General features: G+C 61.5%; 403 protein-coding genes, 11 tRNA genes, 3 rRNA genes, 4 pseudogenes and 1 riboswitch (2 of these 422 running past the window's edge). Of the genes and pseudogenes, 251 read left to right on the plus strand and 170 right to left on the minus strand.

All coding sequences use genetic code 11. The features are described from left to right. Positions 1–565, minus strand: the 5' portion of a protein-coding gene (locus tag J4E63_RS15135; RefSeq protein WP_122569256.1) for a ribonucleoside-diphosphate reductase subunit alpha. Its footprint begins 2327 nt before the window's first position; the window shows 565 of its 2892 coding nt (coding positions 1–565); its start codon is at positions 563–565; its stop codon lies off the left edge, out of view. A gap of 855 nt (positions 566–1420) precedes the next feature. Between J4E63_RS15135 and J4E63_RS15140 the strand changes: the two genes are divergently transcribed. Both J4E63_RS15140 and J4E63_RS15145 read left to right on the plus strand, forming a co-directional pair. Next, on the plus strand, positions 1421–2143 hold the full coding sequence (locus J4E63_RS15140; protein ID WP_060741042.1) for a response regulator transcription factor: 723 nt from the start codon (positions 1421–1423) through the stop codon (positions 2141–2143). Further along, complete coding sequence (locus J4E63_RS15145; RefSeq protein ID WP_103310336.1) at positions 2140–3750, plus strand: ATP-binding protein; 1611 nt, start codon at positions 2140–2142, stop codon at positions 3748–3750. Before J4E63_RS15140 ends, J4E63_RS15145 begins: the two co-directional genes overlap by 4 nt. Positions 3751–3862: 112 nt before the next feature. Here J4E63_RS15145 and J4E63_RS15150 read toward each other — a convergent pair whose 3' ends face one another. Beyond that, positions 3863–4588, minus strand: a complete 726-nt coding sequence (locus J4E63_RS15150; RefSeq protein ID WP_207282566.1) for a 4'-phosphopantetheinyl transferase — start codon at positions 4586–4588, stop codon at positions 3863–3865. Between the two features lie 178 nt (positions 4589–4766). After that, positions 4767–5558: a dienelactone hydrolase family protein gene (locus J4E63_RS15155; RefSeq protein WP_192261228.1), complete on the minus strand. Its 792-nt coding sequence runs from the start codon at positions 5556–5558 to the stop codon at positions 4767–4769. Between the two features lie 144 nt (positions 5559–5702). On the opposite strand from J4E63_RS15155, the gene J4E63_RS15160 reads away from it, so the two are divergent. The 3 genes from J4E63_RS15160 to J4E63_RS15170 all read left to right on the plus strand — a co-directional run bounded on the left by J4E63_RS15160 (position 5703) and on the right by J4E63_RS15170 (position 8428). Continuing rightward, a complete protein-coding gene (locus tag J4E63_RS15160) occupies positions 5703–6302 on the plus strand; it encodes a hypothetical protein (RefSeq protein WP_092330496.1) in 600 nt (199 codons plus the stop codon). Positions 6303–6407: 105 nt separating this feature from the next. Beyond that, a complete protein-coding gene (locus J4E63_RS15165; protein ID WP_207282567.1) occupies positions 6408–7085 on the plus strand; it encodes a response regulator in 678 nt (225 codons plus the stop codon). Next, positions 7082–8428: an ATP-binding protein gene (locus tag J4E63_RS15170; RefSeq protein WP_060741047.1), complete on the plus strand. Its 1347-nt coding sequence runs from the start codon at positions 7082–7084 to the stop codon at positions 8426–8428. The genes J4E63_RS15165 and J4E63_RS15170 overlap by 4 nt, the downstream gene beginning before the upstream one ends. A gap of 144 nt (positions 8429–8572) precedes the next feature. Here J4E63_RS15170 and J4E63_RS15175 read toward each other — a convergent pair whose 3' ends face one another. Continuing rightward, the gene (locus tag J4E63_RS15175; RefSeq protein WP_207282568.1) at positions 8573–9571 is read right to left on the minus strand and encodes an AraC family transcriptional regulator; all 999 of its coding nucleotides are present in this window, start codon (positions 9569–9571) and stop codon (positions 8573–8575) included. A 332-nt stretch (positions 9572–9903) separates the two neighbouring features. On the opposite strand from J4E63_RS15175, the gene J4E63_RS15180 reads away from it, so the two are divergent. Together J4E63_RS15180 and J4E63_RS15185 are read left to right on the plus strand one after the other, a co-directional pair. Then, on the plus strand, positions 9904–11256 hold the full coding sequence (locus J4E63_RS15180; RefSeq protein ID WP_060741049.1) for a dicarboxylate/amino acid:cation symporter: 1353 nt from the start codon (positions 9904–9906) through the stop codon (positions 11254–11256). Between the two features lie 304 nt (positions 11257–11560). Continuing rightward, positions 11561–12742 carry a CaiB/BaiF CoA-transferase family protein gene (locus J4E63_RS15185; protein WP_207282569.1) on the plus strand — a complete coding sequence of 394 codons (1182 nt, stop codon included), beginning with the start codon at positions 11561–11563 and terminating at the stop codon, positions 12740–12742. A 115-nt stretch (positions 12743–12857) separates the two neighbouring features. On the opposite strand, the gene J4E63_RS15190 is transcribed toward J4E63_RS15185, so the two are convergent. After that, positions 12858–13352 (minus strand): SprT family zinc-dependent metalloprotease, encoded by a 495-nt coding sequence (locus J4E63_RS15190; RefSeq protein ID WP_003204703.1) that lies wholly within the window; start codon positions 13350–13352, stop codon positions 12858–12860. Positions 13353–13500: 148 nt separating this feature from the next. Then, on the minus strand, positions 13501–14103 hold the full coding sequence (locus tag J4E63_RS15195) for a Yip1 family protein (RefSeq protein ID WP_039591896.1): 603 nt from the start codon (positions 14101–14103) through the stop codon (positions 13501–13503). 378 nt (positions 14104–14481) lie between these two features. Between J4E63_RS15195 and ttcA the strand changes: the two genes are divergently transcribed. Both ttcA and J4E63_RS15205 read left to right on the plus strand, forming a co-directional pair. After that, positions 14482–15306 (plus strand): tRNA 2-thiocytidine(32) synthetase TtcA, encoded by an 825-nt coding sequence (gene ttcA, locus J4E63_RS15200; protein ID WP_003204698.1) that lies wholly within the window; start codon positions 14482–14484, stop codon positions 15304–15306. An 81-nt stretch (positions 15307–15387) separates the two neighbouring features. After that, a complete protein-coding gene (locus J4E63_RS15205; protein WP_207282570.1) occupies positions 15388–16062 on the plus strand; it encodes a DNA-3-methyladenine glycosylase I in 675 nt (224 codons plus the stop codon). Positions 16063–16151: 89 nt separating this feature from the next. Here the strand turns inward: J4E63_RS15205 and J4E63_RS15210 are convergent, their stop codons facing one another. Genes J4E63_RS15210 through arsC form a run of 3 tightly spaced genes read right to left on the minus strand, consistent with a single transcriptional unit; the run spans position 16152 to position 17525 of the window. Next, positions 16152–16577 (minus strand): DUF2069 domain-containing protein, encoded by a 426-nt coding sequence (locus J4E63_RS15210; protein ID WP_092169969.1) that lies wholly within the window; start codon positions 16575–16577, stop codon positions 16152–16154. Then, positions 16570–17175, minus strand: a complete 606-nt coding sequence (gene wrbA / locus J4E63_RS15215) for an NAD(P)H:quinone oxidoreductase (RefSeq protein WP_207282571.1) — start codon at positions 17173–17175, stop codon at positions 16570–16572. The genes J4E63_RS15210 and wrbA overlap by 8 nt, the downstream gene beginning before the upstream one ends. After that, a complete protein-coding gene (gene arsC / locus J4E63_RS15220) occupies positions 17172–17525 on the minus strand; it encodes an arsenate reductase (glutaredoxin) (RefSeq protein ID WP_207282572.1) in 354 nt (117 codons plus the stop codon). The genes wrbA and arsC overlap by 4 nt, the downstream gene beginning before the upstream one ends. A gap of 114 nt (positions 17526–17639) precedes the next feature. Here arsC and J4E63_RS15225 point away from each other — a divergent pair, with 114 nt between their 5' ends. After that, positions 17640–18107, plus strand: coding sequence for a TlpA disulfide reductase family protein (locus J4E63_RS15225; RefSeq protein WP_060741056.1), 468 nt, complete (start codon positions 17640–17642; stop codon positions 18105–18107). A gap of 201 nt (positions 18108–18308) precedes the next feature. On the opposite strand, the gene J4E63_RS15230 is transcribed toward J4E63_RS15225, so the two are convergent. From J4E63_RS15230 to J4E63_RS15245, 4 genes are all read right to left on the minus strand, one after another. Next, positions 18309–18713, minus strand: a complete 405-nt coding sequence (locus J4E63_RS15230; RefSeq protein WP_060741057.1) for an META domain-containing protein — start codon at positions 18711–18713, stop codon at positions 18309–18311. Continuing rightward, a complete protein-coding gene (locus J4E63_RS15235) occupies positions 18713–19147 on the minus strand; it encodes a hypothetical protein (RefSeq protein ID WP_103310753.1) in 435 nt (144 codons plus the stop codon). Before J4E63_RS15235 ends, J4E63_RS15230 begins: the two co-directional genes overlap by 1 nt. Before the next feature lie 196 nt (positions 19148–19343). Further along, positions 19344–20333, minus strand: coding sequence for a 2-hydroxyacid dehydrogenase (locus tag J4E63_RS15240; RefSeq protein WP_207282573.1), 990 nt, complete (start codon positions 20331–20333; stop codon positions 19344–19346). Between the two features lie 77 nt (positions 20334–20410). After that, positions 20411–23161: a response regulator gene (locus J4E63_RS15245; RefSeq protein ID WP_192261235.1), complete on the minus strand. Its 2751-nt coding sequence runs from the start codon at positions 23159–23161 to the stop codon at positions 20411–20413. Between the two features lie 290 nt (positions 23162–23451). On the opposite strand from J4E63_RS15245, the gene cysM reads away from it, so the two are divergent. From cysM to J4E63_RS15270, 5 genes are all read left to right on the plus strand, one after another. After that, a complete protein-coding gene (cysM, locus tag J4E63_RS15250; protein WP_060741061.1) occupies positions 23452–24354 on the plus strand; it encodes a cysteine synthase CysM in 903 nt (300 codons plus the stop codon). Continuing rightward, complete coding sequence (rlmD, locus tag J4E63_RS15255; protein WP_207282574.1) at positions 24354–25724, plus strand: 23S rRNA (uracil(1939)-C(5))-methyltransferase RlmD; 1371 nt, start codon at positions 24354–24356, stop codon at positions 25722–25724. Before cysM ends, rlmD begins: the two co-directional genes overlap by 1 nt. A gap of 101 nt (positions 25725–25825) precedes the next feature. Next, the gene (gene relA, locus J4E63_RS15260; RefSeq protein WP_014339754.1) at positions 25826–28072 is read left to right on the plus strand and encodes a GTP diphosphokinase; all 2247 of its coding nucleotides are present in this window, start codon (positions 25826–25828) and stop codon (positions 28070–28072) included. 129 nt (positions 28073–28201) lie between these two features. Beyond that, positions 28202–29035: a nucleoside triphosphate pyrophosphohydrolase gene (gene mazG, locus J4E63_RS15265; protein WP_092257730.1), complete on the plus strand. Its 834-nt coding sequence runs from the start codon at positions 28202–28204 to the stop codon at positions 29033–29035. Positions 29036–29061: 26 nt separating this feature from the next. Further along, entirely contained in the window at positions 29062–29601 is a 540-nt protein-coding gene (locus tag J4E63_RS15270) for a DUF2058 domain-containing protein (RefSeq protein WP_053124301.1), read from the plus strand. Between the two features lie 138 nt (positions 29602–29739). On the opposite strand, the gene J4E63_RS15275 is transcribed toward J4E63_RS15270, so the two are convergent. The 4 genes from J4E63_RS15275 to purM all read right to left on the minus strand — a co-directional run bounded on the left by J4E63_RS15275 (position 29740) and on the right by purM (position 32745). After that, the gene (locus J4E63_RS15275) at positions 29740–29934 is read right to left on the minus strand and encodes a hypothetical protein (RefSeq protein WP_025215049.1); all 195 of its coding nucleotides are present in this window, start codon (positions 29932–29934) and stop codon (positions 29740–29742) included. Positions 29935–30314: 380 nt separating this feature from the next. Then, on the minus strand, positions 30315–31028 hold the full coding sequence (locus tag J4E63_RS15280; protein ID WP_060741064.1) for a DUF3108 domain-containing protein: 714 nt from the start codon (positions 31026–31028) through the stop codon (positions 30315–30317). A gap of 8 nt (positions 31029–31036) precedes the next feature. After that, the gene (purN, locus tag J4E63_RS15285) at positions 31037–31687 is read right to left on the minus strand and encodes a phosphoribosylglycinamide formyltransferase (protein WP_207282575.1); all 651 of its coding nucleotides are present in this window, start codon (positions 31685–31687) and stop codon (positions 31037–31039) included. Next, entirely contained in the window at positions 31687–32745 is a 1059-nt protein-coding gene (gene purM, locus J4E63_RS15290) for a phosphoribosylformylglycinamidine cyclo-ligase (RefSeq protein WP_092170007.1), read from the minus strand. The genes purN and purM overlap by 1 nt, the downstream gene beginning before the upstream one ends. 364 nt (positions 32746–33109) lie before the next feature. On the opposite strand from purM, the gene J4E63_RS15295 reads away from it, so the two are divergent. The 5 genes from J4E63_RS15295 (at position 33110) to J4E63_RS15315 (ending at position 37689) form a co-directional block, all read left to right on the plus strand. After that, positions 33110–34168 carry a DUF2066 domain-containing protein gene (locus J4E63_RS15295; RefSeq protein WP_207282576.1) on the plus strand — a complete coding sequence of 353 codons (1059 nt, stop codon included), beginning with the start codon at positions 33110–33112 and terminating at the stop codon, positions 34166–34168. A 32-nt stretch (positions 34169–34200) separates the two neighbouring features. Then, positions 34201–35274 carry an AI-2E family transporter gene (locus J4E63_RS15300; protein ID WP_092170019.1) on the plus strand — a complete coding sequence of 358 codons (1074 nt, stop codon included), beginning with the start codon at positions 34201–34203 and terminating at the stop codon, positions 35272–35274. Positions 35275–35443: 169 nt separating this feature from the next. Further along, entirely contained in the window at positions 35444–36148 is a 705-nt protein-coding gene (hda, locus tag J4E63_RS15305; RefSeq protein ID WP_003178999.1) for a DnaA regulatory inactivator Hda, read from the plus strand. A gap of 212 nt (positions 36149–36360) precedes the next feature. Further along, the gene (locus J4E63_RS15310; RefSeq protein ID WP_072411813.1) at positions 36361–36987 is read left to right on the plus strand and encodes a C40 family peptidase; all 627 of its coding nucleotides are present in this window, start codon (positions 36361–36363) and stop codon (positions 36985–36987) included. Positions 36988–37152: 165 nt separating this feature from the next. Continuing rightward, complete coding sequence (locus J4E63_RS15315) at positions 37153–37689, plus strand: C40 family peptidase (RefSeq protein ID WP_060741070.1); 537 nt, start codon at positions 37153–37155, stop codon at positions 37687–37689. Between the two features lie 131 nt (positions 37690–37820). On the opposite strand, the gene J4E63_RS15320 is transcribed toward J4E63_RS15315, so the two are convergent. Both J4E63_RS15320 and J4E63_RS15325 read right to left on the minus strand, forming a co-directional pair. Further along, on the minus strand, positions 37821–39131 hold the full coding sequence (locus J4E63_RS15320) for a sorbosone dehydrogenase family protein (protein ID WP_207282577.1): 1311 nt from the start codon (positions 39129–39131) through the stop codon (positions 37821–37823). A gap of 177 nt (positions 39132–39308) precedes the next feature. Beyond that, entirely contained in the window at positions 39309–39893 is a 585-nt protein-coding gene (locus J4E63_RS15325; protein ID WP_092204047.1) for a hypothetical protein, read from the minus strand. A 153-nt stretch (positions 39894–40046) separates the two neighbouring features. Beyond that, positions 40047–40257: riboswitch (cobalamin riboswitch) on the plus strand. An 80-nt stretch (positions 40258–40337) separates the two neighbouring features. Between J4E63_RS15325 and cobO the strand changes: the two genes are divergently transcribed. The 13 genes from cobO (at position 40338) to J4E63_RS15390 (ending at position 51828) form a co-directional block, all read left to right on the plus strand. After that, positions 40338–40949 carry a cob(I)yrinic acid a,c-diamide adenosyltransferase gene (gene cobO, locus J4E63_RS15330; RefSeq protein ID WP_060741073.1) on the plus strand — a complete coding sequence of 204 codons (612 nt, stop codon included), beginning with the start codon at positions 40338–40340 and terminating at the stop codon, positions 40947–40949. Next, the gene (locus J4E63_RS15335) at positions 40946–42340 is read left to right on the plus strand and encodes a cobyrinate a,c-diamide synthase (protein WP_207282578.1); all 1395 of its coding nucleotides are present in this window, start codon (positions 40946–40948) and stop codon (positions 42338–42340) included. Before cobO ends, J4E63_RS15335 begins: the two co-directional genes overlap by 4 nt. Continuing rightward, the gene (gene bluB / locus J4E63_RS15340) at positions 42337–42987 is read left to right on the plus strand and encodes a 5,6-dimethylbenzimidazole synthase (RefSeq protein WP_207282579.1); all 651 of its coding nucleotides are present in this window, start codon (positions 42337–42339) and stop codon (positions 42985–42987) included. Before J4E63_RS15335 ends, bluB begins: the two co-directional genes overlap by 4 nt. Further along, complete coding sequence (cbiB, locus tag J4E63_RS15345) at positions 42984–43892, plus strand: adenosylcobinamide-phosphate synthase CbiB (protein WP_207282580.1); 909 nt, start codon at positions 42984–42986, stop codon at positions 43890–43892. Before bluB ends, cbiB begins: the two co-directional genes overlap by 4 nt. Further along, a complete protein-coding gene (cobD, locus tag J4E63_RS15350) occupies positions 43885–44877 on the plus strand; it encodes a threonine-phosphate decarboxylase CobD (RefSeq protein WP_207282581.1) in 993 nt (330 codons plus the stop codon). The genes cbiB and cobD overlap by 8 nt, the downstream gene beginning before the upstream one ends. After that, positions 44874–46325 carry a cobyric acid synthase gene (locus J4E63_RS15355; RefSeq protein ID WP_207282582.1) on the plus strand — a complete coding sequence of 484 codons (1452 nt, stop codon included), beginning with the start codon at positions 44874–44876 and terminating at the stop codon, positions 46323–46325. The genes cobD and J4E63_RS15355 overlap by 4 nt, the downstream gene beginning before the upstream one ends. A 151-nt stretch (positions 46326–46476) precedes the next feature. Continuing rightward, positions 46477–46998 (plus strand): bifunctional adenosylcobinamide kinase/adenosylcobinamide-phosphate guanylyltransferase, encoded by a 522-nt coding sequence (cobU, locus tag J4E63_RS15360; protein ID WP_207282583.1) that lies wholly within the window; start codon positions 46477–46479, stop codon positions 46996–46998. After that, the gene (gene cobT, locus J4E63_RS15365) at positions 46995–48050 is read left to right on the plus strand and encodes a nicotinate-nucleotide--dimethylbenzimidazole phosphoribosyltransferase (protein WP_207282584.1); all 1056 of its coding nucleotides are present in this window, start codon (positions 46995–46997) and stop codon (positions 48048–48050) included. Before cobU ends, cobT begins: the two co-directional genes overlap by 4 nt. After that, complete coding sequence (gene cobC / locus J4E63_RS15370; protein ID WP_207282585.1) at positions 48047–48622, plus strand: alpha-ribazole phosphatase family protein; 576 nt, start codon at positions 48047–48049, stop codon at positions 48620–48622. Before cobT ends, cobC begins: the two co-directional genes overlap by 4 nt. A 2-nt stretch (positions 48623–48624) precedes the next feature. Continuing rightward, a complete protein-coding gene (locus J4E63_RS15375) occupies positions 48625–49356 on the plus strand; it encodes an adenosylcobinamide-GDP ribazoletransferase (RefSeq protein ID WP_207282586.1) in 732 nt (243 codons plus the stop codon). A 72-nt stretch (positions 49357–49428) separates the two neighbouring features. Beyond that, complete coding sequence (locus tag J4E63_RS15380) at positions 49429–49833, plus strand: MarR family winged helix-turn-helix transcriptional regulator (RefSeq protein ID WP_092257776.1); 405 nt, start codon at positions 49429–49431, stop codon at positions 49831–49833. A 52-nt stretch (positions 49834–49885) separates the two neighbouring features. Continuing rightward, positions 49886–51094 carry an MFS transporter gene (locus tag J4E63_RS15385; RefSeq protein ID WP_207282587.1) on the plus strand — a complete coding sequence of 403 codons (1209 nt, stop codon included), beginning with the start codon at positions 49886–49888 and terminating at the stop codon, positions 51092–51094. A gap of 182 nt (positions 51095–51276) precedes the next feature. Beyond that, on the plus strand, positions 51277–51828 hold the full coding sequence (locus J4E63_RS15390; RefSeq protein WP_014339719.1) for a glutathione peroxidase: 552 nt from the start codon (positions 51277–51279) through the stop codon (positions 51826–51828). Between the two features lie 89 nt (positions 51829–51917). On the opposite strand, the gene J4E63_RS15395 is transcribed toward J4E63_RS15390, so the two are convergent. The 3 genes from J4E63_RS15395 to J4E63_RS15405 form a co-directional block, all read right to left on the minus strand. Beyond that, entirely contained in the window at positions 51918–53192 is a 1275-nt protein-coding gene (locus J4E63_RS15395) for an OmpP1/FadL family transporter (RefSeq protein WP_207282588.1), read from the minus strand. Between the two features lie 145 nt (positions 53193–53337). Then, positions 53338–53820, minus strand: a complete 483-nt coding sequence (locus J4E63_RS15400; protein WP_060741086.1) for a hypothetical protein — start codon at positions 53818–53820, stop codon at positions 53338–53340. 276 nt (positions 53821–54096) lie between these two features. Continuing rightward, positions 54097–54321 (minus strand): hypothetical protein, encoded by a 225-nt coding sequence (locus J4E63_RS15405; protein WP_003204606.1) that lies wholly within the window; start codon positions 54319–54321, stop codon positions 54097–54099. 951 nt (positions 54322–55272) lie between these two features. Between J4E63_RS15405 and J4E63_RS15410 the strand changes: the two genes are divergently transcribed. Further along, positions 55273–55596, plus strand: coding sequence for a sel1 repeat family protein (locus tag J4E63_RS15410; protein ID WP_072406575.1), 324 nt, complete (start codon positions 55273–55275; stop codon positions 55594–55596). Between the two features lie 188 nt (positions 55597–55784). After that, the gene (gene rmuC, locus J4E63_RS15415) at positions 55785–57170 is read left to right on the plus strand and encodes a DNA recombination protein RmuC (RefSeq protein WP_207283218.1); all 1386 of its coding nucleotides are present in this window, start codon (positions 55785–55787) and stop codon (positions 57168–57170) included. Between the two features lie 146 nt (positions 57171–57316). Here rmuC and J4E63_RS15420 read toward each other — a convergent pair whose 3' ends face one another. Both J4E63_RS15420 and J4E63_RS15425 read right to left on the minus strand, forming a co-directional pair. Beyond that, complete coding sequence (locus J4E63_RS15420; protein WP_207282589.1) at positions 57317–60787, minus strand: PAS domain-containing hybrid sensor histidine kinase/response regulator; 3471 nt, start codon at positions 60785–60787, stop codon at positions 57317–57319. Between the two features lie 237 nt (positions 60788–61024). Beyond that, entirely contained in the window at positions 61025–61564 is a 540-nt protein-coding gene (locus J4E63_RS15425) for a TetR/AcrR family transcriptional regulator (protein ID WP_207282590.1), read from the minus strand. Positions 61565–61667: 103 nt separating this feature from the next. Between J4E63_RS15425 and J4E63_RS15430 the strand changes: the two genes are divergently transcribed. The 4 genes from J4E63_RS15430 to J4E63_RS15445 all read left to right on the plus strand — a co-directional run bounded on the left by J4E63_RS15430 (position 61668) and on the right by J4E63_RS15445 (position 66447). Beyond that, a complete protein-coding gene (locus J4E63_RS15430) occupies positions 61668–62858 on the plus strand; it encodes an MFS transporter (protein ID WP_207282591.1) in 1191 nt (396 codons plus the stop codon). 69 nt (positions 62859–62927) lie between these two features. Then, on the plus strand, positions 62928–63239 hold the full coding sequence (locus J4E63_RS15435; RefSeq protein ID WP_207282592.1) for a cupin: 312 nt from the start codon (positions 62928–62930) through the stop codon (positions 63237–63239). A gap of 103 nt (positions 63240–63342) precedes the next feature. Next, positions 63343–64491, plus strand: a complete 1149-nt coding sequence (locus J4E63_RS15440; RefSeq protein ID WP_207282593.1) for a TDT family transporter — start codon at positions 63343–63345, stop codon at positions 64489–64491. An 81-nt stretch (positions 64492–64572) separates the two neighbouring features. Continuing rightward, positions 64573–66447 (plus strand): MFS transporter, encoded by a 1875-nt coding sequence (locus tag J4E63_RS15445; protein ID WP_207282594.1) that lies wholly within the window; start codon positions 64573–64575, stop codon positions 66445–66447. Positions 66448–66552: 105 nt separating this feature from the next. Here J4E63_RS15445 and sugE read toward each other — a convergent pair whose 3' ends face one another. From sugE to rdgC, 3 genes are all read right to left on the minus strand, one after another. Beyond that, entirely contained in the window at positions 66553–66867 is a 315-nt protein-coding gene (gene sugE, locus J4E63_RS15450; protein WP_025215015.1) for a quaternary ammonium compound efflux SMR transporter SugE, read from the minus strand. Positions 66868–66984: 117 nt separating this feature from the next. Beyond that, positions 66985–67953: a bile acid:sodium symporter family protein gene (locus J4E63_RS15455; RefSeq protein WP_106270333.1), complete on the minus strand. Its 969-nt coding sequence runs from the start codon at positions 67951–67953 to the stop codon at positions 66985–66987. A gap of 143 nt (positions 67954–68096) precedes the next feature. After that, positions 68097–69017, minus strand: coding sequence for a recombination-associated protein RdgC (gene rdgC / locus J4E63_RS15460; RefSeq protein ID WP_014339706.1), 921 nt, complete (start codon positions 69015–69017; stop codon positions 68097–68099). Between the two features lie 160 nt (positions 69018–69177). Between rdgC and J4E63_RS15465 the strand changes: the two genes are divergently transcribed. The 4 genes from J4E63_RS15465 (at position 69178) to J4E63_RS15480 (ending at position 69694) form a co-directional block, all read left to right on the plus strand. Then, positions 69178–69253 (plus strand) — tRNA-Val (locus J4E63_RS15465). Between the two features lie 19 nt (positions 69254–69272). Next, positions 69273–69349: transfer RNA gene (locus J4E63_RS15470), tRNA-Asp, on the plus strand. Positions 69350–69524: 175 nt separating this feature from the next. Beyond that, positions 69525–69600: transfer RNA gene (locus J4E63_RS15475), tRNA-Val, on the plus strand. Positions 69601–69617: 17 nt separating this feature from the next. Beyond that, positions 69618–69694 (plus strand) — tRNA-Asp (locus tag J4E63_RS15480). Positions 69695–69783: 89 nt separating this feature from the next. Here the strand turns inward: J4E63_RS15480 and J4E63_RS15485 are convergent. Continuing rightward, a complete protein-coding gene (locus J4E63_RS15485; protein ID WP_207282595.1) occupies positions 69784–70920 on the minus strand; it encodes a catalase family protein in 1137 nt (378 codons plus the stop codon). Between the two features lie 31 nt (positions 70921–70951). Next, entirely contained in the window at positions 70952–72757 is a 1806-nt protein-coding gene (locus J4E63_RS15490) for a di-heme-cytochrome C peroxidase (RefSeq protein WP_207282596.1), read from the minus strand. 269 nt (positions 72758–73026) lie between these two features. Between J4E63_RS15490 and J4E63_RS15495 the strand changes: the two genes are divergently transcribed. The 7 genes and pseudogenes from J4E63_RS15495 (at position 73027) to J4E63_RS15525 (ending at position 81101) form a co-directional block, all read left to right on the plus strand. Then, positions 73027–73740: an FKBP-type peptidyl-prolyl cis-trans isomerase gene (locus J4E63_RS15495; RefSeq protein WP_003204577.1), complete on the plus strand. Its 714-nt coding sequence runs from the start codon at positions 73027–73029 to the stop codon at positions 73738–73740. Positions 73741–74033: 293 nt separating this feature from the next. Further along, a complete protein-coding gene (locus J4E63_RS15500) occupies positions 74034–74489 on the plus strand; it encodes a YkvA family protein (protein WP_072406553.1) in 456 nt (151 codons plus the stop codon). Positions 74490–74591: 102 nt separating this feature from the next. Next, on the plus strand, positions 74592–74933 hold the full coding sequence (locus J4E63_RS15505; protein WP_053124879.1) for a helix-turn-helix domain-containing protein: 342 nt from the start codon (positions 74592–74594) through the stop codon (positions 74931–74933). After that, a complete protein-coding gene (locus tag J4E63_RS15510) occupies positions 74930–75301 on the plus strand; it encodes a hypothetical protein (RefSeq protein WP_003179080.1) in 372 nt (123 codons plus the stop codon). Before J4E63_RS15505 ends, J4E63_RS15510 begins: the two co-directional genes overlap by 4 nt. Then, positions 75302–75703 carry an SEL1-like repeat protein gene (locus J4E63_RS15515; RefSeq protein ID WP_092330380.1) on the plus strand — a complete coding sequence of 134 codons (402 nt, stop codon included), beginning with the start codon at positions 75302–75304 and terminating at the stop codon, positions 75701–75703. A gap of 186 nt (positions 75704–75889) precedes the next feature. Beyond that, positions 75890–80685 (plus strand): annotated as a pseudogene (locus J4E63_RS15520) (RHS repeat-associated core domain-containing protein). After that, positions 80682–81101 carry a hypothetical protein gene (locus J4E63_RS15525; protein ID WP_207282597.1) on the plus strand — a complete coding sequence of 140 codons (420 nt, stop codon included), beginning with the start codon at positions 80682–80684 and terminating at the stop codon, positions 81099–81101. The pseudogene J4E63_RS15520 and the gene J4E63_RS15525 overlap by 4 nt, the downstream one beginning before the upstream one ends. Before the next feature lie 202 nt (positions 81102–81303). Here J4E63_RS15525 and J4E63_RS15530 read toward each other — a convergent pair whose 3' ends face one another. Together J4E63_RS15530 and J4E63_RS15535 are read right to left on the minus strand one after the other, a co-directional pair. Further along, positions 81304–83091, minus strand: a complete 1788-nt coding sequence (locus tag J4E63_RS15530) for a bifunctional diguanylate cyclase/phosphodiesterase (protein WP_207282598.1) — start codon at positions 83089–83091, stop codon at positions 81304–81306. Between the two features lie 118 nt (positions 83092–83209). Next, positions 83210–85288: a carboxy terminal-processing peptidase gene (locus J4E63_RS15535; RefSeq protein WP_177431744.1), complete on the minus strand. Its 2079-nt coding sequence runs from the start codon at positions 85286–85288 to the stop codon at positions 83210–83212. Positions 85289–85427: 139 nt separating this feature from the next. On the opposite strand from J4E63_RS15535, the gene J4E63_RS15540 reads away from it, so the two are divergent. From J4E63_RS15540 to J4E63_RS15550, 3 genes are all read left to right on the plus strand, one after another. After that, positions 85428–86390 (plus strand): zinc-binding dehydrogenase, encoded by a 963-nt coding sequence (locus J4E63_RS15540; RefSeq protein ID WP_207282599.1) that lies wholly within the window; start codon positions 85428–85430, stop codon positions 86388–86390. A gap of 319 nt (positions 86391–86709) precedes the next feature. Next, a complete protein-coding gene (locus J4E63_RS15545) occupies positions 86710–87345 on the plus strand; it encodes a DUF1326 domain-containing protein (protein ID WP_207282600.1) in 636 nt (211 codons plus the stop codon). Continuing rightward, the gene (locus J4E63_RS15550; protein WP_207282601.1) at positions 87345–88133 is read left to right on the plus strand and encodes a DUF2182 domain-containing protein; all 789 of its coding nucleotides are present in this window, start codon (positions 87345–87347) and stop codon (positions 88131–88133) included. Before J4E63_RS15545 ends, J4E63_RS15550 begins: the two co-directional genes overlap by 1 nt. 124 nt (positions 88134–88257) lie before the next feature. Here the strand turns inward: J4E63_RS15550 and J4E63_RS15555 are convergent, their stop codons facing one another. The 6 genes from J4E63_RS15555 to J4E63_RS15580 all read right to left on the minus strand — a co-directional run bounded on the left by J4E63_RS15555 (position 88258) and on the right by J4E63_RS15580 (position 93651). Further along, positions 88258–88911, minus strand: coding sequence for an HAD family phosphatase (locus J4E63_RS15555; protein WP_207282602.1), 654 nt, complete (start codon positions 88909–88911; stop codon positions 88258–88260). Between the two features lie 34 nt (positions 88912–88945). Continuing rightward, positions 88946–89935, minus strand: a complete 990-nt coding sequence (locus J4E63_RS15560; protein ID WP_060741107.1) for an ABC transporter ATP-binding protein — start codon at positions 89933–89935, stop codon at positions 88946–88948. Then, positions 89932–90732, minus strand: coding sequence for an ABC transporter permease (locus J4E63_RS15565; RefSeq protein ID WP_060741108.1), 801 nt, complete (start codon positions 90730–90732; stop codon positions 89932–89934). Before J4E63_RS15565 ends, J4E63_RS15560 begins: the two co-directional genes overlap by 4 nt. Next, positions 90719–91564, minus strand: coding sequence for an ABC transporter permease subunit (locus J4E63_RS15570; protein ID WP_060741109.1), 846 nt, complete (start codon positions 91562–91564; stop codon positions 90719–90721). The genes J4E63_RS15565 and J4E63_RS15570 overlap by 14 nt, the downstream gene beginning before the upstream one ends. Then, a complete protein-coding gene (locus J4E63_RS15575; protein WP_207282603.1) occupies positions 91561–92367 on the minus strand; it encodes an alkaline phosphatase family protein in 807 nt (268 codons plus the stop codon). The genes J4E63_RS15570 and J4E63_RS15575 overlap by 4 nt, the downstream gene beginning before the upstream one ends. A gap of 216 nt (positions 92368–92583) precedes the next feature. Further along, on the minus strand, positions 92584–93651 hold the full coding sequence (locus J4E63_RS15580; RefSeq protein ID WP_207282604.1) for an ABC transporter substrate-binding protein: 1068 nt from the start codon (positions 93649–93651) through the stop codon (positions 92584–92586). Positions 93652–94000: 349 nt separating this feature from the next. Between J4E63_RS15580 and J4E63_RS15585 the strand changes: the two genes are divergently transcribed. Next, on the plus strand, positions 94001–94729 hold the full coding sequence (locus tag J4E63_RS15585) for a UTRA domain-containing protein (RefSeq protein ID WP_207282605.1): 729 nt from the start codon (positions 94001–94003) through the stop codon (positions 94727–94729). Positions 94730–94736: 7 nt separating this feature from the next. Here the strand turns inward: J4E63_RS15585 and J4E63_RS15590 are convergent, their stop codons facing one another. From J4E63_RS15590 to minC, 7 genes are all read right to left on the minus strand, one after another. Next, complete coding sequence (locus tag J4E63_RS15590; RefSeq protein WP_060741113.1) at positions 94737–94919, minus strand: hypothetical protein; 183 nt, start codon at positions 94917–94919, stop codon at positions 94737–94739. A 239-nt stretch (positions 94920–95158) separates the two neighbouring features. Further along, on the minus strand, positions 95159–96448 hold the full coding sequence (locus tag J4E63_RS15595) for a M18 family aminopeptidase (RefSeq protein ID WP_014339686.1): 1290 nt from the start codon (positions 96446–96448) through the stop codon (positions 95159–95161). Positions 96449–96548: 100 nt separating this feature from the next. Beyond that, a complete protein-coding gene (locus J4E63_RS15600) occupies positions 96549–97652 on the minus strand; it encodes a hypothetical protein (RefSeq protein WP_207282606.1) in 1104 nt (367 codons plus the stop codon). 37 nt (positions 97653–97689) lie between these two features. Then, complete coding sequence (locus J4E63_RS15605) at positions 97690–98325, minus strand: RluA family pseudouridine synthase (protein WP_018612476.1); 636 nt, start codon at positions 98323–98325, stop codon at positions 97690–97692. A 182-nt stretch (positions 98326–98507) separates the two neighbouring features. Beyond that, a complete protein-coding gene (gene minE / locus J4E63_RS15610) occupies positions 98508–98762 on the minus strand; it encodes a cell division topological specificity factor MinE (protein WP_003179111.1) in 255 nt (84 codons plus the stop codon). After that, complete coding sequence (gene minD / locus J4E63_RS15615; RefSeq protein ID WP_003179114.1) at positions 98762–99574, minus strand: septum site-determining protein MinD; 813 nt, start codon at positions 99572–99574, stop codon at positions 98762–98764. Before minD ends, minE begins: the two co-directional genes overlap by 1 nt. 201 nt (positions 99575–99775) lie before the next feature. Beyond that, positions 99776–100513, minus strand: a complete 738-nt coding sequence (gene minC / locus J4E63_RS15620; protein ID WP_092328440.1) for a septum site-determining protein MinC — start codon at positions 100511–100513, stop codon at positions 99776–99778. A 118-nt stretch (positions 100514–100631) separates the two neighbouring features. On the opposite strand from minC, the gene J4E63_RS15625 reads away from it, so the two are divergent. Both J4E63_RS15625 and J4E63_RS15630 read left to right on the plus strand, forming a co-directional pair. After that, positions 100632–101564, plus strand: a complete 933-nt coding sequence (locus tag J4E63_RS15625) for a lipid A biosynthesis lauroyl acyltransferase (RefSeq protein WP_060741116.1) — start codon at positions 100632–100634, stop codon at positions 101562–101564. A gap of 36 nt (positions 101565–101600) precedes the next feature. Further along, positions 101601–102755, plus strand: coding sequence for a patatin-like phospholipase family protein (locus tag J4E63_RS15630; protein ID WP_192261591.1), 1155 nt, complete (start codon positions 101601–101603; stop codon positions 102753–102755). 193 nt (positions 102756–102948) lie between these two features. On the opposite strand, the gene J4E63_RS15635 is transcribed toward J4E63_RS15630, so the two are convergent. From J4E63_RS15635 to puuE, 6 genes are all read right to left on the minus strand, one after another. Continuing rightward, positions 102949–103734: an outer membrane protein OmpK gene (locus J4E63_RS15635; protein ID WP_192261592.1), complete on the minus strand. Its 786-nt coding sequence runs from the start codon at positions 103732–103734 to the stop codon at positions 102949–102951. 501 nt (positions 103735–104235) lie between these two features. Next, complete coding sequence (locus tag J4E63_RS15640) at positions 104236–105537, minus strand: urate hydroxylase PuuD (protein ID WP_060741119.1); 1302 nt, start codon at positions 105535–105537, stop codon at positions 104236–104238. Between the two features lie 51 nt (positions 105538–105588). Continuing rightward, entirely contained in the window at positions 105589–106092 is a 504-nt protein-coding gene (locus J4E63_RS15645) for an ureidoglycolate lyase (RefSeq protein WP_123415858.1), read from the minus strand. 120 nt (positions 106093–106212) lie between these two features. Next, positions 106213–107208, minus strand: coding sequence for an allantoicase (alc, locus tag J4E63_RS15650; protein ID WP_003204527.1), 996 nt, complete (start codon positions 107206–107208; stop codon positions 106213–106215). 55 nt (positions 107209–107263) lie between these two features. After that, positions 107264–107779, minus strand: a complete 516-nt coding sequence (uraD, locus tag J4E63_RS15655) for a 2-oxo-4-hydroxy-4-carboxy-5-ureidoimidazoline decarboxylase (RefSeq protein WP_207282607.1) — start codon at positions 107777–107779, stop codon at positions 107264–107266. Then, a complete protein-coding gene (gene puuE / locus J4E63_RS15660; RefSeq protein WP_060741122.1) occupies positions 107776–108717 on the minus strand; it encodes an allantoinase PuuE in 942 nt (313 codons plus the stop codon). The genes uraD and puuE overlap by 4 nt, the downstream gene beginning before the upstream one ends. Positions 108718–109130: 413 nt before the next feature. Between puuE and uraH the strand changes: the two genes are divergently transcribed. Continuing rightward, positions 109131–109484, plus strand: coding sequence for a hydroxyisourate hydrolase (gene uraH, locus J4E63_RS15665; protein ID WP_060741123.1), 354 nt, complete (start codon positions 109131–109133; stop codon positions 109482–109484). Between the two features lie 93 nt (positions 109485–109577). Here uraH and J4E63_RS15670 read toward each other — a convergent pair whose 3' ends face one another. The 5 genes from J4E63_RS15670 to J4E63_RS15690 form a co-directional block, all read right to left on the minus strand. Continuing rightward, on the minus strand, positions 109578–111152 hold the full coding sequence (locus J4E63_RS15670; RefSeq protein ID WP_207282608.1) for a hypothetical protein: 1575 nt from the start codon (positions 111150–111152) through the stop codon (positions 109578–109580). 165 nt (positions 111153–111317) lie between these two features. Then, a complete protein-coding gene (locus J4E63_RS15675) occupies positions 111318–115043 on the minus strand; it encodes a calcium-binding protein (RefSeq protein WP_207282609.1) in 3726 nt (1241 codons plus the stop codon). A gap of 131 nt (positions 115044–115174) precedes the next feature. Continuing rightward, positions 115175–115804, minus strand: a complete 630-nt coding sequence (locus tag J4E63_RS15680; protein ID WP_060741126.1) for a LysE family translocator — start codon at positions 115802–115804, stop codon at positions 115175–115177. A gap of 63 nt (positions 115805–115867) precedes the next feature. After that, positions 115868–117217, minus strand: coding sequence for an NCS2 family permease (locus tag J4E63_RS15685; protein WP_092171002.1), 1350 nt, complete (start codon positions 117215–117217; stop codon positions 115868–115870). Between the two features lie 332 nt (positions 117218–117549). Further along, the gene (locus J4E63_RS15690; RefSeq protein WP_060741128.1) at positions 117550–117987 is read right to left on the minus strand and encodes a MarR family winged helix-turn-helix transcriptional regulator; all 438 of its coding nucleotides are present in this window, start codon (positions 117985–117987) and stop codon (positions 117550–117552) included. Between the two features lie 82 nt (positions 117988–118069). On the opposite strand from J4E63_RS15690, the gene J4E63_RS15695 reads away from it, so the two are divergent. After that, positions 118070–119236, plus strand: coding sequence for a PLP-dependent aminotransferase family protein (locus J4E63_RS15695; protein WP_207282610.1), 1167 nt, complete (start codon positions 118070–118072; stop codon positions 119234–119236). 155 nt (positions 119237–119391) lie between these two features. On the opposite strand, the gene J4E63_RS15700 is transcribed toward J4E63_RS15695, so the two are convergent. The 5 genes from J4E63_RS15700 to J4E63_RS15720 all read right to left on the minus strand — a co-directional run bounded on the left by J4E63_RS15700 (position 119392) and on the right by J4E63_RS15720 (position 122163). Next, positions 119392–119763 (minus strand): glutathione S-transferase N-terminal domain-containing protein, encoded by a 372-nt coding sequence (locus tag J4E63_RS15700; protein ID WP_207283219.1) that lies wholly within the window; start codon positions 119761–119763, stop codon positions 119392–119394. A gap of 104 nt (positions 119764–119867) precedes the next feature. After that, positions 119868–120413 carry a GTP cyclohydrolase I FolE gene (gene folE, locus J4E63_RS15705; RefSeq protein ID WP_003204506.1) on the minus strand — a complete coding sequence of 182 codons (546 nt, stop codon included), beginning with the start codon at positions 120411–120413 and terminating at the stop codon, positions 119868–119870. A gap of 77 nt (positions 120414–120490) precedes the next feature. After that, entirely contained in the window at positions 120491–121048 is a 558-nt protein-coding gene (locus tag J4E63_RS15710) for a Smr/MutS family protein (protein WP_053146321.1), read from the minus strand. 73 nt (positions 121049–121121) lie between these two features. After that, positions 121122–121442 carry a hypothetical protein gene (locus tag J4E63_RS15715; protein WP_060741130.1) on the minus strand — a complete coding sequence of 107 codons (321 nt, stop codon included), beginning with the start codon at positions 121440–121442 and terminating at the stop codon, positions 121122–121124. A gap of 130 nt (positions 121443–121572) precedes the next feature. Beyond that, a complete protein-coding gene (locus J4E63_RS15720; protein ID WP_060741131.1) occupies positions 121573–122163 on the minus strand; it encodes a cysteine hydrolase family protein in 591 nt (196 codons plus the stop codon). A gap of 254 nt (positions 122164–122417) precedes the next feature. Here J4E63_RS15720 and prmB point away from each other — a divergent pair, with 254 nt between their 5' ends. Continuing rightward, entirely contained in the window at positions 122418–123326 is a 909-nt protein-coding gene (gene prmB / locus J4E63_RS15725) for a 50S ribosomal protein L3 N(5)-glutamine methyltransferase (protein ID WP_060741132.1), read from the plus strand. A 140-nt stretch (positions 123327–123466) separates the two neighbouring features. On the opposite strand, the gene J4E63_RS15730 is transcribed toward prmB, so the two are convergent. Both J4E63_RS15730 and J4E63_RS15735 read right to left on the minus strand, forming a co-directional pair. Continuing rightward, positions 123467–124255 (minus strand): hypothetical protein, encoded by a 789-nt coding sequence (locus tag J4E63_RS15730; protein ID WP_060741133.1) that lies wholly within the window; start codon positions 124253–124255, stop codon positions 123467–123469. Positions 124256–124361: 106 nt separating this feature from the next. After that, a complete protein-coding gene (locus tag J4E63_RS15735; RefSeq protein WP_207282611.1) occupies positions 124362–125327 on the minus strand; it encodes an alpha/beta hydrolase in 966 nt (321 codons plus the stop codon). A 143-nt stretch (positions 125328–125470) separates the two neighbouring features. Here J4E63_RS15735 and aroC point away from each other — a divergent pair, with 143 nt between their 5' ends. Genes aroC through J4E63_RS15750 form a run of 3 tightly spaced genes read left to right on the plus strand, consistent with a single transcriptional unit; the run spans position 125471 to position 128322 of the window. Beyond that, positions 125471–126562 carry a chorismate synthase gene (gene aroC, locus J4E63_RS15740; RefSeq protein WP_060741135.1) on the plus strand — a complete coding sequence of 364 codons (1092 nt, stop codon included), beginning with the start codon at positions 125471–125473 and terminating at the stop codon, positions 126560–126562. Positions 126563–126596: 34 nt separating this feature from the next. Then, positions 126597–127742 carry an MFS transporter gene (locus J4E63_RS15745; protein WP_207282612.1) on the plus strand — a complete coding sequence of 382 codons (1146 nt, stop codon included), beginning with the start codon at positions 126597–126599 and terminating at the stop codon, positions 127740–127742. 34 nt (positions 127743–127776) lie between these two features. Further along, the gene (locus J4E63_RS15750; protein WP_207282613.1) at positions 127777–128322 is read left to right on the plus strand and encodes an acireductone dioxygenase; all 546 of its coding nucleotides are present in this window, start codon (positions 127777–127779) and stop codon (positions 128320–128322) included. 158 nt (positions 128323–128480) lie between these two features. Here the strand turns inward: J4E63_RS15750 and J4E63_RS15755 are convergent, their stop codons facing one another. Next, entirely contained in the window at positions 128481–128759 is a 279-nt protein-coding gene (locus J4E63_RS15755; protein ID WP_003204481.1) for a DUF3509 domain-containing protein, read from the minus strand. 356 nt (positions 128760–129115) lie between these two features. On the opposite strand from J4E63_RS15755, the gene J4E63_RS15760 reads away from it, so the two are divergent. The 4 genes from J4E63_RS15760 to J4E63_RS15775 all read left to right on the plus strand — a co-directional run bounded on the left by J4E63_RS15760 (position 129116) and on the right by J4E63_RS15775 (position 132580). Further along, entirely contained in the window at positions 129116–130942 is a 1827-nt protein-coding gene (locus J4E63_RS15760; RefSeq protein WP_207282614.1) for a long-chain-acyl-CoA synthetase, read from the plus strand. A 94-nt stretch (positions 130943–131036) separates the two neighbouring features. After that, positions 131037–131555 (plus strand): ankyrin repeat domain-containing protein, encoded by a 519-nt coding sequence (locus J4E63_RS15765; protein WP_207282615.1) that lies wholly within the window; start codon positions 131037–131039, stop codon positions 131553–131555. A gap of 231 nt (positions 131556–131786) precedes the next feature. After that, positions 131787–132317, plus strand: coding sequence for a hypothetical protein (locus J4E63_RS15770; protein WP_106274154.1), 531 nt, complete (start codon positions 131787–131789; stop codon positions 132315–132317). A gap of 71 nt (positions 132318–132388) precedes the next feature. Beyond that, positions 132389–132580: a PLDc N-terminal domain-containing protein gene (locus J4E63_RS15775; RefSeq protein WP_003204476.1), complete on the plus strand. Its 192-nt coding sequence runs from the start codon at positions 132389–132391 to the stop codon at positions 132578–132580. 58 nt (positions 132581–132638) lie between these two features. Here the strand turns inward: J4E63_RS15775 and J4E63_RS15780 are convergent, their stop codons facing one another. From J4E63_RS15780 to gcl, 9 genes are all read right to left on the minus strand, one after another. Then, on the minus strand, positions 132639–133841 hold the full coding sequence (locus tag J4E63_RS15780; RefSeq protein ID WP_207282616.1) for an MFS transporter: 1203 nt from the start codon (positions 133839–133841) through the stop codon (positions 132639–132641). A gap of 249 nt (positions 133842–134090) precedes the next feature. Next, complete coding sequence (locus J4E63_RS15785) at positions 134091–135089, minus strand: sulfate ABC transporter substrate-binding protein (RefSeq protein ID WP_192261607.1); 999 nt, start codon at positions 135087–135089, stop codon at positions 134091–134093. A gap of 96 nt (positions 135090–135185) precedes the next feature. Continuing rightward, positions 135186–136010 carry an ion transporter gene (locus J4E63_RS15790; RefSeq protein WP_207282617.1) on the minus strand — a complete coding sequence of 275 codons (825 nt, stop codon included), beginning with the start codon at positions 136008–136010 and terminating at the stop codon, positions 135186–135188. 20 nt (positions 136011–136030) lie between these two features. Further along, positions 136031–136930, minus strand: coding sequence for an urea transporter (locus J4E63_RS15795; RefSeq protein WP_207282618.1), 900 nt, complete (start codon positions 136928–136930; stop codon positions 136031–136033). A 115-nt stretch (positions 136931–137045) separates the two neighbouring features. After that, positions 137046–138461: a pyruvate kinase gene (gene pyk, locus J4E63_RS15800; protein WP_207282619.1), complete on the minus strand. Its 1416-nt coding sequence runs from the start codon at positions 138459–138461 to the stop codon at positions 137046–137048. After that, a complete protein-coding gene (locus tag J4E63_RS15805; RefSeq protein ID WP_207282620.1) occupies positions 138451–139731 on the minus strand; it encodes a glycerate kinase in 1281 nt (426 codons plus the stop codon). Before J4E63_RS15805 ends, pyk begins: the two co-directional genes overlap by 11 nt. Before the next feature lie 143 nt (positions 139732–139874). Next, entirely contained in the window at positions 139875–140765 is an 891-nt protein-coding gene (locus tag J4E63_RS15810; protein ID WP_207282621.1) for a 2-hydroxy-3-oxopropionate reductase, read from the minus strand. Between the two features lie 166 nt (positions 140766–140931). Then, positions 140932–141714: a hydroxypyruvate isomerase gene (gene hyi, locus J4E63_RS15815; RefSeq protein WP_063324834.1), complete on the minus strand. Its 783-nt coding sequence runs from the start codon at positions 141712–141714 to the stop codon at positions 140932–140934. 136 nt (positions 141715–141850) lie between these two features. Beyond that, positions 141851–143626 (minus strand): glyoxylate carboligase, encoded by a 1776-nt coding sequence (gene gcl, locus J4E63_RS15820; RefSeq protein WP_207282622.1) that lies wholly within the window; start codon positions 143624–143626, stop codon positions 141851–141853. A 267-nt stretch (positions 143627–143893) separates the two neighbouring features. Between gcl and J4E63_RS15825 the strand changes: the two genes are divergently transcribed. Beyond that, the gene (locus J4E63_RS15825; RefSeq protein WP_207282623.1) at positions 143894–144334 is read left to right on the plus strand and encodes a heme-binding protein; all 441 of its coding nucleotides are present in this window, start codon (positions 143894–143896) and stop codon (positions 144332–144334) included. A gap of 208 nt (positions 144335–144542) precedes the next feature. Then, the gene (locus tag J4E63_RS15830; protein WP_207282624.1) at positions 144543–145001 is read left to right on the plus strand and encodes an REP-associated tyrosine transposase; all 459 of its coding nucleotides are present in this window, start codon (positions 144543–144545) and stop codon (positions 144999–145001) included. Between the two features lie 99 nt (positions 145002–145100). Here the strand turns inward: J4E63_RS15830 and J4E63_RS15835 are convergent, their stop codons facing one another. Next, positions 145101–145706 carry a TetR/AcrR family transcriptional regulator gene (locus tag J4E63_RS15835; protein WP_014339596.1) on the minus strand — a complete coding sequence of 202 codons (606 nt, stop codon included), beginning with the start codon at positions 145704–145706 and terminating at the stop codon, positions 145101–145103. 132 nt (positions 145707–145838) lie between these two features. Here J4E63_RS15835 and J4E63_RS15840 point away from each other — a divergent pair, with 132 nt between their 5' ends. Continuing rightward, the gene (locus J4E63_RS15840; protein WP_207282625.1) at positions 145839–146753 is read left to right on the plus strand and encodes a DUF808 domain-containing protein; all 915 of its coding nucleotides are present in this window, start codon (positions 145839–145841) and stop codon (positions 146751–146753) included. A 133-nt stretch (positions 146754–146886) separates the two neighbouring features. Here J4E63_RS15840 and J4E63_RS15845 read toward each other — a convergent pair whose 3' ends face one another. Beyond that, positions 146887–147675 (minus strand): VacJ family lipoprotein, encoded by a 789-nt coding sequence (locus tag J4E63_RS15845; RefSeq protein WP_092170930.1) that lies wholly within the window; start codon positions 147673–147675, stop codon positions 146887–146889. Continuing rightward, a complete protein-coding gene (locus J4E63_RS15850; protein WP_060741153.1) occupies positions 147668–148966 on the minus strand; it encodes a serine/threonine protein kinase in 1299 nt (432 codons plus the stop codon). The genes J4E63_RS15845 and J4E63_RS15850 overlap by 8 nt, the downstream gene beginning before the upstream one ends. A gap of 424 nt (positions 148967–149390) precedes the next feature. Between J4E63_RS15850 and J4E63_RS15855 the strand changes: the two genes are divergently transcribed. The 3 genes from J4E63_RS15855 (at position 149391) to J4E63_RS15865 (ending at position 152528) form a co-directional block, all read left to right on the plus strand. Then, positions 149391–150245, plus strand: coding sequence for a glycine betaine ABC transporter substrate-binding protein (locus J4E63_RS15855; RefSeq protein WP_207282626.1), 855 nt, complete (start codon positions 149391–149393; stop codon positions 150243–150245). A 316-nt stretch (positions 150246–150561) separates the two neighbouring features. Beyond that, positions 150562–150873, plus strand: a complete 312-nt coding sequence (locus tag J4E63_RS15860; protein ID WP_072406462.1) for a DUF485 domain-containing protein — start codon at positions 150562–150564, stop codon at positions 150871–150873. Beyond that, positions 150870–152528, plus strand: a complete 1659-nt coding sequence (locus J4E63_RS15865) for a cation acetate symporter (RefSeq protein WP_060741156.1) — start codon at positions 150870–150872, stop codon at positions 152526–152528. The genes J4E63_RS15860 and J4E63_RS15865 overlap by 4 nt, the downstream gene beginning before the upstream one ends. A 265-nt stretch (positions 152529–152793) precedes the next feature. On the opposite strand, the gene gltA is transcribed toward J4E63_RS15865, so the two are convergent. After that, positions 152794–154083, minus strand: coding sequence for a citrate synthase (gene gltA / locus J4E63_RS15870; protein WP_207282627.1), 1290 nt, complete (start codon positions 154081–154083; stop codon positions 152794–152796). Between the two features lie 365 nt (positions 154084–154448). Here gltA and sdhC point away from each other — a divergent pair, with 365 nt between their 5' ends. The 11 genes from sdhC (at position 154449) to J4E63_RS15925 (ending at position 168549) form a co-directional block, all read left to right on the plus strand. After that, positions 154449–154823 carry a succinate dehydrogenase, cytochrome b556 subunit gene (gene sdhC, locus J4E63_RS15875; protein WP_003179220.1) on the plus strand — a complete coding sequence of 125 codons (375 nt, stop codon included), beginning with the start codon at positions 154449–154451 and terminating at the stop codon, positions 154821–154823. Beyond that, positions 154817–155185 carry a succinate dehydrogenase, hydrophobic membrane anchor protein gene (gene sdhD, locus J4E63_RS15880; protein ID WP_003204438.1) on the plus strand — a complete coding sequence of 123 codons (369 nt, stop codon included), beginning with the start codon at positions 154817–154819 and terminating at the stop codon, positions 155183–155185. Before sdhC ends, sdhD begins: the two co-directional genes overlap by 7 nt. A gap of 3 nt (positions 155186–155188) precedes the next feature. Then, positions 155189–156961 carry a succinate dehydrogenase flavoprotein subunit gene (gene sdhA, locus J4E63_RS15885; protein WP_053123969.1) on the plus strand — a complete coding sequence of 591 codons (1773 nt, stop codon included), beginning with the start codon at positions 155189–155191 and terminating at the stop codon, positions 156959–156961. 11 nt (positions 156962–156972) lie between these two features. Continuing rightward, the gene (locus tag J4E63_RS15890) at positions 156973–157677 is read left to right on the plus strand and encodes a succinate dehydrogenase iron-sulfur subunit (protein WP_053123967.1); all 705 of its coding nucleotides are present in this window, start codon (positions 156973–156975) and stop codon (positions 157675–157677) included. Positions 157678–157939: 262 nt separating this feature from the next. Further along, on the plus strand, positions 157940–160771 hold the full coding sequence (locus J4E63_RS15895) for a 2-oxoglutarate dehydrogenase E1 component (RefSeq protein WP_192261618.1): 2832 nt from the start codon (positions 157940–157942) through the stop codon (positions 160769–160771). 43 nt (positions 160772–160814) lie between these two features. Further along, positions 160815–162035: a 2-oxoglutarate dehydrogenase complex dihydrolipoyllysine-residue succinyltransferase gene (gene odhB, locus J4E63_RS15900; RefSeq protein ID WP_060741159.1), complete on the plus strand. Its 1221-nt coding sequence runs from the start codon at positions 160815–160817 to the stop codon at positions 162033–162035. 111 nt (positions 162036–162146) lie between these two features. Continuing rightward, positions 162147–163583, plus strand: coding sequence for a dihydrolipoyl dehydrogenase (gene lpdA, locus J4E63_RS15905; RefSeq protein WP_060741160.1), 1437 nt, complete (start codon positions 162147–162149; stop codon positions 163581–163583). Positions 163584–163779: 196 nt separating this feature from the next. Further along, on the plus strand, positions 163780–164946 hold the full coding sequence (sucC, locus tag J4E63_RS15910; RefSeq protein WP_003179235.1) for an ADP-forming succinate--CoA ligase subunit beta: 1167 nt from the start codon (positions 163780–163782) through the stop codon (positions 164944–164946). Beyond that, the gene (gene sucD / locus J4E63_RS15915) at positions 164946–165830 is read left to right on the plus strand and encodes a succinate--CoA ligase subunit alpha (protein WP_014339581.1); all 885 of its coding nucleotides are present in this window, start codon (positions 164946–164948) and stop codon (positions 165828–165830) included. Before sucC ends, sucD begins: the two co-directional genes overlap by 1 nt. Before the next feature lie 392 nt (positions 165831–166222). Next, positions 166223–167536 (plus strand): branched-chain amino acid transport system II carrier protein, encoded by a 1314-nt coding sequence (gene brnQ / locus J4E63_RS15920; protein ID WP_092201802.1) that lies wholly within the window; start codon positions 166223–166225, stop codon positions 167534–167536. A gap of 275 nt (positions 167537–167811) precedes the next feature. Continuing rightward, positions 167812–168549 carry a DUF599 domain-containing protein gene (locus J4E63_RS15925; RefSeq protein WP_207282628.1) on the plus strand — a complete coding sequence of 246 codons (738 nt, stop codon included), beginning with the start codon at positions 167812–167814 and terminating at the stop codon, positions 168547–168549. 70 nt (positions 168550–168619) lie between these two features. Here the strand turns inward: J4E63_RS15925 and J4E63_RS15930 are convergent, their stop codons facing one another. Further along, positions 168620–168871, minus strand: coding sequence for a hypothetical protein (locus tag J4E63_RS15930; RefSeq protein WP_060741163.1), 252 nt, complete (start codon positions 168869–168871; stop codon positions 168620–168622). 158 nt (positions 168872–169029) lie between these two features. On the opposite strand from J4E63_RS15930, the gene J4E63_RS15935 reads away from it, so the two are divergent. From J4E63_RS15935 to J4E63_RS15950, 4 genes are all read left to right on the plus strand, one after another. After that, the gene (locus tag J4E63_RS15935) at positions 169030–169506 is read left to right on the plus strand and encodes a PaaI family thioesterase (protein ID WP_060741164.1); all 477 of its coding nucleotides are present in this window, start codon (positions 169030–169032) and stop codon (positions 169504–169506) included. Next, complete coding sequence (locus J4E63_RS15940; RefSeq protein WP_207282629.1) at positions 169503–169964, plus strand: PaaI family thioesterase; 462 nt, start codon at positions 169503–169505, stop codon at positions 169962–169964. The genes J4E63_RS15935 and J4E63_RS15940 overlap by 4 nt, the downstream gene beginning before the upstream one ends. A gap of 87 nt (positions 169965–170051) precedes the next feature. Beyond that, positions 170052–171956: a molecular chaperone HtpG gene (gene htpG / locus J4E63_RS15945; protein WP_060743152.1), complete on the plus strand. Its 1905-nt coding sequence runs from the start codon at positions 170052–170054 to the stop codon at positions 171954–171956. 146 nt (positions 171957–172102) lie between these two features. After that, the gene (locus tag J4E63_RS15950; RefSeq protein ID WP_060741166.1) at positions 172103–172831 is read left to right on the plus strand and encodes a dienelactone hydrolase family protein; all 729 of its coding nucleotides are present in this window, start codon (positions 172103–172105) and stop codon (positions 172829–172831) included. Positions 172832–172991: 160 nt separating this feature from the next. Here the strand turns inward: J4E63_RS15950 and J4E63_RS15955 are convergent, their stop codons facing one another. Next, positions 172992–173852, minus strand: a complete 861-nt coding sequence (locus tag J4E63_RS15955; RefSeq protein WP_207282630.1) for a pirin family protein — start codon at positions 173850–173852, stop codon at positions 172992–172994. A 126-nt stretch (positions 173853–173978) separates the two neighbouring features. Between J4E63_RS15955 and J4E63_RS15960 the strand changes: the two genes are divergently transcribed. Then, a complete protein-coding gene (locus J4E63_RS15960) occupies positions 173979–174989 on the plus strand; it encodes an amidohydrolase family protein (protein ID WP_404943335.1) in 1011 nt (336 codons plus the stop codon). Positions 174990–175172: 183 nt separating this feature from the next. Continuing rightward, a complete protein-coding gene (locus tag J4E63_RS15965; RefSeq protein WP_018610122.1) occupies positions 175173–175637 on the plus strand; it encodes a DUF3859 domain-containing protein in 465 nt (154 codons plus the stop codon). A gap of 139 nt (positions 175638–175776) precedes the next feature. Here the strand turns inward: J4E63_RS15965 and J4E63_RS15970 are convergent, their stop codons facing one another. From J4E63_RS15970 to J4E63_RS15995, 7 genes are all read right to left on the minus strand, one after another. Further along, positions 175777–176613, minus strand: a complete 837-nt coding sequence (locus J4E63_RS15970) for an IS3 family transposase (RefSeq protein WP_259333607.1) — start codon at positions 176611–176613, stop codon at positions 175777–175779. Continuing rightward, on the minus strand, positions 176610–176867 hold the full coding sequence (locus J4E63_RS30905) for a transposase (protein WP_237140769.1): 258 nt from the start codon (positions 176865–176867) through the stop codon (positions 176610–176612). Before J4E63_RS30905 ends, J4E63_RS15970 begins: the two co-directional genes overlap by 4 nt. A 200-nt stretch (positions 176868–177067) precedes the next feature. Next, positions 177068–178288 carry a beta-ketoacyl-ACP synthase I gene (fabB, locus tag J4E63_RS15975; RefSeq protein WP_207282631.1) on the minus strand — a complete coding sequence of 407 codons (1221 nt, stop codon included), beginning with the start codon at positions 178286–178288 and terminating at the stop codon, positions 177068–177070. An 11-nt stretch (positions 178289–178299) separates the two neighbouring features. Further along, complete coding sequence (fabA, locus tag J4E63_RS15980; RefSeq protein ID WP_003204400.1) at positions 178300–178815, minus strand: 3-hydroxyacyl-[acyl-carrier-protein] dehydratase FabA; 516 nt, start codon at positions 178813–178815, stop codon at positions 178300–178302. Between the two features lie 248 nt (positions 178816–179063). Next, positions 179064–180965, minus strand: coding sequence for an ATP-binding protein (locus J4E63_RS15985; RefSeq protein ID WP_207282632.1), 1902 nt, complete (start codon positions 180963–180965; stop codon positions 179064–179066). Then, positions 180962–181894: an ABC transporter substrate-binding protein gene (locus J4E63_RS15990; RefSeq protein ID WP_207282633.1), complete on the minus strand. Its 933-nt coding sequence runs from the start codon at positions 181892–181894 to the stop codon at positions 180962–180964. The genes J4E63_RS15985 and J4E63_RS15990 overlap by 4 nt, the downstream gene beginning before the upstream one ends. After that, entirely contained in the window at positions 181895–184018 is a 2124-nt protein-coding gene (locus tag J4E63_RS15995) for a TonB-dependent siderophore receptor (RefSeq protein WP_207282634.1), read from the minus strand. A gap of 199 nt (positions 184019–184217) precedes the next feature. On the opposite strand from J4E63_RS15995, the gene J4E63_RS16000 reads away from it, so the two are divergent. The 8 genes and pseudogenes from J4E63_RS16000 (at position 184218) to J4E63_RS16035 (ending at position 190565) form a co-directional block, all read left to right on the plus strand. Further along, a complete protein-coding gene (locus J4E63_RS16000) occupies positions 184218–185243 on the plus strand; it encodes an NAD(P)H-dependent glycerol-3-phosphate dehydrogenase (protein ID WP_092201822.1) in 1026 nt (341 codons plus the stop codon). A gap of 30 nt (positions 185244–185273) precedes the next feature. Continuing rightward, the gene (locus tag J4E63_RS16005; protein WP_053123936.1) at positions 185274–185621 is read left to right on the plus strand and encodes a DUF4389 domain-containing protein; all 348 of its coding nucleotides are present in this window, start codon (positions 185274–185276) and stop codon (positions 185619–185621) included. Further along, positions 185618–186070 (plus strand): phosphohistidine phosphatase SixA, encoded by a 453-nt coding sequence (gene sixA / locus J4E63_RS16010; RefSeq protein WP_207282635.1) that lies wholly within the window; start codon positions 185618–185620, stop codon positions 186068–186070. Before J4E63_RS16005 ends, sixA begins: the two co-directional genes overlap by 4 nt. Positions 186071–186122: 52 nt before the next feature. Next, positions 186123–186566 (plus strand): hotdog fold thioesterase, encoded by a 444-nt coding sequence (locus tag J4E63_RS16015; RefSeq protein WP_060741177.1) that lies wholly within the window; start codon positions 186123–186125, stop codon positions 186564–186566. 284 nt (positions 186567–186850) lie between these two features. Then, positions 186851–187668 (plus strand): annotated as a pseudogene (locus J4E63_RS16020) (alpha/beta fold hydrolase). Continuing rightward, complete coding sequence (locus J4E63_RS16025; protein ID WP_207282636.1) at positions 187665–188516, plus strand: alpha/beta hydrolase; 852 nt, start codon at positions 187665–187667, stop codon at positions 188514–188516. Before J4E63_RS16020 ends, J4E63_RS16025 begins: the two are co-directional and overlap by 4 nt. Positions 188517–188645: 129 nt before the next feature. Continuing rightward, positions 188646–189464 carry a DUF4892 domain-containing protein gene (locus J4E63_RS16030; RefSeq protein ID WP_207282637.1) on the plus strand — a complete coding sequence of 273 codons (819 nt, stop codon included), beginning with the start codon at positions 188646–188648 and terminating at the stop codon, positions 189462–189464. Between the two features lie 63 nt (positions 189465–189527). Next, positions 189528–190565, plus strand: a complete 1038-nt coding sequence (locus J4E63_RS16035) for an AI-2E family transporter (protein WP_060741180.1) — start codon at positions 189528–189530, stop codon at positions 190563–190565. A 95-nt stretch (positions 190566–190660) separates the two neighbouring features. On the opposite strand, the gene xopAW is transcribed toward J4E63_RS16035, so the two are convergent. The 3 genes from xopAW to J4E63_RS16050 all read right to left on the minus strand — a co-directional run bounded on the left by xopAW (position 190661) and on the right by J4E63_RS16050 (position 193537). Then, positions 190661–191503: a XopAW family type III secretion system calcium-binding effector gene (xopAW, locus tag J4E63_RS16040; protein WP_192261630.1), complete on the minus strand. Its 843-nt coding sequence runs from the start codon at positions 191501–191503 to the stop codon at positions 190661–190663. Positions 191504–191738: 235 nt separating this feature from the next. After that, positions 191739–192782 carry a cell wall metabolism sensor histidine kinase WalK gene (locus J4E63_RS16045; RefSeq protein WP_060741182.1) on the minus strand — a complete coding sequence of 348 codons (1044 nt, stop codon included), beginning with the start codon at positions 192780–192782 and terminating at the stop codon, positions 191739–191741. Beyond that, on the minus strand, positions 192782–193537 hold the full coding sequence (locus J4E63_RS16050; protein ID WP_207282638.1) for a response regulator: 756 nt from the start codon (positions 193535–193537) through the stop codon (positions 192782–192784). Before J4E63_RS16050 ends, J4E63_RS16045 begins: the two co-directional genes overlap by 1 nt. Before the next feature lie 290 nt (positions 193538–193827). On the opposite strand from J4E63_RS16050, the gene pyrF reads away from it, so the two are divergent. Beyond that, the gene (pyrF, locus tag J4E63_RS16055) at positions 193828–194526 is read left to right on the plus strand and encodes an orotidine-5'-phosphate decarboxylase (RefSeq protein ID WP_060741184.1); all 699 of its coding nucleotides are present in this window, start codon (positions 193828–193830) and stop codon (positions 194524–194526) included. Positions 194527–194646: 120 nt separating this feature from the next. On the opposite strand, the gene J4E63_RS16060 is transcribed toward pyrF, so the two are convergent. After that, the gene (locus J4E63_RS16060; RefSeq protein WP_207282639.1) at positions 194647–195651 is read right to left on the minus strand and encodes an NADP-dependent oxidoreductase; all 1005 of its coding nucleotides are present in this window, start codon (positions 195649–195651) and stop codon (positions 194647–194649) included. 224 nt (positions 195652–195875) lie between these two features. On the opposite strand from J4E63_RS16060, the gene J4E63_RS16065 reads away from it, so the two are divergent. From J4E63_RS16065 to J4E63_RS31295, 4 genes and pseudogenes are all read left to right on the plus strand, one after another. Continuing rightward, complete coding sequence (locus J4E63_RS16065; RefSeq protein ID WP_207282640.1) at positions 195876–196637, plus strand: SDR family oxidoreductase; 762 nt, start codon at positions 195876–195878, stop codon at positions 196635–196637. A 206-nt stretch (positions 196638–196843) separates the two neighbouring features. Next, positions 196844–198232 (plus strand): PLP-dependent aminotransferase family protein, encoded by a 1389-nt coding sequence (locus tag J4E63_RS16070; protein WP_207282641.1) that lies wholly within the window; start codon positions 196844–196846, stop codon positions 198230–198232. A gap of 992 nt (positions 198233–199224) precedes the next feature. Then, positions 199225–199401: pseudogene (locus J4E63_RS31290) on the plus strand (HAMP domain-containing protein); the annotation flags it as partial. Between the two features lie 204 nt (positions 199402–199605). Then, positions 199606–200310 carry a methyl-accepting chemotaxis protein gene (locus J4E63_RS31295; RefSeq protein WP_371914243.1) on the plus strand — a complete coding sequence of 235 codons (705 nt, stop codon included), beginning with the start codon at positions 199606–199608 and terminating at the stop codon, positions 200308–200310. Between the two features lie 196 nt (positions 200311–200506). Here the strand turns inward: J4E63_RS31295 and J4E63_RS16080 are convergent, their stop codons facing one another. After that, the gene (locus tag J4E63_RS16080) at positions 200507–201265 is read right to left on the minus strand and encodes a hypothetical protein (RefSeq protein ID WP_192261637.1); all 759 of its coding nucleotides are present in this window, start codon (positions 201263–201265) and stop codon (positions 200507–200509) included. A gap of 372 nt (positions 201266–201637) precedes the next feature. Here J4E63_RS16080 and J4E63_RS16085 point away from each other — a divergent pair. From J4E63_RS16085 to J4E63_RS16105, 5 genes are all read left to right on the plus strand, one after another. Further along, positions 201638–201713: transfer RNA gene (locus tag J4E63_RS16085), tRNA-Glu, on the plus strand. 2 nt (positions 201714–201715) lie between these two features. After that, positions 201716–201791 (plus strand) — tRNA-Gly (locus J4E63_RS16090). Positions 201792–201896: 105 nt separating this feature from the next. Continuing rightward, positions 201897–201972, plus strand: a tRNA-Glu gene (locus J4E63_RS16095). Between the two features lie 3 nt (positions 201973–201975). After that, positions 201976–202051 (plus strand) — tRNA-Gly (locus J4E63_RS16100). A gap of 250 nt (positions 202052–202301) precedes the next feature. After that, positions 202302–202934 (plus strand): LysE family translocator, encoded by a 633-nt coding sequence (locus tag J4E63_RS16105; RefSeq protein ID WP_192261638.1) that lies wholly within the window; start codon positions 202302–202304, stop codon positions 202932–202934. An 11-nt stretch (positions 202935–202945) separates the two neighbouring features. Here J4E63_RS16105 and J4E63_RS16110 read toward each other — a convergent pair whose 3' ends face one another. From J4E63_RS16110 to J4E63_RS16125, 4 genes are all read right to left on the minus strand, one after another. Beyond that, complete coding sequence (locus tag J4E63_RS16110; RefSeq protein WP_207282643.1) at positions 202946–204202, minus strand: PLP-dependent aminotransferase family protein; 1257 nt, start codon at positions 204200–204202, stop codon at positions 202946–202948. A gap of 60 nt (positions 204203–204262) precedes the next feature. After that, the gene (locus J4E63_RS16115) at positions 204263–205408 is read right to left on the minus strand and encodes a PLP-dependent aspartate aminotransferase family protein (protein WP_207282644.1); all 1146 of its coding nucleotides are present in this window, start codon (positions 205406–205408) and stop codon (positions 204263–204265) included. After that, a complete protein-coding gene (amrS, locus tag J4E63_RS16120; protein WP_092168422.1) occupies positions 205405–206889 on the minus strand; it encodes an AmmeMemoRadiSam system radical SAM enzyme in 1485 nt (494 codons plus the stop codon). The genes J4E63_RS16115 and amrS overlap by 4 nt, the downstream gene beginning before the upstream one ends. A 102-nt stretch (positions 206890–206991) precedes the next feature. Further along, the gene (locus tag J4E63_RS16125) at positions 206992–207705 is read right to left on the minus strand and encodes a YitT family protein (protein ID WP_207282645.1); all 714 of its coding nucleotides are present in this window, start codon (positions 207703–207705) and stop codon (positions 206992–206994) included. Between the two features lie 198 nt (positions 207706–207903). Between J4E63_RS16125 and J4E63_RS16130 the strand changes: the two genes are divergently transcribed. After that, entirely contained in the window at positions 207904–208335 is a 432-nt protein-coding gene (locus J4E63_RS16130; RefSeq protein WP_060741195.1) for an Lrp/AsnC family transcriptional regulator, read from the plus strand. 70 nt (positions 208336–208405) lie between these two features. Here J4E63_RS16130 and J4E63_RS16135 read toward each other — a convergent pair whose 3' ends face one another. The 6 genes from J4E63_RS16135 to J4E63_RS16160 all read right to left on the minus strand — a co-directional run bounded on the left by J4E63_RS16135 (position 208406) and on the right by J4E63_RS16160 (position 213801). After that, on the minus strand, positions 208406–209656 hold the full coding sequence (locus tag J4E63_RS16135) for a sugar MFS transporter (protein WP_259333903.1): 1251 nt from the start codon (positions 209654–209656) through the stop codon (positions 208406–208408). Next, on the minus strand, positions 209620–210222 hold the full coding sequence (locus J4E63_RS16140; protein WP_207282646.1) for a DUF1349 domain-containing protein: 603 nt from the start codon (positions 210220–210222) through the stop codon (positions 209620–209622). Before J4E63_RS16140 ends, J4E63_RS16135 begins: the two co-directional genes overlap by 37 nt. 7 nt (positions 210223–210229) lie before the next feature. Further along, on the minus strand, positions 210230–210880 hold the full coding sequence (locus tag J4E63_RS16145) for an HAD family phosphatase (RefSeq protein WP_207282647.1): 651 nt from the start codon (positions 210878–210880) through the stop codon (positions 210230–210232). Further along, positions 210880–211554, minus strand: a complete 675-nt coding sequence (locus tag J4E63_RS16150) for a dihydrofolate reductase family protein (RefSeq protein WP_207282648.1) — start codon at positions 211552–211554, stop codon at positions 210880–210882. The genes J4E63_RS16145 and J4E63_RS16150 overlap by 1 nt, the downstream gene beginning before the upstream one ends. Beyond that, the gene (locus J4E63_RS16155; protein WP_207282649.1) at positions 211551–212612 is read right to left on the minus strand and encodes an alcohol dehydrogenase catalytic domain-containing protein; all 1062 of its coding nucleotides are present in this window, start codon (positions 212610–212612) and stop codon (positions 211551–211553) included. Before J4E63_RS16155 ends, J4E63_RS16150 begins: the two co-directional genes overlap by 4 nt. Positions 212613–212931: 319 nt before the next feature. Further along, positions 212932–213801 (minus strand): DNA-binding response regulator, encoded by an 870-nt coding sequence (locus J4E63_RS16160; RefSeq protein WP_207282650.1) that lies wholly within the window; start codon positions 213799–213801, stop codon positions 212932–212934. A 300-nt stretch (positions 213802–214101) separates the two neighbouring features. On the opposite strand from J4E63_RS16160, the gene J4E63_RS16165 reads away from it, so the two are divergent. The 12 genes from J4E63_RS16165 to J4E63_RS16220 all read left to right on the plus strand — a co-directional run bounded on the left by J4E63_RS16165 (position 214102) and on the right by J4E63_RS16220 (position 224373). Then, positions 214102–214296: a Flp family type IVb pilin gene (locus J4E63_RS16165; RefSeq protein ID WP_008070254.1), complete on the plus strand. Its 195-nt coding sequence runs from the start codon at positions 214102–214104 to the stop codon at positions 214294–214296. Between the two features lie 157 nt (positions 214297–214453). Further along, positions 214454–214648: a Flp family type IVb pilin gene (locus J4E63_RS16170; RefSeq protein WP_109754421.1), complete on the plus strand. Its 195-nt coding sequence runs from the start codon at positions 214454–214456 to the stop codon at positions 214646–214648. A gap of 26 nt (positions 214649–214674) precedes the next feature. Then, positions 214675–215205: a prepilin peptidase gene (locus J4E63_RS16175; protein WP_158457440.1), complete on the plus strand. Its 531-nt coding sequence runs from the start codon at positions 214675–214677 to the stop codon at positions 215203–215205. Positions 215206–215207: 2 nt separating this feature from the next. Beyond that, entirely contained in the window at positions 215208–216536 is a 1329-nt protein-coding gene (locus J4E63_RS16180; protein ID WP_060741199.1) for a hypothetical protein, read from the plus strand. A 15-nt stretch (positions 216537–216551) separates the two neighbouring features. Continuing rightward, positions 216552–217367 (plus strand): Flp pilus assembly protein CpaB, encoded by an 816-nt coding sequence (gene cpaB / locus J4E63_RS16185; protein ID WP_207282651.1) that lies wholly within the window; start codon positions 216552–216554, stop codon positions 217365–217367. Between the two features lie 71 nt (positions 217368–217438). Then, positions 217439–218755, plus strand: a complete 1317-nt coding sequence (locus J4E63_RS16190; protein WP_207282652.1) for a TadE/TadG family type IV pilus assembly protein — start codon at positions 217439–217441, stop codon at positions 218753–218755. 8 nt (positions 218756–218763) lie between these two features. Further along, positions 218764–219243, plus strand: coding sequence for a TadE/TadG family type IV pilus assembly protein (locus J4E63_RS16195; protein WP_060741202.1), 480 nt, complete (start codon positions 218764–218766; stop codon positions 219241–219243). Further along, positions 219243–219737, plus strand: a complete 495-nt coding sequence (locus tag J4E63_RS16200) for a TadE family protein (RefSeq protein ID WP_060741203.1) — start codon at positions 219243–219245, stop codon at positions 219735–219737. The genes J4E63_RS16195 and J4E63_RS16200 overlap by 1 nt, the downstream gene beginning before the upstream one ends. Continuing rightward, complete coding sequence (locus J4E63_RS16205) at positions 219731–220951, plus strand: AAA family ATPase (RefSeq protein WP_103310916.1); 1221 nt, start codon at positions 219731–219733, stop codon at positions 220949–220951. The genes J4E63_RS16200 and J4E63_RS16205 overlap by 7 nt, the downstream gene beginning before the upstream one ends. Before the next feature lie 3 nt (positions 220952–220954). Continuing rightward, positions 220955–222397 (plus strand): CpaF family protein, encoded by a 1443-nt coding sequence (locus J4E63_RS16210; protein WP_207282653.1) that lies wholly within the window; start codon positions 220955–220957, stop codon positions 222395–222397. Further along, positions 222394–223380, plus strand: coding sequence for a type II secretion system F family protein (locus J4E63_RS16215; RefSeq protein ID WP_060741206.1), 987 nt, complete (start codon positions 222394–222396; stop codon positions 223378–223380). Before J4E63_RS16210 ends, J4E63_RS16215 begins: the two co-directional genes overlap by 4 nt. A gap of 27 nt (positions 223381–223407) precedes the next feature. After that, positions 223408–224373, plus strand: a complete 966-nt coding sequence (locus J4E63_RS16220; protein ID WP_207282654.1) for a type II secretion system F family protein — start codon at positions 223408–223410, stop codon at positions 224371–224373. Between the two features lie 806 nt (positions 224374–225179). Here J4E63_RS16220 and J4E63_RS16225 read toward each other — a convergent pair. From J4E63_RS16225 to J4E63_RS16245, 5 genes are all read right to left on the minus strand, one after another. Continuing rightward, entirely contained in the window at positions 225180–225449 is a 270-nt protein-coding gene (locus tag J4E63_RS16225; RefSeq protein WP_207282655.1) for a DUF3613 domain-containing protein, read from the minus strand. Between the two features lie 22 nt (positions 225450–225471). Beyond that, on the minus strand, positions 225472–226185 hold the full coding sequence (locus J4E63_RS16230) for a hypothetical protein (RefSeq protein ID WP_207282656.1): 714 nt from the start codon (positions 226183–226185) through the stop codon (positions 225472–225474). 56 nt (positions 226186–226241) lie between these two features. After that, a complete protein-coding gene (locus J4E63_RS16235; protein ID WP_207282657.1) occupies positions 226242–227465 on the minus strand; it encodes a type II and III secretion system protein family protein in 1224 nt (407 codons plus the stop codon). Positions 227466–227947: 482 nt separating this feature from the next. Then, entirely contained in the window at positions 227948–228277 is a 330-nt protein-coding gene (locus tag J4E63_RS16240) for a hypothetical protein (protein ID WP_207282658.1), read from the minus strand. A 205-nt stretch (positions 228278–228482) separates the two neighbouring features. Next, positions 228483–229109 carry an alanyl-tRNA editing protein gene (locus tag J4E63_RS16245; RefSeq protein ID WP_207282659.1) on the minus strand — a complete coding sequence of 209 codons (627 nt, stop codon included), beginning with the start codon at positions 229107–229109 and terminating at the stop codon, positions 228483–228485. Positions 229110–229199: 90 nt separating this feature from the next. Between J4E63_RS16245 and J4E63_RS16250 the strand changes: the two genes are divergently transcribed. Next, positions 229200–230198: a LysR family transcriptional regulator gene (locus tag J4E63_RS16250; protein ID WP_207282660.1), complete on the plus strand. Its 999-nt coding sequence runs from the start codon at positions 229200–229202 to the stop codon at positions 230196–230198. A 169-nt stretch (positions 230199–230367) separates the two neighbouring features. Here J4E63_RS16250 and J4E63_RS16255 read toward each other — a convergent pair whose 3' ends face one another. Together J4E63_RS16255 and J4E63_RS16260 are read right to left on the minus strand one after the other, a co-directional pair. Continuing rightward, positions 230368–230775 carry a PA2817 family protein gene (locus J4E63_RS16255; RefSeq protein ID WP_003204309.1) on the minus strand — a complete coding sequence of 136 codons (408 nt, stop codon included), beginning with the start codon at positions 230773–230775 and terminating at the stop codon, positions 230368–230370. A gap of 116 nt (positions 230776–230891) precedes the next feature. Beyond that, on the minus strand, positions 230892–233339 hold the full coding sequence (locus J4E63_RS16260; protein ID WP_207282661.1) for an acyl-CoA dehydrogenase: 2448 nt from the start codon (positions 233337–233339) through the stop codon (positions 230892–230894). A gap of 303 nt (positions 233340–233642) precedes the next feature. Here J4E63_RS16260 and J4E63_RS16265 point away from each other — a divergent pair, with 303 nt between their 5' ends. From J4E63_RS16265 to J4E63_RS16280, 4 genes are all read left to right on the plus strand, one after another. Continuing rightward, on the plus strand, positions 233643–234302 hold the full coding sequence (locus tag J4E63_RS16265; protein WP_192261652.1) for a transglutaminase family protein: 660 nt from the start codon (positions 233643–233645) through the stop codon (positions 234300–234302). A gap of 44 nt (positions 234303–234346) precedes the next feature. Next, on the plus strand, positions 234347–234970 hold the full coding sequence (locus tag J4E63_RS16270; protein WP_207282662.1) for a glutathione S-transferase family protein: 624 nt from the start codon (positions 234347–234349) through the stop codon (positions 234968–234970). Positions 234971–235105: 135 nt separating this feature from the next. Next, the gene (locus J4E63_RS16275) at positions 235106–236038 is read left to right on the plus strand and encodes an ABC transporter ATP-binding protein (RefSeq protein ID WP_207282663.1); all 933 of its coding nucleotides are present in this window, start codon (positions 235106–235108) and stop codon (positions 236036–236038) included. Between the two features lie 2 nt (positions 236039–236040). Continuing rightward, a complete protein-coding gene (locus J4E63_RS16280) occupies positions 236041–236820 on the plus strand; it encodes an ABC transporter permease (RefSeq protein ID WP_053124195.1) in 780 nt (259 codons plus the stop codon). 194 nt (positions 236821–237014) lie between these two features. Here the strand turns inward: J4E63_RS16280 and J4E63_RS16285 are convergent, their stop codons facing one another. Further along, positions 237015–237530, minus strand: a complete 516-nt coding sequence (locus J4E63_RS16285; RefSeq protein WP_046063671.1) for a DUF2062 domain-containing protein — start codon at positions 237528–237530, stop codon at positions 237015–237017. Positions 237531–237675: 145 nt separating this feature from the next. On the opposite strand from J4E63_RS16285, the gene J4E63_RS16290 reads away from it, so the two are divergent. The 12 genes from J4E63_RS16290 (at position 237676) to J4E63_RS16345 (ending at position 249180) form a co-directional block, all read left to right on the plus strand. Further along, complete coding sequence (locus J4E63_RS16290) at positions 237676–239922, plus strand: DNA internalization-related competence protein ComEC/Rec2 (RefSeq protein ID WP_207282664.1); 2247 nt, start codon at positions 237676–237678, stop codon at positions 239920–239922. Positions 239923–240017: 95 nt separating this feature from the next. Further along, entirely contained in the window at positions 240018–240653 is a 636-nt protein-coding gene (locus tag J4E63_RS16295) for a MotA/TolQ/ExbB proton channel family protein (RefSeq protein WP_162491247.1), read from the plus strand. Further along, positions 240650–241078, plus strand: a complete 429-nt coding sequence (locus tag J4E63_RS16300; protein ID WP_053123850.1) for a biopolymer transporter ExbD — start codon at positions 240650–240652, stop codon at positions 241076–241078. The genes J4E63_RS16295 and J4E63_RS16300 overlap by 4 nt, the downstream gene beginning before the upstream one ends. Further along, positions 241078–242088, plus strand: a complete 1011-nt coding sequence (lpxK, locus tag J4E63_RS16305; RefSeq protein ID WP_207282665.1) for a tetraacyldisaccharide 4'-kinase — start codon at positions 241078–241080, stop codon at positions 242086–242088. Before J4E63_RS16300 ends, lpxK begins: the two co-directional genes overlap by 1 nt. Before the next feature lie 23 nt (positions 242089–242111). Beyond that, a complete protein-coding gene (locus tag J4E63_RS16310; RefSeq protein ID WP_003179363.1) occupies positions 242112–242297 on the plus strand; it encodes a Trm112 family protein in 186 nt (61 codons plus the stop codon). Beyond that, the gene (gene kdsB, locus J4E63_RS16315; protein ID WP_103307996.1) at positions 242294–243058 is read left to right on the plus strand and encodes a 3-deoxy-manno-octulosonate cytidylyltransferase; all 765 of its coding nucleotides are present in this window, start codon (positions 242294–242296) and stop codon (positions 243056–243058) included. Before J4E63_RS16310 ends, kdsB begins: the two co-directional genes overlap by 4 nt. Next, on the plus strand, positions 243058–243522 hold the full coding sequence (locus tag J4E63_RS16320) for a low molecular weight protein-tyrosine-phosphatase (protein WP_060741219.1): 465 nt from the start codon (positions 243058–243060) through the stop codon (positions 243520–243522). The genes kdsB and J4E63_RS16320 overlap by 1 nt, the downstream gene beginning before the upstream one ends. Further along, positions 243519–244538 (plus strand): UDP-N-acetylmuramate dehydrogenase, encoded by a 1020-nt coding sequence (gene murB, locus J4E63_RS16325; protein ID WP_207282666.1) that lies wholly within the window; start codon positions 243519–243521, stop codon positions 244536–244538. The genes J4E63_RS16320 and murB overlap by 4 nt, the downstream gene beginning before the upstream one ends. Before the next feature lie 277 nt (positions 244539–244815). After that, entirely contained in the window at positions 244816–245286 is a 471-nt protein-coding gene (locus J4E63_RS16330; protein ID WP_207282667.1) for a (2Fe-2S)-binding protein, read from the plus strand. Beyond that, the gene (locus J4E63_RS16335; protein ID WP_207282668.1) at positions 245283–247598 is read left to right on the plus strand and encodes a xanthine dehydrogenase family protein molybdopterin-binding subunit; all 2316 of its coding nucleotides are present in this window, start codon (positions 245283–245285) and stop codon (positions 247596–247598) included. The genes J4E63_RS16330 and J4E63_RS16335 overlap by 4 nt, the downstream gene beginning before the upstream one ends. Then, on the plus strand, positions 247598–248569 hold the full coding sequence (locus J4E63_RS16340) for an XdhC family protein (protein WP_207282669.1): 972 nt from the start codon (positions 247598–247600) through the stop codon (positions 248567–248569). The genes J4E63_RS16335 and J4E63_RS16340 overlap by 1 nt, the downstream gene beginning before the upstream one ends. A 20-nt stretch (positions 248570–248589) precedes the next feature. Next, positions 248590–249180 carry an NTP transferase domain-containing protein gene (locus tag J4E63_RS16345; RefSeq protein ID WP_207282670.1) on the plus strand — a complete coding sequence of 197 codons (591 nt, stop codon included), beginning with the start codon at positions 248590–248592 and terminating at the stop codon, positions 249178–249180. A 224-nt stretch (positions 249181–249404) separates the two neighbouring features. On the opposite strand, the gene rne is transcribed toward J4E63_RS16345, so the two are convergent. Then, a complete protein-coding gene (rne, locus tag J4E63_RS16350; RefSeq protein ID WP_404943336.1) occupies positions 249405–252596 on the minus strand; it encodes a ribonuclease E in 3192 nt (1063 codons plus the stop codon). Between the two features lie 699 nt (positions 252597–253295). On the opposite strand from rne, the gene rluC reads away from it, so the two are divergent. Genes rluC through J4E63_RS16365 form a run of 3 tightly spaced genes read left to right on the plus strand, consistent with a single transcriptional unit; the run spans position 253296 to position 255914 of the window. Further along, positions 253296–254252, plus strand: a complete 957-nt coding sequence (gene rluC / locus J4E63_RS16355) for a 23S rRNA pseudouridine(955/2504/2580) synthase RluC (RefSeq protein ID WP_060743156.1) — start codon at positions 253296–253298, stop codon at positions 254250–254252. Then, positions 254242–254904, plus strand: a complete 663-nt coding sequence (locus J4E63_RS16360) for an HAD-IA family hydrolase (RefSeq protein WP_192261662.1) — start codon at positions 254242–254244, stop codon at positions 254902–254904. The genes rluC and J4E63_RS16360 overlap by 11 nt, the downstream gene beginning before the upstream one ends. Positions 254905–254924: 20 nt before the next feature. Further along, positions 254925–255914 (plus strand): S49 family peptidase, encoded by a 990-nt coding sequence (locus tag J4E63_RS16365; protein ID WP_207282672.1) that lies wholly within the window; start codon positions 254925–254927, stop codon positions 255912–255914. Positions 255915–256062: 148 nt separating this feature from the next. Here J4E63_RS16365 and J4E63_RS16370 read toward each other — a convergent pair whose 3' ends face one another. Then, a complete protein-coding gene (locus J4E63_RS16370; protein ID WP_207282673.1) occupies positions 256063–256641 on the minus strand; it encodes a nucleoside triphosphate pyrophosphatase in 579 nt (192 codons plus the stop codon). Positions 256642–256746: 105 nt separating this feature from the next. Between J4E63_RS16370 and J4E63_RS16375 the strand changes: the two genes are divergently transcribed. From J4E63_RS16375 to araH, 24 genes are all read left to right on the plus strand, one after another. After that, the gene (locus J4E63_RS16375; protein WP_003204262.1) at positions 256747–257274 is read left to right on the plus strand and encodes a YceD family protein; all 528 of its coding nucleotides are present in this window, start codon (positions 256747–256749) and stop codon (positions 257272–257274) included. Positions 257275–257287: 13 nt separating this feature from the next. After that, complete coding sequence (rpmF, locus tag J4E63_RS16380) at positions 257288–257470, plus strand: 50S ribosomal protein L32 (protein WP_003179396.1); 183 nt, start codon at positions 257288–257290, stop codon at positions 257468–257470. A 4-nt stretch (positions 257471–257474) separates the two neighbouring features. Further along, positions 257475–258485, plus strand: coding sequence for a phosphate acyltransferase PlsX (gene plsX, locus J4E63_RS16385; RefSeq protein ID WP_072406324.1), 1011 nt, complete (start codon positions 257475–257477; stop codon positions 258483–258485). 123 nt (positions 258486–258608) lie between these two features. Continuing rightward, positions 258609–259547: an ACP S-malonyltransferase gene (gene fabD, locus J4E63_RS16390; RefSeq protein ID WP_060741230.1), complete on the plus strand. Its 939-nt coding sequence runs from the start codon at positions 258609–258611 to the stop codon at positions 259545–259547. Between the two features lie 15 nt (positions 259548–259562). Continuing rightward, positions 259563–260306 (plus strand): 3-oxoacyl-ACP reductase FabG, encoded by a 744-nt coding sequence (gene fabG / locus J4E63_RS16395; RefSeq protein WP_092255814.1) that lies wholly within the window; start codon positions 259563–259565, stop codon positions 260304–260306. A gap of 191 nt (positions 260307–260497) precedes the next feature. Continuing rightward, the gene (gene acpP, locus J4E63_RS16400; RefSeq protein WP_003175607.1) at positions 260498–260734 is read left to right on the plus strand and encodes an acyl carrier protein; all 237 of its coding nucleotides are present in this window, start codon (positions 260498–260500) and stop codon (positions 260732–260734) included. A gap of 108 nt (positions 260735–260842) precedes the next feature. Next, complete coding sequence (gene fabF / locus J4E63_RS16405; protein ID WP_060741232.1) at positions 260843–262087, plus strand: beta-ketoacyl-ACP synthase II; 1245 nt, start codon at positions 260843–260845, stop codon at positions 262085–262087. After that, on the plus strand, positions 262087–262902 hold the full coding sequence (gene pabC / locus J4E63_RS16410; protein ID WP_207282674.1) for an aminodeoxychorismate lyase: 816 nt from the start codon (positions 262087–262089) through the stop codon (positions 262900–262902). Before fabF ends, pabC begins: the two co-directional genes overlap by 1 nt. 3 nt (positions 262903–262905) lie before the next feature. Then, the gene (gene mltG / locus J4E63_RS16415; protein WP_207282675.1) at positions 262906–264054 is read left to right on the plus strand and encodes an endolytic transglycosylase MltG; all 1149 of its coding nucleotides are present in this window, start codon (positions 262906–262908) and stop codon (positions 264052–264054) included. A 20-nt stretch (positions 264055–264074) separates the two neighbouring features. Then, positions 264075–264707 (plus strand): dTMP kinase, encoded by a 633-nt coding sequence (gene tmk / locus J4E63_RS16420; RefSeq protein WP_207282676.1) that lies wholly within the window; start codon positions 264075–264077, stop codon positions 264705–264707. Beyond that, complete coding sequence (locus J4E63_RS16425) at positions 264700–265686, plus strand: DNA polymerase III subunit delta' (protein WP_092168519.1); 987 nt, start codon at positions 264700–264702, stop codon at positions 265684–265686. The genes tmk and J4E63_RS16425 overlap by 8 nt, the downstream gene beginning before the upstream one ends. A gap of 49 nt (positions 265687–265735) precedes the next feature. Then, positions 265736–266092 (plus strand): PilZ domain-containing protein, encoded by a 357-nt coding sequence (locus tag J4E63_RS16430; RefSeq protein WP_092201924.1) that lies wholly within the window; start codon positions 265736–265738, stop codon positions 266090–266092. A gap of 11 nt (positions 266093–266103) precedes the next feature. Further along, entirely contained in the window at positions 266104–266898 is a 795-nt protein-coding gene (locus J4E63_RS16435; RefSeq protein ID WP_207282677.1) for a TatD family hydrolase, read from the plus strand. A 384-nt stretch (positions 266899–267282) separates the two neighbouring features. Beyond that, the gene (locus J4E63_RS16440) at positions 267283–267921 is read left to right on the plus strand and encodes a TetR/AcrR family transcriptional regulator (protein ID WP_060741238.1); all 639 of its coding nucleotides are present in this window, start codon (positions 267283–267285) and stop codon (positions 267919–267921) included. A gap of 156 nt (positions 267922–268077) precedes the next feature. Next, positions 268078–269046: a GTP 3',8-cyclase MoaA gene (locus J4E63_RS16445; protein ID WP_060741239.1), complete on the plus strand. Its 969-nt coding sequence runs from the start codon at positions 268078–268080 to the stop codon at positions 269044–269046. 70 nt (positions 269047–269116) lie between these two features. Then, positions 269117–269722 (plus strand): DUF4823 domain-containing protein, encoded by a 606-nt coding sequence (locus J4E63_RS16450; protein WP_060741240.1) that lies wholly within the window; start codon positions 269117–269119, stop codon positions 269720–269722. Between the two features lie 15 nt (positions 269723–269737). Next, positions 269738–270298, plus strand: a complete 561-nt coding sequence (locus J4E63_RS16455; RefSeq protein WP_060741241.1) for a DUF1285 domain-containing protein — start codon at positions 269738–269740, stop codon at positions 270296–270298. Positions 270299–270590: 292 nt separating this feature from the next. Next, positions 270591–271337 carry a FadR/GntR family transcriptional regulator gene (locus tag J4E63_RS16460; RefSeq protein ID WP_060741242.1) on the plus strand — a complete coding sequence of 249 codons (747 nt, stop codon included), beginning with the start codon at positions 270591–270593 and terminating at the stop codon, positions 271335–271337. Next, entirely contained in the window at positions 271334–272209 is an 876-nt protein-coding gene (locus J4E63_RS16465) for an SMP-30/gluconolactonase/LRE family protein (protein ID WP_207282678.1), read from the plus strand. The genes J4E63_RS16460 and J4E63_RS16465 overlap by 4 nt, the downstream gene beginning before the upstream one ends. Positions 272210–272321: 112 nt before the next feature. Beyond that, entirely contained in the window at positions 272322–272453 is a 132-nt protein-coding gene (locus J4E63_RS30910) for a hypothetical protein (RefSeq protein WP_259333908.1), read from the plus strand. Next, entirely contained in the window at positions 272446–273264 is an 819-nt protein-coding gene (locus J4E63_RS16470; protein ID WP_060741244.1) for an SDR family oxidoreductase, read from the plus strand. The genes J4E63_RS30910 and J4E63_RS16470 overlap by 8 nt, the downstream gene beginning before the upstream one ends. Before the next feature lie 174 nt (positions 273265–273438). Next, positions 273439–274443: a substrate-binding domain-containing protein gene (locus J4E63_RS16475; protein ID WP_060741245.1), complete on the plus strand. Its 1005-nt coding sequence runs from the start codon at positions 273439–273441 to the stop codon at positions 274441–274443. Positions 274444–274518: 75 nt separating this feature from the next. After that, entirely contained in the window at positions 274519–276063 is a 1545-nt protein-coding gene (araG, locus tag J4E63_RS16480) for an L-arabinose ABC transporter ATP-binding protein AraG (RefSeq protein ID WP_072406301.1), read from the plus strand. A gap of 10 nt (positions 276064–276073) precedes the next feature. Then, complete coding sequence (araH, locus tag J4E63_RS16485; protein WP_060741247.1) at positions 276074–277042, plus strand: L-arabinose ABC transporter permease AraH; 969 nt, start codon at positions 276074–276076, stop codon at positions 277040–277042. Positions 277043–277688: 646 nt separating this feature from the next. On the opposite strand, the gene J4E63_RS16490 is transcribed toward araH, so the two are convergent. Together J4E63_RS16490 and J4E63_RS16495 are read right to left on the minus strand one after the other, a co-directional pair. After that, complete coding sequence (locus J4E63_RS16490) at positions 277689–278069, minus strand: Rho termination factor N-terminal domain-containing protein (protein ID WP_207282679.1); 381 nt, start codon at positions 278067–278069, stop codon at positions 277689–277691. A 66-nt stretch (positions 278070–278135) separates the two neighbouring features. Then, positions 278136–278450, minus strand: coding sequence for a hypothetical protein (locus J4E63_RS16495; RefSeq protein ID WP_207282680.1), 315 nt, complete (start codon positions 278448–278450; stop codon positions 278136–278138). A gap of 189 nt (positions 278451–278639) precedes the next feature. Between J4E63_RS16495 and J4E63_RS16500 the strand changes: the two genes are divergently transcribed. Next, positions 278640–279122 (plus strand): GNAT family N-acetyltransferase, encoded by a 483-nt coding sequence (locus J4E63_RS16500; RefSeq protein ID WP_060741250.1) that lies wholly within the window; start codon positions 278640–278642, stop codon positions 279120–279122. Between the two features lie 5 nt (positions 279123–279127). Here J4E63_RS16500 and J4E63_RS16505 read toward each other — a convergent pair whose 3' ends face one another. Then, the gene (locus tag J4E63_RS16505) at positions 279128–279760 is read right to left on the minus strand and encodes a glutathione S-transferase family protein (protein ID WP_207282681.1); all 633 of its coding nucleotides are present in this window, start codon (positions 279758–279760) and stop codon (positions 279128–279130) included. 189 nt (positions 279761–279949) lie between these two features. Here J4E63_RS16505 and J4E63_RS16510 point away from each other — a divergent pair, with 189 nt between their 5' ends. From J4E63_RS16510 to J4E63_RS16530, 5 genes are all read left to right on the plus strand, one after another. Beyond that, positions 279950–280930: a 2-dehydro-3-deoxygalactonokinase gene (locus J4E63_RS16510; RefSeq protein ID WP_207282682.1), complete on the plus strand. Its 981-nt coding sequence runs from the start codon at positions 279950–279952 to the stop codon at positions 280928–280930. 19 nt (positions 280931–280949) lie between these two features. After that, positions 280950–281570, plus strand: coding sequence for a 2-dehydro-3-deoxy-6-phosphogalactonate aldolase (locus J4E63_RS16515; protein ID WP_003204208.1), 621 nt, complete (start codon positions 280950–280952; stop codon positions 281568–281570). A gap of 49 nt (positions 281571–281619) precedes the next feature. Continuing rightward, a complete protein-coding gene (dgoD, locus tag J4E63_RS16520) occupies positions 281620–282768 on the plus strand; it encodes a galactonate dehydratase (RefSeq protein ID WP_003179439.1) in 1149 nt (382 codons plus the stop codon). Positions 282769–282946: 178 nt separating this feature from the next. Next, positions 282947–284257: an MFS transporter gene (locus tag J4E63_RS16525; RefSeq protein ID WP_063324934.1), complete on the plus strand. Its 1311-nt coding sequence runs from the start codon at positions 282947–282949 to the stop codon at positions 284255–284257. A gap of 59 nt (positions 284258–284316) precedes the next feature. Continuing rightward, the gene (locus tag J4E63_RS16530; protein ID WP_060741254.1) at positions 284317–285120 is read left to right on the plus strand and encodes an IclR family transcriptional regulator; all 804 of its coding nucleotides are present in this window, start codon (positions 284317–284319) and stop codon (positions 285118–285120) included. A 6-nt stretch (positions 285121–285126) separates the two neighbouring features. Here the strand turns inward: J4E63_RS16530 and J4E63_RS16535 are convergent, their stop codons facing one another. Beyond that, positions 285127–286179, minus strand: a complete 1053-nt coding sequence (locus tag J4E63_RS16535) for an NAD(P)-dependent alcohol dehydrogenase (RefSeq protein ID WP_207282683.1) — start codon at positions 286177–286179, stop codon at positions 285127–285129. Positions 286180–286356: 177 nt separating this feature from the next. Between J4E63_RS16535 and J4E63_RS16540 the strand changes: the two genes are divergently transcribed. After that, positions 286357–287247, plus strand: coding sequence for an AraC family transcriptional regulator (locus tag J4E63_RS16540; RefSeq protein WP_103307981.1), 891 nt, complete (start codon positions 286357–286359; stop codon positions 287245–287247). Positions 287248–287431: 184 nt separating this feature from the next. Here the strand turns inward: J4E63_RS16540 and J4E63_RS16545 are convergent, their stop codons facing one another. Then, positions 287432–289096 carry an electron transfer flavoprotein-ubiquinone oxidoreductase gene (locus J4E63_RS16545; protein WP_207282684.1) on the minus strand — a complete coding sequence of 555 codons (1665 nt, stop codon included), beginning with the start codon at positions 289094–289096 and terminating at the stop codon, positions 287432–287434. 544 nt (positions 289097–289640) lie between these two features. On the opposite strand from J4E63_RS16545, the gene J4E63_RS16550 reads away from it, so the two are divergent. The 14 genes from J4E63_RS16550 (at position 289641) to J4E63_RS16615 (ending at position 301166) form a co-directional block, all read left to right on the plus strand. After that, positions 289641–290390, plus strand: coding sequence for an electron transfer flavoprotein subunit beta/FixA family protein (locus tag J4E63_RS16550; protein WP_014339477.1), 750 nt, complete (start codon positions 289641–289643; stop codon positions 290388–290390). 2 nt (positions 290391–290392) lie between these two features. After that, positions 290393–291322 (plus strand): electron transfer flavoprotein subunit alpha/FixB family protein, encoded by a 930-nt coding sequence (locus tag J4E63_RS16555; RefSeq protein ID WP_207282685.1) that lies wholly within the window; start codon positions 290393–290395, stop codon positions 291320–291322. Positions 291323–291414: 92 nt separating this feature from the next. Next, positions 291415–292239, plus strand: coding sequence for an ABC transporter substrate-binding protein (locus J4E63_RS16560; RefSeq protein ID WP_207282686.1), 825 nt, complete (start codon positions 291415–291417; stop codon positions 292237–292239). A 9-nt stretch (positions 292240–292248) separates the two neighbouring features. Then, positions 292249–292608: a DUF4398 domain-containing protein gene (locus J4E63_RS16565; protein WP_003204190.1), complete on the plus strand. Its 360-nt coding sequence runs from the start codon at positions 292249–292251 to the stop codon at positions 292606–292608. Then, the gene (locus J4E63_RS16570; protein WP_207282687.1) at positions 292605–293411 is read left to right on the plus strand and encodes an OmpA family protein; all 807 of its coding nucleotides are present in this window, start codon (positions 292605–292607) and stop codon (positions 293409–293411) included. Before J4E63_RS16565 ends, J4E63_RS16570 begins: the two co-directional genes overlap by 4 nt. Positions 293412–293611: 200 nt before the next feature. Next, complete coding sequence (locus tag J4E63_RS16575; protein WP_192261680.1) at positions 293612–295054, plus strand: PLP-dependent aminotransferase family protein; 1443 nt, start codon at positions 293612–293614, stop codon at positions 295052–295054. Between the two features lie 85 nt (positions 295055–295139). Continuing rightward, entirely contained in the window at positions 295140–295619 is a 480-nt protein-coding gene (locus J4E63_RS16580; protein ID WP_207282688.1) for a translation initiation factor 2, read from the plus strand. 149 nt (positions 295620–295768) lie between these two features. Beyond that, positions 295769–296023 (plus strand): YkgJ family cysteine cluster protein, encoded by a 255-nt coding sequence (locus J4E63_RS16585; RefSeq protein ID WP_060741261.1) that lies wholly within the window; start codon positions 295769–295771, stop codon positions 296021–296023. Positions 296024–296076: 53 nt separating this feature from the next. Beyond that, positions 296077–296685 (plus strand): START domain-containing protein, encoded by a 609-nt coding sequence (locus J4E63_RS16590; protein ID WP_060741262.1) that lies wholly within the window; start codon positions 296077–296079, stop codon positions 296683–296685. A gap of 140 nt (positions 296686–296825) precedes the next feature. Beyond that, on the plus strand, positions 296826–297062 hold the full coding sequence (locus J4E63_RS16595) for a hypothetical protein (protein ID WP_072406264.1): 237 nt from the start codon (positions 296826–296828) through the stop codon (positions 297060–297062). 201 nt (positions 297063–297263) lie between these two features. Next, entirely contained in the window at positions 297264–297605 is a 342-nt protein-coding gene (locus tag J4E63_RS16600; RefSeq protein WP_003179463.1) for a ribonuclease E inhibitor RraB, read from the plus strand. A 388-nt stretch (positions 297606–297993) separates the two neighbouring features. After that, positions 297994–299403: a circularly permuted type 2 ATP-grasp protein gene (locus J4E63_RS16605; protein WP_207282689.1), complete on the plus strand. Its 1410-nt coding sequence runs from the start codon at positions 297994–297996 to the stop codon at positions 299401–299403. A 9-nt stretch (positions 299404–299412) separates the two neighbouring features. After that, positions 299413–300363 (plus strand): alpha-E domain-containing protein, encoded by a 951-nt coding sequence (locus J4E63_RS16610; RefSeq protein WP_060741265.1) that lies wholly within the window; start codon positions 299413–299415, stop codon positions 300361–300363. After that, positions 300360–301166, plus strand: coding sequence for a transglutaminase family protein (locus J4E63_RS16615; RefSeq protein ID WP_207282690.1), 807 nt, complete (start codon positions 300360–300362; stop codon positions 301164–301166). The genes J4E63_RS16610 and J4E63_RS16615 overlap by 4 nt, the downstream gene beginning before the upstream one ends. A gap of 126 nt (positions 301167–301292) precedes the next feature. Here J4E63_RS16615 and J4E63_RS16620 read toward each other — a convergent pair whose 3' ends face one another. Continuing rightward, a complete protein-coding gene (locus J4E63_RS16620; protein WP_103307976.1) occupies positions 301293–302105 on the minus strand; it encodes a cytochrome c in 813 nt (270 codons plus the stop codon). 611 nt (positions 302106–302716) lie between these two features. Between J4E63_RS16620 and J4E63_RS16625 the strand changes: the two genes are divergently transcribed. The 3 genes from J4E63_RS16625 (at position 302717) to J4E63_RS16635 (ending at position 306915) form a co-directional block, all read left to right on the plus strand. Continuing rightward, complete coding sequence (locus J4E63_RS16625) at positions 302717–303922, plus strand: acetyl-CoA C-acetyltransferase (RefSeq protein ID WP_060741268.1); 1206 nt, start codon at positions 302717–302719, stop codon at positions 303920–303922. Between the two features lie 24 nt (positions 303923–303946). Continuing rightward, entirely contained in the window at positions 303947–306091 is a 2145-nt protein-coding gene (locus J4E63_RS16630) for a 3-hydroxyacyl-CoA dehydrogenase NAD-binding domain-containing protein (RefSeq protein ID WP_207282691.1), read from the plus strand. 89 nt (positions 306092–306180) lie between these two features. After that, a complete protein-coding gene (locus J4E63_RS16635) occupies positions 306181–306915 on the plus strand; it encodes an amidotransferase (RefSeq protein WP_207282692.1) in 735 nt (244 codons plus the stop codon). 195 nt (positions 306916–307110) lie between these two features. On the opposite strand, the gene J4E63_RS16640 is transcribed toward J4E63_RS16635, so the two are convergent. The 3 genes from J4E63_RS16640 to J4E63_RS16650 form a co-directional block, all read right to left on the minus strand. Then, positions 307111–308082: a magnesium and cobalt transport protein CorA gene (locus J4E63_RS16640; protein WP_092204682.1), complete on the minus strand. Its 972-nt coding sequence runs from the start codon at positions 308080–308082 to the stop codon at positions 307111–307113. A 134-nt stretch (positions 308083–308216) separates the two neighbouring features. After that, positions 308217–308939 carry a 1-acylglycerol-3-phosphate O-acyltransferase gene (locus J4E63_RS16645; protein ID WP_207282693.1) on the minus strand — a complete coding sequence of 241 codons (723 nt, stop codon included), beginning with the start codon at positions 308937–308939 and terminating at the stop codon, positions 308217–308219. A 273-nt stretch (positions 308940–309212) separates the two neighbouring features. Beyond that, positions 309213–309902, minus strand: a complete 690-nt coding sequence (locus J4E63_RS16650; protein ID WP_060741273.1) for a crotonase/enoyl-CoA hydratase family protein — start codon at positions 309900–309902, stop codon at positions 309213–309215. A gap of 308 nt (positions 309903–310210) precedes the next feature. Between J4E63_RS16650 and J4E63_RS16655 the strand changes: the two genes are divergently transcribed. From J4E63_RS16655 to J4E63_RS16670, 4 genes are all read left to right on the plus strand, one after another. Further along, a tRNA-Ser gene (locus J4E63_RS16655) sits at positions 310211–310300 on the plus strand. A 119-nt stretch (positions 310301–310419) separates the two neighbouring features. Further along, entirely contained in the window at positions 310420–310653 is a 234-nt protein-coding gene (locus J4E63_RS16660) for a hypothetical protein (protein ID WP_259333911.1), read from the plus strand. Positions 310654–310910: 257 nt separating this feature from the next. Next, positions 310911–311393 (plus strand): nuclear transport factor 2 family protein, encoded by a 483-nt coding sequence (locus J4E63_RS16665; protein WP_060741312.1) that lies wholly within the window; start codon positions 310911–310913, stop codon positions 311391–311393. 141 nt (positions 311394–311534) lie between these two features. After that, complete coding sequence (locus J4E63_RS16670; protein ID WP_060741313.1) at positions 311535–311762, plus strand: hypothetical protein; 228 nt, start codon at positions 311535–311537, stop codon at positions 311760–311762. Positions 311763–311783: 21 nt separating this feature from the next. On the opposite strand, the gene J4E63_RS16675 is transcribed toward J4E63_RS16670, so the two are convergent. Beyond that, positions 311784–312716, minus strand: a complete 933-nt coding sequence (locus tag J4E63_RS16675; RefSeq protein ID WP_060741314.1) for an AraC family transcriptional regulator — start codon at positions 312714–312716, stop codon at positions 311784–311786. Positions 312717–313279: 563 nt separating this feature from the next. Here J4E63_RS16675 and J4E63_RS16680 point away from each other — a divergent pair. The 8 genes from J4E63_RS16680 (at position 313280) to J4E63_RS16715 (ending at position 319916) form a co-directional block, all read left to right on the plus strand. Continuing rightward, positions 313280–314611, plus strand: coding sequence for an MFS transporter (locus tag J4E63_RS16680; RefSeq protein ID WP_207282694.1), 1332 nt, complete (start codon positions 313280–313282; stop codon positions 314609–314611). Positions 314612–314713: 102 nt separating this feature from the next. Continuing rightward, positions 314714–315412 carry a fumarylacetoacetate hydrolase family protein gene (locus J4E63_RS16685; protein WP_207282695.1) on the plus strand — a complete coding sequence of 233 codons (699 nt, stop codon included), beginning with the start codon at positions 314714–314716 and terminating at the stop codon, positions 315410–315412. A gap of 21 nt (positions 315413–315433) precedes the next feature. Next, on the plus strand, positions 315434–316192 hold the full coding sequence (locus tag J4E63_RS16690; protein WP_103310963.1) for an SDR family oxidoreductase: 759 nt from the start codon (positions 315434–315436) through the stop codon (positions 316190–316192). 95 nt (positions 316193–316287) lie between these two features. Then, on the plus strand, positions 316288–317244 hold the full coding sequence (locus tag J4E63_RS16695; RefSeq protein ID WP_207282696.1) for a 2-hydroxyacid dehydrogenase: 957 nt from the start codon (positions 316288–316290) through the stop codon (positions 317242–317244). A gap of 261 nt (positions 317245–317505) precedes the next feature. Further along, on the plus strand, positions 317506–317838 hold the full coding sequence (locus J4E63_RS16700) for a type II toxin-antitoxin system HigB family toxin (RefSeq protein WP_207282697.1): 333 nt from the start codon (positions 317506–317508) through the stop codon (positions 317836–317838). Continuing rightward, a complete protein-coding gene (locus tag J4E63_RS16705) occupies positions 317835–318473 on the plus strand; it encodes a type II toxin-antitoxin system HigA family antitoxin (RefSeq protein WP_207282698.1) in 639 nt (212 codons plus the stop codon). Before J4E63_RS16700 ends, J4E63_RS16705 begins: the two co-directional genes overlap by 4 nt. Positions 318474–318542: 69 nt before the next feature. Next, positions 318543–319313, plus strand: coding sequence for a class I SAM-dependent methyltransferase (locus J4E63_RS16710; protein WP_207282699.1), 771 nt, complete (start codon positions 318543–318545; stop codon positions 319311–319313). A gap of 39 nt (positions 319314–319352) precedes the next feature. After that, the gene (locus J4E63_RS16715; protein WP_207282700.1) at positions 319353–319916 is read left to right on the plus strand and encodes a GNAT family N-acetyltransferase; all 564 of its coding nucleotides are present in this window, start codon (positions 319353–319355) and stop codon (positions 319914–319916) included. Between the two features lie 3 nt (positions 319917–319919). On the opposite strand, the gene J4E63_RS16720 is transcribed toward J4E63_RS16715, so the two are convergent. Continuing rightward, the gene (locus tag J4E63_RS16720; RefSeq protein WP_207282701.1) at positions 319920–320975 is read right to left on the minus strand and encodes a S1C family serine protease; all 1056 of its coding nucleotides are present in this window, start codon (positions 320973–320975) and stop codon (positions 319920–319922) included. A 269-nt stretch (positions 320976–321244) separates the two neighbouring features. On the opposite strand from J4E63_RS16720, the gene J4E63_RS16725 reads away from it, so the two are divergent. Continuing rightward, on the plus strand, positions 321245–322405 hold the full coding sequence (locus tag J4E63_RS16725; RefSeq protein WP_060741324.1) for a PDZ domain-containing protein: 1161 nt from the start codon (positions 321245–321247) through the stop codon (positions 322403–322405). A gap of 81 nt (positions 322406–322486) precedes the next feature. On the opposite strand, the gene J4E63_RS16730 is transcribed toward J4E63_RS16725, so the two are convergent. After that, positions 322487–322828 carry a DUF2834 domain-containing protein gene (locus tag J4E63_RS16730; protein WP_207282702.1) on the minus strand — a complete coding sequence of 114 codons (342 nt, stop codon included), beginning with the start codon at positions 322826–322828 and terminating at the stop codon, positions 322487–322489. A gap of 117 nt (positions 322829–322945) precedes the next feature. Here J4E63_RS16730 and J4E63_RS16735 point away from each other — a divergent pair, with 117 nt between their 5' ends. From J4E63_RS16735 to dapF, 3 genes are read left to right on the plus strand one after another with little or no spacing between them, the layout of a single operon-like run. Next, positions 322946–323758, plus strand: a complete 813-nt coding sequence (locus J4E63_RS16735; RefSeq protein ID WP_259333912.1) for a helix-turn-helix domain-containing protein — start codon at positions 322946–322948, stop codon at positions 323756–323758. 14 nt (positions 323759–323772) lie between these two features. Beyond that, positions 323773–324138 (plus strand): VOC family protein, encoded by a 366-nt coding sequence (locus J4E63_RS16740; RefSeq protein WP_060741326.1) that lies wholly within the window; start codon positions 323773–323775, stop codon positions 324136–324138. Then, positions 324129–324932, plus strand: coding sequence for a diaminopimelate epimerase (gene dapF / locus J4E63_RS16745; RefSeq protein WP_207282703.1), 804 nt, complete (start codon positions 324129–324131; stop codon positions 324930–324932). The genes J4E63_RS16740 and dapF overlap by 10 nt, the downstream gene beginning before the upstream one ends. Before the next feature lie 251 nt (positions 324933–325183). On the opposite strand, the gene J4E63_RS16750 is transcribed toward dapF, so the two are convergent. Continuing rightward, positions 325184–325744, minus strand: a complete 561-nt coding sequence (locus tag J4E63_RS16750) for a nucleotidyltransferase family protein (RefSeq protein ID WP_192261696.1) — start codon at positions 325742–325744, stop codon at positions 325184–325186. Positions 325745–325818: 74 nt separating this feature from the next. On the opposite strand from J4E63_RS16750, the gene J4E63_RS16755 reads away from it, so the two are divergent. Together J4E63_RS16755 and J4E63_RS16760 are read left to right on the plus strand one after the other, a co-directional pair. Beyond that, positions 325819–326634: a suppressor of fused domain protein gene (locus J4E63_RS16755; RefSeq protein ID WP_207282704.1), complete on the plus strand. Its 816-nt coding sequence runs from the start codon at positions 325819–325821 to the stop codon at positions 326632–326634. Between the two features lie 99 nt (positions 326635–326733). After that, entirely contained in the window at positions 326734–327357 is a 624-nt protein-coding gene (locus tag J4E63_RS16760) for an SMI1/KNR4 family protein (protein WP_207282705.1), read from the plus strand. Between the two features lie 47 nt (positions 327358–327404). Here the strand turns inward: J4E63_RS16760 and J4E63_RS16765 are convergent, their stop codons facing one another. From J4E63_RS16765 to J4E63_RS16775, 3 genes are read right to left on the minus strand one after another with little or no spacing between them, the layout of a single operon-like run. Then, positions 327405–328079 (minus strand): hypothetical protein, encoded by a 675-nt coding sequence (locus tag J4E63_RS16765; protein WP_207282706.1) that lies wholly within the window; start codon positions 328077–328079, stop codon positions 327405–327407. 47 nt (positions 328080–328126) lie between these two features. After that, positions 328127–328516 (minus strand): hypothetical protein, encoded by a 390-nt coding sequence (locus J4E63_RS16770; protein WP_207282707.1) that lies wholly within the window; start codon positions 328514–328516, stop codon positions 328127–328129. A gap of 37 nt (positions 328517–328553) precedes the next feature. Continuing rightward, entirely contained in the window at positions 328554–331028 is a 2475-nt protein-coding gene (locus J4E63_RS16775) for a toll/interleukin-1 receptor domain-containing protein (protein ID WP_207282708.1), read from the minus strand. A gap of 425 nt (positions 331029–331453) precedes the next feature. Between J4E63_RS16775 and J4E63_RS16780 the strand changes: the two are divergent. Further along, positions 331454–331716 (plus strand): annotated as a pseudogene (locus tag J4E63_RS16780) (transposase); the annotation flags it as partial. Positions 331717–331765: 49 nt separating this feature from the next. Here the strand turns inward: J4E63_RS16780 and J4E63_RS16785 are convergent. Both J4E63_RS16785 and J4E63_RS16790 read right to left on the minus strand, forming a co-directional pair. Continuing rightward, entirely contained in the window at positions 331766–332821 is a 1056-nt protein-coding gene (locus J4E63_RS16785) for an alpha/beta fold hydrolase (RefSeq protein ID WP_207283223.1), read from the minus strand. 100 nt (positions 332822–332921) lie between these two features. After that, the gene (locus J4E63_RS16790; protein ID WP_207282709.1) at positions 332922–333599 is read right to left on the minus strand and encodes a phytanoyl-CoA dioxygenase family protein; all 678 of its coding nucleotides are present in this window, start codon (positions 333597–333599) and stop codon (positions 332922–332924) included. 137 nt (positions 333600–333736) lie between these two features. Here J4E63_RS16790 and J4E63_RS16795 point away from each other — a divergent pair, with 137 nt between their 5' ends. Further along, positions 333737–334360 (plus strand): hypothetical protein, encoded by a 624-nt coding sequence (locus tag J4E63_RS16795; protein WP_207282710.1) that lies wholly within the window; start codon positions 333737–333739, stop codon positions 334358–334360. Between the two features lie 1023 nt (positions 334361–335383). Here J4E63_RS16795 and J4E63_RS16800 read toward each other — a convergent pair. After that, on the minus strand, positions 335384–335662 hold the full coding sequence (locus J4E63_RS16800) for a hypothetical protein (RefSeq protein WP_058544244.1): 279 nt from the start codon (positions 335660–335662) through the stop codon (positions 335384–335386). A 399-nt stretch (positions 335663–336061) separates the two neighbouring features. On the opposite strand from J4E63_RS16800, the gene J4E63_RS16805 reads away from it, so the two are divergent. The 7 genes from J4E63_RS16805 (at position 336062) to J4E63_RS16835 (ending at position 341305) form a co-directional block, all read left to right on the plus strand. Continuing rightward, positions 336062–338251 carry a response regulator gene (locus J4E63_RS16805; protein WP_207282711.1) on the plus strand — a complete coding sequence of 730 codons (2190 nt, stop codon included), beginning with the start codon at positions 336062–336064 and terminating at the stop codon, positions 338249–338251. A 129-nt stretch (positions 338252–338380) separates the two neighbouring features. Continuing rightward, positions 338381–338593 carry a hypothetical protein gene (locus tag J4E63_RS16810; protein WP_237140767.1) on the plus strand — a complete coding sequence of 71 codons (213 nt, stop codon included), beginning with the start codon at positions 338381–338383 and terminating at the stop codon, positions 338591–338593. Between the two features lie 352 nt (positions 338594–338945). Then, on the plus strand, positions 338946–339362 hold the full coding sequence (locus J4E63_RS16815; RefSeq protein ID WP_060741339.1) for a glycine zipper domain-containing protein: 417 nt from the start codon (positions 338946–338948) through the stop codon (positions 339360–339362). Between the two features lie 150 nt (positions 339363–339512). Continuing rightward, positions 339513–339686 carry a hypothetical protein gene (locus tag J4E63_RS16820; RefSeq protein ID WP_170842313.1) on the plus strand — a complete coding sequence of 58 codons (174 nt, stop codon included), beginning with the start codon at positions 339513–339515 and terminating at the stop codon, positions 339684–339686. Between the two features lie 69 nt (positions 339687–339755). Next, complete coding sequence (locus tag J4E63_RS16825; protein ID WP_207282712.1) at positions 339756–339959, plus strand: hypothetical protein; 204 nt, start codon at positions 339756–339758, stop codon at positions 339957–339959. 88 nt (positions 339960–340047) lie between these two features. Then, positions 340048–340422: a hypothetical protein gene (locus tag J4E63_RS16830; protein WP_060741341.1), complete on the plus strand. Its 375-nt coding sequence runs from the start codon at positions 340048–340050 to the stop codon at positions 340420–340422. A gap of 187 nt (positions 340423–340609) precedes the next feature. Continuing rightward, a complete protein-coding gene (locus tag J4E63_RS16835) occupies positions 340610–341305 on the plus strand; it encodes an HAD-IA family hydrolase (RefSeq protein ID WP_207282713.1) in 696 nt (231 codons plus the stop codon). A 63-nt stretch (positions 341306–341368) separates the two neighbouring features. Here the strand turns inward: J4E63_RS16835 and J4E63_RS16840 are convergent, their stop codons facing one another. Then, positions 341369–342115, minus strand: a complete 747-nt coding sequence (locus J4E63_RS16840; protein ID WP_060741343.1) for a 3-oxoacyl-ACP reductase family protein — start codon at positions 342113–342115, stop codon at positions 341369–341371. Between the two features lie 125 nt (positions 342116–342240). Between J4E63_RS16840 and J4E63_RS16845 the strand changes: the two genes are divergently transcribed. Then, positions 342241–343164, plus strand: coding sequence for a LysR family transcriptional regulator (locus J4E63_RS16845; protein ID WP_192261709.1), 924 nt, complete (start codon positions 342241–342243; stop codon positions 343162–343164). 146 nt (positions 343165–343310) lie between these two features. On the opposite strand, the gene J4E63_RS16850 is transcribed toward J4E63_RS16845, so the two are convergent. The 3 genes from J4E63_RS16850 to J4E63_RS16860 form a co-directional block, all read right to left on the minus strand. Further along, on the minus strand, positions 343311–344039 hold the full coding sequence (locus J4E63_RS16850; protein ID WP_060741345.1) for an aspartate/glutamate racemase family protein: 729 nt from the start codon (positions 344037–344039) through the stop codon (positions 343311–343313). 60 nt (positions 344040–344099) lie between these two features. Continuing rightward, positions 344100–345629: an NCS1 family nucleobase:cation symporter-1 gene (locus J4E63_RS16855; protein WP_207282714.1), complete on the minus strand. Its 1530-nt coding sequence runs from the start codon at positions 345627–345629 to the stop codon at positions 344100–344102. 452 nt (positions 345630–346081) lie between these two features. Then, on the minus strand, positions 346082–346825 hold the full coding sequence (locus tag J4E63_RS16860; protein ID WP_013693959.1) for a phosphoadenylyl-sulfate reductase: 744 nt from the start codon (positions 346823–346825) through the stop codon (positions 346082–346084). 174 nt (positions 346826–346999) lie between these two features. Here J4E63_RS16860 and thrH point away from each other — a divergent pair, with 174 nt between their 5' ends. Further along, entirely contained in the window at positions 347000–347617 is a 618-nt protein-coding gene (gene thrH / locus J4E63_RS16865; RefSeq protein ID WP_207282715.1) for a bifunctional phosphoserine phosphatase/homoserine phosphotransferase ThrH, read from the plus strand. Positions 347618–347762: 145 nt separating this feature from the next. On the opposite strand, the gene pabB is transcribed toward thrH, so the two are convergent. The 4 genes from pabB to J4E63_RS16885 all read right to left on the minus strand — a co-directional run bounded on the left by pabB (position 347763) and on the right by J4E63_RS16885 (position 352477). After that, the gene (pabB, locus tag J4E63_RS16870) at positions 347763–349106 is read right to left on the minus strand and encodes an aminodeoxychorismate synthase component I (RefSeq protein WP_103310890.1); all 1344 of its coding nucleotides are present in this window, start codon (positions 349104–349106) and stop codon (positions 347763–347765) included. Positions 349107–349416: 310 nt separating this feature from the next. Continuing rightward, positions 349417–350403, minus strand: coding sequence for an alpha-L-glutamate ligase-like protein (locus J4E63_RS16875; protein ID WP_060741349.1), 987 nt, complete (start codon positions 350401–350403; stop codon positions 349417–349419). Then, positions 350403–351935, minus strand: coding sequence for an inactive transglutaminase family protein (locus J4E63_RS16880; protein WP_060741350.1), 1533 nt, complete (start codon positions 351933–351935; stop codon positions 350403–350405). Before J4E63_RS16880 ends, J4E63_RS16875 begins: the two co-directional genes overlap by 1 nt. Before the next feature lie 5 nt (positions 351936–351940). Further along, entirely contained in the window at positions 351941–352477 is a 537-nt protein-coding gene (locus tag J4E63_RS16885; protein ID WP_053186065.1) for an ATP-dependent zinc protease, read from the minus strand. Positions 352478–352760: 283 nt separating this feature from the next. On the opposite strand from J4E63_RS16885, the gene J4E63_RS16890 reads away from it, so the two are divergent. The 5 genes from J4E63_RS16890 (at position 352761) to prpF (ending at position 359560) form a co-directional block, all read left to right on the plus strand. Continuing rightward, complete coding sequence (locus tag J4E63_RS16890) at positions 352761–353474, plus strand: GntR family transcriptional regulator (protein ID WP_103311020.1); 714 nt, start codon at positions 352761–352763, stop codon at positions 353472–353474. After that, positions 353471–354355: a methylisocitrate lyase gene (prpB, locus tag J4E63_RS16895; RefSeq protein ID WP_030137801.1), complete on the plus strand. Its 885-nt coding sequence runs from the start codon at positions 353471–353473 to the stop codon at positions 354353–354355. The genes J4E63_RS16890 and prpB overlap by 4 nt, the downstream gene beginning before the upstream one ends. A gap of 41 nt (positions 354356–354396) precedes the next feature. Then, on the plus strand, positions 354397–355524 hold the full coding sequence (prpC, locus tag J4E63_RS16900) for a 2-methylcitrate synthase (RefSeq protein WP_063325004.1): 1128 nt from the start codon (positions 354397–354399) through the stop codon (positions 355522–355524). Between the two features lie 197 nt (positions 355525–355721). Further along, a complete protein-coding gene (gene acnD / locus J4E63_RS16905) occupies positions 355722–358313 on the plus strand; it encodes a Fe/S-dependent 2-methylisocitrate dehydratase AcnD (RefSeq protein WP_207282716.1) in 2592 nt (863 codons plus the stop codon). Between the two features lie 53 nt (positions 358314–358366). After that, complete coding sequence (gene prpF / locus J4E63_RS16910) at positions 358367–359560, plus strand: 2-methylaconitate cis-trans isomerase PrpF (protein ID WP_207282717.1); 1194 nt, start codon at positions 358367–358369, stop codon at positions 359558–359560. A gap of 383 nt (positions 359561–359943) precedes the next feature. Here the strand turns inward: prpF and J4E63_RS16915 are convergent, their stop codons facing one another. The 10 genes from J4E63_RS16915 to soxR all read right to left on the minus strand — a co-directional run bounded on the left by J4E63_RS16915 (position 359944) and on the right by soxR (position 367330). After that, entirely contained in the window at positions 359944–360837 is an 894-nt protein-coding gene (locus J4E63_RS16915; protein ID WP_207282718.1) for a metal ABC transporter solute-binding protein, Zn/Mn family, read from the minus strand. Then, positions 360838–361737: a metal ABC transporter permease gene (locus J4E63_RS16920; protein WP_014339414.1), complete on the minus strand. Its 900-nt coding sequence runs from the start codon at positions 361735–361737 to the stop codon at positions 360838–360840. After that, a complete protein-coding gene (locus J4E63_RS16925) occupies positions 361737–362489 on the minus strand; it encodes a metal ABC transporter ATP-binding protein (RefSeq protein ID WP_207282719.1) in 753 nt (250 codons plus the stop codon). Before J4E63_RS16925 ends, J4E63_RS16920 begins: the two co-directional genes overlap by 1 nt. Continuing rightward, entirely contained in the window at positions 362486–363415 is a 930-nt protein-coding gene (locus tag J4E63_RS16930; RefSeq protein WP_060741357.1) for a metal ABC transporter solute-binding protein, Zn/Mn family, read from the minus strand. The genes J4E63_RS16925 and J4E63_RS16930 overlap by 4 nt, the downstream gene beginning before the upstream one ends. A 35-nt stretch (positions 363416–363450) precedes the next feature. After that, positions 363451–364026, minus strand: coding sequence for a DUF6162 family protein (locus tag J4E63_RS16935; RefSeq protein WP_207282720.1), 576 nt, complete (start codon positions 364024–364026; stop codon positions 363451–363453). Further along, positions 364023–364349 carry a hypothetical protein gene (locus J4E63_RS16940; RefSeq protein WP_207282721.1) on the minus strand — a complete coding sequence of 109 codons (327 nt, stop codon included), beginning with the start codon at positions 364347–364349 and terminating at the stop codon, positions 364023–364025. The genes J4E63_RS16935 and J4E63_RS16940 overlap by 4 nt, the downstream gene beginning before the upstream one ends. Next, positions 364346–364891: a thiamine pyrophosphate-binding protein gene (locus J4E63_RS16945; protein WP_207282722.1), complete on the minus strand. Its 546-nt coding sequence runs from the start codon at positions 364889–364891 to the stop codon at positions 364346–364348. The genes J4E63_RS16940 and J4E63_RS16945 overlap by 4 nt, the downstream gene beginning before the upstream one ends. Continuing rightward, complete coding sequence (locus J4E63_RS16950; protein WP_207282723.1) at positions 364888–366102, minus strand: PepSY domain-containing protein; 1215 nt, start codon at positions 366100–366102, stop codon at positions 364888–364890. Before J4E63_RS16950 ends, J4E63_RS16945 begins: the two co-directional genes overlap by 4 nt. 214 nt (positions 366103–366316) lie before the next feature. After that, positions 366317–366775 carry a VOC family protein gene (locus J4E63_RS16955; protein ID WP_207282724.1) on the minus strand — a complete coding sequence of 153 codons (459 nt, stop codon included), beginning with the start codon at positions 366773–366775 and terminating at the stop codon, positions 366317–366319. Positions 366776–366877: 102 nt separating this feature from the next. Beyond that, the gene (gene soxR / locus J4E63_RS16960) at positions 366878–367330 is read right to left on the minus strand and encodes a redox-sensitive transcriptional activator SoxR (RefSeq protein ID WP_207282725.1); all 453 of its coding nucleotides are present in this window, start codon (positions 367328–367330) and stop codon (positions 366878–366880) included. 96 nt (positions 367331–367426) lie between these two features. Between soxR and J4E63_RS16965 the strand changes: the two genes are divergently transcribed. The 5 genes from J4E63_RS16965 (at position 367427) to J4E63_RS16985 (ending at position 372073) form a co-directional block, all read left to right on the plus strand. Further along, complete coding sequence (locus J4E63_RS16965) at positions 367427–367792, plus strand: antibiotic biosynthesis monooxygenase (protein ID WP_207282726.1); 366 nt, start codon at positions 367427–367429, stop codon at positions 367790–367792. A gap of 116 nt (positions 367793–367908) precedes the next feature. Then, entirely contained in the window at positions 367909–368175 is a 267-nt protein-coding gene (locus tag J4E63_RS16970; protein ID WP_207282727.1) for a hypothetical protein, read from the plus strand. Between the two features lie 103 nt (positions 368176–368278). Continuing rightward, complete coding sequence (locus J4E63_RS16975; protein WP_103310697.1) at positions 368279–368893, plus strand: LysE family translocator; 615 nt, start codon at positions 368279–368281, stop codon at positions 368891–368893. 159 nt (positions 368894–369052) lie between these two features. Then, positions 369053–370219, plus strand: a complete 1167-nt coding sequence (locus J4E63_RS16980; RefSeq protein ID WP_207282728.1) for a cysteine desulfurase family protein — start codon at positions 369053–369055, stop codon at positions 370217–370219. A gap of 45 nt (positions 370220–370264) precedes the next feature. Further along, on the plus strand, positions 370265–372073 hold the full coding sequence (locus J4E63_RS16985; protein ID WP_207282729.1) for an aminopeptidase P family protein: 1809 nt from the start codon (positions 370265–370267) through the stop codon (positions 372071–372073). Positions 372074–372082: 9 nt separating this feature from the next. Here J4E63_RS16985 and J4E63_RS16990 read toward each other — a convergent pair whose 3' ends face one another. Next, complete coding sequence (locus tag J4E63_RS16990) at positions 372083–372673, minus strand: 2-hydroxychromene-2-carboxylate isomerase (protein WP_207282730.1); 591 nt, start codon at positions 372671–372673, stop codon at positions 372083–372085. A gap of 34 nt (positions 372674–372707) precedes the next feature. Continuing rightward, entirely contained in the window at positions 372708–373436 is a 729-nt protein-coding gene (locus J4E63_RS16995; protein ID WP_060741370.1) for an SDR family oxidoreductase, read from the minus strand. Positions 373437–373525: 89 nt separating this feature from the next. Here J4E63_RS16995 and J4E63_RS17000 point away from each other — a divergent pair, with 89 nt between their 5' ends. Continuing rightward, entirely contained in the window at positions 373526–374095 is a 570-nt protein-coding gene (locus J4E63_RS17000) for a TetR/AcrR family transcriptional regulator (protein WP_207282731.1), read from the plus strand. A 6-nt stretch (positions 374096–374101) separates the two neighbouring features. On the opposite strand, the gene J4E63_RS17005 is transcribed toward J4E63_RS17000, so the two are convergent. Continuing rightward, on the minus strand, positions 374102–374383 hold the full coding sequence (locus tag J4E63_RS17005; RefSeq protein ID WP_060741372.1) for a hypothetical protein: 282 nt from the start codon (positions 374381–374383) through the stop codon (positions 374102–374104). Between the two features lie 168 nt (positions 374384–374551). Next, on the minus strand, positions 374552–375442 hold the full coding sequence (rhtA, locus tag J4E63_RS17010) for a threonine/homoserine exporter RhtA (RefSeq protein WP_207282732.1): 891 nt from the start codon (positions 375440–375442) through the stop codon (positions 374552–374554). 681 nt (positions 375443–376123) lie between these two features. Between rhtA and J4E63_RS17015 the strand changes: the two genes are divergently transcribed. From J4E63_RS17015 to rrf, 5 genes are all read left to right on the plus strand, one after another. Beyond that, a 16S ribosomal RNA gene (locus tag J4E63_RS17015) occupies positions 376124–377660 on the plus strand. Positions 377661–377741: 81 nt separating this feature from the next. Continuing rightward, positions 377742–377818 (plus strand) — tRNA-Ile (locus J4E63_RS17020). A gap of 30 nt (positions 377819–377848) precedes the next feature. Then, positions 377849–377924 (plus strand) — tRNA-Ala (locus J4E63_RS17025). A 245-nt stretch (positions 377925–378169) separates the two neighbouring features. Next, positions 378170–381061: ribosomal RNA gene (locus tag J4E63_RS17030) — 23S ribosomal RNA — on the plus strand. A gap of 170 nt (positions 381062–381231) precedes the next feature. Next, positions 381232–381347, plus strand: a 5S ribosomal RNA gene (gene rrf / locus J4E63_RS17035). The 16S, 23S and 5S rRNA genes sit together here with 2 tRNA genes alongside, the layout of an rRNA operon. 120 nt (positions 381348–381467) lie before the next feature. Here the strand turns inward: rrf and J4E63_RS17040 are convergent. Then, positions 381468–381869 (minus strand): lysozyme inhibitor LprI family protein, encoded by a 402-nt coding sequence (locus tag J4E63_RS17040; RefSeq protein WP_060741374.1) that lies wholly within the window; start codon positions 381867–381869, stop codon positions 381468–381470. Positions 381870–382023: 154 nt separating this feature from the next. Here J4E63_RS17040 and J4E63_RS17045 point away from each other — a divergent pair, with 154 nt between their 5' ends. Then, a complete protein-coding gene (locus tag J4E63_RS17045) occupies positions 382024–382482 on the plus strand; it encodes an SRPBCC family protein (RefSeq protein ID WP_060741375.1) in 459 nt (152 codons plus the stop codon). A gap of 464 nt (positions 382483–382946) precedes the next feature. Here the strand turns inward: J4E63_RS17045 and J4E63_RS17050 are convergent, their stop codons facing one another. Together J4E63_RS17050 and J4E63_RS17055 are read right to left on the minus strand one after the other, a co-directional pair. Next, positions 382947–383315: a hypothetical protein gene (locus tag J4E63_RS17050; RefSeq protein ID WP_207282733.1), complete on the minus strand. Its 369-nt coding sequence runs from the start codon at positions 383313–383315 to the stop codon at positions 382947–382949. A 176-nt stretch (positions 383316–383491) separates the two neighbouring features. Beyond that, on the minus strand, positions 383492–384439 hold the full coding sequence (locus tag J4E63_RS17055) for an AraC family transcriptional regulator (protein ID WP_207282734.1): 948 nt from the start codon (positions 384437–384439) through the stop codon (positions 383492–383494). 203 nt (positions 384440–384642) lie between these two features. Here J4E63_RS17055 and J4E63_RS17060 point away from each other — a divergent pair, with 203 nt between their 5' ends. Further along, positions 384643–385380, plus strand: a complete 738-nt coding sequence (locus tag J4E63_RS17060; RefSeq protein WP_060741378.1) for an SDR family oxidoreductase — start codon at positions 384643–384645, stop codon at positions 385378–385380. Positions 385381–385406: 26 nt separating this feature from the next. Continuing rightward, positions 385407–385664 carry an Atu4866 domain-containing protein gene (locus tag J4E63_RS17065; RefSeq protein WP_207282735.1) on the plus strand — a complete coding sequence of 86 codons (258 nt, stop codon included), beginning with the start codon at positions 385407–385409 and terminating at the stop codon, positions 385662–385664. 72 nt (positions 385665–385736) lie between these two features. Here J4E63_RS17065 and inhA read toward each other — a convergent pair whose 3' ends face one another. After that, positions 385737–386423 carry an isonitrile hydratase gene (gene inhA / locus J4E63_RS17070; RefSeq protein ID WP_060741380.1) on the minus strand — a complete coding sequence of 229 codons (687 nt, stop codon included), beginning with the start codon at positions 386421–386423 and terminating at the stop codon, positions 385737–385739. A 99-nt stretch (positions 386424–386522) separates the two neighbouring features. On the opposite strand from inhA, the gene J4E63_RS17075 reads away from it, so the two are divergent. Then, positions 386523–387515 carry a GlxA family transcriptional regulator gene (locus tag J4E63_RS17075; RefSeq protein WP_207282736.1) on the plus strand — a complete coding sequence of 331 codons (993 nt, stop codon included), beginning with the start codon at positions 386523–386525 and terminating at the stop codon, positions 387513–387515. Here J4E63_RS17075 and J4E63_RS17080 read toward each other — a convergent pair. Continuing rightward, on the minus strand, positions 387484–388386 hold the full coding sequence (locus J4E63_RS17080; RefSeq protein ID WP_207282737.1) for an alpha/beta fold hydrolase: 903 nt from the start codon (positions 388384–388386) through the stop codon (positions 387484–387486). The two genes, J4E63_RS17075 and J4E63_RS17080, sit on opposite strands and share 32 nt — an antisense overlap. A 28-nt stretch (positions 388387–388414) precedes the next feature. Next, on the minus strand, positions 388415–388792 hold the full coding sequence (locus J4E63_RS17085) for a hypothetical protein (RefSeq protein WP_060741383.1): 378 nt from the start codon (positions 388790–388792) through the stop codon (positions 388415–388417). 594 nt (positions 388793–389386) lie between these two features. Between J4E63_RS17085 and J4E63_RS17090 the strand changes: the two genes are divergently transcribed. After that, a complete protein-coding gene (locus J4E63_RS17090; RefSeq protein WP_207282738.1) occupies positions 389387–389743 on the plus strand; it encodes a DUF6124 family protein in 357 nt (118 codons plus the stop codon). A gap of 121 nt (positions 389744–389864) precedes the next feature. Here the strand turns inward: J4E63_RS17090 and J4E63_RS17095 are convergent, their stop codons facing one another. The 4 genes from J4E63_RS17095 to tam form a co-directional block, all read right to left on the minus strand. After that, positions 389865–391688 carry a glycoside hydrolase family 15 protein gene (locus J4E63_RS17095; protein WP_207282739.1) on the minus strand — a complete coding sequence of 608 codons (1824 nt, stop codon included), beginning with the start codon at positions 391686–391688 and terminating at the stop codon, positions 389865–389867. After that, the gene (locus tag J4E63_RS17100; protein WP_207282740.1) at positions 391681–392481 is read right to left on the minus strand and encodes an SDR family oxidoreductase; all 801 of its coding nucleotides are present in this window, start codon (positions 392479–392481) and stop codon (positions 391681–391683) included. Before J4E63_RS17100 ends, J4E63_RS17095 begins: the two co-directional genes overlap by 8 nt. Positions 392482–392753: 272 nt before the next feature. Further along, entirely contained in the window at positions 392754–393887 is a 1134-nt protein-coding gene (locus J4E63_RS17105; protein WP_207282741.1) for a cupin-like domain-containing protein, read from the minus strand. Positions 393888–393979: 92 nt separating this feature from the next. Continuing rightward, positions 393980–394750, minus strand: coding sequence for a trans-aconitate 2-methyltransferase (tam, locus tag J4E63_RS17110; protein WP_207282742.1), 771 nt, complete (start codon positions 394748–394750; stop codon positions 393980–393982). A gap of 143 nt (positions 394751–394893) precedes the next feature. Between tam and J4E63_RS17115 the strand changes: the two genes are divergently transcribed. The 5 genes from J4E63_RS17115 to J4E63_RS17135 all read left to right on the plus strand — a co-directional run bounded on the left by J4E63_RS17115 (position 394894) and on the right by J4E63_RS17135 (position 433095). Further along, positions 394894–395628, plus strand: a complete 735-nt coding sequence (locus J4E63_RS17115) for a thioesterase II family protein (RefSeq protein WP_207282743.1) — start codon at positions 394894–394896, stop codon at positions 395626–395628. A 291-nt stretch (positions 395629–395919) separates the two neighbouring features. After that, positions 395920–408471, plus strand: a complete 12552-nt coding sequence (locus tag J4E63_RS17120; RefSeq protein WP_207282744.1) for a non-ribosomal peptide synthase/polyketide synthase — start codon at positions 395920–395922, stop codon at positions 408469–408471. After that, complete coding sequence (locus tag J4E63_RS17125; RefSeq protein ID WP_207282745.1) at positions 408472–419550, plus strand: non-ribosomal peptide synthetase; 11079 nt, start codon at positions 408472–408474, stop codon at positions 419548–419550. After that, the gene (locus tag J4E63_RS17130) at positions 419550–432029 is read left to right on the plus strand and encodes a non-ribosomal peptide synthase/polyketide synthase (RefSeq protein WP_259333921.1); all 12480 of its coding nucleotides are present in this window, start codon (positions 419550–419552) and stop codon (positions 432027–432029) included. Before J4E63_RS17125 ends, J4E63_RS17130 begins: the two co-directional genes overlap by 1 nt. Before the next feature lie 103 nt (positions 432030–432132). Beyond that, the gene (locus J4E63_RS17135; RefSeq protein ID WP_207282746.1) at positions 432133–433095 is read left to right on the plus strand and encodes an alpha/beta hydrolase; all 963 of its coding nucleotides are present in this window, start codon (positions 432133–432135) and stop codon (positions 433093–433095) included. 221 nt (positions 433096–433316) lie between these two features. Here the strand turns inward: J4E63_RS17135 and J4E63_RS17140 are convergent, their stop codons facing one another. The 5 genes from J4E63_RS17140 to pvdM form a co-directional block, all read right to left on the minus strand. Beyond that, the gene (locus J4E63_RS17140; protein ID WP_207282747.1) at positions 433317–435767 is read right to left on the minus strand and encodes a TonB-dependent siderophore receptor; all 2451 of its coding nucleotides are present in this window, start codon (positions 435765–435767) and stop codon (positions 433317–433319) included. 104 nt (positions 435768–435871) lie between these two features. Further along, positions 435872–437521, minus strand: coding sequence for a cyclic peptide export ABC transporter (locus J4E63_RS17145; RefSeq protein ID WP_207282748.1), 1650 nt, complete (start codon positions 437519–437521; stop codon positions 435872–435874). Between the two features lie 277 nt (positions 437522–437798). Further along, on the minus strand, positions 437799–438674 hold the full coding sequence (locus J4E63_RS17150) for a formylglycine-generating enzyme family protein (RefSeq protein ID WP_207282749.1): 876 nt from the start codon (positions 438672–438674) through the stop codon (positions 437799–437801). Between the two features lie 33 nt (positions 438675–438707). Continuing rightward, entirely contained in the window at positions 438708–439988 is a 1281-nt protein-coding gene (locus J4E63_RS17155) for an aminotransferase class V-fold PLP-dependent enzyme (protein WP_207282750.1), read from the minus strand. Beyond that, a complete protein-coding gene (pvdM, locus tag J4E63_RS17160) occupies positions 439985–441355 on the minus strand; it encodes a dipeptidase (protein WP_207282751.1) in 1371 nt (456 codons plus the stop codon). The genes J4E63_RS17155 and pvdM overlap by 4 nt, the downstream gene beginning before the upstream one ends. 403 nt (positions 441356–441758) lie before the next feature. On the opposite strand from pvdM, the gene J4E63_RS17165 reads away from it, so the two are divergent. Then, positions 441759–443375, plus strand: a complete 1617-nt coding sequence (locus tag J4E63_RS17165; RefSeq protein ID WP_207282752.1) for a PvdJ/PvdD/PvdP-like protein — start codon at positions 441759–441761, stop codon at positions 443373–443375. 192 nt (positions 443376–443567) lie between these two features. Here J4E63_RS17165 and J4E63_RS17170 read toward each other — a convergent pair whose 3' ends face one another. The 4 genes from J4E63_RS17170 to J4E63_RS17185 form a co-directional block, all read right to left on the minus strand. Next, the gene (locus J4E63_RS17170; RefSeq protein ID WP_207282753.1) at positions 443568–443894 is read right to left on the minus strand and encodes a DUF6124 family protein; all 327 of its coding nucleotides are present in this window, start codon (positions 443892–443894) and stop codon (positions 443568–443570) included. Positions 443895–444520: 626 nt separating this feature from the next. Beyond that, the gene (locus tag J4E63_RS17175) at positions 444521–445915 is read right to left on the minus strand and encodes an efflux transporter outer membrane subunit (RefSeq protein ID WP_207282754.1); all 1395 of its coding nucleotides are present in this window, start codon (positions 445913–445915) and stop codon (positions 444521–444523) included. A gap of 10 nt (positions 445916–445925) precedes the next feature. Further along, positions 445926–447896, minus strand: coding sequence for a MacB family efflux pump subunit (locus tag J4E63_RS17180; RefSeq protein WP_207282755.1), 1971 nt, complete (start codon positions 447894–447896; stop codon positions 445926–445928). Beyond that, the gene (locus tag J4E63_RS17185) at positions 447897–449045 is read right to left on the minus strand and encodes an efflux RND transporter periplasmic adaptor subunit (RefSeq protein WP_207282756.1); all 1149 of its coding nucleotides are present in this window, start codon (positions 449043–449045) and stop codon (positions 447897–447899) included. Between the two features lie 486 nt (positions 449046–449531). Between J4E63_RS17185 and J4E63_RS17190 the strand changes: the two genes are divergently transcribed. The 7 genes from J4E63_RS17190 to J4E63_RS17220 all read left to right on the plus strand — a co-directional run. After that, the gene (locus tag J4E63_RS17190) at positions 449532–450014 is read left to right on the plus strand and encodes a sigma-70 family RNA polymerase sigma factor (RefSeq protein WP_060741407.1); all 483 of its coding nucleotides are present in this window, start codon (positions 449532–449534) and stop codon (positions 450012–450014) included. A gap of 146 nt (positions 450015–450160) precedes the next feature. Beyond that, positions 450161–451495, plus strand: coding sequence for a lysine N(6)-hydroxylase/L-ornithine N(5)-oxygenase family protein (locus tag J4E63_RS17195; RefSeq protein ID WP_060741408.1), 1335 nt, complete (start codon positions 450161–450163; stop codon positions 451493–451495). Positions 451496–451803: 308 nt separating this feature from the next. Next, a complete protein-coding gene (locus J4E63_RS17200; RefSeq protein WP_207283225.1) occupies positions 451804–455010 on the plus strand; it encodes an ATP-binding protein in 3207 nt (1068 codons plus the stop codon). 277 nt (positions 455011–455287) lie between these two features. After that, on the plus strand, positions 455288–455722 hold the full coding sequence (locus J4E63_RS17205; RefSeq protein ID WP_060741409.1) for a hypothetical protein: 435 nt from the start codon (positions 455288–455290) through the stop codon (positions 455720–455722). 114 nt (positions 455723–455836) lie between these two features. Continuing rightward, a complete protein-coding gene (locus J4E63_RS17210; RefSeq protein ID WP_060743165.1) occupies positions 455837–456451 on the plus strand; it encodes a response regulator transcription factor in 615 nt (204 codons plus the stop codon). Positions 456452–456676: 225 nt separating this feature from the next. Beyond that, a complete protein-coding gene (locus J4E63_RS17215; RefSeq protein WP_207282757.1) occupies positions 456677–457543 on the plus strand; it encodes a pirin family protein in 867 nt (288 codons plus the stop codon). Between the two features lie 202 nt (positions 457544–457745). Next, positions 457746–458526 carry the 5' portion of a mechanosensitive ion channel family protein gene (locus J4E63_RS17220; RefSeq protein ID WP_207282758.1) on the plus strand. 662 nt of this gene lie beyond the right edge of the window, so the window shows 781 of its 1443 coding nt (coding positions 1–781); its start codon is at positions 457746–457748; its stop codon lies off the right edge, out of view.

The raw sequence follows: 458526 nt of genomic DNA on the forward strand, positions 1-458526 counted from the left end.
GGGTTTCGCGCTGGATCAGGTCGCCATCGACTTCTTCCAGGCCTTCGCAGGCCTCGGTGACGATGGTGTTCAGGCGGCCCATGTCCAGCGGCGCCAGGCTGCCGTCGGCGCGTGCGATGCGGATCGACGGGTGGGCCTGGACCGGAGCGTCGGCCGGGGAGCGGGTGGCACGTTCCTTGGCGCGGGAGTCACGGTAGATCACGTAGTCGCGGGCCACTTTCTGCTCGCCGGCACGCATCAGGGCCAGTTCGACCTGGTCCTGGATTTCTTCGATGTGGATGGTGCCGCCCGAAGGCATGCGACGCTTGAAGGTCGCGGTGACCTGTTCGGTCAGGCGGGCCACGGTGTCGTGGATTCGCGACGAAGCGGCAGCGGTGCCGCCTTCAACTGCGAGAAACGCTTTGGTGATGGCGACGGTGATCTTGTCATCGGTGTAAGGAACGACAGTGCCGTTACGCTTGATCACACGCAGTTGGCCCGGCGCGGTGGCGGACAGATCCGGGCTCGAATCGGCGGCCAGCGGCGCGGTGCCCTGCGGGTTCTCGCGAGTTGTGTCGGTGTGCATGGGTGTCTCCACGTTCTCTATGTTTGTTTGGGCACCATCACGGTGCCCACCGTTCCGTCCTGAAGCACTACAACCGACTGGCGTCGGGCATAACAACTTCGGGACAGTAGGAAGCAGGCGTTTAATGCCGCTTCCATCCGAAGTTCTCAGGTTGCGAGCGAGGCTCGAAACCGGGTTGTCGGGGTGGCAGCAATTGACTGCAACACCCGTACCGTTTCGGTCGTTTTCGACCTGGAAACAGCTGCCATCCGCAGGGGCGGTCTGGGCTTGGGGAAATGCGATGTTTCAGTTGGACAGAAGCAAGAAAAGCGCTTGAATTCTCTGCCCGACTTGTGTTTGGTTTTTGGCCTGAAACCCTACATGTAGGGTTTTTTACGCGGCGGGCTACAAGATAATGCGTTTTTGGGGGGTATGCAACGTACTACCTGTGGATAAGCCTGTGCGTAATTTGTGTGCGAAACGTGGAACTGCTCTGTAGGCCGCGACCTAGCTGGAGTGGACCTTTTTTCACCGGTTTCGACGATCCGAAAACAGCCTGAAGATTTTTGCGGGCGCGGACGTTACCACATAAAACCCACCCGACCGAAACGCATTTGTTCGCTTGTTTTCTAGGGGGGCGACGTTTATACAATCGGCCGGTGTGCTGGCATGTTTATCCTCCTTTGATATGACAAAAAGAGGGGGCTGTATTCGAATCTCTGGAGCGAGCACTGTTGTGGCGAGGGAGCTTGCTCCCGCTCGATTGCGCAGCAATCGCAAAAAGCGGGGCCGCTTCGCAGCCCAGCGGGAGCAAGCTCCCTCGCCACAGGTGAGTGCTGATCCTTCCTTTTATGTTCACAGCAAGACGAGGCCCCAGTGGAACAAGAAGCCTGGCAGGTATTGATCGTCGAGGATGACCAGCGTCTGGCCGAGCTGACCCGGGAATACCTCGAAAGCAACGGGTTGCGTGTCGCCATCGAAGGCGATGGTGCGGTGGCGGCGGCGCGGATTATTGCCGAGCAGCCGGACCTGGTGGTCCTCGACCTGATGCTGCCCGGCGAAGACGGCCTGAGCATCTGCCGCAAGGTGCGCGAGCACTATGACGGGCCGATCCTGATGCTCACCGCCCGCACCGACGACACCGATCAGATCCAGGGCCTGGACCTGGGCGCCGATGATTACGTCTGCAAGCCGGTTCGCCCGCGTCTGCTATTGGCGCGGATCCAGGCCCTGCTGCGACGCAGCGAGCCGGAGCCGAGCGTGGCGCAGAAGCAGCGGCGCCTGCAATTCGGCCCGCTGGTGGTCGACGACGCCCTGCGCGAAGCCTGGTTGCAGGGCAACGGTATCGAGCTGACCAGCGCCGAATTCGACCTGCTGTGGCTGCTGGTGTCCAATGCCGGGCGCATCCTGTCCCGGGAAGAAATCTTCACCGCCCTGCGCGGCATCGGCTATGACGGCCAGGACCGCTCCATCGACGTGCGTATTTCGCGCATCCGGCCCAAGATCGGCGACGACCCGGACCATCCACGGCTGATCAAGACCATCCGCAGCAAAGGCTACCTGTTCGTTCCCGAAGCTTGCGCAGACTTGGCGCCGTGAATTCGATCTTCCTGCGTATTTATGGCGGCATGTGCGCGGCGCTGGTGCTGGTGGCGGTCCTCGGCGTGCTGGCCCTGCACCTGCTCAACCAGACCCGCAGCGAGCAATACCGCGAACGCCTGGCCCACGGCACGTTCTCGTTGATGGCCGACAACCTGCGGCCGATGGACGACACCGAGCGCCGGCGGGCATTGGCCGTGTGGGAGCGCCTGCTGGGCATTCCCCTGGCCTTGCAGACGTTCTCCCAGACCGACCTGGACCTCGGCCAGCGCACTCGCGTGTTGCGCGGCCAGGCGTTGGTGGAGCAGACCGGGCCCCATGCGGCAAAAGTCTATCGGCTGGTCAATGACACCGAGCAATTGATGTTGGTCGGGGAAGTCCAGCAGATCAGCGAGCAACTGGCCCGCGCGACCATTTACCTGTTGGCCGATGAGTTGGTGCGTTACCCCGTGGCCGAGCAACCCAAGCGGCTGGCGCAACTGGAGCAGGAAAAAGGGTTTGGTTTCGACCTGCGACTCATGACTGCCGAGCAGGCCGACATGGACGAAGACCAGCGCCGTCGCGTGTCCGAGGGCGATACGGTGATGGCGCTGGGCAAGGGCGGCGATTCGATCCGGGTCTTCGCCGGCATGGTCGGCACACCGTGGGTCCTGGAGATCGGCCCGCTGTACCAGATGAACCCTTATCCGCCGCAATGGCTGGTGCTGATCGCGGCGCTGGGGTTGAGCCTGATCGGGTTGATCGTCTACCTGTTGGTGCGTCAGCTGGAGCGGCGCTTGCGGGGTCTGGAGTCGGCCGCCACCCAGATCGCCCAGGGCAGCCTGGAAACCCGGGTGCCGGCCCGAGGCGCCGACTCGGTCGGGCGATTGGCGGCGGCGTTCAATGGCATGGCCGAGCACTTGCAGCAACTGTTGGCGATCCAGCGCGAGCTGGTGCGGGCGGTGTCCCACGAATTGCGCACCCCGGTGGCGCGCCTGCGGTTTGGCCTGGAAATGCTCGGCAGCGCCACCACACCCCAGGCCCGGGATAAATACCTGGCGGGTATGGACCACGACATCGAAGACCTGGATCGGCTGGTGGACGAAATGCTCACCTACGCGCGGCTGGAACAGGGTTCGCCGGCCTTGAATTTTCAGCGGGTGGATCTGGATGCGCTGGTTAATCAGGTGATCGATGAGCTGGGGCCGTTGCGGGCCGGGATCACGGTCGAGCGCGGTCTATGCTTGTCGGCCGCCGATTGCGACGGCGCCTGGGTCGAGGCCGAGCCACGCTTTCTGCATCGGGCCTTGCAGAATCTGGTGGGCAATGCCATGCGCCACGCCCATTCCAAGGTCACGGTCAGCTACCAGGTGGGCCAGTTGCGCTGTCGGGTGGACGTGGAAGATGACGGGCCCGGCGTGCCGGAAGCGGCGTGGGAGCGGATTTTCAAACCCTTCCTGCGCCTGGACGACAGCCGTGCCCGCGCTTCGGGCGGTCATGGGCTGGGGCTGTCGATCGTGCGGCGGATCATCCATTGGCATGACGGTCGGGCGTTGATCGGCAAGAGCAAGAGCCTGGGTGGGGCGTGCTTCAGCTTGAGTTGGCCGAGGCATCAGGACAGGTCTTGAGAGATGGTGCTTGTGCCGATCTCATCGCGAGCAAGCTCGCTCCCACAGGGCATGCGTCCAACCTGTGGGAGCGAGCTTGCTCGCGATGAGGCCCTCCCAGACACCAAAAACCTCAGGCCCTGACCCCCACCAGGCTCAACAACTGCCCATCCCTCACCCCAAACTGCGCCTGCAGCTCACTGCCATGGCGCCATTCGGTCGACAGGTCCGTCAGCAAGCGCAGCCGCACCTGTCCGTCGTGTGTCCAGTCCAGCACCTCGGCATGCTCGAAATAAAAACGCTGCCTGACGATGGGATACAGCGCCTTGAACAAGCTTTCCTTCACGGAAAAGGTCAGGGTCACCAGCAAGGCCTGGTCATCTCGCCCAAGCGTGGCCATGCGCTGCAATTCGGGCGGCGTGAGGATCTCACCGGCCAGGCGCTCGGCGCGCTCGGGGTCGAGCAGGTTTTCCACGTCCATGCCCAAGCCTTGCCAGTGGTCTTTTTTCGCGACGATGGCCGCTGCCCGGCCCGTGCTGTGGGTGATCGAGCCGCTGATATGAGCCGGCCACACCGGGGCGCGGTCTTCGCCGATGGCCGGCACGCAGGCCAGGCCGTCGAGCCGCTGCAACGCCGCCCGGGCGCAGATCCGCCCGGCCAGGAATTCTGCCTGGCGCTTGGCCACCGAGCGCTGGATGCTCGCCGGTGGTTCGATGGCGCTGTCGGGAAAGTCGGTGCCAGCCAGCAGCAACGGGTCGAAGCAGGTGCTCAGCAGCACCGTACCGGGCAGGGCGTCGGGCAATAGCCAGTGCTCATCCAGGGGCGAGCAACAGGCGGGCAGGGTGGGGAGTGTCTTCATGCCCGGCATTTTGCCGGGTTGGCGGGAGGCTGGGTAGTGGGGGGCGCTTCATGGATAGACGGGAGAGGGCTTTGGTGGCGAGGGAGCTTGCTCCCGCTCGATTGCGCAGCAATCGCAAAAAAGCCGGGGCCGCTGCGCAGCCCAGCGGGAGCAAGCTCCCTCGCCACAGGGTTATGCGTCAGCCAAAGATTTTCTTGAAGAACTTCTGCATGTCCGCCCACGACTTCTCGTCGGCTTCCTTGTTGTAGCCAATGTCCGGCCCGCCATGTTCGCCGTGGCTCAAACGGTCGGCGTCAGGGTTGCTGAAGCCGTGCTTGGCGCCTTCGAGGCTGACGAATTTATAGTCGGCGCCGGCCTTGTCCATCTCGCTCTTGAACGCGGTGACGTTGTCCTGGGTGACCATGCTGTCCAAGGCGCCATGCTCGACCAGCACCTTGGCCTTGACGCTGCCTGGCGTGGCCGGGGTGTTGGTCACCAGTGCGCCGTGGAAGCTCACCACGCCGGCCAGCGGTACACCCTGGCGCGCCGCATCGAGCACCACCTTGCCGCCGAAGCAGTAGCCGATGGCGGCCAGTTTGTCCGGATCGGTCTGGGGCTGCTTCTTCAGCAGGTCGAGACCGGCCTGGAAGCGGGCGCTGGCGGCTTTGCCGTCCTTGAGTGCCGCCTGCATGAAGGCCAGGGCGTCCTTGGGATGCTCGGTGTTCTTGCCGTCGCCGTACATGTCGATGGCCAGGGCGCTGTAGCCCAGGCCCGCGAGGTCACGGGCGCGGCGCTTGGCGTAATCGTTCAGCCCCCACCATTCGTGCACCACCACCACACCCGGGCGCGGGCCTTTGACGGCGTCGTCATAAGCGTAGTAACCGATCAGCTTGGTGCCATCGGCACTGGTGTAGGGAATCTCCTGGGTCTGGATGGCGGCGTGGCTCACGCCGCTCATGGCCAGAAGTACAACAGCAAGCAGCCTGCGCATGACGGATCTCCTTATGAAAGTGGTCCGCACAGATTAGCCGATTCATTCAGCGCAGGTTCAGAGAACGTTCAAGGGGTGTTCAGGGAGCGCTGGTTAACGTGACAGCGACTTCACACACCACCCATGCTTCAAAGGAGCTCGACCATGACTCAGATGAAAAAACTGTTGCTGGCTTTCACCGTGCTGGGCGCCAGCGCCTTGGCCCACGCCGATGACAACTTCGCCAGCCTGACCCTCGGCCAGACCAGCGACAAGGTCAAGAAATCCGACGCCCTGGATGCCAACCTGAACCATCCGAACGCCGACGGCATCATCGGCAAGGACACCACGTATGGCCTGCGCCTGGGCAAGCAGAACGACCAGGGCCGCTACTACGCCACCTACGACAACGTCTCGGGCACCCACAACGGCATCAAGCTGCGCCAGGAAAACCTGCTGGGCAGCTACGATGTGTTCCTTCCGGTCACCAGCAGCACCAAACTGTTCGGTGGCGGCACGGCGGGCCTGACCAAGCTGACCCAGGACTCTCCCGGTTTCAGCCGCGACAGCGACATCGGCTACGCGGTAGGCCTGCAGGGCGGCGTGCTGCAACAAATTTCGCAAAACACCTCGGTTGAACTGGGTTACCGTTACCTGCGCAGCAACGCCAGCACCGAGATGAGCCCGCACGGTGGTGACAAGGTCGGTTCGCTGGACCTGACCAGCAGCGCCCAGACCTACCTGTCCGCCAACTACACGTTCTAAGCGGGCCAGGGTGAGTGCATCCAGCCGGATCGGTCGAAGACGATCCGGCGCCTTTCGTTGAGGTGCGCCGCGCGCGATTGTTTGATTTGCCTGGGGAGAGGCTCCATGAAATTACTGGTCGTCGAAGACGAAGCGCTGTTGCGTCATCACCTGCAAACCCGTCTCACTGACAGCGGCCATGTGGTGCAGGCCGTGGCCAATGCCGAAGAGGCCTTGTACCAGGTCCGGGAATTCAACCACGACCTGGCGGTGATCGACCTCGGCCTGCCGGGTATCAGCGGGCTGGAGCTGATTCGCCGGCTGCGCTCACAGGACAAGACGTTTCCGATCCTGATCCTGACCGCCCGCGGCAACTGGCAGGACAAGGTCGAAGGCCTGGCCGCCGGCGCCGACGACTACGTGGTCAAGCCGTTTCAGTTCGAAGAACTGGAGGCCCGGTTGAACGCCTTGTTGCGTCGCTCCAGCGGTTTCACCCAATCGACCATCGTCGCCGGGCCGTTGATGCTGGACCTCAACCGCAAGCAGGCGTCCCTCGACGAGGAGCCGCTGGCGTTGACGGCCTACGAATACCGCATCCTCGAATACCTGATGCGCCATCACCAGCAAGTGGTGGCCAAGGACCGCTTGATGGAGCAGCTCTACCCCGATGACGACGAGCGCGATCCCAATGTCATCGAAGTGCTGGTAGGGCGCCTGCGCCGCAAACTGGAGGCCCCGGCCGGCTTCAAGCCCATCGACACCGTGCGCGGCCTGGGTTACCTGTTCAACGAGCGCTGCCAGTGATTCGTTCGCTTCGGCTGCGGCTGATGCTGGCCGCGATGACCCTGGCGGTGCTGTTCATGCTGGCCTTGTTGCCGGCCATGCAAGGCGCGTTCAGCCTGGCGTTGCAGGAATCCATCGAGCAACGCCTGGCCTCGGACGTGACCACGCTGATTTCCGCCGCACGGGTGGAAAACAACCGCTTGAAGATGCCGACGCAGTTGCCCGATGAGCGCTTCAACCTCGCCGATGCCCGCCTGCTGGGCTACATCTACGATCGTGAGGGGCGGTTGGTCTGGCGGTCGAAGGCCACCCAGGAAGAAAACATCAATTACACGCCGCGCTATGACGGCCAGGGCAACCAGTTCGCCCGCATTCGCGAGAACGACGGCCAGGAGTTTTTTGTCTATGACGTCGAGATCAAGTTGCTCGGCGGCCAGAACGCGGCGTTCAGCATCGTTACCTTGCAACCGGTGCGCGACTACGAAGTGACCTTGCAGGGGCTGCGGGACAATCTCTACCTGGGTTTTGGCGCGGCCCTGGCGGTGTTGCTGGCGCTGTTGTGGATCGGCCTGACCTGGGGCCTGCGGGCGTTGCGGCGCCTGAGCCAGGAGTTGGACGAAATCGAAAGCGGAGCGCGGGAAAGCCTCAGTACCGAGCATCCCCGGGAACTGTTGCGCCTGACCGGTTCCCTCAATCGCTTGCTCTACAGTGAACGGGAGCAGCGCAGCCGTTACCGTGATTCCCTCGATGACCTGGCCCACAGCCTGAAGACCCCGCTGGCGGTGTTGCAGGGCGTCAGCGAAGACATGGCCCGGCGCCCCGAGGACCGTGGCCAGGCCTGGGTGCTGCAAACCCAGATCGAGCGTATGAGCCAGCAGATCGGCTACCAGTTGCAGCGCGCCAGCCTGCGCAAAAGCGGGTTGGTGCGCCATCAGGTGCGCTTGCGCCCGGTGCTGCAAAGCCTGTGCGACACCTTGGACAAGGTCTATCGCGACAAGCGGGTCAATGTGAGTTTCGATCTGCCGGAGCACTGCCAGGTGCCGATCGAACAGGGTGCCTTGCTGGAGATGCTCGGCAACCTGCTGGAGAACGCCTATCGACTGTGCCTGGGCGAGGTGCGTGTCAGCGTGCACCAGACCCTCGGCGGCACGGAGTTGAGCGTCGAGGACGATGGGCCGGGCGTGCCGCCGGATCAGCGTGCGCGGATCCTCCAACGGGGCGAACGGCTGGACCGTCAGCATCCGGGGCAGGGCATTGGCCTGGCGGTGGTCAAGGACATCATCGAAAGCTACGGCGCCCGGTTGAACCTGGGGGATTCGGAGCTGGGCGGGGCGGCGTTCCGGATTCATTTTCCGGTGGTTTGACTGGAATGTTTTCGGTGTGTTTGCGGGCCTCATCGCGAGCAAGCTCGCTCCCACATTGGATTTCCGGCGCTCACAAATCCCCTGTGGGAGCGAGCTTGCTCGCGATGAGGCCCGTCAGCACACCACAAAAAACCAATCAGGAAATCAGTTCTCCAACTCCCTGTAGGCCCCCGGCGTCAGCCCCGTCCACTTCTTGAACGCCCGATGAAACGCCGACGGTTCGGAGAAACCCAACTGCTCGGCAATCTGCTGCAACGACAAATCCGCACGCCCCAAGTGGTAGATGGCGATATCCCGCCGCAACTGATCCTTGAGCTCCTGGAAGCTGGTGCCTTCCTCCCGCAGATGCCGGCGCAAGGTCTGCGGGCTGATGTGCAAGTGGGCGGCGACGGTGTCCAGGTCGGGCCAGCGTGCCGTGTCGCGGCTGAGCAGGCGGCGCAGTTGGCTGCTCAGGCTATGGCCATCGTCCGGGCGTGACAGCAGGTCGGCGGGGGAGTGTTCGAGGAAATGCTTGAGGGTGCGTTCGTCCTGCAACAGCGGCATGTCCAGATAGCGGCTGTGGAACAGCAGGCTGCTGTCGGGCGCGTCGAACACCAGCGGGTAGGGGAACAATAAGTCGTATTCGGCCCCGTGGGCGGGCCTGGCATAGCCGAAAGTCACCTGCTCCAGGCCTATCCGCTGGCCGATCAGCCAACTGGCGAGGCGATGCCAGACCACCAGCAGGCTTTCAGTCAGGAAGTGATCGGGGTCCCACAACGTCGAGTCGTCCAGCACCAGCCGCACCCGTTCGCCTTCGGTTTCCAGCGTCAGGCGCGGGGCGTCGGGGAACAGACTGTAGAACAGCAAGCCGCGCTGAAGGGCCTTGCCCAGGGTCCGACAGTGGATCAACGCATGACACATCATGGCAAACGTCCCGGGTTTACTCGGCGCCCGGCCGAATCCCAGGTATTCGTCCTCCATTGCCAGCCACAACGCTTGCAACAGGCGGGCGAACTGCTCCGGCGCGATGCGCGCGCGCGGTTCATCCAGCAGTTCAGGGCTGATGCTCAATTGTTGCAGCAAGGGAAAATAGTCGAAACCTTGCCGACGTGCGCCGCCCAGGGCTGCGCGGGCGAAGTGGCTGGCGATCGTGCGTTGGCGCATGGCAGAAATCCGTTCGTTAAGCGGGCGAATGGTAGCAGGGGCTTGAGGCTGGACAAGGCGGATATCCGCCAAATCCCGGAGCGCGGGATGGTCTGTAGGCGGAAATCCGCCACTTACACACTGCGTTTAGTCGCGTGTGGAAACCGCAAGCCCGTCTGCTATACCGGGTGTAGGGCATTTCGCAAAAATGGCACGCGCTTTGCGATGCGTTGGATAGGTCTGCCGCGTGCAGCCGAAAAAAACAAATCCCTCCAGTGCAGGAGGGTTCGCAATTGAGGTGCCGTGGACGACAGGTGGAAGTCGTCATGCGGGACTCTTGAGGAAGGTTTGCCATGACGACTCGTCAGCCACTGTACAAATCCCTGTATTTCCAGGTGATCGTAGCCATTGCCATCGGTATTTTGCTCGGCCACTTCTACCCGCAGACCGGTGTTGCCCTCAAGCCATTCGGCGACGGGTTCATCAAACTGATCAAAATGGTCATCGCCCCCATCATCTTCTGTACCGTCGTCAGTGGTATCGGCGGCATGCAGAACATGAAATCGGTGGGCAAGACCGGCGGCTACGCGCTGCTGTACTTCGAAATCGTTTCCACCATTGCCCTGTTGATCGGTCTGGTCGTGGTCAACGTCGTGCAACCGGGCGCCGGCATGCACATTGACGTATCGACCCTGGACACCAGCAAGATCGCCGGTTTCATCTCGGCCGGTAAAGACCAGAGCATCATTGCCTTCATCCTCAACGTGATCCCCAACACCATCGTCGGCGCGTTCGCCAACGGCGACATCCTGCAAGTGCTGATGTTCTCGGTGCTCTTCGGCTTCGCCCTGCATCGCCTGGGTGCCTACGGCAAGCCGGTGCTGGACTTCATCGATCGCTTCGCCCACGTGATGTTCATCATCATCAACATGATCATGAAGCTGGCTCCACTGGGTGCGTTCGGTGCCATGGCCTTCACCATCGGTGCCTACGGTGTCGGTTCGCTGGTGCAACTGGGCCAGTTGATGATCTGCTTCTACATCACTTGCGTGGTGTTCGTGCTGGTGGTGCTGGGCGCCATCTGCCGCGCCCACGGCTTCAGCGTCATCAAGCTGATCCGCTACATCCGTGAAGAACTGCTGATCGTGCTGGGTACTTCCTCCTCGGAATCGGCCCTGCCACGCATGCTGATCAAGATGGAGCGCCTGGGTGCCAAGAAATCTGTCGTAGGCCTGGTGATCCCGACTGGCTACTCGTTCAACCTCGACGGTACTTCGATCTACCTGACCATGGCGGCGGTGTTCATCGCCCAGGCCACCGATACCCCGATGGACCTGACTCACCAGATCACCCTGCTGCTGGTGCTGCTGCTGTCGTCCAAAGGTGCGGCTGGCGTGACCGGTAGCGGCTTCATCGTACTGGCGGCCACCCTGTCGGCCGTAGGTCACCTGCCGGTGGCCGGCCTGGCGCTGATCCTGGGTATCGACCGCTTCATGTCCGAAGCCCGCGCCCTGACCAACCTGGTGGGCAACGCTGTCGCCACCATCGTGGTTGCCAAGTGGGTCAAGGAGCTGGACGAAGACCAGCTGCAGACCGAGCTGGCTTCCGGTGGTCGCGGTATCTCCGACGTTCGTGAAGATGACGAGCAGATCGCGGCGGCGCAGATTGCAGCGGCTGAGACCTCTGCTCCAGGCACTGTGAAGTAATCTTCAGGCTGCAATGAAAAACCCGCTTCGGCGGGTTTTTTATTGGAAGAGCTCTCCAGTCGAGGAGGCTTCTGTGGCGAGGGAGCTTGCTCCCGCTGGGTTGCGAAGCGACCCTAAGATGTGTCTGTCACCACGGTTCCTCAGGCAAATGGCGGGGGCTGCTGCGCAGCCCAGCGGGAGCAAGCTCCCTCGCCACAATAGCTCTCACGCTGAGCGCAATGGTCATCCAGACTGGCACCTGCGGTAATTGCCCCACCGCCAGTCCCTGCCTAGTCTCTAACCATCCCCCCTTCGGAGATCACTCATGCAAGGCCCACTGGCATCGCTCAAGGTTCTGGATTTCTCGACCCTGTTGCCTGGCCCGTTCGCCTCGCTGTTGCTGGCGGACATGGGGGCCGAGGTGTTGCGCATCGAGTCGCCGACCCGTCAGGACTTGTTGCGGGTACTGCCGCCCCATGACCAGGGCGTATCGGCCAGCCACGCCTACCTCAACCGCAACAAGCGCAGCCTGGCCCTGGACCTCAAGCAGCCGGAAGCGTTGGAGGTGGTCACGCAGTTGCTGGGGGACTACGACATCCTGCTGGAACAGTTCCGCCCCGGCGTGATGGAGCGGCTGGGCCTGGGATACGAAGCCTTGAAAGCCATCAATCCGCGGCTGATCTACGTGTCGATTACCGGCTACGGCCAGACCGGCCCTTATAAGGACCGCGCCGGCCACGACATCAATTACCTGGCCCTGGCGGGGCTGGCCAGCCACACCGGCCGTGCCGACAGCGGGCCGTTGCCGCTGGGCATTCAGGCGGCGGATATCGCCGGTGGTTCATTGCACGGGGTGATCGGACTGTTGGCGGCGGTTATCGCCCGTCAGCAGACCGGTCAGGGCCAGCACCTGGACGTGAGCATGACTGACTGCGTGTTCAGCCTCAACGCCATGGCCGGCGCCGGTTACCTGGCCTGCGGTGTGGAACCGGGTTGGGAGAGCCAGATGCTCAACGGCGGCAGCTTCTACGACTATTACCGCACCCGTGACGGTCGCTGGATGTCGGTGGGTAGCCTGGAACCGGCCTTCATGCAGGCGCTGTGCGAGGCTTTAGGGCGGCCGGAACTGGCGGCCCAGGGGCTGTCGCCCAAGCCTGAGCAGCAACAGGCCTTGAAGCAGGCACTGCAAACCGAGTTCGAGAAGCATGATTTTGCCGAGCTGTGCGGTTTGTTTGCCGGGATCGATGCCTGCGTCGAGCCGGTGCTGAGCCTGGAGGAGGCTGTCCGGCATCCGCAGTTACAGGCTCGGGAGCTGGTGAAACAGGTGCCCCGAGGGGATGGTTCGAGCCAGGCGCAGATGGCCTGTCCGTTGCGGTTTTCAGACGGTCTGCCCGAGCCTCGCCATATTGGCGTGGAGCTGGGAGCGCATACGGATCAGGTGCTGGGGGCGTTGGGGTTCAGTGCTGGGCGGATTGCCGAATTGCGCAGGGGCGGGGTGGTTTTGTAGGGCGGCAAGGCCGCCATCGCGAGCAAGCTCGCTCCCACACTGGATCCTTGGTGTTCACGGATCCTGTGGGAGCGAGCTTGCTCGCGATGAGGTCAGCCCAGACACCACAAGAGCATTATTCCACCCGCGTTTCCCCACTGAACACCAAGGTATTGCGACAGCTGCGGCACAAATACCGCCGCCCCTGGCGCACCAGGCTGTGGCGCTGGGCCGAGAACGGGAAGTCGCTGCCATCGCAAGGGCACTTGTAGATGTAGCGGGTCACACTGCGGCGTTTGATTTCGTAGGTGTGGCAACGGTTGGGCGGCAGTTCGTACACGCCGCGCATGATCAGTTGCCATTCTTCGCCATGGGGCTGGATGCGTTCGCCAAACAGTTGGTGGGCGATCAGGTGCGCGACTTCGTGGGCGACGGTCTGCTTGAGGAAGTCTTCGGCGTTTTCCCGGTACAACTGTGGATTGAAGCGCAGCAGGTTTTCATGCAGGTGCGCGACACCGGCCTTCTGGCCACGCAATTTGAAGCTGACCACCGGGCGTTTGAAAGGACGTTTGAAAAAGGATTCGGCTTGTTGGTAACACTCTTCGACGCGGGTATTGAGTTGCTCGAGCATGCTTTACGGGTCTCCAGAAGCCCGAGTATGCCGCAAGCGTCGGCCGTTGCGAATCGCCCAGGCGCCCAGTGGTCGTTTCAAACACAGGAAGGCCGCCTTGCGGCGGCCTGTGTCGGCAGATCCTGCTTTTTTATTGGAGGGCACTACGTCAATTGGTATAGACCGGGCCGACGCCCAGCCCCCAGACGATCACCGTGAACGCCATGATGGCCACCAGCACCACCAGGCCGACCGCGAGCACCGAACTGGAAAACAGAAAACCTTCGTCCTGGGGAATGTTCATGAACGTCGGCAGGCCGACGTACAGCAGGTAGACGGTGTAGCAGATTGCCGCCGTGCCGACGATCATCCCCAGCCACATGTGCGGGTAGAGCGCCGCCAGGCCGCCGATGAACAAAGGTGTCGCGGTGTAGGTGGCAAACGCGACGCAACGGGCCAGGCTCGGATTGGCGTCGTAGGTGCGGGCCATCCAGTGGATGAAGGCACCCATTACCGCCACGCCGCCCAACATGGCCAGGTACGACATGATGGTCATCCACAGCGCGCTTTCCTGCGTGAGCATGACCGGTGGACGATTGCCGATGACCCATCCCACCTGCGTGGTGCCGATAAATGCCGAAACTGCGGGAATGGCCGCCAGGATCAGCGTGTGGGTGAGGTACATGTGGCTGATGCTTTCCTCCTGATCGCCACGGATTTCTTTCCATTCTTGATCAGGGTGGGTAAAGAGCCCCACGACATGATGGATCATAGTCAGTCACTCCTTTGTTATTGCCATCGCCCCCCAACGGAGCGCCTACGGGCCAAACGGCCAAGTAAGTAAAGGTCTGGATATGTGTGCGACCTTATGTCGCAGTATAGAAAGGAGTTACCCCGAGGGGGATGGGGGGCTTAGAGCAAATCGCGCTGTAACGGAACGGGTTAATCGCGGCTTGATCTGTGGGCACAACCCTGTTGGCGAACAAATTCCCTGTGGCGAGGGAGCTTGCTCCCGCTCGGCTGCGAAGCAGACGCCGACAGAACGACCCCAGAGGGTCGCTTCGCAACCCAGCGGGAGCAAGTGCGGTGCCACAGCCAGGTTTTTTGCGTAAAATGCCGGCCTTTCGTCACACCTCACGGATTTCGCGTCATGGGCACTCTTACGGTCAACCAGAACAAACTGCAAAAGCGCCTGCGCCGCCAGGCCGGTGAGGCGGTCGCCGATTTCAACATGATCGAGGACGGCGACAAGGTCATGGTCTGCCTGTCCGGCGGCAAGGACAGCTACACCTTGCTCGATGTGCTGATGCATTTGCAGAAGGTTGCGCCGATCAAGTTCGACATTGTCGCGGTGAACATGGACCAGAAGCAGCCCGGGTTCCCCGAGCATGTGCTGCCGGCCTATCTCGAGTCGCTGGGCGTGGAATATCACATCGTCGAGAAAGACACCTATTCGGTGGTCAAGGAACTGATTCCCGAAGGCAAGACCACCTGTTCGCTGTGCTCGCGCCTGCGGCGCGGAACGCTCTACACCTTTGCCGACGAGATCGGTGCGACCAAGATGGCCCTGGGTCACCATCGCGACGACATCGTCGAGACCTTCTTCCTGAACATGTTCTACAACGGTTCGCTCAAGGCCATGCCGCCCAAGCTGCGGGCCGATGACGGGCGCAACGTGGTGATCCGCCCGCTGGCCTATTGCAGCGAGAAAGACATCCAGGCCTATTCGGATTTCAAGCAGTTCCCGATCATCCCCTGCAACCTGTGCGGCTCCCAGGAAAACCTGCAACGCCAGGTGGTCAAGGAGATGCTCCAGGAGTGGGAACGCAAGACCCCGGGCCGTACCGAGAGCATTTTCCGTGGCCTGCAGAACGTCATTCCGTCGCAACTGGCGGACCGCAACCTGTTCGACTTCACCAACCTGCGCATCGATGAAAACGCCACGCCGCGGTTCGTCAACGTGGTGAACCTCTGACGGTGCCAACCGCTCTATTCACGGCGCCAGTGGCTATAAGGGCCACTGGCGCCGTTTTCATTTCCGACCCCAGGAGAGGGCATGCGCGATTACAAGTGGCTGCACGAGTATTGTCTGAACCGCTTCGGTTCGGCGGCTGAACTGGAAGCCCACCTGCCGGTTCCCAAGACCCCGGCGCAACTGCGCAAGATCGGCGACGACCGCTACCTCTCGACCATGGCGCTGCGGGTGTTCCGCGCCGGGCTCAAGCACAGCCTGGTGGATGCCAAGTGGCCGGCGTTCGAAGAGGTGTTCTTCAAGTTCGATCCGGAGAAAGTCGTGCTGATGAGCGCCGAGCACCTGGAGCGTTTGATGCAGGACGCGCGGATCATCCGCCACCTGGGCAAGCTCAAGAGTGTGCCGCGCAACGCGCAACTGATATTGGACGTGGCCCATGAAAAGGGCAGCTTCGCCGCGCTGGTCGCCGACTGGCCAGTGACTGACATCGTCGGCCTGTGGACCTACCTGAAAAAGCACGGCCATCAACTGGGCGGCCTGTCGGCTCCGCGCTTCTTGCGGATGATGGGCAAGGACACCTTCGTGCCCAGTTATGACGTGGTGGCCGCGCTCAATGCCCAGGACATCATCGACAAAGTCCCCACCAGCCAGCGGGACCTGGCGACGGTGCAGAATGCCTTCAACCAGTGGCATGAAGAGAGCGGGGGAAGGCCCATGAGCCAGATATCGATGATGCTGGCGTATACCGTTAATCATTGAGACCGCGTTGGGGCCATCGCGAGCAAGCTCGCTCCCACAGGGTGCCATCGAGCCCTTGTGGGAGCGAGCTTGCTCGCGATAACGGTGTATCAGGCGACGGAAATCTCGCCTTCCCCCGCCAACCGCCGGTTCAACTGGAACCGCCAGCGCACATACAGCAGGGCCGAGCAGAACACCGCCACGCTTGCCGCCATTTCCAGCACGCCGAACCATTGCCGGTTCGGGTCATAGGCCGCCAGTGCGCCTTTGATGAAATACAGGTTCACCACGAAGCACATCCATGAGTGTCCACGGGCGCTGCCGCTGAGCATGCCGGGCGCGAGTATCAGCAGCGGCACCAGTTCGATCAGCAGAATCACCCAGGGCCGCGCGCCGTGCAGGTCGGCGATCAGCAGGTAATAGGCGCTGAGCAACCCCACCAGGCCGAAAAAGCACAGCAGGCTGAGGACGCGAGCCAGGCGTACGCGCGGTTCCAGCCATTGGATCGAAGGCAGGATCTTCGGCTTCTTAGCCACGGCCGTTCTCCAGCAGCAGGGCGGTTTTCGCCAGGCGCAAACCCAAGGCGCGGCACAGGGCGACTTCATGTTCGTTCAAGCCGCTTTTACCGTCGGCCCCGGCATGATGGCTCGGACCGTAGGGCGTGCCGCCGCCCTGGGTGTCGATCAGGGCCGATTCGCTGTAGGGCAGGCCGGTGATCAGCATGCCGTGGTGCAGCAGCGGCAGCATCATCGACAGCAGGGTGGTTTCCTGGCCGCCGTGCAGGCTCGCGGTGGAGGTGAACACCCCGGCCGGTTTGCCCACCAGCGCGCCGGTCAGCCACAGGTTGCTGGTGCCGTCGAGAAAGTACTTGAGTGGTGCAGCCATGTTGCCGAACCGCGTCGGGCTGCCCAGGGCCAGGCCGGCGCAATGTTTCAGGTCATCGAGGCTGGCGTAGAGCGGGCCTTGCTCGGGGATGTCCGGGGAAACCGCTTCGCACTCGGTGGAAATCGCCGGCACCGTACGCAGCCTGGCTTCCAGCCCGGCCTGTTCGACCCCCCGGGCGATTTGCCGAGCCATTTCGTTGGTGGAGCCGCTGCGGCTGTAATACAGCACCAGGATGTACGGCGTGGTCACGGCAGGATCTCCAGAATCTTCTCCGGCGGCCGGCCGATCGCGGCCTTTTCACCGGCTTCCAGAATCGGCCGTTCCATGAGTTTCGGGTGGGCGGCGATGGCCGCGATCAACTGGGCCTGGCTCAGGCTTTCGTCGGCCAGGTTCAGCTCTTTGTATTCATCCTCGCCGGTGCGCAGCAATTGCCGGGCGGTGATGCCGAGCTTGCCCAGCAGGCGTTCCAGTTGCGCGGCGTCGAGCGGGGTTTCCAGGTAACGGACCACGGTGGGCGTCAGGCCGCGGGCCTCCAACAGTTCCAGCGCACCGCGGGATTTCGAGCAGCGCGGGTTGTGATAAAGCGTCAGATCGGTCATGAGCGGGTCGCATCTTGCGTAAGGTGGCGGCTATTCTACTGTGCCGCGAAGTCCCTAGCACCTTAGAGAGGCGACGGGTCGTTGCAGCGTTCACATTCAGACAAGGATTGGTACATGACAAGGCGATTGATGGCGGCACTGACATTCATGGGCATCCTGTTGCTCGCCGGTTGCGGAAACGACTACGGAGTGGACCAGAACGGCCAGGCCATCGACTCGCAGCGGCTGGACAAACAATGGCTGGTGCTCAACTACTGGGCGGAATGGTGTGCGCCGTGCCGCACCGAAATCCCGGAATTCAATGCCTTGGCCGAACAGCTCAAGGGGCGCAACGTCGGTGTGTTCGGGGTCAACTTCGACCAGGTGCAGGGCGAAGAGCTCAAGAGTGCCAGCGACAAGATGGGGATTCGCTTCACGGTGCTGGCCCGGGATCCGGCCGAGATCTTCGACCTGCCTCGCAGTGAAGGCTTGCCGGTGACTTACATCATCGATAACCGGGGCAAGGTGCGCGAGCAGTTGCTGGGAGAGCAGACGGCGGCGGGGGTAATGGCCAAGCTTGAGGCGTTGCAGGCGTTCAAATAACCCGTTTTTGGTTGAGGGCTTCGTGTGTGGCGAGGGAGCTTGCTCCCGCTGGACTGCGCAGCAGGCCCCTGCATTCTGCCTGAAACATCAAAGTGACAGGTGCATCCGGGGGCCGCTTCGCAGCCCAGCGGGAGCAAGCTCCCTCGCCACAGGGTTAACCATGTCCCTGGTCCAACCAGGTGTGTCTGGAGGGCTCAGGCCTCAGCCTTCTTCCAGCCACCACCGCAGCGGCTTGCCCTGGGCCGGCCAGAAGCGCATCTGCTCGATGGGCGAGATGTCCCAGCGTTCGACCTTTTCCAGGGCCTGCAAGAAGCGCGTCTCCTGCTCCATCAGCGCCGGGGCGCAGAGCTTGCGGGTGCTGCCGATCTTGCCGAAGCTCAAACGATGGCCTTCCAGGGTGTAGGGCGCGAACCAGTGGTTGCAACCGCCGTTGCCGTAGGCTCGGCCATCATCCCCAAGGGTGATGGTCAGGTGGCTGTAGTCCATCAATGGCCGTTCGCCGATCCATTCCAGGATATAGCTGCGGTTGTGTTGCAACTGCACAGGTTCAGCGGCACACCCCATCAGGCTCATGCCGATCGACGCGGACAGGGCCAAACGTTTCATCAGGCGGCTTCCTGGCATGTCGGGCACAGGTGTTTTTCACCCACGGTGGTCCAGCCCAGTTCGGCGATCCGTGCGGTGGCGGCCGGTTTCTCGGCCTTGACGCCGAGTTTGGCATCGACGGCGAATTCGAAGCTCAGTGCCTTGGCGCAAGCGTCACAGTTGACCTGCCAGGTATGGATCGCCAGTTCGCCGAACACCGGGCCGGTGGTCATGGCGGTCCATTGGCCCATGGGTTTGAGCAGGTGCCGCACGGTGTCCACGGTCAGGCGCATGGACAAATCCTTGCTGCCCTTGAGCGTGACGAGCAACACATCGTTGGCCTGGATCGAGCCGCCATTGCCGGTGACCTGGTAGCGGCCCGGCGCCAGGGCGCGGACTTCGGTCAAGGTGTGCTGCGGGTTCATCAGGGTGTAGCGGAAGTCGTGTTCGGCCATGGGTCCTCCAAATAGGCGCGACATGCTAGCACGGGGCATGGCTTGGGATGGTCAACCACGAATCTTGCCGACGAAACTCCACCCCTTGTGGGAGCGAGCTTGCTCGCGATGGCGGCAAATCAGTCAGTATTGATGTTGATTAACAGACCGCTATCGCGAGCAAGCTCGCTCCCACGGGGGGAATGTAGGTTCAGGTTTAGCGCTCCACCAGGTTCTGCGGTGTGCCGGCCGCCCAGGCTGCGATGTTATCCAGGGTGGTCATGGCAATCGCCGCCAAGGCTTCATGGGTGAGGAAGGCCTGGTGGGCGGTGATCACCACGTTGGGGAAGGTCAGCAGGCGTGCCAGCACATCGTCTTGCAAGGGCTGGTCGGAGCGGTCCTTGAAGAACAGTTCGGCCTCTTCTTCATAGACATCCAATCCCAAATAGCCCAGTTGACCGCTCTTCAGCGCCTCGATCAGGGCTGGTGTATCCACCAGGCCACCGCGTCCGGTGTTGATCAACATGACGCCGCGTTGCATCGACGCCAGGGATTGGGCGTTGATCAGGTGGCGGCTCTGTTCGTTCAGCGGGCAGTGCAGGCTGATGATCTGCGCTTGTGCCAGCAGTTCATCCAGAGGCAGGTAGCGGGCACCGAGGGCTTCGATCTGCGGGTTGGGGTACGGGTCGTAAGCCAGTAGCTGACAGCCGAAACCGGCCATGATCCGCGCGAACGTCGCGCCGATCTGTCCGGTGCCGATCACCCCGACGGTCTTGCCCAGCAGGTCGAACCCGGTCAACCCATGGAGGCTGAAATTGCCGTCCCGGGTGCGGTTGTAGGCGCGGTGCAGGCAACGATTAAGAGCCATGATCAACGCCACGGCATGTTCGGCCACGGCGTGGGGCGAGTAGGCCGGTACCCGGACGATGCTCAAGCCCAGGCGCTTGGCGGCGGGCAGGTCGACGTGGTTGTAGCCGGCCGAGCGCAGGGCGATCAGCCGCGTGCCGCCCGCGGCCAACCGTTCCAGAACCGGGGCGCTCAGGTCATCGTTGATGAACGCGCAGACCACTTCATGCCGTTCGGCCAGGGCCACGGTGTCCAGGTTCAGGCGGGCGGGCTGGAACTGCAACTCGAGGCCGGCGGGCGCCGGGGCTTTGATGAAACTGTCACGGTCGTAGGTCTGGCTGCTGAAAAGAATCGCGCGCATGGGGCCTCCTGGCAAAAAAATAAACCTGTAGGAGCGTGGATTTTCAGCGATTCCGATTTCCAGGGTATTGCCCTGGATCAGGCGCTGATACGCGCCTCGCTGGCGAGGCGGTTGATCGCACGCTCCAATTCTTCCAGGGCGACGGCAGCCTTGGGGTCCTGTTGCTTGAGCAGGGTTTCGCTGCGCTGGCAGGCCGCCCGCAATTGCGGTACGCCGCAGTAGCGGGTGGCGCCGTGCAGGCGGTGGACCCGTTCGATCAGGGCATTGTGATCGTTGGCCTCGCTGGCCTGGCGGATCGCTTCGCGGTCGGCTTCCAGGGATGCGAGCAGCATCGCCAGCATGTCCGCTGCCAGATCGGCCTTGCCGGCGGCCAGGCGCAAGCCTTCTTCATGATCGAGCACCAGCAGTTCGCTACCACCCTGGGCATCGCTGTTGCGCTCCGGCGACTGGTTGCGCAGGGCCAGGCCGGTCCATTTGAGCACCACCTGGGCCAGTTGCCGTTCGCTGATGGGCTTGGTCAGGTAGTCGTCCATGCCGCTTTGCAGCAGCGCGCGTTTTTCGTTGGCCATGGCGTGGGCGGTGAGGGCGACGATGGGCAGCGGGGTGCAGTGCCGCTCGCTTTCCCACTGGCGGATCGCCTCGGTGCTCTGGCGACCGTCCATGCCGGGCATCTGCACGTCCATCAACACCAGGTCGAAGGTTTCCTTCTGCACGGCCTTGACCGCCGCGTAGCCGCTTTCCACCGCCAGCACCTTGGCGCCCATGTCTTCGAGCAGGGTTTGCACCAGCAGCAGGTTGGCCGGGTTGTCGTCCACGCACAGCACTTTCGGGGCACGGCTGGAAACCGGCTCACTGGGTTCGCTGCGGGGCGGGCGCGGGTTGACCAGGTCGGACAGCGCGCGGCGCAACTTGCGGGTGCAGGCCGGCTTGGCCTGCAACTGACTGTGGGGGTTGGGCACCGAGAGGTGGTACAGGGTCTGTTCGGTGGTGGGGCACAGCACGAGCACTTTGCAGCCCAAGTGCTCAAGGTCCCAGATGTGCTGGTTGAGGCGCTCCGGCGGCATGTCGTTGCTGGTGATGCCCAGCACGGCCAGATCGATCGCCTGGTCGGTCTGGTGGGCGACGGTGATGCCGTTGGTCAAGCTCTCCAGGGTGTTGAATGGCGTCACTTGCAGGCCGCAGTCTTCGAGCTGGTGCTGCAAGGCCTGGCGGGCCAGTTCATGGTTCTCCAGCACCGCTACGCGCCGGCCCAGCAACGGCGGGCCTGGCAGGTCTTCGGCATCGTCACGGGTCTTGGGCAGGCGCAGGCTGATCCAGAACTCCGAGCCTTCGCCCGGTGTGCTGTCGACGCCGATCTCGCCGCCCATCTGCTCCACCAGGCGCTTGGAGATCACCAGGCCCAAGCCGGTGCCACCCGGTTGTCGGGACAGCGAGTTGTCGGCCTGGCTGAACGCCTGGAACAGCGCCCGAACGTCCTGGTTGGACAGGCCGATACCGGTGTCCTGGATGCTGATGCGCAACTGCACGCTGTCTTCGTGCTCGTCTTCGAGCATGGCCCGGGCGACGATGGTGCCCTCGCGGGTGAACTTGATCGCGTTGCTCACCAGGTTGGTGAGGATCTGCTTGAGGCGCAGCGGATCGCCCACCAGCGACAGCGGTGTGTCCCGGTAGACCAGGCTCACCAGTTCCAACTGCTTGGCGTGGGCGGCCGGGGCGAGAATGGTCAGGGTGTCTTGCAGCAGGTCCCGCAGGTTGAACGGAATGCTGTCGAGCACCAGCTTGCCGGCCTCGATCTTCGAAAAGTCGAGGATCTCGTTGATGATCCCCAGCAGGCTGTCGGCGGATTTCTCGATGGTGCCCAGGTAATCGAGCTGGCGTGGGGTCAGTTCGCTTTTTTGCAACAGGTGGGTAAAACCGAGAATGCCGTTGAGCGGTGTGCGGATTTCATGGCTCATGTTCGCCAGGAACTCGGACTTGATCCGGCTCGCTTCCAGGGCTTCCTTGCGGGCCAGGTCCAGCTCGATGTTCTGGATCTCGATGGTTTCCAGGTTCTGGCGCACGTCTTCGGTGGCCTGGTCGATGCTGTGCTGCAATTCTTCCTGGGCGTTCTGCAAGGTACTGGCCATGCGATTGATGCCCGAGGCCAGTTCATCCAGCTCCTGGCTGCCCAGCGGTGGCAGGCGGGTTTCCAGGTGACCGTCCTTGAGTTGCGCCACCGCTTGTTTGATCTGGCTCAGTGGGCGGTTGATCGTGCGGCCCATGCGCAGGGCCAGCAGCGCGGTCAGGCACAGGCCGGCGGCGATCAGCAGCAGGCTGGCGAACAGGCTGCGATAGCCGCGCAGTAACATGCCGCTGTGGGACAACTCCAGCTCGACCCAGCCCAGCAGGCGGTCGGCTTCCTCGGGAATCAGTTCGCCCGCGAGGTTGCGGTGCTTGCCGAATACCGGCAGCAAGTAGCGCGTGGCGTCGTTGCCGGTGCGTTGCAGCAGCTGTGCACTGTTGCCCTCCGGTGCCCGGTTGAGCATGGTCGGGCCGGCGTGGGCCAACGGCGCGCGGTCGGGGGCGAGGAAAGTCACGGCGCGTACGTCCGCTTGCTCGAGGGACTGGGTGGCGATGCGCTCCAGCAGATCGGTGTCCTGGCGGCTCATGGCCGGGGCGACCAGCGGGGCCAGCTGCTCGGCGATCATCTCGCCACGTTGCAGCAACTGGGCGTGCAGGTCCGATTGCTGCATCCAGGTGAAATAGCCGCCCAGGACCAGCGCCATCAGGCTGGTCGGCAACAGGGTCAGCAACAGCACGCGGCCTTTGATTCCCAGTTTCTTGAGCACACTTGTCTCCTGCATCCAGCGGTCTGATTGAGCTGTGCGCGCATCCGGCACGCACCACCTGGGCAGTGTAGCGATTTGCGGGCGGGCGATCTTCGTAAAAATCATGTCGCTGTTCTGATATTTTCGCCCGCTCAAGCTTTGGAGCCGCTGTGCAGCCCAGCGAGAGCTAGCTCCCTCGCCACGGGCCGTGCTTATTCCCATAAGCCATAACCACCACACTTTGCGTGATATGGCCGCGCCGGGTTTGCCGGTATGATAGGCGCCCCCGCAGTCCGGATTGCGAATACGCCATGACTTTGCAGTACCCCACCATCGCCGATTGCGTCGGCAACACCCCGCTGGTCCGCTTGCAGCGCTTGCCCGGCGAGACCACTAATACGCTTTTGCTCAAGCTCGAAGGGAATAACCCAGCGGGTTCGGTCAAGGACCGGCCGGCGCTGTCGATGATCACCCGTGGCGAATTGCGCGGGCAAATCCAGCCCGGTGACACGCTGATCGAGGCGACCTCCGGCAACACTGGCATCGCCCTGGCCATGGCGGCGGCGATCAAGGGCTACAAGATGATCCTGATCATGCCCGACAACTCCAGTGCCGAGCGCAAGGCGGCGATGACGGCCTATGGCGCAGAGTTGATCCTGGTGACCCAGGAGCAGGGCATGGAAGGTGCCCGGGACCTGGCCGAGCGTATGCAGGCCGAGGGGCGTGGCAAGGTGTTGGATCAGTTCGCCAACGGCGACAATCCCGAGGCCCACTACACCACCACCGGCCCCGAGATTTGGCGCCAGACCGACGGCACCATCACCCATTTCGTCAGCTCGATGGGCACCACCGGTACCATCATGGGCACCTCGCGCTATCTGAAAGAACAGAACCCGAACGTGCAGATCATCGGCCTGCAACCGATGGAAGGCTCGGCCATTCCCGGCATCCGCCGCTGGCCCGAAGAGTATTTGCCGAAGATTTACCAGGCCGACCGCGTGGACCGCATCATCGACATGGCCCAGAGCGAAGCCGAGGACGTGACCCGTCGCCTGGCGCGTGAGGAGGGCATCTTCTGCGGCGTGTCTTCGGGCGGTGCCGTGGCGGGGATGCTGCGCCTGTCCAAGGAAGTGGAAAATGCGGTGATCGTGGCGATCATCTGTGACCGTGGCGACCGTTACCTGTCGACCGGCATTTTCGACGCGCCCAACTGATGGCCAAGCAAGAAAGAGGCTTGCGCTTCCAGCCCAGCGGCGGAAGCCGGGCCCCGCAAGTGCCCACCGGTAAGAAGCAGCGCCTGACCATCGAGCGCCTGGCCAACGATGGCCGGGGCATTGCCTTTGTCGACGGGCGGACCTGGTTCGTCATCGGCGCCCTGGCCGGCGAAGAGGTCGAGGCGCGGGTGCTCGGTGCCCACGGCAAAGTAGTCGAGGCGCGTACCGAGCGGGTGTTCCTGTCCAGTGACCTGCGTCGCGCAGCGCCGTGTATCCATTCCGGTCGTTGCGGCGGTTGCAGCGTCCAACATTTGCCCCATGACGAACAACTCGCCCTGAAACAGCGCATGCTCGCCGAGCAGCTGTCGCGGGTGGCCGGGGTCGAGCCGGAGGAATGGGCCGCGCCATTGAGCGGGCCGGAGTTCGGTTATCGACGTCGCGCCCGGGTGGCGGTGCGCTGGGATCAGAAGGCGAAAAAACTCGAAGTGGGTTTTCGCGCCGTCGGCAGCCAGGACATCGTCGCCATTGGTGATTGCCCGGTGCTGGTACAGCCCTTGCAGCCGATCATGAGTCGCCTGCCGGAGATGCTTCGACGCCTGGGCAAACCCCAGGCGCTGGGCCATGTGGAGTTGTTCGCCGGTTCGTCCCTTGCGGTATTGCTGCGCCACATGGCGCCGCTGTCGGAGGCCGACCTGACCATCCTCAAGGATTTCTGCGCGTTTCATGCAGCCCAGTTGTGGTTGCACGGTGAAGGTGAGCCGCAACCGGTCGAGCCCGGACAGGCCCTGGGCTTTCGCCTGGATGCCTGGGACCTTGAGCTGGCGTACCGGCCCGGGGATTTCATCCAGGTGAACGCCGGGGTCAACGAGGCGATGATCGCCCAGGCCCTGCAATGGCTGGCGCCGCGTTCCGAGGAGCGGGTGCTGGACCTGTTCTGTGGCCTGGGCAATTTTGCCTTGCCGCTGGCCAAAAGCGTGCGCCAGGTGGTGGCCGTCGAAGGCGTGCAAACCATGGTGGACCGTGCGGCGGCCAATGCTGTCAGCAACAATTTGAATAACACTGCCTTTTTTCAGGCCGATTTATCCCAGCCTCTGGCGGGTGCCGAATGGATCGGCGAAGGCTTTTCTGCGGTACTCTTGGACCCACCCCGTGACGGTGCTTTCGAGGTGGTGCGCAAGCTGTCGTCCCTGGGGGCCAAACGGTTGGTTTATGTTTCGTGCAACCCGGCAACTTTGGCCCGGGATACGGTCGAACTGATCAAGCAGGGCTACCGGTTAAAACGTGCCGGGATTCTCGATATGTTTCCTCAAACGGCGCATGTCGAGGCCATGGCGTTATTTGAAGCGAGCCAGGATGGCTTGTCCGACTGACCCGTTCGTGCCAACCCGCCACAGCCCTGGGCGGAAACACGGGCAGCGAAGGTCAGCGAAGTTGACGCATTGAATCTGCGTCGTAGGGAAGGTAAGTAAAGATGGTACAGGTGAGAGCACACCAGCCGATCAACACCGACGGCAGTATCAATCTCGAGGCTTGGCTCGATCATGCGGTCAGCGTCGACATGGCACTGGATCGCGAAGCCTTGAAGGCCGCCTGCGAGTTCGCTCGCGAGGCGGAGCAGCAACACAACGCGGCGAAGAACCTGTGGTCCGAAGGTACCTCGAGTTTCCAGACGGGCCTGGAGATCGCTGAAATTCTCGCTGACCTCAAGCTTGACCAGGACTCCCTGGTGGCGGCGGTGCTGTACCGCGGCGTGCGCGAAGGGCAGATCCAGCTACCGGTGGTCAGCCAGCGCTTCGGCACCGTGGTGGCCAAGCTGATCGACGGCGTGCTGCGCATGGCTGCTATCAGCGCCAGCCTCAGCCCGCGCCAATCCATGGTGCTGGGTACCCAGGGCCAGGTGGAAAACCTGCGCAAGATGCTGGTGGCGATGGTCGACGACGTGCGCGTCGCGCTGATCAAGCTGGCCGAGCGCACCTGCGCGATCCGTGCCGTGAAGTCCGCCGATGACGAAAAGCGCAATCGCGTCGCCCGGGAGGTGTTCGACATTTATGCACCCCTGGCCCACCGTCTCGGCATCGGTCACATCAAGTGGGAGCTGGAGGACCTGTCCTTCCGCTACCTGGAGCCCGACCAATACAAGCAGATCGCCAAGCTGTTGCATGAGCGGCGCCTGGATCGCGAGCGCTTCATCACCGATGTGATGACCCAGTTGCGCGAAGAGTTGCAGGCCACCGGCGTGGAAGCCGACATCAGTGGCCGGGCCAAGCACATCTACTCGATCTGGCGAAAAATGCAGCGCAAGGGCCTGGAATTCAGCCAGATCTACGACGTTCGTGCCGTGCGTGTACTGGTCCCGGAAATGCGCGATTGCTACACCGCGCTGGGAATCGTCCACACCTTGTGGCGGCACATTCCGAAGGAGTTCGACGACTACATCGCCAACCCCAAGGAAAACGGCTATCGCTCGTTGCACACGGCGGTGATCGGCCCCGAGGGCAAGGTGCTGGAAGTGCAGATCCGCACCCATGCCATGCACGAGGAGGCCGAGCTGGGGGTCTGTGCCCACTGGAAATACAAGGGCACCGACGTCAAGTCCGGGTCCAACCACTACGAAGAGAAAATCTCCTGGCTGCGCCAGGTGCTCGAGTGGCATGAGGAGCTGGGTGACATCGGCGGCCTGGCCGAACAGCTGCGCGTCGACATCGAACCGGACCGGGTCTATATCTTCACCCCCGACGGCCACGCGATCGACCTGCCCAAGGGCGCGACACCGCTGGACTTCGCCTACCGGGTCCACACCGAGATCGGCCACAACTGCCGTGGCGCCAAGATCAACGGGCGGATCGTGCCGCTCAACTACAGTCTGCAGACCGGTGAGCAGGTCGAAATCATCACCAGCAAGCACGGTACGCCGAGCCGCGACTGGCTGAACCCGAACCTGGGCTACATCACCACATCCCGGGCGCGGGCGAAAATCGTCCACTGGTTCAAGCTGCAGGCCCGCGACCAGAACGTCGCCGCCGGCAAGACCCTGCTCGAGCGTGAACTCGGGCGCCTGGGGCTGCCGCAGGTGGACTTCGACAAACTGGCCGAAAAAGCCAACATGAAAACCGCCGAGGACATGTTCGCCGCCCTCGGTGCCGGCGATCTGCGCCTGGCGCAGTTGGTCAACCTGGCCCAGCAACTGGTGGAGCCGGAGCGTGGCAACGAGCAACTGGAGCTGATCCCGCGCAAGGCCACCGGCTACAAACCGGGCAAGCGCGGCGATATCCAGATCCAGGGCGTGGGCAACCTGATGACCCAGATGGCCGGCTGCTGCCAGCCATTGCCGGGGGATGCGATCGTCGGCTACATCACCCAGGGCCGCGGCGTGAGCATTCACCGCCAGGACTGTGCCTCGGTGCTGCAACTGGCCGGTCGCGAGCCGGAGCGGATCATCCAGGTCAGTTGGGGCCCGGTGCCGGTGCTCACCTACCCGGTGGACATCGTCATCCGCGCCTACGACCGATCCGGTCTGCTGCGTGACGTGTCTCAAGTGTTGCTGAACGAGCGGATCAACGTGCTGGCGGTCAACACCCGTTCCAACAAGGAAGACAACACCGCGCTGATGTCCCTGACCATCGAGATTCCGGGGCTGGATGCACTGGGGCGGTTGCTGGGGCGGATCTCCCAGTTGCCAAACATCATCGAGACCCGGCGTAACCGGACGCCAGGTTAAGCGCAGTCCAAAAATGTGGGAGCGAGCTTGCTCGCGATAGCGGTCTATCAGTGACAGAGATGTTGACTGGTGTTTCGCCATCGCGAGCAAGCTCGCTCCCACAGGGCTTTTTTGTGATGGGATGGATTGATGTACAGCCTCGAAGACCTGCTCCACCTGATGAACCGCCTGCGGGACCCGCAGTACGGCTGCCCGTGGGACATCAAGCAAACCTACGCCACCATCGTTCCTCATACGCTTGAAGAAGCCTACGAGGTGGCCGATGCGATCGAGCGCGGCGATTTCGATCACCTGCAGGGCGAGTTGGGCGACCTGTTGTTCCAGGTGGTGTACTACAGCCAGTTGGCCCGGGAAGAAAACCGCTTCGAATTCGCCGGCGTGGTCGACAGCATCACCCGCAAGCTGATCCGCCGCCATCCCCATGTGTTTCCTACCGGTGACCTGTATGCGCCCGTGGATATCCCGCGCTTGAGCGAAGAGCAGGTCAAGCGGCGCTGGGAAGAAATCAAGGCTGAGGAACGGGCCGAGAAAGCCTCGGCGCCCGAGCAGTTGTCGCTGCTCGACGATGTACCGGGGGCGCTGCCGGCATTGTCCCGCTCGGCGAAGCTGCAAAAGCGTGCCGGCCAGGTCGGTTTCGACTGGCCAGGTCCTTTGCCGGTGCTCGACAAAGTCCGCGAGGAACTGGACGAAGTGCTCGAAGCCATGGCCGACAACGATCCGGTGGCCATCAGCGACGAGATCGGCGATCTGTTGTTCAGCGTGGTGAACCTGGCTCGCCACCTCAAGGTCGACCCGGAAACCGCGCTGCGCGATGCCAACGGGAAGTTCGAGCGGCGGTTCCGATTTATCGAACAGGCATTGCGCGACACCCACCGTCCCATGGAAGATTGCACCCTCGAAGAGTTGGACGCCTTGTGGGGCGAAGCCAAACGTCAGGAAAAGAATTTGCCCAGCTGTGGCTGAGGCCGTTGCCTAAGTGAGTAAGCACCATGAGCCTTTCCCTTCGCGACCAGTTGCTCAAAGCAGGGCTGGTCAACCAAAAGCAGGCCAAGCAGGTCGGCAAAGAGAAACAGAAGCAACAGCGCCTGGCCCACAAAGGCCAGATCGAACTGGATGATTCCCAGCAGCGCGCCGCCCAGGAAGCCATGGCCGAAAAGGTCAAGCGCGACCAGGAACTCAACCGGCAGCAGCAGGAAAAGGTCGAGCAAAAGGCCCGGGCCGCGCAGATCAAGCAATTGATCGAAGTCTCGCGCCTGCCGAAGCTGACCACTGAGGATTATTACAACTTCGTCGACGACAAGAAGGTCAAGCGCATCTCGGTCAATACGCTGATGCGCAACAAGTTGAGCAGTGGCTCCCTGGCGATCGTCCACCATGCCGGCGGCTACGAAGTGATCCCGCGCGAGGCCGCCCTGAAGATCCAGGAACGCGACCCCAAGCGCATCGTCCAGCTCAACACCCAGACCGAAGAAGTGGATGCCGATGATCCGTACGCGGCGTATCAGATTCCTGATGATTTGATGTGGTAAGCCGGACGCAATGTCATTGAGTTGAAGTACAGGAACTGTGGGAGCGAGCTTGCTCGCGATGGCGTCATATCAGTCAATGTCTCTGTCACTGGTATGCCGCTATCGCGAGCAAGCTCGCTCCCACAGGTTTTTTATCGTTCAGGATTCTGCCATTTCACGCGAGCGCAGTCGTTCCTCACGCTCCAGCTCAGCCTTGTAGCTATGGGCGTCCGTTTCGGAGTGGAACATGCCCACCAGCAGATCCTGTTGGTGCACATCCCAGATCCGGATACCGGCGGCAATGCCTTCGTGGGACATATGGGCGTCGTCGCGTTCAGTTACTTTCACAGTCATCTTGCAAGCTCCAATCTCTGTTATCTGCAGCAAGGCGTGTGCAGGACTTTGTTATAGATTTGGATAGCGTGCTAAGTAAATGCCCCGGTTCGTTAAGAAGTTTTCATGGAAATCGCAACAATCCTGCAGGCCAGGCGGTGCGCGGCATTCGGTCGCAGGTGTTGTTCATGAAGAAGTTTTCATGTTGCAGTGGTAATCCTCCATGAGCACAAACCCTGTGGGAGCGAGCTTGCTCGCGATGGCGGTTTATCCGCGATAAAAATGCTGACTGACACACCGCTATCGCGAGCAAGCTCGCTCCCACAGAGGGTATGTGGTGGGCTTGAAATCCGGGCATTAAAAAGCCCCGCATTTGCGGGGCTTCTCGGTGTTCACTTCGATCAGCTGCCTTTCACAGCCTTGCCGTTGACCGTGCCGTCCTGGAGCATGATGTTGTACTCCTTGCCGTCGGTCTCGACCTGTTGCAGGCGCACCAGCAGGTAATCCCAGTCCTTGGCGAACCAGAGCACGGTGATGCGCTTGCTTTGTGTCGGGTCGCGCACGCGCTCGACCTTGATCGCATCGATCTGTCCGGCCTTGGTGTCGACTTTCTCCGAGCCCAGCACACGGAAGTCATAGGTATCGACTTCGCCATCATCCACGACCTGATAGCTCATGCTTTTCTTGCCAGCCGCCACGTCATGCTGCAGGGCCAACTGGTAAGTGGATTTATCGACCATGCCACGGTTGAGCGGCAGCTTGACCGCGTCACCGCGATCGGTGCCGGTGACCATCTTGGTGTTCCAGTCGAAGTCCAGGTCGGCCTTCTTGGCCTTGCCCAGGCCACCACGTTCGAAATGGTAGGACTGTGGCAGCAGGGTGTCCTTGTCCAGGGTCAGGGTGCTTTCTTCGGTCAGGCTGGCGATCATCATCGAAGCCTTGAAGCTCAGCTTCCAGGTGCCGTTGGCCTCCTTGGTCAGGTTGCGCTCGGCGGTGCCGCTCATGGGCAACTGTTTCCAGTCGGCGGTGTAGCTGGCGGAGAACGGTTGAAGTTCTGCGGCCTGTGCCAGGGGCAAGGCAAGCAGAGCGCAAGCGAAGAGCAGGGCGCGACGCATAAAATCTCCTAGTATCGAATCAAATGGCCGCTGGCGGCGAGCAACTGGCCGTCCAGTGAGGCACCGCGATCGTCGAGGGTCAGCCTTCCTTCGGCAAACCAACGTACGGCCATCGGGTAGATCTGGTGCTCGCGGGTGTGAACCCGCTGCGCCAGACTTTGCGGCGTGTCGTGCAACTCTACCGGTATTACTGCCTGTACGACCAGTGGTCCGCCATCGAGTTCCTCGGTGACAAAGTGCACGGAGCAGCCGTGCTCCGTGTCTCCGGCCTCCAGCGCGCGCTGGTGAGTGTGTAACCCTTTGTATTTGGGCAGCAGCGAGGGATGGATATTGAACAGGCGGCCCTGGTAGTGACGCACGAAGCCAGCGCTGAGGATGCGCATGAAGCCAGCGAGCACGACCAGTTGCGGATTGAAGGTGTCGATCTGTTCGATCAGCGCGGCGTCGAAGGCTTCGCGGCCCTCGAACGCCTTGTGATCCAGGACCCGGGTGTCGATGCCCGCGTCCCTGGCGCGTTGCAGGCCGTAGGCATCGGCGCGGTTGGAAATCACCGCACGGATACGGACCGGGCTGTCGCCGGTCCGTGTGCTGTCGATCAAGGCCTGCAAGTTACTGCCGGTGCCGGACAGCAGCACCACCACGTCACAGGTTGCGGACATCAGTGTGCCTTAAGGTTTTTCAGCTCGACCTGTGCGGCGCCTTCGGCCGCGGTGGCGATCTGGCCGATGACCCAAGGCTGTTCGCCGGCTTCACGCAGGACGTTCAGGGCGGTCTCGACGTGCTCCTGGGCCACGCAGATGACCATGCCCACGCCGCAGTTCAGCACGCGGTGCATTTCGGTTTCATCGACATTGCCTTTTTCTTGCAGCCAGTCGAACACCGCCGGGCGGGTCCAGCTCGCCACGTCGACCACGGCCTGGGCGCCTTTTGGCAGCACACGCGGGATGTTGTCCAGCAGGCCACCACCGGTGATGTGGGCCATGGCCTTGACGGCACCGGTGTCCTTGATCAGCTTGAGCAGCGGCTTGACGTAGATGCGGGTAGGGGCCATCAGCAGGTCGGCCAGTGGCTTGCCGTCGAGCTGGGTGTTTTCAATGTCGGCGCCCGAGACTTCGATGATCTTGCGGATCAGCGAGTAGCCGTTGGAGTGCGGGCCGGAGGATGGCAGGGCGAGCAGGGCATCGCCAGCGGCGACTTTCGAACCGTCGATGATCTCGGCTTTCTCCACGACGCCGACGCAGAAGCCGGCCAGATCGTAGTCTTCGCCTTCGTACATGCCGGGCATTTCAGCGGTTTCGCCGCCGACCAGGGAGCAGCCGGCCAATTCACAGCCGGCGCCGATGCCGGTCACGACCTGGGCGGCGGTGTCGACGTTCAGTTTGCCGGTGGCGTAGTAGTCGAGGAAGAACAGCGGCTCGGCACCGCAGACCACCAGGTCGTTCACGCACATGGCCACCAGGTCGATGCCGATGCTGTCGTGCTTGTTCAGGTTCAGGGCCAGGCGCAGCTTGGTGCCGACGCCGTCGGTGCCCGAGACCAGGACCGGTTGCTTGTAGCCGGCCGGGATCTCGCAGAGGGCGCCGAAACCGCCCAGGCCGCCCATGACTTCCGGGCGCGCAGTGCGCTTGGCGACGCTCTTGATGCGTTCGACCAATGCTTCACCGGCGTCGATGTCTACACCGGCGTCCTTGTAGCTCAGGGAGGGTTGCTTGCTCATGATCCAGGCCTTTAGGGGGGATTTCTGGGTAACGACCGACCGCCAGGGCCATTGAATAACCGTTGTACGAATTATTCCGGGGGCCCGGCCGTTGCCGGTCTGCGAAGGCGCGCGATTTTATCAGGCTTGAGGGGCAGCGGCCATCCTCGCGCCGACGGGCAGGGACATATCCGCGGAAAAAAACCGATATTTCTTATATTGGTACTGCGCAACGCCTCTGTATAAGGTGTAGCGGTAACCGGTTATGGTGATGACCGTGCGAAACTTCCACCGGCGTGTGAATGTTTTGCCGGGTGCTGTGGTCTCAGCCATGCTCAATCTTCTTCACACGGCCTGTTCCAGCCGTTATGTCCGGGAATCTTCCATGCGTTTGTTCAAATTCTTGTCCGTGGGCTGCTTGTCGCTGATCAGCCTGGCGAGCCATGCCGAAACCGTCAATGGCCTCTATCAAGTGCTCGAACCGGTCACCAACCAGACGCCGGAGGAGCGCAACCAGGCGACGTTGCGCGCCCTGGATACGCTGGTGCTGCGCCTGACCGGCGATGCCAAGGCGGCCCAGAATCCCGGGTTGGCCGCCATCCGCCAGGACCCGCAACAGATCATTCTTCAATATGGCTACGACGCCGGCCCGCCGGAAAGCCTCAAGGTGGATTTCGACCCGGCGAGTACCGACCGGGCATTGCGCTCGGCAGGCTTGTCGCTCTGGAGCGCGAACCGGCCATCGATCCTGGGCTGGTGGCTGAACGATTCGGCCGAGGGTTCCAGCCTGGTGGGCGATGGCCAAGCCAGCGCCACACCGTTGCGGCGTGCCGCGCAGCATCGGGGCCTGGCTTTGCACCTGCCGCTGGCGGATCTGAGCGAGCAGATCGTTGCCACCGCGCCGAACCTGGAAGGCAGCGACCCGGCGCCTCTGCGCGATGCGTCGGAGCGCTACGCGGCGGACGCCTTGCTGGCGGTCCATGCGAAGGAAGAAGGCGGCCAGTGGCACGGTACCTGGCGTCTGTGGCTGGGGGACCAGCGTGAGCAGGGTACTGCCCAGGGCGCCGATCCTGCGGCCTTGGCCGATGCGGTCATGCTCGCGGTGAGCCAGCGCCTGGCGCCGCGCTTCGTCGCCAAGCCGGGGGTGGCCACGGAACAACTGCTGGAAGTGCAGGGCATGAACCTGGAGCGCTACGCGGCCCTGGGGCGTTTGCTCGAACCGTTCGCTGGGCAGTTGCAGCGGGTCGAAGGGGATCGGATCGTCTATCGGGTCAACGGCAGTGCCGAACAATTGAAGGCGCAGTTGGCCCTGGCAAGACTGCAGGAGGTTCCAGCCGGTGAGGCCGTCGCGCCGGTGCCGGTCGCGCCACCCGCCGCCGATGGCTCGGCCCCGGTTGCAGCACCTGCGCCAGCACCGGCCGCCAATTTGCGGTTCCGCTGGTAGGTTGTCTTTCTTTATATAGCTAGGAGTGGTTCATGGGCGATACGCGGCGTTGGTTCTGGTTGGGTGGGGTTGCCCTGCTGTTCGCGCTTATCTATTTGCTGCATCCGATCCTCACGCCGTTCCTGGTTGCGCTGCTGTTGGCCTATCTGTTCGATCCGGTGGTGGATCGCCTGGAAAAACTCGGCCTGTCGCGGACCTGGGGCGTGGTGGCGGTGTTTGCGCTGTTCACACTGATCGTGAGCGCCCTGTTACTGGTGCTGATACCGATGCTCGCCAAGCAACTGGTGCGCCTGTACGAATTGGCGCCGCAGATGCTCGATTGGTTGCAGCACAGCGCGATGCCGTGGGTGCAGTCGAAATTGGGCTTGGCCGACGGTTTCTGGAAGTTCGACAAGGTCAAGGCCGCCATCAGCGAGCACATGGGCCAGACGACCGACATCGTTGGCGTGGTGTTGAGCCAGGCGACGGCCTCGGGCCTGGCGTTGATTGGCTGGCTGGCGAACCTGGTGCTGATTCCGGTGGTGGCTTTCTATCTGCTGCGGGACTGGGACCTGATGATGGCCAAGATCCGCAGCCTGCTGCCGCGTCATCGCGAAGAACGCATCATGACCCTGACCGGCGAATGCCATGAGGTCTTGGGGGCGTTCGTGCGCGGGCAGTTGCTGGTAATGGTGGCCCTGGGTTTCATCTACGCGGCCGGCTTGATGCTGGTGGGGCTGGAGTTGGGGCTGTTGATCGGCTTGATCGCCGGGCTGGCGGCCATCGTGCCGTACATGGGCTTTGTGATTGGTATCGGTGCGGCGTTGATCGCCGGGTTGTTCCAGTTCGGCGGCGACTTGTACCCGATGGTCGGCATCGTGGCGGTGTTCATGGTCGGGCAGGCCCTGGAGGGCATGGTGCTGACGCCGCTGTTGGTGGGCGACCGCATTGGCCTGCATCCCGTGGCAGTGATCTTTGCGATCCTGGCCGGTGGCGAGTTGTTCGGTTTCACCGGGATCCTGCTGGCGCTGCCGGTGGCGGCGGTGATCATGGTGCTGGTGCGGCATATGCACGATCTGTACAAGGATTCGGACATTTATAGCGGCGCTGAAGACCCTGATCTGTAGGGCAAATCCGCGACGGAGCGTCAGGGAAACCGACGTTCCGTTCTCTTGCTGCTGCAAACCTTTGATTTTGCTCGTGGTCCGGCGCATTGTGCGGTCCGCGCCACGGGTATAAACTTTGCGCACTTTACACAGAGGCCACTAACGGTTCCTTGGGAACTGTTCAGTCAGCATGAAACCGATTCAGCTGCCCCTAGGTGTGCGTCTGCGTGATGACGCTACCTTTATCAACTACTACCCAGGCGCCAATGCCGCTGCACTCGGCTATGTCGAGCGGCTCTGCGAAGCCGACGCCGGCTGGACCGAAAGCCTGATCTATCTGTGGGGCAAGGACGGGGTAGGGCGCACGCACCTGTTGCAGGCGGCTTGCCTGCGGTTCGAGCAGTTGGGCGAGCCGGCCGTGTATCTGCCGCTGGCTGAATTGCTGGATCGCGGCGTTGAAATCCTCGACAACCTTGAACAGTACGAACTGGTCTGCCTGGACGATCTCCAGGCCGTGGCCGGCAAGGCTGACTGGGAAGAAGCGCTGTTTCACCTGTTCAATCGGTTGCGCGACAGCGGTCGGCGCTTGTTGATCGCCGCCTCGACGTCGCCTCGGGAGTTGCCGGTGAAACTGGCGGATCTCAAATCCCGTCTCACCCTGGCGCTGATTTTCCAGATGCGCCCGTTGTCCGACGAAGACAAGCTCCGTGCCTTGCAGCTACGCGCTTCCCGACGTGGCCTGCACCTGACCGACGAAGTCGGGCATTTCATCCTCACCCGTGGTACCCGCAGCATGAGCGCATTGTTCGAGCTGCTCGAGCGCCTCGACCAAGCCTCGCTCCAGGCCCAGCGCAAGCTGACTATTCCTTTTTTGAAAGAAACTTTGGGCTGGTAGAACCATTGTAAGTAGTGGCTCATGGCCTGTTCTGGGCGCGGCGAAACCCGCGGTCCTGCTGGGTTGCAGGCTGCGTGACGTTCAAAATGGGCTTAAGCGCTTAGATGTAAACGTAAAACCGAGAAGTCACATTTGCATCGATTGAATTTGCAAATGAGGTTGATAGAAGGCATAGTCTCGCCATCTTTACTACTTCAGCCACGGTCGTGCCCATGCTAAATCGCTTCGCACCCCTCGTGCCTCTCGCACTCGTTACCCTGTTGTTCGGTTGCGCTGCCCACTCTCCAGTGTCCCAGCAAGCGCCACAACCACAGGTCCAGAATTCCGTTACCGCCCAGTCTTCCTCCGTTGCGTTCCAGGAAGAAATGGCCTCCGACAAAGAGCTCGCAGCCTTCGCCGGCAGCAAGCCTTACCAGCTTCCAGTACTGGCTGACAGCATCCTGGAACGTGGCATGTCGTTGATCGGTACCCGCTACCGTTTTGGCGGTACTTCTGAAGCGGGCTTCGATTGCAGCGGTTTCATCGGTTATCTGTTCCGCGAAGAGGCTGGCATGAACCTGCCTCGCTCCACTCGCGAAATGATCAACGTGAACGCCCCACTGGTAGCGCGCAATCAGCTGGAGCCCGGTGACCTGCTGTTCTTCAGCACCAACGGTCGTCGCGGTCGCGTCAGCCATGCCGGTATCTACTTGGGCGACAACCAGTTCATCCATTCCAGCAGCCGCCGTAGCGGTGGCGTGCGGATCGACAGCCTGGGCGACAGCTACTGGAGCAAGACCTTCATCGAAGCCAAGCGCGCCCTCGCCATGGCACCGACTGTGGTCACTGCTCGCAAGTAAGCACACAGTTTGTAAGGCAAACTTAAAGTCTTACTTGAAGTTTGCCACATAGTCGCTAGAATCCTTGATCATTGATTGATGGCAATCCGCCTGCGTACTACGCAGGCGGATTTGTTTTCATGCCCACGGCAGAAAAGCCGCATCCAGATCAGGATTGTTCTGCATATGTCGACGTCGGCCCGCCTAGCGCTCATCTTCCTCGCCGCACTGCTCAGTGCGTGTGCCAGCCGTACCCCGCCGCCAGCACCTGTTGTGCGGGCCCCGGTGGTCTTTGCCCCCTCGCAATCCTTTTCCCCGGCCGCCGAAGACGTCCTGTTCCGGGCGCTGGGCCTAGTGGGGACGCCGTACCGCTGGGGCGGCAACACGCCGGATTCGGGCTTCGATTGCAGTGGCTTGATCGGTTATGTGTACCGCGACGCCGCGGGTATCTCCCTGCCGCGCTCCACGCGCGAGATGATCGGCATGCGCGCCCCGGATGTCGGCAAGAACGCCTTGCAGACCGGCGATTTGATTTTCTTCGCCACCAACGGCGGCTCTCAGGTCAGCCATGCCGGGATCTATGTCGGCGAGGGGCGCTTCGTCCACGCGCCGGCCACAGGTGGCACGGTCAAGCTCGACAGCCTGTCCAAGGCCTATTGGCAAAAGGCTTACCTGGGCGCCAAGCGTGTGTTGCAGCCGGAGCACCTGGCGCGTAATCCCTGAGGACGCTCTTGTGGCGAGGGAGCTTGCTCCCGCTCGGTTGCGCAGCAACCGTCAGAGCCCAAGGGCTGCTTCGCAGCCCAGCGGGAGCAAGCTCCCTCGCCACAGGGGGCCTTCACAAGTCTTGAGTGGTGTTACTGACCCGAGACCCGCCAGATCTTGTTCCCCACATCATCAGCCACCAACAAACCACCCTGCTTGTCGATTACCACGCCCACCGGCCGGCCTTGGGCTTTTTCGTCGGCGTTCAGGAAGCCGGTCAGCACATCCACCGGTTGCCCCACGGGTTTGCCGCCGTTGAACGGTACGAAAATCACTTTATAGCCACTGTGGGGCTTACGGTTCCAGGAACCGTGCTGACCGACGAAAGCCCCTTCGGTAAACGGTGCAGGCAGGGTGCTGCCTTCAGCGAAGGTCAGGCCCAGTGAGGCGGTGTGGGGGCCGACAGCGTAGTCCGGGGCGATGGCCTTGGCCACCAGGGCCGGGTTCTGTGGGTCGACCCGGACATCGACGTGTTGCCCGTAGTAGCTGTAGGGCCAGCCATAGAACGCGCCGTCCTTGACCGAGGTGATGTAGTCCGGCACCAGGTCGCTACCGATCTCATCCCGTTCGTTCACGGCCGTCCACAGGGCTCCGCTGCGGGGTTCCCAAGCCAGGCCGTTGGGGTTGCGCAGGCCTGAGGCGAAGATCCGGTGATTGCCGCTGGCCCGGTCCACTTCCCAGATGGCGGCGCGACCTTCTTCGGCCTCCATGCCATTTTCCGCGACGTTGCTGTTCGAACCGGTGGTGACGTACAGCTTGCTGCCGTCGCGGCTGGCGATCACGTTCTTGGTCCAGTGATGGTTGAGGGTGCCGCCCGGCAGGTCGACGACCTTGGTCGGCTGCGCCTTGATCTGTGTGTCACCGTCCTTGTATGGGAAACGGATCAGTCGGTCGGTGTCGGCCACGTACAGGTCATTGCCCACCAGGGTCATGCCGAACGGTGAATTGAGGTTTTCCAGGAATACCGTACGGGTTTCGGCGATGCCATCGTGATTGGCGTCGCGTAATAGCGTGATGCGGTTGGGGCTGGGCACCCCGGCGCCAGCACGGCCCATGACCTTTTTCATCACCCAGCCACGGATGCCCTTGCTGTCGTCTGGCTTGGGCGGGGCATTGGTTTCGGCCACCAGCACATCGCCATTGGGCAGCACGTAAAGCCAGCGCGGATGGTCCAGTCCTTCGGCGAACGCACCCACTTGCAGGCCCTGGGCCGGGGTTGGCTTGGCGCCTTGCGGCCAGCCGATAGCTTCGGCGATGTTGACGGTGGGGACCAGGGTCTTGTTCGGTTCCGGCAGTTTCGGTGCCGGGCCGGTGCCGTCGGATACTTGCAGGGTGGAGGACTCGCCACAAGCGACAAGCCCGGCGGCAAGGGCGACGATCAAAAGATGGGGTGGCTTGAGCATGCTGGCTTCCCTATGAATGCATGTGGTTATTCATAGAGAAGCGTAGACGCACGGATGGTTCAAACTGCGCGCAAAACCTTGTGGGAGCGAGCTTGCTCGCGATGGCGGCATGACAGTCAAGATTGATGTTGCCAGGTGCGTCGCTATCGCGAGCAAGCTCGCTCCCACAGTAATGAGTCAGCCATGGGCCTGTTTGAACAGCACGGCAATGCCTGGATGGTATTGGCCGGCCTCGTTGCGCAACTTGCGATAGGCATAGGGGAAGTACCAGGCCACGGCGCAGGTGTTTTCCTTTTGCAGGTCGTCGATCATGTCCTGCAGTTCTTCGGGCGTGGCGCTTTGCTGGGCTTTTTGCGGCGAGACGAACAGGCAGCCCAGCTTCAGGTCGCTGGCGTAGCTGATGCGCTTGGCATCGCTGGTGGCTTCCAACAGCGGTTGGGTCAGGTTCAGGTTGTTGACCTTGGGCCAGCGTTGGGTGGCCTGGATGAAGGCCCGCTCATCGGTGCTGGCGATGAACAGGTCGGCGCTGACGTTGCGTTCGCCTTCTTCATTCTGCTTGCGGGTCGGCGCGTTCTGCAGCGTGACCATCTCGGCCATCCAGGCGGCGGCCGACAGCAAGCTGAGATTGGCTCGTTCATCGAACCAGTAGGGGGTGTCGTTATCGCCGCGCACCGCGTTGTAGCGGTCGATACAATCAAACCAACGTTCCAGCACCGGGCGCAGGAATTCCAGTTTTGGATTGCTGATGAGCATGCCTTGCATGTTTTGCCCTCTTGTTCTTGTGATATCGGGTCGTAATGTCGCTTTGATATCACTTGCCGCAGCATCACACAAGATTGGCGTCATTTTATTGATCGGCGCCAATGAGTGCCCCGACAGGCGGCTTTAATTGACGCTCCACCCCCAACCCTCTAACCTTCGCCGCTTGTTTCAGGTGCTCTGTGACTGTGTTCGACAGAGTGAAACAGGGAAGCCGGTGAGTGCATACGAACCCGGCGCTGCCCCCGCAACGGTAAATGAGTCAACGCTGTGCCTAAGCCACTGTGTCGCATGACATGGGAAGGCGCGCAGCCCGGCGCCACGCCGCTCATGAGCCCGGAGACCGGCCTGATTCATCCAACGGCATCACGGTGGGCGATGCCAGGCTTGCTGCCGTCTTTTTTTGTGCCCCGCCCGCCGTTATCCAATCCCAACGGAGAGCTCCCCATGACCGACACCCCTGATCGCGACGAACGCCACCTGGCGCGCATGCAGCGCAAGAAAGCCGTGATCGACGAGCGCATCGCCAACTCGCCGAACGAATGCGGCTTGCTGCTGGTGCTGACCGGCAACGGCAAGGGCAAGAGCAGCTCGGCGTTCGGCATGCTGGCACGGTCCATGGGCCATGGCATGCAATGCGGTGTGGTGCAGTTCATCAAGGGACGCAACAGCACCGGTGAAGAGCTGTTTTTTCGCCGCTTCCCGGAGCAGGTGCGTTTTCATGTCATGGGTGAAGGCTTCACCTGGGAAACCCAGGACCGCCAGCGCGACATCGCCGCCGCCGAAGCCGCCTGGGCCGTATCCCGTCAGTTGCTCAGCGATCCGTCCATCGGCCTGGTGGTGCTCGACGAATTGAATATCGCCCTCAAGCACGGCTACCTCGACCTCGATCAGGTGCTCAGCGATCTGCAGGCGCGTCCGCCGATGCAGCATGTGGTGGTGACCGGTCGCGGCGCCAAGCCGGAGATGATCGAGCTGGCCGACACCGTGACTGAAATGGGCATGATCAAGCACGCGTTCCAGGCGGGTATCAAGGCGCAGAAAGGCGTCGAACTGTGAGTGACCCTTGCCTGACAAGCCGCCACTGTCCGGCGGTGCTGATCGCCGCCCCGGCCTCGGGACAAGGCAAGACCACTGTCACTGCGGCGCTGGCCCGGTTGCATCGCAACCAGGGACGCAAGGTGCGCGTCTTCAAGTGCGGCCCGGACTTCCTCGATCCGATGATCCTGGAGCGGGCCAGCGGCGCGCCGGTCTATCAATTGGACATGTGGATGGTCGGCGAGCAGGAAAGTCGCCGGCTGTTGTGGGAAGCCGCCGCCGAAGCGGACCTGATCCTGATCGAAGGGGTGATGGGACTGTTCGACGGCACCCCTTCCAGCGCCGATCTGGCGCGGCATTTTGGCGTACCGGTGCTGGCGGTGATCGACGGCACGGCCATGGCCCAGACCTTCGGTGCCTTGGCCCTGGGCCTGGCCCGTTATCAACCGGACCTGCCATTCGCCGGGGTCTTGGCCAACCGGGTCGGCACCTTGCGTCACGCGCAATTGCTCGAAGGCAGCCTGACCGAAGGCCTGCGTTGGTACGGCGCGCTGTCCCGGGAAACCGGCATCGAATTGCCCAGCCGTCATCTCGGGTTGGTCCAGGCCAGTGAATTGAACGATCTCGACCTGCGCCTCGACGCGGCGGCCGATGCCTTGGCCGGTAGTTGCGAAGTGGCGCTGCCGCCGGCGGTGGAGTTCGCCGCGCCGCAGGTGATTGCCGTTGAGCCGTGGCTCGCCGGGGTGCGCATCGCCGTGGCCCGTGACGAAGCGTTCGCCTTCACCTATGGCGCAAGCCTTGATCTGCTGCGGGCCATGGGTGCGCAGTTGAGCTTTTTTTCACCGATCCATGACACCGAACTGCCTGAGGCGGACAGTCTTTATCTGCCTGGCGGTTATCCGGAGCTGCACCACCTTGCGCTGGCCCGGAATACGTCGATGCTGGCCGCGATTCGTGCCCACCACGCCGCCGATAAACCGTTACTCGCCGAATGCGGCGGCATGTTGTATCTGCTCGATTCATTGACCGATGTCGACGGCGTGCGCGCCGAACTGCTGGGTTTGCTGGCCGGCGATGCGCAGATGCAGAAGCGCCTGGCGGCCTTGGCATTGCAGTCGGTGGATTTGCCGGAAGGCAACCTGCGTGGGCACACCTATCATCATTCCCTGACCAGTACCGAGGTTGAACCGATTGCCCGTGGCCATAGCCCCAATGGCGGACGCGGTGCGGAGGCGGTTTTCCGGCAAGGGCGGATGACGGCTTCCTATGTGCACTTTTATTTTCCGTCCAATCCCAGGGCGATTGCCGGGCTGTTTGCGCCTGACCTTGAGGCCGCCTTCGCGAGCAAGCTCGCTCCCACATTTGATCACCTGAACCCTGTGGGAGCGAGCTTGCTCGCGAAAAGGCCATGACCGACAACGCTTTCTCCCAGACCGAACGCGACGCCATCTACCGCGCCATCGCCGAACGCCGCGACATGCGCCACTTCAGCGGCGGCACGGTAGAGCCGGCCCTGCTGCGCCGTCTGCTGGAAGCCGCGCACCAGGCCCCGAGCGTCGGCCTGATGCAACCGTGGCGATTCATCCGCATCAGCGACCGCGCCTTGCGTGGGCAGATCCGCCAACTGGTGGAGCAAGAACGCATTCGCACCGCCGAGGCCCTGGGCGAGCGCAGCGATGAATTCATGAAGCTCAAGGTCGAAGGCATCGATGATTGCGCCGAAGTGCTGGTGGCGGCGTTGATGGAGGATCGCGAGCGGCACATCTTCGGTCGTCGGACCTTGCCGGAAATGGACCTGGCCTCGCTGTCCTGCGCCATCCAGAACCTGTGGCTGGCCTCCCGCGCCGAAGGGCTGGGGATGGGCTGGGTGTCATTGTTCGAACCTCAGGCCCTGGCCGACCTGCTGGGCCTGCCCGCCGGGGCCAAGCCGCTGGCGATCCTTTGCCTGGGCCCGGTCGAAGGGTTTTACCCAGCGCCGATGCTCGCCCTGGAAGGTTGGGCGCAACCGCGTCCGCTCAATGAACTGCTGTATGAAAACCGTTGGGGAGTGAGCCCATGAGCGTGGCGTTGCTCAGTGCCGCTGCGGTGGCGCTGGATGCGCTGTTGGGCGAGCCCCGGCGCTGGCATCCGTTGGTGGCGTTCGGCGGCTTTGCCGATCGCATCGAACAACGTTTCAACTCAGGCGGACGTGGCTGGCGCAGCCACGGGGTGACGGCTTGGGTGATCGCCGTGGTGCCGTTGACCTTGCTCGCCACGGCCCTGTCCTGGGCGCCGATGGTGGGCTGGTTGGTGGATATCCTCGCGTTGTACTGTGCCCTCGGCCTGCGCAGCCTCGGCGAGCATGTCGAGCCGGTGGCGCGGGCACTGCGCAGCGGTGATCTGGAGCAGGCGCGCCAGCGCGTCGGCTACCTGGTCAGTCGCGAGACGGCTGAACTGGATGAAACCGCCGTGGCCCGCGCCGCCACCGAGTCGGTGCTGGAAAACGGCAGCGACGCGGTGTTCGCCGCGTTGTTCTGGTTCGCCGTGGCCGGCGCGCCCGGGGTGGTGCTGTACCGCCTGAGCAATACCCTCGACGCCATGTGGGGCTATCGCAACGAACGCTTCGAGCGCTTCGGCTGGGCAGCGGCCAAGATCGACGATGTGCTCAACTACATTCCGGCGCGCCTGGTGGCGTTGACCTACGCGTTGCTCGGCCAGACCCGCCTGGCGTTCAAGTGCTGGCGCAGCCAGGGCCCGACCTGGGACAGCCCCAACGCCGGGCCGGTGATGGCCGCCGGGGCCGGAGCGCTCGGTGTCGAGTTGGGCGGGGCGGCGGTTTACCACGGCGAACTGCACCAACGTCCGCCCTTGGGCCAAGGCGTACCGGCGAGTGCCGATTCCATTGATAGCGGCTGGCAATTGGTCCAGCGCGGGGTATGGTTGTGGTTGCTGATTCTCTGCCTGGGAGCTGAGTTCTATGCTTGAGCACGGCGGACGCTTGCGCAACGCGGCCCGGCAATACGGCATTGCCGAGGCCGATTGGCTCGACTTGTCCAGCGGCCTCGCGCCTTGGCCGTTCGACGTCCCGGCGATTCCCCCGCGGGCTTGGGCGCGCCTGCCGGAAACCGATGACGGTTTGGAGCAGGCCGCCTGCGATTACTACGGTGCGTTGGATGTGCTGCCGGTGGCCGGTTCGCAGATGGCCATCCAGCTGTTGCCGCGCCTGCGTCGCAGCGGCAAGGTCGGCGTCTTGTCGCCGTGTTACGCCGAGCACGCCGAAGCCTGGCGCCGCAGCGGCTATATCGTGCGCGAAGTGCTGGAAGCGGAAGTGGACTTCTTCCTCGACAGCCTCGACGTGCTGGTGGTGGTCAATCCGAACAACCCCACGGGCCTGAGCCTGGCGCCCGAGCGTTTGCTGGATTGGCATGCCCGTCTGGCCCAGCGCGGTGGCTGGTTGGTGGTGGATGAAGCGTTCATGGACGTCACACCGGCGCTGAGCCTGGCGGCGTACACCCATCTGGTCGGGCTGATCGTCCTGCGTTCGTTCGGCAAGTTCTTTGGCCTGGCCGGGGTTCGCCTGGGCTTTGTATTGGCCGAACGCCGCTTGCTCAAGTTGCTCGCCGAACAGGTCGGGCCGTGGGCCGTCAGCGGGCCGACCCGAGTGCTGGGCCAGGCGTGCCTGCTGGACAGCGCTGCCCACGCAGCCCAGCGCCAACGCTGCGAAGCCACCAGCCAACGCCTGGCGCTGTTGCTCGAACGCCACGGTTTCAAGCCGCAGGGCGGCTGCGGATTGTTCCAATGGCTGGTCACCGAACACGCCCAGGGGCTTCACGATTTCATGGCTCATCGCGGTATTCTCCTGCGCCTGTTCGTGAACACCAGCAGCCTGCGTTTCGGGCTGCCGGCCGACGACAGCGAGTTCCTGCGCCTCGAACAAGCCTTCGAGGCCTACGCCAAGGACACCCCATGACCACAGTGATGGTACAGGGCACCACCTCCGATGCCGGCAAAAGTACCCTGGTCACGGCCTTGTGCCGCTGGGTCAGGCGCCAGGGTGTGGGCGTGGTGCCGTTCAAGCCGCAGAACATGGCCCTCAACAGTGCCGTGACGGCTGACGGCGGCGAAATCGGTCGGGCCCAGGCGGTGCAAGCCCAGGCGGCGGGGCTCGAACCGCACACCGATATGAACCCGGTGCTGCTCAAGCCCAACAGCGACACCGGCGCCCAGGTGATCATCCATGGTCGTGCCGTCACCACCATGAACGCCGTGGCTTATCACGATTACAAAGCCATTGCGATGCAAGCGGTGCTGGCCTCCCACGCGCGCTTGAGCGCGGCCTATGCGGTGGTGATGGTAGAAGGCGCCGGCTCGCCGGCGGAGATCAACCTGCGCGCCGGTGACATCGCCAACATGGGCTTTGCCGAGGCGGTGGACTGCCCGGTGCTGCTGATCGCCGATATCAATCGCGGCGGGGTGTTCGCCCATCTGGTCGGCACGCTGGAGTTGCTTTCCCCCAGCGAGCAGGCGCGGGTAAAGGGCTTCATCATCAACCGTTTTCGTGGCGACATCGCCTTGCTGCAACCGGGCCTGGACTGGCTGGAGGCGCGCACCGGCAAACCGGTGATCGGCGTGTTGCCGTACGTCATGGATCTGCACCTGGAAGCCGAGGATGGCCTCGATCAGCGCCAGATCGACAAGGCCGAACACGTGCTGAAAGTGGTGGTGCCGGTCTTGCCGCGCATCAGCAACCACACCGATTTCGATCCGTTGCGCCTGCACCCACAGGTCGACCTGCAATTCGTCGGCCCCGGCCAGCCCATCCCGCCGGCCGACCTGATCATCCTGCCCGGCTCGAAAAGCGTGCGCAGCGACCTGGCCTACCTGCGAGCCAACGGTTGGGAGACGGCGATCCATCGTCACCTGCGCTACGGCGGCAAATTGCTGGGCATCTGCGGCGGTTTGCAGATGCTTGGCCAGCAGGTTCACGACCCCTTGGGGCTGGAAGGCGCGGCGGGCTCCAGTGCCGGTCTGGGCCTGCTGGATTTCGAAACGACCCTGGAACATGAGAAGCAACTGCGCAATGTGCGTGGGCGACTGGCTTTGGAAGCGGCCGAGGTCAGCGGCTATGAGATCCACGCGGGCGTGACCACCGGCCCGGCCTTGGAAAATGCTGCGGTGCACCTGGAAGACGGCCGTTGCGACGGCGCCCAGAGCCTCGACGGACAGGTGTTCGGCACCTACCTGCACGGGCTGTTCGAGTCGCCCCAGGCCAGCAGCGCGTTGTTGCGTTGGGCGGGGTTGGCGGATGTGCAAACGGTGGATTACCACGGCTTGCGCGAGCGGGACATCGAGCGGTTGGCGGATCTGGTGGAGCGGCATCTGGATACTGGATTGTTGCGTGAGCTTTGTGGGATTTAGGGTGGCTGGGCTGGCCTCATCGCGAGCAAGCCCGCTCCCACATTGGATCGCTGATGAGCACAGAATTTATGTACACCCCAGATCAACTGTGGGAGCGAGCTTGCTCGCGATGGCGCCAGTCGCCACACCGCCAAATAAAGGTTAATGACCCATGCTGCAACTGATCCTCGGCGGCGCCCGCTCCGGCAAGAGTCGCCTGGCTGAAAAACTCGCGGCGGACACCCGCTTGCCAGTGACCTACATCGCCACCAGCCAACCCCTGGACGGTGAGATGAACGATCGTGTCGCCCAGCACCGCGCCCGGCGACCAGCCGAATGGGCGCTGGTGGAGGAGCCCCTGGCCCTGGCCCGGGTGCTGCGGGAGAACGCCGCCCCCGGGCAATGCCTGCTGGTGGATTGCCTGACCCTGTGGCTGACCAACCTGTTGATGCTCGACGCTCCCGAGCAACTGAACGCCGAGCGCGAAGCACTGTTGGACAGCCTGGCCGCGCTGCCCGGGGAGATCATTTTTGTCAGCAACGAGACCGGCATGGGCGTCGTGCCGCTGGGCGAGCTGACCCGCCGTTACGTCGATGAAGCCGGTTGGCTGCATCAAGCCTTGGCCGAACGTTGTCAGCGCGTCGTGCTGACCGTCGCTGGCCTGCCCCTGACTCTCAAAGGTACTGCGTTATGAATCATCGCTGGTGGCTGGAACCGTGCAAGCCCGTCGATACCCAAGCGCTGGAACTGGCCGCGGCCCGTCAGCAACAACTGACCAAGCCGGCCGGTTCCCTGGGGCGGCTGGAATCGGTGGCGGTGCAACTGGCGGGTCTGCAAGGGCAGCTCAAACCGAGCCTGGAGCGGTTGTGGATTGCGATTTTCGCCGGCGACCATGGCGTGGTCGCAGAAGGCGTATCGGCCTATCCCCAAGAGGTCACCGGGCAAATGCTGCTCAACTTCGTCAGCGGCGGCGCGGCCATCAGCGTCCTGGCGCGGCAACTGGGCGCGTCCCTGGAAGTGGTCGACCTGGGCACCGTCACGCCTGCGCTGGACCTGCCCGGTGTGCGGCACCTGAACCTCGGGCCGGGCACGGCGAATTTCGCCCAGGGCCCGGCAATGACCGTGAAACAGGGCGAGCAAGCCTTGCACGCCGGGCGCGACAGTGTGCTGCGTGCCGTCGCGGCCGGGACGCAATTGTTCATCGGCGGCGAGATGGGCATCGGCAACACCACCGCCGCCAGCGCCCTGGCCTGCGCCTTGCTCGACTGCCCGGTGGCGCATCTGGTCGGGCCGGGCACGGGGTTGGACGCCGCGGGTGTCAGCCGCAAGGCCCAGGTGATCGAACGGGCCCTGGCGTTGCACGTTGCCCAGGGTAACGACCCGTTGCAGACCCTGTTCAACCTCGGCGGTTTTGAAATCGCCGCGTTGGTCGGCGCATACCTGGCCTGTGCCCAACAGGGCGTCGCCGTGCTGGTGGATGGCTTCATCTGCAGCGTCGCGGCCCTGGTGGCGGTGCGCCTCAATCCGGCGTGCCGGCCGTGGTTGCTGTTTGCCCATCGCGGCGCCGAACCGGGCCATCTCCACGTGCTGGAAACCCTCGGTGCCGAACCGTTGCTGGATCTCGGCCTGCGCCTGGGCGAGGGCAGTGGCGCGGCGTTGGCGGTGCCGCTGTTGCGCCTGGCGTGTGACCTTCACGGGCAGATGGCGACGTTTGCCGAAGCGGCCGTGGCGGACCGCCCGGCATGACCTTGCGCCTGGACCTGCTGCGTCACGGCGAAACCGAATTGGGCGGCGGCTTGCGCGGCAGCCTCGACGATGCCTTGACGACCAGGGGCTGGGAGCAGATGCACACAGCCGTCGCTCAAGGCGGGCCCTGGGATCGCCTGGTCAGCTCACCCTTGCAGCGCTGCGCCCGTTTCGCCGAGCAACTCGGCGCCCGGCTCAACGTGCCGGTGCACTTGGACAAAGACCTGCAAGAGCTGCATTTTGGCGCCTGGGAAGGTCGCAGCGCCGCGGCGTTGATGGACACTGACGCCGAGGCACTGGGCCAGTTCTGGGCCGATCCCTATGCCTTCACGCCCCCCGAAGGCGAGCCGGTGCAGGCGTTTGCCAGCCGCGTCCTGGCGGCGGTCGAGCGTCTGCACGCGGCCTATGCCGGTCAGCGGGTCTTGCTGGTCAGCCATGGCGGCGTCATGCGCCTGCTGCTGGCCCAGGCCCGCGGCCTGCCTCGCGAGCAACTGCTCAATGTCGAAGTCGGTCATGGCGCGCTGTTTTCCCTGACAGTGTCGGCAGGTTCAGTGCTCGAAGAGGCGAATTGACGATGTTGCCCTTCTGGATCGCCCTGCAATTTCTCAGCAGCCTGCCGGTTCGCCTGCCCGGCATGCCCGAACCCGCACAGTTGGGTCGTTCGCTGCTGTTCTATCCGCTGGTGGGGCTGGTGTTCGGCGGACTGTTATGGACGTTGGATGGGTTATTGCTCGGCACGCCGCTGCTGCTGCATGCCGCGCTGGTGCTGATGGCGTGGGTGCTGCTCAGTGGCGGGTTGCACCTGGATGGCCTGGCCGACAGCGCCGATGCGTGGCTTGGCGGTTTCGGCGATCGCGAACGGACGTTGCTGATCATGAAGGATCCGCGCAGCGGGCCGATTGCCGTCGTGACGTTGGTGGTGGTGTTGCTGCTCAAATGGACAGCGCTGGTGGCGTTGATCGAACAGGAGCAGGACTTGGCGTTGCTCATCGTGCCGATGTTTGGGCGTGGCGCATTGCTGGGGTTGTTCCTGACGACGCCGTATGTGCGTGCCGGTGGATTGGGTCAGGCGCTCGCCGATCACCTGCCGCGCCGCTCGGGCTGGCAGGTGTTGTCGGCCTGTGCGCTGGGTTGCCTGCTGCTGTTGGGCTGGGCCGGGCTGTGGACGTTGGTGGTGGCGGCACTGGTCTTCATCGGATTGCGACGGATGATGCTGCGCAGGCTGCAAGGCTGCACCGGGGATACGGCGGGCGCCTTGCTGGAACTGCTGGAAACCGCCGTTCTGGTCGCGCTGGCGTTGCGTTGAAGCCGGATCTTGTCGACGGCGCAGTGTTCATTTAAATTTGCATTCACTTAGTCGCGGGTATATACACGCATCATGCTTCCTTCCCAATGTCTGTGCATCAACCTGCGTCGTGCCGCACGTGGCGTCAGCAGGTATTACGACGGCGCCCTCGACGGCTTCGGGATCAACGTTGCCCAGTATTCTTTGCTGAGCAACCTGGCGCGTCTGGACCAACCGAGTATTTCCTCCCTGGCCGAGGCCATGGGCCTGGACCGCAGCACCTTGGGGCGAAACCTGCGGGTGCTGGAAGGCGAGGGGCTGGTGGCGCTGGCCGAGGGCGAAGACCTGCGTAACCGCATCGTCGAGCTGACCGAAACCGGGCACGCCCGGTTGGCAGCGGCATTGCCGGCTTGGGAAGCGGCGCAACAACGATTGATCGATAAGCTGGGCGCCGAGAAGCGCACGGCATTGCTGGCCTTGCTGGACGAATTGGCGTAGTGCCGGTTCGTTCGAATACAAGCGGGTATATACCCGCGAGCGGAGAACAAAAATGACATCGATGTGGCGTACCTGTGGTTGGGTCCTGGTGGGCAGCGCGCTGATCCTGGCGTTGTCCCTGGGCGTGCGGCATGGCTTCGGCCTGTTCCTCGCGCCCATGAGTGCCGAGTTCGGCTGGGGCCGTGAGGTATTCGCCTTCGCCATTGCCTTGCAGAACCTGATCTGGGGCCTGGCGCAGCCTTTCACCGGCGCGCTGGCCGACCGCTTCGGTGCGGCGAAAGTGGTGCTGATCGGTGGCGTGCTCTACGCACTCGGCCTGGTGTTCATGGGCATGGCCGACTCGCCATGGTCCTTGTCGTTGAGCGCGGGTCTTTTGATTGGTATCGGTCTGTCGGGCACGTCGTTCTCGGTGATTCTGGGTGTGGTCGGGCGGGCCGTGCCACCGGAAAAACGCAGCATGGGCATGGGCATCGCCAGTGCCGCCGGTTCCTTCGGCCAGTTCGCCATGCTGCCCGGTACGCTGGGGCTGATCGGCTGGCTCGGTTGGTCGGCGGCGTTGTTGGCGCTGGGGCTGCTGGTGGCGCTGATCGTGCCTCTGGTGGGCATGCTCAAGGACGCACCGTTGCCGGTGGCCGGCCACGAACAAACCCTGGCCGAAGCCTTGCGCGAGGCGTGCAGCCATTCCGGGTTCTGGCTGCTGGCGGTCGGCTTTTTTGTCTGCGGTTTCCAGGTGGTGTTCATTGGCGTGCATTTGCCGGCGTACCTGGTGGACCAACACCTGCCTGCCAGCGTCGGCACCACCGTGCTGGCCCTGGTCGGGTTGTTCAATATCTTCGGCACCTACACCGCTGGCTGGCTGGGCGGACGCATGTCCAAGCCACGCCTGTTGACCGGGTTGTACCTGTTGCGGGCGGTGGTGATTGGCCTGTTCCTGTGGGTGCCGGTGACGACCACCACGGCGTACCTGTTTGGCATGGCAATGGGCTTGCTGTGGTTGTCGACCGTACCGTTGACCAACGGCACGGTAGCGACCCTGTTTGGTGTACGAAATCTTTCGATGTTGGGTGGGATCGTGTTCCTGTTCCACCAGTTGGGCTCGTTCCTCGGTGGTTGGTTGGGCGGGGTGGTGTATGACCGCACCGGCAGCTACGACTTGATCTGGCAGGTATCGATCCTGCTCAGCCTGCTGGCGGCGGCGTTGAACTGGCCGGTGCGTGAACGGCCGGTGGCGCGCCTGCAAGTCCAGGTCGGTGCGGCATGAGTCGCATCGGCCCGTGGTTGATCGCTGCCGGCGCCGGCCTGTTGCTGGCGCTCGCCTGGTGGGGCTGGCACCAGGGCGGGTTGGCCTTGATGCAACTGGGCATGGGGACGTGTTGAACAATGGACGGCAGCGGGCATGGCAGAGTAACGTCGTGGTCTGACATGCTTTAAGGAAATACCGACATGTTGATGCGCTGGTTTGCTGTTCCCGCCCTGTTGCTGGCTGTGACCGGGCAAGTCTGGGCCGCCGGTTGCCCGCCGTTGCTGGAGGGTTCGTTGCCCAAGCTGCGGGCCAAGGAAACCATTGATTTGTGCCAGCGCTTTGCTGGCAAGCCTCTGGTGGTGGTGAACACCGCCAGCTTCTGTGGGTTCGCCCCGCAATTCAAGGGCCTCGAGGCGCTCAACCAGCGCTACAAGGACCAGGGGTTGCAAGTGTTGGGCGTACCGTCCAATGACTTCAAGCAGGAGTCCAAGGACGGGGCCGAAACCGCCAAGGTCTGCTACGTCAATTACGGTGTGACCTTCACCATGACCGAACCGCAGCCAGTGCGTGGTGCGGATGCGATACCGCTGTTCAAGCACTTGGCCGAACAGTCCGGTGCGCCGAAATGGAATTTCTACAAGTACGTGGTGGACCGCCAGGGCAAGGTCGTTGGCAGTTTTTCCAGCCGGATCAAGCCTGACGATCCCGATTTCATCAAGGCTGTAGAGGCTGCCATCGCCTCCAAACCCTGACGCCTGCCACGAAAAAGCCCCGCCTCTTTGCAGAGTGCGGGGCTTTTTTTCGCTTCAACTGGCGAGGGGTTCAGGTTCGCCGTGAAACATCAGAAGCGGTAGGTTGCACCGACACCGAAACCGTTGGCGCTGTTTTCGTATTTGGCGTTGTAGGACTGGCCGAGGGCATTGCTGCCGCTGACGTTGACTTTTTCTTCCTTGAGGTAGGAATAAGCCACGTCGATGGTCAGGTCGTCGGTCGGACTCCAGCCGGCACCCAGGCTGAAGATGGTCCGGTCGCCTGTAGGAATACGCGGCGAGCGGTCAGCGTTGTTGGTCGGTGCCTGGTCGAAGGTCAGGCCGGTACGCAGTACCCACTGCTTGTTCAACTGGTAGGAGGTACCGATGGCGTAGGCCCAGGTGTCGTGCCAGTTTTGTTCTTCGGTGATGGTGCCGAGAGCAGGGTTCAATAAACCGCCGCCACTGCTGGTGCCTTCGTTTTGCACAGTGATTTCTTTCAGGCGGCTCCAACGAGTCCAAGTGCTGCCGGCGTAGACGGTCCAGGCATCATTGAGCTGCTGGGTGACCGAAAAGTCCACCGACTCAGGCGTGGTGATGTCCAGCGAAGCGTCGTAGCGACCGTCGGTAAGCAGGAAGGCAGGCATCCCGGCGCCCGGGTTCACTTCAGTGTGGCCTTCAAGCTTGTACTTGACCTTGGAATGGTAGGTCAAGCCGACACGAGTGGTGTCGGTTGCCTGGACCAGCACGCCGACATTATAGCCGTAGCCAATGTCGTCCCCCTTGATCTCTACGCCGGCCTCGGGCAGACCCGGTACGCCCAACTGCGACTCAAGGGAGCCGGAAATACGGTTGATGGTCGGGCCGAAACCGATCGATACCTTGTCGTTGAAGGCATAGCTGACGGTTGGCTGGAAGGTGACGATCTTCACTTCGCTCTTGCTGCCGAAACTTCGGCCCTGGAAGCCATTTTCGTAATCGGTGATCAAGCCAAACGGCGCGTAGACACCCAGGCCGAAAGCCCACTGGTCATCGATAGGCTTGACGTAGTAGCCCATCGGAACGCCGGTGAGCGGAACCATGTCGCCCTTGTTGGTGCCGGACTGGGTACCGCTGGCATCGTCGATATCGGTGGAGGCATCGATGGCGGCGAAGCCACCGGTGACTTGCTGACGCTTGAGGCGCGACATGCCGGCAGGGTTGCCAAACACGGTGCTGGCGTCATCGGCAGAGGAAGAACGACCTGCGAAACCAGTGCCCATGCCACTGATGCTTTGTTCGTTCAAGGCAAAGCCACTGGCGAAAAGTTGCGTGGATGCCAAGGTAACGGCAAGGCCAAGGGTGGTTTTGAGCATCATTTTTTTCATTGTTAGAACTCCTGGTGATCACCGGGGCGAAAATTACCAACATTTTCCCTCAAGCGCTATAGCCTGTATGGCTTGATTTAGAGCGGTTTTGTAGGACAATCCGACCAGATTCGCGACCGTTGTAGGAAGTTTCCAAATTTCCCATTCAGCAAGCGACCCGACTCAGCGGCGAAACACAGCGTTGCCAGGCGCAGGTGAAATCTCGCAGGCGCCCTTGGGGATGAAAGGTCTGGCGCCAGATGCGGGCCATGCCCAGCAGGTCGTCGGCGTCGGGAAGCGGGGTATTCTGTTCCTCCACCAGCAGCCAGGCGATGGCGGTGGCGTAGCGCAAATTGACGGTCAATTCCAGGTGCGGGCCGCTGAGAAAGGCATGCTGGCTGGCCAGGCCGCGCACCAGGCTGGCCCGTTCCGGATCTCGTGCCAGGTAATGGTCCCAGAGTGCCTGGTGTCGGGGCTCGGTAATGCGATACAGGCCATGCCCCCGTCGATCATGCAGGGCTGAACCCAGGGCGGACTGGCTGGCGGCAATGCCCAGCAACAAGGATTCCGCGGTTGCGCTGTGACGCTCAAGGTAGAGGAGCGTCGGGCGGATCACATATCGACACAGTTCGCTGGCAGCGATACCCATAAAACCCTCGAAGTGTGAAAGGGGCGGAGCCTGAAGAGTGTGGGCTTGGCAGCGGTGGATCGGTCCAGGCCCCGCCGGAAGCGGATCATGCCGCTTGACTTGAAGTGTAGTGTCATATTCCCGCTGTAAAGGACTGTTTTTAAAACATCTTCAGCGAACGGTTATAACTGTTATATCCCTTGGTGCTTACGCCGTTTCGCTTAATCGAGAAAATTCGGGCAATAAAAAGCCCCGCTTTCTGGGCGGGGCCTTTGGGGTTTCAGCCTTTCTGGCGTCTCAGGCAACCAGTGCCTGGCGAGTACGCTCGATCACGGCCTGCAGCGGTTCGGCGCTGGAGTACTGGTCGGGGTACAGGCGTTCGCTGTGACGGGCGATGCCGTGTTCGTTGACCAGCGTGAAGCTGAAGCAGCCTTTGCGAGCGGCCATGATCAGGCAATTCATCGGTGCAAAAGCGTTGGTGAGGGTGCGGATAGCATCCTGTGCGTGGATTTGGGTAGACATGTTATGGGTGTTCCTGCAAATGACACGGTTAAGAACCGTGCAACGTTAAAACGTTCCAGTAACGTCGACCACCATTGGTCGAACGAAGAACCCGACTGGAACAAAGCAGCCAGTTTGAGCGCTATATAAGTGCGCGCTTGGGCTGGCAGGTAGGTACTTAGGAGGGCAGGCAACACATCGAGGGCAAAGGTTCTGGGCCCAGGGTGAAGATCCTGATCAATTTTGCAGGTTGGTTCGGTCAGAGTAATGAGCCTGGCAACACCCTTTGCATTCGATCAAAGGCTGTGTTGGCGCAAGATTTACCTGGAAACCATCGAGGGGGCCGGTCTCCTTTTTTCGGTGAGGCGTCCTTGGGAGGATGGCTGACCGTGGAGATGTGTTCGACCCGGAATTGACTTTCAGCTTGGTACTAACGCTGCGGATACTAACGGATCGAACCCGTGAAGGGAAGGGTGTTGGTTAAAAAATATTCAAGTGGGCACTCAATCGCTGTGGAGGGCATGCCGTAGCACAGGAACCGACGCTTGCAAGTGCACCCACGCCACCGTTGCTGCAATGCACGGCCAGAGGTTATCCCCAGCTTTTACCGCCCGTTGTGCCAAAAAATCGCAGCGTTATAACCCGTTCAGCTGTTACTTGTGCACACTCGCGGCAGCACTTGTCACCGAACTGTCATGTCGGAACAATCCGGGGTAGGTGCCTGTATCCAAAATTTAAGTCAATGAAAAACATCGCTTTTTTTTACTGGTGAAAAAATCGTCAGTTTGAGCGCAGGCCCCGTTCCACAGGGCTTTGCGCGAGTTCAGGGGGGGTTGTCCACTGAGTTATCCACAGCTTCTGTGGATTGTCCCAAGCGCTTGCTCTAGCACGGGCGTGCCGGTTTTTTTCGGCTTTACCCGTACGAAAAAAGGAGTAGAGTGGCGCGCCTTCCGATCTGTCCCACAGTGTTTTATGAAGTTTCGCTCAGTATCAAATCCTGTTACCTCCACACCCTCTGGTGTTACCCCACCCAAACGTATGTCGATGCGGGTGGCTGAGTGGCTGCTCGACAGCCCGCGGCTGGGGGACAGCCCCAGCGTCAAGCACCTGGCTGGTCGTTTGCTCAAGCAACCGGCCCGTGAAGGCGTGGTGGCCGCGCAAAGTCGTCTCGGGCAGTTGATGTGCCGAGAATGCGGCAACGCCCGGGATCGACGCATCGGCCACGACCTGCTGCGCCAGGCCGCCCGGGCCGGCGATGATCGTGCCCGCCGGGCCCTTGGTGAAATCGAAGATTGAAAACGAAGACTGCGCTGGGCAACCCCCAGCCGCTTGGTTAACCTTCGGGCTTTATTTGATCGGCAGGAATTGTCATGGCTATGGATTTGACCAGCCTGTTGTTTGGCCTGGCAGGCGCTGCGGTGCCGTTGCTGGCACTGGCCTGGCACCTGCAACGCCAAGCCGCCGCCGCGCAGACCGAACTGGCCCTGCTGGAGGAGCGCCTGGCCACGGCCCACATGGCCCACGATGGCCTCAACGCCCAGCTCGATGCCTGCCGCGACGAAATCAGCGATCTGAGCCAGGCCAACGCCGCCAAGCAGGCCGAGCTTGCCGCTGCCTGCCGTGAGGTCGAATTGCTGCAGATCGAGCGCGACAATGCCCGGGATGCGGCCCACGCCTGGAACCTCGAACGTGCCAACAAGGAAGCCGAGCTGCGCCGGCTCGATGCCCAGGCGGCGTCGTTGCAGGCCGAACTGCGCGAGCAGCAGGAAAGCCATCAGCAACGCCTGGATGACCTGCAAGGCTCGCGAGACGAACTGCGGGCGCAGTTCGCCGAGCTTGCCGGGAAGATCTTCGACGAACGTGAACAGCGTTTCGCCGAAACCAGCCAGCAACGCCTGGGCCAGTTGCTCGATCCGCTGAAGGAACGCATCCAGTCCTTCGAAAAACGCGTTGAAGAAAGTTATCAGGCCGAGGCCCGGGAACGTTTCTCCCTGGGCAAGGAACTGGAGCGCTTGCAACAACTGAACCTGCGCCTGAGCGACGAAGCCACCAACCTCACCCGGGCGCTCAAGGGCCAGAAGACCCAGGGTAACTGGGGCGAACTGATCCTGGAGCGGGTGCTTGAACATGCCGGCCTGGAGAAGGGCCGCGAGTATCAGACCCAGGTCAGCCTCAAGGGCCCGGACGGCGAGCGTTTCCAGCCGGACGTGTTGATTTATCTGCCGGGCGACAAGCAAGTGGTGGTCGATTCCAAGGTCAGCCTCACGGCCTATCAGCAGTACGTGGCCGCTGAAGATGACGCCATCGGCCAACTCGCCCTCAAGCAACATGTGGTGTCGTTGCGTGCCCACGTCAAAGGCTTGGCCGGCAAGGACTACAAGCGCCTGGACGGTTTGCACAGCCTGGATTTCGTGTTGCTGTTCGTGCCAATCGAAGCGGCGTTTTCCGCAGCCCTGCAAGCCGAGCCGGACCTGTTCCAGGAAGCCTTCGACCGCAACATCGTGATCGTCAGCCCGACCACGCTGCTGGCGACGCTACGGGTGATCGACAGCTTGTGGAAGCAGGAACGCCAGAGCCAGAACGCCCGGGAAATCGCCGAGCGGGCCGGGTGGCTATATGACAAGTTCGTCCTGTTCATCCAGGACCTGGACGAGATCGGCAGTCGCTTGCAGCAGTTGGACAAAGCCTACAGTGCCGCGCGCAACAAACTGACAGAAGGGCGCGGCAACCTGATCAGCCGCAGCGAACAGCTCAAGCTGCTCGGTGCCCGGGCGAGCAAGAGTTTGCCTGCCGATTTGCTCGAGCGGGCGATGACGGATGCGGATGGGCTGCCTGAGTTGCCCGAAGAAACCGCAAAAACCCAGGATTGATGAAACCCTTGGGCTTGATGCAAAACCCTGTGGCGAGGGAGCTTGCTCCCGCTGGGCTGCGCAGCAGCCCCTTTTTGTGAGTGCTGCGCACTCAAGCGGGAGCAAGCTCCCTCGCCACAGAGGCTACCTTACATCCCCCGAGTTCCCTACAACGGCAAATGCCGACTCAACAATGCCCGCAACGCCGCCGGCTTCACCGGCTTGGCCAGGTAATCCAGGCCCGCCGCATGCACCAGGGCCACCGTCTCGGGGCGGCCATCGGCGCTGATCACCACCCCTGGCACCGGTTCCCCCATGCGCGTGCGCAACCAGGCCATCAGTTCGGTGCCGGTCTCGCCGTCGTCCAGATGAAAATCCACCAGCGCCAGTTGCGGTCGACCGCCCTGGGCCAGCCAACGCTCGCATTCCTCGCGGTTGCGCGCGGTCCAGACCTGGCAACCCCAGCGCGTCAGCAGGCTGTTCATGCCGATCAGGATGCTGTCTTCGTTATCGACGCACAGCACCTGCGCGCCGCTTGGCAGATGACCGTTGGGTTCGGCCACGGGCCCCGGCATGACGGCCTGTGTCGGGGCCACGGGCACGCTGACGCTGAACACGCTGCCGCGCCCCGGCCAGGAGCGTACGCGCAAGGTATGGCCCAGCACGCGGCATAGGCCGTCGGCGATGGCCAGCCCCAGGCCCAGGCCTTTTTCGGCGCGGGTCTGGTGGCTGTCCAGGCGCTTGAACTCTTCGAAAATGACTTGCAGCTTGTCCTCGGCGATGCCCGGCCCGCGGTCCCAGACTTCCAGACACAACTCGCCGTTGCGCCGACGTACGCCCAGCAGCACCGGGCCCTTGGCGTAGCGGAAAGCGTTGGTCAGGAAGTTCTGCAAAATGCGCCGCAGCAGCTTGATGTCGCTGTCCACTCGCAACTTCGAGCCGCGAACCCGGAACTTCAAGCCTTGTTCCTGGGCCAGCGCCGTGAACTCTGCGCCGAGGGTATCGAGCAGGTCGTTGAGGGCGAAGGGCTTGCGGTCAGGGTTGATCTTGCCGTTCTCCAGGCGGGAGATATCCAGCAAGTCGGTGATCAGGTCTTCAGCCGAGCGCAGCGAACTGTCCAAGTGTTGCACCAGTTGCCGGGCCTCGCTCGGCAGACCGTCGTGCTGGTGGGACAGTGCGGCGGAGAACAGGCGCGCGGCATTGAGCGGTTGCATCAGGTCGTGGCTGACCGCCGCCAGGAACCGGGTCTTGGATTGATAGGCCGCTTCGGCGGTGCTCTTGGCTTCGGTCAGGGCCAGGTTCAACTGCGACAGTTCCCGGGTGCGGTCGGCTACCCGTTGCTCCAGTCCTTCGTTGGCTTCGGTCAACGCCTGTGCGGCCTCACGGAAGGCGGTGATGTCGGTGAAGCTCATGACGAAGCCGCCACCGGGCATCGGGTTGCCGATCAGCTCGATGACCCGGCCGTTGGGGAACAGCCGTTCAGAGGTATGGGCTCGGCCCTGGCGCATCCAGTGCAGGCGCCTGGCGACATGGACTTCCGCCTCGCCCGGCCCGCAGAGGCCGCGTTCGGCGTTGTAGCGGATGATATCGGCAATGGGCCGGCCGACACTGATCAAGCCGTCCGGGTACTTGAACAGCTCCAGGTAGCGGCGGTTCCACGCCACCAGCCTGAGGGACTGGTCGACCACGCTGATGCCCTGGCTGATGTTCTCGATGGCGCCTTGCAACAGGGCGCGGTTGAATTGCAGCACTTCCGACGCTTCGTCCGCGATCCGGACCACGTCTTCGAGCTGCATCTCCCGACCTTCTATGGCGGCTTTCACGACCGCGCGTGTCGAAGAGGCGCCGAGTACACCGGCCAGCAGGCGTTCGGTGTGGGCGATCCATTCGCCGTCGGCGTTCTGGTTCGGGTTGAAGCCTTTGCCCTGGCGGTAGGCGAAGCGAATGAAGCTTTGCCGCGCCCGCTCTTCGCCGACGAAACGTGCGGCCAGTTGCAAGAGGTCGTCGATGTGCACCGCCAGCATCGAGCGGGGGTTGGGGCGGGCACTGATTTCCTGGCCGATGAAGCGCCCGGCCTGCCAGTGTTCCGAGACGCGTGTACGCGACAGCACCGACACCCAGGCGAACAACGTGAAGTTGCCGGCCAGGGACAGGACCACCCCTTGGGTCAGCGGCGTAATCGGCAGGTTCAAGGGATTGCCGTGCAACCAGGCCAGCCCCGGAAAACTGCTGAGCGACCAGCCTAGGCTGTGGGCGGCAATCGGCAACACCAGGGTGTAGAACCACAGGAAGATCCCCGTGGCGAGGCCGGCGAACACACCGCGGCGGTTGGCCTGTTTCCAGTACAGCGCGCCGAGCATGGCCGGGGCCAGTTGGGTCACGGCGGCGAAGGCGATCTGGCCGATGGTCGCGAGGCTCGCCGTCGAGCCCAACAACCGATAGCTGACATAGGCCAGCAACAGGATGACCACGATACTGACTCGGCGCACCGACAGCATCCACTGACGGAACACCTCGAAGGGGCGTTCGGCGTTGTTGCGGCGCAGCAGCCAGGGCAACAACATGTCGTTGGAGACCATGGTCGACAGCGCCACGCTGGCCACGATCACCATGCCCGTGGCCGCCGAGGCGCCGCCGATGAACGCCAGTACCGCCAGGGCCGGATGGGCCTGGGCCAGCGGCAGGCTGATGACGAACGAGTCCGGCAGCACGGAACTGGGCAGCATCATTTGCCCGGCAAGGGCGATGGGCACCACGAACAGCGCGGCCAGGGCCAGGTAGGCAGGGAATACCCATTTGGCCAGGCGCAGGTCTTGAGGCTCGATGTTTTCCACCACGGTCACGTGGAACTGCCGCGGCAAACAGATGATCGCCATCATCGCCACCCCGGTCTGCACCACCATGGACGGCCAATTGATGGTTTCTTTCCAGTATTGCTCCAGCCGTGGGGCGAGCATCGCCTGGTTGAACAGGTCGTCGAAACCGTCGTACAGGCCGTACGTCACGAACGCTCCGACCGCCAGGAACGCGAACAGCTTGACCAGGGATTCGAAGGCAATCGCTAGCACCATGCCACGGTGGTGTTCGGTGGCGTCCAGGTTGCGGGTACCGAACACGATAGTGAACAGCGCCAGGATCAGCGAGACGATCAGCGCGGTGTCCTGGGCGCGGGTGCCCATGGCGTCGGCGCCGGCACCGATCAACAGGTTCACCCCGAGCACGATGCCCTTGAGCTGCAAGGCAATGTACGGCAACACGCCCACCAGGCAGATCAGTGCGACCACCACTGCCAGAGATTGGGACTTGCCGTAGCGGGCGGCGATGAAGTCGGCGATGGAGGTGATGTTCTCCTGTTTACTGATCATCACCATTTTCTGCAGGACCCACGGCGCCAGCACCAGCAGCAGGATCGGCCCGAGGTAGATCGGCAGGAATGACCAGAGCTGTTCGGCGGCCTGGCCCACGGCGCCGAAGAACGTCCAGCTGGTGCAATACACCGCCAGCGACAGGCTGTAGACCCAGGCCCGCACCCGTGGTGGCAGCGGCGTGCTGCGCCGGTCGCCGTAGAAGGCGATGGCGAACATGATGGCCATATAGGCCAGGGCGACAACGGCGATCAGCCCGCTGGACAACGACATGGAAACTCCCGGACAAAGACACCGGGACTTGAGCCCGGCAGGACAGTCTCGCATGCCCGCTCGGGTTCGTCAGTGTCGACCAAGGTCGAGGCGTGGTGGGGTGTCGCAGGTGGGTAATGAGGTGTCTGGGCGGGCCTCATCGCGAGCAAGCTCGCTCCCACAGGGATTTGTGGTGAACACGCGTTCTATGAGCGTTCTGGACGCCATGTGGGAGCGAGCTTGCTCGCGATGACGGTGTTACTGACCCAACGCAATATCCACCAACCGATACAACTCCTCAGCCTCCAACGGCGCAGTGGCAAAGAGAATGCGAAACACCGTCGGCGCCACCACCACATTGATCAGCCGCTCGACGCCCGGATTGGGGTCATCGGGATAGCGGTCCAGGATGATCTGCAACTGACGGCTGATGATCCCTACGCAATACCCTGGGGTGGCGCAGGCCTGGATGTCGCGCATCATGTTACGACCGGGCTCGGAACTCATTTCGTCCAGGTACTGCTCGGCCCAGGCGCGCAGGTCGCCGCGCAAGCTGCCGGTGTCGGCCGGTTCGCCGTCGGGGCGCATGCGGGCGATGGCGACGTCGGCCAGCAGCGCCGGCAGATCGCCCCAGCGCCGGTAGATAGTGGACGGCGTGACCCCAGCGCGCGCAGCGATTTGCGGCACGGTCAGTGTGGCGCGGTCCTGCTCTTGCAGCAGGGCGCGGACCGCCGAATGAATCGATTCCTGGACCCGGGCGCTTCGGCCGCCGGGGCGTAAACCTTCTTTAATAGCCATGCGTCAGACCTTAACACAAAGAATTTGCTTTAAGCGCACACCGGTAGCACACTCCGCAAAAGCAAAAAATTAGCTTTTGCGAATGTTCCTGTGGAGCGTGCCCATGTCCCGTCCAGCTTCGACCCGCGCCAGCCTGATCTTCCTGGCGCTTACCTTGCTCGGTTTTCTCGCCGCGTCCAGCGCGCCGACGCCGTTGTATCACCTCTATCAGGAACAATTACAGTTTTCCCCGGCCGTTCTGACGCTGATTTTCGGCGTGTACGCCTTCAGTCTGCTGGCAGCCTTGCTGACCGTGGGGTCGCTGTCGGATTACCTGGGCCGCAAGCCGGTGATTTTTGTGGCGCTGTTGCTCAACATACTGGCGATGCTGCTGTTTATCAGTGCCGACAGCGTCGCCTGGTTGATCGGTGCCCGGTTGATCCAGGGGTTCGCCACCGGCATGGCCACCAGTGTATTGGGTGCTGCTTTGCTGGACTTCGACCGTCGCCAAGGTCCGTTGATCACTAGCGTTGCGCCGCTGTTGGGCATGGCATGCGGGGCGTTGGGCTGTGGCCTGCTGGCCGAGTTCGCACCGTTGCCGTTGCAACTGACCTACTGGCTGCTGCTGGGGTTGTTCCTGGCCCAGGCCGTTTACCTCTGGCGCCTGAAAGAAAGCGTCAGCCCGCAAGCGGGTGCCTGGCAGTCCTTGCGTCCGACCTTGCACGTGCCACTCCAGGCACGGCGAGCCCTATGGCGGGTCCTGCCACTGGATCTGGCGGCCTGGGCCGTGGGCGGTTTCTACCTGTCACTGGCACCGTCGCTGGTGCGGGCGGCCACCGGATCGACCTCCAATCTGATCGGTGGCGCGCTGGTGGCGGTGTTGACCCTCAGCGGCGCATCAGCCATCTACCTGTTGCGCAACCAGGAGGCCGACACAATGTTGCGCCGGTCCGCGAGCCTGTTGGTGATCGGCCTGGCATTGGTGCTGGTGGCGGTGCATGGCGCCAGCTTGCCGTTGTTCTTCGTCGGCACGCTGGTCACCGGGGGCGGTTTCGGCGCCGGGTTCCTGGGGGCGCTGCGCAGCATCATGCCGCTGGCTTTGCCCCACGAACGGGCCGGCTTGATGTCGGCGTTCTATGTCCTCAGTTACCTGGCCTTCAGCCTGCCGTCGCTGCTGGCGGGGAACCTGACGCGGGTGTTCGGCTTGATCCCGACGACCGATGGGTATGGCGCCGTGTTGATTGTGTTGTGTGTCGCCGCGCTGTTGGGGTTACGGCAGTCGATAAAACCGCTCAGCGATGGCGTTCGGCCTTGAAACCAGGCATGCAGGTGCCGTGGGCAGTGGGTTAGTCTTGGCACTCAGTCTTCATTCCGGACGGATCTCTTGAAAATCATCCGCAGCAAATCCTTCACCGGTGACCGTGCTTGGGCGGCGCTGGATATCGCCAACATGAACGGCATCACCACGCGCCTGCACTGGACCGATCAGCCATACAAATGGCACATCAACGACGGCCAGGAAGTCTTCGTGGTGCTCGATGGGCAAGTGCAGATGTGCTATCGGGAAGACGGTGTCGAAAAAGAGGCTTTGCTGGACGCCGGAGACATTTTCTACGCCTCGGTGGGCACCGAGCATGTGGCCAAGCCCTTGGGCGAAGCGAGAATTCTGGTGATCGAGACTGAGGGCAGTGTCTGACATTTATTTATAAAGTAGATAACAGATAGAGAAATTAACCGTTATATAGATAATTGATCCGGCTCTAGCATGGCTCCACCTCAACCGAGGACAGGAGTTCGTCATGACATGCCGTGCTGCAAAAAACCGCTTGCGCCCCTTGAGCCATTTGCCCAGGCCGCTGGAGGCCATTCGTCAATTCACGCCTAACTGGTTTGCCGTGGTCATGGGCACCGGTGTGCTGGCCCTGGCCTTGGCGCAATGGCCGACGACGATGCCAGGCCTGCACGCCTTGGGCGAAGGTTTGTGGTTGTTCAACACGCTGTTGTTCGTGGTGTTCGCCTTGATGTACACCGCCCGCTGGGTTCTGTTCTTCCACGAAGCCCGACGGATTTTCGGCCATTCCACCGTCTCGATGTTTTTCGGCACCATTCCCATGGGGCTGGCGACCCTCATCAACGGCCTTTTGCTGTTTGGGCTGCCGCGCTGGGGCGAGGGCGTGGTGGCGGTGGCCGAGGTGCTTTGGTGGATTGACGTAGCGATGTCCTTGGCTTGCGGCGTGTTGATTCCCTTCCTGATGTTCACCCGCCAGGAGCACCGGATCGACCAGATGACCGCCGTGTGGCTGTTGCCGGTAGTGGCCGCCGAAGTCGCGGCGGCCAGCGGTGGGCTGTTGGCACCGCACCTGGCGGACGTTCATTCGCAACTGATCGTGCTGGTCACCAGCTACGTGCTCTGGGCCTTTTCCCTACCGCTGGCGTTCAGCATTCTGACGATCCTGGTGCTGCGCATGGCCTTGCACAAATTGCCCCACGAGAACATGGCCGCTTCTAGCTGGTTGGCCCTCGGTCCCATCGGCACCGGTGCCTTCGGCATGTTGTTACTGGGGGGCGATGCCCCGATGATCTTTGTCGCCAATGGCTTGCCGGGCGTCGGCGATATTGCCGCCGGGCTGGGGCTGGTGGCGGGCATTACGCTATGGGGCTTCGGGCTCTGGTGGATGGTGATGGCGCTGTTGATCACCGCACGCTACTTGCGCACCGGCATCCCCTTCAACCTTGGTTGGTGGGGCTTTACCTTCCCGTTGGGCGTGTTTGCGCTGACCACGCTGAAGCTGGCGGACCTGCTCCACCTCGAGTTTTTCAGTGGGTTCGGCAGTGTCCTGGTGGCGATGCTGGTGGTGATGTGGCTGATCGTGGCGCGGCGAACGCTGGCAGGGGCCTGGCACGGTGAGTTGTTTGTGTCGCCGTGCATTGCGGGGCTGGCGAAATAATCGTTAAAGACAGGTAATGTGTGGCCTGGATCGAAAAACGTTCATTCCAATAAGCGTCCACGCCACTCAGGAACATGGAAGATGAGTCACCCTTCGCAGTTCACCTTGCTTCGCACGCGGCGTTTCCTGCCGTTCTTCATCACGCAGTCCCTTGGCGCGTTCAACGACAACATTTTCAAGCAGTCGCTGATTCTCGCCATTCTCTACAAACTGACCATCGAGGGGGACCGCTCGATCTGGGTCAACCTCTGCGCGCTGCTGTTTATCCTGCCGTTCTTTCTGTTCTCGGCGCTGGCGGGGCAGTTTGGGGAAAAATTCGCCAAGGACGCGCTGATTCGTCTGATCAAGCTCGGCGAAATCGTCATCATGGCGGTGGGCGCGGTGGGTTTTGTGTTCGATCACTTGTCGCTGATGCTGGTGGCGCTGTTCGCCATGGGCACGCATTCGGCGCTGTTCGGTCCGGTGAAGTATTCGATCCTGCCCCAGGCCTTGCATGAGGAAGAGTTGGTCGGTGGCAACGGCCTGGTGGAGATGGGGACTTTCCTGGCGATCCTGGCCGGCACCATTGGCGCCGGGATCATGATGTCCTCGGCGCATTACGCCCCCGTCGTCTCGACCGCGATCATCGGCGTGGCCGTGCTCGGTTACCTCGCCAGCCGCAGCATCCCGCGAGCCGCGGCGGCCTCGCCACACATGCGCCTGAACTGGAACATCTTCAGCCAATCCTGGGCCACCCTGAAGCTGGGCCTGGGGCAAACCCCGGCGGTGTCCCGTTCGATTGTCGGCAACTCCTGGTTCTGGTTCGTCGGGGCGATCTACCTGACGCAGATCCCGGCCTACGCCAAGGAGTGGATGCACGGCGACGAAACCGTGGTGACCTTGATCCTGACGGTGTTCTCGGTGGGGATCGCGTTGGGTTCGATGCTCTGCGAAAAACTGTCCGGGCGTAAAGTCGAGATCGGCCTGGTCCCGTTCGGCTCGTTCGGGCTCACTGTGTTCGGTCTGTTGCTGTGGTGGCATTCCGGTGGAATTCCCGACAGCGTCGAGGGGCACGGTTGGCTTGAAGTGCTTGGTTTCGGTCACGCCTGGCTGGTGTTGATCGACATCCTTGGCCTGGGGGTGTTCGGTGGCTTCTACATCGTGCCGCTGTACGCGCTGATCCAGTCCCGCACGGTGGAGAACGAACGGGCACGGGTGATCGCCGCCAACAACATTCTCAACGCGTTGTTCATGGTGGTCTCGGCCATTGTCTCCATCGTCTTGCTGAGTCTGGCCAAGCTGTCGATCCCGCAGTTGTTCCTGGTGGTGTCGCTGCTCAACATCGGCGTCAACGCCTACATCTTCAAGATCGTCCCCGAGTTCAGCATGCGTTTCATGATCTGGCTGCTGAGCCATTCCATGTACCGCGTGGAGCATCGCAACCTGGAGGCGATACCGGATGAAGGGGCTGCGCTGTTGGTCTGCAACCACGTGTCTTTCGTCGATGCCTTGCTGATCGGTGGTGCGGTGCGTCGGCCGATTCGCTTCGTGATGTACTACAAGATCTACAACCTGCCAGTGCTGAATTTCATCTTCCGCACCGCTGGGACCATCCCGATTGCCGGGCGCCAGGAAGACATTCAGATCTACGAAAAAGCCTTCAAGCGAATTGCCCAATACCTGAAGGACGGCGAGCTGGTGTGCATTTTTCCTGAAGGAAAATTGACCGCTGACGGTGAGATCAATGAGTTCAAGAGCGGATTGACGCGCATCCTCCAGGAAACCCCGGTGCCGGTGATTCCCCTGGCGCTGCAGGGTTTGTGGGGCAGTTTCTTCAGCCGCGACCCGGCCAAGGGGCTGTTTCGTCGGTTCTGGTCACGGGTGACACTGGTGGCGGGTTCGGCGGTTGCGGTAGAGGCGGCAACGCCTTCGAGCTTGCAGGCGTTGGTGGGGGAGTTGCGCGGCACTGTCCGTTAGGACGAAAAACTGTGGGAGCGAGCTTGCTCGCGATTGCAATCTGTCTGCTGGCATTGAGGTCTCAGGCAGACCGCTATCGCGAGCAAGCTCGCTCCCACAGGTCAATCAGGCGCTGACCTTGAGCCCTACCAACCCGACGATGATCAACGCCACGCTGGCCAGGCGAACCAGCGCCATCGACTCACCAAACAAAATGATCCCGGCGATCACCGTGCCCACGGCACCGACCCCGGTCCAGATCGCATAGGCGGTACCCAGCGGCAGTTCTTTCATGGCAAGGCCGAGCAGGCCGAGGCTGATCGCCATGGCGGCGATGGTCAGAGCAGTGGGGAGAGGGCGGCTGAAGCCGTCGGTGTACTTCAGGCCGACAGCCCAGCCAACTTCGAACAGGCCGGCAAAAAACAGAATGATCCAGGACATCAAACACCTCATCGATGGATGGGGTCGTCCCCGGATTCAAGACTCAATCGAGCGGCGGGGTCGTCCCCGCCCTGGATGGATAGAGTGCCAATTATTGACCACTCGATCAAGTCTGCCTTAGTCAGCGGTTTGCCGGGCGGCTAGAGTTTCACGGTCCTGTTTTTCGCTCATGCGCCGGAAGTACGTCGAGAGCAAAGCCCCGGAAATGTTGTGCCAGACACTGAACAGCGCACTGGGTACTGCCGCCAGCGGCGAAAAGTGCGCGCTCGCCAACGCCGCGCCGAGGCCGGAGTTCTGCATGCCCACTTCCAGCGCCAGGGATTTGCGCTGGGCCAGCGGCAACTTGAACAGGTGCCCGGTGAAGTAGCCCAGTAAGAAGCCGAAGCTGTTGTGCAGCATCACCACGGCCATGATCAACAGGCCCGATTCGGCAATTTTTGCCTGGCTGGCGGCAACGACGGCGGTGACGATGATGACGATGCTCACCACCGACACCAACGGCAACACCTCCACCGCATGGCGCACCTTGTCCCCCAGCAACCGTTGCGCCACCACGCCCAGTACAATCGGCAGCAGCACCACTTGCAGGATCGACCAGAACAGTTCCATGAATGACACCGGCAGCCAGGCCGAGGCCAGCAGCCAGATCAGCGCCGGGGTCAGCAGCGGTGCGAGCAGGGTCGTGACGGCGGCGATGGCCACCGACAGTGCCAGGTCGCCACGGGCCAGCCAGGTCATGACATTCGACGAGGTGCCGCTCGGGCAGCAGCCCACCAGAATCACGCCGACGGCGATTTCCGGCGGCAGATGGAAAACTTGGCAGAGCAGCCACGCCACACCGGGCATGATCACGAAATGGGCGACCACGCCCAGGGCCACGCGCCAGGGATGGCGTGCGACTTCGGCGAAGTCTTCGAGCTTGAGGGTCAGGCCCATGCCGAACATCACCAGGCCCAGCAGCGGCACGATGGCGCTTTTCAGACCGATGAACCAAGCGGGCTGCAAAAATGCCACCACCGCGAAAATCAGTACCCAGTAAGCGAAGGTATTGCCGACAAAGCGGCTCAATGCAGCCAGTGCGCGCATGACCTGATCCTTATTATTAAGAACATCCAATACTCATGTGGGAGCGAGCTTGCTCGCGATAGCGGAGTATCAGTCAACATCTCGGTGGCTGTCATGCCGCTATCGCGAGCAAGCTCGCTCCCACAAGGGTAAGCCGTTGCTTTTTAGATCCCCTGCGGAATCTCTTCCCCACCCAACGCTTCAACCAACGCCGGCAGGAACTCGCCGAACGTCAACATCATCAGCGTGAAGCTGGCGTCCAGCTGGCCGAGGGCTTCGTCGCCACCGTCCTGTTCCGCCTGGTCTTGCAACAGGTCTTCGAACTTCAGGCGTTTGACCACCATCTTGTCGTCGAGCACGAAGGACAGTTTGTCCTGCCAGGCCAGCGACAATTGTGTCACCACCTTGCCGGTGTTCAGGTGCAGCTGGATTTCGTCGCTGGTCAGGTCCTGGCGCTTGCAGCGCACGATGCCGCCGTCTTCGTGGGTGTCGCGCAGTTCGCATTCATCCAGCACGAAGAAATCGTCCGCGGCTTTCTGGGTCTTGACCCAGTCGGTCATGGTGGCGGTCGGGGCCATCTTGACCGTCAGCGGGCGTACCGGCAGTGAGCCGATGACTTCGCGCAGGGTGGACAGCAGGTCTTCGGCGCGTTTCGGGCTGGCCGAGTTCACCAGGATCAGGCCCTGTTTCGGCGCGATGGCGGCGAAGGTGGACGAGCGACGGATGAAGGCGCGGGGCAGGAACGCCTGGATGATTTCATCCTTGAGCTGGTCCCGTTCCTTCTTATAGACCTTGCGCATTTGCTCGGCTTCGATCTCTTCGACCTTTTCCTTCAGGGCATCACGCACGACGCTACCCGGCAGGATGCGTTCTTCCTTGCGCGCGGCGATCAGCAGGAAGTCCTGGCTGACATGCACCAATGGCGCGTCTTCGCCTTTGCCAAACGGCGCGACGAAACCGTAAGTGGTCAACTCCTGGCTTGCACATGGACGCGCCAGTTTGCTGGCCAGTGCAGTTTCCAACGCCTCGGCATCAAAAGGCAGATCTTGGGTCAGGCGATAGATAAGCAGGTTTTTGAACCACATGGGGTGAGTCTCTCCTTTATACAAAGGGGGGCATTATTCTCTTCGCGGCGCCATAGGCCAACCCTTCGCTAAGCCTTTGGAAGGCCTGAAAAAATTAATTTAAAAAGTGCTTGCCAGCTTAAAGAGTGCTCCGTAGAATGCGCGCCACACCGAAAGCGAAGGGTGATTAGCTCAGCTGGGAGAGCGTCTGCCTTACAAGCAGAATGTCGGCGGTTCGATCCCGTCATCACCCACCATTCGTTCGAAGTGTTACGCGCAGCGGTAGTTCAGTCGGTTAGAATACCGGCCTGTCACGCCGGGGGTCGCGGGTTCGAGTCCCGTCCGCTGCGCCATATTCGGTTACCTGGAACACTGAACGCCAGGTCACCACGAAAAGCCCGCTAACGCGGGCTTTTTGCTGTTTGCAGTTCCTGCGGTGTGTGTCGCTCATGTTTTTTGCTGAATTTACCAATTAAATCAGCGCGTTACGAAAAACTGTGAGAGAATGCGCCCCGCATCGAAAGTGAAGGGTGATTAGCTCAGCTGGGAGAGCGTCTGCCTTACAAGCAGAATGTCGGCGGTTCGATCCCGTCATCACCCACCAAGCTTTCAATGTTACGCGCAGCGGTAGTTCAGTCGGTTAGAATACCGGCCTGTCACGCCGGGGGTCGCGGGTTCGAGTCCCGTCCGCTGCGCCATCTTCGGTTTCCTGGCCCTCTGAACGCCAGGTCACCACAAAAAGCCCGCTCAATGAGCGGGCTTTTTGTTGCCTGTCATTTGGCCGTTGCTACTGCTCGGCATTGCGGCTGTGGCGGTAGTCGCTGACCGCCTCGTACACCGCTTTACGCAAACGGTTGATGCCGCCGATAGGGCGATGGGCCTCGATGCCGAACCACGGGTTGAACGACTGGTTGTCGCAAGCCAGGTTCAGCTTGGGCGTGTCGAAATCCTGGGCCGGCACCTTGATGTGCGCCACGGTCTCGAACGGTGCATCACTTTCCTGCCATTCAATACTGGTGTCTTCGATCGGCATGTACTTGCTCGGGTCCTGACGCTGGATCTGCAAGACAAAACACGCCGGCACCCGGTCTGTGGATAACTGTTGGTTCAGGGCGCTGCGCAAGAAGTTCGGCAGGTCCTGGTTCTGCGGCGGCAAGTTGTAGCTTGGGCAGCTGTCCGGGTCCGGCGCGACGCGAAACTTGGCATTGGCTTCGCCGAATTTGTAAGGCGATACCGAGAAATAAGTGGTCTGGGTCGGACTGGCCGGAGCCGGCGAGAGTGTCGCCAGGGCGATGAACAGATGACGGATCTGCCAGGTGCGTGGGTCCAGGCTCGGAAAGAACGCCATCGCCTTCTTCCCGTCAGCCTGGGCGGCCACATTCTGACGGTACTCGGCCACATCACTGACAAAGAAGTTCGGATGATTGAACATCACGAAATCCTGCTCGCCCTGTGATTGCCGATCAGCAAGCAGTTGCTTGCCCGGTACGTTCAGCAGCTTGATCGCCATCCCCCGTGCATCGCGCAGGCTGTCGAATTGCGGATAAGCATTGCCGTTGGACAGGCGGATCGTTGCCTGCCAAGTCTTGCCCGGTTCGGCAAACACGCCTTGGCGCAACGGCGCCGGCAGGTCGCTCGGCACCTGGACTTCGGCCATGACGCAACCGTGGGCCTTGGCATGGGCGTCGCGCAGGTAACGCGTGCCTTCGCGGTGCTGATCGACGATGCGGATCGCGGTCTGGATGATGTCCTGGGTCATGGCGGCTTCGCCGGGTGCAATCTGTTCCTTGTCCGGGACCGGTCCCTTGTGCTGCCAGGCAAACCAGGCCGTGGACAGGGCCCAGCCGAGCAACCCGATACCCAGCAGCCACAGGAGCGTCTTGCCCAAAAAGGCGCCGAGGCGCAGCCAGAGGGTGATCAACATGCCAACATCCTTTTACCGGTGAGGTTCATCATTACAGTTGCGACTCCAGTGGCCCGCCCAGCACTTTCAAATACTCCAGCAAGGCCCAGCGCTCCTGCGGTTGCAGCAAGCGGCCAATGACGCCGTTACCGCGCTCGCCCGCGCGGAACTCATGGCCGCTGTTGTGATTGCCGGTAATCCGGGTGTCGAAGATAAAGCCGTTGGTGAACGCTTCGGTGCGATAGCCCAGGTGGCGTGGGTCGTATTCGAAGTTGCCCTTATAGAACGTGGTCACCCGCTCGTCCTGGGGCGACAGCAACTGATAAATCGTCGGCACCGAACCGTTGTGCAGGAACGGTGGCGTGGCCCAGACACCCGCCAGTGGCCGGGCCTTGTAGGCGCGCAGTTCACGCACGCCAATGGGCAGGCCGAAACCGTCCAGGGCCGGGCGTTCGACGGGGGTGACGCCGGCGTCGCGGTAGGCGCGGTTTTCGACGAAGGCGGTGACGTAGGCCAGGCCTTTGGCGACCGAAAGCTGGCTCAGGTCCAGCGGCTCCGTCGGGGTCGGGTGCAGTTGCACGTCCAGCTTCGCCAGTTCGGCTGGGTCCCATTGCAGGCTGGTCAGGTCGAAGCGGTGGTCGGCGATGTTATTGGCGGTACCCGGGTCGGTGCCGATCACCTGCACAGGCAGCATGTGCAATTGTTGCACCGGCCTGTCAGGCCCCTGGACCACTTTGGGCACATGGCAGCCGGCGCAGTTTTCGGTGAACAAGGCCCGGCCCTTGGCGGCCAAGGGTTTATCGATCGCGCCCAGCAACGCTTCCGGCCACACGGGCGGCTTGAGCAGTTGCAGGGTTTCTTCGATCTTGTTCAAGTCGCGCACGCGCACACTGGAAGGGTATCGCGCGTCGCCCTGCAGCGGTTTGCCCTGGGCGTCGAAGAAATTCAGCGTGGCACCGACCCCCAGCGCTTCACCGACGTTGCGGGCCATCGGTTGCTGGGCCGATCCGTTCCATTGAACCCAGTCGAAGGTCCATATTTCCCACAACTGCGGGTAATCCACTGGCGCGTTGGCGACCCGGTAGTTTTCCGCCGAAATGGCGTCGCCGAAGCTGGCATTGGCGATGCGACCGAAGGCGTCGGTACGCCCGGGGCCTTCTTCGGTGGGGTAGAGGCCGCGATGGGTATCGTTCCAGGCCACTCGCAGGAACGTGTCCAGGGAACCCTTGAACGCCTTGCGCAGCTCTTCGTGGCGGGCGTCGTAGTCCTTGCCCAGTACCTGGCGGGCGAAGCGTTCGAATTTCCAAGGGTTGTAGTAGGTAGACGCCAGACTGGCGACCAATGCCTGTCCGAAACTGCCACCACGTAGCGTAGGAACACTAGAAGGCAGCACGTGCTGGGCCGAGCCACCATCGATCCGTATCGCCTGGCCCTTGAAGCGTAATTCGCCGGTATGACACGCCGCGCAGGTGATATCCAGGAACTGCTCGGTGCTGCCCGGGTTCTGGTGCCGGGCGAACCCTACCGGCAAGTTGCCGGGGTTGTCAGGCGAGGCTTTCTGCGCCGGATCGATCAGGAAGCCGAAGCGCGCCAGGTACTCCGGCGAAGCGAAGCGTTGTTGCGAAAAAGGCAATTCGAGGGCGGTGAACCAGTCGTAGCGCAGGCCTTTGACCTGGGTGCCCTGGGGGGTGAAGTAATACGTCTGGCGCTCGGCGGCACTCCATTGATCCAGGTAGTGCACCTGTTCGACGGGGGTATAGAACGGCAAGCGAGGATTGGCGATGTAATAAAGCACCACGGCCACGACGACGATCATCAGCGCGAGGAGGAGCAAGAGAATGCGAGAGAGAAGGCGCACGGTAACGTCCTTGTTTTTTTGATAAACCCTTATGCCTCAGTGCTGCGCGGCGGGCAAGTGGCCATTACCCTTGGCCTGTGGGGGAGCGGCAATGTGTCCCTGTACGTAACGGATGACAGATGCTTCATTTGCCCAAGATTAAAAAGCGTTTGCGGGCCTGAACTTATCATCACTTTGCGGCTCACATGCCGGTAGCCATTGGTCGTGGCCGCCTGATAAGCTCGCGGCTTTATTCGATTGCCCTTTAGGCGCATGAACAAGGAAATAGCATGAAACAGCATCGGTTGGCGGCGGCGGTGGCCCTGGTTGGCCTGGTACTCGCGGGTTGCGACTCGCAGACCAGCGTAGAGCTGAAAACCCCGGCGCAGAAAGCTTCCTACGGTATTGGCCTGAACATGGGCAAGAGCCTGGCTCAGGAAGGCATGGATGACCTGGACTCCAAAGCGGTCGCCCAGGGCATTGAAGATGCCGTCGGCAAGAAAGAACAGAAGCTGAAAGACGAAGAACTGGTCGAAGCCTTTGCCGCGCTGCAAAAGCGTGCCGAAGAGCGCATGGCCAAGATGAGTGAAGAGTCGGCAGCCGCTGGCAAGAAATTCCTCGAGGAAAACGGCAAGAAAGCCGGTGTTACCACCACCGCTTCCGGCCTGCAGTACGAAGTGGTCAAGAAAGCCGATGGCCCACAGCCTAAGCCGACCGACGTAGTGACCGTTCACTACACCGGCAAGCTGACCAACGGCACCGTGTTCGACAGCTCCGTCGAGCGTGGCAGCCCGATTGACCTGCCGGTCAGCGGCGTGATCCCGGGTTGGGTCGAAGGCCTGCAACTGATGCACGTCGGCGAGAAGTACAAGCTGTATATCCCGAGCGACCTGGCCTACGGCGCCCAGAGCCCGAGCCCGGCCATCCCGGCCAACTCGGTCCTGGTGTTCGACCTGGAACTGCTGGCGATCAAGGATCCGGCAAAAGAAGACGCAGCCAAGTAATCGCGTCTGCTATAACGACAACGCCTCGCTCATGCGGGGCGTTGTCGCATCTGGGCTACGGCAAATGGTAAAAAAACCGAACGCACGTGGCAGGCTACAGTCATAGGCAATACAGGCGCTGTGCTAGACGCAGTCAGCCGGTCAAGTCAATGAAATATTGGGTTTTTTTATGTGAGTAAAAAACGCCCGATCTAAGCCGGGCCCTTATGAAACGGGGGCTTCAGCGGTGAAATGCAGCTCTGTTCACAAGGTTATCCACAATTTGTGTGGATAACATTTCAGTGGGAGAAAAAATGAAGGCCCCGTGGAATTTTGCGCGATTTCTGCCCTTGGCAGGCCGCCTGCTGGCCCGCGGTCGATTACCGACGTTGCTCTTTGCCGTCGCCAGCAAAGGTGCCCGGGAGGGCGGGCGGCTGGGCAAGCTCAAGGAGGACCTGCGCCTGTTGCAGGCCTTGTGCCTGGCTTACTGGCGGGGCGAATACCGCGCGGTCAGCGCCAAGTCGATGCTGTCGGTGGTGGCCGGGCTCATGTATTTCCTCAGTCCCCTGGACGCGATTCCGGATATCTTGCCGATGTTTGGCATGTTCGACGATATCGCAGTGTTGGCATGGGTCATGAAAACCCTCGACGTCGAACTCGAGGCATTCCGCGCCTGGCGTTATCGGCAGTCTCCCGAGAAACTGGCCCAAGTCGAAAGGCTTCCCGATACCCCGGAACAACTCCAGCTCCAAGGGCAGAAAAAGCCCTGATCCCCAGAGAATTCATCACCCCGCGACCTTAGCCAGCATTTAGGATTACACTTCCAAGGAAAAAGGCTGACTCGCTAAGTGTTGTTGTCCTACGGGGTAGACATGGATATTCAAATAATCACACGTGATGGAGAGCCCGAGTACGCGGTTTTGCCGTGGGATCAGTACCAAGCGTTGTTGAAGGCAGCAGGCATCGATCAAGCTCCGCCGCGCGAAGCGACAGTCCGTCACGCGGCGGCACCCGGCCAGGTTCTCCCTGGCCTGGATCAGTTACGCAGTTTGCGCGAAGGGAAGGGCATCGCCATCGAGGCGCTGGCCCGCACGGTAGGTATCAGCCCGTCTTATCTGGCCTTGATCGAGAGCGGCGAGCGACAGCCCGATGCCGCGATTCGGCGCAGTCTGGCCTGGGAGTTGACGGTGCCGGGTTGGAGGGAAGAATCGTGAGCGTACGCATCAGTCGGCAGCATTGGGATGGGTTGTTGGGTGAATTGGACCAGGCGCGTCGCCAACGCCATTTATTGACTTACCGCGCCTTGCTGGAGCGCTTGCAGCTCCCCAGCCCGGCCATGCAGACCTTGACTGCGGCCCTTGAACACCTGGCGGCGCTGGACGCTCGGGCAGAACAGCCGCTGCGCAGTTCCCTGGTGATCAGCCAAGGCGCGAGCCGGTTGCCGCGCACGGGCTTCTTCGAATGCGTTGAGCGCCTGGGGCGTTTTTCCGGGCCTTCCGATGGGGTGGCCGCCGCCTCCTGGCACGCTTCGGAAGTGGTCCGGGTGTTTGAATACGAATACCCCGAGTCGGCGGAGGCCTGAGTGCTCTGGCGACTCAAGGCGCGGGTCGGTTATTGGCTGGCGCGCCGGTTGTTTCACTGGTCTTGGTTCGTCCGCCAGGCGCGTGGTTGGGCCTGGCTCGAGGGCCAATTCTCACGCATGGCGAACCTGGGCGACGTCGGTGCGCAAAGTTTCTATGGGCACATCCTCACGTTTCGCGGCCAAGGGCTGGGCGCCCGTGAAGAAGGGGTTCGCCTGCTGCGGCTGGCGGCACTGGCCGGTGATGGCAAGGCGGCCTACCAGGTTGGCGTGATCAGCCTGGCCGGTACAACCAGCAAGGCGCCGGACCCGGTCGAAGCGGCACGTTGGTGGACCCTGGCGGCAAAAGCCGGGCATCCGTTGGCCGAGATCAAGCTCAAGGCACTCGAAGCTCGCGACCGCTAGCGTTATCCACAGGCTATTCGTGACGCAATCGGGCGGATTTAGCGAATCGCCCTACATCCTTTGTCCAGTTCCCCCGACTTAATTCCCCCGTCATCCCCGGCACAGTCTCGCGCTCCCTGAGTGCTGCGAGACGCTGCCCATGTTCGACCGTTTTTTCCTGCCGGCCCTTGAGCGAGCCCTGTCCTGATGGAGCAGGTGAACCGTATCGAGCAGGAACTCGACAGTTTCAAGGACACCCTGGCGGTCTACCGCGAGCAGCTTGAGCGCTGGTACAGCCGGGCGGCGGACCGCGCCAGCCACGCGGCCGACTTGCCCTCGCTGATGGGCATGGAACGGCTGATCCGTTTCGGCGACAGCACCACCGCCGTCAGCAGTGGTGACGATGATTTCCTCTCCACGGTCGTCCAGTGCCCCCTGGGTGGGGTGATGACGATCGAGAGCAAGTTCGAGTCGGTGTACGACATCCCGCTGGGCGACATCGTGGTGGATGTGGTGGAGGTGAACAGCGGCAAGGTCACGCCGGTGACCCTGGACGCCCAGGGGCTCGGGACTTTCGAGGGGGAGGCGGGCAAGTCCTATCGGGTCCATGTCCAGGGCGAGGTGTCTCCCGGGCAGATCGAGAAGCTGTTTTCTTCCTACGATGGCTTGACTCGGGATCTGACGGACTGGCTACGGGGTGAGTGGCAAGGCTTCAAGCCGCGATGGGCCCGGCAGTCCTTGGCGACATCGGCGGCTGCGATGGGGAACGGGTTGCTCGCCGGCAGTTGGGCGGCGATCGAGGGGGTGTGGGACAGCATCGGTCTGCTGTCGGACATCCTCAAGGATCCTGGCCAGTTTGTTCAGCGATTGGGTGGCAGCGCTGATCAGTTGAAGAAACTGGCACGAGACACGCCGCTGCTGATGGCGAAGCTGCAACTGCTGGCCAGCGACGAAGCGGCGCTGTGCCTGTTGGTGCGCACCGCCAGCCTCTGGCTGGAGATGCTGCCGCCCAGCGAAGTCGCCGGCGAAACGGCCGAAGCACTCTCGACCGTGGTGGTGCAGTGCGTGATCGACTTGCTGATCGGCGTGGTCTTGACCTTTGCCGGGGCGGGGGCCGGGATCGCCTACCTGTCGATGCGGTTGGCCAGGCACGGCGCAACCCTGCTGAACGCCATGCAGCGTTTCGTCAAGGCGATCTTCGCGGTGGTCAACGGCTTCATGGCCTACGTGGCCCGCTACAAAACCGTGGCGGCGCGCGGCATCGCGGCGGGAATAAAAAAAGGCCGTATGCAACTGCGCTGGGATGCGCAGCGCAACACCACGCTGAAAAAACACGAACCCCACGACGACGCCCCCGCCCAATCGAAAAACCCCAACGGCGACAGCGCCGACACCGCGGCCCAGACCCAGACCAGTGGCTGCCCGGTGTCGATGGTCACCGGCGAAGAACTGCTGACCCTGGACGACGGCACCCTCGACGGGCGCTTGCCGTTCGTCTTCACCCGGCTGTACCGCACCAGCGCCGTCGCCCTGGACGTCGGCCTCGGACGCGGCTGGAGCCATGCCCTGGCCCATCGCCTGGAGCTCAAGGGCGAGCAGATCACCTGGGTCGACCAGGAAAACCGCCGCACCAGCTTTCCACTGCCCACCGCTCAGCGTCCGGCGATCCACAACAGCCTGGCCCGGGCGGCGATCTACCTGGGGGCCGAGCCGGACGAACTGATCATCGCCCAGCCCGGGGAAACGCTCCGTTCCTGCACTTTCGCGACGGCCACCTGTTCGCCCTCAGTGACCGCTACGACAACCGCCTGAGCGTCCAGCGCAACATCCACGGCGACATCAGCCGCCTGGACAACGGCGCCGGGCGCTCCCTGCGCCTGCGTTACGAACAGCGCCACCTGGTCGCCGTCGACTACCAGAGCTTCCACCCGGCCCTCACCCTCGACGAAGCCTGGCGGACCGAGCAGACGCTGGTGTCCTACCGCTACGACGGACGTTTCCGACTGATCGAAGCGACCAATGCCGCCGGTGAAAGCGAACGCTACGACTACGACGACCAGCACGTCATCCTCCAGCGGCAACTGGCCGGCGGGGCGAGTTTCTACTGGGAATGGCAAGGCGCCGGGCCGGCGTCCCGCTGCGTACGGCATTGGGCCTCCTTCGCGCAGATGGACAGCCGCTACACCTGGGGCGAGGACGGCCGTGTCACGGTCCGGCACCTGGATGGCAGCCAGGAAGTGTATGTCCACGACGACCGGGCGCGGTTGGTGCGCAAGGTCGAGCCCGACGGCGGCGAGCACCTCAAGGCCTACGACGAACAGGGCCGCTTGATCGCCGAACAGGACCCGCTGGGGGCGGTCAGCGAATACCGCTACGACGACGTCGGACGGCTGGTGGCGCTGATTCCGCCGGACGAAGCGCCGACTTCCTACGAGTACCGCAACGGCTTTCTGCACGCCCGTTCCCGTGGCAAGGCCGTGTGGACCTACCGCCGCAATGCCCGGGGCGATGTGATCGCGAGCATCGATCCCGACGGCCAGCGCACGGAATATGCCTACGACGCCCATGGGCAACTGCTGGCCAGGTATGACCCGGACGGTGGTGAGCATCGTTTCACCTGGAGTCGCCTGGGCCAACTGACCGAAGAGCTCCTGCCCGACGGCGGTCGGCGGTGTTTTGCCTACGACGCCCTGGGGCGTTTGCTCAGTCGCCGGGACGAACACGGCGCCCTGACGCACTACCAATGGGACGCCGTCGGCCGCCTGCTGCAAGTCACCCTGCCCACCGGCGCCACCCGGGCCTGGAGCTACAACGCCTACGGCAAGGTCATCGCCGAGCGCGACGAGCAGGGCCGAACCACCCGCTACGAATACGCCGACGACCTGCACCTGGTCAGCCGCCGCCTGAACCCTGACGGCAGCGAGCTGAAGTACCGCTACGACTCGGCGCGGCTGTTGCTGACCGAGATCGAAAACGAATCCGGCGAACGATATCAGCTGGACTACACGCCCAACGGCTTGATCCGACAGCAAATCGGCTTCGACGGCCAACGCACCGCCTACGCCTACGACCTCAACGGCCACTTGCTGGAGAAAACCGAGCACGGCGAGGACGGTTCGCAACGGGTCACCCGGTACCAGCGTGACGCGGCCGGGCGGCTGCGGATCAAGACCTTGCCCGACGGCCAGGCCATCGAATATCGCTACGACGAACTGGGCCGGCTGGTCCACGTCGACGACGGCAGCGATCATCCGCTGGCCTTCGAATACGACGCCCAGGATCGGCTGGTCACGGAACACCAGGGCTGGGGCACCCTGCGTTATCGCTACGATGCCGGCGGGCGCCTCAACCACCTGCGCCTGCCGGACGACAGCCAACTCGACTACCACCACGCCCCCGGTGGCGCGCTGACCGCCATCGACCTCAACGGCGCGCGCCTGACCGAACACCGCGTTGACGGCGGCCGCGAACGGCAACGCCGGCAGGGCCAGCTGCTCAGTGATTACACGTACGACGAACAGGGCCGCCTCAAGGCCCAGACCGTGTGGCAGAACCCCCAGCAGCAACTGTTCTGGCGCGACTATGCCTACAGCCCCCGGGGCAACCTCCAGAGCCTTTCCGACCAGCGAAACCGCCGCCGCTACCAGTACGACCCGCTGGATCGCCTGACCCGCATCGACTTTTCCCACAGCGAACCGCCGGAACACTTCAGCCACGACCCGGCCGGCAACCTGCTGATGCAGGACCGCCCCGGGCCGACCACCCTCAAGGGCAACCGCCTGCTGAGGGAGGGCGACCGCCACTACGACTACGACGCCTTCGGCAACCTGATCCGCGAACGCCGCGGCCAGGCCCTGGTCAGCGCCTACCGCTACGACAGCCAACACCGCCTGATCGGCGTCACCACGGTCGACGGCCGCGAAACGTCCTACCGCTACGACGCCTTCGGCCGACGCATCAGCAAGACCGTGGACGGTCTGACCACGGAGTTTTTCTGGCAGGGCGACCAGGTCGTCGCCGAAAACAGCCCGCACCACCACCGCAGCTACGTCTACGAACCGGGCACCTTCCGCCCACTAGCCCTGCTCGACGGCGAAGGCCCCGACGCCCGCCCGTTCTACTACCACCTCGACCACCTGGGCACCCCCCAGGAACTGACCAATCCCACCGGCCAGATCGTCTGGTCGGCGCGCTACAACGGCTACGGCAAACTCACCGAACTCACCCACGGCGGCGGTGAACAGCTGGAACAACCGCTGCGCTTCCAGGGCCAATACTTCGACCCGGAAAGCGGCCTGCACTACAACCGGCACCGCTACTACAATCCCGAGACCGGCCGTTATTTGACGCCTGATCCGAGCAAGTTGGCGGGTGGGCTCAATGGGTATCGGTACACGGTGAACCCGACGGGGTGGGTGGATCCGTTGGGGTTGGTGGATTGTCCGGGGAAGGGTGGGTGTCGGCCGGCGGTTGGGGGGCAGGATCCGGCGGGTAAGGTCCAGGTAGATGAGGGTGAGCCGCGGTTGCCGATGACGGCGGAGCAGCGGCGGGCGCGGATTGATGAGTTGGGGGAGGCGAATGCTAAGAGACGGGTTGTTACTATGGAAGAAAAATACCATATGCACACTGTTGAAAAACACAGTCCGGAAATATCAGATGTAGCGCTCAAACAGCGTGCCATTAACGGTGCGAATCCGCACACGGGTGAAATTCCCAAGGGAGCTAATGGAAGTCTAAGCTCCCAATTTAGCAACTGGCGGATTCATTTGAATGCGCTAAATAAAGCTATGACAAGAGAAAAGCTTGGACTGGATCCGTTTACTGGTGTAGATCACAAAAAAGATAGAGGTGTCAGGCAGGAGTTACCGGGAGCAGGGCGTGGCTACAAACCAAATAAAAAGGATAAACAAAATCCTAAGTTGAACGAAGATTTAAATTGGTTTGAAGTGAAGTTTGGTAAGGGTGGAGTACCTTACACCGGATTTCCTATGGAGAAAAAATGATGCTGATGCACCCTTTTCTAAATGAGGAGTTTGTACCTGACTTGATGTGGTTTGTGGGTCAGTTTGATGTGTATGATCGTGAAGAAACACTCGGGGCAATACTAGAGGTCTACGATCCTGAGAATAAGCGTGACAGATCAGAGTTGATTGTTAAATATGGTTTGGATTTAGATTGCCTATCCTATAGACATAGATATGTATTGGTTGAGTTTTTGGGTGACAAGCTTAATGATCCGAACTTTGACTTTAAAAGTTTGTTTGAGATAGACGAAGATTGTGCGGGTAGCTGGCCTCGTGGGGAATGGTATAACTTAAAAAATCCTAAAGAGTTTCTTCAGGATGTTTATGTCTTGGCAAAAGAAACTTGGAAGGAAGATCTCAGAAAAGCAGCCCTTGAAGATCAATCTACTTGGTAGGCCATTTACCACCAAACCGCTTTTGTGGCGAGGGAGCTTGCTCCCGCTGGGCTGCGAAGCGGCCCCAAAGCAGTCTGCTCGATCAACCAGACACACCGCGGCGTTGTTCAGAAGGGGGCTGCTACGCAGCCCAGCGGGAGCAAGCTCCCTCGCCACAGGGGTTGCGCCAGGGCGTTCGGGCCGCGGTGAATGGAGAATCCGCTTACACCGACAACCCCAACTCCACCACAGCCTCCCGCTCAGCCAAACCATCTACTAAATACACACTCCCCCCCAAAATCTCCTTGGCATGGTGCTTGGCCTGGGAAGCCAGTTCCGCCAGTTGGCTGGCATCCAGTTTCTCGCAGGCCTCGGCGCGCAGATGCACCACCCCAATCGACAGCGACAACAGCGCAAAATCCTGGCGAACCCCCTGTCGATTCAACGCAGTAAAGCACCCCGCCTCCAGATGTTCAGGCCGGTAGAAGCGCCGGCAATGGGTCTGGAAGTCGCTCAGCAATTGGTCCAGGCGTTTGCGCCAGTCTTCCGGGCCGAGGACCAGCAGGAAGTCGTCGCCGCCGATGTGGCCGACGAAGTCGCGGCTGGGGTCGATGCGTTCGTTCAGGCATTGGGCCAGGCACAGCAGGACTTCGTCGCCGCGGCCGTAGCCGTAGATGTCGTTGAAGGGTTTGAAACTGTCGATGTCCACGTAACAGATCACCGATTCCTGCCGCTGTTGCAGCAGGCGCGTGAGGCATTGCTGGATCGGGACGTTGCCCGGCAGCAGGGTCAGTGGGTTGGCGTAGCGGGCCTGTTGGATTTTCAGCTCGGTGATGAGCTTGAGCACGTCGATCACCCGGCCCAGGCCCAGGTAGCTGCCGTTGAGGGTGATGATGAAGTCTTCTTCGATGCGTTGTCGGGCGCGGCTGGTGATCAGGCGGCTGACTTGTTGCAGCGATTGGTTCAACTCCACTGCGAGAAAGTCATCGCTCATCAGCCGGCTGATGGGCTTGCGGGCGAACAGGTCGGTGGCGAAGGGTTTGAGCAAGGCGTCGGAGAGTGAATGGCGATGGACGATACCGCAGGGCTGGTTCTGATTGTCCAGCACGGCCAGGGAGTTGAGGTTGGCCTGGCGCCGAAACGCTTCCAGCACGGTGGCGGTCGGTGTGTTGTGAGCCATCGCCGGTTGTTCGTTGAGCAGCGCACTGAGGTCGTTGATCTCATCGCTCAGCGCCGCCACGCCACTGTCCTGCCTGGGCATCAGCGCCCTGGCATCGCGTGACGGTTGTTCCTGGGGGCGGGCCAGCAGATAACCCTGGACCAGGTCGACACCCATTTCGATCAGCACCGCCAGTTCTTCCGGCAGTTCGATTCCCTCGGCAATCACCTGGGCGCGGGAAGCCCGGGCGATTTTCAGGATCGAGCCCACGAACTCGCGCTTGAGGGCGTCCTGATGGATGCCGTCGATGAAATGCCGGTCGATCTTCACATAGTCGGGTCGCAATTCGGACCACAGCCGCAGGCTCGAATAACCGGCGCCGAGGTCGTCCAGGGCAATCGAGAAACCCATGGCCCGGTAGTGATGCAGGGCGGTTTGCAGGAGCTGGAAGTCATCGATAGGGGTCTGTTCGGTCAGTTCGATCACCACCTGGCTGGGTGCGATGCCGAAGTCTTGTAGCAATTGCAGGGTGCGCCCCGTCTGGTGCGCGGATTCCAGCAGGGACTCGGGCGAGACGTTGAGAAATAGCTTGCCCGGCAGTTTTTGCTCGTTGAAGCGTTGGCAGGCGCTGCGGCGGCAGGCCAGCTCCAGCTCGCTGAGGCGTCCGGCCTGGCGCGCCACGGAGAGCAGCGCGATGGGCGAGTGCAGCGGGCTGTTGGAAGGGCCGCGGGTCAACGCTTCATAGCCCACGATGCGCCGTTCGGAAAGGCAGATGATCGGTTGGAACAGACTGTGCAAACCGCTTTGAGCCAGGATCGAACTCAAGGCACTCAGCTGTTCTGTCGTGGTCATGGCAATCTCTGGCGATAAAAAAAGGACCGGGTGCGGGGCACCCAGTCCTGTATTTCACGACAGACTGATGTCAGTTTGATGACACTCCGACGAGCATCACCATTAAATGGCCATCATCTTAGTGCTTGGCGATCGCCGTATTGAGTTTCAGGTAATCCAGCAGGATCCGCCCGGTCTCGCTCAGGTAGGCATCGTCTTCCGGCTTGGTTTTCTCCGGCTCGGTGATCAGGTCTTCGTCTTCTTTCTTCAGCTCTTTGAGGGGTTCTTCGCCCTTGGCCTTGCGACGCAGGTTTTCCATGGCCAGTTGCTTGGCCTCGATGTCGGCATGCTGCGCACGACGGTCGGTTTCGTTGAGGGTGACGGTTTTCTCCATCATCAACTTCTGCGCCAGGGCCAGTTTGTCGCGGATGAACACGAACTCCGCATCCTGGGCCGAGCGCGCGTCGTGGTCGGACTTGAGTTGGGCCAGGAACGGCTTGAACGGGTCCACGGCCGGTTTGATCGCCGGCCGGATGGTGTCCCACGGCATGGCTTCGGGCAGGGCGCTTTCACCGATTTCCTTGGTGTCGATGATCGACGGGTAATCGATGTCAGGCAGTACGCCCTGGTGCTGGGTGCTCTGGCCGGACACCCGGTAGAACTTCGCCAGGGTCAGCTTCAGCTCGCCGTGGTTGAGCGGCTGGATGGTCTGCACGGTGCCTTTGCCGAAGGTCTGGCCGCCGATGATCAGTGCCCGGTGATAGTCCTGCATGGCGCCGGCGAAAATTTCCGAGGCCGATGCCGACAAGCGGTTGACCAGCAAGGCCATCGGCCCCTTGTAGAACGCGCCCGGGTTTTCGTCTTCCAGCACATCCACTCGGCCATCGGCGTTACGCACGAGCACGGTCGGGCCCTTGTCGATGAACAGGCTGGTCAGCTCGGTGGCTTCCTGCAGGGAGCCGCCGCCGTTGTTGCGCAAGTCGATGACCACGCCGTCGACCTTTTCCTTCTGCAGTTCGGTCAGCAGCTTCTTGACGTCACGAGTGGTGCTCTTGTAATCCGGATCCCCAGCGCGGAAGGCCTTGAAGTCCAGGTAGAAAGCCGGGATCTCAATGATGCCGAGCTTGTAGTCCTTGCCGTCCTGCTTGAGGTTGAGGACCGATTTCTTCGCCGCCTGTTCTTCCAGTTTCACCGCTTCACGGGTGATGGCCACGATTTTGCTGGTCTGGTCGTTCGGCGCGTTGCTGGCCGGGATGACTTCCAGGCGCACCACCGAGCCTTTCGGGCCGCGGATCAGCTTGACCACTTCGTCGAGGCGCCAGCCGACCACGTCGACCATTTCCTTGTTGCCTTGGGCGACACCGATGATTTTGTCCGCCGGGCTGACCTGTTTGGTTTTGTCTGCGGGGCCCGCCGGGACCAGGCGCACGATCTTCACCTGGTCGTTGTCGCTTTGCAGCACGGCACCGATGCCTTCCAGGGACAGGCTCATGTTGATGTCGAAGTTTTCCGCGTTATCCGGCGACAGATAGTTGGTGTGCGGGTCGTAGGACATGGCAAAGGTGTTGATGTACGCCTGGAAAATGTCCTCGGCGCGGGTCTGGTCCAGGCGTGCCAATTGGTTCTTGTAGCGCTTGGTCAGGGTTTCCTGGATCTGCTTGGGATCCTTGCCGGCGATCTTCATGCGCAGCACTTCGTCCTTGACGCGCTTGCGCCACAGGTCATCGAGTTCGGCTGTGCTTTTGAGCCAAGGGGCGTCCTTGCGGTCGACTTGCAAGGTTTCCTTGGTATTGAAGTCGATTTTGTCGACGCCCTTGTTCAGCTCGGCAAGGGCGTAGTCCAGACGCGCCTTCACGCGGTCCAGGTAGCGCTTGTAGATGGTGAACCCGGCGTTCAGGTCGCCGCTCTTGAGGAAATCGTCGAACTGGGTTTTCCACTTGTCGAATTCGGCGATGTCGCTGGCCAGGAAATAACTGCGCGATGGATCGAGCAGCTTCAAATAGCTGTCATAGATGATGACCGAGCGCGCGTCATCGAGCGGCGGCTTGCTGTAGTGATGGCGCTTGAGCAATTCGACGACATTAAGGCTGGCAATCACTTCGTCGCGATCGGGCTGAAGCTTGTCCCAGCTGTTGGCCGCGAACGTATCGTTCGACAACGGTAACAGGCCGAGGCCAATGACGAGCGCGAGGGCGGTGCTGGGGAACAGGTGCTTCATGCTGATTCGACGCGGGGACAATTGATAACGCATATTAGGCCGTCTTTGAAGTCGCCGGTTCCATGTGGCCCGGGCGCATAATGCAAGAAAGCCCGGCGTTGAAGCAGCGGGCCCAGTCGAGACTCACTATGGAGGCACCGTGAAAGCATTGCAAGGCGTTGAAGGCCAAGTGGTATGGGCAGATGAGCCGAGCCCGACGTGTGATGTGGGGCAAGTTCGCATCCGTGTGGCGGCCGCCGGCCTGAATCGGGCCGATTTGTTGCAAAAAGCCGGGCTTTACCCGCCGCCACCCGGTGCCAGCCAGGTATTGGGGCTGGAGTGTTCCGGGGTGATCAGCGAGGTCGGGCCGGGCTCGTCTTGGCAGGTGGGCGACCGCGTTTGCGCGTTGCTGGCCGGCGGTGGAATGGCCGAGGAGGTGGTGGTCGATGGCCGCCATGTGCTGCCGGTGCCCGAAGGCTTGTCCTTGGCTGAAGCGGCCGCGCTGCCTGAGGTCTACAGCACCGCGTGGCTGAATCTGTTCCAGCTGGCGGCGCTCAAGCCGGGCGAGAAAGTGCTGCTGCACGCCGGGGCAAGCGGCGTCGGTTCAGCCGCGATCCAGCTGTGCAAGGCGTTCGGCAACCCGTGCTGGGTCAGTGTCGGTTCGACCGAACGGCTGTCTTATTGCGAGGCCTTGGGCGCCCAGGGCGGCGTGGTACGCACCGATGGCCTGGAGGGTTTGAACGACCTCGGTCCCTTCGACGTCATCCTCGATCCGGTGGGTGGCAGCTACGCCAAGCTCAACGTGAAACTTTTGTCAGTTGACGGCCGTTGGGTGTTGATCGGCCTGATGGGCGGGCGCTCGACCGAGCTCGATCTGGCCCAGGTGCTGGGCAAGCGTATCCAACTGTTGGGCTCGACCCTGCGCAGCCGTGACGATCAGTTCAAGGCTGACTTGATCAGTGAGCTGGGGCAACAGGTGTGGCCGCTGTTTGCCGACAAGCGCCTGAGCCCGCAGTTGGCCCGGACCTTCGCGATCAAGGACGCCGAAGCGGCGTTCGCGGAGCTGGCGACCAACCAGGTATCGGGCAAGTTGGTGTTGCTGATCGACGAGAGCCTGAGCTGACTTTGCGCAGACTTGTGGGAGCGAGCTTGCTCGCGATAGCGGTGTGACAGTCAACAAAGTTGTTGAGTGTGCGACCGTCATCGCGAGCAAGCTCGCTCCCACAGGTGTCTTTATTTACAGGAGCATTTGCATGCTCGCACCGACATGACGGGCACCTTCATCCCAATTGACAGTGGCTTTCACCTTTGTCCGGCGACCACGGGCAAGCGGACCTTTGGTCGGCAGCCCGTACCCGATGCGCGCCCCCTGCTAGCGTTAATTAAGGAGGGATGGGGGTAACCGCAGCTTTCATTTCACCCGCCAGGTGAAGAGGTTGATCATGGCCATCGCCGAATGGCGCATGCAGGGCGTCGAATTCGTTGCCTGCAACTGTAATTGGGGCTGTCCTTGTCAATTCGATGCGCCACCGACCCGGGGCCACTGCCAGGCGGTGGCGTCGATGCGAGTGGAGCACGGGTATTTCAATCAGGTGGCGCTGGGAGGTTTGTGCTGGGCTGCCACCTTCGCTTGGCCGGGCGCCATTCATGAGGGCAACGGCAGTTGTCAGGTGTTCATCGATGAACGCGCCGACGAGGCGCAACGCCAGGCCCTGCTGACCATCCTCTCTGGCCTGGAGAGCGACCCCGGGGCCAACGTGTTCCAGGTGTTCAGCAGCACCATGAGTGAAGCGTTCGAACCGCTGTTCGTGCCCATCACCTTAACCATCGATGTCGATCAGCGCTTGGCGCACCTGGACATTCCAGGCGTGCTGCAGGCCAGCGGCGAGCCGATCCGTAGCCCGATCGACGGTTCACCTCATCGAGTCCGCCTGTCCCTGCCCAACGGCTTCGAGTTCCTTGAGGCCGAAGTCGCCAGCGGCAGCTACCAGACGCATTCAGCCCTCAAGCTACAGTCCCAGGGCAGTCATAGCCATCTCGCCCACGTACACTTCACCGGCCATGGCATAGAGCCGTAATGGCAGGGCCTCGGGCGGCGACGCCGAGCAAGCGACTGACAGGCGAGCAGTTGCTGTTCCTGCTCTGCCTGCTCGCGCTGACCGTCCTGGCCTGGCTGATGCTGCTGCGCATGGCCCGCGACATGAGTGCCCCGGGTGGCATGGCCGATGCGGCAATGGCCGGTATGGTCATGCCCTGGAGCCTGAGCGATGCGCTGCTGATGTTCGTCATGTGGGTGGTGATGATGATCGGCATGATGCTGCCCAGTGCCGTGCCCATGCTGCTGATCTACCAGCAGATGCTGCGCAAGCGCATGCCGGCACCGCAGCGACACCTGGCCCTGCTGCTGTTTTGCAGCGCCTATGGCCTGGTCTGGGCCGGCTTCGCCCTGGGCGCCACGGCGCTGCAATGGGCGCTCGAGCGACTTGCCCTGCTCAGTCCGGGGATGCGCAGCAGCAGTACCGCCCTGGGCGCTGGCCTGCTGCTGGTCGCAGGCGTCTATCAGTGGCTGCCGAGCAAGGCGGTCTGCCTTGAGCATTGTCGCGGGCCGCTGCATTTTCTTCTCGGCTACTGGCGCCCCGACGTGCTCGGCGGCTGGCGCATGGGCCTGGCCCATGGCGCTTACTGCCTGGGCTGCTGCTGGGCCCTGATGGGCCTGCTGTTCGTGGTCGGCGTGATGAATCTGCTCTGGGTGGCAGTGATCGGTGCCTTCATCCTGCTGGAGAAAAACCTGCCGCAGGGACTCTGGCTCAGTCGTCTCTGCGGATTGTTGTTGCTCGGCTGGAGCCTGTGGCTGCTGCTGGGCTAGGGGCTGAAGCTGTAGGAGCTGAGCCTGTGGGAGCTGAGCTTGCTCGCGATTGCGGTGTATCAGCTAAATCAATGTCTGCTGATCCACCGCTATCGCGAGCAAGCTCGCTCCCACACCGGGTTGCTCACTTCCAGCTATGGATTGGCCACCCGGCCGCTTCGGCATGGGCCTTCAACACCGGATCCGGGTTCACCACATGGGGGTAGTCTACCCGTTGCAACAACGGCAGGTCATTGCGGGAATCGGAGTAAAAGCTCGCCCCCTCCAGGTTTTCTTCCTCGGCATCCAGCCAATCCAGCAACCGCGCGATCTTGCCTTCGCGGTAGGTCAGGGTGCCCTCGGTCTTGCCGCTGTACACGCCATGGGTCACTTCGAGATTGATCGCCAGGATCTCATCGATGCCCAGGCGTTCGGCAATCGGCTTGACCAGATGCGTGCCCGAGGCCGAGATCACCAGGATCCGGTCGCCGGCCTTGCGGTGTTCGGCGATGGTCTTGGTGGCGTCGCTGAAGATGATCGGTTCGATGAAGTCTTCCACCCACGGCGCCACCAGGTGCTCGATTTCTTCCGGTGTGCGGCCGATCATCGGTTCCAGGCTGAAGTCCATGTACTCTTCCATGCTCAGCTTGCCGTGGCTGTAGGCGTCCATCAGCTCGTGGTTGCGCCGCATGAATGACTCGGGATCGACCCAGCCCAGGCGACCCATCTGTTCGCTCCAGAGGGTGGCGCAGTCGCCGTGGATCAGGGTTTCGTCCAGATCAAAAATTGCCAGGGCCATCAGCGTGTTTCCCTTTTCAAAATCAACAAAGCCATCAGGCTACCTCACACAGCGCCGATGGATCGATGGAAAGTGCCAACCGTGCGCCATCGGGGTGCAGGTCGGCGGCCGAGCGGTTGAGCACATCCACCACCAATTCCACGCCACGGGCTTCGACCCGGTAGCGGATGACGTTGCCCAGCAGGCTGTGGCTGCGGATCAGCGCATCGGCCTGGCCGCTGCGGCTCAGCTCGATGGCCTCGGGGCGGATGGCGATGCGACCGTTCACCGGCCGCTGCAGCAGTTTGCTCGCGCTGTCGGCGTCCAGCAGGTTGTAGTTGCCGATGAAGCCGGCGGCAAAGACATCGACTGGCGCAGTGTAAAGGGTTTCGGCATCGCCGCTTTGTACGATCTTTCCCTGGTTCATCAGGAAAATCCGGTCAGACATGGTCAGGGCTTCTTCCTGGTCATGTGTGACGAAAATCGTGGTCAGGCCCAATTCACGCTGGATCTGTCGGATCTGTTCACGCAAGTGCTTGCGAATCCGCGCATCCAGGGCTGACAGCGGCTCGTCCAGCAACAACAGGCGCGGCCGCGTGACCAGGGAGCGGGCGAGGGCGACACGCTGGCATTGGCCGCCGGAGAGTTGATGGGGATAGCGGGCGGCAAAATCGTGCAGCTCCACCAGGCGCAGGATCTCCAGCACGCGCTGGCGACTGTCCGAGGCGTCGACCTTTTGCATGCGCAGGCCGAAGGCGACGTTTTGCTCCACGGTCATGTTCGGGAACAAGGCGTAGCTCTGGAAGACCATGCCGATGCCGCGTTTCTGAGGGCTCAGCGGGACGATGTCCTGTCCGTCGAGGATGATCTGGCCGGCATCCACTGCGGTCAGGCCGGCAATGCAGCGCAACAGCGTGGACTTGCCACAACCGGAAGGGCCGAGCAGGGTGACGAATTCGCCCTTGGCGATCTCGCAGTTGATGTCGCTGAACACCGGGGTGCCGGCATAGCTTTTTTGCAGGTGTTGGACGCTGACGTAGCTCATTGGCTTTTGTCCTTGTTCAAGATATTGGCCGCCCAGGTCAGGACCAGTACGAAGAAGAAATAGGAGATCACCAGCGCACTGGTGAAGTGGCCGCTGCTGTTGCGCATGTTGTTCAGGTAGACCTGCAGGGTTTCATAGCGGGTGCCGACGAGGATGTTGGCAAACACGAATTCGCCGAACAGGAACGAGAAGGACAGCAGCAGCGCCACCATCAGGCCCTTGCGCAGGTTCGGCAGCACCACCAGGAACGCGGCCTGGAAGGTGCTGGCGCCAAGCAGTTGGGCGGCGTCCATCAGGTCGCGCAGGTTGATGGCTTGCAGGTTGTTGGTGATCGCCCGGTACATGAACGGCAGGGCGACGGTGAAGTAGCAACCGATCAGGATCCACGGCGTACCGACCATCGCCAGCGGTCCGGAGCCATAGAGTTGCAACAGCCCCACCGACGACACCACGGGCGGCACCGCGAACGGCAGCAGGATGAGGATGTTCATCAGTGCGTCGAGTTTGGGGAAGTGGTAGTGCACCACGAACAGCAACGGCAGGATCAACACCACCGAGAGCACCAGCGCACCGACACAGACCAGCAACGATTGACCGAAGGCGTGGAGAAAGCGCGGATCGCTCCACAACTGCACATACCATTTGAAGGTGAAGCCGCTGGGTAGCACGGTGGCCGACCAACTGCTGGCGATGGAGTAGACCAGCGTGCCGGCCAGGGGCAGCAGCAGGATGGCGAACAGCAGGTACACCACCGCCCGATGATAGAGCCCGACGGAGCCCGGTTCAGCGCGAGACATGGTAGCTCCTCTTGAGCAGCAACTGATGGACGATGGTCACGATGGTCATCAACGCCACCAGCACCACGGCCAGGGCACTGGCCAGGTTCGGGTCGAGGGAAATGTCGCCGGAGACCATGGCGGCGATTCGGATCGGCAGCACGTTGAAGTTACCGGTGGTCAACGCGTAGACCGTGGCGTAGGCGCCGAGGGCGTTGGCCAGCAGGATCACGAAGGTGCCCAGCAGCGCCGGGGTCAGCACCGGCAAGCCGATGTGCCGCCAGAACTGCCAGCCGCTGGCGCCGAGCAACTCGGCGGATTCGCGCCAGTCTTCGCGCAGGGCGTCGAAGGCCGGGTAGAGCAGCAGCACGCCGAGGGGAATCTGGAAGTAGGTGTAGAGAATGATCAGCCCGGTTTTCGAATACAGGTTGAAATCCTCGATGATCCCCGCCTGCTTGAGCATGATCGTGATGCTGCCGTTGAACCCCAGCAAGATGATGAAGGCGAAGGCCAGGGGCACGCCGGCGAAGTTGCTGGTCATGTTGGCGAAGGCATTGACGAAGTTGCGCAGCCGCGAATCCACACGGCGCAATGAGTAGCTGCCGAGCACGGCGATGACGATGCCGAACACACTGGACCAGAAGCTGATCTCCAGGCTGTGCTGGATGGCTTGCAGGTAGAACTTGGAACTGAAGATCTTGCTGAAGTTGGCCAGGCCCCAGCCGAACTCTTCCGATTCCAGGCTGTTGACCAGCACCCAGAGCAGCGGGGCGATCTGGAACACGATGAAGAAAATCGCGAAGGGCACCAGGCACAACGCTGCCAGCCATTTGCCGCGCGTCATGGCGTTCATTTGAGTAACTCCTGGCAATAGGGTTTGTCGTGGTCGACGCCGAGCAATTGGCAAATCGTGCCGCACAGCTCGGTCTGCCTCGGCGTGGCCGCGGGATCGAAGCTGAAGCTGTCACCCAGGACGAACAGCGGCACTTCCCGTTCTTCGGCCAGCAGGCCGTTGTGGGAGCGGTCGTTGTTCATGCCGTGGTCGGAGGTCACCAGTACCTGGTAACCGGCGTCGAGCCAGGCTTGCAGGTAGACCGCCAGGTTGATGTCGGCCGAGCGGGCACTGTTGCGGTATTGCGGGGTATCGAGGCCGTGCTTGTGGCCGGCGTCGTCGATATTCATCGGGTGCACCAGCAGGAAGTTCGGCAAGTAGCGCTGGCGCAGGTGTTCGGCGTCGGCGAACAGGTGGGAATCGGGGTAGTGGTCGTTCCAGTAGAAATGCCCGTATTGAATCGGCAGGTCGGGGTTGTCGGTGTGACGGTCGCGACCGGCCACGAAGGGCGAAGCGTTGTAGAGCTCGCTGACCCAGTGGTACGCCGCAGCCGCTGTGCTCAGGCCGGCCTGGGTGGCGTAGTGGAAAATGCTGCGCTGGTTCGACAGGCGCGTGACGTTGTTGTGCACGATCCCGCTGTCGATGGGCACGACGCCGGTGAGGATGCATTCGTAGAGTGGGCGGGACAGGGCGGGCAACTCACATTCCAGTTTGTAGAGGGCCGCGCGTCCTGCGCCGACGTAAGCCTGCAAATGCCCCATGGCATGCCGGGCGACCTCATGGTTGAGACCGTCGAGCACCACCAGGATGACGTTGTGCTTCATGGATACCAGGACTCCGGATGGACACCAGAAAACTCGGACTCACCGCAGGTCCAATGTGGGAGCGAGCTTCTGTGGGAGCGAGCTTGCTCGCGATGAAGGCGACACGGTTCAACAGCAATACCGTGTCATCGTTGATCGCGAGCAAGCTCGCTCCCACAGGGCCTGCTCCCACAATATGGATCTTCGTTGGATATCCGAGCGGGTCTGACTACCGCCTCACTTCATCTCGACGATGACTTGTTCATTCCACATCTGCGGCAGTGCCTTGGAAGTCTTCTCCCACGCATCCGCATCCTTGATCGGGGTCACGCCTTTGTATTGCTCGTTCGGCAGCAGCTTGGCCTGGACCTCTGCCGGCAGTTTCAGATGCTCGGCGCGGATCGGACGGGCGTTGCCCTTGGCCAGGTTGATCTGGCCGGCGTCGCTGAAGATGTACTCGCGGGCCAGCTTGGCGGCGTTCGGGTGCTTGGCGTATTTGTTGATGATGGTGGTGTAGCCGGAGATGACCGAGCCGTCGGACGGAATCAGCACGACGTAGTCATCCGGGTTGGCCATCTTGGCCTTGTAGCTCAGGCCGTTGAAGTCCCAGACCACACCGACTTCGACTTCACCTTTTTCCATCGTGGCGATGGTCGGGTTGGCCATGGACAGGCGCCCTTGCTTGGCGATCTCGGCAAACATCAACAGGGCCGGCTGAACGTTCTTCTCGTCGCCGCCGTTGGCCAGGGCCGCCGCCAGCACGCCGTTGGCGGCCTGGGCCGCGGTGCTCACGTCACCGATGGAGACTTTGTACTTGCCGGTCTTCAGGTCAGCCCATTTGGTCGGCACTTCGGAACCGTGCAGCAGCTTCTTGTTGACGATGAAGGCGATGGTGCCGGTGTAGGCCAATGCCCAGTTGCCGTCTTTGTCCTTGGCCCAGGCGGGCACTTGTTCCCAGGTGCTTGGCTTGTAGGGCTGGACCACGCCCTGCTTGACCGCGATCGGGCCGAACGCCGCCCCGACGTCGCCGATGTCGGCACTGGCGTTGTCTTTTTCGGCGGCGAACTTGGCGATTTCCTGGGCCGAGCTCATGTCGGTGTCGATATGTTTCAAGCCGTAGACCTTGGCCAGGTCGTCCCAGGTGCCTTTCCAGTTTGCCCAGTCATCGGGCATGCCGACACTGTTGACGGCGCCTTCCGCTTTCGCAGCGGCTTCCAACGTTTTCAGATCGGTGTCAGCGGCCATGGCGGCGGTGCACATGGCAATGGTCGAGCCTAACAGTGATGCCAGGAAAAGCTGTTTCATCCGAAGCTCCTATGGGCGTTTTCAACGCTGCGATTGCGGTTGTGTTGGTCTAGGTCAGCAATACCTGAGCCAATGTAGGCGAGCCCTGTGACATTTTGATGTCGGTGTTGGAGGCTCCAGGAAATACCCGGCTCGTGGAGGTTGGCTGCGAATTAAGCGTAGACCATGGTTAAACAGCTGATATGAAAGGACTTGGCCGTTAATTTGCACGCTGGCACAACGACCGTTCGGCGGCTCTGTCATCTGCCAGTCATGTGCAGTGCCTAGGCTTGCTGGACCCAGAAGTGGATCGATGAACCGTCGATCCTGCCCCGAAACAGTGCTGGCCTAGTCCAGATAGGTAACGTTGATGCGCATCGATGCAACCAAAGCGGTGACAGCCATCGGACAGGTCCTGCAAGAGCAACTCGACCACGGGTTGCTGGCGCCGGGCAGCAAGTTGCCGGCCGAGCGCAAGCTCAGTGAATTGTTCGGAACTACGCGGATTACCGTGCGCGAGGCGTTGTTGCAGCTCGAAGCCCAGGGGCAGATCTATCGGGAGGAGCGCCGGGGCTGGTTCGTCTCGCCGCCGCGCCTGGCCTACAACCTGATGCAGCGTAGCCATTTCCACGCCATGGTTGCGGCCCAGGGGCGTGTGCCTTCTACCCAAGTGATCTCGGCGCGCCTGCAACCGGCTTCGGCGGCCGTGTGTGCTTGGTTGCAACTGCCGGCGCTGTCCAGCGTGATCCAGATCTGCCGCGTGCGCCGTATCGACGAGCGCCTGGTGCTGTACGTCGAACACTACCTGAACCCGCAGTATTTTCCGGACATCCTCGAGTTCGATCTCAACCAGTCCATCACCGAGTTGTACGCCCGCCATTACGACCTGCACTACGGCCGGGTGAAGTTCGAAATCGTGCCCACCTCTCTACAGCCGGAAGCGGCAGCGGCGTTGAGGGTTTCGGTGGGCAGCCCCGGGCTTCGCATCGCACGGGTCAACTATGACCAGCACCAGCGGCTGATCGACTGCGACCTGGAGTTCTGGCGACACGACGCGATTCATGTCGGGGTGGATGTGCCCGAGCAATCGCCCGCTTGAGGTGAACTCAGGCTGACTCGTTGAGTTTGGCCAGGATCCTGAATAACACCGTGGCGAGGATCAGCAACATGCCGATCCACATGGCGAAGACCCCGACGTTCTTGTCACGGAAGTTGAAGCCGATGGCCAGCAGGATCATGCCGGCGATGATGGGGACCAGCATGCTGTTGAACGAAGACATGGAAACCATGGAGACGGCCTTGTCAGGGGGGATAAGGCCAGTCTAGTCGGGGTTTTGCCGGGTTGTGATGATGTGTGTCACATCACCCGCGATCCTGAGGCGAACACGGTTGTGGCGAGGGAGCTTGCTCCCGCTCCAGTGCGCAGCACTGGCAAATCTGCATTCAACCGCAGTTTTGGGGCTGCTGCGCAGCCCAGCGGGAGCAAGCTCCCTCGCCACATGGGGCCATCCAAACAGGGGAGTAGCGGTTATGGCAACTCGCGAGAGGCGTAGAACGCGCTCAGCACCTTCACCAGATGCGCCAGGTCATGGCTGCCGCACAGTTCGCGGATCGAATGCATGGCGAAGGTCGGCAGGCCGATGTCCACGGTGCGCACGCCCAGCTGGCTGGCGGTGATCGGGCCGATGGTCGAGCCGCAGCCCATGTCGCTGCGTACCACGAAGCTCTGCACCGGCACTTCTTCGGCCATGCACAGGTGACGGAAGAACCCGGCGGTTTCGCTGTTGGTGGCGTAGCGCTGGTTACTGTTGACCTTGATCACCGGACCGGCGTTGAGCTTGGGGCCGTGGTTGGCGTCGTGCTTGTCGGCATAGTTGGGGTGCACGCCGTGGGCGTTGTCCGCTGACACCAGCAGGGATTTCTGAATGGTGCGAACGAACTCTTCACCTTCAGGCAGCAGGCGACGCAGGGTTTGTTCCAGCATCGGGCCGTCGGCACCACAGGCCGAGCACGAGCCAACTTCCTCGTGATCGTTGCACACCAGTACGCACGTTTCTTCGGTGTCGGCGTTCAGCAAGGCTTGCAGGCCGGCGTAGCACGACAGCAGGTTGTCCAGGCGCGCGCCGGCAATGAAGTCGCCGTGCAGACCAATGACCGCGGCGCTTTGGGTGTCGTAGAAACTCAACTCGTAATCGAGCACCACGTCGGCATTCAGGCCGTGTTCGCGGGCCAGTTGATCGGTGAGCACGGCACGGAAGTCGACGCGCTCGTCACCGGCGAACTGGGCGAGGATCGGCGGCAGTTCGTTCTGCGGGTTGATGGCCCAGCCCTGGTTGGCTTCGCGATTGAGGTGGATGGCCAGGTTCGGAATCGTGGCGATTGGTGCCTTGAAATCGATCAACTGGCTTTCGACCTTGCCATCGCGGCGGAAGGTCACGCGCCCGGCCAGGGACAGGTCGCGGTCGAACCACGGCGCCAGCAGCGCGCCGCCGTAGACTTCCACGCCCAGCTGCCAGAACCCGTGGCGTTGCAGCTCCGGCTGTGGCTTGACCCGCAGGCAAGGGCTGTCGGTGTGGGCGCCGACCAGGCGAATGCCGTCGTGCAGCGGTGAGTTGCGGCCGAGCTTGAAGGCGATGATCGAGGAGTCGTTGCGCGTGACGTAGTAGCGACCGTTGGCCTCGGTGGCCCAGGTCTCGCGTTCGTCAAGACGCTGATAGCCGGCCGCCTCCAGGCGCTTGGCCAGGCTGGCGGTGGCATGGAACGGGGTAGGGGAGGCCTTGAGGAAGTCGATCAGGCCTTGGTTCAACTCTGCGCGCATAAGTCACTCCAGACAGCGATGGGCGGGAGTTTACCCCATCGACAGCCTGCGTTGCAGGCCCAATCCCCCGTCGCGGATTGTTCCACGGCCCCACCATCGATCAGCCCGAGGCCGTGATCCGCTCGCGCAAGTGCGCCATGATCAGGGACTTGTCTTGTGCCTTGGACGGTTCTGGCAGGTGCCGCGGCCAGTGCTCCAGTTGGCCGAACCACTGTTGCTGGCGTTTCGGGTCCAGGCGAAGGATCTCCCGCGATGCCGAATCCCACCAATGGTGCCGGCAGAGGTTGTAGTAAGGGTGCTCCGGTGCCGCGCTGCCATACAGCAGGTCGCGACCGATCCTGTGCAAGGGGCCGCTGTGATTGCGCAACTGCCATTTGATCTTCAGCCGCCGCCAGGCCGACGGGAAAGGCCGGGTGCGCGGAACGTCATGGCAACGCTCCACCAACTGCGTGTTGAACGCCTCGCCGTGCAGGGCAAAGAAGTGCGCTTGCATGGTGTGGAAGAAGCGTTTCTCGGCGAAGTAGTGATAGACGTGCTTGTTGGTTTCGTTAATGGTCTGGTTGCGCAAGGCGAATGAAATCGCGATCTGTTCGATGGTGTGGATGTCGAAGCCACCTTCGGTCCATTCATCGATCAGCCCGACGGCCTGGGCCAGCAGCGCCCCGTCTTTGTCCGTCACACCGCATAACCCGCTGTTGTAAAGCTTGAAACTGTTGTCCGGGGTGATGCCGTGGGCGCGCAGGCGCGTGCCCAGCTTGAGGTAATCCACGCGCTTGCAGACGTAGCTCCAGTGGTATTCGAAGCTGTCCATCAGGTACTGCCCTGGCTGGATTTGCTTGAACAGCAGGTCGGGATCGGACAGGAACAGCGTGTCGGTGTCGACGAACAGGGTCTTTTCCGCCAGCGTCAGGCCGGCCGCGATGGCACAGGCCTTGCGCCGGTGAATGTAACCGTTGTTGCCTTGCCACTCGGCCAGCAACTGCGGGCTCAGCGCAAGGGTTTCGACCGGCCAGCCGCGATAATCCTCAGGCCGGTCGGTCAGGATCCTGATGCTGGGCAGGGTCGCCGGATTGCCGTGGGCCAGGGCGGTGAGGATGCTGAACTTGGCTTCGTGGCGATAAGCGTCCTTGTCGCCGTAGATCAGGTAGAGCAATTGGTGGCGGACTTTTTTGACGGGTGTTTCCTGAAAATCAATAACCTGCATGCCAAGCCTTTATCGGATGAAGCCATTTTTAACGGATCTAGAACGGTGCCGGGCACTCGAAGCGCAAGCGCTCGCCGCTTTGCGGATGGGTGAAGCTCAGCATGCTGGCGTGCAGGCACAGGCGTGGCCAGGCGGCGAGGGCCTGCGGATGGGCGTAGAGCCCGTCGCCCAGCAGCGGGTGACCGATGGAGAGCATGTGTACGCGCAATTGGTGCGAGCGCCCGGTGATCGGCGTCAGCTCGACCCGGCACCAGTCGCCACAACGTTCCAGCACGCGCCAGAAGGTCAGGGCGTGTTTGCCCTGTTCATGGTCCACCACATGCCGAGGTTTGGTCGGCGGGTCGTAGCGCAAGGGCAGGTCGATGCTGCCACTGTCCAACTCCGGTTGGCCCCAGCACAACGCCGTGTAGGCTTTTTCGGTTTCGCGATCATGAAATTGCCGGGACAGTTCGCGATGGGTGTCCGGGTCACGGGCCAAGAGGATGATGCCGGAGGTTTCCCAGTCCAGTCGGTGCACGATTCGCGCTTCCGGATAGCCGTTTTCCTGCAGGCGGGTGATCAGGCAATCTTTGTTGTCGTCGGCCCGGCCGGGCACGGAAAGCAACAGGGTCGGCTTGTCGACCACCAGGACAGCGGCGTCCTGATGAATGATGCGGATGTTGGACAGGGGCATTGAAAACAGTCTCGTTACAAACGCCAACGGCGGCTGGGCCCCGACCCTTGTTGGAGCGGGCTTGCTCGCGAAAGCGGTGTTTCAGGCACATTGATACTGAATGTGCCACCGTCTTCGCGAGCAAGCCCGCTCCCACAAAAGGGCTGTGGGGACCCGAGCCGCCGTGGCTCCCGCCGGGGCGATCAGCGATCCGGCAGGGTGATATTGAGTTCCAGGATCGAGCAGCTGCCCTGGCTTTCCAGCGCCACATGCACGTCATCGCTACCGATGTTGACGTATTTGCGGATCACTTCCACCAGTTCCTTCTGCAAGGCTGGCAGGTAGTCAGGGGTGCTGCGTTGGCCGCGTTCGTGCGCCACGATGATCTGTAGACGCTCTTTCGCGACCGAGGCGGTACTGGGCTTTTTGTTGGCACGAAAGAAGTCAAAAAGGTTCATTACCTACCTCCAAACAGGCGCTCGAAGAAACCTTTCTTCGTTACATCGAGGAAACGATGCTCCACGGTCTTGCCCAACAGGCGATCGACGGCATCGCTGTATGCCTGGCCGGCATCGCTCTGGTCGTCGAGAATCACCGGCACGCCGGAGTTGGAAGCCTTGAGTACCGCTTGGGATTCCGGAATGACCCCCAGCAGGGTGACCGCGAGGATTTCCTTGACGTCTTCGACGCCGAGCATTTCGCCGTCGCTGACCCGTTGTGGGTTGTAGCGAGTCAGCAGCAGGTGTTCCTTGATCGGCTCTTCGCCCTTCTCGGCGCGGCGGGATTTGCTCGCCAGCAGGCCCAGCATGCGGTCGGAGTCACGGACCGACGACACTTCCGGGTTGGTCACGACAATCGCTTCGTCGGCGAAGTACATGGCCAGGTGGGCACCTTTCTCGATACCGGCCGGGGAGTCGCAGACCACGAACTCGAAGTCTTCCTTGAGTTGCATCAGGACCTTTTCCACGCCTTCCTGGGTCAGCGCGTCTTTGTCGCGGGTCTGGCTGGCGGCCAGCACGTAGAGGTTTTCAAGGCGCTTGTCCTTGATCAGGGCCTGTTGCAGGTTCGCTTCGCCGTTGACGACGTTGACGAAGTCGTAGACCACGCGGCGCTCGCAACCCATGATCAGGTCCAGGTTGCGCAAGCCGACGTCGAAGTCGACGATGACTGTCTTGTGGCCGCGCAGAGCGAGGCCGGTACCGATAGCGGCGCTGGTGGTGGTCTTACCCACACCACCCTTGCCGGATGTAACCACGAGAATCTTGGCCAAGGTGTTTCACCCCTAAGGAAAAAGGGACTTTGTCAGCCCCTGAAAAACATCTCTGGAAAACCGTTGCAATTGGACAGGCTTGGCTGGAATTGGCTGTCGGGCGGGGTCTACCTCCGGTAAACACTGCCAGATCCTTTTTCCTACGTCGTTTAAGCCGTTTTCGCTCGTTTTAGAGATGCTTGGAAAATGCGGCAGTATCCGTTAAAGCCGAATGATGTTCAACACGTCGCCCGACAGGCTGATCTGAACGCCGGCGCCCCACAACGGGTCGCGACGCAAATCCTCGGAGACCTTGTACTGCCCGGCGATGGAAACCAGCTCAGCGCTCAATTGCTGACAGAAGATCCTGGCTTTGGTATCACCCTTGACGCCGGCCAGTGCTCGACCGCGCATCGGGCCGTATACATGGATGTTGCCATCGGCCAGAAGTTCCGCCCCCGGGCTGACCGACGACACGATGACCAGATCGCCACCCTGGGCATAAATCTGCTGCCCGCCGCGCACTGGCGAGGTGATGACCCGCGTTGGCTTGATGGTGGGCTCCGGTGGTTTTTCCGGGGCTTTCTTCGCTTCGGCCGGGCTCAGTTCCAGCACGCGTTCCCGGGCGCCGGACGGCGGCAGCACGGGAATGTCCACGGCGATGGCGGCGGCGATGTCTTCGATGCGGCTGGCGCGGATCGCCAGGGTGCGCAGACCGTGCTGGCGGCAAATGCGCATCAGGCCTGGCAGATCCACTGAGCCTTCGCCAGCCGGCAGCTTGTCCAGGGCCAGCACCAGGGGGGCATTGCTGAAGAAATTCGGGGCCTGGGCGACTTTCGCCGCCAGTTGCCGGTCAAGGCTCTCCAGGTCGTTGCGGGCCAGTTCCAGCACCGTAATGGCGAGCATGCTGCCCTTCAGCTGGAACACGGGATCTTGGTCTAGCGGTTCGGTTTGGCTCATGGTCGGCGTACAACGGCTTGTCACTAAAAGTGCCGAGACTTATAACGAGATCGTCCGCCAGCCGCAACCCGGGTCGAACAATGTAGAATGCGCGGCCCATGTCCTAATGGAAGTTGTAATGGATCGCCCGCGTTTTCGAGCTGCATTTTTTCATCCGCGTTTCTGGCTGCTGTGGTGCGGCCTGGGGCTGTTGTGGCTGATCGTGCAATTGCCTTATCCGTTATTGCTGCGGGTCGGTCGTGCATTGGGGGCGCTGATGTACCGGGTGGCCGGCGACCGACGGCGCATCGCTCGTCGCAACCTGGAACTGTGTTTCCCGCAAAAGTCCGCTGCCGAACGCAAGCGTCTGCTCAAGGAAAACTTTGCCTCCACCGGCATCGCCTTTTTCGAAATGGCCATGAGTTGGTGGTGGTCGCGTTCGCGTTTGGCGAAACTGGCCCATGTCGAAGGGTTGGAGCATCTCAAGCAGGCTCAGCGCGAGGGCAAGGGCGTGATCCTGATGGCGCTGCATTTCACCACGCTGGAAATCGGCGCTGCCTTGCTCGGCCAGCAGCACACCATCGATGGCATGTACCGCGAGCACAAGAACCCGTTGTTCGACTACATCCAGCGCCGGGGCCGCGAGCGGCACAACCTCGATTCCCTGGCGGTGGAGCGTGACGACGTGCGGGGCATGCTCAAGCTGCTGCGGGCCGGCCGGGCGATCTGGTATGCGCCGGACCAGGACTACGGCGCCAAGCAAAGCGTGTTCGTGCCGCTGTTCGGCATCCAGGCCGCGACGGTCACCGCCACCACCAAGTTCGCCCGCCTGGGCAAGGCGCTGGTGGTGCCTTTCACCCAGGAACGCCTGGCCGATGGCAGCGGTTATCGCCTGGTGATCCAGGCTCCGTTGACGGATTTCCCGGGGGAGACCGAGGAAGCCGATTGCATCCGCATCAATCAATGGGTCGAGCAATCGGTGCGCGATTGTCCCGAACAGTACCTCTGGGCCCACCGGCGCTTCAAGAGCCGTCCGCCGGGCGAGCCCAAGCTGTACGACAAACGCGGCTGAGTTTTTTTGATATCACCTTGAGCACGGAGCATTGCGATGACCCCAGCTGAACCGGTTACAGGTTTGATTCTTTCCGGCGGCGGGGCTCGGGCGGCGTATCAAGTGGGGGTATTGGCGGCGATTGCCGAATTGTTACCCGATGGGGCGGATAACCCGTTTCCGGTGATCGTCGGCACCTCGGCCGGGGCGATCAACGCGGTCAGCCTGGCGAGCGGGGCGATGGACTTCAAGAGTGCCATCGAGCGGCTGACGGCGTTCTGGCAAGCGGTACGCAGCCACCAGGTCATGCGCAGCGACTGGCGGGGCGTGCTGGCCCAGGCGACGCGTTTCATCACCCACAGCCTGCTGGGCCTGGGGACCAAGTTGCCGGTGGCGTTGATCGACAGTTCGCCATTGCGCGAACTGCTCCAGGCCCAGTTCCACGCCTCGGGCATCGAGCAGTCCATCGCCGAACAGCAACTGCGGGCGGTGGCGGTGACGGCATTCGGTTATGAATCCGGCCAGGCCGTCACTTTCTACCAGGGACGCGGGACCATCGATGCCTGGCTGCGCCACCGGCGCATCGGTGTGCCGACGCAGTTGTCGGTGGAGCACCTGCTGGCCAGCTCGGCGATTCCGCTGTTGTTCGCGCCGGTCAAGATCGGCCCGCAATACTTTGGCGACGGCGCGGTGCGGCAATCGGCGCCCATCAGCCCGGCCTTGCACCTGGGGGCCAATCGCGTGCTGGTGATCGGTGTCAGCGGCAACCCCCGTGGCGCCGGTGGCCAGGATCCTTCCGAGCGCAGCTACACCGGCCTGCAACCGACCCTGGCGCAGATCGGCGGTCATATGCTCAACAGCACCTTCATTGACAGCCTGGAAAGCGACATCGAATTGCTTCAGCGCCTGAACGGTTTCAGCCACCTGCTGCCCGATGATGTGCCGGCCCATGCCCTGGGCGCGGCACCGGTGGAGGTATTGGTGATTTCGCCGAGCCAGCCGATCGATGAAATCGCCGCTCGCCATCGTCAGGAACTGCCCCGTGCGTTGCGGGTTTTCCTGCGGGGGCCGGGTGCGACCAAGACCAGTGGCGCGGGGGTGCTGAGCTACCTGTTGTTCGAGGCGGGGTATTGCCGCGAGCTGATCGAGTTGGGACGCCAGGATGCGTTGGCGCAGCGCGAGGCGTTGAGTCGGTTTTTGGGGTTGTCCTGACTGATGCAAGCAGGTCCACCGCTATCGCGAGCAAGCTCGCTCCCACAAGGGATTTGCGGTGGGCGCTGAATCCTGGCTTTCACGAAACCAATGTGGGAGCGAGCTTGCTCGCGATGACGGCGGCACATCCAACACCTGTTCTGCCTGACCCACCGCCATCGCGAGCAAGCTCGCTCCCACAAGGGTGACGCGATTAGAAGTGATACTTGAGCAAAAAGCTGGTGTTGCTCTGGTTGGTCTTGAACCCTTCGCTGTCTTCGATCCCGTATTTGTTCTTCCAGTAGTCATACTCCACGCCCACATACAGCTGCTTGGCGCCAAGCTTCAAGGCCTTGCCCAGGTCATATTTGATCTGCGGGTTGATGTGCAGGTTGGCGTGGTAGGTGCCCTTCGAGTTGCTGTCGTTGTCCACCACCCAGTCGATGAAACCGTCGATCAGGATGTCGGAAGAACCCACCGGTACGGTGTAGGCCCAGGCCGGGGTGATCTGCCAGACGTTGTCGCCGGCGCGCGGGCCTTCGGTCTGGCGGTTGTAGAAGTTCAGCTGGAAGTAGTCGAAGCCGGGAATCGCCAGGTCGAAGCCCGGGCCGATCAGGTAGGACTCGTTGTCGCCTTCACCGAATTCATAGGTCATGGCCAGCAGCACATCCTTGATCGGCCCCAGTTCCAGCTTCTGGTCGAAGATCTTGCCGAACGACAGGCGCGGGCTGAACTCGCCGTAGTAGGTGTTCGGGCCGGACTGGCTGTCGTCCTGGCCGTTGTAGAAGATCCGGTCGAGGAAGAAGAAGTTGTCCCCGTACTTCCAGGCATCGGCGTGTTCGAAGGTCACGGTCTGCTGGATACGCGGGTTGACCTGGAAATCCTTGCCATACAGGTAGGTCAGGCTGTTGTTCTGCCATTGCAACAGGTCGTCGGCCATCGCTTGGCCTGCGACCAGCAAGGATCCTGCGAGTATCAGGCTGGTGCACGTACGTTTCATTCGGTTTGCTCCCAAAGGTTAGTGGTACCGCAATTTTTTAAGGTCAGCGCTCTGGTGTGGCGCCTTTTTCCATGGATTAAAAAACATCCGTTCGGTCAGCTTTTTGAGCGTGGCGAATGCTGATAGCAAGCGCTGAGCCAAGTCCGGAAAAAACCGGAAATGGCGTGGCCTGCGGTTTTTTGATCAGTCGGAAAAGCTGTTTTCAGGGGCGCGTCATGTCCGCCAACGCCGCAACAAGTTGGCGGTCCGGTCAGGATCGGAAGGGATTTTGTTGTAGGCCTGCTTCAAACGGCCGCGCAGGATACGGGCTTGCCTTGAAGGGCTCAAGTGCCCTGCAACAGCGCATGGGCGGCGAATTTGGGGCGTGATGGCGGGGTTTGGTCATCGGGTGCTTTCCTCTTGTTTTTATTGTTGAGGCGCAGGCAGTCGCTGACGGGGGACCGGTGGTGTGCCGGTCGACCTGTCAGCGGTATGACGATTAACGGTGTTGGAGCGCGTGGCTCAGTTGGTGCGCGCGCCCTGGTTGATCCACGCGCCGATCAGGTCGCGTTCCTGCTGGGTCATCTGCGTGATGTTGCCCAATGGCATGATCTGGCTGGTCACGGCTTGGGCCTGGATGCGCGCGGCCTGTTGCTGGATCTGCTGCGGCGTGTCGAACATCACCCCGCCCGGCGCGGCGCTGAACAACGGGCTGGTGGGCTTGGCCGAGTGGCAGACCGAGCAGCGTTCCTGGATCACGCTGTGGACCTTCTCGAACGAGGGGCCCTGGGCGTTGGCGGCCTGGGTGGGTGCCGAGGCCGGTGCGGCGGGGGCGGTCGCCGGTTTCGCGCCGCCGCCCACTGCCGTTTCCGGCAACGGTTGGTACTCGATCACGCCAGGTGCCTTGGCCACGTCCGGTGCGCTGGGCATGGGTTTGGGACCGGTGACATAAGCCAGGCAGATCATCGCCAGGGCGCCGACCGGCAGCGTCCAGGCAAACCGGTTGCTGTCATGGCGCGTGTTGAAGTAATGCCGCACCAACACCGCCGCCACGGCGATACCGGCCAGGATCAACCAGTTGTACTGGCTGCCGTAGGTGCTCGGGAAATGGTTGCTGATCATGATGAACAGCACCGGCAGGGTGAAGTAGTTGTTGTGGCGCGAACGCAACAAACCCTTGGCCGGCAATGCCGGGTCGGGGGTGCGGTTCTCGGCGATGGCCGCGACCAGGGCACGTTGTGCCGGCATGATGATGCGGAACACGTTGCCCACCATGATCGTGCCGATGACCGCCCCGACATGCAGGTAGGCACCGCGACCGCTGAACACCTTGCTGAACCCGTAGGCCGCGGCGATCAACAGCACGAACAGGATCAGGCCGAGCAAGGCAGGGCGCTTGCCCAGCGCCGAGTCGCAGAGAAAGGAATAGACGAACCAGCCGACGAACAACGAGCCGATGCCCAAGGCGACGCCTTCGGGGCCGCTCAGGCCGCTGCCGGGGGCCAGCAGGTAGACGGTCGGGTTCCAATAGAACACCACGCACAGCAGGGCGATACCCGACATCCAGGTGAAGTAGGCTTCCCATTTGAACCAGTGCAGGTTGTCCGGCATGGACGGTGGCGCGAGTTTGTATTTTTCCAGGTGGTAGATGCCGCCACCGTGGATGGCCCACAGGTCACCGGCCAGGCCGCTCCTGGGGTTGACGCGGTTGAGGTTGTTTTCCAGCCAGACGAAGTAGAACGACGCGCCGATCCAGGCCACGCCAGTGATCATGTGAACCCAGCGTACGCTCAGGTTCAGCCATTCCAGCATATGTGCTTCCACAGTCTTTACCTCTCGCCCGTCACGCTTGTCTGCGCGTGATCGGACCTTCTCTTATTGGTGGGGGGCGAGGATTAGAAATTCATCCTCTTGGAAAAAATGCTCATCGCAGTTGTTGCCTGTGCCACTGCGATCAACCACCAGGAAGTCATCCCGCTTTTCGATCGTCAGCACCGGGTGGTGCCAGACGCCGCGATGGTAATTAATGCCCTGCCTGCCGTTGGTGACGAAGGCGCGGACCAAGCCTGATACAGGTGCATCGCCAAGTGGCGCGACCACGATCAGAAAGGGGTTGCCGAGCAGCGGAATGAAGGCCTGGCTGCCCAGCGGATGGCGCTCCAGCATGCGTACGGTCAGCGGCATGTCCAGCGCGTCGGCGCGGAAGATGCTGATGATCGCCTGATCGTCCGGCGTAGCGGTTTGCACCGTCGCCAGGCGATGGAAGCGCATGGTCGAACCGTTGTTGATCATGAAGTGATCGCTGCCGTCGGTTTCGATCACGTCACCGAACGGGGCGAAGGCTTCTTTGGTCAACGGTTCGATCTTGAGTGTGCGCATGCTGGTCTTTTACCTTGAATTCTGTGTTGTTTGTCGTGCCGCCATCGCGAGCAAGCTCGCTCCCACAGGGGAATGCATTTCAAATGTGGGAGCGAGCTTGCTCGCGATTTGGGTTCACCCTTATTTCGATACCTTGCCCAGCACCCGCAGGCGACTCACGCCACCATCCGGGAACACATTGAGGCGGATGTGGGTGATCGGCCCCAGGGCCTTGATCTGCTCGGCGAAGGTGTGCTCGGCGTGCATCTCCAGCTTCTGGCTCGGCAGCAGTTCGCGCCAGAACAGCGACTGGGTTTCGATCTGGCTGTCGGTGCCGCCCTTGACGAACGCGCCCTGGATCGAGCAGCTGTCGGGGTAGTTGCCCTTGAAGTGCAGGGTGTCGACGATGACTTTCTCGACCTCGCCGGCATGGCCCAGGGCGACGATCACCCAGTCATTGCCCGGGGTGCGACGACGGGCGGTTTCCCAGCCATCGCCCATGTTCACGCCACGACCCGGGTTGAGGATATTGCTCATGCGACCGAAGTGCTCGTCGGAGCAGGCCAGGGCGCGGCCACCATTGAGGGCGGCGGCCAGGTCGATCTGTTCGTTGTCGCCCACGGCCGACCAGTCGCGGTACGGAATGCCGTAGACCCGCAAGCGGGCCACGCCGCCATCAGGGTAGATGTTGAAACGCAGGTGGCTGAAGGCCTGGTCGTTGCTGATTTCGTGGTAGTGGTGGCTGTTGCCTTGCAGCTCCACGGCCGACAGCACTTCAGTCCACTGGGTGTTTTCGTCCGGCTCGCCTTCGGTCAGGAAGCAGGCTTCGAGAGAGGCTGATGGTGGGTAGTTGCCGGTGAAGAATGAGGTGTCGATGTCCACGCCCTTGATCGACCCCGCCACACCCAGGCGGATCACCGCACTGTCGTAACCTTCGAAGCGCTTGCGCCGCGATTCCCAGCCATCCATCCACTTGCCGTTATCATCGAACACGCCCTCCTTCCACACGGCCGGGGTCGGCTGGAACAGGCGGTTGGCGTCGGCGAACCAGTCGTCGGTGACCGAGATGATCTTGGTGCCCAGGCGGGCGTCGGCCAGGTTGACGAACTTCTCGAAAGGTACGGCGTAAGCTTTCATTCTTCTTGTCTGCCTTTAAATAAGTTGGCTGGGGATGCTTGCAGGAGGCTGCTCGCTAAAGGGTCAGTAATCGGAACAACGCGATCTTGTTGATCTCTGCCAGCGCGCATTTGAATTCGGCGTCTGCCGAATGATGGATGCGCGTTTCGAACGCCGCGAGGATCTGGTGCCGGTTGCTGCCTTTTACCGCCATGATGAAGGGAAACTTGAACTTGGCCTTGTAGGCGTCGTTCAGCTCGGTGAAGCGTTGAAACTCTTCTGCCGTGCATTGGTGAATACCGGCGCCGGCCTGTTCGTTCGTGCTGGCTTCGGTCAGTTGGCCCTGGACGGCGGCTTTGCCGGCCAGGTCCGGGTGGGCGTTGATCAGCGCCAGTTGGCTGGCGTGATCGGCGCTCAACAGGATGTCGCTCATGCGCTGGTGCAGGGTCTCGATCTCGTCGATCGAGGGATCCTGGCCCAGGTCAAACGCCTTTTCGGCGACCCATGGCGAATGTTCGTAGATATCGGCGAAAGCCCGGACGAAGGTGTCACGGCTCAAGTTGGAAGGCTTGAGGGTCTGGAAGGCGGTCATTTCGAGGCTCCTGGATTCGAAGCCCCTTGGTACGGGTGGGCCTGCTGCCAGTGGCGGGCGATGTCGACACGACGGCTGAACCAGACGTGTTCATGGCCTTTGACGTATTCGAGGAAGCGCTTGAGGGATGCCAGGCGCGCAGGGCGTCCGATCAGCCGGCAATGCAGCCCGATGGAGAGCATCTTCGGCGCCTCGGCACCTTCGGCATACAGCACGTCGAAAGCGTCCTTCAGGTATTGGAAGAAATCGTCACCCTTGTTGAAACCCTGCACCTGGGTGAAACGCATGTCGTTGGTGTCGAGGGTGTAGGGGATCACCAGGTGCGGCTTGCCGTTCGGGGTATTGGGTTCCCAGTAGGGCAGGTCGTCGTCGTAGGTGTCGCTGTCATAGAGGAAACCGCCTTCCTCCATCACCAGCCGGCGGGTGTTCGGGCCGGTGCGGCCGGTGTACCAGCCTAGCGGGCGCTCGCCAGTGATTTCGGTGAGGATGCGGATCGCTTCGAGCATGTGCTCGCGCTCCTGGGCCTCATCCATGTATTGGTAGTCGATCCAGCGATAGCCGTGGCTGCAGATTTCGTGACCGGCGGCGACCATGGCGCGAATCACGTCCGGATGGCGCTGGGCGGCCATGGCCACGGCGAAGATGGTCAGCGGGATGTCGAATGCCTTGAACAGCTTGAGGACCCGCCAGACACCGGCACGGCTGCCATACTCGTACAGCGATTCCATGCTCATGTTGCGCTCGCCCTGCAGCGGTTGCGCGGCGACCATCTCCGAAAGGAACGCTTCGGATTCCTTGTCGCCATGCAGGACGTTACGCTCGCCACCTTCTTCGTAGTTGAGCACGAAGGACAAAGCGATGCGGGCGTTGCCCGGCCACTGGGGATGGGGAGGGTTATTGCCGTAACCGATCAGGTCGCGTGGGTAGTCAGCGCTCACTGCAGTTTTCCTTCTTGTTCGAACCATGTGGGTGGCGCCCTGATGATGAAATATAGGCTGGCGTCACGACGATGGAGTGATTGTATACAACTTTATGCGCGATTTGTAAGCCTGATTTTCTGCATTTTTCACCGCTGCCCCTGGCGTGTCTACACTGCAAGAAACCTGCCCACTTGGTCAATGAATCGTCAGGAGGATCTTGTATTCATTTGGTTTGCTTGAGGCCGGGGCCGGCGTGCCGTTGCGCAGTCCATGGGCTGAATGTTTGTTTTTTATTGTGTACAATTTTCTTTTAAAGTGTCTTAATTCGTTCATCGCCGTAGCGTTTCGTGCTCCGAAACGGTGCGGCCTGTCTTTCAACTGATTCAGGAGGCGTCGTGCCGGGCTGCCCCGCAGCGAGGCGCGCAGAAGCAATGGGACGTTTGACTACTCACGTTTTGGATGCTGCACATGGCTGCCCGGGCAGCGCGATCAAGGTCGAGTTGTATCGGGTGGAGGGCTCGCAATTGCAGCTGGTCGCCAGCGCGCAGACCAACAGCGATGGTCGCTGCGATGCACCATTGCTGCAAGGGGAGGACTACCGCTCGGGCGTCTATCAATTGCAATTTCACGCTGGCGATTACTACCGCGCCCGTGGCGTGCAACTGCCCGAGCCGGCGTTCCTGGATGTGGTGGTGCTGCGCTTCGGTATTTCGGCCGAGCAGGAGCATTATCACGTGCCCCTGCTGATTTCGCCCTACGCCTATTCCACCTATCGAGGCAGCTGATCCCCCAAGCAGCTGCCTCTCCTGGAAGCGACTGCGCATGGCGCTTCTTTGGTTTTCGCCCGCTCACACTGCGGGCTTTTTTTTGCCGCCGGCCTACAGCCTGGCGTTGTCATCCCGAATGATAAAGACAGTGTCCGCGTAGCCAGGCCGGATCTGTGAACCGCCCTTTAGCCAGATGATTTTGCCGGCCTGATGGGCGTCCTTGACCGCTTGTGCGGCAGCGTCGCCGACCTGGGTCTCCAGGTTGATGCCGGTGGTGTTGGGATTCATGTGGGTGGGCAGGGAGAGTTTCGGCATGCGAGTGCGATGCAGGCTCATGAAAAATACATAGTCATGCCCGGTGCGCCGAAACACCAGTGCCGGAAAGCTGTTGAAACTGTTGGGCTCCATGACCGTGTAGCCATTGCGCGTCAGGATGCCGGCCATGAAGCGCTTGAGGTCCATCGGTGAGTAGGTCGACATGAAGAAATTCCACTCTCGCGGGAACCGTAGGGGGTCGAAATCCAGCCGATCCAGTCTCCCCGTCGAGGTGGAAATGGGCAGGTCTATCGAACGCGAAGCGCTCGTGATCCCTGAAGAGGTCGGGAGCACGGGCAGCATCAGCAAGGGGTCGGTCCATTGCGGATGGGGCGAGGGAACGGCGTTTTTCCAGCTATGGAAAATCTGCCTCAGTGCGGTCAGGCCCGCAGCATCGGCGATCGAGGAGCTGTTGGCGAGTTCGAACTGCCTTCTGGCGATATTTTCCAGGGTGACTGTAGTGACCTCGGGAAACACTTCCCTGACATAGGCCGTCAGCGGTTTCTCGAAGGGAAGCCTGGCATCGATCTTCCAATGGTTGTCCGGCGGCACGCGGATTACGCTTCGGGGCTGCTCGTCCGGGGTATGCCTGAGGATGGCTTCCAGCAGGTCAAAATCATAGGCGGGATGGCCAGGTTGCTGGATGTAGGCAATGGGGTAGTCCCGTGCGTCGACACGTGTCACCCGCTTATAGTGAACGTCGCCGATGGTGATGAAGGCCGGCAGGGTGAGCTTTGGCTCGACCCCCCATTCCTTGCGAAAAACCGGGGTGGTTTCCACTGCGACTTCGCTGGAGGGTGGCGCCGTGCGCTGGCGCTTGGGCGCGGGCCCTTCCAGAGGATCATCGTCCGGCACGTTGTAGCGGGTAATGGTGAGCGTGGAGTCGCTGCCGTGGGAAACCTGCCGCCACAGCAGGCTGCCTTCGACTTGTTCCAGGCGGGGGCCGGACGCAACGAGCTCAGCGCTTGAGCGCGCCCGGTAGTTTTGGTCGGCATCGCGCCCCAATAGCACCGTCCCACCTTCGGCAAGTTTGACGTAAGTCCGGGTCCTGAATGTCTGGATCCCGGAGGTCGGGTCCGGGTCCGACAGCATGGGGATCAGCTCGGGGGAAAGGTAATAATTGTCCAGCGATAGCGAGGCGGGTACATGGGAGATGGCGGCCTGGGAGGTGAGTTCCGCTACCTGGACCACCGTGGGCTGGGCGTCAGCGGCTTCGGTTTGTCGCCCAGGCGACGAGCCGGGCGACGAATCGCTGCCATCGACCCTGATAGGGCTCCTGGGCAGGCTTTCGGGTGTGGTATCGCGATTGCCGTGGGGCGTATCGGGAGGTGAAGTTGGAACGTTGGGGCGGGTGTTTTTTCTGGGGCTCATTGACGTTTGCGCTCTTGAATTTGAAAAGTATGAACAATGAATACGTCGCCGCCCGTCGTGTGGATTGACGGGCAACGCGCTGGAAGATGTTCTTGGAAAATCAACGGGCGGGTGCAGTACATATGTATTGCATCGGCAAAAGACGTTCGCAGTCACTCCTCAGGACTAGGTCTGTCTGGAGACGATCTCGCCTGGGGAGAGCAGCCAATGCCAATGAGGAAGTTCCAGGCCAAAAGTCGGGCTCAGCGCGATGGCCTGCGCAAGCATCAGTGACTTGTTCAACGTCGTGCCTTCGGCCCATTTCACGCATTGTTCGCGCAACAAGCGCAGCGCCTCGTCGTCCAGGGGTGGGTTCTGGCTGAGCCCTTCGCGAGCCAGGTCCTGATAAAGGCTGAGATGGTGATCGCACAAATTGGTTTTTCTTAGGCTCGTTGCGACGATGACCCGGGATTCATCGGTATCGAGGGTCCACCGGCGCGCCTTGAGGTGATAACTCAGTGAGCCGGGCGAGCCATCTTTGAGCGCCATGTTGGACACCCTCAGTTGTGCCGATGCTAACCGTGACAATTCGGGGGGCAGGGCGGCTTCGGGATCGACCGGGGGCGAAAAATACCGGCCGTCCAGTGCCGTTACATAGACGCGCTCGAACAGGCTGTCGACTGCATGGACGACACCCTGGGCCGTGATGACGCGTATCTGGTCGACGAGGTCGTCCTCTGCGTAGGCGGGTAGATGAAGGATCGTCGTGCCTACCTGCAGCAGGTTATTGGCCAGTTTGATCTCGACCTCTCCGAGGCGGGTGGCGTCGAGTTCCCAAGTGGATGCCTGGGGCAGTCGGGGATTGGCGCCGGCCAGTGCGCCTGGCGTGGTCAGCCGTAGTGTCATGCCCGGGCTCAGGTGGACAAGGTACGTGGAGCCTTGGCCTGTCAGCACTTCGAGACCGGTCTGCTCAACGGCTGGCGTAAGCATCGCGCAGGTGGCCTGGTTGCCCATGGGATGGGGCTTCTTATCCAGGGGCTGGAGAAACGCGTAGTGCTTTCTGGTCGGCGTGAGTGAAAGGGGGGCTTGTGTCTTCCATTGCACCGGATCCTTGTCGATGAATCCCTTATCCAGCAACCGCGCGGGGTCGGGGGTGGGGATGGCCAGGCGGTAGGAGGCGCCGTCGCGCATGATCAGGATAAACGTGTGCTGCGAATCCAATGCGGAAAACGCACGTCGCCCGCTGGTCTTTGTCCGCGCGCTGTAGCGCTCATCGGAACGGGCCAGGTTGTTCAGGACGACACGGCGACTGCCAAAATCCAGGGTGAGACCGCACTCACCATATTTCACCGTGTCCCCTCCGTCTTCCTGGATGACATAGGCGTTGTAGTGAGCTTCGACCCGGGTCAGTTCGCTATGGGCATAGTCCAGGTGAAGCGTGGTGCAATACTCACTTTTCTGTCTCACCTTGAGCGTGGTGAATTCAATCAACCGGGAAACGTAGTAGCTCGTGTCCTTATCGTGGGCCACCCAGCGCTCGCTTCGGTCATTGAGGATGGCCGGGTTCCGGGGGATGCCGTGTTGCACCATGACCGCTTCAATGACGAGGGGGCTGTCGTGCTCCAGCGTCTCCGGCAGGTCTGGCACCCAGTGGAAGCCGTCCTTTGTCGTGAAGGTCAGGCGGTTGTTCTGCAATGCTCTTGGATAGTCCGTATCGGCATAGACATTGTTGAGGGTGACTTTGCGTGACTCCCAGTCATTGCCATCGAAGCACGACGTGATCACCAGGTTGCCCTGCTCGATCACCCAGCTTTCAATCAGGTCGGCGCGCCAGTCCAGGGAAATGACGCTGCTGCCCATGCCGTCCTCGGTGATCGATACGTGGCCGGGTTTGTGGGCGATGACGTAGGCATCGTCCCCAGGCCCGCCGTCGGCGTTGCGGTTGTTGCCGCCGAGAATGAAGATCCGGTCGTCTCCCGCGCCGGCCTCGATGAGATCGTTGCCCCGGGACTTGATGATGTTCGCGCCGGCGCTGCCCTTGATGACATGGGTGCCGCCCTCAAGGATTTCCACATGTTCGATGCCTTCAAGAAGCGCGTGGCGATACTGTCCGCTTTCGCTCTTGGGACCTTCCTGAGTGATGATGGACGCCTGCCCCGCCTCCAGGTCGATGTGATAACCCAGTCGCGGCACCTGGCCATGGCCGGGATTGCCGGCCAGTATCAACGTGTCGTTACCCGAGCCACCTACCAGTCGGTTCGGCGCAGGTACTTCGTCTCCTGGGGCAATGGATGTCGAGCCTTCGAAAACGAATACATCGTCTTTCGCGCCGCCCCTCAGCCGCTTGACGCCTGACCCGTAGTGGAAAACGTTCGGCTTGTTTTCTACCCCGAAAACCGTGTCATTGCCGCCGCCGATATACCAACGGATGCCTTTGTGCTCCGCCGCCGCTTCGATGACTGCGCCAGGCGTTTCGAGCGTGACGCCTTGGCGGGCATCAATCCAGTCATCGCTGTCCTTGATTTTCGGGCGCGTGTTCGTTGCCTGATACTTTTCGCCGGTCCACCAGTTCCAGGTGTTGTAGGTCACTTGCTCGAGTTCCACGGTGAATCGACCGTTCACGATCGCCTCGGTGCTGTCTTTCAACGGGCCCTTGAGCAAGTTCAAGGCGTTGGCCCGCAGTTGCCTGGTGTGTTCGGCGGTCGCCTTGGCGAGGGTGTAGCGCTCCTGGATATCGTCGTCAGGGCTGATTGTCCAGAAGGCGAACCAACCCGTTCGCAGGCGCTCGTGGGCACTGAGGGTTATGTAGTCGTCGATCTCATCGACCTGGCGAATCGCCCCCCAGACCTGTGACCCGACCACCAGGATAAGCCCGGCGGCAAGGCCCACCGGACCGGCTGAACTGAAGCCCGCCAGCGCGGCTAAGCCGATGGTCAGGGTCATGGCGGCGCTGGTGACACTCAAGGCGGCGCTGACGTAATGATCGGTGGCCGCTTTGCCACTCGCGTTGGCGGCGGCCTTGAAAGCGTCAACTGCAGAGACGATATCGAAAGGCAGGGTCAACACGCTGGCAATCAGCCCGCTTCCCCGGGCCAGTCGAGTCGCGAAGGTGGTTTTCGCGAAATCCCCCAGGGAGCGCTGACCGGCCTGGATCATTTGCGTGGCTTGTCGGGTCACCAGCGCTTCGACGCCCAAGGAAGCCACTTCGGCGGCCACACTGGCGCCGTTGAACAGGGTCTGGTAATCGTCCTTGTTGCGGATGGCGTCTTGCAGGCCGCGCAGGCCGCTGTAGATTCCGAAGGCCTGGAGCCCCAGGCCGGTGGGGATGAGGATCTGGCTCTTGGTCTTGTTTACCCAGTTCAGTGAAGTCTGGGCAAACTGATGAGGGTCGAGGCCCTGTGCAGACTTCAGGAGTTTTTCCAGGATATTGTGATAACTGCCCGCTTCAGTCTGTACTGCAAGGTGTGCTCTTAATAATGGGCGCGCAGAGCGTGAGCGTTGGCTGGCTATTTCAAAAAGCAATGTCGGCAGGCGGTAGTCGTTTGCATCGGCGGTCAGTTTTATATGAGTTTCGACATCCGCTGCATTGAACTGCAGTGAGTCCAGGAAAAAACGACTGGCGATGCGAAAGAAACTGTTTTCACCGTTCAATACCTGACCGTCAGTGGTTGCACCCAGTGCATTCAGGGCGGAGCGGGTCACGGCTACGGAGCCGATCTGGAGCGGGCCGTAAAGTTTGTCGACGACTTCGAGTTGGGCTTGCCGGTGCTTGTGTTCCGGATTGAGTCGCGCTTGATCGGCGACTTTGAAGTCGAGCGTCTCGATCGTATGCTCATTGGCCTGAAAGACAATATCGCTAATGACGACACCCCGGTCGTCAGCAGCGCAAGAGGGCGTTATAAGTTGGGCCATTGTGAACTTCCTTGTTCAACGATGTTTGAATTGGCCCTCTATGTAAGGTGTTTTCCCGAGTGCTGTATATCGATGGGTTGTTGCGATGTTTTGCGAATGCCGCACACAAAGGCATTCGCAACGCCGAGGGCTCAGTGGGTGGACATTAAGGAGGCTGCACCCGCGCCGCCAAACAGGCCCGCGCTGATCCGGTTGAACCAGCTCTGGCCCTTGCCGGTGCGCAGATAGCGCGCTGCGCCGTGGGCGCCGAGGCCGTAGGCCAGCTTGCAGAGCAGGTCGAGTACGGTCCAGGTGGCGATCATGATCAGCAGTTGCGGCAGGAAGGGTTGTTCGGCGCTCAGGAACTGCGGCAGGAACGCGGCAAAGAACAGAATGTCTTTCGGATTGCTGGCACCCAGCACGAACGCCCGGCCGAACAACGCGCGGAAACGTGGCACCGCGGCGGCCTGGGGCACTTCGGCGCCTTGGGCAGGTTGCCGCGATTGCTGCCAGCTCTGCCAGGCCAGGTAGAACAGGTACAGGGCACCGACGATCTTCAGGGCACTGAACAATTGCTCCGACGCCAGCAACAACGCACCGAGCCCCAGTGCCGAGGCACTCAGCAGGCAGATCGACGCGATCACCCCACCGAGGAATGCCGGGTACGAGCGACGCAGGCCGTAGTTCAGGCTGTTGCCGATCATCAACAACGACAACGGGCCGGGGATGAGGATCACCACCAAGGCGGCGCCACTGAACAACAGCCAGGTTTCCAGATTCATTGCTTTGCTCCTGATGGACAAAAGCCTCACCCAAGGGGTGAGGCGGGGTGGATACGGTATCGCTTACAAGAAGATGAACTTGGCGATGAAGATCGCGCAGAGCACCCACAGGCTGACGGAAATTTCCTTGTGTTTACCGGTGCCGGCCTTGAGCACCACATAGGTGATGAACCCCAGGGCGATACCGTCGGCGACCGAGAACGTCAGGGGCATCATGATGGCCGTGACGATGGCCGGAATGCTGTCGGTCGGTTCGTCCCATTCGATATGGGCCATGCCGCCCATCATCAGCATGGCCACATAGATCAACGCGCCGGCGGTGGCATAGGCCGGGATCATCCCGGCCAGCGGTGCGAAGAACATGGCGGCAATAAATAGCACACCGACGGTCACGGCGGTAAGCCCCGTGCGGCCACCGGCGGCCACACCGGCGGCACTTTCCACGTAGCTGGTCACCGGCGGCACACCGACCATGGCGCCGAATACGCTGGAGGCGCTGTCGGCTTTCAAGGCGCGGGACAGGTTCTCGATCTTGCCATCGGCTTTCACCAGCCCGGCGCGCTGGGCAACGCCCATCAAGGTGCCAGCGGTGTCGAACATGTGCACGAACAGGAAGGCCAGCACCACGCTGATCATGCTGACGTTGAACACCCCGGCCACGTCCATCGCCATCCAGGTCGGAGCCAGGCTGGGTGGGGTCGACATGACGCCGTTGTACTGCACCAACCCCAGGCCCCAACCGGCCAGGGTCACGGCGATGATGCTGATCAGGATCGCCCCGAACACGCGGTGATAACTGAGCACGGCAATCATCAGGAAGCACACGGCAGCCAACAGCGGACCGGGCTCACGCAACGAACCGAGCTTGATCAGGGTCGCGGGGCTGTCGACGATGATCCCGGCGGTTTTCAGGCCGATCAGCCCGAGGAACAACCCGACCCCCGCGCCCATGGCGAACCGCAGGCTCACTGGAATGCTGTTGAGCAGCCACTCGCGCACCCGTGACAGGGTCAGGATCATGAACAGCACACCGGAAATGAACACTGCGCCCAACGCGGTTTCCCAGTTGTAGCCCATGGTCCCGACCACGGTGTAGGTGAAGAAGGCGTTCAGGCCCATGCCCGGTGCCAGGCCCACCGGCCAGTTGGCGTACAGGCCCATCAACAGGCAGCCCAGGGCGGCGGCGATGCAGGTGGCGACGAACGCGGCACCGTGATCGATGCCGGCGTCGGCCATGATGTTGGGGTTGACGAAGATGATGTAGGCCATGGTGATGAAGGTCGTCAGGCCGGCAATCAGCTCGGTCTTCACCGTGGTGCCATGCAAGCTGAGTTTGAAGATGCGTTCCAGCCAGCCACTGCGTAGTGGCGGCGAGAGGTCCAACGTCCGGGCTTCGGGTTTGCGGCTTTCCACAGCGAGTACTCCTCAAGAGTCTTATTGTTATTTCCAGCACCGCAAACGCCCTGGGGTGGTTGCGATGCGCTGAGGCAGGTAAGGCTGGCGAAGTATGTTGACCTGTTGGTCAGGAACTCGCACGAAGCGAATTATGCTTTTGTATACAAATAATGCAAATAATGTTTTCTGTGTTGTCGACGAAATGTCTGGCGATAGGGATATATCGCCCTTGCGGGCGCTATCGCGAGCGAGCTCGCTCCCACAATGGGCTGTGGTGAATGCAAGATTTGTGTCTGGCGACGCCCACTGTGGGAGCGAGCTTGCTCGCGATAGCGTCGGATCAGACGCCTTCAGTCGCCAGACTTGCCCAGTGCCAGGTTCACCGCCAACCATCCATTCACCGCCGCCTCCCCAGCCTCGGCAAACACCCGCTCCAGCAATTTCACCTGCTCACGCCGCAACGCCTGTTCGAACCGCTCGCCCTCGGCCGTCAGCTCCAACAGCCGCTTACGCTTGTCAGTCTCGGACGCGACGCTGTTCACCAGGTGCATTTCCATCAACTGCCGCAACGGCATGTTCAGCGCCTGCTTGCTCACCCCGAGCAGGGCCAGCAATTCCTTCACGCTCAAGGACGGGTAGCGGGCGATGAAAAAAACGATGCGCTGGTGGACCCGACTCAACCCGCGACGCTCGAGCATTTCATCGGCCTTGGCAGTGAACGCCTGGTAACCGAAGAAAAACGCTTCCATGGCCATTTGTTGGGAAGTCGGGTTTTTAAGGTCAATCATATTGACGTATCCAGAGAGGTCGGAGTAATTTCAGTCAACCAGTTTGACTCATTTTTCCAGCGACCCGCTACAGGTGACCCCCATGGCTTTTTCCGAACGTGTCTCGCGCCTCAAAAGTTCTCTGATTCGAGAAATCCTCGCGGCGGCGCAGCGCCCTGAAGTGATGTCGTTCGCTGGCGGCCTACCGGCCGAAGCCATGCTGCCGAAGGTGGAATGGACGGCCATGCCGTTGTCCATGGGCCAGTACGGCATGAGCGAAGGCGAACCGGCCCTGCGCGAAGCCCTGGCGGCCCAGGCGCGGGGGCTGGGTTTGGCCTGTGAGGCGAGTCAGGTGTTGGTGGTCAGCGGCTCCCAGCAAACCCTGGACCTGGCGGCCAAGCTGCACATCGACGTGGGCACTGAAGTGATGCTCGAAGCGCCGACCTACCTGGCGGCGTTGCAGATCTTCCAACTGTTCGGCGCCGAGTGCATCACCGTGCCCCTGGAGGCCGACGGCCCAGACCTGCACCAGTTGCGGGCCCGCCTGGAGCAGCATCGGCCAGCGTTCATCTACCTGATCCCGACGTTCCAGAACCCCTCGGCGGTGCGCTACAGCGAAGCCAAGCGCGATGCCGTGGCGGCGCTGCTGGATGAGTTTGGCGTCACCCTGATCGAGGACGAACCCTACCGCGAGCTGACGTTCGATGGCGGCAGTGCCACGCCAATCGTCAGTCGCTTGAAGAAGGCTAGCTGGATCTATACCGGTACCGTGTCGAAAACCCTGTTGCCGGGGCTACGGGTGGGCTACCTGATCGCCAGTCCGGATTTGTTCCCGCACCTGCTGCGGCTCAAGCAGTCGGCGGACCTGCACACCAACCGCATCGGTCAGTGGCAGGCGCTGCAATGGATCGGTACCGAACAGTACCGCAGCCATTTGAGTGAGCTGAGGGATTTCTACCGGGACCGTCGCGATCGGTTCCAGGTGGCGTTGCAAAAGCATTTCTCTGATATCGCGGACTGGAACGTGCCCCAGGGCGGGTTGTTTTTCTGGCTGACCCTCAGACAACCGCTGGACACCCGCACCTTGCTCGCCGCCGCGCTGGCGGTCGACGTTGCGTTCATGCCGGGGGAGCCGTTTTTCCCGGAGCCGGACCAGCATCCGGGGCACTTGCGCTTGAACTTCAGCCACATCGACCCGGCGCGGCTGGATGAAGGGCTCAAGCGGTTGGCGGGGGTGGTGCGGGAGGCGTTGGCTGCAAAAGCGGCTTGATATCAGGGGGCTTTGTGGTGGCTGTCCGGGCCTCATAGCGAGCAAGCTCCGCTCCCACAGGGGGCCGGTGTTGATTGAAAATCTGCAATCATCCACAAATCCCCTGTGGGAGCGAGCTTGCTCGCGATGGGGCCAGTAGTCACAGTAGAAAATGCTCAGGCTGCAGAGAACCGCTTATCCAGATACTCAATGATCACCTTGGAGTCATACATCCAGGTGCTCTCACCATTTTCTTCAATACGCAGGCACGGCACTTTGATCTTGCCGCCTTGTTCCAGCAGCGCCTGGCGATCCTGCGCGTTGTTTTTCGCATCGCGCAGGGCCACCGGCACATTGAGGCGGCGCAAGGTGCGGCGGGTCTTCACGCAGAACGGGCAGGCGTGGAATTGATACAACGTCAGGCTGCGGGCGGCCTGGTCGACCTGCGCCTGGGCTTCGGCCGGGCGTTGTTTCTTGCTTGGGCGAGTGATGAAGTCGATGAAGATGATGAGCTGGCCCAGGCCAACTCGAAGCGCTTTGACGATCACGGTATTCAGCCTCGCGGCGGGGAAGAAGAGGGCGCGCAGCTTACCTGATTTTTCACCGGCGAAAAAAAACCGGCGATCAATGCCGGTTTTCTTCTTGCGACGGGTTACTTGATGAGGCTGAGGAATTCGCTGCGAGTGGCGGCGTTTTCCCGGAACTCGCCGAGCATCACCGAAGTGATCATCGAAGAATTCTGCTTTTCCACACCGCGCATCATCATGCACATGTGCTTGGCCTCGATCACCACCGCCACACCCAGGGCGCCGGTCACTTGCTGGACCGCGTCGGCGATCTGGCGGCTGAGGTTTTCCTGGATCTGCAGGCGCCGCGCATACATGTCGACGATGCGCGCGACTTTCGACAACCCCAGCACCTTGCCGCTCGGGATGTAGGCCACGTGGGCCTTGCCGATGAAAGGCAGCAGGTGGTGTTCGCACAACGAGTACAACTCGATGTCCTTGACCAGCACCATCTCGCTGTTATCGGAGCTGAACAAGGCACCGTTGGTGACTTCTTCCAGCGTTTGTTCATAACCGCGGCAGAGGTACTGCATGGCCTTGGCAGCGCGCTTGGGCGTGTCGAGCAGGCCCTCGCGGGAAACGTCCTCGCCCAGTTGGCCGAGAATCGCGGTGTAATTCTGTTCCAGAGACATGAAGCTACCTGTGGGATTTTTCGCAAAGGGCAAGGGTACGGTGGCGGACACGGCGCTGCAAGCTCGGCAAGCGAAGGCTATTCGTCGCGACCTTCCATCATGGTGCGCTTGAGCATCACGTAGACCGCCCCGGCGCCACCGTGTTTCGCCTGGCAGGAGGTGAAGCCCAGCACTTGCGGGTGCTGGCGCAGCCAGGTGTTGACGTGGCTCTTGATCATCGGTCGCTTGCCGTCCAGGCGTACGGCTTTGCCATGGGTGACGCGCACGCAGCGGATTTCGAATCGGGTGGCTTCGGCCAGGAACGCCCAAAGGGTTTCCCGGGCTTTTTCGACGCTCATGCCGTGCAGGTCGAGGCTGCCTTCGAAGGGGATCTGGCCGACCTTCAGCTTGCGCATCTGGCTTTCCTGGACACCGTCGCGCGCCCACATCAACTCGTCTTCCGGCCCGACGTCGATCACGAACTGATCGGACAGTCCGTCCACGGTCGTGGCGTCGGTGCGCACGGTGGCGGCCTGGCGCAGCTTGGCGATTTGCGCGCGATCGGCCTTGGGCTTGCCGGTCTCGGCACGGTCGTGCTTGATCGGTTTTACGCCCTGGATCGCACTTTTGAACAGGGAAAAGTCGTCGTCTTGCATGTCAGCCTCCGCGAAGCCGACCAGTTTACCCAACTCTGGCGGGATCAGGCGCGACAAAACGTCGGGTGGCGGATCAGTCGTGCTTTTTCATCAGGTGTGGAGCCATGGCCAGCTCCAGGGATTGGCGGGCGCGACGGCGGCAGCGGCGCCAGAGCCAGACGCCCAACAGCAATACGACAAGACCGGCTGCCAGGATGATCGCCGAACCCAGCGGGGTGGCATTCAACTCGCCCAGTGCGGGTGGACGGCCCAGCAGGCTGGCCGCACCGGCCATGGCCAGCAGGACACCGAGTGTTGCCAGGAGCGCAGCGATCGCCGCGCCAAAACGAAAACGCCAGTTGCTCGGGCCCTTGGGCCGCAAGCGACGTGCGTCAAAACCATCGGATAACTTCATTCCGACCTTCCTCAATGGGTATCGGCCCTTCGACCGGAAGATATTCGGGTTGTTCCTGAAGGTAGGGCAATTGCGGCAAATGAGAGGCTTTTGCGGATGAGCGGCAGGACGGGCCGCTCATCGAGGCGCATCAGGTGAAGTCGCGGGTCAAGGCCAGGGTGGCGAAGTTGTCGGCCATGATCGCCATTTCGGTCTGCTGCACGTGTTCGGCGCTGAGGACGCCGCCCTTGTAAGGCAGGTCGCGGGTGGCGCAGGCGTCTTCCACCAGGGTGCAGCGAAAGCCCAGGTTCTTGGCAGCGCGCACGGTGGTGCTGACACTGGAGTGGCTCATGAACCCACACACGATCAGGTCCAGGGGGCCGAAATCTTCCAGGCGCTTTTTCAGTTCGGTGCCGTGGAAGGCGCTGGGTAGCAACTTTTCGACCACGGTTTCGTCGCCCTGGGGTTCGAGGCCGGAAATGAACTCCCCGCGTTCGCCTTGTGGATCGAACAGCCCGCCATGGGTGCCCAGGTGGCGCACATGCACGATCGGGCGACCGGCTGCACGGGCCGCGCCGAGCAGTTGCTTGATGTTCGCGACGGCTGCATCCATGCCGCTCAGGGCCAGGGGCCCTGCGAGGTATTCCTTCTGGGCATCGATGATGATCAAGGTCGCTTGACTCAGATTGGCCGCTGCATAACCACGGCCGCTGAGTTGAAACATCGTTTTTGGAACGGACATTCTGGGGCTCCTTCGAGTGGGGCTTTTGCGACATTCTCCTCTGGCTGAGCGGTTCTGTGAATCGCTTCCATCGCAAGGGCCGCCGTTGCTGGCCTACAGCCTTGTCAAGATGCTCGTCCTGTTCAATAGATGGTGCAAAAAACGGATAAATCCTACGATTGGTCCGGCGCTTTTCGTTCGTCAACAAGGCGCGTTTGGGTGGGGCCGCGTTTGGCTGGTAGACTCGCCCGTCGATTTTTCTGGAGTTTGCCGCCGTGATCACTTCCCGTCTCCGTACCCTGCGCGACCATATCCGTTGGGCCGTCAGCCGTTTCCATGGGGAGGATCTGTTTTTCGGCCATGGCACCGACAATGCGTGGGACGAAGCCCGGCAACTGGTGTTGGGCGCGTTGCACCTGCCGTGGGAAATTGCCGATAGCTACCTGGACTGCCGTCTTGAAGACGAAGAGTTGGTCCATGTGCAACGTCTGCTGCGTCGGCGTATTGCCGAGCGCATCCCGGCGGCTTACCTGTTGGGTGAGGCCTGGTTCTGCGGAATGTCGTTCATCGTCGATGAACGTGTGCTCATTCCACGCTCGCCCATCGGTGAGCTGATCGAAAAGCGTTTCGAGCCTTGGCTGGGCCAGGCGCCGGCACGGATTCTCGACCTGTGCACCGGTTCCGGCTGTATCGGCATTGCCTGCGCCTATGAATTCCCGGAGGCCGAGGTGGTGCTGGCCGACCTGTCGTTCGAAGCACTGGAAGTGGCCAACCAGAACATCGAGCGCCATGGCGTCGATGAGCGCGTGTTCACCGTCCAGGGCGATGGTTTCGACGGTTTGCCGGGGCAGCGTTTCGACCTGATCGTGTCGAACCCGCCCTACGTCGATGCAGAAGACTTCGCTGACATGCCGCAGGAATACCAGCACGAACCGGAGCTGGGCCTGGCCTGTGGCGATGATGGCTTGAACCTGGTTCGCCGGATGCTGGCCGAGGCGGCCGATCATCTGACCGAGAAGGGATTGTTGATTGTCGAGGTCGGCAACAGCCAGGTGCACGTCGAGGCGCTGTACCCGGAAGTCGATTTCGCCTGGCTCGACTTCGAGCGCGGCGGCCATGGCGTGTTCATGCTCAGCGCCGAGCAGTGCCGCCAGCACCAGGGGTTGTTCGCTTCGCGGGTTTGATTCCTCTTATCCATCCGGATACACCCACTGTGGGAGCGAGCTTGCTCGCGATAGCGATGGATCAGTCAACTGCAATGTGGCTGATCCGACACCATCGCGAGTAAGCTCGCTCCCACAGGGTTACTCACGCGCTGTTGAGTTCAATGGCGCGTCGCAATCCAGATCAGCAACCCCGCCTGGAACATGGCAAAGGCCACCAGGCAAGTGATGGTGAAGCGCAGGCCGGCGTCTTCGCGCTTGAACTTGGTGACCTTTTCTTCCTGCTGCTTGAGTTTGACTTCCTGTTCCGCCAGGTTCTGCTCGGCTTGTTGCAGCATCTGCGCGGCTTCGAGGATGGTCACGAACTGCAGCTTCTCGGTGTTCCAGTCCCCGACCAAATCGCCAACCTGGGCCGGCTTGATGCTGCCCTTGAGGTGCTGGGCGTCGGCGTAGGCCACCTCGAAACCCTGGGCCTTGAGAAAGCGGTCGCGGCGCAGGCGAGTGTCTTCGTTCAGGGCGTCCTTGTTATCCAGGTCGGAGCCCTCGACCCGGTAGGCCGACCAGCGTTTCTTGGCCCAGGTAATCCCTTGGGCCGCGAGGAAACGGCCGATGCCACGATTCAACGGCTCGATCTGCAGGTTTTCCGGCGAAAAGAACAGGCGTTTTTCGACGTGGTCGGCCCAGACATCCAAGTGATTCTGTTCCTTGCGCACCCGCTGGTTCGGCAGCTGGATGCTCATGCGCAGCAGGCTGCGTTCCTTGCTGTGGCGCTCGACATAGCTGAACTCGACAAACCGCAGCGGCCGCACACCGGTGGCGCGGTCGGTCTTGAGCGGCGCCAGGCGGAGCATTTTGTGATGCTCGGTATGCACGTCGGCCCACGGCAGCTCCACCGCAGACGAGGCGGGGGCTTCGGCAGCGGTGTCGGGGGAAGCTTGAGTTTCAGTCATAACGGCAAAATCCTGTCCAGGCCGGCGGGTCGGTAGCCATTGCGCTATCCGACACCGGGTTATCGGCTGTTTTTGCCAGTACTGAAGCTAAATCGACTAAAACCGCCTAACGCGCGGCTAACGAGTCAATAAAACGCAAAATCCGCGTACCCAGTTCGGCCGCCAAGGGCAGGTTGGGGTCCTTGTAGGAGGCCAGTTGCCGTTTCACGTCGTTGGGCACGATGCGCATCACGTGGTTCATGCCCTCGATCAGCGCCAGTTCAGCGTCGGGCTTGGCGGCTTTCAACTGCCGGGCATCATCGGCGCCGACCTGGATATCGTTGCTGCCCTGAATGATCAAGGCTGGCATCTGCAACGCGGCAAAGGCCCGGGCCGGGTCCTGGCGGAACAGCGAGATCAGGTAGGGTTGTACGCTGGGGCGGAAAATGACCTGCAGTTGCGCCGGCACGTTGCTGTCGAGCCGACCGGCCTTGAGGCTGTCGAGCAGCTCATTGCTGCGCAGCATCAACGGCGGTGGCAGGCGGTTGCTCAGTTGTTGGCGCAATACCTGGTCGATCGGCCGGGCACTGCCGGACAGCGAAATCACCGCTGCCGTGTTGGCCTGGGGCGCGGCGAGGCTGGCGATCAACGCGCCTTCACTGTGGCCCAGCAGGATCAACGGGCCCAGGCGTGGATCGGCGGCGAGCTTGTGGCTCCAGGCCACGGCATCGGCCACATAGGCCTCGACGCTCAGGTTGCGCTCGTCCGGTGTCGCCGCGAGGCTGGCGGCCACACCACGTTTGTCATAGCGCACGCTGGCAATGTTGTGCCTGGCCAGCACCCAGGCCAGGCGCTTGAGGCTGTCGTTGCGCCCGCCCTCGGGGTTGTTGCCGTCGCGATCCGTAGGACCGGACCCGGAAATGATCAGGACAACCGGCACCGGCGTGTCGGACTTGGGCAGCAGCAACGAGCCGAAAAGCTCACCGCTGCCGGTGTCGAGGCTGATGGGGCGTTGCAGCACCGTGGCCTGGGCCAGGCAGGAAAACAGGCCGGTAAACAAGGTAAGGCTTAGGGCAAGCAGCTTTAACATCATCACGCCATTAGTTGCGAAGGTGCCGGTTGGACTGGTGGCCGCCGATAAGGTTCGAGGATGAACTACGCGGGGAGCCTGCGTATACTGGCGCCCACTACGAATCCAAGGTTGAGTCTCTCAGCGTTTTTCACGGAGCACCCTGCATGTCCGGCAATACCTACGGCAAGCTGTTCACTGTCACCACCGCGGGCGAAAGCCATGGCCCGGCGTTGGTCGCCATTGTCGACGGCTGCCCGCCGGGGCTGGAGATTTCCCTGGACGACCTGCAGCGTGACCTGGACCGCCGCAAGCCCGGTACCAGCCGCCACACCACCCAGCGCCAGGAAGCCGATGAAGTCGAAATCCTGTCCGGGGTGTTCGAAGGGCGCACCACCGGCTGCGCCATTGGCTTGCTGATCCGCAACACCGACCAGAAGTCCAAGGACTACTCGGCCATCAAGGACCTGTTCCGCCCGGCCCACGCCGACTACACCTACCACCACAAATACGGCGAGCGCGACTACCGCGGCGGCGGCCGCAGCTCGGCCCGGGAAACCGCCATGCGCGTGGCGGCCGGTGCGATCGCCAAGAAATACCTGGCCAGCCAGGGCATCGTCATCCGTGGCTACATGAGCCAGTTGGGGCCCATCGAAATCCCGTTCAAGACCTGGGATTCGGTAGAGCAGAACGCTTTCTTCTGCCCCGACCCGGACAAGGTGCCGGAGCTCGAGGCCTACATGGACCAACTGCGCCGGGATCAGGATTCGGTCGGCGCGAAGATCACCGTGGTTGCCGAAGGGGTGATGCCGGGCCTGGGCGAGCCGATCTTCGACCGCCTCGACGCCGAGCTGGCCCACGCGCTGATGAGTATCAATGCGGTGAAAGGCGTGGAGATCGGCGCCGGTTTCGCCTGTGTCGCCCAGCGTGGCACCGAGCACCGTGACGAACTGACTCCGGACGGTTTCCTCAGCAACAATGCCGGCGGTATTCTCGGCGGCATTTCCTCGGGCCAGCCGATCGTGGCACACCTGGCCTTGAAACCGACGTCCAGCATCACCACGCCGGGGCGCTCCATCGACATCCATGGCAACCCTGTCGATGTGATTACCAAGGGCCGTCATGACCCGTGCGTCGGCATCCGGGCCACGCCCATCGCTGAAGCCATGATGGCCATCGTGCTGATGGATCACCTGCTGCGTCATCGCGGCCAGAACGCCGACGTCCGCGTCAGCACGCCGGTGCTGGGGCAACTTTGATGGCCGGCCTGCCAGCCGCCGTGGCCTGACGACCATGGCGGCACTGCCGTACTGGCGGCTCTCCAGCTTCTATCTGTTCTATTTCGCCCTGCTCGGTTCGACGGCGCCGTTCCTGGCACTGTATTTCGATCACTTGGGCTTCAACGCGGCGCGCATCGGTGAGCTGGTGGCGATCCCGATGTTGATGCGCTGCGTGGCGCCGAACATCTGGGGCTGGCTGGGGGATTACACCGGCCGACGCCTGGCGATCGTGCGGTTCGGCGCGATCTGCACGCTGCTGACCTTCTCGCTGATCTTCATCGATAAAAGCTATGCCTGGCTGGCGATGGTCATGGCGCTGCATGCGTTCTTCTGGCATGCGGTGTTGCCGCAGTTCGAAGTCATCACCCTGGCCCATTTGAGCGGGCAGGCCTCGCGCTACAGTCAGGTCCGCCTATGGGGCTCCATCGGTTTCATCATCACTGTGGTCGTGCTCGGTCGCTTGTTCGAATGGCTCAGCCTGGACATCTACCCGGTGGCGCTGGTGTTGATCATGGCCGGCATCGTCCTTGCCAGCTTCTGGGTGCCCAACGCCCAGCCATTGCAGGGGGCGCGAGTCGCGGGGGAGGGCTTCCTGCGGCAACTGCGCAACCCTGGCGTGCTGGCGTTCTACACCTGCGTGGGCCTGATGCAGGTGAGCCACGGGCCGTATTACACCTTCCTGACGTTGCACCTCGAACGCCTGGGCTACAGTCGTGGCTTGATCGGGCTGCTCTGGGCGGTCGGTGTGGTGGCGGAAGTTTTGATCTTCCTGCTGATGAGCCGGATCCTGGCGCGGTTTTCCGTGCGCCGGGTACTGCTGGCGAGTTTCCTGTTGGCGGCGTTGCGCTGGCTGTTGCTGGGCTCGCAGGCCGAGTTCCTCTGGGTGTTGTTGTTCGCCCAGGTGCTGCATGCGGCGACCTTCGGCAGCTTTCACGCCGCGGCCATCCATTTCGTGCAACGCAGCTTCGGTCCTCGCCAGCAAGGCCAGGGGCAGGCGCTGTATGCCGCGCTGGCCGGTACGGGCGGGGCCTTGGGCGCGTTGTACTCCGGCTACAGCTGGAACGCCCTGGGCGCCAGTTGGACGTTCAGCCTCGCCAGCCTCGCCGCCTTCGCGGCAGCCGTTATCATCGCGACACGCATGCAAGAGGACCGGCCATGAGCCTTCGAACCATTAATTTGCTGGAGCCATTGTCATGAGCAGCCTGTCCGTTTATCACGTCTCGAGCCCTGACATTCCGAACAAGGTGTTGACCCATTTCGAGGACATTGCCGCAACCCTGGCGGAACAAGGTGTTCGCTTCGATCGCTGGGAAGCGGCGGCGAAAATTCAGCCGGGGGCCAGTGAGGAGGACATCATCGCGGCTTACCAGGCTCAGATCGATGCGTTGATGACTGAGCGCGGTTACGTTGCGGTCGATGTGGTCAGTGTTAGCAGCGATCACACCGAACAGGTCGAGCCGCAGGCTGAGTGGCTTGATGAATATCGCCATGGCCAGGACGAGGTACGGTTTTTCGTCAGTGGTCGAGGGTTGTTTAACCTGCACATTGGCGATTACGTCTATGCGGTGCTGTGTGAAAGGAACGATTTGATAACGGTGCCTGCCGGTACGCCGCATTGGTTTGACAAGGGGGAACGGCCGCATTTTGTTTCGATCCGTTTGTCTGGTGATTCCCAGGGGGTGGCTGCTGAGTTCACCGGCGATGATATCGCTCGCCGGTTTCCTCGCCTGGAAGACTGACCTGCGTTCAAAAGTGAGCGGCCGTTACCGTCGAACGGATATGCCCACCCATCGCCCGGAACACGGCGGGCTTTTTCAAGACGCAAAAAAACGGCGCTTCCCATTTCTGAAAGAAGCGCCGTTTTCCAAGTGAACAGCAACGCGAGTGTCCGGCAGACTCAAGCGCTATGGTAAGTCGGCAGCGCAAACCGATGCTGGCTCTGCAACAGCGTGATCTGTGGCAACTCGCTGGCCTGTTCGGCCAAGTCGCGACGAATCGCGCTGATCGCCCAGGACAACTGATCCCCCGCGTGCAATTGAGCATAGGAAATCGTGCGTTTGAACAGCTTGCCGTCGCTATTACGCAAGGTCAGCAGAATGCCGCCATCCGGGCGGGGCTGAGTGGTCACTTCGTAGTTGGAAAACAGGGATGCAAACTTTTCTTGAATCATGTTCATAGTTGACTGCTCCATGGTGTGGCAAACCGTGGAGGGGTGGTTGCACTGTCTGTGCCAGCATTTGGCATTTTAAAAAATACTTTAAAAACAACACGTTAAGTTTTGTCTTTATTTTCGCTTTCGTGCATCTTGCATGAACGGCCATCGTGCATCCTGCATTTTGCGTGGTCGGGCAACGATATTTGGAACCAAATCGTTTTGCGGCGCTCACGCTTCGCCTGCCTCGGGCAGCAGATACAAAACATTGCAAAAACCGCATGTACAGCGCCGCGACCGCCAGCGTACTTTCGAGCCAAAATCACCGCCAGCCCGATAACAAGAACTGAGACCCACGAGGTCGAACGGGGAAGATCACCATGAGTCGTACACCCAGCGACGCCATTACCTGGGGCATGATGCTGCGCAAGCTGCCAGCCATCGCCAGAGCCGTTCCCCGGATCGTCAAAGGCAGGAAGCTGGCCAATGTCCTGGATCCGACCCAACCTTGTGGCCTGGGCTGGTGTTTCGAACAGGCCACCCGACGCAATCCCCAGGGCCCGGCGCTGCTGTATGGCGATACGGTGTTGAGTTATGCACAGGTCAACGAGCAGGCCAATCGCATCGCCCATTACCTGTTGGCCCAAGGCATCGGCAAGGGTGACTGTGTGGCGATATTCGTCGAGAACCGGCCGCAGTTGTTGATCAGCGTGCTGGCGATGGCCAAGGTTGGCGCGGTCAGTGCCATGCTCAACACCTCGCAAACCGGCGATGCGCTGGTGCACAGCCTGGCCCTGGTCAACCCGATCGCGGTGCTGGTCGGGGACGAGCGGGTCGCGGCGTTCAACGATGTGCGAGCGCGCACCGCATTGTCGAGCGACAGGACCTGGTGGCTGGCGGATCAGGATGGCGTCGATGTACCGTCTGGTTTCGTCGACCTGATGGCCGGTTGCGAGGCTTACCCGGACGATAACCCGGCGTGCAGCCGGGAGGTTTTCTGCAACGATCCGTGTTTTTACCTCTACACCTCGGGCACCACCGGACTGCCCAAGGCCGGGGTGTTTCGCCATGGTCGCTGGATGCGCACCTCCACCAGCTTCGGCCTGATCGCCCTGGACATGCAGCCCGACGATGTCGTCTATTGCACCTTGCCGCTGTACCACGCCACCGGCCTGTGCGTGTGTTGGGGCGCGACGATCTGTGGCGCATCGGGGTTTGCGATTCGACGCAAGTTCAGCGCCAGCCAGTTCTGGAGCGACGTACGCCGTTACCGGGCGACCACACTGGGGTATGTCGGTGAGTTGTGCCGCTACCTGGTCGACCAACCCGTCGTTGCCGATGACCGCCACCACGGTGCGAAGAAAATGATCGGCAACGGCCTGCGGCCCGGGGCCTGGTCGGCCTTCAAGACGCGTTTCGGTATCGATCACATCTGCGAGCTGTATGCGGCCAGCGACGGCAATATCGGCTTCACCAACATCCTGAATTTCGACAACACCGTCGGGTTCTCCCTGATGGGCTGGGAATTGGTGCAGTACGACCATGCCAGTGGCCTGCCGTTGCGCAACCTGCAAGGTCGCATGCAAAAAGTGCCCAAGGGCCAACCGGGCCTGCTGCTGGCGCGGATCGACGAGAAGGCGCCATTGGACGGCTACACCGAGCAAGCCTTGACCGAAAAAACCATCTGCCGGGATGTCTTCGTGCCCGGCGACCGCTATTTCAACACCGGAGACCTGCTGCGCAACATTGGCTTCGGGCATGGGCAGTTCGTCGATCGCCTTGGCGACACCTATCGCTGGAAAGGCGAAAACGTCTCCACCACGGAAGTCGAAAACGTCTTGCTGCAACACCCGCAGGTGGCCGAGGCGGTGGCTTATGGTGTGGAGATCAATGGCACCAATGGCCGTGCCGGGATGGCGGCGATCACCCCGTCCGAATCCCTGGCGACCCTGGACTTCAGCGAGCTGCTGCAATTCTTGCAATGCAAGTTGCCCGCCTATGCCGTGCCGCTGTTCCTGCGCATCAAGGTGAAGATGGACACTACCGGCACCTTCAAGTACCGGAAGACGCGCCTCAAGGCTGAAGGGTTCGACCCGTGCGTCGCTGGGGATGAGCCGGTCTATGCCTGGTTGCCGGGTACCGATACGTACGTGCGGGTGGACCGGCAACTCGCGGTGCGGATCCAGGACGGACAATTGCGTTATTGATTCTGGCTATGGCGGGCACAGTGAAAAAAGGGATGACAGCGCCCGGGTCCCTCGGGAAACTAGCCGCTTTGCGAAGACCCGAGTGGAGTTTCCCATGTCCGATACAAGCCGCCAGATGACCCCGGAAGAGGCTGCCGAGTTTGCCGAGCAGGTGTTCAACGTCGCACGCCAGGGCGACGCGGCCATGATGGCCGCGCTCCTGAGCAAGGGCCTGCCGCCCAACCTGCGTAATCACAAGGGCGACACCCTGTTGATGCTGGCCGCTTACCACGGGCATGTGGAAACGGTGAAAGTGTTGCTGGAGCACAAGGCTGATCCGGAAGTCCGCAACGACAACGGCCAGAGCCCGATTGCCGGCGCGGCGTTCAAGGGCGACCTGGCAGTGGTCTCGGCGTTGGTGGACGGCGGCGCGCAAGTGGAAGGCGCGTCCTTCGATGGCCGTACCGCCTTGATGATGGCGGCGATGTTCAACCGGGTGGAAATCGTCGACTACCTGATCGGCAAAGGCGCCGACCCGAAAGCCAAGGATGCCAACGGTGTCTCGGCCCTCGATGCCGCCAGGACCATGGGGGCGGTGGACACCACGGCGCAGTTGGAAAAGATGTTGAGCTGAAAGGTCCGAGCAGATCCCGACGGCTTTTGTGGCGAGGGAGCTTGCTCCCGCTGGGCTGCGCAGCAGCCCAAAATCCAGCCACCGCAACCTGTCAGGTTTACCGCTGTTTAGCGGGTTTACGACTGCTTCGCAGCCGAGCGGGAGCAAGCTCCCTCGCCATGCCTGACTCGACCGATGTGATGCGCTATCCTGCCCGCCCTCAAGACACCCTTCGCCACAGGATTCACCCCCATGAAAGCCGCCCTCATCGAACTCATCGGTAAAATCAGCTCCGGCTGCCTCGGCGAGGCGGACATCGTGAAAATTGCTGACGAAGCGGCCCAGGCCTACGCCGATCCGACGGCTTTCCTGGCCGCCAACCCCGATATCAACTACGACGACACATTCCCGATCCCGTTGGGTGAGTGGGTGGTGGTGGGCAGCCTGCCGGACACCGTGCTGTTCCAGGCCGACACCTACGTGGACCTGTTCGAACAGATCGTCGCTTCGTTCGGCCCTGGCGTAGCGTTCAATCTCAAGCCCAAGCAGCTGGCGAAAACCGAAGCCCTGACCGCGCTCAACCGCATCCAGATCCAGATGAGCAGCCTGAACAAGGAAAACGGCGGCTACGTGCTGATGAACTTCAGCCAGTTGCTCGACGATGAATTGCAAATGGTGCTGGTGTACGGCAACGACGTGCCGCGGGTGCTGGAACTGTGTGCCGAAGTCGGCATCGCCGCCGCGCCGGCCTTGGAAGCTCTCAAGGTCGCGGTCCACGTCTGAAGCAATAAAACGGAACCCTTGCCTGGGGCCCGCTATCCTAAGGGTGCCTATCACCATTTGGGAGCGACACCATGGGTTCCACCTTCAACGGCCTGGTCGGCCTGATTATCCTGGCGCTCGATATCTGGGCGATCATCAATGTACTCAAGAGTGGCGCGGAAACCGGGATGAAAATTCTCTGGGTGCTGCTGATCCTGCTGCTGCCGGTCCTGGGCCTGATCATCTGGGCGATTGCCGGGCCGCGTGGCAACGTGCGGATTTGACCGCTCCATGAAAATGCCCGGTCGCCTCGAGCGACCGGGCATTTTTATGGGTGGGGTTTCAGGCCGTGGCCAGGGACGGCTTGCGCGAGGCACTCAAGAAGCGCAGCAAGGCCAACAGCGGGAAGGCGCTGCCGACGATCACCACCCACAACCAGCCGCCGTGCTCGTACACCGCACTGGCAATCGATGAGCCGAAGGCGCCGCCAACGAAGATGCTGGTCATATACAGCGCATTCAGCCGGCTGCGACTCTTGGCGTCGAGGGCGTAGATGGTGCGCTGGCCCAGAACCATGTTCATCTGCACGCAGAAGTCCAGGACCACGCCGGTCACCGCCAGGCCGATCACGCTGTAGAGCGGATGGATGAACGCCGGCAGGAAACTCAGGCTGGCGAACAGCATCGCCAGCAGCGAGGCGTTGCGGGTATGGCCGGCATCCGCCAGGCGACCGGCGATGGGCGCGGCGATGGCACCGATGGCGCCGACCAGGGCGAACAGGGCTATTTCAGTCTGGGACAGGTCATGGTTGCGTGACAGTTCCAGCGGCACGGCAGTCCAGAACAGGCTGAACGTGGCGAACATGCAGGCTTGGTAGAACGCCCGTTGGCGCAACAGCGGTTGTTGGCGCAGCAGGGTGCCGAGCGAACCCAGCAGTTGGCCATAAGAGGCGCTATGGTCGGGCTGGCGCTTGGGCACGGTCAGCGCCAGGACGATGCTGATCGCGGCCATCAACGCGGCGGCGATGATGAACATGGCCCGCCAGCCAAAGTGATCGGCCACGAGGCTGGAGACCGGTCGCGCCAGCAGGATCCCGAGCAGCAGGCCGCCCATGATCCCACCGACGACCCGCCCCCGGGATTCCTCCGGCGCCAGGTGCGCGGCCAGCGGAATCAGGACTTGCACCGACACCGAACTGAATCCCACCAGCAGCGAGACCAGCAGGAACACATTCGGCTGGTCAGTGAACGCCGCCCCCAACAGGCTGGCAATCGCCACCAGCGTGGTGAGAATCATCAGCCGACGGTTTTCCAGCAAGTCACCCAACGGCACCAGGAAAAACAGGCCCAGGGCATAACCGATCTGGGTCAGCGAGACGATCAGGCTGGCCATGGTGCTGCTCAGGCCGACATCGGGTGCGATCAGTTCGATGATGGGTTGGGCGTAGTAGATGTTGGCGACAATGGCGCCGCAGCAGAAGGCGAAGAGCAGGACCATGCCGCGGGTCAGGGAGCTTCCGGGCGAGGTGGGTGAATGAGCACTCATGGCAATCTCATCGATCAATTGAAAGGATGGCGTGAGGCTAAAGACTTGCAGGGCTCAGGAACAGGCTTTGCGGCTGATATCAGACATGCCGGGGATTAATGGTAACGATCAGATCCTGTGGGAGCGAGCTTGCTCGCGATAGCGGCTTCATTCCAACATCATTGATGCAGAACAGACCGTTATCGCGAGCAAGCTCGCTCCCACAGGTTTGGACTTGGCTGACAGCCTGGCTTTGAGGCGAGTCGAGCCTTACTGGCCGCTATAGATCTGGTCGAAAATTCCACCGTCATTGAAGTGAGTCTTCTGCACCGTGCGCCAGTCGCCGAAGGTTTTTTCCACGGACAGGAAGTCCACTTTCGGGAAGCGGTCGGTGTATTTGGCCAGTACTGCCGGGTCCCGTGGGCGCAGGTAGTTGGCGGCGGCGATTTCCTGGCCTTCGGGCGACCACAGGTACTTGAGGTAGGCCTCTGCCGCTTCGCGGGAGCCTTTCTTCTCGACGACTTTGTCGACCACGCTGACCGGTGGCTCGGCTTCGGCGGAAACGCTTGGGTAGATCACTTCGAACTGGTCGCGGCCGAACTCGCGGGCGATCATTTCCGCCTCGTTTTCAAAGGTCACCAGCACGTCGCCGATCTGGTTGGTCATGAAGGTGGTCGTCGCGGCGCGACCGCCAGTGTCCAGGACCGGCGCCTGCTTGAACAATTTGCCGACGAAGGCCTTGGCCTTGTTCTCGTCACCGCCATTTTTCAGCACGTAACCCCAGGCCGACAGGTAGGTGTAGCGACCGTTGCCGGAGGTTTTCGGGTTGGGCACGATCACCTGCACGCCATCCTTGAGCAGGTCGGGCCAGTCTTTCAGTGCTTTGGGGTTGCCTTTGCGCACGATGAACACCGTGGCCGAGGTGAACGGCGCGCTGTTGTTCGGCAGGCGGGTGACCCAGTTCTCGGGCACCAGTTTGCCATTGTCCGCCAGGGCGTTGATGTCGGTGGCCATGTTCATGGTGATGACATCCGCTGGCAGCCCGTCGATCACCGAGCGCGCCTGCTTGCTGGAGCCGCCGAATGACATTTGCACGGTGATGTTTTCGTTGTGCTCGGCCTGCCAGTGCTTCTGGAAGGCTGTGTTGTAGTCCTTGTAGAAATCGCGCATGACGTCGTAGGAAACGTTAAGCAGGGTCGGGGCGGCGTGGGCCAGACTGCCGAAGGTCAGGCCGGCGGCGAGAAGGGAGGCGCCAAAGAAGTTCTTCACTTACGAATTCCTTTTTATTTGAACGGGGGTTCCGGGCAATTAGCCAGCACACTATCTGCAAGCCTATAGACCTTCAAGCATCAAAAAGTGCTTTGCTTATTCCAACTTCTTAAACAGTGCATTGCCACAACGGGAGCAGAAAGCGGCGCCGTGTTCGTGGTTGTTTTTGCTGCACACCGGGCAATCGTGCTTGAGCTGGTCACCGCGCATGGCCGTGGCCAGTTCAGCCGTGAAAATACCCGTTGGCACGGCGATGATCGAGTAACCGGTGATCATCACCAGGGACGACACCACTTGGCCCAGGGGCGTCTTGGGCACGATGTCGCCGAAGCCTACGGTGGTCAGTGTCACGATAGCCCAATAGATGCCCTTGGGGATGCTGGTGAAACCGTGCTCGGGGCCTTCGATGACGTACATCAGCGTGCCGAAGACGGTCACCAGGGTCGAGACGCTGACCAGGAACACGATGATTTTCTGCTTGCTCCCGCGCAGCGCAGCCATCAGGTAGTTGGCTTGCTTGAGGTAAGGGCTGAGCTTGAGCACGCGGAAAATCCGCAGCATGCGGATGATCCGAATGATCAGCAGGTATTGGGCATCGCTGTAGTACAGCGCCAGGATCCCCGGCACGATCGCCAGCAGATCCACCAGGCCGTAGAAACTGAAGGCATAGCGCAGCGGCTTGGGCGAGCAGTACAGGCGCAGGCCGTACTCGACGATGAAGATGAACGTGAAGCCCCACTCGATAGCCGCCAGCAGGGCCGCATAGTTCTTGTGCACGCTGTCGATGCTGTCGAGCATCACGATCACCAGGCTGGCGAGGATGATCAACAGCAGGGTGCTGTCGAAGCGCCGGCCGGCCACGGTGTCGGTCTGGAAAATGATCACGTAGAGGCGTTCACGCCAGTTGTCGCTGCTTTGCATAATCTTCGCCTGAACCGGAATCAGCGAAGCCTAGGGTGATTGTCCCGTACAGCGCAAGGCGCGATGTCGAGGCTGGCCTGACGCCACGCCCGGCCGGTGGCCTGGATCAGCCAGCAGGCGAGGATGAACGGCGCTGTCAGGGGAGGCAGGCCGAGGGCGGTAAAGCCTGGCGTGAGCATGACCGCCAGGACGATGCCCATCAGCGGTAGCCATGGGCGGCGCTGTTGGCTGAGGGCCAGCGCCACCAACACCGGGTTGTAGCCGCCCAGCCCGGACAGGGCGGATGTGTTTTCATGCTGCGACAGGGTGAATGCCAGGCCGACGGCAGAAGCGAACAATGCCCAAGCGCCGGCGCGCCGGTTGGCCAGCAGCAGACCGGCGGCGATCAGCGCGCCGGCCGCTGGATGGCCGAGAAACATGACCTGGCCCAGTCCGCTCAAATGAGCGGCCAGCAGGTTGGGCAGGGTCATTTCAATCGAGGTGGCGGCGGGCTGCGGCAGGGTGAAACCCATCGGCAGCCAAGCCAACCCGACAAAGGGCGCGGTGTAGGCGGGCAGGCAACGAGGGCTTCGGGTGTGCTTGAGCCATTGCTGGGTCAGCATCGCGCTGAGGCCACCCGCGGCGATGATCAACGGTGGCAACAGGACGGACCAGGGCAACGCCAGGCTCAGCAGCAAGCCCAGCAGGATGCCGTTGTAGCTGAACAGCCCGGCTTGCCGGTCGGCCTTGGGGTAACCGCGTCGCTGGGCCGTCAACAACCCGGCCACACCGCCGAGCAACGCGCCGCCGAACAGGGCGGGCGCCGTGAGCAGAATCGCCAACAGGCACAGCAGGCCGCACAGCGGATGGCGCTGGAGAAAGACTTGGCTGAAGCCGTTGAGCAGGGCGGTGGCCCAGTCGGGGCAGTGGGTGTTGGGCATGGTAGGTGTGTGTCAGAGGGACCGAGTCGACTTCATCGCGAGCAAGCTCGCTCTCACAAGGGCACCGCAGCCCCCTGTGGGAGCGAGCTTGCTCGCGATGAGGCCAGTACAGACGCTAGATCAACGTCTCGATGCGCAGCGAATTGGTCGACCCCGGCTGCCCGAACGGTACGCCCGCGGTGATCAGCAAGGTATCGCCACGCTGGGCCATGCCTTGGGCCTGGGCGATTTCCAGGGCGGTGGAACAGACTTCGTCCACCTGCTTCAACCGATCATTGACCACCGAGTGCACCCCCCAGGCCACCGTCAGGCGGCGGGCGGCCTGCAGGTTCGGCGTGAGGTTGAGGATCGGCACCGTCGGCCGTTCCCGCGCCGCGCGCAGGCTGGAGCTGCCTGATTCGCTGTAGTTCACCAGCACCGCCACCGGCAGGATGCTGCTGATGCGCCGGATCGCGCAGCTGATGGCATCCGACACCGTGGCCTCGGCTTTCGGTCGGCTGACGTCCAGCTGTGCCTGGTAGTCGGGACCGTTTTCCACTTGGCGGATGATCTTGCTCATCATCTGCACGGCTTCAAGGGGGTAATCCCCTGAAGCGGTTTCCGCCGACAGCATCACCGCATCAGCCCCCTCGGCCACGGCGTTGGCAACGTCAGTGACTTCGGCGCGGGTGGGCGCCGGGGAAAAACGCATCGACTCGAGCATCTGGGTGGCCACCACCACCGGTTTGCCCAGGGCGCGGCAGGTGCCAATGATGTTTTTCTGAAGCTGCGGCACGCTTTCGGCCGGGACTTCGACCCCCAGGTCGCCGCGGGCGACCATGATCGCGTCGCTCAATTCGGCGATTTCCCGCAGTCGGGTCACCGCCGACGGTTTCTCGATCTTCGCCATCAGGAACGCCTTGTTGCCGATCAGCGCGCGAGCCTCGCGAATGTCCTCGGGCCGCTGCACGAACGACAACGCTACCCAGTCCACGCCCAGCTCCAGGCCGAAACTCAAGTCGCGCCGGTCCTTGGCGGTCAACGGGCTCAGGTCGAGCACGGCCTGGGGCACGTTCACGCCTTTGCGGTCCGACAGCTCGCCGCCGTTGAGCACTTCGGTGTCGATGGCGTCGCGGTGCCTGGCGGTCACGCGCAGGCGCAACTTGCCGTCGTCCAGCAGCAGGTCCATGCCGGGCTCCAGGGCCGCGATGATTTCCGGGTGAGGCAGGTTGACCCGGCGTTGATCTCCCGGCGTCGGGTCCAGGTCCAGGCGCAGGGCCTGGCCCCGTTGCAGCAGGACCTTGCCGTCGGCGAATTGGCCAACCCGCAGCTTCGGGCCTTGCAGGTCCATCAGGATGCCCAGGGGGTAATTGAGCTGCTGTTCGACGTCACGAATCCACTGGTAGCGCTGGGCGTGGTCGGCATGGTCGCCGTGGCTGAAGTTCAGGCGGAAGATGTTCACGCCGGCCTGTACCAGCTCGCGGATGTCATCGATGCCACGGGTGGCGGGGCCGAGGGTCGCGAGGATCTTGACCTTTTTATCAGGCGTCATGTTGGGGGTTCTCGAGGATCAGGATGGCGCGAAAGTCGTTGACGTTGGTGCGGGTCGGTTCGGTGACGATCAGCGCATCCAGGGCGGCGAAGTAGCCGTAGCCATTGTTGTTATCCAACTCGTCGCTGGCGCACAGGCCCAGTTCGGCAGCGCGGCGATAGCTGTCCGGGGTCATGAGGGCGCCGGCGTTGTCTTCGGAACCGTCGATGCCGTCGGTGTCGCCAGCCAGTGCATAAATGCCGGGATGGCCCTTGAGGCTGTCGGTGAGGCTCAGCAGGAATTCGGCATTGCGCCCGCCACGGCCATCGCCGCGCACGGTGACGGTGGTTTCGCCGCCGGAGAGAATCACGCACGGTGCCGCCAGCGGCTGGCCGTGCAGGGCGATTTGCCGGGCAATGCCGGCGTGGACTTTCGCCACCTCCCGGGATTCGCCTTCCAGATCGCCGAGGATCAACGGGCTGAAACCGGCTTGGCGAGCCTTCACCGCTGCGGCTTCCAGGGATTGCTGGGGACGGGCGATCAATTGGAAGTGGCTGCGGGCCAGGCTCGGGTCGCCGGGCTTGACGGTTTCCGACGCTGGGCTGTGCAGCCAGTCGCGCACCGATGCCGGCACATCGATGTGGTAGCGCTGGAGAATCGCCAGGGCTTCGGCCGATGTACTGGGGTCGGCCACCGTGGGGCCGGATGCGATGACCGTGGCCAGGTCGCCCGGCACATCGGAAATCGCGTAGGTGTACACCGTCGCCGGCCAGCAGGCCTTGCCCAGGCGCCCGCCCTTGATCGCCGAGAGGTGCTTGCGCACGCAATTCATCTCGCCGATGGTCGCACCGGACCTGAGCAAGGCTTTGTTGATCGATTGCTTGTCGGCCAGGGTGATGCCTTCGGCTGGCAAGGCGAGCAGGGCGGAGCCGCCGCCGGACAACAGAAAGATCACCCGGTCGTCTTCGCTGAGATTGCTCACCAGCTCCAGTACTCGCTGGGCCACGGCCAGGCCCGCGGCGTCAGGCACCGGATGGGCGGCTTCCACCACTTCGATTTTCTGGCAGGGCGCGCCATGGCCGTAGCGGGTTACCACCAGGCCGGACACTTCACCCTGCCAGCAGCGCTCGACCACTTGCGCCATGGCCGCCGCGGCCTTGCCGGCGCCAATGACGATCACTCGGCCGCTGCGGTCGCTGGGCAGGTAGTGCTCAAGGACGTGGTGCGGATGGGCCGCATCGATGGCTGTGGCAAACAGCTCGCGCAGCAGTTGTTGCGGATCGACCGACATGGCGGGCTCCCGGTTTTTATTATTAGTGTGATGCGAACCCTGTGGGAGCGAGCTTGCTCGCGATAGCGGTTTTACATTCAGCAACGATGTTGGCTGGGCTACCGTTATCGCGAGCAAGCTCGCTCCCACAGGGGGGGCAGGGTCTATTTGTCGCGAATCGAGAAATTGGCCATATGCTCCAACCCCTTGATCAGCGCCGAGTGATCCCAGTTGCTGCCGCCAATGGCCGCGCAGGTGCTGAACACTTGTTGGGCGTTGGCGGTGTTGGGCAGGTTGATGTTCAGTTCCTTGGCGCCTTGCAGGGCCAGGTTCAGGTCCTTCTGGTGCAGGCTGATGCGGAAGCCCGGGTCGAAGGTTCCCTTGATCATGCGTTCACCGTGCACTTCGAGGATCTTCGACGACGCGAAACCGCCCATCAGTGCTTCACGGACCTTGGCCGGGTCGGCACCGTTTTTCGCGGCGAACAACAACGCTTCGGCCACCGCCTGGATGTTCAGGGCGACGATGATCTGGTTCGCCACTTTGGCGGTCTGGCCATCGCCATTGCCGCCCACCAGGGTGATGTTCTTGCCCATGGCCTGGAACAGCGGCAGGGCCCGCTCGAAGGCGGCGTTGTCGCCACCGACCATGATGCTCAGGGTCGCAGCCTTGGCACCGACTTCACCACCGGAGACCGGGGCATCGAGGTACTGCGCGCCTTTTTCATTGATCTTCACCGCGAACGCCTTGGTGGCGGTGGGGGAGATCGAACTCATGTCGATCACCACCTTGCCCGCGCCCACGCCCGCCGCCACGCCGTCGGCGCGGAACAGCACGTCGTCGACCTGCGGCGTGTCCGGGACCATGACGATGATGAACTCGGCTTCCTGGGCCACTTCCTTCGGGTTGGCCAACGCCACCGCGCCACCGGCCAGCAGGTCGGCCGGAGCCGCGTCGTGGTGCTGGGACAGAAACAGGCTGTGGCCGGCCTTTTGCAGGTTCAGTGCCATGGGGTGGCCCATGATGCCGGTGCCAATGAATCCGATTTTAGCCATGGGAAAATCCTCTTGTTGTTTAGGTGTCCCGGTGCCGTATCTGTGGCGAGGGAGCTTGCTCCCGCTGGGTCGCGAAGCGGCCCCAGAAATCGTGCCGGGTGAAACCATGCGTCTGCTTCGCAGCCGAGCGGGAGCAAGCTCCCTCGCCACAAAAGCTCGCGCGGGATCAGATCGCGTTATGGGTTTTCAGCCAGCCCAGGCCTGCTTCGGTGGTGGTCAGCGGCTTGTATTCACAGCCGACCCAACCCTGGTAGCCGATGCGGTCCAGGTGTTCGAACAGGAAGCGGTAGTTGATTTCCCCCGTGCCCGGCTCGTTGCGGCCCGGGTTGTCCGCCAGTTGCACATGGTTGATCTCGCCCAGGTGCGCCGACAGGGTCCGGGCCAGGTCACCTTCCATGATCTGCATGTGGTAGATGTCGTATTGCAGGAACAGGTTGGCGCTGCCCACCTGCTCCCGGATCGACAAGGCCTGGGCGGTGTTGTTCAGGTAGAAGCCAGGAATGTCGCGGGTATTGATGGCTTCCATCACCAGCTTGATGCCTTTGGCCTGCAACTTCTCGGCGGCGTATTTCAGGTTGGCGACGAAGGTTTTCTCCACCAGGGTTTCACTGCAGTTCTGCGGACGAATCCCCGACAGGCAGTTGACCTGCGTGTTGCCCAGCACCTGGGCATAGGCGATGGCCAGGTCGACACCGGCGCGGAACTCCTCGACCCGGTCCGGCAGGCAGGCAATGCCGCGCTCGCCCTTGGCCCAGTCGCCGGCCGGCAGGTTGAACAGCACTTGGGTCAGGCCGTGGGCGTCGAGCAAGGCCTTGAGTTCGGCGGAGCTGTAGTCATAGGGGAACAGGTATTCGACACCACTGAAGCCGGCCTTGGCGGCGGCTTCGAAACGGGCGAGGAAATCCTGCTCGGTGAACAGCATGGACAGGTTGGCGGCGAAACGCGGCATGGTGGTCTCCTGTGAGTATTTATCAGGCCCCCTGTGGGAGCGAGCTTGCTCGCGATAGCGGTGTGTCTGCTTGCATCCAGGTTGAATGTAGCGCCGTCATCGCGAGCAAGCTCGCTCCCACAGGGACGCCGGTCGGTCAGTCGAGCAACGAAATGGCGGTCGGTGCATCGTTGCCCACAAGCGCCAAGTCTTCAAACTCATTGACGGCATTGATCTCGGTGCCCATGGAAATGTTGGTCACCCGCTCCAGGATGATCTCGACGATCACCGGCACCTTGAACTCCTCGATCATCGCTTGGGCCTGGCGCAGCGCCGGTTGGATACCAGCCGGTTCGAACACCCGCAGCGCCTTGCACCCCAGTCCCTCGGCCACGGCAACGTGGTCCACGCCATAGCCGTTGAGTTCCGGGGCGTTGAGGTTGTCGAAGGACAGTTGCACGCAATAGTCCATGTCGAACCCGCGCTGGGCCTGGCGAATCAGGCCCAGGTAGGAATTGTTCACCACCACATGGATGTAGGGCAGCTTGAACTGCGCCCCCACCGCCAGCTCTTCGATCATGAACTGGAAATCATAGTCGCCCGACAGCGCCACGACCTTGCGGCTCGGATCGGCCTTGACCACCCCCAGCGCCGCCGGAATGGTCCAGCCCAAGGGGCCGGCCTGGCCGCAGTTGATCCAGTGGCGTGGCTTGTAGACGTGGAGGAACTGCGCCCCGGCGATCTGCGACAGGCCGATGGTGCTGACGTAGCAGGTGTCCTTGCCGAACACCTGGTTCATTTCTTCGTACACCCGCTGTGGCTTGACCGGCACGTTGTCGAAGTGAGTCTTGCGCTGCAGGCTGGCCTTGCGTTGCTGGCAGTCCTGCAGCCAGGCGCTACGGTTTTTCAGCTTGCCGGCGGCTTGCCATTCGCGGGCCACTTCGATGAACACCGTCAAGGCCGAGGCGGCGTCGGAAACGATGCCCAGGTCAGGGGTGAAGACGCGGCCGATCTGGGTCGGCTCGATGTCCACATGAATAAACGTGCGGCCTTCGGTGTAGACGTCCACCGAACCGGTGTGACGGTTGGCCCAGCGGTTACCGACGCCCAGCACCACGTCCGACTTGAGCAAGGTCGCATTGCCGTAGCGGTGAGACGTTTGCAGACCGACCATGCCGACCATCTGCGGATGATCGTCGGGAATGGTGCCCCAGCCCATCAAGGTGGGGATGACCGGGATACCGGTCAGTTCGGCGAACTCCACCAGCAGGTCGCTGGCATCGGCGTTGATGATGCCGCCGCCGGCCACCAGCAATGGACGCTCAGCCTGATTGAGCATCGCCAGGGCTTTCTCGATCTGCACGCGGTTGGCCGCGGGTTTGGCCAGCGGCAGCGGTTGATAGGCCTCGATGTCGAACTCGATCTCGGCCATCTGTACGTCGAACGGCAGGTCGATCAGCACCGGGCCCGGGCGGCCGGAGCGCATTTCGAAGAACGCCTTCTGGAAGGCATACGGCACCTGGCCCGGCTCCAGCACGGTGGTTGCCCACTTGGTCACGGGTTTGACGATGCTGGTGATATCCACAGCCTGAAAGTCTTCCTTGTGCATACGGGCGCGGGGGGCTTGCCCGGTGATGCACAGAATCGGGATCGAATCGGCCGAAGCGCTGTAGAGCCCGGTCACCATATCGGTGCCGGCCGGGCCCGAAGTGCCGATGCATACACCGATATTGCCGGCCTTGGTCCGGGTGTAACCCTCGGCCATGTGCGAGGCGCCTTCAACGTGGCGAGCGAGGACATGATCGATGCCACCCACCTTCTGCAGGGCGGAGTACAGCGGGTTGATCGCGGCACCCGGGATGCCGAAGGCCGTGTCCACGCCTTCACGGCGCATCACCAGAACGGCGGCTTCGATTGCTCTCATTTTGCTCATGGTTTTGTGCCTCTTACGTTTTGTAATTGTATACAAGTGGCTTTGTGCAGAGTGTATTCATGGCGCACGACGCAGGTCAATCCATTTCCTCAAGCGCCTGTTTCATTCGTCGGAAGGCCAGGTTTTGCTGCTGTTCTTCATCGATTCAGGCGATTTGTGAAAATTATTGTATACAAAAATATATGGTGTTGTGTTCTATTTGTGAGGTTCGGTTTTTCTGAAAGTGAAGCCGCAAGGCTTTTCCATAACAAAAGAAGGACAGCACCTATGAGCGTTCTAACCTTGAAAATCGCCGTCAACCTGGCCGGGCAAGCCCTTGCCGCCGGTCGTGAAATCAGCGCTGCGCCCTTGACCGTCGCGGTCCTGGACAGTGGCGGACACCTGATTGCCTTGCAGCGCGAAGACGGCGCCAGCCTGCTTCGCCCGCAGATCGCCATCGGCAAGGCCTGGGGCGCCATCGCCCTGGGCAAGGGCTCGCGTCTGCTCGCCCAGGACGCCCAACAACGCCCGGCGTTCTTTGCCGCCTTGAATGGGTTAGGGCAGGGCAACGTCGTACCGGCCCCAGGTGGGGTATTGATCAGGGATCAGGACGGCAGGGTGCTGGGGGCGATGGGTGTCAGTGGTGATGTTTCGGATGTGGATGAGCAGGTGGCGGTCAGGGCGGTGGAGGCGTTGCAGTTGAGGGCGGATGTGGGGGTGGTTTCTTGATTTTGTGGTGAATGGACTGGCGCCATCGCGAGCAAGCTCGCTCCGAGGGGGGATGAAGGACACAAAATGTTCGAACACTGCAAAGCCCTGTGGGAGCGGGCTTGCTCGCGAAAGCAATCGTCCAGACACATCAAGCTAAAAGTCTGACCCTGATTTTTGCATCCCGCCGCTAGCCTTTCAGGACTTCACTAAGAAAGGAGGCTATGGAATGCCAGCATACTCAGCTTCGCACCGTCTGCGTATCGGTCGCTATGCGGAGCAAAACCGCATCTACCTACTGACAGCCAACACGCTGAAGCGCGAGCCTGTCTTCAAAGACTATGGCTTGGGTAGGATAGTTATCCGTCAGTTCAGGCAGATACAAGAGCAAGGCTTTGCAGACTCCCTGGCCTTTGTCGTCATGCCTGATCATTTTCATTGGTTGATTCAACTGCATCAGGGGTCTTTGGGGCAGTTGATGTGTCAGATGAAATCTGTAAGTGCCCAGGCAGTCAATGAGGCGGACAACAGGGTTGGTAGCCTATGGCAGCAGGGCTACCATGACCGCGCTTTGCGCAGGGAAGACAATTTGATCAAGCTCGCTCGCTATGTTGTCGCCAACCCGCTGCGGGCACGTTTAGTGAAACGACTTGGCGATTATCCACTGTGGGATGCTATCTGGGTTTGACTTGACATCGAGTTGCCCCCTTCGCGAGCAAGCCCGCTCCCACAGGGGATTTGCGGTGTTCACACAGTTTGTGCTCGTCATCGAACCAGTGTCGGGCTATCAGTCTGGCTCACACCCCTTCAACACCAACCGAATGATCGTCTGCGCCGCCGCTTCGTAATCCGCTTCATCCAGCTTCGCCTTGCCGGTCACGGCGCTGATCTGCCAGTCGAAATCGGCATAGGTCTGGGTGGCGGCCCAGATGCTGAACATCAGGTGGTTGGGGTCGATGGGGGCGATCTGGCCGCGATCGATCCAGGTCTGGATGCAGTCGATGTTGTGCCGGGCCTGGGCGTTGAGTTGTTCCACCAGATCGGGGCTCAGGTGGGGGGCGCCGTGCATGATTTCGCTGGCGAAGACTTTCGAGGCGAAGGGCAGGTCGCGGGAGATGCGGATCTTGGAGCGGATGTAATGGCTCAGCACCTCGCCGGGCACGCCGTCGGCATTGAACGGTGTCGAGGCCTGGAGAATCGGCTCGATGATGCTTTCCAGCACCTCGCGGTAGAGGTTTTCCTTGGATTTGAAGTAGTAGTAGACGTTGGGTTTGGGCAGGCCGGCCTTGGCCGCGATGTCGCTGGTCTTGGTCGCGGCGAAGCCCTTGTCGGCAAATTCTTCGCTGGCGGCACGCAGGATCAATTCTTTGTTGCGCTCGCGGATTGTGCTCATAAACCCAGGGGTTCCTTGCCTGTTCTGGCGGTGGCGCATGGTAGCACCGGCTTCGCGCGGCGCTCAAGAATGCCCCAAGGCGCCGCGGCTCGCGGTATGCTGCGCGGCATTATTATTCAAGGAGCCCCCTCCATGGCTGGAAGCAGTTTGCTGGTACTGATCGACGACATCGCCACCGTGCTCGACGATGTCGCACTGATGACCAAGATGGCCGCCAAGAAAACCGCCGGCGTGCTCGGCGATGACCTGGCGCTCAATGCCCAGCAAGTGTCGGGTGTGCGTGCCGAGCGGGAACTGCCAGTGGTGTGGGCGGTGGCCAAGGGGTCGTTCATCAATAAATTGATCCTGGTGCCGTCGGCGCTGGCGATCAGCGCCTTCGTTCCTTGGTTGGTGACGCCCTTGTTGATGGTGGGCGGCGCCTATTTGTGTTTCGAAGGGTTCGAAAAACTCGCCCACAAGTTCCTTCACAGCAAGGCCGAGGACCAGGCCGAACATGCGCAACTGGTCGAGGCGGTGGCGGATCCGGCGGTCGATCTGGTGGCCTTTGAAAAGGACAAGATCAAGGGCGCGGTACGCACCGACTTCATTCTCTCGGCCGAAATCATCGCCATCACCCTCGGCACCGTCGCTGATGCACCGCTGACCCAGCAGGTGATCGTCCTGTCGGGCATCGCCATCGTCATGACCGTTGGCGTCTATGGTCTGGTGGCCGGGATCGTCAAGCTCGATGACCTGGGACTCTGGTTGACGCAGAAGCCGGGCCAGGCCGCCAAAAGCATCGGCGGTGCGATCCTGAGGGCGGCACCCTACATGATGAAAAGCCTGTCGGTGATCGGCACTGCGGCCATGTTCCTGGTGGGCGGTGGCATCCTGACCCATGGTGTGCCAGTGGTGCATCACTGGATCGAAGGCGTGGCAGCCAGTGCCGGTGGTGCCGGGTTTATCGTGCCGACGTTGCTCAATGCCGTGGCCGGGATCGTTGCTGGGGCGGCGGTGTTGGCGGGGGTGATGGTGGTCGGCAAGGTCTGGAAAACGCTGAAAGGCTAAGACCTGGCAACCCATAACAACTGTGGGAGCGAGCTTGCTCGCGATAGCGGTCTGTCAGACAACATCAAGGTTGAATGTCAGGCCCTCATCGCGAGCAAGCTCGCTCCCACAGTGGGTTTGGGGTGGTCGAAAGTTACTCGGCGATCTGCAACTTGCGCGACTCGGTGTACACGTACCGCACCTTTTCATACTCGAACGGCGTGTTCAGTTGGCCATAGCGGAAGCTGGTCTGGTAGCGCCTGTCCACGCCGCGCAGGAGTAGTAACTCCGGGTGGTTGGAGCTGACTTCGGCGACGTTGAGGAAGTTGATCGCCGATTCGGCCGTGTAGTCCACCAGCAGGCCCGAGGTGTCGCGCAGGTTCGACGGGCCGAAGATCGGCAGTACGAAATACGCGCCGCCTGGCACGCCATAGAAGCCGAGGGTCTGGCCGAAGTCTTCGCTCTGGCGCGGCAGGCCCATGGCGGTGGCCGGGTCCCACAGGCCGGCGATGCCCACGGTGGTGTTGAGCAGCAGCCGCGCCGTGGTTTCCATCGAACGCTTGCCCTTGAACTGCAGCAGGCTGTTCATCAGGTTCGGCACGTCCCCCAGGTTGTTGAAGAAATTGCTGACCCCGGTGCGCACGAAGCCAGGGGTAATGTAGCGATAGCCATCGACGACGGGCAGGAAGACCCATTGGTCGAAGCGGTAGTTGAAGTGATAGACCCGGCGGTTCCAGGATTCCAGCGGGTCATAGACGTTCAACGCGTTGAGGGTCGAGCGCTCGAACTCGCGCTGGTCCAGCCCCGGGTTGAACTTGAGTTTGGTCAGCGGCTCCTTGAAACCGTCCGAATCCACCACCACAGGCGCATTGGCTTTGCTGTTGTCGGCGTGGACCATGCCCGCACTCATTAACGCAGCGATAAGCAGCAGATATTTAGCCACGGAAAAACTCCAGCATGGCGTCGCTGTTGACGCGGTAGTTAAGGTTGCCGCAGTGGCCGCCCAGCGGATAAACCGTCAGGCGATCGCCAAAGGTCTTGCGCAGGAAGCCCAGGTCGCCCGGGCCGAGAATGACGTCGTCGGCATTGTGCATGACGGCAATCTTCGGGCTGTCGTGCAGGTAATCCTTCAGCGCGTACAGGCTGACCTGGTCGACCAGTTGCAGCAGGCTGCCGCCGTCGGTGCGCGCGCGCCACATCGGGATCACCTGCTCGGTGAGGTAACAATCGAAATCGCATTGCAGCGCACGCTTGAGGAACGGCGTCAGGCTGGTGCTTTCGGTGATCGGGAACTTGGGTGGGATGATCAGGCCGCGACGGTTGATCAGGTCCGAGGTGAACGCGATGTCGGCTGCCGAGAAACGGAACGAGGTGCCGATCAACATCGCCATCTGTTCATTGCTCAAGTGCTGCTTGGACTGTTGGAAGTCGTAGAGCAGGGCGTCGTTGAGGTCGATGTAGCCTTTTTGCTGGAAGTAACGGGTCAGCTTGTTCAGTACCAGTTCATAGAAGGTCGTGGTGCTGTTGATGCCCTTGACCTCGGTCTGGACCAGTTTGTCCAGGTTGGTGATCGAGGTATAGAGGTTCACCGGCGGGTTCAGCAGCAGCACTTTCTTGAAATTGAAGCTGCGTCGGGTTTCGTCCAGGTGGGCGACAAAGGCCGCATCCAGGGCGCCGAGGCTGTAGCCGGTCAGGTAGTACTCGGTCACCGGCAGCTTGGGGTTCTGCGCGCGCACGGCCTGCATCACCCGGTACATGTCCTCGGCGTCTTCCTTGGAAATTCCCGGCGTGGCAAAGCGCGAAGCGGCACTCATGAAGTCGAAGCTGGTGGGCGAAGACAACTGCACCACGTGGTAGCCGGCCTTGTAGTAGAGGCGCTTGAGGTATTCGTTGAGGGTGCTGTCGTAGCGCGCACCGGTGCCGGCGATCAGGAAGATCAGCGGCGCGGGCTTGTCCTGGGTGGCCATGCGGTAGGTGAGGCTTTTTACCGGCCAGAAGTTGTCCGGCAGGATGAACTCGCGTTCCGGGCGCAGGGTCAGGCTGTGGTCCGCCTGATTGATGTCTTCGATCAGCGGCAGCTCCGGACGCAGGTCCGGCGGCGTGGTGGCGATGGTCGCCTCGAACGGGTTGGTCAAGGGGTAGCCATAGCTGGCGGCGTCAATATCTGCCGCCAGCGCGGACGCACTCAGGATAAGGCCGCCGAGGAGGGCAGCGAAGCGCAAGGAACGGAGCATGACTGGATCCCTTAGAGGAAGGTGCCGAATGAAGTTCGCAGCCTATGACCACCGAAGCGGAGCCAAGTGCCATGATGGGCACAAAACAGGCACGGACGGGGCGCGATAGTAGCGGGACGATACACGGTCATACGCAGTGGCGGCTAGTTATCTGGCATTTACCGGATTTGACCTGCAAATCTCACGTGTGAGGAGGCGCCAATTGCCTGGAAACAGTAGCTGGCGTTCTGATGTCGTTTCTCGTTGCTTCGACGTCGCAGACAGAGCAGGTTCCGCAGCGTCACAGGTTGATGATCGATCCTGTCAGTACTCCACTGGCGTTCAGACCGGTTTGAGGGCGAGCGTGATGGGGGCGCTGAGCATCATAACTATACGTTGACGCCGCCCGGCATCCGTCGGGCGCAGCACTTTCGGGGAAGTAACGATGAAGATGCGACGACTCTTGGGCGCAGGTGCCGCACTGGTACTGGCCATCAGTTCCACCTTGGCCAACGCCGAAACCAAAACCCTGAGCATCGGTTACGTTGACGGCTGGTCCGACAGCGTCGCGACCACCCACGTGGCCGCCGAAGTGATCAAGCAAAAACTCGGTTATGACGTGAAGCTGCAAGCGGTCGCGACCGGGATCATGTGGCAAGGCGTGGCCACCGGCAAACTCGACGCGATGCTCTCGGCCTGGCTGCCGGTGACTCACGGCGACTATTGGACCAAGAACAAGGACTTGGTGGTCGATTACGGCCCCAACTTCAAGGACGCAAAAATCGGCCTGATCGTGCCGGAGTACGTCAAGGCCAAGTCGCTCGAGGATCTCAAGACCGACGACTCCTTCAAGAAGCGCATCGTCGGCATCGACGCCGGTTCAGGCGTGATGCTCAAGACCGAACAGGCAATCAAGGATTACGACCTGACCGGTTATCAACTCAAGGCCAGTTCCGGCGCCGGCATGATCGCCGAGCTGACCCGTGCCGAGAAGAAAAACGAATCCATCGCGGTCACCGGTTGGGTACCGCACTGGATGTTCGCCAAGTGGAAACTGCGCTTCCTGGAAGACCCGAAAGGCGTCTACGGCGCGGCTGAGACTGTAAACAGCATCGGCAGCAAGGAACTGGGCACCAAGGCCCCGGAAGTGGCCGAGTTCCTGAAGAAATTCCAGTGGGCGTCGAAAGACGAGATCGGCGAAGTCATGCTGGCGATCCAGGAAGGCGCCAAGCCGGACGCCGCTGCCAAGGACTGGGTCGCCAAGCACCCGGACCGCGTGAAGGAGTGGACCGGCAAGTAATCAACCTGATTTAGCTGGTTCGCGAAGCCGCATGACGTTGTGTCATGCGGTTTTTTTGTGCCTGCAATTTTTCGATTGGCTCCGGTCTCCTGTGGGAGCGAGCTTGCTCGCGATAGCGATGTGTCTGCTTGCATCCATGTTGAATGTGGCGCCGTCATCGCGAGCAAGCTCGCTCCCACAGGGGGGATTACGAATAATGTGCGGAAAACTGGCAAAACCGTCATGTCGTTCTAATACTAAGGTCGTCTGGAACCTGGCCTTGAGCCGCATAGAGTAGGGTTGTTCCAATTAAATCTGTGCTGCGAGGATAAAAACAATGAACGACAGCATTTACCTCTCGATTCAAAACAGCCCGCGCTTCAAGGAGCTGGTGAGAAAAAGGGAAAAGTTCGCCTGGATTCTCTCGGCGATCATGCTTGGGCTGTATTCCGGCTTCATTCTTCTGATCGCCTACGGGCCGCACATTCTCGGGGCCAAGATCACGCCTGAGTCCACCATCACCTGGGGTATTCCTATCGGTGTCGGCCTGATTCTCTCGGCCTTCGTCCTGACCGGTATCTACGTGCGACGTGCCAACGGCGAGTTCGACGACCTGAACAATGCGATTCTCAAGGAGGCTCAGCAATGATCCGGCGTCTACTGGCTCTATTGAGCATCGCAGCGTTCGCACCAGGCGCCTGGGCGGCTGACGCCCTGACCGGTGCCGTGCAGAAACAACCCCTCAACGTCGCGGCTATCCTGATGTTCGTGGCCTTCGTCGGCGCGACTTTGTATATCACCTACTGGGCGTCCAAGAAAAACAACTCGGCGGCCGACTACTATGCGGCCGGCGGCAAGATCACCGGCTTCCAGAACGGCCTGGCAATCGCGGGCGACTACATGTCGGCGGCGTCCTTCCTGGGCATTTCCGCGCTGGTGTTCACGTCCGGGTATGACGGCCTGATCTACTCCATCGGCTTCCTGGTGGGCTGGCCGATCATCCTGTTCCTGATCGCCGAGCGCCTGCGTAACCTGGGTAAATACACGTTTGCCGATGTGGCGTCCTATCGCCTGGGCCAAACCCAGATCCGTACCTTGTCTGCCAGCGGTTCGTTGGTGGTGGTGGCGTTCTACCTGATCGCGCAAATGGTCGGTGCCGGCAAGCTGATCCAACTGCTGTTCGGCCTGGACTACCACGTTGCGGTGATCCTGGTGGGTATCCTGATGTGCCTCTATGTGCTGTTCGGCGGCATGCTGGCCACCACATGGGTGCAGATCATCAAGGCGGTCTTGCTGCTGTCGGGTGCTTCGTTCATGGCGTTGATGGTCATGAAGCACGTCAACTTCGACTTCAACATGCTGTTTGCCGAAGCGGTGAAGGTTCACCCTAAAGGCGAGGCGATCATGAGCCCCGGCGGCCTGGTGAAGGATCCGATCTCGGCCTTCTCCCTGGGTCTGGCGCTGATGTTCGGTACCGCTGGCCTGCCGCACATCCTGATGCGCTTCTTCACCGTGAGCGACGCCAAGGAAGCGCGCAAGAGCGTACTGTATGCCACCGGCTTCATCGGTTACTTCTACATCCTGACCTTCATCATCGGCTTCGGCGCGATCCTGCTGGTCAGCACCAACCCGGCCTTCAAGGACGCGGCAGGTGCCTTGCTGGGCGGTAACAACATGGCGGCGGTGCACCTGGCCAACGCCGTGGGCGGCAGCATCTTCCTGGGCTTCATCTCGGCGGTAGCCTTTGCCACCATCCTGGCGGTAGTGGCGGGCCTGACCCTGGCCGGTGCCTCGGCGGTGTCCCATGACCTGTATGCCAGCGTGATCAAGAAAGGCAAGGCCAACGAGAAGGACGAGATTCGCGTCTCGAAAATCACCACCATCGCCCTGGCGGTGCTGGCGATCGGCCTGGGTATCCTGTTCGAGAAGCAGAACATCGCGTTCATGGTGGGCCTGGCGTTCTCCATCGCGGCGAGCTGCAACTTCCCGGTACTGCTGCTTTCGATGTACTGGAAGAAGCTGACCACTCGTGGCGCCATGATTGGCGGCTGGCTGGGCCTGGTCAGTGCCGTGGGCCTGATGATCCTCGGCCCGACCATCTGGGTACAGATCATGGGTCACGAGAAGGCGATCTTCCCGTATGAATACCCGGCGCTGTTCTCGATGGCCATTGCCTTCGTCGGCATCTGGTTCTTCTCCATCACCGACAAGTCGGCTGAAGGCGCAAACGAACGGGCGCTGTTCTTCCCGCAGTTCGTGCGTTCGCAGACTGGCCTGGGGGCGAGTGGGGCGGTTAACCATTGATGTAGCGATAAGAGCTTGAAGAAATACCCCGGTCGAGAGGCCGGGGTATTTTTTTGTGCCGGGTTTAAGGGGGGCAGGGCTGCCGTCATCGCGAGCAAGCTCGCTCCCACAGGGGATTGGGTTCCAGTGTGGGAGCGAGCTTGCTCGCGATGGCGCCAGTCCGGCCGCCACTGCATAAAAAGAGGCACAAACAAAACAGCCCCCGCTCTTATATAAGAAGCGGGGGCTGTTTCAATGCAGCTTGGGACCTATTGCAAGGCAGGTCTTACTTGCGGTCTTCCAGCTGGGTGATGTCACGCGACTCGTAGCCGGTGTACAGCTGGCGCGGACGGCCGATCTTGTACGGGCTGGAGAGCATTTCCTTCCAGTGGGAGATCCAGCCGACGGTCCGCGCCAGGGCGAAGATCACGGTGAACATGCTGGTTGGAATGCCGATCGCCTTGAGGATGATCCCCGAGTAGAAGTCGACGTTCGGGTACAGCGAGCGCTCGATGAAGTACGGGTCGGTCAGGGCGATCTCTTCCAGGCGCATGGCCAGTTTGAGTTGCGGATCGTTCTTGATCCCCAGTTCCTTGAGCACTTCGTCGCAGGTCTGCTTCATCACGGTGGCGCGCGGGTCGCGGTTCTTGTAGACCCGGTGACCGAAGCCCATCAGCTTGAACGGATCGTTCTTGTCCTTGGCCTTGGCGATGAACTTGTCGATGTTCGAGACATCGCCGATTTCATCGAGCATGGTCAGCACCGCTTCGTTCGCACCGCCGTGGGCAGGGCCCCAGAGTGCGGCGATACCGGCGGCGATACAGGCGAACGGGTTGGCGCCCGAAGAGCCGGCCAGGCGTACGGTGGATGTGGAGGCGTTCTGCTCGTGGTCGGCATGGAGGATGAAGATCCGGTCCATGGCCTTGGCGAGCACCGGGCTGATCGGTTTGATCTCGCACGGGGTGTTGAACATCATATGCAGGAAGTTCTCTGCATAGGTCAGGTCGTTGCGCGGGTACATCATGGGCTGGCCCATGGAGTACTTGTAGACCATGGCTGCCAGGGTCGGCATCTTCGCCACCAGGCGGATCGCGGAAATTTCGCGATGCTGAGGGTTATTGATGTCCAGGGAGTCGTGGTAGAAGGCCGAGAGAGCGCCGACAACGCCGCACATGACGGCCATCGGGTGGGCATCGCGACGGAAGCCGTTGAAGAAGGTCTTCAACTGCTCGTGAACCATGGTGTGGTTCTTCACGGTGCTGACGAACTGGGCCTTTTGCTCTGCGGTCGGCAGCTCGCCGTTGAGCAGCAGGTAGCAGGTTTCCAGGTAGTCCGATTTTTCAGCCAGTTGCTCGATCGGGTAGCCGCGGTGCAGCAGGATGCCGTTGTCGCCGTCGATGTAGGTGATTTTCGACTCGCACGAGGCGGTCGACATGAAACCTGGGTCAAAGGTGAAACGGCCCGTGGCCGTCAGGCCCCGTACGTCGATTACATCGGGACCAACGGTGCCGGTTAAAATGGGCAGCTCGACGGGGGCTGCGCCCTCGATGATCAACTGCGCTTTTTTGTCAGCCATGTGGCCTCCTATTAATGCTTGAAATCATCAGACAGACCCCCCACGCAGGGCCCGCACCACTATAGTGAGATAAATCCGAAAGTCAATTTGCCTAAAGTCTTGCTCCAGAAGGCTTTAACCGCACTTTTTCCGCGAAATTACCTGCCGTTTACGCCTTTTGCGCCATATGTGCAATGCGCTATTAGGGGAAGGTGAACGCGTTGTCATTAGTAGCCTAACTGTCTATACTCGGCCACCGACCGCCAGGGGCTTTTGGGCCTGCTTTCTTGGGGGTCGTCACTCCCTGGGTGGTGAGTACCTGACCAGTGCGCGCCCCAACAACTTTGCCCTGATTGTTAGGGGCTCTTCAGTGTGAAAAAAAAGCCGTGAAAAGCCAACGACCTGTAAACCTAGACCTAAGGACCATCAAACTCCCAGTCACTGCTTACACGTCCATTCTTCACCGTATTTCCGGTGTCATCCTCTTCGTCAGCCTGGCCATCATGCTTTATGCATTGGACAAGTCGCTCGATTCGGAAGAAGGCTTCGGTCAGGTGAAAGCGTGTCTGACCAGTCCGCTAGCCAAGCTAGTGATTTGGGGCATCCTGTCCGCCTTGCTGTATCACTTGGTCGCCGGTGTGCGCCACTTGATCATGGACATGGGCATCGGTGAGACGCTGGAAGGCGGCAAGCTGGGCTCGAAAATCATTATCGCCGTGTCTGCGGTGCTGATCGTTCTGGCAGGAGTCTGGATATGGTAACCAACGTCACGAACCTTTCGCGTTCGGGCCTCTACGACTGGATGGCCCAGCGTGTGTCTGCGGTCGTTCTCGCGGCTTACTTCATTTTCCTGATCGGATATGTCGTGGCAAACCCAGGCCTGGGCTATGCCCAATGGCATGAACTGTTCGCAAACAACTGGATGCGTATCTTCAGTCTGCTGGCACTTGTCGCACTGGGCGCTCACGCCTGGGTCGGCATGTGGACCATCGCGACCGACTACCTGACGCCCATGGCGTTCGGCAAGTCGGCGACTGCCGTACGTTTCCTTTTCCAGGCAGTATGCGGCGTTGCGATGTTCGCTTACTTCGTCTGGGGTGTGCAGATTCTCTGGGGTATCTGATCCATGGCTAACATTCCAACGATTTCTTTCGACGCCATCATCATTGGTGGTGGCGGTGCCGGCATGCGCGCAGCGCTGCAACTGGCACAGGGCGGTCACAAGACTGCCGTGATCACCAAGGTTTTCCCGACCCGTTCGCACACCGTTTCCGCCCAGGGTGGCATCACCTGCGCCATCGCTTCGGCCGACCCGAACGATGACTGGCGCTGGCACATGTACGATACCGTCAAGGGTTCCGACTACATCGGTGACCAGGACGCTATCGAATACATGTGTCAGGAAGGCCCGGCCGCGGTGTTCGAGTTGGACCACATGGGCATGCCCTTCTCGCGTACCGAGCAAGGCCGTATCTATCAGCGTCCGTTCGGTGGCCAGTCCAAGGACTACGGCAAGGGCGGCCAGGCTGCGCGTACTTGCGCGGCGTCCGACCGTACCGGTCACGCACTGCTGCACACCCTGTACCAGGGCAACCTGAAAGCCGGTACCACGTTCCTGAACGAGTACTACGCCGTCGACCTGGTGAAGAACCAGGACGGCGCCTTCGTCGGTGTGATCGCGATCTGCATCGAAACCGGCGAAACCACCTACATCCGCGCCAAGGCCACCGTACTGGCGACCGGCGGTGCAGGCCGTATCTACGCATCCACCACCAATGCCCTGATCAACACCGGTGACGGCGTCGGCATGGCCCTGCGTGCTGGCGTGCCGGTACAAGACATCGAAATGTGGCAGTTCCACCCGACCGGCATCGCCGGCGCCGGCGTACTGGTGACCGAAGGTTGCCGTGGTGAAGGTGGTTACCTGATCAACAAGCACGGCGAGCGTTTCATGGAACGTTATGCGCCGAACGCCAAGGACCTTGCCGGTCGTGACGTTGTGGCTCGTTCGATGGTTAAAGAGATCATCGCCGGCAACGGCTGTGGCCCGAATGGCGACCACGTGATGCTCAAGCTCGATCACCTGGGCGAGGAAGTGCTGCACAGCCGCCTGCCAGGCATCTGCGAGCTGTCCAAGACCTTCGCCCACGTCGACCCGGTCGTCGCGCCGGTTCCAGTGGTTCCAACCTGCCACTATATGATGGGCGGCGTTGCCACCAACATTCACGGCCAGGCGATCACCCAGAACGGCGAAGGCGTGGACGAAATCATCCCTGGCCTGTTCGCAGTGGGTGAAGTGGCGTGCGTATCGGTCCACGGTGCCAACCGCCTGGGCGGCAACTCGCTGCTCGACCTGGTGGTCTTCGGTCGCGCTGCCGGCCTGCACCTGGAGAAAGCGCTGTCCGACGGTATCGAATATGACGATGCCACCGACGCCAACATCGAAGCTGCCCTGGCGCGTCTGTCCGCTCTGAACGAGCGTACCGAAGGCGAAGACGTGGCAACCCTGCGTCGCGAGCTGCAGAACTGCATGCAGAACTACTTCGGTGTGTTCCGTACCGGCGAATACATGCAGAAGGGTATCGCCCAGCTGGCGCAATTGCGTGAACGAATCGCCAACGTGAAGATCAACGATAAGTCGCAGGCGTTCAACACTGCCCGTATCGAAGCGCTGGAATTGCAGAACCTGCTGGAAGTGGCCGAAGCCACCGCCATCGCCGCAGAAGTGCGTAAAGAGTCCCGTGGTGCCCACGCCCGCGAAGACTTCGAAGACCGTGACGACGAAAACTGGCTGTGCCACACCTTGTACTTCCCGGGTGAAAAACGCGTCGCCAAGCGTGCCGTGAACTTCTCGCCGAAGACTGTTCCGACTTTCGAACCAAAAGTCCGGACTTATTAAGGGTGACCGCTATGTTGCAAGTCAGTGTTTATCGCTACAACCCTGATCAGGACGCTGCGCCGTTCATGCAGGACTTCCAGGTCGATACCGGTGGTAAAGACCTGATGGTGCTGGACGTGCTGGCCCTGATCAAAGAGCAGGACGAGGGTTTTTCCTATCGTCGCTCTTGCCGCGAGGGCGTTTGCGGCTCCGACGGCATGAACATCAATGGCAAGAACGGCCTGGCCTGCATCACGCCGCTGTCGGCCGTGGTCAAGGGCAACAAGCTGGTGGTTCGTCCATTGCCAGGTTTGCCGGTTATCCGTGACCTGGTCGTCGATATGAGCATCTTCTACAAGCAATACGAGAAGGTGAAGCCATTCCTGCAGAACGACACGCCGGCTCCGGCCATCGAGCGTCTGCAGTCTCCGGAAGAGCGTGAAAAGCTCGACGGTCTGTACGAGTGCATCCTGTGCGCTTGCTGCTCGACCTCGTGCCCATCCTTCTGGTGGAACCCGGACAAGTTCCTGGGCCCGGCCGCCCTGCTGCAAGCGTACCGCTTCCTGGCAGACAGCCGTGACACCAAGACGTCCGAGCGTCTGGCTTCGCTGGATGACCCGTTCAGCGTATTCCGCTGCCGCGGGATCATGAACTGCGTCAACGTCTGCCCGAAAGGCCTGAACCCGACTAAGGCCATCGGTCACATTCGTAACATGCTGCTGCAAAGCGGCGTGTGATTCAGCTGCTGTACCCGTAGGACCGTTGTACCCGTAAAGGCCAGGGCGCGGGCTTCAACCCGCGTCTTGGCTATAACCAGAACAGCCGCTCACAAAGCGGTGGTTCTTATTTTGAAGAAATGAGACAAGCAGGGGCATCCGGGCTGGTACCCGGACTATCAGCGTGATCCTAAGTGGCTTGTTTTAGTCGCTGCACTCGGACTTCTGCAAGTTTGCTCGGTGTTTTCGCCGGTGGTGTTCCCCTAATCGAGGGTGACCAAGCATGCAAGAAAGCGTGATGCAGCGCATGTGGAACAGTGCCCACCTCTCCGGTGGTAACGCTGCCTATGTGGAAGAGCTCTACGAGCTCTACCTGCACGACCCTAACGCTGTGCCAGAAGAATGGCGCACCTACTTTCAGAAGCTACCGGCCGACGGTAATTCTGCCACTGATGTTTCGCACTCGACGATTCGCGATCATTTCGTGTTGCTGGCAAAGAACCAGCGCCGCGCCCAACCGGTGTCTGCCGGCAGCGTGAGCTCCGAGCACGAGAAGAAGCAAGTTGAAGTATTGCGACTGATCCAGGCCTACCGGATGCGTGGCCACCAGGCAGCCCAGCTTGACCCGCTGGGGCTGTGGCAGCGTCCTGCACCTGCAGACCTGTCGATCACTCACTACGGCTTGACCAATGCCGACCTTGATACGACCTTCCGTGCCGGCGACCTGTTCATCGGCAAAGAGGAAGCGAGCCTACGCGAAATTCACGAAGCGTTGCAGCAGACATATTGCCGCACCATCGGCGCTGAATTTACGCACATCACCGATTCCGAGCAGCGCCAGTGGTTCCAGCAGCGTCTGGAAAGCGTTCGTGGCCGTCCGACGTACTCCGCCGACATCAAGAGCCACTTGCTCGAGCGCGTCACCGCCGGTGAAGGCCTGGAGAAATACCTGGGCACCAAGTACCCGGGTACCAAGCGTTTCGGCCTGGAAGGCGGCGAAAGCCTGATTCCGATGCTCGATGAGCTGATCCAGCGTTCCGGTTCCTATGGCACCAAGGAAGTCGTCATCGGCATGGCCCACCGTGGCCGCCTGAACGTACTGGTCAACACCTTCGGCAAGAACCCGCGCGAGCTGTTCGACGAGTTCGAAGGCAAGAAGAAGGTCGAGCTGGGTTCCGGTGACGTGAAATACCACCAGGGCTTCTCGTCCAACGTGATGACCTCCGGCGGCGAAGTCCACCTGGCCATGGCGTTCAACCCGTCTCACCTGGAAATCGTTTCCCCGGTGGTCGAGGGTTCGGTCCGCGCCCGCCAGGATCGTCGCAACGATCCGACCGGCGAGAAGGTGCTGCCGATTTCCATCCACGGTGACGCGGCATTCGCCGGTCAGGGCGTGGTCATGGAAACCTTCCAGATGTCGCAGACCCGCGGTTTCAAGACCGGCGGCACCGTGCACATCGTGATCAACAACCAGGTTGGCTTCACCATCAGCAACCCGGAAGACTCGCGTTCCACCGAGTACGCGACCGACGTCGCGAAAATGATCCAGGCGCCGATCCTCCATGTGAATGGCGATGATCCGGAAGCCGTGCTGTTCGTGACCCAGTTGGCCATCGACTACCGCATGCAGTACAAGCGCGACGTGGTGATCGACCTGGTCTGCTACCGTCGTCGCGGCCACAACGAGGCCGACGAGCCAAGCGGCACCCAGCCCCTGATGTACCAGCAGATCGCCAAGCAGCGCACCACCCGTGAGCTGTATGCCGAGCGCCTGACCCTGGGCGGTGTTCTGGATGCCGCCCGCGTCCAGGAAAAAGTCGATGAATATCGCAATGCCCTGGACAACGGCCTGCACGTGGTAAAAAGCCTGGTCAAGGAACCGAACAAAGAGCTGTTCGTGGACTGGCGTCCGTATCTGGGCCATGCCTGGACCGCGCGTCACGACACGCGTTTCGACCTCAAGACCTTGCAGGAACTGTCCGCCAAGCTGCTGGAAATCCCGGAAGGCTTCGTGGTCCAGCGCCAGGTCGCGAAGATCTACGAAGACCGGCAGAAGATGCAAGCCGGCGGCCTGCCGATCAACTGGGGTTACGCCGAAACCATGGCGTACGCGACCCTGGCGTTCGAAGGCCACCCGATTCGCATCACCGGCCAGGACGTAGGCCGCGGCACTTTCTCGCACCGCCACGCGGCGCTGCACAACCAGAAAGACGCCAGCACCTACATCCCGCTGCAACACCTGTACAAGGGCCAGCCACGTTTCGACCTGTACGATTCGCTGCTGTCCGAAGAAGCCGTCCTGGCGTTCGAATATGGCTACTCCACCACCGAGCCCAACGCGCTGGTGATCTGGGAAGCCCAGTTCGGCGACTTCGCCAACGGTGCCCAGGTGGTTGTCGACCAGTTCATCACCAGCGGCGAGCACAAGTGGGGCCGTCTCTGCGGTCTGACCATGCTGTTGCCACACGGTTATGAAGGGCAGGGGCCGGAGCACTCCTCGGCACGTCTGGAGCGTTACCTGCAACTGTGTGCCGAGCACAACGTCCAGGTTTGCGTACCGACGACACCGGCACAGATCTACCACCTGCTGCGTCGTCAGGTCATCCGTCCGCTGCGCAAGCCGCTGATCGTGCTGACACCGAAGTCGCTGCTGCGTCACAAACTGGCGATCTCCACGCTCGAAGACCTGGCCGAAGGCTCGTTCCAGACCGTTATTTCGGAAATCGACACGCTGGACGCGGCGAAGGTGACTCGCCTGGTCCTGTGCAGCGGCAAGGTCTACTACGACCTGCTGGAAAAACGTCGTGCCGAAGGCCGCGAAGACATCGCCATCGTGCGTATCGAGCAGCTCTACCCGTTCCCGGAAGAAGACCTGATGGAGGCCATCGCGCCTTACACCAACCTCACCCACGTGGTGTGGTGTCAGGAAGAACCGATGAACCAGGGCGCCTGGTACAGCAGCCAGCATCACCTGCGTCGCAGCATCGGCAACCATAACAAGGCCCTGGGCCTGGAATACGCCGGCCGTGATGCTTCCGCTGCACCTGCGTGTGGTTATGCGTCGATGCACGCCGAGCAGCAGGAAAAACTGCTGCAAGATGCTTTCACTGTTTAAGCCTTCGTGCTGACTGAAACCGAATTTTAAGGACCCACAGATAATGGCTATCGAAATCAAAGCCCCGTCATTCCCGGAATCGGTTGCCGATGGCACCGTTGCCACCTGGCACAAGAAACCGGGCGAAGCAGTCAAGCGTGACGACCTGATCGTCGACATCGAGACCGACAAAGTCGTTCTGGAAGTGTTGGCCGAAGCTGACGGCGTGCTCGGCGCAATCGTTGCCGAAGAGGGCGCTACCGTCCTGTCCAACCAGGTACTGGGCTCGATCGAAGAGGGCGGCGCCGCTGCCGCCGCTCCGGCCGCTGCTGCTCCTGCCGCAGCCCAGGCCGCAGCGCCTGCTGCCGATGGCGAAGACGATCCAGTCGCCGCGCCTGCCGCGCGCAAGATCGCCGAAGAGAACGGCATCAACATCGCCTCCGTTGCCGGCACCGGCAAGGGTGGTCGTGTGACCAAGGAAGACGTGGTGGCAGCCGTTGCCGCCAAGAAAGCCGCGCCAGCCGCCGCACCGGCCAAGCCAGCCGCACCTGCCGCCGCCGCTCCGGTGTTCGCTGCCGGTGATCGCGTTGAAAAACGCGTTCCGATGACCCGCCTGCGTGCCAAGGTTGCCGAGCGTCTGGTCGAAGCACAGTCGAACATGGCGATGCTGACCACCTTCAACGAAGTCGACATGACCGAAGTCATGGCCCTGCGTTCGAAGTACAAGGATCTGTTCGAGAAGTCCCACAATGGCGTACGCCTGGGCTTCATGTCGTTCTTCGTCAAGGCTGCCACCGAAGCGCTGAAACGCTTCCCGGCGGTCAACGCGTCGATCGACGGTTCCGACATCGTCTACCACGGTTATGCCGACATCGGCGTCGCGGTTTCCAGCGACCGTGGCTTGGTGGTTCCGGTCCTGCGCAACGCCGAACTGATGAGCCTGGCCGAAATCGAAGGCGGCATCGCCACCTTCGGCAAGAAGGCCCGTGACGGCAAGCTGTCCATCGAAGAGATGACCGGCGGTACGTTCACCATCACCAACGGTGGTACATTCGGTTCGATGATGTCGACCCCGATCGTCAACCCGCCACAGGCGGCTATCCTGGGCATGCACAACATCCTGCAGCGTCCGATGGCGATCAACGGTCAAGTCGTGATTCGTCCGATGATGTACCTGGCACTGTCCTACGATCACCGCCTGATCGACGGCAAAGAAGCCGTGACGTTCCTGGTCACCATCAAGAACCTGCTTGAAGATCCGGCTCGTCTGCTGCTGGATATCTGATTTTCGCCGCGAGGGCCGGTCTGTCGACCGGCCTCTTGCTGAAACAACCGGTTTCGTCCCTCGACGGTCATCACAAGTGATCGTCCGGTTTGATTCGAAAAGGAATGACTCATGACTCAGAAATTCGACGTGGTAGTGATTGGTGCGGGCCCTGGTGGCTACGTAGCGGCCATCAAGGCTGCGCAACTGGGCCTTACCACTGCCTGCATCGAGAAATACACCGATGGCGAGGGCAAGCAGGCCCTCGGCGGTACTTGCCTGAACGTCGGTTGCATTCCTTCCAAGGCGCTGCTGGACAGCTCCTGGAAATACAAGGAAGCGAAAGAAAGCTTCAACGTTCACGGTATCTCTACCGGTGAAGTGAAAATGGACGTCGCCGCGATGGTTGGCCGCAAGGCTGGCATCGTCAAGAACCTGACCAGCGGTGTTGCCACCCTGTTCAAGGCCAACGGCGTGACCTCGATCCAGGGCCACGGCAAGCTGCTGCTGGGCAAGAAAGTCGAAGTGACCAAGCCCGATGGCTCGGTTGAAGTGATCGAAGCCGAAAACGTCATCCTGGCGCCAGGCTCGCGTCCGATCGACATTCCGCCGGCTCCGGTCGACCAGAACGTGATCGTCGATTCCACCGGTGCCCTGGAATTCCAGTCCGTGCCTAAGCGCCTGGGCGTGATCGGCGCCGGCGTGATCGGTCTCGAGCTGGGTTCGGTCTGGTCGCGCCTGGGCGCGCAAGTGACCGTGCTCGAAGCCCTCGACACCTTCCTGATGGCCGCTGACGCTGCGGTTTCCAAGGAAGCGCTGAAAACCCTGACCAAACAGGGCCTGGACATCAAGCTGGGCGCTCGCGTGACCGGTTCGAAGGTCAACGGCGAAGAAGTCGTGGTCAACTACACCGACGCCAATGGCGAACAGACCATCACTTTCGACAAGCTGATCGTTGCGGTCGGCCGTCGTCCGGTGACCACCGATCTGCTGGCTGCCGATAGCGGCGTGGACCTCGACGAACGCGGTTTCATCAAAGTTGATGATTTCTGCGCCACCACCGTACCGGGCGTCTTCGCCATCGGTGACGTGGTCCGCGGCATGATGCTGGCGCACAAGGCGTCCGAGGAAGGCATCATGGTTGTCGAGCGCATCAAGGGCCACAAAGCCCAGATGAACTATGACCTGATCCCATCGGTTATCTACACCCACCCGGAAATCGCATGGGTTGGCAAGACCGAGCAGGCCTTGAAAGCCGAGGGCGTTGAAGTTAACGTCGGCACCTTCCCGTTCGCCGCCAGTGGCCGTGCCATGGCAGCCAACGATACCGGTGGTTTCGTGAAAGTCATCGCCGATGCCAAGACGGATCGCGTATTGGGCGTTCACGTGATTGGCCCAAGCGCTGCCGAGCTGGTACAGCAAGGCGCGATCGGTATGGAATTCGGCACCAGCGCTGAAGACCTGGGCATGATGGTCTTCTCCCATCCGACCCTGTCCGAAGCCTTGCACGAAGCGGCCCTGGCCGTAAATGGCGGCGCCATCCACGTGGCCAACCGCAAGAAGCGTTAATAGACAATAAGAAACCACGGCGGTATGGCCCGTCGTGAGCCTTGCGAGCAAGACTCACCGCGGAATATCCGCTGGACGCAGCCTTGCGTAGCGGCACCGGTTCACCGGAACGCTATGCAAGCAGCAGTCACAGGTGGTGCGGCACCAGAACGGTGCAGCACCGAATGCGCAGTACCTAACGAAGACGGTAATAAGCATGAATCTTCACGAGTATCAGGGTAAGCAGCTGTTCGCTGAGTACGGCCTGCCAGTATCCACCGGCTACGCGGTAGACACCCCGGAAGCGGCAGCAGAAGCTTGCGACAAAATCGGCGGCAGCGAATGGGTTGTCAAAGCCCAGGTTCACGCCGGTGGTCGCGGTAAAGCGGGCGGCGTCAAGCTGGTTCGCAGCAAAGAAGACGCCAAAGCCTTCGCACAGCAGTGGCTGGGCAAGCGTCTGGTGACTTACCAGACTGACGCCAACGGTCAGCCAGTCACCAAGATCCTGGTTGAATCGTGCACTGATATCGCTAAAGAGCTGTACCTGGGCGCGGTCGTTGACCGTTCGAGCCGCCGTATCGTGTTCATGGCTTCCACCGAAGGTGGCGTGGACATCGAGAAAATCGCTCACGATACCCCTGAGAAAATCCTCAAGGCCACCATCGATCCACTGGTTGGCGCTCAGCCATTCCAGGGTCGCGAGCTGGCATTCCAGCTGGGTCTGGAAGGCAAGCAGGTCACTCAATTCGCCAAGATCTTCGTAGGTCTGGCCAAGCTGTTCCAGGACCACGACCTGGCACTGCTGGAAGTGAACCCGCTGGTGATCAAGGCCGACGGCGACCTGCACTGCCTCGATGCCAAGATCAACATCGACGCCAACGCCATGTACCGTCAGCCTAAGCTGAAGACTTTCCACGATCCGTCGCAAGACGATCCGCGCGAAGCGCACGCTGCCAAGTTCGAACTGAACTACGTAGCCCTGGAAGGCAACATCGGCTGCATGGTCAACGGTGCCGGCCTGGCCATGGGTACCATGGACATCGTCAACCTGCATGGCGGCAAGCCAGCCAACTTCCTCGACGTGGGCGGCGGTGCTACCAAGGAACGCGTTACCGAAGCGTTCAAGATCATCCTGTCCGACACCAACGTCGCCGCAGTACTGGTCAACATCTTCGGCGGCATCGTTCGCTGCGACATGATTGCCGAAGGCATCATCGGCGCCGTGAAAGAAGTCGGCGTGAAAATCCCGGTTGTTGTTCGCCTCGAAGGCAACAACGCTGAGCTGGGCGCTAAAGTACTGGCAGAAAGCGGTTTGAACATCATCGCTGCTACCAGCCTGACCGACGCTGCTCAACAAGTCGTTAAAGCTGCGGAGGGCAAATAATGAGCGTCCTGATCAATAAAGACACCAAGGTTATCTGCCAGGGTATTACCGGTTCGCAAGGTAGTTTCCACACCCAGCAAGCCCTGGAATACGGCACCAAGATGGTTGGCGGCGTAACACCAGGCAAAGGCGGCACCGAGCACCTGGGCCTGCCCGTGTTCAACACCGTGAAAGACGCTGTAGCTGCCACTGGCGCCACCGCCAGCGTGATCTACGTTCCGGCTCCTTTCTGCAAGGACTCCATCCTTGAAGCAGCGTTCGGCGGCATCAAGCTGATCGTCTGCATCACCGAAGGCATCCCGACCATCGACATGCTGGAAGCCAAGGTCAAGTGCGACGAGCTGGGTATCACCCTGATCGGCCCTAACTGCCCAGGCGTGATCACCCCAGGCGAATGCAAGATCGGCATCATGCCAGGTCACATTCACTTGCCAGGCAAGGTCGGTATCGTTTCCCGTTCCGGCACCCTGACCTACGAAGCTGTGAAGCAGACCACTGACGCCGGTTTCGGTCAGTCGACTTGCGTCGGCATCGGCGGTGACCCGATCCCGGGCTCGAACTTCATCGACATCCTGAAGCTGTTCCAGGAAGACCCGAAGACCGAAGCGATCGTCATGATCGGCGAGATCGGCGGTTCGGCTGAAGAAGAAGCCGCTGCCTACATCAAGGCCAACGTGACCAAGCCGGTTGTGTCCTACATCGCGGGTGTGACTGCTCCTCCGGGCAAGCGCATGGGCCATGCTGGCGCAATCATCTCTGGCGGCAAAGGCACTGCAGACGAGAAATTCGCTGCACTGCAAGACGCAGGCGTGAAAACCGTGCGTTCGCTGGCAGACATCGGCAAGGCCCTGGCCGAGCTGACTGGCTGGGAAATGAAGAAGTAAGCTTCGGCTGACCTTTTCGTTCCAGCAACAAAGGCCACCTTCGGGTGGCCTTTGTCGTTTCTGGGTCTATGGGGAGGGCCTTATCGCGAGCAAGCTCGCTCCCACAGTCGAGCGCATTTCATTGTGGGAGCGAGCTTGCTCGCGATGACGGAATGACAATCGCCAACCATTTACATGCAAAAACGCGACACGGGGACGTCGTGCATCGGATAGTTTGCCCCTTTACAGTGCGTTTTATCGCCAAATTCGTTAGGCTAGCAGCCATTTTTGCGGCCGCTGCCCACAAGGAAGCACCGCGCTAAACGGGTCGGTCCCATACGGATCGGCAGCATTTCCCTCACCCATAAGGGAAATCCCTCTCTAAATTCCGATTCAGTAGTGTGGTTTCCTTAATGAAAGTGTTGAAAGGCCAGGACATCCTGGCGCTTGGTTTCATGACATTTGCCCTGTTCGTCGGGGCCGGCAACATCATCTTTCCGCCTATCGTCGGTTTGCAGTCCGGGCCTCATGTCTGGATGGCGGCGCTGGGCTTTTTGATCACGGCGGTCGGGCTGCCGGTCATCACGGTCGTGGCACTGGCCAAGGTGGGCGGGGCGATGGACGCCTTGAGCAGCCCCATCGGCAAGGTCGCCGGTGGGTTGCTGGCGGCGGTGTGCTACCTGGCCGTTGGCCCGTTGTTCGCCACGCCGCGTACCGCTACCGTTTCGTTCGAAGTCGGCCTGGCGCCATTGACGGGCGAAAGCCCGCTGGCACTGTTCCTGTATAGCGCCGCGTATTTCCTGCTGGTGTTCTTCATCTCGCTCTACCCGGGCCGCCTGCTGGACACCGTCGGACGTTTCCTCGCTCCCCTGAAAATCATCGCCCTGGCCGTGCTCGGCATCGCCGCGTTTGCCTTGCCGGCCGGCGATATCGGCGTGGCGACCCCCGAATATGTGGCGGCGCCGTTTTCCCAGGGCTTCATCAATGGCTACCTGACCATGGATACCCTGGGCGCATTGGTGTTCGGGATCGTCATCGTCAACGCAATCCGTTCCCGAGGCGTCGAGTCGCCGGCCTTGATCACCCGCTACGCGATCATCGCCGGGCTGATTGCCGGGGTGGGTCTGGCGCTGGTCTACGTCAGCCTGTTCCGTCTCGGTTCGGGCAGTCATGAAGTGGCCATGGGGGCGACCAACGGCGCGGCGGTGCTGCATGCCTATGTGCAACACACATTCGGCAGCCTGGGCAGCGGTTTCCTGGCGGTGCTGATCTCTCTGGCGTGCCTGGTGACCGCGGTCGGCCTGACCTGCGCCTGTGCCGAGTACTTCAGCCGCGTTTTGCCGCTGTCCTACAAGACCCTGGTGGTGATCCTGGCGGCCTTTTCGCTGCTGGTGTCCAACCTGGGCCTGACCAAGCTGATCGCATTCTCTATTCCGGTCCTCACCGCGATCTACCCGCCGTGCATCGCCCTGGTGGCCTTGAGCTTCTGCAAGGACTTCTGGCACGAGCAGGGGCGCATCGTTGGCCCGGTGATGCTGGTGTCGTTCCTGTTTGGCCTGATCGATGCACTCAAGGGCGCCGGGCTGGCGGACTGGATGCCGACGCAACTGGCCCACTTGCCGCTGAGCGAACAAGGCCTGGCCTGGCTGGTGCCTTCGGTGATGACCCTGGCGGTCGCGGTGGTGTGTGATCGCCTGCTGGGCAAGCGCAGCGAAGCCTTGGCTTAAACAGCTTCAGGCAGATTCATCGGCCACAACCGAAATGCCCCGTATCAATCGATACGGGGCATTTTTTTGAGTGCCGTGTCTTTTTTCGTGGGCTAACGTCGAAGCAGTGTCTTGAAAGGCTTGCAAACAACCTTGTGGGAGCGAGCTTGCTCGCGATAGCGCCGGATCAGCCAGCATCGATGTGTCTGATGGACCGCAATCGCGAGCAAGCTCGCTCCCACAGGGTTAACCGCGACTATTGCTCCAGCTTTTGTTTCAGTCACACAGGAAATCGAATGTCATTCATCCAAGCCAACCTGATCCATCTGCTTGCCGCCGCCTGGTTCATCATCTGCTGGGCGGGCTACACCCGTTACGCGACTTGGAAGGCCCGCGATACGGCCTGCCTGGCCAGTGTCATGCACCTGTACCGCGAAGACTGGATGCGCCGCATGCTGCTGCGCGAGAACCGCATCGCCGATGCCAGCGTGATCGGCAACCTGGAGCGCAACGCCTCATTCTTCGCCTCCAGTACGCTGATCATCCTGGCTGGCATCCTGACGGTGCTCGGGGCGTCGGATCGGGCGGTCTCGTTGCTGGCGGACATCCCCATGGTGCAACAGGCTTCCCAGGGCATGGCGGAGGTCAAGTTGCTGTGCCTGGCACTGGTGTTCGTGTATGCGTTCTTCACCTTCAGTTGGTGCATGCGCCAGTACAACTTCGCGGCGGTACTGATTGGCTCGGCGCCGATGATCGGTGAGCGGCATGTGTCGGAGCAGGAGCGCAAGGCCTTTGCCCTAAGGGCGGCGCGAGTCATTTCCATGGCAGCCAACCAATTCAACTTCGGCCTGCGTTCCTATTATTTCGGCATGACCATGTTGGCGTGGTTCGTCAGCCCCTGGTTATTCATGTTGATGAGTGCCGGCGTGGTGTTCGTGTTGTATCAGCGCGAGTTTCACTCCGATGTGCTGGACGTGATGGTCTATACCCCCACGGAAGCACCACTGCCCGAGGTTGGCAAGGAAGCGGCCTGACAGACGCCTCCAAATCACAGGCAAAAGAAAACCCGCACCAGGCGGGTTTTCTTTTACAGCTAAAACCGTATCAGTTGGTTTTAGGCGCGGTGGCAGGGGCTTGTTCCTGCTGAGCAGCGCTGTTCGATTCAGACTGAGCTTTGGCGGCTTCGGCGTTTTCTTTAGCCGCGTCGTTCACTTTATCCTGTGCTTTGTTCATGTCTTGCTGAGCTTGCTCAGCGTGTTGTGCGGCATCTTGAGCTTTGTCCTCGGATTTTTTATCGCAGGCAGCGAGACCGAGGGAGGCGGCCAACATCAAGGCAATAGCAAAAGTCTTACGCATGGGGTGTTTCTCCTTATGGAAATAACTACTGGCCTTTTGAGCGACCCCCCTCGGGTTAAGTTCCTCTTTTGCTACAGATATATAACTTTGCACGGTCGCGGAACTTTAGCGAACTCGCCTGTTGCCAGGCCTCTAAATAAACAAGGGCATTGATGGACATGGCTGAAGACCCCATTTTTGAGCGTGCCACCCGCTTTTTATCCGCCCTGCGGCATTGCCAGGTGTTGGGCTTGAAGTTGCACAGCGCCAGTCGTGATGGGCTGACGCTCATCCTGCCGTTCAGCCCGAAAATCGTCGGCAACCCCCTGACGGGCATCATCCATGGTGGCGCGTTGACCTCATTGATGGACAGTGCGTGCGGCATGTCGACCTTGTGTGTGCTGCCGCAATTCGAAGTCTGTCCCACCCTCGACCTGCGCATCGACTACATGCACGCCGCCGAGCCCCACAAGGACGTCTACGGCTTCGCTCAATGCTATCGGGTGACCCCGGACGTGATCTTCACCCGGGGTTTCGCCTATCAGGACGACCCCGAGCAACCCATCGCCCATGTGGTGGGCACGTTCATGCGCCTGGGCCAGCATGCCAGGGGCATGGGGAAGGCCAGTCCGTTGACTGCCGTGGGCCAGCCATGACCGAGACCACCCAGGAACAACTGCGCCATGCCTGTGAGCAGGGCGACTACGCGCTGCTGCTCGCCTCGATCCCCTATGCCCAACTCATCGGCGTCGAATGCACGCGCCAGGGCGACGACTGGGTGTTTCGCCTGCCGGCCAACAAGGACAACATTGGTAACCCTTTATTGCCGGCCATCCACGGCGGGGTCATCGCCGGTTTCATGGAGTTGTCGGCCGCCGTTCATCTGTTGATCGCCACCGGCACGCCGGGGGTACCAAAGATCATCGACTTTTCCCTGGATTACCTGCGCACCGGGCAGTTTCGCGACACCTATGCCAAATGCCAGGTCTGGCGCCAGGGCCGGCGGGTCGCCAATGTCGCGATCACCGCCTGGCAAGATGTCGAGGCCGAGCCCATCGCCACCGCCCGGGCGCATTTCAAGATCCAGGAGCCTTCAAAACCGGAACGCCCTTGAAATCATCAGCGTTGCCCCCACCTTGAGGACATCCCGCCGCCAATCTCAGCGAGGCGGACACCACCATCCACTTGGAGTTTGATGACCATGAGCGTGGAAACTCAAAAGGAAACCCTGGGCTTCCAGACCGAGGTGAAGCAACTGCTGCACCTGATGATTCACTCGCTGTATTCGAATAAGGAAATTTTCCTTCGCGAGCTGATTTCGAATGCCTCTGACGCTGTCGACAAATTACGTTTCGAAGCCCTTTCCAAGCCTGAACTGCTGGAAGGCGGCGCTGAGCTGAAAATCCGTGTGAGCTTCGACAAGGACGCGAAAACCGTCACCCTCGAAGACAACGGCATCGGCATGAGCCGCGAAGAGGTGATCACGCACCTGGGCACCATCGCCAAGTCTGGCACTGCCGACTTCATGAAGAACCTGTCCGGCGACCAGAAGAAAGATTCCCACCTGATCGGTCAGTTCGGCGTCGGTTTCTATTCCGCGTTCATCGTGGCCGACCAGGTCGAAGTGTTCAGCCGTCGTGCCGGCCTCGCTGCGAGCGAAGGCGTGCACTGGTCGTCCAAAGGCGAGGGCGAATTCGAGGTCGCCACCGTCGACAAGGCAGATCGCGGCACCCGCATCGTGCTGCACCTCAAGTCCGGCGAAGACGAATTCGCCGATGGCTGGCGCCTGCGCAACATCATCAAGAAGTACTCCGACCATATCGCGCTGCCCATCGAGCTGCCGAAGGAAGTCACCGCTGCCGAAGGCGAAGAAAAGCCTGAAGTGGAATGGGAAACCGTCAACCGCGCCAGTGCCCTGTGGACCCGTCCGCGCACCGAAGTGAAAGACGAGGAATACCAGGAGTTCTACAAGCACATCGCCCACGACTACGAGAACCCGCTGAGCTGGAGCCATAACAAGGTCGAAGGCAAGCTGGAATACAACTCGCTGCTGTACGTGCCGGCCCGTGCGCCGTTCGACCTGTACCAGCGCGAAGCGCCACGTGGCCTGAAGCTGTACGTGCAACGTGTGTTCGTGATGGACCAGGCCGAGTCGTTCCTGCCGCTGTACCTGCGTTTCATCAAGGGCGTGGTGGATTCCAACGATTTGTCGCTGAACGTTTCGCGGGAAATCCTGCAGAAAGATCCGATCATCGACTCCATGAAGTCGGCACTGACCAAGCGCGTGCTGGACATGCTGGAAAAACTGGCGAAGAACGAGCCCGAGCAGTACAAGAGCTTCTGGAAAAACTTCGGCCAGGTCATGAAAGAAGGCCCGGCCGAGGACTTCGCCAACAAAGAGAAAATCGCCGGCCTGCTGCGCTTTGCGTCGACCCAGGGTGACGATGGCGAGCAGATCGTTGGCCTGGCCGATTACCTGGCCCGCGCCAAGGAAGGCCAGGACAAGATCTACTACCTGACCGGTGAAACGTATGCACAGGTCAAGAACAGCCCGCACCTGGAAGTCTTCCGCAAGAAAGGCATCGAAGTGTTGCTGCTGACCGACCGCATCGACGAGTGGCTGATGAGCTACCTCAACGAGTTCGACGGCAAGAGCTTCGTCGATGTGGCCCGTGGCGACCTGGACCTCGGCAACCTGGATTCGGAAGAAGACAAGAAAGCCGCCGAAGAAGTCGCCAAGAGCAAGGAAGGCCTGGTCGAGCGGATCAAGACGGCCCTGGGCGATGCTGTCAGTGAAGTGCGTGTTTCGCACCGCCTGACCGATTCTCCGGCGATCCTGGCCATCGGTGAGCAGGACCTGGGCCTGCAGATGCGCCAGATCCTCGAAGCCAGCGGCCAGAAAGTCCCGGACTCCAAGCCGATCTTCGAATTCAACCCGGCCCACCCGCTGGTGGAAAAACTCGACAACGAGCAGAGCGAAGAGCGTTTCGGCGATCTGTCGCACATCCTGTTCGACCAGGCGGCCCTGGCGGCCGGCGACAGCCTGAAGGATCCGGCGGCGTATGTGCGTCGCCTGAACAAGCTGTTGGTCGAACTGTCAGCTTAATCTGACGCAGGAAAGTCCCTTGTGGGAGCGAGCTTGCTCGCGATAACGGTAGACCAGTCAACGTATCTGTTGAATGTTGGACCGAAATCGCGAGCAAGCTCGCTCCCACAAGGGCTTCTTGAATGTTTCATCAGGAGGAGTCTGTCATGAGTCAGGTTACGGTTCGTTCGTTGGTCTATCAGATCGATGGTCAAAGTTATGAAGGTCGCCTGGCCTTCGACGTCAACCAGCAGGGCCCGCGCCCGGGTTTGCTGATGGCGCCGAACTGGATGGGTGTAGGGGCAGGTGCCGAGGAGATCGCCAAGTCGGTGGCGGCCAACGGTTATGTGGTGTTGATTGCCGACTTGTACGGGCAGACGGTGCGCCCGAGCAATGCCGATGAAGCGGGGGCGGCGATGATGCCCCTCAAGAACGACCGGGCCTTGTTGCGCAAGCGCATGCAGGCCGCGTTCGAACAACTGCAGAGTCAGGGTGATGCACAGGTCGACACGGCGAGACTGGCCACGTTCGGTTTCTGCTTCGGGGGTTGCTGCGCCCTGGAGCTGGCTCGCAGTGGCGCACCGTTGAAGGCGGCGATCTCCTTCCACGGCACCCTGGACACACCGAACCCGGCCGATGCGCAGAACATCAAGGGTGCGGTGTTGGTGCTGCATGGCGCCTCCGACCCGCTGGTGCCGAAAGAGCAGCTACCGGCTTTCGAAGATGAAATGAACGCGGCTGGGGTGGATTGGCAATTGCTGAGCTACGGCGGTGCGGTGCACTCGTTCACCGACCCGCAGGCCAATATGCCGGGCAAGATGATGTACAACGCCAAGGTCGCCGGACGCGCGTTCCGGTCGATGCATAACTTGCTGGATGAAGTGTTCAAGGGCTGAGGTTGGGTTCTGGATTTGAATCCCTTGTTGTCTGACATAAAGCCATCGCGAGCAAGCTCGCTCCCACAATGATCCGCTGTGAACGCACATTTTGTGATCACTCAAATCCAATGTGGGAGCGAGCTTGCTCGCGATGGCGGCCTGACAAGCAATCCTGAAGTCAGGGCAGCTCGATCCGCTCGCTTTCCCCAGGCACGGTCGGCCAGTCTCCGGCTGCCCAGCGCCGGCGGGCTTCGTCGATCCGGGCCGGGTCGCTGGCGACGAAATTCCAGTTCATCCGTCGCGGTCCATCCAGTGGTGTGCCGCCGAACAGCACGGCATGACAATCGCTGTCGGCAAACAGCGTCATCTCTTCCCCTGTTGGCAATATCACCAGGGAATGGGCTTCTACCGGCTCGCCATCCAGTAACGCCTCGCCGCTCAACACATACAGGGCCCGCTCTTCATGCTCGGTGGGAATCAGCAACGTCGTCGCGGTCTGCAGGTGCAGTTCGGCATACAGCGTGGGCGAGAGCACCGGCACCGGCGATTCCAGGCAAAAGCCTGACCCGGCGATCATGCGGATGCTGACCCCCAGGTTCTCACTGACCGGCAGGCTCTGTGCCGGATGATGGCTGTAGTGCCCCGGGCCTTGTTCGTAGGCTTTGGGCGAGGCCAGCCAGACTTGCAACCCGTGCATGACGAAAGGGCTGCCCAGCAGTGACTCGGGGGTGCGTTCGACGTGGGCGATGGCGCTGCCGGCGGTCATCCAGCTGACATCCCCGGCGTCCACCACCTGGTCGGAACCCAGGCTGTCCTTGTGCTGGAGTTTGCCTTCGAACAGGTAGGTGAGGGTGGACAGGCCGATATGCGGGTGCTGGCGGATGTTCATGCCCTTGCCGGCCGGGTAGGTGGTTTGCAGCATGTGATCGAAAAACACGAAAGGTCCGACGCTGCGGCATTTGGCGGACGGCAGCGGGCGAAGAATCGGCTGGCCTTCGACGTCTTCGGCGCGGGGGCGAACGGTCAGGGGAGTGGTCATGTTGTCTTCCAGGTTGAACAACGGTTGCGCGAAGCATAACCCGCCGCCGGCAGACGCGGCAGATGCGCCTTGAACCCCAGCGGGACGGTGAGGGTCTATGTTGCTCATGGCTTCTGGAGACTGCCCGTGCCTTTGTCCCGTTTGATCTTTGCCTGGCTGCTGGTTGTTTCGAGTGGCGGCGCCGCGGCCCGCGAATATGCCTACAGCGATGCGCACCTGCATTACGTCGATTTCTTTCAGGAAACCGCCGGCATGCCCAAGCTGCTCCAGGCGATGGCGGACAATCGCATCGAGCATGTGATGATTTCCGGTGTTCCGGTGGCCAAGAAATGGCATGAAGACGAGCCCAAGCGCCCGCGTTACTACGCCGGTGACGATGCAGACGCCTATTGGTACAGCGCCACCGATGTGATCGTTGCGGCGGCAGTGAGCAAGCTGACCGAGGAGCAACGTCGGCACTTCCATCCTTTCCTGTCGGGCTTCAATCCCAACGACAAGAACTCCGCCGCCCACATCCAGCGCATGCTCGATCTCTACCCGGGGTTGTGGCAAGGCATTGGCGAAGTCTTCACCCGCCATGACGACCTGACGGCGCTGACCTCGGGCGATACCCCGCGGGCCAACAACGAAGCCATGACCCGGATCTATCACCTGGCGGCCGAGAATGACCTGCCGGTGATGCTGCATTCCAACATCACGTCCAAGCGTGAAAGAAATCCCCTGTACCTGGCGGAGATCGAGGAGCCGTTGCGCAACCACCCGCATACGCGTTTCATCTGGGCCCATGCCGGCACCAGCATGGAAATCCATCGCCACCAGACCCAACTGGATTTTCTGTTGCCGACCCTGACCCGCATGCTTGAGGCCTATCCCAATCTGTACATCGACCTGTCCTGGAGCCTGCTCACGCCGTACTTGCTGGACGAGGCGGGCAAGCCCCGGGACGAGTGGGTAAAGCTGGTGGAGCGCTTTCCTGAGCGCTTCATGGTGGGATCGGATGTGGTCGGGCGCTTCAACAAGTTGGGCAAGGCGTTGCACGGCTTCGATCCGTTCCTCGATGCCTTGCCGGAAGAGGTGGCCAGGAAGGTCGCGCGGGATAATTTCCTGGCAGTGTTGCCGCGTTCCGTCGCCCGCTGAATTGGCTTTGTGGCGAGGGAGCTTGCTCCCGTTCGGTTGCGCAGCAACCGCAAGAACTTGGGGCCGCTGCGCAGCCCAGCGGGAGCAAGCTCCCTCGCCACGGGATGATCGCTGTGCATGTTTGTCATCAGCCTGTCACTGCGGCGTCATACCCTCGCGCTCATCTCAATCAAGGAGCGCACTATGCACCTCACCCGTTCAAGCGCACTGGTCGCGCTGTTGTTGACCTGCGGCCTGGCACAGGCCGAAGTCCGTGTCGAAGGTCCGGTGGAATACGGCGTCTTCGAAGGGCCGCAAGCCGAGCTGCAATCGGGGGAGCGGGTCCTGCGGCGCAGCAACGAGCAGATCCGCCAGACCGAAAGCGTGCCAGCGAAGCTGGGCACCAAGTTCGGCATGCGTTATCAGTTGGCGGGCAAGGTCGCAGACGACCAGCCGTTGACCCTGTTGTACTTCACTCCCGGTATCCGCACCCCCGATGGTGTGCGCCACGACAAGTTCGAAGTCATCCAGAAACTGGTGCCCGGCGCGCCTCAGGATGTCATGGCCTATGAATTCACCGAAAGCCACGAAGTGGTGCCGGGGGAGTGGCGGTTCATGGTGTTCCAGGGCGATCGGTTGCTGACGCAGCAGCGGTTTGTGGTGCGCTGAGTTCCATCCCACTGTAGATCTCATGTGGGAGCGAGCTTGCTCGCGATTGCGGTAGGCCAGTCAACTTATCTGTTGCATGACACACTGCAATCGCGAGCAAGCTGAACTGGTCAACTAATTTTGGACACCAGTTACGGTTTCATGCTGCCAGTTTCTCCATAGCTACCGGCGACCGGTAGTCGTTGTAGCTATGGAGTCTGACGTTGTTGTAACGCATCACATAACGCTGCACATCCACGCGGGCTTCATGCTCCGAGCTGTAGCCATCTTCTGGCACCCACTCCGACTTCAGGCTCCCAAAGAAACGCTCCATCGGGGCGTTGTCCCAGCACTCACCTTTGCGACTCATGCTTTGCAGGAGTCCATGCTTGCGCATTTCATTCCTGAATTTGTGGCTGGTGTATTGGCAGCCTTGATCGGAATGAAACAGCACCTCTTTTGGGCAACCTCGCAATTGCACCGCCATTCGCAACGCTTCGCAGGTCAGCGAGGCATCGGAAATCATTGAAAACGACCAGCCCACGATCCGGCGAGCAAACAGATCCAGCACCGCCGCGAAATACATCCAGCGCTTGCCGACCTTGATGTACGTCACATCGCCACACCACACCTGGTTGATCGCCGTGACATCAAACTTGCGCTTGAGCACGTGCGGCGCCACCAACGCTTCCACGCCGGAAGATTTGTACTTGTGCCGCCGGCGCTGACGACTGGCAACACCGGCTTCGCGCATCAAGCTGCGAGCCATATGCCGCCCGACACGATGTCCCTTTGCTTGCAGCTCCTTGGAAAGGGTGCGAGACCCCGCGGATGCTCTGGACTCCTTGTGATGCTCGACCAGCACGGCTTTAAGTTTCTCCCGCTCGGGCTTCACTTTGCCTTGGCGCTGACGCCAGGCGTAAAAGCTGCTGCGGTTGACTCCAAACGCCCGACAGCAATTGTTAATGCCGTACTGCTCGTCCAGCTCATTGATCAACGAGAATGATCTTTGGAGTCCAAAAGCAGGAGAGCACTGGCCTTTTTTAGGATTTCAATGTCCAGGTCTTTTTGCCTGAGCAACGCTTTGAGCTGCTGAATTTCACGCTGATCAGCGGTAATCGCCTTGGCGCCCACCGGGGTCGAACCCAAGCGTTCCTTGCGAACCTGATCGACCCAGCGGCGAAGCGCCGTGGGCCCAATATCCAGGCTGGCGCAGACTTCGGGAACCGACTGTCCCTCGTCCAGCACCATGCTGGCCGCTTTGAGTTTGAACTCACTGGAGTAAGATTTACGCATAACCAAAACACCTCAGATTTGGGCGCCATCATAGCGCCCGATTGAAGTGTCCAAAATCATTAGGCCAGTTCAAGCTCGCTCCCACAGGGGAATAGGCGCAAAAAAAACGCCCCGAACCAGTCGGGGCGTTTTTGTGTGTGGCGTAGCGGCGGGGCTTACTTGCCCTGCCAGCGCTTCATCACCAGGGTGGCGTTGGTGCCACCGAAGCCGAAGCTGTTGCTCATCACGGTATTGATGGTGGCGTCTTCGCGAGTCTTGGTCAGGATAGGCAGGTCGGCCACTTCCGGGTCCAGTTCGTCGATGTTGGCGGAACCGGCCATGAAGTTGCCTTCCATCATCAGCATGCAGTAGATCGCTTCGTGAACGCCGGCGGCGCCCAGGGAGTGACCCGACAGGCTCTTGGTGGAGCTGATGGCCGGAGCCTTGTCGCCGAACACTTCACGTACGCCTTTCATTTCCATCACGTCGCCCACTGGGGTCGAGGTGCCGTGGGTGTTCAGGTAATCGATCGGTGCATCGACGGTGGACATGGCCATCTGCATGCAACGCACGGCACCTTCACCGCTTGGCGCGACCATGTCGTAGCCGTCGGAAGTCGCGCCGTAGCCGACGATTTCCGCGTAGATCTTCGCGCCACGGGCCAAGGCGTGTTCCAGCTCCTCGACCACGACCATGCCGCCACCGCCAGCGATGACGAAGCCGTCACGGTCGGCGTCGTAGGCACGGGAAGCTTTTTCCGGCGTGTCGTTGCGCTTGCTGGACAAGGCACCCATGGCGTCGAACAGGAACGACTGGCTCCAATGTTCTTCTTCACCGCCACCGGCGAACACGATGTCCTGCTTGCCCATCTGGATCTGCTCGACCGCGTTGCCGATGCAGTGAGCACTGGTGGCGCAGGCGGAGGAGATCGAATAGTTGATGCCCTTGATCTTGAAGGGCGTAGCCAGGCAGGCCGAAACGGTGCTGCCCATGGTCCGCGTGACGCGGTAGGGGCCAACGCGCTTGACGCCTTTTTCGCGCAGGATGTCCAGCGCTTCCATCTGGTTCAGGGTCGAGGCGCCGCCGGAACCGGCGATCAGGCCGGTACGCACGTTGGACACTTGCTCTTCGGTCAGGCCGGAATCAGCGATGGCGTCCTTCATGGCCAGGTAGGCGTAGGCCGCCGCATGGCCGACGAAACGGTAGATCTTGCGATCGATCAGTTCTTCGAGATTGAGGTCAATGGAGCCGGAAACCTGGCTACGCAGACCCATTTCAGCATATTCCGGGTTGAACCGGATGCCAGGGCGACTTGCACGCAGGTTAGCGGAGACGGTCTCTTTGTCATTGCCCAGGCACGAAACGATGCCCAGACCAGTGATAACGACGCGGCGCATGCGGATAACCCTTAGAAGTTGTCAGTGGAGGTGAAAACGCCGACCCGGAGGCCTTCGGCGGTGTAGATCTCGCGACCGTCCACGGCAACCGAACCATCGGCAATGGCCATGTTCAGCTTGCCCTTGAGGACGCGTTTGATATGAATGTTATAGGTGATTTTCTTGGCGGTCGGCAGGACCTGACCAAAGAACTTCACTTCGCCCGAACCCAGGGCGCGACCGCGACCCGGCAGGCCTTGCCAGCCGAGGAAGAAACCGACCAGTTGCCACATGGCGTCCAGGCCCAGGCAGCCCGGCATCACCGGATCACCTTCGAAGTGGCAGGCGAAGAACCACAGGTCCGGAGTGATATCCAGCTCGGCGACCAATTCACCTTTGCCGTACTTGCCACCCTCTTCGCTGATATGGGTGATGCGATCCACCATCAGCATGTTCGGGGCGGGCAGTTGCGCGTTACCTGGGCCGAACAGCTCACCGCGACTGCAGCGCAGCAGGTCTTCCCGGGTAAAGGCGTTTTGTTTGGTCATGCGAGCTCCTCAATAGTCCCATGCGGCAGGGTGGGGCAAATCTTCCCGGCCGATCGAAGCGTTCATGCCTCGAATCGACAGCCTACTCATAGACTATTGCGTTGTAGTGAAAGTCACAGCACACGGGAAATGAATGTACACCTGTGCACTGAAATTTTTATTCAAGCCCCAATCGAGGCTTGTTCGGGTGCCTAAGACTGCCGCACTTTCGCCTTTCACGCCAGTCACAGATGGTCCGGTGAGCGGTTCTAGTTCACCCAGCGCTGCAGAATCTGCTGCAGGTCGTTCCTTTTGAACGGCTTGGCCAGGTAATCGTTCATGCCCGCCGCGAGGCAGGCTTCGCGATCGCCCTGCAAGGCGTTGGCCGTCAGGGCGATGATCGGCACCTCGTCACAGCCCGGTAACTGACGGATCTGCCGGGTGGCTTCGTAGCCATCGATGATGGGCAAGCGGCAATCCATGAGGATCGCTTCGAAGATCAGGCTTTCGGCGCTGCGTACGGCCTGGGCGCCATCGGTGGCGACGCTGACGGTGAAACCCAGGCTGCGCAGCATGGCTTCGATCACCGTCTGGTTGACCGGATTGTCTTCCACCAGCAACACGTTGCGGCCTTCGCCATCGCCGCTACCGGTGGGCAGGCGCGGTGCCAGGGTCGGTGGCGCCTGGCGCGACAGGGCCAGCGGGATCTCGAGGGTGAACACCGAGCCCTGGCCTTCTTCGCTCTGGGCCCGCAGCGTCCCGCCCATGCGTTCGGCCAGGGTGCGGGCGATCGGCAGGCCCAGGCCGGTGCCGCCGTAGCGCCGGGAAATCGAACTGTCGGCCTGCTGGAAGGCGTCGAACATGCGTTCCAGGCTTTCGGCGGGGATACCAATGCCACTGTCGCGCACCGTGCAGGTGAACCACAGCAGTTCGTGGTCCAGGGCCTGCCACTGGCATTGCACGGTGACACGGCCTTGCTCGGTGAATTTCAGCGCGTTGCCGATCAGGTTCACCAGGATCTGCCGTATCCGCGTCGGATCGCCCTGCACCTGCAAGGCCTGCATGTCGTCCGGGACCAGCAGGTCCAGGCCCAGCTTGCGCTGCGCGGCGCTGTGCTGGAACGACTGCGCGCAACTGCCCACCAGTTCGGCCAGGTTGAACGGGATGTGCTCCAGTTCCAAGGCCGAGCGTTCGATGCGCGAGAAGTCGAGGATGTCGTTGATCACCTTCAGCAGGTGCTCGGTGGATTCCGACGCCAGCGCCGTGTACTCGTGCTGTTCGTCGGTCATGCGGGTGGTTTCCAACAGCTGCAGCATGCCCAGTACGCCGTTCATGGGCGTGCGCAGTTCATGGCTCATCATCGCCAGAAACTCGGACTTGGCGCTGTTGGCTTTTTCCGCTTCCTCGCGGGTCTTGATCAACTGTGCCATGGCCTGGTGCTGTTCGCGGCTGGCTTGTTCCAGGCCGTCGGCCAGGTTGTTGATGTGCCGCGACAAGGCCCCCAGTTCGGCATCATCGACGACGGGCAGCGGGGTGCTGTAGTCGCCTTGCTGGATGGCCTTGACCACGTTGCCGATGTCGCGGATCGGCCGGGACAGGTTGGTCGCCAGCCGGCGCGCCACCAGGAAGGTGAACAGCAGGGCGAACAGCGCCAGGATCGCCGCCTTGAACAGGATCTCCTGTTGCCGCTGGCTGAAGGCGTCACTGGACATGCCGACGATCACGCGGCCCAGGTAATCTTCGCCGGGCGCCTCGACGGCGGTGCTGTTGCCTTGCAGGAAATCATTGTTCAGGGCAATGCGCTGCAGGCGCACCGGGGCCTGGAAGACTTCGATCTGTTGGGCACGGCTGTGGACTTGCTCGGGTTGTTCGACATACACCAGGACCTTGTCGGTGCTGTCCTGGACCTCCAGGAAGCGCACGTGCGGGGTCGCCAGGGTCGCGGTGAGCAGGCTTTCCAGCACTTCGTTGTTGCCGGAAATCACCCCGTACTCCGTGGCGGGGGCCAGTTGGTTGGCGATCAGTTGCCCGGTGTGATTGAGCTCCTGGCGCAAGTCCTGGATCCGCACGAAGGTAAAGAAGCTGATCAGCAGCACGGTCAGCAGCAACGCCGGGCCGAGGGCGATGAGCTGGGTGCGGGTATTGATGTCCCAACGACGACGCAAGGTCATGGGCGGTGTTCTCCTTCGGCCAACGTTGCCGCGACGGATTCGGCGTCAATCGGTTCGATCCCCAGCGAGCGGGAGACCTGCCGGTTGCCCAGGACTTTGAAGCGGTCCGGATACAGCGTGCGCGGCCAGGTCGTGGCGGGGCGGTCGAGCAGGTCGTCGAGAATCGCCAGCCAGTCTTGCTGGTCGCTGTAGGTGCTGGCCAGGCTGCCGGCCTTGACGAATGCCGCGCTGGGCCCGATCAGCGCACGTTGCCGGGCATAGCTGCTGAGCAACAGGTTCTTCACGGTCTTGGGGTTGTACAAGTCGGGGTCATCGAGGCCCAGCAGCACGTCGCTCTGGCCCAGCAGGTTTTGCAGGGGACGGCTGTCGCTGGTGTCGTCCCAGCGTTCGCTGACGATCACCAGGCCCAGCGGTGCCGCGGCCTGGCGGATGTCCTTGAGCAGGAATTCACTGTGGGCGTCGTACAGCACGCCGACCTGTCGCACTTGCGGCAGGATGGTGCGGATCAGCCGCAATTGCCGCGCCATCGGTGGATCGCTCCACAACAGGCTCAGATGCGCGGGCGTGGCCTCGCCCAGGCGCTCGCGGGCTTGCTGGCGGCTGATGCGCAGGACCAGGGTGGCCGGGCCCCGGGCGTCTTGCAGGCGCCACTCCAGGCTGGGCAGGTCAAGCAGAACCAGGCGGGTATTATCCGGCAACTTGTCCGGTGCCGGCAGGTTGGCCAGCGGCGTGAACCGCACGCTGTCTTCGGGGCGCAGGGCTTTCAGGGCCTGGGTGAAAGACTGCACGCCGGGGCTGTCCTCGGCGCCGGTCAACAGGATTTCGGCGGCCCGGGCCTGGAGGGTCGTCAGCCACCCGGCAAACACCAGGCACAGGGCCAGCGTCAGGCGGCCATGAAATGGCATCTTGCGGGGGGCGTTCCCGGACATCTAGAACGACAACTCCGCACTGAAGTACACGACATGGCGAGCGTCGTAGCGGTTGTCGACGAAGGTCATGGGCTGGTTGTCCAGGCGCTGCTGCAGGACGCCCGCCAGTTCCAGGCTGGCCTTGCCCAGGGGAATGCGCCGGGCGATGCGGGTGTCCACCCGTTCGAAGCGATAGCCGTTGAGATCGTCGGCGGCGTAATAGAACAGCGCGCTGTTCCAGCCTTGGCCCCAGTCCCTTAGCCAGCCGGCCGAGCCACTGTTGCGGGCGGTCAGTTGTTCGTCGAGGGGGTTGCTGGCCTGGGCGTCGACATAGGCATAGGTCAGGCGCAGGCGGTCGGCGCTGGTCATGCGCCAGTCGAACTGGGTCTCGACCCCGGAGAACTGTGATTCGTTGGAGTTGCTGGCAATGTACTGATTGTTGCGCAGCGGCTCGCTGATCATGCCGGTGATTTCGTCATGGAACAGTTTCACATCGACCGCCAGGCCCAGGTCCACGAAGTAACCGTTGTAGCCCAGTTCCCGGGAGCGCATGTGTTCCTGTTCCAGGTTGCCCGGGCCGCGGGTCTGGACGAAGTAACGGGCACTGTTCTGGCCGAAGGCGGCGGGTTGCAGGTTGGTGACCTGATAGCTCCAGTTGACGTTGTTCTCGAACATGTCCGGCGAGCGCACGGCTTCGGAGTACACCGCCCGCAGGCCGTGGCGTGGAGTGATCAGGTAATTGACGGCGATCCGCGGAGTCAGCGAGCTGCCGGTCAGGCGGGTGTCTTCGAACATCGCGCCGCCCTGCAACAGCCAATGCTCGGTGGCCCGCCATTCGAGCTGGCCGAACAGGCGCCAGGTGGTGTCGTCCAGGGTGCCGTTGAAGTACGTCTCCGAGTCGGCCCGGTCGTAGCGATAGTTGGCCCCGGTGACCAGTCGCAGGCTGTCGGACAGGCTCAGGGTGTCCTGGATCTCCAGGTCGTAGCGCGATTCCCGGGCGCTCTGGTCGATATCGCCGCACAGGGTTTGCGAGGCGCCGTTGCGCCACTGGTCGAGCACCTGATTGGCCAACGCCTGTTCCTGTGGCGTGCCGGTTGGCGCGCCGGTGCTGGTGTAGTTGGAGATATTGCGCGCCAGCTTCTCGGCATAGTTGGGGTTGAGTTGCCACAGGTCGGTCAGTTGCGGGCTGAAGGACACCTCGGCGTCACAGGCGCGCCAGGTCTGCTGGCGATCCCAGTGCTGGATCGAGCCCTGTACATAAAGGCTGTGATCGGGGTCCAGATCCAGGTTCCAGCGCAAGGAGCCGGCGTAGTCCTTGGCGATGACGTCGGAGTTATCCCCAGCGGCGGTAATCCCGGCAAACACGGGATGGTAGGTATAAGGCCGCTGGTTGGTCCCATCCTTGGCGTTCAATTGCCAGTCGATGCTCTGCCGTTCGTCCAGGGTCTGGCTGACGGACAGGTTGAAGCGGTTCAGGCGGCGGCTGTCGCGGTAGTCGGCGCCGTTGCGGTCGCTGTCAAAGCCATCGTCTTCCTGGCCGGACAGCGACAGCCGCAGATCGCCGCCGTCCCAGCCGCTGCCCTGGCTGGCGTACCAGTCACTGATGCCACGCTGGCCCCGGGTGATTTTCAGCCGGGTGCCGTGGCTGTCGGCCGGGGCGCGGGTGATGATGTTGACCACCGCCATCAGCGCGTTGGCGCCATAACTGACGGTGTTGGGGCCGCGGAAGACTTCGATCCGCTCGATGTCTTCCATGGCCACCGGAATATCGCTCCAGTCCACCGTGGCCAGGCCGGCGCGGTACACCGAGCGGCCGTCGATCAGCACTTGCATGCGGCGGGCTTCGCTGGCGTTGGTGCCATGGTAGTTCACGGCCGCCTGGTTGCCTGTGATGTTGCCGACCATCATGCCCGGTACCAGGCGCAGCAGTTCGCTGATGTCCCGGGCGCCGCTGGCCTTGATCAACTCGCTGTCGAGCACGGTCATGCTGCCCGGCACCGCCGCTGGCGATTGCTTCAGGCGCGTGGCCGTCAGTACCTGGGGCAGGGGCTGGCTGTCCACGAACAAGTCGTCGGCCAGCACTGGCGGGCTGATGATCAGTGCCAATAGCAGGGACGAACCTGAGCGGGAAGGGCCAACGGACACGGCACAGCCTATGGGAATGGGTGGGTGACGGGCATGTTAACTGAGCTGAACGACTTTTCCATTCACGTTGACAGCATTTTCCTAGGAATTAATGGTCAGCTTCCTACAGCTGGCGGTAATTGTTGCCGGGGCTGGTCGCCATCCGGCCGCTCCGTATAATGCCCCGCATTGCCACTTGGTATGGATGAACGGATTGCATATGACTGAACAGCGCCCGATTGCGGTCCTGGGGGGCGGGAGTTTCGGTACCGCCGTGGCTAACCTGCTGGCCGAGAATGGTCACCCGGTGCGCCAGTGGATGCGTGACCCGGAACAGGCCGAGGCCATCCGGGTCAACCGCGAGAACCCGCGTTACCTCAAGGGCATCAAGATCCGCCCGGAAGTGGTACCGGTGACTGACTTGCAGGCCACCCTGGAGGGCAGCGACCTGTTCTTCGTCGCCTTGCCGTCCAGTGCCTTGCGCTCGGTGCTGGCGTCGCATGCCGAGCGCTTGAGCGGCAAGTTGTTGGTGAGCCTGACCAAGGGCATCGAAGCCCAGACCTTCAAGCTGATGAGCGAGATTCTCGAAGAAATCGCCCCCAAGGCACGGATCGGTGTGATTTCCGGGCCGAACCTGGCGCGGGAAATCGCCGAGCACGCCTTGACCGCCACGGTGGTGGCCAGCGAGGACGAAGCGCTGTGCCAACGGGTCCAGGCCGCACTCCATGGCCGCACCTTTCGGGTCTACGCCAGCGCCGACCGTTTCGGGGTGGAGCTGGGCGGGGCGCTGAAGAACGTCTATGCCATCATCGCCGGCATGGCGGTGGCGCTGGGCATGGGGGAGAACACCAAGAGCATGCTGATCACTCGCGCGCTGGCGGAAATGACCCGCTTCGCCGTCAGCCAGGGTGCCAATCCGATGACCTTCCTGGGATTGGCCGGGGTGGGCGACCTGATCGTTACCTGTTCCTCGCCCAAGAGCCGCAACTACCAGGTCGGTTTTGCCCTCGGCCAAGGCTTGAGCCTTGACGAGGCCGTGTCGCGCCTGGGTGAGGTGGCCGAAGGGGTCAACACCCTCAAGGTGCTCAAGGCCAAGTCCCAGGAGGCGGGGGTGTACATGCCGCTGGTCGCCGGGCTGCACGCGATTCTGTTCGAAGGGCGCACGCTTGAGCAGGTGATCGAGCTGTTGATGCGTGGCGAACCGAAGACCGATGTCGATTTCATTTCCACCAGCGGTTTCAACTGAACCGCTATTGACCGCAAGCAGGAGCGAGCCATGAACGATCCGCAAGGGCAACCCCAATACGAATCCATCCTGCTGCGTGTGCTGTGGATGGTGGTCTATCTGCTGGTCTGGCAGGTGGCGCAATTCATCCTCGGCGCCGTGGTGCTGGTGCAGTTGATTTATCGGCTGATCTACGGCGCGCCCAGCGCCAGCCTGATGAATTTCGGCGACAGCCTGAGCCAGTTCCTGGCGCAGATCGGCCGCTTCGGCACCTTCCACAGCGACCAGAAGCCTTGGCCGTTCGCCGACTGGCCGACCCCACGCACGCCGGAAGGCGAAGCGCCACACGCCGTGGCACCGGCGCCGCATCCCGTCCGGGACGAGGAGCCGAAGCTATGAAACTGTGGGTATTGCGTCACGGTGAGGCAGAGCCCCATGGTGTCCGTCCCGATCCGGAACGGGTCTTGACGCTGCACGGCCGCGAGGAGGTGTTGCTCAGCGCCGGCCGGTTGATGGGCGAGCCGTTGCGGGCCATCTACGCCAGCCCTTATGTGCGTGCCCAGCAGACCGCGCAACTGGTGCGCGAAGCACTGGGGTTCGAACCTGAACTGATCACCGTCGATTGGCTCACGCCGGAGACCCGACCGACGGAGGTGCTAAGGCATCTGGAGGACCAGGACGATGTGCTGCTGGTCAGCCATAACCCGTTGGTGGGCAGCCTGCTGGGCTTCCTGCAGCACGGCCATCTGCAACAACCCGAGCAAGTGCAAACCGCCGGCCTGGCCGAGCTGGAAGGCGATCTGCCGCTGGCCGGGGCGATGCTGCTCAAGGGCATCAGGCACCCCTGAATAGAGCGGTTGCAGGACTGGGCAAGACAACAATCAAACAGGAAGGGCAACGATGAGTCTGTGGCGCACCACCCCCGACATCGAGAAACTGAACGCCGCCGGTAAAAACACCATCAGCGAAGTGCTGGACATTCGGTTCGAGTCCTTCGACGACGAATCCCTGACCGCCAGCATGGTGGTCGATCAGCGTACCCATCAACCGTTCGGCCTGCTGCATGGCGGTGCTTCGGTGGTGCTGGCCGAAACGGTCGGCTCCATGGCCGCCTATCTCTGTGTGGACGCCAGCAAATTCTATTGCGTGGGCCTGGAGATCAATGCCAACCACCTGCGCGGCGTGCGCAGTGGACGGGTGACGGCCACGGCCCGGGTGGTCCACCTGGGGCGCACCACCCAGGTCTGGGACATCCGCCTGGTCAATGACGAGGGCAAGGTCAACTGCGTGTCGCGCCTGACCATGGCGGTGGTACCGTTGGGTGAGCAGCCGCCGGCGCGTTGAACCCCTACCTGTGGCGAGGGAGCTTGCTCCCGCTGGGCAGCGAAGCGGCCCCAAGCCCACCGACTCGATCAGCCTGACTCACCGAGTGGCCTGATTTTGGGCCTGCTGCGCAGGCCAACGGGAGCAAGCTCCCTCGCCACGGTGTTCAACATAAAATTCTGTGGTGGTGAGGCTCAACCCCATAGCCCAAGCCCGACTGTCATCATTCCTGTCAGTTACGGTCATTGCCGCGCCGTCGGGTTCTGCGGACAATCTGCCGCAGTTCCCCCAATGGATCGGCTGTCATGTCGCAACAGATTTTTTTCGCCCATGCCAATGGTTTTCCCTCGGCCACCTACGGCAAGCTGTTCGCCGCATTGGCGCCGCAGTACCAGGTCGCGCATCTGGAACTGCACGGCCATGACCCGCGTTTTCCGGTGGACGATAACTGGCACAACCTGGTGGACGAACTGATCCATCACCTGGAGCAGCAACCGGCGCCGGTGTGGGGCGTTGGCCACTCCCTGGGTGGCGTGCTGCACCTGCACGCGGCGTTGCGCTGCCCCTGCACGCGGCGTTGCGCTGCCCCCAGTTGTATCGCGGCGTGGTCATGCTCGATTCGCCAGTGCTGACCCGTACCGACCAGTGGGTGATCCTGGCCGCCAAGCGCCTGGGGTTCATCGATCGCCTGACCCCGGCGGGCCGGACGCTGGGGCGGCGTGAGGAGTTCGCTGACCTGGAATCCGCCCGGCAGTATTTTGCCGGCAAGACACTGTTCCGCGGCTTTGACCCGGATTGCTTCGACGCCTACCTGCAACACGGCCTGCAACAAGTCGGCGACCGGTTGCGCCTGCGCTTCGACCCGGCCACGGAAATCAGTATCTACCGCGGCGTGCCGCACACCAGCCCAGGACGGCCCCGCAAGCTCAAGGTGCCGCTGGCGGTGGTGCGCGGCCGGCAGAGTCGCGTGGTGATGCGGCATCACACCCGTTCGGTGGGGCGTATGCTCCATGGCGAATCCCTGAGCATGCCCGGCGGCCATATGTTTCCCCTCGAACGCCCACAAGACACGGCCAACCTGCTCAAGAACCTGTTCCAGCGTTGGGAAGGGCGCAGCGCATGAGCGTGGTCGAGGAGGTCCGCCTGAGCCTGCCTCACATCGAGCTGGCGGCTCATTTGTTCGGCCCGGAAGACGGGCTGCCGGTGATTGCCCTGCACGGTTGGCTGGACAACGCCAACAGCTTCGCCCGCCTGGCGCCCAGGCTCGCGGGGCTGCGGGTGATCGCCCTGGACATGGCCGGTCACGGTCATTCCGGGCATCGACCGCCGGGTGCCAGCTATGCCTTGTGGGACTACGTCCATGATGTGCTGCAAGTGGCCGAACAACTGGGCTTGAAGCGCTTCGCCCTGCTGGGGCATTCCATGGGCGCCATTGTCTCGCTGGTGCTGGCCGGTTCCCTGCCGGAACGGGTGACGCACCTGGGGTTGATCGACGGGGTGATTCCTCCTACAGCCAAAGGCGATAACGCGGCCGAACGCATGGGCATGGCCCTGCAAGCCCAGTTGGATTTGCAGCAAAAACGCAAGCCGGTCTACAAAACCCTCGACCGGGCCATCGAAGCGCGTATGAAGGGGTTGGTAGCGGTCAGCCGCGAGGCCGCCGAGTTGCTGGCCCAGCGCGGCCTGATGCCGGTGCCCGGGGGCTACACCTGGCGCACCGACAACCGCCTGACCTTGCCATCGCCCTTGCGCCTGACCGAGGAGCAGGCCATGGCGTTCGTAGCGCGGGTCGCTTGTCCGGCGCATCTGGTGGTGGCGGCCGATGGCATGCTTGCCCAGCACCCGGAGCTGTTGGAGCGTCTACCCTTCAGTCATGAGCAGTTGCCTGGAGGCCATCATCTGCACCTTAACGATGAGGTCGGTGCGGGGCTTGTAGCAGACTGTTTCAATCGGTTCTTCACTGTTCCTTGACTTGCGCCGGGCAACTGTCGAGGCTGAGCGGGTTGAAAGGGAGACAACCATGACAGACCTCTGTTTGCCAGCCTCGCGGTGCATCGGCGACGCCCGTCGCGTCCAAGCGTCCCAGGCCAAGCCGATCCGATGAAATTATCCGTTCACTTACTCGTCCTGCTGGTGCTGGCCTGCTTCAGCCCGGCGTCGTTCGCCGTCGATGTGCCGGGCAGTCGCGACCTGGATCGCGTGCCACGCATGCCCGATGCACAGATCGTCGATTATCGGCAAACCAGCGACCTGGAACGTGTCTACCCCATGGGCTCGATCCGCAAGATCAGCGGCCAGTTGCGCTTTGACGGCCAAATCGATGCCCGTGGGAATGTCACGTCGGTCACCTATGAGCTGCCGCCGGAACATTCCGCGACCCAGGCCTTTACCGCGGCTCGCGAAGCGTTGCAGAAACAGGGCGCCGAGCTGTTGTTCTGGTGCCAGGCCCGCGATTGCGGCGAAAGCAGCCTGTGGGCCAACGACGTCTTCGGCAATGCCAAGCTCTATGGCGCCGACAACGGCCAGGCCTTCCTGCTGCTGCGCCTGGCGCCGCCCGCGGACAACACGCTGATTGCGCTGTATGCCATCACCCGCGGCAATCGCAAGGCCTACCTGCATGTCGAGCAGTTCGAGGCGAATGCTGCGTTGGGGGACTTGCTGCCGACATCGGCCACCCTGTTGCGCCAGCTCAAGGACACCGGGGTCCTGGACTTGCCGCGTCTTGCCGGTGAGCCGGACGACACCTGGTTGCGGCTGTTGTCCCGGGCGCTGAACCTGGACACGGGCCTGCGGGTCAGTATCGCCGGGCCCCGGGCCGAGGACTGGCTTGAGGCGCTGGCGGGCCAGGGCGTCCGGGCGGCGCGCATGGAGGCCGCCAGCGGCGAGGCAGCAGGATTGCACCTGGAGTTGCTGCGCTAAGCTGTCTCGGGGCAGTGGTTTCACACCCGTGCCCCGGCCCTGTTCATTTTTTCGAGACCCTACATGCTCAATAACGATCGGCTGTTGGTGCAGATCCTGCTTCTGGTGTTGTTCGGTGCAAGCCTCTGGGTCATGGCGCCGTTCTGGTCGGCGCTGTTCTGGGGCGCGGTGCTGGCGTTCGCCAGCTGGCCGTTGATGCGCCTGCTGACCCGCTGGGTCAATGGTCGCGAATCCCTGGCGGCGGCGTTACTGACGGTGGGCTGGATGCTGTTGGTGGCGGTGCCGTTGGTGTGGTTGGGTTTCAACCTGGCCGACCATGTGCGCGATGCCACCGCGTTCATCAGGGACGTCCAAGTCGATGGCCTGCCCGAAGCTCCTGACTGGCTTGCCGCTATTCCCTTGGTGGGCGGGCGGCTGGTGGGCATCTGGAACAGCATCGATCAGCAGGGCGCGGCCATGATGGTGTCCATCAAGCCGTACCTGGGGCAGGTCGGCAACTGGCTGTTGGCGCGCAGTGCGCAGATTGGCGGCGGCATACTCGAACTGACCCTGAGTATTGTGTTCGTGTTCTTTTTCTATCGCGACGGCCCGCGTCTGGCGGCGTTCGTCCATGGCTTGCTGGAACGTCTGATCGGCGACCGTGCCGGTTACTACATCGAACTGGTGGCCGGTACAGTGCAGCGGGTGGTCAACGGCGTGATCGGCACCGCAGCGGCCCAGGCCGTGCTGGCGCTGATCGGCTTCCTGATCGCCGGGGTGCCGGGGGCGCTGGTACTGGGGATCGTCACATTCCTGCTGAGCCTGATCCCCATGGGGCCACCCCTGGTCTGGATCCCCGCCACGGCATGGCTGGTGTGGAAGGGTGAATACGGGATGGCGGTGTTCCTCGGCATCTGGGGCACATTCATCATCAGTGGCGTGGACAACGTGCTCAAACCCTACCTGATCAGCCGTGGCGGAAACCTGCCCCTGGTCATCGTGTTGCTGGGGGTATTCGGCGGGTTGATCGCCTTCGGTTTCATCGGCCTGTTCATCGGCCCGACCCTGTTGGCGGTGGCCTACAGCCTGTTGACGGACTGGAGCAAGAGCCAGGCGCGATAGCTTGAATACCAAGCACCTGTGGCGGGGGAGATTGCCGTGGCGAGGGGATAAATCCCCTCGCCACAAGTGAGTTTCAATCCAGGCTTGCCGGTGAATCAGGTCGCCACGTTCAGGTGTTTCCCCACCGTCGCGACGTTATCCAGCGAGTATTGCCGGCTGAGGTTGGCGATCATTCTGTTCAACGCTTCGCTGCCATTGGCCTGTCCGCTGGTGCTGTCGCTACGGCGGCCGGCCTGCAAGGCGTCGTTGAACTCGTCGCTGTCGACCCCGCCGCTGCTGTCGCTGTCGAGGGCTTCCATCAGCATCGCGCTGGTGTCGGTGCTCGTGGACGTACCGTTGCTGGCCTGCAAGGCGCTGCTCAGTTCGCTGGCGGTGACAGTGGCGTCACCATCGGTGTCGAGCTGGCTGAACAGTTCGTCACTGGACGCCTGTTGCGGTGGGGGAGGCGGTGGCGCGAGGCTGGCGGCCAGTTCATCAAGGCTGACGGTGCCGTCCTCGTTCTTGTCCAGGGCCGAGAACACTTGCTGGCTGTCGGCACTGCTGCCGGCGCTGGCCAGGCCGCTGCTCAACTCGTCGCTGCTGACCACGCCATCACCGTCGGCGTCCAGCGCGCTGAGCAGCGCGTCGGCCAGTTCGGTATTCGGCGCCTGGTCCCGTGGCGGTGGAGGTGGCGGCGCCATCGCGGCCATTTCCTCGCTGCTCAGGTCACCGCTGCCATCACTGTCCAGGTCGCCAAAATTGTCGCTCAAGCTGACCAGGATGCCGTCGTCGCTTTTTTGCGACAGGGCGCTGCTCAACTCTTCCTGATTGACCGAGCCGTCGCCGTCACTGTCGAGCTTGCTGAGCAGTTCCTTTTGAAACTGCTGGCTGCGGGCACTGCTGGTTGCGGTACTGCTGGTGCTGGTATAGGTCGAGTAACTGCTGACGCTACCGATCATGGGCGCTCTCCTTGGGCTGGAATAGCCGGTGGGTGCACCGGCTTATGCAGCCTCGGCGGGGCAGTTGTCGTGGGTGTGTGGAGTTTGTACCGGTGGGTGTACAAACTCAGTCCCGGCGCAGTGTCGAGTGTGGGAGCGGGCTTGCTCGCGAATGCGGTATGTCATCCAAGCTTGTATCGACTGAACCACCGCATTCGCGAGCAAGCCCGCTCCCACAGGGGGACATCGGTGGGATTCAGGTGCGAGGCAGGCTGATCACCGCCGTCAACCCACCCCCCGGCGTTTCTTCCAGGCTCAACTGCCCGCCCAGGCGTTCGGTGGCTTCCCGGGCGATGGTCATGCCCAGGCCGACACCGCCAGAGTTGCGATTGCGCGAGCCTTCCAGGCGGAAAAAGGGCTCGAACACCGCCTCGCGTTTGTCCGCCGCAATACCGGGGCCGTGGTCGATGACCCGGATCAATACCTGATGCTGCTGGTCTTGCAGGGCAATCAAGGCATGGCCGGCGTAGCGCAGGGCGTTGTCGATGAGGTTGTTGAGGCACGAGCGCAGTGCCATGGGTTGCACCTGCAGTGGGGCGCAGGCGCCGCTGACCTGCACATCGGCGCCCTGGTCCTGGGCGTTTTCGCTCAATGATTCCACCAGGGCCTGCACGTCCATCCATTGCAGCGCTTCACTGGTGCGCTGTTCGTGCAAGTACGTCAGGGTGGCATCGAGCATGTCGATCATGTCGTCCAGGTCCTGGCGCATCTGGCCTTGCAGCTTGATGTCATCGATCTGTTCCAGGCGCAGCTTGAGCCGCGAGAGCGGCGTGCGCAGATCGTGGGACACCGCGCCGAGCATGCGCGAACGCTGCTGCACCTGCTCGCGGATCCGTTGCTGCATCAGGTTGAACGTATGGGCTGCCTGCCGTGCCTCACGGGGCCCGTTTTCATCCAGCGGCGGGCTGTCGAGGTTTTCGCTCAGGCGCTCGGCGGCATCGCTCAGGCGTTGGATCGGTCGGGTCAGGAGCTTGGCGCCGTACCAGGCCGCGATGATCAGGAACACGAATTGAAAGGTCAGTGGCACCACCGGGCCGCCGAACCAGGGACGCGGACGGCGGTTGGGGGGCGGGCCGAAGCGCTGGGGCCCTTCGCCTTGTTGGCTCATTCCTGGCGGTGGCCCGGGGGGCGGCTGGTCGTAATGGAAAAACCAGGCAAAGGCCAACAGATGCGCCAGGACAATCGCCAGTAGCAGCACGCCAAACAGGCGGCCAAACAGAGAGTCCAGGCGCAGTCGCATCAACCGATGTCCCGGGCGTCGAACAAGTAGCCCTCACCGCGTACGGTCTTGATCAGTTGGGGGGCCTTGGGATCGTCGCCCAGCTTCTGGCGCAGGCGCGATACCAGCAAGTCGATGCTGCGGTCGAACGCTTCGATGGAGCGGCCGCGAGCCGCGTCCAGCAGTTGTTCGCGGCTGAGCACCCGGCGCGGCCGTTCGATGAAGACCCACAACAGGCGAAACTCGGCATTGGACAGTGGCACCACCAGCCCGTCGACCGAGATCAGTTGGCGCAGCACGCTGTTGAGCCGCCAGTTGTCAAAACGGATATTGGCCCGCTGCTCGGTACGGTCGTCACGTACCCGGCGCAGGATTGTCTGGATACGCGCCACCAGTTCCCTGGGTTCGAACGGCTTGGCCATGTAGTCATCGGCGCCCAGTTCCAGGCCGATGATGCGGTCGGTGGGCTCGCAGCGGGCGGTGAGCATCAGGATCGGAATGTCCGATTCGGCGCGCAACCAGCGACACAACTGCAAACCGTCTTCACCCGGCAGCATCAGGTCGAGCACGATCACGTCGAAGTGCTCGGCCTGCATCGCCTGGCGCATGGCCGCGCCATCGGTGACGCCGCTGGCCCGTATGCTGAAACGGGCCAGGTAATCGATCAGCAGCTCGCGGATCGGCACGTCGTCGTCGACGATCAGCGCGCGGGTACTCCAGCGCTTGTCGTCGCACACTTTTGGATCGTCAGAATTTGCAACAGGGGTGTTCTGCATGGATGCATCATCTGCCAGGTAGGCTGCCAACCGCAAAGAAGGCGGCGAGGTAGAGGCTTCAGCATAGGCGTCGTGCCGCGAGGCGTGAAGCGCTGAAAGAGCGGGTTGCGGCGGCGGACGGTAGCGTGTCGACGTGTTGTACGCATGTCATGAGTGTATCGGCTTCGACACAAAGGCCGCTATTGTCCATGCTGCTGGGGGGGCGATGAGATTTACCGATCATCGGGTCCCGCACGGGCGCTCGTTCCGCTACAATGCGCGCCGATTTCGACTTGCCTGAGAGCCCGCTCATGTCCGCCTGCCAGACGCCCATTATCGTCGCCCTGGATTTCCCCACCCGTGACGCCGCCCTGAAGCTGGCCGACCAGTTGGACCCCACGCTTTGCCGGGTCAAAGTCGGCAAGGAACTGTTCACCAGTTGCGCTTCGGAAATTGTCGGGACCCTGCGTGACAAGGGTTTCGAAGTGTTCCTGGACCTGAAGTTCCACGACATTCCCAACACCACCGCCATGGCGGTCAAGGCGGCTGCGGAGATGGGCGTATGGATGGTCAACGTGCATTGCTCCGGTGGCCTGCGCATGATGGCGGCCTGCCGTGAAGTGCTGGATCAGCGCAGCGGCCCGAAACCGTTGCTGATTGGCGTGACCGTGCTGACCAGCATGGAGCGCGAGGACCTGGCCGGGATCGGCCTGGACATCGAGCCTCAGGAGCAGGTGCTGCGGTTGGCGGCGCTGGCGCAGAAGGCCGGCCTGGACGGTCTGGTCTGTTCGGCCCTGGAAGCTGGCGCCCTGAAAGCGGCCCACCCGTCGTTGCAACTGGTGACCCCGGGGATTCGTCCGGCGGGCAGCGCCCAGGACGACCAGCGTCGCATCCTGACCCCGCGTCAGGCGCTGGACGCCGGTTCCGACTACCTGGTGATCGGTCGCCCGATCAGCCAGGCCGCCGATCCGGCCCAGGCACTGGCGGCGGTCGTGGCCGAACTGGCCTGATCCAACCCTGAAGGGCCCTTGTGGGAGCGAGCTTGCTCGCGATAGCGGTATGTCAGTCAATAGCAATGTTGACTGACAGGGCCTCATCGCGAGCAAGCCCGCTCCCACAGTTGTTTTGTGTCAGACCTTGAGTACGAGTTTCCCGAAGTTCTCCCCGCTGAACAATTTGGTCAGCGTCTCGGGAAAGGTCTCCAGCCCTTCCACAATGTCTTCCTTGCTCTTGAGCTGCCCCTTGGCCATCCAGCCGGCCATTTCCTGCCCGGCGGCGGCGAACTGCGCGGCGTGGTCCATCACCACGAAACCTTCCATGCGGGCCCGGTTGACCAGCAGTGACAGGTAGTTGGCGGGGCCCTTCACCGCTTCCTTGTTGTTGTACTGGCTAATGGCACCGCAAATCACCACGCGGGCCTTGAGGTTCAGGCGGCTGAGCACGGCATCCAGGATGTCGCCCCCGACGTTGTCGAAATACACATCCACGCCTTTGGGGCATTCGCGCTTGAGGCCGGTGTGGACGTCTTCGTTCTTGTAGTCGATGGCGCCGTCGAAGCCCAATTCATCGACCAGGAATTTGCATTTGTCGGCACCGCCAGCGATGCCCACCACACGACAGCCTTTGATCTTGGCAATCTGCCCGGCGATGCTCCCCACCGCACCGGCGGCGCCCGACAGCACCACGGTCTCGCCGGCCTTGGGCGCGCCGACGTCCAACAGGGCGAAATAAGCGGTCATGCCGGTCATGCCCAGGGCGGACAAATAACGTGGCAGCGGTGCCAGTTTCGGATCGACTTTGTAGAAACCCCTTGGCTCGCCGAGGAAATAATCCTGCACACCCAGGGCACCGTTGACGTAGTCCCCGACCGCGAACCCCGGGTTGTTCGAGGCAATCACTTGGCCGACACCCAGCGCCCGCATCACGTCACCGATGCCCACCGGTGGGATGTAGGACTTGCCCTCGTTCATCCAGCCGCGCATGGCCGGGTCCAGGGACAAGTATTCGTTCTTCACCAGGATCTGGCCGGCTGCCGGCTCGCCCACCGGTACTTGCTGATAGGTGAAAGTCTCGCGGGTCGCGGCGCCTACCGGGCGTTTGGCGAGCAGGAACTGGCGATTGGTCTGGGCAGTCATGGTTGGCACTCAAGATGAATGAAGACTTGTTGATAGACCTTCGAGGCGGTTGCCGCAAGGTTCGCCGCCTCAGCGAATGCACTTCGATCCAACCCAGTGATAGTGCCTCCAGGGCCGTTATCACTGGCGCCCATGAACGTCCAACCGGCATCTGGATAGTGCTGCCGTGCCGCGTCAGGCTGTGGCTACACTGGCGCGACCCCGCATTCTTCGAGGAACAGACAATGAGCATGACGTTTTCCGGGCAGGTCGCCGTGGTAACCGGCGGCGCCGCAGGCATTGGCCGTGCCACGGCCCAGGCGTTCGCGGCAGAGGGCCTGAAAGTGGTCGTGGCCGACCTGGACGTGGCGGGCGGCGAGCGTACGGTGCAGTCGATTCGCGATGCGGGCGGCGAAGCGGTATTCGTACGCTGCAACGTGACGCTGGAAAGCGATGTGCAGCACCTGATGGACGAGGTGATCAAGACCTATGGGCGCCTTGACTACGCCTTCAACAACGCCGGGATCGAGATCGAGAAGGGCAAGTTGGCCGACGGTACCCTCGACGAGTTCGACGCGATCATGGGCGTCAATGTGAAGGGCGTCTGGTTGTGCATGAAGTACCAGTTGCCCTTGCTGCTGGCCCAGGGCGGCGGGGCCATCGTCAACACGGCCTCGGTGGCCGGCCTGGGCGCTGCGCCGAAGATGAGCATCTATGCCGCTTCCAAGCACGCTGTGATCGGCCTGACCAAATCGGCTGCCATCGAATACGCCAAGAAGAAGATCCGCGTGAATGCGGTCTGTCCGGCGGTGATCGACACCGACATGTTCCGTCGTGCCTATGAGGCGGATCCGAAAAAGGGCGAGTTCGCCAATGCCATGCACCCGGTGGGGCGTATCGGCAAGGTCGAGGAAATCGCCAGCGCTGTGCTCTATTTGTGCAGCGATGGTGCGGCGTTCACCACCGGCCATTCCCTGGCGGTGGACGGCGGCGTCACGGCGTTCTGAGGACGTTTCCCTGAGCTTGTAGGAAGAAGCCCGCACTGGTTGCGGGCTTTTTCTTTGGGCTGGGGAAACATCCCCGGAGCGGCCTATCAATGTGTTTCAAAGGGTGAGAATCGGCGGTTTTGGCGACGTTGTCGTACATCGTTCGCGGGTGGCCTGTGCTTAACTGTTTCCGGAAATAAAACAAACGCTTAGGAGTTTGGTTACTCATGGAGTTGAGAATCGACCGGCAGGCCTTGGTGCCTGTCGTGCAGCAAATCGTCGACGCACTGACCGGCTGGATCCGACAGGATGCGGTGCAACCGGGGACTCGCCTGCCGTCCGTGCGCCAACTGGCGCGGCAGAACCTGCTCAGCCAGTCCAGCGTCAATGAAGCGTGTGAACGCCTGGTTGCCCAAGGCCTGTTGGCGTCCCGGCATGGCTCCAGCTTTTTTGTCGCGCCAGCCCCCACATCCGGGCAGGCGTGCATCGATCCGGATCGGCGGCAGGATATGCCCGCCGAGGGCGGTGATCCCCCGTCCTGGGCGTTGAAGCTGGGGTGTGGCGGGTTGCCCGAGAGCTGGCGTGAAAGCGATGACCTGGGTTATGCGATCCGGCAGGTCACTCGCACCGACATGGCGGGGTTGTTCAACTACAGCACCTCGCTGGGGCTGCCCGCCCTGCGTGAGCAGCTGTCCAGGCGCCTGAAGCAATTCAATATCGAGGCCGATAAAGACCTGATCCTGACCACCACCGGGGCGACCCATGGGCTGGACCTGATCGTGCGGACACTGTTGCAGCCAGGCGCCTGCGTGGTGGTGGAGAGCCCTGGCTATTCAAGCCTGTTCGACCTGCTCAGGTTGCACAAGATCGACATGATCGAACTGCCCAGGACCCCTCGCGGCCCGGACGTCGATGTGTTGCAAGACTTGTTGGCGACACACCGGCCCAGTGCGCTGTTCGTCAACAGTGCCTGTCACAACCCGACCGGCAGCAACCTGGCACCGGCCGTGGCCCAGCGGTTGTTGCAACTGACGAAGCAACACGCTGTGCTGGTGATCGAAGACGATGCCTATGGCGACTTCCAGAACTCGGCGCGAACCCGGTTGGCAGCGCTGGATGCCGACGTGGTCTACGTGGGCAGTTTCTCGAAGACCCTGAGCAGTTCGTTGCGCGTCGGTTTCGTGGTGGCCGGGCCGTCCATCATCGCGCGGCTGAGCGAGGTCAAGGGCATCACCAGCATGGGTGGGTCGCGGTTCTGTGAGTCGGTGCTTGCCAACCTCCTGGCCAATGGGGCCTATCGCAAACTGGTCCAGCGCCAGCGCCAGCGTTTGGGCGTCGATACGGCGGCGTTGTTGCAGGTATTGGAGGATGCCGACTGGGAGGTCTTTGGCAAACCGGCCGGCGGGCTTTTCATTTGGGCAAGACCGCCAATCAGTGACTACGCTGGATTACAGCGTCTGGCCAAGCGGTTCGGCGTGTCGTTGTCCTCACCCACGGCCTTCAGCCCTTCGGGTACCGACAGCGACTGGCTACGGATCAACGTGGCCTATGCCCGTGATCCCCGGGCGCTGGGCTTTTTCCGGGCCGCGGCTCTGGATCGACCTCAAGTGTCCTGAAAACGACGCGGCTGTAGCTTTTTGCCATTATTCCGACGCCAGCATCTTGTGTTGCAGGGCGTCTCGTTGCGAATCTGCAATCAACACACACTGGCAGAGGACTGAGCGCAATGATTTCGGCCGTGCAAGGACGTTTTGCCAACCTGGGTATGGCAAAAAAACTGGGTATCGGATTTGTCCTGGTGCTGCTGTTGACCGCTGTGGTCGCGGCCATCGGCGTCTGGTCCCTGCAGACCATCAGCTATCGCTTCGATGGCCTGAAACAGATGTCGTCCCTCAACAGCGGGTTGCTCAAGGTCCGGCTGCTGGAGCAGGAGTACGCCTCCCGTTCCGACCCCAAGACGGCCGATGCCCTGCGCCAGGGTGTCGACGGGCTGCTGGCCCTGGCGAACGAGCTCAAGGCGCAGTCGCCTGCCAACGTGCCGGTGATGAACGACGTCGAGCAGGCGCTGGGGGCCTATCGCAAGGCATTCGACGAGTTTGTCGGGTTGAGCCAGAGCAAGGACCTGGCGCTGGAAATGGCCAGTTGGTCGGTGTCCAGCGTGGCCAACAACCTCGATGTGTTGCAGGCCGGGCTGGCGGATGACGGCACCTATACCTTGAAAGACTCCGAAGGCAAGGAAGGGGCCGAGTTCATCGAGCAGGCCAACCAGATCAGCGAAGTGTCGCGGTTGATGTTGCAGGCCATGAACGAAGCGCGGGTCCGTTTGGACCAGAGCCGCAAAGGCAATGTCGAGGGCGCCGGAGAAGGCAGCATCGAACAGGCCGAGCAGGCCATGAAACAGGCCGAAGCGCTCAAGACCACGGTCAAGGACCCGGGTTACCAGACCGTGCTTAATGAAGTGGCCGGGCACATCGTCGGGTTCAACGAGCAATTGGCCGAGTACACCGGCCTGTTGGCGAAGGAAAAAGTCGTCTACCAGCAACTGCACGAGCGTGCCGACCAAGTGGTGGCGCGGGTCGACCAGGCCTTCAGTGCCGAAGACCAGACCATGCAGACCGAACTGAAGAAGAATTCGCTGCTGATCATCGGTTCGTCGGCCTTGGCGTTGCTGGTGGGGTTGATCGCGGCGTGGGTCATCACCCGGCTGATCGTGACGCCGCTGCGCAGTGTCATTCGCGTTGCCCAGCGGATCGCGGCGGGTGACTTGAGCGCCACGGTGGAAGTGACGCGTCGGGACGAGATTGGCCAGTTGATGCAGGCGATGCAACAGATGGGCGCAGGGCTGAGCAGTATCGTCAGCGGCTTGCAGGCCGGGATCGAGCAGTTGGCCAATTCGGCGCAGTCGCTGTCGGCTGTGACCGAGCAGACCAACCTGGAAGTCAGCAGCCAGAAAGAGGAAACCGAGCAGGTCGCCACGGCCATGAACCAGATGACGGCCACCGTGCACGATGTGGCGCGCAATGCCGAAGAAGCGGCACAAGCGGCCCAGACTGCCGACGACAAGGTCGAAAGCGGGCAGCAGGTGGTGCGCCAGAGCATGGTGCGCATCGAGCAACTGGCCGATTCGGCCACGTCGGCCAGTTCCAGCATCGAAAGTCTCAGCGCCGAGATCCAGAACATCGGCACGGTGCTGAGTGTGATCAAGAGCGTGGCCGAGCAAACCAACCTGTTGGCCCTCAATGCCGCTATCGAGGCGGCCCGTGCCGGGGAGCAGGGCAGGGGCTTTGCGGTCGTGGCCGATGAGGTGCGGGCCCTGGCCAGGCGCACGCAACAGTCCACCGAGGAAATCGAGCGACTGGTGAGCGCCTTGCGTTCAGCGGCCCAGGCTTCCGTGCAGCAGATCCAGAGCAGTGGCGAGTTGGTGAAGATGGCGGTCAGCGACGCACTGCAGACCGAGAGCGCGTTGGGCAGCATTGCGGCGGCGGTGTCGTTGATCCAGCAGATGAACCAACAGATCGCCGCGGCAGCCGAGCAGCAGAGCTCGGTGGCCGAAGAGATCAACCGCAGTGTCACCAGCATTCGCGCCAGCGCTGATCAATCGTCCCTGGCGATGCGCGGCAATGCCGCTTCCAGCATCGAGCTGGCGCAGTTGGGGGTTGAGTTGAAAGGGATGGTGGGGCATTTCAAGTTGTGAGTCCGCGATAGCGGATCCAACATGCCAACAGTTTTGCCTGCCTGGCGGTGTACGGGCATAGCTTACAGCCCCGTGGCGAGGGAGCTTGCTCCCGCTGGGCTGCGAAGCAGACCCAGGATTCGCGGGAGCGCTGTGCACTCCAGCGGGAGCAAGTTCCCTCGCCACAGAAACTCCACCCGCACAGGGTGGAGCCTTATCAGTCGTAGACCTTCTTCTTCTTCCACTCGTCGTTTATTTCGTCGTCCTTCAAGCCTTCGGTCAACTGGTTGACCTCGCCCTCGACCGGCTGGGTGCTGGCCAGGACCTGGGCATTGGCGCGGGCCAGGAGTTTCTCCAGGTAGGCCAGTTGTTCGGCGTAGACCTGTGGTTCCTGTTGCTTGCGCAGGTACTGCACGCCGCGCTCGAAGGCCAGGCGAGCCTGCCCGGGTTGTTCTTGCTGCAAGGCCTGCTGGCCGAGGTTGTTGAAGAACTCGATGTGCAGCAGCACCAGGATGTGCCGCACTTCACGGATCCAGCGCTTGGCTTCGTTGGGCGGCAGGAAGCCGTCCTGGGCGGCGCGGGTGATCTGGCCATGCAAGGCCTCGAGCAGGAAGCGAACGTCCTTGGCCTTGGCTTCGGTCTGGATCGGTGCCGGTGGATTGCTCACCGGGATCGATTCACCCTGGGCAACCAGTGCGCTCAGTTCATCCAGGCGTGCCTTGACCGCGGAATTGGTTTTATCCAGGTTCAGCAGGCGCTGGCAGACATTCATCTCGAGGCGCGTTATCAACAACTTCAGGGCAGGGGTCATCAACTGCCCGGGGAAGGTTTCGGTGAGCTCGCCACAGCGACGCATGCGGTCGTTGAGTTCTACCTTGGTGCGGGCCTTTTCCAGCTTGTTGTTTTCCACCACGTGGTTCATGTAGCCAATGGCGATCAACAGGGCGATCCCGGCTACGACGAGCAGGGTGATCATGAGTGGTGTCACCGGTAAGACCTCTTTATTAGGGTACGCATGTCATGAGTGTAGTGGCTTGGCTTTTAAGCGCATAGGCCCGAGCGACGTGATTAGACGGGCGTCGTGCTGTTTATAGGACGCATGATCGGGTAGGAGCACATTGCCATCATTTGCTGGGCGCGACTATAGCGTCTCGGCGGGCGACAGAATATAGGCGTCAGAGACCGGACGAGCAAAATGTGCGGATCGCCCCCCAAACCGGGCGAAGTCATTGATTTAAATAAATTTATATCTGGGGGTTGACGACCCTTCAATCCATCCATAGAATGCGCGCCACTTACAGCGTAAAGCACTCAGCCAAACGCTCTAAGCAGTGAATGTTGTACGTGTGTCCCCTTCGTCTAGTGGCCTAGGACACCGCCCTTTCACGGCGGTAACAGGGGTTCGAGTCCCCTAGGGGACGCCAATGCGGGAATAGCTCAGTTGGTAGAGCACGACCTTGCCAAGGTCGGGGTCGCGAGTTCGAGTCTCGTTTCCCGCTCCAATTTTAAACAGTGTTGCTTTCGGGCAGTGCTGAGTGAAGCCAGAGCCGACATCTTCGGATGCGGATTTGGGCACTGAAATACACACCATGTGTTTCAGTTAGCGTGTCCCCTTCGTCTAGTGGCCTAGGACACCGCCCTTTCACGGCGGTAACAGGGGTTCGAGTCCCCTAGGGGACGCCATTTGCGGGAATAGCTCAGTTGGTAGAGCACGACCTTGCCAAGGTCGGGGTCGCGAGTTCGAGTCTCGTTTCCCGCTCCAAATTCAAAAAAACGCCGCTCATTCGAGCGGCGTTTTTTTATGCGCGTGAAAAGGTCATTCAGCGCGCATAGATCTTTAACCAACGATTTTCGTTGTCTGAGGGGGCTTGCTGCGCTTTACCTTAATAATGAAGGTGAGGCGGAAGTACTTCATGCAAAACTTAAGGTAAAACGCTCAGGAAGATTAATAGTTCATTCCTAAAAAAAAGCACTTCTCCTAACCTTCCAGTACCCATTCTGGAGGTGCACTTATGCTGATTTTTGTTAAATCGATGGTCATTGGGCTGTGCATTGCAGCCCCTGTGGGGCCTATTGGGCTGTTGTGCATACAGCGAAGCCTCATGCTGGGCTGGAGAGCCGGTTTCGCAACGGGATTGGGGGCCGCCACTGCCGATTCGATCTACGGATTCATCGGGGCCCTCGGGGTCACGGCCATCATCGCGACGCTGATCAGCTTCAAACCTTGGTTGTGTATTTTTGGTGGACTATTCCTCGCCTACATTGGCTATCAGACAATACGATCGAAGGGTGGCGCGACCGCCATGGCAGGTGAGCGTGCCAACATGTTCAAAGCCTACTCGACCACGCTGTTCCTGACCCTGTCGAACCCCATGACCATCTTGTCGTTTATCGCGATTTTTGCCGCGTTGAGCGATGGCATGGCCAGCGACCAAGGCGGCCAGCACGCCTTGCTGCCGATGGTGACCGGTATATTCCTGGGCTCGGCTGCCTGGTGGCTGGGCTTGAGCGGGTTCTCCTCCATTTTCAAGGCGCGGATTGCCGAATCGAAGCTAAGGCTGATCAACTACTTTTCGGGGGCGACCATCACCGTTCTGGGGGCCTACCAGGTCGCCACTGGCGTCATGCTGGCTACGGCAACCTGATAAAAGAGGTCTTACTGCAGTCTGGACTCGACATACGCCCTGAAGCGGCCTATGGCTTGGGTGACGTCTGGGGCGGTGGCATTGCTGAATGAAAGCCTGACCTGATTAGCCGCCTCATTCGTCAGCGAAAATAAGGTGGTGGGGAATACGATCACCTTGAACTGCTGGGCGCATTCGCGCATTTCACAATACCCAAAGGCGAAAGGCAGCCGCAGATTGATGAAGAAGCCGCCTGTCGGATGATTCCAGCTGACCGTTCTTTGGGCGCCGACCTTGAGCGGGAATTCACGTTCGAGGCATTCAAGCATGTGGTCTCTTTTCTGCGTATAGGACAGCACCCTGGGTTGGTTCAGCCCTTTCAGCGAGTGGTTGTTCTCGATCAGCAAACCGGCGACGACCGCTTGGCACAGGGCAGGGGTGTTGACGGTGATCAGGCTTTTGGCCTTGCACAATCGGGCACTGAATGACATGACACCGGCGCCCTCCGGCGCGACCACATAACCCATGCGCAAGCCGGGAAAAATCGACTTGGCAAAGGAGCCCAGCAAGAATACTCGACTGCTGTCGATGGACTTCATGGACGCAATGGCATCGCCTTCGTACCTGAAGTAGCGGTAGGCCGTGTCTTCAAGGACGAAAAAATTCTTTTCATTGGCCAAGGAAAGCATGGCTGTCCTGGCGTGATAGGAGAGGCTGTCGGCGGTCGGATTGCTAAAATCCGGAACGGCATACAGTGCTTTGATTTTTTCCCCTCTGGATTCAAGTTCTTCAATGATTCCGCGCAGGGCGATTGGGTCGAGAAAAGCCGCCATGGGGACGGGGACTATTTTTATGCCCAGCAGTTTTGCGATGCCTGTGACCCCGGAAAACACCGGGTCAGGCACTAATAAAAGCCCACCGCCTTCAAAAATCGACAGGAGCGTCAAGGTACAGGCTTCCTGAAACCCCAGGCACACCACGATGCTTTCAGGGTTGGAGACTGTTATCCCTTCATCCGCCTGCAAATAGGTGGCGATTGTTTCATTGATGATTCCCGAGGTTTTTCCATATTGGCAAAGCAGTGTCGCCAGTGACTGCCCCGTGCCGGCAACGTGAAGTTTGTATTGGGCCAGGCCTCGGTCGATGAGCGACGGGTCGCACTGCTGGTCATCGGGTCGACCGGAGGCCAGTGAAATGGCCTCCGGATTTTCCTGGGCGATGGAGTTCAGAAGGTGGATGACGTTCAGGGTGGGGTCTTCGAATATCGTGTTTTCGAATGCGCTGGACACTTTCGCTTCTCCATAAAAAAAGCAACGAGCCACTGAAGGCTCGTTGCTTGTGATGACACGCTATGCAGGATCGAGTGAGCTTTTCTGATCGACCTTGCTTTCCATGGTTTCGAATGCCTGTAGCAGGTCCTCCTTGAGGTCTTCAATATCCTCCAGGCCAAAGCACAATCGAACCAGGCCTTTCTCGATGCCCATGTCCGCTTTTTCCTGATCCGTCATCGAGGCGTGGCTGCCACTGAAGGGCTGGGCGACCATCGAGGTCACGCAGGCCATTCCGGTGCCGGTGCCAAACCATTTGAGCGCGCCGGTGAACGTTTTGTAAAAGGGCACCAGATCGGGCCGAATATCAACAAACACAATGCCGCCATAACCGGTCAATTGCCGACCATCGATGCGTGGGTAATAGACATGCTCGATAAAAGGCAACTCGCGCAGATAGTTGAGCATGCTTGCTGTCGTCTGGCTGTGTCTTTCCATGCGCAGATTGAACGTCTGCATGCTTCTGCGCAGCAACCAGGCGCTATTGGGGGTGAGTATCGTGCCTGAATAAAAGCGACCCTCAAGGAGACGGTTGTAAATCGTTTCATTGTTGACCAGCACCAGGCCGCCCATGACATCACTGTGTCCTGAGAAGTATTTGGTGGCGCTGTACAGGGATATGTCGGCGCCAAAATTCAACGGCTTCTGAAATATCGGCGTGGCCCAGGTATTGTCAACGACCACCAGCGCCTGCGGGTTGTGTTGCTTGACGGCCCTGCTGACCGCATGGATATCAATGTCTTTCAGGAAGGGATTGGTCGGTGTTTCGAAAATGACCATGTCGACGTTCGCCGGCAAGGCCTTCAGCCCCTCTGCCGTGGTGAGATCCAGAATCGTCAGGTGTGCGCCGATACGTGCCGCATAGCGCTGGAACAATTTATAGGAGCAGCCATAGATGTATTTGTTGATGACCAGCGAAGCACCCGGTTTCAACAGTTCCAACACCATATAGATCGCGCTCATCCCGGTGCTGTAGGCCAGGGCATGCTCACTGCCCTCCAGGGACGCGACGACCTGTTCCAATTCCGTCACGTTGGGATTGGCTTTCCTGGAATAGAAGAAGGCCGAGTCAGCGTTGAAAGCGCTGCACTGATAAATAGGCGTTACTGAAGGGTGGGCGTCCCGGGCATCCACCTTGATATGAAGTATTTCAGTAGACACTTTCATGCTTGGCTGACCAGTTTGATGACCTGTTCATACATGTTTTGCTTACCCTCGTAACCCACGGTCGGGGTGATGTCATTTTGCGAAATACCAATCTCTTCAATCGATTCTGTCGGGAAGTGGGCCCTGTCGAAGACTTCATGAAGGTTCGAGTTCACGCCGTTGGGAAGCCAGACCTCAGGGCCTGTTTCATCGATGCGAGCCTTGGCAACGATGAATCGATAGCTTTCATGGGGGCGCAAGGTCAGTGATTTCCAATCGCTGTTGTGCCCGTCCGTATAATTGCGTCGCAGGTAGACGGTCTGTTCGAAGTCTTCGGTATTCAGCACTTGGGCGTGCAGCGACACAATGTCTCCGTGCCACTCGAACTTTCGCTTCTCGTAGGCGCTCAACGCGTCCTCGCGCAACTCGACAGGGGCGTTCGCCTGGTGTTCACCCAGCAATTTGAAATGCGCATCATGTCCGCACTGAGAGCAGCATCCTTTGCTGTCCAGTCCGATGATTTCAGCGTTCAAGCCATAACGGGTGACGAGCAGGGCGTTACAGTGGTTGCAACTGGTATTGGTCCCTTCGACGTCATTCACGTTACCCAGGTAGACATGCTCAACGCCCATGCTCCGAGCAACGTCCCGAGCCTTCAGGAGCCTGTCCACAGGCGTACGGATGCTGTTGCTCATCTTGTAATCGGGGTGAAACCTGACGAAGTGCAGCGGTACGTTCGGGCCCAGTTCATCCAGGACCCACTGGCTGATTTTCCTGGCCGTTTCCTCGTCGTCGCTGATGTCGGTCACCATCAAGGTGCTGACCTCGACATATTTGCCGGCGTCATAGACTTTCTTGATACCCGCCAGGACGGGCTCTACCCAGCCGGTGGTGACCTTGCGGTAGTATTCCGGGGAGATGGATTTCAGCGAAATCGAGAAAATATCGATGACCGGCAGTAACTCATCAATGGCCTCTTCGCTGATGAAGAATGCCGATTTATAGAGGTTGATCAGGCCGGCTTCCTTGGCCAGCTTCGCTGTGTCGAGGATGAATTCGTGCCAGACAACGGGGTCGTTATACGTCCAGGAAATGACGCGTATGCCGTGCTTGAGTGCGGTTTCCACCACCTGTTCGGGGGTGTAGTAGTAAACGTCCTTGTCGGTGACGTACTTGGCCTGGGATGTCTTCCAGTTATGACAGTAACCGCAGTTGAGCATGCAGCCGATATTACCCAGGGACAAGATTCGCTCCCCCGGGGCAAAGTGGAAAACGGCTTCGGTTTCGATTGTCTCTTCGGTGCTGTGAACGCCTTTACCGTAGTTTAATGTAACGAGCCTGCCCCCACGGTTTCCGCGCACTTTGCAAAAACCTAACTTGCCTTCCTGGATAACACAGTTGCGCGGGGAAAGATGACACTTCACAGCGCCCCCGGGGAGTATTTCTTCCAGTTTTGCCGGGCTGCTTTCCAAGGTCCAGTTTTTATTTTTTGTAGTGTCCATCTTTCACTCCTCATCACGGAAGTTGCCATCAATAGCATCGGTTTAAAAAGTCGAGGCGAAACGATCCTGCCGCCCTGTAGGGCAGTCATAGTTGTAGATTTATTAGTAAGCGGATGAAGCGCTCATCAATCCATAGTTTTTAAGTGCAAAGCGCTTGGCATTCATGTTCATGAACGGTTGAATAAGCGGGCCGATCACCAGCAGAAATGCAATCGTGCCGATACCGAAGGGCCCGCCTAAAAGCCAACCGCTCGAAAAGATGCCGATTTCAATAATCATTTTGGCTTTGGTGAACGACCAGTTCCATTTGGATACCATGGTCAATACCACCAGGTCCATGATCCTGATGCCGATACCGCTCATGATGATCAAGGCGGAGGAATAGGCACACAGCATCAGCCCCGAGGCCAGTAACGCGTACTCATTCATTCTGACGATCAAATACTCCCCGAGCCCCAGCCACGACCAGAGATCAATCAGCAGCCCAGTCAGCGTCGTTGTAATGAAGGGACTTATCGGTGGGTATTTTTTGTTCCAGAGCATCCACCATGTCAGAAAAAACAGCGACACGATAGCCGAGCAAACGCCCATGCCCAGCATGAGTATTTTATCGATCGAGATGATCAGGACATCTAATGGGTCAGTACCCAGTTGGCTGATGATGAAACACTTGGCACCCAACGAAAAGAAACCGACGCCCATCAGGTACATCAGTAACTGATCTTTCTTGAAATGCCGGAGACTTAGGACTTGCGTGCCAATGTGCTGGACGAGCGGGTGAGGTTTTTTTTCACACTTTTTCTTTTCATCTTCCATGCGAACACCATCCCTGGAGAGAATATTTTATTATGAGTGCGTCACGCTAAAGAGCAGGGCCGTTGATTGCCCGGATTCTTTTCAGGTTTTTCAGGCTGGAAATAGACTAGCGCCATGCTTTATTTTGGTGCATGCTTTTTTTAATGAAAAACGCGGGCTTTTCATTAAAATTTATACTTTTAACCGGGGAAAACGCACATGGATCGTATAGACGTCAAAATCCTGGGTAAGGTACAGGACTGTGGTCGCATTTCCATCACAGAGCTTTCCAAGCACGCGGGGCTTTCTATTCCTGCCACCAATGACAGGTTGCGCAAACTTGAAGACTCCGGGGTCATCAAGGGTTATTGCGCTCAGTTAGATCCAACCAAGCTGGGGTATGGCATATCGGCTGTCGTCGGCATCACCACCCTCAAGCCGGCGAAAGCCAAATTGATAGCGACACTCACCGACATACCCGAAGTCGTCGAGTGCCTGCACATCACGGGGAATGACTCCTATCTGATCCGCATCTACGCCAGGTCCATGGCTGAGATCGAGGACATTATTGCGAAAATCAATGCGTACGGTGAGACCCGGACCAGCATTGTCCTGTCCATTCCTATCGAGAGAAGAAAACTCGCCCCGTGAGTCAGGGCGCCTGTCAGGCAGGGGCGGGGAGTCGATCGACGAGGTCGCTCCCCGGCCATGGGCGTCCGGTCTAGCTCTGGCACGGGTGGGGATGCTTATGTGGCCAGCGAGACATCCACACGAGTAATAGCATCATGGCGGCGGGGCAGAGGGTGACCGCCAGTAAACCGATGTGCAAATCCGCATGCGCTGAAATAATCCCCACAAGCCATGGAATCAGACTGCATCCGGCATTACCCGAGGCTGTCAGTACAGAGAACATGGTTGCGCCACCTTGAGGGTACGCATCTGCGGTGATGGCGAGCATCGTGGGCCACAGGCAACTGCCTGAGAACCCAGCGGCGATGGCAGCGGTTAACGCCATTGCGGGGCTCGGGGCGAAGCTGATCACGAAAAACAGGACGACGGTCACGGCGCAGCAGCCTAGCATCAGTGAAACGGCGGGTATCCGTTCTTGCAACAGAGCGGCGGCCATGCGCCCGAGGGCCATGCCCACTGAAAAACCGGCGAGAGCAAAACCACCCACTTCTTTCGAATAACCCAATCCTTGTTCAGCGAAGGCGGGTAGCCATTGGGACAGTCCCGTTTCCGTAGCCCCTCCTAGAAAGATGGCGATCATGCAGGCGATGAAATAGGGCTGCCTGATAAGCGTGGGCATGGACTCGCGTTGCACGTGTTCCTGTATCAGCGGTGGCAAGGTCAATTGCATGAACAATAGAAAGGTTGCAAGCGGGGCAATGATCAAGCCCAGGGCAACCATGCGCCAGGAAATATCCCATTTCAGCGCGATGCTTGCGATCAGCACGGCACTTACCGCGCCAATGCAGAAGTACGAATGCAGCCAGTTCATGGCGGCGCTTCGGCGTTCGGGTTGCAGGGCTGCGACAATGGGGCTGAGGATCATATCCAGCACACCCGCACCGAAACCCATGATGGCAACCGCGAAGAGCAGGAAGGTATAGGAAGGGGCAAAAGCCACAAGGGCCAAACCTGCTGAAGTGGTCATCAGCCCAAAGAGAATGATCCGCCTGGCGTCCCCTCGGTCTGCCAATGGTCCGGTGATCAGAATGGCCACTATAAAACTGAGGAACATGACCGCGGGAATCCGTCCCAGTTGCTCCGTGGTCAGCCCTGACGAGGGGCCAAAGGCATCACTGAATGTCGTCAGGTACACCGGCAGAAAGTTGAGTGCCATGGCCAGGCACAGCATGGCTGCATAACAAGCGTAAAGCGCGTGTCGATTGGGATTGGGCGCAGACAGCATCAGGTATAAAACTCTTGAAATTAGAAACGTGGGGCGCCATGCGCTTTCCAACAGCATTCAGTCCATTCAATCTCTGAAAAATGTGCCGCGAAAGATGAATCGCCTGGGCTACTGGCAAAGAACCCGAACCGGACGAGTTCTTCTGCCTGAAACAGGTGGAACATACGCATCATGCAGAACTGTGTCCCGTCGACCGAGTTTTCCAGAAGGAAGTCGCTGCCTCGTCGGCTCAGACGGTAATACATGGTCTGGGTGCCGCGATCGAAATTAGCCATGGACCAGTCCGAAAAACCATTGTTGGTCACGACAGAGAACAGCTGTTGGAAACCATTGTTCTGGTATTCGATGCCGCTTTTCATCCAGTGGTTTTTATCTTGGTAGATAAACAGGCCGCATTGGTCAAAGTAGGTACTTGAGGCAAAAGATACCTTGGCTTTCAATGTCCAGTATTGTTCCTCGCTGGCAACCACAATGGCCGGCGCATTGTCATACTCCAGACCGTAATAGGTGCCTCGCCAGAAGTCGGTATCGGGCGTGGTATGGATAATGATTTCCTGATCGTTGATGGACGACCGTTCGGGGACGTTGATCCAGGTCCAGTCTGAAATACTCAGTTTTTTCATGCTTTTATTACCCGAAAAACCAATGGTTTATTTCCCTGTGCTGGTGAACACGTAAATCCGCCGCGCTCAGGTCCTGCTGCCCTGAATTGGGGTTGAGCAAACCCACGCAAAACATGCTGGCGGCTTTTGCCGCCGCCACGCCATGGGCGGAGTCTTCAATCACCACGCAGGATGAGGGGGGGATACCCAGGCGCTTGGCGGCCATGAGAAAAATCTCGGGATCCGGCTTGCTGTGCGTAACGTCATCGCCACACACGATTTCACTGAAAAAAAGCTGTAGCCCAGCGTTACGTAAAATCAGCTCGACGAGTGCTCGCGGTGAAGAGGAGGCGACTGCACAAGGGATTCCCGCTCTCTTCAATGCGCCGAGAAGTTCTGTTACGCCTGGCATGGGCGGCAGGGGCGCTGAATTCAATACTTCCATCAACTGCCGGTGATGCTCCGCCATGAGGCAGTCCAGATTGTCTGCAAGCCCGTATTCGGTTTTGATGGCGCTCCACATATGACGCTGCGTGGTGCCTACAAAACGCGACAGTTCTGCCTCATCAAGCACCACGCCATGGCGCGCATAGGAGTGTCTTTCCTGTTTCATATAGACCGGTTCACTGTCCACCAGCACACCGTCCATATCAAAAATGAACCCCTGGAAAGCCGGCATCAATGCGCACGCCGCTGTTGAGGGTCACGCTTGAAGTGCAGGAAGTTATAGTGTGAGCGCGCTTCAAACTCATGCAGCTTGAAGGCTTTGGTCATTTCAATGTCTTGAAATCCTTCGCCATCTATTAGCGTGGTGGTGTCTGATCCGCCAATGATGATAGGTAATTGCATGAGCATGATTTCATCGACTAAGTCGAGATTGAACACCTGCCAATTCAGCTGGCCGCCACCTTCAACCATGATGTGATTTATTCCGCGGGCTTCCAGCATGGGGAAAAGCTGTTTGAAGTCGACACGTGCGGTGCCTGCAAACAACACCTCTTTACCGTGGGCGCGGATTTGCTCGATCATCTCGTGCTCACGCGCCTGCTCTGTGGTCGCGATGATCGTTCGCTCGGGAGAACTTAGAATTTTTGCGGATGCTGGAAAGTTCAGGGATGTCGTTGGAATGATACGAACAGGATTGCGGCCGGTTCCGTACCGATTGGTCAATTGAGGGTCGTCGGTGATAATCGTATTACGACCGACCATGATGGCATCGACTTCACCGCGGAATTTATGAATGAAGCGCATGTCTTCATCGTCGAAATGCTGGAAAAGCGGTTTGCTGGAGGCTTCATTGCCGAGCGTCAGTTTGCCATCGATGGAAATCTGGCTAAATACAGTAACTTTCATAAGGAGTCCACTTGAGGGGCTGGTTGGCTTTTGCGTGACAGGTGCTTGGGATTGGGGGTGAAGACGCTTTTTATCGTGGGTGCGCAAGGGTCATTCAACAAACTGTCAAATGCTGCCGAATAGGCTTCAAGGGGATAACGATGGGTGACTAGCTTTCCAAGTTCGGGAAGCCTGTGGGCAATGCGCAGCGCCCGGGGGAAGTGCTGGTTGTACTCGCCCGCAGCAATGATGCTGATGGCATTGACCAGGAAATGTTTTGCAGGGAGTGAATATTCATAATTCTCGTTGAATCCGAACAGGACAATCCTGCCACCTCGGGCAACTCGGCTGGCGGCTGTCTCGAGCTGATTGCCCACAGTATCGATGACAACATCGTATTTTTCGTGGTTTTGCCCAAGGCACTCAAGTTCCTCAGGGCGCACGATGTCCAAACCCAGGGAGTGTCCGAATTCGATTCGAAAGGTATTCAAATCGGTAGCACAGGTATGGACGCCCATCGCGCGCAAAAGTAGTTGTGCGACCAGGCTCATGGGCCCCGATCCTAGCAGCAGCACACGTTCCCCTGCTTTGATGGAGGCTTGTTCAATGTTGTTCAGAATACAGGCTACGGGTTCAACCAAGACGGCTGTTTCCCAACTCATGTCGTCTGGGATGCAGTGTACAAAGCGCTCGCGAGTTATGAATCGCTCTGCAAATGTACCGTGCTTGTTGACACCAGCAATGTTCAGGCCCGCATTTGAGCCGCCACTGCATAGATGGGTTTTAGCGGCGTTGCAATGTTCGCAGTTACCGCAGTATTCGTTGGGGTCTATCACCACACGCATCCCTTTACGCATGCGTTTGACACCTGCCCCTACATTGACAACGACGCCGACCGCTTCGTGACCTCGGACGATTCCCACCTGTCCTTCTTCACGCCCGGACAATACCGCCAGGTCTGTTCCGCAAATGCCGGAGAGTACAATGTCTATTTCTATACCATCGGCGGGTAGCGTTTTGCACGCTTCGTGACTCACCAAACTCAACGTTCGTGCGCTCACTAAACTGATTGCCTTCATATACCCATCAGCGCTCTATTCGATTTTTTGGATGAAACATGCCAACTAGAGAACCCGCTCCGCTGTATCTGGAGCGGCCTACGGAGGTGAAGTCCGGTTCATCCATTTGGAAACGGCCGGCATTATGCAAGGCTGACCGAGTTGGTTTCAGTCGAAAAAGAATTACCGATAACGACATGATGATTCATGTTGTTTCGGCTTGGCACTCCAGGCACCGTAAAACAGGCTGCGCATTGTCATTTTCTAAGTTGGCAGGGTGCGAATATTATTATTTGGACACAACTTGCGATGTGCAATTAATCAGTAACGGTAAAAACTTTTACCCCTCAAGGCTGTGCACCAGGTTTTCAATCGCTTCCAGGGCGGCCTCATCCGGTGGCTCCGGTGCTGGAGGTGCGTTGCGCATCTGGTACGCGAGACGGTATTCACTGGGCGTGCAACTGGCGTATTGCTTGAAGGCGCGAGCGAAGTAGGACGGGTCCTTGAAGCCGGCCTCGTAGCCGATGCTGGTGATGGGCATCTGGCTGTTATCGAGCAACTCCTTGGCGAAGCTCATGCGTTTGTTCAGCACGTAGTCGGTGAAGCCGAGGCCATTGGCCTCCTTGAACACCCGGCTGAAACGAAACGTCGTCATACCGCAACGCTTGGCCAGGTCGCGCTGATCGATGCTGTCGCGAAAATGCTGGTCGATGTACAGCATGATGTGGCTGAGGGCCTGGTGCTTCTGGTGCCCGGCGGTCAGGCGAATGCTGTCCGGCAGGGTCGGGGAGTGGTCGATCTGCGAGGTCTTTGCCCGGCCATTGGCATTGCGGCGCAGCTCGCACAGTTGCACCACGGCGGTGAGGTAGCGCTTTTTCTCGGCGGCGGACAAGGGCAGCACCATGTATTCCCAGACGCTGGAGCGCATGGCCCACACCGCCAGCTCTTCGGAGTGCTGCACGGTGAACATGGTGATGGGCGTGCCAGGAACGGTTCGTTTGATCTCCAACAGGCGTCGCAGGCCCGGTGTGTCCGGGCGGTCGAAATGGATGCAGATCATGTCGACCTGTTCCGCGCCGGGCAGCATGGCGTTTTTGGCCAGCGTGCAGTCGCACGTGTCCTGGAACAGGGAGACGAGTTCCTGGGTGGACCGATCATGGGTCAGATCGACCCATAACAGCTTTGGCTTTGCAGTCGGATTGGACGCCATAGGACGACTACCCACAGGTGCTTGCTGCCCTTTAGCTAGCAGTATTGCCACTGTGCCATCATTTCGCCGAATAAATTTTTATAAAAGTCCGATCGTTTAGCGCCCTCCGGTGTCATGGGACGCCCGTTCGCAGTGTTCCAGGGCTGAATTTCCCGCCCCGGCGCCTTTCCTGTCCGGCGCAAAAAAATCCTAGCGATGTGCAAAATCCTCCTAACGGCACTGACCACCTGCTGACTAGGGTTGCATCAGGCAGTTCGCAATGTACTGCCCTTGATAAAACAACCCGATGAGGTGTGCGAAATGACTCTTCAAACAATCAAGGCTTCGGTGCTGAAGTTCGCCAAAGATGAAGATGGCCTGACCATTGTGGAATACGCCGTGGCCGGTGGGTTGATCACCGTGTTGGTGGCCGCCGCGTTTGTGCTTCTGGGCGGTGCCGTGAACACCAAGATCCGTGCGCTGTGCCAGGCGGTCAACGGCAACGTTGCCTGCTGAAAGCGGCAACTTGCAGTGAAGGGGGCACGGTCACTTTCAAGGAAAACCGTTTGCGACTCTTTTGCAGTGAGTACAACGAATCAATCAAATGGACTTCGCGCTGTCCCCTCCAATCAAGTTGGTAACAGTACTTCTGACCCCGCGTGAGGTTCATGAAATGACTCTCCAGACAATAAGCACTTCGATCAGCAAGTTCGCCAAAGATGAAGACGGCCTGACCATCGTTGAATACGCGGTGGCGGGAGGCTTGATCACGGTGTTGGTAGCGGCGGCCTTCGTCCTTCTGGGCGGCGCCGTGGATACCAAGATCCGGGCACTGTGCCAGGTCGTCAATAGCAACGTCGCCTGCTAACGAAAATCCCCCCAGGGAGACGCATCATGTCCATGGAACTGCTGGTGTCGACGGTACTGCTGCTAGGACTGCTGGGTGTGGCGGTGGTGAGCGATCTGCTTCGCCACCGCATCCCCAACACATTGGTCCTGTTGGGCCTTGCTCTGGGCTTGGCCGGCCAGGTGTATACCGGCGGGATCGATGGCCTGGGCGACAGCCTGTTGGGCATGCTGATCTGCTTCGCGCTGTTCCTGCCCATGTACGCCGTCGGTGGCATGGCCGCCGGTGACGTCAAGCTGATGACCATGGTCGGCAGCTTCCTGCCTTTTCATTACGCACTGTGGGCGGCGCTGTTCAGTCTGATCGCCGGCGGTGTGTGCGGTTTCCTGATCGTCCTGGCCCGCGGCCAACTGCTCCAGACCCTGGGACGCTACTGGTTGATTGTACGAGCCCAGGCCTATCTGGCCCCGACTTCGGATGAAGTGGCGGGCAAACCCTTTCCCTATTCGATTGCGATCCTGATCGGCACTTTGAACAGCGTTTACTGGCAACTGGTTGCCGGCGGCTGGGGAGTCTAGTCATGCACGTCATCAACGATAGCGATGCCTACCCCAGCGAACGGGAAGCGGTACAACGCCTGGCACCCCAGCCATGCACCATTCGCGACACAGGCCTGACCGACAGTTTCCTGGGTGAACTGGTGTGCAAGCATTTGCATGACGCCGGTGTGCTGGACATGTCGCGGCTGGTGGAGCGCCTGGCGCTGACCGGCGCGGTGTTGGAGGAAGTCCTGGCGTTCCTGCGCAAGGACGGTCGTGTCGAAGTGCTGGGCCAGTTGGGGCAAACCGGTGGGCAGACGCTGCGTTATGGCCTCACCGAGCGCGGCCGCAGTTCGGCCCGTGATGCCCTGGCCCGCAGTGGCTACATCGGCGCGGCGCCGTTCCCGGTGAGTACTTATCGCTCGCTGATCAAGATCCAGACCATCCACCACGGTCGCATCACCGCCAAGGACATGAACCAGGCCTTGGCCGGCCTGGTGCTGAGCCAAGGCATGCTCGACCAGTTGGGCGTCGCCCTGAATTCCGGGCGGGCGATCATGATCTACGGGCCGGCGGGCACCGGCAAAACCTATGTCAGCAGCCGATTGATCCGGCTGTTCGCCGAGGCCATCTGGGTGCCCCATGCCATCGTCATCAACGAGTCGGTGATCGAGATCTACGACCCGCAGGTGCACCAGCGCCTGGACGACAATGGCCAAGCGAACAACCTGATGCTCAACGAAGGCATCGACCGCCGGCTGCTGTGCTGCAAACGCCCGATTGTCATCACCGGCGGCGAGCTGAGCATGGAGCAGTTGGACGTGCGCTACGACCCGTTCACCCGGCAATACCAGGCGGCGTTGCAGCTCAAGGCCAGCAACGGCCTGTTCATCATCGATGACATGGGGCGCCAGCGCATGGCCCCCGCTGAGTTGCTCAATCGCTGGATCGTGCCGATGGAGGAGAAGCGCGATTTCATCAACCTGGGTGGCGGTCGGCATTGCGAGCTGCCGTTCGACCTGGTGCTGGTGTTTTCCACCAACCTCAATCCCCTCGAACTGGCCGACGAGGCTTTTCTGCGGCGCATTGGCTACAAAGTGCAGTTCGGCTACCTCAAGCCCGAGGATTACGAACGCATCTGGCGCCAGGAGTGCGAGCGCCTGGGCATCCCGTATGACCCGCTGTTGGTGCGCTATGTCCTGCAGCGGTTGTATGCAAGCGAAGGCATGCCGCTGGTGCCTTGTCATCCCCGTGACCTGTTGAACATGGCGCTCGACCGCCAGCGTTACCTGGGCGGTTCCGGCCCGCTGTTGCCGCAAGAGCTGGAATGGGCCTGGCACAACTACTTCGTTCAGCTCGACTTCCTTTGATCTGGAGATACCGACATGAGCTCTCGTACGCTTCCGCTGATAGGCGTTTCCCTGGTAATGGGCCTTGGTGCCGCATGGATGGCTGACGCCTGGCTGAGCGCGCGACTCAACGCGTCCCCCGATGATCATTTGCGAAGCGTGGTGGTCGCCACGGTGGAAATCCCCTTCGGGCAAATGGTCGAGGCCCAGCAAGTCACCACGGTGCGCATGCCCATGGACACGATCCCGGACGACGCTTTCGATGCCAGCGAACAGGCCGTGGGCAAGATCGCCACCTTCGACATTCTGCGCGGCGACATCGTGCGGGGCGCGCGTCTGAGTGAGCACTTGGGCGGCAGCACCCTGGCTTCGCTGATCGCGCCGGACAAACGCGCCATTTCGGTCCGCGTGGATGATGTGGTCGGCGTGGGGGGCTTTCTCTTGCCGGGCAATCGGGTCGATGTATTGGCGACCAAGACCACCAGCGCCGGCAGTAACAGCGCCACGTCCCGGACCATCCTGGAAAACCTGCGGGTGCTGGCGGTGGACCAGACGGCGGGCACCGACAAGACCCAGCCGGTGGTGGTGCGGGCCGTGACCTTGGAAATGTCGGCCCCCGAAGCCGAAGCGCTGGTCACGGCGCAAACCGAAGGCAAGCTGCAATTGGCCTTGCGCAACCCGTTGAACCTGGAGAAGAAGGCCGTGGCCGTTGCGCCGCCAGCCCCTGCGCCGGTCATGGCCATGGCGGCCGCCCCGGTGCCAAAACCTGTGGTGCAACGCAGTGCCAAGCCGCAAGGCGGGGCGATCACGCTGATCCGCGGCGTTGAAAGCAGCGTGATCAATGTCCGCTGAATGACGCCTCCATGCCAGGCCCGTCCGGGCCGTGGCGATGCCGATCCTCAAACGTTGTAGATGAGGGCTCGATGATGAATGCCAATATCCGGCGCCAGGGAGGGGCGGTGAGTGTACTGATGGTGATCGCGCTGGTGGCGATTTCCATGATGGCGGCCTTGGCCCTGGATGGCGGGCACATGCTGCTGAACAAGACGCGCCTGCAAAATGCGGTGGATGCCGCGGCCTTGGGCGGCGCCAAGACCCTGAGCCAGGTGAGTGGCGGCATCAACATGGCCAGCACCACCCGCGCGGCGGCCCTGGACACGCTGAACAGAAATGCCAACGCCACCGGCAACACCGAACTGGCCACCGCGGTCGCCGGCAACCCGGGCGCGTTTGCCGTGGTGGAACTGTCCAGCAGCGTCTACGGCCCGTTCTCCTATCCCGGGCCTGCCGATGCCAAATACGTGCGGGTGTCGGTGTCCAGTTATCAATTGAACGGTTTTTTCTGGAGTTTCGTGCAAACGATGGGCAGCGCCGGCTTGGGCAACAAGCGCGTGGCGGCGATTGCCACGGCAGGTCCCAGCCCCACCTCGCCTTGTGACCTGGCACCGTTGATGGTGTGTGGCGATCCCACTCAATACAACCCTGGCGCCGGCAACTTCTGGGGCTACCAATTTGGCGACCTGGAGGTCTTGAAAACGGCGGCGGGGAACACATCGCCCATTGGGCCGGGCAATTTCCAATTGCTGGATTTCGGCTCAGGCGGCAGTGCAGTCCGGGAGGACCTGGCCGGCGGTGGCTCGGTTTGCCGCAGTGTCGGGAGCAACGTCCAGACGGCGCCGGGGAATAAAGCCGGCCCTACTTCCCAAGGCTTGAACACGCGCTTCGGTATCTACAATGGTCCGGTCAGTTCTTCGGACTACCCACCGGACCTGGTCACGGCGTCAGGCACTCCGGCGATCACCTACAACGATGCGCTCTCCCAGGCGCAGTACAAAGGCCAGCCCGTCACCTCGAGCAACGGTGATCTGTCGGCGGGCGGCGAGGCGATACAGGACTACAACGACTGGCGGGCCAAGGTCGCCGCCTGTGTGGCGGGAGGCGCCAGCGGTTGCCAAAGCAACGGGGTTTTCGAGCGTCGGATGTTGAAGATCGTGATTGGCGATTGCGCCGGGAAACTGAGCGGCTCGACGTCGATTCCAGTCTTGGGGTTCGGCTGCTACTTCGTCGTGCAGCCAGTGGACGGCGGTGGTTCGGAGTCCATCATCTTTGGCCAGTTCGTCCAGGAGTGCGAAGGCGACAACGTACCCGGTCCTACACCCTCCACCGATGCCGGCCCGCAGATCATCCAGCTCTACAAAACCTATCTCAACGGCAGCGGCACTCCGAGCACCGACTCGTAGGAGGCGTCATGGGACTTTCTCAGTTCAAACCCGCGCAAGCCCAGCAAGGCGTGGCGCTGGTGGAGTTCACCTTGGTGCTGCCGTTGTTGCTGTTGTTGCTGCTGGCCTTCGGCGAGTTCGGCCGCATGCTCTACCAGTACAACGTGCTGTTGCAGGCCAGCCGCGATGCCGACCGTTTCGTCGCCAGCCAGGCCTGGAACTCCACCCTTGGCACTGTCGCCTTGGGCAGCACGCTCCTGACCCAGACGAAAAACGTCGCGGTGTATGGCGTGCCCAGCGCGACGGGAACCGCCGTGGTGTCAGGCTTGACCACGGCGAATGTGCAGGTCGCCGCCGAGGGCATCGATCATGTGCGCGTCACCATTACCTACACCTTCTGCCCGGTGATTGGCGCGGGCAACTGCGCGGGTTCGATCCCAGGTTTCTTCGGCAATGCCATTCCACTGGGCATCCAGTTGGTGGCGACCACTGTCATGAGGGCGCTGTGATGAATCACAAGCACATGCGCGGCACTTACATCGTGGAGTTCTCCTTTGTGGGCTTGCTGGTGTTCATCCTGCTGTTCGGCGTGGTGGAAATGGGCCGGCTGTACTTCACGGTCAATGCGCTGGATGAAGCGGCGCGCCGTGGCGCGCGGCTGGCGGCGGTGTGCAATGTCAGCGATCCGGTGGTCTTGCGCCGGGCCATCTTCAACGCCGCGACGGACGCCGGCACCAGCCAACTGATCAGCAACCTGGCGACCTCGAACCTGGCGCTGACCTACCTGGACGTCAACGGCGCCGTGGTAGCGAACCCCACCGACACGTCCGGCGCTACCGGCTTTCGAGCCATTCGCTATGTCCGGCTGAGCGTGCAGAACTTTGTTTTCAACCTGTTCATTCCCGGCTTGGGCGTGCCCATTACCTTGCCCACGTTCAGGGCAACCTTGCCACGCGAAAGCCTTGGGCGTCATTCCGATTCCGGGGAGATCACACCATGCTGAACACCAGGGAAAATCCGCTTTCGACCACCACCGGCAGAGCCGGGCTGCGGATACTGATCAGCAGTCGCGATGCTACGTCCCTGCGCGACCTGCAATGTGTCTGCCAGCGCATGCCTGGCCTTGAGGTCAGCACGCGCCTGGTCAGCAACGGCCATGTCGATCCGCTCTACGGCCTGGACCGCATGCCCGACCTGCTACTGTTGCGCGTCAGCCATCTGTGGCGCGAAGAACTGTCGGCGTTGCTGCAACGTCCGGCCCATGAACGTCCGCCGATGCTGGTGTGCGGTCCCTTGGGCGAGCAGGAGGGCATGCGCCTGGCGATGCAGGCCGGAGCCCGGGATGTGCTGCCCGAACCCATCGCCGACACGGAATTGGTGGCGGCGCTGAATCGCCTGGTGGCGGAAGTCCGTCTCGGCAATGGCAACGAAGGGAAGCTGGTCGCGGTGATCAGCGCCAAGGGCGGCTCCGGCGGAACCCTGGTGGCGTGCAACCTGGCCCAGCAGCTCAGCGCCCGAGCAGGCAATACGCTGTTGCTGGACATGGACCTGCAATTTGGCAGCGTGACCCATTACCTGGACGTGGCGCAGTCCCACAGCCATCTGGAAGTGCTGCAGCAGATCGATGAGATGGACAGTGTCGCGCTGCGGGGTTTTTGCAGCCACTTCAGCCCGACCCTGCACGTCCTGGGAGGCCGGGCCGGTGAGTTGTGCCTGCCCCAGGATGCCCAACCCGAACAGCTCGACGCCCTGTTGCAACTGGCCCGCGCCAGTTATGACTGGGTGGTGGTGGACCTGCCGCGGCAGATCGATCACCTCACCGGCTCGGTGCTGGAACAGGTGGACCGGGTGTACGTGGTGGTGCAACAGAGCGTCAGCCACCTGCGTGATGCCAGCGCTCTGGTGCGGATCCTTCGCGAAGACCTGGGCGTGCGCGGGGAGCAGTTGCAGATCGTGATCAACCGCTATGACAAAAACGCCGCCGTCAGCCTCAAGGACATCGGCGAGGCCCTGCGCTGCGCGAACCTGTCGAAATTGCCCAATGACTTCAACCTGGTCAGCCAGAGTCAGAACACTGGCGTGCCGTTGGGACTGCATGCGCCGAAGGCGGCCATCACCGTTGCCTTGCGCGATTTGACCGAAGACCTGGTCGGTCACCAGATGGCCACGGACAAGGGCCTGCTTAAACGTGCCTTCAACCGTTTCTTCGGGGGATGACCCATGATCAGCGACTTTCGTAACCGCTTGCGCAAACAGCCCGCCAAACCTGGTGCCGCCGCGGGCGCCCAGCCCGGCGATGGCTTGCCGGACCCGACGGACGCCTTGATGGCCTGGGAGCAGGCCATCCCCGACGTGCTGTATGAAACCCGCAGCCAGGTCACGCCGGTGGAGGCCGAGTGGCGGGAAAAGATCTACCAGCAACTGCTCAAGGTCATGGACCTGTCGTTGCTCGATGCCCTCGAGCAGGCCGAGGCCGCGCGGCAGATTCGCGATATCTGCCAGCGCCTGCTCGAGGAACATTCGGCGCCAGTGAGTACTGTCAGCCGGCAATTGATCATCAAGCAGATCACCGACGAAGTGCTCGGCCTCGGGCCGCTGGAACCGCTGTTGGCCGACCATAGCGTGTCCGACATCCTGGTCAACGGGTTTGCCTCGGTCTATGTCGAGCGCTTCGGCAAGCTGCAACGCACCGACGTGCGTTTTCGCGACGATCAGCATTTGCTGAATATCATCGACCGCATCGTGTCCAGCCTGGGGCGCCGTATCGACGAGTCTTCACCGTTGGTGGACGCCCGGCTCAAGGACGGTTCGCGGGTCAACGCGATCATCCCACCGCTGGCCATCGACGGTCCGAGCATGTCGATCCGGCGCTTCGCCGTGGACCTGCTCAACACCGACAGCCTGATCCAGGTTGGTACGATGACCCCGGCCATTGCCTTGCTGCTCAAGGCTATTGTTCGCGGGCGCCTGAACGTGCTGATCTCCGGCGGGACCGGCAGTGGCAAGACCACCATGCTCAACGTGCTCTCCAGTTTCATCCCCCACAACGAGCGCATCGTCACCATCGAGGATTCGGCCGAGCTGCAACTGCAACAGCCCCACGTGGTACGCCTGGAAACCCGGCCATCGAACATCGAGGGGCGTGGCGAGGTGAGCCAGCGGGAGTTGGTGCGAAACAGCCTGCGCATGCGCCCGGACCGGATTGTCATCGGTGAGGTGCGTGGTGCCGAGGCGATGGACATGCTCACGGCGATGAACACCGGCCACGACGGTTCGCTGACCACCATTCACGCCAACACCGCACGGGATGCGCTGGGGCGAATCGAGAACATGGTGTCGATGACCGGGGCGACATTTCCGATCAAGGCCATGCGTCAACAAATTGCCTCGGCCATTGATGTGGTGATCCAACTGGAGCGTCAAGAAGACGGCAAGCGACGCGTGGTGAGCATGCAGGAGATCAACGGGATGGAAGGGGAGGTCATTACCATGACCGAAATTTTCTCTTTCGTGCGCCAGGGCATCGGCGAGCACGGCGAGGTGCTCGGGGAATATCGGCCCAGCGGCATGATCCCGGCCTTCCGCGATGTGCTGGCCAAGCGCGGCATCGAGTTGCCGCTGACCTTGTTTCGCCCTGAGTGGATGGAGGGCCGCACGTCATGAACAATATCCCCAGTGAGTTCATCCTGATTTTCCTTGGCATGGTGTTCATCGCCGTGTTCCTGCTGTCCCAGGGCGTGGTGGTGCCGGTGTTCGGCGAAGCCGGCAAGATGCGCAAGCGTATTCGCGGGCGCCTGCATGTGCTGGAGAAGGCCAACCACTTGCCCAACATGCAAACCGTGTTGCGGCAGAAATACCTGACGCGCCTGTCCCCCCTGGAAGCCCGCCTGGAACAACTGCCGTTCATGGCCAACCTGACGCAACTGATCGAGCAGGCCGGTCATGAATACCGGGCTTATCGGGTCATGCTGCTCGGTCTGGTCCTGGGGGTGGCGGCCGGTGCCTTGGTGCTGATGGTCTCGCCGGTCTGGTGGATGGCGCTGCTGGCGGCCTTTGCACTGACCTGGGCGCCGGTGTTGAAAATCCTGCGTGACCGCAACAAGCGCTTTGCCGCGTTCGAGGAAGGTTTGCCGGATGCGCTGGACGCCATGTGCCGGGCCTTGCGCGCCGGGCACCCATTCAATGAAACCCTGCGTCTGGTCGCTGAGGAGCACAAGGGGCCGGTCGCCCAGGAATTCGGCATGACGTTTTCCGACATCAACTATGGCAACGACGTGCGCCGGGCCATGCTCGGGCTGCTGGAGCGGATGCCGAGCATGACGGTGATGATGCTGGTGACCTCGATCCTCATCCACCGCGAGACCGGCGGCAACCTGACCGAAGTGCTGGAGCGCCTGAGTCGGCTGATTCGCGGGCGTTTCCGGTTCCAGCGCAAGATCAAGACGTTGTCGGCGGAAGGGCGCATGTCGGCGTGGGTGCTGGTGGCGATCCCGTTCGTGCTGGCGATCGCCATCGTGCTCACCAGCCCCAGCTACATGCCCGTGCTGATCAATGACCCCATAGGGCACAAGCTGATCATCGGCGCGTTCTGCGCCATGTTGATCGGGATTTTCTGGATAAGAAAGATCATCCGGATCCAGGTTTAAGCGCTGTTGCGCCGAGAGGTTTCAGTCATGGACTTTTTGCTCGGATTGTTGAGCCGGTTGACCGGTAACGAAGAACTGGCACGGCTGTTGTTCATCGCTGCGGTTGGCCTCAGCACGGTGCTGGCGGCCGTCGCGTTCCTGCTATTGATGCTGGGCCTGCAGGATCCGGTGCAGCGGCGTCTGGCGCTGATCAAGCGTGGTTATGCTGGCAGCACGGTGGGGCAAGAGGCGCCCAGTAACCTGCAGCTGCTGTTGGAGCGGGTCGGCCAGCGCTTTGCTTCCACCGACCAGGCCCACACCTCCGCCACCCAGACCTTGCTGACTCATGCCGGTTATCGGTCTGCTTCGGCGGTGCAGATGTATTGGGCCGTGCGCCTGATGTTGCCGTTGTCGATGGTCGGCGTAGCGTTGTTGCTGCTGCCGATGATCAAGGTTTCAGTGGCCATCGGCCTGCTGGCGGTGACCCTGGTGGCGGGCATCGGCTGGTTGCTGCCGGCGATCTACGTCGGCAAACGCAAGCAGGCGCGTCAAGGCCGGCTGCGTGCGGCGTTCCCGGATGCACTGGACCTGATGGTGGTCTGCGTCGAGTCGGGCCTGGCCTTGCCCACGACGATTGAACGGGTGGCTGAAGAGATGTCGGTCAGCCAGGTTGAGCTGGCCGAGGAACTGGCGTTGGTCAATGCGCAGATCCGGGCGGGCATCACCAGTACCGAGGCGCTCAAGCAACTGGCCGTACGCACCGGCCTGGAGGATATCCAGGGCCTGGTCAGCCTGCTGGCGCAAAGTATCCGTTTCGGCACCAGCGTGGCCGATACCCTGCGGATCTACGCCGATGAGTTTCGCGACCGGCGTACCCAGGCCGCGGAAGAAATGGGCGCCAAGATCGGCACCAAGCTGATCTTCCCGCTGATCTTCTGCCTGTGGCCGAGCTTCTTCCTGGTCGCTATCGGCCCGGCCATGATCGGCGTGTTCAGGGCCTTCGGGAATATGTAGACCACCCGTGCCCTGCCGCAAGTCCAATGTGGGAGCGAGCTTGCTCGCGATAGTGGTTTGACAGTCAATGACGGTGTTGAATGTCGGTCTGCCATCGCGAGCAGGCTCGCTCCCACAAGTGATTCTGGGTGTTCATGAGTCTTGTGCTCAGCACCGGCCCATTGTGGGAGCGAGCCTGCTCGCGATAGCGGTGGGTCAGTCCATGAAGATGTTGGCTGTCAGTCTGCCTTCGCGAGCAAGCTCGCTCCCACAAGTGATCTGGGGTGTTCATGAGTCTTGTGTTCAGCGCCGGCCCAATGTGGGAGCGAGCTTGCTCGCGATAGCGGTGGGTCAGTCCATGAAGATGTTGGCTGTCAGTCCGCCTTCGCGAGCAAGCTCGCTCCCACAAGTGATCTGGGGTGTTCATGAGTCTTGTGCTCAGCACCGGCCCAATGTGGGAGCGAGCTTGCTCGCGATAGGTGGGTCAGTCGATGAAGGTGTTGGCCGTCAGTCCGCCTTCGCGAGCAAGCTCGCTCCCACAAGTGATCTGGGGTATTCATGAGTCTTGTGCTCAGCACAGCCCCATTGTGGGAGCGAGCTGGGGTGTTCATGAGTCTTGTGTTCAGCACCGGCCCATTGTGGGAGCGAGCTTGCTCGCGATAGCGGTGGGTCAGTCAGTGAAGGTGCTGGCTGCAAGCTCGCTCCTACAGGTTTGCTCCTGTGATCTGCCGACCGCTCAAACCAAAAGACCACAGCCTCCGGGAGTGCCTACATTCGATCCAATGTAGGCACTCCCGGAGGCTGTGGTCTTTAGTTTGCCGCGTGTTTCATTTGCTGCTGGTGATTTCTCCACCCGAGTCCTGGTCAAAGAACTCCGGGATCGGGTAGTTGAAGCTGTTGAGCCAACGCTGCATGGCCATCTCGCGTTCGGCGGCCGAGGCGGTTTGCAGGTTGGTGGAGGCCACCACGCCGCGAATCTGCAGTTGCATCCAGCTCTCGGTGCCTTGCTGTGCGGCCGAGGCAGGGCCTGGCTCAATGGCCCAGGCGGTGGTGGACAGGCTCACCATGCACACGATCATCAATTGTTTGGTCATCATTTCTTGAACTCCTCGTAACGCTCTACTTGACTGCGCCGGTTGAAGCATCGACGACCTCGGTCAGGCGGTTGGCGGGTGACGTCGCTGCCTGAGAGGCCGAACCCCTGATTTTTTCCGCACGGGCTTGGGCATCTGCCACTTGCTGGGGACTGAGCTTGGCCATGTTCGCGAGCTCGGCGGCCTGCTTCCAGTTGTCCTGATAAATCAACAGGGTCACCATGTTGAGCGCGGCCAGCGTGTCGGACTGCTGGAGCTCCATGGCGGTCATGAACTCGAAGCGGGCTTCTGCAATGCGTCGCTGATTGAGGTAGACAACCCCCAGGTCATTGCGGATCTTGCCTTCGGTCGGGGCCATCTTCGCGGCGCGTTCGAGGTATTGCGTGGCGGCCGAATTGTCATTCTTGGCGGCCGCCAACTGACCCAGGCCATGTTCACCGTCAGCGGCCAGGCATGTCCCCAGCAGGCTTTTGTACAACGGTTCGGCCTCGTTGCGGCCCATCAGGCGCAGTACCCGTGCCTTGCGCAGGCGGACCTGGACCAAGTCTTCGGGCAAGCGTTCGAGGTTCGCCAGGCTGGCGTATAAGCGGCCCTCGTTGGCCATGTCTTCGGCCATGTTCAAGGCCAGTTCCTGGTCGGCTCCGGGCTTGGCGCAATCGGCCGTGCGTGAAGCCACCACGCCGTTGCTGGAACAACCGGCAAGCATCAAGGTCGCCGCTAATGCGATCACTGTTTTCATGGAATACCCCTTGGCGAACCGTTGGACGTCGCACACGTTGCACACCAGGCGCCGGCTCATTGGGAAAGCCCGCTGCGGTTGTCGAACTCGCCGTGTTCGAGGAAGTACATACGGTAGAAATTCGGGTCGTAATTGCGCAGTTGCTCACCTGGCAAGGTCGGCAGTTGCGCGTCGGCCGCCAACGGTTGGACCAGGTGCGGCGTGACGATCATCAGCAGTTCGCGCTCTTCGCGGTTGATGGAGTTGTCACGAAAGAACGCGCCGAGAATCGGCACGTCGCCCAGTCCTGGAAACTTGTTCACCTGGGAGCTGTTGCGGGTGCTGATCAGGCCGCTGATGACGAAACTTTCGCCATCGGCCAGGGCGATGCTGGTATCGGTACGGCGCACGGTGAGTGCTGGCACCAATGTCCCGGCGATGTTCACCGCGTTGGTGAAATCCAGCTCACTGACTTCCGGTGCCACCTTCAAGGCGATGCGATTCTTGCCGATGACGGTGGGGGTCAGGGTCAGGCGAATACCGAATTCCTTGTACTCGATGGACACATTGTCGCTGCCGGCACTGGGTACCGGGATCGGCACTTCGCCGCCGGCCAGGAAACTCGCGCTCTGCCCGCTGAGGGCCACCAGGCTCGGCCGCGCCAGGGTATAGGCAAAACCGCTGCCTTCCAGGGCGTTGATCATCAACAGGGTCTTACCGGTGGCGAAAGACAGGTTGAACATGTCGTTATTGACCGGCAATGAAGGCCGGACAACACCGCCGATGGTGGGCAAGGTCCTCGGCGAGCCAAACAGGAAATTGCCACGGCTGCCGAAAATCGACGTCGAGGCTTCCTTGAGCTTGGTCCGGCTGACTTCAACGAAACGGATGTCGGTCTGTACCTGGGCGAGCAGCATCGGGTCTTCGGAAGGCATGCTCGCAGCGCCCGTCAGCGCCTCAGTGGCCCGGCCTTTGACAAAGACCATGCTCTGGCGCGGTATTTTCGAACAGTCGGTCCAGACCATCAGGCTGGTGGCGCCGGGCGCCAGGCCCGTGAGGATGAAGGCATCGCTGCCACTGGGTTGCACATCGGCAATTTTCGGGTCGCCGACAGCCAATTTCGTCACGGGTGCGAGGATACGCAGTTCGCTCTGGAGCCCTTGGCCGACCTCGAAGGTCGCGGGCAGATTGTCCAGTTGCGAACAATTTGCCGCAGCGGCCTGAGCCGCATCCAGGCCAAGGCCCATCCAGAACAGGCCATGAATGAAATGTTTTAAAACGGGGGCGGTGCGCTGGGTCATGAAGTGATCCTCGATAGAGAGGCCATCCTTAGGCTTAACCAGTGCCACGGATCACTTGAGAGGCCCGGGCTGCCCCTTCTATTTCATCCAACCCTTCAGCGGTCCGGGCACAGGCCTCGTTGCTACAAGCAAACGGGCGCATTACACCGGCCTGACCGAACGGCAGGCAGCTTACGAAAAAGCTTTATGGGAACCGGAATATCCGGGTTGTCGAGCAAGGAGACCGATGTCAATCAGGTCGTCTGAAGGGTGATTTGACCCTGCCTTGTTCTCGCTTCTTTTTGAAGGTAGTTCAAGCATGGCAAAGCGCCACGCCTCAAACAAAAAAAACGACTAAAAAGTGACGGAAGGAAAAATGGTGATCAAGTGGCCGTCAATAATTTGTCTTTTGCGTGTTTTTCGCGTGAAAAAATCACATGGAAAAGGGTCAACCTTCCGGCGAAAAAAATCCGGCTCATCCCATGGTCCATATTTCTTACGGCTTAGCGCTGGTGCTCTCCTGCAAGCGCTATCAGCAGTGCCTCAGGCTGGTCTGGCTCGTGGAGCAGACTAAGGCTGAGTTGCAGCAACGGGGCGTGGTGTGGGTGATCCGTTGAGCCGATTTGGGCGACCTCGAAGACCACATAGGGTTTGTGTGGATAGGCCCGGCGAGTTTCGAAAGCTGCGCGCAATACATTGCTCAGTCGATCGAACAGCAGTTTTTCAGAGTGATTTGAATGCTCAAGCAGTACTGCACGCTGCCAGGCCTCAGGAGTGAACACTATGGGCAACTGAAGGGGGGGCAGTCTTTGCAGTTTGAGTGAACCGAACATGGTGTGCCTCTTTTGAGCGCGCGAAGAAACCTGCCCCTGAGGGAAAGAGCCTTTCCCGTGGTGGGGTGTGGAGAAACATGAAGGGTTACCTGGGAAGCAGAACGCGCCGCTGATCGAGGTACTCGACGCCAAGGACCGGGGGGCCGATCCGTCTGGATCGAGTAGGCCTGAGAGCCGCGGGCCAGGCTGCTGGCTACGGCGGGTATCAGTCCACGTGGTAGTGAACCGACAAGGTGCCTTTCTTTTGTGAAAGCGAGGCGATGGTGACTGCTCCCAGTTCCTGCAGGCACCGTACGTGAGTGCCGCCGCAGCCATAGGCGGACAGCTCACCGAAACCGACTTCTCGCGTGCCTTCGCGCAATGCGATCAGGCGAGGCAAATCCTCGGCAATCCACTCATCGATGCCTTGCTGGATGATTGATCTGTCCAGCTCCTGAGGATTTTCCCCTGGCTGGAATTGCACACGGCTTTCGCCGGGCCAGTGGTGGGCCTTGATCGGTTTCCAGCCACGACTTTCGGCAAAATGGCCGATCAGGTGCCCGGCCGAGTGCAGGCGTGAATTCAGCCGCCGCCGCTGCTCATCCACGCGGATCGTGGCCATGCCCGGGGCTACTGGGCGGTCGACGTAATGAATGATCTGTTGCCCGTCCTGAACGACGCGTAGTACTTGGCCGTCGTCGATCCATCCGGTGTCGCAGGGCTGCCCACCGCCCTGGGGGTGGAACAGGGTGGCGCGCAGCACCACGGCGAATTCGTTTTCCTGGGGGCTGCAGTCCAGGACTTCCACGTTGGCCTTGAGGTCATCGCTATGGAAAAAAAGGCGAAGCGTCATGGTCCATACCCACATCAGAAATTGTGACGGGATTATAGGTAGCGTGTAAAAGGGTGATAATCCGTTCAAATTTCAAAGGACTGTTGCGTCATGAGCACAAATCTACCGTTGCCGTTGCTCGCCGAAATGGCGGTCTTCGTCAAGGTCGTGGAGACCGGCAGCTTTTCCGAAGCGGCCCGCCAGTCAGGCTCATCGCCGTCGGCCATCAGCCGCAGCATTTCTCGCCTGGAGAAAGCCCTGGCGACCCGATTGCTGCAGCGCACCACCCGCAAGTTGCGTTTGAGCGATGGCGGGGAAGAGGTGTTCAAGCGCTGCCAGGAGATGGTCGCCGCCGCTCGGTCAGTGATGGAGATCAGCGGCCAGTTCACCCAGGAAGCGGAAGGGCGCATCCGCGTCAGCGTGCCCAAGGCCGTGGGGCGTTTCGTGATTCATCCACACATGCCTGAATTTTTGCGCCGTTATCCGAAGGTCGATGTGGAGTTGTTCCTGGAGGATCGGCCGGTCGACCTGATCGATGATCACGTGGACCTGGCTATCCGGATTACCGATCAACCATCATCCGGGCTGGTGGGGCGCCAGTTGCTGACCATTGACCACCTGCTCTGCGCCACGCCGCAATACCTGGCGGAACACGGTGTTCCCACGCATCCCCACGATTTGCTGGAGCACAGTTGCATTTACTTGGGCGAAACGCCCAATGACGCGCGTTGGAAATTCAAGAAAGGCAGCAAGTCGGTCACCGTAGGCGTGCGCGGACGCTACGCGGCCAATCACACGGGGGTGCGGCTGGGGGCGGTCTTGCAGCACATCGGCATCGGTAGCCTGCCATATTTCACCGCCCGTCACGCCTTGGAGCAGGGGTTGATCGTGCAGGTGTTGGCCGACTGGACGTTCCTCGCTTCTTACCACGGTGGCTTGTGGTTGCTGCATTCGCCGACCCGCTACCTGCCGCCGAAGCTGCGGGTGTTCATTGATTATCTGGTGGAGTGCCTGGCGAAGGAGCCGACCTTGAACAAGGTGGCGGGAGGAGGGCGCTCCAGCAAGGTCGCGGCGCACTATGAGTTGCCGGAAAGTGATGGGTTGTTCTGACGGGCCCCATCGCGAGCAAGCTCGCTCCCACAGAAAGTCATGATCAACCGCAGCCAGTGTGGGAGCGAGCTTGCTCGCGATGAGGCCCGTCCAGGCAACACACTTGGGCAAGGCCAAAAAAAAGGCCCGCCGGTTTAACCGTGCGGGCCTTTTGCATGACGGATCGCAATCAGTGCTTGCTGTCCTGGTCCGACATCGCCAGCAATTGCTTTTCCTGGTTCCAGTCGAAAGGCTCGTCGTTTTGCTCGGCTTCGAAACGACGTTCTTCCAGGGCCTGGTACAGGGCGATTTCTTCGTCAGGCATGTAGTGCAGGCAGTCACCGGCGAAGTACCAGAGCAGGTCGCGAGGCACCAGGTGGGCGATCTGTGGGTAACGCACGATCACTTGGCACAGGAGGTCCTGGCCCAGGTACTGGCTTTCGATCGGGTCGACGGGCAATTGCGCGCGCAACTCGTCGAAGCGCTCCAGGAACAAGGCGTGGCTTTCTTCGGGCACCTGTTCGGCCTCACCCACGGCGACCAGGATGCTGCGCAAGTGGTCAAGCAAGACAAGGTGATCGGCAACGACATTGGACACGAGATAAGTCCTCAAGAGCAAAACGGGCGCAGGAGTATAAAGCCCTTGCGCCTGTTTTTGTAGGTGAAGAGCTGTAGGTGAAGAGCTATAGGTGACGGCGTACCTGGCCGTCAGTATCAACGGACCTTGTCTTGCGCCAGCGTCAGTTCGGCCTTGTCGAAATCATCCACGTCGATGACTTTGCGCCGCGCCGCCTCGGCCGCGCGCAAGGTCTGCGCTTCACCGGCTTGCAGCACGCCGGCCTCCAGGGCCGCATCGATGAGGGGTTCGCCAGGCGCCGGGTTGAGCTGACCCTGCTTGAGCGCACCGTGCAGTTTCTTGTGCAGCGGATGGGCGGCCGCCAGCAGGTCGGCGGCGTGTTGCAGGGCGCCCACCGGATCGTCGGTCGATTGCGGGCGATAGCAACCCTGCAGCAACTCTTCGAGAGTCGGGTCACCCTTGGGTCGGCCGATGACCGCGGCCACCTCGGCGTCGAGCCTGTCGCTCGGGCCCTTGTGACGCCGACCGAAGGGGAACACCACCAGGCGCAACAGGCAACCCAGTACCCGGTTCGGGAAGTTGCTCAGCAGTTCATCCAGCGCACGTTCCGACTGGCCGAGGCTTTCCTCCATGGCCCAGGTGAACAGCGGCGTCATGTGGTCCGGCGAATCCAGGTCGTGATAACGCTTGAGCGCGGCGGACGCCAGGTACAGGTTGCTCAAGACGTCGCCCAGGCGGGCCGACAAGCGTTCGCGGCGTTTGAGCTCTCCGCCCAGCAGCATCATGCTCAAGTCCGCCAGCAGCGCGAATGCCGCGGCCTGCCGGTTGAGGGCACGGAAATAACCCTGGCTCAAGGCATTGCCGGGGGCCTTCTCGAAATGCCCCAGGCCCAGGTTGAGCACCAGGGTGCTGGCGGCGTTGCTGACGGCGAAACCGATGTGCTTGAGCAACAAGGCATCGAACTCGACCAGCGCCTGGTCCTTGTCTTCACGGGTTGCCAGGGCCATTTCCTTGAGGACGAACGGATGGCAGCGAATGGCGCCCTGGCCGAAGATCATCAGGTTGCGCGACAGAATGTTCGCGCCTTCCACCGTGATGAAGATTGGCGCACCTTGCCAACTGCGCCCCAGGTAATTGTTCGGGCCCATGATGATGCCCTTGCCGCCATGTACGTCCATGGCGTGGCTGATGCACTCGCGACCACGCTCGGTCAGGTGGTACTTGAGAATGGCCGACAGCACCGAAGGTTTTTCCCCCAGGTCCACGGCGTTGGCGGTCAGCATGCGTGCCGCATCCATCAACCAGGCGTTGCCGCCGATGCGCGCCATGGCCTCCTGGATACCTTCGAACGCCGACAACGGTACGTTGAATTGTTCGCGGACCTGGGCGTACTGGCCCGTCACCAGGCTGGTGAACTTCGCAGCGCCGGTGCCCACCGCGGGCAGGGAAATCGAGCGCCCGACCGACAGGCAGTTCATCAGCATCATCCAGCCCTTGCCGAGCATGGCCTGACCGCCGATGAGGAAGTCCAGCGGGATGAACACGTCCTTGCCCCAGTTCGGTCCGTTCATGAACGCGGCGCCCAGGGGCAGGTGACGGCGGCCGATATGCACGCCTGGGGTGTCGGTGGGAATCAAGGCGAGGCTGATGCCCAGGTCTTCTTCGTCACCCAGCAGGTGGTCGGGGTCATACGCCTTGAAGGCCAGGCCCAGGAGCGTGGCCACCGGGCCGAGGGTGATGTAGCGTTTTTCCCAGTTCAGGCGCAGGCCGAGGGTTTCCTGGCCCTCCCATTCACCCTTGCAGATGATGCCGGTGTCGGGCATCGCCCCGGCGTCGGAGCCGGCCAGCGGCCCGGTCAGGGCGAAGCAGGGGATATCGTCGCCGCGGGCCAGTCGCGGCAGGTAATGGTCGCGTTGCTCGTCGGTGCCGTAGTGCAGCAGCAGTTCCGCCGGGCCGAGGGAGTTGGGGACCATCACGGTGGAGGCCAGGTCGCCGCTGCGCGTGGCCAGTTTCATCGCGACCTGGGAGTGGGCATAGGCGGAGAAGCCTTTACCACCATATTCCTTGGGAATGATCAGCGCGAAGAACCCGTGCTCCTTGATATGGGCCCAGGCTTCAGGGGGCAGGTCCATGGCCTGACCGATCTGCCAGTCGCTGACCATCGCGCAGAGGGCTTCGGTAGGGCCGTCGAGGAACGCCTGCTCTTCCTCGGTCAGTTGCACCTTGGGGTAGGCCAGCAGCACGTCCCAGTCCGGGCGGCCGCTGAACAGTTCGCCATCCCACCACACCGTGCCGGCATCGATGGCGTCGCGCTCGGTCTCGGACATGGGCGGCAGGGTTTTCTGGAACCAGTCGAACATCGGCGCGCTGAAATATTTGCGGCGCAGGTCCGGTAGCAGCAGCGGGGCCGCGACAGCCGCGAGCACCACCCAGAGGATCAGCATCAGCCAGCCGGGCGCATGGCTGAAAATGCCCATGGCCAACAGGTAGGCCGCGACGATACCCAGCGCGGGCAGCGGGGCGGTGCGCCGATGCGCCAGCCAGGCGATCCCGACAACCAGGACCAGTATCCACAACAACAGCATATGTAATCCTCCGTGAACCAAGGCAAAACCGACCTTCAGAGCTTAGACGGCATCTGCAAAACCGGCAGTCGGCGCGATGTGATTGATTTCCTGGGAAACCCTGGTTGCATTGCGCCAGTCTGGTTGGCAACAGCCACGGGAAATCGTTCGTTAACAAGGTGAGAAAACGCCATTGTTTGGCCGGAATGCCGTTATCCCTGGGCCGGGGCTGTGGATAAACTCGTGGTTTCCCGATGCCAGTTCGCCACAACGATCTGGTTCGGCATTACCTGCGGTGATGTTTCCCGAGAGGTCTTTCCTTATATGCAGCAATACCTGAACCCCGGCCGCTTCATCGACAGCGATCACCCTGCGGTCATCGACTTCGCTGAAACCCACCGCGGTGCCGAGCGCGACCCGCGGGCCCAGGCGGTCAGCCTGTATTACGCTGTGCGCGAGGCGGTGCGCTACAACCCCTATACCTTCAGTCGCGACCCGGCGACCCTGCGCGGCAGTTACGCGCTGGCTGCGAGTGAAAGCTATTGCGTGCCCAAGGCCACGTTGCTGGCCGGCTGCGCCCGGCATTGCGGCATCCCGGCGCGTATCGGCCTGGCGGATGTGCGCAACCACCTGTCCACCCCGCGTCTGCTGGAATTGCTCAGGAGCGACGTGTTCGCCATGCACGGTTATACCGAGCTGTACCTGAACGACCGCTGGGTCAAGGCCACGCCGGCTTTCAACCAGGGCTTGTGCGCGTTGTTCGACGTGGCCCCGCTGGAGTTCGACGGTCGCCACGACAGCGTCTTCCACCCGTTCAATCGGCAAGGAGCGAAGCTGATGGAGTACATCACCGACCATGGCCAGTTCGCCGATGTGCCCGAGGCATTCTTCTTCGAACACCTGGAGAAGTGCTACCCGCACCTGTTCGGCGAACAGGTGCCGCGCCTGCTCGGCGACATGCAGGGCGATTTGAGTCGCGCCTGATCCGGCGTATGCTGCTGCGGCATTTATCCATCGAGGACGCCGTGATGCTGAAGATATGGGGCCGGAAAAATTCATCGAATGTGCGCAAGGCATTATGGTGCGCGGAAGAGTTGGGGCTGGCCTACGAGGCCATCGATGCGGGCGGGGCGTTCGGTGTGGTGGACACGCCCGAGTACCGCGCGAAAAACCCCAACGGCCGCGTGCCGATGATCGAGGACGACGGCTTCGTGCTCTGGGAGTCCAACACCATCGTGCGTTACCTGGCGGCCCGTCATGCGTCGGGTTCGGCCTGGTATCCTGCTGACGTACAGGCCCGGGCCCAGGCTGAAAAATGGATGGACTGGACCACGTCCAGCTTTGCCGCACCGTTTCGCTCGGTGTTCTGGGGCGTCTTGCGTACCCCGGCCGAACAACAGGATTGGACGGCCATCCATGCGGCGATCAAGGAGTGCGACGATTTGCTGGCCATGGTCGAGCGGACCTTGAGTGGACAGCTTTACCTGTCGGGGGATGAAATCGGCATGGGCGACATTCCCCTGGGCAGTTTCATTTATGCCTGGTTCGAGATGCCCATCCAGCGCGCCGAGCGGCCTGCCGTACAGGCCTGGTACGCGCGGTTGCAGCAGCGCCCGGCCTACCGCAAAGCCGTCATGACCGCGTTGACTTAATACCTACTATCAACACACTTGACTGTACTTGTGCGGCGACGCCAAGCACCATTGCCTTGGTGCGCCGTGTTGCATTGCTCGCCGCCCGCCCTTATCTATTCTTTTCTTCCCTCCCTTCTTGGTGCGTAATCCGATATGAGTTCCGCTCTGTCCATCCGGCAGCTAACCAAAACCTACGGCAACGGTTTCCAGGCCTTGAGTGGTATCGATCTGGACGTCGCCGAAGGTGATTTCTTCGCCTTGCTCGGCCCTAACGGTGCAGGCAAATCCACCACCATCGGCATTCTTTCCACCTTGGTGAACAAGACCAGCGGCACGGTGAGCGTGTTCGGTCATGACCTGGACCGCGAGCCCGCAGCCCTCAAGCGCTGCATCGGCGTGGTGCCCCAGGAATTCAACTTCAACCAGTTCGAAAAGACCTTCGACATCGTCGTGACCCAGGCCGGTTACTACGGCATCCCGCCAAAGATCGCCAACGAGCGCGCCGAGCAGTACCTGACCCAATTGGGCCTGTGGGACAAGCGTGACGTGCCGTCCCGTTCACTGTCCGGCGGCATGAAGCGTCGCCTGATGATCGCCCGCGCACTGGTGCATGAGCCGCGCCTGCTGATCCTCGACGAACCGACCGCGGGTGTGGACATCGAGCTGCGTCGCTCGATGTGGAGTTTTTTGACCGAGCTGAACCAGAAAGGCATCACCATCATCCTCACCACCCATTACCTGGAAGAGGCTGAGCAGTTGTGCCGCAACATCGGCATCATCGACCACGGCACCATTGTCGAGAACACCAGCATGCGCCAGTTGCTCAGCCAGCTGCATGTGGAAACCTTCCTGCTGGACCTGAAACACGACCTGAAGACCGCGCCCCAGCTCGTCGGCTATCCGGCCCGCCTGATGGACAGCCATACCCTGGAAGTGCAGGTGGACAAAGCCGTGGGCATCACCGGGCTGTTCACCCAACTGGCCCTGCAAAACATTGAAGTGCTGAGCCTGCGCAACAAAACCAATCGCCTCGAGGAGTTGTTCGTGTCCCTGGTGGAGAAGAATCTGGCGAAGGTGGCGGTATGAGCATGAGTTCCGAACTGCGCCCCAACCTCATCGCCCTCAATACCATCGTTTACCGTGAAGTCCGGCGTTTCATGCGGATCTGGCCGCAGACGCTGCTGCCGCCGGCCATCACCATGGTCTTGTACTTCGTGATCTTCGGTAACCTGATCGGCCGGCAGATCGGCGACATGGGGGGCTTCACGTACATGGACTACATCGTGCCGGGGCTGATCATGATGTCGGTGATCACCAACTCCTACGGCAACGTGGTGTCGAGTTTCTTCGGCAGCAAGTTCCAGCGTTCGATCGAAGAGTTGATGGTCTCGCCGGTGTCGCCCCATACGATCCTCATCGGCTACACCTTGGGTGGTGTCCTGCGCGGCCTGGCGGTGGGCCTGATCGTGACCCTGCTGTCGTTGTTCTTCACCGATTTGCAGGTGCATCACCTGGGGGTGACGGTCTTGGTGGTGGTGCTCACGGCCACGATCTTTTCGCTGCTGGGTTTCATCAATGCCGTGTTTGCGCGCAACTTCGATGACATCTCGATTATCCCGACGTTCGTGCTCACGCCGCTGACTTACCTGGGCGGGGTGTTCTACTCGATCTCCCTGTTGCCGCCGTTCTGGCAGACCGTATCCCTGGCCAACCCGGTGCTGCACATGGTCAACGCGTTCCGCTACGGCATCCTCGGGGTGTCGGACATCAAGATCAGCATCGCCATCACCTTCATGCTGGTGGCAACCGTGGTGCTCTACATCGGCTGCGCGCGGTTGCTGGTCAGCGGGCGCGGCATGCGCACCTGACCCCAGCCCCCTGTGGAAGCGAGCTTGCTCGCGATGGCGTCGGGTCATTCAGTCATTTTCTGGCTGACACACCGCTATCGCGAGCAAGCGCGCTCCCACATTGAAATGCATTCCCTTGCGGGAGCTTGCTCGCGATGGCATCAGTCGAAACACCACAAAAAAGGCCTCCATTCCCAGGAGGCCTTTTTTGCATCTCACATCCGGCTTTTCTTGCGCCGCCGCCACTGTCGGGCCACCCACCAGCGCCAGTAACTCATGGTGACGAAGTAGGCCAGGGCGCCGAGCACCAGGCCGGTCACCACCGAGCCCAGCAGGAATGGCTGCCACAAGGTGGACAACTGGCCGCTGATCCATTCCCAGGTCAGTTCTTCGGGCAGTGTCCGGGCGGGCACGTCCATCAGCCAGGCGCCGGTCTGGTAGGTGCAGAAAAACACCGCGGGCATGGTGATCGGATTGGTCAGCCACACCAGGCTCACCGCAATCGGCATATTGCCGCGCACCGTGACGGCCAACGCGGCGGCCAGCAACATCTGCAACGGGATCGGCAGGAATGCGGCGAACAGGCCAACAGCCATCGCCCGGGCCACGGAGTGCCGATTGAGGTGCCAAAGGTTGGGGTCATGCAGCAGGGTGCCGAGAAAACGTAAGGACTTATGTTCCCGAATGCTCTCTGGGTCTGGCATGTAACGTTTGAATAGGCGCCGGGGCATAGGCTTCTCGGTCGGTTCAACGCAGTAAAGGCCGCAAGTATGTCTGGATTCTACGGCTGGCAGATTCAGACTTTGTGACAATTGATAACGCCGGGGGTGCCGCCGAGCGTCTATGCCTGAAGAGGGGCACTCTCAAGGACGGGTTATGCGCACAGGGTTAGTCGCGCTTGCATTGGGGTTGTTGGCCCCGATTTGTTTACCGGCACTGCCGCCGTTGTGGCTGGTTACAGCCATGCCGGTGCTGGCGCTGATGGTGTTGCCGTTTCGAACCTACCCGCTGGGGTTTTTCCTGTTCGGGCTGGCCTGGGCCTGCCTGTCGGCTCAGTGGGCGCTGGACAATCGATTGCCCGCCGCCCTGGACGGAGAAACCCGCTGGGTCGAAGGGCGCGTCGTCGGTTTGCCGCAACAGGGCGACGGCGTGGTGCGCTTCGAACTGGCCGATGCCCATTCACGTCGTACCCGATTACCGACAACGATACGCCTGGCCTGGTTCGGGGGGCCGCCCATCAACAGTGGCGAACGATGGCGAGTGGCGGTGAAGCTCAAGCGGCCCGCCGGATTGTTGAATCCACACGGCTTCGACTATGCCGCCTGGTTGTTGAGCCGCGGCGTTGGCGCGACCGGTACCGTCAAGGACGGGCGGCTCCTGCAAGCGGCCCGGGGCGCCTGGCGTGACGGGGTGCGCCAGGCGCTGGCACAGGTCGACGCCCACGGCCGCTCCGGCGCGCTGGCGGCATTGGTCCTGGGCGACGGCGGCGGGCTGAGTCGCGAGGACTGGCAGGTTTTGCAAGACACCGGCACCGTTCATTTACTGGTGATCTCCGGGCAACACATCGGCCTGCTGGCCGGCCTGGTGTACCTGTTGGTGGCCGGCGCGGCGCGTTATGGCCTGTGGCCGGCGGGGCTGGCGTGGTTGCCCTGGGCCTGTGCGCTGGCCTTTTGCGCCGCCCTGGGCTACGGCTTGCTCGCCGGCTTCGAGGTGCCGGTGCGACGGGCCTGCGCGATGATTGGCCTGGTGTTGCTGTGGCGCTTGCGCTTCAAACAGCCGGATCCGTGGTGGGCATGGCTGCTGGCTTTCACCGGGGTGCTGGTGTTCGACCCGCTCGCCAGCCTGCGGCCAGGGTTCTGGTTGTCGTTTGCGGCCGTGGCCATCTTGATGTTCACCTTTGGCGCTCGCCTGGGGCCCTGGCGCTGGTGGCAAACCTGGACCCGTGCCCAGTGGCTGGTTGCGGTCGGCTTGTGTCCGTTGTTGTTGATCGTGGGCTTGCCGGTCAGCCTCAGTGGGCCGCTGGTGAACTTGCTCGCGGTGCCCTGGATCAGCCTGCTGGTCTTGCCGCCAGCGCTGCTCGGCACGGCATTGTTGCCGGTGCCGCTCATCGGTGAAGGCCTGCTGTGGATCGCCGGCGGGTTGCTCGATCTGTTGTTCAAAGGGCTGGGGCTGATTGCCGGACGAATACCCGCCTGGGTCCCCGTTGCGGTCCCGCTGTGGGCCTTGGGCATCGCCGCTTCAGGGGCATTTTTGCTGCTACTGCCCAAAGGCGTACCGCTGCGTGTGCTGGGGTGGCCGATGGTGCTGCTGATGGTGTTTCCCCCGCGAGAACACCTGCCGCAAGGGCACGCCGAGGTCTGGCAACTGGACGTGGGCCAAGGGCTGGCGGTGCTGGTACGCACCCGGCATCACAGCCTGCTTTACGACGCCGGGCCGCGCTTTGGCGAGGCCGATGCGGGCGAGCGCGTCGTACTGCCGACCTTGCGCAAGCTCGGTGTGCACGGCTTGGACCTGATGCTCCTCAGCCATGCCGACGCCGATCATGCCGGCGGCGCCCAAGCGGTGCGCAACGGGCTGCCGACGATGGAAGTCATCAGTGGCGATCCCGACGCGCTGCCCGATGAACTGCAAGCCGGGCCTTGCGACAGCGGCAGGCGCTGGGAGTGGGATGGCGTCGGGTTCGAGCTGTGGCGCTGGGCATCTGCTGTCGAAAGCAACCAGAAGTCCTGCGTCCTGCTGGTGGAGGCCGGCGGCGAGCGCCTGCTGTTGACCGGCGATATCGACACCCCTGCCGAGCGCGCCTTGCTCGACGAGGCCCTGGCGCTACCGATCCAGTGGCTGGCCGCGCCTCATCACGGCAGCCGCAGTTCGTCGTCGATGGCGTTGTTGTCGCGCCTCAAGCCGCACTCGGTGTTGATCTCTCGAGGGCAGGGCAACGCGTTCGGTCATCCCCATCCCCAAGTGATGGCCCGCTACCGCCGCTCGGGCCTGGCGATCTACGACAGCGCCGAGCAGGGCGCCATTCGTCTGCAACTGGGTGCGTTCGAGTTGCCGCGCACCGAGGCCGGTCATCGACGTTACTGGCGCGACCCGCCCGCCGCCGGGCCACCGGGGCAACATTGATCCAGCGCAACCGGCTGATGCGCTTATCGGCGGGGCGGGTCTGCAAGGCGAGTCTGTGTGATAAAGTGGCGCACTTTTTCGAGGGGGCAGTCACTGTGTGGGAATTGGTCAAATCCGGCGGCTGGATGATGTTGCCGATCATTCTGAGTTCCATCGCGGCACTGGGTATCGTTGCCGAACGCCTGTGGACCCTGCGGGCCAGCCGCGTGACCCCGGAGCATCTGCTCGGGCAGGTCTGGGTCTGGATCAAGGACAAGCAGCTGAACAAGGACAAGCTCAAGGAGCTGCGGGCCAGTTCGCCGCTGGGGGAAATCCTCGCCGCGGGCCTGGCGAACTCCAAGCATGGTCGCGAGATCATGAAAGAGTGCATCGAGGAAGCCGCTGCCCGGGTCATCCATGAGCTGGAGCGCTATATCAACGCCCTGGGCACCATCGCCGCCATGTCCCCGCTGCTGGGCCTGTTAGGGACGGTGCTGGGCATGATCGACATCTTCAGCGCGTTTACCGGCTCCGGCATGACCACTAACGCCGCGGTACTGGCCGGGGGGATTTCCAAGGCTCTGATCACCACCGCCGCCGGCCTGATGGTGGGTATTCCGGCCGTGTTCTTCCATCGGTTCCTGCAACGGCGCGTTGACGAGTTGGTGGTTGGCATGGAGCAGGAAGCCATCAAGCTGGTCGAGGTGGTGCAGGGTGACCGTGACGTGGACCTGGCTGGGGGCAAGCAGTGAAATTCCGCCGCAAGCCACGGGAAAACATCGAGATCAACCTTGCGTCGCTGATCGACGTGGTGTTCATCCTGCTGCTGTTTTTCGTCGTGACCACCACGTTCACCCGGGAAACCCAGCTCAAGGTTGAATTGCCGCAAGCCGTCAGCGGCTCGCCGGCCGAAGACCAGCAATTGAAGAACCTGGAAGTCACCATCAGCGCCGAAGGGGCGTTCTCGGTGAATAACCAGTTGCTGCCCAAGAGCGACCTGGCGAGCCTGATCGAGGCCCTGCAGAAAGAATCCGGCGGCGATACCAACCTGCCGCTGTCCATCAGCGCCGACGGCAAGACCCCTCATCAATCGGTGATCACCGCCATGGACGCGGCCGGCAAGCTCGGCTTCAGCCATCTGCGCATGACCACGGTCGAGGCGGCTCCCGCACCCTGATGGCCATGTCCGATCGATTGCTTGCCGCGTGGTACCAAGGCCACCCGGCCCTGACCCTGCTACGGCCGCTGGAGTGGTTGTACCGGCGGGTGGTGGTAGGCAAGCGCGAGCGTTTCCTGGCGGGTGAAGGCCAGATCTACCAGCCCCCCGTGCCGTTGGTGGTGGTGGGCAATATCACCGTGGGTGGCACTGGCAAGACGCCGTTGATCCTGTGGCTGATCCAGCACTGCCAGCGCAGTGGCTTGCGGGTCGGGGTGGTCAGCCGGGGCTATGGCGCCAAGCCGCCGCAATTGCCGTGGCGGGTCGCGGCCGAGCAGGGCGCCGACGTCGCGGGGGACGAGCCGCTGTTGATCGTCCAGCGCACGGGCGTGCCCTTGATGATCGACCCCGACCGCAGCCGCGCGGTCCAGGCGCTGCTGGAGGCCGAGCCGCTGGACCTGATCCTGTCCGACGACGGCATGCAGCATTATCGGCTGGCCCGGGACCTCGAGCTGGTGCTGATCGATAGTGCCCGGGGCCTGGGCAACCGGCGTTGCCTGCCCGCCGGGCCGTTGCGCGAACCGGTCGAGCGCCTGCAATCGGTCGACGCCGTGCTGTACAACGGCGCCAATGCCGACCGCGAAGACGGCTTCGCCTTCCAATTGCGCCCCACCGAACTGGTGAACCTGGCCAGTGGCGAACGCCGCCCCCTCGACCATTTTCCACCCGGCCAGGCCTTGCACGCCGTGGCCGGCATCGGCAACCCCCAGCGTTTCTTCAAGACCCTCGAAACGCTACACTGGCGGCCAATACCGCACGGGTTTGCCGACCATGCCGAATACAGCGCCCAGGCCTTGAACTTCACGCCAGCCCTGCCGGTGGTCATGACGGAAAAAGACGCGGTCAAATGCCGTGCCTTCGCCGCGCCCGACTGGTGGTACCTGGCGGTGGACGCCGCGCCGTCGCCGGCCTTCGCGGCCTGGTTCGATACGCAGTTGATGCGCCTGTTGCCGGATCGACTCTTGCCTTAACACCTTTTACCCAGGGGAATTCCATGGACACCAAACTGCTCGATATTCTGGCCTGCCCGGTCTGCAAAGGTCCGCTCAAGCTCAGCGCCGACAAGACCGAACTGATCAGCAAGGGTGCCGGCCTGGCCTACCCGATTCGCGACGGCATCCCGGTGATGCTCGAAAGCGAAGCCCGCACCCTGACTACCGACGAGCGTCTGGATAAATGACCACCGCCTTTACCGTTGTCATTCCGTCGCGCTTCGCCTCGACGCGCCTGCCCGGCAAGCCGTTGCTGTCGATCGCCGGCAAGCCGATGATCCAGCACGTCTGGGAGCAAGCCAGTAAAAGCAGCGCCCAGCGCGTGGTGGTGGCGACTGACGATGCGCGCATCGTCGAGGCCTGCAAAGGCTTTGGCGCCGAGGTCGTGCTGACGCGCGAAGACCATAATTCCGGTACCGATCGCCTGGCGGAGGTCGCGGCGAAGCTCGGTCTTGCCGCCGACGCGATTGTGGTCAATGTACAAGGTGACGAGCCATTGATCCCGCCGAGCGTGATCGATCAGGTCGCCGCCAACCTTGCGGCCCACACCGAAGCGCGCATGGCCACCCTGGCCGAGCCGATCGAGGATGTGCAGACCCTGTTCAACCCCAACGTGGTCAAGGTGGTCAGCGACCTCAATGGCCTGGCGTTGACCTTCAGCCGTGCGACGTTGCCCTGGGCGCGGGATGCATTCGCCCAAGGTCGCGACGTGATGCCGGAAGGCGTGCCGTACCGTCGTCACATCGGCATCTACGCCTACCGCGCCGGCTTCCTCCAGGACTTCGTCGCCTGGGGCCCGTGCTGGCTGGAAAACACTGAAGCCCTGGAACAGCTGCGAGCGCTGTGGCATGGCGTGCGGATCCATGTCGCCGATGCGCTGATCGCGCCGCCGACCGGTGTCGACACCGCCGAAGACCTCGAGCGCGTTCGTCGCCTGCTGGAGGCCTGATGCGGGTTCTGTTCGTCTGCCTCGGCAATATCTGCCGCTCGCCCACCGCCGAAGGCATCTTGCGCCACAAGTTGCGAGAGGCCGGGCTGGCCGGGCAGGTGGAAGTCGCTTCCGCCGGCACCGGTGACTGGCATGTCGGCAAGGCCCCGGACAAGCGCAGCCAGGCGGCGGCCTTGAAGCGTGGCTACGACCTGTCGGCCCAGCGCGCGCAACAGGTGACGCGCGCCGATTTCGCCGCCTATGACCTGATCCTGGCGATGGACAGCAGCAACCTGCGCAATCTCCAGGCCCTGCAACCGGCCAATGGCAAGGCCGAGCTGGATCTGTTCCTGCGGCGCTACGAAGCCGAACTCGATGACGTGCCGGACCCGTACTACGACGGCGAGCAGGGCTTCGAGCAGGTGTTGGACTTGATCGAGCGAGCCACGGATCGCCTGGTGATCGAATTGAAGGGGCGGTTATGACCTTGCAGGTACGGGCGGGCGTCAGCCTCAAGCCCTTCAACAGTTTTGGCGTGGACGTCAGCGCCCGGTTGTTCGCCGAAGCCCGCGACGATGGCGAAGTTCGCCAGGCGCTGGCCTATGCCAGCGAGCATGCCGTGCCGTTGCTGGTGATCGGCGGCGGCAGCAACCTGTTGCTGACTGGCGACATCGACGCCTTGGTGCTGCGCATGGCCAGCCAGGGGATCCGCCTGCTCAACGATGACGGCGAACGGGTGGTGATCGAGGCCGAAGCCGGGGAACCCTGGCATCCCTTTGTCCAACATACGCTGGCGCAAGGTTGGTCGGGCCTGGAAAACCTCAGCCTGATTCCCGGTACCGTAGGTGCGGCACCGATGCAAAACATCGGCGCCTACGGTGTGGAGATCAAGGATGTCTTCGCCGGCCTCACCGCCCTGGATCGCCAGACCGGCGAGCTGAGGGACTTCACCCTTGAAGACTCTCTGTTTGCTTATCGCGACAGCCTGTTCAAACAGCAAGCGGGTCGCTGGTTGATCCTGCGGGTGCGCTTTGCCCTCAGCCGCGCCGCACACTTGCACCTGGAGTACGGCCCGGTCCGCCAGCGATTGACCGAACAGGGCATCGATCAGCCGACGCCCACGGATGTGAGCCGGGCCATTTGCAGCATCCGCAGCGAAAAACTCCCCGACCCGGCCATGCTGGGCAATGCCGGCAGCTTCTTCAAGAACCCGCTGGTGCCGGCCGCGCACGTGGCGTATCTCAAGCAGCAATACCCTGATCTTGTGGCTTATCCACAGCCAGGAGAGCAGATGAAGATCGCCGCCGGCTGGCTGATCGAACGGGCCGGCTGGAAGGGTTTTCGCGAGGGGGATGCCGGGGTGCATAAGTTGCAGGCGTTGGTGCTGGTCAACTACGGCGATGCCACGGGCCCGCAACTGTTGGACCTGGCCTTGCGCATCCAGAAAGACATTGCCGAACGTTTCCAGGTCGAGCTGGAAATGGAGCCCAATCGGTACTGAGCGCGGTGGGAGCAAAGCTTGCTCGCGATCAACTGAACAACGCCCTGCCACCATCACGCACAGATCATTTGTGCAGGATTGTGCAGGGCGTTTTGCTTGATCCTGGGTTAATTTAGTTCGCTAACGATGCGACCATCGCATCCTAAAGGCCCGATGCAGACGCCTGTGCGCGCCTGCATAAGAGAGCCCGATCAGCCTGAGCCAGTCTGCGACAACCGACCTGTTACCCAAGGCAGATTGCTCGACCCCATCACTCGAATATTGTGCGGGCGTGCCCATGATTACCCTGAAACTCAATGGAAAAGACCATCAACTGGATGTGACCGAGGACATGCCGCTGCTGTGGGCTATCCGGGATGTGGCCGGTTACAACGGCACCAAGTTCGGCTGTGGCCTGGGCCTGTGTGGCGCCTGCACCATCCACATCGACGGCGCCCCGGCGCGCAGTTGCATTACGCCAATCGGCTCGGTGAAAGGGCAGGATGTCAGCACCATCGACGGCCTTCATGCCGACCCGGTCGGGCAAGTCGTCCAGAAGGCCTGGCTCGACACGGCGGTGGCTCAGTGCGGTTACTGCCAGGGCGGGCAGATCATGTCCGCCACCGCGTTGCTCAAGACCAACCCCAACCCGAGCGATGAGCAGATCGAAGAAGCCATGGTCGGCAACATCTGCCGTTGCGGCACGTATAACCGGATCAAGACCGCGATCCGCCAGGCTTCCACTCACCTGAAGGAGGCCAAGGCATGAGCCGCTTGCCCGATGATTTCGTGCTGAGCAACCTCAGCCGCCGTGGTTTCCTCAAGGGTGCGAGCGCCACCGGCGTGCTGGTGCTGGCGGCCACCTGGGGCCTGCCGGATGCCTTTGCCGAGGAAAAGAAATTCGGCGCCGAGGGCATGCCCCATGGTGCGGTCGATGACCCGAAGGTGTACGTCAGCATTGCCAGCGATGGCAGCGTGACGGTGATCTGCAACCGTTCGGAAATGGGCCAGGGCGTGCGCACCAGCCTGAGCATGGTGGTCGCCGACGAACTGGACGCTGACTGGGCGCTCGTCAAGGTCAAGCAGGCGCCGGCCGATGAGGCGCGTTTCGGTAACCAGGACACCGACGGTTCGCGCAGCATGCGCCACTGGTACGAGCCGATGCGCCGTTGCGGGGCTGCCGCCCGGACCATGCTGGAACTGGCCGCTGCCGCCCAGTGGAAGGTCCCGGTGGGTGAATGCCATGCCCAACTGCACAAAGTGCTGCACCAGCCTTCGGGGCGCGAACTGGGCTATGGCGAATTGGCAACCGCCGCCAGTGCCTTGGCGGTACCGGCCCGTGACAGCTTGCGTCTCAAGCAGCCATCCGAGTTCCGCTACATCGGCAAGGAAGCGAGCCGGGCCATCGATGGCGCGGACATCGTCAACGGTCGTGCGGTGTTTGGTGCCGATGTGCATTTCGACGGCATGCTCTATGCGGTCATCGCGCGTCCGCCGGTCTATGGCGGCAAGCTCAAGAGCGTGGACAGCAGCGCGGCGCTGAAGGTACCGGGCGTGGTCAAGGTGGTCCAGATAGAGGGGCGTCCGCTGCCCTCGGAGTTCCAGCCGTTGGGCGGTGTAGCGGTAGTGGCGAAGAACACCTGGGCGGCGATCAAGGGCCGCGAGGCGCTGAAAATCCAGTGGGACGACGGTCCGAATGCCGGTTATGACTCCATTGCCTATCGCAAGGAACTGGAAGCGGCCGCCCTCAAGCCCGGAAAAGTCGTGCGCAGCAGCGGTGACCTCGACGATGCGCTGGCCAAGGCTGATTCGACGTTGGAGGCGTCGTATTACTTGCCGCACCTGTCCCAGTCCCCCATGGAGCCGATGGTTGCCGTCGCCCGGTTCAAGGACGGCCAATGCGAGGCCTGGGCGCCGAGCCAGGCACCGCAGGTGACCCGTGAGCGTATCGCCGAACGCCTGGGCATTCCTTTCGAGAAGGTCACGGTGAACATCACGTTGCTGGGCGGCGGTTTCGGACGCAAGTCGAAACCCGATTTTGTCGTCGAGGCCGCGGTGCTCGCCAAGGAGTTTCCCGGGCAGGCAGTACGGGTGCAATGGACCCGCGAGGACGACATTCATCACTCGTACTTCCACACCGTATCGGCCGAATACCTCAAGGCCGGCCTGAATCAGGACGGTATGCCGTCCGGTTGGCTGCACCGCACCGTAGCCCCGAGCATCACCGCACTGTTCGCACCGGGCATGACTCACGAGGCGCCGTTCGAAATAGGCATGGGCGTGACCAACATGGCCTACGCCATTCCCAACCTGCGCCTGGAAAACCCCGAAGCGGTGGCCCATGCCCGGGTGGGCTGGTATCGCTCGGTGTCGAACATTCCTCACGGCTTCGCAATCCAGAGCTTCATTGACGAACTGGCCCACAAAGCCGGCCAGGATCCGCTGAAGTACCAGGTCAAATTGCTCGGGCCGGACCGCAAGATCGATCCGCGTACCTTGAGCGAAGAATGGAACTACGGCGAATCCCCCGAGCGTTACCCGATTGATACGGCGCGGATCCGCACGGTGCTGGAAACCGCCGCGAAGGCCGCCGGTTGGGGCCGGGTACTGCCCAAGGGCCGTGGCCTGGGGCTGGCGGTGCACTACAGCTTTGTCACCTACGTGGCGGCGGTGCTCGAGGTTGAGGTCAAGGACGATGGCACGGTGATCGTGCACAAGGCGGACATCGCCGTGGACTGCGGGCCGCAGATCAACCCCGAGCGCATCCGCTCGCAATTCGAAGGCGCCTGCGTCATGGGCCTGGGCAATGCCATGGTGGGCGAAATCAGTTTCAAGGATGGCAAGGTGCAGCAGGACAATTTCCATATGTACGAAGTGGCGCGCATGTCCCTGGCGCCCAAGGAAGTGGCCGTACACCTGGTCACGCCGCCGGGTGAGGTGCCGTTGGGTGGGGTTGGCGAGCCGGGCGTGCCGCCGATTGCGCCGGCCCTGTGCAACGCGATTTTCGCCGCCACCGGCCAGCGTATCCGTAACCTGCCTGTGCGCTATCAGCTGCAAGGCTGGCAACAGGCCAAGGCCTGATGGACAGCGTCGATCTGAATGTCCTGCGCAGCGTGCTCGAGTGGCGCCGCGCCGGGCAGCGGGTGGTGTTGTTCACCGTGGTCCAGACCTGGGGCACTGCGCCAAGACCGCCGGGGGCGATGCTGGCCCTGCGCGAAGATGGCGTGGTGATCGGTTCGGTGTCGGGCGGTTGTGTCGAGGATGACCTGATCGCCCGGCTGCACGACGGCCGTATTCCGGCGGACGGTCCGCCGGTGCAACTGATCACCTATGGCGTCACCCGCGAAGAAGCGGCGCGCTTCGGCCTGCCGTGCGGCGGCACCCTGCGCCTGACCGAAGAGCGGGTGGGCGATCCGCAGTGGGTCGCAGCGTTACTGGAGCGCTGCGAAGCCCATGAAATCGTCGCCCGTGAGCTGACGGTGACCAGTGGCAACGTGGTCCTGACCCCGGCCAGCAAGACCGACGCCCTGGTGTTCGATGGGCAGGTGCTGCGGGCCATTTACGGCCCGCGTTGGCGGTTGCTGCTGATCGGTGCCGGGCAATTGTCGCGCTACGTGGCGGAAATGGCCCGGCTGCTGGACTTCGAAGTGCTGATTTGCGATCCGCGCAAGGAGTTCGTCTATGGTTGGGAAGAGCAGCATGGGCGCTTCGTCTCGGGGATGCCGGACGAAGCCGTGTTGAGCATCCAGACCGACGAGCGTACGGCCATTGTGGCGCTGACCCATGATCCACGCCTGGATGACATGGCGCTGCTCACGGCCCTGGACTCCAAGGCTTTTTATGTCGGCGCCCTGGGTTCGCGGGTCAACAGCCAGAAACGCCGGGGCAACCTGGCTCAGCTAGGCTTGTCTGCGGAGGCGATTGACCGCTTGCATGGACCGATCGGCTTGCACATCGGCAGCCATACCCCGGCGGAAATCGCCTTGTCGCTGCTGGCCGAAATCGTGGCCATCAAGAATGGCGTGGAGCTGCGGCAGAAAAAACCGCTGTAAGCCGTGGATAAGGAGGGCGAATGAGCGAGTCGATTGGCGTGATCATCCTGGCGGCCGGAACGGGCAGCCGTTTTCGCCGGATTGCAGGCCCCGACAAGGATAAATTGCTCGCCGATTGCACCGGGCGTGACGGTGCCCTGCGCTCGGTGATCGAGCAGGTGCTGGTGAATCTGCCTGCCTCCCTGGAAAGGCGCGTGCTGGTGACGAGCAAGGATCGGCCGCAAGCCATTCGCATGGCCCAGGCCTATGGCTGCGATGTCGTGGAACTGGACTCCCCCGGCCTGGGCGACAGCATTGCCGCCGGTGTCCAGGCCTGCCCTGAGCTTGATGGCTGGCTGATGGTGCTGGGGGACATGCCCTTCATCCTGCCGTCGAGCATCGAGCAGGTGGTAGCGGGGATTCGCGCGGACGGTATCAGCGTGCCGGTCCTGGCCGGTGAGTACGGGCATCCGGTGGGGTTTGGTCGTGGGTTTGGGCCGAAACTGATGGCGCTGACCGGCGATCGGGGGGCCAAGGTATTGTTTGCTGGGGCGCAAGTGGTCGAAGTGCCGGTGGATGACCCAGGCGTGACGTGGGATGTGGATGTGCCAGAGGCACTGGCCTTCAAATAACAGGCGACGCAGAACCCTGTGGGAGCGAGCTTGCTCGCGAAAGCGGTCTGACTTCAGCATTGATGCAAGCTGACCCGGCGCTATCGCGAGCAAGCTCGCTCCCACATTGGATCTTCAGTGGGCATAAGTCTTGTGCCTGGTCCCAGTCCCCTGTGGATAACTCTGAAGGCATAAAAAAGCCCCGCCTGGGGTTACCAGGCGGGGCTTTTTACTGGGCGGTGGAATCAGGCGTGAGGTTTAGGCTCGTGCTCTTTTTCCAGGGCTTCAGTGTGACGCGGCGCGACTTCTTCAGCGGTGTGCTGAGGCTCGTCGAACGTCGGAGCCGATTCAACCGGGGTTTCAGCGGCCGGGGCAGGGGCTGCCTCGGCGACTTCTTCCACGACTGGCGCAGGCTCGGCAGCAGGCGCTTGAGCGGCGGCAACGGCAGCTTGCTCGGCTTCCTTCTGCTGACGCTCGGCTTCACGCTTGCGACGACGCACTTCACGTGGATCGTTCGGGGCACGGCCATTCGCGGTCAGGGCGCTGGCAGGTGCAGGCTCTTCCACCGGGGCAGGGGCTTCGGCAACCACCGGCGCCTCGACCACTGGAGCAGGCTCGACCACTTCTGGCTCGACCGCTTTCACGGGCTCTGGTGCCGGCTCAGGCTCGGCAACAGGTGCCGGTGCGGCTGGCTCGGCGGTCCAGTTGAACGCAGTCTGCTCTTCGCGGACAGGCTCTGGTGCCTTTTCCTCGGCCGGTGCTTCGACGACCGCTTCGGCAGCAACGACTGGAGCCTCGACGATCGGTACTGGCTCGGCGACGACTTCAGCTTGAGGCTGGGCGTCAGGGGCCGGTGCGAGTTCCACTTCTGGCGAGGCGGTGGCTTCTACCGGGGTAGTGGCTTCGACCACGGGCGCTTCAACCGGCGCGCTTTCCACCGCAGCGGTGGCACGTTCGGCTTGTTCGTGAGCCTGGGCTTCAGCCGGGGCGCTGATCGCGCTGCTGGCAACGGCCGCAGTCACGGCCAGGCCGGCGGCCAGGTCCGCGGCGCTTGGTGCTTCGGCGTTCTCGGTGGATTCGGACTCTTCCGAACCTTCGATCACGTTGCCGTTGGCGTCGCGCTGACGTTCACGACGGTTGCTGCGACGACGCTGGCCACGGGAGCGGCGGCGTGGACGATCGCCTTCGGCGGTGTCCTGGCCATCTTCCTGCAACTGCTCTTCGGCGTTCAGCACTTCTTCTTCGCTGGCAGCGGCGGCTGCCTGCTCGGCGCGTGGCTGGCGTTCTTCACGTGGAGGACGCGGTGCGCGTTCTTCACGAGGCTGGCGGGCTGGACGCTCTTCAGCGGTGGCGGCAGCCACAGCCGGGGCGGCATCCAGTGGCTCGCGCAGTTCACGAACACGTTCTTCACGCTCGCCACGTGGCTTGCGGTCTTCACGCGGTGCGCGTGGCTGGCGTTCTTCACGGGGCGGACGCGGTGCGCGTTCTTCGCGGGCTACGGCTGGCGCTTCCTCACGGGCTTCGCGCGGCTGGCGTTCTTCACGCGGTTCACGTGGCGCACGTTCTTCACGCGGTGCACGTTCTTCGCGAGGCTTGCGCTCTTCATCGCGACGACCGTTGCGGTTGCGGGTCTGCTGGCGACCGTTGCGGCGTTCTTCGTTGCGGGCAGGACGCTCGGTAGCGGCAGGCTTGGCGACGACGGCCGGGGTAGCGGGTTCTTCCTTGGTGGCGAACAGGCTGACCAGCGACTTCACCAGGCCTTTGAACAGGCTTGGTTCGGGAGCTGCGACCGGGGCGGCAACCGGAGCGGCCACTTCGGTCGGAACCGGAGCGTTGGCGCGGGCCGGAGCAGTCTTGACCGCGGCTTCCTGGCGAACCAGGGTGCGAGTGGCGGCGGCCGGCTGGACTTCTTCCACTTCGGCGGCGGCAGCAGCGATTTCGTAGCTGGACTGGTTGGTGTGGGCTTCCGGGCTGTCATCGCGCAGGCGCTGCACTTCGAAGTGCGGCGTCTCGAGGTGATCGTTCGGCAGGATGACGATGCGGGCGCGGGTGCGCAGTTCGATCTTGGTGATCGAGTTGCGTTTTTCGTTGAGCAGGAACGCAGCCACCGGGATCGGCACCTGGGCGCGAACTTCGGCGGTGCGGTCTTTCAGGGCTTCTTCTTCGATCAGGCGCAGGATCGCCAGGGACAGCGACTCGACGTCACGGATGATGCCGGTGCCGTTGCAGCGTGGGCAAACGATGCCGCTGCTTTCGCCCAGGGACGGACGCAGGCGCTGACGGGACATTTCCAGCAGGCCGAAGCGCGAGATGCGACCGACCTGTACGCGGGCGCGGTCGGCTTCCAGGCATTCACGGACCTTTTCTTCCACGGCGCGCTGGTTCTTGGCCGGGGTCATGTCGATGAAGTCGATGACGATCAGGCCGCCGATGTCGCGCAGGCGCAACTGACGGGCGATTTCCTCGGCGGCTTCAAGGTTGGTCTGCAGGGCGGTTTCTTCGATGTCGCTGCCTTTGGTGGCGCGGGCCGAGTTGATGTCGATGGACACCAGGGCTTCGGTCGGGTCGATGACGATGGAGCCGCCGGACGGCAGTTCGACGACGCGCTGGAAGGCGGTCTCGATCTGGCTTTCGATCTGGAAACGGTTGAACAGCGGAACGCTGTCTTCGTAGAGCTTGATCTTGCTGGCGTACTGCGGCATCACCTGGCGAATGAAGGTCAGGGCTTCGTCCTGGGCTTCGACGCTGTCGATCAGCACTTCGCCGATGTCCTGGCGCAGGTAATCGCGGATGGCGCGGATGATCACGTTGCTTTCCTGGTAGATCAGGAACGGCGCGGAACGATCCAGCGAGGCTTCTTTGATGGCGGTCCACAGTTGCAGCAGGTAGTCGAGGTCCCACTGCATTTCTTCGCTGCTGCGGCCCAGGCCGGCAGTGCGCACGATCAGGCCCATGTCGGCTGGCGCGACCAGGCCGTTGAGGGCTTCACGCAGTTCGTTGCGCTCTTCGCCTTCGATGCGGCGGGAGATGCCGCCGGCACGCGGGTTGTTCGGCATCAGGACCAGGTAACGACCGGCCAGGCTGATGAAGGTGGTCAGGGCGGCGCCCTTGTTGCCACGTTCTTCTTTTTCGACCTGGACGATGACTTCCTGGCCTTCGCTCAGGACGTCCTTGATGTTGACGCGGCCTTCAGGGGCCTTCTTGAAGTATTCGCGGGAGATTTCTTTGAGGGGCAGGAAGCCGTGGCGCTCGGAGCCGAAATCGACAAAGGCAGCCTCAAGGCTTGGTTCGATGCGAGTAATCCGGCCTTTATAGATGTTGGCCTTCTTCTGCTCGCGTGCACCGGATTCGATATCCAGGTCGTAGAGGCGCTGGCCGTCTACCAGTGCAACACGCAACTCTTCGGGTTGAGTTGCGTTAATCAACATTCTTTTCATGTAGTACCGTCGGTTTCCGGGCTGCCGGAAACGGCGTTCGGCACACACGACTTCTCACGGTCGGTGTCAGGTGCGTCCTGGAAATGGCGAGGCCATTCCAGTGTCCAGCGAGTTCGGCCCAATGATGGCGAAGTCGCGACGGACGCGTCCTGCTTGCTGGTACTCAAGCACTCAGTCAGGAGGAGGAATCAACCGGCGTCTGTGGACGAGATGAAGCGTCTGAATATAAGCCTAGTGCTACACAGTCCGACGGTTGTACGTCTCCACCCTACACGTATCCCTGATAATTCGGGTGCTGCCGCGCGCAGAATCCGCAGCGGGTTGGCATTTACCGTGAGCTCCGGAAGGGGAGGTCACGCATCATGGCTAATTTAGGCGTTGTTTCCGAAGCTCTCGCTCGGGGTCGTTCGCAGCTGACTGCACTTTGTGAACTGGCCGTGAATGTGGCGCGCAAGGCGAGTCAAAACTCTGCTTTGCGGCGTATTTCAGGCCTCATGTCACCTGCGCTCGTTACACCTGAAAACTCTACCGTTACGTAGCGAAAGCCCCGTAGGACGGCCTCTCGTCCTCGTGAATTGCGTTGGTCAGGGCCGGTTTTTGACCGCTGGTCCACTGTCCAGCCACTTTTGGCGGCGTTCGCGACTATAGCAGCAATGATTAAGTGCTTCAATTCCATAAAAAATTGTTATGATCGCCGCCATGACAACTACTGCCCCTTCGACCCCTGGCGTTCAACTGCTCGAGGTCTCGCCGGAATATGCCGGCCAACGAATCGATAATTTCCTGCTGGCCCGGCTCAAAGGCGTGCCCAAGACCTTGATCTACCGCATTTTGCGCAAAGGCGAAGTGCGGGTGAACAAGGGGCGGATCAAGCCCGAATACAAGCTCCAGGCCGGTGACATCGTGCGCGTGCCGCCGGTTCGCGTGCCCGAGCGCGATGAGCCGGTGCCCTTGGCCCAGGGATTGTTGCAACGCCTTGAAGCCTCGATCGTCTACGAAGACAAGGCCCTGATCGTGATCAACAAGCCCGCGGGCATTGCGGTTCACGGCGGCAGCGGCCTGAATTTCGGGGTGATCGAAGCCTTTCGTCAGTTGCGTCCGGACGCCAAGGAACTGGAGCTGGTCCATCGCCTCGACCGCGACACCTCCGGCCTGCTGATGATCGCCAAGAAACGCAGCATGTTGCGCCACCTGCACGAGCAGTTGCGTGGCGACGGCGTCGACAAGCGCTACATGGCGCTGGTGCGTGGCCGCTGGGAAACCTCCATCAAGCAAGTTCGTGCGCCGCTGCTCAAGAGCAACCTGCGTTCCGGCGAGCGCATGGTCGAAGTCAACGAGGAGGGCAAGGAGGCGCTGACGGTGTTCAAGGTCTTGCGCCGTTTCGACGACTTCGCCACCTTGGTCGAGGCCAAGCCGGTGACCGGGCGCACGCACCAGATCCGCGTCCATACCCTGCACGCCGGCCACTGCATCGCCGGTGACAGCAAATACGGCGATGACGATTTCACCAAGGAAATCCGCGACCTGGGCGGCAAGCGCCTGTTTCTCCACGCCTATATGCTCACCGTGCCGTTGCCCGATGGTGGCGAGCTGAAATTGCAGGCCCCGGTGGATGACATGTGGGCCAAGACCGTGGAGCGGCTGAGTGCATCCTGATTACAAATTGCTGATATTCGATTGGGACGGCACTCTTGCCAATTCCATCGGTCGGATCGTGGAGTCGATGCATGTCGCATCGGATCGCTCGGGTTTCGCCCGGTGCGACGACTTTGCGGTGAAGGGCATCATCGGCTTGGGGTTGCCGGAAGCGATTCGCAGTTTGTACCCGGAGATCGACGACGATGAGCTGGTGGTTTTTCGCCAGCACTATGCCGATCACTACATTGCGCTGGAGGCCGAGCCTTCGCCGTTGTTCGAGGGCGTGGTTCATACCCTTGAAACCTTGAAGGGCGAGGGTTATCGCTTGGCGGTCGCGACCGGCAAGGCTCGTCGTGGGTTGGATCGGGTATTGAAGGCCCATGGTTGGGACGATTATTTCGATATCACCCGTGCCGCCGATGAGACGGCCAGCAAGCCGCATCCGCTGATGCTCGAGCAGATACTGGCTCATTGTGGGGTGCTGCCTGCGCAGGCGTTGATGGTGGGGGATTCCTCGTTCGACCTGCAGATGGCGCGCAATGCCGGCATGGGTTCGGTGGCCGTCAGCTACGGTGCGCAGTCCATCGAGGCACTCAAGGCGTTCGAGCCGCGGCTGGCGATTGACCATTTTCCTGAATTGCACGCCTGGCTGAGCCAGCGCGCCGATTAAAGTCTGTTGAGGATGCATGTATGACCGATGAATGGAAGGCACCGGCCAAGGCGAGCGCTGACAACGGTGACGAAAAAAGCTGGAAGCTGCTGGAAAAGACCCTGTTGGCCGGGGTGGAGGAGCAGCGTCGTGCGCGGCGCTGGGGGATCTTCTTCAAGTGCCTGGTCTTCATTTATCTGTTTTTCGGCTTGGCGTTGATCTTCCAGGCGGTTGATGGCAAGAAGAGTCCGGGAGGTGGTTCGGCCTACACGGCGGTCATCGACATCGAAGGCATGATTGCCGACAAAGAGGCGGCCAGTGCGGACAATATTATCGGCAGCCTGCGGGCCGCGTTCGAAGATTCGAAGGTCAAGGGCGTGGTGCTGCGCATCAACAGTCCGGGTGGCAGCCCGGTGCAGGCCGGCTACGTCTATGACGAAATCGTCCGCTTGCGCGCGGCGCATCCGGATATCAAGGTCTACGCGGTGATTTCCGACCTTGGTGCCTCGGGTGCCTATTACATCGCCAGTGCGGCGGACCAGATCTATGCCGACAAGGCCAGTCTGGTGGGCTCCATTGGCGTGACGGCGGCGGGTTATGGCTTCGTCGAGACACTGGGCAAGCTTGGGGTGGAGCGCCGGGTCTATACCGCCGGCGAGCACAAATCCTTCCTTGATCCGTTCCAGCCGCAAAAGCCTGAGGAAACGGCGTTCTGGCAGGGCGTGCTCGACACTACCCATAAGCAGTTCATCGCCAGCGTCAAGAAGGGGCGTGGCGAGCGCCTGAAAGACAAGGAGCATCCGGAACTCTTCTCCGGGCTGGTCTGGTCGGGCGAGCAGGCGTTGCCGCTGGGCTTGATCGATGGCTTGGGCAGCGCCAGTTCGGTGGCTCGGGACGTGATTGGCGAGAAGGAACTGGTGGATTTCACCATTGAGGAGTCGCCGCTCGACCGTTTCTCGAAAAAACTGGGCGCCAGCATCGCCGAGCGTCTGGCGATGTGGATGGGGTTCCAGGGGCCGACGTTGCGCTGATTGCCAGCGCTGCTCTGAAAGATCGTACCGATCCTTGTGGCGAGGGAGCTTGCTCCCGCTGGGCTGCGCAGCAGTCCCGTTTGTTGCAGTCGCTTCGCAACCGAGCGGGAGCAAGCTCCCTCGTCACACAGGTATGCAGACCCAGGCCTCAGGGGATTTGCACGCCCTCGGCCAGCAACATGTCCACCAGGCGAATCAGCGGCAGCCCGACCAGGCTGGTGGCGTCCGGTCCTTCGGTGCTCTGGAACAGGCTTACACCCAGCCCCTCGGCCTTGAAGCTGCCGGCGCAATCGTAGGGTTGCTCGGCGCGCAGGTAGCGTTCGACGCGCTCTGGATCCAGGGTGCGCATATTGACTGTAAATGCAACGCAATCGACCTGGCAGGCGTCTGTCTGGCTGTTGAGCAGCGCCAGGCCGGTCAAGAACGTGACCTTGGCGCCGCTGGCAGCCAACAGCTGTTCACGCGCGTTCTCGAAGGTGTGAGGCTTGCCCAGGATGCGCTCGCCGAGCACGGCGACCTGGTCTGAGCCGATGATCAGGTGCCCTGGATAGCTTTGGGCCAATGCCAGGGCTTTTTCCCGGGCCAGGCGTTTGACCAGTTCGAGGGCGGGTTCGCCGGGCCGATGGCTTTCGTCGATATCGGGTGAGTGGCAGACGAACGGCAGTCCCAGGCGGGCGAGCAATTCCCGGCGATAGACCGAGCTTGAGGCAAGTAATAAAGGCAGCATGGGCATCTCCAGGAGTCGGGGACGAATTCTAGCGAGGCACGCAAGTGACGGACAGGGCTGAATTTCCTTTGACATGGCCGGGGGCATCCCTATAATGCTGCGCCTATGTTGAATGACCCGATTCCACCTCACGTTGACCCGCGCAAATTGGCTGACCGTGGCACCACCCTTCAAGGTGAACTGCTGCTGGCCGATTTGAAGAGACTCTGCGACCCGCTTTCCGACGATGTCGGTACGGTCCAGGCCAAATTCGTTTTTGAACGAGATGAACGTAAATCTGTGGTTATCCACAGCTTTATCGACACTGAAGTCAAAATGGTTTGCCAGCGTTGTCTTGAGCTGGTCACCCTGCCGATCCACAGCGAATGCAGTTACGCCGTGGTGAAGGAGGGTGCGAATACCCAGTCGTTGCCGAAAGGTTATGACGTGCTGGAACTGGGCGAAGATCCATTGGATCTGCAGTCACTGATCGAGGAGGAGCTTCTGCTCGCCTTGCCCATTGTGCCTGCTCATCATCCGGAAGAATGCCAGCAGCCGGCGGGAGCAGATGAGCCCGAACCGAGCGAGGACGAGGTAACGCGGTCCAACCCGTTCAGTGTATTGGCGCAGTTAAAGCGTGACCCAAACGTTTAGGAGTTAATCAATTATGGCTGTTCAGCAGAACAAAAAATCCCGCTCTGCCCGTGACATGCGCCGTTCGCACGACGCTCTCGAGGCTAGCACCCTGTCCGTAGAAAAGACCACCGGTGAAGTTCACCTGCGTCACCACGTATCGCCAGAAGGCGTATACCGTGGCCGTAAAGTGATCGACAAGGGCGCCGACGAGTAATCACTTGTCCGCTCAAGTCATCGCGATTGACGCAATGGGCGGGGACTTCGGTCCCCGCAGCATTGTTCAGGCCAGCCTTGCTTGTCTGAATGCTACACCCTCGCTGCACCTGACCCTCGTCGGTCAATCCCCCCTCCTGGAAGACATGCTCAGCGGCCAATCGGCTGTGGATCGCGCGCGCCTGACGATTGTCCCGGCGTCCGAAATCATCACCATGGACGAAAAGCCGGCCCAGGCCCTGCGCGGCAAGCCTGACGCCTCGATGCGGGTGGCCCTTGAGCTGCTGCGTGATGGCAAGGTCCAGGCTTGTGTCAGCGCGGGCAATACCGGTGCGCTGATGGCGCTGTCACGCTATGTGCTCAAGACCCTGCCGGGTATCGACCGGCCCGCGATGGTGGCGGCGATCCCGACCCAGCGTGGCTTCTGTCAGTTGCTCGACCTGGGGGCGAACGTCGATTGCAGTGCCGAGCATCTGCTGCAGTTTGCGGTGATGGGCTCGGTCGCGGCTGAAACCCTGGGCATCGTGCGTCCTCGCGTGGCGTTGCTGAACATCGGCACCGAAGACATCAAGGGCAACCAGCAGGTCAAGCTGGCGGCCACGTTGTTGCAGGCGGCGCGGGGCATCAACTACATCGGTTTCGTCGAAGGCGATGGTCTGTACCGTGGCGAGGCCGATGTGGTGGTCTGTGACGGTTTCGTGGGCAATATCCTGCTCAAGTCCAGCGAGGGGCTGGCAACCATGATCGGCCAGCGCATCGAGACCTTGTTCAGGCAAAGCCTCGCTTCGCGGGTGGTCGGCGCCCTGGCGCTGCCGTTGATGCGTCGCTTGCAGGCGGACCTGGCGCCAGCGCGGCACAACGGTGCGAGTTTCCTCGGGTTGCAAGGTATCGTGATCAAGAGTCACGGGTCGGCGGGCGTGCAGGGTTTCCAGAGTGCGATCAATCGAGCGGTGATCGAGATCCAGGAGAACCTGCCGGAGCGCTTGCACGGTCGCCTCGAGGATTTGTTAACTTAGGCGTTTTCGTCCGACAATGCTTAAATGTGACCGGTCGGTTCAACCCGCCATCCAACTTTCAGTTTGCTAGCGCCCCCAGGGGCGTCAATTTTTGACGACAAGATCATTAGGGGCTTTGTTTTCATGTCTGCTTCCCTCGCATTCGTCTTTCCAGGGCAGGGCTCGCAGTCCCTCGGCATGCTGGCCGAGCTGGGCGCGCAATACCCGCTGATCCTCGAAACATTCAAAGAAGCTTCCGATGCGCTCGGCTATGACTTGTGGGCACTGACCCAGCAAGGGCCGGAAGAACGGCTCAATCAAACCGATAAAACCCAGCCGGCCATCCTCACCGCCTCGATCGCCTTGTGGCGCCTGTGGCTGGCTGAAGGTGGCGCGCGCCCGGCATTCGTCGCCGGTCACAGCCTGGGCGAATACAGCGCCCTCGTGGCCGCTGGCAGCCTGAGCCTGGGCGCCGCGGTGAAACTGGTGGAGCGTCGTGGCCAGTTGATGCAGGAAGCCGTTCCGGCCGGGCAGGGCGGCATGGCCGCGATCCTCGGCCTGGAAGACGCCGATGTACTGGCGGCCTGTGCCGAGGCGGCGCAAGGCGAAGTGGTCAGCGCGGTGAACTTCAATTCCCCGGGCCAGGTGGTCATCGCCGGTGCCAAGGCGGCTGTCGAGCGTGCCATCGAGGGCTGCAAGGCCCGTGGTGCCAAGCGCGCCATGCCACTGCCGGTCAGCGTGCCGTCGCACTGTGAGCTGATGCGTCCGGCCGCCGAGCGCTTTGCCGAGTCCATCGCTGCCATCGACTGGCAGGCCCCGCAGATTCCCGTGGTGCAGAATGTCAGCGCCAACGTGGCGCCTGATCTCGAGACCTTGAAGCGCGATCTGCTGGAACAACTCTACAAGCCGGTTCGCTGGGTCGAATCGGTGCAGACCCTGGCAGCCAAGGGCGCGACCGAACTGGTCGAGTGCGGTCCTGGCAAAGTGCTGGCAGGCCTGAACAAACGCTGCGCCGAAGGCGTATCGACTTCCAACCTCAATACCCCAGATGCCTTCGCTGCCGCCCGTGCAGCGCAGGCCTGAACAGGAGAAACTTGCATGAGTCTGCAAGGTAAAGTTGCACTGGTGACCGGTGCAAGCCGTGGCATCGGCCAGGCCATCGCCCTGGAGCTGGGTCGTCAAGGCGCCATCGTCATCGGCACCGCGACTTCCGCTTCGGGCGCCGAGCGTATCGCCGCGACCCTGAAGGAAAACGACATCCAGGGCACCGGCCTCGAGCTGAACGTCACCAGCGACGAATCCGTTGCGGCGGTGCTGGCAAGCATTCAGGAGCAGTTCGGCGCGCCGGCGATCCTGGTCAATAATGCCGGTATCACCCGCGATAACCTGATGATGCGCATGAAAGATGACGAATGGTTCGACGTCGTCGACACCAACCTGAACAGCCTGTTCCGGCTGTCCAAGGGCGTTCTGCGTGGCATGACCAAGGCTCGCTGGGGTCGAATTATCAGTATTGGCTCGGTTGTGGGTGCCATGGGCAACGCAGGCCAAGTAAACTATGCTGCGGCTAAAGCCGGTCTGGAAGGTTTCAGCCGTGCGCTGGCGCGTGAAGTGGGTTCGCGCTCGATTACGGTAAACTCGGTTGCACCGGGTTTCATCGACACCGACATGACCCGTGAACTGCCGGAAGCACAGCGCGAAGCCTTGTTGACACAGATTCCGCTGGGTCGTCTGGGGCAAGCTCAAGAAATCGCGTCCGTGGTCGCTTTTCTTGCGTCGGACGGTGCGGCATACGTGACCGGGGCTACAATCCCGGTGAACGGCGGGATGTACATGAGTTAAATGTGACGGATTGCTTCAAAAAAATGTCATACGAGCTGTCTAAAATCCGTTATAAAGCTGCAATCAATTTATAGACGGCGGGCCGCAGGGTTTGAGGAGTGAAGCTTTCGGTTGAAAAACCGAAAAGTTCTTCTATACACTTACCCACCGGCCAGCTGCCTGAATTTGTCCATTAGGAGTGAAAACAAGGTATGAGCACCATCGAAGAGCGCGTCAAGAAAATCGTTGCCGAGCAACTGGGCGTTAAAGAAGAAGAAGTTGTGAACACCGCTTCCTTCGTAGAAGACCTGGGTGCCGACTCCCTTGACACCGTTGAGCTGGTGATGGCTCTGGAAGAGGAATTCGAGACCGAGATTCCTGACGAAGAAGCTGAGAAGATCACTACTGTACAAGCTGCTATCGACTACGTTACCAGCCACCAGGCGTAATCGTATTCAGTCGTCGCTAGCTGTCATGGAAAAACCGCACTGCCGTCACGGCGTGCGGTTTTTTCTTTAGGCCTGATGCAAAGTCGTCATTAGAAAAAGGAGAGTGCTGTGTCGCGTAGACGCGTCGTAGTCACCGGTATGGGTATGTTGTCGCCACTGGGCACGGATGTGCCGAGCAGTTGGCAGGGCATTCTGGCTGGCCGCAGTGGCATTGGTCTGATCGAACACACCGACCTTTCTGCCTATTCCACCCGTTTTGGCGGCTCGGTAAAGGGCTTCAATGTCGAGGAATACCTGTCGGTCAAGGAAGCCCGCAAGCTCGACCTGTTCATTCAGTACGGCCTGGCAGCCGGTTTCCAGGCCGTGCGTAACGCTGGCCTGGAAGTCACCGACGCCAACCGTGAACGCATCGGCGTGGCCATGGGTTCGGGTATTGGCGGCTTGACCAATATCGAAGAAACCAGCCGCACGCTGCACGATTCGGGACCGCGACGGATTTCTCCGTTCTTCGTGCCGGGCTCGATCATCAACATGATTTCCGGTTTCCTGTCCATCCACCTGGGTGCCCAGGGACCCAACTACGCCATCGCCACGGCGTGCACCACCGGTACCCACTGCATCGGCATGGCCGCGCGCAACATCATGTACGACGAAGCCGACGTGATGATCGCCGGTGGCGCTGAAATGGCCGCTTGCGGTCTTGGCATGGGCGGTTTCGGCGCGTCCCGTGCGCTGTCGACCCGCAACGACGAGCCCGCCCGCGCGAGCCGGCCATGGGACAAGGGCCGTGATGGCTTCGTACTGTCCGACGGTGCCGGTGCGCTGGTGCTCGAGGAGCTGGAACACGCCAAGGCGCGTGGCGCGACCATCTACGCCGAACTGATCGGCTTCGGCACCAGTGGCGATGCGTACCACATGACCTCGCCACCGGCCGATGGCGCCGGTGCGGCCCGTTGCATCGCCAATGCCTTGCGTGACGCGAAAATCAACGGCGAGCAGGTGCAGTACATCAACGCCCACGGTACTTCCACACCGGCCGGCGACCTGGCCGAAGCCCAGGCGATCAAGACCGTGTTCGGCGAGCACGCCTACAAGCTGGCGGTCAGTTCGACCAAGTCCATGACCGGTCACCTGCTGGGTGCAGCTGGGGCGGTGGAAGCGATCTTCAGCGTACTGGCGATCAACAGCCAGACGGCGCCGCCGACCATCAACCTCGATGAGCCGGACGACGGCTGCGACCTGGACTTCGTGCCGCACACTGCCCGCAGCATGGACATCGATGTGGTGCTGTCCAACTCCTTCGGCTTTGGCGGGACCAACGGTTCGCTGGTGTTCCGCCGGTTCGCCGGTTGATGGAAAGCTGGGTCGACGGTCAGTCAGCCGACGTCCTGTCGCTGAAAGATCGCGGCCTGGCTTACGGGGATGGGTTGTTCGAGACCATCGCCGTGCGCGGTGGCAACCTGCTGTTGCTGGAGCGTCACCTGCAGCGCCTGGAAGCAGGTTGCCAGCGGTTGGCGCTCAACGTCGACATGAGCGCGTTGAGCGCAGAGCTGGACGCCTACGCCCGCGGCCTGGGTGACGGCGTGCTGAAGTTGATCGTGACCCGTGGCGACAGCCTGCGCGGTTATGCCGCTGATCCCTCGACGCCGGCCAGGCGCATCCTGCAAGGCAGTCCGCCGGCCGCCTATCCCGCCGTCCATGGCGACCAAGGCATTCTTCTGTTTCCCTGCACCGTGCGTTTGTCCGAGCAGCCCTTGCTCGCCGGGCTCAAGCACCTCAATCGCCTGGAGCAAGTGCTGGCCCGTGCCGAATGGCGAGATACGCAGTACGCTGAAGGCTTGATGCTGGACGCGTCCGGACGGGTGATCGAAGGTGTGTTCAGCAACCTGTTCCTGGTGCGCGATGGCGTCTTGTTCACGGCGGACCTGAGCCGTTGCGGTGTGGCCGGCGTGATGCGCGCCGAATTATTGTTTCAAGCCAAGTCCCAAGGCATCGTCACGCAAATCACCGACATCAGCCTCGAACAACTGCACCAGGCCGATGAAGTCTTCGTCTGTAATAGCGTTTATGGCGTGTGGCCAGTGCGCGGATGCGGTTCGGCGCGCTGGTCGGTTGGCCCGCTCACCCGTAAACTGCAGACCCTTGCCCGTGCGCTATTGGATGTTTGATTCGTGAGACGTAAATTCTTGCTGCTGCTGGAGACCGGACTGGTCCTGGCAGGGCTGTTGTTGGGTGCTTCGGCCTGGAAGATTCATTCGGCGCTGCAACAGCCGCTGAACATCACCCAGGAAGAATTGCTGGACGTGCCCAACGGGACCACCCCGACCGGAACCCTCAAGCGCCTCGAAGCCGATGGCTTGATCAGGGACGCTTTCTGGCTGCGGATCTATTGGCGCTTCAATCTCGCCGACCAGCCGTTACACTCCGGCGAGTACCGTATGGTGCCAGGCATGACCATGGAGGGCCTGATCGCCGTCTGGAAGCGCGGCGAAGTGGTGCAATACAGCGTGACGCTGGTGGAAGGCTGGAATTTCCGCCAGGTGCGCGCCGCGCTGGCCAAGGATGAAAAGCTCCAGCAGACCCTCACCGACCTGAGCGACAGCCAGGTCATGGACCGTCTCGGTCATTCGGGCGTATTTCCCGAGGGTCGGTTCTTCCCGGACACCTATCGCTTCGTGCGTGGTACCTCGGATGTCGACCTGCTGAAGAAAGCCTACGACCGCTTGGAAGACGTGCTCGCCAAAGAGTGGGCACAGCGTTCCGCCGATGTGCCTTACACCTTGCCGTACCAGGCGCTGATCATGGCGTCCCTGGTGGAGAAGGAAACCGGCGTGCCCCAGGAACGCGGGCAGATTGCCGGCGTCTTCGTACGGCGCATGCGCCTGGGTATGCTGCTGCAGACCGATCCCACGGTGATCTACGGCCTGGGCGAGCGTTACACCGGCAAACTCACCCGCGCCCATTTGAAAGAAGAAAACCCCTATAACACCTACCTGATCCCGGGCTTGCCGCCGACGCCGATCGCGATGGTGGGGCGTGAAGCGATTCACGCCGCGTTGAACCCGGCGCCGGGCAACAGCCTTTACTTTGTCGCGCGTGGCGATGGCAGCCACGTGTTTTCCGATGACCTGGAGTCGCATAACAACGCCGTGCGCGAGTTCCAGCTCAAGCGCCGTGCCGACTACCGCTCCAGCCCGGCCCCGGCAACGCCGGGCGAGCAGGCGCCGATTCCGGCGGCATCGCCCGACACGGCACCCGAAGCGGTACCCCAGGTGCCGGCCCCCGAACCGGACGCCAGCGAGCCACCGAGCCCGCAATGACTTTGATTAAGGATCGCCCCGTGACTGGCTTGTTTATAACGCTGGAAGGCCCGGAAGGCGCCGGCAAGAGCACCAACCGCGAATACCTGGCCGAATGCCTGCGGGCCGCCGGCATCGAGGTGGTATTGACCCGTGAGCCGGGCGGCACGCCGCTGGCCGAGCGCATTCGCGAGGTTCTGCTGGCCCCCCTTGAAGAGGTCATGAACCCTGACACTGAGCTGCTGCTGGTGTTCGCTGCCCGGGCGCAGCATCTGGCCGAGGTGATTCGCCCGGCGCTGGCCCGTGGCGCCGTGGTGCTCTGCGATCGTTTTACCGATTCGACCTACGCCTACCAGGGCGGCGGCCGGGGCTTGTCCGTGGAGCGCATCGCCGCGCTGGAAACCTTCGTCCAGGGTGACCTGCGACCGGACCTTACCCTGGTGTTCGACTTGCCAGTGGAAATTGGCCTGGCCCGCGCCAGCGCCCGTGGCCGGCTGGATCGTTTCGAGCTCGAGGGCCAGGATTTCTTCAATGCCGTGCGCAACGCCTTCCTGAGGCGCGCGAAGGCCGATCCGGCGCGTTACCTGCTGATCGATGCCGCGCAGCCGCTGACCCAGGTCCAGCAATCCCTGGATGGCTTGCTGCCACGTTTGCTGGAGCGTGTCCGTGGCTGAAGCCTATCCCTGGCAAGACGGTCTCTGGCAGCAACTGGCTGGTCGTGCCCAGCATGCCCACGCCTATCTGCTGCACGGCCCGGTCGGCATCGGCAAGCGGGCACTGGCCGAGCGCCTGATGGCCAGCCTGCTGTGCCTGCGGCCGGGTGCTTCGAACGCCTGTGGTGAATGCAAGTCCTGCCTGCTGCTCAAGGCCGGCAGCCATCCCGACAATTACGTGTTGGAACCGGAAGAGGCGGACAAGGCGATCAAGGTCGACCAGGTCCGGGACCTGGTCAGCTTCGTGGTTCAGACCTCGCAGATGGGCGGGCGCAAAGTGGTGCTGATCGAGCCGGTCGAGTCGATGAACATCAACGCCGCCAACGCCTTGCTCAAGAGCCTCGAAGAACCCTCCGGCGATACCGTGTTGCTGCTGGTCAGCCACCAGCCGAGTCGCTTGTTGCCGACCATCAAGAGTCGCTGCGTGCAACAGGCCTGTCCGTTGCCGAGCGAAGCGATGAGCTTGCAATGGCTGGCCCAGGCCTTGCCTGACAACACCGATGAAGAACGTATCGAGTTGCTGACCCTCGCGGCCGGTTCGCCCCTGGCGGCTGTCAGCCTTCAGGCCCAAGGCGTGCGTGAACAGCGAGCCCTGGTGGTGGATGGGGTGAAGAAACTGCTCAAGCAGCAGCAATCCCCCACGCAACTGGCCGAGGGTTGGAACGCCATCCCGCTACTCCTGCTGTTTGACTGGTTCTGCGACTGGTCGAGCCTGATCCTGCGTTACCAGTTGACCGAAGATGAGGCGGGCCTGGGGCTGGCGGACATGCGCAAGGTGATCCAGTACCTGGCGCAAAAAAGCAGCCAGGATAAAATCTTGAACATCCAGGACTGGATCCTTGCCCAACGGCAGAAGGTGCTGAGCAAGGCGAACCTCAATCGGGTGCTGTTGCTCGAGGCGCTGCTGGTGCAGTGGGCGAGTTTGCCTGGTCGAAACTGACAGACACGGCCCAGCTACTAAACTCAGCTCAACCGCAGCGGAGATCAGCATGAACGAACCTGTCAGTCCCGGCCCACGCAACGGCATCCTGTCCCTGACCATCAAGGACAAGTCGGTGCTTTACGCCGCCTACATGCCCTTCATCAAGAACGGCGGCCTGTTCATTCCGACCAACAAGAATTATCGCTTGGGCGACGAAGTGTTCATGCTCTTGAGCCTGATGGACGAGGCGGAGAAAATTCCGGTCGCCGGCAAGGTGATCTGGCTGACCCCCAAGGGCGCCCAGGGCAATCGGGCAGCCGGCGTAGGCGTGCAGTTCAACGACGGCGACAATTCGGCCCGCAATCAGATCGAAACCCACTTGGCCGGCTCCCTGAAGTCCGACCGTCCCACCCATACGATGTAGCCTGGCCTTTTATGCTTGTAGACTCCCATTGTCACCTTGACCGTCTCGACCTCGCTGCCCATGGCGGCTCCCTGGATGCTGCGCTGGACGCGGCCCGTGGCCGGGGTGTGGGGCACTTCCTGTGCATCGGCGTCAGCGCCGACAACGCCGCCGACGTCAAGGCCTTGGCCGAACGTTATGCCGATGTCGACTGTTCAGTCGGTATCCACCCACTGGATGTCCAGCCCGACGCCGCGCCGGCGCTCGATTGGCTGTTGCGTGAGCTCGATCATCCGCGGGTGGTCGCCATTGGCGAAACCGGCCTGGACTATCACTACGAGCCAGAAGCCGCCGACGTGCAGCAAGCCTCGTTCCGGCTGCACCTGGAAGCCGCCCGGCAGACCGGCAAGCCGGTGATCATCCACACCCGTGGCGCCCGGGCCGACACCCTGGCCCTGCTGCGTGACGCCGCGCTGCCCCAGGCCGGTGTGCTGCATTGCTTCACCGAAGACTGGGACATGGCCAAGACGGCCCTGGACATGGGCTATTACATTTCCTTGTCCGGGATTGTCACGTTCCGCAATGCCGATGCCTTGCGCGACGTTGCGAGCAAAGTGCCGGCTGATCGGCTGTTGGTGGAAACCGACTCGCCTTACCTGGCGCCGATTCCGTATCGCGGCAAGCCGAACCTTCCGCAATACGTACGGGAAGTGGCGGAATTTCTGGCGATGTTGCGCGGTGAGTCCTACGAACGGTTTGCCGAGCAGACGACGGAAAACTTTAAGCAATTGTTTCCGCTGGCTCACGTCCGTTCGGTGGATGCCTGAATTTGATGCAAAAAAAACCCGGGTTCTGGGGGGTGAATCCGGGTTAAGACCATTAGGAGTAAAACAAAGGCACGCGGTCCGTTGGTACCTTTATCAGCGCGTCACTTGGGGGAGATGTCGCGCCGACAGTTCAAGTATTGATCAGTATGCCAACGCGTCCAGTCGGGCCGGGGCGGTTTTTAAACAAATTTGGAATACGCTCGCTTCGGATAAGTTCTCACTGTCGACAAAGCTCGCCAGTGCGGCGCATTGGCCCGGGAAACGGCGAGCCGGGTGTGTACGGTTTTGTGAAGAACAGTGGCCGAGAACGGATGATCCGTGCATTTTTGCGTAAGTTAGGCATAATACCCGGCTTCGAATTTTGACCCTTCAGACCTTTTTCTTATGCACAAAGAACCCCGTAAGGTCCGTGAGTTTCGCCGCCGCGAGCAGGAAATTCTCGACACCGCGCTCAAGTTGTTCCTCGACCAGGGTGAAGACAGTGTCACCGTCGAGATGATTGCGGATGCCGTGGGTATCGGCAAAGGCACGATTTATAAACATTTCAAATCCAAGGCGGAGATCTACCTGCGCCTGATGCTCGACTACGAGCGCGATTTGAACGAGCTGTTGCATTCGGCCGATGTGGACAAGGACAAGGAGGCCCTGTCCCGGGCCTACTTCGAGTTCCGCATGCGCGACCCGCAGCGCTACCGCTTGTTCGACCGTCTGGAAGAGAAGGTGGTCAAGGGCAACCAGGTGCCGGAGATGGTCGAGGAACTGCACAAGATCCGCGCCTCGAACTTCGAACGCCTGACCCTGCTGATCAAGGGCCGGATCAGCGAGGGCAAGCTCGAGGACGTGCCGCCTTATTTCCACTATTGCGCTGCCTGGGCGTTGGTGCATGGCGCGGTGGCGCTGTATCACTCGCCGTTCTGGAGCAACGTGCTGGAAGACCAGGAAGGTTTCTTCCAGTTCCTGATGGACATCGGCGTGCGCATGGGCAACAAGCGCAAGCGCGACACCGACGTCCCGAGCAACTGACTGGCCGCAAGGCAACAAGACATTCAGCTGCCTTATTGCGCCATGTCCGCTTACATGGCGCAGTGCCCCAGTAATATACTCAGGCTTGGGTCTTGCGAAATCTTGATTTTCAGGTCAATTATCGCGAGTCCGATTTTTCTTGTGCCGGAGTGATTCATGATCGTTGACCGTCAAGGCAGGCGTTTCCGTAATTTGCGGATCAGCCTGACCTCAGCCTGCAATTACGCCTGTACCTATTGCGTGCCTGATGGCAAGCGGTTGGTGGCTGCGCAGGATGAACTGTCGGCCGACGCCATGGCACGCGGCGTGGCCTATTTGATCGAGGCCGCCGGTATCGAGCGGCTGCGCATCACGGGCGGCGAGCCGCTGGTCAGCCCCAAGCTCGAGCGTTTCATGACGGCTGTAGGGCAGATGGGCCTGGAAGACATCAGCCTGACCACCAATGGCCAGTTGCTGGCGAAAAAACTGCCTTTGCTGGTGGACGCCGGTATTCGTCGCATCAACGTTTCCCTCGACACCCTGGACCCCGTTGCGTTTCGCAGCATCGCCCGTGGCGGCGACCTGGCGACCGTGCTCGACGGCATGGAACAGGCTCGGGCGGCCGGGTTGAAGATCAAGGTCAACATGGTGCCGTTGCGCGGACAGAACCTGGACCAAGTGATGCCGTTGCTCGAATACTGCCTGGAACGTGGTTATGAGTTGCGTTTCATCGAGTTGATGCGCATGGGCCACCTGGCCAGCGACTCCAACGCCTTCCTGCAGCAGTTCGTCAGCCTCCAGCAACTGCTCAGCCTGATCGGCGATCAGTACGAATACCTGCAAGCCGACGCGCCGGTGGATGCCACGGCGGTGCGCTATGAAATCCCGGGGCTGGGGCATTTCGGCGTGATCGCCAATGAAAGCGTGCCTTTCTGCCGGACCTGCTCGCGCCTGCGGCTGTCCTCTACGGGGTGGTTGCATGGCTGCCTGTCCTCCAGTAACCGTCACTTTGTCGGCGATCTTCTGGACAAGCCGCGTCACCAGGCGTTGCCCGCTCTTCAGCGATTACTGGTCAAAGCCTTGGGAGATAAGCAGGAAGTGGCGTTCTCCGGCGGCGCAACCATCATGAAGATCATCGGCGGCTGACCGAGCTGGCGCAAAAGCTGCATCCACTGGCCATTCGCCGGTTTTCCGACACCGGTTTCTGGAGGGTAGGATGCGTAGTCTGGTTTTGCTGCTGGCCGTTTTGGTGCTTGGCGGTTGCATGAATGTCAGCGACATGGGAGAGGGCGTTCGTTATCACATGAGCGACGCCGGCCTGCTGGACCATAGCGACAGCCGTCGTGTGAACAACCTGCGTATTCAGCCTGACTCGTTCATCTACATCGCCCAGGGCGCCTTCGCTCCGCCGGGCAGTGCCTATCCGCGTCCCAACGTGGTGGCCGAAGAAGCCTTCAATGGTTTCATCGAATATTTCCCCATGGTCCGTCGCGCCCGTGTTCCCGAAGGCCTCGACCAGGCCATGGGCGAAGCCCGTTCCGCCGGTGCCCATTACCTGTTGTACACCCGCTTCGCCAAGGCCGATAACCGCATCGGCAACACCGACGAATGGCAGGATGAAGAGGCCGTGGATCGCCTCGGTGTCGATACCAGCGTGATTCAAATCATGTTGATCGAGACCAGTACCCAGTATTTGATTGATACTGCACGGATCAAGAGTCGTGGCGGTTTACTGACGTTGCACGACAAACAGCCCCAGGACCTCATCGCCACGCCGTTGCGTGAGTATGCCCGCAGCCTGCTGGGGATGAGCGACGAGTAATCACAAGGAGTCACCATGAGCGGACCGCAAAAAGCCAATGACTTGCTGGGGCAGATCCCCAAGACCAAAGGCCTGCCGCCGGTCCACTTGTGGAACCCGGATTTCTGCGGCGACATTGACATGCGCATCGCCCGGGACGGTACCTGGTACTACTTGGGCACGCCCATCGGGCGAAAACCGATGGTCAAGCTGTTCTCCACCATCATCCGCCGCGACGGCGATGATTACTTCCTGATTACCCCTGTGGAAAAAGTCGGCATCAAGGTCGATGACGCGCCATTCGTGGCCGTGACCCTCGAAGTTGAAGGGCAGGGGGAAGGGCAGTTGTTGCGCTTCACCACCAATGTCGAGGAAACCACTGAGGCTGGCGCCGAGCACCCGTTGCGGGTGGTGATCGATCCCCAGACCCAGGAACCGGCGCCGTATGTGCATGTGCGCAGCAATCTCGAAGCGCTGGTCCATCGCAATGTGTTCTACCAACTGGTGGAGCTGGCGGTCAGTCGCGAGATCGACGGGCAGCGCTGGTTGGGCGTGTGGAGTGGTGGCGTGTTCTTCCCGATAGGCCTGGAACCCTGAGCCCTTGTGGGAGCGATGGTTGATCCAATATCTGTGTTGACTGGACGTCCGCTATCGCGAGCAAGCTCGCTCCCACAGTGAATTTGGGGTGCCTGCAATATTTGTGTACGCCACCAGACCCTGTGGGAGCGAGCTTGCTCGCGAAGGCGTCGGCACATCCAGCATCTTCTTGACTGACCCACCGCTTTCGCGAGCAGGCCCGCTCCCACAGTGGCCAAGTGAAATTCGAATTGACACCCAATCATATGATGATTAGCGTGGGCCTCCAATAAGAGTGGTCCGCGGGGTTTTCATGTCCAGCAGTTTTCATGCATCGACCGTCGATTGGCTGGGGGGCTGGATAGCCGCCGGTCAGGTCAAGCCTGGGCAAACCATCAAGGTCGAAGCGGACCTGGGCGAGCAACTGGGCGTCAGTCGCACGGTGATTCGCGAGGCGATCAAGACCCTGGTGGCCAAAGGGATGCTGGAAGTCGGGCCGAAAGTCGGCACGCGGGTGTTGCCGGTGCGCCGCTGGAACCTGTTCGACCCCCAAGTGGTGGGCTGGCTGTCACGCAGCGGCCTGCCGGAAAACTTCGTCGATGACTTGCTGGACCTGCGCCGTACCATCGAGCCGATGGCGGTGCGCTGGGCCTGCGAGCGGGCCACCGCCGATCAGGTGCAGGCGATCCGCCTGGCCTACCATGCGCTGGAACGGGCGGTGGACAGCGGCGCCGATTACAACCGCGCGGACCAGTTTTTCCACGAGTGCATTCTGGCCGCCAGCCATAATCAATTCATCGAACAAATGGTCCCGGCCCTGGGGGCACTGCTGGCGGTGTCATTCGAGGTGTCGGCGGCCGACCCGGATGAACTGCGCCGCACCTTGCCCATCCACAAGGACATCGCCGACGCCATCGCCGCCCGTGACGCGGCGCGGGGCGTCTGGGCCTGCATGACCCTGATCGATAACGCCGACCTGGCGATCAAACGCTTTTACCCCAATGTCATGGCGGGTCGAACAGACGCCGCCGGGCAAGTCGGGAACGGGAGGTTTCAATGAAGTGGATGGCTGTGACGGAACACCGGGCGAAATTGGGCGAAGGGCCGTTCTGGGATGCGCCGACCCAAGCCTTGTATTGGGTCGATATCGCCGGCAAGCAGGCCCTGCGGCTGATCGGCGCGAATGTGGAGATCTGGCAGATGCCCGAGCATGTCTCCGCTTTTATACCGACCCAAAGTGGCGACGCGCTGGTGACCCTGAGCAGTGGCGTCTACCGCCTCGATCTTGATTCGCCGGGCCTGGAACCGCGCCTGACATTGCTGTGCATGGCCGACCCCCAGCCAGGCAATCGCGCCAACGAGGCCCGTTGCGACCCCCAGGGGCAACTCTGGCTCGGCACGATGCAGAACAACATCGGTGCCGAAGGCGAGGACTTGCCGATCGAGCACCGGTCCGGCGGCCTGTTTCGCGTCGGGAGTGATGGCCGGGTCCTGCCCCTGTTGCGCGGGCTGGGCATCCCGAACACCTTGCTCTGGAGCCCCGATGGCACCACGGTGTATTTCGGCGACAGCCTGGATGGCACGGTGTATCGGCACTTTATTTACCCGGAAGGCAACCTGGCGCCTGCCGAGGTCTGGTTCGGTCCGCACCCGCGTGGCGGTCCGGATGGCTCGGCGATGGATGCCCGAGGGTATATCTGGAACGCCCGATGGGACGGTAGTTGCCTGTTGCGGCTGACCCCGGACGGGCAGGTTGATCGGGTGATCGAATTGCCCGTCAGCCGCCCGACCAGTTGTGTATTCGGCGGTGAAGACCTCAAGACGTTGTACATCACCAGCGCGGCGAGCCCATTGGGTCATCCGCTGGACGGTGCCGTGCTGTCGATGCGTGTCGACGTGCCTGGCGTGGCCTGTACAAGGTTTGCTGGCTGAATCCCAAAATATGGGATGTAAATATATATATTGAGATTTTTTGGCGGCCGGGTTTATAGTCGGCTCCATCGGCAATACGCACTCACACTAAAAAAACAAAACAGGTGAAGTGATGCAACGATCTTTCCCCGTACGCCCCGGCGGCGTACGCCGGCCACTGTTCTTTCAAGCGCCTTCGCGCCGGTCATCCGTGGATGCCCGGTTTTTGTCGTGCCTGGGCACAGGAGCCTTGAGCCATGGCTGAGCCCTTGGTCTTGCCACCCGTGCCGGAGCCACCCAAGGGCGAACGCCTGAAGGACAAGGTGGTGCTGTTGACCGGTGCCGCCCAAGGCATTGGCGAAGCCATCGTCGCGGCATTCGCTTCCCAACAGGCCCGGTTGGTGATCAGTGATATCCAGGCGCAGAAAGTCGAGGCGGTGGCTGCCCATTGGCGTGAACGCGGCGCCGATGTGCACGCACTGCAGGCCGATGTTTCGAAGCAGCAGGACTTGCAGGCCATGGCCCGTCGTGCCGTCGAGCTGCACGGCCGCATCGATGTGTTGGTCAACTGCGCGGGCGTCAATGTCTTCCGTGACCCGCTGGAAATGACTGAAGAGGACTGGCGCCGCTGCTTCGCCATCGACCTGGATGGCGCCTGGTACGGTTGCAAGGCGGTGCTGCCACAGATGATCGAGCAGGGCGTGGGCAGCATCATCAATATTGCCTCTGTCCATTCGTCCCACATCATTCCCGGCTGTTTCCCTTACCCGGTGGCCAAGCACGGCCTGCTCGGCCTGACCCGCGCCCTGGGCATCGAATACGCGCCCAAAGGGGTACGCGTCAACGCCATCGCCCCGGGTTACATCGAAACCCAACTGAACGTCGACTACTGGAACGGCTTTGCCGATCCCCATGCCGAACGCCAGCGTGCGCTGGATCTGCACCCGCCACGGCGCGTCGGGCAACCGATCGAAGTGGCAATGACGGCCGTGTTCCTGGCCAGTGACGAAGCACCGTTTATCAATGCCTCATGCATCACCATCGATGGAGGACGTTCGGTCATGTACCACGACTGAACATTCCTGGATTGCGGTGGGAAACTTCGCCTGTAATCCAATCATCATACGATATGACTATTTAGGCCTATGCTGTGTAGCAACTTGATGTAACCGCCCAGCCTGCGCACTTCCACCGTCGGTGGAGCAGACCCTGGACGTTTGGCTTTCAATAAAAAAAACAAGGAGTCAACTATGAATCATCGTCGTGGGATCCGTTCCCTGTGTCGCGCCGCCCTGGCGGTCACCGCGGTCAGTCTCAGCAGCAGCTTGCTGGCGGCCGATCCCGTAAAAATCGGTTTTCTGGTCAAGCAGGCCGAGGAACCTTGGTTCCAGACCGAATGGGCGTTCGCCGAGAAGGCGAGCAAGGACAAAGGCTTCGAGTTGATCAAGATCGCCGTGCCTGACGGCGAGAAGACCCTCTCGGCCATCGACAGCCTGGCCGCCAACGGTGCCAAGGGCTTTGTGATCTGCCCGCCGGACGTGTCCCTCGGCCCGGCCATCATGGCCAAGGCCAAGCTCAACGATCTCAAGGTGATTGCCGTGGACGACCGGTTCGTCGATGCCAACGGCAAATTCATGGAGGACGTGCCGTACCTGGGCATGGCCGCGTTCGAGGTGGGCCAGAAGCAGGGCGCCGCCATGGCCGCTGAAGCGAAAAAGCGCAACTGGGAGTGGAAAGATACCTACGCGGTGATCAACACCTTCAACGAGCTGGACACCGGCAAGAAGCGCACCGACGGTTCGGTCGATGCCCTGAAGAAGGCCGGGATGCCGGCGGACCACATCCTTTATTCGGCGCTCAAGACCCTCGACGTACCCGGTAGCATGGACTCGACCAACTCGGCGTTGGTGAAGCTGCCAAGCGCTGCGAAAAACCTGATCATCGGCGGCATGAACGACAACACCGTGCTGGGCGGCGTGCGCGCCACCGAAGCGGCCGGGTTCAAGGCGGCCAATGTGATCGGCATCGGCATCAACGGCACCGACGCCATCGGTGAATTGAAGAAACCTGACAGCGGCTTCTTTGGTTCGATGCTGCCAAGCCCGCACATCGAAGGCTACAAGACCGCCGAAATGATGTACGAGTGGATCACCACCGGCAAGGAACCGCCGAAGTACACCGCCATGGACGAGGTGACGCTGATCACCCGGGAGAACTTCAAGCAGGAGCTGGAAAAGATCGGCCTGTGGAACTGACGGTCGGTTGATTCAAAAGCGGCCCTGGCCACATGAGTGGCGGGGTCGCTTGATCTCTGTAAGTTCGAGGTGGTTATGCAAGCGCAAACAGCGACACGGCAACACAACATCGGCGGCAGCTTGCGGTTCAACGGGATCGGCAAATCCTTTCCCGGCGTGCAGGCGCTGGCCAATATCAGTTTCGTCGCGCATCCGGGACAGGTGCATGCCTTGATGGGCGAGAACGGCGCGGGCAAGTCCACGTTGCTGAAGATCCTCGGTGGCGCCTACATCCCGAGCAGCGGCGACCTGCAGATCGGCGAACAGACGATGGCCTTCAAAGGCACCGCCGACAGTATTGCCAGCGGGGTGGCGGTGATTCACCAGGAGCTGCACCTGGTGCCGGAAATGACCGTCGCCGAAAACCTGTTTCTCGGCCATTTGCCGGCGCGTTTCGGCCTGGTCAACCGTGGCGTGCTGCGCCAGCAGGCGCTGACGCTGCTCAAAGGCCTGGCCGACGAAATCGACCCGCAGGAAAAAGTCGGTCGCCTGTCCCTCGGCCAGCGCCAATTGGTGGAAATCGCCAAGGCCTTGTCCCGTGGCGCCCACGTCATTGCCTTCGACGAACCCACCAGTAGCCTGTCGGCCCGGGAAATCGACCGTCTGATGGCGATCATCGCTCGCTTGCGAGACGAGGGCAAAGTGGTGCTGTACGTCAGCCACCGCATGGAAGAAGTGTTCCGTATCTGTAACGCGGTGACGGTATTCAAGGACGGTCGTTATGTCCGGACCTTCGAAAACATGAGCGAGCTGACCCACGATCAGTTGGTCACGTGCATGGTCGGTCGCGATATCCAGGACATCTATGATTACCGCCCTCGGGAGCGCGGCGATGTGGCGCTGCAGGTGAAGGGCCTGCTGGGGCCGGGCTTGCGCGAACCGGTGAGTTTCCAGGTGCACAAGGGGGAAATCCTTGGATTGTTCGGGCTGGTCGGTGCCGGTCGTACCGAGCTATTTCGCTTGCTCAGTGGCCTGGAGCGCCAGAGCGAAGGGAGCCTCGTGCTGCACGGCAAGGAGTTGAAGCTGCGTTCGCCACGGGATGCCATTGCCGCCGGCGTGCTGCTGTGCCCGGAAGATCGCAAGAAGGAAGGCATCATCCCACTGGGCAGCGTGGGCGAGAACATCAACATCAGTGCCCGTCCGGCCCATTCCGCGCTCGGCTGCCTGCTGCGCGGCGACTGGGAGCGGGGCAATGCCGACAAGCAGATCAAGTCGCTGAAGGTGAAGACCCCGGCGGCCAGCCAGAAAATCATGTACCTGTCCGGCGGCAATCAGCAGAAGGCGATTCTCGGTCGTTGGCTGTCGATGCCGATGAAAGTCCTGCTGCTGGACGAACCGACCCGCGGCATCGATATCGGCGCCAAGGCGGAGATCTACCAGATTATCCACAACCTGGCGGCCGACGGTATCGCGGTGATTGTGGTGTCCAGCGACCTGATGGAAGTGATGGGCATTTCCGACCGAATCCTGGTGCTCTGCGAAGGGGCCATGCGCGGCGAGCTGTCGCGTGACCAGGCCAACGAATCCAACCTGCTGCAACTGGCGCTGCCGCGCCAACGCGTTGCCGACGCGGCGAACTGAGAGGTAAATCATGACCATTCAAAACAATGCACTGCCGACGGCACGCAAACCCCTGGACCTGCGCCGTTTCCTGGATGACTGGGTCATGCTGCTGGCGGCCATCGGTATCTTCGTGCTCTGCACCTTGATGATCGACAACTTCCTGTCGCCGTTGAATATGCGCGGCCTGGGCCTGGCGATTTCCACCACTGGCATCGCCGCGTGCACCATGTTGTATTGCCTGGCGTCCGGGCACTTCGACTTGTCGGTCGGTTCGGTGATTGCCTGTGCCGGCGTGGTCGCAGCGGTGGTGATGCGCGACACCAACAGCGTGTTCCTCGGCGTCAGCGCGGCGCTGGCGATGGGGCTGATCGTCGGCCTGATCAACGGCATCGTCATCGCCAAGCTGCGGGTCAACGCCTTGATCACCACCCTGGCGACGATGCAGATCGTCCGTGGCCTGGCCTACATCTTTGCCAACGGCAAGGCGGTGGGTGTCTCGCAGGAATCGTTCTTCGTGTTCGGCAACGGCCAATTGTTCGGCGTGCCGGTGCCGATCCTGATCACCATCGCCTGCTTCCTGTTTTTCGGCTGGCTGCTGAACTACACCACCTACGGGCGCAACACCATGGCCATCGGTGGCAACCAGGAAGCGGCGTTGTTGGCAGGGGTGAACGTCGATCGCACCAAGATCATCATCTTCGCCGTACATGGTTTGATCGGCGCCTTGGCCGGGGTCATCCTGGCGTCGCGCATGACCTCGGGCCAGCCGATGATCGGCCAGGGCTTCGAATTGACCGTGATCTCGGCCTGCGTACTGGGTGGGGTGTCGTTGAGCGGTGGCATCGGCATGATTCGCCATGTCATTGCGGGTGTGCTGATTTTGGCGATCATCGAAAATGCGATGAACCTGAAGAACATCGACACCTTCTACCAATACGTCATCCGCGGCTCGATCCTGTTGCTGGCGGTGGTGATTGACCGGTTGAAGCAGCGCTGAAGCTTGCGTCGGCCGGGCTGCCCACGGGCAAGCCCGGTTTTTTTGACCTGATGCAGACCCAACAATGTGGGAGCGGGCTTGCCCGCGAAGGCGGTGGCACATTCGGCATTGATGCAAGCTGACCCACCGCTTTCGCGAGCAAGCTCGCTCCCACAGTTTTTGAGCTCGGCACAACACCGCGACACAGCGCCGATCCCATGTGGGAGCGGGCTTGCCCGCGAAGGCGGTGGCACATTCGGCATTGATGCAAGCTGATCCACCGCTTTCGCGAGCAAGCTCGCTCCCACAGTTTTTGAGCTCGGCACAACACCGCGACACACCGCCGATCCCATGTGGGAGCGGGCTTGCCCGCGAAGGCGGTGGCACATTCGGCATTGATGCAAGCTGACCCACCGCTTTCGCGAGCAAGCTCGCTCCCACAGGTTTTTGTGTCCGGCACAACACCTCAGCACAGCGCCGATCCCATGTGGGAGCGACCTTGCCCGCGAAGGCGGTGGTGCATTCAGCATTGATGCAAGCTGACCCACCGCTTTCGCGAGCAAGCTCGCTCCCACAGGTTTTTGTGTCCGGCACAACACCTCAGCACAGCGCCGATCCTATGTGGGAGCGACCTTGCTCGCGATGGCGTCCTCCCTGACGCCAACGATCACCCCGCTTTGCGCAACGCTTCGACCAGCTCCTGCTTGCGCATCTTCGACCGTCCGGGAATGTTTTTCGCCCGGGCCTCCTTCATCAGGCTGTCCACAGTCTGGGTCCCATGGGAGGCCTTGCTGCTGCGCGGGTGACCTTCGCGGGTCTTGGCGGCGCGTCGGGCCGATTCCTTGCGGTCGGTTTTCTTGGCCGCCGCCGGTTTTGCCTTACCCGAACCACCGGAACGTTCGCCGCCACCGGACTGTTTGTTTACCGTCGCCCAGGCCCGTGCCTCGGCTTCGTTCTGCGACACGCCTTTTTTCTCGTAACTCTTTTCAATGTGTTCGGCCTTGCGTTTTTGCTCGGCGGTGTATTTGTCTTTGCTTCCACGAGGCATGGGCTTTTCCTCCTCAAGTGTCCGGGCAGAAGCTGCTTACTGGCTGGCAGCGCCACCTTCGGAGCCCTAGCCACCGGTCGTGGTTTTCGAACCCACGCCGGTCTCGGCGTTGTCAGGGGCGGTGGAGTCAGGCGTATTCATGCCGCCCTGGCGTCCCATGTCATTACCCTGCACACGCGGATCGGTGCCGGTGGCAGGTGGCTGGCCATTGTTCAGACCGCCGCCGGTGCCGTCGGTATTCAACTTGGGCAGGCCTTGCGTGGCTGGAGAATTGGGCGCCTGTACCGGGTCGGTGGGGCCGGTGCCGGAAGTGGAAGCCGCGAAAGCCACCGAAGACAACAGCGTGGCGAGTGTGAATGCAGTCAGCCTTGAAGTGATCATGGTGTCGCCTCCATTTTTCAGAATGCTTACCCGATCTTGGGCCGTGGTGGTTTTGAGTTGGTGCCTCGGGCGCGACGAACGGCACTTGTGAAAGAAGCTCGCGTCGACGATCAAATAGTTGGATCGGTATGTGACGAGCGCCGCGCAGCGGCTTAGTATGGCGCTTTCAATTGGCTACAAGGCCTGTTCATGTCGATCGAGATCCGTCCTGCGCAACCCAGCGATGCGCCTCAAATCCTTGCCTTCATCACCGAGTTGGCCGATTACGAAAAAGCCCGCCACGAAGTCATCGCCAGTGTGGCCGACATCGAGCGCAGCCTGTTCAGCGAAGGCGCGACCGCCCACGGGCTGATCTGCCTGCGTGATGGCGTGCCGATTGGTTTCGCGGTGTTTTTCTTCAGTTATTCCACTTGGCTGGGCAGTAACTGCTTGTACCTCGAAGACCTGTACATCACGCCTGAGCAGCGCGGTGGCGGGGCGGGCAAGACGCTGTTGCGCCACCTGGCGAAGATCGCCTGCGACAACGATTGCGGTCGCTTCGAATGGAGCGTGCTGGACTGGAACACGCCGGCCATCGAGTTCTACAAATCCCTCGGCGCGCAACCCCAGGAAGAGTGGGTGCGCTACCGAATGGACGGCAAGGTGCTAAGGGATTTCGCTAACGGCCACTGAGCACTTCATGAGTGTGCGGCAGACGCGTACTCGGCAAACCCCGGTCGTTGCTCGAGGCGTTTGCAGTAGGCCGCCACGGCTGGATAGTCGGGACGCTCCATGGGCGCCTGGCGCCACCGGTGTACGGACAGGCCGATGAGCACGTCCGCGAGGGAAAACGCCGTACCGGCCACGTAGGCGCCGGTGCGGCTCAACTGCTGCTCCAGCAACCCCATCTTCTCGTTCCAGCCCTTGATGCCGGCGGCGATGCGCTGTGGGTCCTGGAAGTCCGGATTCTTGCGCACCAGGGCGTGGAAGGCGTAGCCCCAGGACGGGTTGAGCTCCGTGGCTTGCCAATCCATCCACTGTTCGATTCGCGCCCGGGCGGCAGGCTCGAGAGGTAGCAGATCGCTGGGCCCATGCTTGCCCACCAGGTAGCGGCAAATGGTATTGGATTCCCAGAACACGCCGTTCTCATCAATGATCACCGGCACCTGGGCATTGGGATTCAAGGCCAGGAACGCCGGGTCCTGGGTCGAGGCGAAGCCGATGCCCCAATCTTCGCGCTCGTAGGCGATGTCCAGTTCCTGGCAGGTCCACAGCACTTTTCTGACGTTGATCGAAGACGTGCGGCCGAGGATTTTCAGCAGTTGTCCCATCACTTTTTCCCTAGTTGTTTGGCGTCCGGCCAGAAAACGTAGCAGGGTCTTGGACGGATGGCGATTGGCTTTGTAGGTGATGTATTTTTGTCCCAATATATGGGAGTGATATTTATATATTGAGATTTAGTTGATCCCAGGTTTATAGTCCGTCTCACTCACTGCCAAAAAACAAAACAGGTGAAGCGGATGCAGGCGCAATTGATCGCGCTCGATTGGGGGACCACCTCATTACGGGCTTACAAACTCGCTGCCGGTGGCGAGGTGCTCGAGCAGCGTTCGCTGTCGTCGGGGATCATGCAGTTGCCCTCCGGGCCGCGAAACGTGGCCGGCCAGGTGTGCATCGACGGTTTCGAGTTGGCCTTCGACGAGGCCTGCGGCGACTGGCTCGATGCCCAGCCAGGCTTGCCTGTCATTGCCTGTGGCATGGTCGGCAGTGCTCAGGGCTGGCGTGAAGCGCCGTACTGCGACACACCCGCCAATGTCGCCAATCTCGGACATTCCCTACAAACCGTTCGCAGCCTTCGCGGTGTCGATGTGCACATCGTGCCAGGCGTGATTCAGCGTTCGCGCTTGCCCAATGTCATGCGCGGCGAAGAAACCCAAGTGCTCGGTGCCTTGCACAGCCTGCCGGACGAAGCTGTGCTGATCGGCCTGCCCGGCAGCCATTCGAAATGGGTGGAAGTGGCCGATGGCCGCATCGTGCATTTCGATACCTTCATGACCGGCGAGATCTTCGCCGTGCTCAGTGACCACAGCATTCTCGGTCGCACCCAGCAACGGAGTCCGACCTTCGATGGCGTGGCCTTTGATCGCGGCGTGCAAGTGGCGTTGTCGGTGGACGGCCAGATCGGCCCGTTGTCCACCGTGTTCAGCGCCCGCAGCCTGGGCTTGACCGGCGAGTTGGGCGCCAGCGCCCAAGCGGACTACCTCTCGGGCCTGTTGATCGGCCATGAGCTGACAGCGCTGGCCCAGGTACAACGCCGACGCCGCGACAGCCTGCACCTGCCGACGGTGGTGCTGATCGGCAACTCCCAACTCTGTGTCCGTTATCAACGGGCCCTCGACGCCTGCGGTTTCGCCCGGGTGGTCCTGGCCGAACAGGCCACCGAACGCGGTTTGTGGCAACTGGCCGTGGCGGCCGGGTTGCTCGATTCCACCGCCCCCTGAACCTGACTGGAGGTCTGACATGCTCACACAAGCACTGGCGCACAACGGGTTGATCGCGATCCTGCGTGGCCTGCGTCCCGAAGAGGCAGCGGCCATTGGCGAGGTTCTGTACAGCGCCGGATTTCGCGTCATCGAAGTACCGCTCAATTCCCCCGAGCCGTACGAAAGTATTCGCATCCTGCGCAGTACCTTGCCCGCCGATTGCCTGATCGGTGCCGGCACCGTGCTGACGCCGGAACAGGTGGAACAGGTGAAAGCCGCCGGTGGCCAAGTGATCGTCATGCCCCACAGCGATCCGAAGGTGCTGCGTGCGGCGAAGGCGGCGGGCTTGTACCTGTCGCCAGGCGTCGCCACGCCCACCGAAGCCTTTGCCGCGCTGGCCGAGGGCGCCCATGTGCTGAAGATGTTTCCCGCCGAGCAAATGGGCCCGGCGGTGGTCAAGGCCTGGCTCGCGGTGCTGCCGGCCGGGACCGTGCTGGTACCGGTGGGTGGGATTACGCCGGACAACATGGCGGTGTTCGTCGAAGCCGGCGTCAAGGGTTTCGGCCTCGGTTCCGGGTTGTTCAAGCCGGGCCTGACAGCGGATGAAGTGGCGGTACGCGCCAAGGCCTATGTGGCCGCATGGAATGCCTTGAACTGAAGACTTTTCCAGCGCCCCGTGCGCTGCATCTGACAAGAGAGACAACAAGATGAAAATCACCAAGCTGACCACGTTTATCGTTCCGCCGCGCTGGTGCTTCCTCAAGGTCGAGACCGACGAGGGCGTGACCGGTTGGGGCGAGCCTGTGGTCGAAGGTCGTGCTCATACGGTGGCGGCTGCTGTCGAGGAATTGTCCGACTACCTGATTGGCAAAGACCCACGCAACATCGAGGACATCTGGACCGTGCTCTATCGCGGCGGCTTCTACCGCGGCGGGGCCATTCACATGAGCGCCCTGGCGGGCATCGACCAGGCGTTGTGGGACATCAAGGGCAAGGCCCTGGGTGTGTCGGTCAGCGACCTGCTGGGCGGCCAGGTGCGGGATAAGATCCGTGTGTATTCGTGGATCGGCGGCGACCGGCCGGCGGACACCGCTCGCGCGGCGAAAGAGGCGGTGGCTCGGGGCTTCACCGCAGTGAAGATGAACGGCACCGAAGAGCTGCAGTTCCTCGACACCTTCGAGAAAGTCGACCTGGCCCTGGCCAACGTGGCGGCGGTGCGCGATGCGGTCGGGCCGAACGTCGGCATTGGCGTGGACTTCCACGGCCGAGTGCACAAGCCGATGGCCAAGGTGCTGATGAAGGAGCTCGACCCCTACAAACTGATGTTCATCGAAGAGCCGGTGCTCAGCGAAAACTATGAAGCCCTCAAGGAACTGGCGCCGCTGACCAGCACCCCGATTGCCCTGGGCGAGCGGTTGTTTTCCCGCTGGGACTTCAAGCGGGTGCTCAGCGAGGGCTACGTGGACATCATCCAGCCGGATGCATCCCATGCCGGTGGCATCACCGAAACCCGCAAGATCGCCAACATGGCCGAGGCCTATGACGTGGCGCTGGCGCTGCACTGCCCGCTGGGGCCCATCGCCCTGGCGGCGTGCCTGCAACTGGATGCGGTCTGCTACAACGCGTTCATCCAGGAGCAAAGCCTGGGCATCCACTACAACGAAAGCAACGACCTGCTGGACTACATCAAGGATCCGCAGGTGTTCGACTATGACAAGGGCTTCGTGAAGATCCCCAATGGCCCGGGCCTGGGCATCGAGATCAACGAGGAATACGTCATCGAACGCGCGGCCATCGGCCACCGCTGGCGCAACCCGATCTGGCGCCATGCCGATGGCAGTTTTGCCGAGTGGTGAGTCACGCCTGACCCTGTGGGAGCGAGCTTGCTCGCGATGGCGATGTATCAGTCACACATATGCCAACTGACACGCCGTCATCGCGAGCAAGCTCGCTCCCACAATTTGATCTTCGCAAACAGGGAGATCTTCTTCGATGCGCCCGTTTCCTCAATAAACATAAGAAGAGGCACCTCACATGCAAGCGCACACCCTGAGCGCGCAGGCGTCGTTGGTGACGCCCAGCCGCAAGCGTTTTTTCATCATGGTCCTGCTGTTCATCACCGTGGTGATCAATTACCTGGACCGCAGCAACCTCTCGATTGCCGCTCCCGCGCTGACCAGCGACCTGGGTATCGATCCAATCCATGTCGGGCTGATTTTCTCGGCGTTCGGCTGGACCTACGCCGCCATGCAGATTCCCGGTGGCTGGTTGGTGGACCGGGTGCCGCCGCGCATTCTCTATAGCGTGGCATTGCTGTTGTGGTCGGTAGCCACGGTGATGCTGGGGTTCGCCGCCAGCTTCATCGCGTTGTTCGTGCTGCGCATGGCGGTCGGTGCCCTGGAAGCGCCGGCTTATCCGATCAACAGTCGCGTGGTGACCACCTGGTTTCCCGAGCGTGAGCGGGCCACGGCCATCGGTTTCTACACCTCCGGGCAGTTTGTCGGGCTGGCCTTCCTGACGCCGGTATTGGCCTGGCTGCAACACGCCTTCGGCTGGCACATGGTGTTTGTCGCCACCGGTGCGGTGGGGATTCTCTGGGCGGCGATCTGGTACGCGGTGTACCGCGAGCCCCGGGATTTCAAAGGTGCCAATGCCGCCGAAATCGAGCTGATCCGCGAGGGCGGCGGGCTGGTGGATATCCAGGCCGACACCGCCAAGGTCAAGGCGAAATTCAGTTGGTCCGACCTGGGCATCGTCCTGACGCAACGCAAGTTGTGGGGCATTTACCTGGGGCAGTTCTGCCTCAACTCCACGCTGTGGTTTTTCCTGACGTGGTTCCCCACCTACCTGGTGAAGTATCGCGGCATGGACTTCATCAAGTCTGGCCTGCTGGCGTCGTTGCCGTTCCTCGCGGCGTTTGTCGGCGTGCTGTGCTCCGGGTTCTTCTCCGACTGGTTGATTCGCCGCGGTGCCACCGTGGGGTTCGCGCGCAAGCTGCCGATCATTGGCGGGTTGCTGATCTCGACCTCGATCATCGGCGCCAACTTTGTCGAGTCGACGCCGCTGGTGATCGCTTTCCTGGCCCTGGCGTTCTTCGGCAATGGCCTGGCGTCGATCACCTGGTCGCTGGTGTCGACCCTGGCGCCGGCACGACTGCTCGGGTTGACCGGCGGAGTGTTCAACTTCATCGGTAACCTGGCGGCCATCGCCACGCCGATCGTGATTGGCTTCCTCGCCAGCGGCGATTCGTTCGCCCCGGCCATTACCTATATCTCGGTCCTGGCATTGGCTGGCGCGCTGTCCTACATCCTGCTGGTCGGGAAGGTCGAGCGCATCGAGTTGTAGTCCGACGGGGCGGGCGACCATAATGCCGCCCGTTCCCCGCTCACTGTTGAAGGCCGGCTATGCAGCAAGACGATCCAAAAATCACCAAGGACGCCGCGCCTACAGGCACGCAGACATTGCTGCGCGGCCTGGGTGTCGTGCAGGCGGTCGCCAGCGGCGCCCGTGACTTGAAGGAAATCGCCCGGCTGATCGGCACCACCCGCAGCACCACCCATCGCCTGGCCAGTTGCCTGGTGGACGAACGTTACCTGCGCGTGGTGCCGCAAGTGGGTTACCTGCTGGGGCCGAAGTTGATCGAGTTGGGCTTCCAGGCCCGGGAAGAACTGCCACTGGTGAGCCTGGCGGGGCCGTACCTGGACGAGCTGTCGGCGTTGACCGGGGACACCGTTCACCTGGCGATTCGCGAGGGCGACGAAGTCTTGTACCTGCTGAAGAATCCGGGGCGTAACGGCCCGGAAATGCGTTCGCGCGTAGGCCATCGCATGCCGTTGGCGCGCACCGGGATCGGCAAGGCGCTGATGCTCGATGACACTCAGGAACAATGGCAGCGGCTGTATGAAATCAGCCTGCCGGCGGGTGGGAAGCATCAGTTCTGGCCCCAGCATCAGGAGCAATCCTGGGAACAGTTTCAGCAACGGATGCTGGAGTACGTGGCGGGGGGCTATGCCTTCGACCTGGAAGACAACGAACCGTCGATTCGCTGTGTGGCGGCGCCGATCCGTGATGCCGGCAAGCGCATCGTCGCCGGTATCAGCATCGCCAGCACTGTGCCGTACATGCCGCTGGAAAAGATGGCCGAGCTGATTCCCCTGGTCAAAGGGGTCACAGCCCGGCTGTCGGCGGAACTGGGCGCCAAGGTCTGACGAACGTCAGGCCTTGAGCGTCGCCATGTCGATGACGAAGCGGTACTTCACGTCCCCGGCGATCATGCGGCTGTAGGCCTCGTTGATCTGGCGGATGTCGAGCATTTCAATGTCGCAGCTGATGTTGTGTTCAGCGCAGAAGTCCAGCACTTCCTGGGTTTCGGCGATACCGCCGATCAACGAGCCGGCCAGGACGCGACGACCCATGATCAAGTTGGCCGCATGGACTGGTGGATCGATCGGCTCGACCAGGCCCACCAGGATGTGTACACCGTCGAACCGCAGGGTACTGAGGTAGGGGTTCAGGTCGTGCTGCACCGGAATGGTGTCCAGCAGGAAGTGGAAGCGTCCGGCCGCGGCGGCCATCTGCTCGGCGTCAGTGGACACGATCACATGGTCGGCGCCCTGGCGACGGGCTTCTTCGGCCTTGCTGGCCGAGCGGGTGAAGAGCGTCACTTCTGCGCCCATGGCCTTGGCGAACTTGATGCCCATGTGGCCTAGACCGCCCATGCCGAGCACGCCGACCTTGTCGCCGGCCTTCACGCCGTAGTGCTTGAGCGGCGAGTAGGTGGTGATGCCCGCACAGAGAATCGGCGCGGCACTGGCCGGGTCGAGTGCTGCCGGGATGCGCAGCACAAAATGCTCCTTGACCACGATGCTGTTGGAGTAACCGCCCATGGTGTGGCCGCCGCTGATGCGATCAGGGCTGGCGTAGGTCTGGGTCATGCCTTGGTAGCAGTATTGCTCCAGGTCGGCATGACAGGCTTCGCACTCGCGGCAGGAGTCGACCATGCAGCCAACACCGACCAGATCGCCGACTTTATAGCGGGTGACGTCCGCGCCGACGGCGGTGACTTTGCCGATGATTTCATGGCCGGGCATCAGCGGGTAAACGGCGATGCCCCACTCGTTGCGGGCCTGGTGAATGTCGGAGTGGCAGACGCCGCAGTAAAGAATGTCGATCGCCACATCGTCGGCTCGCGGGCTGCGGCGCTCGAACTTCATCGGGGCGAGGGGGGCGGTGGGCGATTGGGCGGCATATCCGATGGCGGTGTACATAACGAACCTCGCTAAGCAGTGAATGGTAGGGCCCCATTGTGGGAGTCCGGTCCATGAACGGCGATGACGATTCCTACGGGTGTCATGCCTAATTCTCCGACCTTGGCCGTGGATTGGTCCTATGTGACGTTAGACCTGCGATGATGTTCCCATCCATTTTTTCGTGAAGTTTTCATCATGTTGTTGACCCGCCATCTCGATGCCAACGCGGCGCTGGTTTCGCTGATCGAACCTCTGGCGACCCGTGACGGTTTTATCCCGACCTCGCTGCCTGGGGTACAAGTCCTGCGGTGCAGCGAGGACATCGCCCGTGGTCCGCAGCTCTACGAGCCAAGCCTGGTGATCATTGCCCAAGGCAGCAAGCTGGCTTACCTGGGACCGCGCACGCTGGAGTACGGCGCCGGGCACTACCTGATCCAGGCGCTGCCGGTGCCGTTCGAGTGCGAAACCTATGCCATGCCCGATGCTCCGTTGCTCGGGATTTCCGTGGCGATCGATCGGGCGATGTTGGGGGAGCTGGTGCTGGCCATGGGGTTGACGCCGGGGCGAAGCCTGGCGGCGCAGACGCCTGAATCCATGACCAGCGCCGCGCTCGATGGTGCTATGCGAGGGTGTGTCGAGCGATTGTTGCACTGCTTGCACGACCCCTTGGAATGCCAGGTCATGGGCCAGGCACGACTGCGAGAATTGCTGTTCGTCGCCTTGCGCGGGCCTCAGGCCGACGTATTGCGAGCGCTGGTGGAGCAGCATGGGCAATTCGCTCGGATTGCCGCGGCGCTGAGCCATCTGCATGCGCATTTCACCGAGCCGCTGAACGTCGAGACACTGGCCAGTTGCGCGAACATGAGCGCATCGACCTTTCATGAGCATTTCAAGCGCAGCACGTTGTTGTCGCCGGTGCAGTACCTCAAGCGCTTGCGTTTGCTCAAGGCGCAGCGGCTGCTGCTCATCGACGGTATGGGTGTGGCCCAGGTGGCACATCAGGTGGGGTATCAGAGCCCGTCGCAGTTCAGTCGGGAGTACAAGCGCTACTTCGAGCGCAACCCCGGGGAAGAGCGCGCCGCCTGATCCTGCGATGTTCCCCTGTGGGAGCGAGCTTGCTCGCGATAACGGTGTGTCAGTCGACATCTGTGTTGAATGAGAAATCGCCATCGCGAGCGAGCTCGCTCCCACATTTGGACTGCGGTGTTTCTGGAATGGCAGGCAACAAAAAGGCCCCCATTGCGGGAGCCTCGATGTTCAGCGTGTCGGCTTACATGTTCGGGTAGGTCGGCCCGCCAGCGCCTTCCGGGGATACCCAGGTGATGTTCTGCGCAGGGTCCTTGATGTCACAGGTCTTGCAGTGCACACAGTTCTGGGCGTTGATCTGGAAGCGTTTCTCGCCGTCTTCCTTGGTCACCACTTCGTACACGCCAGCCGGGCAGTAGCGCTGGGCCGGTTCGTCGTACAGCGGCAGGTTCTTGCCGATCGGGATGCTCGGGTCGGTCAGCTTCAGGTGGCAGGGCTGTTCTTCTTCATGGTTGGTACCGGAGATGAACACCGAGCTGAGTTTGTCGAAGCTGATCTTGCCGTCCGGTTTCGGGTAGTCGATCTTCTTGCAATCGGCCGCCAGCTTGAGGCAGGCATAGTCCGGCTTGTTGTCGTGCAGGGTGAACGGTATTTTGCCGCCGAAGATGTTCTGGTCGAGCCAGTTGAAACCACCGCCGACGATCGCGCCGTACTTGTGGATCGCGGCACCGAAGTTGCGACTGGCGAACAGTTCTTCGTACAGCCAACTGCTCTTGAAATTGTCGACGTAGGCGGTCAGTTCATCACCGCCTTCGGACTCGGCGAACAAGCGATCGGCCACGGCCTCGGCGGCGAGCATGCCGGATTTCATGGCGGTGTGGCTGCCCTTGATCTTGGCGAAGTTCAGGGTGCCGAGGTCGCAACCGATCAGCGCACCGCCCTTGAAGACCATTTTCGGCAACGAGTTCAGACCGCCCTTGCAGATGGCACGGGCGCCGTAGCTGACGCGCTTGCCGCCTTCCAGGTACTGCTTGAGCACCGGGTGATGCTTGAGCCGCTGGAACTCGTCGAACGGCGACAGGAAGGTGTTGCTGTAGGACAGGTCGATAATCAGACCGACCACCACCTGGTTGTTTTCCAGGTGATAGAGGAAGGAACCGCCGGTGTTCTCGGTGCCCATGATGTCCAGCGGCCAACCAGCGGTGTGCACCACCAGGCCGGGTTGATGCTTGGCCGGGTCGATTTCCCAGATTTCCTTCAGGCCGATGCCGTAGTGCTGAGCGTCGGCTTCGCTGTCCAGGTTGAAGCGCTTGATCAGTTGCTTGCCGATGTGACCACGGCAGCCTTCGGCGAACAGCGTGTACTTGCCGCGCAGTTCCATGCCAGGGGTGTAGAGGCCTTCCTTCGGGTTGCCTTCGCGGTCGACACCCAGGTCGCCGGTGATGATCCCGCGCACCACGCCGTTTTCGTCGAACAGCGCTTCCTGGGCGGCGAAGCCGGGGTAGATTTCCACACCCAGGTTCTCGGCCTGCTGGGCCAGCCAGCGGCACAGGTTGCCCAGGGAAATAATATAGTTGCCTTCGTTGTGCATGGTCTTGGGCACAAAGAAGTCAGGGATTTTGCTCGCAGCCTCGGGGTTTCTCAGGACATAAATGTCATCGCGAACGACGGGCGTGTTCAACGGCGCGCCGAGTTCTTTCCAGTCCGGGAACAGTTCGTTCAGGGCGCGGGGCTCGAACACCGCGCCGGAGAGGATGTGCGCACCGACTTCGGAACCTTTTTCGACCACGCAGACGCTGATTTCCTTACCGGCTTCGGCGGCCTTCTGTTTCAGTCGGCAAGCGGCAGACAGGCCAGCGGGGCCGGCACCGACGATGACCACGTCGAATTCCATGTATTCGCGTTCCACAGGCTATCTCCTACTCAAGGCTCACAGTTTTTCTAATTGGAGGTTTGGCGTTGCATCCGTTGTTTCCTTCGCGAAAAGCGACGAAAGCGACAATGGATGAACCGCGGGTCTCTCTTAAGCGGCGCATTATATCTACACCACTCTCAGGGTCCAATACAAACGTTTGTTTGAAATTGCCGCAGCCCAGATAAATCACTGACGTACGGCTTATGACTGACCATTTTGCCGTATTGACCGGAATAGGTGTTCCGGTCAAGATACGGGCGGTTTTGCGCTCGCCGTAGGCTGACTGTTGGTTTCAAGAGCACCTCTAAAGACAGGGCGAAGGCAGCACAAAGTGACGTATTGCGCGGTTCCGAGGCGCAGTTTACACGCCGCGATAATGAATGACTCATCGGTCATCACTGACGAATGGTCTTCACTCCCGTGAGCAGGGTCATGTGTGGTTCATGCCGGCGTTTTTAGAGGTGCCCTTGCGCCCATGAGCATCAACCGCCAGGTTCGCCTAGGCGACTTTTTTTCACCGGAGAGTAACGAGGAATCCATGAAGGTTCTTGTAGCTGTCAAACGAGTGGTCGACTATAACGTCAAGGTTCGCGTCAAGGCGGACAACTCCGGCGTCGACCTCGCCAACGTCAAGATGTCGATGAACCCCTTCTGCGAAATCGCCGTGGAAGAAGCCGTACGCCTGAAAGAGAAAGGCGTGGCAACGGAAATCGTCGTCGTCTCCATCGGCCCGACCACCGCCCAGGAACAACTGCGCACCGCGCTGGCACTGGGTGCCGATCGCGCCATCCTCGTCGAATCCGCCGAAGACCTGACTTCCCTGGCCGTGGCCAAGCTGCTCAAGGCCGTTGTCGACAAGGAACAGCCATCGCTGGTGATCCTCGGCAAGCAAGCCATCGACAGCGACAACAACCAGACCGGCCAGATGCTCGCGGCATTGAGCGGCTACGGTCAGGGTACCTTCGCGTCCAAAGTCGAAGTGTCCGGCGACAGCGTTGCCGTGACTCGCGAGATCGACGGCGGCGCGCAGACGGTTTCCCTGAAACTGCCGGCCATCGTCACCACCGACCTGCGTTTGAACGAGCCGCGTTATGCGTCGTTGCCAAACATCATGAAAGCCAAGAAGAAGCCGCTTGAAGTGCTGACGCCTGACGCTTTGGGCGTTTCCACCGCCTCCACCAACAAGACCCTCAAAGTCGAAGCGCCGGCTGCACGCAGCGCGGGCATCAAGGTCAAGTCGGTGGCTGAACTGGTCGAGAAACTGAAAAACGAAGCGAAGGTAATCTGATCATGACTATCTTGGTAATCGCCGAACACGATAACAAGGTGCTGGCTCCGGCCACGCTGAACACCGTTGCTGCTGCCGCCAAAATCGGTGGCGATGTGCACGTCCTGGTGGCCGGGCAGGGCGCAAGCGCCGTTGCCGAAGCCGCTGCGAAAATCGCTGGCGTGGCAAAAGTGCTGTCGGCCGACAACGCCGCCTACGCACACCAGTTGCCGGAAAACATCGCACCGCTGGTAGCCGAGTTGGGCAAGGGCTACAGCCACATCCTGGCAGCCGCCACTTCCAACGGCAAAAACATCCTGCCGCGTGTTGCCGCTGCGCTGGACGTCGACCAGATCTCCGAGATCATCTCGGTAGAAAGCGCCGATACCTTCAAGCGTCCGATCTACGCCGGTAACGCCATTGCCACCGTGCAATCGAACGCTGCGGTCAAGGTCATCACTGTCCGCGCCACCGGTTTCGACCCGGTTGCCGCCGAAGGTGGCTCGGCTGCCATCGAAGCCGTAGGCGCTGCCCACGACGCCGGCATCTCCAGCTTCGTCAACGAAGAACTGGCCAAGTCCGATCGTCCTGAACTGACCGCTGCCAAGATCGTCGTTTCCGGCGGCCGTGGCATGCAGAACGGCGACAACTTCAAGCACCTGTACGCCCTGGCCGACAAGCTGGGCGCTGCCGTCGGTGCTTCCCGCGCCGCGGTCGACGCCGGTTTCGTACCCAACGACATGCAGGTCGGCCAGACCGGCAAGATCGTTGCCCCCCAGCTGTACATCGCCGTCGGTATCTCCGGCGCGATCCAGCACCTGGCCGGCATGAAAGACTCCAAGGTGATCGTTGCGATCAACAAGGACGAAGAAGCACCGATCTTCCAGGTGGCCGACTATGGCCTGGTGGCGGACTTGTTCGAAGCCATCCCTGAGCTGGAGAAGCTGGTCTAATCCGGCGTCTTCACTTATAAAGAGCCCGGCCCTTTGGCCGGGCTTTTTATTTTTCGCACTGATTGTTTTCGCTGCAAGGGGAGCGTATCGCCATGGATCTGCGTCGTTTGACCGGCTGGTCGTTGCTGTGGGCATTGGCGGTCATGCCGGGCCTGTCTGTCGCCGCCGGCAAATGTGAACGCCTGATCGCCACCGGCAGCCCGGACGCACCGCCTTACCTCTGGCAAGACCCTCAGGACCCCAAGCACCTGATCGGCGCTGGCGCAGACCTGCTGGCGCAAGTGGCAGGCGAACTGGGGATCAAGATCGAGCTGCTTTACGCGGGCAAGCGCGCCCAGGCACTGGATGAAGTGCGCAGTGGGCGCATGGACCTGCTCACCGATGCGCCACTGACCAGCACGGGGCTTGACGCGTTGGACTACGTCCACCCGCCATTGCTGGAAAACGATTATCTGGTCTGGACCCGCAAGGATTCGACACTGGTCATCAACCAGCCCGAAGACCTCCAAGGACATCCCGGGGCCCTGTCGGAAAAGGCGCGTATGACCCAGGTATTTGGCGTTTTTGCCGAGCAGAAATTGGCCCTGGTGCGCACGCCCAACCTGACCCAGGCTTTTCAGAAATTGCTGCTGGGAGAGGTGGAATATGTCCTGGCGGGTCGCTATTCGGGCCTGGCGATGGCGCAGACACTGGGGATGGCCAACGACCTGCAAGCCGCACCGCAACCGGTGGACAAACCCGGACTGTTCCTCGCGGTTTCCCATAACTCCGCCTGCAATGACCCATGGTTACGCGGACAGCTGGCGCAAAAGATGACAGAATTGGCCGCGTCCGGTCTGACGGAGGCTGTGTTGCAGCGCAATCTCGAGCGCTGGAAAACACAGTTGCAGCCACCTGTCAGTGCCCCAAAACAGTAGGGAACATTAGTGACTATTCGACCTCTTTTCGCTGCCCTGGCCGTTCTGGCTCTGGCGGGCTGCGCAGCCGATCCGGCGCCGAATGAACAGATCCGCCTGACCGAACAGGCACTGGAGCAGGCCCGGGCCGTTGGCGCCACCGCCGACGAAGTGCCCGAATTGAAACTGGCTGAAGAAAAATTCGCCCGCGCCAAATCCAACATGGCCGACGAATCCTACAAGAAGGCGCGCATGCGAGCCGAACAGGCTGAACTCGACGCCCGCCTGGCCGAAGCGAAGGTGCTGACCCTCAAGAGCCAGGAGCAACTGAACGTGCTCGACACCCGCATCAAGCGCTTGCGCAAACAGCTGAGGGAGGATGCCCAATGAAGCACTCCCACGTATTGGGCGCTCTGCTGCTCGCCGGCCTGGTCAGCTTGTATGGCTGTGCCGGCCAACGCAGTGAAGCGGCGCTCGAGCAGGCCAGCACCGATTTCCAGAAGGTCAAGGAAGACGCCAACGTATTGCGTGCCGCGCCCCGGGACGTGATCCGCGCCGGGGAGTCCCTGGCCCGTGCCGATCGCCTGTCCAGCTACTGGGGCAGCGGCGAGGATGTGCAGCATTACGCCTACCTGAGCCAGCGCTACAGTGCGATCGCCCGGGAGCACAGCAATCAGGTGCTCAACGAAGAGCGCGCGGCGAAGCTCGAACTGGAGCGCCAGCGCTTGCAGTTGGCCCTGCGCGAATCCAAGTTGCTGAGTGTGCAGCAGGGCAAGTGGCTTGAAGAACAGATCATGGCGATGGCGACCACCCAGACCGATCGCGGCCTGGTGATGACCCTGGGCGACGTGCTGTTCGACACCGGCGAAGCGGAACTGAAGAACTCGGCAAACCGGGTGGTGCTCAAGATTGTGCAGTTCTTGCAGCTCAACCCCAAGCGCGTGGTGCGTATCGAGGGGTACACCGACAGTACGGGCGGCAAGCAGGAAAACCTCAAGTTGTCCCGAGACCGCGCACAGTCGGTAGCGGATGTGCTGGTGGACCTGGGGATTGATGAAAAACGCATCCAGGTCGAAGGCTACGGTGATGAGTACCCGGTGGACGTCAACGCTACCGAGCGGGGCCGGGCACAGAACCGTCGCGTTGAAATTGTGTTCTCCGACGAAAAAGGCCAGCTCGGCGCCGCCCGCTAAGGGTTGCGTCACTGGAAAACCCGGCCCCTGTAAAAGGCGCCGGGTTTTTTTAGCCCTGCAATCGATGCGCGATGAGTACAGTTAGAGCTGTCACTCCACTGTACTGTCGAGTAATCTGGCAACTGTCCCAGTACACTTCTAAACTGTTCCGGTATCGTTTCCGACAAGAATAAAATGCCCGTGAAATCGAGTGCTGCGTCATGACCAACCTCCTGCTCTATCAACGTATTGCTCAACAGCTGGCTGAAGACATCCGGCGCGGTGTGTATCAGCCCGGTGAACGCGTGCCTTCGGTGCGCAAGATGAGTTCGCAGCTCAACGTCAGCCACGCCACGGTGTTGCAGGCCTACGCGAACCTTGAAGATCAGGGGCTGATTCGCGCACGGCCGCAATCGGGCTACTACGTGCACCAGACACCGGCCCTGACCGCACCGACGCCGGACATTGCCCGGGTAGAGCGCCCGGGGCTGGTGACGCGCAGCAGCATCATCCAGCAGGTATTGGTCGAGTCGCGCCGCGAAGGAGTGTTCCCCCTGGGTGCGGCGGTGCCGAGTGTCGACTACCTGCCTGTCCGGGCCCTGCATCAGCAGTTGGCCAAGGTCACGCGTTTCCACAGCCCACGGGCGTTCAGCTACATGTTCAGCCCGGGCTTCGAGCCGTTGCGGCGCCAAGTGGCGATTCGCATGCGCGACGCCGGTGTCGTGGTGGACCCTTCCGAGGTGGTGATCACCCACGGCTGCGTCGATGCGCTGCAGATGTCCTTGCGGGTGCTGACGCGGCCGGGGGACTTGATCGCCGCTGAGTCGCCGACCTATTACGGCTTGCTGCAACTGGCGGATCTGTTGGGCCTCAAGGTTATCGAGATCCCCAGCGATCCGGTCACCGGCATGAGCCTGGAGGCCTTGCAGTTGGCGGCCAACCAGTGGTCGATCAAGGCGCTGGTGCTGACCACGCGCCTGAGCAATCCCCTCGGCGGCACCATGCCTGAAGAGCGGCAAAAGCAACTGCTGCGCCTGGCGTCGGACTTCGACATCCAGGTCGTCGAGGACGATATCTATGGCGAGCTGATGTTCGAGCAGGGTCGTACCAAGGCCCTCAAGGCCTACGATCGGCTGGACCGGGTCATCTACTGTTCGAGTTTTTCCAAGACGTTGTCGCCGGGTGTGCGCATCGGTTGGATGATCGCTGGGAAATTCCAGCAGGAAATCCAGCGGCTCCAGACCTTCAGTACTCACTCGGCGTGCAGCGTTACGCAGATGGGCATTGCCGCGTACCTGGAAAACGGTGGCTATGACCGGCACCTGCGCTATATCCGCCAGGAGTACCGCAAGAACCTCAGCGCCTTTCAGCTGGCGGTGCAACAGTACTTCCCCGAAGGCACGCAAATGAGCCGTCCCAACGGCGGTTTCATCCTGTGGGTCAGCTTGCCGGGACGGGTCAATACCCAGGAATTGCACGTGCGGGCATTGCAACAAGGCATCAGTATCGCGCCAGGTCTGATTTTCAGTAACACCGAGCAGTTCAACCACTGCATTCGCTTGAACTGCGGTACCCCCTGGAACCGTGAGGCAGAGCGGGCCTTGATGACGCTGGGGTTGTTGGCGACTCAATTGTGCCAAGAAACGGCCAACGGGTTTCTATAGAAATCAGCGGCTTAGCTTGATGTGCTTGTCAGCGCCTCATTATCAGGCGAGCATGGGGTTTTCTGCCGTCAGTGCCGTTGTGTCTATGAAAGCCAATGTTCCTGTTGCCTGGGTTTTGATCGGCCTGTTCAGTGTCTTCCAAATGGGAGGCGTCGTCGTGGCGGCTCCGGCGCAGGAAAAACCGGCCGTCAGTGCCACGAAGAATGCGCCGAAAAAAACCGCGGTGGCCAAGAAGCCTTCCGCTAAAAAGGCGACTGCGGCGAAGAAAAAAAAGCGTGCGCCCATTGCTTCCAAGAGCAAATCCGCCCACGAGGTCGCCAAGACTCCATTGCCGCCGGCCAAGCTGGACCTGAGCCTGCCCCATGACATGGTCGAGCAGCTGCAGCCACCGGGTAAGGTTGCGCCGCTCAAGCGCGAACCGCTCTTGCCGTCAATGTTCGGAGCGAAACCCGGACCGTTCCAACTCAATGGCCGGTTGTTGAGCAATGAAATGCAACTGCCGCTGCGCAATCAGGAGCGCAACGAGGTGGAAGGCGCTGCGCTGGATTTCGAGTTCAAGCAGTAAGCCTTCCATAGGGCATGCAGCTCGTTGCTGACCGTTCGGTCACTTGGCCAACGGTAAAAAAACACGCAGACGGTAATTTAAAACGAGTGTTTTAGCCGTTACTCTGTCTTCTGTTACTCATCATTACCCGCCGCGAGGATGTTGTCGTCATGAAGTGCCGTGAAGGCTGTGGCGCCTGTTGCATCGCCCCTTCCATCAGCTCACCTATCCCTGGCATGCCCCAAGGCAAACCGGCGGGAGAACGTTGCGTGCAACTGTCGGTCGATAACCTGTGCCGGATCTTCGGCCAGCCGGAGCGTCCGGCGGTGTGCTCGGCGTTCGAAGCCGACATCGAGGTGTGCGGCGGCAGCCGTGAAGAGGCCATCCGCTTGATCGGTTGGTGGGAGCAAGTCACGGCAGCGTAATGGGTCAATGAACAGATCCGAAATGAACGAACTTGGACAATAAGGAAAAAACTATGGGTTCGCTGCATCGTATGGCTGTGTTGTGTGGGTTGACCGTGTTGCTGGCGACGGCCACCGCTCAGGCAGAAGACTGGCAGGTTGCCAAGGAGAAGGAAGGTATCAAGGTTTCCCTCAGTGAAGTGGCAGGCTCCAAGTACAAGGCCTATCGCGGCGTGACGGTGATGAAAACCACCATGGCCAAGCTGCGGGCCCTGCAGGAAGACGTTCCCGGCGCCTGCGCCTGGATTCATGAGTGCAAGAGCCAGAAACTGCTCAAGCACGAAGGCGACAAGAGCTGGACTTATACCCAATTCAACACGCCATGGCCGGTGACGCCCCGGGACTCGGTGCTGGAAGTCACCACCGAGGAGGGGGCCGACGGCAGCCTGACCCGCAAGCTCAAGGGCGTGCCGACATACCAGCCTGAGGAGCAAGGTTTCGTACGGGTGGCCCAGGTCGACGGCTTCTGGAAGTTCACGCCAAAGGGCGCCGACCAGATTGAAGTCGTTTATCAGGTCCACACCGAACCGGGTGGTGACGTGCCGTCCTGGCTGGCGAACAAGTTCGTGGTGGATGCGCCGTTCAACACCCTCAAGGCCCTGAAGGAACGCGCCGAAAAGTGATCGGCCAAGGCTGCACAAAGGAGACCGCCCCCGAGGCGGTCTTTTCATGTGTGCCCTCCAAACACCCAGCGGAACGATTGTCCGTCCATCAATGTCGAGATGAAGGTAAGCCCTGCCCTGAATTGATCAAGGAGACACTGATGCAAAAGTGGGAAATCACTTTCATTGACGATCACGGTGAAACCACCGTCGAGCAGTTCGACTATGACCACAAACCCACCATGGAGCAGGCCGCCCAACTGATCCGCGAAAGGTTGCTACCCGTGCTCAGCCAATTGGACCTCAACGACCTGGTTGACCGCACCGAAGACCCGACAGTCAAGAACCTCAAGTCCCAAAACAGTATCGAAATCCTCAGCATTACACCGATTTCATGAAACGGTGGCTGGTCTCGCTTGGCAGTGGCCACCACTTGCGGCTACTCTGCAATTGAGATCAGCGAAAGGATCGCCAAGGTCCGGTCTTGTCAGCTACATGCTTGTGTCCCGACGGCCATTTGATGCCGTATCGCTTGCAGCCTGAAGGCTTCACGCACGGGAAGACGGAAAGTCTATCCATCGGTTTTAGGAGGACGTTTCATGAGCACAGCCTATCAAGAAGACATCAGCACCAGCGTATTGCGCCGCATGAAAGAAGGCGGTTTCGATTTTTCCCGATTCCATCCCATTGAGTTCTACGCCATTTTCCCGGACGAGGAGCGGGCGCGCAGGGCGGCAGGTCATTTTCGGGGCGAATCGTTGAACGCGCAGATCAGTGCACGGGACGACGGGGCTTGGTCATTGGAACTGAGCCGGGTGATGTACGCCACTTACGATGATATTGGCGACTTCGAGCAAGACTTCGAGGCAGTTGTCGAACCCTTGGGGGGTGTTATCGAGGGTTGGGGCGTCAAGCAAGAGATCCGGCGCCTGCAGGCCTGACAGTCACTCACCGCAACCACAGCAACGGCTGACCTTTGTGTCGGCCGTTTTCATGTCTGTGAGCTAACCGAGGGTCCCTGTGGGAGCCGAGCTTGCTCGCGATGGCGGCTGCACGATCAACATCTTACCCGCTGACACACCACAATCACTTCCCCAGGTTTTGTACCTAACTGTATCCAGACCAGGCCGCTTCGTTTTTCCATGACTATGCTCAGGAAAGCGACGCCCCTGCGTCGCAATGAAGCGGGGGCAGCGGGTTGGGGGCATTTGCCGCACTATAAAAGTGCGCGGCCTCTCAATGGAGATTCCAACCCGTTGATCATAAAGCGTTTATGCCGATGGCACGGGGCTTGCGAAGCCTTGCTGCCAGGGTGACAAGGAGCACGGCATGATCCGCAGCGGTTTTGATGAAATGTACGACGCCGACGGCCAGGTCCGCCCGCACTACCAGGCGTTTGCCCGCTGGCTGGCCGACACGCCTGACGAGCTTCTGGCGCAGCGCAGGCGCGAAGCCGACCTGTTGTTTCACCGTGCCGGCATTACGTTCACGCTCTATGGGGACGAGCAGGGGACCGAGCGCCTGATCCCGTTCGACACGATCCCGCGCAGCATCCCGGCCAGCGAATGGCGAGTGGTCGAACGTGGCTGCATCCAACGGGTCAAGGCGCTGAACATGTTCCTGGCCGACCTCTACCACGAACAACGGATCATCCGGGCCGGCATCATCCCCGCCGAACAGGTGCTGGCCAACGAGCAATACCAACTGGCGATGCAAGGGCTCGATCTGAACCGTGACATCTACGCACACATTTGCGGTGTCGACCTGGTACGCGACGGTGACGGCACCTATTACGTGCTCGAAGACAATCTGCGTACGCCCAGCGGCGTCAGCTACATGCTCGAAGACCGCAAGATGATGATGCGCCTGTTTCCCGAGCTGTTCGCCGCCCAGCGCATCGCCCCCATCGATCATTATCCGAACCTGCTGCTCGACACCCTGAAAAGCTCCAGCCCGCTGGACGACCCCAGCGTCGTGGTACTGACGCCGGGGCGTTTCAACAGTGCATTTTTCGAACACGCCTTCCTGGCCCGGGAGATGGGCGTGGAGTTGGTGGAAGGCGCTGACCTGTTCGTACGGGATGACAAAGTGTTCATGCGCACCACCGACGGGCCGAAGGCGGTGGATGTGATCTACCGTCGCCTCGACGACGCGTTCCTCGATCCACTGGCCTTCAATCCGGATTCGATGCTCGGCGTACCGGGGTTGTTGTCCTCCTACCGTTCCGGCAACGTGGTGCTGGCCAATGCCATCGGCACGGGGGTGGCGGACGACAAGTCGGTGTACCCGTTCGTCACCGACATGATCCGTTTTTACCTGGACGAAGAGCCGATCCTGAAGAACGTTCCCACCTGGCAGTGCCGTAATCCTGCAGAGCTTTCCCATGTACTGGCGAATCTTCCCGACCTGGTGGTCAAGGAAACCCAGGGCTCCGGCGGGTATGGAATGCTGGTGGGGCCGGCCGCGACGACGGCGCAAATCGATGCCTTTCGCGAGCGGATCAAGGCCAAGCCGCACGCCTATATCGCCCAGCCGACGCTGTCGCTCTCGACGTGCCCGACCTTTGTCGAAAACGGCATCGCCCCGCGCCACATCGACTTGCGCCCGTTTGTGCTGGCCGGTCGCGAGACCCGCGTGGTCCCTGGCGGGCTGACACGGGTGGCGCTGCGCGAAGGCTCCCTGGTGGTGAACTCATCCCAGGGCGGCGGTACCAAGGACACTTGGGTGGTCGAGGATTGAGGAACTGCCATGCTGAGTAGAACCGCCTCGGACCTGTACTGGATGTCGCGCTACCTGGAGCGGGCGGAAAACCTCGCGCGGATGCTCGACGTCAGTTATTCGTTGTCACTGATGCCCCAGGATGGGCGTGGCGACGGCCTGCACGAACTGGCCATGCCATTGCTGATCACTGGCACGCTGGACGATTACCGGGAGCGACACGGCGATCTGCACGCCGAGCGCCTGCTGCATTTCTTTGCCCTGGAAGCGGCCAACCCGGCCAGCATCTACAGCTGTCTCGGTTCCGCGCGAGCCAGTGCCCATGCGGTACGTGGCCGAATCACCGCCGACATGTGGGAAAACATCAACGCCACCTGGCTGGAAATTCGCGGTATCGGCGAGCAAGGCTTGAATCGCTACGGCATGAGCCGTTTCTGCGAGTGGATCAAGGAGCGCTCGCATCTGTTTCGTGGCGCGACCTACGGCACCATCATGCGTAACGACGCGTTCCGGTTCATTCGCCTGGGGACCTTTATCGAAAGGGCCGACAACACCCTGCGCTTGCTCGATGCCCGCTACGAAATGGCCGGCGACCAGGCCGACGCAGTCAGCGACGGCACGGCCCACGCCTACTACCAATGGAGCGCCTTGTTGCGGGCCTTGTCGTCCTTCGAGGCCTACACCGAGATCTACCGTGAGGCCCCGGGTGCTCGCCATGTGGCTGAGTTGCTGCTGTTGCGCGCCGACGTGCCGCGCTCGCTGCGTGCCTGTACCGAAGAAATTGACCAGATCCTCGCAAGCCTGCCGGGCACCAACGGTCGGCAGGCGCAACGGCTGGCGGCGGAAATGGACGCACGCCTGCGCTACACCGGCATCAACGAAATCCTCGACGGGGGCCTGCATGCCTGGCTCACCGAATTCATCCCACTGGTCCGTGAACTGGGCAACACCATTCACAGTTCCTACCTGGAGGTCATATGAGACTCTCGATCAGCCACGAAACGGCCTACCACTATGAAGATCAGGTTCGCGCCAGCATCCAGTACCTGCGCCTGACGCCCCACGACAGCGAACGCCAGCATGTGCTGAGCTGGCAGCTTGATTTGCCTCGGCCGGTGCGGGCGCAACTGGATCCGTTTGGCAACATCCTGCACGTGCTGACCCTGGATGAGCCCCACGAAACGGTCATCATCGGCGCCCGTGGACAGGTGGATATCGATCCGTTGCGCGAAGCCGAACACGAGAGCCAGTCGGCGCTGCCATTCCTGCGCTTCACCCGGCTGACCGAGGCGGACGAGGCCCTTCGAGCCTTCGCCTCGCAGCAATGCCAGCAGCGTCGCGACCGCACCGCGTTGATCGACCTGATGCATGGGTTGAACCAGCACATGATCTACACCCCTGGCACCACGGCAGTCGAGACCAGTGCAGCCCAGGCGTTCGCTGGTCGTAGCGGGGTGTGCCAGGACCATACCCACGCCTTCCTGGCCTGTGCTCGTAGCCTGGGCGTGCCGGCACGGTATGTGTCGGGTTATCTGTTCAGCGAAGAGAGCGAGCACCTGGCGAGCCATGCCTGGGCAGAGGCCTGGCTGGACGACGCCTGGTACAGCTTCGACGTGACCAACCAACTGGCTCGCCCGGAGCGCCACCTGAAACTGGCCGTGGGCCTGGATTATTTGGACGCCTGCCCGGTGCGAGGCATGCGTCGTGGCGGTGGTGGCGAGCAGATGCATGCCAGGATGATCGAGACCGCCGGCACCCCAGTGATCACTGTGCAACTCCAGTAACCGCCTGGCGAACAAGCTTTTGTGGCGAGGGAGCTTGCTCCCGCTCGAGTGCGAAGCGCTCGCAAGCTCGTCAAGGGGCTGCTGTGCAGCCCGGCGGCAGCAAGCTCCCTCGCCACAAAAGCGATCTCATGGAGTCAGCGGCTGCTTGCGCCCCGCCATATGCTTCAAGTAACCCACCAGCAAATCCAGCTCCGAATCCGGCAACACCGCCGCCGAGAACCCGGGCATCTTGCCCTGGGGCCAGCGTCGCAGGCCTTGCGGGTCGCGAATGTAGCGCTTGAGGAAATCCCCGGAGAAGTATTCGGTGGGATTGAAAGGAATGTTCAGGTCAGGGCCGAACTGTGCATCGCCAGCGCCATTGAGCCGATGACACGCCAGGCAGTTCTTCTGGAACAGCGCGAAACCTTTATTGATCGGGTCGTCCTTGGCCAGGTTGGGCGCTGGTAGCAGGGCCGGGAAGCGTTCAGCCACCGCCGACAGGCGCTTGATGCTCGCCACCGCATAGGGCCATTGTTCCGGGCTGATGCGGCCTGCCTGCGGGTCGGTCCAGACCAGATAGAAAGGCCCGGCACTGGACTTGCCTTCCCCCAGCGACGGCCACGGCTTGGCCGGGTCCTCGATCGCCAGCCAGGCCCGGGCCCCGCTCTTGTTGAGTAATGGCGCCGCGGGCATCTCGGCAGCGAAGCCGTCCAGGGCAACGGCCTGCAGGTGGTCGTCCGGCTGGATGCCCGTCAACAGGGACGTCAGCGGCACGGCTCGATAACTCATGGGTTTCTTGTAGGAAACGTCCTCAGCAATCTCGACCGTTTGAGCGTCCGGATGCTTGAGCAGTTCTTCGGTTTGCCAGGTGCGCGTGCTCGCGCCCAACTCCAGCACCAGTTGCGCGGCATAAAGGGGCGTGCTGAGCAGCAACGCCCCGAACACAATGAGAGCTTTCAAGTCGATCGCCTTCCATGTCGAGGGGGTGGCCGCAAAGGTTGGCACAGCCATCGCAGCTCGAACAGTGAACCCATCACATTTTTTGGCGACACAACGTATTGGATGAAGCAGGTGCCCCCGCGCAGGATTCAGCCAATCACCTTGGTGATATTCGGCAAAATCAACAGCAGCGTCGTGGCAAAGAGAATGAGTCCGGCTTGACGAACTTTCGAATGTTTGAACATGGCTGATCCGCCTTTTTTGTTATGTCCTGAAAACCAGCCTGCATATCCATGATGGCTGGCGTTGCACTTCCTGTTCCGACAAGCGCCTCGGCAAAACCCGACGACTAACTTGTACAAGGATTACATTAGGGGCCGCGGCCGCCTTGGCTTAGATCCAATTCGTATCAACTGGGTACTTATCGCTATTAAAACAGCATGAGGCCTATTGCCACCTTCCTGCCGGCCCTTTTGCTAGACAGCTTGCCCTCCTGAATCGGTTAACCCGATAGCTCGCTACCGTTCGTCTGAGCGTGGCCGTCAACGCCATTGAGCGCTGTGGTCATTGAATCCGGCGCCGCTGGGCTTATGGTTGGAGGCGTCGCATTACCCCGTGGTTTCGAGGATGTCATGACCCAAGCTTTGATTTTCGACGCATTACGCACGCCTCGTGGCAAGGGCAAGGCTGATGGCGCCCTGCACAGCGTCAAGCCGGTGAACCTGATGGGGGGCCTGCTCAGTGCCTTGCGCCAGCGCATGGATTTGGACACCAGCCAGGTCGACGACATCGTGCTCGGTTGCGTGACGCCCGTGGGCGAGCAGGGTGCCGATATCGCCAAGACTGCTGCGTTGGTGGCCAATTGGGATGTCAGCGTGGCGGGGGTGCAACTCAATCGTTTTTGCGCCTCGGGCCTGGAAGCGGTGAACCTGGCGGCGATGAAGGTGCGTTCCGGGTTCGAAGACCTGGTGGTGGCCGGCGGCGTCGAATCCATGTCCCGGGTGCCCATGGGCAGCGATGGCGGTGCATGGGCGCTGGACCCGCAATCCAACCTGCAGGGCCACTTCATTCCCCAGGGCATCGGCGCCGACCTGATTGCCACCCTGGAAGGCTTCAGCCGCGAGGACGTCGACCGCTACGCACTGCACTCCCAGCAAAAAGCGGCACGCGCCCGGGCCGACGGTTCGTTCGATAAATCCCTGGTCGCCGTGCGGGACCAGAATGGCATCGTGTTGCTGGACCACGACGAATTCATCCGCGCCGACTCCACGCTCGAAGGCCTGGGCAAGCTCAAGCCGAGTTTCGAAGCCATGGGCCAGATGGGCTTCGACGGCACGGCGCTGCGGGTCTACAGCCATGTCGAACGCATCCATCATGTGCACACGCCGGGCAACAGTTCCGGCATCGTCGACGGCGCGGCGCTGATGTTGATCGGTTCCGAAGCCAAGGGACGCGCCATGGGCCTGCAACCCCGGGCCCGGATCGTCGCCACGGCCGTCACCAGTACCGACCCGACCATCATGCTCACCGGCCCGGCGCCGGCCACCCGCAAGGCCCTGGCCAAGGCCGGGCTGCGGGTGGAGGACATCGACCTGTTCGAAGTCAACGAAGCCTTCGCCTCGGTGGTGCTCAAGTTCATCCGGGACATGGCCATCGACCCCGCCAAGGTCAACGTCAACGGTGGTTCCATCGCCCTGGGGCATCCCTTGGGGGCCACCGGCTGCGCAATCCTTGGCACGTTGCTCGACGAGTTGGAGGCGCGTCGCCTGCGCTATGGCCTGGCGACCCTCTGTGTCGGCGGCGGCATGGGCATTGCCACCGTCATCGAACGCCTCTGAGCCCGACTTCAAGGAACATTTTTCATGACCGCTGCCATCCGTTACGAAACCGGCCAGGACCGGATCGTCGTCCTGACCCTGGACATGCCGGGCCAGAGCGCCAACACCATGAATGCGCGCTACCGCGAGGCCATGGCCGCTTGCGTCACCCGTTTGAAGGCTGAAAAGGACGCGATTGCCGGTGTGATCATCACCTCGGCCAAGCAGACGTTCTTCGCCGGTGGTGATCTCAATGAACTGGTCAAGGTCGGCAAGCCCGAGGCCAAGGCGTTCTACGACATGGTCCTGCAGCTTAAAGCGCAACTGCGAGCCTTGGAGACCCTGGGCAAGCCCGTGGTGGCGGCCATCAATGGCGCGGCCCTCGGCGGTGGTTGGGAGATCTGCCTGGCTTGTCATCATCGCGTGGCGCTGGAGCAGCCATCGGTGCAGCTCGGCTTGCCGGAGGTCACTCTCGGGCTGCTGCCGGGGGGCGGCGGGGTGGTGCGGATGGTGCGCCTGCTCGGTTTGGAAAAGGCCCTGCCGTATCTGCTCGAAGGTAAGAAGGTCAGTGCACAGCAAGCGCTGCAGGCCGGGTTGATCGATGAGCTGGCCAAGGATCGTGAGGAACTGCTGGCCAAGTCCCGGGCCTGGATTCTGGCCAACCCCAGCGTCGTGCAACCCTGGGATGCAAAGGGCTATCGGCTCCCGGGCGGCACGCCGTCCGACCCGAAAGTCGGGCAAATGCTGGCGATCGCTCCCTCGATCCTGCGCAACAAGACCCAGGGCTGCCTGCCGGCACCGGAGAAAATCCTCTGCGCGGCGGTGGAGGGTGCCCAGGTGGATTTCGACACCGCGCACCTGATCGAAACCCGCTACTTCACCGAACTGACCACCGGCCAAGTGGCGAAGAACCTGATCGGCACCCTCTGGTTCCAACTCAACGAGATCAAGGCCGGTGGCTCTCGCCCACAAGGTGTGGCGCCTTATCTGACGAAAAAAGTCGGCGTGCTCGGTGCGGGCATGATGGGGGCGGGAATCGCCTATGTCAGCGCCGTGGCCGGCATTGCCGTGGTCCTCAAAGACGTCGACCTGACGGCAGCCGAGAAGGGCAAGGCCTGCTCGGCGGCGTTGCTGGATAAAAAGGTCGCCCGCGGCCAGCTCACGGCCGAGCAGCGCGAAGCCACGCTGGCGCGGATTCAAGCCACCGACAGCGATGCTGACCTGGCCGGTTGCGACCTGATCATCGAAGCGGTGTTTGAAGATCGCGCCCTGAAAGCCAGCGTGTCGGCTGCGGCCCAGGCGGTGGCGGGCGACGACGCGGTGATCGCTTCCAACACCTCGACCTTGCCCATCACTGGCCTGGCCATGGCCGTGCCGGACCCGACAAAGTTCATCGGCCTGCACTTCTTCAGCCCGGTGGAAAAAATGCCGCTGGTGGAGATCATCAAGGGCGCACGCACCAGTGACGCGACTTTGGCTCGGGGTTTCGATTTTGTCCTGCAGATCAACAAGACCCCGATTGTGGTCAACGACAGTCGCGGTTTCTTCACGTCGCGGGTGTTCGGCACCTTTACCAATGAGGGCATCGCCATGCTCGGCGAGGGCGTGAGTGCGTCAATGATCGAGACCGAAGCGCGCAAGGCCGGGATGCCGGTCGGGCCTCTGGCGATCTCTGACGAAGTTTCCCTCAGCCTGATGAGCCATATCCGCGCGCAAACCGCCAAGGACCTGCACGCAGAAGGGAAAACGCCGATTGAGCACCCGGCATTCGCCGTGATTGACTTGCTGCTCAACGAATACAAGCGGCCGGGCAAGGCTGCCGGCGCCGGTTTTTATGAATACCCGGCCAACGGGCAGAAGTACCTGTGGCCGCAGCTGAAGAGCCGCTTCGAGCAAGCCGATGGGCAGATTTCGCCCCAGGATATCCGTGATCGCCTGCTGTTCATCCAGGCCTTGGAGACTGTGCGTTGCGTGGAGGAGGGGGTGTTGACTTCGACAGCCGACGCCAACATCGGCTCGATCTTTGGCATTGGTTTCGCGGCCTGGACCGGCGGTGCGTTGCAGTTCATCAACCAGTATGGCCTGCAGGACTTTGTCGGTCGCGCCCAGTATCTGGCCGAGCAATATGGTGAGCGTTTCTCACCGCCGGCCTTGTTGCTGGAGAAAGCCGCCCGGCACGAACTGTTCTGACAGACCGGGGAAGGGGCTTGCCTTGGAACCGTGTTTCAGGGCAGGCTCTGGGGTGTGCAATATTCCCATCATCGTGTCAGGTATTTTTTATGTCACTACGCATCTGCATTCTGGAAACCGATATCCTGCGTCCGGAACTGGTCGACCAATATCAGGGTTACGGGCAGATGTTCCAGCGCCTGTTTTCACAGCAGCCCATCGCGGCCGAATTTATCGTGTACAACGTGATGGAGGGGCATTACCCCAGCGATGACGAGGTGTTCGACGCTTATCTGGTGACTGGCAGCAAGGCTGACTCCTTCGGCACCGACCCTTGGATTCAAACCCTCAAGACCTACCTGCTGGAGCGCTACCAGCGGGGCGATAAATTGCTCGGTGTGTGCTTTGGCCATCAGCTGTTGGCGTTGTTGCTGGGCGGCAAGACCGAACGCGCCACTCAAGGCTGGGGCGTCGGCACCCATCGCTACAAACTTGCCGCCAAGGCGCCGTGGATGAGCCCGGTGATGGAAGAGCTGACCTTGCTGATCAGCCACCAGGACCAGGTCACCCAACTGCCCGAAAGCGCGACCGTCATCGCTTCCAGCGATTTCTGTCCGTTCGCCGCCTATCACATCAACGACCAGGTACTGTGCTTCCAGGGCCACCCGGAGTTCATCCACGATTATTCCCGGGCCTTGCTGGAGATTCGTCAGCAACACCTCGGCGAGCAGATCTACAGCCAGGGCGTGGCGAGCCTGGCCCACGAGCATCATGGCACCACGGTGGCGGAGTGGATGATGCGTTTCGTCGCACACAAGCCGCAGGCCGAAACCACCCAAGGCTAAAGATCACCACCCTCTAATGTGGGAGCGAGCTTGCTCGCGATAGCGGTGGAACAGTTGGCATTGATGTCGGATGTGCCGCTGTCATCGCGAGCAAGCTCGCTCCCACAGGGGATTGGGTAGGCCCCAATCCGAAACAGCTGTGGGATCGAGCTTGCTCACGATGAATGCCACCAAACACCCTCGAAAAACGCTTGCCTACAACCACCCCGATCGCTTGAAGCTCCACCACAACGAGGAGCATCCCACCGCAATAACCCCCAGCACCGCGAAATACCCATACTGCCAACTCAACTCCGGCATGTCCTGGAAGTTCATCCCATAGATCCCGGCCACGGCCGTGGGAAACGCCAGGATCGCCGCCCACGCCGCGAACTTGCGCTGCACCACGCTCTGGCGCGACGCCTCAAGCAGCACGCCGACTTCGATGGTCTGGCTGGCGATGTCGGCCAGGGTCGCCAGGTCTTCCATTTGCCGCGTGACATGGATCTGCACATCGCGGAAATAGGGGCTCATGTTCTTATCGATGAAGGGGAAGTCGAGTCGCTGCAACTCTTCGCTGATCTCCACCATCGGTGCCGCGTAGCGACGCAGGCGCAACACGTCGCGGCGCAAGCTGTGCAGGTTCTGGATATCCCGCTCGTTCAGGGAACTGCACATGACGTTGCGTTCCAGCTCATCGATTTCGGCGTGAATGGCTTCCCCCATCGGCTGATAGTTTTCAATCACGAAATCAAGGATGGCGTAGAGGACGAAATCTTCCCCATGTTTCAGCAAAAGCGGACGTGCCTCACAACGTTGTCGGACGTGGGCGTAGGAGGCTGAATGACCGTTGCGAGCGGTGATGATGTAGCCCTTGCCGGCAAAGATATGGGTTTCGATGAACTGCAGCTTGCCGTCCTTGCGTATCGGCGAATACGTGACGATAAACAGCGCATCGCCAAAGGTCTCCAACTTGGGCCGGCTGTGTTTCTCCATGGCATCTTCGATGGCCAATTCGTGCAGGTTGAATTGACGTTGCAGATTGGTCAGCTCCAAGGCACTGGGCTCTTCGAGACCGATCCATACAAAATGACCAGGTTTGGCAGCCCAGGCACTGCCTTCGTCGAGGGTGATATTGGTGACTTTCTTACCGGCGCTGTAGACCGCAGCAGCAACGACTCTACCCATAATGGTGGTTCACTTCTTATTGGAAAATGGCAGTGGCAGGCAACGCTCAGCTTAGCGCGCCCTGTAGCTTGAGAGTCAGCAAAATCTGCGGAGTTCGGTGGTAAAAGAAAACCCGCCGAGGGGCGGGTTTTCCATTACGCGGCTTGTAACTGCCGGTCCATTGTCGCAATGCATTCACGCATTTGTTCACGGCATTGGGCGATGAGCCGGGGCATGTCATCCATGCTCAATCCGGCCGTAGGAATCGCCGGCAACGAGCGTATGAGGATGTCACCACTGCGCCAGCGATTGAGGCGCATGTGCTTGATGTAGCTGCTGACGCACACCGGAATAATCGGGACTCCGGCGGCGATTGCCATCTGGAATGCGCCTTTCTTGAAAGGCAGCAGATCCTCGCCCAGATTGCGCGTGCCTTCCGGAAAAACCCAGATCGAGGTGTCCTCGTGCTGCAACGTATGGGTGGTAGTCAGCATTGACCGTCGTGCCTTGATCGCGTTGCCACGGTCGATCAACACATTGCCCGCCAGCCAGAACAACTGCCCGAACAGCGGCACCCATTTCAGGCTCTTCTTGCCGATGCACACGGTGCGACGCGGCACTACGTTGCCGAACATGAACAAGTCATAGTTGGACTGATGGTTGGCGATGATGACGCAGCCGTTGGGCTTATCCACTAGCGTGTCGACCTGCGTCCGGACCCGCAGGCGCAAGATGCACATGGCCGGCAAAGCGTACAGCCTTGCGCATAAACGGCTGTTGTCCGGATTGAACGGTCTGCACAGGCCCAGAATCACCCCGAGCACACCCGCCAGGACAAAGTGCAGGCCCATCAACAACATACGCAATACAAACAGCATCTACAGGCCCCATCGGGACAAAAGGTGGCGCAGTGTACGGATGTGCACTGTTTTCGGCAATTGCCCCTATAGAGGTAGGAAATGGACGATGTTTAAGCGCATGTTTCCACATGGCGTGACGGAAGCGGCCTAGAGCGGTTGCGGACTTTTAAACGACGCGCGTAGGAAAAAACCCTGCTCTAGGGGAGGGGGACATCTGTGGCGAGGGAGCTTGCTCCCGCTGGGCCCGTAGGAGCTGTGCTGCCTCGCTCCGCTGCACAGCTCCTACAAGCGTCAGCCCATATGCTCCTGATCCAGCAAAATCGCCGTGTCCAGCGTCTCCAGCAGGGCCTTGCGAACTTTCAGCTTGGTGTTCTTGTGGGCGGACATGTTGATTTTCTTCAACTGACGCGCTGCTTCCAGAGCCGCACCTTGCAGTTCCTCGGCCGACACCACCTTGTCGAGGAAACCCGCATCCACAGCGCTCTGGGGATTGAACATCTCGGCATTGATCACCGAACGGTGAAACGCCGACTTGCGCAGGCGATCACGAGCCAGCTCGATACCGGCGTGGTGCATGGTCATGCCGATCTGTACTTCGTTCAGGCCAATGCTGAACGGCCCTTCCACACCAATGCGGTAATCCGCCGAGAGCAGCAGGAACGCACCCTTGGCCACCGCATGCCCCGGGCAAGCGACAACGACAGGGAAGGGGTGTGACAACAGGCGACGGGCCAGCGTCGAGCCGGCCGTAACCAGGCTTACCGCTTCCTTGGGACCGGCGGTCATCACCTTCAGATCGTAGCCACCCGACAGAATCCCCGGCTGCCCGGTAATGATCACCACCGCCCGATCCGCCGTCGCCTGGTCCAGCGCAGCGTTGAACGCGGCAATCACGTCCGGCGAGATGGCATTGACCTTGCCGTTGTTCAAGGTCAGGGTCGCGATACCGTCTTCGAGATGGTAGGCAATCAAGTCGCTCATGACGCTATTCCTTGTAAGAGAAGTGTCGCAGACGTTACCCACCGCCGCAGGCCAGGTAAAGCACCGTGACTGACTCACCGGTCAGCCCCAAGCCCCGTAAACAGCCTGGCCCGCCCATCCCGCCAAGCCTTCATCTATAGAGCGTTGCCTATACCGCCCCGAAGATTGGCCGGTTTGCCCTGCCCAGACGCGTTTGAAATGCCCAGCCAAGCTTAACCGCATGAAAATTCTGAAAAAAACCTTTGCCATCGGAAAAGCTTTCGACTACATTAGCGCGCCTCGACAGACTGAACAGTTTGCCGAGATACGGTGAAGTGTCCGAGTGGCTTAAGGAGCACGCCTGGAAAGTGTGTATACAGGAAACTGTATCGAGAGTTCGAATCTCTCCTTCACCGCCAAATTCGATACACACAAAGCCCCTGGTTTTCCAAGAAAACCAGGGGCTTTGTGGTTTCTGCTGTCTGAAAAATGACGATAGGGGCAATGGCACCCAGGTGATACGCCGTCAGCGCTAAAGGTGCGAATTTCCAGTCTGAGTTTTGGACTGACCGCACAAGCACTGCTGCTTTTCAGCCTGTCCTACTTCATTGGTGTTTTCGGGTTTCCCTTTATCACCGGAAAGCTCATCAGCAGCACGGGCGTGAAGGGGATGCTGCTTAGTGTCGGATTGATCGCTCTGTTTACCTGGGCCTTGAGTGTCAGTCGCTGGCTGGCCGGGCGATTCTGGAAATCAGCCTCTCTTTCGGAATGAAAAAATCTCCCCTGGTGTGCGATAGCTTCCCGGTGTGGGGAGTTTGAGCACAGGTTCAAGAAGGTCGCTAAGACTGAAGGTAGAAAGGCACGGCAAATTGCTTGATGAGCGGCTGCTTGTGCAGCCTCGCCACTGAATAGCATCAGGCAACTTCACAGCAGTATCAGGCAAAGGTTTCTGGGCACATGCCGTTAAGGTTCTCCTGGAAGAGCGTCTTATCAACTGCATTGCTGTGAGAGAACATCATGACCAGATGGATGAATTTCGCTTGGCGCGTCCAGGCTCTTGCACTGTCTTTAATATTTTTTACGAACAACGTCTGGGCTTCGGAAAACACCCAACACGCGAATGCGACTCTGGTCCGCCAGGCGTTCACTAACTGGCAGCAGGGCAAAGGCACGGTGTTCGATCTGCTGGCGCCCAATGCGAAATGGACCGTGGCCGGGACGAGTCCTGTTTCAGGTGTCTATAACAGCAAGGCTGAGCTGGCCCAAGTCGTGCGGCCGATTACCGCGCGACTGGCAACACCGATCGTCCCCTCGGTGCAGAGCATCGTTGCTCAGAATGATGTCGTGGTTGTTCTGTGGGAAGGGACAGCGACGGCGCTTGATCACAAACCCTACAACAACACCTACCTGTGGCACATGACCCTCAAGAATGGTCAGATCATTGAAGTCACAGCCTTTCTGGACACCTACGTGCTGAACGATCTTATCCGGCGCGTAAAACCCCCGCAGTAGTGGCTGGGCTATCTTGTTGGCTGTGAAGCCGTTCGCTTTTCCATAGCGTGCTCTCCAAAAGGTTTACTCGATTCAGAACAAAAACCGGAAATGCGTGGTCTTTGTCAGTACCCCAAGTTCGTCTCTCCCTGAGGTCGCACAATGAGTCTGATCGATTGCCCTGAATGCGCTTCCCGAGTCTCCGACAAGGCCTACGCCTGCCCACATTGCGGCAATCCTTTCCGGGAGCCGAGTTTCCGTCTGACCGAGAAGAACGTGGGGCAGATTGCCGGGGTGACCGGCGTCTGGCTCACCGCGCCGTGGATCGCGCGAATGGTCTTTGGCGTGGTGGCGGTGATTGCGGTGGCGGCGGTGTTGATCCTGCGGTGAGCCGTATTCGCGATTGTCGGCTTATGTATTCAACGGCAACTGCGGACTGTCCGGATTCAACTGCTGGCGCCTGAACTGCCCTGGCGGCTGTCCATGTATCTGGCGAAAACGCCTGGAAAAATAAGCCTCGTCGGCAAACCCGCACAACCTCGCCACTTCGCCCACAGGCCGTGTGCCATTGAGCAAGTAATTGCGCGCCGCATGCATTCGACGTTCGAGCACCAGTTCGGTAAAGGTCTTGCCGATTTCCTTGCGCAGCCAGTGGGTCAGGTAGGTCGGCGACAGGTAGGTCGCCGCCGCCACTTTGATCAGGTTGAGGTCCGGGTCGGCGATGTTCTTGCGCAGGTATTCGGACATTCGGCCCAGCGCATCGCGTCGGCTGACTTCGGCGGCGTTTTCTTCGGCCAAGCGCTTGAGCGGCTCGGCGTACAAGGCGCAGACGCTGCCAATCAGTTGCAGCAACAAACCCTTGAGCATCTCGCGGGTACCGAATTGTCGATGCTCGTCCAGTGCGCGCATTTGCGTGATCAACGCGCATACCTTGGCGAAATCGTCGTCGCCGAGAATGAAGTCCAGGTGCTCCTGGAAACGAAACGGCGAGAGTTCCGGCGCCAGCAGAATCGAGACTTCTTCCAGGTCCATCGGGTCGCACTGCAAATGTGGCAACAGGAACGTCTGGGAAAAATTGATCACCATGAAGTTGCTGTCCGCCGGATGTGGAATCACATGCACGCGGTGGGGCAGGATGAAGGCCAGGGTGTTGCGTGGAAACGGACGCTCGACGTTGCCAATGTGTTGCACGGTGTCGCCACCGAGGTTGATCTGGATCTGGAAGTACTCATGGCGATGCGGGCTGGTTTCGGCGCGTCGGCCCTTTTTGTCGCGGATGTAGAAGTCCGTCAATTCGCTGCGTTGCTGCATGACATAGGTGGGGACTCGGCTCGGTGATGACATCTCCTGGGAATCCTTTGCGGGGCATGGCGGTGACGACGATTGTGACGGTGCATCTGGCCGATTTTCAAGGCGTTATACGATGACGGGGTGCCGAGACTGAATTTTCTGGAGCCCGAGGATGGCGGTTGGTTGTCCAAAACGACAAATTCGTATTTATAGTATTTATCTTTTAAAAAACAGTTAGTTATGTTGTTTGTAAAAACGGTTTTAAAAAACTCAGCGATCTTGTTTTTTTGGACAGGTTTCTTGGGCACGGTTTCAACCGGGAAAAATGATCTAACACCTCAGTTGATTTTGAATGGTTGTACGACCACTGTTGGGCCACGCAACCCGACCCTCCATCCAAAAACAATCAAAAGGTGCGCACATCATGAGCCTGTTCCTGTTCCACGCTGACCCTCCCGACTGCTCCTGCGACAGATCCTGTTGCAAGGCCTCTTTGAACACCTGACACCGGCTGTTCGCCTCTCATTCCTGTAGCGATTGTTCTGCCCCGGCATCGAGGGCATTGATTTCGGCTGCTCGTAAACATTTCGACGCTTCTAACAATAATGAGGTCCACCATGTCGAATTCCCACACCTCCCAAATTGCCAGCGCCCGGGACGCCGTGGTGCCTGAGCGCCTGCCGTCGCGGCGGCGTTGGTTCATGCTGTCGTTGCTGCTGATCGCGACGATCATCAACTACATCGATCGAGTGAATATTTCGATTGCCGCACCCTTCCTCGCCAAGGACCTGGGCCTGGACAAGATCGAAATGGGCCTGATTTTTTCCGCGTTTGCCTGGACCTACGCCATTGCACTGGTACCCGCCGGGTTCATCGCCGATCGCTTCGGTTCCCGGTTCACCTACGGGGTGTCGCTGATCAGTTGGTCGACCGTCACGGTGTGCCAGGGCTTTGCCACGGGCTTCGCTTCGTTGTTCGGTCTGCGCCTGGCCGTCGGTGCGATGGAAGCGCCGGCGTTTCCGGCCAACAGCCGGGCGGTCACGGTGTGGTTCCCGGCGCGCGAGCGGGGTCTCGCCAGCAGTATTTACGTCTGCGGCCAGTACCTGGGCACGGCGCTGTTTACCGGTGCGCTGCTGTGGCTGGCGACTACCTACGACTGGCGCCATGTGTTCTACAGCACCGGTGCGCTCGGCATTGTTTTCGGTGTGGCTTGGCTGTTCCTGTATCGCGACCCGATGAACTGCAAGAAAGTCAGCAAGGAAGAACTCAAGTACATCGAAGCCGGGGGCGGGCTGGTCAAGAGCAGCCAAGAGCGCACCCGGTTCAATTGGCGGCAGATCGCCGAGCTGTTCAGCTATCGGCAGGTCTGGGCGATTTGCATCGGTAAGTTCGCCAGCACCTCGGCGCTGTACTTCTTTCTCACCTGGTTCCCCATGTACCTGATCGAAGAGCGTCAACTGACCATGATCAAGGCCGGGATCTTCGCCGTGCTGCCGTTCGTGGGTGCGACAGTGGGAATCCTGCTCGCCGGGATCGTCTCCGATCTGCTGATACGCCGCGGTTATTCGCTGTCCTTTGCCCGCAAGTTGCCGCTGGTGGTCGGGTCGATGCTGGGCATGTCCATCGTGCTGGTGAATTTCACCGATTCGAACGTGATCTGCATCGCCGTGCTGACGATTGCCTTCTTTGCCCAGGGCATCGCTTCGTCCTCGTGGGCGGCGGTGTCGGAAGTGGCGCCCAAGGAGCTGATCGGGCTGACCGGCGGGATCACCAGCCTGGCGGCCAACATCGGCGGGATTGTCACCCCCATCGTGATTGGCGCGATTGTCCACAAGACCGGCTCATTTGCCTTGGCCTTCTGGTTCATCGGCGGTGTGGCGCTGATTGGCACCTTGTCCTATTCGTTGCTGCTTGGCCGTTTGTATCGCATTGAACTCAAGGCGCGCTGAGCCCGGAAAAAAGCTGTTTTTCTCCAACACGAGGCGGCATTCCTCCAACTTAGCCGGGGATTGCCGCCGTACGCTGACGCTTCTATCAGGACTTTTACCAGGATGAACATGCCCGAGTATGTCTTTACCCCGGACTTGCCAGTGACCCTGCCGGTTGTTGGCACCCCACAGCGTTTTCCCGTCGGCCGGGTCTTTTGCGTCGGTCGCAACTACCCTTGGCCCGATACCCAGGGTGAATCCCGAGTCCCACCCGTGTTTTTCATGAAACCTGCCAGTTGCGTGGTGGAAGCGGTCGGTGACGTGACGTTTCCATCGGTGACTGAGGAGTTCGCTCACGAAATCGAATTGGTCGTGGCCATCGGGGAGGGCGGCGCCAACATCCCTGAGAGCCAGGCGCTGGCCTATGTGTGGGGCTACGCGGCGGGTTTGGATCTGACCCGGCGTGATGTCCAGCGCCTGGCCAAGGGCAACGGTTTGCCGTGGGAGGGCGCCAAGGTGTTTGACGGCGCCGCGCCGATGACGGCCATCGTGCCGGTGTCGCGGGCGGGGCACCCCGAAGGCGAGTTGTGGCTGAACGTGAACGGTCAAGAGCGCCAGCGCGACAGCCTCGACAGCCAGATCTGGTCGGTCAGTGAAGTGATCGCCCGCATTTCCCAATCGGTGGCGCTGCGGGCCGGCGACCTGATCATGACCGGCAGCCCGGCAGGCGTCGATGTGCTGCAGCCGGGGGATGTCATCACGGCCGGCATCGATGGCATCGGCGAACTGGAAATGCGCGTCGGTCCGCGTTCATCTGACTGAATTCGAGAAGGGAGAATCCACATGTCCAACACATTGAAAGTGGCTCTGGTGACTGGCGCCGGCAGCGGGATTGGCCGCGCGGTGGCCCTGGGCCTGATGGCAGACGGCTACACGCTGGTGCTGGCCGGGCGCCGCCCCGAGCCCTTGCAGACATTGGTCGAGTTGGCGGCCTGCGAGGGGCGCGAAGCCCTGGCGGTACCCACCGATGTGCGCGATCCGGCCAGTGTCGATGCACTGTTTGCCGCCATCGCCGAGGCCTACGGACGCCTGGACGTCGTGTTCAACAACGCCGGCGTCAATGCGCCTGCCGTGCCGCTGGATGAGCTCACGTTCGAGCAGTGGCGAAACGTGATCGACACCAACCTCAACGGCGTTTTCCTGTGCGCCCGTGGTGCCTTCGGCCTGATGCGCCGGCAACAGCCCCAGGGTGGGCGGATCATCAACAACGGTTCGATTTCGGCCCACACCCCGCGGCCATTCAGCAGTGCCTACACCGCCAGTAAACACGCGGTGCTGGGGCTGACCAAATCCCTGGCCCTGGACGGACGCGAATACAACATCGCCTGCAGCCAGATCGACATCGGCAACGCCCTCACCGAAATGTCCGTGCGCATGACCAAGGGCGTGCGTCAGGCCAACGGCAGCATCGCGGTGGAGCCGATGGTGGACGTCAAGCATGTGGCGGACGCGGTGCGCTACATCGCCGGTCTGCCGTTGTCGGCCAACGTCTTGAACATGACCGTCATGGCCACGGCCATGCCGTTTGCCGGTCGCGGTTGAGCCTGGGCGCTGTTCATTTTTGAGGGTGTGCATGCGTGGCGAGCACACCTGATTACGCTTGAATCAGTTTTTTCCTATTCCGTTACGAGGTCTACATGAAGCCAGAAGTCTTGCAGCTCAGCCCGATCCTGATCCCTGAAATCAATACCCGGCTCAACGAGCTGTTCACGGTACGGCGCTATTTCGAACAGGCTGACAAACAAGCCTATCTACAAGAACACGGCGCCAACATTCGCGGTGTGATCACTGGTGGGCATACGGGCATCAGCCAGGCGCTCATGGCGCAACTGCCCCAACTGGAAGTGGTGGCGGTCAACGGCGTGGGCACCGATGCGGTGGACCTGGCCTACGCCAGGGATCGTGGAATCCGCGTGACCGCCACCATCGGCGCGCTGACCGAAGATGTCGCCGACCTGGCGATCGGCCTATTGATTGCCGTGTGCCGAGGGTTGTGCACCAGTGACCGCTACGTGCGTTCCGGCCAATGGCCCCAGAGCCCGACGCCACTGGCTCCGTTGCCATTGGCCCGGCAGGTGTCCGGCATGCGCATCGGTATCGTCGGCATGGGCCGGGTCGGTCGCGCCGTGGCAACCCGCGCCGCGGCGTTCGGTTGTCCGATCAGCTATACCGATCTGCAACCGATGAGCGACGTGAACCACACCTTCGTCGCCGACCTCAAGCAACTGGCTCGCGACAGCGACGCCTTGATCCTCGCGGCGGCCGCCGACAAGGCTGAAGCCATCATCGATGCCGAGGTGCTGCGCGCCTTGGGCCAGGGCGGTTACCTGATCAACGTGGCCCGCGGCAAACTGGTCAACGAGCCCGACCTGGTGGCGGCGCTGACCGCCGGGGAAATCGCCGGTGCGGCGCTGGATGTGTTTGTCGATGAGCCGCACGTGCCCGAGGCGTTGTTTGGCAATGAACAGGTGGTGCTGCAACCGCACCGGGCGAGTGCGACGTTGCAGACCCGCACGCGGATGGGGGAGATGGTGGTGGCGAGTCTGGTGGACAGTTTTGCCGGGAAGGTGCCGCGGGGGTGTGTGACGGGGTGAGGTGTGGAGCTTCAAGGCGGTTGCGAGATGGTCAAGTTGAGTGAACTTGCTGTGTTGAGGCGCAAGCGGAGCTAAGGTCCCGGGTGGTGTGATGGTCTGGGTTCATGATTTTGTCTCCGGATGTGTGGGTGATAACCCATTTGGCCCAATGCTGCCGGCCAAATCGCCTACTTGCCACAGTATGAGTCCAACTGCCGCCAACACATCGATGTTGTGAAAAAACACAACCAGAGTACCATTGGCTCAAAGACAAGGAAGCCTATGGATATACTCACGCCATCACGTTTTGACGACGCTGCAATTTTGTACCCGAACGACAAGGCTGGACTTGATCGTTGCCTGCGCATTTTGAAGATGGCTCGCCCCAAGGCGTTCGCGGACCTGCAAAAGCTTTTCGGTACGCACGGTGTTGATTTGTTCAAGCCCAGAGCCGCAATGAATTGGGTTGTGATCGACGTAGGCGGAAATAATCTCAGGGTGATAGGGGGTGTCAACTACACCCGGCAGAAGTTCTACGTCAAACACATCTACACGCATGCTGATTACGACGTGGCCAACGCCTGGTATGCAAGAAACAAAGGGGTAAAACGATGAGCGCAGACCGGAACGATTTCCAGACCGTGATCGCAACGCTTGGTGAGTTGCATGCGGTGCTAGAGCGCTTGCGCGGCGAGTTTGTGCATGGCATCGAGACCCCCGCCGACTATGAGCGTGCGACCGACTTGCTCGATGAACTCACCGATGGGCGTGAACTGAGCAAGACCGAGGAGAAAATTCTCGTTGAACTCGAGGATGAAATCCTGGCCTACCAGCGCGACTCCGACCAGTTTCGCCAATCGAATGCCGCTTTTGAGGCGACCTGCACCCCTGTGCAACTGATCAGGGATTTGATGGAAACGCTCGGACTCACCGGTTCAGAGCTCCCTGAAATAGGTGATAAAACAGCGGTGTCCAAGGTGCTCAGTGGGGATCGGCCCATCAGTCACAAGATGGCGTACGCACTGGCAGAGCGCTTTGCGATGGAGCCGAGTGCTTTCTTGCCGCCAGCCTCGGCAAAGGCGACGCCTATCCAAACCGTTCGCCCTCCCGCCAAGAAAACCTCAGCTCATTACCGCTTTCGTAGCGACCCTTTGACCGCACATTCGGTTAAAGAGGCTCGTACCGGTACATACAAAGTGGTGGTTTCGAAAGGCCGCAGAAAGACAGTTGAAGATCCTGAAAACGGCTAGGCAATAATTCTTCCCTTCCATCCAGGGGCAGCCCAGCTAATGCAACATTCACAATGAGGATCGTGGCTCATGGCAAACATTCAAAAGGCCGCCCAGATTGGATTCTCATCGCAAGCCCACACCTATGCCAAGGGGCGCCCGAACTACCCAAGTGAACTGAGTGCCTGGCTTGAAAAAGAATTGGATCTTCTTCCGGGATCGGCAGTTATCGATCTAGGGGCCGGCACAGGAAAATTCACTCGATTGTTGAAGTCCATGGCGCTCGATGTCATTGCAGTCGAACCGGTTGAGGCCATGCGTGCCGAGTTTGCCCAAAGCCTGCCGGACGTCAGGATTGTGGAGGGGACGGCAGACAGTATCCCGTTCGAATCTGGAATGGCACAAGCAGTGGTGTGTGCCCAGGCCTTCCACTGGTTTGCAAATGAAAAAGCGCTTGCCGAGATTTACCGAGTGCTCAGGGCGAATGGCCGGTTGGGCCTGATCTGGAACGTACGTGATGAGTCGGTGGACTGGGTGGCTGCTATCACTGATATCATCACTCCATACGAAGGCGATACCCCGCGTTTTCATACCGGGTCGTGGCAGTTACCCTTCACAGGAAACTACTTTTCGACTCCTGAACTGACCTGCTTTCGATATACACATTCAGGAAGCGCCAGGGAAGTCATCATGGACCGCTTCCTGTCGGTGAGTTTCATCGCCGCCTTGCCTGCCGCCGAAAAGGCCAAGGTGAGTGATCAGTTGCAGCATCTTATCGACACGCATCCCTCCTTGAGGGGGCGTGAAACTATTGATTTCCCTTATCAAACCCAAGCCTATCTGTGTCGCCGTCTGGATTGAGGACAGCGCTGGAGTGGGTTGTTTTTCAAGGACCCCATGATGTTTGAAAAGGACTTTCATGATGCAACCATCCCCACATTCCAAACCCGCCGTCTGATCCTCACCCCCCTTGAACTGACGGACGCACCGGCGATTCAACGGTTATTCCCACACTGGGAAGTGGTCCGTTACCTGGACAGTCGCGTGCCCTGGCCTTACCCGGATGACGGCGCGCTGACATACGTACGCGACCACGCGCTCCCCGCTGTCGCCGCCGGATGCGAGTGGCACTGGATGATCCGGATTGCCGACGATCCGCCACAGAGCATCGGCAGCATCAGCCTCTACGACCAGCCTGGCAACCACCGAGGTTTCTGGCTGGCGCCGCAATGGCAGGGAAAGGGCTACATGCGCGAAGCATGCGAGGTGATCAACGCCTATTGGTTTGAAACCCTGGGACGCCCCGTCATGCAAGTGCCCAAGGCGGTGGGCAACCTGGCTTCACGTAAAGTTTCGGAACATGAAGGCATGCGCATGATTGCGACGCAGCAGGGGGACTTCGTTTGTGGGACGTTGCCTAAGGAAATCTGGGAAATGACGCGGGAAGATTGGCTCGAGAGATAGCCATTATTGATCCGCCAAAGGACGCCACGCGGTGGTCTGCAGATAAGGCCACTGTTTGAGCAGTAGACCACGCGTTGTTTCTACGCCCTGCAAGGTTTCAGTGCAATTGACCATCGCGGTAAAGCTGCGAGTGGTCAGCATGAAGCTCTCCGACCCTAGCGCCTGGCACTGCTCGCTGGCGCCGATGGGTTGGCAGAACATCGGTTGCATTTTCACGTCGTAGCCTTGGGCCCGAGTGAATGCCTGGAACTCCGGCATGGCAAGACGAGCCGGTGTGCCGCTCAGTGCCGGGCCTTGCCAGACGGGAGTGATAAGGCCCCTTGAGGGATAGTCGCTCAGCCCCTGGACTTGCCTGGCCTCGAACAGGGCAAAACAGAACGAAGTATTTGTCGCGCTATTGCTCGCTGGCGATGTCACGGGGGCGGCCAGGGGGAGGCTCGGCGTCGGTGCGACGACTGCCGCAGGCGCAGGTGCTACCGAGGGCGCCATGCCCGATGAGTCGCCTACTTCCACCAGCACATCGATGGGAGCCCGATAACGCCACACCTTCAGCGGCGCCGCGAAACCAGGTCGAATACGGCTGGCGACAGCGGTCAGCTCGGCCGGGCTATTGACCGAAGTCCCGGCAATTTGCAAAACGATATCGCCGGCCAACATGCCTGCCTTTTCAGCGCCACTTCCGGGTACGGGTCCCAAGACCAAGACGCCACTGACAGCGGCTAAGCCGAATTGCCGAGCCACCGTCGGTGTAACAGGCGTGATGTGCAGGCCCAAGGACCCCGACTGATTGGACACGGGAACGGGCATTGCCGCCGGCGTCACGGATGTCGGGGCCACCGTAGCCGCGCTGGGCACAGGAGCGCTGCCGGCTGAACAGTCGCGTTGTGTGGCGACCTGTTGGATCACGAGGTTAACGGGGTCGGCGGCCATGTTGGGGTATTGTTCCCAACCCCGTTTGGTTGCCAGGAACGTTTCACAATCCATGGCGTAGTAGGTCGCCGGGTCTCTGACCTTGCGCAGGTATTCCGCTGTTTCGGCTCGCTCGGCGGCGCTGTACATGGGGTTGACGCAAGACGCCAGGAGCGGGGAGAGCACCAGTATTGCGGTAAGGCATTTTGTCGACATGGGCTTCTCTGGGGTCGTGGCGTTCAGGCGGGTCCAGGCAAGGTACTATTTGGCCATCATCCTGTCCAACCTCAAACCAAGCACTTCGTTGCCGTGGTGATTGAGACGGGCGGCATCCGGGCGAACGTGCATTCGATATACAACTTAAAGGCACTTTGCCATGATGCGCCACGATCCATTCGAATCCATCACCGAGAAGCGAAATGTCTGCTCCTGCCTTCAAATCAAGCACCAGGCTCGCCGTTGTACTTTCGCTCACTGCCTTGGCTGGCTGTGCCTCTGATGGCGGTCTCGGTGAGGCGGCGGTAGTCGGTGCGATGCTGCTTCCCATGGGGGGAGTAGACACCAGCGTAATGACCAGTGCCGTAGGCCTGGCGGCCGGCGCCTATGTGGTCTCCTCGGTCGCGACAGCGGACTCTGCCAGCGTCTCTCCCGCGACCTCCACCATTGCCGCGCCCCAAGGCCTGCCGCCCATTGACCTGCAAAAACTGGTGACCCGGGAAACGCCTGACCGCTATCGCTCCAAGTCCTGTGAGTACATCGAAATGTCCCTCAGCGAAGTGCCGATGTACCAGGCGAGCGCCGAGCCGATCATGAAGCAGGTCGCCACGGCTCGAAAAGAAGCGGCCAGCCAGGTATGGCTGGAAAAAGCTTGCCAGCCCGCCAATTTACCTCGTGGCCGGATCGGCGCCAGCATCGACACCATCGATCCGAAGCGGGCCATGGCCCTGTCAGCTCCCCCAGCTGGGGTTGTGGTGCTGTCAACCGTTCCGGGGAGCGGTGCGCAACAGGCCGGAATCTTGCCTCAAGACGTGATCGTGGCAGTGGATAACGGGCTTATCGCCGATTCAATCGATTTCAGGGTGGCCGTTGCAAAAGCGCCAATTGGCTCGCGGGTGAACCTGAAGGTATGGCGCAACAATGCGTTCAGCATCGTGCCGGTTCTGGTCGGGCCCGGCGGAACTCAAGTATCGATGACGCCGACGGTGATGGCGAATGGCGTAGCTGCTGCGGTTCCGGCCGATGCACTGTATTGCACTGCCGTACTGTCCACCCAGCACACTTACGGCGCTAGCGTCAGCCCGGTCAAGTTGATCGCCGGAGCCGCGAGCGACATGCAGCCCTCGCTCAAAAACTACATCGCCAAGGTGAAGCAGGAACAACCTGGCGTTTGGGGGGATTTCAAACTTAACAGCGCTGTTTGTGCGCCGGGTGCGGTGATGTGCATGGCCGAGGCCAAGGGGCCGACCGGCAAGACCCAGAACGCCTTCGAGTTCTGCCACGCGACGCAAGCCAAGGCGGATGCTGAGCTGGCCCAGATGCGCCAGGGCGATCCGAAAGCAGTGATTGTTGATTGGCCTTGAGCTGCAATCGTCTTCTGCGGTTATGATCCAGCGGTTTGAAGTGCTGGCGTGCCTGGAGGCATGCGCATGATGGGGGACGCTTTAAGGAGCTGGGTAATCGGGAATACCTGTCTCCGGCGATTGGCGTCCAAATCCGTTAACGACGATGTACAACAGTGGACCGATTGATACGAAGATGGCCGTGATCAGGAGGTAAGGCAGCAGCGATGTGAACGACCTGCCTTTCGAACGTGTGTCCTTGTACATCCAGATGCACGCCATGCAAGCGAGCAGATAAAGGTCGATGACGACCTGTGCGGTGTCTGGGCGAGACATGAGCCCGATGCCGAACGCCAGGAGCGATTGCTCGGCGAGAAACAAAGTACTCGCTGTGTACACGGAAAAAAGCAGCAGCGTGACAAGTGCGATGTAAGGTTTCTTCACTTTGCCTCCTTGGACAAGTTCATTGATCAGTGGAGATAGGCTAGTGATTTGACCGTCATGGTTTCAATGACCTCAGAGGTCATCGACGCCGCTCACCCGCAATGCCAGAGTCAACGGATGACCAGTCGACCTTTTTCTCGAACGACGCCGCCAACCTCGGCCGGTGCGCAACTGCGTCACTTGCGCCAACAGGCTGGACTGAGTCAGCTGGACTGCGCACTGATCACAGGCATCTCCCAGCGTCACCTTAGTTGCATCGAGACGGGGCGCGCCAAGCCAAGCCCCGGCACTCTGCATAACTTATTGACTGCCCTGGATGTACCTTTGGAGCGATGCAATGACATCTTCCTGGCCAGTGGTTACGCCCCTCGCTACGAAACGACGCCGCTCACGTCGTCGTCAATGGAAGTGGTACGTGATGCCATTGACCATGTACTTCACGCCAATAACCCCGCTCCGGCGATTGTTCTGAATGCTCAATGGAACATCCTTGCCGCGAATGCCAGCGCGGGTGTCTTGTTCGATCTGGTTGGGCTTGCCAGGGAAGCGGCAGAGGGACTCAACCTCTTGGTGACACTGCTGCAACCCGGCGGCTTGGGCGATCGTTTGAGCAACGCCGAGGAAATAAGAGTAGTGGCCTGGCAACGGGCATCTCGGGAAGCCTTGAACAATCCCGCGTTGGCTGAGATTCTGAAGAGCCTGCCGGCCCCACGCAGCGCTGCGGCGCTGGCGAACGAACTGCCTCCGTTGTTGCTGACACGAGTCGACTCTCCCCAGGGTGAGCTGACGTTCATGTCAACGTTCACAACCTTCGGCATGCCGTTCGACATCACCATGAGTTCATTGCGTATCGAGCATCTGATTCCTGCCGACGCCAAGACCTGGGCGGTCATGACCAAGGCATATGGGCAAGCGCAACACTCACAATGATCAAGGAAGAACCCATGCAACCGTCACTCAATCGAATCATGCTGTATGTCCGGGACGTTCAAGCGACCTGCGATTTTTATGAGCGTCACTTCGGTTTTACCAGTGAAAGAAAAGTCGATGACCGCGTCACCGAATTGAGCCCTGCAAACGGTGGCGCGATCCTGATGGTTCACCCTGCGGGGAAGGCCGTTAAAACGGGGCAAGTCACCGTAAAGCTTGTCTTTGATCTCCAGGATGTAGAAGGTTTCAAGGCAAAGTGCCTGGCCCAGGGCCTGAAGTTTGGCGCGACGCACAGGGCGGACGGTTACTCTTTTGCCAACGCCAAAGACCCTGACGGTAATTCCATTTCTATCTCCAGCAGGGCGTTTGCATGCAACTGAGCTTTCACAAGATGCATGCCAATGGCGATGACTTCGTGATTGTCGATTCGCGAAATTCGGCCAGTGCGGTGACGAGTGCCATGGCCCAGCGGATGGGGGATCGGAATCGGGGCATAGGCTTCAACCAACTCGCAGTGTTGCTCGATTGCGACGATGCCGATGCGCGGGTGATGTTCTGGAACGCAGATGGTTCTGCACTGGATGTTTGCGGCAGCGCGACACGAGGTGCGGCGGACCTGCTCATGCGCGAAGCACATGTGACTTCGCTAGTACTGCGCACTAACCGTGGTTTGCTTACTTGCGAACGTACGCCAACCGGCGGCATTTCCGTCGACATGGGCGTGCCGCTTTTCGGCTGGTCGGACATTCCCTTGGCGCAAGAACTGGACACCGCTGCCTTGCCACTTGCTGATAGTCCAGCCGCCTGCAGCATGGGAAATCCCCACTGCACCTATTTTGTCGATGACCTGGCTGGCGTTGATATCGCGACGATCGGCCCGACCATCGAAACCCACGCGCTGTTCCCGCTCAAGACCAACGTTCATTTTGTCCAGATCATTGATCGTACGCATATTCGGTTGCGCATCTGGGAGCGCGGGGCGGGTATTGCGCTGGGGTCGGGGTCCTGTTCGTGCGGTGCGGTTGTCAATGGGATTCGTCGTGGTTTGTTGGACAGTACCGTCGAGGTTGAATGTGATGGCGGCAGCGTGACGGTGCAATGGGATGGCCTGGGCGCGGTCTTTCTTATCGGGCCGGTGGAGGCGAGTTTTTCGGGGACGATGAGTCAAGGTTGAGTGGATAGGATGAACTCCACAGAACCGCTACCCACCGCCAATCTCCTGTGGGAGCGAGCTTGCTCGCGAAGGCGGCAGCAAGTTACATACATAGCCTTAAAGACCGCACTCCGTGGCGAGGGAGCTTGCTCCCGCTCGGCGGCGTAGCCGTCGTAGACTGGTCGATGCCGTTTGTCTGGAAGAACGTTTTGGGGCGGCTTCGCCACCCAGCGGGAGCAAGCTCCCTCGCCACAGGATTATGGCGGTTTGCTTCATTTCTCCATGATGCTGAGCCACGGCCAGCGAGCCTGATAACTTTTCGCCTTCTCATCGAACAAGTCCGGCTGGGGATTTCTTGGATTCATGCGAAGAACGCCTTGCTCTATGTCGTCCAGGCCATAGGGCGCGTAGACCTCACCGGTTTCAACATCCAGCCCAATACACGTACCCGCAATCAAGTAACGATCAATGCCATCCTTGGCCGACTGAAGCTGAGGATAGGGCTTGCCAAACCGCTGACCGTACCAAAGGTGGACGCGTGCCTGGTTCTTGATCTCGATGTTGACGTCGAGGTCCTGGAAGAGACGCTGGGCGGCATGGATCACTTCATCCTCGGCCTCCCAGGACAGGTCGGGGTCGAAGTAAAAAACATCGTAATCCTTCACGCCCCAAGCGGGTGGCCGCTGCGACTGATGATTCCAGACGGCTTGGAACAGGCAGCCAGCGGTGAGCATGCATTGATTCAAACCGAGTGAAGGCAAGCGCGCGGTGATTTGTGCGTTGATTGGGTTGGTCATTGCTATGCTCACCAAACTTTCGACCGTCAACGTCATATTCATCCTTTTGAAATCGATCCAAGCGTAGTGACTGAGCCTACATCAATTGCAATTTTCGGATAGGAACGCCCATGAATTTCTTCAAGAAGCTCTTCGGTTCATCGAAAACCCCTGAAACCCAAAACGACCAGCCCGCGCCGCGGTCCCACGAGCTTGGCGACCTGACCGAGGCTGAAGCAGCCAATCTGGCCGTCCGGGAAGCCGGCTCAGCGTGCCTGGATCGTCATTGGAGCGCTGTCGGCACGGTCGAGCGGGATGTTCTGTCCTACTTGATCAGTCCGACCTTTTCCGGCGGCCCGTACTGGCCTTCGACCCGCCAGGCCTACCGCGTGGTTCGCCGCGGCGACGCGATCATTCTCGCCACTGAAGGCCTGTCCGATCCATTCGATGATACGGAAGGAATGGGCAACGGCTTCGAAATGGAATTGTTCGTCGAAACCGCGGATATCCCCGAGCACGCTTATGGCCCGGCGGGAGAGGTCGACCCTTTCAAACGCAGCTGGGCATTCGAGCTGGTGGAACACGTCGCCAAAACGGTGGCCGACGCGGGCGGCATCACCCACCAACTCGACCAGCACGGGGCGCTATCCCTTGAACTTCCCGGGCTGAGCCAATCGCACCACATGAGCGATCAACTGCCCAAACTCTTCGTGACCGATGACGACTCCACCGGCGTTCTGCTCGGCGCCCCAGCACCGGATTTCCCTACCCAACTGGATGACATGCCCTTGTCCCCGGTCAGGTTGGTGCCGGTGGTCTTGATCACCGCGGCGGAGCTGGAGTACGTGCGTTCAGGGGGGCGAACGGCTAGGGAGGATCTGGTGAGCCGGTTGAAGGCGGCGGGCGTTGGGCATATGAGCAGTCTGCATCGGGCGAGTGTGGTGTGAGGCCAGGAGGGGCGGCCGAATACCAACCCGAGTGATCGGTCGCTTTTTTTGTAAGATCGATTGATACCGCGTCCCATCCCATACCCTTTCGAGACATCAATGACTGACTACCGTGGACTCATCCTCGAAGACACCCGTGAAGGCGCCACCGACCTTGCCATCGCGCAACTGGAAGCCAGCCTGGGTGCCCGCTTGCCGGACGACTATCGCCAGTTCCTCAAGACCTGCAACGGCGCCTACGTGGAATACGATGTGCTGGCCACGCTCGCCAATGGCGATGAGGAGTTGCTCAGCTTTTCACTGTACGGGCTGGATCCGGACAAAGAGTATGAATCCAACCCCTTCGAACTGGAGCAACTGCGGGCTCAGCCCGGCTTCCCCGCGACGGGATTGTTGCCGATCGGGCGTGACGGCGGCGCGAGTATCTTGCTGCTGGATTTGCGTGAAGGGCGCCAGGACGTGGCGGCGATGGTGGCGGGCTTACCGGCCTGGACCGGGCGCCGTCAGCAGGGCGATGAATATGTGGTGCTGGCGGATTCTTTCAATGGTTACTTGGACGCGCTGCATCTATCGCAAGAGCGGATCGAGGAGCATATCAATCACTTCATCATCAGCCCTGAAAGTGTTGAGGCGACGTTGGAGTGGCTGGATAAAGGAAGTCCTGGGTGGCGGGAGCGGTATCGGGAGTCGTGGAATGCGAGGGTTGTGGATCGGTTGATCTGAAGCCTGATCCTATGGCTGAAACCCGATTTGCCGAATGACGCCAGTCTTCAGTCGAGACGGTCGATGGCGCGTGCAAGATTTGCCCGTGCCTGCTGCTCGAATGCGTCGAAGTACGGTGCAGTCGTATAAATGCGCCCCCGTGTCAGAAAACCTTCAAGGACCTGGCGGCGCTTTTGGCGGTACATAGACAGAGGTACAAACGAGTACTCGCGGCGAATTTGTTGGTCGTATTCCTCGAACCGCTCGAACGCTGCCCCAAGGATCGCCAGATCCGTGTCCACCAGCACCGCTTCGTCTGCCGACGCCGGAGCAGCGTCGTGTCGCGTCACCATCACCAGTTCGTAAAGCCTTTGGCGCGTTTCATCGCCCAGGCCGTTATCACGTGCCACATCATCCAACCACTGGGCACTGCGCAGCTCGTTGTCGCTGCGAAGAGGGTCGTAGATCGCATCATGGAACCATAGCGCGAGGTCGACTTCGGCGGGGGCCGGGCAGGCCGCGTTGACGAATCGGCGCACCTGAAGGCATTCCTGCAGATGCTGGAGGGTGTGGTACGCGCGGTGGGGCTCGCCGTAGCGTCGAATGAGGGCTTCGTACGTCTCCTGGGGCGCGCATCCGACGCCAAGCTCCGCCCAGACGCGAGCCCAGCCAGCGAAACCCGTGGCATCAGCCACGTCGAGGTTGGCCGGAAACAGCGCACTCCCTTCTGGCGAGTCCGTCATTGTTTCTCCTGCGCTTCAAAAATGAAAAAGGGCACACCCATTTTGAATTACTGGGCATCGCCCGCTGGCGCCTCGTCGGCATCATCCAATGGCGCTCCGTAAGGTACACCAATCTCGACCCGGTCCGCCTTTACCCAACCGGTGTAGTCGTCGCCACTCTTGGCGATGAAGTTCACTTCCAGCCATGATTCGTCTTCAAGGCTGGCGTAAACGGTGAGAGAGTCGCCGGGTATTACGAAAATCTTTTTATTGGCACAGGCTTCATCCGGCGCTTCGTGAAAATGCAGGCGTCCGGTGCCGATGACCTTGCCTTGCACCGACGGATGAAACTCAGGCACGGTGCCAGAGATCTTTTCCGCCAGGGCAGAACAGTTAACAGCGGCCTGGCTCAGGGTGCTGAAAAGGCACAGGCATAACACGCTTGAACGCAGATACATCTTGGCGAATCCGTTTGGGGTGGAGGCGTATTCTAACCTAGCGAGCTGCGTAGGCCTCAGCACTGTTGATTAGTTGGGTTAAGTGTTCGACACTAGTCGGCGTCAGTCTAGACGAAAAACGGCTCAACTTCTCTCGTGCCGCAGGACACATACCATTCGAGGAGAGATGTGCTATCTCAACTTTAGCGACCTCTACCTCGGCTAATTTGTTTCCCGTTTGCCTAATTATCGAATTGAGCTCTGAAAGCAAAGTGTCATACTGGTCTTTTTTACCTTTGATAGACAGTAGCTCTAGCAATGATACCTTGGGATGGACCGATAGCTGGGACCTAGTATTGAATACGCTTCTTAAGGTTTCATATCGATCATCTACCAATATGTCCCTCATGCTTTTTCGTACCGGTGCAAAGTGCCTCGCCTCTCTTTCATCAGCGTCCTCAAGGCGCCCCAAGCACTCATCAATCTCATGGATTAGTGAAGCGTCTTTCTTATTTCGATATCGCTCAAGGTATATATAAGCTTCCACATCGATAATGTAAGGACTCAGCCTTATCGTTTGCTTGGCCTTTTCGATATACTTGGTTGCCAACTCGTAACGCCCCTCAAAGGCATAAATATATGCAAGCTCGCGACTAGCATGACCATCTTTGACATCTAGCGTAGTGATTTTTTCAAAATGAGGGAGTGCAGCTCTCAAGTTCCCTTTCAATCTTTCTGAAAAACCCATAACAAAAAAATAGGTGGCTTCACGGCGATCGCTTTTCGGAATCTCCTTATATTCAGCTTGAAACATTGTCGAAGCGTTAGCGTCGGCCACTCGACATCCAGACAAACCTACAAGACGCCATGCCTCGGTATATCCACCTACGCTTAATTTGTGCTTTTGCGAGTACGCTTCTTTTGCTAATAATAAGGCGCTCGGATAGTTACGAGAGTCGTAGTGTCTTTTGGCAGCCTTTAGTTGCTGCGTTGGCATAATAAGATTCGTCAAGTAGCCTGGCACCGGCGTGTCAGATGTGAGATATTCGACAATCCGTGCATCGAGCAGTTCGATGGGTACATAACTATCCTCATCGACCCCCTCCACGGAACTAAATAAGATGTTCCGTGCCTGGGCTAGTCCGCCCCATGACCTTTCCTGAAAGTTTTGAGCATATCTCTGCAGATAAGCGGCCAAATAATAATTGCCGTTGTCCTCCATCATAAAGCCAACATCGATAAGCATATCGACTGATTCAACAAAGTCAGGCCATACTTCTTGTAGCTTCATAATCTCCGGATATGAGAGAATGGAAGCTTCCCCAATCAAATCTACAACCTTAGTAACATTAGGATGGTGGCTGGTGAAATCGACGAGCATTTTTTCAACTTCCGCCCGAACAATTTGCATTACCGCTGCATGAGTTTTACTTGGGCGATAAGCGGGGTTGCGCCTAAGATAGTTAACAACTGTCGAAATTAATCCAGCATGCCCGATAATACTATTTTCCAAAAACTCCCTTTCCGACTTGTCAGGAATTATAATGCCGTTTTTATGAAGTAGCATTTTAAATAAGTAGCGCGAATCCTGTTCACTCAAAGGTTGCACTGCATATACTAAGCCGGACTCCCAGTGAGTTGGCATTTTTCCGCCATTCAGCAAAACCACAACATATGGATAAGCGTCTGGCTCAAGCATGTTAAGCAAGACGGAAAACCAGTTTAATAATTTGTGATCAGGACCAAAAGCATTGCCCCCAACATCAAGTATTAATACCTGATTGAACCCGACTGTTACTTTAACTATTAAATTCGCTATGGCCTGAGAGCGTTCGTAACCTACAAGTTGAGAAAACTCTTGAACTGCCACTTGGAAATCACGTGCTCTCCAGTTCGCAGAGTATGCCAAAAGCCGTTTATATAGTGTCAAGTCGTCATCATGCACACCAAGGGTTATAGAGATTTTCGACTCAGCAATGCCTTTGTAAAAATCGTGAAAAAGGCTGTTGGCTAAGGTTTTTCTACCGATCCCCTCTGGACCTGTAAAAGCTATAAATGAAGGAGCGGTATTTTGCTCCAATAGAAAGTCATGAATTTTTCGGAGATCATTATCTCTACCGTAAGCTTGCGTTCGAACCTCAGTCTCTTTTCGCAGCTCATCTTTTATTCGAAGCGCTACTATTTCTGGTGAAGGAGGGCACGAAACAACATATCTATTGGCCCATTTTGGAAGATTTGACCAGTCTGTACCATCAAGCTGGAAAATAAGAAATTTTCTTAATTGCCATTTTGTTTTAAGTTCTCCTGCGATATCTAGCTCACTAGATACCCAGCCGGAATTTATTGACGCTTCTGAAAGAAATAATACATATACATCAGAATCTTCAAGACCTTCTCTTATTTGCTGACTTAGATCGCAGTTTTTGTTAAATGTTTTTTTATCATATACCGCATTGAGCGTCCCTAAACGATCAAATACCTCATCGACAAAATCCTTGTCGTATCCGTTGTGAGATAGGAATGCTTTTTGCATCGACATGCTCCTTGCTTTTACAACTCAGATGGCGGCTTTTTGCCATAAAAAATAAAGCATACAGCACAGCCTGCTTAACCTCCATCCTCAAGGTTTGGCTCAGAAATGCTAGCACTATGAGGGAATGCGCCTTCGACTCATCAGGACGAAGCAATTACTTTTCGACCGATCACTGCTAATCATCTCCACCCAACTCACTCCATCAACCCTGGTTTGACGCCACGTTTCTTCTGAGAAGCAACGTTTGCAGCGCGTCGAAGGGGTAGTTTTGACTACCCGGCGAAATGATAATTTCTCTAAGTGGAAACGTGAGAGCTGTGCTGGCAGATATAAATGGCAGCTTTGGGTCGATTCTGTTGAAAAAGTAGCTCCCCTGTAAGGCCTACGACAAAATCTCTGCATTGGCCAGCAGGGAAGCACGCAGCATGATGGGGCAGTTATCGAGTGGGCAGGGGCGGCTGTTTTACTCGTTCAATCTTGAAGATCACATTCTAGCCAATCACCTTCTGCGCAACATTGATCGGTGTCTGGAGCTGAGCGACCTGCGCCATTACCTCGCCGAGTTCTATAGCCCGATTGGGCGTCCGTCGATTGATCCTGAATTGATGATTCGCATGTTGATCGTGGGCTATGCTACGGCATTCACTCCGAGCGGTGGTTGTGCGAAGAAGAGACCCATTTGAACCTGAAGCTCCTCCGGCGTTTTCGTTGAACCGCTTTTAGTCAGCACCACCCGATTACAAACGACCTTTTTCATAGCCCGATGACTGCGCCAAAAACGCTGCAATCAACGATGCAACCTGCCGCTGAATCACCCCCCGAGCACGACCGCCATCACCATCCCGACAAATGATCCCATCCCCCGGCACTTCCTCTTCAAGCATTTCCTCCGCCCCAGGCTTACACATCGACATGAAGCTGAAATGGCTCGCATCGCTGATCTCGATGTAACGGCTCGACGCTGGGGGCAGGCGCTTGGCCAGGTTGGCAGACTCCAACTCAGCGGGAAGCTCTTGCGACGGTACACCGGCCGCGATCACCAAGGTGGGGACAGGCAGCGCGGCCAGGCTTTTATCGGTCAGGCCCCGCGAAAGGCCCAGGTCCAATGTCACCACGGCAGTAACGCGTTTATCGCGCCAATTGGCGGCCAATTCGGCCTTTGAATCAGCGGTGCTGGCGGTGTTCATCTGTTCGTAAACCGTGCAGCTGGATAACTGCGAATGGGCTTTGCAGTCCTGGGCGAAGCGCTCTGGATCGAAGCGAGCGCCGGCGCTCTCCAGGGCGGTCCAGCCGCCGAGTGAATGGCCCACGGCTGCAATTCGATCATTGGCGACCCGACCAAATTTTTCAGGTTGAGTCGTGACCGCATCGATGGCTCGGCGCAGGTCGACGGGTCGCTGCCATAACTGCGCCGCTGCTTGGGGGCTGCGGTCATGGGTGGTGCTGCCGGGGTGGTTGATGGCGGCGACGATGTAACCCTTCTGGGCCAAGGCGCTGGCCAGCCAAATCTGGTTGCTCCAGTTACCCCTGTAGCCGTGGGAGAGCACCACCAGTGGATGTTGGCCGGCAGTTGGCGGTGCGTTACGCACGGCAGAGGCGCCGACAAATGCCGCATTATCGGCGATCAGTTGCGGGGCTGCGGTGGTTGCGCTCGGGTACCAGACAACCATCTCCAGTGCGCGGCCATTGTGCGGATCCGGCAGGGTGGAAGATTGGAAACCGATGGGGGCTTCGTCAGCCAATGCGGTCGTTGTCAGGCAGGCCAACAACAGGGCGCCGAAAGCTGTTTTCAATGCCGTTTCTTCCTTGATCAGACGAATGGGGTTCTCAAAAAGCACGGGCATTAAAGCTCAGATTCGAACCGTTGCGCACAACTTTCATCGACCCAAAAAACTAGCCCTCGAAAGTAAACGCCGAGGGGACAAATCGATCGCGGGTGTCCATGCGAATATTGCGCAGCGCCACGGTTTCCAGGTGTGACGCGTAGAGCGATTCCGCGAAATAGCTGATCAGGATGGAGCGACGGCGTGCGCCAATCGCGTTCAGGCTGCCCGCGTGCACCAGGTCCACATCGAACACCAGGATGTCACCGGCACTGCCTGAAAGCTGTACAGCGCGTGACTCGTCATTGAAGTCGAAAGGTGGGGCGCCCGGCTCGGGGCGATGGCTGCCGGGGACGATCCGTGTCGCGCCGTTCTCGGGGCCGTAATCATCGAAGAATGCCAGGGCGATGGCGATGTCGCCTGGTCGTTGGGCCGACAGATCGCGGTGCAGTGGTTGCTGGCCGCCACCGGCAAGGGGCTCGCGGCCTTCCACTTGGGAGAGGAAGAATTGCTCGCCGATCAACTCACCTGCCACCGCCAGTAGCTGGGGTAGACGACACACAGCTTGAATCCTCGAATCATCGTCCAGCATCGAATAGCGCCAGTCCATGCCACGGGGCACTGGCCATTGATCCGACGGTCGCACGCCTGCATCGAACACGCTACGCAAGTCAGCCAGCCACTCGTTCGGGATTGCTCGACGGAGCAGGGCGTAGCCGTCTTGGTGGAGTTGTGTGCGGTCAGCCATGGTTCGTCCTTGTGCGGGCATTTGGAAGGCTAGTCTGTAAACCAAAGTGGGACCACCCGAAAACGAAGGTGACCAGAGACAATCCCGGTAGGTTTGCAGTTATCATCCAGCCACCATCCAAGAAAAGGACTTCACCGATGAAGCGTTTGCTCGCCTGCACCCTCCTGACACTGGCCGTCGTCAGTTACGCCAAGGCCGACCAGAGCACCTTCGAAGAAACGAACTCGTGCTCGGAAGACATCGATTGCCAAGGCGATTTCATCTGCAAAAACGGCCAATGCGACAGCCCTCAACTCCAGCGAAGCCCTGTTGCAAAAACCACCGCCAAGACTCAAGCCGCACCACCCGCGCCGCCGGGCGTTACCTATCAAGCGCTGCCCGTCAATACCGAACGTGCCGGACCTTTCACGACTCAGACTGAGGCGATGGCAACTGCGCTGAATTATCAATCGCGGGCGGGTGTGATGAACGTCATGGAATCCGTTGTCGAGCAGGCCGAGTACACCGGTTATGTGACGATTGAAAAGGCTTACACGTTTGGGCCGAGCAAGTATGTGCTGGTGGTTTCCACGGGCGAGGGCGGCAATGCTTGCCCTGCGTCCACTTATGTATTCAGTTTCGACACCCAGGCCGAGCGCGTTGATGGCAAGCGTGAAGTGGAGGGGTGTTCTGAGTTGGTCGAGGCCATGGCGGAAGGGAACAAGCTCGTGGTCAAGAAGGAGGGCGGTGTGACTGTTGTTTATAACGGGATTGTCGAGTAGTTCAGGTCGACGATGCGCTCGTGGCGAGGGAGCTTGCTCCCGCTTGAGTGCGCAGCGCTCACAAAAGGGGCCGCTGCGCAGCCCAGCGGGAGCAAGCTCCCTCGCCACAGGTTGTCGGCGGGCAGGCTTATGGCGTGGAACCTGCCGGCGCCGCATCCAATATTCGTGCAATCACACCCAGGCCGAGCGCGTTGATGGCAAGCGTGAAGTGGAGGGATATTCTGAATTGGTCGAGGCCATGGCGGAAGGGAACAAGCTCGTGGTCAAGAAGGAGGGCGGTGACGGGATTGTCGAGTAGTTCAGGTCGACGATGCGCTCGTGGCGAGGGAGCTTGCTCCCGCTTGAGTGCGCAGCGCTCAAAAAAAGGGGCCGCTGCGCAGCCCAGCGGGAGCAAGCTCCCTCGCCACAGGTTGTCGGCGGGCAGGCTTATGGCGTGGAACCTGCCGGCGCCGCATCCAATATTCGTGCAATCACACCCAGGCCGAGCGCGTTGATGGCAAGCGTGAAGTGGAGGGATATTCTGAATTGGTCGAGGCCATGGCGGAAGGGAACAAGCTCGTGGTCAAGAAGGAGGGCGGTGACGGGATTGTCGAGTAGTTCAGGTCGACGATGCGCTCGTGGCGAGGGAGCTTGCTCCCGCTTGAGTGCGCAGCGCTCAAAAAAAGGGGCCGCTGCGCAGCCCAGCGGGAGCAAGCTCCCTCGCCACAGATTGTCGGCGGGCAGGCTTATGGCGTGGAACCTGCCGGCGCCGCATCCAATATTCGTGCAATCACACCCAGGCCGAGCGCGTTGATGGCAAGCGTGAAGTGGAGGGATGTTCTGAATTGGTCGAGGCCATGGCGGAAGGGAACAAGCTCGTGGTCAAGAAGGAGGGCGGTGACGGGATTGTCGAGTAGTTCAGGTCGACGATGCACCCGTGGCGAGGGAGCTTGCTCCCGCTTGAGTGCGCAGCGCTCACAAAAGGGGCCGCTGCGCAGCCCAGCGGGAGCAAGCTCCCTCGCCACAGGTTGTCGGCGGGCAGGCTTATAGCGTGGAACCTGCCGGTGCCGCATCCAATCGTCGTGCAATCACATCCATCACGTCACACCCATCACGTAGCGGGATGCAGCAAAGTTGCGCCAGATCTTGCAAGGTCGCGGGATCGATGGTCAGTTCATCACGCATCGCCAGGTTCTCCAGGAATTGGGTGGCGGCACGGATTCGATAGGCGGCTGAGTCGAGCAGGATGTGTAGCGGGGCGGTGGTATCGACGTAGAGGGGTTGGTCGTCGGCGTTGCTGGTCAGGCCCATGTATTGATTCATAAGTAAGCTCCACTGGATAGTTTTGCCCACTGCGGGTCGCCAAACCCGGCCACCATTTGGGCGACGCGAAGACTATAGTCGCCGCCGCAAAAAATACGCAAGGGATTGATAGCGAAGGGGATTTCCAATCATATGTAGGACGTTGCCATCGTCGTAAGCATCCGAGCTGTATGTCTTACAACTTGGCAGTCTCTTCACCTACATCAAGCCCATTCCCAACGATATGTAAGACATTTCTGTAGTCTAACCTCCGATTTCCGCCCTTCCCCCCCCATTTGCCCCCGACGCCTCCCACAATCCCATCGCGCATTCCCATCCTGCGCGGGATAATACGGCCCTGCCTGGGGTCACAAGCGTTTCCCCCTCGTTGGTATTGGCGTCTCAGAAGGATCGAACGCAATGACAGATTGGCTTCAGAGCTCTGGAGAAATGGCTGAGCGGGTTCGGCGCCATCCTTGGGAGGGCACGCCGCTCGGGCCGCCTGCGCAGTGGCCTGATGTGCTGAAGACCACCGTGGCGCTGAGCCTCGCCTCGCATTTTCCCCAGGCCATCGTGTGGGGGCCGGACCTGATCACGTTGTACAACGATGCGTTCCTGCCGATCCTCGGCAGCAAGCCCGAGGCGCTGGGGCGGCGGTTCGATGAGGTGTGGCGGGAGGTCTGGAACGATATCGGGCCGATCGTGCACGCGGCCTTCGATGGGCAAGCCACTTATATAGAGAACTTCCCCCTGGTCATCGAGCGCGGCGGCGGTCCTGAGCAGGCTTATTTCACGTTCTGCTATAGCCCCATCCGTGACCAGTTCGGCACGGTAGTGGGCATGTTGGATACGGTCACCGAAACCACGTCCACGGTGTTCATGACCCAACGGCTGGCCGTGCTGGATGCCATCGGCAATGCCGTGGCCAACGCCACCGACCCGCAGGCCATCATGGCGACCACTACGCGGATTCTCGCGGCGCACCTGAACCTGTCCAATTGTGCCTACGCGGACATGGATGAGGACGAGGACGGTTTCACCATTCGCGGCGATTGGGCCAGGGCGGGGTCGCCCCATATTCTCGGGCATTATCAGCTGGCTGATTTTGGTCGGCTGGCCGTCGCCAACCTGCGGGCCGGCAAGCCGCTGGTGATCAACGATAACCTCAAGGAGCTGGCGCCGGAGGAGGCGGCGACGTTTCAAGCCATTGGTATCGCGGCCACCATTTGCGTGCCGTTGATCAAGGGTGGGCGATTGACCGCGCTGATGGCCATTCACGACAAAACGCCGCGGGTCTGGTCATCCAACGATCTGGCGCTGCTGATGGAAGTCACCGAGCGCTCCTGGGCCCACATCGAGCGCGCCCGTGCCGACGCTGCCGTGCGCGAAGGCCTGGCGGCCCTGGCCGAATTGAACGCGACGCTGGAGGAACGGGTCGAGGAACGCACCACGCGCTTGAAACAGACCGAAGCGGCGCTGCGCCAGTCGCAAAAACTCGAAGCCATCGGCCAGCTCACCGGCGGCGTGGCCCATGACTTCAACAACCTGCTGACGATCATCCGTTCTTCAGTGGACTTCCTGCGCATGCCCAACTTGTCCGAAGAGCGCCGGCAACGCTACATGACGGCGGTGTCCGAAACCGTGGAGCGCGCCTCCAAGTTGACCAGCCAGTTGCTCGCGTTTGCCCGGCGCCAGCCGTTGAAGCCAGAAGTCATCGATGTGGCCAAGCAAGTGCAGAGCCTGGGGGACATGCTGCAAACCGTCACCGGGGCGCGGATCCAGGTCAACGTCGAGTTGTGCGATCAGCCCTGTTACATCCGCGCGGACCTGAGCCAGTTCGAGACGGCGTTGATCAACATGGCCCTCAATGCCCGGGATGCCATGAACGGCCAGGGCACGCTGTGGCTTCGGCTCAGTTGCGGCGGTGGCATACCGCCGATCCGTGGTCATGCCGGGGCCGGGCAGTCCTTTGCCGCCATTGCCTTGGCTGACACCGGTACCGGTATTGACTCGCAAGTGCTCGAACACATCTTCGAACCCTTCTTCACCACCAAGGAAGTGGGCAAGGGCACGGGGTTGGGCTTGTCCCAGGTGTTCGGTTTTGCCAAGCAGTCCGGTGGCAACGTCGATGTTTCGACCGTGGTGGGCGAGGGCACGGTGTTCACGTTGTACCTTCCGGAAGTGGCGCCCGAGCAAAACCACGAGCCGCTCAGGGAGGAGGTCACGCACCTGGTGCTGGAAAAGGGCAAGCGCCGGGTGTTGATCGTGGAAGACAACCTGGAGGTGGGGCGTTTTGCCAACCAGATCCTCCAGGACCTGGGCTACGAAACCGCCTGGGCGACCAACGCCGAAGAAGCGCTGGAAATGGTCGGGCCGGATGCGATGGCATTCGACGCGGTATTTTCTGACGTGGTGATGCCAGGCATCGGCGGTATCGCCTTGGCCCGGGAGCTGCGCCAGCGTCGCCCGGATCTGCCAGTGGTGCTCACTTCCGGCTACAGCGAAGAGTTGGCCCACAGTGGTCATGAAGGCTTTGAGTTCTTGTCCAAACCCTATTCGGCCGACCAGGTTTCCCGGGTTTTGAACCGGACGATGCTGGGTGCTGAATGAGTGTTTCCTTTTTGAAACAGTGAGTTCCACTCGTCGGCGAAGAGGCTTGTTGAATAAACAGTCTGTTGATGACCGGCTAGTCTCATTGTTGTGAAGGTCGATATTGTCAGGCAACCGGTTGTTGTCGGTATGGACCTCAATGAAAGGGGAAATGCAATGGGAGCATCGTACAGCGAGGAGCACGGAGCCGCGTATCCGATCAATGAAGGATTGCAGTGTGGTCAGTCGACCTACCATGCAGACTTTGGCGACGAGCCGATCAAGTCCATCAGGACGAAGGTGGCCAAAGTGCAGCGAGGGGAGAAAGCCAAGTTTTTGCCCAGGGTTCCGGTCAAGAAGTGACAGGCTCCCACCGGGCTGCGATCTTTCTCCTGTCGATTGAATCCAAAGCGAAAGGTAAAAGATCGCAGCCTTCGGCAGCTCCTACGGGGAGCATTCCGGTCTTTGCGTAAATATTTTTCATATTTTCTCAACCGGCGGTTTCTTTCACGTTTCTTTCACAAGCAGGTACGTACTCTCAGCTCATCCGTTAGAAAGCAGTACCTGCCCGTTTCCCCAGCGGGCTTTTTTTTGCCTGTCATAAAATAATCCGCCGTTTCGTTGTCCAACCGTCATGGCTGACGCGTTTGGCGTACACTCGCGCCCGCGCGCACTGGCCATTTCTCCCCGATGCGGCATTCTTGAGGTTTCTATCATGCGTTTGACTTTGTCCACCTTGGTACTGGGGCTGGTGGTTGCCCAGGGCGCGATGGCTGCCGGTGACGGTACCGCTGCAGTCGGCGGCGGTCTGGGCGGTGTGTTGGGCAACGTGGTCGGCCAGCAGATGGGCGGCAGCACAGGCGCCGCGATCGGCGCGGGTGTCGGCGGCGCAGCCGGCAGCGCCGTGGGCGCGCGCAAGGGCAGCCGCACGGAAGCCGCCATCGGCGGTGGCCTGGGGTCGGCCGGTGGTTCGATCGTCGGTAACCGTCTGGGCGGCTCCACCGGCTCCACCATCGGTGCTGGCGTCGGCGGCGCGGCGGGCGGCGCGTTGGGCAGCAACCTGTCCAATGACAACGACGGTCACTCCGGCGGCAAGAAGCACAAGTACAAGCACAAGAGAAATCATCGTTAAGCGGATGCTTGGATGAAAAGACCCGGTCTCTGTGCCGGGTTTTTTATTGACCTGCCATTTCCGTGAACAGGCCCCCTGAACATTTCTCAGGAACGATTGCTGTCCCCCCACCTCAAATTCATACATCCATCAGCAATCGCGAGGTGTGCCATGACGCCGGAAACCGAAGGCAAGGAAGAAAAGGGCCCGACGGGCGTGCCCTTCATCAATGATCCAGGCCCCAACGACCCGGGCAACGAAGACCCCGGTTCCCTGATGGATGACGCCCAGGTGCCCTTGCTCGACGATGAAGACGCTGAACTCGAGGACGAATCCTACGAGTGAAGGCGTGCAAACTGATCGTCCGCGTTCTCTAAGCTGCAGGACAGGTGCGTGCACCTGTCGGGAGATTGTATGACTGCCGATTCCCCCGTTCCCAATGACGAAGAAACCCCAGAATACCCGCTACCATCGCCCACCAACCCGCTGAGCCGCGACCAGCTCCCGCCCGATGACGAGGCGGGCGTCGAGCAGGTGCCCAGCGACGACGAGGACGTCGAAGCGACTTCGGATGATCCGGACATCGCCGGTGACGACGCCTCTGGCACGCCGAGCTGATCGACGGGCCCGCCTGTCGATTCAGTGGCACCATCGCCCCGCAACGCGTGCCAGACATCAGGTAAGTATCTTGAAAAGGAGACTCACCATGATGAAGTCCAACATGACAGCGCTGACACTCGCCGGGATTCTTTCCGTCAGTTCATTGGCCGCTTTCGCACAATCTTCGAGCGGCACGCCCCCCGTGGACAAGGGCGGGATGCCACCGTCCTCGGAAATGGAAGCCGGCTCCAAGTCCGGTGCCAGCGAGAACGCTTTGCCTCCGGGCTCTGTGGGCGGCGGCAATGGCGGCGATGCCAGCGGCAGCAGCACCAGCCCCGGCACGGGCAGCGGTTCGCTGAGTGGCGGTAGCACGATGGGCGGTGCCGACGCGGGCGGTGGGACCAACGGCGGAAGCGGTACCAGTGACAGCGGTGGCAGCTCGGGCGGCAGTGGTTCGGGGTCGGGTGGCTCCGGCCAGTAACCTCCCATCACCAACCTGCACTAGTGGCGAGGGAGCAAGCTCCCTCGCCACAGAGCTCATCCTCAGATTTCCCATTGCCGGTTCCAAGCCCCCTTCGTTATCCTGCTGAATCCTTTAAGGCGAACACGCTGCCCTGGCCGCACCTGAGCCATCCCTGGAATGTTGTGTTGATAACGGATCAGATGCGATGAATGCACCGCTGAAAGAGTTTGGCCCGATCAAAGCTGTGATTTTCGACATGGATGGGCTGTTGCTGGACACCGAGGGGATCTACACCGAGGTCACCTCCATCATCGCCGAGCGCTACGGGCGCACGTTCGATTGGAGCGTCAAGCAGAACATCATCGGGCGCGGGGCCACGGACCTGGCCAATTACGTCGTCCAGGCCCTGGAGTTGCCGATCACCCCCCAGGAATTCCTGGTCATCCGCGAGCCCTTGATGCGCGAGCGTTTTCCTCACGCCCTGGGCATGCCCGGTGCCGAGGAACTGGTGCGGCATCTCAAGTCCCACAACATTCCCATTGCGGTGGGTACCAGTTCGTCCAGCCCCACGTTCGCGCTGAAAACCACGTTGCACCGGGACTGGTTCGCGCTGTTCGATTGCATCGTGACGGCCGATGATCCGGAGGTCGGTGCGGCGAAACCGGCACCGGATATCTTCCTCACCGCCGCCCGGCGCCTGGGTGTCGAGCCGCGCGACTGCCTGGTGTTCGAAGATTCGCCGTTCGGCGTGACAGCCGCGAAAGCCGCGGGCATGACCGCCATTGCCATTCCAGATTCGGCCATGGCGGACGAAAAATATGCCCATGCCGACGGGATCATCCGCTCCTTGAAAATGTTCCAGCCGAGCCTTTGCGGTCTGCCGGAGCTGGAGTGGGCGTGACAGCGAAGGGCTGCTGCGCAGCCCCGCGGGAGCAAGCTCCCTCGCCACAATGATCGGCTCGGATCAGGCGCCAAAACCACCGTCGATGGTCAGGCTGGCGCCGGTGATATAACCGGCTTCCGGCCCTGCCAGGTAGGCGACGAAACTGGCGATTTCATCGACGTTGCCGTAGCGCCCGACGGCCATCAGCGACAACAGGCTGGAGGCGAAGTCACTGTCGGCCGGGTTCATGTCGGTGTCCACCGGGCCGGGCTGCACGTTGTTGACGGTGATGCCGCGCGGGCCAAGGTCGCGGGCCAGGCCTTTGGTCAGGCCCACCAGCGCGGATTTGCTCATGGCGTAGGTCGCGCCGCCGACGAAGGGCATGCGGTCGGCGTTGGTGCTGCCGATGTTGATGACCCGGCCACCTTCGCCCATGTGCCGCGCTGCCGCCTGGGTGGCGACGAACACGCTGCGCACGTTGACGGCCAGGGTCTGGTCGAAATCTTCGAGTTTGAATTCATCCAGCGGCCCCATGGCCAGCACGCCCGCGTTATTGACCAGGATATCCAACCGCCCGAAAGCTTCGACGGTGGCGGCGACGGCGTTACGAACGGCGTCGGCGTCGGCGCTGTCCGCCTTGATTGCCAAGGCCTTGCCGCCCGCTGCGGTGATGCTGTTCTGCAATTCTTCTGATTTTGCGCCAGAGCTGACGTAGGTGAAGGCCACGGCGGCGCCTTCTGCGGCAAGGCGTTTGACGATGGCGGCGCCGATGCCGCGAGAACCGCCCTGGATCAAGGCGACTTTACCGTTCAGTGCTTGGGTACTCATGATGTTCTCCAAAAAGTGCCGGGGCGAAGTGCCGCGGTGATGGAGCGAGTATCAAGAAGGCGTCATGGGCTGTGTAGACCGTCATTGCTATAGTCTGTCTAAACCAAAAGTTTAGAGTGAGGCCCATGGAGACCTTCAACAGTATCGAATGCTTTGTGCGCAGCGCCGAAGTCGGCAGCTTTGCCGAGGCGGCGCGACGTTTGAGCGTGACCCCGGCGGCGGTGGGTAAAAGCGTCGCCAAGCTGGAGGCGCGGATGGGGGTGCGCCTGTTCCAGCGTAGTACCCGCAGCCTGAGGCTGACTGAAGCCGGCCAGTTGTTCCTGAGGGAAGTCGGCAGCAGCTTCAACACCATCCAGAACGCCGTCGCCAACCTGGCCAGCGCCGGCGGGCAACCGGCGGGAACGCTGAAGGTGAGCATGGGCACGGCGTTCGGTCGCTTGTATGTCGTGCCATTACTCGGGGAGTTTTTGCGGCGCTACCCGGCGATCAACCCCGATTGGCATTTCGATAACCGCCAGGTAGACCTGATCGGCCAGGGGTTCGATGCCGCCATCGGCGGTGGTTTCGAGCTGCCCCAGGGCGTGGTGGCGCGCAAGTTGACGGTGGCCCATCGGGTGCTGGTTGCATCCACGGACTACCTGAACACCCACGCTGCATTGATGGAACCGGAGGATCTGGCGCAGCACCAGGGCATCCTGATTCGCTCGCCACAAACCGGCCGCGTGCGCTCCTGGCAACTGACCAGCCGAACCCAGCAACACAGCCCGCTCATGCTCAAGACCCGCATGACCATGAGCGATTCGGAAGCCGACTGCGCGGCCGCGGCCCAAGGGCTGGGCATCGGGCTGGTGAGCATGCCGGTGGCCGTGCCCTATCTGGAGTCCGGCGCGCTGCAACGGGTGCTGCCGGACTGGTACGTCGATGACGGCAATATCTCCATTTACTACGCCGAGCATAAGTTGCTGCCGGGCAAGACGCGGGTGTTCGTGGATTTCATCATCGAGCAGTTTGCCGAGCAGGGGTTGGCGCGGCGGTTCAGTGCGGTTTGAGTTGGGCGCAGGACCGCGTTGGCCTCAATCGCGAGCAAGCTCGCTCCCACAGTTGGAGGGGGGGATCAGCAGTTTCGTGAACACCACAAACCCTGTGGGAGCGAGCTTGCTCGCGATTCAAGGCACCTCGGTCCAAGCCTGTGAACTCACCGCCCAAACCGCCCCGGCCAGCCAATGATGGTCTTGGGCCGAGGCGTGGCGTAGGTGCGCACTTTCGAGGTCGACAACCCCAGCCGCACCAGCGACTCGGCAATGGTCACCGCCGCCGTCACGCCATCGACCACCGGCACCCCGGTGCGTTGGCGGATCTGCTCATCGAGCCCGGCCATGCCGCCGCAGCCCAGGCAGATCACCTCGGCCTTGTCCTGGCTGACCGCCAGTTCGGCCTGGCGCACGATGGCCTCGACCGCCCGTTGCGGGTCTTGCTCCAGTTCCAGCACCGCCAGGCCGCTGGCCCGTACCGAGGCGCAGCGGTCGAACAGGCCGGACAGCTTGAGCCGGTCTTCGATCAGCGGCACCGTGCGGTCCAAGGTGGTGACCACCGAATAAGCGTGACCGAGGAACATGGCGGTACTGGCGCCGGCATCGGTGATGTCCACCACCGGCACGTTCAGCAGTTCTTGCAGACCTTCGCGGCCATGTTCGCCGTAGCCGGCCTGGATCACCGCGTCGAACGGCTGGTCGTAGGACATCACCCGGTCCATCACCGCAATGGCCGCCAGGTAACTTTCAAAATTGCCCTCGATGGAATCGGCACCGAAATGCGGCGTGAGCCCGACGATCTCGGTGCCCGGCGCGGCCACGGCCTGGGCTTGGCGGGCGATGGCCTGGGTGATGGATTCGGTGGTGTTGACGTTGACCACGAGAATTCGCATGAGCTGTCCTCCTTGATGCATGAAAGTAAGCGGCCCTTACCGGTCGGGCCGTTTGAGGGATCAATGATGGACGTTATCCACAGCGATGGATTCGCCGCTGACGTCCTCGTAATACGCTTCGCGCTTGGCGATGATCAGGTACAGCAGCCCTGCAATCGAAGCGCCAATCAGCCAGGAAAATGGCGAAACGCTGTCAAAACCAGGCACCAACGCCAGGATAATCGCGATCAGCGCCGCCGGAATGAACGCCGCCACCGCGCGCAGGTTGACCCCATTGCTGTAGAAATACGCACCGTTTGGGTCCTCGCTGTACAGTTGCGGCACGTTGATGCAGCCTTTTCGCAGCAGCCAGTAGTCGACCATGATCACCCCGTACAGCGGCCCGAGCAGGGCGCCGAGGCCGGATAGGAAATACACGATCACCAGCGGGCTGTTGTAGAGGTTCCACGGCAGGATCAGCACGGCAATGGCAGCGCTGATCAGCCCGGCGCGGCGGAAGGTCAGGTATTTGGGCGCCAGGTTGCTGAGCACGAACGCCGGAGCGACGAAGTTGGCCATGATGTTTACCGCCACGGTGACGATCAGGAAGGCCAGGCAGCCCAGCACCAGAAGGAACGTGTTGGGGATCGAGGCGACGACCTGGGTCGGGCTTTCGATGATTTGCCCGTTGATCTGGAACTGCGCACCGCAGAGCAGGATGGTGATCCCGGCAAACACCAGGATGTTTACTGGCAGGCCCCAGAAATTGCCGACGATGATGGTTCGGCGGCATGGCGAGGAGCGGGCGAAGTCGCAGAAATTGAGGATCAAGGTGCCGTAGATCGACAGCCACAGCGCGCCGCCGGCAAAGATATTGCGCCACATTTCGCCACCGGTCAGCGGCTCGCGGATCGACCAGGCAATGGTGGCGCCGGCCTGGGTGTACATCCAACCGGCCAGGGCCGCGACGGTCACCAGGATCACCGGACCGGCGAAACCTTCATAACGGCGCACCGTCTCCATGCCGTAGGCCAGGATCACCAGTTGCACGAACCAGATCGCCACGAAACACACCCAGCCCAGGCTCGACAGGCCGAGGATCGAGTCGCGGTCGTAGTCGGCGAAGCCCGGATGGATCGCCACCAGCAACACGCGGAACACCACCGACGCCAAGTAGGTCTGGATCCCGAACCAGGCAATCGCGATGACCGCCCTGATCAACGCAGGAATCTGTGCGCCGTGGATCCCGAAGCTGATCCGGCTGATCACCGGAAACGGCACCCCGGTTTTCTGACCCATGTAGCCGGACAGGTTCATGAAGCCATACACCAGTGCCGCGCCTATCCCCAGGGACAGCAAGATCTGCCAGCCACCCAGCCCCAGGGCATACAGGCCGATGGCGAAGGAATAGTTGGCGATGTTGTGCACGTCGTTGGTCCACAGGGCAAAGATGCTGTAGCGGCCCCAGCGGCGACCTTCGGCCTTGGTCGGCGCCAGGTCCTTGTTGTGCAGCCGCGGGCTCAAGGCCAGGGAGGCTGCGGCGTTATCATCGGGGGCAATGGTGGAGGAGGGCAGATCCAGCGCGATGTTATTGGAGAGACTTGTACGCATTCCGGCAGGCTCCTGATTCTCGGCGCTGCGATGACTGTGCATGAGCGCGGGGCTCGACAAATCTTCGTCGCGGCGGGCGAGCATCATTGGTTACGGGGCATCTGCAGCCTGTACGGGATAGGGCGCTTCAGGCTTGCGGATCTAAAGTGTGTGTATGTTTTATAAATGTTGTATACAAAACACTTGGCGACTCAAGCCAGATTTATGCCACTTACGGATCTATCCAACGTAACGCTAATTTCGTTTCGTTATGGTCTTTGAATAACTAGCTGAAATACGGCGATTTAAAGCTGACCATTTAAACAGGTATTTATTTTTTGGCGAACGCCAGTGGAGGAAGGAAGCCAGGTGAGGCGGGGAATTGGGTGTAACTTTTCGGGGCAGTAACGACATAAGTGTACACAAAAATGCCACTTGTGGTGACATTTTTGTGTACAGAGGGCGGCGGGCGCTTAGACGGTCTTGGATTTGGCGATGATGTTTCCGGCGTGGAGCCCGCATTCTTTCTGCGTGGCTTCTTCCCACCACCAGCGACCTTCGCGTTCGTGCTGGTTCGGCAGCACCGGGCGGGTGCAGGGTTCGCAGCCGATGCTGATGAAGCCGCGTTCATGCAGGCTGTTGTAGGGCAGTTCCAGCATGCGGATGTAACCCCAGACTTCTTCGCTGGTCATCTGCGACAGGGGGTTGAATTTGTACAGGGTGCGCTCCGGGGTGGAAAACGCCGTGTCGATTTCCAGCACGGCCACCTGGCTGCGGGTGCCGGGGCTCTGGTCGCGGCGCTGGCCGGTGGCCCAGGCGCGGACATCGGTCAGCTTGCGGCGCAGCGGCTCGATCTTGCGGATGCCGCAGCACTCGCCGTGACCGTCCTTGTAGAAGCTGAACAGGCCTTTTTCCTTCACGAAGGGTTCAAGTTTCGTGTAGTCCGGCGAGACCAGTTCGATGTCGATCTTGTAGTGCTCGCGCACCTGATCGATGAAGCGATAGGTCTCCGGGTGCAGGCGACCGGTGTCGAGGCTGAACACCTTGACGTTCTTGTTCAGTTTCCAGGCCATGTCCACCAGCACCACGTCTTCGGCGCCGCTGAACGATATCCACAGCTCGTCGCCGAATTCGGCGAAGGCCAGCTTGAGGATGTCCTGGGGGGACTTGTTGGCATAGGTCGTGGCGAGTTCCACGACGTCGAACGATGGGCTCATCAGGGCGGTTTCCTACAGGTCGGTGGCGCTGGGCGCTCTATATGGGGCTGATGGTAACAAAAGCTGTCGGGGCTGGCGCGCTCCTGTGCGTTGCGCGGGCTCTGGCGAATGGCTAGAGTCGGCAAGCCTTTTATTCGCTCAACCGATAAACATCAGAAAAAATGGGAGTGTCTTGTGGAAATTGCCTGTCTCGACCTGGAAGGTGTGCTGGTCCCGGAGATCTGGATCGCCTTTGCCGAAAAAGCCGGGATTGAATCCCTCAGGGCAACCACTCGGGACATTCCCGACTACGACGTGCTGATGAAGCAACGGTTGCGCATCCTCGATGAGCATGGCCTCAAGCTCTCCGACATCCAGGAAGTCATCGCCACCCTCCAGCCGCTGGACGGCGCCATCGAATTCGTCGACTGGCTGCGCGAGCGCTTCCAGGTGGTGATTCTTTCCGACACGTTCTACGAATTTTCCCAACCGTTGATGCGCCAGCTGGGCTTCCCGACTTTGCTCTGCCATCGCTTGGTTACCGATGACAGCGGGCGGGTGACGGGGTACCAGTTGCGTCAGAAAGATCCCAAGCGCCAGTCGGTTTTGGCTTTCAAGAGCCTGTACTACCGAGTGATTGCAGCGGGCGATTCCTATAACGACACCACGATGCTGGGCGAAGCCGACGCCGGGATTCTGTTCCATGCGCCGGAGAACGTGATCCGTGAATTCCCGCAATTCCCGGCGGTGCACACGTTCGCCGAGTTGAAGCAGGAATTCCTCAAGGCTTCGAACCGCAATCTCAACCTGTAAGTAAAAAACCTGTGGGAGCGAGCTTGCTCGCGATAGCGGTGTGCCAGTCGGCTCAAATGCTGCTGTCCCAACGCAATCGCGAGCAAGCTCGCTCCCACAGGGGTACAGCGCCAGTCTGTGGGAGCAAGGCTTGCCCGCGATGCTTCTAGAGGCTTTGCAAGGTTTCCAGCAACACCCGAACCTTGGTAATCGACTCCTGATACTCGGCCTCCCAGTCCGAATCCGCGACAATCCCGCCGCCGCCCCAGCAGCACACCTGCCCATCCTTGACCAACAAACTGCGGATGGCGATGGAACTGTCCATTTCCCCGCGCACGTCCAGGTACAGCAACGAGCCGCAATACAGCCCGCGCCGGGTCGGCTCGAGTTCGTCGATGATTTGCATGGCGCGGATTTTCGGCGCGCCGGTGATCGAGCCGCCGGGGAAGCTGCCGGCGATCAGGTCCAGGGCGTCCTTGTCGTCGGCCAGTTCGCCGGTCACGCTGCTGACCAGGTGATGCACGTTCGGGTAGCTTTCCAGGCTGAACAACTCCGGCACCCGCACCGAGCCGATACGGCAGGTACGGCCCAGGTCGTTGCGCAGCAGGTCGACGATCATCAGGTTTTCCGCCCGATCCTTGGGGCTGGCCAGCAGTTCGGCGGCGTGGGCCGCGTCTTCCTCGGGCGTTGTGCCGCGGGGGCGGGTGCCCTTGATCGGCCGGGTTTCCACCTGTCCTTCGCTGACTTTGACGAAGCGCTCTGGGGACAGGCTCAGTACCGCGCCGCCCTCCGGCAGGCTCTGGAAGCCGGAAAACGGTGTCGGACAAGCCGCCCGCAACGCCTGGTAAGCGGCCCAGGCATCACCTTGGCAGGGCGCGCGGAAGCGTTGGGCGAAGTTGACCTGATAGCAGTCGCCGGCCTGGATGTACGCCTGGATACGTTCGAACGCCTGTCGGTAGGCTTCGGCACTGAGGTCTGGCGTCATCGGTCCTTCAAGGCTGAACGAGGGAACGGCGGCGGTGGTCGGCTGGCTGAACAGCGCGATCAGGCGCTGGCGTTCGTCTTCGCCACAATGGGGATGGAACACCAGTTGGCTGGTGCCCGCCTGGTGATCGCTGATCAAAGCCCAGTCGTACACGCCAAAACGTGCGTCGGGCAGTTGCAGATCGTCCTGGGCGTGGGACGGCAGGGTTTCGAGGTGTCGGCCGAAGTCGTAGCTCAAGTAGCCGATCAGGCCGCCGGCGAAAGGCAATTGCACCGTGGCCGGCAGCACCGCGTCGCCCAGTTGCGTCAGCTGGATGCGCAGGCGTTGCAGGAAATCGCTGCCGCTCTCATTCGGCAACACCGCCAATTGTGCCAGCGGCCAGGCGCTGAGCAGGTCGTAACGCCCACGCTCGGCACTCGGCCGGCCACTGTCGAGCAGCACGCTGCCCGGGGCATGACGGATCGCCGCGAAATACTCGGCGGGGTTGGTGCGGTAGGGCAGCGGGTGTACGGAGCAGGTTGGCATGGGCGGGGCGGGTCAGCCATTCAGGCGGGGGAGCGATTGTAATCCCCTGTAGGATTTGCTCCTAGGGGGATGTCGGAGATGAGCAAGTATGGGGGCTATCGAAACTATTCGGGTGTGAACACCTTGTGGCGAGGGAGCTTGCTCCCGCTGGGTTGCGCAGCAACCCCCAGGCAGTTGAACGCGGTCAGCCTGATGCACCGCGGTGCTGGGTTTTGAGGGGCGCTTCGCACCCCAGCGGGAGCAAGCTCCCTCGCCACAGGGTTTCACACTCCAGCCTTCAGCCTCAGCTTCAGACTCCCGCTTTCAAGCCTCAGCCTTCAACCGGCGGAATATGCCCAAACAGCTCCTGGGCAAACGCCACGCGCTCTTCCGCGGTTTCGATAACGCCCCGTTCCTTGAGTTCTTCCAGGCGGGCTTCCACCGCGTGGGTGCGCAGGGTCAGGCCGCAGTCGTTGGCGATCTGGATGTTCAGGCCCGGTCGGGCATTCAGTTCCAGGATCAACGGCCCTTTCTCCTGGTCCAGCACCATGTCGACGCCGATGTAGCCCAGCCCGCACAGTTCATAGCAACCGGCGGCCAGTTTCATGAAACCGTCCCAGTAGGGCAGTTGCACGCCGTCCACCGCGTTGGTGGTGTCGGGGTGTTTGGTGATGATGTTGTTCAGCCAGGTGCCGCGCAGGGTCAGGCCCGTGGCGAGGTCGACGCCCACGCCGATAGCGCCTTGGTGCAGGTTGGCCTTGCCGCCGGACTGCCGGGTTGGCAGCCGCAGCATGGCCATCACCGGATAGCCCATCAGCACGATGATGCGGATGTCCGGCACGCCCTCGTAGCTGATGCTCTTGAAGATCTGGTCCGGCGTCACGCGGTACTCGATCAGCGCCCGGTCACGGTGCCCGCCCAAGGAATACAGGCCCGTGAGGATACTGGAGACATGGTGCTCGATTTCCTCATGGCTGATGATCTTGCCGGACACCGTGCGGTAGCGGCCTTCGAAGCGGTCGGCGATGACGATGATGCCGTCGCCGCCAGCGCCCTGGGCCGGCTTGATCACGAAGTCGGTGCGCCCGCCGATGATCTCGTCGAGCTTGTCGATTTCTTTCTCGGTGGAGATCACCCCGTACAGCTCCGGCACATGGATGCCGGCGGCGATGGCCCGTTCCTTGGTGATGATCTTGTCATCGACGATGGGGTACAGGCTGCGCTTGTTGTACTTGAGCACATAGTCGGCGTTACGCCGATTGATGCCCATGATGCCCCGGGCTTCCAGGGCCTTCCAGGTCTTCCAGAAGCCGAACATCAGGAGTCTGCCTTGAGGAAGGCCTTGAACCGGACCAGCTCGGTCAGGCGGTAGCCGCGATAACGCCCCATGGCCAGCATGAAGCCCACCAGGATCAGCAGGATCGCCGGGAACGTGAACACGAAGTACACCAGTTCCGGCACGCTCATGATCAGGTGCGCCAGGGACGCGGCGAACAAGGTGCCGATGGCGACTTTCATCGCATGGCCGGCGCCGCGTTCTTCCCAGGTGATGGACAGGCGTTCGATAGTCATGGTCAGGATCACCATCGGGAACAGCGCCACCGACAGGCCACGCTCCAGGCCCAGCTTATGGCTGAACAGGCTGATGGCGGCGATCAGCACCACCACGAACGTCAGCACCACCGAGAGCCTTGGCAGCATCTGCAACTTGAGGTGTTCCAGGTACGAACGCAGCGACAGGCCCAGCGTCGTGATTACCGTGAACAGGATGATGCCGAAGCCCAGTTGGGTTTCCCGGAAGGCCAGGGCGATCAGCACCGGGGTGAAGGTCCCGAGGGTTTGCAGGCCGATCAGGTTGCGCAGTATCAGGATCACCAGCACGCCGATCGGGATCATCACCATGATCATGAAGGTTTGCTGGGTTTGCAGCGGCAGGCCGTAGAGCGAATATTCGAGGAAGTTGGCGTCGGTGTTCTCGTCCGTCAGCTTGGCCAGGCGAATGGCGTTCATTTCGCTGTTGTTCATGCTGAAGGTGACGGTGGCTTTCTTGCCGCCATCGACGGTGATCAGGTTTTCATCGCCGGTCCACCACAGCAGGCGGTCGGTGGGCAGGCCCTGTTCGCCGCTATCCGGGTTGAAGTACAGCCAGTCGGTGCCGTTGAAGCTGCGCAGCCACAGCTCGGGTGTCTGCGGCTGGTCGGCCACCAGGCGGATGGTGTGGACCTTTTCCACCGGCACGTGGGCGATGGACAGCACCAATTCGACGATGCGCGCCTTGTTGGCCGAGGAAGGATCACCGGCCAGCAACAGCTTGACGTTGTCGTCGTTGAGGTTGTTGACCCGCTTGATCGCTTCGCTGATGAACGTCTCGACGTCGGCCGAGTGTTGGCGGATCGGCGCGAGCAGGGCTTCGGCGGCCAGTTTCTCCGGGCCTTCGACGGCGATGCTGTCGCGGAAGGTCGGGCCCTTGACCTTGGTTTTCTCGGCGCTGTAGCGCTTGGTCAGTACCAGGCGGTAATAAAGGGTCTGGTTGCCCTTGGCGCGACGGGCTGACCAGGTCACTTTGCGGTTACCGTCGACCCGGTTCACCGCCACTCCGTAGTTATTGGAAATGAAACTCTCGTTGAGGCTCACGTAGTCGCGGCTCAGGGGCGGCACGAACATCTGGATCTTCACCGGGTCCTTGGCGTTGGGCACGAATTCGACCTTGGCGTCGATGTTCCACAAATCGTCGGTGGCGTCTTCGGTGACCGGGATGCCGAGCACGAAAATCTGATAGGCCGTCACCGACAGGCCCAGCACCACCAGGATGGCGATCAGCATTTTCAGATGGAGGGTAAGGGAGCGCATTGGAATTACTCTGCGGTTTGAGCGGCATTGGCGCAGGCGGGTTTGCCGGCAGCGTATTTAAGACTGGGATCGACCAGCGCGTCGAAGCGCTTGAGCGCCTCGGAACCGATCAGCAACGGGTATTGGAAGGCGCTGCGGTCGGTCAGGTTCACTTCGATGCTGCGCAGGGCCGAGCCCATGCAGATGTCCAGTTCGATGACTGGCCGGGCCGTGTATTTCTTGCCTTCTTCCGGGTCGTAGTCACCGGCGCGGCGCTTGATCTTGCTGACCCGGGCCAGCGGACGTTCGATGGGGTGCGAGTGGGCTGCGTCGATGGCCAGGTAAAAACGCACCCAGGATTCGCCATTGCGCTTGAAGCGCTTGATGTCCCGGGCGCTGAGGGAGGCGGTCTTGGCGCCGGTGTCGAGCTTGGCGGCGACCTCCAGGTCGATGCCCTGCAGGGCGGCGTATTCGTTGAGGCCGTACACGGTTTTTTCACCCGCCACGGCAAGCCCCGGCAGGCACATGAAATAGAAAGCGGCAGATAAGGGCTTGAGTGTCATAGATCCTGGTGCGCAGCGTTCCGTTTATCGGTTCAGGCCCTGGCATTACTGCACAAGCTCCCTAGGCAGCCTTTCTCTAATAAAAGGAGAGCGGCGAATAACCGCGGCATTCTAGCACGGTGGTTTTCTGACGCCACCGCTGGCCGGAGGCTACGAGTCTTCATGCAACAGGGTTATCTCCAGGGCGTTTATTAGACGATTGTCGACAATGTTGATTTTTGTTTTGACGTAAAGGCTGTTGTTGGTTAGTTTTTGCCGTATTGATTTCCAAGGTGTCGACAATATGCTCGATCAGCTCGAAAGTCCGGTGATGGTCCAGGACGACTCGGAGACCCTGTCCGAGAACGTCTTCCGGCGTATCCAGGCCGCCATCGTCAAGGGCGAGATCGCCCCCGGCAGCAAGATCTCCGAGCCTGAGCTGGCGCGCACCTACGGCATCAGCCGCGGGCCGCTGCGCGAGGCCATTCACCGCCTGGAAGGCCAGCGCCTGCTGGTGCGCATTCCCCACGTCGGTGCCCGGGTGGTGTCGCTGAGCCACGCCGAGCTGCTGGAACTCTACGAAATCCGTGAATCCCTCGAAGGCATGGCCTGCCGCCTGGCGGCCGAACGCATGACCCTGGAAGAAATCGACGAACTGCGCCGGGTGCTGGAAACCCACGAGCGCGATGCGGCGTTCCAGGCCGGTGTCGGTTATTACCAGCAGGAAGGCGATTTCGACTTTCATTACCGGATCATCCAGGGCAGCGGCAACCGCACCCTGACGCAGATGCTGTGCGGCGAGCTGTACCAACTGGTGCGCATGTACCGCATCCAGTTCTCAACCACGCCCAACCGTCCGCGCCAGGCCTTTGCCGAGCACCACCGGATTCTCGACGCCATCGCCGACCGTGACGGCGAACTGGCTGAATTATTGATGCGCCGGCACATCGGCGCCTCCAAACGCAATATCGCGCGTCATTTCCAGGACAGCGCCGCCACTGAACGAGGTGAGTCATGAGCAACAGCACTCCAGGCCAGCGTTTCCGCGATGCGGTCGCCAGCGAGCATCCGCTGCAAGTGGTGGGCACGATCAACGCCAACCACGCGCTGCTGGCCAAGCGCGCCGGTTTCAAGGCGATCTACCTGTCGGGCGGCGGCGTGGCGGCCGGTTCCCTCGGCGTGCCGGACCTGGGCATCACCGGCCTGGATGACGTGCTGACCGATGTACGGCGTATCACCGATGTGTGCGACCTGCCGCTGCTGGTGGACGTGGACACCGGCTTCGGTTCCTCGGCGTTCAACGTGGCGCGCACGGTCAAGTCGATGATCAAGTTCGGCGCCGCGGCGATTCATATCGAAGACCAGGTCGGCGCCAAGCGTTGCGGCCATCGTCCGAACAAGGAAATCGTCTCCCAGCAAGAGATGGTCGACCGTATCAAGGCTGCCGTCGATGCCCGTACCGATGACAGTTTCGTGATCATGGCCCGTACCGATGCCTTGGCGGTGGAAGGCTTGGAATCGGCCCTGGACCGCGCCGCCGCGTGCATCGAGGCCGGTGCCGACATGATTTTCCCCGAAGCCATCACCGAGCTTGAGATGTACAAGCTGTTCGCCAGCCGCGTGAAAGCGCCGATCCTGGCCAACATCACCGAATTCGGCGCGACCCCGCTGTACACCACCGAACAGCTGGCCGGGGCCGACGTGTCCCTGGTGCTGTACCCGCTGTCGGCCTTCCGGGCCATGAACAAGGCGGCCGAGAACGTCTACACCGCGATCCGCCGCGACGGCACGCAACAGAATGTCATCGATACTATGCAGACCCGCATGGAGCTTTACGATCGCATCGACTACCACACCTTCGAGCAGAAGCTCGATGCGTTGTTCGCGGCGAAGAAGTAAGGCGCGACTCCCCTACAAATTCAAGAAAATGGAGACAGCAAATGGCCGAAGCAAAAGTACTCAGTGGCGCCGGGCTCCGTGGCCAGGTGGCCGGGCAAACCGCATTGTCCACCGTGGGCCAATCGGGTGCCGGCCTGACCTATCGCGGCTACGACGTTCGCGACCTGGCGGCAGATGCGCAATTTGAAGAGGTGGCCTACCTGCTGCTGTACGGCGAACTGCCGACCCAGGCACAGTTGGACGCCTACACCGGTAAGCTGCGCCAGCTGCGCGACCTGCCCCAAGCCTTGAAGGAAGTGCTGGAGCGCATTCCCGCCGACGCCCACCCGATGGACGTGATGCGCACCGGCTGCTCGTTCCTGGGTAACCTGGAACCCGAGCAGGATTTTTCCCAGCAACATGACAAGACCGATCGCCTGCTGGCCGCGTTCCCGGCGATCATGTGCTACTGGTATCGCTTCAGCCACCAAGGCCAGCGCATCGAATGCGTGACCGACGAAGTGTCCATCGGCGGCCACTTCCTGCATTTGCTGCACGGCAAGAAGCCGAGCGAGCTGCACGTCAAGGTGATGAATGTCTCGCTGATCCTCTACGCCGAGCACGAATTCAACGCCTCGACCTTCACCGCCCGGGTCTGCGCCTCCACGCTGTCGGACTTGTTCTCCTGCATCACCGCCGCCATCGGCTCGCTGCGTGGCCCGTTGCATGGCGGTGCCAACGAAGCGGCGATGGAAATGATCGAGCGCTTCAGCTCACCGCAGGAGGCCATCGAAGGCACCCTCGGCATGCTGGCGCGCAAGGACAAGATCATGGGCTTCGGCCACGCGATCTATAAGGACAACGACCCGCGCAACGAGGTGATCAAGGGCTGGTCGAAAAAACTCGCCGACGAAGTGGGCGATACCGTGCTGTTCCCGGTGTCCGAAGCCATCGACAAGACCATGTGGGAACAGAAGAAGCTGTTCCCCAACGCCGATTTCTACCATGCCTCGGCGTACCACTTCATGGGCATCCCGACCAAGCTGTTCACGCCGATCTTCGTCTGCTCGCGCCTGACCGGCTGGGCCGCCCACGTGTTCGAACAACGCGCCAACAACCGCATCATCCGACCGAGCGCCGAATACACCGGCGTCGAACAGCGCAAGTTCGTGCCAATCGAACAACGCTGAGCTGGAGGGTTTTAGCCGCCGGAACTGAATGACCCCGAAACCCTGTGGGAGCGAGCTTGCTCGCGATTGCGCACTGACATTCAACATTGATGTCGACGGATGCGCCGCTATCGCGAGCAAGCTCGCTCCCACAGTGGCCGGGGGGACTTCAAGTACTGCGCCAGCCCTTCTGAAACCACCGTGACCGAGTCCTGACGATGAACACAGAATTTCGCAAACCGCTGCCTGGCACTTCGCTGGATTATTTCGACGTTCGCGGCGCAGTGGAGGCCATCCGCCCCGGCGCCTATGACGGCCTGCCGTACACCTCCCGCGTGCTGGCGGAAAACCTGGTGCGTCGCTGCGACCCGGCCACGCTGCGCGAGTCGCTGCTGCAACTGATCGAGCGCAAGCGCGACCTGGATTTCCCGTGGTTTCCGGCCCGCGTGGTGTGCCATGACATCCTCGGCCAGACTGCCCTGGTGGACCTGGCCGGCCTGCGCGACGCCATCGCCCTGCAGGGGGGCGACCCGGCGCAGGTCAATCCGGTGGTGCCGACCCAACTGATCGTCGACCACTCCCTGGCAGTGGAAAGCGGTGGTGCCGACCCGCAAGCCTTCGCCAAGAACCGCGCCATCGAAGACCGCCGCAACGAAGACCGCTTTCACTTCATCAACTGGACCAAGAAAGCCTTCAAGAATGTCGACGTGATTCCGCCGGGCAACGGGATCATGCACCAGATCAACCTGGAAAAAATGTCACCGGTGATCCAGCAGCGTGACGGCGTGGCGTTCCCCGACACCTGCGTCGGCACCGACAGCCACACCCCCCACGTCGATGCCCTGGGCGTGATTGCCATCGGCGTCGGTGGCCTGGAAGCCGAAAGTGTCATGCTCGGTCGCGCCTCATGGATGCGCCTGCCGGAAATCGTCGGCGTCGAGCTGACCGGCAAGCTGCAGCCGGGCATCACCGCCACCGACATGGTGCTGGCGCTGACCGAGTTCCTGCGCAAGCAAAAAGTCGTCGGGGCATGGCTGGAGTTTTTCGGTGAAGGCGCCAGTGCCCTGACCTTGGGCGACCGTGCGACCATTTCCAACATGGCCCCGGAATATGGCGCCACGGCGGCGATGTTCCATATCGATCAACAGACGATCGACTACCTGAAGCTCACCGGCCGTGAAGACACCCAGGTGCAGTTGGTGGAAACCTATGCCAAGCACGTGGGCCTGTGGGCCGATAGCCTCAAGGGCGCACAGTACGAGCGTGGCCTGACCTTCGACCTGTCCTCGGTAGTACGCAACATGGCTGGCCCGAGCAACCCCCACGCCCGCGTCGCGGTGTCGGAGCTGGCCGCCAAAGGCATTTCCGGCCAGTGGGACGATGTGCCCGGGCAAATGCCCGACGGCGCGGTGATCATCGCCGCCATCACCAGTTGCACCAACACCAGCAACCCGCGCAACGTGATCGCCGCCGGCCTGCTGGCGCGCAACGCCAACCGCCTGGGCCTGGCCCGCAAGCCGTGGGTCAAGTCGTCCCTGGCCCCGGGCTCGAAAACCGTGGCGCTGTACCTGGACGAGGCCGGCCTGACGTCCGAACTCGAGAAGCTGGGCTTCGGCGTGGTGGCATTCGCCTGCACCACCTGCAACGGCATGTCGGGCGCGCTGGACCCGGTGATCCAGCAGGAAATCATCGACCGCGACCTGTACGCCACCGCCGTGTTGTCGGGCAACCGCAACTTCGACGGGCGTATCCATCCGTACGCCAAGCAGGCGTTCCTGGCATCGCCACCCCTGGTGGTCGCTTATGCCATCGCCGGGACCATCCGCTTCGACATCGAAAAAGATGTGCTGGGCGTGGTGGACGGTCGCGAGATCCGCCTCAAGGACATCTGGCCGAGCGACGAAGAAATCGACGCGGTGGTCAAGGCCTCGGTGAAACCGGAGCAGTTCCGCCAGGTGTACATCCCGATGTTCGCCATCCAGGAAGACACCGGGCCGAAAGTGACGCCGCTGTACGACTGGCGCCCACAAAGCACCTACATCCGTCGTCCGCCGTACTGGGAAGGGGCGCTGGCCGGTGCGCGGCCGCTCAAGGGCATGCGCCCGCTGGCGGTGCTGCCGGACAACATCACCACCGACCATTTGTCGCCGTCCAACGCCATCATGCTGGACAGCGCCGCTGGCGAGTACCTGGCGAAAATGGGCCTGCCGGAAGAGGACTTCAACTCCTACGCGACCCACCGCGGCGACCACCTGACCGCGCAGCGCGCCACCTTCGCCAACCCGAAACTGTTCAACGAAATGGTCCAGGAAAACGGCAAGGTCAAGCAGGGCTCCCTGGCCCGAGTCGAGCCGGAAGGCAAGGTCATGCGCATGTGGGAGGCCATCGAGACCTACATGGAACGCAAGCAGCCGCTGATCATCATTGCCGGTGCCGACTACGGCCAGGGCTCGTCCCGGGACTGGGCGGCCAAGGGTGTGCGCCTGGCCGGTGTCGAGGCGATCGCCGCCGAGGGTTTCGAACGCATCCACCGCACCAACCTGGTGGGCATGGGCGTGTTGCCGTTGGAGTTCAAGCCCGGCACCGATCGCAAGACCCTGGGCATCGACGGCAGCGAAGTCTATGACGTGATCGGCGAGCGCACGCCGCGGGCGACGCTGACCCTGGTCATCACTCGCAAGAACGGCGAGCGCGTCGAAGTGCCGGTGACCTGCCGTCTCGATACCGCCGAAGAAGTGTCGATCTATGAAGCCGGGGGCGTGTTGCAACGCTTTGCCCAGGACTTCCTGGAATCGGCGGTGGCCGTTTAAATCGCTTGGGTGGCCCGTTCTCCGGCCACCCTTTTTTTCAGGAGTTAGAGCACATGGCTCACTCGCCTCAAATCAAGATCCCCGCGACCTACATGCGTGGCGGCACCAGCAAAGGCGTGTTCTTCAGCTTGCAAGACCTGCCTGAAGCGGCCCGCGTTCCTGGCCCGGTCCGGGATGCCCTGCTGTTGCGGGTGATCGGCAGCCCCGACCCGTACGAGAAGCAGATCGATGGCATGGGCGGCGCAACGTCCAGCACCAGCAAGACCGTGATCCTGTCCAGGAGCACCCGGGCCGACCACGATGTCGATTACCTGTTCGGCCAGGTGTCCATCGATAAACCGTTCGTGGACTGGAGCGGCAACTGCGGCAACCTGTCGGCGGCGGTGGGGTCGTTTGCCATCAGCAGCGGTTTGGTGGCGCCTGGCCGTATTCCGCAAAGCGGCGTGGCCGTGGTACGGATCTGGCAGGCCAACATCGGTAAGACCATCATCGCCCATGTGCCAATCACCGAGGGTGTGGTGCAGGAAACCGGGGACTTCGAACTCGACGGCGTGACCTTTCCAGCGGCCGAAGTGCAATTGGAATTCATGGACCCGGCGGCCGAGGAGGAGGGCGGTGGTGGCTCGATGTTTCCCACCGGCAACCTGGTGGACGACTTGGAAGTGCCCGGTGTTGGCACCTTCAAGGCGACGCTGATCAACGCGGGGATCCCGACGATTTTCATCAATGCCCGCGATGTCGGCTACACCGGCACTGAATTGCAGGGGGCGATCAACAGCGATCCCAAGGCGTTGGCCATGTTCGAAACCATTCGCGCCCACGGTGCCTTGCGCATGGGCTTGATCAAACACCTGGACGAAGCGGCCCAGCGCCAGCACACACCGAAAGTGGCGTTTGTCGCGCCGCCAGCGGATTACCTGTCCTCCAGCGGAAAAGCCGTGGCGGCGGGGGATGTCGACTTGCTGGTGCGGGCGTTGTCCATGGGCAAGTTGCACCACGCCATGATGGGCACCGCAGCGGTGGCCATCGGCACGGCCGCAGCGATTTCCGGCACCCTGGTGAACCTGGCCGCCGGCGGCATCGAGCGCAACGCCGTGCGTTTCGGCCACCCGTCCGGCACCTTGCGCGTCGGCGCTGAGGCCAGCGTGGTCAACGGCGAATGGACCGTTAAAAAAGCCATCATGAGCCGCAGTGCGCGGGTGTTGATGGAAGGGTTCGTGCGAGTTCCGGGGGATGTCCTGAACTGAGTCGAAAAAGCTGTGGGAGCGAGCTTGCTCGCGATGGCGGTGCATCAGCCCACATGGATGTTGGATATGCTGGCCTCATCGCGAGCAAGCTCGCTCCCACAGGAGATTTTCAGTGGATCCGGAATCTCAATCTGTCACCGATCAAACTGTGGGAGCGAGCTTGCTCGCGATGGCGGTGTATCAGCCCACATGGATGTTGGATGTGCTGGCCTCATCGCGAGCAAGCTCGCTCTCACAGGGGATTTTCAGTGGATCCGGAATCTCAATCTGTCACCGATCAAACTGTGGGAGCGAGCTTGCTCGCGATGGCGGTGTATCAGCCCACATGGATGTTGGATGTGCTGGCCTCATTGCGAGCAAGCTCGCTCCCACATGGGTTGTTGTCAGCCTCCCGTCAGCGCGGTGACGACCAGCGCTGCATTACTTTCCAGCTCCGCCACCGGATCGGCGCCATCGGTGCTCAATACCAGCAGCTGGCTGCCGCCCTCGGCAATGGCTGCCTTCAGCGCATCCGAAGGCTGGCGATGATGGAGCACCAGCGCCACGTCGTTGTCCTTCAGCGTCGCACTCAATTGCTTGAGGGTTTCGGTTGTCCATTCGCCATCGGGCCGGGTATCGGTGCTGATGGCGTCCAGGTTGAGCCCGCTGATCAGGTAGCCGAAGTGTTCGCTCAGGCTGACCACGCTCAGGTTATCGGCGCTGGCGAGGCGTTTTTCGCTGTCGGCGCTGAGTTTGAGCAGGCGCTGCTTGAGTGCCGCCAGGTTGGCGTCGATTTTCGGTTTGTCCGCCGGGGCCAGGCGCACCAGGTCGGCGGCGATCACGTCGGCCATGCGCCCCAGGTTATGGCTGGCCATCCACGGCTGGCTCGCCAGGCCGTCGGTGCTGCCCGGTTGCAAGGCGATACCGGGAAGGGCGCCGTCCACCGGGCGCGCGGCATCGACTTCGACGATGCGGATATTGCTGCGTCGGGCCATGGGGTACAGCGGATCGTCCGGCCATAGCGAGCGCAGGCCGATCACCCCGTCGGCGGCGCTGGCCAGTTTGCTCAAGGCCGGCGCGCCACGGCCGCTGAAGTAGGCACTCTGGCGGGTGCCGGGCAGATTGGCGGGCGCGGCCCGCTCCAGGCTGACCTCGGTGCCCTTGAGCAAAGCTTCGCCCAATCCATAGGTAACTGGCAGCGATGCCAGCAGACGAACCTTTTCGCCGGCGAATGACGAGGTGACGGCCACGCCGCACAACGCGACGGCCAGGGTCAGTTGTCGCAATGAAAAAACCATTTATCCAAGATTCCCTTTGAGGCTGGGGACGACACCACGGGCGATGGCGCTCAGGGCGAAGGCGATGCCGGCCACCAGGATGATCGCGGCACCGGACGGGATCGGCAGGTCGAACACAATCGGCGCGAGGATCCCGCACAAAGTGCTGACGGTGGCGATCAACACTGAACACCAGAAAAAGCCTTTCAATGATTGACTGAGCAAGCGCGCCGCCGCAGCGGGGATCACCAGCAACGCGCCCACCAGAATGGCACCGATGACTTTCACTGCCGCCACGGTGATCAGCGTCACCAGGACCACGAACAGGTAGTCCAGGGTCTTGACCGCCACCCCGCGCACCGCCGCCAGTTGCGGGTTGAAGCTGGCGAGCATGATGCGGTTGTACAGCGGCAAGGCCAGGGCCATCACCAGCGAGCCGACCACCGCCAGCACCAGCAGGTCATTGCCATTGACCGTCAGCACCGAGCCGAACAATACGTTTTCCAGAATGTGCACATTGATCTTGCCCGCCAGGATCAACAGCAGGCTGGCGCCCAGGGCCAGGGACACCGACAGGAAGACGCCGATCAGCGTATCGGGCGCCAGGCCGGTGCGGTTGCGCAGGTAATTGAGCAGGATGCCGAACAACAGGCAATAGCCGAACAGGCTGCCGTAAGGCCCGGTGTAGGGTTCGCCGAGCAGGATGCCGATGGCCACGCCGGTGAGCGCCGCATGGCCCACCGCCTCGGAAAAAAACGCGAAGCGCTTGACCACCACCAGCGTGCCGAGGCCGCCCAGTACCGGGCCGATCAACAGCCCGGCCAACAGCGCATTGACCACGAACCCATAGGCCAGCGCTTCAGGCAGGTAACCGGCCGAGGCCCAACCCTGGACCATCAAGCGAAAGGCTTCATAACTCATCAGGCCGCGCTCCCGTTCGTGCGTGGATGGGTGGAAAACAGCGTCAGCAGCCGTTCCGGGGTCAAGGTCTGGCGTGGCGGGCCGTCGAACAGCACGCGGCGATTCAGGCCGGTGACACGGTCGGCCAGGCGCCCGACGGCTTCCAGGTCATGTTCGATCCACAGCACGGTGATCCCGGCCTGGCGCCAGTCCTGCAGCAGCCGTTCGAACACCTGGATACCGGCCTCGTCCAGGGCCGACATCGGTTCATCCAGCACCAGCAATTGCGGCGAGGGAATCAACCCCTGGGCCAGCAACACCCGCTGGCGCTCGCCGCCGGACAGCGCGCCCATGCGCCGCTTGCGCTTGTCCTGCATGCCGACCCGCTCCAGGGCCTGGCCGATGGCGCCGGCGTAATGCTTGCTCAAGCCGAGAAAGGCCGGCCGCCGCTGACACATCGCCGCCATGAAATCATCCACGGTCATGGGCAGGCCCCGGTCGAATTCCAGCGCCTGGGGGACGTAGCCGATCACCCCGGGTTCGCCCGGCCATTGCAGGCTCAAGCGTCCCTGGTGTGGCATCTGCCCCAGCAAGGTCTTGATCAGCGAACTCTTGCCGCCGCCATTGGGGCCGACCAGGGCATGGATGCTGCCGGGTTCCACCTGAAAGGCCACGTTGTCGAGAATGGTGGTACGTCCCAGGTTCAGGCTGACCTCGGCGAACTCGATCAAGGGGCCGACGCGTTGCAGGGTGAGGGGTTCCTGGACGGTCATGCGCCGGACTCCTGGATCGCCCGGACCACGGTGTCGAGGTTGCCGGCCATTTCCTTTTCGTACTTCTCGGCGCTGTAGTCGCCGTAGGAAATGTGCGAGAGCGGGTACAGCTTCACGCCTGACTCACGTTGGATGGTATCGACGTAGGTGGAGGGAAAATCCATCTCCGAGAAGATCACCTTCACGTCCAGCTCCCGCAGTTGGTCGATGGTTTTCTTCAATTGGCTGGGGCTCGGTTCGATGCCATGGGCCGGCTCGACCACGGCGGTCACTTCCAGGCCGAATTCGCGCAACAGGTAGTCATAGGCGGCGTGCACCGTGGCGACCCGCAATTCGGCATTGGGGGCCTGGGTCAGCTTCGCCAGGGCGGCGGCGCGCATCTGCCGCAGGCGCTTGCCATAGGCGCGGGCGTTCTGGGTATAGGCCTTGGCGTTGTCCGGGTCGAGCTTGCCCAGTTCCCGGGCGATGTTATTGACCTGGGCGATGGAGGCGCTGATGGACAGGAAGGTGTGCGGGTTCACGACCTTGCCCGCGCCTCGGGCCGCCGTGCCGGTGGCGGCCAGCAGGGGCACGTTTTCGTTGGCCTCGATCACCTTCACGTTCGGGGTTTCGCTGGCGGCGATCATGCGGTCGGCGAAGTCGTCATGGCCCACGCCGTTGAGCACGATCACGTCGAGGCCGCTGATGCGCTTGATGTCCTCGGCCCGTGGTTCATAGGCGTGGGGGTTGAAACCGGCCGGGATCAGCGGCACGACCTCGGCCTTGTCGCCGACGATGTTGGCCACGTAGCTGTAATACGGGTGCAAGGTGATGCCAATGCGCAGGCGCTTGGCTGTTTCGGCGCTCACCGGCGAGGTGAACAGGCAGGCCAGCAGGCCGATCAACAGCAAGCGCAGCAAGGGTCGGCGTTGAGATGCAATAGGCATGGGCAAACGGTCTTCTCTCGAATGAGGGCGTGGGGTCAGTGCCGGTGCTGGCGGGTTACGCCGGCATCGAATTGCGCGACGATCTGTTGCCAGCCGGCGGCGGACAAAGCCGCATCGTCCAGCGCGGAGGGCGTCGCGAGGCCAGTGCCGCGGTTGAGCCAGATGTCCGGGGCGGCGTCGGATGCTTCGCCGATGCGCATCAGAAACGAACCGGCCACCGACGGATTGGCACTGGCGCCGAAGTAGGCCTGGTCCTGCAGTTGTTGCCAGGCGTGGCCGCCCCGGCTGACGGAGCTGGCGTCCTGGGCGAACGGCGCGAAGCCTTCTTCGGCCAGGGTTGGCGGACTGGGCAGGGTGGGTTGGTCTTCGCGCAGCAAGCGGATTTCATCCAGGGTCACCCGCAGGTCGGCATAGATGCCTTGCTCGGCGGCGCTGAGGTCGCGGCGGGCGTCGAGCTGGTTCGAGGCCAGGTGAGGCGTGTCCTCGGCCTTGCCATGCCAGGCCACCACGGACCCGGCCACCAGCACGATGACCAGGCACAACAGCAACACATACAGGGTTTCATGGCCCGCGCCGGCGGGGCGGATGACTTGAGTCGTGGCGTTGCTCATGGGGCCTCGATGTCGGCTTGGTCGATTTCCACCACGTGGCCGGGGCCGGCGTCGAAGAGCACGTAGAATTCAGCGTTCGGTTTCTTGAAGGTCAGCTTCGAGTCGGCACCGAGCTTGCCCGGGACGAGGATGGTTTCGTCATAACCGATCACGTCCAGGGTCACTCCGGGTGCACCGCTGCCGTCGGAAAAACCGCCGGTGCATTGGATCTGTTCGGCGTCGATGGCCTTGCACTCGCACATCGGGTTGTGGGCCAGGACGCTGGGGCTTGCGCCTGCGCAGAACAGCAGCGCCAGGCCCTTGGATAAAGCGCGGAAGGTCATGGTTTGGGTCCTTGGTTCTTCAGCCAGGTGACGGTGGCCGGGGAGGCCTGGCTCAGGGGAATGGAGGCCTGATGCATCGAACCGTCCCAACCCTCGAGGGTTATCCACAGTTCGGCATCGGGCTGGGTCTTTGGCGGGACCGGCAACAAGGCGCCCATGCGATAGGGCGAGCCGAAGAAAATCACCCCGGCGGCCCGCAGGCTACGTGGCTTGCCGATGCGCAGGTAGGTGGCCTTGACCTGGCCGATACAGCTCTGGCACAGGGCTGCGTTGAAGTGCTTCATCGGCCCGGCGGGCCCTTCGGTCCGTGGGGCTTCGTTGCGAAACTCCGCCAGGCGCAGGCTCCAGGGACCGACCTGGACTTCGCCGACTTCCCGCTCGCCAAGCCCTGCATCGCCGCGGAACAGGGCGGCTTCGGAGAGGTATTTGGGCATGAATCCCAGGGGAATCAGCAGCAACAACACGTTGAGATGGAAGCGCCATTTATGCCAGAACAGGCTCAGGCGTGACGGTGATGATGAAGCGGTATTGGACGGGTTCACAGGCTGCCCTCCGACGATTCACGGTGGACGGACGGTTGCAGTGCCTGCGCGATTCGGGCGCCGCGGGTGGGTTTCTGGCTTCGCTTGAAGGCATTGGCGGTGGCCAGGGCCGTGCGTTTGGTCCAGATCAGCAGCCCGCTGAGGACCATCATGCTCAGGATCAGACCGAAGAAAAACCAGATGAGCTTGATCCAGAGGCCGCCGAAGTCCCCGGTGTGCAAGGGCCGCATGGATTCGGTGACGAACTCCAGGGTCGTGCGGTCCGACAGCAACCGGGAGGCGGCCACGTCGCCGTTGTAGGGATTGATGGTGGCGGTCTGGAACATCAGCGGATACCACCCGCGGCCACCGATTTCCAGATGGCTGTAGGCATTGCCGGGCAGACTGATGAAACTCGCTTCCAGTCCCGGGATGCGTTGCTGGGCGATTTCGATGGCCCGGTCCAGGTTCAACTGCGGTGGCGCCTGGCCGTCAACGGCCAACGGCACGTTTTCACGGGCCACCACCGGGATGACCGGTTCGCTGGAAATGGAGATCTGGTTGTCGCCCAGCAAGGCCTGGATCAGGAACCAGGTGCCGGTGACGGAGATGACCGCGATGAACCAGATCGACCAGATCCCGCTGAGCCGGTGGAAATCACCCCAGAAAATCCGTGCGCCATGGCGAATCCGCAGGGTTGGACGGAAGAAGCCTTTCCAGAAACGCTTGTAGACCACCAGCCCGGTCACCAGGGACGCGAGCAAGGGCAGGCCCAGGAACGACACCAGGTACCAGCCCCAACTGTAGCCATTGGTGAACGGCACCAGCCACCAGCCATGCAGGGCGCGGGTGAAGGCCTGGAAATTGAATGTCGGTGCCGAGCCCTGGATGACGCCGCTGTACGGGTTGACGTAGACCGTATCCGGGCGTCCGTCGGGGTAGGTCACGCCGACTTCCAGCGCAAAATGCGACTCGTCCGGACGGATGATGCTTTGCACCTGGGTGTGCGGCAGGGCCTGCTTGATCGCGGCGATCACCTGGTCATAGCTGAGCGACGTGGCCTCGTCCGAGGGCTTGTTGGCCCGCATGTCGGGGTTGGCCAGCCAGACGATCTCCTGGCTGACCACCGCCAGGGTGCCGGTGACGCAGACGATGAGCACGAAGAACCAGATGGGCAATGCCAGCCAGCTATGGACCAGGAACCAGAGTTTGGAGCGGGATTTCTTCGACATGATTGAACGTCTTGATTCGATGAAAGGTTCTGTATTACGGGCTTCGCAACACCGTGAACCCAAAAAGGCAGGCCGTGGCTTTTGCCGACGCGGCCTGCTGCATCTAATTAAGACGAACGAGCGAGCAAAATCCCGAAAGGGAAGATGAAAGAAAATGTTTCGCGTTTAGTTTCAGTGTGTGGCTAGGGAGCGGGGCCCCTAGCCACAGGCATGGTCAGCCCTGTTGAAACATCTCCCTGGCCCGTTGCTCGATCTGCTCCTGGCTCAGATCTTCCTTGTGCGTCGCGAGGAACCACAGATGCCCATAGGGATCCTTCAGGGTGCCGCTGCGATCTCCGTAGAACTGGTCCTTGACCTCGGAAATCACCGTGCCGCCGGCGGCAATGGCCTGGGCAAATGCGCTGTCCACGTCCTCGACATATAAATGCAGGCCGACCGATGGCGATTGGTCCGGATTGCTCAAGGGGCCTTGATCGCAAGGCGTGCCAAGCATGATCGGATAACCGTTGATCCGCAGCTCGGCATGCCCGATGCCCCCGTCGGGCATGGCCAGGCGCATGACCTCGGTGGCATTGAAGGCCTTTTTGTAGAAGTCGATGGCTTCGGCAGCTTTTTGAATGCCCAGGTAGGGCGTGATGTTATGGAAACCTTCGGGAATGGCATTGACGCCCATGACGTTTCTCCTTTTGTAGGGAGGCGAAGAGAGTCTTCGTCGATTTGCGCTCCTCCACTATAGGCCAGCGACCCCGGCTGGACTCGGGGGCCGACGAACGCTTCAAGGCTGTTCCAGCAGATGAGCCCCCGGCCCGTGTTGGCCCAGTACGTCGCCCTGGTTGCGCAGCGGACAAGCTTCCATCGACAGGCATCCGCAGCCGATGCAACCGTTGAGTCGATCACGCAGCGCCACCAATTGGTTGATGCGTTCGTCCAGGTCCCGGCTCCACTGCGCCGACAAGGTCTGCCAGTCGGCGGCCGTCGGGGCGCGGTTGTCCGGCAGGTTGTTCAACGCCTCGCCGATTTCCGCCAACGGAATGCCCAGGCGCTGGGCGACCTTGATCAGTGCCACGCGACGCAATACCGTCCGTGGATAGCGCCGTTGGTTACCTGGGTTGCGCGTGCTTTTGATCAGCCCCTTGGACTCGTAGAAGTGCAGGGCCGTGACCGCCACGCCGCTGCGGGCGGCCACTTGGCCGACGGTGAGTTCCTTGTGGATATCGATCTGCGCCATCGTTTCAATTCACTGCTTGACCTCAAGTTAACTAGAGGTTTTACCCTGCACGCCTTCGGATCGCAAGATTCGCCTGACCTGCATAGGGGACCTTTCATGCAATCGCCAAGGAACAATCGCAGTTTCACCCAACTGATGGAATTCGACATCGAACCTCAATGGCAACAGGCGCTGGTAACCGCCTTGTCGGAACAGATCGAGCGCCTGGCCCGGGACCACCAAGGGTTCCTGAGTGCCAGTATCCAGGCCAGCGACGATGGTCGACGCGTGCTCAACTATTTGCAGTGGCAGACCCGCGAGGCAGGCGAGGCGGCACTTCGAAGTGTCGAAAAGGGCGAACAGGGTTTCTGGTGGCTGATCCAGGCTCACCGCGCCAAAGCCGTCACGTTCGCCTCGTTCCAGGTGTTGCGCAACATCGAGCGCAGCCTGGATAACGCACTGCATTGCCAGTTGGTCGATTAAGCGCAACGGCTGATCCAGGCAGGCAATACCCACTATCGAGAGGGTTGATTTCTGCCGCGCAGGACCGGCGGGTAGCCTTTGTTCATCGCCCAACTCCAGAACACCGGACACCCGCCATGAACCGTACCTTTGCCGTTTTGTTGCTCTTGACCGCCACCCTCCTGGGCGGCTGCGCCAGCTCTTCCCCGGAACTGCGCCCCTACACCGCCGACGAGACCCGCGAGCTGGCCCTTGAAGCCTTGAATCGCCGTGGCTTTTCGTTCGAGGAATACCACGCGAAAAAAGCCGAACTGCTTGGCTCGTCGCAGAAAAACGTGGGGTTCGACGATCAGGGCCAGATGAGTGCCGAGCAGGTCGTGCAACAGCCTGGCCGGTCTGGCTGAGGGACTGTACCGCTCAAAGTTTTGCCCAACTGTCCGTGGGTTTGGGTCTGGACGTGGGGTAGGGTCATGACTTGACTGACCGCCCCTGATGGACTGACCTGACATGACCCTTTCGCTTGACCTGCTGCTGGGCTTCGCCCTGTTTGCCCTGGTGACTTCGATCACGCCAGGTCCTAACAACACCATGTTGTTGGCCTCAGGTGTGAATTTCGGTTTCAACCGCACCATTCCGCACATGCTGGGTATTACCTGCGGCTTCTTTTCCCTGGTGCTGGCGGTGGGCCTTGGCCTGGGCGCGGTGTTCCAGACGTATCCACTGCTCTATACCGCGTTGCGCTACATCGGCGCGGCGTACCTGTTGTACCTGGCGTGGAAAATAGCCCACTCCGGCCCGGTTTCGGACAGCCAGCCGGGGAACAATACGCCGATCAGCTATTGGGGCGCAGCGGCGTTCCAGTGGGTCAATCCCAAGGCCTGGATCATGGCCATCGGCGCCATCAGTACCTACACGCCCCTCCAGGGCTATTTCTTCAATGTGCTGGTGATTGCGGCGGTGTTTGCCTTGATCAATCTGCCAAGCGTGAGCCTGTGGGTGGTGTGCGGCAGCCTGTTGCGCAACCTGTTGCGTGATCGTCGCTGGCTGCGCATGTTCAACTGGGGCATGGCGCTGTTGTTGGTCGCGTCGATGTATCCCTTGTTGCTGGAAAGCATCAGTTGAGGGCTGAGCTTCGAGGCGATGCCTGCTAAGCTCGCTGTTCAGGAGCGTTCCTACGCACTTTTAAATGAAGTCCGACTTCTTTAAGGTCTTTGATCAGGTATTGCTTGTCTCGAACCCAACGAGGGCGCCTGATCCCGGAGCAGGCTCTGCGAGTTTCCTATGAATAAACGTCCGTTGTATTTCGATTACGCCGCCACCACGCCGGTGGATGAGCGGGTCATCCGGGTCATGGTCGAGTGTCTGGGTTTTGACGGCAACTTCGGCAACCCGGCGTCCAGTTCCCATGCCTTCGGCCAGGAGGCCCGGCGCTCGGTGGAAAGTGCCCGCCAGCAGGTGGCGCAATTGGTGGGGGCCCAGCCCGAACAGATCGTCTGGACTTCCGGCGCCACCGAATCCAACAACCTGGCCCTCAAGGGTGTGGCCCAGGCACGCAGTGGTTCCGCCGGCCATGTCATCACCAGCCTGATCGAGCACAAGGCGATTCTCGATACAGCGCGCCAGCTCGAGGAAAGTGGCGTCGCGGTTACCTGGCTGGCACCGGACGCCGAGGGCCTGATCAGCCCGCAAGCGGTTCGCGAGGCGTTGCGCGAAGACACGTTCCTGGTCTCGCTGATGCTGGTGAACAACGAGCTGGGCACCGTCAACGACGTCATCGCCATTGGCGAGATCGTTCGCGAGCACGGTGCGTTGTTCCATGTGGACGCGGCCCAGGGCGCAGGCAAGGTGCAGATCGACCTGTCTCGCTGGCCGGTGGACCTGATGTCTTTTTCCGCGCATAAAATCTACGGCCCCAAGGGCATCGGTGCGCTCTACGTCGGCGACCGTGCCCGGCCACGGCTAGCGGCGCAGATCCATGGCGGTGGACATGAGGGCGGTTTGCGCTCCGGAACCCTGGCGACCCACCAGATTGCGGCCATGGGCGCCGCATTCGAACTGGCAGCCGCGGCATTCGACGAAGAACTCGCTAAAATCGCCCGGTTGCGCAATCGTTTGCTCGAGCCGCTGCTGGCGTTGCCTGGTGTGCGTATTAACGGCAGTGCGAGCCGCCGGATTCCCCACACGTTGAGCCTGACGTTCAACGAAGGTGAGTTCAACCCGGCGACATTGGGTGCATCGATTGCATTTTCCGCGACCTCGGCTTGCAATTCGGCGCACAACACCCCGTCCCACGTGCTGCTGGCCCTGGGGCACGACGCCCGTGCGGCCGGGCGGACCATCCGCTTGAGCCTGGGGCGCTTTACCACCGAGCAGGATATCGACGAGGCGGTGCGGCTGATCAAGGCGGCGTGCGCGACTGCGCCGGCGTTCTGGGCCACGACCCCATAAGCCGAATTCGGCATCGAACAACAATATCAATGAGCAGGAGAAACAATGAGCACCGAGCCTTTGCCCCATGGACTGGTTCCCCAGCGCCTGGCCCGAATCCGCCAACTGATGAGTCGAGAGGGTATTCACGCGCTGCTGGTGCCATCGGCCGACCCGCACCTGTCTGAATACCTGCCGGGCTATTGGCAGGGGCGGCAATGGTTGTCGGGGTTCCATGGTTCGGTGGGGACCTTGATCGTGACCGGCAGTTTCGCCGGCGTCTGGGCCGACAGCCGTTATTGGGAGCAGGCCACCAAGGAGCTGGAGGGCAGTGGTATCGAGCTGGTCAAGCTGATTCCAGGCCAGCCCGGCCCTCTGGACTGGCTGGCCGAACAAACGCCTGAAGGCGCAGTGGTTGCGGTCGACGGTGCGGTCATGGCCGTGGCATCGGCCCGTACCCTGGGTGGCAAGCTTGCCGAACGCGGCGCGCGGTTGCGCACCGACATCGACCTGCTCAAGGACGTCTGGACCGATCGCCCAGGCTTGCCGGATCAACCGGTCTACGCCCATTTGCCGCCCCAGGCGACCGTCAGCCGGGTCGAAAAACTCGCCAAGCTGCGCGAATCCTTCCAGGAGCGTGGTGCCGACTGGCATTTCATCGCCACGCTGGATGACATCGCCTGGTTGTTCAACCTGCGCGGAGCAGATGTGTCGTTCAACCCCGTGTTCGTTTCCTTTGCCTTGATCAGCCAGCAGCAAGCAACGCTGTTCGTGGCCCTGGACAAGGTTGACGCAGCGCTGCGTGCGGTTCTGGAGCAGGACGGCGTGACCCTGCGCGATTACAGCGAAGCCGCCGCCGCGTTGCGCGAAGTGCCGGATGGCGCGAATCTGCAGGTCGACCCAGCGCGGGTGACGGTTGGCTTGCTGGATAACCTCGGCAGTGGCGTGAAGCTGATCGAAGGTCTCAATCCAACGACGCTGGCCAAGTCCCGTAAAAGCCTGGCCGACGCCGAGCACATCCGTCGGGCCATGGAGCAGGACGGCGCGGCGCTCTGTGAATTCTTCGCCTGGCTGGAAGGGGCCTGGGGGCGCGAGCGTATCACCGAGTTGACCATCGACGAGCACCTGACTGCCGCCCGCACACGTCGGCCGGATTTCGTCTCCTTAAGCTTCAATACCATCGCCGCCTTTAACGCCAACGGCGCGATGCCCCATTACCACGCCACGCAAGAGGCCTATGCCGTCATCGAAGGTGATGGCCTGTTGCTGATCGATTCCGGGGGCCAGTACCTGGGGGGCACCACTGACATCACCCGCATGGTGCCGGTCGGAACGCCCACCGCCGAGCAGAAACGTGACTGCACCCGTGTGCTCAAGGGCGTGATTGCCCTGTCCCGGGCCAAATTTCCGCGGGGCATTCTTTCGCCCTTGCTGGATGCCATCGCCCGTGCGCCGATCTGGGCGGAGCAAGTCGATTACGGCCACGGTACCGGCCATGGTGTCGGCTATTTCCTCAATGTCCACGAAGGCCCGCAGGTGATTGCCTATCAAGCCGCTGCCGCGCCGCAAACGGCGATGCAGGCTGGCATGATCACCTCGATCGAGCCGGGCACTTATCGTCCCGGCCGCTGGGGTGTGCGCATCGAGAACCTGGTGTTGAACCGCGAAGCCGGAAGCAGCGAGTTCGGCGAGTTCCTTGAGTTCGAAACCCTCACGCTGTGCCCGATCGACACCCGTTGCCTGGAGCCTTCGCTGCTGACCCAGGACGAAAAAGACTGGTTCAACGCCTACCACGCCGAGGTTCAGCGTCGATTGAGCCCGTTGCTGGACGGTGCCGCACTGCAGTGGCTCAACACCCGGACGATAGCGATTTGAGGTAGAGGATCAGGCGAGGGCTTCACGGACGAAGTCCAGCCGATCCTGGCCGAAGAACAACTCGTTGCCGACAAACATGCTCGGGGCACCGAACACGCCGCGTCCGATGGCGTCTTCGGTGGCGCTCTTGAGTGCTTGCTTGACCTGCTCGTCGTTCGTCAGGGCCAGCACATGGTCTGCGTCGAAACCGCCTTCGTTCAGGACCGCTGCGACAGTCGCGGGGTCATTGAGGTTGCGGGCCTCCACCCAAAAGGCGCGGAACAGACAATCGACGAAGGCCTCGAAGCGTTCGGGATGACGCAGTTGCATGGCGGTCACCGCGCGCATCAGCAGCAATGTGTTGACGGGGAAGTATGGATTGAACTGGAAGGCGACGCCGTAGCGCTTGGCGAAGCGATTCAGATCCTTGAACAGGTAAGGGTTCTTGGCTGGCACTGTCGCCGGTGATGCGTTGCCGGTTGCCTTGAAGACGCCGCCCAATAATATCGGACGATAGATCAACTGGCTGTTTGTCTGCGCGCACAGCGCCGGTAATTGGGTGTAGGCCAGGTACGTGGTCGGGCTGCCGAGATCGAAGTAAAACTCCACTGATTTGCTCATGGTACCTGCTCTCTTGTCGTTGTGAGGGGAGGGCTTACCAGCGTTCATTCCAGGGGCGCAGGTCCAGCTCGAAGGTCCAGGCGTCGCGAGGTTGGCTGTGCAGATACCAGTAGTTGTCGGCGATGTGTTCAGGATTCAGGATGCCGTCCTGATCCTTGGTGGCATATTTTTCCGGGAAATGATCGCGGATGAAGTCGGTGTCGATGGCGCCATCCACCACCACATGGGCCACATGAATATTCAGCGGCCCCAGCTCCCGGGCCATGCTTTGGGCCAGTGCGCGGATGCCATGTTTGGCGCCTGCGAATGCAGCGAACCCTGAAGCGCCGCGCAACCCCGCCGTCGCCCCGGTAAACAGGATGGTTCCGCGTTGGCGCTTGACCATGCGCTTGGCCACTTCCCGTGCATTGAGAAAACCTGAGAAACAGGCCATCTCCCAAATCTTGAAGTACTTGCGTGCGGTTTCTTCGAGGATGCTGCAGGGAACGTTGGCGCCGATGTTGAACACAAAGGCTTCGATCGGGCCGATCTGGTTCTCGATTTGCTCGATGAGTGCGATCACATCGTCCTCTTTGCGTGCATCACAGGCAAACCCGTGGGCCTCGCCGCCTTGGGCGCGGATTCCATCCACAAGCGGCTGGAGTTTGTCAGCGCTGCGACGGGTAACACAGGCCACGAAACCTTCCTGCGCAAAGCGTTTGGCAATCGCTCCACCGGTGGCATCGCCCGCGCCAACAACCAGTACGACCTTCTTGTTATTCATGGTCAGCCTCATGGGTAAACGATCGTTAACTAAACGGACGTTATGCTAAGATCCGGCAAGCGTCAAGGCGAGCAATCAGGGGCACGACCATGCGTTATTCAGCCAATCACAAAATGGAAACCCGCGAGAAACTGCTCGCCAGCAGTGCCGTGTCCGCCAAGAAATCCGGTTTCTCTACGGTCGGTGTCGACGGCCTGATGAAAGCGATAGGGTTGAGCGGCGGTGCGTTCTATAGCCACTTCTCGTCCAAGGATGAGCTTTTCAGAGCCATTGTTGAGCGAGAGTTGGCTCAAAGCCTGGATCGCTTGAGCGGCGATGGCGCCATGGACTCGATGAAACTGGAGCGCTGCCTCAAGCAGTACTTGAGCATGAGCCATGTCGAGCAGCCCGAGGCAGGGTGTGCGTTACCGGTACTGGGCGCAGAGATCGCACGATCGGATCTCCAGGTGAGGGAGGCGGCGCAAACGTGGATCTGTCGTCTGCACGAAAGCTGGGCGCGGATACTGGGAAGCGACAGCCTGGCCTGGGCTATCCTGTCTCAATGTGTGGGGGCGTTGGTTGTCGCGCGGATGCTGGTCACGCCGCAGGTCCAGCGTGACGTCCTCAAGTCCAGCTATGAGGACATCAGTCGTCGAATCGCCGAACTGGGGCTTGGCTAAGCTGATCTATTTGCAGATGACGATCATGCTGCGACTGGTATAGCCGGCGGGATTGAGCCCGAAGGGATAATCCCCTGGTTCTTCGACGGCGTCGCCGGACTTGGCAATGACCTTGTAACTCTTGGGAGCACATGAATTGGCGGCACTGGCAGCGCACTGGTCCCAGGATGAGGACAGGCCGGAGCAATTGATGTGCAGACCCTTTTTGCCGCGTTTGACTTCACTTTTCGATGTTGCCGCACAGCCCGCTATTGCAAGTACGGCGATCAGTATCAAAATTCGTTTCATTCCCGTCCTTATGACCGCCGCGGATCTTATGTCTGCGTGCGATCGTGTGCGCTCTTGCTTGAAGCGTTCATGACGTCCTGTATGAAAAAATCCATGTCTGGCATTAGGTTACTGGCCTAAACATGGCCTAAATGCGCGGCAAATGCCAGACCTTCGTTAAATCCTGATTCAATCTACCGCGACAGCAGGCTTTGCGGTGCTAGCCATGGTCAGCGTTGCGCCCACCGACGCGAGGATGATGCAGGTAATGGCCATCCACTGGGCCAGGGACAGGTACTCCTGGAGAAAGACGAGCCCCGACAAGGCCGCGATTGCCGGTTCGACGCTCATCAAGGTGCCGAAGGTGCGGGCAGGCATCCGAGTCAGGGCGATCATTTCCAGCGTGTAGGGCAGGGCTGTGGACAGGATGGCGACGCCGAGGGCGATTGGAATCAGGTTCGGTGTGAGCAGTGCGGCGCCGGCGTGGACAATGCCGATAGGCGCGACGAACAGGGCCGCGATCATGACGCCCAGTGCGGCAGTCTGCACGCCATTGTCCGCTCCGGCTTTCTGACCGAACAGAATGTACAACGCCCAGCAGAAACCGGCGCCCAGCGCGTAGCCGGCTCCAACCAGATCGATACCGGCACTGGTCGCGCCGGTCGGTATGAGCAGCAGCAGGCCAACCACTGCCAAGGCAATCCAGAGAAAGTCGATTGCCCGGCGCGAGGCGTAAATGGCGACTGCCAGAGGCCCGGTGAATTCCAACGCTACGGCAATGCCCAGTGGAACGGTGCGAACTGACATATAGAAGAGGAAGTTCATGCCGCCCAGTGCCATACCGTAAACAATCACTGTGCGCAGGGATTGGCCGGTGAGCTTGGCACGCCAAGGGCGGAGCATTAACAGCATGATGAGGCTGGCAAAAATGAGTCGCAGCGTCGTAGTGCCTTGTGCACCCACTACCGGGAACATGCTTTTGGCTAGGGAGGCTCCTGCTTGAATGGAAGCCATGGCTATCAATAGCAAGGCAACCGGGTACAGGGTGGAGGCCAGGCTGCGATGTGGGGGGAGCGTCATTACGAAGTGTCGTCCAGAATAAAGGCGGGGGAGGCTGCGTTGAGCAGTATATTGCGCATATACAGCGATTCCGTCTATATACCGGGCATATTTAAGTGTCATGTCGGGCTGTAGATAGAAAAATCAAATTAAGGGTTGACGGCAGATTCTGGACGTCTATAATTCGCCCCACTTCCGGCGCAGTCGAAACGGAAAACTCCTTGAAATTCAATGAGTTAAGTAGGTTTCGAAGGTGCGGGGCTTCAGTTCATCGAAGCCAGGAAGGAGCAGGTAGAGCGGTGTTGTTTGACTCTATATGCGGTTCGATCTTCTCGGTCGAAAGCGGTGAAAAAGAGGTGTTGACAGCAGCGAGTAACGCTGTAGAATTCGCCTCCCGCTAACGAGAGATCGGAAGCGCAAGTGGTTGAAGTTGTTGATGTTTCGGAAGCGAAACTTTGAAAACTTCTGAAAATAACCGCTTGACAGATGCACGGGGCGCTGTAGAATGCGCGCCTCGGTTGAGACGAAAGACTCAGCCAACCGCTCTTTAACAACTGAATCAAGCAATTCGTGTGGGTGCTTGTGGAGTCAGACTGCTAGTCAACAGATTATCAGCATCACAAGTTACTCCGCGAGAAATCAAAGATGTAACCAACGATTGCTGAGCCAAGTTTAGGGTTTTCTCAAAACCCAAAGATGTTTGAACTGAAGAGTTTGATCATGGCTCAGATTGAACGCTGGCGGCAGGCCTAACACATGCAAGTCGAGCGGTAGAGAGGTGCTTGCACCTCTTGAGAGCGGCGGACGGGTGAGTAATGCCTAGGAATCTGCCTGGTAGTGGGGGATAACGCTCGGAAACGGACGCTAATACCGCATACGTCCTACGGGAGAAAGCAGGGGACCTTCGGGCCTTGCGCTATCAGATGAGCCTAGGTCGGATTAGCTAGTTGGTGAGGTAATGGCTCACCAAGGCGACGATCCGTAACTGGTCTGAGAGGATGATCAGTCACACTGGAACTGAGACACGGTCCAGACTCCTACGGGAGGCAGCAGTGGGGAATATTGGACAATGGGCGAAAGCCTGATCCAGCCATGCCGCGTGTGTGAAGAAGGTCTTCGGATTGTAAAGCACTTTAAGTTGGGAGGAAGGGCATTAACCTAATACGTTAGTGTTTTGACGTTACCGACAGAATAAGCACCGGCTAACTCTGTGCCAGCAGCCGCGGTAATACAGAGGGTGCAAGCGTTAATCGGAATTACTGGGCGTAAAGCGCGCGTAGGTGGTTCGTTAAGTTGGATGTGAAATCCCCGGGCTCAACCTGGGAACTGCATTCAAAACTGTCGAGCTAGAGTATGGTAGAGGGTGGTGGAATTTCCTGTGTAGCGGTGAAATGCGTAGATATAGGAAGGAACACCAGTGGCGAAGGCGACCACCTGGACTGATACTGACACTGAGGTGCGAAAGCGTGGGGAGCAAACAGGATTAGATACCCTGGTAGTCCACGCCGTAAACGATGTCAACTAGCCGTTGGGAGCCTTGAGCTCTTAGTGGCGCAGCTAACGCATTAAGTTGACCGCCTGGGGAGTACGGCCGCAAGGTTAAAACTCAAATGAATTGACGGGGGCCCGCACAAGCGGTGGAGCATGTGGTTTAATTCGAAGCAACGCGAAGAACCTTACCAGGCCTTGACATCCAATGAACTTTCCAGAGATGGATTGGTGCCTTCGGGAACATTGAGACAGGTGCTGCATGGCTGTCGTCAGCTCGTGTCGTGAGATGTTGGGTTAAGTCCCGTAACGAGCGCAACCCTTGTCCTTAGTTACCAGCACGTTATGGTGGGCACTCTAAGGAGACTGCCGGTGACAAACCGGAGGAAGGTGGGGATGACGTCAAGTCATCATGGCCCTTACGGCCTGGGCTACACACGTGCTACAATGGTCGGTACAGAGGGTTGCCAAGCCGCGAGGTGGAGCTAATCCCACAAAACCGATCGTAGTCCGGATCGCAGTCTGCAACTCGACTGCGTGAAGTCGGAATCGCTAGTAATCGCGAATCAGAATGTCGCGGTGAATACGTTCCCGGGCCTTGTACACACCGCCCGTCACACCATGGGAGTGGGTTGCACCAGAAGTAGCTAGTCTAACCTTCGGGGGGACGGTTACCACGGTGTGATTCATGACTGGGGTGAAGTCGTAACAAGGTAGCCGTAGGGGAACCTGCGGCTGGATCACCTCCTTAATCGACGACCGCAGCTGCTTCATGAGCTCCCACACGAATTGCTTGATTCATTGAAGAAGACGAAAGAAGCAGCCCGAAATTGGGTCTGTAGCTCAGTTGGTTAGAGCGCACCCCTGATAAGGGTGAGGTCGGCAGTTCGAATCTGCCCAGACCCACCAATTTTGTGTGGGAAACGCCTGTAGAAATACGGGGCCATAGCTCAGCTGGGAGAGCGCCTGCCTTGCACGCAGGAGGTCAGCGGTTCGATCCCGCTTGGCTCCACCACTACTGCTTCGATTGTATAAAGCTTAGAAATGAGCATTCCATCGGTTCGATGGTGAATGTTGATTTCTAGTCTTTGACTAGTTCGTTCTTTAAAAATTTGGGTATGTGATAGAAAGATAGACTGGACGTTACTTTCACTGGTAACGGATCAGGCTAAGGTAAAATTTGTGAGTTGCTCGTAGAGCAAGATCGAATTTTCGGCGAATGTCGTCTTCACAGTATAACCAGATTGCTTGGGGTTATATGGTCAAGTGAAGAAGCGCATACGGTGGATGCCTTGGCAGTCAGAGGCGATGAAAGACGTGGTAGCCTGCGAAAAGCTTCGGGGAGTCGGCAAACAGACTGTGATCCGGAGATGTCTGAATGGGGGAACCCAGCCATCATAAGATGGTTATCTTGTACTGAATACATAGGTGCAAGAAGCGAACCAGGGGAACTGAAACATCTAAGTACCCTGAGGAAAAGAAATCAACCGAGATTCCCTTAGTAGTGGCGAGCGAACGGGGACTAGCCCTTAAGCTTCTTTGATTTTAGCGGAACGCTCTGGAAAGTGCGGCCATAGTGGGTGATAGCCCTGTACGCGAAAGGATCTTAGAAGTGAAATCGAGTAGGACGGAGCACGAGAAACTTTGTCTGAATATGGGGGGACCATCCTCCAAGGCTAAATACTACTGACTGACCGATAGTGAACTAGTACCGTGAGGGAAAGGCGAAAAGAACCCCGGAGAGGGGAGTGAAATAGATCCTGAAACCGTATGCGTACAAGCAGTGGGAGCCCACTTTGTTGGGTGACTGCGTACCTTTTGTATAATGGGTCAGCGACTTATTTTCAGTGGCGAGCTTAACCGAATAGGGGAGGCGTAGCGAAAGCGAGTCTTAATAGGGCGTCTAGTCGCTGGGAATAGACCCGAAACCGGGCGATCTATCCATGGGCAGGTTGAAGGTTAGGTAACACTGACTGGAGGACCGAACCGACTACCGTTGAAAAGTTAGCGGATGACCTGTGGATCGGAGTGAAAGGCTAATCAAGCTCGGAGATAGCTGGTTCTCCTCGAAAGCTATTTAGGTAGCGCCTCATGTATCACTGTAGGGGGTAGAGCACTGTTTCGGCTAGGGGGTCATCCCGACTTACCAAACCGATGCAAACTCCGAATACCTACAAGTGCCGAGCATGGGAGACACACGGCGGGTGCTAACGTCCGTCGTGAAAAGGGAAACAACCCAGACCGTCAGCTAAGGTCCCAAAGTTATGGTTAAGTGGGAAACGATGTGGGAAGGCTTAGACAGCTAGGAGGTTGGCTTAGAAGCAGCCACCCTTTAAAGAAAGCGTAATAGCTCACTAGTCGAGTCGGCCTGCGCGGAAGATGTAACGGGGCTCAAACCATACACCGAAGCTACGGGTATCACGCAAGTGATGCGGTAGAGGAGCGTTCTGTAAGCCTGTGAAGGTGAGTTGAGAAGCTTGCTGGAGGTATCAGAAGTGCGAATGCTGACATGAGTAACGACAATGGGTGTGAAAAACACCCACGCCGAAAGACCAAGGTTTCCTGCGCAACGTTAATCGACGCAGGGTTAGTCGGTCCCTAAGGCGAGGCTGAAAAGCGTAGTCGATGGAAAACAGGTTAATATTCCTGTACTTCTGGTTATTGCGATGGAGGGACGGAGAAGGCTAGGCCAGCTTGGCGTTGGTTGTCCAAGTTTAAGGTGGTAGGCTGAGATCTTAGGTAAATCCGGGATCTTAAGGCCGAGAGCTGATGACGAGTTACCCTTTGGGTGACGAAGTGGTTGATGCCATGCTTCCAAGAAAAGCTTCTAAGCTTCAGGTAACCAGGAACCGTACCCCAAACCGACACAGGTGGTTGGGTAGAGAATACCAAGGCGCTTGAGAGAACTCGGGTGAAGGAACTAGGCAAAATGGCACCGTAACTTCGGGAGAAGGTGCGCCGGTGAGGGTGAAGCACTTGCTGCGTAAGCCCACGCCGGTCGAAGATACCAGGCCGCTGCGACTGTTTATTAAAAACACAGCACTCTGCAAACACGAAAGTGGACGTATAGGGTGTGACGCCTGCCCGGTGCCGGAAGGTTAATTGATGGGGTTAGCTAACGCGAAGCTCTTGATCGAAGCCCCGGTAAACGGCGGCCGTAACTATAACGGTCCTAAGGTAGCGAAATTCCTTGTCGGGTAAGTTCCGACCTGCACGAATGGCGTAACGATGGCGGCGCTGTCTCCACCCGAGACTCAGTGAAATTGAAATCGCTGTGAAGATGCAGTGTATCCGCGGCTAGACGGAAAGACCCCGTGAACCTTTACTATAGCTTTGCACTGGACTTTGAATTTGCTTGTGTAGGATAGGTGGGAGGCTTTGAAGCGTGGACGCCAGTTCGCGTGGAGCCATCCTTGAAATACCACCCTGGCAACTTTGAGGTTCTAACTCAGGTCCGTTATCCGGATCGAGGACAGTGTATGGTGGGTAGTTTGACTGGGGCGGTCTCCTCCTAAAGAGTAACGGAGGAGTACGAAGGTGCGCTCAGACCGGTCGGAAATCGGTCGTAGAGTATAAAGGCAAAAGCGCGCTTGACTGCGAGACAGACACGTCGAGCAGGTACGAAAGTAGGTCTTAGTGATCCGGTGGTTCTGTATGGAAGGGCCATCGCTCAACGGATAAAAGGTACTCCGGGGATAACAGGCTGATACCGCCCAAGAGTTCATATCGACGGCGGTGTTTGGCACCTCGATGTCGGCTCATCACATCCTGGGGCTGAAGCCGGTCCCAAGGGTATGGCTGTTCGCCATTTAAAGTGGTACGCGAGCTGGGTTTAGAACGTCGTGAGACAGTTCGGTCCCTATCTGCCGTGGACGTTTGAGATTTGAGAGGGGCTGCTCCTAGTACGAGAGGACCGGAGTGGACGAACCTCTGGTGTTCCGGTTGTCACGCCAGTGGCATTGCCGGGTAGCTATGTTCGGAAAAGATAACCGCTGAAAGCATCTAAGCGGGAAACTTGCCTCAAGATGAGATCTCACTGGGACCTTGAGTCCCCTGAAGGGCCGTCGAAGACTACGACGTTGATAGGCAGGGTGTGTAAGCGCTGTGAGGCGTTGAGCTAACCTGTACTAATTGCCCGTGAGGCTTGACCATATAACACCCAAGCAATTTGTAGACTCCAAGCCGCAAGGCGAACGAGACCAGATTGCGGTGTGTGAAGACGAAACGAACCGAAAGTTCGAGACGCTCGAGTGCAACACACAAACTATCGCATACCCATTCGCTGGAACGTGACCGCAAGGCACGCGCTGGCTACCGAATTTCTTGACGACCATAGAGCATTGGAACCACCTGATCCCATCCCGAACTCAGAAGTGAAACGATGCATCGCCGATGGTAGTGTGGGGTTTCCCCATGTGAGAGTAGGTCATCGTCAAGATTAAATTCCGAAACCCCTATCTGCTGACGCAGGTAGGGGTTTTGTTTTTTCCGCAATAAATAGTGTTGGCCGAAAAAAAAGGATGACCTGTAGAGGTCATCCTTTTTTGCATCCTGGCTGTCAAGCCTCGGGTACGGGGCAGCTCAAATCCCCTTCCTTGCACTTGAGATAGGTCTTGAACGCCTCGACCCGAGCCTTGGTCTGGGCGGTGATGCAATTGTCATAGATCAGCGGATAGACACTGCCGCCCTCAACCCCAGAGGCGGAGAATTCACATTCGGCATCACGGAAGCCTATCCAGGCACGCTGAGCCTTGACCAGCATTTTCTTGGCTTCGGGATTGTCCTTCAGGCGTGCGGTGATCTGCTTGTACAAACTGTTCAGTTCATTGTCGGCGGCCTTGTTTTCTTTGGCTGCGCATTGGTTCATTTCGCCTTGAGTAGTGGCGTCAGCGCAGTCGTCGGCCTGGGCAATGGCGACAAAAAGCAGTGGCGTCAGGGCCAGAAGCAAACGTAGGGACATGTTGGATCTCTCCTTGAGGGGGTGAAAGCGCCGAGGGAGTTTACATCGCGCCGTGCTGTTTTAAAGTTGGCGAGCGCTAAACGACGGTCTGATACAACTTTCCGGTTGGCCTTGTGGTCTTACAAGCCTACTGTTGAAACACAGGAGGTGACTCATGCATTCATCCGACCGCATTGAAAGAAAGATCCTGCTCAAGGCCCCGCGCTCCCAAGTCTGGCGTGCACTGGCCAATGCCGAAGCCTTCGGCCAATGGTTCGGTGTCGCCCTTGAGGGGAAACGGTTTGTGGCAGGCGAGCGTACCCAAGGGCAAATTACTTATCCAGGTTACGAACACCTTATCTGGGACGTAGCGGTGGAGCGGGTGGAGCCCGAGCGGGTCTTCTCGTTTCGCTGGCATCCTTACGCTGTCGAGCCGCAGGTAGATTATTCCCAGGAGTCCGAAACCCGAGTGCAATTCGAACTTGAAGACATGGATGGCGGTACTTTGCTCAAAGTCGTGGAGTCGGGTTTCAACAACATTCCCGAGGCACGCCGACTCAAGGCTTTTCGCATGGACAGCCGTGGCTGGGACGAGCAGATGGCCAATATTGAAGCGTTCCTGCACAGGCCTTGAGTTGGCCGGCTGGCAGAGCTAAGGGTTTTCGGAGGGGCAGGTATAGCGAATGTCTTACACGAGATGGTAGCTATGTCGTCTATTTCATTTTGGATCCGAGGCGTAATCTGGACTTATCCACTGAAGCACAGGAAGTGCTCAGGATCAGGGACGATCGACCATGCAAGGATTAGCTATCGACAGGGAGTCGTAATGGTCTTGGAAAAACCCGCTTCGGCGGGTTTTTTTTCGCCCGCTGAAAAGCCAGGAAAAAGTCCTATAGCGAAACGCTTACACGCCGTTGCTGCTTTCTCGTCTTTCTCCAAGTCACCGGTGGGCCTAATCTATGTTCATCCACTGAGTACAGGGAGTGCTTGGGGTCATGGATGATTGGACCAGGCATGGAATGCCGGACAGGGAGTCAAATTGGTCCTCAAAAAACCCGCCTAGGCGGGTTTTTTTTCGTCTGTGGAAAAGTGGCCTGATCATGCCAGGCGCCGGGTCATGGTGCGGTCGGCAGCCAAGGTCTGGCCCCCTGGCGTCCGATCGGCACCATCGGCTGCGAGCGTCTGCCCTCCAGGCGTCCGCTCGGCACCATCAGCAGCCAAGGTCTGGCCCCCAGGGGTGCGGTCAGCACCATCGGCTGCGAGCGTCTGCCCTCCGGGGGTACGCTCGGCACCATCGGCCGCGAGTGTTTGCCCTCCAGGCGTCCGATCCGTGCCATCAGCGGCCACCGGCTGCTGGTATTCGCCAGCCCAGGTAAAGAAACGGTCTTGCTGCTGGCTCGGCAGGGCAAACGCACTGGCGCTCAGGGCGAGGGTGGTAACGGCGATCAAGGTGTTGAACGTTTTCATGGTAAAGACTCCGGTCATATCAGGTTGAGTGCCGGGTCGTTCAGATGTCGTGATCTGCTGAACCCGTTGCAGCCGGGACGGTTGTCTTGCTGCATGGGTTCAGATTAGGGGCGAGGCGGGGGCGGGCGTTAGACGGATACTGTCCTGGTTTTGCCTGATCCTGTTTGTGTGCAGGATCAGGCGCTCGTGGCTTGCAGGGCCTGGGCACGCAAACGAGCGATGTCTTTGCTCGGCGAGGCGCCAAATAGACGGCTGTATTCGCGGCTGAACTGCGAAGGGCTTTCATACCCCATCTTGTAGCCGATTGACGAAACGTCGCTGTTCTCCGCCAACAACAACCGTCGGGCTTCCTGCAGGCGCAACTGTTTCTGGTATTGCAGCGGGCTCATGGCGGTCACGGCTTTGAAGCGGTGATGCAGGGCCGAAGGGCTGAGATTGATCATTTGTGCCAGGCTGTCGATGCTCAACGGCTCGGCGTAATGGGTGTTGAGCCACTCGATGGCGCGGCTGATGCGATGGGTCTGGGTGTCGGGAATGGCAATTTCGTGCAATCGCTGGCCTTGGGCGCCACGCAGCAGCCGGTAGAAAATCTCCTGTTGGGCCAACGGCGCGAGGGTGGCGATATCGTCCGGGCTGTCCAGCAGCCGCAGCAAGCGCAACACCGCGTCGAGTAATGGTGCATCGATGCGATCCAGGAACAACCCGCGTCCGGTTCTTTCGGCCGGCACGCCGATGGGGCTGGCGTCGGCGATCAGGCGGCAGATCTGTGCCGGATCGATGTCGAGGCGAATGCACAGGTAGGGGCGCTCGGGACTGGCTTCAATCACCTGGCCGGCCAACGGCAGGGTCACCGAGACGACAAGGTAATTGAGCGGGTCATACACGTAGCATTCGTCCGCCAGGTGCACTTCCTTGCGCCCCTCGACAATCACGCACAAACCAGGTTTGTGCACGGTGTGCAGGGCTTCGGTCGGTTGGTCGCTGCGGATCAGGTGCAAGGCTTCGATGGCCGTGGGGTGGACGCCGAATTCCGGGGCGAAGCGCATCATCAGGCTCGCCAGTTCGGCGCGACGCTGATTGACGCCGTCGTCTGGCGCAATGTGGATGGATGTGGATACCGACATGCCAAGCAACCTCCCTGGCCAAAATGAATAGACCGCGCTAGTAAAACCGATTGCGCGGCTGTCGACCAGAGTCGGATCTATCGCTACAGGATTGTGCAAGTGCGCAGGAGGATCCGGCTAACCCTGGCCTCGGTCGGTTCCCTAATCTGGACCTGTCAAAACGCTCCCACCGGGAGCCAATACAGCCAGACGAGGGAACCATCATGTCCGATATTCAAAACAAAGTTGTGGTCATCACCGGCGCCAGCAGCGGGATTGGTGAAGCCGCGGCGCGGTTGCTTGCGGCTCGCGGTGCTCGTGTCGTGCTTGGCGCGCGGCGCATCGATCGTTTGCAAACACTGGTGCAGGAACTCGAAACCGCCGGCCAGCAGGCGGTCTGCAAGGCCGTGGACGTGACCCGTCGTGAGGATGTCCAGGACTTCGTCGACTTTGCTGTCGAGCGATTCGGTCGGGTCGACGTGATCATCAACAATGCCGGGGTCATGCCGCTCTCCAAGCTCGAGGCGCTGAAAGTCGAGGAATGGGATCGCATGATCGACGTCAACATCCGCGGCGTGCTCCACGGTATCGCCGCCGGCCTGCCGTTGATGCAGCGTCAACGCAGCGGCCAGTTCATCAACATCGCCTCCATCGGTGCCTACGCCGTCAGCCCGACGGCCGCCGTGTACTGCGCCACCAAGTACGCCGTGCGCGCGATTTCCGAAGGCTTGCGCCAGGAAGTCGGGGGCGATGTGCGGGTGACGGTGATTTCCCCCGGTGTGACCGAATCGGAACTGGCCGATAGCATTTCCGATGAAGGTGGACGTGCCGAAATGCGTGAGTTCCGCAGGATCGCCATTCCGGCCGAAGCCATCGCCCGGGCAATCGCCTACGCCATCGAACAACCAGCGGACGTAGACGTCAGCGAATTGATCGTGCGGCCAACCGCCAGTCCATTCTGACCGACTTGACCGACAGGAGATGTCCCATGAGAAAGGCATTTGGAGACCAGGATAAATTCGTCGGCCTATGGGTGACGGCTGATGGCGTGATTCGCCATCGGTTGCTGTCGGGCGGACGCTATGACGAAGCGCGAGGTGTACGTGAGAGCGCATATCAGGGCGACTACTGGCTACAGGATGACCATATCGAATACCACGACGACACCGGTTTCACCGCCGATGGGGATTTTCGCGAAGGCGTGCTCTACCACGCGGGGATGGTGTTGTATCGCCAGGAGGGATGATGAACCGATGACCTTTGCGGTGAGGGGACAACTCCCCCTCACCACGGATTTCATTTCCATCGGGACTGATCGTTACGCCTGTTCCAACCGCGCCGCAGCACGCTGGGTGATTTGCGAGCGCACCCGGAACGACTCGGCCGCACGCCGGTTCGCTTCTTCCAGCACGCGCGTCGGCGCGGTGTCCGGGCTGCCGGCGTTGAACGGTGGGGCAGGGGCGTATTCGAGTTGCAGTTGGACCAGCTCGGCGGTGTCCTGGTCGAACAGTTCGGCCGCCAGGGTCAAGGCGAAGTCGATCCCGGCCGTGATGCCGCCACCGGTGAGCAGGTTGCCATCGCGGACCACGCGCTCCTTGACCGGCGTCGCGCCCAGGGTTTGCAGCAGGCTGTGATAGGCCCAGTGGGTGGTGGCGCGCTTGCCTTGCAACAGGCCCGCGGCACCGAGCACCAGCGCACCGGTACACACCGAGGTGATGTATTTCGCGTCGGCGGCTTGCCGCTTGATGAAGGCCAGTGTCTGTTCGTCTTCCATCAGGGGGCCGACGCCGGTCCCGCCAGGGACGCAGATCACGTCGAGCTTCGGGCAGTCCTCGAACGTGGTGGTGGGCAGCAACACCAGCCCGGTGCTGGCGGTGACCGGCGCCAGGTCCTTCCAGACCAAGTGGACCTTCACGTCCGGCAACGAGGCCAGCACGTCATAAGGGCCGGTCAGGTCCAACTGCTGGACTTGGGGAAATAACAGCAAACCGATCTGCAACGTCATGTCGCGTTCTCCTTTGGATGATGCCCGAGGGGTGGACGGTTTTACTTTAGATCCGTAGGCTCTGGCGTATACGCCAATAAGCCCACGAATCACGCCAATATGCCCAACTCTCCGAAAATCGTTCATGTCCTGGCCTTCGCCAACGTGCAAGTGCTGGATGTCACCGGGCCCTTGCAGGTCTTCGCATCGGCCAACGACCTGGCCCGCCAGCAAGGCCTGCCGCTGCCGTACACGCCGACGGTCATCGCCGTGGGCGGCGGGGCGGTGATGTCCTCGGCGGGGTTGGCGCTGATGGCCGAGCCGCTGCCGAGCGAAGGCAGCGACACGCTGTTGATCGCCGGAGGCTGGGGTGTGTACGAAGCGGCGAAGGACCCGGCGCTGGTGGCCTGGGTCAAGGATCACGGCCTGCGTTCGCGCCGGGTGGCGTCGGTGTGCACCGGGGCATTCCTGCTGGCCGCCAGCGGTTGGCTGGACGGACGGCGCGTGGTGACGCACTGGACCCGCTGCGAACAACTGGCCGAGCAACATCCGCAATTACGGGTCGAACCCAACCCGATTTTCATCAACGACGGTCCGGTCTGGACCTCGGCCGGGGTCACGGCCGGCATCGACCTGGCCCTGGCGCTGGTCGAGGAGGACCTGGGCCGTGCGGTGGCCCTGGAGGTCGCCCGGCACCTGGTGGTGTTCCTCAAGCGCCCCGGCGGCCAATCGCAGTTCAGCGTGACCTTGTCGCTACAAAAGCAAGGCAGTCGTTTTGATGACTTGCATGCCTGGATCGCCGAAAACCTCACCCGTGACCTGGGCCTGTCGAGCCTGGCCGCCGAGGTGGGCATGAGCGAACGCAGCTTTGTACGGCACTACCGCGCCGACACCGGCCAGACCCCGGCGCGGGCCGTGGAGTTGATTCGCGTGGAAACCGCTCGCCGCCTGCTGGCCGACACGGCGGTGTCGATCAAGCGGGTGGCAGTGCAGTGTGGCTTCGGCAGCGAAGAAACCCTGCGCCGCAGTTTCCTGCGGGCCATGGGCGTGACGCCCCAGGCCTATCGCGAGCGGTTCGCCGTCAGCCTTCAAGCAGATCCAGCAATGCCTTGAGCGTGGCCTCGGGGGCTTCCTGGGGAATGTTGTGGCCAACACCGGGCAGCACTCGGCGCTCATAGAACCCCGTGAAATGCTCGACGTCTTCATCGTGTTCCGACGCGGGCCCCACGCCGTCATCGGCGCCGCACAGGGAAATGCTCGGCACGCTGATGGCCGGTTGTGCCGCCAGCCGTTCCTCCATCCACTCCAGCGTCGGGTCGCCCGGCGCGTACATGAAGCGATGACGGTAGGAGTGGATCACCACGTCGACGAAGTCCGGGTTATCGAACGACGCAGCGCTGAGGGGGTACAGTTCGGCGCCCCGTGTCCAGGTCGGTGACCACAGGCGCCAGAGCAAGCCACACAATTCACGCCGGTTCCGGGTCAGGCCCTCGACGCCCCGGGCCGTGTGGAAGTAATACTGGTACCACAGGCGATGTTCGGTTTCCGGGTCCAGCGGCTGGGTGGAGCGTGGAATGTCCTGCAGGTTGTAGCCATCGCCGGTCACCAGGCAGCGCACGCGCTCGGGCCACAGGGCCGCGACGATACACGCCGCCCGACCGCCCCAGTCGTAGCCGCACAGCGCCGCTTGGGGGATGGAGAGTACGTGCATCAGGTCCAGCAGGTCCTGGGCCAACGCCGCTTGCTGGCCGGAACGCATGATGGCCGGGTTGTTGAAGCGGGTCGGGCCGTAGCCGCGCAGGTAGGGCACGATGACCCGATAGCCACGCTGGGCCAGGGTCGGCGCGACTTCATCGAACGCCCTGGGGTCGTAAGGAAAACCGTGCAGCAGGATGATGGGTTCGCCGCTGGCGGGGCCGTGTTCTTCGTAGGCGATGCGCAGCAACGGCGTGACGGCGAAGTCGATCCTGGGTTCAAGGTTCATGTCGGCCTCCGGCAGTGTGCGGTTGCGTTCAGGCAGGTTCCTGGTTGACGTATTTGGCCCGATCCGGGGTAAACGTCACGATCATGTTCGTGCTGGAACAGGTCAGGGTGCGCTCCTGGGTCAGGTCGATGTCCAGGTCTTCACCGCGCAGGCCCTGCCATTGGGCGAGGTACTTGAGGCAACCGAATTTTTCGTTTTTCTTCAGGCTGCGACTGACGCCACCTTTCCAACCCAGCACCGGCAATTCACCGGCCAGGCAACGTTGCGCCAATTCGGGAAACTTCATCGCCCGGTCGCGGCCGATTTCCCAGCACTTGATCAGGCCCCGGTCCTGGCCTTCCCAGAGGTTTTCGCGGGTCAGGCCTGTTCGGGGTGGGGTGGTGATGGGGCGTTTGATATGGGTCATGTCAGGTCCTTGAGTCGGGTTTTTATCGGGCAGCTCCGCTGCACCCGTGAGAGCATCGATCTTAGGAGGGGTTTGGGGGGCTGGCAACTTCTAACGGGACGGAGTGATAAATGGGGACCCGGAGACTGCAATGCTCTTGTGGCGAGGGAGCTTGCTCCCGCTGGGTTGCGAAGCGACCCCTCACCAGACGCCGATTCTTTGGAGGCTGGAAGATTTTGCGCCTGTTGCGCAGTCGAGCGGGAGCAAGCTCCCTCGCCACAGGTTATGTGTTCCTACAAAAAATGTGGTGCACCGGGAATTTTCTGACGAGTCGCGTCGGTTGTCGGTTCGGAAGGGGTGGGGATAGGCTTTGCTCGTCGCTGCAAAATCAGCGACCGGGTTTGGTCACCCGTCCAATGTCAGGCGCACACGCGCCAACCTCAGCATGTCGGCGCTTTTTTGCGTGCTTGTCGGTATGCTTTGCGGTGGGCTGTGCGCGGGGCACTTTCGAGTGCGCCGGGTGCCTGACTTCCCGGTTGACCAACCTGCGTATAGCCCACCACCCTCGTTTGGTCACGAGGTGAGTGAGCTCAACTTCAAGTCAGGAGTTTCACAATGGTCAAGATCACCCCCAACCCTCCACGCGCCGAAGACCTTTCTGCCTACACCTCCCTCGATACAAAAAAACTCCGCGAAGCCGCCGACCGGGCGCTGAATATCCACTTGTCTCCCACCCCAGCCAAACCCGATACCCAGGACGGCCAGGTGTTCACCGTGGTCCCCGGGCTAAACACCGAGTCGGTGCTGACCAGCCTCAGCGAAACCCTGGCCTCGGCCGATGCGCTGGTCAGTGACCTGGGGTTCGAGCTGGAAGGTTCCCGGCGACACGTAGCATTGGGGATTCAGCAGTTGATCGAGCTGGCCAGGTTGCTGGCCAACCGTGCGTTGGATGACATGGAGACGACCGGCTAAAGGACACACCGTTCTTGTGGCGAGGGAGCTTGCTCCCGCTGGGTTGCGAAGCGACCCCAGGATTCTTGCGACTGTTGCACAGTCGAGCGGGAGCAAGCTCCCTCGCCACAGACCACTCCGCTCACGGCTGCCAATGATTCTTCTCCCCGCTCAACTTGCGGTCCAGAAAACTCGCCGCGCTGATCAACGCCAGATGGGTCAAGGCCTGGGGCGTGTTGCCCAAGTGGTAACCGTGGCTGTCGAACTCTTCGGCGTATAGCCCCAGCGGGTTGGCGTAGCGCAGCAGTTGTTCGAATTCCAACTGGGCTTTTTCCACGCGGCCGGCGCGGGCCAGGCATTCGACGTACCAGAACGAGCAGGCCGCGAATGAGCCTTCGATGCCGCTGAGGCCGTCAATGGGGCTGTCGTCGTTGCGGTAGCGATAGACCATGCCGTCGCGCACCAGGTGTTTTTCGATGGCATCGAGCGTGGAGAGCCAGCGCGGGTCGCGGGCGCTGACGAAACGCACCAGGGGCATCAACAGCATCGAGCCGTCGAGGGCGGTGCTGCCCAGGCGCTGGATGAAGTGCTGATGTTCGTCGTTCCAGAAGTTGGTCCAGATGTCTTGGTAGATGGCCTGGCGGGTCTCGTCCCAGCGGGCGAACGGGGCGGGCAGGGAGCGTTTTTCGGCCAGGCGGATGGCGCGGTCGACGGCGACCCAGCACATCAGCCGCGAATGCAGGAAGTGCTGCTTGTCGCCGCGCATTTCCCAGATGCCCACGTCTTTGTCCTGCCAGACCTCGCACACCTGGTCGACCACGTCGACGGTGTGTTTCCAGCCTTGATGGGAGATGGCTTCGCCGTATTTGTTGACCAGGTACACCGCGTCCATCAGCTCGCCGAAAATATCCAATTGCACCTGCTGGTAGGCCAGGTTGCCGATGCGCACCGGCTGCGCATTGCCGAACCCGCTCAGGTGCGGCAGCTCGGTTTCCGGCAGCTCCAGCCTGCCGTCCAGGCCGTAGAGGATGTTGAGTTTGGTCGGCTGGTCACAGCAGTCGCTGACCCGCCCGCGCAACCAGCGCATGTAGGCGTTGGCTTCTTCGACGAAGCCCAGGCGCATGAACGCGTAGACCGTGAACGAAGCGTCGCGGATCCAGGTGTAGCGGTAATCCCAGTTGCGCTCGCCGCCGCGGGTTTCCGGCAGGCCGAAGGTGGCGGCGGCGAGGATGGCGCCGTGCTTGCGCGAGGTCAGCAGCTTCAGCGCCAGGGCCGAGCGATTGACCATTTCCCGCCAGCGCCCGCGATAGTTGGATTGGCCGATCCAACCGCGCCAGAACGCCAGGGTCCGCTCCAGGCAGATCGCGCTGACGTCGTCCTGAAGGCGTGGGTCGTCGATGCCGCCCAGCAGAAACTCGGCGCTCTGGCCTTGTGTAAGGGTGAACTCGGCCACCGCTGCGTTCCCGTCCAGCGTCAGGGGCTGGTCGGCGCACAAGCGCAGGCTCGGTTGTCCCGGCGCCTCGAAACAGATGTGGGCACCGTCCTGGCGCGCCGTGGTGGCGGCCCGGGCATAGTCGTGGCGTACCGCGCAGCGCAGGCGAAACGTCGCGCTGCCGATGGTCATGCCCACACGGCGAATCAACACCGGCAGATCGTCCTCGCTGTCGCCGATGGGCAGCAGGTCGGTGATTTCCACCACGGCGCCGTCGCTCAGCCAGCGGGTTTGCAGGACGTTGGTGTCGGGCAGGTAGATTTGTTGGCGACGGGCATCCGGCAGGTCTGGCGCGAGCTGGAAGATGCCTGCCTGCGCAGTGTCCAGCAGCGAGCAGAAGATCGACGGGCTGTCGAATTCCGGCCAGCAGAAAAAATCGACACTGCCGCGATCATTGACCAGCGCGGCGGTGCGCATGTCGCCAATGATGCCGTGGTTCTCGATGGGGCTTTGCGGTTCGTCATGATCAGCCATTGCCACGAAACCCCGGATAAAGGCTCATCCCACCATCGATGAACAGCGTGGTGCCCACCACATAATCGGACAAGTCCGAGGCCAGCCAGACCACCGCGTTGGCGACGTCCTCCACATCGCCGACGCGACCGTAAGGAATCAGCGCCAGCAGCTTTTGCTCCTGCTCGCCCTCGGTGGCTTCGCGATTGATCGCCGTGCGGATGGCACCGGGGGCGATGCTGTTGATGCGGATGCGCTGGTGGCTGGTTTCCTGGGCCAGGCTCTGCATCAGCAGATCGACACCGCCCTTGGACGCGGCGTAATTGACGTGGCCGGCCCAGGGAATGCGCTGGTGCACCGAACTCATGTGGATGATCTTGCCGGCGGCCCGGGACACGCCCTGGCGAATGCCCTGGCGGTTGAAGACCCGCAGGGCGGCGCGGGCGCAGAGGAACTGGCCGGTGAGGTTGGTGCCGATCACGGTGTTCCAGTCTTCCAGGCTCATGTCGACGGCGGCGGCGTCTTTTTGCAGGCCGGAATTGGCCACCAGGATGTCCAGCGTGCCAAAGGCTTCTAGGGTTTGGGCGAACAACTGCTCGACCTCCTGTTCCTTCGACACATCGGCACCCACGGCGATGGCGCGGCCGCCGTTGGCGTTGATTTCACGGGCCAGATCTTGCGCCGGGCCGGCGCTGGAGTGGTAGTTGAGCACCACTGCGGCACCGGCGTCGGCCAACGCCCTGGCCGAGCCTGCGCCAATGCCGGAGCTGGCGCCGGTGACCAGGGCAACCTGTCGGGCGAGGGATATCTGCATGGTCTAGCACCTTGAATGGAGGGCCTTACCTGCTGACTGGTGCGAGGAGGGTGGAGTTCACTTGGGTGAAGCGGTCTTCACACTTCAGCCACATACGGACGCTAAACCTGTGGCGAGGGAGCTTGCTCCCGCTGGACTGCGCAGCAGGCCCTCCAAAGGTAATCTCAATCCACCTGAATGATCGAGGTGTCAGGTTTTGGGGCTGCTTCGCAGCCCAGCGGGAGCAAGCTCCCTCGCCACAGGTCTGTGTTCACAAAAGTAGTGTTTGACCGCTACCAACCCCGCCCTGAATTCACCCAGAAATTCACTGACAACGACGTCGACACCGACTCCACCTGATGGAACCAGCCTTCCGGCAAAAACAGCAAATCCCCAGCCTCCAGCGTCACGCGCATGAAGGTCACGTCCCGGGCGTGGGGGAAGCGTTGGTAGTCCGGCGCGTCTGGGTTGAAGTCGCAGCCGTCCAGCCCGCCTTGGGGGGCCGTGGACCAGGTGCCCAGGGCTTCGCGGTGGTGAGGCGCGGCGAGGGTGAAGATTTTCTGGCCCCAGACCTGGGCGAACAGGTTGTCGGTGTCGTCGCGGTGCAGCGGCGTCAGGGTGCCCTTGGGGCCGATCCAGATGCGCGGAGGGATGAACAGCGACGGGTCGAAGTAGGGCGGAAGCTTGATCTGCTCCATCAGCCGCGCCGGCAGGATGTTGTTGCCCATGTAGGCCGGTGGTTCGCCGTCGGTGCCCTTGGCCGCCGGGCTGTCGAGGGAGGCGATGAAGTCGGCCATGGACGTGGAGCGAAAGTCCCGCTCGGTGGAGAAGGTCTTCTTCACGTAGTCGCCGTGGCGGGTGATGCCTTGCAGTTCGGCAAAATGCACCAGGGATTCTTCGCGGCTGAGCTTGAACAACGGCCAGTCCTGCAAGGCATCGCTGATGACCAGCGGAATGCCGTGGGGCAGGTACTGGGCGCGAAATTCCTGCACCGACAGCCCGCTGCGAGGCCGCCGTTGCACGGTGCGTTGGGTCGGCAGGCTGGCGGTGAGCTTTTCGCTGAAGCGCGGCGGGGTGGGGTAGCGCTTGTTCATGTCGACTTTTTCCACCACGCCACCGCCATGCCGGGCATGGTCGATGATCTGCGGCAGCAACGTCGCCAGGCCCATGTTGCCGCCGATCTTCAGGCGACCGCTGGCGAACAGTTCTTCCACGTTGGCCATGCCGGCCATGATCCCGAGGAAGTCCTTCTCCGCCACCTCGATGGTGACGTCGGGGCTGGTGTGGCGGCCAGCCTCGGTGCGGCTGCTGGCCTTGACCTCGGACCAGTACGCCTGGTGCGGGCCGAACACGAATTGGAAGACGCCTTCGATACCAACGGCGCCGGCATTGGCGAACAGCTTGCCCAGGATGGTTTGCAGGTCCACGGCGGTCACTCTTGCGGGTTTTTGGTCTTAGCAGGTAACGAGGGGCCGGAGCAGAAATTTAGGCCCTCGTCGCTGCGTCATCGACCCTCGCCCTAGCGTGTCGCGACCATGAACACCCGGGGAAACGGCAGCAGCACGGTCCCATCGTCCAGGGCTGGATAAGCCTGCTCGATCGCCTTGAGATAGTGCGCCAGGTACTGCTCGCGTTGCGTCTCGTCCAGCGGTTCGAGAAACGGCCGCAAGCCGCTGCCCTTGAACCATTCCACCACGCCTGCGGCGCCGCCGGCCAAGGGGTGATGGTAGGTGGTGCGCCACACATCGACGCGGCTGCAGTGGGGCTTGAGGATCGAGTAATAGGTGCTGGGATCCTCCACCTCGGTACGCGAATCCGCCGCCCCGGCCAGTTGGCTGGCCCAGGGACCGTTGGTGGCGATTTCCCGCATCAAACGATGGGAGGGCTGGTGCAGGGTGTCGGGCATCTGGATCGCCAGGCTGCCACCGGGGGCGAGTTTGCCGATCAGCGAGGGCAGCAGGGTGGCGTGGTCGGGCAGCCATTGCAGCACGGCGTTGGCGAAGATCACGTCGAACGGCCCGGGTTCATCCCATTGGCCGATGTCCGCGGTGTCGAACGCCACGGCGGGCAAGCGTTTGCGTGCGGCGTCGACCATGTCGCTGGAACTGTCCAGGCCGCGCACCGTGGCGCCGCTGAAATGTTCCACCAACAGTTCGGTGGAATTGCCCGGGCCACAGCCCAGGTCGATCACCGAACGGGCCTGTGTGGGGGGAATGGCGGCGAGCAGGTCCCGGGACGGACGGGTACGTTCCTGTTCGAAGGTGACGTATTGCTTGGCGGACCAGCCCATGGCGTTCTCCTGTGCGGTGGAGTGAGTCGAGGTCGCCAGTATAAGGTCGGACGGGAAAGATGGAGCGAACGTAACGGTTTTGACTAATTTTGTGGGTTACGATCTCGTTATCTTTCCTACACGACCGATCGGAGAAAACCGCAGTGACCCAACTGACCCTGCTGTGCCTGCCTTATTCCGGCGCCAGCGCGATGGTGTACAGCCGCTGGCGGCGCAAGTTGCCGCAATGGCTGCATGTGCAACCGGTGGAGTTGCCGGGACGCGGGGCGCGCTTCGACGAGCCGCTGCACACCGACATGGGCCCGTTGGCGATGCAACTGGCGCGGGAGCTGTACCCGACGCTCCAGGCCCCGTACGCCTTGTTCGGCCACAGCCTGGGCGCGCTGCTGGCCTGCGAAATCGCCCATGCCCTGCGTGAGCTCGGCTGCCCGGAACCGGTGGCGCTGTTTGCCTCCGGCACCGCGGCGCCGACGATGCGGGCCGACTACGACCGCGGTTTCGCCAAGGCGAAAACCGACGCTGAGTTGATCGAGCAACTGCGCACCCTCAACGGCACGAGCGAGGAGATCCTGGCCAATGAAGAACTGATGGCCCTGACCCTGCCGATCCTGCGTGCCGACTTCTTGCTGTGCGGACGCTTCCAGCCGCGGCAACGGCCGCTGCTCGACTGCCCGGTGCATGTGTTCGGCGGCACGACCGACAAGGCCACCACGGAGCAACTGATGGGCTGGCGCCAGGAAACCACGGGCAGCTTCTCGGTGGACATGCTGGCGGGCGGGCACTTCTTCATTCACGAGCACGAGGCCAAGGTGCTGCGGCTGATCAAGGATCAGTTGAGCGTGCATCATCGGCGGCATGGGTTGGCGATCAGCGCCTGATTGGATTCCCGGCTCATTCAAATGCCTTTCCCACATTGGCTGGGGTGATCCATCCCCTGTGGGAGCGAGCTTGCTCGCGATGGCGTCGTGTCAGTCAGCGAACAGCAAGCTGACCCACCGCTATCGCGAGCAAGCTCGCTCCCACATGAGTGCTCCGCATCATTCTCGAAATCTTCGTCCTGCCCCCTTCCTGACACAAATTCCCAAACGCTAATTTTTCCGGCTTGCATTCGTTTCATAGGGACGACTTGCCTTTGTGCCTTGTGCCCACTGATTCCGGATACCCCAGAAATGAATGCTGAAGACGCCTTGAAACTTGCTCGCCGGTTTATCGGGTTGCCCCTGGAAAAGCGCCGGATGTTCCTGGCCGCGTTGGACAAGGAGGGCGTGGAGTTCAGCGGTTTTCCCATTCCCCGGGGTGTCGAGGCCGAGGATCGCCAGGCGTTGTCCTATGCCCAGCAGCGCATGTGGTTTCTCTGGCAACTGGAGCCGGGCAGCGGTGCCTACAACCTGCCGGGCGCGGTGCGGCTCAAGGGCGCGTTGAGCCTGCCGGCCCTGGAGCAAGCCTTCGCCAGCCTGGTGGCCCGTCATGAAACCCTGCGCACAGTGTTCCAGCGCCAGGCCGATGACAGCCTGCTGCAGGTCCCCTCCAACACAGCGCTGGCGATCAAGCGCCAGGACTTCAGCGCCTTGCCGGCGGCCGAGCGCGAGCAGGCGGTGCGCCAGGCTGCCGAAGCGCAATCGATGCAGCCTTTCGACCTGTCCAGCGGCCCGTTGCTGCGGGTCGAATTGCTCACCCTCGATGAGCAGGAACATGTGCTGCTGCTGACCTTGCACCACATCGTCTCCGACGGCTGGTCGATGAACGTACTGATCGACGAGTTCATCCGCTGCTACGACGCCCATGAAGCAGGAGTGGCGCCGCAACTGGCCGATTTGCCGATCCAGTACAGCGACTACGCCCTGTGGCAACGCCGCTGGCTGGAAGCTGGCGAGCAGGCGCGTCAACTCGAATACTGGCAGGCGCAATTGGGCGATGAGCATCCCGTGCTGGAACTGCCCATCGATCACCCACGCCCGGCGATGCCCAGCTATCGCGGCACGCGCTTTGAGTTCGCCGTGGAACCGGCACTGGCCGAGCAACTGCGCGCCACCGCCCAGCAGCACAACATCACCCTGTTCATGCTCCTGCTTGGCGCGTTCAACGTGCTGCTGCATCGCTACACCGGCCACACCGATATCCGCGTCGGCGTGCCCATCGCCAACCGCAACCGCGCCGAAACCGAAGGGCTGATCGGCTTCTTCGTCAACACCCAGGTATTGCGCACCGAGCTCGGCGGCCAGACCCGTGTCGATGAGCTGCTGCGCACGGTCAAGGAAGCCGCCCTCGGCGCCCAGGCCCATCAGGACCTGCCGTTCGAACGGTTGGTGGAAGCCCTGAAACTGGAGCGCAGCCTCAGCCATACACCGCTGTTCCAGGTGATGTACAACCACCAGCCACAAGTGGCCGACATCGCCAGCCTCCGCACGGCGTCGGGACTGGAGTTGTCGATGCTGGAATGGCAGGGCCGCACCACGCAGTTCGACCTGACCCTCGACACCTGGGAAAAGGCCGGCAAACTGCATGCGGCGCTGACCTATGCCAACGATCTGTTTGATGCCGCCACGGTCGAGCGCATGGCCCGGCACTGGACACGGTTGCTGCACGGCATGGTCGCCGACAGCCGCGCGCTCGTCGGTGAATTGCCGCTGCTGGAAGCCGATGAGTACCAGCGCCTGATCCATGACTGGAACCCGGTGGATGCGCCGTTCGACCAGGCGCTGTGCATCCACCAGATGATCGCCCGCCAGGCCCAGGCTGCGCCGGATGCACTGGCGGTGACCTTCGCCAACATCCGACTGACCTACAGCGAGCTCGACGGCCGCGCCAACCGCCTGGCCCACAAACTCATCGAATTGGGCGTGGGCCCGGAAGTGCGCGTGGGTGTGGCGATGCCGCGCTCCGAGCACCTGCTGATCGCCTTGCTGGCGGTGCTCAAGGCCGGCGGCGCCTACGTGCCGCTGGACCCGGACTACCCGGCCGAGCGCGTGGCCTACATGCTCGACGACAGCCGCGCCCGGGTCTTGCTGACTGAGCAGGCGGTGGCGGCGACGCTGGACGTGCCGGCCGAAACCACCGTGCTGATGCTGGATCGGATCGAGCTGGGGCAGTACCCACTGGGTGCACCGGTCACCCACGTCACGCCAGACAACCTCGCCTACGTGATCTACACCTCCGGCTCCACCGGTAACCCCAAGGGCGTGGCGATTGCCCATCGCAACGTGCTGGCGCTGATCGATTGGTCCCGATCGGTCTACAGCCGCGACGACATCCAGGGCGTACTCGCCTCCACGTCGGTGTGCTTCGATTTGTCGGTGTGGGAACTGTTCGTGACCCTGGCCAACGGCGGCTCGCTGATCATCGCCCGCAATGCCCTGGAGTTGCCGCAATTGCCGGCCCGGGATCAGGTGCGGCTGATCAACACGGTGCCCTCGGCGATTGCCGCGTTGCAGCGCAGCGGCGAGATCCCGGCCAGCGTGCGCATCATCAACCTCGCTGGTGAGCCACTGAAGCAAAGCCTGGTGGATGCGCTGTACCCACAACACCCTTCCTGTGGGAGCGAGCTTGCTCGCGATAGCGGCGGGTCAGCCCCCCATGGACCAACTGACAGGGCGCCATCGCGAGCAAGCTCGCTCCCACAAGGGGTAGAGCATGTCTACGACCTCTACGGCCCCTCGGAAGACACCACCTATTCCACCTGGACCCGGCGCACCGCCGGCGGCACGGCGAACATCGGCCGGCCCCTCAAGCACACCGCCAGCTATCTGCTGGACGCCGACCTGCAACCGGTGCCCCAAGGCGTCTCGGCGGAGCTGTACCTGAGCGGCGCGGGCATCACCCGTGGTTACCTTGGCCGTGCCGCGATGACCGCCGAGAAGTACGTGCCCAACCCGTTTTCCACGACCGGCGAGCGCCTGTACCGCACCGGCGACCTGACCCGTTACCAGGCCGACGGCGCCTTGCAATACGTCGGTCGCATCGACCATCAGGTCAAGGTCCGCGGCTTCCGTATCGAACTGGGGGAAATCGAAGCGCGCCTGCTGCAACAACCCCAGGTGCGCGAATTGGCGGTGCTGGCCCAGGACGGCGAGCACGGCCAGCAACTGGTGGCTTTCATCGTCCCGCGCAAGGCTGCGGTGCTGGCCGACGCCGAGGCCCAGGTGCAATTGCGCGAAACCCTCAGGGCCGCTCTGCGTGAACACCTGCCGGACTACATGGTGCCGGCCTACCTGGTGTTCCTCCCACAACTGCCGCTGACCCCCAACGGCAAGCTCGACCGCAAGGCGTTGCCGGCCATTGACGGCAGCGAGCAGCAGCGTGAATTCGTCGCGCCCCACAGCCCTATGGAAAAAGCCCTGGCGGCGATCTGGCAGGACGTGCTGAACCTCGACAGCATCGGCCTGGAAGACAACTTCTTCGAACTGGGCGGTGATTCCATCGTCTCGATGCAAGTGGTCAGCCGGGCGCGGCAAGTCGGGATTGTGCTCAATCCCAAGGCCCTGTTCCAACACCAGACCCTGCGCAGCCTGGCGCTCGTAGCGCGCCAGGGCGACAGCCAGGCGATCGATCAGGGCCTGGCACGCGGCGCGGTGCCGTTGACGCCGGTGCAGCAGTGGTTCTTCGAGCGCGACATTCCCGAGCGGCAACACTGGAACCAGTCGCTGCTGCTGGTGCCGGGCGAACACCTTGATGCCGTGGCATTGGCCTCGGCCCTGGCCCGCTTGGCCGAGCACCATGACAGCCTGCGCCTGCGCTTTACCCAGGTGAATGGCCAATGGCAGCAAGCCTATGCCGAGCCGTCGGCGGCCAGTGTGTTGTGGCAGCGCCAGGCGACCTCGGTCGAACAACTCAACGCCCTGTGCGACGACGCCCAGCGCAGCCTCGACCTGGAAGACGGGCCACTGTTGCGGGCGTTGCTGGTGGACATGGTCGACGGCAGCCAGCGCTTGTTGTTGGCGATCCATCACCTGGTGGTGGACGGTGTTTCCTGGCGCGTGCTGCTGGACGATCTGCAGCAGTTCTACCGCCAACTGCAGGCCGGCCAGGCGATCCAGGTGCCGGCCAAGACCAGCGCTTATGGACAATGGTCGGCGCACCTGCACGGGCATCTCGATGGCTTCATGGCCAGCCTCGATTACTGGCGTGCCCAGGGTCATGCGCCGGCCGGCAACGGCTTGCCGTGTGATTACCCCGAGCGCCTGCTGCTGGCGTGTGACGAGCGCAAGGTGCAAGTGCGGCTGGACGCCGAACAGACCCGCCAACTGCTGCAACAGGCACCCAAGGCCTACCGCACCCAGGTCAATGACCTGCTGCTGACGGCTCTGGCCCGTACGGTGTGCCGCTGGACCGGCCAGGACAGCACGCTGATCCAGCTCGAAGGCCATGGCCGTGAAGCGCTGTTCGATGGCGTTGACTTGACCCGTACCGTCGGCTGGTTCACCAGCCTGTTCCCGGTCAGCCTCAGCCCGGCGCCGGCATTGAGTGCGTCGGTCAAGGCCATCAAGGAACAACTGCGCGCCGTGCCGGACAAGGGCCTGGGTTATGGCGTGCTGCGCTACCTGGGCGAACCGGCGGTGCGTGCCGAACTGGCGGCCTTGCCGGCGCCGCGCATCACCTTCAACTACCTGGGCCAGTTCGACCGGCAGTTCGACGACGGGGCGCTGTTTGTTCCCTCTAGTGAAGGCAGTGGCGCGGCGCAACATGCCCGGGCACCGCTGGCGAATTGGTTGACGGTGGAAGGCCAGGTCTATGGCGGCGAGCTGTCCCTGAACTGGGGTTTCAGCGAGCGGATGTTCAAGCAGCAGACCATCGAGACACTGGCCGCTGACTACCTCGCTGAACTGAGGACGTTGATCGAACACTGCTGCGCGCTGGAAACGCCACAGGCCACGCCATCGGACTTCCCCCTGGCCCGCATCAGCCAGGCGCAACTCGACAGCCTGCCGGTGGCCGCCGGGCAATTGGACGACCTCTATCCACTGTCGCCCATGCAGCAGGGCTTGCTGTTCCACACCTTGTACGAGCAGGCGGCAGGGGAATACATCAACCAGTTGCGCGTGGACGTGCAGGGCCTCGATCCACAGCGCTTCGCCGACGCCTGGCAGGCCACCCTCGACGCCCAGGACATCCTGCGCAGTGGTTTTGTCTGGCAGGGCGATCTCGAGCAACCGTTGCAGATCGTCCATCGCCAGGTCGAGTTGCCCTTCACGGTCCTCGATTGGCGCGGGCACGATCACCTCGCCGAGGCCCTGAATGAATGTGCCGACGCCGAGCGCCGTCAGGGCTTCGACCTGGCCCGGGCACCGTTGCTGCGCCTGGTGCTGGTGCAGACCGAGGCCGAGCGCTGGCACCTGATCTACACCCATCACCACATCCTGATGGACGGCTGGAGCAACGCCCAATTACTGGGGGAAGTCTTGCAGCGCTACAGCGGTCGCTTGCCCAAGGCCAATGTCGGACGTTACCGCGACTACATCGCCTGGCTGCAACGCCAGGACGCTCAACTGAGCGAGACGTTCTGGACCGGTCAGTTGGCCACCCTGCAAGAGCCGACGCGGTTGGCGCGCGTCATGTCCGCCAGCGAAATCCACAGCGGCCATGGCGATCACTTCCAGACCCTGGACGCGACCCGCACCCAGGCCCTGGAACAGTTCGCCCGCCAACAGAAAGTCACCCTCAACACCCTGGTGCAAGCGGCGTGGCTGTTGCTGCTGCAACGCTACACCGGCCATGACAGCGTCGCCTTCGGTGCCACCGTGGCCGGGCGTCCGGCGGATCTGCCGGGCATCGAGCAACAGGTTGGCCTGTTCATCAACACCTTGCCGGTGATCGCCGCGCCACGTCCGGACCAGTCGGTCGGTGCCTGGCTGCAAGCCGTGCAGGCACAGAACCTGAGCCTGCGGGAGTTCGAGCACACGCCGTTGGCGGACATCCAGCGCTGGGCCGGCCAGGGCGGCGAGGCGCTGTTCGACAACATCCTGGTGTTCGAGAACTACCCGATTGCCCAGGCCCTGGCAGAAGGCGCCGGGCAGGGCGCGGTGTTTGGCGAAGTCAGCCACCTGGAGCAAACCCATTACCCGTTGAGCGTGGCGGTGACCCTCGGCGAGACGCTGGCGCTGCACTACAGTTTCGACCGGGCGCATTTCAGCCCGGCGGCCATCGACGGCATCAGCGCGCAGTTGTTGCAGTTGTTGGAACGCTTCGCCGAGTCGGCGGCGCGCAACCTCGGGCAAATCGCCCTGGTCAGCGTCGAGGAACAGGCCCGGCAACAGGCCGCCAATCATCCGCAGCCGTACCCGACCGACATTGCCGTGCATCAGCGCATCGCCGATCTGGCGGCGCACAAGCCCGACGCGACGGCGGTGATCTTCGACGGCCAGCGTTTCAGCTATGGCGACCTCGACCGGCGCGCCAACCAGTTGGCCCACGCCTTGATCGCCCGTGGCGTGGCCCCGGAAACCCGGGTTGGCGTGGCCCTGCCGCGCAGCGAAGGGGTGATCGTCGCGCTGCTGGCGGTGCTCAAGGCCGGCGCGGCCTATGTGCCGCTGGACACCAGTTACCCACGGGAGCGCCTGGCGTACCTGATCGAGGATTCGGGGCTGGCGTTGTTGCTCACCGATTCCCGGGTGTCGGCGCAGTTGCCCCTGGACGGCGCCGCCCAGGTGCTGGAACTCGACCGCCTGGACCTGAGCCTGCAACCGACGAGCGCCCCAGCCGTGGGTATCGATCCGCAGAACCTGGCCTACGTGATCTACACCTCCGGCTCCACCGGCAACCCCAAAGGCGTGAGCGTGGCCCACGGTCCGCTGGCGATGCACTGCCAGGCCATCGGTGAGCGCTATGAAATGCGCGACAGCGATTGTGAATTCCACTTCATGTCCTTCGCCTTCGACGGTGCCCACGAACGCTGGCTCACCAGCCTGACCCATGGTGCTTCGCTGTTAATCCGCGACGACAGCCTGTGGACCCCGGAACAGACCTACAACGCCATGGCTGAGCACGGCGTGACCGTGGTGGCGTTCCCGCCGGTGTACCTGCAACAACTGGCCGAACACGCCGAGCGCGTGGGCAACCCGCCGAAAGTGCGCATCTACTGCTTCGGCGGCGATGCGGTGCCCAACGCCAGTTTCGAACGGGTCAAGCGCGCCCTCGATCCGGACTTCATCATCAACGGCTACGGCCCGACCGAAACCGTGGTCACCCCGTTGATCTGGAGGGCCGGCCGCGACGTGGCGTGTGGCGCCGCCTATGCACCCATCGGCAGCCGCATCGGCGACCGCAGCGCCTACGTGCTCGACGCCGACTTGAACCTGTTGCCCCAGGGCATGGCCGGTGAACTGTACCTGGGCGGCACCGGGCTGGCGCGGGGTTACCTGAACCGTCCGGGCCTGACGGCCGAGCGGTTTGTCGCCGACCCGTTCAGCCGCAGCGGCGGCTTGCTCTACCGCACCGGCGACCTGGTGCGCCAACGGGTCGATGGCACCTTCGATTACCTGGACCGCATCGACAACCAGGTGAAGATCCGCGGCTTCCGCATCGAACTGGGTGAAGTCGAAGCCAGCCTGCAAGCCCTCGACGGCGTTCGCGAAGCGGTGGTGGTGGCCCAGGAAGGGGCTGCTGGCAGTGGCAAGCGTCTGGTTGCCTATGTGGTGGCCGACGAGTCCGTGGGTGAGGCTTTCGCCGAGCACTTGCGTGATCAGCTCAAGACGACTTTGCCGGCGCACATGGTCCCGGCCTATCTGCTGCTGCTCGAACGCCTGCCGCTGACCCCCAACGGCAAGCTCGACCGCAAGAACCTGCCCAAGCCCGACGTCAGCCAATTGCAGCGAACCTACGTGGCACCGCGCAGCCCGTTGGAACAGCAACTGGTGTCGATCTGGCAGGACGTGCTCAAGCTTACGCAAGTGGGCCTGCGGGACAACTTCTTCGAACTGGGCGGCGATTCCATCGTCTCGATCCAGGTGGTCAGCCGCGCTCGCCAGGCCGGTATCCACTTCACTCCCAAGGACTTGTTCCAGCACCAGACCATCGAGGCGCTGGCGACGGTGGCCCAGACGGGCGCAGCGCTGCAAGCGATCGACCAACGACCGGTCACCGGCGAAACCGCGCTGCTGCCGATTCACCAGTGGTTCTTCGCCCAGGCGATTCCTGACCGTCATCACTGGAACCAGTCGGTGATGCTCAAGCCGACCCGAGCGCTGGATGCCCCGGCGCTGGAGCAGGCCTTGGATGCCCTGGTCGCGCACCACGACAGCCTGCGCCTGGCCTTCATCGAGCAGGCCGGAGGCTGGACGGCGCGCTACCGTGACGGGGTGGCCGACGGGATTGTCTGGCAAGCCGACGTCGCCGATCTCGCCGCGCTGCAAGCCCTGGGCGATCAGGCCCAGCGCAGCCTGCAACTGGACGGTGGCTCGCTGATCCGCGCGGTGCTGGCGAACCTCGCCGATGGCACCCAGCGTTTGCTGCTGATCGTGCATCACCTGGTGGTCGACGGGGTGTCCTGGCGGATCCTCGTCGAAGATTTGCAGACGGCCTATCGGCAGGCACTGACCGGCGCAACCGTGCAGTTGCCGGCCAAGACCAGCGCGATCAAAGCCTGGACCGAAGCGTTGCAGGGCTATGCTCGCAGCGCATCCTTGCAGGCCGAACTGGGTTTCTGGCAGCAACAGTTGCAAGGCGCCTCCACGGCGTTGCCATGGGATAACCCCCAGGATGGGCGGCAACAGGCTCAGGCCATGACTGTCCGTACGTCACTGGACAAGTCCCTCACCCGGCAACTGTTGCAGCAAGCCCCGGCGGCCTATCGCACCCAGGTCAATGACCTGTTGCTCACCGCCCTGGCGTGGGTGATGGTGCGCTGGACTGGCGCTGACAGCGTGGTGGTGCAACTCGAAGGCCACGGTCGCGAAGAACTGTTCGAACACATCGACCTGACCCGCACGGTCGGCTGGTTCACCAGCCTGTTCCCGGCTCGCCTGACACCCGCTGCCGAACTCGGTGCTTCGCTGAAGCAGATCAAGGAACAGCTGCGCGCCATCCCCCACAAGGGCATCGGTTTCGGTGCCTTGGCGCACCTGGGCGATGCGCCGGCGCGGCAAGCGTTGCAGGCCTTGCCGACGCCGCAACTGACCTTCAACTACCTCGGCCAGTTCGACGGCAGTTTCGCGGCGGCTGACGATGCCCTGTTCGTGCCCACCGCCGAGCATGGCGGTGAAGAGTTGAACATGCAGGGCCCGCTGGGCAGTCCGCTGGCGCTGGACGGCAAAGTCTTCGGCGGCGAGCTGGACTTGAGCTGGACCTTCAGCGGCGACCTGTTCAACGCCGCGACCATCCAGCGCCTGGCCGATGACTACCTGCAAGAACTCACCGCGCTCATCCACCATTGCTGCGACAGCCAGCACCGTGGCGTGACGCCGTCGGACTTCCCGCTGGCGCGGCTGTCCCAGGCGCAATTGGACACGTTGGTCCGAGACCCTCAGGCTGTCGACGACATCTACCCGCTGTCGCCGATGCAGCAGGGCATGCTGTTTCATTCCTTGCTCGGCCACGGCAGTGGCGATTACATCAACCAGATGCGCCTCGACGTCGAGGGCGTCGACCCGCAGCGTTTCCGCGCCGCCTGGCAGGCGGTGGTCGATGCCCATGACATTCTGCGTACCGGGTTCTTCTGGCAGGGCGACCTGGAGCAGCCGGTGCAAATCGTCCAGCGTCAGGTCGAGGTGCCATTCCGTGTGCTGGACTGGAACGGGCTGATGGATATCGACGACGCCTTGCAAACCCTCGCCGATGAAGAACGGGCCCAAGGTGTGGACCTGACCCAGGCGCCGTTGATGCGCCTGGTGCTGGTGCGCACCGGCACGGATCGGCATCACCTGATCTACACCAACCATCACATCCTGATGGATGGCTGGAGCAGCGCGCAGTTGCTCGGCGAAGTGTTGCAGCACTACCGCGGCGACAGCGTGGCCCGCCCGACTGGCCGTTATCGCGACTACATCGCCTGGCTGCAACGCCAGGACGCGAGTCTCGGCGAAGGGTTCTGGACGCAACAGCTGCGCACGCTGGATGAGCCGGTGCGCCTGGCCCAGGCGTTTGCGCGCCCGGCACAGGACGTCTCGGCGACGCTGTACGGCCATCACCGCATGCAGTTGGATGAGATGCAGACCCAACGTCTGGCCGAGTTCGCCCGCCAGGCCAAAGTCACGGTCAACACCCTGGTGCAAGCGGCCTGGCTGTTGCTGTTGCAACGCTACACCGGCAAGGCCAGTGTGGCGTTCGGCGCGACGGTAGCGGGGCGGCCGGCGGACCTGGTGGGCGTCGAGGGCCAGATCGGCCTGTTCATCAACACCTTGCCGGTCATTGCCAGCCCGCGTCCGGAGCAGGACCTGGGCGACTGGCTGCACAGCGTCCAGGCGCAGAACCTGGCCTTGCGCGAGTTCGAGCACACGGCGCTGTTCGACATCCAGCGCTGGGCCGGCCTGGGCGGCGAAGCCTTGTTCGACAACATCCTGGTCTTCGAGAACTACCCGATTTCCGAAGCCTTGGCACACGGTGCGCCTGAAGGCTTGCGCTTCGGTGCCGTGGACAACCTGGAACAGACCAACTACCCGCTGACCCTGCTGGTCAGCCTCGGTGCCGAGCTGGCGGTGCAGTTCAGCTACCAGTGCGCTCGTTTCACCGAAGCCTCGGTCGAGCAGATCGGCGTGCACCTGCAACGCTTGCTGCTGCAAATGATCGACGCCGGGCAACGGCCCTTGGGCGAACTGGGTTTGCTCGACGAGCGCGAAACCCGCCAGCACGTGCAAGGCTGGAACGCCACCACGGCGGAATATCCCCAGGCGCGCTGCGTCCATCGGCTGTTCGAGGTCCAGGCCCGGCAAACGCCGGATGCCACGGCGCTGGTGTTCGCCGATCAGGTGCTGAGCTATACCGAACTCAATGTCCGGGCCAACCGCCTGGCTCATTGTTTGAGCGAACAGGGCGTGGGGCCCGATCAGTTGGTCGGTGTGGCGCTGGAGCGTGGCGTGGACATGATTGTCGCCTTGCTGGCGATCCTCAAGGCCGGTGGCGCCTACCTGCCGCTGGACCCGGCGTTCCCCCAGGATCGCCTGGCCTACATGATCGAAGACAGCGGCATCGAGCTGCTGCTGACCCAACGTTCATTGCTCGACCAGTTCTGTGGGAGCGAGCTTGCTCGCGATGGCGGTGGTTCAGTCAATGATGATGTCGAGTGTGCCGACGCTATCGCGAGCAAGCTCGCTCCCACAGGGGGCGGGGTTGGCGTTAAGACATTGGTGTTGGATCGGGAGGGGGGCTGGCTCGACGGTTATGCCGGCGAGGCGCCGGCGACGCGCTTGGATGCGGAGCACTTGGCCTACACCATCTACACCTCGGGTTCCACCGGCAAGCCCAAGGGCGTGATGGTGCGTCATGAGGCGCTGGTGAATTTTGTCGCCAGCATGGCCCGTGAACCGGGCATCGCCGCCCGTGATCGGGTGCTGTCGCTGACCACGTTCTCGTTCGACATCTTCGGCCTGGAACTCTACGGCGCACTGTTGAGCGGTGCCTGCGTGGTGCTGGTGGACAAGCAGAGTGCCCACGACCCCGAAGCGCTGCTCAAGACCATCGACCGGCAACAGGTCAGCGTGGTCCAGGCCACGCCATCGACCTGGCGCATGTTGCTCGACCACCCGGCGTCCGGTTTGTTGGCCGGGCGCAAATGCCTGTGCGGTGGCGAGGCGTTGGCCGAGGACCTGGCCGAGCGGTTGCTCGATGTCGCTGGCGAGGTCTGGAACCTGTATGGCCCGACCGAAACCACCATCTGGTCGGCGGCCTACCGCTTGACTCAAGAGCACCGCGTGCCGTACCTCGGCCGGCCGATTGCCAACACGTCGCTGTACATCGTCGGCGATCACTTCGCGCCGAACCCGGTCGGGCTGATCGGCGAACTGTTGATTGGCGGCGACGGCCTGGCCCGGGGTTACCACGACCGGGCGGCGCTGACCGCCGAGCGATTCCTGCCGGACCCGTTCGGCAATGGCACGCGGGTGTACCGCACCGGTGACCTGGCGCGCCAGCGTGGCGACGGCGTGATCGAGTACATCGGCCGGGTCGACCATCAGGTGAAGGTCCGCGGCTTCCGCATCGAACTGGGGGAAATCGAAGCCTGCCTGCTGGCCCAGGAAGCGATCCGCGAAGCCGTGGTGGTGCCACAACCCGGGCCGGGCGGCCTGCAGTTGGTGGCGTACCTGGTGGCCACCGATCCAGAGACTGCCGAACCGACGGCCCTGCGCGAAGCCCTCAAGGCGCAGCTTGCGCCCTTGCTGCCCGACTACATGATGCCGGCGCACTGGCTGCTGCTCGAACGCTTCCCGTTGACCCCCAACGGCAAGCTCGACCGCAAGGCCCTGCCGCTGCCGGACGCCCAGCAACTGCTGCGTGCCTACGTGGCGCCACAGGGCGCGCTCGAACAGGGCATCGCCGACATCTGGCAAGACGTGCTCAAGCTCGAACGGGTAGGGCGCGACGACAACTTCTTTGAACTGGGTGGGCATTCCCTGCTGGCGACGCAAGCGACGGCGCGCCTGCAAATGGAACAGGGCGCCACGGTGCCCCTGGACTTGCTGTTCAGCACCACGTCCCTGGCCGACTACGCCGCACAACTGGCGGCCCACCTGACCCCTCACTCCAGCGCAGACCTGAGTGAGATGCATGACTTCCTGGCAGACCTGGAGACCCTTTGAATGACTCAGCTCGATAACCTGTCTCTGGTTCAGCGATTCATCCGTTTACCGCTCGCCCAACGGCAAGCGTTCCTGCACAAGCTGCACAGCAAAAACATGAGCCTGGCGGCGTTGCCGATCCCGGCGATGCGCGACGAGTTCGAGACCCTCGACCTGTCCTACGCCCAGGAGCGCCAGTGGTTCCTCTGGCAACTGGACCGCCACAGCGCCGCCTACCATGTGCCTACGGCGCTGCGCCTGCGCGGCGCCCTCGACCTGCCTGCGCTGCAACGCAGCTTCGACGCCTTGCTGGCCCGTCACGACGTGCTGCGCACGGTGTTCGTCGACAGCGCGCAAGGGCCCCGACAAGTGGTGCAGGGGCATTTGAGCCTGGCGATCGAGCCGGTGGTGGTGTTGGATGAGTCCGCGCTCACAGCCCTGATCGATGACGAAATCGCCGGGCTGTTCGACCTGCAGCAAGGGCCACTGCTGCGGGTCAAGTTGCTGCAACTGGCAGCGGACGACCATGTGCTGGTGCTGACCCAGCACCACATTATTTGCGATGGCGCGTCCGCTCGGATCATGGTCAACGACCTGGTCCAGCTCTATGCAGCCCACCGCAGCGGTCAGGCGCCGACCCTGGCAGCCTTGCCGATCCAGTACGCCGACTATGCGATCTGGCAGCGCAAGTGGATGGAGGCCGGTGAGCTGGAGCGGCAACTGGCCTACTGGACCGAACGGCTGGGCGATGGCGGCGAAGTCCTGCCGTTGCCGACGGACCGCCCGCGCCCGGCGGTACAGAGCCATCGCGGCGCACGCCTGGACCTGCGCTTCGACGCCGGGCTGACCCAGGGCCTGAAGCACTTGGCCCAGCGCGAAGCCTCGACGCTGTTCATGGTCTTGCTGGCTTCGTTCCAGGCCTTGTTGCACCGCTACAGCGGCCAGTCGGACATCCGCGTCGGTGTACCGGTCGCCAACCGCAACCGCCCGGAAACCGAAGGCCTGATCGGCTTTTTCGTCAACACCCAGGTGCTCAATGCCCAGGTGCAGGGCGACCTGCCTTTCGAGCAATTGCTGGCCCAGGTCAAGCAGGCTTCGCTGGGGGCGCAAGCCCATCAAGACCTGCCGTTCGAGCAGTTGGTGCAGGCACTGGCGCCGCAGCGACAGGCAAGCCACAGCCCGCTGTTCCAGGTGATGTTCAACCACCAGAGCAGCGGCGCGGCTCAAGCCCTGCAACTGCCGGGGTTGCAGGTCGAGAGCCTGGATTGGCGTTCCCACACCGCCCAGTTCGACTTGACCCTCGACACCCACGAGACCGACGGTGAACTGGCCGCGTCCCTGAGCTACGCCACCGACCTGTTCGACGCCAGCACCGTGCAACACATGGCCGAACACTGGCTGAACCTGCTGCACGGCATCGTCGCCGATCCCCGCCAACGCATCGGTGAACTGCCGCTGCTGACGGCCGCCGAGCAACAGCAACACATCGCCCAATGGAACCCGGCGCCGAACAGCTTCCCGGGCGAGGCGTGCCTGCATCAGCGCATTGCCGAACAGGCGTGTTTGCGTCCCGATGCCATCGCCTTGCGTTGCAACGCCCAAACCCTGACCTACGGCGAGCTCAACGCCCAGGCCAACCGCCGCGCCCATCAGTTGATCGCCCACGGCGTCGGCCCGGATGTGCTGGTGGGATTGGCCGCCGAGCGCGGTTTCGACATGCTGGTGGGCCTGTTGGCGATCCTCAAGGCCGGCGGTGCCTATGTGCCGCTGGACCCGACTTATCCCCAGGATCGTCTGGCCTACATGATGCAGGACAGCGGCATCCGCTTGCTGCTGACCCAAGCGGCCCTGGTCGATCAGTTGCCAGTGCCGGACGGCGTGCAGACGCTGCTGTTGGACGCCGACGTCAGCGCCTTCGCCGACAGCGATCCGCACGTAGTGATGGACGCGGCGAACCTCGCCTACGTGATCTACACCTCCGGTTCCACCGGTAACCCGAAGGGCACCTTGCTGCCGCACCACAACGTGCTGCGCCTGTTCGAGGCCACCGAGCCGTGGTTCAACTTCGGCGCGGAAGATGTCTGGAGCCTGTTCCATTCCTACGCGTTCGACTTCTCGGTCTGGGAAATCTTCGGTGCCTTGCTCCACGGCGGTGAACTGTTGATCGTGCCCTACGACATCAGCCGTTCGCCGCAGCAGTTCCACGAACTGCTCTGTGAGGCCGGGGTGACCGTGCTCAACCAGACGCCCTCGGCATTCAAGCAATTGATGCACGAGGCTTGCGCCGATGACCGGGCCAACGCCCTGCGCTACGTGGTGTTCGGCGGCGAGGCGCTGGACGTCAAGACTCTGCGCCCGTGGTTCGACAAGTACGGCGACGCGGCTCCGCAATTGATCAACATGTACGGCATCACCGAAACCACCGTGCACGTGACCTACCGTCCGCTGTCGCTGGCGGACCTGGAACAGGACGCCAGCAGCCCGATTGGCGAGCCGATTGCCGACCTGTCGTGGTACCTGCTGGACGGCGACCTCAACCCCGTGCCGAAAGGCTGCATCGGTGAGCTGTACGTCGGCCGCGCTGGCCTGGCCCGTGGCTATTTGAACCGTGGCGACCTCACTGCGTTGCGCTTCATCCCCGATCCGTTCGGTGAAAGCGGCGCACGCTTGTACCGCACCGGCGACCTGGCGCAGTACCGCAGCGATGGCGTCATCGAGTACGTCGGCCGCATCGACCATCAAGTGAAAATCCGTGGGTTCCGCATCGAACTGGGCGAGATCGAAGCGCGCCTGAACGCCCTGGCGGCGGTGCGCGAAGCGCTGGTATTGGCCCAGGAAGGGCCGAGCGGCCAGCAACTGGTGGGCTATTTGATCCCGGCAGATCCCCGCGAGGAGCAAGCCGGTTTGCGTGACCGGATCAAGACCCAGCTCAAGGCCGATCTGCCGGACTACATGGTGCCAACGCACCTGCTGTTCCTCGAGCAATGGCCGCTGACCGCCAACGGCAAGCTCGACCGCAAGGCCTTGCCGACCGCCGACGCCAGCCAGGTCCAGCAGGACTATGTGGCACCGCAAAGTGAACTGGAGCAACAGATCGCGGCGATCTGGCAGGACGTGCTCAAGGTGGAGCGGGTAGGGCTTAGGGATAACTTCTTCGAACTGGGCGGCCATTCGCTGCTGGCGACACAGATGGTCGCGCGCATTCGCCAGGCCCTCGGCCTGAACCTGCAACTGCGCCAGTTGTTCGAGAACGCCAGCCTTGAAGCCTGTGTGGCCGCGCTGGTGGACCGCGACGTGGCGCGGCCGGCGAGCATCCCGCGTCTTTCCCGGGACCCGGCGCAACGGCCACTGTCCTACGCCCAGCAACGCCAGTGGTTCCTCTGGCAGATGGAGCCCCACAGCGCGGCGTACCACATTCCGGCTGCGCTGCGGATCCAGGGCACCCTGGACCTGCCGGCCTTGCAACAGAGCTTCGCCGCCCTGGTGCAGCGCCACGAGAGCCTGCGCACCACCTTCGTCCAGGTCGATGAGCAAGCGTTCCAAGTCATTCACGGGCAGATGAACCCGGTGGTGATTCCGCAGATTCTCGACGGCGGCAATGAACAGATCCAGGCCTTTGTCCGCCAGCAGATCGCCCAGCCATTCGACCTGCAAAACGGCCCGCTGCTGCGGGTCGGCCTGCTGCGGGTGGCGGCCGACGAGCATGTGCTGGTGCTGACCCAACACCACATCGTCTCTGATGGCTGGTCGATGCAATTGCTGGTGCAGGAACTGATCCAGGGGTATGCCGCGTACAGCCAGGGTGAGTCCCCAGCATTGGCCGAGCTGCCGATCCAGTATGCCGATTACGCGGTGTGGCAGCGTCAATGGATGGACGCCGGCGAGCGGGAAAAACAACTGGCGTACTGGACCGATGTGCTGGGGGGCGAGCAGCCGTTGCTGGCGCTACCCACCGACCGGCCGCGTCCGACCCGGCAGAGCTTTGCCGGTGCACGCCTGGCTATCGACCTGCCCCAGGCCCTGGGCCAACAGCTGCGACAACTGGCCCAGCGCGAAGGCAGCACGTTGTTCATGGTCTTGCTGGCGTCGTTCCAGGCCTTGTTGCATCGTTACGGCGGCCAGTCGGACATTCGTGTCGGCGTGCCCATCGCCAACCGCAACCGAGTGGAAACCGAAGGGCTGATCGGTTTTTTCGTCAACACCCAGGTGCTCAAGGCCGAGGTCGATCCGCAGCAGCGCTTCAGTGCGTTGCTGGCGCAGGTCAAACAGGCGGCCATCGGCGCCGAGGCCCATCAGGACCTGCCGTTCGAGCAACTGGTCGAGGCGCTGCGGCCTGAGCGCAACTTGAGCCACAGCCCGTTGTTCCAGGTGCTGTACAACCACCAGAGCGTTGCTCGCCAGGCATTGCCGGCGTTGCCCGGGCTGGTCATCAAGGCCCAGGACTGGGAAAGCCAGACCGCCCAGTTCGACCTGACCCTCGACACCCTGGAAGCCGAGGGTGAACTCGGTGCGGCGCTGACCTATGCCACCGACCTGTTCGACGCCAGCACCGTGCAACACATGGCCGAACACTGGCTGAACCTGCTGCACGGCATCGTCGCCGATCCCCGCCAACGCATCGGTGAACTGCCGCTGCTGACGGCCGCCGAGCAACAGCAACACATCGCCCAATGGAACCCGGCGCCGAACAGCTTCCCGGGCGAGGCGTGCCTGCATCAGCGCATTGCCGAACAGGCGTGTTTGCGTCCCGATGCCATCGCCTTGCGTTGCAACGCCCAAACCCTGACCTACGGCGAGCTCAACGCCCAGGCCAACCGCCGCGCCCATCAGTTGATCGCCCACGGCGTCGGCCCGGATGTGCTGGTGGGATTGGCCGCCGAGCGCGGTTTCGACATGCTGGTGGGCCTGTTGGCGATCCTCAAGGCCGGCGGTGCCTATGTGCCGCTGGACCCGACTTATCCCCAGGATCGTCTGGCCTACATGATGCAGGACAGCGGCATCCGCTTGCTGCTGACCCAAGCGGCCCTGGTCGATCAGTTGCCAGTGCCGGACGGCGTGCAGACGCTGCTGTTGGACGCCGACGTCAGCGCCTTCGCCGACAGCGATCCGCACGTAGTGATGGACGCGGCGAACCTCGCCTACGTGATCTACACCTCCGGTTCCACCGGTAACCCGAAGGGCACCTTGCTGCCGCACCACAACGTGCTGCGCCTGTTCGAGGCCACCGAGCCGTGGTTCAACTTCGGCGCGGAAGATGTCTGGAGCCTGTTCCATTCCTACGCGTTCGACTTCTCGGTCTGGGAAATCTTCGGTGCCTTGCTCCACGGCGGTGAACTGTTGATCGTGCCCTACGACATCAGCCGTTCGCCGCAGCAGTTCCACGAACTGCTCTGTGAGGCCGGGGTGACCGTGCTCAACCAGACGCCCTCGGCATTCAAGCAATTGATGCACGAGGCTTGCGCCGATGACCGGGCCAACGCCCTGCGCTACGTGGTGTTCGGCGGCGAGGCGCTGGACGTCAAGACTCTGCGCCCGTGGTTCGACAAGTACGGCGACGCGGCTCCGCAATTGATCAACATGTACGGCATCACCGAAACCACCGTGCACGTGACCTACCGTCCGCTGTCGCTGGCGGACCTGGAACAGGACGCCAGCAGCCCGATTGGCGAGCCGATTGCCGACCTGTCGTGGTACCTGCTGGACGGCGACCTCAACCCCGTGCCGAAAGGCTGCATCGGTGAGCTGTACGTCGGCCGCGCTGGCCTGGCCCGTGGCTATTTGAACCGTGGCGACCTCACTGCGTTGCGCTTCATCCCCGATCCGTTCGGTGAAAGCGGCGCACGCTTGTACCGCACCGGCGACCTGGCGCAGTACCGCAGCGATGGCGTCATCGAGTACGTCGGCCGCATCGACCATCAAGTGAAAATCCGTGGGTTCCGCATCGAACTGGGCGAGATCGAAGCGCGCCTGAACGCCCTGGCGGCGGTGCGCGAAGCGCTGGTACTGGCCCAGGAAGGGCCGAGCGGCCAGCAACTGGTGGGCTATGTGATCCCGGCAGATCCCCGCGAGGAGCAAGCCGGTTTGCGTGACCGGATCAAGGCCCAGCTCAAGGCCGACCTGCCGGACTACATGGTGCCAACGCACCTGCTGTTCCTCGAGCAATGGCCGCTGACCGCCAACGGCAAGCTCGACCGCAAGGCCTTGCCGACCGCCGACGCCAGCCAGGTCCAGCAGGACTATGTGGCACCGCAAAGTGAACTGGAGCAACAGATCGCGGCGATCTGGCAGGACGTGCTCAAGGTCGAACGGGTTGGTCTGAGCGACAACTTCTTCGAGTTGGGCGGCGACTCGATTGTCTCCATCCAGGTGGTCAGCCGCGCCCGTCAGGCGGGCATCCGTTTTACTCCCAAGGACTTGTTCCAGCACCAGACTGTGCAGACGCTGGCGAGCGTCGCCCAGACCGGTGGACAGGCGCCGGGCATCGATCAGGCGCCGAGCCAAGGGTCGACGCCACTGTTGCCGATCCAGCAGGCGTTTTTCGCCGAGGCGATTCCCGAGCGTCACCACTACAACCAGTCGGTGTTGCTGAAACCGGCCAGCCCGTTGCAAGCGTCCGTGGTGGAGCAGGCCTTGCAGGCGTTGGTGCTGCACCACGACGCCTTGCGTTTGTCCTTCAATGAAACCGCCGAAGGTTGGCGCGCCGAGCACCGTGAGGTGGCCGCGCAACAACAGGCTTGGGCGGGCAAGGGTTTGCTGTGGCAGCGTGAGGTGGCCGATGCCAGCGCGCTGGAAACCCTCGCCAATCAGGCCCAGCGCAGCCTCGACCTGCATGCAGGGCCACTGTTGCGCGGCGTCCTGGCGACCTTGGCCGATGGCAGCCAACGCCTGTTGCTGGTGGTTCATCATCTGGCGGTGGACGGCGTGTCGTGGCGGATTCTGTTCGACGACCTGCAAACCGCCTACCAGCAGTTGCTCGCCGGCCAAGCGCTGCAACTGCCGGCCAAGACCAGTTCGGTCAAGGTGTTTGCCGAGCAGTTGCAGGCCCATGCGCGTAGTGCGCAACTGCAGCAGCAATTGGCCTACTGGCAAGGGCAACTGCGCGACGCGCCGACCGACCTGCCGTGCCTCGACCCCGAAGCGACCGGGCAAAACCGCGAGGCCGTCACCGTTCACACGCGACTGGATGCGCACTTGACCCGGCAATTGCTGCAAGAGGCGCCAGCGGCCTATCGCACCCAGGTCAACGACCTGCTGCTCACAGCCCTGGCCCGGGTGATCTGCCGCTGGACCGGCCACGACAGCCTGTTGCTCCAGCTCGAAGGCCATGGCCGCGAAGAGCTGTTCGCCAATGTCGACCTCACGCGCACGGTGGGGTGGTTCACCAGCCTGTTCCCGGTCCGGTTGTCGCCGGCCGTGGAACTGGCGGATTCGATCAAGTCGATCAAGCAAGGGCTGCGGACGATTCCTGACAAAGGCGTGGGCTTCGGTGCCCTGCGCTACCTGGGCGACGACGCCAGTCGGGCGGCCCTGGAGGCGTTGCCGGTGCCGCGTATCACCTTCAACTACCTCGGTCAGTTCGACGGCAGTTTCGATCAGGCCCAAGGCGCCTTGTTCAGCCCGGCCAGCGAAAGCGCCGGCGACGAGCAAAGCCCGCTGACCACCCTGGGCAATTGGCTGACGCTCAACGGCCAGGTGTTCGATGGCGCGCTGCGGTTGGGCTGGACGTTCAGTGCGCAACAGTTCGAGCCGGCGACCATCCAGGGCTTGGCCGATGACTACGCCCGTGAGCTGGCGCTGTTGATCGCCCATTGCTGCGACCCGGCGAGCCAGGGCATGACGCCGGCGGATTTCCCCCTGGCCGGCCTGACCCAGGCACAACTCGATGGCCTGGCGTTGTCGGCACGCGGGGTGGAAGACCTTTACCCGCTGGCGCCGATGCAGCAGGGCATGTTGTTCCACAGCCTGTACGAAGCGGGCAGCGGCCAGTACATCAACCAGATGTGCCTGGACATCGAAGGCCTCGACCCACGGCGTTTCGAGGCGGCCTGGCAAGCGGCGGTCGATGCCCATGACAGCCTGCGCAGCAGTTTTATCTGGCAGGGCAGCGAGCGCCCGGTGCAAGTGGTGCACAAGCAGGTGCGCGTGCCGTTCACCTCGCTGGACTGGAGCGCCCGTGCCGATGTCGGCCAGGCCCTGGCCGAACTGGCGGACGCCGAGCGCGAGCAGGGCTTCGACCTGGCCTGCGCACCGTTGCTGCGCCTGGTGCTGGTGCGCACCGCTGAGCAGCGTTATCACCTGATCTACACCCATCACCACATCCTGATGGACGGCTGGAGCAACTCGCAGTTGCTCGGCGAGGTGCTGCAACGCTACGACGGCCAGGCCTTGCCACGCCAGGCCGGGCGGTATCGGGACTACATCGCCTGGCTACAAGGCCGCGACGCCCAGGCCAGCGAAACCTTCTGGCTGGCGCAATTGCACAGCCTGGAGGCGCCGACCCGTCTGGCCGAGACCCGTGTCGCTCCGCTGCAATCGACGGCGGAAAGCAGCCACGCCAGCCACTATCACGACCTGACGCCCCGGCAGACCCAACGCCTGAGCGAGTTCGCCCGCCAGCAGAAAGTCACCCTCAACACCGTCGTCCAGGCGACCTGGCTGTTGCTGCTGCAGCACTACACCGGGCACGCCGCCGTGGCCTTCGGCGCCACCGTGTCGGGACGTCCGAGCGAACTCAAGGGGGTTGAGCAGCAGATCGGCCTGTTCATCAACACCTTGCCGGTGATCGCCAGCCCGCGCCCGGAGCAAGCGATGAGCGCACTGCTGCAACAGATCCAGGGCCAGAACGTGGCCTTGCGCGAGCACGAGCACACGCCGCTGTTCGAGATCCAGCGCTGGGCCGGGCAGGGCGGTGACGGTCTGTTCGACACCTTGCTGGTGTTCGAAAACTACCCCGTGTCCCAGGCCCTGCAAGAGCAGGCGCCTTCGGGCTTGAGCTTCGGCAGCGTGGCCAGCCAGGAACAGACTAATTTCCCGTTGACCCTGGCCGTCAATCTAACTGACATCCTGAGCCTGCACTTCACCTATGCCCATGCTGCTTTCCCTACACACACCGTCGAGCGCCTGGCTGAGCAGGTGGCACACGTGCTCGCGCAGATGGTGAGCCTGCCGGCCGGCGGTTGCGTGGGCGACATCCAATTGCTGGACACGGTGGCCCGCGACAGGCTGCTGCACGACTGGAACGCCACCTCGGTGGTGGAACCGCCTCGGCGCCCGATCCATCAATGGATCGAGGCCCAGGTCCGAAGCACCCCCGACGCGGTCGCCCTGGTCAGCGAGCAGGAGACGCTCACCTACGCCCAGCTCAATGCCCGGGCCAATCGCCTGGCCCATGGCTTGATCGAACGCGGCATCGGCCCCGACGTGCTGGTGGGCCTGGCGCTGTCGCGCAGCGTGCAGATGGTCGTCGGCTTGCTGGCGGTGCTCAAGGCCGGCGGCGCCTACGTGCCACTGGACCCAGCCTATCCCCGGGATCGCCTGGCGTACATGGTCGAGGACAGCGGCATCGCCTTGCTGCTCACCGAGACCGATGTGCTGCCGCTGTTCGGCGACGCTGCCGTGAACGCGCTACTGTTGGATCAGCCTGGACAATGGCTGGCCGGCTACAGCGAGCGCGACCCTGGCGTGGCCATCGACGGCGATCACCTCGCTTATGTGATCTACACCTCCGGCTCCACCGGCAGGCCCAAGGGCGTGACCCTTCGCCATGCCGCCCTGAGCAACCACATGGCGTGGATGCAGGGTTGCCTGAAACTGACGGCCGCCGACCGCGTCCTGCAAAAAACCGCGATCAGTTTCGATGCCTCGGTCTGGGAGTTCTGGCTGCCGTTGATGAGTGGCGCGCAACTGGTGCTTGCCAGCCCGCACCTGAACCTCGACCTGACCACCCTCTGGTCCGACGTGGCGCGGTGGCGCATCAGCGTGCTGCAAATGGCGCCCTCGCTGTTGCAGGCCTTGCTGCCACTGGCGACCCGCGCGCAACTGGCCTCCCTGCGCCTGCTGCTGTGCGGTGGCGAAGCCCTCAGCGCGCACCTGTCGCGCCAGGTCATGACGCTGTTCGATGGCGAACTGCGCAACCTGTATGGCCCGACCGAAGCGACCATCGACACCAGCAGCCATGCCGTGGTGCGTGGCAGCGAAGACGACGCCGAGCGGATCATCGCCATTGGCCGTCCCATCGATAACGTGCGCACCTACGTGTTGGACGCGGCGTTGCAGCCTTGCGCCGTGGGCGCCGTCGGCGAGTTGCACATCGCCGGTGATTCCCTGGCCCGTGGTTACCACCAACGACCGGCACTGAGCGCCGAACGCTTCATTCCCGATCCGTTCGCGCCAGCCCCGGGCGGCCGCCTGTATCGCACCGGCGACCTGGCCCGTTATGGCGCCGACGGGGTGATCGAGTACCTCGGCCGGATCGACCACCAGGTGAAGATCCGTGGCCTGCGTATCGAGTTGGGGGAAATCGAAGCGCGCCTGCAGGCCGATGCCGATGTGCGCGATGCGGTGGTGCTGGCGCGGGACGACGTGAGCGGGCCGAACCTGGTGGCCTATCTGGTCGGTCAGGGCAGCCCTCTTGACCAGGGCAGCCTGGGCGACCGGCTCAAGGCGCGACTGGCGGCCCAGGTGCCGGACTTCATGGTGCCGACCCATTGGGTCTTCCTCGACCGCTTGCCGCTGACCCCCAACGGCAAGCTCGATCGCAAGGCCTTGCCGGCACCGGACACCCGTGCCCTGCAGCCGGCATACCTGGCACCGCAGAGCGACCTCGAATGCCGGGTCGCGGCCATCTGGCAAGACGTGCTCAAGGTCGAGCAGGTCGGGCTTGGCGACGACTTCTTCGAGCTGGGCGGGCATTCGCTGCTGGTGGTGAGCGTGGTCTCGCGCCTGCAACTGGAGCTGGGCCTGACCTTGACCCCGCAACTGATTTTCCAATTCCCGGTGCTCGGCGCGTTCGTGGCGCAACTCGAGCCTGCCGGCGAACCCATGAGTACGTCGAAATTGAGCAAGCTTGAAGCGCTGCTCGATGAATTTGAGGAGGTTTGATGGACACCGCTGTCGCACAACGTATTGCCAGGCGCTTCATAACGCTGCCGCTGGAAAAACGTCGCTTGTACTTGCAGAAAATGCTCGAAGAGAACGTTTCCCCGGCGAACCTGCCGATCCCGCCTGTCAGTGCCGAGTTCGACACACTGTCGTTGTCTTTTGCCCAGGAGCGCCAATGGTTCCTCTGGCAGTTGGACCCCGACAGCGCGGCCTACCACATGCCCACGGCCCTGCGCTTGCGCGGGCCGCTGGACATCGCTGCGCTGGAGCAGAGTTTCACCGCGTTGGTGGCCCGGCACGAGAGCCTGCGCACCACCTTCCAGACCCATGGCGAGCAGGTGGTGCAGCAGGTACATGCGGCGGCGCCAGTGCGTTTGCAGGCAGACACCTTGGAACAGTTGCCGGACGAGACGCAGCTGCGCCAGTTGATCGAAGGGGAAACCCGCCAGCTCTTCGACCTGCAACAGGGGCCGCTGCTGCGCACGCGCCTGCTGCGGTTGGCGGCGGATGATCATGTACTGATCGTGACCTTGCACCACATCGTGGCCGATGGCTGGTCGATGCAGGTGATGGTCGAGGAACTGGTCAACGGCTACGCCGCCTTCAGCCAGGGCCGCGCGCCGCAATTGCCGGCGCTGCCGATCCAGTACACCGACTACGCCATCTGGCAGCGGCACTGGATGGAAGCGGGCGAGCGCGAGCGTCAGTTGGAATACTGGACCGCACGCCTGGGCGGCCAGCAACCGGTGCTGGAACTGCCGACCGATTTCCCGCGTCCGGCGGTAATGAGCTATCGCGGCGCGCGGCTGGAACTGGCCATCGACGCGGCACTGGCCGGCGATCTCAAGCACATGGCCCAGCGCGAAGGCGTCAGCCTGTTCATGCTCCTGCTGGCCTCGTTCCAGGCGCTGCTGCATCGCTACAGCGGCCAGAACGATATTCGCGTCGGCGTGCCGACGGCCAACCGCAACCGGGTCGAGACCGAGCGCCTGATCGGCTTCTTCGTCAACACCCAGGTACTGGACAGCGATGTCCAGAGCCAGGATTCGTTTGGCGCCTTGCTGCAACAAGTGAAACAGACAGCCCTGGGCGCCCAGGCTCACCAGGAGTTGCCGTTCGAGCAACTGGTCGAGGCGTTGCAGCCTGAGCGCAACCTGAGCCACAGCCCGCTGTTCCAAGTGATGTTCAACCACCGGACCCAAGGCCCGGCGGGCGAGGGGCCGGTCGGTGCGTTGAAAGTCGAGGAACTGCGCTGGGATTCGCATACGGCGCAATTCGACCTGACCCTGGAAACCGTGGAGCACAGTGAAGGGCTTTCGGCAGGGCTGATCTATGCCACCGACCTGTTTGGCGCCGAGACAATCGCGCGCATGGCTGGGCATTGGCAGAACCTGTTGCGGGCGATCGTGGCCGACCCGGCGCAGCGCATCGGTGAATTGCCGTTGCTCGACGCGGCCGAGCGCCAGGCCCAGCTCGACAACGGCCAGCGCACCCCGACGCCGGCGCCCGAGGCGGGTTTTGTTCATCAACTGTTCGAAAGACAAGCGGCGCGCACCCCGGACGCCCCGGCGCTGGTGATCGACGGCGAGCGTTGGAGCTACGGCCAACTCAATGCCCGGGCCAATCAGTTGGCGGGCAAGCTGCAGAGCCTCGGCGTGGGCCCCGATGTCCTGGTCGGCATTGCCGTGGAACGCAGCGTACACATGCTGGTGGGCCTGCTGGCGATCCTCAAGGCCGGCGGCGCCTACCTGCCGCTGGACCCGGCGTTCCCCCAGGACCGCCTGGCCTACATGATCGAAGACAGCGGCATCGAGCTGCTGCTGACCCAAAGTTCATTGCTCAACCAGTTCTGTGGGAGCGAGCTTGCTCGCGATAGCGGTGGTTCAGTCAATGATGATGTTGAAGGTGAGGGCCTCATCGCGAGCAAGCTCGCTCCCACAGGGGGCGGTGGTGGTGTGAATACGTTGGTGTTGGACCAGGAGGGTGACTGGCTCGACGGCTATGCCTGCGACGCGCCGGCGCCGCGCCTGGATGCGGAGCACCTGGCCTACGCGATCTACACCTCCGGCTCCACCGGCAAGCCCAAGGGTGTGATGGTGCGCCACGGCGCGCTGACCAACTTCGTCGCGAGCATGGCCAAGGCGCCGGGCATGACGGCCCAGGACCGGGCGTTGTCGCTGACCACGTTCTCGTTCGATATTTTCGGCCTGGAAATCTACGTGCCGCTGATGGTCGGCGCGTGCATCGTGCTGACCGGCCCGCACGTCGCCCAGGACCCGTACGCGGTGTTGGCGCTGATCGCGGCCGAGCAGGTCAACGTGGTGCAGGCCACGCCGTCGACCTGGCGCATGTTGCTGGACAACGAGCACGCCCAGGGTTTGCGCGGCTGCAAATGCCTGTGCGGTGGCGAGGCGCTGCCCCAGGAACTGGCCGTGCGCATGCTCGCCCTCGGCGGTGAAGTGTGGAACCTCTACGGCCCGACGGAAACCACCATCTGGTCGGCCTTGTACCCGTTGCAAACCCAGGCCGCGCAACCCTGGCTGGGCGGGCCCATCGACAACACGGCGCTGTACATCGTCGGCGCCGACCTGATGCCGGTGCCCTATGGCGTGGCCGGTGAATTGCTGATTGGCGGCCAGGGTCTGGCCCGCGGTTATTTCCAGCGTCCGGCGCTGACCGCCGAACGTTTCGTGCCCCATCCGTTTGTCGCCGGCGAGCGCCTGTATCGCACCGGTGACCTGGCGCGCCAGCGGGCCGACGGCATCCTCGAATACCTCGGGCGCATCGACCATCAGGTGAAGATTCGCGGGTTCCGCATCGAGTTGGGCGAAATCGAAGCGCGCCTGCTGGAACAGGACAGCGTGCGCGAAGCGGCGGTGCTGGCCCAGGAGGCACCGGGCGGCCAGGCGCTGGTGGCGTACATCGTTCCAACCGCCGAACTGAATGACCTGGATGCCGGCGCCCAGGGCGCCCTGCGCGACAGCCTCACGGCCCGGCTCAAGGTCAACCTGCCCGACTACATGGTGCCGGCGCACATGGTGGTGTTGCCACGCTTCCCGCTGACGCCCAACGGCAAGCTGGATCGCAAGCAGTTGCCCAAGCCCGATGCCAGCCAGTGGCAGAAAACCTATGTTGCGCCGCAGACACCCGTGCAGCAGGCGGTGGCGACGATCTGGGCCGACATCCTCAAGGTGCCGCGGGTGGGCCTGGACGACAGTTTCTTCGAACTGGGCGGCCATTCCTTGCTCGCCACCCAGGTGATGTCGCGGATTCGCCAGCAACTGAATATCCAGGTGCCGTTGCGCCTGTTGTTCGCCCATAACAGCCTGCGGGCGTTTGTCGAGGCCATGGGCACGGCATCGGACCACGATGAACCGGGTATTCCACGCATTCCTCGCGACCAGCCGCTGGCGCTCTCGTTCGCCCAGCAACGGCAGTGGTTCCTCTGGCAACTGGAACCCACCAGCAGCGCCTACCACATTCCGGCGGCCCTGCGTTTGCGCGGCGCCCTCGACCGTGCGGCGCTGCAACAGAGCTTCGATGCACTGGTGGCGCGTCACGAGAGCCTGCGTACCCGCTTCATGCTCGACAATGAGCGTCCCGTGCAAGTGATCGACGAACCAGCGCCGCTGGCCCTGGCGGTCGAATCGCTCGAAGCCGGCGTCGATGAACGTACCTTGCGCGGCTTGATCGAAGCCGAAACCCGGCAACTGTTCGATCTGCAGCGCGGTCCGTTGCTGCGGGTCAAGTGGCTGCAACTGGGCGCCGAGGACCATGTGCTGATCCTGACCCAGCACCACATCGTGTCCGATGCCTGGTCGATGCAGATCATGGTCGACGACCTGCTGCAGTTGTACGCAGGCTTCAGCCAGGGCCAGGCCGTGGCACTGGCACCGCTGCCGATCCAGTACGCCGACTACGGCCATTGGCAGCGGCAGTGGCTGGCGGCAGGGGAGCAGCAGCGTCAACTCGACTACTGGATCGAGCAGTTGGGCGGCGAGCAACCGATTCTCGAACTGCCGACCGACCATCCGCGCCCGGCCCAACAAAGCTATCGTGGCGCACGACTGCCCATCGTCATCGAACCGGCCCTGGCCGAAGGCCTCAAGCGCCTGGCCCAGCAGCACAACAGCACGCTGTTCATGCTCTTGCTGGCCGGCTTCCAGACCTTGCTGCACCGCTACAGCGGCCAGGACGACATCCGCATCGGCGTGCCGATCGCCAACCGTAACCGGGTGGAAACCGAGCGTCTGCTGGGCTTCTTCGTCAACACCCAGGTGCTCAAGGCCGACATCGACGGCAACCTGCGATTCGACCAGTTGCTCGATCAGGTCAAGCAACGGGCCCTCGGCGCCCAGGCCCATCAGGACCTGCCGTTCGAACAACTGGTGGAGCGGCTGGAGCCGGCACGCAACCTGAGCCATACGCCACTGTTCCAGGTGATGTTCAACCATGCCAGCGATGCCCGCCGTGACCTGTCGGCGTTGCCGGGCCTGAGCCTGGAGCAACTGACCTGGGACTCGGGCACCGCGCAGTTCGACCTGACCCTGGACACCTTCGAGTACGCCGATGGCCTCAGTGCCGCGCTGACTTACGCCAGCGACCTGTTCGAGCCGAGCACCATCGCCCGCCTGGGTGAGCACTGGCTGAACCTGTTGCGCGCCATCGTCGCCAACCCGACCCAGCGCATCGCCGAGCTGCCGATGCTGGACGGGGCGCAGCGGCGCCTGATCGTCGAGGACTGGAACCGCACCTACGCCGACTACCCGAACCATCTTCCGGTCCATCATTTGATCGAAGCCCAGGTCGAGCGTGATCCCCACGCCGAGGCGCTGGTGTTCGAAGGGCAGTCGCTGAGCTATGCCCAACTCAACGCCCGCGCCAACCAGTTGGCCCACGCCTTGATCGAGCGCGGTGTCGGCCCGGATGTGCTGGTGGGCATCTCGGTGCAGCGCAGCGTGGAAATGGTGGTCGGGTTGCTGGCGATCCTCAAGGCCGGTGGCGCCTACGTGCCGCTGGATCCGGAATACCCGCCGGAACGCCTGGCCTACATGATCGAGGACAGCGGCATCGAGCTGCTGCTGACCTGTGGGAGCGAGCTTGCTCGCGATAGCGGTGGTTCAGTCAATAGTGATGTTGAAGGTGAGGGCCTCATCGCGAGCAAGCTCGCTCCCACAGGAGGGGGCGGTGTCACCACGTTGCTGCTGGATGGGGATGACGACTGGTTGCGGGACAAGGCCACCGACAATCCGCCTGCCCGGGCCGTCGCCCAGAACCTGGCCTATGTGATCTACACCTCCGGCTCCACCGGCAAACCCAAGGGCGCCGGCAACAGCCACGGCGCACTGACCAACCGCTTGTGCTGGATGCAACAGGCCTATGGCCTGGAGGCCGGCGACAGTGTCTTGCAGAAGACGCCGTTCAGTTTCGACGTGTCGGTCTGGGAGTTCTTCTGGCCGTTGATGACCGGCGTGCGCCTGGTCGTCGCGGCACCGGGCGATCATCGCGATCCGCAGAAGCTGGTCAGCCTGATCGAACGGGAAAGCATCACCACCCTGCATTTCGTGCCGTCGATGCTGCAGGCGTTCGTGCTGGATGCCAACGTCAGCCGGTGCACCCGTCTGACCCGCATCGTCTGCAGCGGCGAAGCCCTGCCGGTGGATGCCCAGCAGCAGGTGTTCGCCAAGTTGCCCAATGCCCGGCTGTACAACCTGTACGGCCCGACCGAAGCGGCCATCGACGTGACCCATTGGACCTGCCGCGACGAAGGGCGCGATGCGGTGCCGATCGGCGAGCCGATTGCCAACCTGATGACCTACATCCTCGACGATGAACTCAACCCGGTGCCGAGTGGCGTCAACGGCGAACTGTACCTCAGCGGCCAGGGCCTGGCCCGCGGTTATCACCGCCGTCCCGAACTGACCGCCGAGCGTTTCGTCGCCAGCCCGTTCGTGGCCGGCGAGCGGCTGTACCGCACCGGTGACCTGGCGCGCTATCGCCCGGACGGGGTGATCGATTACGTCGGTCGGATCGACCACCAGGTGAAGGTCCGCGGGTTCCGTATCGAATTGGGTGAGATCGAAGCGCGCCTGCTTGAACATGCAGCGGTGCGAGAAGCGGTGGTGGTGGCCCAGGACAGCCGCAGCGGCAAGGTGCTGAGCGGCTACGTGGTCGCCCAGGCCGGTGAGGCCAGCGACTGGCCGTTGTTGCGCGAAGCGCTGCTGGCCCATTTGCGCCTGAACCTGCCGGAGCACATGGTGCCGACGCACCTGACCCGCCTGGAACACATGCCGCTGAGCCCGAACGGCAAACTCGACCGCAAGGCGCTGCCAGCACCGGACCTGGCCGAGCGCCAGGAAGCCTTCACGGCACCGGTCAACGCCATCGAGCGGGCACTGGTGGACATCTGGCAAGGGGTGCTCGGTGTCGAGCGGGTGGGCACCGCCGACAACTTCTTCGCCCTGGGCGGCGACTCGATCAACTCAATCCAGGTGGTCAGCCGGGCGCGTGCCCAAGGCATCGGCCTGACCCCCAAGGACCTGTTCCTGCACCAGAACATCCAGGCCCTGGCGCGGGTCGCCACGGCGACCGATGAAGGCGTGATCGACCAAGGCCCGGTCACCGGCGACAGCCTGCTGGTGCCAATGCAGCATTGGTTCTTCGCCAGTGATATCGCGCACCGCGACCACTGGAACCAATCGGTCCTGCTGACCCCGCGCGAACCCTTGGACATCGCCCACCTGCAACAGGCCCTCCAGCACGTGGTGGCCCATCACGATGCCCTGCGCCTGCGGTTCACCCAGGCCGACGATGGCCGCTGGCACGCCAGCCATCAGGCCGTGGATAAGCAGCCGCTGGAGATCTGGCAGCGCACCGCGCGGGATACCGCCGAGATCATCGCCATCGCCGACCAGGCCCAACGCAGCCTCGACCTGCAACACGGCCCGTTGCTGCGTTGCAGCCTGATCGCGGTGCAGGACGGCAGCTCGCGCCTGCACCTGGCGATTCATCACCTGGTCATGGACGGCGTGTCGTGGCGGGTGCTGCTGGAAGACCTGCAAAACGTCTACCGCCAACTGCGCGCGAACCAGGCGCCGGCCTTGCCGGGCAAGTCCACGGCGTTCAAGGCCTGGGCCGCTCAGTTGCAGGACTACGCCCACAGCGAAACCCTCAACAAGGAACTGGATTACTGGGTCGGGCAACTGGACCAGCCCCTGCCGCCGCTGCCACGGGCCCGCCCCGAGGGCAGCCAGGCCGCGGCCCATGGCCGTTCGGTGAGCACGCGCCTGGATGCCACCCAGACCCAGCGTTTGCTCAAGCAGGCGCCGACGGCCTATCGCACCCAGGTCAACGATTTGCTGCTCAGCGCCCTGGCGCAAGTGGTCTGCCAATGGACCGGGCAACCGGCCTGCCTGGTGCAACTCGAAGGTCATGGCCGCGAAGAACTGTTCGATGGCATCGACCTGAGTCGTACTGTCGGTTGGTTCACCAGCCTGTTCCCGGTGTTGCTGACGCCGGCCAGCGACCCCGCCGAGTCGATCAAGCGGATCAAGGAACAACTGCGGGCGGTGCCGAACAAGGGCCTGGGCTACGGCGTCCTGCGTTACCTGGGTGCCGAAGCGGTCCAGCAGCGCCTGGCAAAACTGCCGCCAGCGCGCATCACCTTCAATTACCTGGGGCAGTTCGACCAGAGCTTCGATGAGCAGGCGCTGTTCGTGCCGAGTGAAGAGGGCAGTGGCGCAGGCCACGGCGATGACGTGGCGCTGGGCAACTGGCTGACCATCGACGGGCGGATCTTCAACGGCCAGTTGACCCTCGACTGGACCTTCAGTGGCGATGTTTTCGACGAGGCCACGCTCCAGCGGTTGGCCGATGCCTACGCCGTGGCGTTGCAACAACTGATCGATCACTGCTGCACCGACGGGCACTTGGGCCTGACACCTTCGGACTTCCCGCTGGCGCGCCTGAGCCAGGCGCAACTCAATGGCCTGCCGGTGCCCGTGGCGCAGGTGGAGGACATCTATCCGCTGTCGCCGATGCAGGACGGCATGCTGTTCCACACCCTGGCCGACGACAGCTCCGGCTTGTACATCAACCAGATCAGCCTGCCGGTGCATGGCCTGGACACCGAGCGTTTCGCCCAGGCCTGGACGTCGGTGATCGAGCGCGAAGACATCCTGCGCACCAGTTTCCACTGGCAGGATGGCTTGAGCGCGCCAGTGCAAATCGTCCATCGCCAGGTTGAGCTGCCGTTGCAGATTGAAGACTGGCGTGGACAGGACATCAGCGAGCAGGCGATCAGCGCCCGGGCGACCGCCGACTACCTGGCCGGTTTCGACCTGAGCCGCGCGCCTTTGCAACGGGTGTTGCTGCTGCGCCTGGAAGACGATCGCTACCAGATGATCTGGACCTGCCATCACATCCTCATGGACGGCTGGAGCAGTTCGCGGTTGTTCGGTGAGGTGTTGCAGTTCTACGCCCATGGGCAGGTGCCCAGCCGCAATGGTCGCTACCGCGAGTTCATCGAATGGCTGCAACGCCAGGACCAGGGCGCGCTGGAACGTTTCTGGCGCAGCCGCCTCGACACCTTGGAGCAGGCGACTTCCCTCAACCAGGCGATGTTCCCGCGGCATGTCGAGGCACTGCCGGGGCACGAGGCGCTGTATTCACGCTGGGACGTGGCGCAGACCGCTCGCCTGCAACAGGCCTGCCGCGCCTTGCAGATCACCCCCAATACCTTGATCCAAGGGGCGTGGCTGCTGTTGCTGCAACGCTTCACCGGGCAGAACACCGTGGTCTTCGGCGCCACTGTCGCCGGGCGTCCGGCGGGGCTGGTCAACGCCGACAACATCCTCGGCCTGTTCATCAACACCTTGCCGGTGATCCAGACCCTGGACCCCGAGCAGCCGCTGGATCAATGGTTGCAACAGTTGCAGGCCTACAACCTGGACCTGCGTGAGCATTCCCATGCGCCACTGGCGGACATCCAGCGCTGGTCGGGCCTGGGCGGGCAGGGCTTGTTCGACAGCATCATCGTGTTCGAGAACTACCCCATCGACGAACGCCTGGGCGACCAGCAGGACACCGGCCTGAGCTTCGGCGAGTCACGCAATCATGACGTGACCAACTTCCCGATGGACCTGGCGGTCAACCTGGGTGAAACGCTGTCCATCGAGTACCTGTTCCTGCGCAACGCCTTCAGCGTCGAAGCGGTGGAGCGAATCCGCCGGACCCTGGAAGACACCCTGGAAGCGATGATCGATGCGCCCCATGTGTGCCTGGGCAACCTGCAGCGCTTGTCGCTGGAACAGTGGCAGGCCTTCGCACAATGGAGCGCGGCGCCGAACGGCTGCTATCAGGCGCAGTTGTTGCCGGAGCTGATTGGCCGGCACGCCCAGTCGCGTCCGCAGGCCACGGCGCTGGTGTGTGGCGACGACTCGCTGGACTATGGCGAGCTGGAGCGTCGGGCCAACCGCCTGGCCCACCGTTTGATCGAACTTGGCGCCGGCCCGGAAGTGGTGGTCGGCGTGGCCCTGGAGCGTTCGGTGGACATGGTCGTGGCGCTGCTGGCGGTGATGAAAAGCGGTTCGGCGTATGTGCCGCTGGACATCGATTATCCACCCGAGCGCCTGGCGTTCATGATCGAAGATTCGGCCATGGCGCTGTTGCTGACCCTCAGCCGGGTGCAGGCACGCCTGCCGGATCTCGACGGTCTGGCGCGCCTGACCATCGACGGTTTCGACAGCCGCGGCTACAGTGATTTGCCGCCCCACAGCGGTTTGCTCGGCGGCAACCTGGCCTACCTGATCTACACCTCGGGCTCCACCGGTCGACCCAAAGGTGTCGCCGTGGCGCACGGGCCGATGAGCATGCATTGCCAGGCCATCGCCGGGCTGTACGACATGGACGAACACACCCGCGAACTGCATTTCATGTCGTTCGCCTTCGACGGCGCCCATGAACGCTGGCTGAGCACGCTGTTCAGCGGCGGCACCCTGGTGATTCGCGACGGCGCGTTGTGGACGCCGGAGCAGACCTTCGACGCCTTGCACCGCCACGGCATTACCATCGCCTGCTTCCCGCCGGCCTACCTCAAGCAACTGGCCGAGTACGCTGCCAATAGCTCACTGGCGCCACCGCCGGTGCGGGTCTACTGCTTCGGCGGCGATGCGGTGCCGGACCAGACCTTCGAGCAAGTGAAGGCGGCGTTGCGTCCGCAATTCTTCACCAACGGCTACGGCCCGACTGAAACCGTGGTCACGCCGATGCTGTGGAAGGTGCCGGCCAGCGAACGTTGCGAAGCCGCCTACGCGCCGATCGGGCGTGCGGTGGGGGAGCGCGCCTTGTATGTACTGGACGACAACCTCAACCCGTTGCCGCCAGGCATTGCCGGCGAGTTGTACATCGGTGGCGCGGGCATCGCCCGTGGTTATCACCGTCGCCCGGACCTGAGTGCCGAGCGCTTCGTGCCGGATCCGTTCGGCCAGCCGGGCGATCGCCTGTACCGCAGCGGCGACCTGGTACGCCAGCGCGTCGATGGGGTGCTCGATTACGTCGGCCGTATCGACCACCAGATCAAGGTGCGGGGTTTCCGCATCGAACTGGGAGAAGTGGAGGCCAGCCTGCGGCAACTGGACGACGTCAGTGATGCGTTGGTGATCGCCCGCGACAGTGCCTCGGGCAAGCAACTGATTGGCTACGTGGTCACCCCCGATGGCGTGGCCATCGGCGATCGGCTCAAGGCCGAGCTGCGGGCGCAATTGCCGGATTACATGGTGCCGGCCCAGGTCATCTGCCTGGAGGCGTTGCCGGTCACCCCGAACGGCAAGCTCGATCGCCAGGCCTTGCCGGAGCCGGAATTCAAGGGCGCCGAGTATGTGCCGGGGCGTAACCGCGATGAGCAACTGTTGGCCGAGGTCTGGGCTGATGTGTTGCAAGTCGAACGGGTGGGCATTACCGACAATTTCTTCGAGTTGGGCGGTGACTCGATCCTCAGCCTGCAAGTGGTCTCGCGGGTGCGCAACCATGGGGAGCTGAAGATGGAGCTCAAGCTGCGGGACCTGATGCGTGGCCAGACCATCGAGGCGATTTTCGACCAGCGTTCGAACACGTTTGCCGTGACGGTCGAGGACGTGACCCAGGTGGCCGCCGAAGGGCAGTTCAACCTGATTCCGATCCAGCAATGGTGGTTCGACCAGCGCATGAGCGAACCCCATCATTACAACCAGGCGTTGATGCTGCGGGCCCGCCAGGGGTTGAACCTGACGGCACTGGAATTGGCCTTGCGCGGCATGATGCAGCAGCACGATGCCTTGCGCCTGCGCTTCAGTGAAGTCGGTGGGCGTCACCTGCAGCATTACCAGGCGCTGGAGGAGATGCAGGCCCAGTGGACCAACGAACCTTTGCTGTGGCAGCACAGCGTGGCCGATGAAGCCGAGCTGGAGTTGTACGCCGAGCAGGTGCAACGCAGCCTTGATGTGTACAACGGGCCGGTGTGGCGCACGGCGCATGTGACCCTGGGCAGCGGTGAAATTCGCGTGCTGATGGTGATTCATCACCTGGTCATCGACACGGTGTCGTGGCGTTTGCTGCTGCAGGATTTGCAGACGGCTTATGCAGCCTACAGCGACGGCCAGACGCCGAACCTGCCGATTCGCACCAGCAGCTACCGGGCCTGGGCCGAGGGCCTGCAAGCCTATGCGCGGGATTATCCGGCGCCGGAAAAAGCCTGGTGGCTGGAGCAGATCGACCAGCCGGGCAGCGAGTTGCCGTGTGACAACCTGCGGGGCAAGAACCAGGTGCAGTACCAATCGGTGGCGCATTTGAGCCTGTCGGAGCAGCACACCCAGCAGTTGCTCAAACAGGTGCCGGCGGTCTACCAGACGCAGATCAACGACGTGTTGCTGGCGGCGCTGAGCCGGGTCTTGTGCCGCTGGAGCCAGCAGCCGTCGGTGCTGATCCAACTGGAGGGGCATGGGCGCGAGGACCTGGTCAAGGACATCGACCTGAGCCGCAGCCTGGGCTGGTTCACCAGCATGTTCCCGGTGCGCCTGACCCCGAGCCATGAAGCCGACATTGGCACCTCGGTGCGGGCGGTGCAACGGCAGTTGGCCGCCGTGCCGAACAAGGGATTGGGCTATGGCGTGTTGCGCTACATGAGCGGCGAGCCGATGGCCGCCACCCTGGGCCGCGCGCCCCAGGCACGGGTGACGTTCAACTACCTGGGGCAGTTCGACCAGAGCTTTGACGACAAGGCGTTGCTGGTGCCGGCGGCGGAAAGCTACGGCAGCTGCTACAGCCCCCATGCCGCGCTGGGCAACTGGCTGGAAGTGGTGGGGCAGGTGTACGACGGGCGACTGGCACTGCGCTGCATCTTCAGCACACGCCGCTACCGTGCCGAGACCGTCGAGGGATTGATGCGCGCGTACCAGGAGGAACTCGAAGCGTTGATCGAACACTGCGTGGCGCAGGCGGCTTAAGTCTTGCACCTGTGGCGAGGGAGCAAGCTCCCTCGCCACAGGGTTTTGCATGAGTCTGAGTGGCTCATCTTTTACCCATGGTTTTTCATAAGGAACCCCTGCGATGTCCTTGCATCCGGAACTCAACGCCTTCCTCGACCTGGCCGAAGAAAGCCAGGCCGACGGCCCCGGGCCGTTTCACCTGTCGACGCCGGCCCAGGCCCGCGAGGCGTTCGAGCGCACCACCGGGCAATTGCGCTGGGACGCTCCGGCGGATGTGCAGTGCGCCGCTCACGCATTCACCGCCCGTGACGGCGCGACGCTGGCGCTGCGTCTGTATCGTCCCGCCACGGCTTCGGTCCAGGCGCTGCCGGTGCTGGTGTACTTTCACGGCGGCGGTTATGTGGTCGGCAGCCTGGCATCCCACGACGGCGTCTGCCGCGAATTCTGCGCCCGGACACCGTGCGCGGTGTTGTCGGTGGGCTATCGTCTGGCCCCGGAACACACCTTCCCGACCCCGCTGAACGACGGCGCCGACGCCCTCGACTGGCTGGCCCGGCAGGCTCGCGCCGAAGGCCTGGACGTCAGCCGCGTGGCGTTCGGCGGCGACAGCGTCGGCGCGACACTGGCGACGGTGCTTGCGCTGCAAGCGGCCCTGGAACCGGCCTCCCTGGCGATCCAGCCGTGCTTTCAGTTGCTCTGCTACCCGGTGACCGATGCGTCCACCAGCAGCCCGTCCACCGAGCTGTTCGGCGAAGGCTATCTGCTGGAGAGCGAAACCCTCGAGTGGTTCTACCGGCACTACGCCAATGAGCCCACCGATCGCCTGGACTGGCGCTTCTCGCCGTTGCTGGCGCCCGGTTGCCCAGGCCTGGCCCCGGCCCTGATCGCCCTGGCCGGCCATGACCCGCTGCTCGACGAAGGCCGCGCTTACGCCCGGCGTTTGCAGGCGCAGGGGGTGAGCGTGGAGCTGATCGAATACACCGGCCTGATCCACGACTACCTGCGCTTGCAGAGTGTGGTGCCGGAGATTGACGAGGTGTACGCGCAATTGAGCCAAGCCTTGCGGACTGCACTCACCGTCTGAAACACCACAATCCCTTGTGGGAGCGAGCTTGCTCGCGATAGCGGAGTGTCAGCCAAGATTATTTTGCTGATCCACCGCCATCGCGAGCAAGCTCGCTCCCACAGTTGTTTTGGGGTGGTCTCAGGATTTGCATATGCCACACATCCTCTGTGGGAGGGTTTCAGGATTGGCAGGCATAAAAAAACCGGGCCAGGCCCGGTTTTTTTATGGGGTGTTGTTGTTTAGAAGTCGTAGGTCACGTCCAGCGAGGCCACGCGTTCCTGGCCGTAGTAGCAGCCGAACGAGTAGTTGCAGTGGGACACGTACTCGCGGTCGAAGACGTTCTGCACGTTCAGGCTGGTGGTGACGCCACGCAGGCTCGAGGTGGCCTTGCCCATGTCATAGCTGATGGTGGTGTCGAACACGGTGAAGGCCGGTACGTCGAACGAGTTGGCCGCGTCGCCCGGCTTGCGACCGGTGTGACGGGCGCCTGCGCCGAAGGTCAGGCCATTGAGGACGGCCTGGGTGAAGTGGTAGTCGACCCACAGCGTGGCGGAGAACGGTGCCTGTTGCTCGCTGCGGTTGCCCTCGTTGCCGTAGTTGTCCTTGGTGTAGAACGAGTCGAGGTAGGTGGCGGCGGCCATGACGTCGATGTTGTCGACGGTGGATTTGACTTCCAGTTCAACCCCCCGTGAACGCACCTGGCCCGACTGGATCGAGTTCTGCGGATCGGCGGGGTCGGCGGTGACCAGGTTCTTCTGTTTGATCTGGAACACCGAGGCGGTAATCATCGTCTTGTCGAACGGCTGGTACTTCACGCCCACTTCGTATTGTTCGCCTTCGGTCGGCTTGAAGGCTTCGCCGCTAGCGTCCGTGCCCGTGGTCGGCAGGAAGGATTCCGAGTAGCTGATGTACGGCGCCAGGCCGAAATCGGTGACATAGGTCAGGCCTACCCGGCCGGTGAACTTGTTGTCACGCAGTGAGGAAACGGTGCCCGCCAGCAGGTCCTTGTTGTCCACTTCGGCCCAGTCCTGGCGGCCACCCACGGTCAGGATCCACTTGTCCAGCTTGATCTGGTCCTGCAGGTAGACACCGGTCTGGCGAACGGTGTTGTCCCACTTGGTGTCCAGCGTTGGGGTTACGCTGCCGGTGTCGTAGTTGTTGTTATTGCCGTACAGGTCGATCGGCGCGACGTTGTAGGCGTTGTAACCATCGTACTTACGGTTGAAATGCCGATAGTCCACGCCCGCCAGGGTGGTGTGTTCCAGGGCGCCGGTATTGAATTTGTATTCCACGTTGTTATCGACGGTGTAGGCGGTGTTGTGCTGTTGCCAGTCAAGTTTTACCCGGTTGGCCTGGGTCTGGTCAGTGACGCCACCGGTGGTGACGAAGCTGCGCAGGTAGAAGCCCCGGTACTGGTCGCGCACATCGGTGTAACGCGCAGTGGAGCGGAATTTCAGGTCATCGGTGATGTTGTGGCTGAAGTCGTAGCCCAGGATGAACTGGTCACGCTTGTAGTCGTTCCACCGCGTGTCGCCGGAGAAGAAGTCCCGGTCGATCCGCTGGCCGTTGGGGCCGCGCTCCAGGGAACCGATCCGCGGCAGTGCCTGATAGTCCTCCAGACCATCGTCGCGCTGGATCTGCGCCAGCACGGTCAGCGAGGTGTCGTCGTTGGGCGCCCAGGTCAGGCTCGGTGCCAGCAGCATGCGTTCGCTGTGGGTGTGATCGACCTGTTGGTTGCCTTTTTTCGCCACGCCGATGACGCGATAGCTGAATTCCTTCTGGTCGTCGATCGGGCCGCTGGTGTCGAACGCACCGTTGACCCGGCTGTAGCTGCCCGCGCCCAGTTTGATCTGGCTGCGCTGTTCCGTGGTCGGGCGCTTGGAGACCATGTTGATCAGGCCGCCGGGTTGGTTCTGCCCGTACAGCACCGACGAAGGGCCCTTGAGCACTTCGATGCGCTCCAGGGTGTACGGGTCGATTTGCGGCGCGCCGCCGAGGCTGCCGGCATAGGGCAGGTAGGCCCCGTCGAGGTACAGCGGCGTGGGCGAGAAACCCCGGCTGGTGATTTCGTCGGCGATGGCGTTGCGGTCGGTGAAGCCGCCGGTGTTCAGGCCCGGCGTGTAGCGCAAGGCCTGGGTCAGGTTGCGTGCGCCCTGGGTGGCGACCTGCTCGGCGGTGACCACGTTGATGGTCTGCGGGATCTCCAGGATCGGCGTGTCGGTCTTGGTGCCGGTGGCGCTGCGGGTGGCGACGTAGCCGTCCACCGGGCCATAGGCGGTTTCCGCGGATTTACCGGTGATGGTCGTGGCGCCCAGTTCCAGCGAATTCCCCGCCGTCCTGGCGCGCACGCTGACCGTGTTGCCCTGGATGGTGAACATGACGCCGGTCCCCACCAGCATCTGCGACAACGCCTGAGCCGGCGACAACCGGCCGCTGACCGGTTGGCTGCGCAGGCCCTGAACATCATCGGCGCTGTAGAGCACTTGCATGTTCGATTGATTGCTCAATGCCTGCAGGGCACTCGCCAGCGACTGCGCCGGAATGTTGAGATCGACTTCCTGTGCCTGGACCTGTGCGCTGAACGGCATGGCCAAGGCCAGGCTGAATGCGCTGGCGCTGAAACCTGGTTGCAGCAGGCGGCGCATGATCAGTGCCTTGGTAAAACGTGGAATCCCCGGAGTTGCTGGCATGTGTTTCACTCTTGCAGGTTTTAGTTTTAATAAGGGTGTAGTTGTCATCAATTCTTAATTAGGACGCACGACCCAGAAAAAACCAGAATGAGAATCGTGATTATTTACGCCGATTGCAGTTCGGTGACCACCCGGCCGGCTTCCATGCGCACCAATTGGTCGGCCACGTCGAAGTAACGGTCGTCGTGGGAAATCACGATGATGGTCTTGCCCAGGCGCTTGAGGTCCGGCAGCAGCTCGGTGTAGAAAATCCGCCGGAAGGTCGGGTCCTGGTCGGCGGCCCATTCGTCGAACACCAGCACCGGGCGTTCTTCCAGCCACGCATTGACCAGTGCCAGGCGCTTGCGTTGGCCGGTGGACAGGTCGGTGGTGGTGAAGGCGCCGTCGCGCACGCTGACCTTGTGGGCGATCTCCAGGCGTTGCAGGTATTTATTGGCGTCGTCCGGGATATGGGTGTCGCCCTGGACGATGTCGTCGAACAGGTAGTAATCGGCAAAAATCGTCGTGAACAACTGGCGATAATCGTCGCGGGTCACGGCTGTCACGACGTGGTCGTTGAGGCGGATTTCTCCTTGTTGCGGTGCGTACAGGCCCAGCAGCAGCTTGATCAGCGTGGTTTTGCCACAGCCGTTTTCACCGACGATGAACACGATGTCGCCCTGGTCGATCTTCAGGTTCACCGGTCCCAGGCGGAACGGCGTGGCGCCTTCCACCGCCGGGAAGCTGTAGGTCACATTGCTCAGTTCCAGGGTCTGCACCGGGGTTTTCGGCTGGCCTTGGTCGTTGAGCAACAGGTGCGGTTCAGGGGATGAAAACTGCTCCGACAATTCGGCGATGCGACGGAAGGCGATCTGCGCGCGGCTGACGATCGGCAGGGTGCCGATCAGGTGTTCCAGCGGGCCTTTCATGTACAGCAACACCAGCACGAAACCACTCATCACCGCCTTGTCGGCGCTCGGCCACAGCGATTGCAGGGCCAGGGCCAGGCCGATCACCACGAAGAACAGCATCGAGCCGAAGGTCTTGGCGATCACGAAAATGTTCACCGAGCGGATCTGCGTGTCGCAGATCTTGTCGGCGGTGTGTTCGATGCCCGAGACGAACATGCGTTGCCGCCGGGGGCGATGGATGCGCAGCTCTTTGGCGCCTTCGGCGATGGCGTTGTAGTGCTTCTGCAATTCGTCCTCGGAATCGCGAGCCTCCATGAAGCCCTTGATCCCACGACCGCGGGCGATGTACTGGACCACGGTGCCGATGACAATCGCCACGACCATCATCAGGAACATTGGCCACGACAGCATGGCCAGGTAACCCATGCAGCCGAGGGTGACGGTCAGGGAAATGGCCAGGGGGGCGAAGGCGAAGGCGAAATCGCTGATGGTGTCGACGTCGTGGGTCAGCACCGGGATCAGGCGATGGCTGCGGTAGCGTTCGATCTGCTGGATGGGCGCCGACAGGACTTTTTCCCCCAGCTCCTTGCGCAGCTTGGCGATGATCTTCTGGCCGACGTAGTTGGTGCCGATGTCGGAACAGATGGAACTGACCAGGGCCAGCAGGCACAACCCGGCGAACACGCCCACCACGGTGTGGCTCAGCCCGCCTTCGGCGTGCAGCACCTTGTTGATGGTCGCCAGCAGCACGGTCACGCTCAGGCCACCGACCATGCCCAGCAGGATGGCGCCGATGACAATCAGCCGGAAGGGTTTGAGCAGGGTGAACAATTCATTGATCACCCCGCGTTTTGGTTGGCTCATGGAGGTTTCCCTGCTAGATGAAAAGGGCGAAGGCCATCGCGGGGCATTCACCGCATGGGCTGGAGGACGGCGGCACGCCGGATTGGGGCGCGCCCACCTGTAGAACGATTGGTAGGGGAGGGGATTTAACACCTGATTGCCCGAGGAGCGCCGTTGTGGCGAGGGAGCTTGCTCCCGCTGGGCTGCGAAGCGGCCCCAAGCTTTTGCGGTCGCTACGCAACCGAGCGGGAGCAAGCTCCCTCGCCACAAAAAGCGGGGTCTTCAGGCGGGCAGTCGATTACATATCCCGCGCCACCCGAAAACCGATCCAGTCCCCCCGATTGCCCGGCACCAACGCGTTGCGGTTGCCAGAGCGGGAGAACACCGGCGCCTCGCCCCAGTCGTTGCCGCGGATGCGTTTGAATTCGCATTTGCCAGTCAGCCAGGCGCTGCCGTCGCTCGGGGCGCCCACATAGTTTTCGTTGTAGCAATCGGCGGTCCATTCGTAGATGTTGCCGTGCATGTCGTACACGCCGAAGGCGTTGGGCGCGAAACTGCCGGCCGGGGCGGTGAAGTTGTAGCCGTCGGCCGCGCCGTAGGTGTTGGCGTGCTGGGCGATGCTGTACTCCTTGCCTGCATCGAACGGGAAGGGGAACGGCCCGGTGCTGCCGCCGCGTGCCGCGTATTCGCGCAGGGACTCGCTGACCAGCCGGTATTGTTTGCCGGTTTTTTTCGACAGCCACGCCACGTAGGCATTGGCTTCGTCGAAGTCCATGCACACCGCCGGGTGTCGGTCGGTGTATTGCTTGCGCGGGTCGCTGCCCTGGTAGTCCGGGATGCCGGCCTTGCACGCTCGGCCGGGACGCTCATCGCCGTCGGGCATGGTGTAGCCGGTGTCGCGCAGGTAGGCGAACCATTCGCCCTTGAGCACCTGGAAGCGACTGATCGCCAGGGGTTTGGCAAATGTCACCGGGTGCAGCGGGCCTTCGTCGGGCTCGCGTCCCACTTCGTCGTCCGGGGTGCCCATCTGGAAGGTGCCGGTGGGCAGCACGACCATTTCCGGGCAATCCTTGCAGTCGCGAAAGACCTGGCCCGGTTGCGATGCCTGGGCGCCGGAGGGCAACAGGGCGGCGAGGGCCAGTGCCGGGAGTAGCTTCAGCGAAAAACTGTTCATCCATCTCTCTCGATAAGGTCAAAAAGGTTCGGCTCAGAGCGTTTTGCCCAGCAACCCCATGAAGCGATCGATCTCGGCTTCGGTGTTGAGCAACCCCGGCGCGGTGCGGACCACCGGTCCCGCATCGCGGTGCACGGCGTCGGCGATCACGCGGTTCTTCATCAGGTAGGCGGCGACCTCGTCGCTGTCGCGGCCCTTGATCCGGAAGAAGGTGAAGCCGGCGGACAGCTCCGGGCTCATGGGGGTGATCAGCTCGATCTGCGGCTGTGCCACCAGCTGTTTTTTCAGGTAGCTATTGAGGGCGTGGATCCGCGCCTGCACTTCGGCCTTGCCCAGTTGCAGGTGCAGCTTGAACGCTTCGTCGGCGGCCCAGCGATGCTCGAAGGCGTGATAGCCCCCCGGGGTCATGACGGTGGAAAACGTCGTGGCTTCGGAAAAGGTCGGAATGATCGGCGTGACGTACTTGAGTTCTTCGCTGCGGCTGCACACCAAGCCGGTGCCGCGTGGGCCGAACATCCACTTATGGGTGCCGGCAATGAAAAAGTCGCAATTCATGGCGGGGAAGTCGAGGTCTTCGACGCCGAAACCGTGCACGCCGTCCACCACGTAAATGATCCGTTGTTCATCGCTGCGGCCTTGGTTGTGCTTGTCCACCAGGGCACCGATCTTGTCGATCGGCAGCTTCACGCCACTGCCCGAATGCACCCAGGTCATGCCCAGCACCCGGGTTTCGGGGCGGATGTTGCGGTCGATGGCCGTGAGGATCTGTTCATGGCTGGCGTCGTGGGCGTTCTCGAACAGCTTGATCTTGCGCACCCGGGTGCCGCTGCGTTGGGTGCGCAGGTCGAGAATGGTGTGGGTGGCGTAGTGTTCGTGGGCGGTGGTGAGGATTTCCTGGTCGGCCGCCACGTGGACGCCGCCGTAGATGATCGACAGGCCTTCGGTGGTGCTGCCGGTGAGGGCGATTTGCGCAGGACTCGCTTGCAGGTAGCGGCCGGCCCAGGTGCGAACGTTTTCCTCTCGCTCTTCGGTGACACCCAGGTCCCAGTCCATCAACAGCCCCGGGTTTTTATCCAGGGCGGCGCGGTGCCGGTCGATGGCCTCGCGCACCGGGCGCGGGTGGGTGGTGACCAGGAAGTTGGAGAAGTGCAGGTAGTCCGGGTCCTGGTTGAACAGCGAGCGCAATTGCGCCCATTTGTTCTTGGGCAGCGGTGGCAGTGGATCGGCGCTGGCCGTGGCGGGCAGGCTGGCGGCCAGGGGCAGGCCGGCGGCGAGGATCCCGGCCTGCTTCAGGAAGGTGCGACGTTCATTCATGGCTGGGCCGCCTTCTGGGTCGAGGCGATGGCGGGGCGGGCGGCTTTCTGCACCTGATCCCAGACCCGCAGGAAATTGCCGCCCCACAGTTTGGCGATGTCGGCTTCGGAGTAGCCGCGGGTCAGCAGCTCGGCGGTGACGTTGCGGATGTCGCCGACGTTCTCCCAGCCTTTCACGCCGCCGCCTTCGTTGAAGTCCGAGCTGATGCCGACATGGTCGATGCCGATCTTGCGCACGGTGTAGTCGATGGCGTCCCCCAGGTCCTTGAGGCTGGCCTTGGGTTCTTCTTCGAGGATGCCGTAGAGCTGGCTGGCGTATTCGCCGAACTTCTGTTCCGGCCAGGCGGCGATGATCGGGTCGCCGGGCATCAGCGCCATCGCCAGGTTGGGCAGCGGCGGCAGGTCGAAGCGTTCGCGCAGGGCGTTGAGTCTGTCCTGGGTCTTTTGCGTCAGCGGGCGCAGGTACTGGGAGAAACCGACGATCTGCACCACGCCGCCGCTGGCCTTGATCAGTTGCATTTCCTTGTCGCTGAGGTTGCGCGGTATGTCCACCATCGCCCGAGGTGCCGAATGAGAGGCCACCAGCGGTGTGCGACTCAGTTGCGCGACTTGCTCCAGGGCCAGGGTCGACATCTGCGATACGTCGATGATCACGCCCAGGTCGTTCAGGCGTGTCACCGCTTGCTTGCCGATGTCCGACAGACCGCCCAGGGCATCGGGCGAGTCGTTGAAGAACGGCAGCGGACGGGAGGAGTCGGCCCAGTCGTTGTTGCCGATGTAGCTGAAGCCGAACATGCGCATGCCCCGCGCCGTCCACAGGTCCAGCAGGCTCAGGTCATGGCCCAGGGGGTAGGCGTTGAGCATGCTGATGAAGATTGCAAACTTGCCTTCGCCGTGCAGGCGGCGGAAGTCATCCGGGGTGTAGGCGATGGCGACCTGGTTGGGAAAGTCCCGGACCAGGCCAGTGATGATCTTGTAGCGCACTTCCTGCTGGTTGCGCGCTTCCTCGACAAAACCGGCGGTGGGCTTGTGGGGCGCGTTGGGCCCGTTCCACAACTCCGGCCAGCCGAACACCGTCAGGGCCGCGCCGGACAGATGGCCGCGGTTGGCTTTCACCAGGTCGAACTGGCCGCTGCCGTCCTTGTCGGCTTCATTGCCGGCGGTGCCGAAATCCAGCGGCACGGTGATGTGGCTGTCGAAGGACAGCAGGCGTTCGTGCAGTTCCCTGGCCTCTTTCATCACTTTGACCGGGTAGCCGGGGTTGTCCCGCCACCAATGGTCCCAGGCCGCGACGCCCGCACCGACGGCCAACGCCAGGGCCAGGGGCAGGCCGATGAAAAGAGCCTTTTTCGAACGAGGTGTTGTCATTGCCGATCTCAGTCAGGTTCGCCTTGGAAGGACAGGCGCGGGGCCTTTGCTATCTGGGAAGAACGAGTGATCGGGTGGGAAATTTAGGCGCTCTCGGGGCCGCCATCGCGAGCAAGCTCGCTCCCACAATTTGGAATGCGCTCACCTGTGGGAGCGAGCTTGCTCGCGAAGGCGGCCTTGAAACCAACCTGCCTTTTGGGAATGTACTCAAATCCATTGTGGGAGCGAGCCTGCCCGCGAAGGCGGTCTTGAAACCAACCTGACTTTTGGGAATGTACTCAAATCCATTGTGGGAGCGAGCTTGCTCGCGATGAGGCCTCCACTGTCTCCCTATAAATTTGTCAGCCCACCCATCGTTCTAGCTTGGATAAAGCCCGCTTCAGGGCTGGACACAGGTAAGGCAATGACGATTTCTCGACGATGGTTCATGGCAGGCCTGGCGCTGACCGGTGCCGCCGTGCCTGCGGTGTATTACGGGCATCGCGAACTGACCCGGCCGGACCCGACCATTACCCCCGGCGAGGCCTCGTTCGAAGTGGCGGACGTGGCGGGCCAGCGCCGGGCCGATACGTTGCGGGGCATCTGGACGATCCGTTTCACCGGCCGCGATGCCGGTCTCGAAGGCTTGCCGCAGGACGATCTGCAGATCTTCCTCGATATCGGCCAGAGGGGCCGTGGCCTGGTGGGGTACCTCGACAGCGCCGAACGTTTGCGCGGTGCCGATGAGCCGCGTTATCGGGTGTTGGGCGACCTGGCCGGAACCGACCCGAAGCAACTGAGCTGGCGGTTGATGGGGGCTCGGCACGACGCGCCGGACTATGAATTCATCATGACCCTGGACGAAGTCTGGGCCGGTTTCGGCAATGCCGGCAGCGCCACGCTCAGCGGCCGGGTGTTGCGCCTGGACCGTCCCTTGGCGTTGCTTGAACAGGACAATCACTTCATCGCCGTCAAGCAGCGCTTTCCCGAGGCGCGGGAGCGCACGCCGCTGAGCCCGGCGCTGCTGGCCTGGCTGGTGTCGCCCGAGCATCGGCTGTTCCACCAGCTCTGGCATGCGTCGCGGGACAAATGGCACACCCTGGACGAAGACAAGCGCAACGCCCTGCGCGGCATCGGCTGGCAGCCCGGTCCACGGGACCGGGAGCGTGATGCCCGCGGGCCGCGCAAGGATCGCAATGGCTCGGGCGTGGACTTCTTTTTCATGCACCGGCACATGCTCGGCACCGCCCGATCGTTCCAGGCACTGCCGTCGTGGCCGCGCTTTCCCTTGCCGCAACCGGAGCTGGAACGCGATCGCCTTGGGTTCGCCCGCTACCTCGATAACCACGATGGCACGTCCTTGCCGCCGACCTGGCTGGCCGATGGCGACGAGCAGTACGCCCAGTGGGTCAGCGACATCAAGACCGCCGAGACCTACCACAGCAATTTCCAGGTCTGGGAATCGCGCTACCGCGACCCGCGCTACCTGTCGAAACTGACCCTGGGCCAGTTTGGTTCGGAAGTGGAACTGGGCCTGCACGACTGGCTGCACATGCGCTGGGCCTCGGTGCCGCGTGACCCGTCCAACGGCCACCCGGTGCCGTTCGCCCGTGACCCGGCGGACTTCGCCCAGCGCTGGTACGCCCCGGAGAATGACTTTCTCGGCGATCCGTTTTCTTCCCACGTGAGCCCGGTGTTCTGGGCCTTCCACGGCTGGATCGACGACCGCCTCGAAGACTGGTTCCGCGCCCACGAGCGTTTCCACCCGGGGGAAGTGAGCCGGCTCGAGGTCAACGGTGTGCCCTGGTTCGCCCCGGGCCGCTGGGTCGAAATCGCCGACCCTTGGCTGGGCCCGGACACCCACGGTTGCAGCACCACGCCGGGGCTGCAGGTCGGGCGCTCGGTGGAGATGGACCCGGAAACCATGAAACTGGCCTTGCGCATCACCTTCGGCAGCGATGACAAAAAGCTCTCCGAACTGTTCCGCCGCGTGCCGCAACGGCCGTGGTATGCGCGCAATCTCAAGAGCAAGCCGGTGTAAATCCCGCCATCCCCAAAAGCTGAAGTGAACGCCGTTGTGGCGAGGGAGCTTGCTCCCGCTGGGCTGCGAAGCAGCCCCCAAACCAGCCCCCTCAAAAACACCTGATCCACCGAGGTGCCGGTCATTGGGGCTGCTGCGCAGCCCAGCGGGAGCAAGCTCCCTCGCCACAGGTATCACTTGGCTTGAGTGCGTTTAGCGCGGCGCGGCGATGTCCAGGGCGCGGTTTGCCAACAGTTCTGCCAACTCGATCATTTGCTGGATCCCCAGCGCAAAATGGCGCCGCGAGCCTTCCAATTCAAAGGCTTGCTCGCTTGCCATGACGTTGACCGAAGCGAGGGTCTCGCTGAGGTTGGCCAGCAGGCATTCCATGTCCGCGCCTTCTGCCACGGTGAATAACTGGCCCGGTGGTGGATTGGGTTTTTCAGATTTGGGGTCGAGGTAAAAGGCGAGGGCGCGATCAGCGGCTTCGTCGAGTTTTTTGGAATCGTCTGCGGGGGGATTGGGGGTGATCTTGAACATGGCGTAACTCCTAGTATTCATTTTCAGGAGCCGACACCATCGCTACCAAACGATTGGGTGGCGGCCGTACGCGGGTTGGTAGACCGGAGCACTAGGAACCCGGCGCGCCCGAAGACGCCCTGCGCACGGCCACCATGAAACAGACACCGAGAGAGCGTCTGTAGGAGGTGGCGCTTGCGCCTAGTTGACTCGCGGGCTACCAAACCCGATCGCTGAAATCAGCGACCCGGAAACAGTAAAAGCCACGAGCCAGGCGCACAAGCCGGCGGATTCTGGCGCAGTTGTAGGTAACGGCGCAAGGCGATGTAGCCTCGCTCGGGAGTCCTACATGGCTGGATAAACAGAACCAAAGCCGAACACCCTTTGTCGGAACGGGAATTACCTGTGGCGAGGGAGCTTGCTCCCGCTGGGCTGCGAAGCGGCCCCCAAACCAGCCCCTCAAAACCTCTGTCCCACCGAGGTGCCGGCCATTGGGGCTGCTGCGCAGCCCAGCGGGAGCAAGCTCCCTCGCCACAGGTATCACTCAGCTCGACCATCTGCTGGATCCCCAGGGCAAGCCTTGCTCCCACAGGGGATAAGTTTCCCTCTCCTTCATCTGTCACTTGGCTTGAAGGTGTGTTCGAGGCCTACATCACCCGCCAACCCCCACCCAATGCCTTGTACAACGCCACGCTCGCCTGTACCCGCGCCAGCCTTAACTGCACGTTCATGTCCTGGGCGGCGTACAGCGTGCGTTGGGTTTCCAGCACGGTGAGCAGGTCTTCGGCGCCGGCCTGGTAGCGGCGCTGGGCGATGTCGAAGGCGGTCTGGGCCTGGTGCAGTTCTTCGCTTTGCCATTGCCGTTGCTGGTCCAGGCCGTGGATGCCGTTCAGGGCTTTCTCGACGTCGGCGAAGCCGTTGATGATGGCGGCGCGATAGAGCTCCAGCAGTTCTTCCTGGCGGGCGGTGGCTTTGTCCCGTTCGGCACTCAGGCGGCCGTTGTTGAAGATCGGCGCGGCCAGGCCGGCGGTGAGGTTGTAGACGTTGTTGCGCAGCAACTGGTCGGCGATGTCGGCGCCGGTGGCGAGGCTCAGGCCGAGGGTCGCGGTGGGCAGCATGGCGGCGCGGGCCACGGTGATGTCGGCCTGGGCGGCAGCGAGGCGCGCTTCGGCGGCGGCGATGTCCGGGCGGCGGCGCAGCAGTTCGCTGGGCACGCCGGCGTCGATGGCGGGCCAGTGCAGGCGGTCGAAGCTGTCGTCGTCGAGCCGGACCGACTGCACCGGCTGCCCCAGCAGTGTCGCCAGGGTGATCACGGCCTCCCGGGCCTGTTGCTGCACTTGGGGTACGCGGCGTTGCTGGGCCGCCACCAGGCTTTTTTGCTGGGACAGTTCCAGGGCCGTGGCGCTGCCGGCGTCGTAGCGGGTCTGGACCAGGTCGAGTACGCGTTGGGCGTTGTCCAGGTTCTGTTCGGCGATGCGCTGTTGTTCGCGCAGGGACAACGCCTGGGTGTAGCTGTTGGCGACGCCGCTGAGCAGGGTCAACTCCACGGTCGCCCGGTCGAACTGGCTGGCCGACAGCGTGCTCAGCGCACTGTCCCGGGCCGCCCGCTTGCCGCCCCAGAAGTCCAGCTCATAGGTGGCGCTGAGGTTGGCGTCGTAGTAGTCGATGGTGCGGTTGTCCCGGTCGACGTCCAGTTGGCTGTAGCCTTTGCCGCGTAACAATTCCTGGCGATTGCCGTTGAGCCCGGCCGTGACCGCTGGCAGCAACGGCGCCCCGGCGATCACCGCGCTGGCCTGGGCCTGGCGCACCCGGGCCATGGCGGCGGCCAGGTCGTGGCTGTCCCGGCGCGCCTGTTCGATCAAGCGGTTCAATGGCGGGCTGCCGAAGTGCGTCCACCATTGCTGGTTATCCGCTTGGGCGCTGGGCGTATTGAGGTGCTGCCAGGCCGGTGGCGGCTGGATGCCGCTGTCCGGTGCCGACGCCGGGGTGGCGCAGGCCGCCAGCAACAGGCTGGTGGCCAGGAGGGTCAGGTGCGCTTTCATAGGGTGGGGTTCATTCACTGGTAAGGGCCGCGACCGGGTCGAGGCGGGCGGCCTTGCGGGCGGGCATGAAGCCGAAGACAACGCCGGTGACCAGGGCGCAGCCGAAGGCGCCGAACACCGCCAGCCATTCGAAGGCCACGGCGATCTTGCCCAACAGCAAGGCGCCACCCACCAGCAAGGCCAGGCCGATACCGGCGAGCCCGCCGACCACCGAGAGCATCACCGCTTCGGTGAGGAACTGGCGCAGGATGTCACGTTGCCGGGCGCCGGTGGCCATGCGGATACCGATCTCGCGAGTCCGTTCGCGTACGGTCATGAGCATGATGTTCATCACGCCGATGCCGCCCACCAACAGCGAAATCGCCGCAATGGCCCCGAGCATCAACGACAGCGTGCCCTGGGTGCGTGCCTCGGCCTGGATCATCGCGGCGTTGTTGGTCAGTTCGAAATCCTGCTTGCCGTCGTGCAGGCGCAACAAGGTGCGGGAGACCGCCTGTTCGGCCTCCTTGACCTTGCCTGCGTCCCGGGCGGCGATCACCACGTATTCGGGATGGCGCGTGCCGAACAACCGCACACTGGCGGCGGAGTAGGGCACGGCGATGCGATTGTCGGCGTCCGAATCCCCGGAGCTGGCGCCTTTTTCCGCCAGTACGCCGACCACCTGGAATGGCATGTTCTCGATCAGGATGTAGCGGCCGATGGGGTCGGCGACATCCTTGAGCAGTTTCTGCCGGACCTTGTGGCCGATCACCGCCACCGCCGCCGCGCCGCGTTCGTCGGCGTCGCTGAAGTAACTGCCCTCGGCCACCGGCCAATTGAAGATGGCCGGGAAATTCGTGTCGTTGCCGCCAACGTAGCTGGTGTGGTCTAGGTTGCCGAAACGCACGCTGGCTTCGGCACCGTTGACCGGCATGATGCGCTGCACTTCGGGCAGGTCGGCGAGGGCGGCCAGGTCGTATTCGCTGATGATGCCCTTGGCGGCTCGGGGTGTGGGCGCGCTGCCGTTGAGGTAGATGATGTTCGAGCCGAACGCGCCCATCTGGGCCATGACCTGGCGCTTGCTGCCTTCGCCCACGGCCAGCATCACCACCACCGAGGCCACGCCGATGACAATGCCGAGCAGGGTCAGGGCGGTGCGAAAGCGATTGATCCACATCACCCGCCATGCCGCCTGTACCGCGTCCACCAGCTCACCTTTCCAGGCGCCGTTGTGTTCGCTGCCGGCGCTCAGGCGCTGGCGCAGGTCCACGGCTTGCAGGGCCTTGGGGTTGGCGTGCACTTCGTGTGGCGAAGAGGGGGCGCTGTCACTGATGATCAGCCCATCGCGGATCTCGATGATGCGCTTGGCCCGGGCCGCCACTTCGCGGTCGTGGGTGATCAGGATCACCACGTGGCCCTGGCTCGCCAGTTCGTCGAGCAACGCCATGACCTCGATGCCGCTCTGGCTGTCGAGGGCGCCGGTGGGTTCGTCGGCGAGGATGATGTGGCCGCCGTTCATCAAGGCCCGGGCAATCGACACCCGCTGCTGCTGGCCACCGGAGAGTTGATGGGGGCGGTTGCCGGTGCGGCTGGCCAGGCCCAGGCGGTCGAGCAGTGCGCTGGCCCGGGCGTGGCGCTCGGCGGCGGAGGTGCCGGCATAGATGGCCGGCATCTCGACGTTTTCCTGGGCGGTGCCGGAAGGAATCAGGTGATAGCCCTGGAACACGAAGCCAAACGCTTCGCGCCGCAGCCAGGCCAGCTCGTCACTGCCCAGGCCGGCGACGTCTTCGCCGGCGAAACGGTACTCACCGCTGGTGGGGCGGTCCAGGCAGCCGAGGATGTTCATCAGGGTGGATTTACCGGAGCCGGACGCCCCGACAATCGCCAGGAACTCCCCGGCGTGAATGGACAAATCAATGCCGCGCAGCACCTCCACCCGAGGGCTGTCGCCACCGCCGTAGGCCTTGCGAATGTCCCGCAGTTCGATCAGGGGCGTGTTCATTCAGCCTCCGCTGCCGCTGGCCGGGCCGATCAGCACCCGGTCGCCTTCGCGCAGGCCGTCGACAATCTGCGTGCGCAGCCGATCGCTGACGCCGGTGCGAACGGTGCGCGGCTGGACGTCGCCATTGTCGGCCAGCACCCGCACCTGGCCGGCGTCCTGCAGGGCGGCGATGGGCACGGTCAGCACGTCCTTGGCTTGGGCGGCGACGAAAAACACCTGGGCGGTCATGTCGGTCATCAGCGCGCGGTCGGCGTTGTCGACGTCCAGCAACACGGTGTAGAGCACCACCCGCTCACTGCCGCTGCGGCCACCGGTGGGGCTGCCGCCCTGGCTGGCCTCCAGTGGGCGCGGCGGCACCGGGAGGATCTGGCGAACGGTGCTGCTCCAGCGACGGCTGCCGCCGGCCAGGGTGGTGAAGTAGGCGGTCATGCCCGGCTTGACGTGGCCGATGTCGGCTTCCGAGACTTCGGCCCAGACCGTCATCGGCGACAGCCGGGCGATGCGCAGGATCAGCGGGGTTTGCTGCTGGGCGTTGAGGGTCTGGCCTTCCCGGGCACCGACGGCGACCACGGTGCCGCTCATCGGCGCATAGATGCGCGTGTAGCCCAGCTCGGCCTCGTCGCTGCGCAGGCTGGCCTGGGCCTGGCGGATCTGGGCCTGGAACATGTCGATGCGCGCCTGGGTCGCCCGCACTTCGGCCTGGGCGGTCTGCACGTCTTCCTCGCGGGTGGCGCCGCCGGCCTTGAGTTGCTGCTGGCGGCGGAATTTCTGCTGCGCCAGGTCGTGCTGGGCACGCTGCTCCTGAAGCTGGGCCTTGAGGTTCTCGATCGAAAAACGCCCGGCGTCGAGCCTGGCCTTTTGCGTGGACGGGTCGATTTCCACCAGCAGTTGGCCTTCGCGCACCTCGTCGCCGGCCTCCACGTGAATCTTCTGGATCTGCCCGGACGCCTGGGCGCCGACGTCGACATAACGCCGCGGTTGCAGAGTGCCCAGGGCGGTGACGCTGTTTTCGATATCGCCACGGGTAACGGGCGCGGTGACCAGGGGCGCACGACTGGGCACGACCGCTTGCCACGCGGCGAAGGCCACGGCCGGAAGCAGGGCGAAGGTGAGAAGCCAGGCGCGTCGGGTAGGGCGGGGACGTTTCATGCAGGGTTCCGGCCGGTGATATCGGGCCCGTCCCAGGAAGGGCAGGGACGGGGGGCTGTTCTGGTAAACGAGCGCTTTGGACGGGAATTTACTGGCTTGAAACACTTGGTAGCAGGTTGGCGAATCAGCCGAAGCGACCCCGAACCCTGTGGCGAGGGAGCTTGCTCCCGCTGGGCTGTGTAGGAGCTGGCGAAGCCTGCGATCTTTTGATCTTTCGCTTGAGACTCAAGTGTCTGGGGAAAGATCGCAGCCTCGCTCCGCTCGTCAGCTCCTACAGGCCCAGCGGGAGCAAGCTCCCTCGCCACAAAAGCCAGGGGCCGACACCTCGTCAACTGAACGAATCAACCCCGATACAAACCAACGCTTTAAATCTATATGAGAATTACTATAAATTACGCGATCGAAGCTGCCATTATCGTGCCATGCCCTTTTCAGGCATGCCGGGTGGCATTGGGATAGCTGGCGCGGCCATTGCGCACGGGAGTCATGTTGGAAAACTACTATCGCGAGCTGGTGTGTTTCCTGAACGCCAGGCTAGGCAACCGCCAGGCGGCCGAGGATGTGGTGCATGACGCCTATGTGCGGGTGCTGGAGCGTGCCAGCGACACGCCCATCGAACAGCCTCGGGCGTTCCTCTACCGCACGGCGCTGAACCTGGTGATCGACGGGCATCGACGCAACGTCCTGCGCCAGGTCGAATCCCTGGATGTGCTGGACAACGAAGAGCGCTTCTTCACGCCATCGCCCCACACCAGTCTCGACCATGGCCAGCGCCTGGACATGCTGCAGCGCGCCCTGGCCGAGCTGTCGCCGCTGTGCCGCGAGAGTTTCCTGCTGCGCAAGCTCGAAGGCCTGTCCCACCCGCAAATCGCCGAGCGCCTGGGCATTTCCCGGGCATTGGTGGAAAAGCACATCGTCAACGCCATGAAGCACTGCCGCGTTCGCGTGCGTCAGTGGGACGCGCCCTGATTCGAGCGTCGCCGGTCACCCGGCGGTAAATTTTTTTTCACTGTCCTCGTTCCTCTCAACAGACGACTTGCCGGCGCCTTCAGTGCCGGTCAGGTTCCCCAGGCTTTTCGTGCCCTGTTGAGGGGCTTTTCCAGAGGACACTGGACATGACACAGGCAATTGCATCGCCCATCGTTCACGACTTGATCGGCATTGGCTTCGGCCCTTCGAACCTGGCGCTGGCCATCGCGCTGCAGGAACGGGGGCCGGTCCAGGGTGAACTGGACGTGCTGTTCCTCGACAAGCAGGCCGACTACCGCTGGCACGGCAACACCCTGGTGACCCAGAGCGAGTTGCAGATTTCCTTCCTCAAGGACCTGGTGACCCTGCGCAACCCCACCAGCCCGTATTCGTTCGTCAATTACCTCAAGCACCATGGCCGCCTGGTGGACTTCATCAACCTCGGCACCTTCTACCCGTGCCGCATGGAGTTCAATGATTACCTGCGCTGGGTGGCCGGACACTTCAGCGCACAGAGCCGCTATGGCGAGGAAGTGCTGCGCATCGAACCGGTGCTGCACAACCAGCAGGTCGAGGCGCTGCGGGTGATTTCCCGCGACGGCCAGGGCGAAGAGCTGGTCCGCACCACCCGCTCGCTGGTGGTCAGCGCCGGCGGTACCGCACGCATTCCCGACGCGTTCAAGGCGTTCAAGGATGACGCGCGGGTGTTCCACCATTCCCAGTACCTGGAGCGCATGGCGGGTCAGCCGTGCGTGAAGGGCCAGCCGATGAAGATCGCCATCATCGGCGGTGGGCAGAGCGCGGCCGAGGCCTTCATCGACCTCAACGACAGCTTTCCTTCGGTACAGGTCGACATGATCCTGCGCGGCTCGGCTCTCAAGCCGGCGGACGACAGCCCATTCGTCAACGAAGTGTTCTCGCCGGAGTTCACCGACCTGGTGTTCCAGCAACCCCACAGCGAGCGCGAGCGCCTGGTCAACGAGTACCACAACACCAACTATTCGGTGGTGGACATCGACCTGATCGAGCGTATCTACGGGATTTTCTATCGTCAGAAAGTTTCTGGCATCGCCCGTCATGCATTCCGCACCCTCACCACGGTGGAGAAGGCCACGGCCACCGCCGCCGGCGTGGAACTGGCGGTGCGCAACAACGCCACCGGCGAGCTGACGGTACGCCGTTATGACGCCGTGGTGCTGGCCACCGGTTACGAGCGGCAGATGCACCGCACCCTGCTGGAGCCGCTGGCGCAGTACCTGGGGGATTTCGAGGTGGATCGCAATTACAAGCTGATTACCGACGAGCGCTGCAAGGCGGCGATCTACATGCAGGGCTTCTGCCAGGCCAGCCATGGCCTGAGCGATACGTTGCTGTCGATCCTGCCGGTGCGTGCCGATGAGATTGCCGGCTCGCTGTATGAGCATGGGAACAATCGCGGACAGGCTCGTCCAGTACGCGACATGCTGTTGGCCGCTGTATAGGCCCTGTAGGAGCGAGTCACCCCCTGTGGGAGCGAGCTTGCTCGCGATGGCGTCAGTTCAGCCAATACTGAAGTGGCTGACACTACGCCTTCGCGAGCCAGCTCGCTCCCACAGGCCATAGGTCCGCTCTCTGGTCACTCGCAGGAAATTCTTCAGAAACTTCCTACACTCATGTCATGCGTCTGTTGGACAGGCGCATCGACGGTTCGCTGTTCCCTCGTATTGGCAGTCTGAACCCCCAACCGGTCACCCTGACTGAGGTCGGTGGTGCGCCGGGCCGACCACGCCAAGCGAAACACCCTGACCAGATGATGCTGCTTTTACGCACAGGCCTGGTGGCGCTGTTGCTGGGCTCATTGAGCGTGGCGCTACCGGTAGGCGCGACTCCTGAGTCGTTGCAGGTGCTCGGGCGCTCCAATGTGGAGGATTATTCGGTGTCCCTGGACGCTGCCGACTGGGCCTGGCTGCGCCAGAAGGGCACGTTGCGGCTGGGGGCCTCGGCGCCGGACTATGCGCCTTTCAGCATCACCGGCAATGGTCGCGACTATGAAGGCCTGACTGCCGACTATGCGCAATTGCTGGGGCAACTCTTGCACGTCACGGTGCAGGTCCAGCGCTATCCGTCCCACGCCGAAGCGCTCCAGGCCCTGCGCGGCGGTGAGATCGACCTGCTCGGCACCGCCAACGGCTTCGAAGCCGCCGATCCGGACCTGGCGATGTCCCAGGCCTATGCCGATGACCTGCCGACCCTCGTGGCCCGCATCGACGACAGCCAGGACTTGCCCCCGGACCTGGCGGGCAAGCGGGTGGCCATGCTGTATCACTATTTACCGCCGGAGACGGTCAAGGGGTTTTATCCCGAGGCTTCGTTGCAACTGTTCCCCTCGACCTTGAGTGCCATCGGCGCCGTGGCGTTTGGTCAGGCCGACGTCTACCTGGGGGACTCGATCAGTTCCAACTACCTGATCAGCAAGAATTACCTGAACAATGTGCAACTGGCCGATTTCTCGCGTATGGAAGTGCAGCCGTTCGCCTTTGCGGTCAGTCGCGACAATGGGCGCGTGTTGCGCATCGTCAATGCCGCGCTGCACGCCATTCCCGCCAGCGAACGCATGATCATCCTGCGGCGTTGGAGCGCTGGCGGGGCGAGCATGCCCGGTCAGCAGGCGCTGCATTTCAGCGTCAACGAACAGCGTTGGCTGGACGCCCACCCACGCATCAAAGTCGCCGCCAATGAAAACTTCCTGCCGCTGACGTTCTTCGACGAGCAAGGCCATTTGCGCGGCATTGGCGCCGATGTGCTGGCGCGGATCAGCTTGCGCACTGGTTTGAAGTTCGATGTGCAGCGGGGCGATTCGGTTGACGATTTGATCGGGCAGATCAAGAGCGGCAAGGCCGACGTCCTGGCAACCGCCATCCCCAGCGTCGAACTCGAGGACGAGTTGCGCTTTACCCGACCGTACCTGACGAACCCGTTCGTATTGGTGGTGCCGGTCAGGGCCAAGGCGCTGACCTTGGACCAGATGGCGGGCAAGCGCGTGGCGCTGGTGCGTGGCAACGTGCTGCGCGAGTTCCTGCTGGAGCAGTTCCCCCGCGTGCAGTTGGTGGCGGCGCAGAATGCGGCCGATGCCATGGCCATGGTCGCCGCCGGCACGGCAGACGCTGCGATCAATCCGCTGATCAGCGCCCGCTACATGATTTCCCGCCAGTACCGCGACACGCTGCAAGTCACCAGCACCGTGGGCACCTTGCCCGCGCACATTGCCCTGGCGACGAACCGGGGCGCATTGGAGCTTTACTCGATCCTGGACAAGGCGCTGTTGAGTATTTCCCCGGAAGAAATGGACGAGCTGACCAACCGCTGGCGCAGTGAGGTGGTGATCGACGACAGTTATTGGCTGCGCAACCGCACTACGATCCTCCAGGGGTTCGCCGTTGCTGCGCTGCTGTTGCTGGTGGCCTTGGGCTGGAGCATTTATCTGCGGCGTCTGTTGGAACAGTTGCGCGTGGCCAAGGAAAGCGCCGACGAGGCCAATCGGGCCAAGACCACTTTTGTGGCGACCATGAGCCATGAGATCCGCACGCCGATGAATGCGGTGATCGGCCTGCTGGAACTGGCCCTGAAAAAAGCCGACCAAGGCATCGTCGACCGATTCGCCATCGAAGTCGCGTCGGGTGCGGCCCATGGCATGCTGGACCTGATCGGCGACATCCTCGACATCGCCCGCATCGAGTCGGGCAAGTTGTCGCTGGCGCCGCAACGGGCCAATCTGCACACGTTGATCGAGTCGGTGGCGCGGATTTTCGAGGGCCTGGCCTGGCAGAAACACCTGCGCTTGCATTGGGTGCTGGATGCCGGGGTCGACCGCGACGTGTTGATTGATCCATTGCGTTTCAAGCAGATCGTCTCGAACCTGTTGAGCAACGCCATCAAGTTCACCGACCAGGGCGAAGTGCGCCTGAGTGTGTGCGGCGAGCCGGTCCCTGGGCACGAACGCCTGGGTCTTTGCCTGCGGGTCGAGGACACCGGTTGCGGTATTTCCCCCGAGGATCAGCGTCGCCTGTTCAGCCCCTTTGCCCAGGCCGGCCAGCACCCGCAGTCGGCTCGCAGCGGTTCCGGGTTGGGGTTGGTCATCAGCCGTACGTTGTGCGAAATGATGGGGGGCACCCTGGTGTTGCGCAGCGTGCCGGGGGAGGGCACGCAGGTCAAGGTTTTGCTGGACCTGCCCTTGCTCGATGCACTGCCGGCGGCACCTGCCGAGGTCGAGGCGCTGCTGCCGGTCCCGGCGCTGAGTATCCTGGTGGTCGACGACTACCCGGCCAACCGCTTGCTGCTGTCCCAGCAATTGGGCTACCTGGGCCATCGCGTCCGGGAGGCGCAGAACGGTGTCGAGGGTCTGCAGGCTTGGCGCAGCGAACACTTCGATGTGGTCATCACCGACTGCAACATGCCCTTGATGAGCGGCTACGAACTGGCCCGTACCATTCGCGCCGAAGAGCGCGATCGTAGCCTGTCGCCGGTGGTGATCCTGGGGTTCACCGCCAACGCCCAGCCCGAGGAAAAGCAGCGCTGCGCCGAAGCCGGGATGGACGATTGCCTGTTCAAGCCCATCGGCCTCAAGGCACTCAATGCGTGCCTGGCTTCGGTCATGCCGGATGCGCGGGCGCCCCAGTCCGGCGATGGCCTCGACCTGACCGGCCTGGAGCAACTGACCGGTGGCGACACCAGTGCGATCAGGGCGTTGCTGGAGGAACTGGTCAGCAGCAATGCCGCGGATCAAGCGCGACTGCTGAACTTGGCCACCCGACAGGACTTGCCGGGCCTGGCGGACCTGGCGCACCGGATCAAGGGCGGGGCGCGGATCATCCAGGCGCAACGCCTGATCGCCGCCTGCGAGGCGCTGGAAAGCGCTTGTCGAGGGAACGACACGGTGCTGCTCGCCGAGGCCGTGGAAGACCTTCGCCAAGCCATCGAGCACCTGGCGGAACGACTGAAAACCCACCTGGAGGAATAGGCGCTATAGGAGCTGTATGAACCGTAGGAGCTGACGAGTGCAACGAGGCTGCGATCTTTCCAAAGACCCTTGAATCCCAAGCGAACGATCAAAGATCGCAGGCTTCGCCAGCGCCTGCAAAGCGCCGAGCGGGATAAATTCCCTCGCCATAGGGGCTGTGTCTGTCCTCATTTTAGGAATAGTCCTACATCGCCCTTCAAACGCTTCCTCTAGCCTGAGCGCCCTGAATGTTCTTGAGCCGGTGCCTACCTGGCGCGTTGCTATTGGAAAGCTTGCCATGCCGAACAAAGCACTTCGTATCCTGATTGCCGACCCACAACAGACCTATCGAATCGTGCTGGAGCGTCTGTTCAACCAACAGGGCTACCACCGGATTGTCCCCGTGAGCCATTTGCAGGAACTGCTCACGCTGGTGGAGTACGGCAGCGAGCCGTTCGACCTGATTGTCGTCAACGGGGCGTTGGCGGACGGGGCGTTGGACCTGCACGATTTTGTGATCTACAACCCGCAGATTCGTCACGGGATGATCTACAACGCGCAACCGGCCAGTCAGTCGCCGGTGCCTGTGGCGCGTCGATCGAACGTGCATCTGAGCCAGGCGCCACTGCCTGATCTCGCGTCACTGCGACGCCTGATGGAACGGGTCGATCCTCCTATCCATGAGCCGTTGCAACCGTGGGTTCGCCCCCTCAGGCAGGGTCATGGACGCTGAACCAGACCGTTGGTCCGCACTGTCAGGTTTGACAGGTGGCAGGGCCTGGCACTTGTGCAAGAGTCCGGTGCGGTCATGGCACCGGTGCCGTTTGTATTGTTTTGGGGAGCTGCCTTGAAAGACGTGTTGATCGTGGATGACCACCCTGTCATTAGAGGGGCGCTGCGGCTCATTTGCCAGAATGAGGCGTTCACCCACATCCGGGACGCCAGCGGCGCGGCCGATGCCCGGGGCATCATCAAGGAGAGTGCGCCAGACCTGGTGATCCTGGATTTGGTGATGAACGGCTTCGATGGCCTGGACCTGCTGGTCTGGATCATGGCCCAGTTTCCTGAATGCAGCGTGCTGGTGTTCACGTCCCAGGATGCGCAGCACTTCTGCAACCGCTGCATCTCGGCCGGGGCCCGGGGTTTTGTGACCAAGAAGAGTGATCTCAAGGAGCTGACCAAGGCCATCCAGGCGTTGAAGTCCGGTTATGCCTATTTCCCCCAGATGCCCGTCAGGCTGGATTTCCAGCAACGCAGCGAACAGCAAGCCCTGGAAAGCCTCTCCACCCGCGAACTGTCCATCTTGCGCATGCTGGCCATGGGCATGCGCGGCAAGGACATCGCTGAAAGCCTGTTCCTGAGTCCAAAAACCGTCAGCACTTACAAGAGCCGTCTGTTGGAAAAGCTGGGGCTGCAATCCTTGGTGGGGTTGTCGGAGTTTGCCAAGCGCAATCACCTTTGAATGAGTGACACCCAACCCTGTGGGAGCGAGCTTGCTCGCGATAGCGGTCCGCCTGTCGATGCATCTTCGGCTGATACCCCGTCATCGCGAGCAAGCTCGCTCCCACAGGTTCTTGATCGTTCTCCAAATGGAACGCTAAGGCCGGTTTTTGCCGTCTAGTGCTTCAAGGGTGTGGGTTTTAAGCTGTGTCCATCAAATCGCAGTACCTGATTTTGGAGACACGGCATGAAAAACATCATTGGCCTCTACACCAGCCCGCGGCCTCATTGGGTCGGCGACGGTTTCCAGGTGCGCACGCTGTTTTCCTACGACAACCTGGGCAAGCACATCAGCCCGTTCCTGCTACTGGACCACGCCGCCCCCACCGAATTCACGCCGACCAGCGAGCGCCGCGGCGTCGGCCAGCACCCCCATCGTGGGTTCGAAACCGTGACCATCGTCTACCAGGGCGAACTGGAACACCGTGACTCCACCGGCAGCGGCGGCAAGATCGGTCCCGGCGATGTGCAATGGATGACCGCCGCTTCCGGCATCATCCACGAAGAGTTCCACTCCGAAGCGTTTGCCCGTCAGGGCGGGTTCATGGAAATGGTCCAACTATGGGTCAACCTGCCCGCCAAGGACAAGATGGCCCCGGCCGGCTACCAGACGATCCTCAAGGGCGACATTCCGAACATCGCCCTGAAGGACGACGCCGGCAGCCTGCGCCTGATTGCCGGGCGCTTCGAAGGGCATCAAGGCCCGGCACGGACCTTCACCCCCATCGACGTCTGGGACATCCGCTTGAATGCCGGGAAAACCCTCACCCTGGACCTGCACGAAGGCCACAACACCGCCTTGGTGGTGCTGCGGGGCTCGGTTCAGGCCAATGGCCGCGAGCGGGTCGAGGCCGGGCAGATGGCCCTGTTCGACCGGGCCGGCGACCAATTGAGCCTGCAAGCCAATAACGACGCGGTGCTGTTGCTGCTCAGTGGCGAGCCGATCGACGAGCCCATCGTTGGCCATGGTCCGTTCGTGATGAACAGCGAACAGGAAATCCACCAGGCCTTCAATGATTTCCACTCCGGGCGCTTTGGCCGGATGGACGATTGAACGCGAAAGCAACAGTCGCGCAGCACCCACACCCACTGTGGGAGCGAGCTTGCTCGCGATAGCGGTCTGATAGTCAATGCACCCTTGACTGACACACGGCAATCGCGAGCAAGCTCGCTCCCACATGGGGATCTGCGGGGGATCTCTACAGCGTGTTCAAACTGTGCCAATCTTCGCCAATCGCCCTCCTGGAGCTGTCCCGATGCTGTTTCTGATCTCCGAGCACCCGCTGCTCTGTGCCCTGGCGCTGCTGGTGCTCGACCTACTGATGTGGCATCTGGTCAGTGCGGATCGGATCTATTGGAAAGTCGGCGCAAGGCTGGTGATTTTTTCGTTGTTCAGCGTGCTGCTGTTCAACGAAGGCCTCAACCCCATGGTCCCGGCGCAGTGGGTCGAGGATGTGCCGCGGCACTTGGCCGCTACCGGTTTGCAGATCACCTGGTGGCTGTTCGCCGCGCGAACCCTGACGGTGCTGATCGTGGCGGCGATGATGCAACGGGTCGGCCACACCGGGCGGTTGTTGCAGGATTTGCTCGGCGCGGTGATTTTCCTGATCGCCGTTATCGCGGCCCTGGCCTATGTGCTGGATTTGCCGGTCAAGGGCGTGCTGGCTACCTCCGGCGCGATGGCGATCATCGTCGGCCTGGCCTTGCAGAGCACCCTCAGCGACGTGTTCTCCGGGATCGTGCTCAACACCACCAAGCCCTATCAGCTCGATGATTGGATTTCCATCGACGGCACTGAAGGCCGGGTCACCGACATCGATTGGCGGGCCACGCGCTTGCAGACCGCCCAGGGCAGCATGGCGGTGATTCCCAACTCGTTGGCGGCCAAGGCCAAGGTCATCAACTTCAGCCGCCCCAGCGATGTCCATGGCCTGTCCATCAGCATCCAGGTCAGCCCTCACGCGCGGCCACAAACTGTGATCGACGCGTTGGAGCGGGCCATGATCGGCTGTCGTTCCCTGCTCGCCACCCCGGCCC

This window comes from Pseudomonas sp. FW300-N2F2 (genome assembly GCF_017351655.1).
Lineage (GTDB): Bacteria > Pseudomonadota > Gammaproteobacteria > Pseudomonadales > Pseudomonadaceae > Aquipseudomonas > Aquipseudomonas fluorescens_AA.

What these genes read in the sequence shown, in the direction of transcription:
- J4E63_RS15150 (WP_207282566.1), bottom strand. Translation starts at nt 4,588, where the DNA reads ATGAAGACACTCCCCACCCTGCCCGCCTGTTGCTCGCCCCTGGATGAG.
- J4E63_RS15155 (WP_192261228.1), bottom strand. Translation starts at nt 5,558, where the DNA reads ATGCGCAGGCTGCTTGCTGTTGTACTTCTGGCCATGAGCGGCGTGAGC.
- J4E63_RS15160 (WP_092330496.1), top strand. Translation starts at nt 5,703, where the DNA reads ATGACTCAGATGAAAAAACTGTTGCTGGCTTTCACCGTGCTGGGCGCC.
- J4E63_RS15165 (WP_207282567.1), top strand. Translation starts at nt 6,408, where the DNA reads ATGAAATTACTGGTCGTCGAAGACGAAGCGCTGTTGCGTCATCACCTG.
- J4E63_RS15175 (WP_207282568.1), bottom strand. Translation starts at nt 9,571, where the DNA reads ATGCGCCAACGCACGATCGCCAGCCACTTCGCCCGCGCAGCCCTGGGC.
- J4E63_RS15180 (WP_060741049.1), top strand. Translation starts at nt 9,904, where the DNA reads ATGACGACTCGTCAGCCACTGTACAAATCCCTGTATTTCCAGGTGATC.
- J4E63_RS15185 (WP_207282569.1), top strand. Translation starts at nt 11,561, where the DNA reads ATGCAAGGCCCACTGGCATCGCTCAAGGTTCTGGATTTCTCGACCCTG.
- J4E63_RS15190 (WP_003204703.1), bottom strand. Translation starts at nt 13,352, where the DNA reads ATGCTCGAGCAACTCAATACCCGCGTCGAAGAGTGTTACCAACAAGCC.
- J4E63_RS15195 (WP_039591896.1), bottom strand. Translation starts at nt 14,103, where the DNA reads ATGATCCATCATGTCGTGGGGCTCTTTACCCACCCTGATCAAGAATGG.
- ttcA (WP_003204698.1), top strand. Translation starts at nt 14,482, where the DNA reads ATGGGCACTCTTACGGTCAACCAGAACAAACTGCAAAAGCGCCTGCGC.
- J4E63_RS15205 (WP_207282570.1), top strand. Translation starts at nt 15,388, where the DNA reads ATGCGCGATTACAAGTGGCTGCACGAGTATTGTCTGAACCGCTTCGGT.
- arsC (WP_207282572.1), bottom strand. Translation starts at nt 17,525, where the DNA reads ATGACCGATCTGACGCTTTATCACAACCCGCGCTGCTCGAAATCCCGC.
- J4E63_RS15225 (WP_060741056.1), top strand. Translation starts at nt 17,640, where the DNA reads ATGACAAGGCGATTGATGGCGGCACTGACATTCATGGGCATCCTGTTG.
- J4E63_RS15230 (WP_060741057.1), bottom strand. Translation starts at nt 18,713, where the DNA reads ATGAAACGTTTGGCCCTGTCCGCGTCGATCGGCATGAGCCTGATGGGG.
- J4E63_RS15235 (WP_103310753.1), bottom strand. Translation starts at nt 19,147, where the DNA reads ATGGCCGAACACGACTTCCGCTACACCCTGATGAACCCGCAGCACACC.
- J4E63_RS15240 (WP_207282573.1), bottom strand. Translation starts at nt 20,333, where the DNA reads ATGCGCGCGATTCTTTTCAGCAGCCAGACCTACGACCGTGACAGTTTC.
- cysM (WP_060741061.1), top strand. Translation starts at nt 23,452, where the DNA reads ATGACTTTGCAGTACCCCACCATCGCCGATTGCGTCGGCAACACCCCG.
- rlmD (WP_207282574.1), top strand. Translation starts at nt 24,354, where the DNA reads ATGGCCAAGCAAGAAAGAGGCTTGCGCTTCCAGCCCAGCGGCGGAAGC.
- relA (WP_014339754.1), top strand. Translation starts at nt 25,826, where the DNA reads ATGGTACAGGTGAGAGCACACCAGCCGATCAACACCGACGGCAGTATC.
- mazG (WP_092257730.1), top strand. Translation starts at nt 28,202, where the DNA reads ATGTACAGCCTCGAAGACCTGCTCCACCTGATGAACCGCCTGCGGGAC.
- J4E63_RS15270 (WP_053124301.1), top strand. Translation starts at nt 29,062, where the DNA reads ATGAGCCTTTCCCTTCGCGACCAGTTGCTCAAAGCAGGGCTGGTCAAC.
- J4E63_RS15275 (WP_025215049.1), bottom strand. Translation starts at nt 29,934, where the DNA reads ATGACTGTGAAAGTAACTGAACGCGACGACGCCCATATGTCCCACGAA.
- J4E63_RS15280 (WP_060741064.1), bottom strand. Translation starts at nt 31,028, where the DNA reads ATGCGTCGCGCCCTGCTCTTCGCTTGCGCTCTGCTTGCCTTGCCCCTG.
- purN (WP_207282575.1), bottom strand. Translation starts at nt 31,687, where the DNA reads ATGTCCGCAACCTGTGACGTGGTGGTGCTGCTGTCCGGCACCGGCAGT.
- purM (WP_092170007.1), bottom strand. Translation starts at nt 32,745, where the DNA reads ATGAGCAAGCAACCCTCCCTGAGCTACAAGGACGCCGGTGTAGACATC.
- J4E63_RS15295 (WP_207282576.1), top strand. Translation starts at nt 33,110, where the DNA reads ATGCGTTTGTTCAAATTCTTGTCCGTGGGCTGCTTGTCGCTGATCAGC.
- J4E63_RS15300 (WP_092170019.1), top strand. Translation starts at nt 34,201, where the DNA reads ATGGGCGATACGCGGCGTTGGTTCTGGTTGGGTGGGGTTGCCCTGCTG.
- hda (WP_003178999.1), top strand. Translation starts at nt 35,444, where the DNA reads ATGAAACCGATTCAGCTGCCCCTAGGTGTGCGTCTGCGTGATGACGCT.
- J4E63_RS15310 (WP_072411813.1), top strand. Translation starts at nt 36,361, where the DNA reads ATGCTAAATCGCTTCGCACCCCTCGTGCCTCTCGCACTCGTTACCCTG.
- J4E63_RS15315 (WP_060741070.1), top strand. Translation starts at nt 37,153, where the DNA reads ATGTCGACGTCGGCCCGCCTAGCGCTCATCTTCCTCGCCGCACTGCTC.
- J4E63_RS15320 (WP_207282577.1), bottom strand. Translation starts at nt 39,131, where the DNA reads ATGCTCAAGCCACCCCATCTTTTGATCGTCGCCCTTGCCGCCGGGCTT.
- J4E63_RS15325 (WP_092204047.1), bottom strand. Translation starts at nt 39,893, where the DNA reads ATGCAAGGCATGCTCATCAGCAATCCAAAACTGGAATTCCTGCGCCCG.
- cobO (WP_060741073.1), top strand. Translation starts at nt 40,338, where the DNA reads ATGACCGACACCCCTGATCGCGACGAACGCCACCTGGCGCGCATGCAG.
- bluB (WP_207282579.1), top strand. Translation starts at nt 42,337, where the DNA reads ATGACCGACAACGCTTTCTCCCAGACCGAACGCGACGCCATCTACCGC.
- cbiB (WP_207282580.1), top strand. Translation starts at nt 42,984, where the DNA reads ATGAGCGTGGCGTTGCTCAGTGCCGCTGCGGTGGCGCTGGATGCGCTG.
- cobD (WP_207282581.1), top strand. Translation starts at nt 43,885, where the DNA reads ATGCTTGAGCACGGCGGACGCTTGCGCAACGCGGCCCGGCAATACGGC.
- J4E63_RS15355 (WP_207282582.1), top strand. Translation starts at nt 44,874, where the DNA reads ATGACCACAGTGATGGTACAGGGCACCACCTCCGATGCCGGCAAAAGT.
- cobU (WP_207282583.1), top strand. Translation starts at nt 46,477, where the DNA reads ATGCTGCAACTGATCCTCGGCGGCGCCCGCTCCGGCAAGAGTCGCCTG.
- cobT (WP_207282584.1), top strand. Translation starts at nt 46,995, where the DNA reads ATGAATCATCGCTGGTGGCTGGAACCGTGCAAGCCCGTCGATACCCAA.
- cobC (WP_207282585.1), top strand. Translation starts at nt 48,047, where the DNA reads ATGACCTTGCGCCTGGACCTGCTGCGTCACGGCGAAACCGAATTGGGC.
- J4E63_RS15375 (WP_207282586.1), top strand. Translation starts at nt 48,625, where the DNA reads ATGTTGCCCTTCTGGATCGCCCTGCAATTTCTCAGCAGCCTGCCGGTT.
- J4E63_RS15380 (WP_092257776.1), top strand. Translation starts at nt 49,429, where the DNA reads ATGCTTCCTTCCCAATGTCTGTGCATCAACCTGCGTCGTGCCGCACGT.
- J4E63_RS15385 (WP_207282587.1), top strand. Translation starts at nt 49,886, where the DNA reads ATGACATCGATGTGGCGTACCTGTGGTTGGGTCCTGGTGGGCAGCGCG.
- J4E63_RS15390 (WP_014339719.1), top strand. Translation starts at nt 51,277, where the DNA reads ATGTTGATGCGCTGGTTTGCTGTTCCCGCCCTGTTGCTGGCTGTGACC.
- J4E63_RS15395 (WP_207282588.1), bottom strand. Translation starts at nt 53,192, where the DNA reads ATGAAAAAAATGATGCTCAAAACCACCCTTGGCCTTGCCGTTACCTTG.
- J4E63_RS15400 (WP_060741086.1), bottom strand. Translation starts at nt 53,820, where the DNA reads ATGGGTATCGCTGCCAGCGAACTGTGTCGATATGTGATCCGCCCGACG.
- J4E63_RS15405 (WP_003204606.1), bottom strand. Translation starts at nt 54,321, where the DNA reads ATGTCTACCCAAATCCACGCACAGGATGCTATCCGCACCCTCACCAAC.
- J4E63_RS15410 (WP_072406575.1), top strand. Translation starts at nt 55,273, where the DNA reads ATGAAGTTTCGCTCAGTATCAAATCCTGTTACCTCCACACCCTCTGGT.
- J4E63_RS15420 (WP_207282589.1), bottom strand. Translation starts at nt 60,787, where the DNA reads ATGTCGTTGTCCAGCGGGCTGATCGCCGTTGTCGCCCTGGCCTATATG.
- J4E63_RS15425 (WP_207282590.1), bottom strand. Translation starts at nt 61,564, where the DNA reads ATGGCTATTAAAGAAGGTTTACGCCCCGGCGGCCGAAGCGCCCGGGTC.
- J4E63_RS15430 (WP_207282591.1), top strand. Translation starts at nt 61,668, where the DNA reads ATGTCCCGTCCAGCTTCGACCCGCGCCAGCCTGATCTTCCTGGCGCTT.
- J4E63_RS15440 (WP_207282593.1), top strand. Translation starts at nt 63,343, where the DNA reads ATGACATGCCGTGCTGCAAAAAACCGCTTGCGCCCCTTGAGCCATTTG.
- J4E63_RS15445 (WP_207282594.1), top strand. Translation starts at nt 64,573, where the DNA reads ATGAGTCACCCTTCGCAGTTCACCTTGCTTCGCACGCGGCGTTTCCTG.
- sugE (WP_025215015.1), bottom strand. Translation starts at nt 66,867, where the DNA reads ATGTCCTGGATCATTCTGTTTTTTGCCGGCCTGTTCGAAGTTGGCTGG.
- J4E63_RS15455 (WP_106270333.1), bottom strand. Translation starts at nt 67,953, where the DNA reads ATGCGCGCACTGGCTGCATTGAGCCGCTTTGTCGGCAATACCTTCGCT.
- rdgC (WP_014339706.1), bottom strand. Translation starts at nt 69,017, where the DNA reads ATGTGGTTCAAAAACCTGCTTATCTATCGCCTGACCCAAGATCTGCCT.
- J4E63_RS15485 (WP_207282595.1), bottom strand. Translation starts at nt 70,920, where the DNA reads ATGTTGATCACCCTCTGGCTGCGCCTCGGCGCCTTTTTGGGCAAGACG.
- J4E63_RS15495 (WP_003204577.1), top strand. Translation starts at nt 73,027, where the DNA reads ATGAAACAGCATCGGTTGGCGGCGGCGGTGGCCCTGGTTGGCCTGGTA.
- J4E63_RS15500 (WP_072406553.1), top strand. Translation starts at nt 74,034, where the DNA reads ATGAAGGCCCCGTGGAATTTTGCGCGATTTCTGCCCTTGGCAGGCCGC.
- J4E63_RS15505 (WP_053124879.1), top strand. Translation starts at nt 74,592, where the DNA reads ATGGATATTCAAATAATCACACGTGATGGAGAGCCCGAGTACGCGGTT.
- J4E63_RS15525 (WP_207282597.1), top strand. Translation starts at nt 80,682, where the DNA reads ATGATGCTGATGCACCCTTTTCTAAATGAGGAGTTTGTACCTGACTTG.
- J4E63_RS15530 (WP_207282598.1), bottom strand. Translation starts at nt 83,091, where the DNA reads ATGACCACGACAGAACAGCTGAGTGCCTTGAGTTCGATCCTGGCTCAA.
- J4E63_RS15535 (WP_177431744.1), bottom strand. Translation starts at nt 85,288, where the DNA reads ATGAAGCACCTGTTCCCCAGCACCGCCCTCGCGCTCGTCATTGGCCTC.
- J4E63_RS15545 (WP_207282600.1), top strand. Translation starts at nt 86,710, where the DNA reads ATGGCCATCGCCGAATGGCGCATGCAGGGCGTCGAATTCGTTGCCTGC.
- J4E63_RS15550 (WP_207282601.1), top strand. Translation starts at nt 87,345, where the DNA reads ATGGCAGGGCCTCGGGCGGCGACGCCGAGCAAGCGACTGACAGGCGAG.
- J4E63_RS15555 (WP_207282602.1), bottom strand. Translation starts at nt 88,911, where the DNA reads ATGGCCCTGGCAATTTTTGATCTGGACGAAACCCTGATCCACGGCGAC.
- J4E63_RS15560 (WP_060741107.1), bottom strand. Translation starts at nt 89,935, where the DNA reads ATGAGCTACGTCAGCGTCCAACACCTGCAAAAAAGCTATGCCGGCACC.
- J4E63_RS15565 (WP_060741108.1), bottom strand. Translation starts at nt 90,732, where the DNA reads ATGTCTCGCGCTGAACCGGGCTCCGTCGGGCTCTATCATCGGGCGGTG.
- J4E63_RS15570 (WP_060741109.1), bottom strand. Translation starts at nt 91,564, where the DNA reads ATGAACGCCATGACGCGCGGCAAATGGCTGGCAGCGTTGTGCCTGGTG.
- J4E63_RS15575 (WP_207282603.1), bottom strand. Translation starts at nt 92,367, where the DNA reads ATGAAGCACAACGTCATCCTGGTGGTGCTCGACGGTCTCAACCATGAG.
- J4E63_RS15580 (WP_207282604.1), bottom strand. Translation starts at nt 93,651, where the DNA reads ATGAAACAGCTTTTCCTGGCATCACTGTTAGGCTCGACCATTGCCATG.
- J4E63_RS15585 (WP_207282605.1), top strand. Translation starts at nt 94,001, where the DNA reads ATGCGCATCGATGCAACCAAAGCGGTGACAGCCATCGGACAGGTCCTG.
- J4E63_RS15590 (WP_060741113.1), bottom strand. Translation starts at nt 94,919, where the DNA reads ATGGTTTCCATGTCTTCGTTCAACAGCATGCTGGTCCCCATCATCGCC.
- J4E63_RS15595 (WP_014339686.1), bottom strand. Translation starts at nt 96,448, where the DNA reads ATGCGCGCAGAGTTGAACCAAGGCCTGATCGACTTCCTCAAGGCCTCC.
- J4E63_RS15600 (WP_207282606.1), bottom strand. Translation starts at nt 97,652, where the DNA reads ATGCAGGTTATTGATTTTCAGGAAACACCCGTCAAAAAAGTCCGCCAC.
- J4E63_RS15605 (WP_018612476.1), bottom strand. Translation starts at nt 98,325, where the DNA reads ATGCCCCTGTCCAACATCCGCATCATTCATCAGGACGCCGCTGTCCTG.
- minE (WP_003179111.1), bottom strand. Translation starts at nt 98,762, where the DNA reads ATGAACCTTTTTGACTTCTTTCGTGCCAACAAAAAGCCCAGTACCGCC.
- minC (WP_092328440.1), bottom strand. Translation starts at nt 100,513, where the DNA reads ATGAGCCAAACCGAACCGCTAGACCAAGATCCCGTGTTCCAGCTGAAG.
- J4E63_RS15625 (WP_060741116.1), top strand. Translation starts at nt 100,632, where the DNA reads ATGGATCGCCCGCGTTTTCGAGCTGCATTTTTTCATCCGCGTTTCTGG.
- J4E63_RS15630 (WP_192261591.1), top strand. Translation starts at nt 101,601, where the DNA reads ATGACCCCAGCTGAACCGGTTACAGGTTTGATTCTTTCCGGCGGCGGG.
- J4E63_RS15635 (WP_192261592.1), bottom strand. Translation starts at nt 103,734, where the DNA reads ATGAAACGTACGTGCACCAGCCTGATACTCGCAGGATCCTTGCTGGTC.
- J4E63_RS15645 (WP_123415858.1), bottom strand. Translation starts at nt 106,092, where the DNA reads ATGCGCACACTCAAGATCGAACCGTTGACCAAAGAAGCCTTCGCCCCG.
- alc (WP_003204527.1), bottom strand. Translation starts at nt 107,208, where the DNA reads ATGAAAGCTTACGCCGTACCTTTCGAGAAGTTCGTCAACCTGGCCGAC.
- uraD (WP_207282607.1), bottom strand. Translation starts at nt 107,779, where the DNA reads ATGACCGCCTTCCAGACCCTCAAGCCTTCCAACTTGAGCCGTGACACC.
- uraH (WP_060741123.1), top strand. Translation starts at nt 109,131, where the DNA reads ATGGGACGTTTGACTACTCACGTTTTGGATGCTGCACATGGCTGCCCG.
- J4E63_RS15670 (WP_207282608.1), bottom strand. Translation starts at nt 111,152, where the DNA reads ATGAGCCCCAGAAAAAACACCCGCCCCAACGTTCCAACTTCACCTCCC.
- J4E63_RS15675 (WP_207282609.1), bottom strand. Translation starts at nt 115,043, where the DNA reads ATGGCCCAACTTATAACGCCCTCTTGCGCTGCTGACGACCGGGGTGTC.
- J4E63_RS15680 (WP_060741126.1), bottom strand. Translation starts at nt 115,804, where the DNA reads ATGAATCTGGAAACCTGGCTGTTGTTCAGTGGCGCCGCCTTGGTGGTG.
- J4E63_RS15690 (WP_060741128.1), bottom strand. Translation starts at nt 117,987, where the DNA reads ATGATTGACCTTAAAAACCCGACTTCCCAACAAATGGCCATGGAAGCG.
- J4E63_RS15695 (WP_207282610.1), top strand. Translation starts at nt 118,070, where the DNA reads ATGGCTTTTTCCGAACGTGTCTCGCGCCTCAAAAGTTCTCTGATTCGA.
- folE (WP_003204506.1), bottom strand. Translation starts at nt 120,413, where the DNA reads ATGTCTCTGGAACAGAATTACACCGCGATTCTCGGCCAACTGGGCGAG.
- J4E63_RS15710 (WP_053146321.1), bottom strand. Translation starts at nt 121,048, where the DNA reads ATGCAAGACGACGACTTTTCCCTGTTCAAAAGTGCGATCCAGGGCGTA.
- J4E63_RS15715 (WP_060741130.1), bottom strand. Translation starts at nt 121,442, where the DNA reads ATGAAGTTATCCGATGGTTTTGACGCACGTCGCTTGCGGCCCAAGGGC.
- J4E63_RS15720 (WP_060741131.1), bottom strand. Translation starts at nt 122,163, where the DNA reads ATGTCCGTTCCAAAAACGATGTTTCAACTCAGCGGCCGTGGTTATGCA.
- J4E63_RS15730 (WP_060741133.1), bottom strand. Translation starts at nt 124,255, where the DNA reads ATGACTGAAACTCAAGCTTCCCCCGACACCGCTGCCGAAGCCCCCGCC.
- J4E63_RS15735 (WP_207282611.1), bottom strand. Translation starts at nt 125,327, where the DNA reads ATGATGTTAAAGCTGCTTGCCCTAAGCCTTACCTTGTTTACCGGCCTG.
- aroC (WP_060741135.1), top strand. Translation starts at nt 125,471, where the DNA reads ATGTCCGGCAATACCTACGGCAAGCTGTTCACTGTCACCACCGCGGGC.
- J4E63_RS15745 (WP_207282612.1), top strand. Translation starts at nt 126,597, where the DNA reads ATGGCGGCACTGCCGTACTGGCGGCTCTCCAGCTTCTATCTGTTCTAT.
- J4E63_RS15750 (WP_207282613.1), top strand. Translation starts at nt 127,777, where the DNA reads ATGAGCAGCCTGTCCGTTTATCACGTCTCGAGCCCTGACATTCCGAAC.
- J4E63_RS15755 (WP_003204481.1), bottom strand. Translation starts at nt 128,759, where the DNA reads ATGAACATGATTCAAGAAAAGTTTGCATCCCTGTTTTCCAACTACGAA.
- J4E63_RS15760 (WP_207282614.1), top strand. Translation starts at nt 129,116, where the DNA reads ATGAGTCGTACACCCAGCGACGCCATTACCTGGGGCATGATGCTGCGC.
- J4E63_RS15765 (WP_207282615.1), top strand. Translation starts at nt 131,037, where the DNA reads ATGTCCGATACAAGCCGCCAGATGACCCCGGAAGAGGCTGCCGAGTTT.
- J4E63_RS15770 (WP_106274154.1), top strand. Translation starts at nt 131,787, where the DNA reads ATGAAAGCCGCCCTCATCGAACTCATCGGTAAAATCAGCTCCGGCTGC.
- J4E63_RS15775 (WP_003204476.1), top strand. Translation starts at nt 132,389, where the DNA reads ATGGGTTCCACCTTCAACGGCCTGGTCGGCCTGATTATCCTGGCGCTC.
- J4E63_RS15780 (WP_207282616.1), bottom strand. Translation starts at nt 133,841, where the DNA reads ATGAGTGCTCATTCACCCACCTCGCCCGGAAGCTCCCTGACCCGCGGC.
- J4E63_RS15790 (WP_207282617.1), bottom strand. Translation starts at nt 136,010, where the DNA reads ATGCAAAGCAGCGACAACTGGCGTGAACGCCTCTACGTGATCATTTTC.
- J4E63_RS15795 (WP_207282618.1), bottom strand. Translation starts at nt 136,930, where the DNA reads ATGCCCAACACCCACTGCCCCGACTGGGCCACCGCCCTGCTCAACGGC.
- pyk (WP_207282619.1), bottom strand. Translation starts at nt 138,461, where the DNA reads ATGACGCCTGATAAAAAGGTCAAGATCCTCGCGACCCTCGGCCCCGCC.
- J4E63_RS15805 (WP_207282620.1), bottom strand. Translation starts at nt 139,731, where the DNA reads ATGTCGGTCGATCCGCAACAACTGCTGCGCGAGCTGTTTGCCACAGCC.
- J4E63_RS15810 (WP_207282621.1), bottom strand. Translation starts at nt 140,765, where the DNA reads ATGGCTAAAATCGGATTCATTGGCACCGGCATCATGGGCCACCCCATG.
- hyi (WP_063324834.1), bottom strand. Translation starts at nt 141,714, where the DNA reads ATGCCGCGTTTCGCCGCCAACCTGTCCATGCTGTTCACCGAGCAGGAT.
- gcl (WP_207282622.1), bottom strand. Translation starts at nt 143,626, where the DNA reads ATGAGCAAAATGAGAGCAATCGAAGCCGCCGTTCTGGTGATGCGCCGT.
- J4E63_RS15825 (WP_207282623.1), top strand. Translation starts at nt 143,894, where the DNA reads ATGAGCGTTCTAACCTTGAAAATCGCCGTCAACCTGGCCGGGCAAGCC.
- J4E63_RS15830 (WP_207282624.1), top strand. Translation starts at nt 144,543, where the DNA reads ATGCCAGCATACTCAGCTTCGCACCGTCTGCGTATCGGTCGCTATGCG.
- J4E63_RS15835 (WP_014339596.1), bottom strand. Translation starts at nt 145,706, where the DNA reads ATGAGCACAATCCGCGAGCGCAACAAAGAATTGATCCTGCGTGCCGCC.
- J4E63_RS15840 (WP_207282625.1), top strand. Translation starts at nt 145,839, where the DNA reads ATGGCTGGAAGCAGTTTGCTGGTACTGATCGACGACATCGCCACCGTG.
- J4E63_RS15850 (WP_060741153.1), bottom strand. Translation starts at nt 148,966, where the DNA reads ATGCTCCGTTCCTTGCGCTTCGCTGCCCTCCTCGGCGGCCTTATCCTG.
- J4E63_RS15855 (WP_207282626.1), top strand. Translation starts at nt 149,391, where the DNA reads ATGAAGATGCGACGACTCTTGGGCGCAGGTGCCGCACTGGTACTGGCC.
- J4E63_RS15860 (WP_072406462.1), top strand. Translation starts at nt 150,562, where the DNA reads ATGAACGACAGCATTTACCTCTCGATTCAAAACAGCCCGCGCTTCAAG.
- J4E63_RS15865 (WP_060741156.1), top strand. Translation starts at nt 150,870, where the DNA reads ATGATCCGGCGTCTACTGGCTCTATTGAGCATCGCAGCGTTCGCACCA.
- gltA (WP_207282627.1), bottom strand. Translation starts at nt 154,083, where the DNA reads ATGGCTGACAAAAAAGCGCAGTTGATCATCGAGGGCGCAGCCCCCGTC.
- sdhD (WP_003204438.1), top strand. Translation starts at nt 154,817, where the DNA reads ATGGTAACCAACGTCACGAACCTTTCGCGTTCGGGCCTCTACGACTGG.
- sdhA (WP_053123969.1), top strand. Translation starts at nt 155,189, where the DNA reads ATGGCTAACATTCCAACGATTTCTTTCGACGCCATCATCATTGGTGGT.
- J4E63_RS15890 (WP_053123967.1), top strand. Translation starts at nt 156,973, where the DNA reads ATGTTGCAAGTCAGTGTTTATCGCTACAACCCTGATCAGGACGCTGCG.
- J4E63_RS15895 (WP_192261618.1), top strand. Translation starts at nt 157,940, where the DNA reads ATGCAAGAAAGCGTGATGCAGCGCATGTGGAACAGTGCCCACCTCTCC.
- odhB (WP_060741159.1), top strand. Translation starts at nt 160,815, where the DNA reads ATGGCTATCGAAATCAAAGCCCCGTCATTCCCGGAATCGGTTGCCGAT.
- lpdA (WP_060741160.1), top strand. Translation starts at nt 162,147, where the DNA reads ATGACTCAGAAATTCGACGTGGTAGTGATTGGTGCGGGCCCTGGTGGC.
- sucC (WP_003179235.1), top strand. Translation starts at nt 163,780, where the DNA reads ATGAATCTTCACGAGTATCAGGGTAAGCAGCTGTTCGCTGAGTACGGC.
- sucD (WP_014339581.1), top strand. Translation starts at nt 164,946, where the DNA reads ATGAGCGTCCTGATCAATAAAGACACCAAGGTTATCTGCCAGGGTATT.
- brnQ (WP_092201802.1), top strand. Translation starts at nt 166,223, where the DNA reads ATGAAAGTGTTGAAAGGCCAGGACATCCTGGCGCTTGGTTTCATGACA.
- J4E63_RS15925 (WP_207282628.1), top strand. Translation starts at nt 167,812, where the DNA reads ATGTCATTCATCCAAGCCAACCTGATCCATCTGCTTGCCGCCGCCTGG.
- J4E63_RS15930 (WP_060741163.1), bottom strand. Translation starts at nt 168,871, where the DNA reads ATGCGTAAGACTTTTGCTATTGCCTTGATGTTGGCCGCCTCCCTCGGT.
- J4E63_RS15935 (WP_060741164.1), top strand. Translation starts at nt 169,030, where the DNA reads ATGGCTGAAGACCCCATTTTTGAGCGTGCCACCCGCTTTTTATCCGCC.
- J4E63_RS15940 (WP_207282629.1), top strand. Translation starts at nt 169,503, where the DNA reads ATGACCGAGACCACCCAGGAACAACTGCGCCATGCCTGTGAGCAGGGC.
- htpG (WP_060743152.1), top strand. Translation starts at nt 170,052, where the DNA reads ATGAGCGTGGAAACTCAAAAGGAAACCCTGGGCTTCCAGACCGAGGTG.
- J4E63_RS15950 (WP_060741166.1), top strand. Translation starts at nt 172,103, where the DNA reads ATGAGTCAGGTTACGGTTCGTTCGTTGGTCTATCAGATCGATGGTCAA.
- J4E63_RS15955 (WP_207282630.1), bottom strand. Translation starts at nt 173,852, where the DNA reads ATGACCACTCCCCTGACCGTTCGCCCCCGCGCCGAAGACGTCGAAGGC.
- J4E63_RS15965 (WP_018610122.1), top strand. Translation starts at nt 175,173, where the DNA reads ATGCACCTCACCCGTTCAAGCGCACTGGTCGCGCTGTTGTTGACCTGC.
- J4E63_RS30905 (WP_237140769.1), bottom strand. Translation starts at nt 176,867, where the DNA reads ATGGTGCTGGACGAGGGACAGTCGGTTCCCGAAGTCTGCGCCAGCCTG.
- fabB (WP_207282631.1), bottom strand. Translation starts at nt 178,288, where the DNA reads ATGCGCCGCGTCGTTATCACTGGTCTGGGCATCGTTTCGTGCCTGGGC.
- fabA (WP_003204400.1), bottom strand. Translation starts at nt 178,815, where the DNA reads ATGACCAAACAAAACGCCTTTACCCGGGAAGACCTGCTGCGCTGCAGT.
- J4E63_RS15985 (WP_207282632.1), bottom strand. Translation starts at nt 180,965, where the DNA reads ATGACCTTGCGTCGTCGTTGGGACATCAATACCCGCACCCAGCTCATC.
- J4E63_RS15990 (WP_207282633.1), bottom strand. Translation starts at nt 181,894, where the DNA reads ATGTCCGGGAACGCCCCCCGCAAGATGCCATTTCATGGCCGCCTGACG.
- J4E63_RS16000 (WP_092201822.1), top strand. Translation starts at nt 184,218, where the DNA reads ATGACTGAACAGCGCCCGATTGCGGTCCTGGGGGGCGGGAGTTTCGGT.
- J4E63_RS16005 (WP_053123936.1), top strand. Translation starts at nt 185,274, where the DNA reads ATGAACGATCCGCAAGGGCAACCCCAATACGAATCCATCCTGCTGCGT.
- sixA (WP_207282635.1), top strand. Translation starts at nt 185,618, where the DNA reads ATGAAACTGTGGGTATTGCGTCACGGTGAGGCAGAGCCCCATGGTGTC.
- J4E63_RS16015 (WP_060741177.1), top strand. Translation starts at nt 186,123, where the DNA reads ATGAGTCTGTGGCGCACCACCCCCGACATCGAGAAACTGAACGCCGCC.
- J4E63_RS16025 (WP_207282636.1), top strand. Translation starts at nt 187,665, where the DNA reads ATGAGCGTGGTCGAGGAGGTCCGCCTGAGCCTGCCTCACATCGAGCTG.
- J4E63_RS16030 (WP_207282637.1), top strand. Translation starts at nt 188,646, where the DNA reads ATGAAATTATCCGTTCACTTACTCGTCCTGCTGGTGCTGGCCTGCTTC.
- J4E63_RS16035 (WP_060741180.1), top strand. Translation starts at nt 189,528, where the DNA reads ATGCTCAATAACGATCGGCTGTTGGTGCAGATCCTGCTTCTGGTGTTG.
- xopAW (WP_192261630.1), bottom strand. Translation starts at nt 191,503, where the DNA reads ATGATCGGTAGCGTCAGCAGTTACTCGACCTATACCAGCACCAGCAGT.
- J4E63_RS16045 (WP_060741182.1), bottom strand. Translation starts at nt 192,782, where the DNA reads ATGCGACTGCGCCTGGACTCTCTGTTTGGCCGCCTGTTTGGCGTGCTG.
- J4E63_RS16050 (WP_207282638.1), bottom strand. Translation starts at nt 193,537, where the DNA reads ATGCAGAACACCCCTGTTGCAAATTCTGACGATCCAAAAGTGTGCGAC.
- pyrF (WP_060741184.1), top strand. Translation starts at nt 193,828, where the DNA reads ATGTCCGCCTGCCAGACGCCCATTATCGTCGCCCTGGATTTCCCCACC.
- J4E63_RS16060 (WP_207282639.1), bottom strand. Translation starts at nt 195,651, where the DNA reads ATGACTGCCCAGACCAATCGCCAGTTCCTGCTCGCCAAACGCCCGGTA.
- J4E63_RS16065 (WP_207282640.1), top strand. Translation starts at nt 195,876, where the DNA reads ATGAGCATGACGTTTTCCGGGCAGGTCGCCGTGGTAACCGGCGGCGCC.
- J4E63_RS16070 (WP_207282641.1), top strand. Translation starts at nt 196,844, where the DNA reads ATGGAGTTGAGAATCGACCGGCAGGCCTTGGTGCCTGTCGTGCAGCAA.
- J4E63_RS31295 (WP_371914243.1), top strand. Translation starts at nt 199,606, where the DNA reads ATGACGGCCACCGTGCACGATGTGGCGCGCAATGCCGAAGAAGCGGCA.
- J4E63_RS16080 (WP_192261637.1), bottom strand. Translation starts at nt 201,265, where the DNA reads ATGATCACCCTGCTCGTCGTAGCCGGGATCGCCCTGTTGATCGCCATT.
- J4E63_RS16105 (WP_192261638.1), top strand. Translation starts at nt 202,302, where the DNA reads ATGCTGATTTTTGTTAAATCGATGGTCATTGGGCTGTGCATTGCAGCC.
- J4E63_RS16115 (WP_207282644.1), bottom strand. Translation starts at nt 205,408, where the DNA reads ATGAAAGTGTCTACTGAAATACTTCATATCAAGGTGGATGCCCGGGAC.
- amrS (WP_092168422.1), bottom strand. Translation starts at nt 206,889, where the DNA reads ATGGACACTACAAAAAATAAAAACTGGACCTTGGAAAGCAGCCCGGCA.
- J4E63_RS16125 (WP_207282645.1), bottom strand. Translation starts at nt 207,705, where the DNA reads ATGGAAGATGAAAAGAAAAAGTGTGAAAAAAAACCTCACCCGCTCGTC.
- J4E63_RS16130 (WP_060741195.1), top strand. Translation starts at nt 207,904, where the DNA reads ATGGATCGTATAGACGTCAAAATCCTGGGTAAGGTACAGGACTGTGGT.
- J4E63_RS16135 (WP_259333903.1), bottom strand. Translation starts at nt 209,656, where the DNA reads ATGCTGTTGGAAAGCGCATGGCGCCCCACGTTTCTAATTTCAAGAGTT.
- J4E63_RS16140 (WP_207282646.1), bottom strand. Translation starts at nt 210,222, where the DNA reads ATGAAAAAACTGAGTATTTCAGACTGGACCTGGATCAACGTCCCCGAA.
- J4E63_RS16145 (WP_207282647.1), bottom strand. Translation starts at nt 210,880, where the DNA reads ATGCCGGCTTTCCAGGGGTTCATTTTTGATATGGACGGTGTGCTGGTG.
- J4E63_RS16150 (WP_207282648.1), bottom strand. Translation starts at nt 211,554, where the DNA reads ATGAAAGTTACTGTATTTAGCCAGATTTCCATCGATGGCAAACTGACG.
- J4E63_RS16155 (WP_207282649.1), bottom strand. Translation starts at nt 212,612, where the DNA reads ATGAAGGCAATCAGTTTAGTGAGCGCACGAACGTTGAGTTTGGTGAGT.
- J4E63_RS16160 (WP_207282650.1), bottom strand. Translation starts at nt 213,801, where the DNA reads ATGGCGTCCAATCCGACTGCAAAGCCAAAGCTGTTATGGGTCGATCTG.
- J4E63_RS16165 (WP_008070254.1), top strand. Translation starts at nt 214,102, where the DNA reads ATGACTCTTCAAACAATCAAGGCTTCGGTGCTGAAGTTCGCCAAAGAT.
- J4E63_RS16170 (WP_109754421.1), top strand. Translation starts at nt 214,454, where the DNA reads ATGACTCTCCAGACAATAAGCACTTCGATCAGCAAGTTCGCCAAAGAT.
- J4E63_RS16175 (WP_158457440.1), top strand. Translation starts at nt 214,675, where the DNA reads ATGTCCATGGAACTGCTGGTGTCGACGGTACTGCTGCTAGGACTGCTG.
- J4E63_RS16180 (WP_060741199.1), top strand. Translation starts at nt 215,208, where the DNA reads ATGCACGTCATCAACGATAGCGATGCCTACCCCAGCGAACGGGAAGCG.
- cpaB (WP_207282651.1), top strand. Translation starts at nt 216,552, where the DNA reads ATGAGCTCTCGTACGCTTCCGCTGATAGGCGTTTCCCTGGTAATGGGC.
- J4E63_RS16190 (WP_207282652.1), top strand. Translation starts at nt 217,439, where the DNA reads ATGATGAATGCCAATATCCGGCGCCAGGGAGGGGCGGTGAGTGTACTG.
- J4E63_RS16195 (WP_060741202.1), top strand. Translation starts at nt 218,764, where the DNA reads ATGGGACTTTCTCAGTTCAAACCCGCGCAAGCCCAGCAAGGCGTGGCG.
- J4E63_RS16200 (WP_060741203.1), top strand. Translation starts at nt 219,243, where the DNA reads ATGAATCACAAGCACATGCGCGGCACTTACATCGTGGAGTTCTCCTTT.
- J4E63_RS16205 (WP_103310916.1), top strand. Translation starts at nt 219,731, where the DNA reads ATGCTGAACACCAGGGAAAATCCGCTTTCGACCACCACCGGCAGAGCC.
- J4E63_RS16210 (WP_207282653.1), top strand. Translation starts at nt 220,955, where the DNA reads ATGATCAGCGACTTTCGTAACCGCTTGCGCAAACAGCCCGCCAAACCT.
- J4E63_RS16215 (WP_060741206.1), top strand. Translation starts at nt 222,394, where the DNA reads ATGAACAATATCCCCAGTGAGTTCATCCTGATTTTCCTTGGCATGGTG.
- J4E63_RS16220 (WP_207282654.1), top strand. Translation starts at nt 223,408, where the DNA reads ATGGACTTTTTGCTCGGATTGTTGAGCCGGTTGACCGGTAACGAAGAA.
- J4E63_RS16225 (WP_207282655.1), bottom strand. Translation starts at nt 225,449, where the DNA reads ATGATGACCAAACAATTGATGATCGTGTGCATGGTGAGCCTGTCCACC.
- J4E63_RS16230 (WP_207282656.1), bottom strand. Translation starts at nt 226,185, where the DNA reads ATGAAAACAGTGATCGCATTAGCGGCGACCTTGATGCTTGCCGGTTGT.
- J4E63_RS16235 (WP_207282657.1), bottom strand. Translation starts at nt 227,465, where the DNA reads ATGACCCAGCGCACCGCCCCCGTTTTAAAACATTTCATTCATGGCCTG.
- J4E63_RS16240 (WP_207282658.1), bottom strand. Translation starts at nt 228,277, where the DNA reads ATGTTCGGTTCACTCAAACTGCAAAGACTGCCCCCCCTTCAGTTGCCC.
- J4E63_RS16245 (WP_207282659.1), bottom strand. Translation starts at nt 229,109, where the DNA reads ATGACGCTTCGCCTTTTTTTCCATAGCGATGACCTCAAGGCCAACGTG.
- J4E63_RS16250 (WP_207282660.1), top strand. Translation starts at nt 229,200, where the DNA reads ATGAGCACAAATCTACCGTTGCCGTTGCTCGCCGAAATGGCGGTCTTC.
- J4E63_RS16260 (WP_207282661.1), bottom strand. Translation starts at nt 233,339, where the DNA reads ATGCTGTTGTTGTGGATACTGGTCCTGGTTGTCGGGATCGCCTGGCTG.
- J4E63_RS16265 (WP_192261652.1), top strand. Translation starts at nt 233,643, where the DNA reads ATGCAGCAATACCTGAACCCCGGCCGCTTCATCGACAGCGATCACCCT.
- J4E63_RS16270 (WP_207282662.1), top strand. Translation starts at nt 234,347, where the DNA reads ATGCTGAAGATATGGGGCCGGAAAAATTCATCGAATGTGCGCAAGGCA.
- J4E63_RS16275 (WP_207282663.1), top strand. Translation starts at nt 235,106, where the DNA reads ATGAGTTCCGCTCTGTCCATCCGGCAGCTAACCAAAACCTACGGCAAC.
- J4E63_RS16280 (WP_053124195.1), top strand. Translation starts at nt 236,041, where the DNA reads ATGAGTTCCGAACTGCGCCCCAACCTCATCGCCCTCAATACCATCGTT.
- J4E63_RS16285 (WP_046063671.1), bottom strand. Translation starts at nt 237,530, where the DNA reads ATGCCCCGGCGCCTATTCAAACGTTACATGCCAGACCCAGAGAGCATT.
- J4E63_RS16290 (WP_207282664.1), top strand. Translation starts at nt 237,676, where the DNA reads ATGCGCACAGGGTTAGTCGCGCTTGCATTGGGGTTGTTGGCCCCGATT.
- lpxK (WP_207282665.1), top strand. Translation starts at nt 241,078, where the DNA reads ATGGCCATGTCCGATCGATTGCTTGCCGCGTGGTACCAAGGCCACCCG.
- J4E63_RS16310 (WP_003179363.1), top strand. Translation starts at nt 242,112, where the DNA reads ATGGACACCAAACTGCTCGATATTCTGGCCTGCCCGGTCTGCAAAGGT.
- kdsB (WP_103307996.1), top strand. Translation starts at nt 242,294, where the DNA reads ATGACCACCGCCTTTACCGTTGTCATTCCGTCGCGCTTCGCCTCGACG.
- J4E63_RS16320 (WP_060741219.1), top strand. Translation starts at nt 243,058, where the DNA reads ATGCGGGTTCTGTTCGTCTGCCTCGGCAATATCTGCCGCTCGCCCACC.
- murB (WP_207282666.1), top strand. Translation starts at nt 243,519, where the DNA reads ATGACCTTGCAGGTACGGGCGGGCGTCAGCCTCAAGCCCTTCAACAGT.
- J4E63_RS16330 (WP_207282667.1), top strand. Translation starts at nt 244,816, where the DNA reads ATGATTACCCTGAAACTCAATGGAAAAGACCATCAACTGGATGTGACC.
- J4E63_RS16335 (WP_207282668.1), top strand. Translation starts at nt 245,283, where the DNA reads ATGAGCCGCTTGCCCGATGATTTCGTGCTGAGCAACCTCAGCCGCCGT.
- J4E63_RS16340 (WP_207282669.1), top strand. Translation starts at nt 247,598, where the DNA reads ATGGACAGCGTCGATCTGAATGTCCTGCGCAGCGTGCTCGAGTGGCGC.
- J4E63_RS16345 (WP_207282670.1), top strand. Translation starts at nt 248,590, where the DNA reads ATGAGCGAGTCGATTGGCGTGATCATCCTGGCGGCCGGAACGGGCAGC.
- rne (WP_404943336.1), bottom strand. Translation starts at nt 252,596, where the DNA reads ATGAAAAGAATGTTGATTAACGCAACTCAACCCGAAGAGTTGCGTGTT.
- rluC (WP_060743156.1), top strand. Translation starts at nt 253,296, where the DNA reads ATGACAACTACTGCCCCTTCGACCCCTGGCGTTCAACTGCTCGAGGTC.
- J4E63_RS16365 (WP_207282672.1), top strand. Translation starts at nt 254,925, where the DNA reads ATGACCGATGAATGGAAGGCACCGGCCAAGGCGAGCGCTGACAACGGT.
- J4E63_RS16370 (WP_207282673.1), bottom strand. Translation starts at nt 256,641, where the DNA reads ATGCTGCCTTTATTACTTGCCTCAAGCTCGGTCTATCGCCGGGAATTG.
- J4E63_RS16375 (WP_003204262.1), top strand. Translation starts at nt 256,747, where the DNA reads ATGTTGAATGACCCGATTCCACCTCACGTTGACCCGCGCAAATTGGCT.
- rpmF (WP_003179396.1), top strand. Translation starts at nt 257,288, where the DNA reads ATGGCTGTTCAGCAGAACAAAAAATCCCGCTCTGCCCGTGACATGCGC.
- fabD (WP_060741230.1), top strand. Translation starts at nt 258,609, where the DNA reads ATGTCTGCTTCCCTCGCATTCGTCTTTCCAGGGCAGGGCTCGCAGTCC.
- fabG (WP_092255814.1), top strand. Translation starts at nt 259,563, where the DNA reads ATGAGTCTGCAAGGTAAAGTTGCACTGGTGACCGGTGCAAGCCGTGGC.
- acpP (WP_003175607.1), top strand. Translation starts at nt 260,498, where the DNA reads ATGAGCACCATCGAAGAGCGCGTCAAGAAAATCGTTGCCGAGCAACTG.
- pabC (WP_207282674.1), top strand. Translation starts at nt 262,087, where the DNA reads ATGGAAAGCTGGGTCGACGGTCAGTCAGCCGACGTCCTGTCGCTGAAA.
- J4E63_RS16430 (WP_092201924.1), top strand. Translation starts at nt 265,736, where the DNA reads ATGAACGAACCTGTCAGTCCCGGCCCACGCAACGGCATCCTGTCCCTG.
- J4E63_RS16435 (WP_207282677.1), top strand. Translation starts at nt 266,104, where the DNA reads ATGCTTGTAGACTCCCATTGTCACCTTGACCGTCTCGACCTCGCTGCC.
- J4E63_RS16440 (WP_060741238.1), top strand. Translation starts at nt 267,283, where the DNA reads ATGCACAAAGAACCCCGTAAGGTCCGTGAGTTTCGCCGCCGCGAGCAG.
- J4E63_RS16445 (WP_060741239.1), top strand. Translation starts at nt 268,078, where the DNA reads ATGATCGTTGACCGTCAAGGCAGGCGTTTCCGTAATTTGCGGATCAGC.
- J4E63_RS16450 (WP_060741240.1), top strand. Translation starts at nt 269,117, where the DNA reads ATGCGTAGTCTGGTTTTGCTGCTGGCCGTTTTGGTGCTTGGCGGTTGC.
- J4E63_RS16455 (WP_060741241.1), top strand. Translation starts at nt 269,738, where the DNA reads ATGAGCGGACCGCAAAAAGCCAATGACTTGCTGGGGCAGATCCCCAAG.
- J4E63_RS16460 (WP_060741242.1), top strand. Translation starts at nt 270,591, where the DNA reads ATGTCCAGCAGTTTTCATGCATCGACCGTCGATTGGCTGGGGGGCTGG.
- J4E63_RS16465 (WP_207282678.1), top strand. Translation starts at nt 271,334, where the DNA reads ATGAAGTGGATGGCTGTGACGGAACACCGGGCGAAATTGGGCGAAGGG.
- J4E63_RS30910 (WP_259333908.1), top strand. Translation starts at nt 272,322, where the DNA reads ATGCAACGATCTTTCCCCGTACGCCCCGGCGGCGTACGCCGGCCACTG.
- J4E63_RS16470 (WP_060741244.1), top strand. Translation starts at nt 272,446, where the DNA reads ATGGCTGAGCCCTTGGTCTTGCCACCCGTGCCGGAGCCACCCAAGGGC.
- J4E63_RS16475 (WP_060741245.1), top strand. Translation starts at nt 273,439, where the DNA reads ATGAATCATCGTCGTGGGATCCGTTCCCTGTGTCGCGCCGCCCTGGCG.
- araG (WP_072406301.1), top strand. Translation starts at nt 274,519, where the DNA reads ATGCAAGCGCAAACAGCGACACGGCAACACAACATCGGCGGCAGCTTG.
- araH (WP_060741247.1), top strand. Translation starts at nt 276,074, where the DNA reads ATGACCATTCAAAACAATGCACTGCCGACGGCACGCAAACCCCTGGAC.
- J4E63_RS16490 (WP_207282679.1), bottom strand. Translation starts at nt 278,069, where the DNA reads ATGCCTCGTGGAAGCAAAGACAAATACACCGCCGAGCAAAAACGCAAG.
- J4E63_RS16495 (WP_207282680.1), bottom strand. Translation starts at nt 278,450, where the DNA reads ATGATCACTTCAAGGCTGACTGCATTCACACTCGCCACGCTGTTGTCT.
- J4E63_RS16500 (WP_060741250.1), top strand. Translation starts at nt 278,640, where the DNA reads ATGTCGATCGAGATCCGTCCTGCGCAACCCAGCGATGCGCCTCAAATC.
- J4E63_RS16505 (WP_207282681.1), bottom strand. Translation starts at nt 279,760, where the DNA reads ATGGGACAACTGCTGAAAATCCTCGGCCGCACGTCTTCGATCAACGTC.
- J4E63_RS16510 (WP_207282682.1), top strand. Translation starts at nt 279,950, where the DNA reads ATGCAGGCGCAATTGATCGCGCTCGATTGGGGGACCACCTCATTACGG.
- J4E63_RS16515 (WP_003204208.1), top strand. Translation starts at nt 280,950, where the DNA reads ATGCTCACACAAGCACTGGCGCACAACGGGTTGATCGCGATCCTGCGT.
- dgoD (WP_003179439.1), top strand. Translation starts at nt 281,620, where the DNA reads ATGAAAATCACCAAGCTGACCACGTTTATCGTTCCGCCGCGCTGGTGC.
- J4E63_RS16525 (WP_063324934.1), top strand. Translation starts at nt 282,947, where the DNA reads ATGCAAGCGCACACCCTGAGCGCGCAGGCGTCGTTGGTGACGCCCAGC.
- J4E63_RS16530 (WP_060741254.1), top strand. Translation starts at nt 284,317, where the DNA reads ATGCAGCAAGACGATCCAAAAATCACCAAGGACGCCGCGCCTACAGGC.
- J4E63_RS16535 (WP_207282683.1), bottom strand. Translation starts at nt 286,179, where the DNA reads ATGTACACCGCCATCGGATATGCCGCCCAATCGCCCACCGCCCCCCTC.
- J4E63_RS16540 (WP_103307981.1), top strand. Translation starts at nt 286,357, where the DNA reads ATGTTGTTGACCCGCCATCTCGATGCCAACGCGGCGCTGGTTTCGCTG.
- J4E63_RS16550 (WP_014339477.1), top strand. Translation starts at nt 289,641, where the DNA reads ATGAAGGTTCTTGTAGCTGTCAAACGAGTGGTCGACTATAACGTCAAG.
- J4E63_RS16555 (WP_207282685.1), top strand. Translation starts at nt 290,393, where the DNA reads ATGACTATCTTGGTAATCGCCGAACACGATAACAAGGTGCTGGCTCCG.
- J4E63_RS16560 (WP_207282686.1), top strand. Translation starts at nt 291,415, where the DNA reads ATGGATCTGCGTCGTTTGACCGGCTGGTCGTTGCTGTGGGCATTGGCG.
- J4E63_RS16570 (WP_207282687.1), top strand. Translation starts at nt 292,605, where the DNA reads ATGAAGCACTCCCACGTATTGGGCGCTCTGCTGCTCGCCGGCCTGGTC.
- J4E63_RS16575 (WP_192261680.1), top strand. Translation starts at nt 293,612, where the DNA reads ATGACCAACCTCCTGCTCTATCAACGTATTGCTCAACAGCTGGCTGAA.
- J4E63_RS16580 (WP_207282688.1), top strand. Translation starts at nt 295,140, where the DNA reads ATGAAAGCCAATGTTCCTGTTGCCTGGGTTTTGATCGGCCTGTTCAGT.
- J4E63_RS16585 (WP_060741261.1), top strand. Translation starts at nt 295,769, where the DNA reads ATGAAGTGCCGTGAAGGCTGTGGCGCCTGTTGCATCGCCCCTTCCATC.
- J4E63_RS16590 (WP_060741262.1), top strand. Translation starts at nt 296,077, where the DNA reads ATGGGTTCGCTGCATCGTATGGCTGTGTTGTGTGGGTTGACCGTGTTG.
- J4E63_RS16595 (WP_072406264.1), top strand. Translation starts at nt 296,826, where the DNA reads ATGCAAAAGTGGGAAATCACTTTCATTGACGATCACGGTGAAACCACC.
- J4E63_RS16600 (WP_003179463.1), top strand. Translation starts at nt 297,264, where the DNA reads ATGAGCACAGCCTATCAAGAAGACATCAGCACCAGCGTATTGCGCCGC.
- J4E63_RS16605 (WP_207282689.1), top strand. Translation starts at nt 297,994, where the DNA reads ATGATCCGCAGCGGTTTTGATGAAATGTACGACGCCGACGGCCAGGTC.
- J4E63_RS16610 (WP_060741265.1), top strand. Translation starts at nt 299,413, where the DNA reads ATGCTGAGTAGAACCGCCTCGGACCTGTACTGGATGTCGCGCTACCTG.
- J4E63_RS16615 (WP_207282690.1), top strand. Translation starts at nt 300,360, where the DNA reads ATGAGACTCTCGATCAGCCACGAAACGGCCTACCACTATGAAGATCAG.
- J4E63_RS16625 (WP_060741268.1), top strand. Translation starts at nt 302,717, where the DNA reads ATGACCCAAGCTTTGATTTTCGACGCATTACGCACGCCTCGTGGCAAG.
- J4E63_RS16630 (WP_207282691.1), top strand. Translation starts at nt 303,947, where the DNA reads ATGACCGCTGCCATCCGTTACGAAACCGGCCAGGACCGGATCGTCGTC.
- J4E63_RS16635 (WP_207282692.1), top strand. Translation starts at nt 306,181, where the DNA reads ATGTCACTACGCATCTGCATTCTGGAAACCGATATCCTGCGTCCGGAA.
- J4E63_RS16640 (WP_092204682.1), bottom strand. Translation starts at nt 308,082, where the DNA reads ATGGGTAGAGTCGTTGCTGCTGCGGTCTACAGCGCCGGTAAGAAAGTC.
- J4E63_RS16645 (WP_207282693.1), bottom strand. Translation starts at nt 308,939, where the DNA reads ATGCTGTTTGTATTGCGTATGTTGTTGATGGGCCTGCACTTTGTCCTG.
- J4E63_RS16650 (WP_060741273.1), bottom strand. Translation starts at nt 309,902, where the DNA reads ATGAGCGACTTGATTGCCTACCATCTCGAAGACGGTATCGCGACCCTG.
- J4E63_RS16665 (WP_060741312.1), top strand. Translation starts at nt 310,911, where the DNA reads ATGAATTTCGCTTGGCGCGTCCAGGCTCTTGCACTGTCTTTAATATTT.
- J4E63_RS16670 (WP_060741313.1), top strand. Translation starts at nt 311,535, where the DNA reads ATGAGTCTGATCGATTGCCCTGAATGCGCTTCCCGAGTCTCCGACAAG.
- J4E63_RS16675 (WP_060741314.1), bottom strand. Translation starts at nt 312,716, where the DNA reads ATGTCATCACCGAGCCGAGTCCCCACCTATGTCATGCAGCAACGCAGC.
- J4E63_RS16680 (WP_207282694.1), top strand. Translation starts at nt 313,280, where the DNA reads ATGTCGAATTCCCACACCTCCCAAATTGCCAGCGCCCGGGACGCCGTG.
- J4E63_RS16685 (WP_207282695.1), top strand. Translation starts at nt 314,714, where the DNA reads ATGAACATGCCCGAGTATGTCTTTACCCCGGACTTGCCAGTGACCCTG.
- J4E63_RS16690 (WP_103310963.1), top strand. Translation starts at nt 315,434, where the DNA reads ATGTCCAACACATTGAAAGTGGCTCTGGTGACTGGCGCCGGCAGCGGG.
- J4E63_RS16695 (WP_207282696.1), top strand. Translation starts at nt 316,288, where the DNA reads ATGAAGCCAGAAGTCTTGCAGCTCAGCCCGATCCTGATCCCTGAAATC.
- J4E63_RS16700 (WP_207282697.1), top strand. Translation starts at nt 317,506, where the DNA reads ATGGATATACTCACGCCATCACGTTTTGACGACGCTGCAATTTTGTAC.
- J4E63_RS16705 (WP_207282698.1), top strand. Translation starts at nt 317,835, where the DNA reads ATGAGCGCAGACCGGAACGATTTCCAGACCGTGATCGCAACGCTTGGT.
- J4E63_RS16710 (WP_207282699.1), top strand. Translation starts at nt 318,543, where the DNA reads ATGGCAAACATTCAAAAGGCCGCCCAGATTGGATTCTCATCGCAAGCC.
- J4E63_RS16715 (WP_207282700.1), top strand. Translation starts at nt 319,353, where the DNA reads ATGTTTGAAAAGGACTTTCATGATGCAACCATCCCCACATTCCAAACC.
- J4E63_RS16720 (WP_207282701.1), bottom strand. Translation starts at nt 320,975, where the DNA reads ATGTACAGCGCCGCCGAGCGAGCCGAAACAGCGGAATACCTGCGCAAG.
- J4E63_RS16725 (WP_060741324.1), top strand. Translation starts at nt 321,245, where the DNA reads ATGTCTGCTCCTGCCTTCAAATCAAGCACCAGGCTCGCCGTTGTACTT.
- J4E63_RS16735 (WP_259333912.1), top strand. Translation starts at nt 322,946, where the DNA reads ATGACCAGTCGACCTTTTTCTCGAACGACGCCGCCAACCTCGGCCGGT.
- J4E63_RS16740 (WP_060741326.1), top strand. Translation starts at nt 323,773, where the DNA reads ATGCAACCGTCACTCAATCGAATCATGCTGTATGTCCGGGACGTTCAA.
- dapF (WP_207282703.1), top strand. Translation starts at nt 324,129, where the DNA reads ATGCAACTGAGCTTTCACAAGATGCATGCCAATGGCGATGACTTCGTG.
- J4E63_RS16750 (WP_192261696.1), bottom strand. Translation starts at nt 325,744, where the DNA reads ATGACGTTGACGGTCGAAAGTTTGGTGAGCATAGCAATGACCAACCCA.
- J4E63_RS16755 (WP_207282704.1), top strand. Translation starts at nt 325,819, where the DNA reads ATGAATTTCTTCAAGAAGCTCTTCGGTTCATCGAAAACCCCTGAAACC.
- J4E63_RS16760 (WP_207282705.1), top strand. Translation starts at nt 326,734, where the DNA reads ATGACTGACTACCGTGGACTCATCCTCGAAGACACCCGTGAAGGCGCC.
- J4E63_RS16765 (WP_207282706.1), bottom strand. Translation starts at nt 328,079, where the DNA reads ATGACGGACTCGCCAGAAGGGAGTGCGCTGTTTCCGGCCAACCTCGAC.
- J4E63_RS16770 (WP_207282707.1), bottom strand. Translation starts at nt 328,516, where the DNA reads ATGTATCTGCGTTCAAGCGTGTTATGCCTGTGCCTTTTCAGCACCCTG.
- J4E63_RS16775 (WP_207282708.1), bottom strand. Translation starts at nt 331,028, where the DNA reads ATGCAAAAAGCATTCCTATCTCACAACGGATACGACAAGGATTTTGTC.
- J4E63_RS16790 (WP_207282709.1), bottom strand. Translation starts at nt 333,599, where the DNA reads ATGGCTGACCGCACACAACTCCACCAAGACGGCTACGCCCTGCTCCGT.
- J4E63_RS16795 (WP_207282710.1), top strand. Translation starts at nt 333,737, where the DNA reads ATGAAGCGTTTGCTCGCCTGCACCCTCCTGACACTGGCCGTCGTCAGT.
- J4E63_RS16800 (WP_058544244.1), bottom strand. Translation starts at nt 335,662, where the DNA reads ATGAATCAATACATGGGCCTGACCAGCAACGCCGACGACCAACCCCTC.
- J4E63_RS16805 (WP_207282711.1), top strand. Translation starts at nt 336,062, where the DNA reads ATGACAGATTGGCTTCAGAGCTCTGGAGAAATGGCTGAGCGGGTTCGG.
- J4E63_RS16810 (WP_237140767.1), top strand. Translation starts at nt 338,381, where the DNA reads ATGGACCTCAATGAAAGGGGAAATGCAATGGGAGCATCGTACAGCGAG.
- J4E63_RS16815 (WP_060741339.1), top strand. Translation starts at nt 338,946, where the DNA reads ATGCGTTTGACTTTGTCCACCTTGGTACTGGGGCTGGTGGTTGCCCAG.
- J4E63_RS16820 (WP_170842313.1), top strand. Translation starts at nt 339,513, where the DNA reads ATGACGCCGGAAACCGAAGGCAAGGAAGAAAAGGGCCCGACGGGCGTG.
- J4E63_RS16825 (WP_207282712.1), top strand. Translation starts at nt 339,756, where the DNA reads ATGACTGCCGATTCCCCCGTTCCCAATGACGAAGAAACCCCAGAATAC.
- J4E63_RS16830 (WP_060741341.1), top strand. Translation starts at nt 340,048, where the DNA reads ATGATGAAGTCCAACATGACAGCGCTGACACTCGCCGGGATTCTTTCC.
- J4E63_RS16835 (WP_207282713.1), top strand. Translation starts at nt 340,610, where the DNA reads ATGAATGCACCGCTGAAAGAGTTTGGCCCGATCAAAGCTGTGATTTTC.
- J4E63_RS16840 (WP_060741343.1), bottom strand. Translation starts at nt 342,115, where the DNA reads ATGAGTACCCAAGCACTGAACGGTAAAGTCGCCTTGATCCAGGGCGGT.
- J4E63_RS16845 (WP_192261709.1), top strand. Translation starts at nt 342,241, where the DNA reads ATGGAGACCTTCAACAGTATCGAATGCTTTGTGCGCAGCGCCGAAGTC.
- J4E63_RS16850 (WP_060741345.1), bottom strand. Translation starts at nt 344,039, where the DNA reads ATGCGAATTCTCGTGGTCAACGTCAACACCACCGAATCCATCACCCAG.
- J4E63_RS16855 (WP_207282714.1), bottom strand. Translation starts at nt 345,629, where the DNA reads ATGCGTACAAGTCTCTCCAATAACATCGCGCTGGATCTGCCCTCCTCC.
- J4E63_RS16860 (WP_013693959.1), bottom strand. Translation starts at nt 346,825, where the DNA reads ATGAGCCCATCGTTCGACGTCGTGGAACTCGCCACGACCTATGCCAAC.
- pabB (WP_103310890.1), bottom strand. Translation starts at nt 349,106, where the DNA reads ATGCCAACCTGCTCCGTACACCCGCTGCCCTACCGCACCAACCCCGCC.
- J4E63_RS16875 (WP_060741349.1), bottom strand. Translation starts at nt 350,403, where the DNA reads ATGTTCGGCTTCTGGAAGACCTGGAAGGCCCTGGAAGCCCGGGGCATC.
- J4E63_RS16880 (WP_060741350.1), bottom strand. Translation starts at nt 351,935, where the DNA reads ATGCGCTCCCTTACCCTCCATCTGAAAATGCTGATCGCCATCCTGGTG.
- J4E63_RS16885 (WP_053186065.1), bottom strand. Translation starts at nt 352,477, where the DNA reads ATGACACTCAAGCCCTTATCTGCCGCTTTCTATTTCATGTGCCTGCCG.
- J4E63_RS16890 (WP_103311020.1), top strand. Translation starts at nt 352,761, where the DNA reads ATGCTCGATCAGCTCGAAAGTCCGGTGATGGTCCAGGACGACTCGGAG.
- prpB (WP_030137801.1), top strand. Translation starts at nt 353,471, where the DNA reads ATGAGCAACAGCACTCCAGGCCAGCGTTTCCGCGATGCGGTCGCCAGC.
- prpC (WP_063325004.1), top strand. Translation starts at nt 354,397, where the DNA reads ATGGCCGAAGCAAAAGTACTCAGTGGCGCCGGGCTCCGTGGCCAGGTG.
- acnD (WP_207282716.1), top strand. Translation starts at nt 355,722, where the DNA reads ATGAACACAGAATTTCGCAAACCGCTGCCTGGCACTTCGCTGGATTAT.
- prpF (WP_207282717.1), top strand. Translation starts at nt 358,367, where the DNA reads ATGGCTCACTCGCCTCAAATCAAGATCCCCGCGACCTACATGCGTGGC.
- J4E63_RS16915 (WP_207282718.1), bottom strand. Translation starts at nt 360,837, where the DNA reads ATGGTTTTTTCATTGCGACAACTGACCCTGGCCGTCGCGTTGTGCGGC.
- J4E63_RS16920 (WP_014339414.1), bottom strand. Translation starts at nt 361,737, where the DNA reads ATGAGTTATGAAGCCTTTCGCTTGATGGTCCAGGGTTGGGCCTCGGCC.
- J4E63_RS16925 (WP_207282719.1), bottom strand. Translation starts at nt 362,489, where the DNA reads ATGACCGTCCAGGAACCCCTCACCCTGCAACGCGTCGGCCCCTTGATC.
- J4E63_RS16930 (WP_060741357.1), bottom strand. Translation starts at nt 363,415, where the DNA reads ATGCCTATTGCATCTCAACGCCGACCCTTGCTGCGCTTGCTGTTGATC.
- J4E63_RS16935 (WP_207282720.1), bottom strand. Translation starts at nt 364,026, where the DNA reads ATGAGCAACGCCACGACTCAAGTCATCCGCCCCGCCGGCGCGGGCCAT.
- J4E63_RS16940 (WP_207282721.1), bottom strand. Translation starts at nt 364,349, where the DNA reads ATGACCTTCCGCGCTTTATCCAAGGGCCTGGCGCTGCTGTTCTGCGCA.
- J4E63_RS16950 (WP_207282723.1), bottom strand. Translation starts at nt 366,102, where the DNA reads ATGTCGAAGAAATCCCGCTCCAAACTCTGGTTCCTGGTCCATAGCTGG.
- J4E63_RS16955 (WP_207282724.1), bottom strand. Translation starts at nt 366,775, where the DNA reads ATGGGCGTCAATGCCATTCCCGAAGGTTTCCATAACATCACGCCCTAC.
- soxR (WP_207282725.1), bottom strand. Translation starts at nt 367,330, where the DNA reads ATGGCGCAGATCGATATCCACAAGGAACTCACCGTCGGCCAAGTGGCC.
- J4E63_RS16965 (WP_207282726.1), top strand. Translation starts at nt 367,427, where the DNA reads ATGCAATCGCCAAGGAACAATCGCAGTTTCACCCAACTGATGGAATTC.
- J4E63_RS16970 (WP_207282727.1), top strand. Translation starts at nt 367,909, where the DNA reads ATGAACCGTACCTTTGCCGTTTTGTTGCTCTTGACCGCCACCCTCCTG.
- J4E63_RS16975 (WP_103310697.1), top strand. Translation starts at nt 368,279, where the DNA reads ATGACCCTTTCGCTTGACCTGCTGCTGGGCTTCGCCCTGTTTGCCCTG.
- J4E63_RS16980 (WP_207282728.1), top strand. Translation starts at nt 369,053, where the DNA reads ATGAATAAACGTCCGTTGTATTTCGATTACGCCGCCACCACGCCGGTG.
- J4E63_RS16985 (WP_207282729.1), top strand. Translation starts at nt 370,265, where the DNA reads ATGAGCACCGAGCCTTTGCCCCATGGACTGGTTCCCCAGCGCCTGGCC.
- J4E63_RS16990 (WP_207282730.1), bottom strand. Translation starts at nt 372,673, where the DNA reads ATGAGCAAATCAGTGGAGTTTTACTTCGATCTCGGCAGCCCGACCACG.
- J4E63_RS16995 (WP_060741370.1), bottom strand. Translation starts at nt 373,436, where the DNA reads ATGAATAACAAGAAGGTCGTACTGGTTGTTGGCGCGGGCGATGCCACC.
- J4E63_RS17000 (WP_207282731.1), top strand. Translation starts at nt 373,526, where the DNA reads ATGCGTTATTCAGCCAATCACAAAATGGAAACCCGCGAGAAACTGCTC.
- J4E63_RS17005 (WP_060741372.1), bottom strand. Translation starts at nt 374,383, where the DNA reads ATGAAACGAATTTTGATACTGATCGCCGTACTTGCAATAGCGGGCTGT.
- rhtA (WP_207282732.1), bottom strand. Translation starts at nt 375,442, where the DNA reads ATGACGCTCCCCCCACATCGCAGCCTGGCCTCCACCCTGTACCCGGTT.
- J4E63_RS17040 (WP_060741374.1), bottom strand. Translation starts at nt 381,869, where the DNA reads ATGTCCCTACGTTTGCTTCTGGCCCTGACGCCACTGCTTTTTGTCGCC.
- J4E63_RS17045 (WP_060741375.1), top strand. Translation starts at nt 382,024, where the DNA reads ATGCATTCATCCGACCGCATTGAAAGAAAGATCCTGCTCAAGGCCCCG.
- J4E63_RS17050 (WP_207282733.1), bottom strand. Translation starts at nt 383,315, where the DNA reads ATGAAAACGTTCAACACCTTGATCGCCGTTACCACCCTCGCCCTGAGC.
- J4E63_RS17055 (WP_207282734.1), bottom strand. Translation starts at nt 384,439, where the DNA reads ATGTCGGTATCCACATCCATCCACATTGCGCCAGACGACGGCGTCAAT.
- J4E63_RS17060 (WP_060741378.1), top strand. Translation starts at nt 384,643, where the DNA reads ATGTCCGATATTCAAAACAAAGTTGTGGTCATCACCGGCGCCAGCAGC.
- J4E63_RS17065 (WP_207282735.1), top strand. Translation starts at nt 385,407, where the DNA reads ATGAGAAAGGCATTTGGAGACCAGGATAAATTCGTCGGCCTATGGGTG.
- inhA (WP_060741380.1), bottom strand. Translation starts at nt 386,423, where the DNA reads ATGACGTTGCAGATCGGTTTGCTGTTATTTCCCCAAGTCCAGCAGTTG.
- J4E63_RS17075 (WP_207282736.1), top strand. Translation starts at nt 386,523, where the DNA reads ATGCCCAACTCTCCGAAAATCGTTCATGTCCTGGCCTTCGCCAACGTG.
- J4E63_RS17080 (WP_207282737.1), bottom strand. Translation starts at nt 388,386, where the DNA reads ATGAACCTTGAACCCAGGATCGACTTCGCCGTCACGCCGTTGCTGCGC.
- J4E63_RS17085 (WP_060741383.1), bottom strand. Translation starts at nt 388,792, where the DNA reads ATGACCCATATCAAACGCCCCATCACCACCCCACCCCGAACAGGCCTG.
- J4E63_RS17090 (WP_207282738.1), top strand. Translation starts at nt 389,387, where the DNA reads ATGGTCAAGATCACCCCCAACCCTCCACGCGCCGAAGACCTTTCTGCC.
- J4E63_RS17095 (WP_207282739.1), bottom strand. Translation starts at nt 391,688, where the DNA reads ATGGCTGATCATGACGAACCGCAAAGCCCCATCGAGAACCACGGCATC.
- J4E63_RS17100 (WP_207282740.1), bottom strand. Translation starts at nt 392,481, where the DNA reads ATGCAGATATCCCTCGCCCGACAGGTTGCCCTGGTCACCGGCGCCAGC.
- tam (WP_207282742.1), bottom strand. Translation starts at nt 394,750, where the DNA reads ATGGGCTGGTCCGCCAAGCAATACGTCACCTTCGAACAGGAACGTACC.
- J4E63_RS17120 (WP_207282744.1), top strand. Translation starts at nt 395,920, where the DNA reads ATGAATGCTGAAGACGCCTTGAAACTTGCTCGCCGGTTTATCGGGTTG.
- J4E63_RS17125 (WP_207282745.1), top strand. Translation starts at nt 408,472, where the DNA reads ATGACTCAGCTCGATAACCTGTCTCTGGTTCAGCGATTCATCCGTTTA.
- J4E63_RS17130 (WP_259333921.1), top strand. Translation starts at nt 419,550, where the DNA reads ATGGACACCGCTGTCGCACAACGTATTGCCAGGCGCTTCATAACGCTG.
- J4E63_RS17135 (WP_207282746.1), top strand. Translation starts at nt 432,133, where the DNA reads ATGTCCTTGCATCCGGAACTCAACGCCTTCCTCGACCTGGCCGAAGAA.
- J4E63_RS17140 (WP_207282747.1), bottom strand. Translation starts at nt 435,767, where the DNA reads ATGCCAGCAACTCCGGGGATTCCACGTTTTACCAAGGCACTGATCATG.
- J4E63_RS17145 (WP_207282748.1), bottom strand. Translation starts at nt 437,521, where the DNA reads ATGAGCCAACCAAAACGCGGGGTGATCAATGAATTGTTCACCCTGCTC.
- J4E63_RS17150 (WP_207282749.1), bottom strand. Translation starts at nt 438,674, where the DNA reads ATGAACAGTTTTTCGCTGAAGCTACTCCCGGCACTGGCCCTCGCCGCC.
- J4E63_RS17155 (WP_207282750.1), bottom strand. Translation starts at nt 439,988, where the DNA reads ATGAATGAACGTCGCACCTTCCTGAAGCAGGCCGGGATCCTCGCCGCC.
- pvdM (WP_207282751.1), bottom strand. Translation starts at nt 441,355, where the DNA reads ATGACAACACCTCGTTCGAAAAAGGCTCTTTTCATCGGCCTGCCCCTG.
- J4E63_RS17165 (WP_207282752.1), top strand. Translation starts at nt 441,759, where the DNA reads ATGACGATTTCTCGACGATGGTTCATGGCAGGCCTGGCGCTGACCGGT.
- J4E63_RS17170 (WP_207282753.1), bottom strand. Translation starts at nt 443,894, where the DNA reads ATGTTCAAGATCACCCCCAATCCCCCCGCAGACGATTCCAAAAAACTC.
- J4E63_RS17175 (WP_207282754.1), bottom strand. Translation starts at nt 445,915, where the DNA reads ATGAAAGCGCACCTGACCCTCCTGGCCACCAGCCTGTTGCTGGCGGCC.
- J4E63_RS17180 (WP_207282755.1), bottom strand. Translation starts at nt 447,896, where the DNA reads ATGAACACGCCCCTGATCGAACTGCGGGACATTCGCAAGGCCTACGGC.
- J4E63_RS17185 (WP_207282756.1), bottom strand. Translation starts at nt 449,045, where the DNA reads ATGAAACGTCCCCGCCCTACCCGACGCGCCTGGCTTCTCACCTTCGCC.
- J4E63_RS17190 (WP_060741407.1), top strand. Translation starts at nt 449,532, where the DNA reads ATGTTGGAAAACTACTATCGCGAGCTGGTGTGTTTCCTGAACGCCAGG.
- J4E63_RS17195 (WP_060741408.1), top strand. Translation starts at nt 450,161, where the DNA reads ATGACACAGGCAATTGCATCGCCCATCGTTCACGACTTGATCGGCATT.
- J4E63_RS17200 (WP_207283225.1), top strand. Translation starts at nt 451,804, where the DNA reads ATGATGCTGCTTTTACGCACAGGCCTGGTGGCGCTGTTGCTGGGCTCA.
- J4E63_RS17205 (WP_060741409.1), top strand. Translation starts at nt 455,288, where the DNA reads ATGCCGAACAAAGCACTTCGTATCCTGATTGCCGACCCACAACAGACC.
- J4E63_RS17215 (WP_207282757.1), top strand. Translation starts at nt 456,677, where the DNA reads ATGAAAAACATCATTGGCCTCTACACCAGCCCGCGGCCTCATTGGGTC.